At 67.0% G+C, this 461,373-nt stretch carries 410 protein-coding genes, 13 tRNA genes and 1 other RNA gene (1 of these 424 only partly in view); 185 read left to right on the top strand and 239 right to left on the bottom strand.

The annotated features are described in order from the left end of the window. On the top strand, positions 1-624 hold the 3' portion of the coding sequence (locus IHE46_RS05035) for a protein phosphatase 2C domain-containing protein (protein ID WP_192163517.1). 78 nt of this gene lie to the left of the window's left edge; only the last 624 of its 702 coding nucleotides appear in the window; its start codon lies off the left edge, out of view; its stop codon occupies positions 622-624. Here IHE46_RS05035 and dnaQ read toward each other — a convergent pair. Genes dnaQ through IHE46_RS05020 form a run of 3 tightly spaced genes read right to left on the bottom strand, consistent with a single transcriptional unit; the run spans position 616 to position 2,495 of the window. Beyond that, positions 616-1,359, bottom strand: coding sequence for a DNA polymerase III subunit epsilon (gene dnaQ / locus IHE46_RS05030; RefSeq protein WP_192163516.1), 744 nt, complete (start codon positions 1,357-1,359; stop codon positions 616-618). The two genes, IHE46_RS05035 and dnaQ, sit on opposite strands and share 9 nt — an antisense overlap. Beyond that, positions 1,356-1,805, bottom strand: coding sequence for a ribonuclease HI (gene rnhA, locus IHE46_RS05025; RefSeq protein WP_192163515.1), 450 nt, complete (start codon positions 1,803-1,805; stop codon positions 1,356-1,358). The genes dnaQ and rnhA overlap by 4 nt, the downstream gene beginning before the upstream one ends. 12 nt (positions 1,806-1,817) lie before the next feature. Further along, a complete protein-coding gene (locus tag IHE46_RS05020; RefSeq protein WP_192163514.1) occupies positions 1,818-2,495 on the bottom strand; it encodes a methyltransferase domain-containing protein in 678 nt (225 codons plus the stop codon). A gap of 225 nt (positions 2,496-2,720) precedes the next feature. On the opposite strand from IHE46_RS05020, the gene gloB reads away from it, so the two are divergent. Both gloB and IHE46_RS05010 read left to right on the top strand, forming a co-directional pair. Continuing rightward, positions 2,721-3,488, top strand: coding sequence for a hydroxyacylglutathione hydrolase (gloB, locus tag IHE46_RS05015; protein WP_192163513.1), 768 nt, complete (start codon positions 2,721-2,723; stop codon positions 3,486-3,488). Continuing rightward, positions 3,485-4,741 (top strand): LysM peptidoglycan-binding domain-containing protein, encoded by a 1,257-nt coding sequence (locus tag IHE46_RS05010; RefSeq protein WP_343229989.1) that lies wholly within the window; start codon positions 3,485-3,487, stop codon positions 4,739-4,741. The genes gloB and IHE46_RS05010 overlap by 4 nt, the downstream gene beginning before the upstream one ends. Before the next feature lie 87 nt (positions 4,742-4,828). On the opposite strand, the gene IHE46_RS05005 is transcribed toward IHE46_RS05010, so the two are convergent. The 16 genes from IHE46_RS05005 to rlmE form a co-directional block, all read right to left on the bottom strand. Further along, positions 4,829-6,733 (bottom strand): SurA N-terminal domain-containing protein, encoded by a 1,905-nt coding sequence (locus IHE46_RS05005; protein ID WP_192163512.1) that lies wholly within the window; start codon positions 6,731-6,733, stop codon positions 4,829-4,831. A gap of 135 nt (positions 6,734-6,868) precedes the next feature. Beyond that, positions 6,869-6,945 (bottom strand) — tRNA-Asp (locus IHE46_RS05000). A gap of 9 nt (positions 6,946-6,954) precedes the next feature. Then, positions 6,955-7,029: transfer RNA gene (locus IHE46_RS04995), tRNA-Val, on the bottom strand. A gap of 19 nt (positions 7,030-7,048) precedes the next feature. Then, a complete protein-coding gene (locus tag IHE46_RS04990) occupies positions 7,049-7,321 on the bottom strand; it encodes an HU family DNA-binding protein (protein ID WP_192106112.1) in 273 nt (90 codons plus the stop codon). A gap of 342 nt (positions 7,322-7,663) precedes the next feature. Then, complete coding sequence (gene lon, locus IHE46_RS04985; protein ID WP_192163511.1) at positions 7,664-10,162, bottom strand: endopeptidase La; 2,499 nt, start codon at positions 10,160-10,162, stop codon at positions 7,664-7,666. A 272-nt stretch (positions 10,163-10,434) separates the two neighbouring features. Then, positions 10,435-11,727: an ATP-dependent Clp protease ATP-binding subunit ClpX gene (gene clpX, locus IHE46_RS04980; RefSeq protein WP_192163510.1), complete on the bottom strand. Its 1,293-nt coding sequence runs from the start codon at positions 11,725-11,727 to the stop codon at positions 10,435-10,437. A 173-nt stretch (positions 11,728-11,900) separates the two neighbouring features. After that, entirely contained in the window at positions 11,901-12,524 is a 624-nt protein-coding gene (clpP, locus tag IHE46_RS04975; protein ID WP_343229988.1) for an ATP-dependent Clp endopeptidase proteolytic subunit ClpP, read from the bottom strand. A gap of 85 nt (positions 12,525-12,609) precedes the next feature. After that, positions 12,610-13,902: a trigger factor gene (gene tig / locus IHE46_RS04970; protein ID WP_192163509.1), complete on the bottom strand. Its 1,293-nt coding sequence runs from the start codon at positions 13,900-13,902 to the stop codon at positions 12,610-12,612. A gap of 80 nt (positions 13,903-13,982) precedes the next feature. Continuing rightward, a tRNA-Leu gene (locus IHE46_RS04965) sits at positions 13,983-14,068 on the bottom strand. Between the two features lie 197 nt (positions 14,069-14,265). Further along, positions 14,266-14,341, bottom strand: a tRNA-Lys gene (locus IHE46_RS04960). A gap of 14 nt (positions 14,342-14,355) precedes the next feature. Next, positions 14,356-14,431, bottom strand: a tRNA-His gene (locus IHE46_RS04955). Between the two features lie 16 nt (positions 14,432-14,447). Continuing rightward, positions 14,448-14,524 (bottom strand) — tRNA-Arg (locus IHE46_RS04950). Between the two features lie 24 nt (positions 14,525-14,548). Beyond that, a tRNA-Pro gene (locus IHE46_RS04945) sits at positions 14,549-14,625 on the bottom strand. Positions 14,626-14,798: 173 nt separating this feature from the next. Next, positions 14,799-14,875: transfer RNA gene (locus IHE46_RS04940), tRNA-Arg, on the bottom strand. A 270-nt stretch (positions 14,876-15,145) separates the two neighbouring features. Continuing rightward, on the bottom strand, positions 15,146-17,101 hold the full coding sequence (ftsH, locus tag IHE46_RS04935; RefSeq protein WP_192163508.1) for an ATP-dependent zinc metalloprotease FtsH: 1,956 nt from the start codon (positions 17,099-17,101) through the stop codon (positions 15,146-15,148). Next, positions 17,098-17,748: a 23S rRNA (uridine(2552)-2'-O)-methyltransferase RlmE gene (gene rlmE / locus IHE46_RS04930; RefSeq protein WP_192163507.1), complete on the bottom strand. Its 651-nt coding sequence runs from the start codon at positions 17,746-17,748 to the stop codon at positions 17,098-17,100. Before rlmE ends, ftsH begins: the two co-directional genes overlap by 4 nt. A gap of 76 nt (positions 17,749-17,824) precedes the next feature. Between rlmE and yhbY the strand changes: the two genes are divergently transcribed. Beyond that, entirely contained in the window at positions 17,825-18,121 is a 297-nt protein-coding gene (gene yhbY, locus IHE46_RS04925; protein ID WP_192163506.1) for a ribosome assembly RNA-binding protein YhbY, read from the top strand. Beyond that, the gene (locus IHE46_RS04920) at positions 18,121-18,507 is read left to right on the top strand and encodes an Mth938-like domain-containing protein (protein ID WP_192163505.1); all 387 of its coding nucleotides are present in this window, start codon (positions 18,121-18,123) and stop codon (positions 18,505-18,507) included. The genes yhbY and IHE46_RS04920 overlap by 1 nt, the downstream gene beginning before the upstream one ends. 54 nt (positions 18,508-18,561) lie before the next feature. On the opposite strand, the gene IHE46_RS04915 is transcribed toward IHE46_RS04920, so the two are convergent. Genes IHE46_RS04915 through surE form a run of 4 tightly spaced genes read right to left on the bottom strand, consistent with a single transcriptional unit; the run spans position 18,562 to position 21,744 of the window. Beyond that, positions 18,562-19,644, bottom strand: a complete 1,083-nt coding sequence (locus IHE46_RS04915; RefSeq protein ID WP_225562800.1) for a peptidoglycan DD-metalloendopeptidase family protein — start codon at positions 19,642-19,644, stop codon at positions 18,562-18,564. A 4-nt stretch (positions 19,645-19,648) separates the two neighbouring features. Continuing rightward, a complete protein-coding gene (locus tag IHE46_RS04910; RefSeq protein WP_192163504.1) occupies positions 19,649-20,257 on the bottom strand; it encodes a DedA family protein in 609 nt (202 codons plus the stop codon). Then, positions 20,257-20,952: a protein-L-isoaspartate(D-aspartate) O-methyltransferase gene (locus IHE46_RS04905; RefSeq protein WP_192163503.1), complete on the bottom strand. Its 696-nt coding sequence runs from the start codon at positions 20,950-20,952 to the stop codon at positions 20,257-20,259. The genes IHE46_RS04910 and IHE46_RS04905 overlap by 1 nt, the downstream gene beginning before the upstream one ends. 3 nt (positions 20,953-20,955) lie before the next feature. Then, positions 20,956-21,744 (bottom strand): 5'/3'-nucleotidase SurE, encoded by a 789-nt coding sequence (surE, locus tag IHE46_RS04900; RefSeq protein WP_192163502.1) that lies wholly within the window; start codon positions 21,742-21,744, stop codon positions 20,956-20,958. A gap of 140 nt (positions 21,745-21,884) precedes the next feature. On the opposite strand from surE, the gene IHE46_RS04895 reads away from it, so the two are divergent. Next, positions 21,885-22,430 (top strand): Smr/MutS family protein, encoded by a 546-nt coding sequence (locus tag IHE46_RS04895; protein WP_192163501.1) that lies wholly within the window; start codon positions 21,885-21,887, stop codon positions 22,428-22,430. Between the two features lie 143 nt (positions 22,431-22,573). Here IHE46_RS04895 and IHE46_RS04890 read toward each other — a convergent pair whose 3' ends face one another. Continuing rightward, on the bottom strand, positions 22,574-23,002 hold the full coding sequence (locus IHE46_RS04890) for a helix-turn-helix domain-containing protein (protein WP_192163500.1): 429 nt from the start codon (positions 23,000-23,002) through the stop codon (positions 22,574-22,576). Between the two features lie 69 nt (positions 23,003-23,071). Here IHE46_RS04890 and IHE46_RS04885 point away from each other — a divergent pair, with 69 nt between their 5' ends. Then, entirely contained in the window at positions 23,072-24,310 is a 1,239-nt protein-coding gene (locus tag IHE46_RS04885) for an MFS transporter (protein WP_192163499.1), read from the top strand. 10 nt (positions 24,311-24,320) lie between these two features. Here the strand turns inward: IHE46_RS04885 and truD are convergent, their stop codons facing one another. The 7 genes from truD to IHE46_RS04850 form a co-directional block, all read right to left on the bottom strand. Beyond that, a complete protein-coding gene (gene truD, locus IHE46_RS04880; protein ID WP_192163498.1) occupies positions 24,321-25,349 on the bottom strand; it encodes a tRNA pseudouridine(13) synthase TruD in 1,029 nt (342 codons plus the stop codon). A 343-nt stretch (positions 25,350-25,692) separates the two neighbouring features. Beyond that, positions 25,693-26,166: a 2-C-methyl-D-erythritol 2,4-cyclodiphosphate synthase gene (gene ispF / locus IHE46_RS04875; protein ID WP_192163762.1), complete on the bottom strand. Its 474-nt coding sequence runs from the start codon at positions 26,164-26,166 to the stop codon at positions 25,693-25,695. 2 nt (positions 26,167-26,168) lie between these two features. Continuing rightward, entirely contained in the window at positions 26,169-26,864 is a 696-nt protein-coding gene (gene ispD, locus IHE46_RS04870; protein ID WP_192163497.1) for a 2-C-methyl-D-erythritol 4-phosphate cytidylyltransferase, read from the bottom strand. After that, positions 26,861-27,199, bottom strand: a complete 339-nt coding sequence (ftsB, locus tag IHE46_RS04865; protein WP_192163496.1) for a cell division protein FtsB — start codon at positions 27,197-27,199, stop codon at positions 26,861-26,863. Before ftsB ends, ispD begins: the two co-directional genes overlap by 4 nt. A gap of 17 nt (positions 27,200-27,216) precedes the next feature. After that, positions 27,217-28,530: a phosphopyruvate hydratase gene (gene eno, locus IHE46_RS04860; protein WP_192163495.1), complete on the bottom strand. Its 1,314-nt coding sequence runs from the start codon at positions 28,528-28,530 to the stop codon at positions 27,217-27,219. A 46-nt stretch (positions 28,531-28,576) separates the two neighbouring features. Then, positions 28,577-29,410 (bottom strand): 3-deoxy-8-phosphooctulonate synthase, encoded by an 834-nt coding sequence (kdsA, locus tag IHE46_RS04855; protein ID WP_192163494.1) that lies wholly within the window; start codon positions 29,408-29,410, stop codon positions 28,577-28,579. Further along, the gene (locus IHE46_RS04850) at positions 29,407-31,077 is read right to left on the bottom strand and encodes a CTP synthase (protein ID WP_192163493.1); all 1,671 of its coding nucleotides are present in this window, start codon (positions 31,075-31,077) and stop codon (positions 29,407-29,409) included. The genes kdsA and IHE46_RS04850 overlap by 4 nt, the downstream gene beginning before the upstream one ends. Positions 31,078-31,232: 155 nt before the next feature. On the opposite strand from IHE46_RS04850, the gene IHE46_RS04845 reads away from it, so the two are divergent. Beyond that, complete coding sequence (locus IHE46_RS04845; protein ID WP_192163492.1) at positions 31,233-33,032, top strand: aminopeptidase P family protein; 1,800 nt, start codon at positions 31,233-31,235, stop codon at positions 33,030-33,032. 99 nt (positions 33,033-33,131) lie between these two features. Here IHE46_RS04845 and cysK read toward each other — a convergent pair whose 3' ends face one another. Beyond that, positions 33,132-34,073 carry a cysteine synthase A gene (gene cysK, locus IHE46_RS04840; RefSeq protein ID WP_192163491.1) on the bottom strand — a complete coding sequence of 314 codons (942 nt, stop codon included), beginning with the start codon at positions 34,071-34,073 and terminating at the stop codon, positions 33,132-33,134. A 57-nt stretch (positions 34,074-34,130) separates the two neighbouring features. After that, complete coding sequence (gene cysG, locus IHE46_RS04835) at positions 34,131-35,600, bottom strand: siroheme synthase CysG (protein ID WP_192163490.1); 1,470 nt, start codon at positions 35,598-35,600, stop codon at positions 34,131-34,133. Between the two features lie 381 nt (positions 35,601-35,981). On the opposite strand from cysG, the gene IHE46_RS04830 reads away from it, so the two are divergent. Then, positions 35,982-37,001 (top strand): LysR substrate-binding domain-containing protein, encoded by a 1,020-nt coding sequence (locus IHE46_RS04830; protein WP_192163489.1) that lies wholly within the window; start codon positions 35,982-35,984, stop codon positions 36,999-37,001. Here IHE46_RS04830 and IHE46_RS04825 read toward each other — a convergent pair. The 3 genes from IHE46_RS04825 to IHE46_RS04815 all read right to left on the bottom strand — a co-directional run bounded on the left by IHE46_RS04825 (position 36,967) and on the right by IHE46_RS04815 (position 41,272). Next, positions 36,967-37,689 (bottom strand): phosphoadenylyl-sulfate reductase, encoded by a 723-nt coding sequence (locus IHE46_RS04825; protein ID WP_192163488.1) that lies wholly within the window; start codon positions 37,687-37,689, stop codon positions 36,967-36,969. The genes IHE46_RS04830 and IHE46_RS04825 overlap by 35 nt on opposite strands. Beyond that, entirely contained in the window at positions 37,686-39,371 is a 1,686-nt protein-coding gene (gene cysI / locus IHE46_RS04820) for an assimilatory sulfite reductase (NADPH) hemoprotein subunit (RefSeq protein WP_192163487.1), read from the bottom strand. Before cysI ends, IHE46_RS04825 begins: the two co-directional genes overlap by 4 nt. Positions 39,372-39,445: 74 nt before the next feature. Continuing rightward, positions 39,446-41,272 carry an assimilatory sulfite reductase (NADPH) flavoprotein subunit gene (locus IHE46_RS04815; protein ID WP_343229987.1) on the bottom strand — a complete coding sequence of 609 codons (1,827 nt, stop codon included), beginning with the start codon at positions 41,270-41,272 and terminating at the stop codon, positions 39,446-39,448. Between the two features lie 159 nt (positions 41,273-41,431). Here IHE46_RS04815 and IHE46_RS04810 point away from each other — a divergent pair, with 159 nt between their 5' ends. From IHE46_RS04810 to pilH, 9 genes are all read left to right on the top strand, one after another. Beyond that, positions 41,432-42,181 (top strand): sulfite exporter TauE/SafE family protein, encoded by a 750-nt coding sequence (locus IHE46_RS04810; protein ID WP_192163485.1) that lies wholly within the window; start codon positions 41,432-41,434, stop codon positions 42,179-42,181. 105 nt (positions 42,182-42,286) lie between these two features. Beyond that, positions 42,287-43,495: a cupin domain-containing protein gene (locus IHE46_RS04805; protein WP_192163484.1), complete on the top strand. Its 1,209-nt coding sequence runs from the start codon at positions 42,287-42,289 to the stop codon at positions 43,493-43,495. Then, positions 43,492-43,986: a hypothetical protein gene (locus tag IHE46_RS04800; protein ID WP_192163483.1), complete on the top strand. Its 495-nt coding sequence runs from the start codon at positions 43,492-43,494 to the stop codon at positions 43,984-43,986. The genes IHE46_RS04805 and IHE46_RS04800 overlap by 4 nt, the downstream gene beginning before the upstream one ends. Before the next feature lie 171 nt (positions 43,987-44,157). After that, the gene (locus IHE46_RS04795) at positions 44,158-47,001 is read left to right on the top strand and encodes a 2-oxoglutarate dehydrogenase E1 component (RefSeq protein ID WP_192163482.1); all 2,844 of its coding nucleotides are present in this window, start codon (positions 44,158-44,160) and stop codon (positions 46,999-47,001) included. A gap of 59 nt (positions 47,002-47,060) precedes the next feature. After that, positions 47,061-48,266 carry a 2-oxoglutarate dehydrogenase complex dihydrolipoyllysine-residue succinyltransferase gene (gene odhB / locus IHE46_RS04790; protein ID WP_192163481.1) on the top strand — a complete coding sequence of 402 codons (1,206 nt, stop codon included), beginning with the start codon at positions 47,061-47,063 and terminating at the stop codon, positions 48,264-48,266. A 140-nt stretch (positions 48,267-48,406) separates the two neighbouring features. Further along, on the top strand, positions 48,407-49,846 hold the full coding sequence (gene lpdA / locus IHE46_RS04785) for a dihydrolipoyl dehydrogenase (RefSeq protein ID WP_192163480.1): 1,440 nt from the start codon (positions 48,407-48,409) through the stop codon (positions 49,844-49,846). Between the two features lie 218 nt (positions 49,847-50,064). Then, a complete protein-coding gene (locus tag IHE46_RS04780; RefSeq protein ID WP_192163479.1) occupies positions 50,065-50,661 on the top strand; it encodes a TIGR00730 family Rossman fold protein in 597 nt (198 codons plus the stop codon). Positions 50,662-50,712: 51 nt separating this feature from the next. Beyond that, positions 50,713-51,708 carry an acryloyl-CoA reductase gene (locus IHE46_RS04775; protein ID WP_192163478.1) on the top strand — a complete coding sequence of 332 codons (996 nt, stop codon included), beginning with the start codon at positions 50,713-50,715 and terminating at the stop codon, positions 51,706-51,708. A gap of 70 nt (positions 51,709-51,778) precedes the next feature. Further along, complete coding sequence (gene pilH / locus IHE46_RS04770) at positions 51,779-52,144, top strand: twitching motility response regulator PilH (RefSeq protein WP_192163477.1); 366 nt, start codon at positions 51,779-51,781, stop codon at positions 52,142-52,144. A gap of 73 nt (positions 52,145-52,217) precedes the next feature. Here pilH and IHE46_RS04765 read toward each other — a convergent pair whose 3' ends face one another. Both IHE46_RS04765 and IHE46_RS04760 read right to left on the bottom strand, forming a co-directional pair. Continuing rightward, the gene (locus IHE46_RS04765) at positions 52,218-53,117 is read right to left on the bottom strand and encodes a DnaJ C-terminal domain-containing protein (protein WP_192163476.1); all 900 of its coding nucleotides are present in this window, start codon (positions 53,115-53,117) and stop codon (positions 52,218-52,220) included. A gap of 95 nt (positions 53,118-53,212) precedes the next feature. Next, a complete protein-coding gene (locus tag IHE46_RS04760) occupies positions 53,213-53,656 on the bottom strand; it encodes an Hsp20/alpha crystallin family protein (RefSeq protein WP_225562799.1) in 444 nt (147 codons plus the stop codon). A 158-nt stretch (positions 53,657-53,814) separates the two neighbouring features. Between IHE46_RS04760 and IHE46_RS04755 the strand changes: the two genes are divergently transcribed. The 6 genes from IHE46_RS04755 (at position 53,815) to IHE46_RS04730 (ending at position 61,221) form a co-directional block, all read left to right on the top strand. Next, positions 53,815-55,602 carry a peptide-N4-asparagine amidase gene (locus tag IHE46_RS04755; protein WP_192163475.1) on the top strand — a complete coding sequence of 596 codons (1,788 nt, stop codon included), beginning with the start codon at positions 53,815-53,817 and terminating at the stop codon, positions 55,600-55,602. A gap of 10 nt (positions 55,603-55,612) precedes the next feature. Further along, positions 55,613-56,089, top strand: coding sequence for a peroxiredoxin (locus IHE46_RS04750; RefSeq protein WP_192163474.1), 477 nt, complete (start codon positions 55,613-55,615; stop codon positions 56,087-56,089). A gap of 56 nt (positions 56,090-56,145) precedes the next feature. Continuing rightward, positions 56,146-57,801: a multicopper oxidase domain-containing protein gene (locus IHE46_RS04745; RefSeq protein WP_192163473.1), complete on the top strand. Its 1,656-nt coding sequence runs from the start codon at positions 56,146-56,148 to the stop codon at positions 57,799-57,801. Positions 57,802-58,005: 204 nt separating this feature from the next. Continuing rightward, a complete protein-coding gene (locus IHE46_RS04740; protein WP_192163472.1) occupies positions 58,006-60,048 on the top strand; it encodes an alkaline phosphatase family protein in 2,043 nt (680 codons plus the stop codon). A 72-nt stretch (positions 60,049-60,120) separates the two neighbouring features. After that, positions 60,121-60,570, top strand: coding sequence for a hypothetical protein (locus tag IHE46_RS04735; RefSeq protein ID WP_192163471.1), 450 nt, complete (start codon positions 60,121-60,123; stop codon positions 60,568-60,570). Positions 60,571-60,807: 237 nt separating this feature from the next. Continuing rightward, positions 60,808-61,221, top strand: a complete 414-nt coding sequence (locus IHE46_RS04730) for a DoxX family protein (protein WP_192163470.1) — start codon at positions 60,808-60,810, stop codon at positions 61,219-61,221. Positions 61,222-61,249: 28 nt separating this feature from the next. On the opposite strand, the gene IHE46_RS04725 is transcribed toward IHE46_RS04730, so the two are convergent. The 4 genes from IHE46_RS04725 to IHE46_RS04710 form a co-directional block, all read right to left on the bottom strand. Further along, a complete protein-coding gene (locus IHE46_RS04725) occupies positions 61,250-63,622 on the bottom strand; it encodes a TonB-dependent receptor (RefSeq protein ID WP_192163469.1) in 2,373 nt (790 codons plus the stop codon). Positions 63,623-63,862: 240 nt separating this feature from the next. Beyond that, positions 63,863-64,870, bottom strand: a complete 1,008-nt coding sequence (locus IHE46_RS04720; protein ID WP_192163468.1) for a FecR domain-containing protein — start codon at positions 64,868-64,870, stop codon at positions 63,863-63,865. Beyond that, positions 64,870-65,430, bottom strand: a complete 561-nt coding sequence (locus IHE46_RS04715) for an RNA polymerase sigma factor (protein ID WP_225562798.1) — start codon at positions 65,428-65,430, stop codon at positions 64,870-64,872. Before IHE46_RS04715 ends, IHE46_RS04720 begins: the two co-directional genes overlap by 1 nt. Further along, on the bottom strand, positions 65,427-66,392 hold the full coding sequence (locus tag IHE46_RS04710; RefSeq protein WP_225562797.1) for a DUF535 family protein: 966 nt from the start codon (positions 66,390-66,392) through the stop codon (positions 65,427-65,429). Before IHE46_RS04710 ends, IHE46_RS04715 begins: the two co-directional genes overlap by 4 nt. A 100-nt stretch (positions 66,393-66,492) precedes the next feature. On the opposite strand from IHE46_RS04710, the gene IHE46_RS16945 reads away from it, so the two are divergent. Continuing rightward, entirely contained in the window at positions 66,493-66,972 is a 480-nt protein-coding gene (locus IHE46_RS16945) for a hypothetical protein (protein WP_225562796.1), read from the top strand. Here the strand turns inward: IHE46_RS16945 and gyrA are convergent. From gyrA to IHE46_RS04640, 14 genes are all read right to left on the bottom strand, one after another. Continuing rightward, positions 66,969-69,554, bottom strand: coding sequence for a DNA gyrase subunit A (gene gyrA, locus IHE46_RS04705; RefSeq protein ID WP_192163466.1), 2,586 nt, complete (start codon positions 69,552-69,554; stop codon positions 66,969-66,971). The two genes, IHE46_RS16945 and gyrA, sit on opposite strands and share 4 nt — an antisense overlap. Before the next feature lie 161 nt (positions 69,555-69,715). Then, on the bottom strand, positions 69,716-70,126 hold the full coding sequence (locus IHE46_RS04700; RefSeq protein ID WP_192163465.1) for a GtrA family protein: 411 nt from the start codon (positions 70,124-70,126) through the stop codon (positions 69,716-69,718). Beyond that, complete coding sequence (gene mtnA / locus IHE46_RS04695; RefSeq protein ID WP_192163464.1) at positions 70,123-71,136, bottom strand: S-methyl-5-thioribose-1-phosphate isomerase; 1,014 nt, start codon at positions 71,134-71,136, stop codon at positions 70,123-70,125. The genes IHE46_RS04700 and mtnA overlap by 4 nt, the downstream gene beginning before the upstream one ends. Before the next feature lie 29 nt (positions 71,137-71,165). Then, positions 71,166-71,351 carry a PspC domain-containing protein gene (locus tag IHE46_RS04690; protein ID WP_192163463.1) on the bottom strand — a complete coding sequence of 62 codons (186 nt, stop codon included), beginning with the start codon at positions 71,349-71,351 and terminating at the stop codon, positions 71,166-71,168. Between the two features lie 17 nt (positions 71,352-71,368). After that, positions 71,369-72,436, bottom strand: a complete 1,068-nt coding sequence (gene phaC / locus IHE46_RS04685) for a class III poly(R)-hydroxyalkanoic acid synthase subunit PhaC (RefSeq protein WP_192163462.1) — start codon at positions 72,434-72,436, stop codon at positions 71,369-71,371. Positions 72,437-72,450: 14 nt separating this feature from the next. Beyond that, complete coding sequence (locus IHE46_RS04680; RefSeq protein ID WP_192163461.1) at positions 72,451-73,524, bottom strand: poly(R)-hydroxyalkanoic acid synthase subunit PhaE; 1,074 nt, start codon at positions 73,522-73,524, stop codon at positions 72,451-72,453. A 193-nt stretch (positions 73,525-73,717) separates the two neighbouring features. Next, positions 73,718-75,814 (bottom strand): polyribonucleotide nucleotidyltransferase, encoded by a 2,097-nt coding sequence (pnp, locus tag IHE46_RS04675; protein ID WP_192163460.1) that lies wholly within the window; start codon positions 75,812-75,814, stop codon positions 73,718-73,720. A 143-nt stretch (positions 75,815-75,957) separates the two neighbouring features. After that, complete coding sequence (rpsO, locus tag IHE46_RS04670; RefSeq protein ID WP_192163459.1) at positions 75,958-76,227, bottom strand: 30S ribosomal protein S15; 270 nt, start codon at positions 76,225-76,227, stop codon at positions 75,958-75,960. A 164-nt stretch (positions 76,228-76,391) separates the two neighbouring features. Next, positions 76,392-77,321 carry a tRNA pseudouridine(55) synthase TruB gene (truB, locus tag IHE46_RS04665; protein WP_192163458.1) on the bottom strand — a complete coding sequence of 310 codons (930 nt, stop codon included), beginning with the start codon at positions 77,319-77,321 and terminating at the stop codon, positions 76,392-76,394. An 11-nt stretch (positions 77,322-77,332) separates the two neighbouring features. Continuing rightward, the gene (gene rbfA, locus IHE46_RS04660; protein WP_192163457.1) at positions 77,333-77,704 is read right to left on the bottom strand and encodes a 30S ribosome-binding factor RbfA; all 372 of its coding nucleotides are present in this window, start codon (positions 77,702-77,704) and stop codon (positions 77,333-77,335) included. Between the two features lie 200 nt (positions 77,705-77,904). Further along, positions 77,905-80,676 carry a translation initiation factor IF-2 gene (gene infB, locus IHE46_RS04655; protein ID WP_192163456.1) on the bottom strand — a complete coding sequence of 924 codons (2,772 nt, stop codon included), beginning with the start codon at positions 80,674-80,676 and terminating at the stop codon, positions 77,905-77,907. 126 nt (positions 80,677-80,802) lie between these two features. Continuing rightward, on the bottom strand, positions 80,803-82,308 hold the full coding sequence (gene nusA / locus IHE46_RS04650; RefSeq protein WP_192163455.1) for a transcription termination factor NusA: 1,506 nt from the start codon (positions 82,306-82,308) through the stop codon (positions 80,803-80,805). 183 nt (positions 82,309-82,491) lie between these two features. Continuing rightward, positions 82,492-83,034, bottom strand: coding sequence for a ribosome maturation factor RimP (rimP, locus tag IHE46_RS04645; RefSeq protein ID WP_192163454.1), 543 nt, complete (start codon positions 83,032-83,034; stop codon positions 82,492-82,494). A gap of 199 nt (positions 83,035-83,233) precedes the next feature. Then, positions 83,234-83,310 (bottom strand) — tRNA-Met (locus IHE46_RS04640). Between the two features lie 458 nt (positions 83,311-83,768). Between IHE46_RS04640 and IHE46_RS04635 the strand changes: the two genes are divergently transcribed. Beyond that, positions 83,769-85,760, top strand: coding sequence for a S9 family peptidase (locus tag IHE46_RS04635; protein ID WP_192163453.1), 1,992 nt, complete (start codon positions 83,769-83,771; stop codon positions 85,758-85,760). A gap of 135 nt (positions 85,761-85,895) precedes the next feature. Here IHE46_RS04635 and IHE46_RS04630 read toward each other — a convergent pair whose 3' ends face one another. The 29 genes from IHE46_RS04630 to IHE46_RS04490 form a co-directional block, all read right to left on the bottom strand. After that, positions 85,896-89,075: a TonB-dependent receptor gene (locus IHE46_RS04630; RefSeq protein WP_192163452.1), complete on the bottom strand. Its 3,180-nt coding sequence runs from the start codon at positions 89,073-89,075 to the stop codon at positions 85,896-85,898. Between the two features lie 618 nt (positions 89,076-89,693). Further along, positions 89,694-91,136: an NADH-quinone oxidoreductase subunit NuoN gene (nuoN, locus tag IHE46_RS04625; protein ID WP_192163451.1), complete on the bottom strand. Its 1,443-nt coding sequence runs from the start codon at positions 91,134-91,136 to the stop codon at positions 89,694-89,696. A 12-nt stretch (positions 91,137-91,148) separates the two neighbouring features. Continuing rightward, a complete protein-coding gene (locus IHE46_RS04620) occupies positions 91,149-92,657 on the bottom strand; it encodes an NADH-quinone oxidoreductase subunit M (RefSeq protein ID WP_192163450.1) in 1,509 nt (502 codons plus the stop codon). A gap of 16 nt (positions 92,658-92,673) precedes the next feature. After that, a complete protein-coding gene (gene nuoL, locus IHE46_RS04615; RefSeq protein WP_192163449.1) occupies positions 92,674-94,722 on the bottom strand; it encodes an NADH-quinone oxidoreductase subunit L in 2,049 nt (682 codons plus the stop codon). A 4-nt stretch (positions 94,723-94,726) separates the two neighbouring features. Beyond that, positions 94,727-95,032, bottom strand: coding sequence for an NADH-quinone oxidoreductase subunit NuoK (gene nuoK / locus IHE46_RS04610; RefSeq protein ID WP_077483669.1), 306 nt, complete (start codon positions 95,030-95,032; stop codon positions 94,727-94,729). Then, positions 95,029-95,667 carry an NADH-quinone oxidoreductase subunit J gene (locus IHE46_RS04605; RefSeq protein ID WP_192163448.1) on the bottom strand — a complete coding sequence of 213 codons (639 nt, stop codon included), beginning with the start codon at positions 95,665-95,667 and terminating at the stop codon, positions 95,029-95,031. Before IHE46_RS04605 ends, nuoK begins: the two co-directional genes overlap by 4 nt. Positions 95,668-95,679: 12 nt before the next feature. Continuing rightward, positions 95,680-96,171 (bottom strand): NADH-quinone oxidoreductase subunit NuoI, encoded by a 492-nt coding sequence (nuoI, locus tag IHE46_RS04600; protein WP_192163447.1) that lies wholly within the window; start codon positions 96,169-96,171, stop codon positions 95,680-95,682. Between the two features lie 8 nt (positions 96,172-96,179). Next, on the bottom strand, positions 96,180-97,196 hold the full coding sequence (gene nuoH, locus IHE46_RS04595; RefSeq protein ID WP_192163446.1) for an NADH-quinone oxidoreductase subunit NuoH: 1,017 nt from the start codon (positions 97,194-97,196) through the stop codon (positions 96,180-96,182). 5 nt (positions 97,197-97,201) lie between these two features. Continuing rightward, positions 97,202-99,526, bottom strand: a complete 2,325-nt coding sequence (gene nuoG / locus IHE46_RS04590; RefSeq protein WP_192163445.1) for an NADH-quinone oxidoreductase subunit NuoG — start codon at positions 99,524-99,526, stop codon at positions 97,202-97,204. Next, a complete protein-coding gene (gene nuoF, locus IHE46_RS04585) occupies positions 99,523-100,860 on the bottom strand; it encodes an NADH-quinone oxidoreductase subunit NuoF (RefSeq protein ID WP_192163444.1) in 1,338 nt (445 codons plus the stop codon). Before nuoF ends, nuoG begins: the two co-directional genes overlap by 4 nt. A 7-nt stretch (positions 100,861-100,867) precedes the next feature. Further along, positions 100,868-101,395, bottom strand: coding sequence for an NADH-quinone oxidoreductase subunit NuoE (gene nuoE / locus IHE46_RS04580; protein ID WP_192163443.1), 528 nt, complete (start codon positions 101,393-101,395; stop codon positions 100,868-100,870). Positions 101,396-101,416: 21 nt separating this feature from the next. Next, entirely contained in the window at positions 101,417-102,673 is a 1,257-nt protein-coding gene (locus IHE46_RS04575) for an NADH-quinone oxidoreductase subunit D (RefSeq protein ID WP_192163442.1), read from the bottom strand. A gap of 4 nt (positions 102,674-102,677) precedes the next feature. After that, positions 102,678-103,409 carry an NADH-quinone oxidoreductase subunit C gene (locus IHE46_RS04570; RefSeq protein WP_192163441.1) on the bottom strand — a complete coding sequence of 244 codons (732 nt, stop codon included), beginning with the start codon at positions 103,407-103,409 and terminating at the stop codon, positions 102,678-102,680. 10 nt (positions 103,410-103,419) lie between these two features. After that, a complete protein-coding gene (locus IHE46_RS04565; protein WP_192163440.1) occupies positions 103,420-103,977 on the bottom strand; it encodes an NADH-quinone oxidoreductase subunit B in 558 nt (185 codons plus the stop codon). Continuing rightward, complete coding sequence (locus tag IHE46_RS04560) at positions 103,968-104,324, bottom strand: NADH-quinone oxidoreductase subunit A (protein WP_192163439.1); 357 nt, start codon at positions 104,322-104,324, stop codon at positions 103,968-103,970. Before IHE46_RS04560 ends, IHE46_RS04565 begins: the two co-directional genes overlap by 10 nt. A 227-nt stretch (positions 104,325-104,551) precedes the next feature. Further along, positions 104,552-104,905, bottom strand: coding sequence for a PilZ domain-containing protein (locus IHE46_RS04555; RefSeq protein WP_192163438.1), 354 nt, complete (start codon positions 104,903-104,905; stop codon positions 104,552-104,554). A gap of 75 nt (positions 104,906-104,980) precedes the next feature. Then, a complete protein-coding gene (locus IHE46_RS04550) occupies positions 104,981-105,925 on the bottom strand; it encodes a PIG-L family deacetylase (RefSeq protein WP_192163437.1) in 945 nt (314 codons plus the stop codon). Further along, positions 105,916-106,851: a DNA polymerase III subunit delta' gene (holB, locus tag IHE46_RS04545; protein ID WP_192163436.1), complete on the bottom strand. Its 936-nt coding sequence runs from the start codon at positions 106,849-106,851 to the stop codon at positions 105,916-105,918. The genes IHE46_RS04550 and holB overlap by 10 nt, the downstream gene beginning before the upstream one ends. Further along, positions 106,848-107,483, bottom strand: a complete 636-nt coding sequence (gene tmk / locus IHE46_RS04540) for a dTMP kinase (RefSeq protein WP_192163435.1) — start codon at positions 107,481-107,483, stop codon at positions 106,848-106,850. Before tmk ends, holB begins: the two co-directional genes overlap by 4 nt. Continuing rightward, the gene (gene mltG / locus IHE46_RS04535) at positions 107,476-108,519 is read right to left on the bottom strand and encodes an endolytic transglycosylase MltG (protein ID WP_192163434.1); all 1,044 of its coding nucleotides are present in this window, start codon (positions 108,517-108,519) and stop codon (positions 107,476-107,478) included. Before mltG ends, tmk begins: the two co-directional genes overlap by 8 nt. Further along, positions 108,516-109,331, bottom strand: a complete 816-nt coding sequence (gene pabC / locus IHE46_RS04530; RefSeq protein WP_192163433.1) for an aminodeoxychorismate lyase — start codon at positions 109,329-109,331, stop codon at positions 108,516-108,518. The genes mltG and pabC overlap by 4 nt, the downstream gene beginning before the upstream one ends. Further along, positions 109,328-110,677, bottom strand: a complete 1,350-nt coding sequence (locus tag IHE46_RS04525) for an aminodeoxychorismate synthase component I (RefSeq protein ID WP_343229986.1) — start codon at positions 110,675-110,677, stop codon at positions 109,328-109,330. Before IHE46_RS04525 ends, pabC begins: the two co-directional genes overlap by 4 nt. A gap of 1 nt (position 110,678) precedes the next feature. Then, the gene (gene fabF / locus IHE46_RS04520) at positions 110,679-111,917 is read right to left on the bottom strand and encodes a beta-ketoacyl-ACP synthase II (protein WP_192163432.1); all 1,239 of its coding nucleotides are present in this window, start codon (positions 111,915-111,917) and stop codon (positions 110,679-110,681) included. Positions 111,918-112,106: 189 nt separating this feature from the next. Then, positions 112,107-112,346 (bottom strand): acyl carrier protein, encoded by a 240-nt coding sequence (gene acpP, locus IHE46_RS04515; RefSeq protein ID WP_007513179.1) that lies wholly within the window; start codon positions 112,344-112,346, stop codon positions 112,107-112,109. Positions 112,347-112,573: 227 nt separating this feature from the next. After that, on the bottom strand, positions 112,574-113,317 hold the full coding sequence (gene fabG, locus IHE46_RS04510) for a 3-oxoacyl-ACP reductase FabG (RefSeq protein ID WP_192163431.1): 744 nt from the start codon (positions 113,315-113,317) through the stop codon (positions 112,574-112,576). Positions 113,318-113,473: 156 nt separating this feature from the next. Next, the gene (gene fabD, locus IHE46_RS04505; RefSeq protein WP_192163430.1) at positions 113,474-114,415 is read right to left on the bottom strand and encodes an ACP S-malonyltransferase; all 942 of its coding nucleotides are present in this window, start codon (positions 114,413-114,415) and stop codon (positions 113,474-113,476) included. 126 nt (positions 114,416-114,541) lie between these two features. Next, positions 114,542-115,516, bottom strand: coding sequence for a beta-ketoacyl-ACP synthase III (locus IHE46_RS04500; protein ID WP_192163429.1), 975 nt, complete (start codon positions 115,514-115,516; stop codon positions 114,542-114,544). Positions 115,517-115,676: 160 nt separating this feature from the next. After that, positions 115,677-115,871, bottom strand: a complete 195-nt coding sequence (gene rpmF / locus IHE46_RS04495; protein ID WP_192163428.1) for a 50S ribosomal protein L32 — start codon at positions 115,869-115,871, stop codon at positions 115,677-115,679. A 63-nt stretch (positions 115,872-115,934) separates the two neighbouring features. Beyond that, entirely contained in the window at positions 115,935-116,453 is a 519-nt protein-coding gene (locus tag IHE46_RS04490) for a YceD family protein (protein WP_192163427.1), read from the bottom strand. A 140-nt stretch (positions 116,454-116,593) separates the two neighbouring features. Between IHE46_RS04490 and IHE46_RS04485 the strand changes: the two genes are divergently transcribed. The 7 genes from IHE46_RS04485 (at position 116,594) to IHE46_RS04455 (ending at position 123,378) form a co-directional block, all read left to right on the top strand. After that, positions 116,594-117,040 carry a hypothetical protein gene (locus IHE46_RS04485; protein WP_192163426.1) on the top strand — a complete coding sequence of 149 codons (447 nt, stop codon included), beginning with the start codon at positions 116,594-116,596 and terminating at the stop codon, positions 117,038-117,040. Beyond that, the gene (locus tag IHE46_RS04480; RefSeq protein ID WP_192163425.1) at positions 117,040-117,630 is read left to right on the top strand and encodes a Maf family nucleotide pyrophosphatase; all 591 of its coding nucleotides are present in this window, start codon (positions 117,040-117,042) and stop codon (positions 117,628-117,630) included. The genes IHE46_RS04485 and IHE46_RS04480 overlap by 1 nt, the downstream gene beginning before the upstream one ends. Positions 117,631-117,700: 70 nt before the next feature. Continuing rightward, entirely contained in the window at positions 117,701-118,897 is a 1,197-nt protein-coding gene (locus IHE46_RS04475; RefSeq protein ID WP_192163424.1) for an RDD family protein, read from the top strand. Further along, a complete protein-coding gene (locus tag IHE46_RS04470; protein ID WP_192163423.1) occupies positions 118,894-119,841 on the top strand; it encodes a MoxR family ATPase in 948 nt (315 codons plus the stop codon). The genes IHE46_RS04475 and IHE46_RS04470 overlap by 4 nt, the downstream gene beginning before the upstream one ends. Further along, positions 119,841-120,788 (top strand): DUF58 domain-containing protein, encoded by a 948-nt coding sequence (locus IHE46_RS04465; RefSeq protein ID WP_192163422.1) that lies wholly within the window; start codon positions 119,841-119,843, stop codon positions 120,786-120,788. Before IHE46_RS04470 ends, IHE46_RS04465 begins: the two co-directional genes overlap by 1 nt. Then, a complete protein-coding gene (locus IHE46_RS04460) occupies positions 120,785-122,743 on the top strand; it encodes a DUF3488 and transglutaminase-like domain-containing protein (RefSeq protein ID WP_192163421.1) in 1,959 nt (652 codons plus the stop codon). Before IHE46_RS04465 ends, IHE46_RS04460 begins: the two co-directional genes overlap by 4 nt. A 47-nt stretch (positions 122,744-122,790) precedes the next feature. Then, the gene (locus tag IHE46_RS04455) at positions 122,791-123,378 is read left to right on the top strand and encodes a Slp family lipoprotein (protein ID WP_192163420.1); all 588 of its coding nucleotides are present in this window, start codon (positions 122,791-122,793) and stop codon (positions 123,376-123,378) included. A gap of 74 nt (positions 123,379-123,452) precedes the next feature. Here IHE46_RS04455 and IHE46_RS04450 read toward each other — a convergent pair whose 3' ends face one another. The 9 genes from IHE46_RS04450 to IHE46_RS04410 form a co-directional block, all read right to left on the bottom strand. After that, entirely contained in the window at positions 123,453-123,797 is a 345-nt protein-coding gene (locus tag IHE46_RS04450) for a histidine triad nucleotide-binding protein (RefSeq protein ID WP_192163419.1), read from the bottom strand. Between the two features lie 78 nt (positions 123,798-123,875). Beyond that, positions 123,876-124,472, bottom strand: coding sequence for a recombination mediator RecR (gene recR, locus IHE46_RS04445; protein ID WP_192163418.1), 597 nt, complete (start codon positions 124,470-124,472; stop codon positions 123,876-123,878). Between the two features lie 7 nt (positions 124,473-124,479). Further along, positions 124,480-124,803, bottom strand: coding sequence for a YbaB/EbfC family nucleoid-associated protein (locus IHE46_RS04440; RefSeq protein ID WP_192163417.1), 324 nt, complete (start codon positions 124,801-124,803; stop codon positions 124,480-124,482). Between the two features lie 16 nt (positions 124,804-124,819). Beyond that, positions 124,820-126,478, bottom strand: a complete 1,659-nt coding sequence (gene dnaX / locus IHE46_RS04435) for a DNA polymerase III subunit gamma/tau (RefSeq protein WP_192163416.1) — start codon at positions 126,476-126,478, stop codon at positions 124,820-124,822. A 224-nt stretch (positions 126,479-126,702) separates the two neighbouring features. Then, positions 126,703-126,799, bottom strand: an RNA gene (ffs, locus tag IHE46_RS04430) — signal recognition particle sRNA small type. A 68-nt stretch (positions 126,800-126,867) separates the two neighbouring features. Then, positions 126,868-126,960: transfer RNA gene (locus IHE46_RS04425), tRNA-Ser, on the bottom strand. A 100-nt stretch (positions 126,961-127,060) separates the two neighbouring features. After that, positions 127,061-127,564 (bottom strand): DinB family protein, encoded by a 504-nt coding sequence (locus IHE46_RS04420; RefSeq protein WP_192163415.1) that lies wholly within the window; start codon positions 127,562-127,564, stop codon positions 127,061-127,063. A gap of 25 nt (positions 127,565-127,589) precedes the next feature. After that, the gene (locus IHE46_RS04415) at positions 127,590-128,348 is read right to left on the bottom strand and encodes an MBL fold metallo-hydrolase (RefSeq protein ID WP_192163414.1); all 759 of its coding nucleotides are present in this window, start codon (positions 128,346-128,348) and stop codon (positions 127,590-127,592) included. Next, positions 128,345-129,070 carry a 3-deoxy-D-manno-octulosonic acid kinase gene (locus IHE46_RS04410; protein ID WP_192163413.1) on the bottom strand — a complete coding sequence of 242 codons (726 nt, stop codon included), beginning with the start codon at positions 129,068-129,070 and terminating at the stop codon, positions 128,345-128,347. The genes IHE46_RS04415 and IHE46_RS04410 overlap by 4 nt, the downstream gene beginning before the upstream one ends. A 39-nt stretch (positions 129,071-129,109) precedes the next feature. On the opposite strand from IHE46_RS04410, the gene IHE46_RS04405 reads away from it, so the two are divergent. Beyond that, complete coding sequence (locus tag IHE46_RS04405) at positions 129,110-130,153, top strand: glycosyltransferase family 9 protein (protein WP_192163412.1); 1,044 nt, start codon at positions 129,110-129,112, stop codon at positions 130,151-130,153. 13 nt (positions 130,154-130,166) lie between these two features. Here IHE46_RS04405 and IHE46_RS04400 read toward each other — a convergent pair whose 3' ends face one another. The 5 genes from IHE46_RS04400 to hisS form a co-directional block, all read right to left on the bottom strand. Next, positions 130,167-130,910, bottom strand: coding sequence for a DUF1080 domain-containing protein (locus IHE46_RS04400; RefSeq protein WP_225562794.1), 744 nt, complete (start codon positions 130,908-130,910; stop codon positions 130,167-130,169). Between the two features lie 31 nt (positions 130,911-130,941). After that, a complete protein-coding gene (locus IHE46_RS04395; protein WP_192163410.1) occupies positions 130,942-133,371 on the bottom strand; it encodes a GH92 family glycosyl hydrolase in 2,430 nt (809 codons plus the stop codon). A gap of 273 nt (positions 133,372-133,644) precedes the next feature. After that, complete coding sequence (locus tag IHE46_RS04390; RefSeq protein ID WP_192163409.1) at positions 133,645-134,046, bottom strand: DUF6165 family protein; 402 nt, start codon at positions 134,044-134,046, stop codon at positions 133,645-133,647. A gap of 15 nt (positions 134,047-134,061) precedes the next feature. Continuing rightward, a complete protein-coding gene (locus tag IHE46_RS04385; RefSeq protein ID WP_343229985.1) occupies positions 134,062-135,963 on the bottom strand; it encodes an aromatic amino acid ammonia-lyase in 1,902 nt (633 codons plus the stop codon). A gap of 60 nt (positions 135,964-136,023) precedes the next feature. Continuing rightward, positions 136,024-137,397, bottom strand: coding sequence for a histidine--tRNA ligase (gene hisS / locus IHE46_RS04380; RefSeq protein ID WP_192163407.1), 1,374 nt, complete (start codon positions 137,395-137,397; stop codon positions 136,024-136,026). 167 nt (positions 137,398-137,564) lie between these two features. Between hisS and IHE46_RS04375 the strand changes: the two genes are divergently transcribed. Beyond that, positions 137,565-137,641, top strand: a tRNA-Pro gene (locus IHE46_RS04375). 121 nt (positions 137,642-137,762) lie between these two features. On the opposite strand, the gene IHE46_RS04370 is transcribed toward IHE46_RS04375, so the two are convergent. The 11 genes from IHE46_RS04370 to IHE46_RS04325 form a co-directional block, all read right to left on the bottom strand. Further along, positions 137,763-138,284: a DUF3887 domain-containing protein gene (locus tag IHE46_RS04370; protein WP_192163406.1), complete on the bottom strand. Its 522-nt coding sequence runs from the start codon at positions 138,282-138,284 to the stop codon at positions 137,763-137,765. Positions 138,285-138,710: 426 nt separating this feature from the next. Further along, entirely contained in the window at positions 138,711-139,106 is a 396-nt protein-coding gene (locus IHE46_RS04365) for a carboxypeptidase-like regulatory domain-containing protein (protein ID WP_192163405.1), read from the bottom strand. Positions 139,107-139,275: 169 nt separating this feature from the next. Further along, complete coding sequence (locus tag IHE46_RS04360) at positions 139,276-140,085, bottom strand: ferritin-like domain-containing protein (RefSeq protein WP_192163404.1); 810 nt, start codon at positions 140,083-140,085, stop codon at positions 139,276-139,278. 65 nt (positions 140,086-140,150) lie between these two features. Beyond that, the gene (purF, locus tag IHE46_RS04355; RefSeq protein ID WP_192163403.1) at positions 140,151-141,626 is read right to left on the bottom strand and encodes an amidophosphoribosyltransferase; all 1,476 of its coding nucleotides are present in this window, start codon (positions 141,624-141,626) and stop codon (positions 140,151-140,153) included. Between the two features lie 13 nt (positions 141,627-141,639). Further along, entirely contained in the window at positions 141,640-142,344 is a 705-nt protein-coding gene (locus tag IHE46_RS04350) for a CvpA family protein (protein WP_192163402.1), read from the bottom strand. 27 nt (positions 142,345-142,371) lie between these two features. Beyond that, on the bottom strand, positions 142,372-143,508 hold the full coding sequence (locus IHE46_RS04345) for an SPOR domain-containing protein (protein ID WP_192163401.1): 1,137 nt from the start codon (positions 143,506-143,508) through the stop codon (positions 142,372-142,374). A gap of 169 nt (positions 143,509-143,677) precedes the next feature. After that, the gene (gene folC / locus IHE46_RS04340) at positions 143,678-144,958 is read right to left on the bottom strand and encodes a bifunctional tetrahydrofolate synthase/dihydrofolate synthase (RefSeq protein ID WP_192163400.1); all 1,281 of its coding nucleotides are present in this window, start codon (positions 144,956-144,958) and stop codon (positions 143,678-143,680) included. A 147-nt stretch (positions 144,959-145,105) separates the two neighbouring features. Further along, positions 145,106-145,237, bottom strand: coding sequence for a hypothetical protein (locus IHE46_RS17135; RefSeq protein WP_255430871.1), 132 nt, complete (start codon positions 145,235-145,237; stop codon positions 145,106-145,108). Between the two features lie 100 nt (positions 145,238-145,337). Further along, positions 145,338-147,995 (bottom strand): heavy metal translocating P-type ATPase, encoded by a 2,658-nt coding sequence (locus tag IHE46_RS04335; RefSeq protein ID WP_192163399.1) that lies wholly within the window; start codon positions 147,993-147,995, stop codon positions 145,338-145,340. Continuing rightward, positions 147,992-148,417, bottom strand: coding sequence for a heavy metal-responsive transcriptional regulator (locus IHE46_RS04330; RefSeq protein ID WP_192163398.1), 426 nt, complete (start codon positions 148,415-148,417; stop codon positions 147,992-147,994). Before IHE46_RS04330 ends, IHE46_RS04335 begins: the two co-directional genes overlap by 4 nt. A 54-nt stretch (positions 148,418-148,471) precedes the next feature. Further along, positions 148,472-148,945, bottom strand: coding sequence for an Lrp/AsnC family transcriptional regulator (locus IHE46_RS04325; protein WP_192163397.1), 474 nt, complete (start codon positions 148,943-148,945; stop codon positions 148,472-148,474). A gap of 161 nt (positions 148,946-149,106) precedes the next feature. Here IHE46_RS04325 and ald point away from each other — a divergent pair, with 161 nt between their 5' ends. Next, positions 149,107-150,225 (top strand): alanine dehydrogenase, encoded by a 1,119-nt coding sequence (gene ald / locus IHE46_RS04320; protein WP_192163396.1) that lies wholly within the window; start codon positions 149,107-149,109, stop codon positions 150,223-150,225. 97 nt (positions 150,226-150,322) lie between these two features. On the opposite strand, the gene IHE46_RS04315 is transcribed toward ald, so the two are convergent. The 3 genes from IHE46_RS04315 to IHE46_RS04305 all read right to left on the bottom strand — a co-directional run bounded on the left by IHE46_RS04315 (position 150,323) and on the right by IHE46_RS04305 (position 164,094). Beyond that, positions 150,323-151,192 carry an OmpA family protein gene (locus IHE46_RS04315; protein ID WP_225562793.1) on the bottom strand — a complete coding sequence of 290 codons (870 nt, stop codon included), beginning with the start codon at positions 151,190-151,192 and terminating at the stop codon, positions 150,323-150,325. A gap of 104 nt (positions 151,193-151,296) precedes the next feature. Beyond that, positions 151,297-162,897 carry an ESPR-type extended signal peptide-containing protein gene (locus IHE46_RS04310; RefSeq protein WP_192163395.1) on the bottom strand — a complete coding sequence of 3,867 codons (11,601 nt, stop codon included), beginning with the start codon at positions 162,895-162,897 and terminating at the stop codon, positions 151,297-151,299. A gap of 549 nt (positions 162,898-163,446) precedes the next feature. Beyond that, positions 163,447-164,094: a response regulator transcription factor gene (locus IHE46_RS04305; protein ID WP_192163394.1), complete on the bottom strand. Its 648-nt coding sequence runs from the start codon at positions 164,092-164,094 to the stop codon at positions 163,447-163,449. A 231-nt stretch (positions 164,095-164,325) separates the two neighbouring features. Between IHE46_RS04305 and IHE46_RS04300 the strand changes: the two genes are divergently transcribed. The 22 genes from IHE46_RS04300 (at position 164,326) to IHE46_RS04195 (ending at position 185,655) form a co-directional block, all read left to right on the top strand. Beyond that, positions 164,326-166,773 (top strand): ATP-binding protein, encoded by a 2,448-nt coding sequence (locus IHE46_RS04300; RefSeq protein ID WP_225562792.1) that lies wholly within the window; start codon positions 164,326-164,328, stop codon positions 166,771-166,773. A gap of 223 nt (positions 166,774-166,996) precedes the next feature. Beyond that, complete coding sequence (locus IHE46_RS04295) at positions 166,997-168,652, top strand: FecR domain-containing protein (protein WP_192163393.1); 1,656 nt, start codon at positions 166,997-166,999, stop codon at positions 168,650-168,652. A gap of 42 nt (positions 168,653-168,694) precedes the next feature. After that, on the top strand, positions 168,695-169,882 hold the full coding sequence (locus tag IHE46_RS04290; protein WP_225562791.1) for a CHASE2 domain-containing protein: 1,188 nt from the start codon (positions 168,695-168,697) through the stop codon (positions 169,880-169,882). A gap of 203 nt (positions 169,883-170,085) precedes the next feature. After that, positions 170,086-171,189: a Glu/Leu/Phe/Val dehydrogenase gene (locus IHE46_RS04285; RefSeq protein ID WP_192163392.1), complete on the top strand. Its 1,104-nt coding sequence runs from the start codon at positions 170,086-170,088 to the stop codon at positions 171,187-171,189. 258 nt (positions 171,190-171,447) lie between these two features. Continuing rightward, positions 171,448-171,717, top strand: a complete 270-nt coding sequence (locus IHE46_RS04280; protein WP_225562790.1) for an acyl carrier protein — start codon at positions 171,448-171,450, stop codon at positions 171,715-171,717. A gap of 8 nt (positions 171,718-171,725) precedes the next feature. Then, positions 171,726-172,499, top strand: a complete 774-nt coding sequence (locus tag IHE46_RS04275) for a glycosyltransferase family 2 protein (RefSeq protein ID WP_192163391.1) — start codon at positions 171,726-171,728, stop codon at positions 172,497-172,499. Then, the gene (locus IHE46_RS04270; protein ID WP_192163390.1) at positions 172,487-173,098 is read left to right on the top strand and encodes an outer membrane lipoprotein carrier protein LolA; all 612 of its coding nucleotides are present in this window, start codon (positions 172,487-172,489) and stop codon (positions 173,096-173,098) included. Before IHE46_RS04275 ends, IHE46_RS04270 begins: the two co-directional genes overlap by 13 nt. Continuing rightward, positions 173,095-175,464, top strand: a complete 2,370-nt coding sequence (locus IHE46_RS04265) for an MMPL family transporter (protein WP_192163389.1) — start codon at positions 173,095-173,097, stop codon at positions 175,462-175,464. Before IHE46_RS04270 ends, IHE46_RS04265 begins: the two co-directional genes overlap by 4 nt. Further along, complete coding sequence (locus IHE46_RS04260; RefSeq protein WP_192163388.1) at positions 175,461-176,684, top strand: beta-ketoacyl-ACP synthase; 1,224 nt, start codon at positions 175,461-175,463, stop codon at positions 176,682-176,684. The genes IHE46_RS04265 and IHE46_RS04260 overlap by 4 nt, the downstream gene beginning before the upstream one ends. Continuing rightward, a complete protein-coding gene (locus tag IHE46_RS04255) occupies positions 176,684-177,931 on the top strand; it encodes a beta-ketoacyl-[acyl-carrier-protein] synthase family protein (RefSeq protein WP_192163387.1) in 1,248 nt (415 codons plus the stop codon). Before IHE46_RS04260 ends, IHE46_RS04255 begins: the two co-directional genes overlap by 1 nt. Continuing rightward, positions 177,928-178,674 (top strand): beta-ketoacyl synthase chain length factor, encoded by a 747-nt coding sequence (locus tag IHE46_RS04250; protein WP_192163386.1) that lies wholly within the window; start codon positions 177,928-177,930, stop codon positions 178,672-178,674. The genes IHE46_RS04255 and IHE46_RS04250 overlap by 4 nt, the downstream gene beginning before the upstream one ends. Next, complete coding sequence (locus IHE46_RS04245) at positions 178,650-179,441, top strand: lysophospholipid acyltransferase family protein (RefSeq protein ID WP_192163385.1); 792 nt, start codon at positions 178,650-178,652, stop codon at positions 179,439-179,441. Before IHE46_RS04250 ends, IHE46_RS04245 begins: the two co-directional genes overlap by 25 nt. Continuing rightward, positions 179,438-179,722 carry a phosphopantetheine-binding protein gene (locus tag IHE46_RS04240; RefSeq protein WP_192163384.1) on the top strand — a complete coding sequence of 95 codons (285 nt, stop codon included), beginning with the start codon at positions 179,438-179,440 and terminating at the stop codon, positions 179,720-179,722. Before IHE46_RS04245 ends, IHE46_RS04240 begins: the two co-directional genes overlap by 4 nt. Beyond that, a complete protein-coding gene (locus IHE46_RS04235) occupies positions 179,710-180,255 on the top strand; it encodes a hypothetical protein (protein WP_192163383.1) in 546 nt (181 codons plus the stop codon). Before IHE46_RS04240 ends, IHE46_RS04235 begins: the two co-directional genes overlap by 13 nt. Then, positions 180,252-180,611, top strand: a complete 360-nt coding sequence (locus tag IHE46_RS04230; RefSeq protein WP_192163382.1) for an acyl-CoA synthetase — start codon at positions 180,252-180,254, stop codon at positions 180,609-180,611. Before IHE46_RS04235 ends, IHE46_RS04230 begins: the two co-directional genes overlap by 4 nt. Next, positions 180,608-181,561 carry a glycosyl transferase gene (locus IHE46_RS04225; RefSeq protein ID WP_192163381.1) on the top strand — a complete coding sequence of 318 codons (954 nt, stop codon included), beginning with the start codon at positions 180,608-180,610 and terminating at the stop codon, positions 181,559-181,561. The genes IHE46_RS04230 and IHE46_RS04225 overlap by 4 nt, the downstream gene beginning before the upstream one ends. Then, positions 181,554-181,991, top strand: a complete 438-nt coding sequence (locus IHE46_RS04220; RefSeq protein WP_192163380.1) for an acyl-CoA thioesterase — start codon at positions 181,554-181,556, stop codon at positions 181,989-181,991. The genes IHE46_RS04225 and IHE46_RS04220 overlap by 8 nt, the downstream gene beginning before the upstream one ends. A 109-nt stretch (positions 181,992-182,100) precedes the next feature. Beyond that, the gene (locus IHE46_RS04215) at positions 182,101-182,820 is read left to right on the top strand and encodes a class I SAM-dependent methyltransferase (RefSeq protein WP_192163379.1); all 720 of its coding nucleotides are present in this window, start codon (positions 182,101-182,103) and stop codon (positions 182,818-182,820) included. After that, positions 182,817-183,998: a beta-ketoacyl-[acyl-carrier-protein] synthase family protein gene (locus IHE46_RS04210; protein ID WP_192163378.1), complete on the top strand. Its 1,182-nt coding sequence runs from the start codon at positions 182,817-182,819 to the stop codon at positions 183,996-183,998. Before IHE46_RS04215 ends, IHE46_RS04210 begins: the two co-directional genes overlap by 4 nt. Next, positions 183,995-184,462: a hotdog family protein gene (locus tag IHE46_RS04205; protein WP_192163377.1), complete on the top strand. Its 468-nt coding sequence runs from the start codon at positions 183,995-183,997 to the stop codon at positions 184,460-184,462. The genes IHE46_RS04210 and IHE46_RS04205 overlap by 4 nt, the downstream gene beginning before the upstream one ends. Next, positions 184,455-185,183 (top strand): 3-oxoacyl-ACP reductase FabG, encoded by a 729-nt coding sequence (fabG, locus tag IHE46_RS04200; protein ID WP_192163376.1) that lies wholly within the window; start codon positions 184,455-184,457, stop codon positions 185,181-185,183. Before IHE46_RS04205 ends, fabG (IHE46_RS04200) begins: the two co-directional genes overlap by 8 nt. Positions 185,184-185,214: 31 nt before the next feature. Further along, positions 185,215-185,655 carry an excinuclease gene (locus IHE46_RS04195; RefSeq protein ID WP_192163375.1) on the top strand — a complete coding sequence of 147 codons (441 nt, stop codon included), beginning with the start codon at positions 185,215-185,217 and terminating at the stop codon, positions 185,653-185,655. A 37-nt stretch (positions 185,656-185,692) separates the two neighbouring features. On the opposite strand, the gene IHE46_RS04190 is transcribed toward IHE46_RS04195, so the two are convergent. Beyond that, entirely contained in the window at positions 185,693-187,534 is a 1,842-nt protein-coding gene (locus IHE46_RS04190; protein WP_192163754.1) for an ABC transporter ATP-binding protein, read from the bottom strand. Between the two features lie 163 nt (positions 187,535-187,697). Here IHE46_RS04190 and IHE46_RS04185 point away from each other — a divergent pair, with 163 nt between their 5' ends. Both IHE46_RS04185 and IHE46_RS04180 read left to right on the top strand, forming a co-directional pair. Beyond that, the gene (locus IHE46_RS04185; protein ID WP_192163374.1) at positions 187,698-189,071 is read left to right on the top strand and encodes an MFS transporter; all 1,374 of its coding nucleotides are present in this window, start codon (positions 187,698-187,700) and stop codon (positions 189,069-189,071) included. A 174-nt stretch (positions 189,072-189,245) separates the two neighbouring features. Next, entirely contained in the window at positions 189,246-191,693 is a 2,448-nt protein-coding gene (locus IHE46_RS04180; protein ID WP_192163373.1) for a DUF3772 domain-containing protein, read from the top strand. Between the two features lie 139 nt (positions 191,694-191,832). Here IHE46_RS04180 and IHE46_RS04175 read toward each other — a convergent pair whose 3' ends face one another. The 4 genes from IHE46_RS04175 to IHE46_RS04160 form a co-directional block, all read right to left on the bottom strand. Beyond that, the gene (locus IHE46_RS04175; RefSeq protein ID WP_192163372.1) at positions 191,833-192,333 is read right to left on the bottom strand and encodes a DUF3761 domain-containing protein; all 501 of its coding nucleotides are present in this window, start codon (positions 192,331-192,333) and stop codon (positions 191,833-191,835) included. 209 nt (positions 192,334-192,542) lie between these two features. Continuing rightward, entirely contained in the window at positions 192,543-194,159 is a 1,617-nt protein-coding gene (locus IHE46_RS04170) for an alpha/beta hydrolase-fold protein (protein WP_225562837.1), read from the bottom strand. Between the two features lie 132 nt (positions 194,160-194,291). Continuing rightward, complete coding sequence (locus IHE46_RS04165; RefSeq protein ID WP_192163370.1) at positions 194,292-194,777, bottom strand: peptidylprolyl isomerase; 486 nt, start codon at positions 194,775-194,777, stop codon at positions 194,292-194,294. 36 nt (positions 194,778-194,813) lie between these two features. Further along, the gene (locus IHE46_RS04160; RefSeq protein WP_192163369.1) at positions 194,814-196,046 is read right to left on the bottom strand and encodes an MFS transporter; all 1,233 of its coding nucleotides are present in this window, start codon (positions 196,044-196,046) and stop codon (positions 194,814-194,816) included. 181 nt (positions 196,047-196,227) lie between these two features. Here IHE46_RS04160 and IHE46_RS04155 point away from each other — a divergent pair, with 181 nt between their 5' ends. Continuing rightward, positions 196,228-197,574 carry a DEAD/DEAH box helicase gene (locus IHE46_RS04155; RefSeq protein ID WP_192163368.1) on the top strand — a complete coding sequence of 449 codons (1,347 nt, stop codon included), beginning with the start codon at positions 196,228-196,230 and terminating at the stop codon, positions 197,572-197,574. A 374-nt stretch (positions 197,575-197,948) separates the two neighbouring features. Here IHE46_RS04155 and IHE46_RS04150 read toward each other — a convergent pair whose 3' ends face one another. The 3 genes from IHE46_RS04150 to IHE46_RS04140 form a co-directional block, all read right to left on the bottom strand. Further along, a complete protein-coding gene (locus IHE46_RS04150) occupies positions 197,949-199,160 on the bottom strand; it encodes an MFS transporter (RefSeq protein WP_192163367.1) in 1,212 nt (403 codons plus the stop codon). Between the two features lie 226 nt (positions 199,161-199,386). Then, entirely contained in the window at positions 199,387-199,944 is a 558-nt protein-coding gene (locus tag IHE46_RS04145) for a GNAT family N-acetyltransferase (protein WP_192163366.1), read from the bottom strand. Between the two features lie 4 nt (positions 199,945-199,948). Beyond that, positions 199,949-200,698, bottom strand: a complete 750-nt coding sequence (locus tag IHE46_RS04140) for an SDR family NAD(P)-dependent oxidoreductase (protein ID WP_192163365.1) — start codon at positions 200,696-200,698, stop codon at positions 199,949-199,951. 89 nt (positions 200,699-200,787) lie between these two features. On the opposite strand from IHE46_RS04140, the gene IHE46_RS04135 reads away from it, so the two are divergent. Beyond that, on the top strand, positions 200,788-202,671 hold the full coding sequence (locus tag IHE46_RS04135) for a DEAD/DEAH box helicase (protein WP_192163364.1): 1,884 nt from the start codon (positions 200,788-200,790) through the stop codon (positions 202,669-202,671). Positions 202,672-202,820: 149 nt separating this feature from the next. On the opposite strand, the gene IHE46_RS04130 is transcribed toward IHE46_RS04135, so the two are convergent. Further along, a complete protein-coding gene (locus IHE46_RS04130) occupies positions 202,821-203,852 on the bottom strand; it encodes a hypothetical protein (RefSeq protein ID WP_192163363.1) in 1,032 nt (343 codons plus the stop codon). Positions 203,853-204,364: 512 nt separating this feature from the next. Between IHE46_RS04130 and IHE46_RS04125 the strand changes: the two genes are divergently transcribed. Next, positions 204,365-205,147 (top strand): class III extradiol ring-cleavage dioxygenase, encoded by a 783-nt coding sequence (locus IHE46_RS04125; protein ID WP_192163362.1) that lies wholly within the window; start codon positions 204,365-204,367, stop codon positions 205,145-205,147. Positions 205,148-205,201: 54 nt separating this feature from the next. Further along, positions 205,202-205,648: a hypothetical protein gene (locus IHE46_RS04120; protein ID WP_192163361.1), complete on the top strand. Its 447-nt coding sequence runs from the start codon at positions 205,202-205,204 to the stop codon at positions 205,646-205,648. 17 nt (positions 205,649-205,665) lie between these two features. Here the strand turns inward: IHE46_RS04120 and IHE46_RS04115 are convergent, their stop codons facing one another. Further along, positions 205,666-206,010: a cupredoxin family copper-binding protein gene (locus IHE46_RS04115; RefSeq protein ID WP_192163360.1), complete on the bottom strand. Its 345-nt coding sequence runs from the start codon at positions 206,008-206,010 to the stop codon at positions 205,666-205,668. Next, a complete protein-coding gene (locus IHE46_RS04110; protein WP_192163359.1) occupies positions 206,007-206,954 on the bottom strand; it encodes a metallophosphoesterase in 948 nt (315 codons plus the stop codon). The genes IHE46_RS04115 and IHE46_RS04110 overlap by 4 nt, the downstream gene beginning before the upstream one ends. Before the next feature lie 121 nt (positions 206,955-207,075). Here IHE46_RS04110 and IHE46_RS04105 point away from each other — a divergent pair, with 121 nt between their 5' ends. After that, the gene (locus tag IHE46_RS04105) at positions 207,076-207,633 is read left to right on the top strand and encodes a sigma-70 family RNA polymerase sigma factor (protein WP_192163358.1); all 558 of its coding nucleotides are present in this window, start codon (positions 207,076-207,078) and stop codon (positions 207,631-207,633) included. After that, entirely contained in the window at positions 207,630-208,415 is a 786-nt protein-coding gene (locus IHE46_RS04100) for an anti-sigma factor (RefSeq protein ID WP_192163357.1), read from the top strand. The genes IHE46_RS04105 and IHE46_RS04100 overlap by 4 nt, the downstream gene beginning before the upstream one ends. Here the strand turns inward: IHE46_RS04100 and IHE46_RS04095 are convergent. Next, positions 208,412-208,798: a YkgJ family cysteine cluster protein gene (locus tag IHE46_RS04095; RefSeq protein ID WP_192163356.1), complete on the bottom strand. Its 387-nt coding sequence runs from the start codon at positions 208,796-208,798 to the stop codon at positions 208,412-208,414. The two genes, IHE46_RS04100 and IHE46_RS04095, sit on opposite strands and share 4 nt — an antisense overlap. A 59-nt stretch (positions 208,799-208,857) precedes the next feature. Next, entirely contained in the window at positions 208,858-209,751 is an 894-nt protein-coding gene (locus IHE46_RS04090) for a neutral zinc metallopeptidase (protein ID WP_192163355.1), read from the bottom strand. Between the two features lie 98 nt (positions 209,752-209,849). Here IHE46_RS04090 and IHE46_RS04085 point away from each other — a divergent pair, with 98 nt between their 5' ends. Continuing rightward, complete coding sequence (locus tag IHE46_RS04085) at positions 209,850-210,245, top strand: MAPEG family protein (protein ID WP_192163354.1); 396 nt, start codon at positions 209,850-209,852, stop codon at positions 210,243-210,245. Positions 210,246-210,377: 132 nt separating this feature from the next. Here the strand turns inward: IHE46_RS04085 and IHE46_RS04080 are convergent, their stop codons facing one another. After that, the gene (locus IHE46_RS04080) at positions 210,378-211,919 is read right to left on the bottom strand and encodes a TerC family protein (protein WP_192163353.1); all 1,542 of its coding nucleotides are present in this window, start codon (positions 211,917-211,919) and stop codon (positions 210,378-210,380) included. A 168-nt stretch (positions 211,920-212,087) separates the two neighbouring features. Here IHE46_RS04080 and IHE46_RS04075 point away from each other — a divergent pair, with 168 nt between their 5' ends. Next, on the top strand, positions 212,088-212,906 hold the full coding sequence (locus IHE46_RS04075) for a CPBP family intramembrane glutamic endopeptidase (RefSeq protein WP_192163352.1): 819 nt from the start codon (positions 212,088-212,090) through the stop codon (positions 212,904-212,906). On the opposite strand, the gene IHE46_RS04070 is transcribed toward IHE46_RS04075, so the two are convergent. The 8 genes from IHE46_RS04070 to IHE46_RS04035 form a co-directional block, all read right to left on the bottom strand. Then, complete coding sequence (locus tag IHE46_RS04070; RefSeq protein WP_192163351.1) at positions 212,894-213,466, bottom strand: Maf family protein; 573 nt, start codon at positions 213,464-213,466, stop codon at positions 212,894-212,896. The two genes, IHE46_RS04075 and IHE46_RS04070, sit on opposite strands and share 13 nt — an antisense overlap. Positions 213,467-213,477: 11 nt before the next feature. After that, positions 213,478-213,927, bottom strand: coding sequence for a GNAT family N-acetyltransferase (locus IHE46_RS04065; RefSeq protein ID WP_192163350.1), 450 nt, complete (start codon positions 213,925-213,927; stop codon positions 213,478-213,480). 176 nt (positions 213,928-214,103) lie between these two features. Further along, positions 214,104-214,574 carry a 23S rRNA (pseudouridine(1915)-N(3))-methyltransferase RlmH gene (gene rlmH / locus IHE46_RS04060; protein WP_192163349.1) on the bottom strand — a complete coding sequence of 157 codons (471 nt, stop codon included), beginning with the start codon at positions 214,572-214,574 and terminating at the stop codon, positions 214,104-214,106. 232 nt (positions 214,575-214,806) lie between these two features. Next, positions 214,807-215,193, bottom strand: a complete 387-nt coding sequence (gene rsfS / locus IHE46_RS04055) for a ribosome silencing factor (protein WP_192163348.1) — start codon at positions 215,191-215,193, stop codon at positions 214,807-214,809. Between the two features lie 75 nt (positions 215,194-215,268). Further along, positions 215,269-216,354, bottom strand: a complete 1,086-nt coding sequence (locus IHE46_RS04050; protein ID WP_192163347.1) for a nitronate monooxygenase — start codon at positions 216,352-216,354, stop codon at positions 215,269-215,271. Positions 216,355-216,555: 201 nt separating this feature from the next. Next, positions 216,556-216,843, bottom strand: a complete 288-nt coding sequence (locus tag IHE46_RS04045; RefSeq protein WP_192163346.1) for a pentapeptide MXKDX repeat protein — start codon at positions 216,841-216,843, stop codon at positions 216,556-216,558. A gap of 80 nt (positions 216,844-216,923) precedes the next feature. After that, positions 216,924-217,571 carry an NrsF family protein gene (locus IHE46_RS04040; RefSeq protein WP_192163345.1) on the bottom strand — a complete coding sequence of 216 codons (648 nt, stop codon included), beginning with the start codon at positions 217,569-217,571 and terminating at the stop codon, positions 216,924-216,926. Positions 217,572-217,576: 5 nt separating this feature from the next. Next, positions 217,577-218,101: a sigma-70 family RNA polymerase sigma factor gene (locus tag IHE46_RS04035; RefSeq protein WP_192163753.1), complete on the bottom strand. Its 525-nt coding sequence runs from the start codon at positions 218,099-218,101 to the stop codon at positions 217,577-217,579. Positions 218,102-218,356: 255 nt separating this feature from the next. On the opposite strand from IHE46_RS04035, the gene IHE46_RS04030 reads away from it, so the two are divergent. From IHE46_RS04030 to IHE46_RS04020, 3 genes are all read left to right on the top strand, one after another. Continuing rightward, positions 218,357-220,081, top strand: coding sequence for a cytochrome c biogenesis protein CcdA (locus tag IHE46_RS04030; protein WP_192163344.1), 1,725 nt, complete (start codon positions 218,357-218,359; stop codon positions 220,079-220,081). Between the two features lie 123 nt (positions 220,082-220,204). Continuing rightward, entirely contained in the window at positions 220,205-220,822 is a 618-nt protein-coding gene (msrB, locus tag IHE46_RS04025) for a peptide-methionine (R)-S-oxide reductase MsrB (RefSeq protein WP_192163343.1), read from the top strand. 110 nt (positions 220,823-220,932) lie between these two features. Continuing rightward, a complete protein-coding gene (locus IHE46_RS04020) occupies positions 220,933-222,492 on the top strand; it encodes an FAD-dependent monooxygenase (RefSeq protein WP_192163342.1) in 1,560 nt (519 codons plus the stop codon). Between the two features lie 15 nt (positions 222,493-222,507). On the opposite strand, the gene nadD is transcribed toward IHE46_RS04020, so the two are convergent. The 8 genes from nadD to IHE46_RS03980 all read right to left on the bottom strand — a co-directional run bounded on the left by nadD (position 222,508) and on the right by IHE46_RS03980 (position 231,070). Continuing rightward, entirely contained in the window at positions 222,508-223,146 is a 639-nt protein-coding gene (gene nadD, locus IHE46_RS04015; protein WP_192163341.1) for a nicotinate-nucleotide adenylyltransferase, read from the bottom strand. Between the two features lie 112 nt (positions 223,147-223,258). Continuing rightward, a complete protein-coding gene (gene holA, locus IHE46_RS04010; protein ID WP_192163340.1) occupies positions 223,259-224,275 on the bottom strand; it encodes a DNA polymerase III subunit delta in 1,017 nt (338 codons plus the stop codon). Beyond that, positions 224,275-224,814: an LPS assembly lipoprotein LptE gene (gene lptE / locus IHE46_RS04005; RefSeq protein ID WP_192163339.1), complete on the bottom strand. Its 540-nt coding sequence runs from the start codon at positions 224,812-224,814 to the stop codon at positions 224,275-224,277. Before lptE ends, holA begins: the two co-directional genes overlap by 1 nt. 5 nt (positions 224,815-224,819) lie before the next feature. Beyond that, positions 224,820-227,450, bottom strand: a complete 2,631-nt coding sequence (leuS, locus tag IHE46_RS04000) for a leucine--tRNA ligase (protein WP_192163338.1) — start codon at positions 227,448-227,450, stop codon at positions 224,820-224,822. A 72-nt stretch (positions 227,451-227,522) separates the two neighbouring features. Further along, a complete protein-coding gene (locus IHE46_RS03995; protein WP_192163337.1) occupies positions 227,523-228,131 on the bottom strand; it encodes a PqiC family protein in 609 nt (202 codons plus the stop codon). After that, on the bottom strand, positions 228,128-229,792 hold the full coding sequence (locus IHE46_RS03990) for an MlaD family protein (protein ID WP_192163336.1): 1,665 nt from the start codon (positions 229,790-229,792) through the stop codon (positions 228,128-228,130). The genes IHE46_RS03995 and IHE46_RS03990 overlap by 4 nt, the downstream gene beginning before the upstream one ends. After that, the gene (locus IHE46_RS03985) at positions 229,785-230,417 is read right to left on the bottom strand and encodes a paraquat-inducible protein A (protein WP_192163335.1); all 633 of its coding nucleotides are present in this window, start codon (positions 230,415-230,417) and stop codon (positions 229,785-229,787) included. Before IHE46_RS03985 ends, IHE46_RS03990 begins: the two co-directional genes overlap by 8 nt. Then, entirely contained in the window at positions 230,414-231,070 is a 657-nt protein-coding gene (locus IHE46_RS03980) for a paraquat-inducible protein A (RefSeq protein ID WP_192163334.1), read from the bottom strand. The genes IHE46_RS03985 and IHE46_RS03980 overlap by 4 nt, the downstream gene beginning before the upstream one ends. Positions 231,071-231,179: 109 nt before the next feature. Between IHE46_RS03980 and trxA the strand changes: the two genes are divergently transcribed. Further along, positions 231,180-232,046: a thioredoxin gene (gene trxA / locus IHE46_RS03975; protein ID WP_192163333.1), complete on the top strand. Its 867-nt coding sequence runs from the start codon at positions 231,180-231,182 to the stop codon at positions 232,044-232,046. 73 nt (positions 232,047-232,119) lie between these two features. After that, a complete protein-coding gene (locus IHE46_RS03970) occupies positions 232,120-232,572 on the top strand; it encodes a DUF4442 domain-containing protein (RefSeq protein WP_192163332.1) in 453 nt (150 codons plus the stop codon). Positions 232,573-232,603: 31 nt separating this feature from the next. On the opposite strand, the gene IHE46_RS03965 is transcribed toward IHE46_RS03970, so the two are convergent. Both IHE46_RS03965 and IHE46_RS03960 read right to left on the bottom strand, forming a co-directional pair. Continuing rightward, on the bottom strand, positions 232,604-233,269 hold the full coding sequence (locus IHE46_RS03965) for a hypothetical protein (RefSeq protein WP_192163331.1): 666 nt from the start codon (positions 233,267-233,269) through the stop codon (positions 232,604-232,606). 2 nt (positions 233,270-233,271) lie between these two features. After that, the gene (locus tag IHE46_RS03960; protein ID WP_192163330.1) at positions 233,272-233,793 is read right to left on the bottom strand and encodes a sigma-70 family RNA polymerase sigma factor; all 522 of its coding nucleotides are present in this window, start codon (positions 233,791-233,793) and stop codon (positions 233,272-233,274) included. Positions 233,794-233,927: 134 nt separating this feature from the next. On the opposite strand from IHE46_RS03960, the gene IHE46_RS03955 reads away from it, so the two are divergent. The 13 genes from IHE46_RS03955 (at position 233,928) to rapA (ending at position 254,924) form a co-directional block, all read left to right on the top strand. Then, positions 233,928-234,983, top strand: a complete 1,056-nt coding sequence (locus IHE46_RS03955; RefSeq protein WP_192163329.1) for a tellurite resistance/C4-dicarboxylate transporter family protein — start codon at positions 233,928-233,930, stop codon at positions 234,981-234,983. 42 nt (positions 234,984-235,025) lie between these two features. Next, positions 235,026-235,688, top strand: a complete 663-nt coding sequence (locus tag IHE46_RS03950) for a DUF502 domain-containing protein (RefSeq protein ID WP_192163328.1) — start codon at positions 235,026-235,028, stop codon at positions 235,686-235,688. Positions 235,689-235,761: 73 nt separating this feature from the next. Continuing rightward, positions 235,762-237,555 (top strand): M14 family metallopeptidase, encoded by a 1,794-nt coding sequence (locus IHE46_RS03945; protein ID WP_192163327.1) that lies wholly within the window; start codon positions 235,762-235,764, stop codon positions 237,553-237,555. A 130-nt stretch (positions 237,556-237,685) separates the two neighbouring features. Then, on the top strand, positions 237,686-239,827 hold the full coding sequence (locus IHE46_RS03940; protein WP_192163326.1) for a M13-type metalloendopeptidase: 2,142 nt from the start codon (positions 237,686-237,688) through the stop codon (positions 239,825-239,827). 353 nt (positions 239,828-240,180) lie between these two features. Further along, positions 240,181-242,523, top strand: a complete 2,343-nt coding sequence (locus tag IHE46_RS03935) for a catecholate siderophore receptor Fiu (RefSeq protein ID WP_192163325.1) — start codon at positions 240,181-240,183, stop codon at positions 242,521-242,523. Between the two features lie 80 nt (positions 242,524-242,603). Next, complete coding sequence (locus tag IHE46_RS03930; protein WP_192163324.1) at positions 242,604-243,281, top strand: Fe2+-dependent dioxygenase; 678 nt, start codon at positions 242,604-242,606, stop codon at positions 243,279-243,281. A 345-nt stretch (positions 243,282-243,626) separates the two neighbouring features. Beyond that, positions 243,627-244,157, top strand: coding sequence for a type IV pilus modification protein PilV (gene pilV / locus IHE46_RS03925; protein ID WP_192163323.1), 531 nt, complete (start codon positions 243,627-243,629; stop codon positions 244,155-244,157). Further along, complete coding sequence (locus IHE46_RS03920; protein WP_192163752.1) at positions 244,157-245,530, top strand: PilW family protein; 1,374 nt, start codon at positions 244,157-244,159, stop codon at positions 245,528-245,530. Before pilV ends, IHE46_RS03920 begins: the two co-directional genes overlap by 1 nt. Positions 245,531-245,547: 17 nt before the next feature. Beyond that, complete coding sequence (locus IHE46_RS03915) at positions 245,548-246,210, top strand: PilX N-terminal domain-containing pilus assembly protein (protein WP_225562787.1); 663 nt, start codon at positions 245,548-245,550, stop codon at positions 246,208-246,210. Between the two features lie 16 nt (positions 246,211-246,226). After that, positions 246,227-250,963, top strand: coding sequence for a PilC/PilY family type IV pilus protein (locus IHE46_RS03910; RefSeq protein ID WP_192163321.1), 4,737 nt, complete (start codon positions 246,227-246,229; stop codon positions 250,961-250,963). 13 nt (positions 250,964-250,976) lie between these two features. Beyond that, positions 250,977-251,399 carry a type IV pilin protein gene (locus IHE46_RS03905; RefSeq protein WP_192163320.1) on the top strand — a complete coding sequence of 141 codons (423 nt, stop codon included), beginning with the start codon at positions 250,977-250,979 and terminating at the stop codon, positions 251,397-251,399. Positions 251,400-251,404: 5 nt separating this feature from the next. After that, positions 251,405-251,983: a GspH/FimT family pseudopilin gene (locus IHE46_RS03900; RefSeq protein WP_192163319.1), complete on the top strand. Its 579-nt coding sequence runs from the start codon at positions 251,405-251,407 to the stop codon at positions 251,981-251,983. Positions 251,984-252,071: 88 nt separating this feature from the next. Continuing rightward, positions 252,072-254,924, top strand: coding sequence for an RNA polymerase-associated protein RapA (gene rapA / locus IHE46_RS03895; RefSeq protein ID WP_192163318.1), 2,853 nt, complete (start codon positions 252,072-252,074; stop codon positions 254,922-254,924). Positions 254,925-255,011: 87 nt separating this feature from the next. On the opposite strand, the gene fghA is transcribed toward rapA, so the two are convergent. From fghA to IHE46_RS03860, 7 genes are all read right to left on the bottom strand, one after another. Then, positions 255,012-255,842 (bottom strand): S-formylglutathione hydrolase, encoded by an 831-nt coding sequence (gene fghA / locus IHE46_RS03890; protein ID WP_192163317.1) that lies wholly within the window; start codon positions 255,840-255,842, stop codon positions 255,012-255,014. Between the two features lie 8 nt (positions 255,843-255,850). Then, positions 255,851-256,960, bottom strand: a complete 1,110-nt coding sequence (locus IHE46_RS03885) for an S-(hydroxymethyl)glutathione dehydrogenase/class III alcohol dehydrogenase (protein ID WP_192163316.1) — start codon at positions 256,958-256,960, stop codon at positions 255,851-255,853. A 66-nt stretch (positions 256,961-257,026) separates the two neighbouring features. Continuing rightward, positions 257,027-258,385, bottom strand: coding sequence for an amino acid permease (locus IHE46_RS03880; protein WP_192163315.1), 1,359 nt, complete (start codon positions 258,383-258,385; stop codon positions 257,027-257,029). A gap of 16 nt (positions 258,386-258,401) precedes the next feature. Then, positions 258,402-259,064, bottom strand: a complete 663-nt coding sequence (locus tag IHE46_RS03875; RefSeq protein ID WP_192163314.1) for a rhomboid family intramembrane serine protease — start codon at positions 259,062-259,064, stop codon at positions 258,402-258,404. Between the two features lie 156 nt (positions 259,065-259,220). Beyond that, entirely contained in the window at positions 259,221-260,078 is an 858-nt protein-coding gene (locus tag IHE46_RS03870) for a C40 family peptidase (RefSeq protein ID WP_343229984.1), read from the bottom strand. 205 nt (positions 260,079-260,283) lie between these two features. Further along, on the bottom strand, positions 260,284-260,988 hold the full coding sequence (locus IHE46_RS03865) for a YggS family pyridoxal phosphate-dependent enzyme (protein ID WP_192163313.1): 705 nt from the start codon (positions 260,986-260,988) through the stop codon (positions 260,284-260,286). Between the two features lie 187 nt (positions 260,989-261,175). Then, entirely contained in the window at positions 261,176-262,606 is a 1,431-nt protein-coding gene (locus tag IHE46_RS03860) for a M20 family metallopeptidase (protein ID WP_192163312.1), read from the bottom strand. A gap of 92 nt (positions 262,607-262,698) precedes the next feature. On the opposite strand from IHE46_RS03860, the gene IHE46_RS03855 reads away from it, so the two are divergent. Then, on the top strand, positions 262,699-263,163 hold the full coding sequence (locus IHE46_RS03855; RefSeq protein WP_192163311.1) for an SET domain-containing protein: 465 nt from the start codon (positions 262,699-262,701) through the stop codon (positions 263,161-263,163). A gap of 74 nt (positions 263,164-263,237) precedes the next feature. Continuing rightward, positions 263,238-263,780: a GNAT family N-acetyltransferase gene (locus tag IHE46_RS03850; RefSeq protein WP_192163310.1), complete on the top strand. Its 543-nt coding sequence runs from the start codon at positions 263,238-263,240 to the stop codon at positions 263,778-263,780. A gap of 353 nt (positions 263,781-264,133) precedes the next feature. Here the strand turns inward: IHE46_RS03850 and IHE46_RS03845 are convergent, their stop codons facing one another. The 3 genes from IHE46_RS03845 to IHE46_RS03835 all read right to left on the bottom strand — a co-directional run bounded on the left by IHE46_RS03845 (position 264,134) and on the right by IHE46_RS03835 (position 268,555). Then, a complete protein-coding gene (locus IHE46_RS03845) occupies positions 264,134-265,177 on the bottom strand; it encodes an alpha/beta hydrolase (protein WP_192163309.1) in 1,044 nt (347 codons plus the stop codon). A 406-nt stretch (positions 265,178-265,583) separates the two neighbouring features. Beyond that, positions 265,584-266,459 carry a hypothetical protein gene (locus IHE46_RS03840; protein ID WP_343229983.1) on the bottom strand — a complete coding sequence of 292 codons (876 nt, stop codon included), beginning with the start codon at positions 266,457-266,459 and terminating at the stop codon, positions 265,584-265,586. A 2-nt stretch (positions 266,460-266,461) separates the two neighbouring features. Beyond that, positions 266,462-268,555 carry a M1 family metallopeptidase gene (locus IHE46_RS03835; RefSeq protein WP_225562786.1) on the bottom strand — a complete coding sequence of 698 codons (2,094 nt, stop codon included), beginning with the start codon at positions 268,553-268,555 and terminating at the stop codon, positions 266,462-266,464. A gap of 268 nt (positions 268,556-268,823) precedes the next feature. Here IHE46_RS03835 and IHE46_RS03830 point away from each other — a divergent pair, with 268 nt between their 5' ends. The 10 genes from IHE46_RS03830 (at position 268,824) to tilS (ending at position 279,850) form a co-directional block, all read left to right on the top strand. After that, positions 268,824-269,510 carry a response regulator transcription factor gene (locus tag IHE46_RS03830; protein ID WP_192163306.1) on the top strand — a complete coding sequence of 229 codons (687 nt, stop codon included), beginning with the start codon at positions 268,824-268,826 and terminating at the stop codon, positions 269,508-269,510. After that, positions 269,507-270,916 carry a sensor histidine kinase gene (locus IHE46_RS03825; RefSeq protein WP_192163305.1) on the top strand — a complete coding sequence of 470 codons (1,410 nt, stop codon included), beginning with the start codon at positions 269,507-269,509 and terminating at the stop codon, positions 270,914-270,916. The genes IHE46_RS03830 and IHE46_RS03825 overlap by 4 nt, the downstream gene beginning before the upstream one ends. Before the next feature lie 109 nt (positions 270,917-271,025). Then, positions 271,026-272,465, top strand: a complete 1,440-nt coding sequence (locus tag IHE46_RS03820) for an efflux transporter outer membrane subunit (protein ID WP_343229982.1) — start codon at positions 271,026-271,028, stop codon at positions 272,463-272,465. Continuing rightward, the gene (locus tag IHE46_RS03815) at positions 272,465-273,595 is read left to right on the top strand and encodes an ABC transporter permease (protein WP_192163304.1); all 1,131 of its coding nucleotides are present in this window, start codon (positions 272,465-272,467) and stop codon (positions 273,593-273,595) included. Before IHE46_RS03820 ends, IHE46_RS03815 begins: the two co-directional genes overlap by 1 nt. Positions 273,596-273,603: 8 nt before the next feature. Beyond that, complete coding sequence (locus IHE46_RS03810) at positions 273,604-274,344, top strand: ABC transporter ATP-binding protein (RefSeq protein WP_225562784.1); 741 nt, start codon at positions 273,604-273,606, stop codon at positions 274,342-274,344. After that, complete coding sequence (locus IHE46_RS03805) at positions 274,341-275,255, top strand: HlyD family efflux transporter periplasmic adaptor subunit (protein ID WP_192163302.1); 915 nt, start codon at positions 274,341-274,343, stop codon at positions 275,253-275,255. The genes IHE46_RS03810 and IHE46_RS03805 overlap by 4 nt, the downstream gene beginning before the upstream one ends. Before the next feature lie 244 nt (positions 275,256-275,499). Next, the gene (locus IHE46_RS03800; protein ID WP_192163301.1) at positions 275,500-276,456 is read left to right on the top strand and encodes an acetyl-CoA carboxylase carboxyltransferase subunit alpha; all 957 of its coding nucleotides are present in this window, start codon (positions 275,500-275,502) and stop codon (positions 276,454-276,456) included. A 30-nt stretch (positions 276,457-276,486) separates the two neighbouring features. After that, positions 276,487-277,767, top strand: coding sequence for a hypothetical protein (locus IHE46_RS03795; protein ID WP_192163300.1), 1,281 nt, complete (start codon positions 276,487-276,489; stop codon positions 277,765-277,767). A 50-nt stretch (positions 277,768-277,817) separates the two neighbouring features. Continuing rightward, positions 277,818-278,552 carry an NYN domain-containing protein gene (locus tag IHE46_RS03790; RefSeq protein WP_192163299.1) on the top strand — a complete coding sequence of 245 codons (735 nt, stop codon included), beginning with the start codon at positions 277,818-277,820 and terminating at the stop codon, positions 278,550-278,552. A 41-nt stretch (positions 278,553-278,593) separates the two neighbouring features. Beyond that, positions 278,594-279,850 (top strand): tRNA lysidine(34) synthetase TilS, encoded by a 1,257-nt coding sequence (tilS, locus tag IHE46_RS03785; RefSeq protein WP_192163749.1) that lies wholly within the window; start codon positions 278,594-278,596, stop codon positions 279,848-279,850. A gap of 27 nt (positions 279,851-279,877) precedes the next feature. Here tilS and IHE46_RS03780 read toward each other — a convergent pair whose 3' ends face one another. Further along, positions 279,878-281,170, bottom strand: coding sequence for an MFS transporter (locus IHE46_RS03780; RefSeq protein ID WP_343229981.1), 1,293 nt, complete (start codon positions 281,168-281,170; stop codon positions 279,878-279,880). Between the two features lie 197 nt (positions 281,171-281,367). Here IHE46_RS03780 and IHE46_RS03775 point away from each other — a divergent pair, with 197 nt between their 5' ends. After that, a complete protein-coding gene (locus IHE46_RS03775) occupies positions 281,368-281,625 on the top strand; it encodes an exodeoxyribonuclease VII small subunit (protein WP_192163298.1) in 258 nt (85 codons plus the stop codon). Then, on the top strand, positions 281,609-282,505 hold the full coding sequence (locus tag IHE46_RS03770; protein WP_192163297.1) for a farnesyl diphosphate synthase: 897 nt from the start codon (positions 281,609-281,611) through the stop codon (positions 282,503-282,505). Before IHE46_RS03775 ends, IHE46_RS03770 begins: the two co-directional genes overlap by 17 nt. A gap of 50 nt (positions 282,506-282,555) precedes the next feature. Here IHE46_RS03770 and IHE46_RS03765 read toward each other — a convergent pair whose 3' ends face one another. The 3 genes from IHE46_RS03765 to pmbA form a co-directional block, all read right to left on the bottom strand. Beyond that, positions 282,556-282,918 carry a DUF805 domain-containing protein gene (locus IHE46_RS03765; RefSeq protein WP_192163296.1) on the bottom strand — a complete coding sequence of 121 codons (363 nt, stop codon included), beginning with the start codon at positions 282,916-282,918 and terminating at the stop codon, positions 282,556-282,558. 91 nt (positions 282,919-283,009) lie between these two features. Continuing rightward, a complete protein-coding gene (locus IHE46_RS03760; RefSeq protein WP_192163295.1) occupies positions 283,010-283,387 on the bottom strand; it encodes a DUF4870 domain-containing protein in 378 nt (125 codons plus the stop codon). Positions 283,388-283,459: 72 nt separating this feature from the next. After that, positions 283,460-284,827, bottom strand: a complete 1,368-nt coding sequence (gene pmbA / locus IHE46_RS03755; protein ID WP_192163294.1) for a metalloprotease PmbA — start codon at positions 284,825-284,827, stop codon at positions 283,460-283,462. A gap of 118 nt (positions 284,828-284,945) precedes the next feature. On the opposite strand from pmbA, the gene IHE46_RS03750 reads away from it, so the two are divergent. Further along, positions 284,946-285,197, top strand: a complete 252-nt coding sequence (locus IHE46_RS03750; RefSeq protein ID WP_192163293.1) for a DUF1653 domain-containing protein — start codon at positions 284,946-284,948, stop codon at positions 285,195-285,197. Beyond that, positions 285,194-285,727 carry a ribosome biogenesis factor YjgA gene (gene yjgA, locus IHE46_RS03745; protein ID WP_192163292.1) on the top strand — a complete coding sequence of 178 codons (534 nt, stop codon included), beginning with the start codon at positions 285,194-285,196 and terminating at the stop codon, positions 285,725-285,727. The genes IHE46_RS03750 and yjgA overlap by 4 nt, the downstream gene beginning before the upstream one ends. Positions 285,728-285,820: 93 nt before the next feature. Here the strand turns inward: yjgA and IHE46_RS03740 are convergent, their stop codons facing one another. Continuing rightward, positions 285,821-286,774 carry a Nudix family hydrolase gene (locus IHE46_RS03740; RefSeq protein ID WP_225562783.1) on the bottom strand — a complete coding sequence of 318 codons (954 nt, stop codon included), beginning with the start codon at positions 286,772-286,774 and terminating at the stop codon, positions 285,821-285,823. An 8-nt stretch (positions 286,775-286,782) separates the two neighbouring features. Then, on the bottom strand, positions 286,783-287,271 hold the full coding sequence (locus IHE46_RS03735; protein ID WP_192163291.1) for a dihydrofolate reductase: 489 nt from the start codon (positions 287,269-287,271) through the stop codon (positions 286,783-286,785). Positions 287,272-287,373: 102 nt separating this feature from the next. Here IHE46_RS03735 and IHE46_RS03730 point away from each other — a divergent pair, with 102 nt between their 5' ends. Continuing rightward, positions 287,374-288,405 (top strand): hypothetical protein, encoded by a 1,032-nt coding sequence (locus tag IHE46_RS03730; RefSeq protein ID WP_192163290.1) that lies wholly within the window; start codon positions 287,374-287,376, stop codon positions 288,403-288,405. Here IHE46_RS03730 and IHE46_RS03725 read toward each other — a convergent pair. Continuing rightward, entirely contained in the window at positions 288,383-289,177 is a 795-nt protein-coding gene (locus IHE46_RS03725) for a thymidylate synthase (protein ID WP_192163289.1), read from the bottom strand. The genes IHE46_RS03730 and IHE46_RS03725 overlap by 23 nt on opposite strands. Then, positions 289,174-290,076 carry a prolipoprotein diacylglyceryl transferase gene (gene lgt, locus IHE46_RS03720; protein ID WP_192163288.1) on the bottom strand — a complete coding sequence of 301 codons (903 nt, stop codon included), beginning with the start codon at positions 290,074-290,076 and terminating at the stop codon, positions 289,174-289,176. Before lgt ends, IHE46_RS03725 begins: the two co-directional genes overlap by 4 nt. Positions 290,077-290,225: 149 nt before the next feature. Between lgt and IHE46_RS03715 the strand changes: the two genes are divergently transcribed. Next, on the top strand, positions 290,226-292,175 hold the full coding sequence (locus tag IHE46_RS03715) for a S9 family peptidase (protein ID WP_192163287.1): 1,950 nt from the start codon (positions 290,226-290,228) through the stop codon (positions 292,173-292,175). Between the two features lie 341 nt (positions 292,176-292,516). Further along, positions 292,517-295,438: a TonB-dependent receptor gene (locus IHE46_RS03710; RefSeq protein WP_225562782.1), complete on the top strand. Its 2,922-nt coding sequence runs from the start codon at positions 292,517-292,519 to the stop codon at positions 295,436-295,438. Positions 295,439-295,597: 159 nt separating this feature from the next. On the opposite strand, the gene IHE46_RS03705 is transcribed toward IHE46_RS03710, so the two are convergent. The 4 genes from IHE46_RS03705 to IHE46_RS03690 form a co-directional block, all read right to left on the bottom strand. Then, positions 295,598-296,101 (bottom strand): TPM domain-containing protein, encoded by a 504-nt coding sequence (locus IHE46_RS03705; protein WP_192163285.1) that lies wholly within the window; start codon positions 296,099-296,101, stop codon positions 295,598-295,600. Between the two features lies 1 nt (position 296,102). Further along, positions 296,103-297,002, bottom strand: coding sequence for a TPM domain-containing protein (locus tag IHE46_RS03700; RefSeq protein ID WP_192163284.1), 900 nt, complete (start codon positions 297,000-297,002; stop codon positions 296,103-296,105). A 1-nt stretch (position 297,003) separates the two neighbouring features. After that, positions 297,004-297,624, bottom strand: a complete 621-nt coding sequence (locus IHE46_RS03695; protein WP_192163283.1) for a LemA family protein — start codon at positions 297,622-297,624, stop codon at positions 297,004-297,006. A 64-nt stretch (positions 297,625-297,688) separates the two neighbouring features. Beyond that, positions 297,689-298,057 (bottom strand): diacylglycerol kinase, encoded by a 369-nt coding sequence (locus IHE46_RS03690; protein WP_192163282.1) that lies wholly within the window; start codon positions 298,055-298,057, stop codon positions 297,689-297,691. 210 nt (positions 298,058-298,267) lie between these two features. Between IHE46_RS03690 and IHE46_RS03685 the strand changes: the two genes are divergently transcribed. Genes IHE46_RS03685 through IHE46_RS03665 form a run of 5 tightly spaced genes read left to right on the top strand, consistent with a single transcriptional unit; the run spans position 298,268 to position 303,456 of the window. Next, on the top strand, positions 298,268-299,815 hold the full coding sequence (locus IHE46_RS03685) for an oligopeptide:H+ symporter (protein ID WP_192163281.1): 1,548 nt from the start codon (positions 298,268-298,270) through the stop codon (positions 299,813-299,815). 55 nt (positions 299,816-299,870) lie between these two features. Continuing rightward, positions 299,871-301,139, top strand: a complete 1,269-nt coding sequence (locus IHE46_RS03680) for an ATP-binding protein (RefSeq protein WP_192163280.1) — start codon at positions 299,871-299,873, stop codon at positions 301,137-301,139. Between the two features lie 60 nt (positions 301,140-301,199). Next, complete coding sequence (locus IHE46_RS03675; RefSeq protein WP_192163279.1) at positions 301,200-301,790, top strand: response regulator transcription factor; 591 nt, start codon at positions 301,200-301,202, stop codon at positions 301,788-301,790. Between the two features lie 32 nt (positions 301,791-301,822). Further along, positions 301,823-302,992 carry a sialidase family protein gene (locus tag IHE46_RS03670; RefSeq protein ID WP_192163278.1) on the top strand — a complete coding sequence of 390 codons (1,170 nt, stop codon included), beginning with the start codon at positions 301,823-301,825 and terminating at the stop codon, positions 302,990-302,992. A 23-nt stretch (positions 302,993-303,015) separates the two neighbouring features. Next, positions 303,016-303,456 (top strand): hypothetical protein, encoded by a 441-nt coding sequence (locus IHE46_RS03665; protein ID WP_343229980.1) that lies wholly within the window; start codon positions 303,016-303,018, stop codon positions 303,454-303,456. Between the two features lie 92 nt (positions 303,457-303,548). On the opposite strand, the gene IHE46_RS03660 is transcribed toward IHE46_RS03665, so the two are convergent. After that, complete coding sequence (locus tag IHE46_RS03660) at positions 303,549-304,838, bottom strand: M56 family metallopeptidase (protein ID WP_192163276.1); 1,290 nt, start codon at positions 304,836-304,838, stop codon at positions 303,549-303,551. Next, positions 304,831-305,196, bottom strand: a complete 366-nt coding sequence (locus IHE46_RS03655; protein ID WP_192163275.1) for a BlaI/MecI/CopY family transcriptional regulator — start codon at positions 305,194-305,196, stop codon at positions 304,831-304,833. Before IHE46_RS03655 ends, IHE46_RS03660 begins: the two co-directional genes overlap by 8 nt. A 146-nt stretch (positions 305,197-305,342) precedes the next feature. On the opposite strand from IHE46_RS03655, the gene IHE46_RS17180 reads away from it, so the two are divergent. Beyond that, positions 305,343-306,701 carry a 3-oxoacid CoA-transferase gene (locus IHE46_RS17180; RefSeq protein ID WP_192163274.1) on the top strand — a complete coding sequence of 453 codons (1,359 nt, stop codon included), beginning with the start codon at positions 305,343-305,345 and terminating at the stop codon, positions 306,699-306,701. A 42-nt stretch (positions 306,702-306,743) separates the two neighbouring features. Here the strand turns inward: IHE46_RS17180 and IHE46_RS03645 are convergent, their stop codons facing one another. Then, positions 306,744-307,472 (bottom strand): response regulator transcription factor, encoded by a 729-nt coding sequence (locus tag IHE46_RS03645; protein ID WP_192163273.1) that lies wholly within the window; start codon positions 307,470-307,472, stop codon positions 306,744-306,746. A 75-nt stretch (positions 307,473-307,547) separates the two neighbouring features. Continuing rightward, complete coding sequence (locus IHE46_RS03640) at positions 307,548-308,168, bottom strand: arylesterase (protein WP_192163272.1); 621 nt, start codon at positions 308,166-308,168, stop codon at positions 307,548-307,550. Here IHE46_RS03640 and IHE46_RS03635 point away from each other — a divergent pair. The 5 genes from IHE46_RS03635 (at position 308,167) to IHE46_RS03615 (ending at position 313,413) form a co-directional block, all read left to right on the top strand. Then, positions 308,167-308,859, top strand: coding sequence for an ATP-binding cassette domain-containing protein (locus IHE46_RS03635; protein ID WP_192163271.1), 693 nt, complete (start codon positions 308,167-308,169; stop codon positions 308,857-308,859). The two genes, IHE46_RS03640 and IHE46_RS03635, sit on opposite strands and share 2 nt — an antisense overlap. Then, on the top strand, positions 308,856-311,339 hold the full coding sequence (locus tag IHE46_RS03630; protein WP_192163270.1) for an FtsX-like permease family protein: 2,484 nt from the start codon (positions 308,856-308,858) through the stop codon (positions 311,337-311,339). The genes IHE46_RS03635 and IHE46_RS03630 overlap by 4 nt, the downstream gene beginning before the upstream one ends. Positions 311,340-311,385: 46 nt before the next feature. Then, a complete protein-coding gene (locus IHE46_RS03625; RefSeq protein ID WP_192163269.1) occupies positions 311,386-312,015 on the top strand; it encodes a glutathione S-transferase family protein in 630 nt (209 codons plus the stop codon). Positions 312,016-312,085: 70 nt separating this feature from the next. After that, on the top strand, positions 312,086-312,286 hold the full coding sequence (locus tag IHE46_RS03620; protein WP_192163268.1) for a hypothetical protein: 201 nt from the start codon (positions 312,086-312,088) through the stop codon (positions 312,284-312,286). A gap of 14 nt (positions 312,287-312,300) precedes the next feature. Then, positions 312,301-313,413, top strand: a complete 1,113-nt coding sequence (locus IHE46_RS03615; protein WP_192163746.1) for an SLC13 family permease — start codon at positions 312,301-312,303, stop codon at positions 313,411-313,413. Between the two features lie 182 nt (positions 313,414-313,595). Here the strand turns inward: IHE46_RS03615 and IHE46_RS03610 are convergent, their stop codons facing one another. The 7 genes from IHE46_RS03610 to IHE46_RS03580 all read right to left on the bottom strand — a co-directional run bounded on the left by IHE46_RS03610 (position 313,596) and on the right by IHE46_RS03580 (position 318,678). Continuing rightward, positions 313,596-314,369, bottom strand: coding sequence for a DUF4097 family beta strand repeat-containing protein (locus IHE46_RS03610; protein WP_192163267.1), 774 nt, complete (start codon positions 314,367-314,369; stop codon positions 313,596-313,598). A 171-nt stretch (positions 314,370-314,540) separates the two neighbouring features. Next, positions 314,541-315,347 carry a nucleoside triphosphate pyrophosphohydrolase gene (mazG, locus tag IHE46_RS03605; protein ID WP_192163266.1) on the bottom strand — a complete coding sequence of 269 codons (807 nt, stop codon included), beginning with the start codon at positions 315,345-315,347 and terminating at the stop codon, positions 314,541-314,543. Then, positions 315,344-316,165: a 3'(2'),5'-bisphosphate nucleotidase CysQ gene (gene cysQ / locus IHE46_RS03600; protein ID WP_192163265.1), complete on the bottom strand. Its 822-nt coding sequence runs from the start codon at positions 316,163-316,165 to the stop codon at positions 315,344-315,346. Before cysQ ends, mazG begins: the two co-directional genes overlap by 4 nt. Further along, positions 316,162-316,719 (bottom strand): ADP compounds hydrolase NudE, encoded by a 558-nt coding sequence (gene nudE, locus IHE46_RS03595; RefSeq protein ID WP_192163264.1) that lies wholly within the window; start codon positions 316,717-316,719, stop codon positions 316,162-316,164. The genes cysQ and nudE overlap by 4 nt, the downstream gene beginning before the upstream one ends. A gap of 19 nt (positions 316,720-316,738) precedes the next feature. After that, on the bottom strand, positions 316,739-317,083 hold the full coding sequence (locus IHE46_RS03590; protein WP_192163263.1) for a hypothetical protein: 345 nt from the start codon (positions 317,081-317,083) through the stop codon (positions 316,739-316,741). A 15-nt stretch (positions 317,084-317,098) separates the two neighbouring features. Continuing rightward, positions 317,099-317,893 carry an inositol monophosphatase family protein gene (locus tag IHE46_RS03585; protein WP_192163262.1) on the bottom strand — a complete coding sequence of 265 codons (795 nt, stop codon included), beginning with the start codon at positions 317,891-317,893 and terminating at the stop codon, positions 317,099-317,101. Beyond that, on the bottom strand, positions 317,890-318,678 hold the full coding sequence (locus tag IHE46_RS03580; RefSeq protein WP_192163261.1) for a type II secretion system protein N: 789 nt from the start codon (positions 318,676-318,678) through the stop codon (positions 317,890-317,892). The genes IHE46_RS03585 and IHE46_RS03580 overlap by 4 nt, the downstream gene beginning before the upstream one ends. Before the next feature lie 65 nt (positions 318,679-318,743). On the opposite strand from IHE46_RS03580, the gene IHE46_RS03575 reads away from it, so the two are divergent. Continuing rightward, positions 318,744-320,105 carry an adenosylmethionine--8-amino-7-oxononanoate transaminase gene (locus IHE46_RS03575; RefSeq protein ID WP_192163260.1) on the top strand — a complete coding sequence of 454 codons (1,362 nt, stop codon included), beginning with the start codon at positions 318,744-318,746 and terminating at the stop codon, positions 320,103-320,105. Between the two features lie 8 nt (positions 320,106-320,113). Then, positions 320,114-320,848: a 16S rRNA (uracil(1498)-N(3))-methyltransferase gene (locus tag IHE46_RS03570; protein WP_192163259.1), complete on the top strand. Its 735-nt coding sequence runs from the start codon at positions 320,114-320,116 to the stop codon at positions 320,846-320,848. A 15-nt stretch (positions 320,849-320,863) separates the two neighbouring features. Here the strand turns inward: IHE46_RS03570 and IHE46_RS03565 are convergent, their stop codons facing one another. The 8 genes from IHE46_RS03565 to IHE46_RS03530 form a co-directional block, all read right to left on the bottom strand. Continuing rightward, positions 320,864-321,025, bottom strand: a complete 162-nt coding sequence (locus IHE46_RS03565; RefSeq protein ID WP_192163258.1) for a hypothetical protein — start codon at positions 321,023-321,025, stop codon at positions 320,864-320,866. Next, entirely contained in the window at positions 321,022-321,537 is a 516-nt protein-coding gene (locus tag IHE46_RS03560; protein ID WP_192163257.1) for a chemotaxis protein CheW, read from the bottom strand. The genes IHE46_RS03565 and IHE46_RS03560 overlap by 4 nt, the downstream gene beginning before the upstream one ends. After that, positions 321,534-323,183 carry a chemotaxis protein CheB gene (locus IHE46_RS03555; protein ID WP_192163256.1) on the bottom strand — a complete coding sequence of 550 codons (1,650 nt, stop codon included), beginning with the start codon at positions 323,181-323,183 and terminating at the stop codon, positions 321,534-321,536. The genes IHE46_RS03560 and IHE46_RS03555 overlap by 4 nt, the downstream gene beginning before the upstream one ends. Further along, positions 323,176-329,178 carry an Hpt domain-containing protein gene (locus IHE46_RS03550; protein WP_192163255.1) on the bottom strand — a complete coding sequence of 2,001 codons (6,003 nt, stop codon included), beginning with the start codon at positions 329,176-329,178 and terminating at the stop codon, positions 323,176-323,178. Before IHE46_RS03550 ends, IHE46_RS03555 begins: the two co-directional genes overlap by 8 nt. 82 nt (positions 329,179-329,260) lie before the next feature. Next, positions 329,261-331,291: a methyl-accepting chemotaxis protein gene (locus tag IHE46_RS03545; protein WP_192163254.1), complete on the bottom strand. Its 2,031-nt coding sequence runs from the start codon at positions 331,289-331,291 to the stop codon at positions 329,261-329,263. Positions 331,292-331,419: 128 nt separating this feature from the next. After that, on the bottom strand, positions 331,420-331,965 hold the full coding sequence (locus IHE46_RS03540) for a chemotaxis protein CheW (protein WP_192163253.1): 546 nt from the start codon (positions 331,963-331,965) through the stop codon (positions 331,420-331,422). Beyond that, complete coding sequence (locus IHE46_RS03535; protein WP_192163252.1) at positions 331,962-332,336, bottom strand: response regulator; 375 nt, start codon at positions 332,334-332,336, stop codon at positions 331,962-331,964. Before IHE46_RS03535 ends, IHE46_RS03540 begins: the two co-directional genes overlap by 4 nt. Positions 332,337-332,360: 24 nt before the next feature. Continuing rightward, positions 332,361-332,765 carry a response regulator gene (locus IHE46_RS03530; protein WP_192163251.1) on the bottom strand — a complete coding sequence of 135 codons (405 nt, stop codon included), beginning with the start codon at positions 332,763-332,765 and terminating at the stop codon, positions 332,361-332,363. A gap of 347 nt (positions 332,766-333,112) precedes the next feature. Here IHE46_RS03530 and gshB point away from each other — a divergent pair, with 347 nt between their 5' ends. The 6 genes from gshB (at position 333,113) to IHE46_RS03500 (ending at position 338,800) form a co-directional block, all read left to right on the top strand. Beyond that, complete coding sequence (gene gshB / locus IHE46_RS03525; RefSeq protein ID WP_192163250.1) at positions 333,113-334,075, top strand: glutathione synthase; 963 nt, start codon at positions 333,113-333,115, stop codon at positions 334,073-334,075. Continuing rightward, positions 334,072-334,932, top strand: a complete 861-nt coding sequence (locus tag IHE46_RS03520) for a TonB family protein (protein WP_192163249.1) — start codon at positions 334,072-334,074, stop codon at positions 334,930-334,932. Before gshB ends, IHE46_RS03520 begins: the two co-directional genes overlap by 4 nt. Positions 334,933-334,956: 24 nt before the next feature. Next, complete coding sequence (locus IHE46_RS03515; protein ID WP_192163248.1) at positions 334,957-335,526, top strand: YqgE/AlgH family protein; 570 nt, start codon at positions 334,957-334,959, stop codon at positions 335,524-335,526. Beyond that, a complete protein-coding gene (ruvX, locus tag IHE46_RS03510) occupies positions 335,523-335,975 on the top strand; it encodes a Holliday junction resolvase RuvX (RefSeq protein WP_192163247.1) in 453 nt (150 codons plus the stop codon). Before IHE46_RS03515 ends, ruvX begins: the two co-directional genes overlap by 4 nt. Then, positions 335,972-336,898, top strand: coding sequence for an aspartate carbamoyltransferase catalytic subunit (locus IHE46_RS03505; RefSeq protein ID WP_192163246.1), 927 nt, complete (start codon positions 335,972-335,974; stop codon positions 336,896-336,898). Before ruvX ends, IHE46_RS03505 begins: the two co-directional genes overlap by 4 nt. Before the next feature lie 99 nt (positions 336,899-336,997). After that, on the top strand, positions 336,998-338,800 hold the full coding sequence (locus tag IHE46_RS03500) for a hypothetical protein (protein WP_192163245.1): 1,803 nt from the start codon (positions 336,998-337,000) through the stop codon (positions 338,798-338,800). 132 nt (positions 338,801-338,932) lie between these two features. Here IHE46_RS03500 and IHE46_RS03495 read toward each other — a convergent pair whose 3' ends face one another. Both IHE46_RS03495 and IHE46_RS03490 read right to left on the bottom strand, forming a co-directional pair. Beyond that, entirely contained in the window at positions 338,933-340,099 is a 1,167-nt protein-coding gene (locus tag IHE46_RS03495; RefSeq protein ID WP_192163244.1) for a PilT/PilU family type 4a pilus ATPase, read from the bottom strand. Positions 340,100-340,202: 103 nt separating this feature from the next. After that, on the bottom strand, positions 340,203-341,240 hold the full coding sequence (locus IHE46_RS03490) for a type IV pilus twitching motility protein PilT (protein ID WP_192163243.1): 1,038 nt from the start codon (positions 341,238-341,240) through the stop codon (positions 340,203-340,205). Positions 341,241-341,499: 259 nt separating this feature from the next. On the opposite strand from IHE46_RS03490, the gene proC reads away from it, so the two are divergent. From proC to fdxA, 3 genes are all read left to right on the top strand, one after another. Then, positions 341,500-342,327 carry a pyrroline-5-carboxylate reductase gene (gene proC / locus IHE46_RS03485; protein WP_192163242.1) on the top strand — a complete coding sequence of 276 codons (828 nt, stop codon included), beginning with the start codon at positions 341,500-341,502 and terminating at the stop codon, positions 342,325-342,327. Then, positions 342,324-342,899 (top strand): YggT family protein, encoded by a 576-nt coding sequence (locus tag IHE46_RS03480; RefSeq protein WP_192163241.1) that lies wholly within the window; start codon positions 342,324-342,326, stop codon positions 342,897-342,899. The genes proC and IHE46_RS03480 overlap by 4 nt, the downstream gene beginning before the upstream one ends. 79 nt (positions 342,900-342,978) lie before the next feature. Then, on the top strand, positions 342,979-343,302 hold the full coding sequence (gene fdxA / locus IHE46_RS03475; RefSeq protein ID WP_192163240.1) for a ferredoxin FdxA: 324 nt from the start codon (positions 342,979-342,981) through the stop codon (positions 343,300-343,302). A 128-nt stretch (positions 343,303-343,430) separates the two neighbouring features. Here fdxA and IHE46_RS03470 read toward each other — a convergent pair whose 3' ends face one another. Both IHE46_RS03470 and dapA read right to left on the bottom strand, forming a co-directional pair. Further along, positions 343,431-343,991 (bottom strand): hypothetical protein, encoded by a 561-nt coding sequence (locus IHE46_RS03470; protein ID WP_192163239.1) that lies wholly within the window; start codon positions 343,989-343,991, stop codon positions 343,431-343,433. 52 nt (positions 343,992-344,043) lie between these two features. Continuing rightward, positions 344,044-344,937, bottom strand: coding sequence for a 4-hydroxy-tetrahydrodipicolinate synthase (gene dapA, locus IHE46_RS03465; protein WP_225562781.1), 894 nt, complete (start codon positions 344,935-344,937; stop codon positions 344,044-344,046). 116 nt (positions 344,938-345,053) lie between these two features. On the opposite strand from dapA, the gene IHE46_RS03460 reads away from it, so the two are divergent. The 7 genes from IHE46_RS03460 to IHE46_RS03430 all read left to right on the top strand — a co-directional run bounded on the left by IHE46_RS03460 (position 345,054) and on the right by IHE46_RS03430 (position 350,918). After that, on the top strand, positions 345,054-345,614 hold the full coding sequence (locus tag IHE46_RS03460) for an ACT domain-containing protein (protein ID WP_225562780.1): 561 nt from the start codon (positions 345,054-345,056) through the stop codon (positions 345,612-345,614). Between the two features lie 103 nt (positions 345,615-345,717). Next, positions 345,718-346,179 (top strand): peroxiredoxin, encoded by a 462-nt coding sequence (locus tag IHE46_RS03455; protein WP_192163237.1) that lies wholly within the window; start codon positions 345,718-345,720, stop codon positions 346,177-346,179. Positions 346,180-346,261: 82 nt separating this feature from the next. After that, a complete protein-coding gene (locus IHE46_RS03450) occupies positions 346,262-347,641 on the top strand; it encodes a PhoH family protein (protein ID WP_192163236.1) in 1,380 nt (459 codons plus the stop codon). Beyond that, entirely contained in the window at positions 347,635-348,420 is a 786-nt protein-coding gene (gene thiD / locus IHE46_RS03445; protein WP_192163744.1) for a bifunctional hydroxymethylpyrimidine kinase/phosphomethylpyrimidine kinase, read from the top strand. The genes IHE46_RS03450 and thiD overlap by 7 nt, the downstream gene beginning before the upstream one ends. Before the next feature lie 76 nt (positions 348,421-348,496). Continuing rightward, positions 348,497-349,435 carry an aspartyl/asparaginyl beta-hydroxylase domain-containing protein gene (locus tag IHE46_RS03440; protein ID WP_192163235.1) on the top strand — a complete coding sequence of 313 codons (939 nt, stop codon included), beginning with the start codon at positions 348,497-348,499 and terminating at the stop codon, positions 349,433-349,435. 59 nt (positions 349,436-349,494) lie between these two features. Then, positions 349,495-350,412, top strand: coding sequence for an RNA polymerase sigma factor SigJ (gene sigJ / locus IHE46_RS03435; RefSeq protein WP_192163234.1), 918 nt, complete (start codon positions 349,495-349,497; stop codon positions 350,410-350,412). Between the two features lie 44 nt (positions 350,413-350,456). After that, the gene (locus IHE46_RS03430; protein WP_192163233.1) at positions 350,457-350,918 is read left to right on the top strand and encodes a carboxymuconolactone decarboxylase family protein; all 462 of its coding nucleotides are present in this window, start codon (positions 350,457-350,459) and stop codon (positions 350,916-350,918) included. A gap of 25 nt (positions 350,919-350,943) precedes the next feature. Here IHE46_RS03430 and IHE46_RS03425 read toward each other — a convergent pair whose 3' ends face one another. Continuing rightward, positions 350,944-352,026 (bottom strand): acyltransferase, encoded by a 1,083-nt coding sequence (locus IHE46_RS03425; protein ID WP_192163232.1) that lies wholly within the window; start codon positions 352,024-352,026, stop codon positions 350,944-350,946. Between the two features lie 358 nt (positions 352,027-352,384). Here IHE46_RS03425 and IHE46_RS03420 point away from each other — a divergent pair, with 358 nt between their 5' ends. Continuing rightward, on the top strand, positions 352,385-353,773 hold the full coding sequence (locus IHE46_RS03420) for a serine hydrolase (protein ID WP_192163231.1): 1,389 nt from the start codon (positions 352,385-352,387) through the stop codon (positions 353,771-353,773). Here the strand turns inward: IHE46_RS03420 and IHE46_RS03415 are convergent. From IHE46_RS03415 to grxC, 4 genes are all read right to left on the bottom strand, one after another. Then, complete coding sequence (locus IHE46_RS03415; protein ID WP_192163230.1) at positions 353,739-354,887, bottom strand: helix-turn-helix transcriptional regulator; 1,149 nt, start codon at positions 354,885-354,887, stop codon at positions 353,739-353,741. The two genes, IHE46_RS03420 and IHE46_RS03415, sit on opposite strands and share 35 nt — an antisense overlap. Before the next feature lie 123 nt (positions 354,888-355,010). Then, positions 355,011-356,024: an isocitrate dehydrogenase gene (locus tag IHE46_RS03410; RefSeq protein WP_192163229.1), complete on the bottom strand. Its 1,014-nt coding sequence runs from the start codon at positions 356,022-356,024 to the stop codon at positions 355,011-355,013. Positions 356,025-356,249: 225 nt separating this feature from the next. Continuing rightward, positions 356,250-356,651 carry a carboxymuconolactone decarboxylase family protein gene (locus IHE46_RS03405; protein ID WP_192163228.1) on the bottom strand — a complete coding sequence of 134 codons (402 nt, stop codon included), beginning with the start codon at positions 356,649-356,651 and terminating at the stop codon, positions 356,250-356,252. After that, complete coding sequence (gene grxC, locus IHE46_RS03400; protein WP_192163227.1) at positions 356,648-356,911, bottom strand: glutaredoxin 3; 264 nt, start codon at positions 356,909-356,911, stop codon at positions 356,648-356,650. The genes IHE46_RS03405 and grxC overlap by 4 nt, the downstream gene beginning before the upstream one ends. A gap of 210 nt (positions 356,912-357,121) precedes the next feature. On the opposite strand from grxC, the gene IHE46_RS03395 reads away from it, so the two are divergent. From IHE46_RS03395 to lpxH, 8 genes are all read left to right on the top strand, one after another. Continuing rightward, positions 357,122-358,735, top strand: a complete 1,614-nt coding sequence (locus IHE46_RS03395; protein WP_192163226.1) for a M48 family metalloprotease — start codon at positions 357,122-357,124, stop codon at positions 358,733-358,735. 84 nt (positions 358,736-358,819) lie between these two features. Beyond that, positions 358,820-359,509, top strand: coding sequence for a phosphate regulon transcriptional regulator PhoB (phoB, locus tag IHE46_RS03390; RefSeq protein ID WP_192163225.1), 690 nt, complete (start codon positions 358,820-358,822; stop codon positions 359,507-359,509). Positions 359,510-359,942: 433 nt separating this feature from the next. Next, positions 359,943-360,989: a phosphate regulon sensor histidine kinase PhoR gene (gene phoR, locus IHE46_RS03385; protein ID WP_225562825.1), complete on the top strand. Its 1,047-nt coding sequence runs from the start codon at positions 359,943-359,945 to the stop codon at positions 360,987-360,989. Between the two features lie 54 nt (positions 360,990-361,043). Then, the gene (ppk1, locus tag IHE46_RS03380; RefSeq protein ID WP_192163223.1) at positions 361,044-363,140 is read left to right on the top strand and encodes a polyphosphate kinase 1; all 2,097 of its coding nucleotides are present in this window, start codon (positions 361,044-361,046) and stop codon (positions 363,138-363,140) included. A 119-nt stretch (positions 363,141-363,259) separates the two neighbouring features. Beyond that, the gene (locus IHE46_RS03375) at positions 363,260-364,006 is read left to right on the top strand and encodes a hypothetical protein (RefSeq protein ID WP_192163222.1); all 747 of its coding nucleotides are present in this window, start codon (positions 363,260-363,262) and stop codon (positions 364,004-364,006) included. A 104-nt stretch (positions 364,007-364,110) separates the two neighbouring features. Continuing rightward, on the top strand, positions 364,111-365,628 hold the full coding sequence (locus IHE46_RS03370; protein WP_192163221.1) for a Ppx/GppA phosphatase family protein: 1,518 nt from the start codon (positions 364,111-364,113) through the stop codon (positions 365,626-365,628). A gap of 140 nt (positions 365,629-365,768) precedes the next feature. After that, positions 365,769-366,407, top strand: coding sequence for a peptidylprolyl isomerase (locus IHE46_RS03365; RefSeq protein WP_192163220.1), 639 nt, complete (start codon positions 365,769-365,771; stop codon positions 366,405-366,407). Between the two features lie 4 nt (positions 366,408-366,411). Then, positions 366,412-367,140: a UDP-2,3-diacylglucosamine diphosphatase gene (gene lpxH / locus IHE46_RS03360; protein WP_192163219.1), complete on the top strand. Its 729-nt coding sequence runs from the start codon at positions 366,412-366,414 to the stop codon at positions 367,138-367,140. 111 nt (positions 367,141-367,251) lie between these two features. Here the strand turns inward: lpxH and IHE46_RS03355 are convergent, their stop codons facing one another. From IHE46_RS03355 to IHE46_RS03315, 9 genes are all read right to left on the bottom strand, one after another. After that, positions 367,252-367,875 carry a sterol desaturase family protein gene (locus IHE46_RS03355; RefSeq protein WP_192163218.1) on the bottom strand — a complete coding sequence of 208 codons (624 nt, stop codon included), beginning with the start codon at positions 367,873-367,875 and terminating at the stop codon, positions 367,252-367,254. Between the two features lie 123 nt (positions 367,876-367,998). Then, positions 367,999-368,910 (bottom strand): acyltransferase, encoded by a 912-nt coding sequence (locus IHE46_RS03350; protein WP_192163217.1) that lies wholly within the window; start codon positions 368,908-368,910, stop codon positions 367,999-368,001. A 10-nt stretch (positions 368,911-368,920) separates the two neighbouring features. Next, positions 368,921-370,162 (bottom strand): cysteine desulfurase, encoded by a 1,242-nt coding sequence (locus IHE46_RS03345; protein ID WP_192163216.1) that lies wholly within the window; start codon positions 370,160-370,162, stop codon positions 368,921-368,923. A 68-nt stretch (positions 370,163-370,230) separates the two neighbouring features. Then, complete coding sequence (gene sufD / locus IHE46_RS03340; protein ID WP_192163215.1) at positions 370,231-371,529, bottom strand: Fe-S cluster assembly protein SufD; 1,299 nt, start codon at positions 371,527-371,529, stop codon at positions 370,231-370,233. Continuing rightward, positions 371,526-372,293 (bottom strand): Fe-S cluster assembly ATPase SufC, encoded by a 768-nt coding sequence (gene sufC, locus IHE46_RS03335; RefSeq protein WP_192163743.1) that lies wholly within the window; start codon positions 372,291-372,293, stop codon positions 371,526-371,528. Before sufC ends, sufD begins: the two co-directional genes overlap by 4 nt. A gap of 2 nt (positions 372,294-372,295) precedes the next feature. Next, positions 372,296-372,787: a carboxypeptidase-like regulatory domain-containing protein gene (locus IHE46_RS03330; protein WP_192163214.1), complete on the bottom strand. Its 492-nt coding sequence runs from the start codon at positions 372,785-372,787 to the stop codon at positions 372,296-372,298. A 51-nt stretch (positions 372,788-372,838) separates the two neighbouring features. Continuing rightward, the gene (locus tag IHE46_RS03325; RefSeq protein ID WP_192163213.1) at positions 372,839-373,477 is read right to left on the bottom strand and encodes a class I SAM-dependent methyltransferase; all 639 of its coding nucleotides are present in this window, start codon (positions 373,475-373,477) and stop codon (positions 372,839-372,841) included. Further along, positions 373,474-374,946, bottom strand: coding sequence for a Fe-S cluster assembly protein SufB (sufB, locus tag IHE46_RS03320; protein WP_192163212.1), 1,473 nt, complete (start codon positions 374,944-374,946; stop codon positions 373,474-373,476). The genes IHE46_RS03325 and sufB overlap by 4 nt, the downstream gene beginning before the upstream one ends. Continuing rightward, positions 374,943-375,407 (bottom strand): SUF system Fe-S cluster assembly regulator, encoded by a 465-nt coding sequence (locus tag IHE46_RS03315; RefSeq protein ID WP_192163211.1) that lies wholly within the window; start codon positions 375,405-375,407, stop codon positions 374,943-374,945. Before IHE46_RS03315 ends, sufB begins: the two co-directional genes overlap by 4 nt. A 219-nt stretch (positions 375,408-375,626) precedes the next feature. Between IHE46_RS03315 and IHE46_RS03310 the strand changes: the two genes are divergently transcribed. Further along, entirely contained in the window at positions 375,627-375,965 is a 339-nt protein-coding gene (locus tag IHE46_RS03310) for a P-II family nitrogen regulator (RefSeq protein WP_192163210.1), read from the top strand. Then, positions 375,955-377,322 carry an ammonium transporter gene (locus IHE46_RS03305; RefSeq protein ID WP_192163742.1) on the top strand — a complete coding sequence of 456 codons (1,368 nt, stop codon included), beginning with the start codon at positions 375,955-375,957 and terminating at the stop codon, positions 377,320-377,322. The genes IHE46_RS03310 and IHE46_RS03305 overlap by 11 nt, the downstream gene beginning before the upstream one ends. A gap of 161 nt (positions 377,323-377,483) precedes the next feature. Here IHE46_RS03305 and IHE46_RS03300 read toward each other — a convergent pair whose 3' ends face one another. Then, positions 377,484-378,260 carry a SapC family protein gene (locus IHE46_RS03300; protein ID WP_192163209.1) on the bottom strand — a complete coding sequence of 259 codons (777 nt, stop codon included), beginning with the start codon at positions 378,258-378,260 and terminating at the stop codon, positions 377,484-377,486. 251 nt (positions 378,261-378,511) lie between these two features. Here IHE46_RS03300 and IHE46_RS03295 point away from each other — a divergent pair, with 251 nt between their 5' ends. Together IHE46_RS03295 and dxs are read left to right on the top strand one after the other, a co-directional pair. Further along, on the top strand, positions 378,512-379,111 hold the full coding sequence (locus IHE46_RS03295; RefSeq protein ID WP_192163208.1) for an HNH endonuclease: 600 nt from the start codon (positions 378,512-378,514) through the stop codon (positions 379,109-379,111). A gap of 64 nt (positions 379,112-379,175) precedes the next feature. Further along, a complete protein-coding gene (gene dxs, locus IHE46_RS03290; RefSeq protein ID WP_192163207.1) occupies positions 379,176-381,068 on the top strand; it encodes a 1-deoxy-D-xylulose-5-phosphate synthase in 1,893 nt (630 codons plus the stop codon). A gap of 51 nt (positions 381,069-381,119) precedes the next feature. Here dxs and prmC read toward each other — a convergent pair whose 3' ends face one another. From prmC to IHE46_RS03275, 3 genes are all read right to left on the bottom strand, one after another. Continuing rightward, entirely contained in the window at positions 381,120-381,950 is an 831-nt protein-coding gene (gene prmC / locus IHE46_RS03285) for a peptide chain release factor N(5)-glutamine methyltransferase (RefSeq protein ID WP_192163206.1), read from the bottom strand. A gap of 35 nt (positions 381,951-381,985) precedes the next feature. After that, positions 381,986-382,951, bottom strand: a complete 966-nt coding sequence (locus IHE46_RS03280; protein ID WP_192163205.1) for a hypothetical protein — start codon at positions 382,949-382,951, stop codon at positions 381,986-381,988. Positions 382,952-383,069: 118 nt separating this feature from the next. Then, complete coding sequence (locus tag IHE46_RS03275; RefSeq protein ID WP_192163204.1) at positions 383,070-385,751, bottom strand: M1 family metallopeptidase; 2,682 nt, start codon at positions 385,749-385,751, stop codon at positions 383,070-383,072. Between the two features lie 154 nt (positions 385,752-385,905). On the opposite strand from IHE46_RS03275, the gene IHE46_RS03270 reads away from it, so the two are divergent. Together IHE46_RS03270 and IHE46_RS03265 are read left to right on the top strand one after the other, a co-directional pair. Further along, positions 385,906-386,859, top strand: a complete 954-nt coding sequence (locus tag IHE46_RS03270; RefSeq protein WP_192163203.1) for a LysR substrate-binding domain-containing protein — start codon at positions 385,906-385,908, stop codon at positions 386,857-386,859. A gap of 32 nt (positions 386,860-386,891) precedes the next feature. Continuing rightward, positions 386,892-387,524: a hypothetical protein gene (locus IHE46_RS03265; protein WP_192163202.1), complete on the top strand. Its 633-nt coding sequence runs from the start codon at positions 386,892-386,894 to the stop codon at positions 387,522-387,524. 175 nt (positions 387,525-387,699) lie between these two features. Here IHE46_RS03265 and IHE46_RS03260 read toward each other — a convergent pair whose 3' ends face one another. Continuing rightward, entirely contained in the window at positions 387,700-388,218 is a 519-nt protein-coding gene (locus IHE46_RS03260) for an adenine phosphoribosyltransferase (protein ID WP_192163201.1), read from the bottom strand. 14 nt (positions 388,219-388,232) lie between these two features. After that, a complete protein-coding gene (locus IHE46_RS03255) occupies positions 388,233-388,511 on the bottom strand; it encodes a DUF2007 domain-containing protein (protein WP_192163200.1) in 279 nt (92 codons plus the stop codon). A gap of 101 nt (positions 388,512-388,612) precedes the next feature. Here IHE46_RS03255 and IHE46_RS03250 point away from each other — a divergent pair, with 101 nt between their 5' ends. The 4 genes from IHE46_RS03250 (at position 388,613) to IHE46_RS03235 (ending at position 392,714) form a co-directional block, all read left to right on the top strand. Next, complete coding sequence (locus IHE46_RS03250; RefSeq protein WP_192163199.1) at positions 388,613-390,370, top strand: glutamine--tRNA ligase/YqeY domain fusion protein; 1,758 nt, start codon at positions 388,613-388,615, stop codon at positions 390,368-390,370. A 6-nt stretch (positions 390,371-390,376) separates the two neighbouring features. Continuing rightward, positions 390,377-390,937 carry a nucleoside deaminase gene (locus IHE46_RS03245; RefSeq protein ID WP_192163198.1) on the top strand — a complete coding sequence of 187 codons (561 nt, stop codon included), beginning with the start codon at positions 390,377-390,379 and terminating at the stop codon, positions 390,935-390,937. After that, positions 390,934-391,659, top strand: a complete 726-nt coding sequence (locus IHE46_RS03240; RefSeq protein ID WP_192163197.1) for a VTT domain-containing protein — start codon at positions 390,934-390,936, stop codon at positions 391,657-391,659. The genes IHE46_RS03245 and IHE46_RS03240 overlap by 4 nt, the downstream gene beginning before the upstream one ends. 65 nt (positions 391,660-391,724) lie before the next feature. After that, the gene (locus IHE46_RS03235) at positions 391,725-392,714 is read left to right on the top strand and encodes a YncE family protein (protein WP_225562779.1); all 990 of its coding nucleotides are present in this window, start codon (positions 391,725-391,727) and stop codon (positions 392,712-392,714) included. A 98-nt stretch (positions 392,715-392,812) separates the two neighbouring features. On the opposite strand, the gene IHE46_RS03230 is transcribed toward IHE46_RS03235, so the two are convergent. The 19 genes from IHE46_RS03230 to IHE46_RS03140 form a co-directional block, all read right to left on the bottom strand. Then, positions 392,813-392,888 (bottom strand) — tRNA-Lys (locus tag IHE46_RS03230). A 62-nt stretch (positions 392,889-392,950) separates the two neighbouring features. Then, positions 392,951-393,646: a 7-cyano-7-deazaguanine synthase QueC gene (queC, locus tag IHE46_RS03225; RefSeq protein ID WP_192163196.1), complete on the bottom strand. Its 696-nt coding sequence runs from the start codon at positions 393,644-393,646 to the stop codon at positions 392,951-392,953. A 106-nt stretch (positions 393,647-393,752) separates the two neighbouring features. Further along, positions 393,753-394,442: a 7-carboxy-7-deazaguanine synthase QueE gene (queE, locus tag IHE46_RS03220; protein ID WP_343229993.1), complete on the bottom strand. Its 690-nt coding sequence runs from the start codon at positions 394,440-394,442 to the stop codon at positions 393,753-393,755. Between the two features lie 10 nt (positions 394,443-394,452). After that, positions 394,453-395,280, bottom strand: a complete 828-nt coding sequence (ybgF, locus tag IHE46_RS03215) for a tol-pal system protein YbgF (RefSeq protein WP_192163195.1) — start codon at positions 395,278-395,280, stop codon at positions 394,453-394,455. Between the two features lie 42 nt (positions 395,281-395,322). Beyond that, positions 395,323-395,832, bottom strand: coding sequence for a peptidoglycan-associated lipoprotein Pal (pal, locus tag IHE46_RS03210; protein WP_192163194.1), 510 nt, complete (start codon positions 395,830-395,832; stop codon positions 395,323-395,325). A gap of 240 nt (positions 395,833-396,072) precedes the next feature. Beyond that, the gene (gene tolB, locus IHE46_RS03205) at positions 396,073-397,401 is read right to left on the bottom strand and encodes a Tol-Pal system beta propeller repeat protein TolB (RefSeq protein ID WP_192163193.1); all 1,329 of its coding nucleotides are present in this window, start codon (positions 397,399-397,401) and stop codon (positions 396,073-396,075) included. 8 nt (positions 397,402-397,409) lie between these two features. Further along, on the bottom strand, positions 397,410-398,348 hold the full coding sequence (locus IHE46_RS03200; RefSeq protein WP_192163192.1) for a cell envelope integrity protein TolA: 939 nt from the start codon (positions 398,346-398,348) through the stop codon (positions 397,410-397,412). Beyond that, a complete protein-coding gene (tolR, locus tag IHE46_RS03195; RefSeq protein ID WP_192163191.1) occupies positions 398,335-398,796 on the bottom strand; it encodes a protein TolR in 462 nt (153 codons plus the stop codon). The genes IHE46_RS03200 and tolR overlap by 14 nt, the downstream gene beginning before the upstream one ends. 13 nt (positions 398,797-398,809) lie before the next feature. Beyond that, entirely contained in the window at positions 398,810-399,493 is a 684-nt protein-coding gene (tolQ, locus tag IHE46_RS03190) for a protein TolQ (protein WP_192163190.1), read from the bottom strand. A gap of 31 nt (positions 399,494-399,524) precedes the next feature. Beyond that, the gene (ybgC, locus tag IHE46_RS03185) at positions 399,525-399,935 is read right to left on the bottom strand and encodes a tol-pal system-associated acyl-CoA thioesterase (protein ID WP_192163189.1); all 411 of its coding nucleotides are present in this window, start codon (positions 399,933-399,935) and stop codon (positions 399,525-399,527) included. After that, a complete protein-coding gene (gene ruvB / locus IHE46_RS03180; protein ID WP_192163188.1) occupies positions 399,928-400,977 on the bottom strand; it encodes a Holliday junction branch migration DNA helicase RuvB in 1,050 nt (349 codons plus the stop codon). Before ruvB ends, ybgC begins: the two co-directional genes overlap by 8 nt. Before the next feature lie 169 nt (positions 400,978-401,146). Next, entirely contained in the window at positions 401,147-403,024 is a 1,878-nt protein-coding gene (locus IHE46_RS03175) for a potassium transporter Kup (protein WP_192163739.1), read from the bottom strand. Between the two features lie 26 nt (positions 403,025-403,050). Continuing rightward, positions 403,051-403,644 carry a Holliday junction branch migration protein RuvA gene (gene ruvA, locus IHE46_RS03170; RefSeq protein ID WP_192163187.1) on the bottom strand — a complete coding sequence of 198 codons (594 nt, stop codon included), beginning with the start codon at positions 403,642-403,644 and terminating at the stop codon, positions 403,051-403,053. Then, positions 403,641-404,162 carry a crossover junction endodeoxyribonuclease RuvC gene (gene ruvC / locus IHE46_RS03165; RefSeq protein ID WP_192163186.1) on the bottom strand — a complete coding sequence of 174 codons (522 nt, stop codon included), beginning with the start codon at positions 404,160-404,162 and terminating at the stop codon, positions 403,641-403,643. The genes ruvA and ruvC overlap by 4 nt, the downstream gene beginning before the upstream one ends. 28 nt (positions 404,163-404,190) lie before the next feature. After that, positions 404,191-404,919: a YebC/PmpR family DNA-binding transcriptional regulator gene (locus tag IHE46_RS03160; RefSeq protein ID WP_192163185.1), complete on the bottom strand. Its 729-nt coding sequence runs from the start codon at positions 404,917-404,919 to the stop codon at positions 404,191-404,193. Between the two features lie 81 nt (positions 404,920-405,000). Beyond that, the gene (locus IHE46_RS03155; RefSeq protein ID WP_192163738.1) at positions 405,001-405,618 is read right to left on the bottom strand and encodes an alpha/beta hydrolase; all 618 of its coding nucleotides are present in this window, start codon (positions 405,616-405,618) and stop codon (positions 405,001-405,003) included. 41 nt (positions 405,619-405,659) lie between these two features. Further along, positions 405,660-407,423 carry an aspartate--tRNA ligase gene (aspS, locus tag IHE46_RS03150; protein WP_192163184.1) on the bottom strand — a complete coding sequence of 588 codons (1,764 nt, stop codon included), beginning with the start codon at positions 407,421-407,423 and terminating at the stop codon, positions 405,660-405,662. Between the two features lie 99 nt (positions 407,424-407,522). Next, positions 407,523-408,059 (bottom strand): DUF3011 domain-containing protein, encoded by a 537-nt coding sequence (locus tag IHE46_RS03145; protein ID WP_192163183.1) that lies wholly within the window; start codon positions 408,057-408,059, stop codon positions 407,523-407,525. 70 nt (positions 408,060-408,129) lie between these two features. Continuing rightward, positions 408,130-408,414, bottom strand: coding sequence for a zinc ribbon domain-containing protein (locus IHE46_RS03140; protein WP_192163182.1), 285 nt, complete (start codon positions 408,412-408,414; stop codon positions 408,130-408,132). A gap of 265 nt (positions 408,415-408,679) precedes the next feature. On the opposite strand from IHE46_RS03140, the gene IHE46_RS03135 reads away from it, so the two are divergent. Further along, a complete protein-coding gene (locus IHE46_RS03135; protein WP_192163181.1) occupies positions 408,680-411,169 on the top strand; it encodes a TonB-dependent receptor in 2,490 nt (829 codons plus the stop codon). Positions 411,170-411,292: 123 nt separating this feature from the next. Continuing rightward, positions 411,293-413,065, top strand: a complete 1,773-nt coding sequence (gene ggt, locus IHE46_RS03130) for a gamma-glutamyltransferase (RefSeq protein WP_192163180.1) — start codon at positions 411,293-411,295, stop codon at positions 413,063-413,065. 145 nt (positions 413,066-413,210) lie between these two features. Here the strand turns inward: ggt and clpB are convergent, their stop codons facing one another. The 3 genes from clpB to rluD form a co-directional block, all read right to left on the bottom strand. Continuing rightward, positions 413,211-415,793, bottom strand: a complete 2,583-nt coding sequence (gene clpB / locus IHE46_RS03125) for an ATP-dependent chaperone ClpB (protein WP_192163179.1) — start codon at positions 415,791-415,793, stop codon at positions 413,211-413,213. Positions 415,794-415,944: 151 nt separating this feature from the next. Continuing rightward, the gene (gene pgeF / locus IHE46_RS03120; RefSeq protein WP_192163178.1) at positions 415,945-416,694 is read right to left on the bottom strand and encodes a peptidoglycan editing factor PgeF; all 750 of its coding nucleotides are present in this window, start codon (positions 416,692-416,694) and stop codon (positions 415,945-415,947) included. Then, entirely contained in the window at positions 416,687-417,661 is a 975-nt protein-coding gene (gene rluD, locus IHE46_RS03115) for a 23S rRNA pseudouridine(1911/1915/1917) synthase RluD (protein WP_192163177.1), read from the bottom strand. Before rluD ends, pgeF begins: the two co-directional genes overlap by 8 nt. A 94-nt stretch (positions 417,662-417,755) precedes the next feature. Between rluD and IHE46_RS03110 the strand changes: the two genes are divergently transcribed. Both IHE46_RS03110 and IHE46_RS03105 read left to right on the top strand, forming a co-directional pair. Next, entirely contained in the window at positions 417,756-418,622 is an 867-nt protein-coding gene (locus IHE46_RS03110) for an outer membrane protein assembly factor BamD (RefSeq protein ID WP_192163176.1), read from the top strand. A 96-nt stretch (positions 418,623-418,718) separates the two neighbouring features. Beyond that, positions 418,719-419,024, top strand: a complete 306-nt coding sequence (locus IHE46_RS03105; RefSeq protein WP_192163175.1) for a hypothetical protein — start codon at positions 418,719-418,721, stop codon at positions 419,022-419,024. Between the two features lie 13 nt (positions 419,025-419,037). On the opposite strand, the gene IHE46_RS03100 is transcribed toward IHE46_RS03105, so the two are convergent. The 3 genes from IHE46_RS03100 to sucC all read right to left on the bottom strand — a co-directional run bounded on the left by IHE46_RS03100 (position 419,038) and on the right by sucC (position 422,784). After that, the gene (locus IHE46_RS03100; RefSeq protein ID WP_192163174.1) at positions 419,038-420,660 is read right to left on the bottom strand and encodes an NAD+ synthase; all 1,623 of its coding nucleotides are present in this window, start codon (positions 420,658-420,660) and stop codon (positions 419,038-419,040) included. Positions 420,661-420,734: 74 nt separating this feature from the next. Beyond that, positions 420,735-421,610: a succinate--CoA ligase subunit alpha gene (gene sucD, locus IHE46_RS03095; protein WP_192163173.1), complete on the bottom strand. Its 876-nt coding sequence runs from the start codon at positions 421,608-421,610 to the stop codon at positions 420,735-420,737. A gap of 13 nt (positions 421,611-421,623) precedes the next feature. Beyond that, positions 421,624-422,784 (bottom strand): ADP-forming succinate--CoA ligase subunit beta, encoded by a 1,161-nt coding sequence (gene sucC, locus IHE46_RS03090; RefSeq protein WP_192163172.1) that lies wholly within the window; start codon positions 422,782-422,784, stop codon positions 421,624-421,626. Positions 422,785-423,061: 277 nt separating this feature from the next. Here sucC and IHE46_RS03085 point away from each other — a divergent pair, with 277 nt between their 5' ends. Then, positions 423,062-424,708, top strand: a complete 1,647-nt coding sequence (locus IHE46_RS03085) for an ATP-binding protein (RefSeq protein WP_192163171.1) — start codon at positions 423,062-423,064, stop codon at positions 424,706-424,708. Between the two features lies 1 nt (position 424,709). Here the strand turns inward: IHE46_RS03085 and IHE46_RS03080 are convergent, their stop codons facing one another. Next, positions 424,710-425,669, bottom strand: a complete 960-nt coding sequence (locus IHE46_RS03080; RefSeq protein ID WP_192163737.1) for a LacI family DNA-binding transcriptional regulator — start codon at positions 425,667-425,669, stop codon at positions 424,710-424,712. Between the two features lie 291 nt (positions 425,670-425,960). Between IHE46_RS03080 and pgmB the strand changes: the two genes are divergently transcribed. From pgmB to IHE46_RS02970, 22 genes are all read left to right on the top strand, one after another. After that, the gene (gene pgmB, locus IHE46_RS03075) at positions 425,961-429,050 is read left to right on the top strand and encodes a beta-phosphoglucomutase (protein WP_343229979.1); all 3,090 of its coding nucleotides are present in this window, start codon (positions 425,961-425,963) and stop codon (positions 429,048-429,050) included. A gap of 38 nt (positions 429,051-429,088) precedes the next feature. Next, positions 429,089-431,644, top strand: a complete 2,556-nt coding sequence (locus tag IHE46_RS03070; protein WP_225562778.1) for a TonB-dependent receptor — start codon at positions 429,089-429,091, stop codon at positions 431,642-431,644. Positions 431,645-431,793: 149 nt separating this feature from the next. Next, positions 431,794-433,053, top strand: coding sequence for an MFS transporter (locus tag IHE46_RS03065; RefSeq protein WP_225562777.1), 1,260 nt, complete (start codon positions 431,794-431,796; stop codon positions 433,051-433,053). After that, a complete protein-coding gene (locus IHE46_RS03060) occupies positions 433,050-434,405 on the top strand; it encodes a sulfatase (protein ID WP_192163168.1) in 1,356 nt (451 codons plus the stop codon). The genes IHE46_RS03065 and IHE46_RS03060 overlap by 4 nt, the downstream gene beginning before the upstream one ends. A gap of 27 nt (positions 434,406-434,432) precedes the next feature. Continuing rightward, the gene (locus IHE46_RS03055) at positions 434,433-434,753 is read left to right on the top strand and encodes a hypothetical protein (RefSeq protein ID WP_192163167.1); all 321 of its coding nucleotides are present in this window, start codon (positions 434,433-434,435) and stop codon (positions 434,751-434,753) included. A gap of 99 nt (positions 434,754-434,852) precedes the next feature. After that, on the top strand, positions 434,853-436,670 hold the full coding sequence (locus IHE46_RS03050) for a 2OG-Fe(II) oxygenase family protein (RefSeq protein ID WP_192163166.1): 1,818 nt from the start codon (positions 434,853-434,855) through the stop codon (positions 436,668-436,670). Next, complete coding sequence (locus IHE46_RS03045; protein ID WP_192163165.1) at positions 436,667-438,934, top strand: glycoside hydrolase family 65 protein; 2,268 nt, start codon at positions 436,667-436,669, stop codon at positions 438,932-438,934. Before IHE46_RS03050 ends, IHE46_RS03045 begins: the two co-directional genes overlap by 4 nt. Continuing rightward, complete coding sequence (locus IHE46_RS03040; RefSeq protein ID WP_192163164.1) at positions 438,931-440,580, top strand: trehalase family glycosidase; 1,650 nt, start codon at positions 438,931-438,933, stop codon at positions 440,578-440,580. The genes IHE46_RS03045 and IHE46_RS03040 overlap by 4 nt, the downstream gene beginning before the upstream one ends. Before the next feature lie 64 nt (positions 440,581-440,644). Next, positions 440,645-441,721 carry an alpha/beta hydrolase gene (locus IHE46_RS03035; RefSeq protein ID WP_192163163.1) on the top strand — a complete coding sequence of 359 codons (1,077 nt, stop codon included), beginning with the start codon at positions 440,645-440,647 and terminating at the stop codon, positions 441,719-441,721. Between the two features lie 75 nt (positions 441,722-441,796). Further along, positions 441,797-443,200, top strand: coding sequence for a sigma-54 dependent transcriptional regulator (locus IHE46_RS03030; RefSeq protein WP_192163162.1), 1,404 nt, complete (start codon positions 441,797-441,799; stop codon positions 443,198-443,200). 601 nt (positions 443,201-443,801) lie between these two features. Beyond that, the gene (locus tag IHE46_RS03025; protein WP_192163161.1) at positions 443,802-445,211 is read left to right on the top strand and encodes an NAD(P)/FAD-dependent oxidoreductase; all 1,410 of its coding nucleotides are present in this window, start codon (positions 443,802-443,804) and stop codon (positions 445,209-445,211) included. After that, on the top strand, positions 445,204-445,611 hold the full coding sequence (locus IHE46_RS03020; RefSeq protein ID WP_192163160.1) for a DUF3293 domain-containing protein: 408 nt from the start codon (positions 445,204-445,206) through the stop codon (positions 445,609-445,611). Before IHE46_RS03025 ends, IHE46_RS03020 begins: the two co-directional genes overlap by 8 nt. Before the next feature lie 63 nt (positions 445,612-445,674). After that, a complete protein-coding gene (ccmA, locus tag IHE46_RS03015) occupies positions 445,675-446,310 on the top strand; it encodes a cytochrome c biogenesis heme-transporting ATPase CcmA (RefSeq protein WP_192163159.1) in 636 nt (211 codons plus the stop codon). A gap of 45 nt (positions 446,311-446,355) precedes the next feature. Then, complete coding sequence (gene ccmB, locus IHE46_RS03010) at positions 446,356-447,039, top strand: heme exporter protein CcmB (RefSeq protein ID WP_192163158.1); 684 nt, start codon at positions 446,356-446,358, stop codon at positions 447,037-447,039. A gap of 1 nt (position 447,040) precedes the next feature. After that, positions 447,041-447,799: a heme ABC transporter permease gene (locus IHE46_RS03005; RefSeq protein WP_192163157.1), complete on the top strand. Its 759-nt coding sequence runs from the start codon at positions 447,041-447,043 to the stop codon at positions 447,797-447,799. After that, positions 447,796-447,999: a heme exporter protein CcmD gene (ccmD, locus tag IHE46_RS03000; protein WP_192163156.1), complete on the top strand. Its 204-nt coding sequence runs from the start codon at positions 447,796-447,798 to the stop codon at positions 447,997-447,999. Before IHE46_RS03005 ends, ccmD begins: the two co-directional genes overlap by 4 nt. Before the next feature lie 22 nt (positions 448,000-448,021). Further along, a complete protein-coding gene (gene ccmE, locus IHE46_RS02995) occupies positions 448,022-448,489 on the top strand; it encodes a cytochrome c maturation protein CcmE (RefSeq protein ID WP_192163735.1) in 468 nt (155 codons plus the stop codon). Continuing rightward, entirely contained in the window at positions 448,486-450,465 is a 1,980-nt protein-coding gene (locus tag IHE46_RS02990; protein ID WP_192163155.1) for a heme lyase CcmF/NrfE family subunit, read from the top strand. The genes ccmE and IHE46_RS02990 overlap by 4 nt, the downstream gene beginning before the upstream one ends. Beyond that, positions 450,462-451,004 carry a DsbE family thiol:disulfide interchange protein gene (locus tag IHE46_RS02985; RefSeq protein WP_192163154.1) on the top strand — a complete coding sequence of 181 codons (543 nt, stop codon included), beginning with the start codon at positions 450,462-450,464 and terminating at the stop codon, positions 451,002-451,004. The genes IHE46_RS02990 and IHE46_RS02985 overlap by 4 nt, the downstream gene beginning before the upstream one ends. After that, positions 451,001-451,480, top strand: a complete 480-nt coding sequence (locus IHE46_RS02980; protein ID WP_192163153.1) for a cytochrome c-type biogenesis protein — start codon at positions 451,001-451,003, stop codon at positions 451,478-451,480. The genes IHE46_RS02985 and IHE46_RS02980 overlap by 4 nt, the downstream gene beginning before the upstream one ends. Then, positions 451,477-452,517, top strand: coding sequence for a hypothetical protein (locus IHE46_RS02975; RefSeq protein WP_192163152.1), 1,041 nt, complete (start codon positions 451,477-451,479; stop codon positions 452,515-452,517). Before IHE46_RS02980 ends, IHE46_RS02975 begins: the two co-directional genes overlap by 4 nt. Position 452,518: 1 nt before the next feature. Further along, the gene (locus tag IHE46_RS02970) at positions 452,519-453,631 is read left to right on the top strand and encodes a homoserine O-acetyltransferase (RefSeq protein WP_192163151.1); all 1,113 of its coding nucleotides are present in this window, start codon (positions 452,519-452,521) and stop codon (positions 453,629-453,631) included. Positions 453,632-453,641: 10 nt separating this feature from the next. On the opposite strand, the gene IHE46_RS02965 is transcribed toward IHE46_RS02970, so the two are convergent. Next, a complete protein-coding gene (locus IHE46_RS02965) occupies positions 453,642-455,132 on the bottom strand; it encodes an alkaline phosphatase family protein (protein ID WP_192163150.1) in 1,491 nt (496 codons plus the stop codon). A 199-nt stretch (positions 455,133-455,331) separates the two neighbouring features. Between IHE46_RS02965 and IHE46_RS02960 the strand changes: the two genes are divergently transcribed. Next, positions 455,332-455,913: a cysteine dioxygenase family protein gene (locus IHE46_RS02960; RefSeq protein WP_192163734.1), complete on the top strand. Its 582-nt coding sequence runs from the start codon at positions 455,332-455,334 to the stop codon at positions 455,911-455,913. A 25-nt stretch (positions 455,914-455,938) separates the two neighbouring features. Next, a tRNA-Leu gene (locus IHE46_RS02955) sits at positions 455,939-456,024 on the top strand. A 490-nt stretch (positions 456,025-456,514) separates the two neighbouring features. On the opposite strand, the gene IHE46_RS02950 is transcribed toward IHE46_RS02955, so the two are convergent. Further along, on the bottom strand, positions 456,515-456,814 hold the full coding sequence (locus IHE46_RS02950; protein WP_192163149.1) for a hypothetical protein: 300 nt from the start codon (positions 456,812-456,814) through the stop codon (positions 456,515-456,517). Between the two features lie 766 nt (positions 456,815-457,580). Beyond that, entirely contained in the window at positions 457,581-457,805 is a 225-nt protein-coding gene (locus IHE46_RS02945; RefSeq protein ID WP_192163148.1) for an MbtH family protein, read from the bottom strand. 103 nt (positions 457,806-457,908) lie between these two features. On the opposite strand from IHE46_RS02945, the gene IHE46_RS02940 reads away from it, so the two are divergent. From IHE46_RS02940 to IHE46_RS02930, 3 genes are all read left to right on the top strand, one after another. Then, positions 457,909-459,042 (top strand): alpha-hydroxy-acid oxidizing protein, encoded by a 1,134-nt coding sequence (locus IHE46_RS02940; protein ID WP_192163147.1) that lies wholly within the window; start codon positions 457,909-457,911, stop codon positions 459,040-459,042. Positions 459,043-459,347: 305 nt separating this feature from the next. Beyond that, on the top strand, positions 459,348-459,902 hold the full coding sequence (locus IHE46_RS02935; protein ID WP_192163146.1) for a VOC family protein: 555 nt from the start codon (positions 459,348-459,350) through the stop codon (positions 459,900-459,902). 60 nt (positions 459,903-459,962) lie between these two features. Next, complete coding sequence (locus IHE46_RS02930) at positions 459,963-461,267, top strand: PLP-dependent aminotransferase family protein (protein WP_225562776.1); 1,305 nt, start codon at positions 459,963-459,965, stop codon at positions 461,265-461,267. The last annotated feature ends 106 nt before the right edge of the window (positions 461,268-461,373 follow it).

Raw genomic sequence — 461,373 nt, 5'->3', positions numbered from 1 at the left:
CTCGGCCTGTTTCTGGTGGCCGATGGCATGGGCGGTCACCTGCATGGCGAGGTGGCATCCGCCGTGGTGCGCGACAGCGTGGTCGAGCTGGTGAGCCGCGGGCACAGCCTGGCCGAGGCCATCCGCGGCGCCGACGAGCACTTGATGGCGCAACTGCACGACCATGCCAGCCCACTGCCGATGGGCAGCACGATCGCGGCCTTGCGCCTGAGCGACGATGGCTACGAGGCGGCATGGGTGGGCGACAGCCGCATCTACGCGATCGGACGCGAATTGCGCCAGGTCAGCCACGATCATTCGCTGGTACAGGCACTCGTCCAGGCCGGACGGCTGGACCCCGCGCACGCCGCGCGGCACCCGAACCGCAGCGTGCTCACGCAGGCGCTGGGCGTGACGGCCGCGGCACAACTGCACATCGGCATGGCGCGCGGCCGCATCACGCCGGGCATGGGTTTCCTGTTGTGCAGCGACGGCCTGGTCGAGGACCTCGACACGGCGTCGATCGCCCGCACGGTGGCGCGTACCGACCTGGCCGCGCAGGAATGCGTGGATCAGCTGCTGCTGAATGCCCTGGATCGCGGCGGCACGGACAACATCACCGCGATCCTGGTGCGCTCAAGCTGAGCCGGTTTCCAGCTGCGCCTCGGGCGCATCCAGCTTGCGCCAGACGCTGACGCCGCCCACGCTTTTGTCGAGCGCATCGAGGCGCTGCTCGTGCATGGCGGTTTCTTCGGCGGAAGCGCGCAGCACACGCGGGCGGCCGCGCAACACCAGCGGCGCACCCACCGCCGAGGCCTTCGTCGACTCCTGCGGCTGCTCGAAGGCCAGGTCCATCGCCACCTGACCGGAGGTCATCGCGAGATAGACGTCGGCCAGCAGCTGCGCGTCGATCAGGCCGCCGTGCAGGTCGCGCCGCGAGTTGTCGACGCCGAGGCGCTTGCACAAGGCATCGAGGCTGTTGCGCTGGCCTGGGTAGCGTTCGCGCGCCATCGCCAGCGTGTCGAGCACGCTGCAGCGGTCGCCGATGCGGCCGAAGGCATCGCCCAGCCGCGCCAGTTCGGCATTGAGGAAGCCCACGTCGAAGCTGGCGTTATGGATGATGAGCTCGGCACCGTCGATGAAGGCGAGGAACTCGTCCACTTTCTCGGCGAACAGCGGCTTGTCGACGAGGTGCTCGTCGCGGATGCCGGTGACCTGGCTGGCGCCCTCGTCCATCGCGCGCTCGGGGTTGAGATAGGTCTGCCAGTAACGGCCGGTGAGGCGCCGCCCCACCATTTCCACGCAGGCGATTTCCACCAGCCGGTGACCTTGGCGCACCTCCAGGCCGGTGGTTTCCGTATCCAGCACCACCTGCCTCATGCCTGGCTCCTGTATTGCTCGGCCTGTTCGCGCGCGGCCTGATCGACGCGCTCGTTTTCGGCGTGGCCGTTGTGGCCCTTCACCCATTGCCAGCGCACGCGATGGTTGCCGGTGGCGGCCGAAAGCCGCTCCCACAGATCCTGGTTCTTCACCGGCTTCTTGTCGGAGGTGCGCCAGCCGTTCGCGCGCCACTTAGGAAGCCACTGCTCGATGCCCTGCATCACGTAGCGCGAGTCGGTGGTGAGCACCACGGCGCAGGGCCGGGTCAGTGCTTCCAGGGCACCGATCGCCGCCATCAGTTCCATCCGGTTGTTGGTGGTGTCGGCCTCGCCGCCCGCCAGCAGGCGCTCATGCCCCTTGGCGCGCAGCAGGGCCGCCCAACCGCCGGGGCCGGGATTACCAAGGCAGGCACCGTCGGTGAAAGCCAGTACTTCATCAGTCGTCACACATGCTTCCTGTCAGGACACGGAATGCCGCCGCGTGCCCGGTGACAGGCGCGCATTGACCGGCGCGCGTGCCGGCAGCGGCCGCAGTTTCATGGGTATGGCTGCACGCCGGCGCTTGCGCGCCAGCAGCAGATAGGCGCCTCCCCAGCGGCTGTCTCCCGCCAGCTTGGCCCCCGGCCGATGGGCGCCCAGTCGGCGGAGGTTCTCGAATTCCAGCCCTTCGCGCTGCAGGTGCAGACGCAGGCGCCACGGCCACTGCAGGGTTTGCCGCTGTCCACGGGCACGCCAGTAGAACCATGGCGCCCAGCCGCTCAACGGATGCACCGCGGTCACCGCCAGCACACCGCCGGGCGCCAGCACGCGGCAGGCTTCGGTCATCAGCGCGGCGGCTTGCGACGCCGGCTCCAGTACATGCTGCAGCCAGACGAGATCGAAAGCTTCGTCGACGAACGGCAGCGGCTCGTCGACGCGACCGCGCACGTCGCCGCGGTAACCATCCGGCGCAAGCCACAACCGCGTCCACGTCACGCCGGGCAGCGACGGTACCGCATCGTCATCGGCGACCCCGATGCGTAGGGCGCGCCGCCCCGTCTCGCGTTGCAGCAACGGGGCCATGCTGCGCCATTGCCCGCTGCGCAGTCGGCGCAAGGGAGCACTGGAATGAATGTCGCGGTCGCGTTGAAGCGGCATGCACTCGATCCGGCGCGGCGGTCGTTGAAATCCAACCGCGAGTGTAACGTTTGCGGATATCGAATGCGCCGCAGGTCTTTGCGGATGGGCGGGCATCGCTGAACCACCGCCGCCGCGTTAACGACATGCTAACGAGCCGCCGCGGAAGCCTGACTATAGTCGGTCGCTTAACGCACGCCTGGATGGCCGTGTCGCACGTTCTCGACCATCGCAGCGGAGTTAGCCGTGCATCTCCAATCGCTACCGGCACTGGCCGACAATTACATCTGGCTGCTGCACGACGATGACGGCAACGCCATCGTCGTCGATCCCGGCGAAGCCGTTCCGGTGGAGCAGGCCTTGGCCGCACGCAAGCTGCAATTGCGGGCCATCCTGCTGACGCATCACCACAACGACCACATCGGTGGCGCGGCGGTCCTGCGCCAGCGGTACGACGTGCCTGTGTACGCGCCTGAGGACGCGCGTATCGAGTCGGCCACGGTGCGCGTGCACGACGGCGACCGCATAACTCTGTCGCAGCCACCAGCCAGCTTCGAGGTGATCGCCGTACCGGGGCACACGCAGAGCCATGTGGCCTATTACGGCGAAGGCGTGCTGCTGGCCGGCGACACCCTTTTCAGCATGGGCTGCGGTCGCCTGTTCGAAGGCACGCCGGCGCAGATGCTGGCCTCGCTGGATCGTCTCGCGGCACTGCCTGCCGACACCCTGCTCTGCTGCGGGCACGAATACACCGCCGCCAACGGCCATTTCGCGCAGGAGATCGAGCCGGGCAACGCCGCCGTGTCGGCGCGCCGGCAGGAAGTGGCTACGCTGCGCCAGCAGCAACGGCCCAGCCTGCCGGTGACCATGGCCAGCGAGTTGGCGACCAATCCTTTTCTGCGCACCGACGCGCCTGCGGTGGTCGACTGGTGCGAGCGCGAGGCCGGGCACAACCTGGATCGCGTCGCGCGCTTCGCCGCCGTGCGGGCGGCCAAGGACGCGTTCCGCGCATGAACAGTCCCCTTCGTCCGAAGCTGCTGCTGCCGCTGGCGCTTTCCACTCTGCTCACGGCTTGCGCCACCACTCCGCCGCTACGCCCTGCGCCTGCACGACCGTCTGCGTCCCCCGCGACCGCGCCTGCCGCCGCTTCGACGACGACAACCGCACCGGCCGCCACGCCAGTCGCGCCCGCCCCTGCGGACAGCGGGAACGTCTGGGACCGGCTGCGCAGCAGTTTCCAGATGGCCGACTGCGACGACGATCCCGGGGTACTGGCCTGGGCCAAGCGCTACACCAGCAACAAGGAGCGTTTCGAGGAGCAGACGCGCGATGCCCTGCCCAAGCTGGTCTACGTGCAGGAGGTCGCCGCCGAACATGGTGTGGCCGGCGAGTTCGCCTTCCTGCCATGGGTCGAGAGCGGCTACCGGCCGATCCCCGGCCGCAGCGGCCGCCCCGCCGGCATGTGGCAGATCATGCCGACCACGGCAGCGGCGATGGGCCTGCGCGTGAACGGCCGCTACGACGGGCGCCTCGACATGCAGGACACCGCCGATGCGGTGATGAAACTGCTGAATCGCTATTACGAAGAATTCCACGACTGGCGCATTGCGGACTACGCGTACAACGCCGGCGAATACAAGGCCCGGCAACTGGTGCAGAGCCACGGCCTGCCGCCGCAGCTGCCGGTGATTCCGCGCTGGCCGGTGCACGACATCACCCGCGAACACCTCACCAAGCTGCTGGCCATGGCCTGCGTGGTTCGCCAGCCGGAACGTTTCGATGTCAGCTTGCCCGTGCTGGCGCCCAGCCAGCACCTGGTCAAGGTGCAGCTGCCCCACTCGATGCCGCTGGCGCGCGCCGCCGACCGTGCCGGCATGCCGCTGGATCAGCTGAAGGATCTGAATGCCGCCTTCCGCAACGACTTCGCCGATGCCAACGCGACCTCCTACCTGATGATGCCGGCCAGCCACGCACAGCAATTCCAGGATGCGCTGCTCAACCAATCGGAAGGTGTCGACAATTTCAGCCGCGCGGACTTTGCCGGCGACACCGCGTCCATCGCCAGCGATGCCGCCACCTCATCCGACAGCGGCACGAAGTCGAAGCATGCCTCGAAGGGACCGCGCACGCACCGCGTGGCACAGGGCGAAACCCTGTGGCAACTGGCCCGCCATTATTCGGTGAGCGTGCGCGACCTGCAGCGCTGGAACAACCTGCACGAACAGAGCATCCACCCGGGCCAGTTGCTCAAGATCAGCGCGCAATAGGCACCGCAGGCGGGGCAACGCAGCGGACACAAACGACAAAGGCGGCCTTGAGGCCGCCTTTGTCGTTTGCTGCAAACCGCTCGTGACTTACATGCGGTCCTTGGCGATCTTGACCTCGGTGCTGTTGCGCAGGGTCTTGATCAGCTCCTGCGTCATCACGGCGCCGTAAGCTTGCGTCATCTGCTGGCGCAGCATGTCCTGATCCTGGGGCGTGAACTTGGAAAGATCGGCGCCCTGCACCTTGTCCACGGCCAGCAGCGCATAGCTGCCGTCCTGCATGTCCACCGCAGCGTACTGCGGCTTACCGCCGGCCGGGTGCGGCAACAGGAAAGCCTGGTCACGCAGTGCCGCAGGCAGGTCCGGCTGGACGCGCACCACGTCCGTCACACTCTTCACGTCGGCATGGTCGGAAGCGGCCACCGCCGCCAGCGTCTCGCCCTTGTTCAGGCGTGCCAGCAACCCGTCGGCCTGTACCTTCGCGGCCGCGGCGATGCGCTGGTCGAGAATGATCTTCGCGATGGCGGCGTGCACTTCAGCCAGCGGCTTGGCCGCGGACGCCACATGCTGCGCCACACGGAGCACCACGGCGTCGTCGTTGCCGAGCTCGACCAGGTTGGAATTGTTGCCCTGCGCGAGCACGTCGCTGCCGAAGGCCGCCTTGATCACCTTGGGATTGGCGGCAATGCCCTGGCCGCCCTGGCGCGGGAACAGCGCCGTGGTCTGAATCGGCAGACCCAGCGCCTGCGCGGCAGGTTCCAACGACGAGGGGTTCTGATAGGTGTTGTCCGACAGCTTGCCGGCCACTTCGTTGTACTTGCGGTCCTTATCGCCGGCGGTGGCTTCGGCCAGCAGCTGGTCGCGCACCTCGGCGAAGGCCTTGGCGTCGCCGCTGCGGACATCGCGCAGCCAGAGGACGTCGTAGCCGTCCGGCGTCAGCACCGGCTTGGAAATCTCGCCCTTCTTCAGGGCGAACATCGCCGTGTCGAAGGCGGCATTGGTCACGCCCTTCTGCAGCCAGCCAAGGTCGCCGCCCTGGCGCTTCGAACCCAGGTCGTCCGAATCCTGCGCGGCCAGCTTGGCGAAGTTGTCCGGCGTGGCTTCGGCCGCGATCTTGTCGGCCTTGGCCAGCGCGGCCTTCTGCTGGTCGGGCGTGGCGTTGGCAGGCACGTTGACCAGGATGTGCGACACCTCGCGCTGCTCGGGCTGCACGAAGCGCTGCTTTTCGTTCTCGTAGCGCTTCATCAGGTCGGCGTCGCTGGGCGGCGCGTCCGGCTTGAGGTCGCTGCCCTTCACTTCGATGTACTGCAGCGACACCTGCTCGGGGTTCATGAAATCCGCGAGATGTCCCTTGTAGTAATCGGCGATCTGCGCATCGGTGACATTGGCGTCGGCGGGCTGCGGCTTGGGCAGCACGGCGTAGCTGATGTCACGGCGCTGCATGCGCAGGTCGAGGTAATGGTTCATTTCCTCGTCGGTGACGATGGTGCTGGCGTCGACCGCGTTCGGCAGCGCCTGCGTGGCCAGCGAAGCGCGGATGTCGTCCTGGAACATGTCCGGCGTCTTGCGCTGCTCGGCCAGCACGGTGCGATACATGTTGGGGTCGAACTGGCCGTTGACCTGGAATGCGGGGATGTTGGCGATGTAGTCGCGAATGGACTGGTCCGGCACGCGAATGCCCCAGTCCTCGTTCGCCTTCAGCAGAAGCTGCTGGTCGACCATGCCGTCCAGCACCTTCAGCTTCATGTCCGGCTTCTCGAACGCATCCGCGTCGAAGCTGTCGCCCTGCTCCGCGCTCATCTGCTGGCGCAGCTGGTTCATGCGCTCCTGGAAGTCCTGCTGGCTGATCTCGTGCTTGCCGACCTTCGCCACGTAGGTGTCGGCGCGCGACGCGATGTAGCCCTCGATGCCGAAGAACGACATCGCGAAAGTGGCGAGGCCGAGAAGGACGGCGGCGGGCCATCCGTGCATCTTGTTACGCATTGCCTGCAGCATTGCCTACCCCTACCTTCCTGCCACTTGTTGACCTGCGCACTCGGCGCCGTTGCACGAACCAGCCTGCGTCGGCCGGAAACACATCCGGCCGGATTCCAAACAACAAGGGCGCCGCTGGGGCGCCCTTGCAAACCGTGGCGGAGCGGACGGGACTCGAACCCGCGACCTCCGGCGTGACAGGCCAGCATTCTAACCGACTGAACTACCGCTCCACGAATTTCTGGTGGGTGCTGTAGGGATCGAACCTACGACCATCGCCTTGTAAGGGCGGTGCTCTACCGCTGAGCTAAGCACCCGAAACCGAGCGTAAGCTGCTCAGTTTAGGGCGTCCTTGAGCGTCTTGCCAGCCTTGAAGGCGGGAACCTTCGAAGCCTTGATCTTGATCGTCTCGTTGGTACGCGGATTGCGACCGGTACGGGCGGCACGCTTGCGCACGGTGAAGGTACCGAAACCCACCACCGACACATCCTCGCCCTTCTTCAGGGACTTCTGCACGACTTCGACGAACGCGTCGAACGCACGACCGGCATCGGCCTTGGTCAGTTCGGCCTTGTCGGCGATGGCATTGATCAGATCGGTTTTATTCATTGATAGCTCCCTTATACGTTTTGCGGCAGGCCCGCCCCGCGACAGGGGCGCACTCAGTCGCCATGGATGGTTGGTACCCGCTGGGCGCCGTAACGCAACCCCGCATCACGGACACATGCAGCAGGCGCCGGGATTGCGGTTTCACCTTTATACCAGCGCCTCGCCGAACACCGCAATACAAGCTGCAGCAAGGTTTTCAGGCCACGTGCAGCGGTTGCGGAAACTCTGCCGCCGACTCGTCGAAAAATGCCTCACGACACTTGCGGAGTTTTCGGAAGACATGAAAGCATGAGGCGCCGCGAACCGGTACACGATTCGACGGCGCCTGCACCGGCAACCGCTTCAATGCGGACGGATGTGCGAATCCGACTCGTCGCCGTCCGATGGCTGCTCTTCGTGCGTGGCGTGCGATTCCGGCTTCGCCTCGTTCGGCTGCAGCGGACGCTCCAGCGCGATGTCGAGCACTTCGTCGATCCAGCGCACCGGATGGATTTCCAGCGACGAGGTGATGTTCGCCGGCATGTCGGCCAGGTCCTTCTTGTTGTCCTCGGGAATGACCACCGTGGTGATGCCGCCGCGATGCGCGGCCAGCAGCTTTTCCTTGAGGCCGCCGATCGGCAGCACGCGGCCACGCAGGGTGATCTCGCCGGTCATCGCCACTTCCGAACGCACCGGCACCTTGGTCAGCGCGGACACCAGCGCGGTGCACATGCCGATGCCGGCGCTGGGGCCGTCCTTCGGCGTGGCGCCTTCGGGCACGTGCACGTGGATGTCGAATTTCTGGTGGAACTCGGGGTCGATGCCCAGCCGGTCCACGCGTGCGCGCACCACGGACAACGCGGCCTGGATCGATTCCTTCATCACGTCGCCGAGCTGACCGGTATGCACCAACCGCCCCTTGCCGGGCACCACGGACGCTTCGATGCTGAGCAGCTCGCCGCCCACCTGCGTCCAGGCGAGGCCGGTAACCAGGCCCACCTCGTTCTGCAACTCCTTGCGGCCGAAGTCGAAACGGCGCACGCCGAGGTAGTGGTCGAGGTTGGACGAGTCCACGCGTACCGCTGTCACGGCCTTTGCCTTGGCCTTGGCGGTCTTCTTGGCCGCCGCCGGTTTCGCCGCCTTGCCCTTGGCCTTTTGCACCTCGCCCAGGGTGAGTTCCTTCACCACCTTGCGGCAGATCTTGGACACCTCGCGCTCGAGGTTGCGCACGCCGGATTCGCGCGTGTAGTAGCGCACGATGTCGCGCACGGCCTCTTCCGCGATGCTCACTTCTTCCGGCTTCAGGCCGTTCGCCTTGATCTGCTTGGGCAGCAGGTACTTCTGCGCGATGTTGAGCTTCTCGTCCTCGGTGTAGCCCGGAATGCGGATCACCTCCATGCGGTCGAGCAAGGGACCGGGGATGTTCAACGAATTCGCGGTGGCGACCCACATCACCTCGGAAAGGTCGAGGTCAACCTCAAGGTAATGGTCGTTGAACGCGTGGTTCTGCTCGGGATCGAGCACTTCCAGCAGCGCCGAGGACGGGTCGCCGCGGAAGTCCATCGACATCTTGTCGATCTCGTCGAGCACGAACAGCGGGTTCTTGCTGCCGGTCTTGTTGAGGTTCTGCACGATGCGGCCCGGCATCGAGCCGATGTAGGTGCGGCGGTGGCCGCGGATCTCGGCCTCGTCGCGCACGCCGCCCAGCGACATGCGGACGAATTTCCGGTTGGTGGCCTTGGCGATGGACTGGCCGAGCGAGGTCTTGCCCACGCCGGGCGGCCCGACCAGGCACAGGATCGGCCCCTTCATCACCGACACGCGGTGCTGCACGGCGAGGTATTCGAGGATGCGCTCCTTGACCTTCTCCAGGCCGAAGTGGTCGGCATCCAGCACTTCCTGCGCCAATGCGAGATCCTTGCGCACTTTGCTGCGCTTCTTCCACGGCACGCCGACCAGCCAGTCCAGGTAGTTGCGCACCACCGTGGCCTCGGCCGACATCGGCGACATCTGGCGCAGCTTGCCGAATTCCGCGCGCGCTTTCGCCAGCACCGCCTTGGGCATGCCGGCGTTCTCGATCTTCTTCTGCAGCTCCTCGACCTCGTTCGGGCCGTCCTCGCCCTCGCCCAGTTCCTTCTGGATCGCCTTCATCTGTTCGTTGAGGTAGTACTCGCGCTGGCTCTTCTCCATCTGCGACTTCACGCGGCCGCGGATGCGCTTCTCCACCTGCTGCAGGTCCATCTCGCCGTCGACCAGGCCGATCAGCAGCTCCAGCCGCTCGCCCACGTCGGCGGTTTCCAGTACCTTCTGCTTGTCGGCCATGCGCACCGACAGGTGCGCGGCGATGGAATCGGCCACGCGCGAGGGATCCTCGATGCCGGACAGGCTGGCCAGCACTTCCGGCGGCAGCTTGCGGCTCTGCTTCACCAGTTGCTCGAACAGCGAGATCAGGGTGCGCGATACCACGTCCAGCTCGCGCTCCTTGGCGCCATAGACGGGCTCGATCACACGCGAACGCGCCACCAGCATGCCGCCGTCTTCATGGCAGCCCTCGACGGAAACGCGCGACTGGCCCTCGACCAGCACCTTCACGGTGCCGTCGGGCAGCTTCAGCAGCTGCAGCACGCTGGCCAGCGTGCCGATCTGGTGCAGGTCGCCCACCGCCGGATCGTCGATGTCCGGGCTCTGCTGGGCCACCAGCAGGATCTTCCGCTCGCCTTCCATGGCGCGCTCCAATGCGCGCATGGATTTGTCGCGGCCCACGAACAGCGGGATCACCATGTGCGGATAGACCACCACGTCGCGCAGCGGCAGCACGGGCAGCGCATCGAGCATGACGGGCGTAGGGGTGTTTTTGGCCATGGGGCTTTTCTCGCGGAATCCGATGGGACGAGCCCGACACTGCGCCGGGCATCATTTCACGTCAAGTGGAGGCGATGCGGGGATTACTCAAGCGATGCCGGTCCTGCGAACGTCCTTGTTCACGAGAATCGGGCAAGCCGTGGTCCACCCTGCACTTTCTGTTTTTTGCGATCGCGCATGGCCGCGAAAATCCGACGGATGCTCCGCACGCCGATAAAACAAAACGGCCCCGGCGCGGACGCCGGAGCCGTGTCTGTGGACACACGGTGCGATCAGGCTGCGTCGCCGCCCTCGCCCGCCGCGCGCTGCTGCAGGTTGCCGCGATAGATCAGGTAGGGCTCGGCCTGGCCTTCGATCACCGCGTCGTCCACCACCACCTTGCTGACGTGTTCCAGCGAAGGCAGCTCGTACATGGTGTCCAGCAGCACCTGCTCGAGGATGGTGCGCAAGCCGCGGGCACCGGTCTTGCGCTTGAGCGCCTTGCGGGCGATGGCCTGCAGCGCTTCCGGGCGGAACTCCAGCTCCACCTCTTCCATCTCGAACAGCTTCTTGAACTGCTTGGTGACGGCGTTCTTCGGCTCGGTGAGGATCTTCACCAGCGCCGGCTCGTCCAGCTCCTCCAGCGTGGCGATCACCGGCAGGCGGCCGACGAACTCGGGGATCAGGCCGAAACGCACCAGGTCCGCCGGCTCCACGTCGGCCAGCACCTTGCCGAGATTCTGCGTGCGCTCCTTGCTGCGCACTTCGGCGCCGAAACCGATGCCGGTGTTCTCGGAACGCTGCTGGATGACCTTCTCCAGCCCCGCGAACGCGCCGCCGCAGATGAACAGGATGTTCTTGGTGTCCACCTGCAGGAATTCCTGCTGCGGATGCTTGCGCCCGCCCTGCGGCGGCACCGAGGCCAGCGTGCCTTCGATCAGCTTGAGCAGCGCCTGTTGCACGCCTTCGCCCGACACGTCGCGAGTAATCGACGGGTTCTCGCTCTTGCGCGAGATCTTGTCGATCTCGTCGATGTACACGATGCCCGACTGCGCCTTCTCGACGTCGTAGTCGCACTTCTGCAGCAGCTTCTGGATGATGTTCTCGACGTCCTCGCCCACGTAGCCCGCTTCGGTCAGCGTGGTGGCGTCGGCGATGGTGAACGGCACGTTCAGCAGGCGCGCCAGCGTCTCGGCCAGCAGGGTCTTGCCCGAACCAGTGGGGCCGATCAGCAGGATATTGGACTTGCCCAGCTCGACGTCGTCGCCCTTCTGGCGGGACTCCATGCGCTTGTAGTGGTTGTACACCGCCACCGCCAGCGCCTTCTTGGCGCGGGCCTGGCCCACCACGTACTGGTCCAGCGACTCGCGGATTTCCTTGGGCTTGGGCAGCTGAGTGCGGCCGGAGGCGGCCTTCTCCTCCAGCTCCTCGCGGATGATGTCGTTGCAAAGCTCCACGCACTCGTCGCAGATGAACACGGACGGACCCGCGATCAGCTTGCGCACCTCATGCTGGCTCTTGCCGCAGAAAGAGCAGTACAGGATCTTGCCGCTGTCGCCGGAACGCCCCTGTCGGTCGTCGCTCATACTTTCGATTCCGCTGGTAAAACTGTGGGTGATTCAGGTTGCGGCCCGAGAATAGCACAGGGCTCCGCGCCTGCCCGCAGACGCGAAGCCCCTTGTCCCTAGCTCAAACCATGGCGAGTGCGGCCATGAATGGCCGCCCGTTTGATCTTCGCGATCAGGGATGATCGCAAAAGTTAAGCCGATTTGACCGTCTCGACGGTGCGGCGGTCGAGCACCTGATCGATCAGGCCGTATTCGCGGGCGGCCTCGGCGCTCATGAAGCGGTCGCGCTCCATGTCGCGCTCGATCTTGTCCAGCGGCTGGCCGGTATGCTGCACGTAGATGTCGTTGAGGCGACGGCGCAGGTAGAGGATTTCCTGGGCCTGGATCTCGATGTCGGTGGCCTGGCCGCGGGCACCGCCCGACGGCTGGTGGATCATCACGCGCGAATTCGGCAGCGAGAAGCGCTTGCCCTTGGCGCCGGCCATCAGCAGCAGCGACGCGGCACTGCAGGCCTGACCGATGCACATGGTGCTGACGTCAGGCTTGATGTACTGCATGGTGTCGTAGATCGCCAACCCCGCGGTGACCGCACCACCGGGGCTGTTGATGTACAGGTGGATGTCCTTGTCCGGATTCTCCGACTCCAGGAACAGCATCTGCGCGACCAGCAGGTTCGCCACCTGGTCGTTCACTTCGCCGACCAGGAAGATCACCCGCTCCTTGAGCAGGCGCGAATAGATGTCGTAGGAGCGCTCGCCGCGGGCGGTCTGCTCGACCACCATCGGCACCAGGTTGAGGTTCTGAATCGGTTCCACGGTCTGTGCGCTCCCGGAGTTGGTGTGCCTGAAGTTATGCCGTCGGGCCTGGCCTGCGCCAGCCCCGACGGCTCGGCGCCCGATATCAGGCGCCCGTGGGGCGCATCACCTCGTCGAAGCTCAGGTCCTGCACGGTGGTGTTGGCGTGTTCCGCCACCCACTCGGCCACCTGGTCTTCCATCACGCGGTTCTGCAGCCCAGACATCAACTGGGGGTCGCCGTTGTAAAGTTCAACGACCTTTTCCGGCTCCTCGTAGGTCGAGGCGATCGCGGCGAGCTGCTCGGCCACGCGCGTGCGGTCGATCTTCAGCTCCTGCTTGCGGGCGATCTCGCCCATCAGCAGGCCGGCGACCACGCGCTTGCGCGCCATCGGCAGCGCGGCTTCGATCAGCTGCGGCGGCGGCTGCTGACCACGCGGCACGCTGCCCGCGGCCATGGCCTGCGCCTCGGACTGCACCATCAGCTTCGGCACGTCCAGCGAGCCGTGCTTGTCGGCCAGCTGCTCGGCCACTTCGGACTTCAGGCGTGCCATCAGCGCGGCCTTCAGCTCGCGGTCGAGGTTCGCGCGCACTTCCTTGCGGAAATGTTCCAGGTCGCCGTCGGCAATGCCGAACAGCTTGGCGAACTCGGCGTCGATCTCCGGCAGCTTCGGCTCCTGCACCTTGACGATGCGGAAGTCCACCTTGGCGGTCTTGCCGGCCAGGTTCTCGTTGCGGAAATCCGCCGGGAAGGCGACGTCGGCCTCGTAGCTGTCGTCGGCCTTGCGACCGGTCAGCGCCTCGTCCAGCGCCTTGAACAGGTTGCCCGAGCCCAGCACGCTGCCCGCACGCTCCTGGCCTTCGGCCGGGAAGCGGTAGTCGCCGACCTGCGCGGCGTATTCGAACATCACGAAATCGCCCTCGGCCGAAGCGCGCTCGACCTGCTCGAAGCTGCGACGCTGCTGACGCAGCGTTTCCAGCATCTTCTCCACGTCGGCGTCGGTCACCGTCGCGTGCGGGCGCTTGATCTCCAGCGCGGCAACGTCGACCGCCGGGAACTCCGGCATCACCTCGAACGTGGCGGTGTAGGCGATCTCGCCGTTTTCCGGCTTGCCGGTGGTATCGATGGCGGGATTGGCAACGGGCTGCAACTTCTCCTGCGTCACCGCTTCACGAAGGGTGCTGCCGATCAGGTCGGACAACACTTCGCCACGGACTTGGTCGCCGAAACGCTGCTTGATGACAGCCACCGGCACCTTGCCCGGACGAAAACCCTTCAGGCGCACCGTGCGCCCCAGCTCAGCGATACGCGCGCTCACCTGCGTTTCGTAACGCTCGGCCGGGAACTTCACCGTGAGCTTGCGCTCGAGCGTGCCGATGCTTTCAACCGAAACCTGCATGTCGTCTCCTGGAACCTGATTGTTGTGACGCCCGGCAGGGCATCATGGCTGCAATCCCGCAGCGCATGGAAATCACGACGTGGTGCGAAAGGCGGGACTCGAACCCGCACGGGGGTTACCCGCCAGAACCTAAATCTGGTGCGTCTACCAGTTCCGCCACTTTCGCCTGTCGTGCCCAGCTTTCAGGACATTGGCGGCACCGGCCGCCGTGTCCTGGCCAGTCATCGTCTAAGTCGATGATTACCCAGCGCTAAAGCGGTTCATTGTACGGGTGCGCCAAGGCGCAGCACAAGCACGCAACGCACCACGATTTTCCGCTTCCACAAAGCGAAACGCCGACCACGGAGGTCGGCGTTTCGGTGTTGGTGGGCCGTGTAAGATTCGAACTTACGACCAATTGATTAAGAGTCAACTGCTCTACCAACTGAGCTAACGGCCCTGAAACCTAAATTTTGGGGTGAACGATGGGACTCGAACCCACGACGACCGGAATCACAATCCGGGACTCTACCAGCTGAGCTACGTCCACCATGGAAAGCGTTAAGTGGTGCGCCCGACAGGACTCGAACCTGCAACCGTCGGCTTAGAAGGCCGATGCTCTATCCGGTTGAGCTACAGGCGCGGACGCCGATTGCAGAACAGGCAGTGGTCGGGGCAGAGGGATTCGAACCCCCGACTTTTGCGTCCCAAACGCAACGCTCTACCAGACTGAGCTATACCCCGAACGAGCCCGCGACAGCCTTCATCAACGGAGCCTTGGAATGTTACGGTTGACCTTACCACCCGTCAAACCATGAGCATCGCCCAGGACACCTTGCCCACCATCCCCCGGATCGGTCATTGCCCGTTCCGGGGATGCAGAGCGAAGCGCGGATGCTTCGCCTTGCAGTACAAAATGGCGCGCCCGGAGAGATTCGAACTCCCGACCACCTAGTTCGTAGCCAGGTACTCTATCCAACTGAGCTACGGGCGCGCACTGAAACTTGCCTTCCGCGACCCGATTTCCCGAGCCGCCGAAGCGAGGAGCGGAATTATTCAGGGTCGCGCATCGAAGGTCAACACTTTTCGTGAAAAATTTTCACGCATCCCGCCGGTGCGTTGACCCATCCGCTGGTCCATCCCGCGAAGAACCCGGCTGACCGCATGCACGCCGCCGTCCGTTCGAAACGACGAAGGGAGCAATGCCATTGCTCCCTTCGCGTAATCAACCGCCCATTTCCGTTTGGACGCCCAGACGTCCGATTCAGGCATCCAGGCCCGAGCGGTTCTGCGTCGCCGGATCGCCCATCTTGCCTACCGTGGAGTCGCCGCTCTTGGGCGGCGGAGGCGGCGGCGTGGAACCACCACTGGCGTTGCGGTTCCAGTCGGCGGGCGGACCCGGCAGGCGGCCAGCCATGATGTCGTCGATCTGGCGCGCATCGATGGTCTCGTACTGCAGCAGCGCCTCGGCCATCGTGTGCAGCTTGTCGATGTTGTCGGTCAGCAACTGCGTGCTGCGCGCATAGGCGCGATCGAGGATGCTGCGCACCACGCCATCGATCTTGCCCGCCGTCTCGTTGGAGATGCTCTTGTGCTGCGTCACCGAACGACCGAGGAACACTTCGTCTTCGTCTTCGCCGTAGGTGATCGGACCCAGTTCGTCGGACAGGCCCCACTTGGTGGCCATGTTGCGTGCCATTTTGGTGGCGCGCTCGATGTCGTTGGAGGCGCCGGTGGTGACCTTGTCCGTGCCGAAGATCAGCTCTTCGGCCACACGGCCACCGTACAGCGAGCACAGCTGCGACTCGATCGCCACGCGGTTCATGCTGTAGCGGTCACCTTCCGGCAGATACATGGTGACGCCCAACGCGCGACCGCGCGGGATGATCGTGACCTTGTAGACCGGGTCGTGCTCGGGCACAAGGCGACCGACGATGGCGTGGCCCGCCTCGTGGTAGGCGGTGAGCTTCTTCTCGTCCTCGCTCATCGCCATCGAGCGGCGCTCGGCGCCCATGAGGATCTTGTCGCGCGCCTTGTCCAGATGGACCATGCGCACCTCGCGCGCGTTCTCGCGCGCGGCGAACAACGCCGCCTCGTTGACCAGGTTGGCGAGGTCGGCGCCGGAGAAGCCCGGCGTACCGCGCGCAATGGTCATGGCATCGACGTCGGCAGCCACCGGCACCTTGCGCAGATGCACCTTGAGGATCTGCTCGCGGCCCTTCACGTCGGGCAGGCCCACCACCACCTGGCGGTCGAAGCGGCCCGGACGCAGCAGGGCCGGGTCCAGCACGTCGGGGCGGTTGGTGGCGGCGATCACGATGATGCCTTCGCTGCCCTCGAAGCCGTCCATTTCCACCAGGAGCTGGTTCAGCGTCTGCTCGCGCTCGTCGTGTCCGCCGCCGAGGCCGGCACCGCGATGGCGGCCGACCGCGTCGATTTCGTCGATGAAGATGATGCAGGGCGCGTGCTTCTTGGCCTGCTCGAACATGTCGCGCACGCGGCTGGCGCCGACGCCCACGAACATCTCCACGAAATCCGAACCGGAGATCGAGAAGAACGGCACCTTGGCCTCGCCTGCGATGGCCTTGGCCAGCAGGGTCTTGCCGGTACCCGGCGGGCCCACCATCAGCACGCCGCGCGGAATCTTGCCGCCCAGCTTCTGGAATTTGCCGGGGTCGCGCAGGAACTCGACCAGTTCGCCGACCTCTTCCTTGGCCTCGTCGCAACCGGCCACGTCGCTGAAATTGACCTTGATCTGGTCCTCGCCCTGCAGCTTGGCGCGCGAACGGCCGAAGCTCATTGCGCCGCGCCCGCCGCCGCCGGACTGCATCTGGCGCATGAACCAGATGATGACGCCCACGAAGAGGATCATCGGCAGCCAGGTCACCAGCAGGCCGACCAGCGAGAAGCTTTCGGCCGGGTCCTGACGCACTTCCACGCCCTTGTCCTGCATCTGCTTCACCACCGCATTGGTGGAGAAGCCCAGCATCGGGGCCACGGTGCGATAGCCGGAACCGTCCTTCAGCTTGCCGCTGATCTCGGCCGGTTGATCGGCGCTGATCACGGCGCTGGAAACGTTGCCGTTGTCCACGCTCTGCACGAAGGCGCTGTAGGCCATGTTGGAGGACCCGCCACCGTGCGGGTTGAAGCTCTGGAACACGGTGAACAGCACCACCGCGATGATCACCCAGAGCAATACTTGTTTCGCTGTTTCGTTCATGCGCGATTCCCGCCCGTTTGCGCCGCGACCGGCTTGCGGCCGATCGCCAGCGCGTACACCTCACGCGAACGCGCGCGCGAGGCCTTTGGTTTACGCATCGTCACGCGCGAGAAGTCCGCGCGCAAGCTGCGCAAGTAATCATCGAAGCCCGCTCCCTGGAACAACTTGATCAGGAACGCGCCCCCCGGTTTCAGCCATTGCCGGGAAAAATCCAGCGCCAACTCGGCCAGCGCCATCGCCCGGATCTGGTCGGCCATGGCCACACCACTCATATTGGGGGCCATGTCGGACAGTACAAGATCCACCTTTTGCCCTTCCAACCGCGCCTCCAGCGCCCGCAGCACGCTCTCTTCACGGAAGTCGCCTTCGAGGAAATCCACCCCGGCGATGCCCTGCATCGGCAGGATATCCAGCGCGAACACCTTGCCGGTGTCGCCCAGCCGCTGGCGCACCAGTTGCGACCAGCCGCCCGGCGCCGCGCCGAGATCCACCACGGACATGCCCGGCTTGAGCAGGCGGTCGCGGTCGATCAGCTCTTCCAGCTTGTAGACGGCACGCGAGCGCACGCCCTCGGCCTGCGCCTTCTTCACGTAGACGTCATTGAAATGTTCACGCAGCCAGCCGGCGCTGCTTTTGCTGCGGCTCATGGGACAGCATCGCTACAGGGGGATGGTTGCGCATGATACCCTTTGCCGCTCACTCCCCGCGAATCGAAGCCGCCGCATGGCCCTCTCCCCCTCGCAGATCCGTTACCTGCGCAGCCTTTCCCATGGCCTGAACCCGGTCATCCTGCTTGGCAACAAAGGCGCCAGCGAAGCCGTGGTCAAGGAACTGGGCCTGGCGCTGGAGATCCACGAGCTGGTCAAGGTGAAGCTCTCCGGCGGCGACAAGGAAGACCGCCAGGCGCAGCTCGACACCCTGCTGTCCGGCACCGGCGCCGAAGCGGTGCAGCAGATCGGCCATGTCGCCGTGCTGTTCCGCCGCAACGCGGACGAACCGAAGATCGCCCTGCCCCGCTGATGGACCTCTCGCTCGACCGGCCCGAGGGTTACCTGTTCGTGCGCCGTGTTGGCGAGAACGGCATCACCCTGATCGACCGCGAGCTCACCGACAGTTTTCTGCTGGCCCCGGACCGTGCCGTCGAGCACTGGCCCGTGCATGAAGCCGGCACGCTGGATGCCGGACACGTCGACGCCCTGCTGGCCCTGCAACCGGAACTGGTGCTGCTGGGCACCGGCGCGCGCCAGACGTTCCCGCCCGCCGCCTTCATGGCCGGTTTCCTGCGCAAGGGCATCGGCGTCGAGGTCATGGACAATGCCGCCGCCGCGCGTACCTACAACCTGCTGGCTGGCGAAGGGCGCCGCGTGGTCGCCGCATTCATGCTTGGCTCTTGCGCTCGTCCCTGAGCGCGAAAGTCACACGGGCGGCCATCCATGGCCGCCCTTTTCATAAAAGCCGCGTTACTTCGCCGGCAGGTAACTGAGCGGATCGACCGGGTTGCCGTCTTTGCGGATCTGGAAGCCCAGTTCCACGCGCGAGGCGCCACTGGATCCCATCTGGGCGATCACCTGGCCGGCGCTGACGTGCTGGCCTTCCGTCACCAGGCGCTTGCTGTTGTGCCCATAGGCCGAAAGCAAACTGTCGTTGTGCTTGATGATGACCAGCTCGCCGTAGCCGACCAGGCCATTGCCGCTGTACACCACCACGCCGTCGGCCGCCGCGCGCACCGGGTCGCCGGCATTGCCGGCGATCTCGACGCCAGGCACCGCATCGCCGGGGGTGAAGCGCTTGATGATCTGGCCGTCGGCCGGCCAGCGCCACGTCACGCCACCCGCCGAGTTCGAACGGCCGCTCGCGATCACCGGCGTGGGCGCCGGCGGCGGTGGCGCGACGGGCTTGGGCTCTCCCGCCACCGGCACCACGGTGCCCGCAGCCGCCGGTGCCACAGGAGTCGATGCCACGCTCGGCGCGACGGCCGCTGGGGCGGCCTTCGGCGGCGGTACCGCAGCCACGCTCGCCGCTCCAGCCGCGGCTGCCGCTATCGGCGCAGCATGATTGCCGGGTTGCGGCGGCGCAGGCTGAGGCTGGGCCGATGTCTGGGCCTGCACGTTCTCGAACACAGGCGCGGACGGTGCGGCTGGCGCGGTGGCAACGTGAGGCGGATTCGCCCTGGCCGTCGTCGCCACTTCCGGAGCCGGAGCACTGCCGTTCGGCGGCGACAGGCGCAGCTTCTGTCCCGGCCAGATCGTGTATGACGTGTCGATGCCGTTCCACTTCGCAAGGTCGCGGTAATCCACGCTGTTGCGGAAGGCGATCGAATACAGCGTGTCGCCCTTCGCCACCACGTAGCTGCCGCCGGGAATCGGGGTATGCGCCGGGACCGCTGCAGGCACGATCCGCGCATCGTGGTTTTGTTGTCCCGATGCCGGTTCCACCACCACGGTGCTGCATGCGGACAGCGCCAGCCATGCGGTGGCGGGCAGCAGAAGGGAAAGGTATCGGTTCATGCGCGCCAGCATAGCGAGGCCTCCCTGTATTTTCATGCGCTCAACGCCGCCAGATCCACCACGCCAGCAACGCGGCCAGCGCCACCAGCACGGCCCAGCCTATCCACTCGATGTACTTGTGCAGGACGTGCTCGGCGCGTTCGCCGAACAATCTGATCAACAGCGCCAGCAGCCACACGCGCTTGCCGCGGCCCAGCGCCACGCAGCCAAGGAAAGGCAGCACCGGCACGCCCACGATGCCCGAGGCCCAGGTCACGAATTTCATCGGCACCACCGGTTGCAGCGCCGCGAGGATCAGCACGCCAAACAGGCCCCAGCGATGTTGCGCCATCTGCGTGCGCAGGCTCTGCACGCCCTGCTCGATCGGCGCCAGGAGATGCAGGGTGCCGAGCAGCGGCTTCAACGCCTCGAACGCCCAATGCCCCAGCAGGTAGCCGACCAGTGCGCCAAGCAGCGAAAACGCCAGGCTGATGTTCGCGTAGAAGAACGCCTTGTGCCGCTTGCCGAGCATCATCGGCGCCAGCATCACCTCCGGCATGACCGGGAAGATGAAGGCCTCGACGAAGCTGAGCGCGCACAGGTAGCGAACGGCGTGGGGATGGCGCGCCCACGTCAACGCGCGGGCGTAGAGCTTGCCGAACAAACGCATCAGCCGATGCCTCCAAGCAAGGGCACGAAGCTGACCGCGCCGAGTTCTTCCTGGACGAAATCGCCCTGCCCGTCGCCGCGCAGGCGGATCAGCACCTGGCTGCTGGGCGACCCCACCGGGGCCACCAGCACGCCAGTCGGACTGAGCTGCTCGAGGATGCGGCTGGGGATGCTGTCGCCCGCAGCGGTGAGGATCACCGCATCGAACGGCGCCTCGTCGGCCCAGCCCAGCTTGCCGTCGTCGTGCCGCGAACGGATGTTGGTGAGGCCTAGCTGGCGGAAACGACGGCGCGCCTGGCGCAGCAGTTCCTCGATGCGCTCCACCGTGTAGACCTGCTCCACCAGCGCAGCCAACACCACCGCCTGGTAACCGGAGCCGGTGCCGATTTCCAGCACGCGGCCAGGCTTTTCCTTGCGCTCGTCGAAATGCTCGAGCAGCGCCTCGGTCATCCGCGCCACCACCCAGGGTTGGGAGATGGTCTGGCCGTGGCCGATGGGCAGCGCGGTGTTTTCGTAGGCGCGCGAATGCAGCGCCTGGTCGATGAAATGGTGACGCGGCACGTTGCGGATCACGTCGATTACCCGCGCATCGCGGACGCCGCTTTCCTTGAGCTGCACGGCGAGTCGGTCGCGCGCGCGCTGCGAGGTCATGCCTTCGCCTTTCAGTGCCGATGGGGGCAGCGTGTGCATGTTCATCGCTCAGGCCGCCTTGTGGCCGGGAGCGGTCTTGTCGTTGCCCAGCGACTGCACCCAGCTGCTCACCTTTTCCAGCGCCTGATAGCGGGTGAGATCGACATGGATGGGCGTGACGGAGACATAGCCGCGGCGCACCGCATCGAAGTCCGTGCCGGGGCCTGCATCGTCGGCTTCGCCTGCCGGACCGATCCACCAGATCGGACGGCCGCGCGGATCGGTCTGTGCGATGCACGGCGCGGCGCGATGACGGCGCCCCAGCCGCGCGACCTCGAACCCGTGGATTTCCGACCACGGCCGATCCGGCACGTTGACGTTGAGGATGGTGTCGGCCGGCAGCGGGTCGACCAGCAGGCGGCGCATCAGCAGCAATACCGCGGTGGCCGCCGAGTCGTAGTGCTCGCCGCGATGGTCGTCGCTGGCCAGCGACACCGCGATGGCCGGCAGGCCGAGGAAACGCCCTTCCATCGCCGCCGAGACCGTGCCGGAATAGATCACGTCGTCGCCGAGATTGGCCGAGTTGTTGATGCCCGACACCACGATGTCCGGCTCGTGCTCGAGCAGGCCGGACAATGCCAGATGCACGCAGTCCGTAGGCGTGCCCGCCACGCGATAGCGACCGTCCTCCATCCGCAGTACGCGCAGCGGCGCATCCAGGGTCAGCGAATTGCTGGCGCCGGAACGGTCGCGGTCGGGCGCCACCACCGTCACCTCGCCCACTTCGCGCAAACGCGCGGCAAGCACATGGATGCCCCGCGCATCCACGCCATCGTCGTTGCTGACAAGAACTCGCATGCTGATCCGTGTTGTATCGACCACAGCGCACGTCAATCGACGTACACACCCTGCAACCACCCGAGTTTACCGGAGCGAATCCGCGGTTTCACGGATCGACGGCGCATTGCGCGCGAACCGTCGCTTGCTAGCATCGGGTCATGAAACGCCGCCCGCCTGCCCCGATCAGCGAAGACGACGCCCGCTTGTTCCGCGAGGCCATCGGCGAGGTGCGCCATTTCGATGCGCAGGCCGCGCCGCCATCGGCGCCCAAACCCGCGCCGCAACCGCGCATGTTCGAAGCCGACGAAGCCGCCGTGCCTGGCGAATTGCTGGATATGGCTTTCGACCCGGCCATGCTGGAAGTGGGCGAGGAACTGAGTTACCTGCGCGACGGTTATCCGCCGAAGCTGCTGCGCCAGCTGAAACGCGGCCAATACAGCGTGCAGGACGAGATCGATCTGCACCAGATGAACGCCGCCGCCGCGCAAGCCAGCATCGCCGACTTCCTGGCCGAGGCAAAGCATCACGGCTTGCGCTGCGTACGCATCATCCACGGCAAAGGTCTGCGCTCGAAAGCCCATGGTCCGGTATTGAAGACGCTCGCCGACCGGCTGTTGCGGCGCCGCGACGATGTGGTGGCTTTCGCTTCCGCACGGCCTGCCCAAGGCGGTACGGGCGCGGTAGTCGTATTGCTCAAGGGTTGAGAGAGACGCTACGGATCCACCAAGCACCGCGCTCTTGTTTCTTTGCAGAACCGTTGCCCGTACCGATGGCTATCGATGCTTGATCCATTGTTTTGGGGCTCGCTTTCTGCCGGCGGCATCCGCAATGGGATGCACCCGTTGTCTCAGGGCAACCTTCGTTTCGAGTTCGCGTGCTTTCCGCTGCGCTTGCCTGCCACGTCCACCAGCCTCCGAAACGTCGGGCACTCCATATGCGAGGGCGCAGGGCAATCGGCAACATGCCGGAGCGTGTTGCGCAGTGCCGTCAGCTCGCGGATTTGCCGGTCGATCTCGTCGGCCTTCTGGTGGAGCGCGGCACGCGGCAGATCCGGCAAGCCGTTCCTGCCGAACATGCCGGCGATCTCATCGAGCGAAAATCCGGCCGACTTGCCCATGGAAACCAGCTTGAGCTGCAAAAGCACCTCGGGCAGGAATTGCCTGCGCAGTCCATGCCGCGAAACCGCTGCAATCAGCCCGACTGCTTCGTAATGGCGCAACGCCGAAGGCTTGATTCCGCTCTTTGCCGAGACCTCCCCTATATCCAGGTATTTCATGCTTGACCTCAAGTTGACTTGAAGTCGTAGCCTGCTCCCGAACCGCAATTACGGCAAGAGAGCAGCACGATGGAACAGGCAAAAGCACACACATCGGAGAAGAGACAGTCGGCCATCACGATCACGCTGGCGCTATCGATGCTGCTCGCATCGCTAGGAACCAGCATCGCCAATATCGCGCTGCCGACGCTGGCCGAAGCGTTTTCCGCACCGTTCGCGCAGGTGCAGGCGGTCGTCGTCGCCTATCTCGCGGCCCTGACGGTCTCGGTCATCGTCGCCGGCCAGCTTGGAGACAGGCATGGATTGAAACCCATGCTCATGACGGGCTTGGGATTATTCACGGCTGCTTCGCTGCTGTGCGGCGCAGCGGCGAACCTTTGGCTCCTGATCGGCTTCAGGGCGCTCCAGGGCATCGGCGCGGCCTTCCTGATGACACTCTCCATGGCCTTCATGCGCGAGACCGCCATCGAAGCGCGCGTGGGACGAGCCATGGGCTTGCTCGGGACCGTATCGGCACTGGGAACGGCGCTCGGCCCGTCGCTGGGAGGACTGCTGATCCCGGTGACGGGATGGCGCGGCATCTTCTGGATTCAGTTCCCGCTGGCAGCCGTCGCCTTGATTCTTGCCTACGTGACGTTGCCGGATGCCTTAAGTCGAATAAGGCCGTCTTCGACGAGCCTGTGGTCGGTGTTGAACTGGAGTCTCGCGCCCAATCTCTTCGTCAATCTTCTGGTCGCCGCGGTGATGATGACGACGCTGGTGGTCGGCCCCTTCTACCTCAGCCTCAGTCTCGGCCTGAAGGCAACGCAGGTCGGGTTCGTCATGGCGATCGGTCCCGTGATCTCCATCGTCAGCGGCGTTCCCTCAGGGCGGCTCGTCGATGCCCGTGGAAGCGCCGCCGTGCTCGCTCTCGGGCTTGCCTTCATGGTGGCGGGGACTTTCCTGTTGGCGATCGTCCCGAACATGATCGGCGTCATCGGCTACGTACTTGCCGTCATCGTCCTGACGCCGGGCTATCAGCTCTTCCAGGCAGCCAACAATACGGCCGCGCTGGCAAACGTCCCCGTCGATCGACGCGGCACCGTCTCCGGCTTGCTCGGACTGTCGCGCAACATCGGTTTGATCACCGGCGCATCCGCGATGGGCGCCGTCTTCGCCTTCGGCGTCGGAACCGAAGCGTTCGCCCATGCAAACGCTTCTGCCATCGCTGCGGGGATGCGGATGACCTTCCTGCTGGCGGCAGGCATGATGGTCGCCGCTCTCTGGGGGGCGCTCGGGCAGAGCGTCCGCACCGAACGCCCGCGGTGATCGCCGGTGCTTACACCGCAAGTGACGCAGCAGCCACCTCGCGCGCCACGACCGTAGCGTAGGCGCCGGCGGGCAGCTCGAACGACAGCTCCAGCGCATCATCGGCCAACCAGCGCCAACGCAGGTCCTTCGGCAGCAGGCGCAGCGGGCGGCGCTCCTGATCCATGCGCGCGGCAGCGATGCCTTGCGCCAGATCCTCGTGCGCAGCGGCAGCTTCGCGTTCGAGCGCACCGGCTTCGCCCGTGGCAGGTGGTTCGCCCAGCCCCCACAACGGACCCGAGGGATGGATATCGCCGCGTGCCAGGCGCTCGGCCAGCACGTCGCTGTACGGCTCCGGCCCGAACCACGATCGCGAGCCGGCCAGCGACCAGATTTCACCCTCCAGCGGCGCATCCCACGCACCGCGCTCTACACGCGTCGCGAGCACGCTGTTGAAGATCTGCGAGCGGGCGGCGGAAAGCAGGAAACCGCGCTTGTCGCGATCCACCCGACGCCCCGCGAACATCGCGCGCGCCTGATCCAGATTGCCGCCTTCGCGGCCGAAGCGCTGCTCGCCGAAATAATTGGGCACGCCGCGTGCGGCGATGGCGGCCAGTACCTCCTCGGCGCGCTCGCGCTCGCCCTGCACCTCGCGCAGCACCAGCACGAAACGGTTGCCGCGCAAGGCGCCGCGCTTCAGCTTTCGGCTGTGGCGCGTGGCGGCCAGCACTTTCACGTTCTCGTGCGGGAAGGCCGACCAGTCGGGATCGGGTTTGCCGGCGAGCTGCACGGTGAAGGCCTGGCGGGTGACCGCGTGGCGATCCTTCAGGCCGGCGTAGCCCACGGCCAGCGGCGGCACGCCCGCGAATTTCGCCAGCTCCTTCGCCAGCCAGTCGGTGTTGGCGCCACGCTTCTCCACCCACAGCAGGGCGTGTTCGCCGCTGCCGTCGGCGTCGTAGCCGAGGATTTCCTCGACCACGAAATCTTCCGGGGTGCTGCGCAGGCGGCCTGTCAGCGGAGGGGTTTGGCCGTGGGCGAAGGGGAGTTCTTGGGTTGTCATGGGGTGACAAGTATCCGGATGTTCGCGCCCTCTCTCCTTTTGGAGAAGGCTGGGGTGAGAGGCAGGTGCTCGCGGCAACCTTACGTTTGCGCACCTTGTTCGCCTGCGGGCTTTCTTGATGATGTTTGCCGCAAGGAACAAGGCGGTTTCGGTCGCCTGCCGGCGCCCGAGTTACTTCTCTTTGCTGGCCCAAAGAGAAGTAACCCAGAGAAATGGCCTTATTCAATCCGCCGGAACTACAAGCAAGTTATGTCGAGGAAGTTGGAACTACATTCGTCGACACGTCCTGCACCGCGGCCACACCTCGCCGTATCTGGGAACTGAGTTTTGAAATGCCTGCGCTTCAGCGCCTTTCGAGCAGCACGCAAGCTTGTGCAGCGATGCCTTCCTCGCGGCCGGTGAAGCCGAGTTTCTCGGTGGTGGTGGCCTTGACGCTGATCTGATCGAGCTGGCAGCCGAGGTCGGCGGCGAGATTCTCGCGCATGGCTTGCGCGTGCGGGCCGATCTTGGGCGACTCGCAGATCACGGTGATGTCGGCGTTGCCCAGCGCATAGTCGTGCAGCGCCATCAGCGATGCGGCATGGCGAAGGAACTGGCGGCTGTCGGCATTGCGCCAGCGCTCGTCGGAAGGCGGGAAATGCTTGCCGATGTCGCCCATCGCGAGTGCGCCGAAGATGGCGTCGCACAGCGCGTGGATCACCACGTCGCCGTCGGAGTGCGCGACGAGACCGCGCACATGGGCGATGTGCACGCCGCCCAGGGTGACGTGGTTGCCTTCGCCGAAGGCGTGCACGTCGAAACCGTTGCCGATGCGCATGTTCATGCCGTCCTCGTCAGCAGGAATTCGGCGAGCGCGAGATCCGCCGCCGTGGTGACCTTGATGTTGTCCTCGGCGCCTTCGACCAGCAGCGGCCGGAAGCCGGCCAGCTCCATCGCCATGGCCTCGTCGCTGACCGCGCGGCTGTCGCGCGATACGGCGCGCAACGCGGCGACGAGTTCGCCGCGACGGAACATCTGCGGCGTGAACGCACGCCAGCGCTGATCGCGCGGCTCGGTGGCAAGGCTGAGGTCGCCCTCGCTGGCGCGCTTGAGCGTGTCGCGCAATGGCGCGCCGAGCAGACCACCGTCGACTTGCGCAGCGCGCTCGATCAAGCGCGCAATGTCCGCGGCACGCACGCAGGGGCGTGCGGCGTCATGCACCAGCACGAAGTCGGCCTCGCCCACTTCGGGCGGCAGCGCTTCAAGACCGGCCCGTACCGAATCGCTGCGCTCGGCGCCGCCCAGTGCAGTACGCACCGGCTTGCCGTGCAAGGTATCGATGCCGGGCCAGAATGCGTCCTGTGCGCCGAGCACGACCATCAGGCCCGCGATGCAGGGATGCGCGGCCAGCCGTTCCAGCGTATGCGCGATCAGCGGCTTGCCGCCCAGCGACAGGTACTGCTTGGGACGATCCGCGCCCATCCGCGCGCCGCGCCCGGCGGCGGGCAGCACGCACCACAACGGCGCCGGGCTCATGGCTTGCCGCCGCCGGGCCGGGCCGGCGGCGGCAAGGGCAAGGTGCTGCTGGCGCCCGCGGGCTGGTTGTCCACCTGGTAGAACACTTCGCCGGCCTTGATCAGACCCAGTTCCGTGCGTGCGCGCGCCTCGACGGCCTGGTCGCCGTGCTTGAGGTCGTCCACGTCGGCGGCCAGGGCCTGGTTGCGCTGCTGCAGCCGGGTGTTCTCGTCGGTCTGCTTCTTGATGGACACGCGCAAGGCGTCCACCTCGTGCATGCCGCCATGCGCGGACCACAGTTTCAACTGCAGTCCGATCAGCAGCAGCAACAGGACGAGCGCGACCCAGCGCAGCATGGGCGGAGCCGCTCCCGTCAGCCCGGCAGGTGGGCGAGATTCGGGAAGGCGTGGCGGCCGGCGTAGCGTGCCGAAGCGCCCAGCGCCTCCTCGATGCGCAGCAGCTGGTTGTACTTGGCCACGCGATCGGTGCGGCACAGCGAACCAGTCTTGATCTGGGTGGCGGTGGTGGCCACCGAGATGTCGGCGATGGTGGTGTCTTCCGTCTCGCCCGAGCGGTGCGACACGATCGCCGCGTACTTCGCCGCGTCGGCCATGGCGATGGCTTCCAGCGTCTCGGACAGCGTGCCGATCTGGTTGACCTTGATCAGGATCGCGTTGGCGATCTGCTTGTCGATGCCTTCCTTGAAGATGGCCGGGTTGGTCACGAACAGGTCGTCGCCCACCAGCTGCACGCTCTTGCCGATCTTGTCGGTGAGCAGCTTCCAGCCGTCCCAGTCGCCTTCGGCCATGCCGTCCTCGATGGTGACGATGGGATACTGCTTGGCCCAGCTCGCCAGCACGTCCACCCACTCATGCTGGGTATAGACCTTGCCCTCGCCTTCCAGGTCGTACTTGCCGTCCTTGAAGAATTCGGAACTGGCGACATCCAGGCCCAGCAGGATCTCGCTGCCCACCTTGTAGCCGGTCTTGTTGACGGCCTCCAGGATGGTGTCCAGCGCTTCGATGTTGGAGCGCAGGTTCGGCGCGAAGCCGCCTTCGTCGCCCACGGCGGTGTTGAGGCCCTTGCCCTTCAGCACGCTCTTCAGCGCATGGAAGATCTCCGCGCCGGCGCGCAGCGCCTCGGCGAAGCTGGGCACGCCCACCGGCAGCACCATGAATTCCTGCACGTCGACATTGTTGTCGGCATGCGCGCCGCCGTTGATGATGTTCATCATCGGCACCGGCAACGCGCCGGGCTTGCCGGTGGTGCCGTTGATCTCCGCGAGGTACTGCCACAGCGCCTGCTTGCGTTGCGCCGCCACCGCGTGCGCGGCGGCCATCGACACGCCGAGCAGCGCGTTGGCGCCCAGCTTGCCCTTGTTCGGCGTACCGTCGAGGTTGATCAGCTTGGCATCCAGGCCGCCCTGGTTGGCCGCGTCGAAACCCTTCAGCTCGCTGGCGATGGAGTTGTTGACGTTGGCCACCGCGTTCTTCACGCCCTTGCCGAGGTAGCGCGACTTGTCGCCGTCGCGCAGCTCCACCGCTTCGCGCGTGCCGGTGCTGGCGCCACTGGGTACCGCGGCGCGACCGAACCCGCCGCCCGCCAGGGTGACCTCGGCCTCCAGCGTGGGATTGCCGCGCGAGTCGAGGATTTCACGGGCGTGGATGCGGGTGATGTCGGTACTCATGCGGCTGCAATCCTTCAAAAGTTTTGGAGAGGGGACGATCCGGGGCTTACAAAGTGTTTTCGAGGAAACCGTGGCGCTTGGTTACGGTGTCCAGTTCCAGCAGGGTTTCCAGCAAGGCTTCCATCTTGCCCAGCGGCCACGCGTTGGGGCCGTCGCTGAGCGCCTTGGAAGGATCGGGATGGGTCTCGGCGAACAGACCGGCCACGCCAGCCGCCACGGCGGCGCGCGCCAGCACCGGCACGAACTCGCGTTGGCCGCCGGAACTCGTGCCCTGCCCGCCCGGCAGCTGCACCGAATGCGTGGCGTCGAACACCACCGGGCAGCCCGTGTCGCGCATTGCGCTCAGGCTGCGCATGTCGGAAACGAGGTTGTTGTAGCCGAAGCTGGCGCCGCGCTCGCACACCATGATGGCGTCGTTGCCCACGTCCTTGGCCTTGGCGACCACGTTCTTCATGTCCCACGGCGCGAGGAACTGACCCTTCTTGATGTTCACCGGCTTGCCGGCGCGGGCCACGGCCTGGATGAAATCGGTCTGCCGGCACAGGAAGGCCGGCGTCTGCAGCACGTCCACCACCGAGGCCACTTCGGCGAACGGGGTGTACTCGTGCACGTCGGTGAGCACCGGCACGCCGATCTGGCGCTTCACCTCGCCGAGGATGCGCAGCCCTTCTTCCATGCCCAAGCCGCGAAAGCTGGTGCCGGAAGAACGGTTGGCCTTGTCGAAGCTGGACTTGAAGATGAAATGGATGCCGAGCTTGCCGGTGATCTCCTTGAGTCTGCCGGCGGTATCCAGCTGCAACTGCTCGGATTCGACCACACAGGGGCCGGCGATCAGGAACAGCGGCTGGTCGAGGCCGACTTCGAACCCGCACAGCTTCATGCCACGGCTCCCTGCGCCAGCTTCTGCCCGTCGCGCACAGCCTTGTACTCGCGCGCGGCGTGCACGAAGCCGATGAACAGCGGATGGCCGTCGCGCGGCGTGGAGGTGAATTCCGGGTGCGCCTGGCAGCCGAGGAACCACGGATGCTTCTGCCGCGGCAGCTCGACGATCTCCACCAGCAGGTCGTCCATCGACTTGCCGGAGATCACCAGGCCCTGGTCCTCGAAGCTCTGGCGGTAGCGGTTGTTGAATTCGTAACGGTGGCGATGGCGCTCGCGCACCACTTCCTGGCCGTACATCTCGCGCGCCAGCGTGCCGGCCTTGAGGCGGCATTCCTGCGCGCCTAGGCGCATGGTGCCGCCGAGGTCCGAGCGCTCGGTGCGCTGCTCGACTTCGCCGGCGGCCGTGGTCCACTCGGTGATCAGCGCGATCACCGGGTTCGGCGTGTTGCGGTCGTTCTCGCTGGAGTCGGCGTCGGCCAGGCCGGCCACGTGGCGGGCGAAATCCACCACCGCCGCGTGCATGCCGTAGCAAATGCCGAAGTACGGCACGCCATGCTCGCGCGCGTACTTCGCGGCCATGATCTTGCCCTCGAAGCCGCGCTTGCCGAAACCGCCCGGCACCAGGATCGCATCCATGCCGCCAAGCACCTTGGCGGCGCCTTCGGCTTCGACCTGCTCGGAGTCGATCCACTGCAGGTTCACGCGCGTCTGCTGCTTGATGCCGCCGTGGCGCAGTGCTTCGCCCAGCGACTTGTAGGCGTCCTTGTGCTCCACGTACTTGCCGACGATGGCCACGTTGACCTCGTCCTTCGGGTGCACCACGGCATCCACCGTGCGCTGCCAGCCGGAAAGATCGGCCGGCTTCGCGTCGAGGCCCAGCCGCTTCACCACGATCTCGTCCAGACCCTGCTGGTGCAGCCACAACGGCGTCTTGTAGATCACGTCCACGTCCACCGCGCTGATCACGGCGTTCTCGGGCACGTTGGTGAACAGGGCAATCTTGCGGCGCTCGCCCTCGGGCAGCGGCTGCTCGCTGCGGCACAGCAGGACGTCCGGCTGGATGCCGATGGAGCGCAGTTCCTTCACCGAATGCTGGGTGGGCTTGGTCTTGATCTCGCCGGCGGCCTTGATGAACGGCACCAGGGTGAGGTGCATGAACAGGCACTTCTCCGGGCCGTGCTCGATGCGCAGCTGGCGGATGGCTTCGAGGAAAGGCAGCGACTCGATGTCGCCCACCGTGCCGCCGATCTCCACCAGCGCCACGTCGAAGCCGCGGGTGGCCTCGTGGATGCAGTGCTTGATCTCGTCGGTGATGTGCGGGATCACCTGCACGGTGGCGCCCAGGTAGTCGCCGCGGCGCTCCTTGCGGATCACGCTCTCGTAGATCTTGCCGGTGGTGATGGAGTTCTTGCCGGTGAGGCGGGTGTGGACGAAGCGCTCGTAGTGGCCGAGGTCGAGGTCGGTCTCGGCGCCGTCGTCGGTGACGTAGACCTCGCCATGCTGGAACGGGCTCATGGTGCCCGGATCCACATTGATGTAGGGATCGAGCTTCATCATGGTGACCGAAAGGCCACGCGCTTCCAGGATGGAGGCCAGCGACGCCGCGGCGATGCCCTTGCCAAGCGAGGACACCACACCGCCGGTGACGAAAATCAGGGGGGTCATGGGATGCAGCCGTGCTGGAAATACGCATTCTAGCGGCAGACGGCCGCCGCCGCGAGATGTCCGGGCGATCGGATTCATCCGAAATTGCTATTGCCGCCGATCCCGGCCGCGCCAGGCCGGCGGCCTACGGCGAGGCGCCTGCTAAAGTGCGGCGCATGAACACCCACATCCCCGACCGGATCGCCGCACTGCGCGCGGCCATGCAGCAGCACGGCGTCGCCGCCGTGATCGTTCCCAGCGCCGACCCTCACCTGTCCGAATACCTGCCCGAGCGCTGGCAGGCGCGGGCGTGGCTGTCCGGCTTCACCGGTTCGGCCGGCACCCTGATCGTCACGCACGGGCACGCCGGCCTGTGGACCGACTCGCGCTATTTCTCGCAGGCCGAGCAGCAGCTCGCCGGCAGCGGCATCGCGCTGATGAAACTGCACGTGCCGCACACGCCCGAGCACATCGAGTGGCTGACCGCACACTTGAAGCACGACGACGTGCTGGCCGTGGCCGGCGACAGCCTCTCGCTGGCCGGCCTGCGCTCGATGGAAGGCAAGCTGGCCGGGCACGGCGTGCGCGTGCGCACCGACCTCGACCTGCCCGGCGCGGTCTGGAGCGATCGCCCTGGCCTGCCGCATGCCCGCATCGTCGAGCACCCCATCGCCTGGGCCTGCACCGCCCGCGCGGACAAGCTCACGCGTGTGCGCAACGCCATGCGCAAGCACGGCGCCACCCACCACCTGCTCTCCAGCCTCGACGACATCGCCTGGCTCACCAACCTGCGCGGCAGCGACGTGGAGTGCAACCCGGTGTTTCTCGCCCACCTGCTGGTGGCGGCCGAGGGCAAGGCCACGCTGTTCGCCGAGCGCGGCAAGTTCGACGACGCGCTGGTGGCGCAGCTCGCCGCCGACGGCATCGCCATCGCGACCTACGACGGCATCACCGGCGCGCTCGGCGAACTGGGCAAGGCCGATACCCTGCTGTTCGATGCCGGCCGCGTGGTCTGCGCCATCAGCAACGCGATCCCCGCCGCCGCGCGCCGAATCGAAGCCGCCAACCCCAGCACCGCGTTCAAGGCGCTGAAGACGGCCGCCGAACTGGATCACGTGCGCGAAGTGATGCGCCGCGACGGCGCGGCACTGGCCGGCGCCTTCCGCGAGATCGAACACCAGCTCGCGCAAGGCAAGCCGCTCACCGAGCTGGACGTGCACCGCCTGGTGCACGCCGCGCGCGCCGCGCAGCCGGAGTTCATCGGCGAAAGCTTCGCCACCATCGCCGGCTACCAGGCCAACGGCGCGCTGCCGCACTACCGCGCCACGCAGGAATCGCACAGCGCGCTGCAGGCGAAAGGCCTGCTGTTGGTCGACTCCGGCGGCCAGTACCTCGGCGGCACCACCGACATCACCCGCGTGCTGGCGCTGGGCGAAACCACCGCCGAACAGCGCCGCGACGCGACGCTGGTGATGAAGGGCATGATCGCGCTCTCCCGCGCGCGCTTCCCGAAAGGCGCCAGCGGCCCGCAGCTCGACGCGCTGGCGCGCGCACCGCTGTGGGCGGCCGGCTGCGACTACGGCCACGGCACCGGCCACGGCGTGGGCTACTTCCTCAACGTGCACGAAGGCCCGCAGTCGATCCGCCCGCCGGTTTCCGGCGGCGCGCTGGTGGCGCTGGAGCCCGGCATGATCTCGTCCATCGAACCGGGCCTGTACAAACCCGGCCGCCACGGCATCCGCCACGAAAACCTCGCGGTGGTGACCGAAGCCGAGCGCACCGAGTTCGGCGACTACTACGCCTTCGAGACGCTCACCCTGTGTCCGTTTGACCGCCGTGCGCTGGAGCCCGGTTTCCTCAGTCCCGACGAACGCGCCTGGCTGGACGATTACCACGCCACCGTGCGCGCCGCGCTCGCGCCGCTGCTGGAAGGCGCCGACCTCGCGTGGCTGGAATGGCACTGCGCGCCGCTGTGAGGCGCCATTATTGGTTCCGGCAACAGCCGCACGCTCCAAAAAACAATGCCGCCTCGGGGCGGCATTGTTGTCTTGATCGCTCACCCGGACCGACGACCCTTACTCCACCTCGTCCGACCCTTCGTTGACGCCCTCGAACAGGAAGGTGGAGAGGTAGCGCTCGCCGGTGTCCGGCAGCATGGCCAGCAGCACCGAGCCCGCAGGCGCGGCTTCGGCGACCTGCAGCGCGGCGGCCAGGGTGGCGCCGGAGGAGATGCCGGTGAAGATGCCTTCCTTCTGCGCCAGTGCGCGCGAGGTGTCGCGGGCCACGGTGTCCTCCACCGTCACCAGCTGGTCGACCACCTTGGGGTTTAGCACGGCGGGCACGAAGTCGGGAGTCCAGCCCTGGATCTTGTGCGGCTGCCACTCCTTGCCGCCGAGCAGCGAGGCGCCTGCCGGCTCGGTGCCGATCACCTTCACTTGCGGCCGCGCCACCTTGAGCACCTCGCCCACGCCGGTGAGCGTGCCGCCGGTGCCCCAGCCGCTGACGAAATAATCGAGGCGGCGGCCGGCGAAATCGCGCAGGATTTCCGGTGCGGTGGTCTGGCGGTGGTAGGCCGGGTTGGCCGGGTTCTCGAACTGGTTGGCCAGGAACCAGCCGTGCTTGTCGGCCAGCTCCTGCGCCTTCGCCGCCGCACCGCTGCCGCGCAGGGCGGCGGGCGTGAGCAGCACCTTGCCGCCGTAGGCACGGATCAGCTTGCGCCGTTCGATGGAGAAGGATTCCGGCATCACCGCCACGAAGGAGTAGCCGCGCGCCGCGCACACCGCCGCCAGCGCCACGCCCGTATTGCCCGAGGTGGACTCCACCACGGTCTGGCCGGGCTTGAGCACGCCGCGCCGCTCGGCGTCCAGGATGATCGCCAGCGCAAGGCGATCCTTCACCGAGCCTGCGGGATTGAACGCCTCCACCTTCACGTACAGCTCGACATGCTTCGGGGCGAGGCGATGCAGGCGGACGATGGGCGTGTTGCCGATGGTGTCGAGGATGCTGTCGTAGATCATGGATGGCTCCGGATGATGGCTGCACGCGATCATGCGCGCGGGTCTGCAAGGTTTTCGTCAAGCGCGGCGGCGCAAGGGCTCGCCGGCGATCTGCGCCGTTCGCGGCGGCCGCAGGCGTGGCGGCGAAACGACGGCATCGCCCAGTGGCGGGGCGCCGAACCAGGCCAGCCGCTCCGCCAACGCGGCCACTTCGCCCAGTATCAGCAGCGCGGGCGAACGTACCGCATGCGCCACGGCGCGTCCGGGCAGGTCGGCCAGCGAGCCGGTGACCACGCGCTGATGGGCGCGCGAACCGTTTTCGATCAGGGCGAACGGCGTGGAAGCTGCGCGTCCGTGCGCCAGAAGCTGCTCCTGCAGGCGGTCGAGGCCGGCCACGCCCATGTATACCGCCAGGGTCTGGCGCTCCTGCGCCAGCGCGGCCCAGTCCAGCGTGTCCAGCGATTCGCGGCAATGGGCGGTGACGAAGCGCACCGACTGCGCGTGGTCGCGGTGCGTGAGCGGCACGCCGGCATGCGCCGCGCAGGCCAAGGCGGCGGTGACGCCGGGCACCACTTCATAAGGAATGCCGTGGTCGCGCAGGAACTCCAGCTCTTCGCCGCCGCGGCCGAACACGAAGGGATCGCCTCCCTTCAGCCGCACCACGCGCCGTCCGGCCTGCGCATGCTCGAGCAGCAGCGTATGGATCTCGTCCTGCGTGGCGTGATGGTTTCCCGCCTGCTTGCCCACCTCGATGCGCTCGGCGTCGCGGCGGGCGAGCTCCAGCACCTCCGCGCTCACCAGGCGGTCGTGCAGGATCACGTCGGCCTCGTTCAATGCGCGCAGTCCGCGCAGGGTCAGCAGGCCGGCATCGCCGGGACCGGCTCCCACCAGCACGACCGAACCGGCCTGCCCGGCGGGCGCGGCGCGCAGCGCCTGCTCGGCGGCGGCGGCGGCCTGCTCCGGCTGCCCCTTGCGGAGTAGCGCAGCCACCGGCCCGGTGAAGAGTTCCGTATAAAAGCGGCGGCGTGCGGCGGGGTCGGGATGCCGGCGGCGGATGCGCAGGCGCAACCGCGACGCCAGCTGGGCCAGCGGCCCCAGCGAATGGTCGAGCAGGGTTTCCAGGCGCTCGCGCACCAGCCGCGCCAGCATCGGCGCCGCGCCGCCGCTGGAAATCGCCACCACCAGCGGGGAGCGGTCGATCACGGCCGGTACATGGAAGCTGGACAGCTCCGCGTCGTCCACCACGTTCACGAACACGCGCCGCAAGCCGGCCAGTTCCGCGACCTGCGCGTTCAACGTACGGTCGTCGGTGGCGGCCACCACCAGCCACGCGTAATCGAGCCAGCCCGGCGCGAATCCGCCGGACCGGTGCGCGATGCGCCCCTGCCGCGCCCAGCGTTGCAGTTGCGGCGTCAGCTCGGGCGAACCCACGGTCACCTGCGCTCCCGCCGCCAGCAGGGCGGCGGCCTTGCGCTCCGCCACGGCGCCGCCGCCCACCACCAGTACGGCGCGGCGTGAAAGGTCGGCGAACAGCGGATACAGCTTCATGGCGCAGGCTTCGATGATTCAGATATGGAATGGGCCACGCTAGGGACCACCCGCCACCGGCGGAAATGACTTTCGCGCCGGCACATATGCCGATGTGGCATGAATCGCCCCGAAGCCGCAGGAAACCGCACCCATGTGCGCCATCATCCACGCCAACGCCGACGCGTTCAGCGAGATCAGGAAATCGTGAATCCTATATTTGAACGTCTATACGTATAGACGTCCGAACAAAAAAGCATATAGACTCATGGACATGGCCTTAACACTTGCCACACCCGGACCATCCAGAACCTGCCTCCAGCAAGGCCGGACGATGCGATGTATGCGCGCGGAACACATCCGTTCGCCGCAGACACCATCGCCATAGATCACTGGATAGCCATGACCCTTACCCAACTCCGCTACCTCGTCGCCATCGCCGATTGCCGGCTCAACATCACCGCCGCCGCGGAACGCGTGCACGCCACCCAGCCCGGCGTCAGCAAGCAGCTCAAGCAGTTGGAGGACGAACTCGGCCTGCTGCTCTTCATCCGCAAGGGCAAGAGCCTGGATTCGATCACCGACGCCGGCGTGCGGGTGATCGAGCGCGCGCGCATCATCCTCGCCGAGTCGCTGAACATCCGCTCCATCGCCGCCAACCTGCGCAACGAAGCGCACGGCGAACTGCGCATCGCCACCACGCACACGCAGGCGCGCTTCGCCCTGCCCGCTTCTATTGCCGCGCTGAACCGCAGCTACCCGCAGGTGAGCGTGCACCTCCAGCCCAGCGGCGACGCCGAAGTGCTGGATCTGCTGGAAAGCGGACGTGTCGACCTGGCCGTGGTGAGCACGTCGGGCGCCGCTCCGGCCGGCGGCATCGCTTTCCCCGCCTATCGCTGGAGCCGCGTGGTGCTGGCACCGCAGGATCACCCGCTGGCGAAGCCGGGCCGCACGCCCACACTGGACGAACTGGCCGCCCTGCCGCTGGTGAGCTACGACTCCTCGAAACGGCCCGAGTCCTCGCTGCGCCGCGCTTTCGCCGCTTCCGGGCTGGCGCCCCAGATCGCGATGACCGCCGCCGACGCCGACCTCATCAAGACTTACGTGCGCGCCGGGATGGGCGTGGGCGTGCTGGCCGAGATGGCGCTGCAGCCGGGCGAAGACACCGACCTGCGCGTGATCGAGGCCGATGCGCTGCTGCCCCTGTGCACGACCTGGATCGTGCTGCGCAAGGACAGCGTGCTGCGCGACTACACGCTGGAATGGATCGCGCAGTTCGCGCCGCACCTCGACCGCAACGATGTGCGCCGCCAGCTCACGCTGGGCATCGCGCCGGAGAAGCCGCCGCGCGTGCCGCACTGGCGCGAGCGGCTGGCGGCCACGCCGATCACGACATCTCGTGCAGCCCGCATTCGCGCTTGAGCCCGAAGAACCGGGTGTCCTCGGCATCCATGCCAGGCTCCCAGCGCTGTGTGGTGTGCGTGTCGCCGATGGAGATGTAGCCCTGCTCCCATAGCGGGTGGTAGGGCAAGCTGTGCTTTTGCAGATAGCGGCCCACGTCGCGGTCCGTCCAATCGGCGATCGGGTGCAGCTTCCAGCGGTCCTGCCGCCATTCCACGAAATCGATGGTGCGGCGGCTGCGCGACTGGCCGCGGCGCAGGCCGGCGAACCAGCCCTGCACACCCAGCTCCGTCAGCGCGCGCTGCATCGGCTCGACCTTGCGGATGCGGTTGTAGCGGTCCAGCCCTTCGATACCCTGCTCCCACAATTTTCCGTAACGCGCCTCGGCCCAGGCACGACCGATCGCGGGCCGGTAGACCTTGAGGTTGAGCGACAGCCGCTCGCTGAGCGTATCGACGAACTGGTAGGTCTCGGGAAACAGGTAGCCGGTGTCGATCAGGATTACCGGGATGTCCGGCTCCTGGCTGCTCAACAGATGCAGCGACACCGCTGCCTGCGCACCGAAACTGGAAGAGAGCGCATGCCCGCCCGGCACGTGCTTCAGCATCCAGCGCACGCGCGCTTCGGCATCCTGGCCGCCCAGCCAGTCGTTGAGCGCGCGTAGCGCTTCGGCGTCATGGCCATCCGCGGGGAGTTGCGGCGCACTCATGCCACCACCTCTGCGGCGATCTTCCTGTTCTTCAGCACGCCGCTGCGCAGCAGGAAGTCGCCGAAGTGTTCGCCGGGCGCCCGTTCCGCGGCGTAGCGGGCGAACAGGGCGTCCAGCGCTTCGAGCAGGGTCGCCTCGTCTACGTTCTCGCGATAGACCTGGTTGAGCCGCTGGCCGCTGAAGTCCGCGCCCAGTCGCAGGTCGTAGCGGCCGATCGCCCGCCCCACCAGCGCGATCTCGCCGAGATACGGGCGCGAGCAGCCGTTCGGGCAACCGGACAGGCGCAGCAGGATGGGCGCATCGAGCAGGCCGTGACTGTCCAGCAGCGACTCCAGCCTGGGCAGCAGCTGCGGCAGGTAGCGCTCGCTCTCGGCCATCGCCAGCCCGCAGGTGGGCAACGCCACGCAGGCGATGGCATGCTGGCGGATGCCGCTGTAGCGGCGGTAACCGCCCATGCCATGTTCGGCCACGATGGCATCGATGCGTGCGCGATCCGCCTCGGCCACGTTGGCGATGATGAGGTTCTGGTTGCAGGTGAGCCGGATGTCGCCGGTATGCACGCGCGCGATCTCGCGCATGCCGCTGAGCCAGCGCGCCTCCCCATGGTCCACGAGGCGCCCGGATTCCACCTGCAGGGTGAGGTGCCAGCGGCCGTCATGGCCTTCGATCCAGCCGTAGCGATCGCCGTTGTGGTCGAAATGGAACGGCCGCTCGGCTGCCAGCGCGAAGCCGGCGCGCTTTTCGATTTCCGCCTTCACCGCAGCCAGTCCGCGGGTGTCGATGGTGTACTTGAAACGGGCGTGCTTGCGCTCCTCGCGATTGCCCCAATCCCGCTGCACGGCAATGATGGCTTCGGACAGTTCCAGCAGGCGGCCGGGCTCCACGAATCCGACCACGCTGGCGAGGCGCGGGTATGTCGTCGGGTCGCCATGCGAGGCGCCCATGCCGCCGCCGATGGCCACGTTGAAGCCCACCAGCTCGCCGCGCTCCAGTACCGCGATCAGGCCGAGGTCCTGCGCGAACACGTCGACATCGTTGAGCGGCGGGATCGCCACGCCGATCTTGAACTTGCGCGGCAGGTAGGTCGCGCCATACAGCGGCTCGTTCTCGGCTTCCGCCGCCTCGCCCACCAGCTTCTCGCCGTCCAGCCAGATCTCGTGATAGGCGCGCGTCTTCGGCTTGAGATGTTCGGACAGCCGCGCCGCCCACGCGTAGGCTTCGGCATGCGCCTGCGACTGCACCGGGTTGGTGTTGCACACCACGTTGCGGTTGACGTCGCCGCAGGCGGCGATGGTGCTGGCCAGCGCGGCATCAATGGCGGCGATGGTCGGCTTGAGGTTGGACTTGACAATGCCGTGCCACTGGAAGGTCTGCCGCGTGGTGATGCGCAGGCCGCTGGAGGCGTAGTCGCTGGCGATCCTGTCGAAAGCCAGCCATTGCGCCGGCGTCATCACGCCGCCCGGCAGGCGCGCACGCACCATGAAGGCATAGGCCGGCTCCAGCTTCTGTCTGCGGCGCTCCTCGCGCAGGTCGCGGTCATCCTGCTGGTAGCTGCCGTGGAATTTCAGGAGCTTGTCGTCGTCCTCGCTGATCGCACCCGTGACCGGGTCGGCCAGGCCTTCGACGATGCTGCCACGCAGGAAACGGCTGGCGGTCTTGATGTGTTCGAGATGGGAGGGCATGAGGGTGGCTTGCTTTTATTGAAAGTGCGCCATGAATGGCCGCTTCTTGATTCCCGCGTTCATGGAAGAACGCATTAATAGACGTCGCGGGCGTAACACCCTTTCTGCAGCAGCTCGGCCAGCCAGCCGCGCGCATCCTCGTCGGAGAGGCCACCGTGGGCGATGGCCACTTCGACCAGCGCTTCGTGCACGTCCTTGGCCATGTGCGTAGCGTCGCCGCACACGTAAAGGTGGGCGCCTTCGCGCAACCACGCGTACAGTTCGCGACCTTTCTCCTTCAGCCGGTGCTGCACGTAGGTCTTGGCCGCACCGTCGCGCGAGAAGGCGAGATCGAGGCGATGCAGCGCACCGTCCTTGAGCGCCTGCTGCCACTCGGTCTGGTAGAGGAAATCCTGCGAGAAGTGGCGGTTGCCGAAGAGCAGCCAGTTGCGGCCCGCGGCGCCCGTGGCCTGGCGCTCCTGCACGAAAGCGCGGAACGGTGCCACGCCGGTACCCGGACCGATCATGATGATGTCGCTGCTGCCGTCCTGTGGCAGGCGGAAGCGTTCGTTCGCTTCCACGAACACCGGCACGCGCGTGTCGTCACCCGCCGTGGCAAGGAAGGACGAGGCCGCGCCGAAGTGTTCGCTGCCGTGCGCGTGGTAGTTCACCACGGCCACGGTGACATGCACTTCGTCCTCGCCCACCAGCTTGGGACTGGAGGCGATGGAGTACAGCCGCGGCGTGAGCGGCCGCAGCGCAGCCACCAGCTGCTCCGCGTTCCAGCTCACCGGATGACGGCGCAGCAGGTCGATGGGCTGGTGCGTATCCAGCAGGCGCGCCAGTGCTTCGCGCTGCTCGGGCTCCAGCGCGCGCGCCAGTCCGGCGTCGCCGCTGGCGGCGGCATGCGCAGCCAACAGCGGGCGGCTGAGCTTGGTCAGCTCGCGCTCGTGCGTGAGCCAGCGCGACAGCGGCAGGCGGCGACCGTCGTGCGTCACTTCCTGTTCGCCGTCGAGGCGCAGGGCCCGCAGGTAATCCTCGACCAGCGCGGGCGCGTTGCTCGGCCACACGCCCAGCGCGTCGCCAGCCTCGTAACGCAGGCCCGAGCCCTGCAGCGAGAGTTCGATGTGGCGCACCTCGCGCGCACTGTCGCGCGAGACGATGCGCTGGTTCTCCAGCACCTCGGCGGCATACGGTTTTTCGCGGCCGTGCTGGGTGCTGTCCACCGCATGCAGCGCGACCGGACGCGGATTCGCCGTGGCCGCGGCCGGCGCGCGCAGTTCCTCGCGCGCCTTCGCCAGCACGCCTTCGCTCCAGCCTGCGCTGGGCACCTCGAAATCGACGTCGGCCTCGCCCAGTTCGGCGAAACGCTGCGCGCCCAGCTCGGCGAAGCGCGCATCCAGGCGGCGGCTCACCGCGCAGAACTGCGGGTAGCTGGAATCGCCCAGCCCCAGCACGGCGAACTTCAGTTGCGGCAGTTTCGGCGCGCGCTTGCCGTTGAGGAATTCGACGAATCCGATGGCGTCGTCCGGCGGGTCGCCGTCACCCTGGCTGCTGATGACCAGCGCCAGGTAGCGTTCCTGCGCCAGCTCGCGCACGGCGTAGGCGCCGGTGCGCAGCAGCCGCACGTTCAGCCCCGCCGCCGTGGCGCGCTCGGCCAGCCGTTCCGCCACGCGGCGCGAGTTGCCGGTCTGGCTGCCGTACAGCACGGTGAGCCGGTCGGCGCTACCCGCGTTCGCCGCCTCGGCGGGCGAGACGGCGGGCAGCGCGACGCGCGTGGCCTGCGCGGCCAGCGCGGCGGTCCACGCCGAAATCCAGTACAGCTCGGCCGGCGGCAGGCCCTCGGTCAGCCGGCTGAGCAGCGCAAGCCGCTCCACGGCCAGGGCCGGCGTCGGCAGTATCGGTCGCGTGGCAGCACTCACCTTCGTTTCCTTTTGGCCATCCATACGTCTATGCGTCCATGTTATTTACGTTAAACGGACACAAGAAAACACTTGTGGTCATGTGCTTATGCGGGGCGGTCATTTCCGGCATACAGGCACGCGTGATGACATGCACGAGCCCTTCTCCAGCGAGCACCGATGAGCAACCTGCCGGAATTCCTAGTGTTCGCCCTGGTCGGCGCCGGCGCGCAACTGGTCGACGGCGCGCTGGGCATGGCCTACGGCGTGACCTCGGCCGGCCTGCTGCTGGGGCTGGGCATGCCGCCGGTGATGGCCAGCGCCAGCGTGCATTACGCCGAGACCTTCACCTGCGGGGCTTCGGGGCTCAGCCACCTTGCGGCGGGCAACGTGCGACGCGGCCTGTTCCTCGCATTGGCGATCCCCGGCGCGATCGGCGCCTTGCTGGGCGTATGGCTCGCCGTGCACCTGCCCGCCTCGTGGCTGCGCATCGTGCTGACGCCCTACCTGCTGGGCATGGGCCTGTTCCTGCTCTTGCGCAGCGCGCGACGCCCCGGCGAGCGCACCGAACCGCCGCGCGGTACGTCGCTGCTCGGCATGGCCGTCGGCTTCGTGGACGCCATCGGCGGCGGCGGCTGGAGCGCGCTCACCGCCACCACCCTGCTCGCGCGCGGCATGCAGCCGCGCGTGGTGATCGGCAGCGTGCACCTGGCGAAATGCGTGGTGAGCCTCGCCGCCAGCGCCGCCTTCCTGTTCGGCATCGGCGCCGGCCACGTGATCGCGGTACTGGGCCTGATCGCCGGCGGCATTCTCGCCGCGCCGTTCGGCGCGCTCTTCATCCGGCGCGTTCCGGCCAGGGCCGCCACCGTGCTGGCGGGGCTGGCGGTGCTGGTGCTGGGTATCAACAATGTGGTGCGCATACTGCATTGAGAATCCGCCCGGGGGCGCCCGGCCCGGGCTTTCGCGGCAGCGCGCCTGCCGCCCGTGATCGGCCCCGCAGGGCGCCAATCGCGATCGCCCGCTTACAATGCGTGCATGAAACGCGCCCTCGCCCCCCATAAGCCCACCCCGCCCATCGAAGTCCGCGGCTCCGCCCGCCAACCCTTGGGCATGCCCCCCGCGCAATTCCTGCGCGATTACTGGCAGAAGCACCCCCTGCTGATACGCAACGCCTTCCCGGACTTCGTGCCGCCGATCGCGCCGGAAGATCTCGCCGGGCTGGCCTGCGAGGATGGCGCGCTGTCGCGCCTGATCCGCCACGACGAGGCGCGCGAGCGCTGGCAGGTGAAGACCGGCCCGCTGGCCGAGGCCGACTTCGCCAAAACCGGCGACGCCAACTGGACGCTGCTGGTGCAGGACGTGGACAAATGGGACGCCGACGTGGCCGCCCTGCTGGAGCCCTTCGCCTTCCTGCCCAGCTGGCGCGTGGACGACATCATGATTTCCTATGCCGAGCCGGGCGGCGGCGTGGGCGCGCACGTGGACCAGTACGACGTGTTCCTGCTGCAGGGACTGGGCCAGCGCCACTGGGCGATCAGTACCGATCCCGACGCACCCAGGGATTTCCGCCCCGATGTGGAGCTGAAGCAGCTGCGCGAATTCGAGCCCACCCACGAATGGCTGCTCGAACCGGGCGACATGCTCTACCTACCGCCCGGCGTGCCGCACGACGGCGTGGCCTTCGGCGGCCCGTGCATGACCTTCTCGGTAGGCATGCGCGCGCCCTCGCAGGCGGAGCTGACCGGCGACCTCGCCGACTACCTCGCCGAACGGCTGCACGAGGACCAGCGCTACGCCGACCCCGACCTCGCCCCGGCCAAGGCGATGGGCGAGATCGACGCGGAAGCGCTGGCGCGGCTGCGCCAGGCACTGCCGTTCGCCGCCGCGCTGGACGAGGAAACGCTGCGCGACTGGTTCGGCCGCTTCATCACCCGCTACCGCAACGCACAGACACCGGCCCTGCCCGACCGCGCACTGGACGAAGCCGCACTGCGCAAGCAGCTCGCCGCCGGCGCGCGCCTGCTGCGCCACCCGTGGTCGCGCATGGCGTGGAGCCGCGGCAAGTCCGGCTGCACCCTGTATGCGAACGGCCACGCATGGCCAGCACCGCTAACACTGGCGAAACAGCTGTGCGCGGAGCGCGAGATCGCGCTCGATGCCGCCCCTTCGGCTGCCACCGCCGATCTACTGCTGGCGCTGGTCAACGAAGGCTATCTGGTGCTGCGCAAGGCACGCCGCCGGTGAACAGCGACGACGGCGGCCGCCGCGCCATCGATGGCCGCGAAGCGCTGGCCGCCGCGCGCCTGCAATTGCTGGTCGCCACGCGCCACCGGCTGGTGCTGCACCTGCCCCTGCTGGGCAGCGAGGATTACGGCAACGACGCCGAGCTGGCCGAACTCAGGCGCATCGCCACCTCCGGCCGGCGTGCGGACATCCGGATACTGCTGCACGACCCGGCCGCCGCGCTGCGCGAAGGCCACCGGCTGGTCGGGCTGTTCCAGCGCCTCTCCAGCGCCATCGCCATCCGCACGCCGGTGGAGGACGTGGACCGCCAGCGCACCGGCGCCTGGCTGGCCAACGACACCGGCGGCTACCTCTACCTGCCCGACCCCAGCCAGCCGCAGGGCCGCATGGCGCTGGCCGATCGCCCTGCGCAGGTGCCGCTGCTGCTGCAGTTCGACGAGATCTGGGAGCGCTCCGCCCGTGCCAGCGAGCTGCAGGCGCTGGATTTGTAGCGCCCGCTGAACGCCGGGCCCCGGGCCATCCGCTTTTAGTCGCATGACCCCGAATCCGGCCCTTTCCGGGTTGCCGCGTCGCAGCAGCCCGAGGCTATAATTAACAGGATTTTTCGCCGACGATCCCGTCTCCCGGGATCGTGCTGCCTCCCTTCCCCAGCCGGTGGTGACGTGAGTACAAACCTGATCCGCGAGTTTTTCGAATCTTCCCAACTCGCTGGCGGCAACGCCGATTACGTCGAATCCCTGTATGACGCGTGGCTCGCCGATTCCGCATCGGTGCCCGCCGAGTGGAGCAAGTATTTCGAGACGTTCAAGGGCCGCGAGGCCGGCGACGTCCCTCACGGCGGCGCCATTTCGCGCATCGAGGCCGCGCAGAAGCAGCGCCACGTCGCAGTGGCCGCGCCGGTCAGCGACGAACACGCGCGCAAGCAGGCCGGCGTGCTGCGCCTGCTGACCGCCTACCGCTCGCGCGGCCATCTCGCCGCCAACCTCGACCCGCTGGGTCTCGCGCACAAGATGGAGGCGCCCGACCTCGGCCTGGCCTTCCACGGCCTTTCCGACGCCGACCTCGACACCGAATTCGACTGCGGCAACTTCGCCGGCGGCGGCCAGCGCATGAAGCTGCGCGAGCTGCTGGCGCGCCTGAAGAAGGTGTACGCGGGCACGGCCGGCACGGAGTTCATGCACATCTCCGACCACGCGCAGCGCAACTGGATCTACTCGCGGCTGGAACAGGCCAACGGCAATGCCGGGCTGGACAAGGCCGGCAAGCAGCGCGTGCTCGACGGCCTCACCGCCGCCGAAGGCCTGGAGCGCTACCTCCACACGAAATACGTGGGCCAGAAGCGCTTCTCGCTGGAAGGCGGCGACAGTCTGATCCCGATGGTGGACGACATCGTGCGCGCCGCCGGCGACAACGGCATCAAGGACGTGGTGATCGGCATGGCCCACCGCGGCCGCCTCAACGTGCTGGTGAACATCCTCGGCAAGCCGCCGAAGACCCTGTTCAACGAGTTCGAGGGCAAGTTCGAGCACCACCACGACGACGACGGCGCCCACTCCGGCGACGTGAAGTACCACATGGGCTTCTCCGCCGACGTGCGCACGCCGCAGGGCGGTACCCACGTGGCGCTGGCGTTCAACCCCTCGCACCTCGAGATCGTCAACCCGGTGGTGGCCGGCTCCGTGCATGCGCGCCAGGTGCGCCGCAAGGACAACGACCGCACCTCGGCGTTCGCCGTGCTGGTCCACGGCGACGCGGCGATGGCGGGCCAGGGCGTGAACATGGAACTGTTCAACATGTCGCAGGCCCGCGGCTTCAAGATCGGCGGCACCCTGCACATCGTGGTGAACAACCAGGTGGGCTTCACCACCTCGAACCCGCAGGACGCGCGCTCCACGCTGTACTGCACCGACCTGGCCAAGATGGTCAACGCGCCGGTGTTCCACGTGAACGGCGACGACCCGGAGGCGGTGATCCAGGTCACCCGCCTCGCCTACGAATTCCGCAAGCAGTTCCGCAAGGACGTGGTGATCGACCTGGTGTGCTACCGCCGCCACGGTCACAACGAGGCGGACGAACCCTCCGCCACGCAGCCGGTGATGTACCAGGTCATCAAGAAGCTGCCGACCACGCGCGAACTGTACTCGCGCGAGCTGGTGAAGCAGGGCGTGCTGGCCGACGGCGACGCGCAGAAGCAGTTCGACGCCTACCGCGACCGCCTCGAGGCCGGCTCGGCGATGACCGACCTGCACCCGTCGCTGACCAAGGACGTGGAAGTCGAGTGGACCCAGTTCCTCGGCAACAAGCTCGCCACCCCGGCCAAGACCGGCGTGGAGAAGAAGAAGCTGGTGGAACTGGCCAAGCGCATCCTGGACATCCCCAAGGACATCACCCTGCAGTCGCGTGTCGCCAAGATCTACGACGACCGCCGCAAGATGGCCGCCGGCGAGCAGCCGGGCGACTGGGGCTTCGCCGAGAACCTCGCCTACGCCACCCTGATCGACGAAGGCCACAACCTGCGCCTGGTCGGCCAGGACGCCGGCCGCGGCACGTTCTTCCACCGCCATGCGGTGCTGCACGACCAGAAGGACGGCCACACCTTCATGCCGCTGGCCACGCTGCGCGCCGACGCCGACGTGGAAGTGATCGACTCGCTGCTCAGCGAAGAGGCGGTGATGGCCTTCGAATACGGCCACGCCACCACCGACCCGCACACGCTCAACATCTGGGAAGCGCAGTTCGGCGACTTCGCCAACGGCGCGCAGGTGGTGATCGACCAGTTCATCAGCTCCGGCGAAGCCAAGTGGGACCGCCTCTGCGGCCTGGCGCTGTACCTGCCGCACGGCTACGAGGGCCAGGGCCCGGAGCACTCCTCCGCCCGCCTCGAGCGCTTCCTGCAGCTGTGCGCGATGGAGAACATGCAGGTCTGCGTGCCCACCACGCCGGCGCAGGATTTCCACATGATCCGCCGCCAGATGATGCGCCCGGTGCGCAAGCCGCTGATCGTGATGACACCGAAGTCGTTGCTGCGCCACAAGCTGGCCGTCTCCACACTGGACGAACTGGCCAACGGCAGCTTCCAGCTGGTGATCGGCGAGCACCGCGAACTCGCGGCGAAGAAGGTCAAGCGCGTGGTGCTGTGCTCGGGCAAGGTCTACTACGACCTGCTGGAAGACGCCGAGAAGCGTGGCGCCAACGACGTCGCCATCGTGCGCGTGGAGCAGCTCTACCCGTTCCCGCGCGCCGAGGTCGTGGCCGAACTGGAGAAGTACCCCTCCGTCAAGGAAGTGGTGTGGTGCCAGGAAGAGCCGATGAACCAGGGCGCCTGGTTCCAGATCCGCCACCACCTGCAGGCCTGCGTGGGCACCAAGCAGAGCCTTTCCTACGCCGGCCGCGCCCGTTCGGCCGCCCCGGCCGCGGGCCACCTCAACGACCACGTGGCCGAACAGGCCGCCCTGGTCGAACAGGCGCTGGTCGCACCGGTCGGCACCGACCATTCGGCAGAATAAAATCACCCAGTTCGACTTTCGCGCCCTGAGACGGACGCAAAAACCAACAGGATCAACCCATGTCCACTGAAGTCAAAGTCCCCGTTCTGCCCGAGTCGGTCTCCGACGCCACCATCGCCACCTGGCACAAGAAGGCCGGCGACGCGGTGAAGCGCGACGAGAACCTGGTCGACCTGGAAACCGACAAGGTGGTGCTGGAAGTGCCGGCGCCGGTCGACGGCGTGCTCAAGGAAATCAAGTTCGAGAGCGGCGCGACCGTGAACAGCCAGCAGGTGATCGCGGTGATCGAGGAAGGCGCGGCGGCTGCCGCCCCGGCTCCGGCTGCTTCGGCTCCTGCCCCTGCGGCACCCGCGCCTGCCGCCGCTGCGCCGGCCCCTGCCGCGCCGAAGGCCGCCGCGGCCGAGCTCTCCCCGGCCGCGCAGCGCGTCGCCACCGAGAACAAGGTCGATACGTCTAGCGTCACCGGCACTGGCCGCGACGGCCGCATCATCAAGGAAGACGTGGTCAACGCCGGCTCGCGTCCGGCGGCTGCGCCTGCCGCCCCGGCCGCCGCCACTCCGGGCGCCCGTCCGGAAGAGCGCGTGCCGATGACCCGCATGCGCGCCAAGATTGCCGAGCGCCTGATGCAGTCGAAGAACTCGATCGCCATGCTCACCTCGTTCAACGAAGTGAACCTGGCCGCGGTCAGCAAGATGCGCAAGGACCTCGGCGAGCAGTTCCAGAAGGAGCACGGCGTGAAGCTCGGCTTCATGAGCTTCTTCGTCAAGGCCACGGTCGAGGCGCTGAAGCGCCACCCGATCATCAACGCCTCGGTGGACGGCAACGACGTCATCTACCACGGCTACCAGGACGTCTCCATCGCCGTGTCCACCGACAAGGGCCTGGTCACCCCGGTGCTGCGCAACGCCGAGAATATGAGCTTCGCCGATATCGAAAAGGGCATCGCCGACTACGCCAAGAAGGCGCGCGACGGCAAGCTCACCCTGGAAGACCTGCAGGGGGGCACCTTCACCATCACCAACGGCGGCACCTTCGGCTCGCTGCTCTCCACCCCGATCGTGAACCCGCCGCAGAGCGCCATCCTCGGCATGCACACGATCAAGGAGCGCGCCATCGTCGAGAACGGCCAGGTGATCGCCGCGCCGATGATGTACCTCGCGATCAGCTACGACCACCGCATCATCGACGGCAAGGATGCGGTGCTGTTCCTGGTCGACATCAAGAACCAGCTCGAGAACCCGCACAAGATGCTGTTGGGCATCTGACGCATGTGAGCGCCCCCGCTCACATGCAAACAGGTGCGAAGCTCTGGCGGCGAACGTAAGCGAAAAGCACGCGTTCGCCGCATACCTCCCCCGCTTCACCTTGGCGCCCACACCCGGGCGTCATGCAGCAAGGAAATCTCATGAGCGACAAATTCGACGTCATCGTCATCGGCGCCGGCCCCGCCGGCTATGTGGCCGCGATCCGCGCCGCACAGCTGGGCCTGAAGACCGCGTGCGTGGATGCCTTCACCGGCAAGGACGGCAAGCAGGCCCTCGGCGGCACCTGCCTCAACGTGGGCTGCATCCCGTCCAAGGCGCTGCTGGATTCCTCGCGCCAGTACTGGAACATCGCGCACAACTTCCCGGTGCACGGCATCAGCGTGAAGGACGCCAAGGTCGACCTGGCCACCTTCATCGGCCGCAAGGACAAGATCGTCAAGCAGTTCACCGGCGGCATCGGCCAGCTGTTCAAGGCCAACAAGGTCACCGCGTTCTTCGGTACCGGCAAGCTGCTCGGCTCCAAAGCGGGCGACAGCAAGAGCGTGGAAATCACCGCAGCTGACGGCAGCAAGCAGACGATCAGCGCCACCAACGTAATCCTCGCCTCCGGCTCCATTCCGATCGAGTTGCCGTTCGCCAAGTTCGACGGCAAGAACATTGTCGACAACGCCGGCGCGCTGGACTTCACCGAAGTGCCGAAGCGCCTGGGCGTGATCGGCGCCGGCGTGATCGGCCTCGAGCTCGGCAGCGTGTGGCGCCGCATGGGCTCCGAGGTCACCATCATCGAGGCGCTGCCCGATTTCCTCTCGGTGGCCGACGCCGACATCGCCAAGCTTGCCGCGAAGGAATTCGCCAAGCAGGGCCTGGACATCAAGCTCGACGCCAAGCTCAACAAGGCCGAGGTGAAGAAGGACGGCGTGCACCTCACCTACACCGACAAGAGCGGCGAGCAGCAGTTGGTGGTCGACAAGCTGCTGGTGGCCGTGGGCCGCCGCGCCTACAGCACCGGCCTGCTGGCCGACGACACCGGCGTGAAGCTGGACGAGCGCGGCCGCATCGTGGTGGACGAGCACTGCCACACCGGCGTGGACGGCGTGTGGGCGATCGGCGACGCCGTACGCGGCCCGATGCTGGCGCACAAGGGTTCCGAGGAAGGCGTGGCGGTGGCCGAGTGGATCGCCGGCAAGGCCGGCCACGTCAACTACGACACCGTGCCCTTCGTGATCTACACCGAGCCGGAAGTGGCCTGGGCGGGCAAGACCGAGAAGGAACTGAAGGACGCCGGCGTGCCGTACAAGGTCGGCACCTTCCCGTTCGCCGCCATCGGCCGCGCCGTGGCGATGAACGAGGCCGTGGGCCAGGTGAAGATGATCGCCCACGCCGACACCGACCGCATCCTCGGCGTGCACATGGTCGGGCCGGGCGTGTCCGAGCTGATCGCCGAGTGCGTGGTGGCGATGGAATTCAAGGGCTCTTCCGAAGACCTCGCCCGCATCGTCCATGCCCATCCGACCCTGTCGGAAGCCGTGCACGAGGCGGCGCTGTCGGTGGACAAGCGCGCCATCCACAAGGGCAATTGAGCGCCCGCGCAACGACACATGGCCCGCTCGTGGCGACATGGGCGGGCCATGTCGTTTGAACTCCCCGTAATCTTCCCCGCCGTCATTCCGGCGAAGGCCGGAATCCAGTTTTAATGCGTTGTGCGAAGCACTCAAAAAAGCTTTGTGTCCTTCGGACGCATACGTGGACTGGATTGCGGCCTTCGCCGGAATGACGAGCTAAAAACGAGCCCTTCGCCATGCCCCAACCCACTTCCCTCTGCGTCTACTGCGGCTCCAGCCCCGGCAAGCATCCCGCATACGCCGAACAGGCGCGCGCCTTCGGCACCGAAATGGCGAAGCGCGGCATCGCCCTGGTATACGGCGGCGGCAACGTGGGCCTGATGGGCATCGTCGCCGACGCGGTGCTCGCCGGCGGCGGCAGGGTCGTGGGCGTGATCCCGCGCCAGCTGGTCGAGCGCGAAGTGGCGCACAAGGGCCTCAGCGAGCTGGTGGTGGTGGACACCATGCACCAGCGCAAGACGCGCATGTACGAGCTCTCCGATGCCTTCGTCGCCCTGCCCGGCGGCTTCGGCACCATGGACGAGATGTTCGAGATGCTGACCTGGGCGCAGCTCGGCCTGCACCGTTATCCCTGCGCCTTCCTCGACGTGCGCGGCTACTACGCGCAGCTGCGCAGCCTGATGGACCACATGGTCGTCGAGGGCTTCGTGCAGCCGGGGCAGCGCGACAGCGTGTGGTTCGGCGACTCGACGCCCGCGTTGTTCGACTGGATGGCCCAGTACGACGGCGGCACGGCGGCGCGCGTGATCGGCCCGTCCAGCATCAAGGCCTGAGAGGATGCCTGGAACACCTCCTAAAGAATCTGCCGTTCCCCGGAGACTGCCATGACCACCTTCAACGCCTTCCGCATCCACAACGACGACGCGGGCTACCGTACCGGCCTCGAGCGGATCGGCACCGACGCGCTGACGCCCGGCGAAGTGCTGGTCAAGGTCGCCTACTCCTCGGTGAACTACAAGGATGCGCTGGCCGGCACCGGCAAGGGCAGGATCTTGCGCCACTATCCGCTCAACGGCGGCATCGACGTGGCCGGCCATGTGGCCGCCTCCACCGATCCCCGGTTCAAGGAAGGCGACGCCGTGCTGTGCACCGGCAGCGGCCTTTCGGAAACCCGCGATGGCGGCTACGCCGAATACGCGCGGCTGGACGCGCGCTGGACGATCCCGCTGCCCGCGGGTCTCGGCCTGCGCGAAAGCATGATCCTCGGCACGGCCGGCTTCACCGCCGCGCTGGCGCTGCTGCACATGCTGGACAACGGCCAGACGCCCGCGCTCGGCCCGATCGCCGTCACCGGCGCCAGCGGCGGCGTGGGCCAGCTCGCCATCGACATCTTCAGCCGCGCCGGCTACACGGTGCATGCGATCAGCGGCAAGGCGGCACATTTCGATTTCCTGAAGTCGCTGGGCGCCGCGGAATGCATCGACCGCCACGCGCTCGCCTTCAGCGGCAAGCCGATGGATTCGGCCCGCTTCGGCGGCGCGCTGGACAACGTGGGCGGCGCGATGCTGGCCGGCCTGCTGCCGCTGGTCGCGCCCTACGGCAACGTGGCGATCTGCGGCAATGCCGGCGGCATCGCCTTCGACGGCACGGTGATGCCCTTCATCATCCGCGGCGTGAACCTGCTGGGCGTGGCCTCGGCCGGCACCGCGCGCCCGATGCGCGACCGCGTATGGCAGCACCTGGCCGGCGACTGGAAGCCGCGCCACCTGGAGCGCATCGCCACCCGCGAAGCCACGCTGGGCGAGCTCCCGGCCGTGTTCGAACGCATGGTGGCCGGCGACTCCTTCGGCCGTACCGTGGTGCGCGTCGCCGGCGGCTGACCGGGTGCGGCTTGGAAGCGCCGCGCCGCCGGAATAGAATCCACTGAAACAACAAGGGGGACACCCACATATGGCACGTATCCTGATCGTCGACGATTCGCCGTCGCAGCTGCTGGGCCTCAAGCGCGTCGTCGAGAAGCTCGGCCACGAAACCCTCACCGCGGAGGATGGTGCCGCCGGTGTCGAGGTGGCCAAGCGCGAGATCCCGGACCTGATCCTGATGGACGTGGTGATGCCCAATCTCAACGGCTTCCAGGCCACCCGCACGATCAGCAAGGATGCCGCCACGGCGCACATCCCCGTGGTGCTAGTGACCACCAAGGACCAGGAAACCGACCGCGTGTGGGGCATGCGCCAGGGCGCCAAGGCCTACGTCACCAAGCCGATCAAGGAAGAAGAGCTGGTGGCCACGCTGAAGGAACTGCTTCCGGGCTGAGCGGGTTTCCCGCTCGCGTCACGAAAAACGGCGCCTCGCGGCGCCGTTTTTCGTTGGGGCCTGGAGCGCACCCTCAGCGGCGCGGATCGTAACTCGCGAATTCCGTCCGCAGCGCCTCGTAGGCCGCCCGCTGCGCGTCGCTCTCCGCCGCAGGCGTGCGGATCGACAGTTCCACGAACTGGTCGCCCGGGTGCGTGCCGGGCATGCCGCGCCCCTTCAGGCGCAGCTTGCGGCCCGACTGCGAGCCGGGCGGAATGCGCAGCTCCACCGTACCGGCCAGGGTCGGCACCGGCAGGGTGGCGCCAAGCGCCGCTTCCCAGGGGCTGATCGGCAGCACGTGCAACACGTTGCGGCCGTCCAGCTTGAAGCGCGCATCGTCGCGTATGCCCACTTCAAGCAACAGGTCGCCGTTCGGGCCGCCGTTGCCGCCCGGATGGCCCTGCCCCGCCAGGCGGATCACCTGCCCCGGCTGGATGCCGGCGGGGATCTTCACCTCCAGCACGCGCTCCTCGCCGCGGCCATCGTGCATCGACAACCGGGTGCGGCCGCCGTCGAACGCGGTCTGCAGGTCGACGTCCACTCTCGCCTGCACGTCCTGCCCGCGCCGCGCACGCGGCTGCCCGCGCTGGGCGCCGGCACCGCGACCGCCGAACAGGCTCTCGAAGAAATCGCTGAAGTCGCCGTCGCCGAAATCGAAATGCTGGCCCTGCCCGCCGCTCCAGCCCGGTGGCGGCCGGAACTGCTCGCCGCCGCGATAGCCGCCGGCCCGCACCTGGTCGTAGGCGCGGCGCTTCTCGGGATCGAGCAGTACCTCCTGGGCCTCGTTCGCCTCCTTGAACTTCTCCTCGGCCCCGGCTTCCTTGTTCTTGTCGGGGTGGTACTTGCGCGCCAGCTTGCGGTAAGCGGCCTTGATTTCCGCTTCGCTGGCCTCGGGCTTGACGCCGAGAATCTCGTAATAGTCTTTGAATTCCACCGCCACTCCTTCGTACCGGCTGCATCAACGCCAAGCGGCCCGTGACGGATCATCGTCCGCCACGGGCCACACTCGCAAGTTGCACGCGTACGAATTCAGTGGGCGGTATCGACCACGATGCGGCGCGGTGCGCTCTCGGCCTTCTTCGGTATCACGATCTCCAGCACGCCGTGCCGGTTGCTGGCGGTGATGCGCTCGGCATCCACGCTGTCGGGCAGCGTGAAGCGGCGCAGGAACGCGCCGTGGGGGCGCTCCTTGTGCACGCCGTGGCTGGATGCATCGACGGCATCCGCCGCACGCTCGCCGCGGATCGAAAGCACGTTCTTGTCCATGCTCACGTCGATGGCCGCCGGGTCGATGCCGGGCACGTCGGCGCGGATTACGAAGCGCTCGGCTTCCTCATGCACATCCACGCGCGGCGACCATGCCACGGCGTCAGCGCCGGGGTTGTCGGCGGATTCCGCAAGGCGGTCGAACGCATGCCGAAACGCCCGCGCATCGCGCGGCAGGCCCCACATCACATGATGGTTCAAGCTCATCGGGAAACTCCTCGATTGGATTGCGGCACGTCGCCGCCTGACTGCAGAAATAGGTGCAGCGGCCCGCGATTCAAGGCGGCGCGCGCAACTCCTCGCCAGCGGGTGCGATCCGGTGCATGCTTGCGGTTCATGTTCAAAGCAACCGTGGAATGACCTGCATGCGTCACTTGATCGGATCGGGCCTCGCCCTTGTACTGGCCCTGCCCGCCGCCGCACAGACCGCAGCGCCGACGCCCACCGTGGGCGACCGCGGCGTGGCCGTCGCCGACGCGCCGGTGCCGCGCCCTGCCGGTACGCCCTGCATCGCGAAGCTTTATGCCGATGTCTCGTTCGACGATCACGGCGAGTCCACCTCGCGCGATGCGAAGCCGCGCGAATGGAACTATGCCCCGCCCGTGCAATGCGCCGGCCCGTGGGCCAAGGTGGTGCTCGAAGCGGATTTCTCGGTGGACGCCGGACGGCAGTACGACCGCACGGTCAGCCTGTGGCTCAAGGGCGTGAACCTGTACTACGGCACCACGCAGGAACCCGGCGCCAAGGTCGCGCCGCATTGGCATGTCGAGCGCGACGTCACCGACTACGCCAGCCTGTTTCGCGATGCCGGGCATGGCCAGGTCATCCTCAACAACTGGGTCGACGGCAAGCACGACAGCGCGATCCACGGCAGCGCGCGGCTGGTGTTCTATCCGGCGGCAGGCAACGCCGCTCCGTCGCCTGCCGACCTTGCCTTCGGCCTCGTCGGCGACAGCGGCGGCCATCCGGTGGATGTGCAGGACGAAAAGGCCGCGCTCTCGCGCACCTTCACCCTGCCGCGCAACGTCGAACGCGTGGCGCTGGACCTGATCGCGCAGAGCCAGGCCGTGGACGAGCAGTGGTACATGTGCATCGACGACGCCGACGTGGAGCCCACGCGCGAATTCTCGCTGGGGCCACCCAACGCCGGCGATCCGCTGGAACAGTGCGGCGGCGGCAACTACCGCGAGGTGGCCGTCAGCATCGACGGCCAACCCGCCGGCCGTGCGCCGGTCTACCCGTGGACCTATACCGGCGGCGTGGACCCCAACCTGTGGCGACCGACGCCGGACCTCCAGACGCTCAACTTCACGCCGTACCGCATGGACCTGACGCCCTTCGCCGCCCTGCTGGACGACGGCAAGCCGCACACCGTGGCGGTACGCGTGCTGGGCGCGCACGACTTCTTCAGCGTTGCCGCCAATCTGCTGGTGTGGCGCGACCCGAAGCTCGCCGTACTCGCGGGCAAGCTCATGCAAAACACGCTGGCCACGCAGCAGGACGCACTGCAGTCAAAAGTGCAGCGCCATTTCGCACGCGGGTCCCATGGCACGCTGCACGGCGAGGTCGATACCCTGCAGAGCGGCAGCTATGTCATCGCCGGCGAACTGCAGACCTCGGCCGGCAAGGTCGTCACGCGCGTCGCGCAGCACACGGACTTTGCCAATCGGCAGAGCTTCGACCACCCGTCGCAGGACCTCTACAACCAGCACATCGCCATGCGTACGCAGGTCGTCAACGAGGTGAGCACCACCACGGACGCCACCACGGTGCAGACCCGGCAGCGCCTCGACTATCCGCTGCTGATCGATATCCGCAAGCAGGTGCATGCCAAGGGCGACTTCACTGCCGACATCACGATGCGACAGGGTTATCAAGACAAGCGCCAGGACATGGGCGGAAACCATAAGGGCTTCTGGTCCACGTTGGACAACCAGCTCGTCAGCCACAGCAACACCGACTTCAACGCGGGCGGCACGGCCATTACCGGCTCGCGCGGACAACACGGTCGGCAGTCGTACCGCTTAAGCGATTCGCTGGGCAGCTGCTACGCACGGCGCGTGGAAACGCGCGATCAGGCCGTCGTCGCCGTCGAATCCGGCCAGGGCTGCCCGAACCAGACCAACCGTCTCGACGGCTCCTCCCAACTTTGAGGTTCGCACCATGAGCATCCAGATCGGACAAACCCTGCCTGACGTCGAAGTGCGCCTCGTCGGCGACGGCATCCGCGATGCCCGCACCGGCGAGCTGTTCGCCGGCCGCAAGGTGGTGCTGTTCGCGGTGCCGGGCGCCTTCACGCCCACCTGCTCGAACCGTCATCTGCCCGGCTATGTGACGCACCACCGCGATTTTCTCGAACGCGGCATCGAGGTGATGTGCCTGTCGGTCAACGACGCCTACGTGATGCAGGCCTGGGCTGCCGCACAGCACGTGCCGCACGACCTGCTGCTGATCGCCGACGGCAACGCCGCCTTCACCCGCGCGCTGGGCCTGGAGCTGGACGGCAGCGGCTACGGCATGGGCCTGCGTGCGCGCCGCTTCGCGCTGTACGCGGAAGACGGGGTGGTGCGCCAGCTGCATGTCGAAGCGCCGGGCGAGTTCCGCGTGTCCAGCGCGGAAGCCATGCTCGCGGTGGTCTGAGCAGGCATTCCGGAGAGGTCATCTCTCTGTCATCCACCCTGCCTAGGGTGGGTGACATGACGATTACACGACGCGCATTCCTCCGTGGCGCAGGCAGCCTGATCGGAGCTGGTGCACTGGCCGACCTCTGGCGCCCGGCGGCGGCGTCCGTCACCACCATGGCCATGCCGATGGCCGGCCGCACCTCGGCGGCGATGCTCGCCGCGCCGAAGGTACCGCTGATCAATCCCGTCTCGCTGGCGCGCTTCGTCGATCCCTTGCCGATTCCGCCGACGGCCCGTGCGACTGAGCAGCGCGCGCATCCGGCATTCCCCGGGCGGAAGCTGCCCTGCTACCGCATGCAGATGCGCGCATTCAAAATGCGCCTGCACCGTGATGTACCGCCCACCAGCCTGTGGGGCTACGACGGCTCGTTCCCGGGACCGACGATCGAAGCGAAGCGCGGCGAGCCGCTGCTGGTCGAATGGGCGAATGCCTTGCCGACGCAGCACTTCCTGCCGATCGACCACAACCTCCATGGCGCGGAGAAAAGCCACCCTGAGGTGCGCGCGGTGACGCACGTGCATGGCGCGCGCGTGCCGGCCCATGCGGACGGCTATCCGGAAGACTGGTACACGCCGGGCCAGTCGAAACTCTATCTCTACCCGAACGCACAGGATGCGGCCACGCTGTGGTACCACGACCACGCGATGGGTATCACGCGGCTGAACATCTACGCGGGCCTCATCGGCACCTATATCGTGCGCGACCCGGAAGAGCAGGCGCTCGGTCTGCCTACCGGTGACTGCGACGTCCCATTGATCCTTTGCGACCGCCTGTTGGCGCAGGACGGCCAGCTCTATTACCCGGTTTCAGACGATCCCGACGCGCCGTGGGTCATGCAGTGCAATGGCAACCTGCCGCTGTGCAACGGCAAGATCTTTCCGTATTTCGAAGTCGAACCGCGCAAATACCGCTTCCGCCTGGTCAACGCCGCCAACACTAGCTTTTTCGACCTGTCGCTTTCGCACGGCCAACCGTTCCAGCAGATAGCCAGCGACCAGGGCCTGTTGCCAAAGTCGCTGGAACGCGCGCGCATCGAGCTGTATCCCGCCGAACGTGCGGATGTGGTGGTCGACTTCGCCGAACTGGCCGGCAAGACCGTGCAGCTGCGCCATCAGTCGCAAGGCATCCTTGAATTCCGCGTGCGCGACGGCGCGAAGCGTGACGCTTCCGTACTGCCGGCGACACTGCGCGACGTGCCGCGCATCGATCCGGCCGGCGCGGCGCAGCATCGCGTGATGACGCTCAACGAAACCGACGATGCCAACGGCAATGCGCTGCAGATGTTGCTGGACGGCAAGCGTTGGTTCGACCCGGTCAGCGAAAACCCTCGCCAGCACAGCGTGGAAACCTGGAGCTTCGTCAATCTCACCGGCGATGCGCACCCCATCCATCTGCACCTGGTGCGCTTCCAAGTGCTGAATCGCCGGCCCTTCGACCTGTTCGCGTGGAACGCGCACCGGGAATTGAAATTCACCGGCCCCGCGCAGGCGCCCGAGCCGCACGAAATGGGCTGGAAAGATACCGTGCGCGCCGACCCCGGCATGGTGACGCGCATCGCCATGCGCTTCGAAGGCGAGCCGGGGCGGTATGTCTGGCATTGCCATTTCCTCGAGCACGAGGACAACGAAATGATGCGCCCGTACGACGTGCTTCCCGCGCATTCGTAAACACCTGCGCACAAACCGTGCGGCACGGCATGCGGCCTGTCGCAGCACTGTCATCGGGCGCGGTCGTCGTGTCGCGCCACTGCCAACACGGCGTCATGCACGCGGCGCATCCTGCCCCCGCTTGAGCAGGGCGGTTGCATGCGCAGGCGCAATCAGGGGGATCACTCGAGCAGGCTCGCAGAAAGCCGGCAGGAGAGACCAGTCATGTCCAAAAGATTAGGCAGTACCCGCTTGAAACCTTTCGTGCTGTGCATGCTGGCGACCGGCATCGTCGGCCTTGCCAATGCGCAGACAACCTCTTCGCAGAACGACGCCGGCTTCCGCACGAACGTGCCCAACACGTCCACCGCGCCGCGGCATGACCTGCCCGGCGGCATCGTGACGCTGCACATGCCAGGCGATGGCCAGGACGCCAGCAACCGTACGCGCACGCCGATCAAGCACGTGATCCTGCTGATCGGCGAGAACCGCACCTTCGACCACGTCTTTGCCACCTACACGCCGCCCGCCGGCCAGACCGTGAACAACCTGCTGTCCGAAGGCATCGTCAACGCCGACGGCACGCCCGGCCCGAACGTGGCCAAGGCGCAGCAGTGGCAGGCTCGCCAGACGGGCGACTACACGAATGCACCCGCACGCGTCGGCCCCTACGCCAACCTGCCGGCGATGAACACCGGCGGCGCGCCGACCCAGGCGTATCTCGCTTCCGCTGCGCAAGCCGCCGCGGTCGAGCCGGCGTTGCCGAGCGACGACTATGCCGAGCTCGCCGAAGGCGGCACCGGCCTGCCCAACGACGTCGTCGATACGCGTTTCCCCGGCACGCTGCCGAACGCGCCGGTCGATATGCACGCATCGATCAGCTACAACGATTACGCCAACAGCCCGGTGCATCGCTTCTTCCAGATGTGGCAGCAGTTGGATTGCAGCACGGCCAACGCCACCCAGAAGAACCCCAGCGGTTGCCGCGCGGATCTCTTCCCATGGGTGGAAACCACCATGGGCGCCGGCAACAACGGCAAGACGCAGCCCGCCGGCTTCACCGACCAGAGCACGGGTGAAGGCTCCACCTCGATGCAGTTCCTCAACATGGCGCACGGCGACGCGCCCTACTTCAAGCAACTGGCCGAGAAGTACGCGCTGAGCGACAACTTCCACCAGTCGGTGATGGGCGGCACGGGCGCCAACCACATCATGCTGGGCTTCGGCGATGCGATCTATTACGCCGACGCGGACGGCAATCCCGCCGTGCCGCCGACCAACCAGATCGAGAACCCGAACTCGCAGAGCGGCACCAACAACTGGTGGGTGCAGGACGGCTACAGCGGCGGCTCCTACGTCGACTGCGCCGACGATTCGCAACCTGGCGTGGGTGCGGTGCGCAGCTACCTGAAGAGCCTGCCCTACCACACCTTCCGCGGCACGGACTGCAAGCCGGGCGCGTACTACCTGGTCAACAACTACAACCCCGGCTACCTGGGCACCGGCGAAGCGGCCCCGCTGGGCACCGACCAGTACACCGTTCCGCCGACCAAGCAGGACAACCTGGCCTTGCTGCTGGCCCGCCATCACGTCAGCTGGAAGTATTACGGCGAAGGCTGGGCCAACGGCACGGAATCCGGCGAAGCCGGCACCTTCTGCAACATCTGCGACCCGTTCCTGTACTCCACGCAGGTCATGACCAACGCCAAGCTGCGCGCGAACAATCAGGACATCAACAACCTCTACAGCGACATCCAAAACGGCACGCTGCCGGCCGTGGCCATCGCCAAGCCGGACGGACTGCTGGACGGCCACCCGGCCTCGTCCAAGCTGGAGCTGTACGAAGGCTACGTGCAGAAGATCGTGCAGATGGTGCAGGCCAATCCGAAGTTGTGGAACGACACCGCGATCATGATCACCTTCGACGAAGGCGGCGGCTACTACGACTCCGGCTACGTGCAGCCGGTCGACTTCTTCGGCGACGGCACGCGCATCCCGCTGCTGGTGGTCTCGAAGTACTCCACCGGTGGCCACGTGGTGCACACCTACTTCGACCACGTGTCGTTCGACAAATTCGTCGAGGCCAACTGGGGAATCGACGAAACCATCTCCCGCCGCAGCCGCGACAACCTGCCGAACCCGATCCAGTTCCGCAACAACCCATACGTACCGGTCAACGCGCCGGCCATCGGCGACCTGATGGACATGTTCGACTTCCATCGTGGTTGGCGACCGGACGGCGGCAACGTCGCCTCGGCACCGAACTGAAAAACTCCGCCATGCACACCCCGTCCACTTCGGTGGACGGGGTTTTTGCCGTTGCCGCCCAGGAACCGCCTCATGAACCCGACCCTGCGTCGCGTCACGCGCCGCTCCCCCGCGATAGCCGCCCTGCTGCTGATCATCGCCGCCTGCACGCTAGGCCCCATCGCGCATGCCGATCCGGGCGATTTTCAGACCATGCCCGGCCTCTGGAAGATCACCCTGCGCACCATCGCGGATGGCCATGCCACCCAGGTCGGCGTGAAATGGAAATGCCTCTACGACGGCGGCGATCCGTGGACGACCTTCGTGGACGCGATGGCGCCCGATGCCGGTTGCCAGCGCAGCAACGAACACCGCGCCAGCACGGCACTGGCATGGCAAGTCCGCTGCGGCATGCGCTCGGGCCAGGGCCGCATCGCGCTCGACTCGCCCCAGCACTACACCGGCAACGTGACGTTGGGCGGACACGAGGTGCTGCGCGTCGAGGGCGTACGTGTCGCCGCCTGTACCAGCCCCAGCGACTGAAACCCCTGCCTGGCGCACAAGTGCGCTTGATCGGCCTCCTCCTCCTCGGAGTCCGCATCGACGGGTGGACTGCTAGACGTCCGCAGGCGGTTGCGACAGCCGCCTGAACCCGCTCACTCAAACGGGACAGACCACCCGCTGTATAGTCGGACCCGTCGCGCCGGTGACCGAGTCGGCCGCGACTGCCCTGACTCGCCGCGCCATGAGCCGTTCCATCCGTCGTTCGAGGGGAATCGCATGCGATACGCATTGTTCGAAAACCAGCGGGACGCGCTGCTTCTCGTCGCCCGTCTCCTGCTGATGCTGCTGTTCGTGCTGTTCGGCTTCAGCAAGCTCACCGACTACACCGGCACCAGCGCCTACATGGCGGCCGAGGGGCTGCCGCTGCCCATGCTGGCTGCGGCCGTGGTCATCGCGATGGAATTCTTCGTGGGCCTGGCGATCGTGCTGGGCTTCTGGACGCGGCCGCTGGCGCTGCTGCTGGCGCTGTATACGCTGGGCACGGCGCTGGTCGCGCACCACTATTGGACCATGGGCGGCGCCGACCGCATGGCCAACATGATCAATTTCTACAAGAATCTTTCGATCATCGGCGGCCTGTTGTTGCTCTGCCTCACCGGCCCGGGCAGATATTCAATCGACCGTCGGTAGGCACTCGCGCAGCGGGCGCCGTGGACGCTCAGAAATCCCGGCTCCCGCTCAACATGACGCTGCGCCCGCAATGCAAGGGTACGAAGGTTTCGTCGAACTCGACGTCGTGCAGATTGCGGTCGAGCAGGTTGCGCACGCCCAGCGTGACGGTCCAACGCTGTCCCTGCCATGACACATTGCCGTCCACCTCCGCCTGGCCCGGTATGGTGAAATAGGTCACCCCGTCCGACATCTGGCTGAGGCTGGCGCTGCGCACCAGCACGCCGCCGGCTACGCCCCAGCCGCGCAGCGGGCCGCCCTGCAGGCGGTAGCTGGTCCACAGGTTGAAGTGCTCGCGCGGCATGCCAACGGGCGGCGAACCATCGTGATTGCTCACCAGCGCGTTGCTGTAGGCCGCGCTCAGATCCCACCCGGGCGCCATGTTCCCGTTGAATTCCAGCTCGACGCCGCGGTTGGTCTGCCCCGGCCCGGGAATGCCGTAATACGGCGGCCGCGGCGAACTGACGTCGTTGCTGTGGTCAAGCATGATGCGATAGGTCGCCAGGGTGAGCATGGCGCGCTGGTCGAACAGCATCAGCTTCGCGCCGGCCTCCAGCTGGCGCGAATGCGACGGCTGCAATGGCTGGCCGTCCTTGCCCAGCACCTCGTTAGACTGGAAACCGCTGCTGGCGCTGGCGTACAGCGAGAGCAGCGGCGTGAGCTTGTACAGCACGCCGGCGTTGGGTACCCACTGCGACCGGTGCTGGGTCGTCGGATTGTCGTTGAAGTCCACGGTGGCGAGTTCATAGGTCGTGCGCCGCAGGGCCAGCAGCACGTTCCAGCGTTCACCAAGCGCGATCTGGTCCTGCAGGAATATCGCGTGATCGGTCGCCCATGGATCACCCGGCACATTCACCGGAAAACCCTTGTACGGGCCGGCCAGCGCCGACACCGGCGGCAGCGGCGGGCTCGTGTAGAGGTTGTAGCTGGATTGCTGCAGGAAGCCCAGCGTGTCGTCGACTCGGCCGGACTGCGATCGCGAATAGTCGAAACCGGCGACCAGCACCTGACGGATCGCGCCGCTGTCGAAGCGACCCACCATGTCGTTCTGCACGGTGTAGAACGCATCGCCGTAGTGATACCGCTGCGCCATCGGGGCCGCGTCGCCGTTCGGCGAGAAATCGTCCAGGTACCACTCCTGCACGCTGGAGCGCTGCCGCACGTACTGGCCGCGGCTGCGAAACGTCCAGGTCTCGTCGAAAGCATGTTCGAACTCATACGACAGGCGCGTGGTCTGGAACAGCGAGTGGTCGCCCGGGTTGCCGATCATCAGGCCAGGGGACGTCTCGCTGGACAGGGTGTCGCCCAGCATTACCGCGTAATCGGGGATAGGCTCGTGCCGAACCAGGCGTTCGACCGACACCACCAGCTTGTTCGCCCCGTTGCGCCAGCCGATGGAAGGCGCCAGGTAGCCGCCGCGCTGGCCGCGCCGGCCCTGCCGGGTCTGGTCCGCGTATTCGGTGGATGCCACCAGGCGGTACGTCCATTCGTTCCCGCTGCCCAACGGGCCGCCCAGGTCGATGCCGAGCTGGCCGTCGCCGTACTGGCCCATCGAAAAATAGAGTTTGTGCACGGGCGTTGCCGTCGGCTGCTTCATCACCAGGTTGATGAGGCCGCCGAAATTGTTGCTGACCGAGGCATCGCCGATGATGGCCTGCGGCCCCTTCAGCACCTCCACGTGATCGATGCCGATCAGCGGAGGAAAATCGCCATAGGACACGATGCTGTTGGGCAGCCCGTCGACCATGCCGTTGCCGACCTCGAAGCCGCGCACGAGGAATACCGGCAACGCATCCGAGCCATTCATGAACAACACGCCGGCCACGTTGCGCACCGCATCCGCCACATTGCTCGCCTGCTCGGAATCAAGCAGCGCATGCGGCACCTCGCTCACCGAGGCCGGCAATTCGAGCAGATCGGTGGCCGTGCGCGTGGCGCCGTCGCCGACACCCATCAGGTAGCTGCTCTGGTCGACCGCGCCGGTGGCCACAATCGGCGCCAGTTGCTGGACATCGAGCCGCGCGGAGGCCGTCGCGGCCGCTTTCGATGCGGCGAGCGCGGGTTTCACCACCACCGTCCCGGCATCGACGAAGCTGTAGGTCAGCCCCGTGCCTTGCAAAATTTGCCCCAGCGCAGTCGCAACCGTGCAATCGGCGCTGACGCCGTGCGAGTTCACGGCGTCGACCTTGCCGCCGGCCGTAAGCACCTGCACGTCCGCCTGCCGCCCGAACGCGATCAGCGCCGTGGAAAGCGTCTGGGGAGGAATCGCGAAATGCAGCGTGGCCGCCGCATCGGCAGCCCGGCATGGCACAGCCGCGGCTGCGAGGGCAGCCACCAATGGCAGCAGGCCAAACCGGCTCATGGCATCCACTTGTCCCCTGGCGAAAGCCGCGATTTTCGCATGCAGAAGAGACAAAGTGAGATGCCGCAGGTTCAACTCCCCAAAGACAATCCTGGTTTCGTGCCATCAGCCGTACGAAATCCCGGCCCGCACGAAGCGGCCGGCGCCGTACGAAGCGATCGGGACAAGCTCACGATGCAGCCGGCAGCGCGTCTCGTCCTCCAACGCGCCAATCATGGGGATTTCGCCGCATCCCGCTACTCAACGCCGCTGCACAGCCGCCTTTCTGGCCGAGAGCGTCACCGCATGCGCGCTCGTGTCCACCTGCAGCGGGAAAACCTGCGGCAAGGCACGCAGCCAGCCGTCGATGTCGTCGACATGGACGGTACCGGTGAAGCTGAGGGCGGCAAGCTCGGCACCCTCCAGCCGCACGGGTTTGTTGCTGTAGCGGTTGACGCTCGCGATTACCACCGGCAGCGGTTCGTCGACGAATTCGAGGTGATTGCTGCGCCAGCCTGCGGCCTGCTCCGGGGTGGTCGTGCCCAGGCTCAAGGCGTGCGTGGTCGCGTTCCACAGCACGCGTTGCTCGGCGCCTGCATCCAGCGTGCGCGCCGTATCGCCGGACACGGCCACCCGCACCTGGCCCTGCGTCACGGCCACCGCCACTTCGCCGTCGGTCCGGCGCACGTCGAAAGCGGTACCGATGTCGCGCACCGTGATGCCGCCGGCGCCGACCTCGAAGGGATGCTGCATGTCGTGCGCCACCTGGAAATACGCTTCGCCCGCTTCCAGCGCCACCTGGCGTTTGCCATCCGCGAAACGCACGCGCAGGCGGCTCGCACCGCCCAGGGTGACCTTGCTGCCATCCGCCAGCACGATGTCGCGGTTCTGTCCGGTAACGGTTGCGTAGGTCGCCTGCAGCATGCCGTCGTTGGTGGCATGGCCGCGCAGCAGGAAGTTGCCGCCGATGGCCAGCACCAAGGCGGCAGCCGCGGCGGCCGCACCCCACCAATGCCGGCTGGGTGTCGCATGGGGCGCGAATTCGTTCACCAGCTGACGGCGCGCCGTGGCGTCAAGCGTACCCAGCCGCTCACCGAAATCGTTGATGTATTCGAAAGCCGCCAGGTGGCCGTCGTCCTGCGCCACCCAGTCCAGCCACAGCCGCGTGATCACTTCGGAGCCGGTGCCCTGCGGATCGCGCAGGCGCGTCCACCAGTCGGCCGCTTCCAGGAGCAGGTGTTCGTCGAATGTTCGGGGAGTGTTGGTCATCACGGCATCTCTCTTTCTTCCACTCGTGCGCGGCAATGCGCCAGCGCGCGGGTGACGTGGTAGCGCACCATGCGTGCGCTGAGTTTCATGGTGTGCGCGATCGCTTCGAAATCGCGGCCTTCGATGGCGTAGAGCACGAAGGCACGGCTGGTCTTGGCCGGCAATTCGCGCAGCGCGGACTGCAATTCGCGCCATTGCGCGAATGCCGCCGCATGGCGCTCGGGCACCGGCGCAAGGTGCAATTCGTGCGCAGGCTCCGGCACTTCGTCGATGGACGGCGCCTCGCGCAGTTTGCGCATGCGCAGGCGGTCGACCGCAAGATTGCCCGCGATGCGGAACAGGAAGGCACGCGGCGAATCGATCTGCTCGGGGTGCTCCAGCGCCAGCATGCGCAGCCACGCTTCCTGCGCCAGCTCCTGCGCGTCCGCCAGCGACCCGAGCCGGCATTGCAGGAACGCGACCAGCGCGCGGTTGTGCTCGCGGAACAATTCCGCCACGCCGGCTTCATGCCGCGAGGGCATGACGGTAACGGTACTGTTGATGGTTTCAGGCTGGCTCATGACGCTTCCGCACAGACTCCATGGAACAGATGGCCAAAGTCCGATTTCGGGGCGTGTTGCTCATGCTGCCGGTGGCGTTCGGGCATCGCGCTCAAAGCATCCACCAGCAGCCGTTCGGCTTCCCTGCGGATGGCTTCGCGCTTCCGGAAGGCGGAACGATGCTGGCTGGGCACGTCCGCCTCGGTCTTGTGCCGCGGCTGCAGCGGCAGTTCGTACCAGCCGCCGTCGACCTCCGTGCCCTGCTGCTCCTGCCAGTACGCATCGTAATCCGCCGTGAAGCTGTGGTGCGGACGGCGCAGGGGATGGGCCGCATTGCCCACGGCCAACAGTCGCGACAGGCCCCAGTGTCGCGCCATCGCCCCGACCAGCGCCAGCATCAGGGAGCGCGGACGCAAGCCGTGCAGGTTTCGTGTCAGTTCGCGCACGATTTCCTTGGCATCGGCGCCGACCGGCCCCTGGATGCAGCCGATGGCCAGCGTCTTGTCGTCGATCACCGTTACCACGACGCGGTACAGCGGGTTACCGAGCTCGTCGGCCAACTGGACGCACAGCTCGCCCTCGCAACCAAAGAAGATCGGCGGACGCAGGCTGAGAACCAGTCGGCGGCTGTCCTTCAGCTTCAGCAGACCCAGCCGAGCAATGCCTTCCACATATACGGCACGGAACAGCGGCGCCGGCATCGCCGCCAGCACATGATGGTAGTGTCGGCGGATCGCCTGCAAACGCTGACTGCGATGCCAGCCGCGGTTGAGGTAACGATGCAGGTGGCGTTCCAGCATGCGCGGATCGCGGCGCCGGAACGCCCACAGCGCCGGCTCATTCTCGATAAAGGTGAGGAAATCGAGCTGTTCGCGCAACATCGCCAGGCAACGGGCAACGTACTTGGCGGCCATCCATGTGCGTTTGTCCGTGTTGCCGCACCAGTCGTGGCGACCGCGCAGCGAACGGAAAAAATATGTCATGGCATCAATCATCCCGGTCAGCCATGCCGCCGACCGACCGCCCAAGCCGACTGGCGACGGCCCTGGATAACATACCTGCAGGGACGCGCGTTCACCGAACATGACGGAAACCTCCATGCTGGATGGAGGGTTGTGCTTGTTGCTGGCCGCTGACTGCAGCACGACGCGCGAATGCCTGAGCCCAGGCTGTCGTCGCAACAATCTGCCCGGCAAGGAAAAGCTCATCCATAGGGTAATCATTCATTACGCGAGTCCCATCAAATGCATCACATATCCAACGAGGATCGATATGCAGATGCACACGAAAAGCCATCCGCCACGGTTGTTCTTGTGGGGGAAGAACCTCGTCTTGCGCCGCCCGGTAGATGAGCGGGAGCGCGACCGTCGCCCCCATGCAGTGCGAAGGGCCAACTGCATTTCGTTCAAGGTCACGCCCCTGTCTTGGTCGATCAACAACAAGACGTTTGCGCCCCTGGAAATTGAAATGCCTTCGCAAGAAATTCGCGCAAGCCATGCAAAAAGCCCCGGCCAGGCCGGGGCTTTTTGTCGGACAACCGCATCAGGCGGGCTTCACGCCTAGTCGGCGGCCACCTCGGGCGGCGTACCGCCGCCATCGGGCGCGAGGTCTTCGCCGCCCTCCTCCTCGGCATCCAGCCGCACCACGCTGACCAGCGATTCATCGGTCGGCAGGCGGATCAGGGTGACGCCCTGGGTGTTGCGGCCCAGCTGCGAAACCTCGGCCACGCGGGTGCGCACCAGGGTGCCCTGGTTGGAGATCAGCATCAGCTCGTGCGCCTCGGTCACCTGCACCGCGGCGACCAGCGCGCCATTGCGCTCGGAGCACTGGATGCCGATGACGCCCTGCGTGCCGCGGCCCTTCTTCGGGAACTCGTCGAGCACGGTACGCTTGCCGTAGCCGCGCGCGGTGGCGGTGAGGATGTCGCCTTCGGCCGCCACGATGAGCGAAACCACTTCCTCGCCCTCGGCCAGGCGCATGCCGCGCACGCCGGTGGCGGTGCGCCCCATCGAGCGCACGGTGTTCTCGTCGAAACGCACCGTCTTGCCGTTGGAGGCGAACAGCAGGATGTCGCTATTGCCGTCGGTGAGCTCGACGTTGACCAGCGCATCGTCCTCGTCGAGGTTGATCGCGATCTTGCCCTTCTGCAGCTGGAACGCAAATTCGCTGAGCGGCGTCTTCTTCACCGTGCCGTGCTTGGTGGCGAAGAACACGTAGCGATCCTCGCCGTATTCGCGCACCGGCAGCACCGCCTGCACCTTCTCGCCCGCAGTCAGCGGCAGCAGGTTGATGATGGGCTTGCCGCGGGCACCCGCTCCGGCTTCCGGCATCTGGTAGACCTTGAGCCAGTACACGCGGCCGGTGCTGGTGAAGGTGAGCAGGGTGTCGTGGGTGTTCACCACCCACAGCTGCTCGACGAAATCCTCGTCCTTCAGCGCGGAAGCGGAACGCCCCTTGCCGCCACGCCGCTGGGCACGATAGGTGCTGGCCGGCTGGCGCTTGATGTAGCCGGTATGCGACAGCGTGACCACCATGTCTTCCGGCGCGATCAGGTCGAGGACGTTGAGGTCTTCCTGCGAGTGCTGGATCTCGGTGCGGCGCGCATCGCCGAATTCGTTCTTGACCGTCTCCAGTTCCTCGCGGATCACCGCGAGCAGGCGCTCCGGATTCTCCAGGATCTCGATCAGCCCCTGGATGACCAGCAGGATCTCGCGGTATTCGTCGGAGAGCTTTTCCTGCTCCAGACCCGTCAGGCGATGCAGGCGCATGGCGAGGATTTCCTGCGCCTGCACTTCGGAAAGCTGGTAACCCTCGGCCTTCAGGCCGTCGCGCGGGTCCATGTCCTCCGGCCGCGAAGCCTCGGCGCCGGAGGCGGCGAGCAGCGCGCCCACCATGCCCGGCTGCCACTTGCGCGCCAGCATGCGTTCGCGCGCCTCGGTCGGCGAGGCCGAGGTCTTGATCAGCTCGATCATCTCGTCGATGTTGGCGAGCGCGACGGTGAGGCCTTCGAGGATGTGCGCGCGGGCGCGTGCCTTGCGCAGTTCGAAGATGGTGCGGCGGGTAACCACCTCGCGGCGGTGGCGGATGAAGGCCTCGAGGATGTCCTTGAGGTTCAGCAGGCGCGGCTGGCCGTCCAGCAGTGCCACCATGTTGATGCCGAAGGTGACCTGCAGCTGGGTCTGCTGGAACAGGTTGTTCAGCACCACGTCGGCCATCGCGTCCTTGCGGATCTCGATGACGACGCGCATGCCGTCCTTGTCGGACTCGTCGCGCAGTTCGCTGATGCCCTCGATCCGCTTTTCCTTGACCAGCTCGGCGATCTTCTCGATCAGCCGCGCCTTGTTCACCTGGTAAGGCAGCTCGTGGACGAGGATGGTCTCGCGGCCGTTGCTCTCGGTCTCGATCTCGGTCTTGGCGCGCACCAGGATGCGGCCGCGGCCGGTGCGGTAGGCCTCGACGATGCCGGAGGAACCGTTGATGATGCCGGCGGTGGGGAAATCCGGGCCGGGGACGTAGTGCATCAGGTCGTCGACCGACAGCGCCGGATCGTCGATCAGCGCGATGGTCGCGGCGATGACCTCGTTCAAATTGTGCGGCGGCACATTGGTGGCCATGCCCACCGCGATGCCCGCGGAACCGTTCACCAGCAGGTTCGGCACGCGGGTGGGCAGCACCAGCGGCTCGTGCTCGCTCTCGTCGTAGTTGGGTCCGAAGTCGACGGTTTCCTTGTCGATGTCCGCGAGCAGTTCGTGCGTGAGGCGCGACATGCGTACCTCGGTGTAACGCATCGCCGCCGCGTTGTCGCCGTCCACCGAACCGAAGTTGCCCTGGCCGTCGACCAGCATGTAGCGCAGCGAGAACGGCTGCGCCATGCGCACGATGGCGTCGTATACCGAGGCATCGCCGTGCGGATGGTATTTACCGATCACGTCGCCCACCACGCGGGCCGACTTCTTGTAAGGCTTGTTCCAGGCGTTGCTCAACTCGTTCATCGCGAACAACACGCGGCGATGGACCGGCTTCAGGCCGTCGCGCACGTCCGGCAGCGCACGCCCCACGATCACGCTCATCGCGTAGTCGAGATAGCTCTGGCGCATCTCGTCTTCGATGTTGACGCGGATGATTTCTTTGGCGAGTTCTGCCATTGAGTGGCTTCCCTGGAGGACTGAAAGGAGCGCGAAACGGGTGCGGCACGAAACACGCACGGGGTGCTGTCAGGTGCTGCGCCGAAGCCTCTCGCGCAATCTTGGGATCATAACACAGACGCGCATTTCGACAAAGCAAAACGCGCTTTCAATTCAATGACTTACGTGCGCTCTTTGGGCTTCTTGTAAAGCATCAGCCGAGCACTGGCGTAATTGACCACGGCGGCTACCGCCGAACCCACCGCGACGGCCAGCACGGGCCAGCGGTGCCAGGACGGAAACAGCAGCAGGCAGCCTGCGTAAGCGGCGTAATTGACCACGGCGCCGAAGCCCATCAGGGCCATCCAGTGCAGCCATTCGCCCAGCAAGGAACGGCCGCTGGAACGCGACGCGAAGGTGTGGCTGCGGTTCCACCACCACGTCACCGTGGCGGCGGCGAGAAAGGCAAAGACCTGCGCGATATACGGGTTGGCCCCGCACAACGACACCAGCGCCTGCAGAATCGCGGCATCGACCACGAAGCCGATGGCGCCGCCGATCGTGAACAACACCAGTTCGCGGCTGAGCTTCATGCGCCGAACATCGCGCGCATGGCGGCCTCGGTCGGTCGCTCGATCACGCCACGCTCGGTGACGATGGCATCGATCAGGTCGGACGGCGTCACGTCGAACACCGGGTTCCAGGCTTCGGCGCCTTCCACCACCACGCGCCTTCCGCCGACGGCGAGCAGCTCGGCCGGATCGCGCAATTCGATTTCGATGTGCTCGCCCGAGGCGGTGGCCATGTCCACCGTGGAAGACGGCGCGGCCACCATGAACTTCACGCCGTGGTGCTTCGCTGCGATGGCAAGCTGGTAGGTACCGATCTTGTTCGCGGTGTCGCCGTTCGCGGCGATGCGGTCGGCGCCCACGATCACCCATTGCACCGCACCCGACTTCATCAGGTGCGAAGCGGCCGAATCCGCGATCAGCTGCGCGGGAATGCCGTCGCGCACCAATTCGTACATGGTCAGCCGCGCGCCCTGCTGCCAGGGCCGCGTCTCGCCCGCGAACACCCGGGCGATGCGTCCTTGCGCCACGCCCGCACGGATCACGCCCAAGGCCGTGCCGAAGCCTGCGGTGGCCAGCGAACCGGTGTTGCAATGGGTGAGCACGCCCGAACCCGGCGCGATCAGCGCCGCGCCGAGGCTGCCCATGTGGCGGTTGGCGGCCAGGTCTTCGTCCTGGATGGCCTGAGCCTCGCGCTCGAGCGTCTGCGCATCGGCACCTGCGGCGATGCGCGCTTTCATGCGGTCCAGCGCCCACATCAGGTTCACCGCAGTGGGCCGTGCCGCGCGCAACTGCGCCAGCGCGGCGTCCAGCGAGCCGCACTGTTGCGCGGCCAGCGCCACACCCCACGCTGCCGCAATGCCGATGGCCGGCGCACCGCGCACGGCGAGATCCTTGATGGCCTGCGTCACCGCGGAGGCATCGCGGCATTCGATCCAGCGCTCCTCCTGCGGCAGCAGGCGCTGGTCGAGCAAACGGAGGTGGTCGCCGCGCCATTGCACGGCGCGGACGCGGTCGTAACGGTCGTAATCCATGGAGAACTTCGTGTATTGGAACGGGAGATTCAGGGTGCTTCCGGCATCACCAGCCAGAAGATCAGATAGATCAGGATGCCCGATCCGCCCAGCAGGGTGAGGATGATCCACGCCACCCGCACCATGGTGGGATCCCAGCCGAGGTATTCGGCGATGCCGCCGCAGACGCCGGCCAGCGTGCGGTTCTGGCGGGAACGATAGAGACGTTTTTCCATGGTGGCTCCTGTCAGGTTCAGTCGCGTGCGCGCAGCCACTGGTGGATCGCCGGCGGCACTTCGCGTTGCGCACGGCCGGAAACGTAGATGCCGATGTGGCCACCTTTGAACGCCAGCTCGGTGTAGTCGTTGGTGCCCACGCGGTGCTTCAACGCACGCGAGGCGTCGGGCGGCACCAGGTGATCCTGCTCGGCGTAGATGTTCAGCACCGGATGGCTGACCATGCCGAGGTCCACCTCGCGGTCGCCGATGACCAGGCCGCCCTTCACCAGCTTGTTGCCCTGGTAGAAATCCTTGATGAACTGGCGGAAGGCTTCGCCGGCCTGGTCGGGCGAGTCGAAGATCCAGCGCTCCATGCGCAGGAAGTTCTCCAGCTCCGCAGGCTTGTCGAGGATGTCCACCAGGCCCACGTATTTCTGCTGGTTCAGACGCACCGGCTTCAGCGTGAGGTAGACCCAGTTCATCAGCATCGCCGGCACGTTGCCCAGCGTGTCGACGAACAGGTCTGCGTCCATCGCGCGGCACCAGTGCGAGAGCATGTTGTCCGGCGTCTGGAAATCCACCGGCGTCACCATGGTGACGAGGTTCTTCACCTTCTCCGGGTGCATCGCGCTGTAGCACAGCGAGAACGCCCCGCCCTGGCAGATGCCGAGCAGGTTGACGGCGTCGAGGCCATGGCGCTTGCGCAATGCATCCACGCAGCGGTCGAGGTAGCCGTTGAGGTAATCGTCCAGCGTCAGCCAGCGGTCGGCGCCGTCGGGATAGCCCCAGTCGATCAGGTAGACGTCCTCGCCCTGCGCGAGCAGGTTGCGCACCAGCGAGCGGTCGGCCTGCAGGTCGGTCATCCATACCGTGTTGACCAGGGCATAGACGATCAGCGTGGGGGTGCGCGTGCTGGGAGCGCGGTCGCCTTTCATGTGCCACAGCTTGAGCTTGTCCTCGGCATACACCAGCTCGCGCGGCGTGTTGGCGTAGGCGGGTTCGCTCATGCCGCGCAGATGGCCCATGCCGGCGCTGAGCTTGCGCTGGAACGTGCCGATTTCCTGCATCAGCCGCGCGGGGTCGAGATGGAGCGGGGTATCCATGGAGGCTCTCTCTGTCAGCGTTTGCGCGAACGGCTGGTGGAAGCGGTGGCCTTGGCACGAGCAGGCGCCTTTTTCGTCGCGGCGACACTGGCGCGCTTGGCAGCGGTCTTGGCCGGGGCAGCCTTCGCACGCACGGGCTTGGGCGCTGCCTCTTCGCGACGCGCGGACTTGCCCGCAGCCGCTTGCGCGTGCGCCGGGCGGCCAGCCAGTTCGGCCAATTCGCGACGCAGTGCCGTCACTTCACGGCGCAGCGCAAGGATTTCGTCGGCCGCCTCGCCATCGCCCTGCTTGCGCAGGTCGCGGCGCAGCTGCTGCAGCCGCTCGCCCAGCGACGAGACCTCCTCGCGCGTGGGAACGCCCAGTTCGCGGCATAGCTGGCTGGTCTGTTTTTGCTGCATCTGGCGCACGCGCATCTGGGCATTGACCATCTCGCCATAGGCCGCGCGGAATTCATCGGACAAGGCGATCTCGGCATAGGCGTCCTCGGCCGCATCCACCCACAGGTCGTACAGCGCCTTGAGCGATTCGATCGGCGCGCTGGATGCATCGCGCTTGGCGAGCGTCGCCTGCAGTCGCTCCAGACCCTGCGTGTTCGCGCGCTGGATCAGCTCCTGATAGCGCGCGTTCGCTTCCAGCGCAGCCTGCATCGCCGCCGCCAGTTCCTGCTGCTGCAGCATCTGCTCGCGGTGCAGTCCGAAACCCGGCACCGGACCGCCAGCCGTGAGCGGCATGGGGAAGCCACCGCCCTGCATCGACTGCAGCCACGCCTGCCACTGCTGCACGAAGCCCTGCGCGGCGGCGTTGTCGATGCCGTTGAAGGCCTGGGTGAACGGCTGGTTGCCGGAACCCGCCCAGGCGCGCAGCAGGGTCTGCCAGTCCGCATTGGGCTGGCTGGCGCCGGCCGCAGCCACGCCCTGCATCCAGTCGAAGCAACCCTTGAGGCCGGCCATCGTGCGCTCGAAGGCCTCGTTGCCGGGCGGCGATGGCGCGACGACCGGGGACGGCTGCAACTGGCGCAACCAGGCATCCCAGGATTGCTGGGCCAGCACCTGCCAGTCCTTGATGAAATCGCCTGCCTGTCCGCTCATCACGCACCCTCGTCGGCCTGTGCTTGCATCCTAGCAAAAGCATGTGACGCAAAACGCTCGAGAGCCTTGCCGCCGTCACCGATTGCGAGGGTCGTACGGGCAACCGTCCATGGCCGCACTACCTCGCAAACGAACGAGGCCCGGCATGGCCGGGCCTCGTTCGTTTGGCTTTCGCGCAAAACGGTTCGGGCGATCAGCCCTCGCCTTCCTCTACGGCCTTCATGGACAGGCGGATGCGGCCCTGCTTGTCCACTTCCAGCACCTTGACCTTGACGATGTCGCCTTCCTTGAGCTTGTCGGAAACCTTCTCGACGCGCTCGTTGGAGATCTGCGACACGTGCACCAGGCCGTCCTTGCCCGGCATGATGGTGACGAACGCGCCGAAGTCCATCAGCTTGGCGACCTTGCCTTCGTAGATGCGGCCCGGCTCGACGTCGGAGACGATCTGCTCGATGCGCTTCTTCGCCGCTTCGCCCGCGTCGCGGTTGACCGAGGCGATGATCACGGTGCCGTCGTCGTTGATGTCGATGGTGGCGCCGGTCTCTTCGGTGATCGAGCGGATGGTGGCGCCGCCCTTGCCGATGACCTCGCGGATCTTGTCCGGGTGGATCTTGATGGTGATCAGGCGCGGCGCGTACTCGCTCATCTCGGTGCGCGCGGTGCTGAGGGCCTTGGCCATCTCGCCGAGGATGTGCAGGCGGCCGCGCTGGGCCTGGGCCAGCGCCACCTTCATGATTTCCTCGGTGATGCCGTCGATCTTGATGTCCATCTGCAGGGCGCTGATGCCCTCGGACGAACCGGCCACCTTGAAATCCATGTCGCCGAGGTGATCCTCGTCGCCCAGGATGTCGGACAGCACGACGAAGTCGTTGCCTTCCTTCACCAGGCCCATCGCGATGCCGGCCACCGGCGCCTTCAGCGGCACGCCGGCATCCATCATCGCCAGCGAGGAGCCGCACACCGAGGCCATCGACGAGGAGCCGTTGGATTCGGTGATTTCCGACACCACGCGCAGCACGTAGGGGAACTCTTCCATCGACGGCTTCACCGCCTGCACGCCGCGCTTGGCGAGACGGCCGTGGCCGATCTCGCGACGCTTAGGCGCGCCGAAACGGCCGGCCTCGCCCACCGAGAACGGCGGGAAGTTGTAGTGGAACAGGAACGGATCCTTCGACTCGCCGGCCGGCGCGTCGATGATCTGCGCGTCGCGCGTGGTGCCGAGGGTGACCACCACCAGCGCCTGGGTCTCGCCGCGGGTGAACAGCGCCGAGCCGTGGGTGCGCGGCAGCACGCCCACGCGGGCCGTGATCGGACGGACGTCGTCGAGCTGGCGGCCGTCGATGCGGACCTTGGTCTTCAGCACGCCGCTGCGCAGGGTGTTGTACTCGATCTCGACGAACGCGTTGCTGATCTCCAGATCGGACCAGCCGTGCGAGGCGGCGGTCACGGCGATGCCGGCCTTGATGTCGCTCTTCAGCGCGGCGATGGCGTCGCGGCGCTCCAGCTTGTCGCGGATCGCGAAGGCCTTTACCAGGCGATCGCCGAGGATGCTCTCGATCGCCGAGAACAGGGCGTCGTTGCGCGCCGGTGCTTCCCACTTGAACGGCTTGCGGCCGGCCTCGGCCACGAAGGCGTTGATCGCGTCGATGGCGACCTGCATCTGCTGGTGGCCGAACACCACTGCACCGAGCATCACATCTTCGGAGAGCAGCTCGGCCTCGGACTCCACCATCAGCACCGCACCGGCGGTACCGGCGACGACCAGATCCAGCTTCGAGCCGGCCAGTTCGGAGACATCGGGGTTGAGCAGGTACTGGCCGTTGGCGTAACCGACGCGGGCAGCGCCGATCGGGCCCTTGAACGGGATGCCGGCGAGGGACAGCGCGGCGGAGGCGCCGAGCAAGGCCGGGATGTCGCCGTCGACCTCGGGGTTCATCGAGACGACCTGCGCGATGACCTGCACTTCGTTCTTGAACTCTTCCGGGAACAGCGGGCGCACCGGACGGTCGATCAGGCGCGAGGTCAGCGTTTCCTTCTCGGTCGGACGGCCTTCGCGCTTGAAGAAGCCGCCCGGGATGCGGCCGGCCGAGTAGAACTTCTCGACGTAGTCGACGGTGAGCGGGAAGAAGTCCTGGCCGTCCTTCGCCTTGGCTGCGGCCACGGCGGTGACCAGCACCACGGTGCCACCCATGCTGACCATGACCGCGCCGGACGCCTGGCGGGCGATTTCGCCCGTCTCCAGCGTGACTTGATGCTTACCGTACTGGAATGACTTGGTTACTTTCGCCACGATGATTTCCTGATTTGGAGAGTGCGGCCAGGGCTGGCCACTTCTTGATCTTCGCGTCCGCGCACGGACGCTTCAACCAAACAGCGCGGCCAGGATTGGCCGCTTCTCGATCTTCGCGTTCGCGGACGAACGCAGAAACCAACTCAGCGACGGAGGCCGAGGCGCTCGATCAGGCTCTGGTAACGGCCCAGGTCGCGGTCCTTCAGGTAGGCGAGCAGGCTCTTGCGGCGGTTCACCAGCTTCAGCAGGCCGCGGCGGGAATGGTGATCCTGCTTGTGCGACTTGAAGTGGTCCGTGAGATGGTCGATGCGGGCGGACAGCAGCGCCACCTGCACTTCGGTGGAGCCGGTGTCGTTCGGCACGCGGCCGAAGTCAGCGATGATCTTGCCGGTCTGTTCTGCGTTGAGCGACATGGTGATACCTGTTTCCTTGAAAAGACGATGCGAAGCTTGCGTTTGCGTCATCGGCGATGACACAAACGCAAGCTTCGACTATGGATGAAAGTGTCGGAATAACCTGTTTATTCTAACGGCTGCGCGGGCTTGGCAACAAGGGCGACGGGGCAAAACGGACGAATTCACGGCGGCGGCAGGTTGAAGCCGCGCAGGATGCGGCTGCGCCCGTCCGCATCCAGTTCCAGCAGCGCCAACAGGGCGCCGTCGCTGGCCAAGGCCGCGTGCGGCCCCCTGCCGCCCTCCACCACGATGGGCTGGCCGCGGGCGATGGCCTGGCTCTGCGCCTCGTCCAGCTGGAGTTTCGGCCAGTCGTCCAGCCCCGCCGTTACCGGCAACAGCCACGCCAGCAGGGCCTCGTCGCCCTGCACCGCAGCCTGCTCCAGCTCGGCCAGCGTGACCATGCGCGGTGTCCTGAACGGCTCCACCCACAGCCTGCGCAAGGCGGTGAGGTGGGCGCCGCAACCCAGCGCCTCGCCCAGGTCCACCGCCAGCGAGCGTACATAGGTGCCCGAGCCGCATTCCACTTCGAACACCAGGGTGTCGGCGGTACGGGATAGCAATTCCAGCCGATGGACGTCGACCTCGCGCGGCGGCGCCTGCACGCTTTCGCCGCGGCGCGCCTTGAGGTACAGCCGCTCACCGCCCTGCTTCAGCGCCGAATACGCCGGCGGCACTTGCACGATGCGACCCCGCAGCGGCGCCAGCGCCGCCTCGATGGCGGCATCGTCCAGCGTGGGGACCGGCCGTTCGAGCAGCGTTTCGCCCTCGCGATCGGCGGTGGCCGTGGTGACGCCCAGCCGGCATTCGGCCCGGTAAGCCTTGCGTGCGCCCAGCAGGTTGCCGGCCAGTTTGGTGGCCTCGCCGAAGCACAGCGGCAGCAGGCCGGTGGCCATGGGATCGAGCGCGCCGGTGTGGCCGCCCTTCGCGGCGCGGAACAGGCGGCGTACCGATTGCAGGACCTGGCTCGAGCTGATGCCTTCCGGCTTGTCGAGCAGCACGATGCCGTGCAGGTCGCGCCAGGCGATGCGTGGGAGCTTGCGGTTGCGGTGCATGGAACCGGGGGTTACGCCTCGTCGTCGGACGGCGTAGCATCGCCCGCATCGCGCAACAGCGCGTCGATGCGCTCGCCCTTGTCCACCGAGTCGTCGTACTTGAAGCGCAGCTCCGGCACGCGCCGCAGGCGCATGCTGCGCGACAGCGAGCGGCGGAACTCGCCCGCCAGCGTGTTCAGCGCTTTCACCGCCGCGGCCGATTGCTCGGGCAGCAACGCGGTCACCCACACCGCGGCGAAATCGAGATCGCGGGTCACTTCCACGTCCGAGACGCTGCACGACGGCAGGCCATGGTCGCGCACTGCGGCATGCACCAGCATGCCCAGTTCGCGGCGCAGTTCGGCGCCTACGCGGTCGGTACGTTTGAAGTCGCGGGAGGGCATGAAGGAATCAGGACTCGAATAGAAAAAACGAAGAGCAAAATCGCATTACTTATGCCAACCAAAGTGCAATCCTGCAGTTTGATTGGCTCGGTGCGACGGACATACGCCCGTCACACCTCCGCCGAAGCTGCAGCTTACGCTGCAGCTTCGCGTGCGGCCATCCGTGGCCGCGTGGCTCGCGTGCTTTGACGCTGGCCGCGTCAAAGCGTGCGAGCCACCTCGATACGCTCGAAGCACTCGATCTGGTCGCCGACCTTGACGTCGTTGTACTGCTTCACGGCGATACCGCATTCCATGCCGTTGCGCACTTCGTCGACGAGGTCCTTGAAGCGACGCAGCGATTCCAGCTCGCCCTCGAACACCACGGTGTTGTCGCGCAGCACGCGGATCGGCTTGTTCCGCTTGACCACGCCTTCGACCACCATGCAGCCCGCGACCGCGCCGAACTTGGAGCTGCGGAACACGTCGCGCACCTGGGCGATGCCGATGATCTCTTCGCGCACTTCCACGCCCAGCAGGCCGGAAGCCGCCTGCTTCACCTGGTCGATCACGTCGTAGATGATCGAGAAATAACGCACGTCCAGGCCCGCAGTGTCGATCACCTTGCGCGCCGAAGCGTCGGCACGCACGTTGAAGCCGATCACCAGCGCCTTGGATGCCGCCGCCAGGGTCGCATCGGACTCGGTGATGCCGCCGACGCCGGCGGCGATCACGTTGACCTTGACGTTCTCGTTGCCGATGGCGCTGAGCGATTCGCGCAACGCTTCGACCGAGCCCTGCACGTCGGCCTTGACCAGGATGTTGAGCGTCTGCTGGCCGGCACCCTGGCCCATCAGCGCCATGATGTCCTCGAGGCGGTTGGCCTTGCTGACCATGCGCGTCTCGCGGCGCTTGAGCTGGCGCTCGGCAGCCACCTGCTTGGCCAGCTTCTCGTCGGCCACCACCACGAAGTCGTCGCCCGCTTCCGGCACGCCGGAGAGGCCCAGCACCTGCACGGGGATCGAGGGACCGGCTTCCTGCACGGTCTTGCCGGTCTCGTCGATCAGCGCGCGCATGCGGCCGTACTCGATGCCGCAGACCACGAAATCGCCGCGCTTCAGCGTGCCCTGCTGCACCAGTACCGTGGCCACCGGGCCGCGGCCCTTGTCCAGGCTGGATTCGATCACCACGCCCGAAGCGGCGCCGTCGACCACTGCAGTGAGCTCCATCACCTCGGCCTGCACCGAGATCGCGTCGAGCAGCTGGTCGATGCCCATGCCGGTCTTGGCCGACACCGGCACGAACGGCGTCTCGCCGCCCCACTCTTCCGGGATCACTTCCAGATTGCCGAGACCCTGCTTGACGTGGTCCGGGTTGGCGTCGGCCTTGTCCATCTTGTTGAGCGCCACGATCAGCGGCACCTTGGCCGCCTGCGCGTGCTTCACGGCCTCGGCCGTCTGCGGCATCACGCCGTCGTCGGCAGCCACCACCAGCACCACGATGTCGGTGGACTGGGCGCCGCGGGCACGCATCGCGGTAAACGCGGCGTGGCCGGGGGTGTCGAGGAAGGTGATCACGCCCTTCGGCGTTTCCACATGGTACGCACCGATGTGCTGGGTGATGCCGCCGGCCTCGCCCGAGGCGACCTTGGTGCGGCGGATGTAGTCCAGCAGCGAGGTCTTGCCGTGGTCGACGTGGCCCATGATGGTGACCACCGGCGGACGCGGCTGCTTCTCGCCATCCAGCTCCACGCTTTGCGTATGCGCGGCCAGTGCGGCTTCGGCATTGTTGGCGTTGGACTCGATCACCTTGTGGCCGAGTTCCTCCACCACCAGCGTCGCGGTATCGCGGTCGATGGTCTGGTTGATCGTGGCCATGACGCCCATCTTGAACAGGGCCTTGACCACCTCGGAACCCTTGACCGCCATCTTCTGCGCCAGCTCGGCGACCACGTTGGCGTCGCCCACCACCACCTCGCGCACGACGGCGGCGGTGGGACGGGTGAAGCCGTGCGCACCGGCTGCCGGCGCGCCACCGCGCACGGCCTCGCGCACGGCACCCTTGGTCGGCTTGCCGCGCTTGCCGCTGGAGCGGCGGGCGCGATCGGCGTCGCTCAGGTGCATCTCGCCCGCGGCGAAACGCTTGCCGCCGGGCACGTCGTCGCGCTCGCGGACGCCGTGGCGGGTCTTGTTGTTGCGTGCATCGCCCGACGCCGCGGGCGCCGCGGCGCGCGCAGGGGCGGGCGCGGGGGCCGGCGCCGGAGTCGGCTTGACCAGCTTTTCGCGCTTGCGCGGCTCATGCACCTGCGGAACGATCATGCCCAGGCCGCGCGTGTCGAGGCGCTGCACCGCCGGCTGCGCATCTTCGGTGGCCTCGCTGGCAGCCACGGGTTCGGCCGGTTCGGACGCCGGTTCGGCAGCGACTTCGGGCACGTCCTCGGCGACAGCCTCGGCTTCCGCCTCGGCCTGACGGCGGCGTTCCTCGGCCTCCTCCTGTTCGCGGCGCTGCTCTTCCAACGCACGCTCGTGCGCTTCCTGCTTGCGCTGCTCGGCCTCGCGACGGCCCTGTTCTTCCTGCGCGCGCTGTTCGCGGGACTCGGCCAGCTTGCGCACGGCCTCCTCGCGCTCGGGCTCGACGCTGGCTTCCTCGGCGATCACGCTGCGCTTGACGTAGGTGCGCTTGGCGCGCACTTCGACGGACACGGTCTTGGCCGTGGGCGCGGTACCGCGGCCGCCCGGCGTGGAGACCTTCAGCTCACCGACCGTGCGGCGCTTGAGCGTGACCTGGCGCGGTGCGGTGTCGACCGTCTCCGCATCCAGTTCGCTCTTGCCGTGGGCGCGGCGCAGGAAACCCAGCAGCTTCACCTTTTCGGTGCTGCTGACCACCTGCTCCGGATCGGAGAAGTTCATGCCTGCCTCGGCAAGCTGGCTGAGCAGCTTGTCGACCGGCTTGCCCACCAGCTGGGCGAGTTGTTTGATTGTGATGTCCGACATCGTGTTGTTTCTCCGCCTTTCCCGCGCTTGTCGTCCGTACGGTCTGCACCGCGCGAACACCGCCGTCCGTGGTGGAAAGCCCTCGGCTTTCCTCGGCGCGCCCGTCCGGGGCGCGTCCGTTCGCGGTTAGCCGCCCTTCTCCAGTTGCTCGATCATCGGCGCGCGCGCCGCCATGATCAACGTCGCGGCACGCTCTTCGGTCATGCCTTCGATGTCGATCAGGTCGTCCACCGCCTGGTCCGCGAGGTCGTCCACGGTAGCCACGCCGCGCGCGGCCAGCGCATAAGCCGTTTCTTCGTCCATGCCCTTGAGCGTCAGCAGCTCTTCGCTGGGCTGGTGCTCGTCGATGTTTTCCTCGACGGCCAGCGCCTCGGTGAGCAGCGCATCGCGGGCGCGGGCGCGGAGTTCCTCGACGATGTCCTCGTCGAAGCCTTCCACCGCCAGCAGCTCGGCGCTGGGCACGTAGGCGATTTCCTCGACGCTGGAGAAGCCCTCCTGAACGAGGATGTTGGCGATCTCCTGGTCCACCTCGAGCTTCTCCATGAACAGTGCGCGGGCGGCTTCCTGCTCGGCCTCGCTCTTGGCGGCGACCTGGTCCTGCGTCATCACGTTGAGCTGCCAGCCGGTGAGCTTGCTGGCAAGGCGCACGTTCTGGCCGCCGCGGCCGATGGCCTGCGAGAGCTTGTCCTCGGCCACCGCAATGTCCATCGAGTGCTTGTCTTCATCCATGATGATGGACTGCACTTCGGCGGGCGCCATCGCATTGATGACGTACTGCGCCTGGTTCTCGTGCCACAGAATGATGTCGACGCGCTCGCCGTTGAGGTCGTTGGACACCGCCTGCACGCGCGAACCGCGCATGCCGATGCACGCGCCGATGGGATCGGTGCGGGTGTCGTGCGCCAGCACGGCGATCTTGGCGCGGTCGCCCGGATCGCGCGCGCAGCCCTTGATCTCGACCAGGCCCTGGCCGACTTCCGGCACCTCGAGCTTGAACAGTTCGATCATGAATTCCGGCGCTGCGCGCGACACGAACAGCTGCGGCCCACGCACTTCGGACTTCACTTCGTAGAGATAGCCGCGCACGCGGTCGCCCACGCGCACCGATTCGCGCGGAATGGTCTTGTCGCGCGCGATGAATGCCTCGGCATTGCCGCCCAGGTCGAGGTAGATGTTGCCGCGCTCGACGCGCTTGACGATGCCCGTGAGCAGTTCGCCTACGCGATCCTTGTAGGCGTCCACCACCTGCTGGCGCTCGGCTTCGCGCACGCGCTGCACGATCACCTGCTTGGCGGCCTGTGCGGCGATGCGGCCGAATTCGGCGTTCTCGATCTGCGTCTCGATGTATTCGCCCACCTGGGCGTCGGCGCGCTCGTCCACCGCGTCCATCAGGCGCAGCTGGTAGAACGGCGACTCCATCTCGCCGTCGTCGGCGATGACTTCCCAGCGACGGAAGGTCTCGTAGTCGCCGGTGTCATGGTCGATGGATACGCGGATGTCCGGCTCTTCCTCGGGGTAGCGCTTCTTGGCGGCCGAAGCCAGCGCGGCTTCCATCGCCTCGAAGATCACTTCGCGCGGCACACCCTTCTCGTTGGCAACCGCGTCGACCACCAGCAAAAGTTCTTTGCTCATTGCTGCAACTCCATGGGCGCCCCGATGGCGACCGCTCGGTAATTTTTCAGTAACCATTGCTCTCATCCCTGAATGCGGAACCATGAGGCAGTCGTTCCGTGACCGCGCTCTTCAATGCTTTTGCATCCTTCCGTGAATGCGAAATCCCAAGGCGACCATCCACTGTCGCCCCCTTCGATAGCTTCAATCAACCTTTTTCTTGCTGGGGCCCTTGCCGGGCTTGGGCTTGGGCGCGTAGCCCAGCTCCACCCAGTCCGGCACCACGCGGGCGCTTTCCACCTGGGCGTGGTCGAAGGCGAACACCTTGCCTTCGGCCTCCAGCGAAATGCGTTCGCCCTCCACCGAAAGCAGCTTGCCGCGCAGGCGACGACGCCCTTCCAGCGGTGCGCGCAGCAGCAGCTTCACTTCCTGGCCGACCACGCGCGCGAACTGCGCAGCGGTGAACAGCGGACGGTCGAGGCCAGGCGAGGAGACCTCCAACAGATAATGTCCCGGGATGGGATCTTCAACGTCCAGCATCGCGGAAAGTTCGCGGCTGGCCGCTTCGCAATCCTCGATGCCCACCTCGCGGCGCTCGCCATCGGCGGCGGCAACGCCCTCGGGAATGTCCAGGTAGACGCGCAGAGTGCTCTGCCCCTGCGAGGGCAAAAATTCCACGCCGATGCACTCCAGGCCGAGATCGGCCAGGACGGTGCTGAAGCGTTGTGCCAGTGCGTTCGTATCCATCATGCGTTTCCAAATCGCGAAAACAAAAAATGGGCTCGACGGCCCATTCCCTGCTCCTTGCCGGAGCGTCCTCGCCGATGTACCGACTCCAGGCGGCTCCTCAGACGCTTGCACGCAATGAGACCGCAGCAAGCGCGACGCCATCCTGGCGCCCAACAAAAAAGCCTCACGAGGAGGCTTTCTTGTTCTAAGAAAGATCTGGTAGCGGGGGCAGGATTCGAACCTGCGACCTTCGGGTTATGAGCCCGACGAGCTGCCAGACTGCTCCACCCCGCATCAGAGTCCGGAGAGTGTAGCGATGCGTCGCCACATTCGCAAGCCGCATTCATCCACTTCGTTCCGAAATTCTCTCCGCCGAGCAACCGGGTTCCATTCACCGGCACTCCCGCGGCACGTAGATACCTATGCGGCGAATCCAGCCTGCTGCAGCGCTCGCGCGCTCGCGATACGAGAAATGCCAGGATGGATCGACTGCCCCGCTTGCGCGGCGCTGAGCATGCTCAAGACCGCGCACGAAGTCTGCTGGTGCGCGAGGCAGGCTGATCGGCGCGACGGGGCAAGTCCACGAGTCGCTCTCTGCGCCCCGGCGCCATGTTCTAAATGTAAAATAATCATACTTATATGCTAGGGTAAAACCGCTCTATAGCGGTTTTTCCGATTCCGGCGGAAGACGGTTCCTGACCATGGCAAGCGCCATGCGCGAACAGGAACTCGTGCTAGCAAGGGGATACAACATGAAGTGGATTGCCCGCATCACCCTGGCCCTGTGCGCGTCCTTGGTGTGGCCATCGCACCGTGCCGCGGCAAGCGACGACGCGCGGTTATTCCGGTTGGACGATCTGCGCAACCTGACCCGCCTGAGCGAGCCGCAGATCTCGCCGGACGGCCAGCGCATCGCCGTGGTGGCGTCCACTCCGGACTGGGCATCCGACCAGCGACGCCAGCAGATCGACCTGGTCGATGCAGCCAGCGGCGCGGTACGTGTGCTGACCTCGCAGCGCAAACAACTGTCCATGCCGCGCTGGTCGCCGGACGGAAGCCGACTCGCCTTCCTCGCCGAGGATGCCGAGACCAAGCAAGTACAGATTTTCGTGTTGCCGATGGATGGCGGCGATGCTGCGCGCATCACCACGGCTGCCGAAGGCGTGGACGCCTATGGCTGGAGCCCGGATGGCCGGCAGATCGCTTTCGTCGGCGAAGACTCGCCAGCCAAGCCGGCGAGCGGCAAGCCGCAGGACGACGCCTTCCGCGTCGGGGACAACGACTTCCTGGCGCGATCGGCACGCGCGCCCTGGCAGCTGTGGGTGGTGCCGAGCCAAGGCGGCGAGGCACGACGACTCACGCAGGGCGACGGCAGCCTGTTCACCGAGCAGCAGGACCACGCGCTCGAGCCGATCTGGACCCGCGACGGGCGCCGCATCGTCTTTACCCGCTTCCCCAACGCCTACTGGGGGAGTTCGTTCAAGTCGGTGATCGCGAGCGTCGCGGCCGATGGTAGCCAGGACAAGCTGCTGGCGCCGGATGAAGGCAGCACGGACCCGGCTTACGCACCCGAGGGCGACGCGCTTGCCTACGCGCGGCCGCGGCAAGGCGACCGGAACAATGGCAACGCTGTCTATGTCGCCGTCGACGGCAAGGTCAACGATGTGACGCAGGGCCTGGCGCGCCATATCGAAACCTATGCATGGCTGCCCGACGGCCACGCCTTGTTGCTGGAGGGCGACGACGGCACGCGTACGTCGCTGTGGGAGCAGCCGCTGGCGCATCCAGCGAGAAAGCTCGATCTCGGCGACACGCTGGTCCATCCGCAATTGTCGGTGTCGAAGCACGGTGCGATCGCTTTCGTGGGCAGCACGGCCACGCACCCCGACGAGCTCTACGTGATGGCCTCGACCACCGCCAAGCCGCGCCGGCTCACCGATATCAACGCCTTCGTCGACGACTTGACCCTGGGGCGCAGCGAATCCGTGACATGGACGGGCCCCGGCGGATTCGCCGAGGACGGCGTGCTTACCTATCCCGTGGGTTATGCAGCAGGGAAGAAATATCCACTGGCCCTGGTTATCCACGGTGGCCCGCAGAGCGCTTCCAATGTGGCGTTTTCACCGCTGCCGCAATTGCTGGCGGCACGCGGAATCGCGGTGTTCCAGCCGAATTATCGCGGCAGCAGCAATCTTGGCGACGCCTATCAGCACGCGATCTTCCGCGACACTGCGACGGGCCCAGGCGACGATGTCATGGCCGGGCTCGCGGCCGTGGAAAAACTGGGGCTGGTCGACGAGCAGCGCGTAGCCGTCAGCGGCTGGTCCTATGGCGGTTTCATGACCGCCTGGCTCACCAGCCACTATAAGGTCTGGAAGGCGGCGGTGACGGGCGCGCCGCTCACCGACTGGGTGATGGACTACACCGTGTCCTATTACCAGCAGGGCGATGACTACTACTTCGGCGGCTCGCCGTGGACGGCTCAAACCTGGGACATTTGGCGCGAACAATCGCCGATCGCCTATGTCAGGGACGTCACCGCGCCCACCTTGATACTGGGCGACGTGGGCGATCCGGACGTGCCCCTGGTCAACAGCTACGAGTGGTACCACGGCCTGCGCGACAACGGCGTGCCGGTGGAGTTCTATGCCTACTCGGCCGACACGCACTTCCCTCACGACATCGTGCGCACCACCGATGTGTATCGCCGTTGGGTGGATTGGCTGGTGCGCTATCTGAAGTGAAGAGTGCGGGGGATTTCATCCCAGGGGCCTTGCCGCACCGGGCAGGAGCCGTCAAACACGAATGCACCCAACATCACGATCACCCGCAAACCGGCCCCTTCCCCGGAATACCGAGGAAGGGGCCAGCAACGCCAATCAGAAATCGTACGACACGTAGAAACGGACCATGCGCGGCGGCGTCATGCCCTGGACCAGACCATAGCCGGGGTTGGGCGTGATCGTTGTGCCGTATTGGTTTACCAGCTGGATCGGCGTCTGCTTGTTGAACACGTTAAACACGGCAAGGTTGAAGTTCCACTTGTGCTGCAACCATCCCGGGCTGTAATTCGCGTTGAGATCGAGCGTGTGGATCCACGGCATCGAGCCCAGCGAACCCGGCGACGACGGCTGACCGCCGCACCAGTGGTAGGCGCTGCCGTAGTCGACGGGATCCGACTGGCCGGGGCCGTAGTAACCAAGGCAGACCTTGGGGGTGCCGGATGCAATGTACAGATTGCCGCCGACCCGCCAGTCCGGGTTGATCTGGTAGAAGCCGTAGGCCTTCAGCGTATTGGTGCGACTGTTGGGTTGCGGGCCATACGAATATTCCATCAGCTCCCAGTGATCCCACTGCGGCGTCAGGGCAACCGATTTGCCGCCACCGCCACCGCTCAGGCCGGCGTAGGAATCCACCGGCCCCTCCGTGTTGCCCCAGGAGCGCGACCAGGTGTAAGTGATGCTGCCGTACCATGTGCCGTCGAAGGGGTGCTCCAGCGCAAGGTTGACCGCGTAATAGCGGCGCACGACTTCGCGCGGGAAGCCCTGGTCCTGCGGCGTAATCACCACCTTGTGCAGGTTGCCGTTGCCGTCGGGGATCAGGAGATCGTTGGTCTGGGTCGGGTTGATCAATACGAAGCCCGGCGCGACAGTGCTGCAGCTGGCAAGCCGCTGATCCAGTGTCGTGCCCGCGTACTGCAGCCCCTGCGCGACCGCCGCCCGGCACATGGCGGGGGTGTCGTCCCAGTCATCGATGATGTCCGGGCCCATGTCCTGGTACACACCATTGGCGCTGAAGACATACTTCGAGCCCAGCATCTCGAATTCCTGCTTCATACCCAGTACGAAGTTGTCGGAATACTCGGCCTTGATGTTGGTCGCCGCGGCGCTGGCGGCATCCACCGGCTGGCCGTAGGCGTTGAAGGAGGACACGCCCGCGTTGTCGCCGCGGCCGCCGTTGTTGTACGGGAGCAATTTCAGGCCTGTCGGCTCGCCGGTGACCGGGTCGATGCCGGAATAGGTGTAGTAAACCGAAGCCTGGTTCGCCGTCGCCGTGGCGTTCCAGGAAACCGCCGCCGGAAGCGCGAGGTAGTAGCGGCCCGCATTGCCGTATATCTGCAGGCTCGCATCGCCATGCACGTCCCAGCTGAAGCCGAGGCGTGGCGCCCATTGCGGCTTGGTCAGCCGGGCGAAGGGCTGACCGTCAGCGGCGTGGTTGACGAACTGGTCGTTGCGCAGGCCCAGATCCAGCAGCAAGTTCGGTGTGACCTGCCAGTTGTCCTCGATGTACTGCGCCTGCTGGGTCAGCCGCGTCGACGCCACCAGTTGGTTGTAGCTCTTCGTCACGTAGTAGCCACCCGGGTTGCCGCCGTACGAATCCGGCGCGCCGACGTAGGGCGGCAGGTTGGGATCGCTGCCGACGATGGGCGTGTTTGCGTCACTCTGCCCGTATGACCAGCCATAACCCGGCCCGGTGTTGACCGAACCTTCGTCGTGATCCCAGGTCTGCAGGTTGTCGATGCCGGCGCGCAGGTCGTGGTCACCCAACTTGTATTCCAGGTCGATGCGGTAGTTCATCTCCGTCGAAGTGTGCGCCGAATCGGAGATCGTTCCTTCGGTCTGGGTATTGGAGATCGGCCCGTTGGGTATGAAAGCCGGGTTCTCCAGCGAGGCACTGCCGATATTGGGCAAGGTCGGGTCGTATCCCGGGTACGGCTCCTCGATCGTCTGGTACCTGGCGCGAGTTTTGCCGAACATCGCATGCAGCGTGAAGTCGTCGGTGATGTAGGAGGTGTAGTTGGCCACCCACATGTCGTAGCTGGTCTTGCTGGTGAACGGCTTGGAAAGGAGGCTGCCGCTCTGCAGCGTGTCGTAATTGAAGTTGTAATCGGTTGACCAGACCTTGTTGGAGTTCTGCAAGGCGGACACGGTCAGTACGTTGTTCTCGTTGATGTTCCAGTTGATCTTGGCGTACACCTTCGGCTGGTGTTCGGTGGTTTGCGCGGTATACGGGAGACCTTCACTCATCGCGGAGGTCGCCGAGCTGGTGGTGTCGTCCCGTTCCATGCCCAGGAAGAACGTCAGCTTGTCCTTGATCAGCGGGCCACTCACGTACGCGTCGTAGATGTTCTCTTCCGACCGGTTGCCTGCTCTATAGGTGTTCAGATTTCCCGCCGTTTCCGCCGGATTGGCGGTATAAAGCGGATTGTTCCAGTAGTAATTGCTGGGATCGGCCGTCAACTGACCCGGCGCCCATTCGGCCTTGAAACCGAAATGCCACTCGTTGGTGCCGGGCTTGCCGATTTCGTTGATCACGCCGCCGATCGTGCGGCCATATTGGGCGCCATAACCGCTGGTCATGGTCTGCTGCTGGTCGATGGCGCCATACGGCAGCGGCACGCCGCCCTGCCCGGTAAGCGCATCGGTCGTATTCATGCCGTCGATGAAATACGCGTTTTCCGCAACCGATGCGCCGCCGAACGACAGCAGCGGATTGCCGAGTTGCCCTGTGCCCAGTGACGGCGCACCCATCCCCACGCCAGGCGCCAGCATGGCGATGGCTTCGGCAGTGTTTCCCAGCGGAAGACGGGCGAGCTGGGCGGCGGTGATCGTGGTCACCTGGTTGGTGGTCGTCACGTCGATCGACGGGACGGCGCTGGCGGTGACGACGACACCGCTCAATGCTTTCGGGTTGTCCGTTGTGCCGCCGGCGCTGGCAAAGCTGACGGTGGCCGTGCCCGAGGCCGCCGGGCTGATGTTCGTGCGGGATTGCACCGGCTTGCCATCACGCATCAGGGTGACGGTGTAGTTGCCGGTCGGCAGGATCATCGAGTACTGGCCCGACGAATCCACCGCTACGGTGCGATCGAACCCGGCCGTGCTGGTGATGCGTACGCTCTCGTTGGGAGCCACCGGCACGGTGCCGCGGATGGTGCCCGTGACCGCCTGCGCCAATGCGCCTTCGGCGCAAACGAGACAGAAGCAACTCCCGATCGCCAACACCAGCGCCTTGCGCGGCATAGCTCGGCAGCGCGATCCCTTACCCGACTCATGCTTCATGACTTCACCCTCCCCGGCAGCAGCCTGACGCCTAGATATCGTGCGGTTTACATCAATCTACGTACTCGTTGCAGTGTATTGGATTATATTAACACAAATACGACGATCGGCCGGCGATGTCAAGCGCAGGCGCGCGCCCATGGCGAAGATCGCCACGATGAGACACATGGTTCTGATGATGCCCGAGGTGCATGTGCGGAGCATCAGGCGAGCCGCACCGCGGCTCGGAATTTATCCGCCCACGAGGGAATGCCCCCTATGAGGTCTCGATCAACAATTCGCTGGGATGCATGCTTTTTACCGCCCTGGACGGAACGGTAAGCGTGGTTGCCGAGCAGCTAGTCCACCTTGTCGGTGAACGCGAAGGATAAGCGGGCGCGCGCCCACTTGTCGCGAGGGGCACTTGCACTTCGCTGCAGCACTATGGATATCGAACAGCCGCGGTCTGATGATCAGCGGCTAACTTGCCAGTGCTCACGAACGTATCGGCAAACCGTCTAGCCGGTTCGGTGTCGTTGCACCCGCCCGTGCCCGCTTCTCTTCGAGAGCCAGTCTTGTGCGACTGGCTCTCGGCCGCTCATTCACGAGCGGTCCGAGAGCGCGGAAATTTACAAACGCTCAGCCCAGGCCGAACGAATGGCGGCACCAGCCCAGCAACGGGCCCCAGTACACGCCGAGCACCAGCAAGGCCAGCGCGTTGATCGACAGCACCACGCGCAGCGAGGCATCGGCCTGCGGCTGGTCGGCGCCGCCCTCTTCCGGCTTGTCGAAATACATCACCTTGACCACGTGCAGGTAGTAGTACAGGCCGATGATGGCGAACACCGCGCCGACAATGGCCAGCCACAGCATGTGCGCGTCAATCGCCGCCTGCAGCACGAGGTACTTCGCGTAGAAGCCGAACAGCGGCGGCACACCGGCCAGCGAGAACAGCGCCAGCGCCATCAGCGCGGCGAACCACGGCGAGCGCTGGTTCAGGCCCTTGAGGTCGGAGATCTCCTCGCATTCGAAGCCCGCGCGGGCCAGCGCCAGGATCACGCCGAACGACACCGTGCTCATCAGCGCGTAGCTGATCGCGTAGAACATCGCGGAGGAATAGCCTTCCGGCCCCGCGTTGACCAGGCCCATCAGCAGGTAGCCCATGTGCGAGATGGTCGAATAGGCCAGCATGCGCTTGAGGTTGCTCTGCACGATGGCGACCAGGTTGCCGATCGCCATCGACAGCACCGCCACCGCGGCCAGCATCGGCTGCCAGTGCTGCGACAGGCCGCCAAGCCCGGTCTCCAGCAGGCGCCACGCCATGCCGAACGCGGCCAGCTTCGAGGTGGAGGCGATGAAGGTGGTGACCGGCGTGGAAGCCCCCTGGTACACGTCCGGGATCCACATGTGGAACGGCGCTGCACCCAGCTTGAAGGCAATGCCCACCAGCATGAAGATCAGGCCGAACACCAGCAGGTTCGGCATCGCGCTCTGCGTCGCCACGGTGTGCAGCTGGGCCAGGTCCAGCGAACCGGTGGCACCGTACACCATCGACATGCCGTACAGCAGCATGCCCGAGGACAGCGCGCCCAGCACGAAGTACTTGATCGCGGCCTCGGACGACAGCGAAGAATCCCGGTTCAGCGCCACCAGCGCATAGGACGACAGCGTCAGCAGTTCCAGGCCCAGGTAGACCATCACCAGGTTGCCGGCCGACACCAGCAGCATCACGCCGATCACTGCGAAGATCATCAGCGTGTAGAACTCGCCGATGAACTGCTTGCGCTCGCGCAGGTAGGGACGCGCGTAGATCAGCACCAGCACGGTGCACAGCAGCGCGAACACCTTGAGGATTTCCGAGACCTGGTCGCGCACAAACATGCCGCCGAAGGCGGTCACGGTAACCTCGGGCTGGCCCGCGACCACCATATAGGCGGCCACTAGCAGCACGACGATGGAAATCCAGTGCAGCCAGTGACGCTGCTCCGGCTTCATGAAGGCATCCAGCAGCAGCAGCAAGCACGCCACCGCCACCAGATAGAACTCCGGCAACAGGACCAGGATGTCGTTGAGATTAGGCATGTTCTATCCCGATCAGATCTTGTGGACGACCAGCTGCTGCACCACCTGCGTCACCGAGCTGTCCATCAGGTGGATCAGCGGCTCCGGCCAGATGCCCAGCGCCACCGTCAACGCGGCGAAGGCAAGCAGCACAAAGGTTTCGCGGCCATTGATGTCCTTCATCTCGGCCACGTGCGGATTGTGGATCTCGCCCCACAGCACGCGCTTGACCAGCCACAGCGTGTAGGCCGCGCCGATGATGAGGGTGAACGCGGCGAAGAAGGCGATCCACGGGTTGGCCTTGAAGCTGGCCAGCACCACCATGAACTCGCCCACGAAGCCGCTGGTGCCCGGCAGGCCGCAGTTGGCCATCGCGAACAGCACATAGAAGAAGCCGAACCACGGCATCACGTTGATGACGCCGCCGTAGTCCTTGATCAGACGGGTGTGCAGGCGGTCGTACATCACGCCGATGCAGGTGAACATCGCGCCGGAGACGAAGCCGTGCGAGATCATCTGCACCATCGCGCCCTGCATGCCCAGCCGCGCCGTATCCATGTCGCCGAGGCCGCGCGCCAGCATGAAGGCGATGAAGATGCCCAGCGTGACGAAGCCCATGTGCGCCACGGACGAGTACGCCACCAGCTTCTTCATGTCCTCCTGCACCAGCGCCACGTAGCCGATGTAGACCACCGCCACCAGGCTGAGCCCGATGACCAGCCATGCGTAGTGCTCGCCCGCATCCGGCACGATCGGCAGGATGAAGCGCAGCATGCCGTAGGTGCCCACCTTCAGCATCACCGCCGCCAGCACCACCGAGCCGCCGGTCGGCGCTTCCACGTGGGCATCCGGCAGCCAGGTGTGCACCGGCACCATCGGCACCTTGATCGCGAAGGCGAGCAGGAAGGCGAAGAAGATCCACATCTGCTCGGTGAAAGTCAGCGGCAGCGCCGCCAGCGTGTGCAGATCGAACGTGCCGGCCCGGTGGTACAGGTACAGCAGCGCGATCAGCATGAAGACCGAGCCGAGGAAGGTGTAGATGAAGAACTTCAGCGTCGCGTACACGCGGCGCGGACCGCCCCAGACACCGATGAGGATGAACATCGGGATCAGCATCGCCTCGAAAAACACGTAGAACAACAACGCGTCGGTGGCGCAGAACACGCCGATCATCACGCCCTCGAGCGCGAGCATCGCGGCCATGTATTGGTGCGGCTTGTTCTGGATCACCTCCCACGCGCCGACCACCACGAGGATGCCGACGACGGTGGTGAGCAGGATCAGCGCCACCGAGATGCCGTCCACGGCCAGGCCGTAGTGCACGTTCAGCGAGGCGATCCAGAGGTGGCTCTCGACCAGCTGCATGCCGCCCTGTGCCGCGTCGTACTGCGGCAGCAGGAACAGACTCGCCACGAAGGTGAGCACCATGAACAGCAGCGCGAGCCAGCGCGCCAGGTTGGGCCGTGCGGAACCGGCCAGCAGCACCGGCACCGCGCCGGCGATGGGCAGCCAGATCAGAAGGCTGAGCAAGTGATTGAACATGTTTGCTTGCTTCCCTTTATTGCGCAGCCGGCATGGAACCGAACAGCCAGTACCCGCCGAGCAGCAGGATCAGGCCGAGAATCATCGCGAAGGCGTACTGGTAGAGATAACCCGACTGCAACCGGCGCATGCCGGCGGCCACGCGATGCGTCAAGGCGGTGGTGCCGTCGACCATCACACCGTCGATCACCGCGGCGTCGCCGGCCTTCCAGAACAGGCGGCCGAGCTTCTGGCCGCCCTTGGCGAACACGGCGAAGTAGATGTCGTCGATCCAGTACTTGCGGTCGAGCACGGTCCACAGCGGATGCAGCGCACCCTTGATGCGGCCGGCCAGCGCCGGGTTGAACAGGTAGATGTAGGTCTGGATCAGGAAGGCCAGCAGCACCAGGCCGAACGGCACGCTCCAGAAGCCGTGCAGCGCCATGCCCAGCGCGCCCTCGAAGTGCGCGCCCATCTCGCCCAGCACGTTGTTCGCCTCGTCCACGTGGATGGCCGAACCGAACCAGCCATGGAACAGCATCGGGCCGGCGGTGAAGAAGCCCACCAGCAGCGACGGGATCGCCAGCAGCACCAACGGCAGCGTCACTACCCACGGCGACTCGTGCGGCGCGTGCGCCAGCTCGCCCGGCTTGTGGTGGCCGTGATCGTCGTGGTGATCGTCATGATGCCCATGGCCGTGATGCGCCACCACGGTGAAGCGCTCCTTGCCGTGGAAGGTGAGGTACATCTGGCGGAAGGTGTACAGCGCCGTGACGAAGGCGCCGGCCATCACGCAGAAGTAGGCGTAGCCCGAACCCCAGCGGTGCGACTCGCCCACCGCCTCGATGATCGCGTCCTTCGAGTAGAAGCCCGAAGTGAACGGGATCGCCACCAGCGCCAGCGAACCGATCCACATGGTGATCCAGGTGATCGGCATGTACTTGCGCAGGCCGCCCATGTAGCGCATGTCCTGCTCGTGGTGCATGGCGATGATCACCGAGCCCGCGCCGAGGAACAGCAGCGCCTTGAAGAAGGCATGGGTCATCAGGTGGAACACCGCGCCGGCATAGGCCGACACGCCCAGCGCCACCGTCATGTAGCCCAGCTGCGACAGCGTGGAGTACGCCACCACTCGCTTGATGTCGTTCTGCACGATGCCGATCAGGCCGGTGAACAGCGCACCGGTGGCGCCGATCACCATCACGAAGCTGAGCGCGGTCTGCGACAGCTCGAAGATCGGCGACATGCGCGCGACCATGAAGATGCCAGCGGTCACCATCGTGGCGGCGTGGATCAGCGCGGAAATCGGGGTCGGGCCTTCCATCGAATCGGGCAGCCACACGTGCAGCGGCACCTGCGCCGACTTGCCCATCGCACCGATGAACAGGCAGATGCAGATCACCGTGGCCGCGTCCCACTGCGTGTTAGCGGTGATCTGCAGGGTCTTGCCGGCCAGACCGGGCGCCGCCGCGAACACGGTGGCGTAGTCCAGCGAGCCCAGGAAATACAGCACCGCCGAGATGCCCAGCAGGAAGCCGAAGTCGCCCACGCGGTTGACCAGGAAGGCCTTGAGGTTGGCGAAGATCGCGGTCGGCCGCTTGAACCAGAAACCGATCAGCAGGTACGACACCAGGCCCACCGCCTCCCAGCCGAAGAACAGCTGCAGGAAGTTGTTGCTCATCACGAGCATCAACATCGAGAAGGTGAACAGCGAGATGTAGCTGAAGAAGCGCTGGTAGCCCGGATCGTCGGCCATATAGCCGATGGTGTAGACGTGCACCAGCAGCGACACGAAGGTCACCACCACCATCATCATCGCGGTGAGGCGGTCGACCAGGAAGCCGACGCTGCCGCTGTACTTGCCGATCGCGAACCAGGTGTAGATGTCCTGGTTGTAGTTGACCGCGCCGCCCCACACCAGCGAGTACAGCACGTAGAACGCGAGGCCGCAGGAAACCAGCAGGCCGAGGATGGTGATGCTGTGCGCGCCCGCGCGGCCGATCTGCTTGCCGAGGAAGCCGGCCAGCAGGCAGCCCACCAGCGGCGCCAGCGCGATCGTCAGCAGGATTGAAGTGGACAAAGGCATCGGATCAACCCTTCATGCTGTCGATTTCGGCGACGTTGACCGTGCTGCGGTTGCGGAACAACAGCACCAGGATCGCCAGGCCGATGGCGGATTCCGCCGCAGCCACGGTGAGGATGAAGAACACGAACACCTGCCCCGCCACGTCGTGGCCGAAGCGGGAGAACGCCACGAAGTTGATGTTCACCGCCAGCAGCATCAGCTCGATCGCCATCAGCAGCACGATCACGTTCTTGCGGTTGATGAACAGGCCGGCGACGGCGATGCAGAACAGGATCGCGCCGAGCACGATGAAGTGCGAAAGGGTAATCATGGCTGGGACTCCTGGGCCGGCGCGGCATCGACGGGGCGCTCGGCCGCCATCTTCACCACACGCACGCGATCACGCGGGTTGACCAGCACCTGCTGGCTGGCGTGCTGGTGCTTCACGCCGGTGCGCTGGCGCAGGGTCAGCGCCACGGCGGCGACCACACCCACGGTGAGGATCAGCGCGGCGATCTCGAACGGCAGCAGGTACTGCGAGTACAGCGCCTTGCCCAGCCACGCGGTGTTGGAATCGCCCGCGGGATTGGCGCCCAGCGTCTGCGCATGCATCACGCGCACGCCGATCAGGCCCAGCATTTCCAGCAGCATCACCACGGCGACCACCAGGCCCACCGGCAGGAAGCGCACGAAGCCTTCGCGCAGGCGCTCCAGGTCGATATCCAGCATCATCACCACGAACAGGAACAGCACCATCACCGCGCCCACGTACACCACGATCAGCGCGATGGCGAGGAACTCCGCCTCGGCCAGCATCCAGATGCAGGCCGTGCTGAAGAAGGTCAGCACCAGCGCCAGCACAGCGTGCACCGAGTTGCGCAGGGTGATCACCGCCAGCGCGGAAATCACCGTGACCGCGCCGAAGGCGTAGAAACAGATGAGTTGGAACAGGTTCGGATCGATCATGATGTTCCGTCCTCAGCGGTAGGCCGCGTCTTGCGCACGGGCAGCGGCGATGTCCGCCTCGAAGCGGTCGCCGATGGCGAGCAGCTGGGGCTTGGTCACCACGTTCTCGCCGCGGTGCTCGAAGTGGTACTCGTGGATGCTGGTCTCGACGATCGAGTCCACTGGGCAGCTCTCTTCGCAGAAGCCGCAGAAGATGCACTTGAACAGGTCGATGTCGTAGCGCGTGGTGCGGCGCTGGCCGTCGCTCTCGCGCGGCGCGGAGTCGATGGTGATCGCCAGCGCGGGGCACACCGCTTCGCACAGCTTGCAGGCGATGCAGCGTTCCTCGCCGTTCGCGTAGCGGCGCAGCGCGTGCAGGCCGCGGAAGCGGTTCGACTTGGGGATGTGCTCCATCGGGTAGCGCATCGTGTACTTGGGGCTGAACAGGTAGCGCCAGGTCAGGCCCAGGCCCTTGAGCAGCTCGATCAGCAGCAGGCTGTTGAAATAACTGATTACGCGTTTCATCGGAATTCTCAAGCCCCCGCGATGCCGTAGTACTTCATGCAACCGGCCACCAGCACCCACACGATCGCGATCGGAATGAATACCTTCCAGCCCAGTCGCATGATCTGGTCGTAGCGGTAGCGCGGGAAGGTGGCGCGCAGCCACAGGAACAGGAAGGCGAAGATGAACACCTTGGCGAACAGCCACAGCGGATTGCCGTGGCCGACCAGGCCCCAGCTTTCCGGGAACGGGCTGAGCCAGCCGCCCATGAACAGGATCGAGGCGAGGAAGCTCACCAGGATCATGTTGGCGTACTCGGCCAGGAAGAACAGCGCGAACGCCGAGCCGGAATACTCCACGTGGAAACCGGCGACGATTTCCGACTCGCCTTCCGCCACGTCGAACGGCGCGCGGTTGGTCTCGGCCACACCGGAAATGAAGTAGATGATGAACACCGGCAGCAGCGGCCACATGTACCAGCTGAAGATGCCCTTGCCGCCGGCCTGCGCGTTGACGATGTCGGTGAGGTTCAGCGAACCGGCCAGCACCAGCACGCAGACCAGGCACAGGCCCATCGCCAGTTCGTAAGAGATCACCTGCGCCGCGGAACGCATCGCGCCAAGCAAGGCGTAGCGCGAATTCGACGCCCAGCCGGCGAGGATGATGCCGTACACGCCGATCGAGGTCATCGCCAGCAGGTAAAGCAGGCCCGCGTTCGCGTTCGACAGCACCAGCTTGGTGCCGAACGGGATCACCGCCCACGCTGCCAGTGCCGGCACCAGCGCAAGCAGCGGCGCGAGGTAGTACAGCGCGCGGTTCGCGCTGCTCGGCAGGATCACTTCCTTCAGCAGCAGCTTCACCACGTCGGCGAAGGCCTGCAGCAGGCCGAACGGGCCGACCTTGTTCGGCCCCATGCGCACGTGCATCCAGCCGAGCACCTTGCGCTCCCACCACACATACAGCGCCACCGTGATCACCAGCGGCAACACGATGCACAGGATGTGGATGACCGGCCAGATGACCTGGTTGAGTAGCTGTTCGCCCATGTGCCTTACGCCTTGCTCAAGGTGATGGCTGCGCCGTAGGGCGGCAGCGTGGCGGTGATGTCCTGCGCAGCCTCGATCCACACGGCGCCGTCCGGCACGGTGCGGTCGATGGCCACCGGCAGCGTGGCGTCGCCGACGCGCACCGCCGCACCCTCGGCCAGACCGAGGCGCGCGGCTTCGTCCGCGTTGATGCGGGCAGCCGGCGCGCGGTTCAGCGGATGCGCGTTGAGCGCGGTGGCACGGCGCAGCACCGCGTCGCCGCGGTAGATCGGCCACGTGGCGATACGTGCCAGGCCGGCGACCGGCTTGCGCGCGGCCAGCGCATCGCGCGCCGCGGCGCCACGCGCCGCGATGCCGTCGCGCAGGCCGGCGAGGTCGTCGAATTCGAAACCGGCGAACTTCATCAGGCCGCCCAGCGCGCGCAGCACCTTCCAGCCCGGGCGGGCGTCGCCCGGCGCCTTCGCGCCGGCCTGCACCGCCTGCGCCACGCCGTCGACGTTCACCAGCGTGCCGTCGGTTTCCGGCAGCAGCGCGATCGGCAGGATCACGTTGGCCACCTCGCGCAGCGCGTCGCTGGCGTAGGCGCTGAACGCCACCACCTGCTGCGCGCCACGCAGCGCATTGAGCACCAGCGTGCCGTCGGCGAAATCGTGCGGCGGTTCCACGCCGTACAGCACGTAGCCCTTGCGCGGCTGCGCCAGCATGGCCTGCGCGTCCAGCCCGCCGTTGCCCGGCACCGCGCCGAGCTGGGCCAGGCCGACGGCGTTCGCGCCCACGGGCAATTCGTTGTAGCCGGCACCGGTAGCCGTGGCGACAAAGCGCGCGATGGCGCGCAGCCACGAGGCTTCCGGATGGGTGGCCGCGGCTTCGCCGAAGATCACCACCGCCTTGCCCGCCTTCAGCGCGGCAAGTGCGGCATGGTCGCCCTCGTCGCTGGCGGCGCCGTTGATCGCATCGGCCAGTGCGGCCGGCGCGGCGGCGCCTTCCGCCACCGCAGCGCGGGCCAGCGCCAGCAGCGCGTCGACCATGCCCTGCGGCGGCACGATGGCGGCGCCGGCGAGCTTGTAGTTGAACTCGAACGCAGCCGGATTGACCGCGTACACCTTGGCACCCTTCTTGGCCGCCTGGTGCAGGCGATGGTTGAGCAGCGGCATTTCGCGGCGCAGGTCGGAACCGACCAGCAGCGCGGCCTGCACCTGCGACACCTCCGCCACCGGCAGGCCGAAGCGGGTGGCCACGGCGTTGTCGGCGAAGTCGAGCTGGCGCAGGCGATGGTCGACGTGGGCGCTGCCCAGGCCGCGCGCAAGACGCAGCACCAGGTCGGCTTCCTCGTTGGTGGTGGCCGGATGCACCAGCACGCCCAGCTCGCTGCCCGGCATGCCCTTCAATGCTTCGGCGGCGACGGAAAGCGCGTCTTCCCAGGTGGTCTGCTGCCACTGGCCGTTGCGCTTGACCTGCGGCGCGCTGACGCGGTCCGCGGCGTACAGGCCCTGGTGGCTGTAGCGATCACGGTCGGACAGCCAGCATTCGTTGACCGATTCGTTGTCGCGCGGCACGGTGCGGAGCACTTCGCCGCGGCGCGTGTGCAGCCACAGGTTGGAGCCCAGCGCGTCGTGGTAGGCCACCGATGGCTTGGCGATCAGTTCCCAGGCGCGCGCCTGGTACTGGAACGGCTTGTTGGTGAGCGCGCCCACCGGGCAGACGTCGATGATGTTGCCCGACAGCTCCGTTTCGACGGTTTTGCCGATATACGTGCCGATCTGCAGGTTCTCGCCGCGGCTCATGCCGCCCAGCTCGTAGCTGCCGGCGATCTCGCTGGTGAAGCGCACGCAGCGCGTGCACTGGATGCAGCGGGTCATCTCGGTGGCGACCAGCGGCCCGATGTTCTCGTCGGCGATGGTGCGCTTGCGCTCGGTATAGCGCGACACGCTGCGACCGTAGCCCAGCGCCACGTCCTGCAGCTCGCACTCGCCGCCCTGGTCGCAGATCGGGCAGTCCAGCGGATGGTTGATCAGAAGGAACTCCATCACGTCCTTCTGGAACTTCAGCGCCTTGTCCGTGCGCGTGGTGACCTTCATGCCCTCGCCCACCGGCGTGGCGCAGGCCGGCTGCGGCTTCGGCATCGGGCGGCCGCCCATCTCCACGTCAACCAGACACATGCGGCAGTTGGCGGCGATCGGGAGCTTGCGGTGGTAGCAGAAGCGCGGGATGGCGATACCGACGGCGTCGGCCGCCTCGATGATCATCGCGCCCTTGCGGATCTGCACGGGCTTGCCGTCAACCTCGATGTTGACGACGTCGGGGGCAGTGCTGGTGGGCTGCGCACTCATGCAGCGACTCCACGGTTGGCGGCAAGCCGGTCTTCGGTCATCGACCGACCGTGCTGCACGTAGTATTCGAATTCGTCCCAGAACTTGGCGAGGAAGCCCTGCACCGGCCACGCGGCAGCTTCGCCGAACGCGCAGATGGTGTGGCCCTCGATCTGGCCGGCGATGGCCTTGAGGCGATGCAGGTCGTCCTGCGAGCCCTTGCCTTCCACGATGCGGGTCAGCACGCGGAACATCCAGCCGGTGCCTTCGCGGCACGGCGTGCACTGACCGCAGGATTCGGCATGGTAGAACTGCGCGATGCGATGGCAGGCCTTCACCATGCAGGTGGTTTCGTCCATCACGATCACCGCGCCGGAACCCAGGCCCGAGCCCAGCTTCTGCAGGCAGTCGTAGTCCATCGTGGCGGACATCATCTCCTCGGCGTTGAGCACCTTCATCGAGGAGCCGCCGGGGATCACCGCCTTGAGCTGGTTGCCGTTGCGTATGCCGCCGGCCATCTCGAGCAGATCCTTGAACGAGGTGCCGAGGCGGATCTCGAAGTTGCCCGGCTTGGCGACATGGCCGGAGACCGAGAAGATCTTCGGACCGCCGTTGTTCGGCTTGCCGAGGTTGAGGAACCACTCCGCGCCGTTGCGCAGAATCGCCGGCACCGAGGCGTAGGTCTCGGTGTTGTTGATCGTGGTGGGCTTGCCGTACAGGCCGAAGTTGGCCGGGAACGGCGGCTTGAAGCGCGGCTGGCCCTTCTTGCCTTCCAGCGACTCCATCAATGCGGTTTCCTCGCCGCAGATGTAGGCGCCGGCGCCGAGCGCGCCGTAGATGTCCACGTCGATGCCCGAACCCTGGATGTTCTTGCCCAGCAGGCCTGCCGCGTAGGCTTCCTTCAGCGCCTCTTCGAAATGCTCGAAGGGCTCGTGGTGGAATTCGCCGCGCAGGTAGTTGTAGGCCACGGTGGAGCCGGTGCAGTAGCAGGCGATCGCCAGACCCTCGACCACCGCGTGCGGATTGTAGCGCAGGATGTCGCGGTCTTTCGCAGTGCCCGGCTCGGACTCGTCCGAGTTGCAGAGGATGTACTTCTGCATGTTGCCCTTGGGCATGAAGGACCACTTCAGGCCGGTCGGGAAGCCCGCGCCGCCGCGGCCGCGCAGGTTGCTGTTCTTGACGATATCGACCAGCGAGGCGGGATCGGGCTTCTCGGCGAGGATCTTGCGCCACGCCTTGTAGCCGTCCACTTTCTCGTAGTTGTCCATCGCCCACGGCTTGTCGAAATGCAGCGTGGTGTAGACGACCTGGTGTTCCTGGGGTGCGGGCCCGACCGGACCGGTAGTGCTTGCCATGTCGCGCTTACTCCAACCCGTCCAGAATCTGGTCGAGCTTCTCGATGGTGATCCGCTCGTGGTAATGGCCGTTCACGGTCATCGCCGGCGCGTACACGCAGGCGGCGATGCACTCTTCCTCGCGCTTGAGGTAGATGCGGCCGTCCGCGGTGCTCTCGCCCAGCTTGATGCCGAGCTTCTGCTCGCAATGCTTCACCAGGTCCATGCCGCCGTTGAGCCAGCACGAGATGTTGGTGCAGATCGCCACGTTGTGGCGGCCCACCGGCTTGGTCTCCAGCATCGAGTAGAAGCTGGCCACTTCGTAGGCCCACACCGCAGGCAGGTCGAGGTACTTCGCCACCGCGGCGATCAGCTCGTCGGTGAGGAAGCCCTGGTTCTGTTCCTGCGCGGCGAACAGCGCCTGGATCAGCGCCGAGCGCCGGCGATCCGGCGGGAACTTGGTCAGCCAGTGGTCGATGTGGTGGCGCGTGTGCTCGTTGAGCACGGCGAGCGGATCGACGTTCTTGACCTGGTCGTAATGTCCGGTGGCTTTCATGCGTATCTCCGTCGTGCCGGCTCAGCGATCCACTTCGCCGAACACGAGGTCGTAGGTGCCGATCATCGCCACCACGTCGGCCAGCAGGTGGCCGCGCACGATGGAGTCGATCGATGACAGATGGGCGAAGCCAGGCGCGCGCAGATGCACGCGGAACGGCTTGTTGGCGCCGTCGGAAACGAGGTAGCAGCCGAACTCGCCCTTGGGCGCTTCCACCGCCGCGTACGTCTCGCCGGCCGGCACGCCGTAGCCTTCGGTGAACAGCTTGAAGTGATGGATGAGCGCTTCCATGCTCTCCTTCATCTCCGCGCGCTTCGGCGGAGCGACCTTGTAGTTCTCCACCATCACCGGGCCCGGGTTGGCCTTCAGCCATTTCACGCACTGCTTGATGATGCGGTTGGACTGACGCATCTCCTCGACGCGCACCAGATAGCGGTCGTAGCAGTCGCCCTGGACGCCCACCGGGATGTCGAAGTCCATCTCGGCGTACTTCGCGTACGGCTGCTTCTTGCGCAGATCCCAGGCGATGCCCGAGCCGCGCAGCATCGCGCCGGTCATGCCCCAGGCCTGCGCCTGTTCCGGCGAGACCACGCCGATGCCGACCGTGCGCTGCTTCCAGATGCGGTTGCCGGTGAGCAGTTCCTCGTACTCGTCGACCTTCTTCGGGAAGTCGTCGGTGAAGGCGTCGAGGTAGTCCAGCATGGAGCCTTCGCGCCAGCTGTTGAGGCGCTTGAGGTCCTTGCCCTTGTGCCACGGCGATTCGCGGTACTGCGACATGTGGTCCGGCAGGTCGCGGTAGACGCCGCCCGGACGGTAGTACGTGGCGTGCATGCGCGCGCCCGACACCGCCTCGTAGACGTCCATCAGTTCCTCGCGCTCGCGGAACGCGTAGAGGAATACCGCCATCGCGCCGAGGTCGAGCGCGTTCGAGCCCACCCACATCAGGTGGTTCAGGATGCGGGTGATCTCGTCGAACATGGTGCGGATGTACTGCGCACGCTCCGGCGCCTCGATCCCCAGCAGGTTCTCGATGGCGCGCACGTAGGCGTGCTCGTTGCACATCATCGACACGTAGTCGAGACGGTCCATGTAGCCGATCGACTGGTTGAACGGCTTGGACTCGGCCAGCTTCTCTGTGCCGCGGTGGAGCAGACCCACGTGCGGGTCGGCGCGGACGATGGTTTCGCCGTCCATCTCCAGCACCAGGCGCAGCACGCCGTGCGCAGCGGGATGCTGCGGGCCGAAGTTCATCGTGTAGTTGCGGATTTCCTGGGCCATCGAATCAGTTCCTGCGCCAATCGTCGGCGGCTTCGGCCTTGGCCTGCATGAGGTCGGCGTCGTCGCGGATCACGCGCGGCACCAGCACGCGCGGCACCACCGACGTCACGGGTTCGTACACCACCCGCTTCTGCTCGGGGTCGTAGCGCACTTCGACGTTGCCGATCAGCGGGAAGTCCTTGCGGAACGGATGCCCCACGAAACCGTAGTCGGTGAGGATGCGGCGCAGGTCGGGGTGGCCGTCGTAGATGATGCCGTAGAGGTCGAACGACTCGCGCTCGAACCAGTTCACGCCAGGCCAGATACCGCAGACGGACGGCACCAGCGGCAGGCTGTCGTCTTCGCAGAACACGCGTAGGCGCAGGCGCTGGTTGTGCTCGATGGAGAGCAGGTGCATCACCGAGGCGAAACGGCGCGGGCGGTTCACGTCGCGCGGACGGTCGGCCCAGTCGAAACGGCCCATCGCATCGCCTTCCACGCCACGCGAGAAGCCGGTGCTGGTGACGTCGGTGGTGTCCCACTCGGTCTGGCCGTAGCCGAGGTAGTCGACGCCGCACAGGTCGACCAGCTCGCTGAAGCGGAAGCCCGGTTCGTCGCGCAGCGCGGTGGCCACGGCGAGCAGGTCGGCGGCCGCCAGTTCGGCGGTGGTCTCGTTGCGCACGACGCTGATCTTCAGCGTGTCGCCGAACCGTGCGGCAAGGCGCTCGGCCAGCGAGGTCTTTTGCGTATCGGTCATGGCTCTGCCTTCAGCCGCGGGCAATGGTGCTGGTACGGCGGATCTTCTTCTGCAACTGCAGGATGCCGTGGATCAGCGCTTCGGCCGTGGGCGGGCAGCCCGGCACGTAGATGTCCACCGGCACGATGCGGTCGCAGCCGCGCACCACGGAATAGGAATAGTGGTAGTAGCCGCCGCCGTTGGCGCAGCTGCCCATCGAGATCACCCACTTCGGCTCGGGCATCTGGTCGTAGACCTTGCGCAGCGCGGGGGCCATCTTGTTGACCAGGGTGCCGGCCACGATCATCACGTCGGACTGGCGCGGCGACGGGCGGAACACCACGCCGTAGCGGTCGAGATCGAGGCGCGCCGCACCGGCGTGCATCATCTCCACCGCGCAGCAGGCCAGGCCGAAGGTCATCGGCCACATGGAGCCGGTGCGCGCCCAGTTCATCAGCGCGTCGACGCTGGTGGTGGCGAAGCCGCGCTGCATCACGGGGTTGTCGCCGGCCGGGCGCAGGATGTCATCAACCACGTTCAACGGCTGCGGGTTGTGCATCACCTTGTCGATGGCGGAGATCACTCCCATTCCAGTGCTCCCTTCTTCCAGACGTAGGCGAAACCGATCACCAGCAGCAGCAGGAACAGCGCCATCTCGATCAGCGCCACGATGCCGATCTGCTTGAACACCACCGCCCAGGGAAACAGGAAAGCGATTTCCAGATCGAAGATGATGAAAAGGATGGCCAGCAGGTAATAGCGCACGTCGAAACGCGCGCGTGCATCCTCGAAGGCCTCGAAGCCGCACTCATAGGGCGAAAGTTTTTCCGCGCTGGGCCGGTGCTTGCCGGCCAGCATGCCGATCACGAGCAGGACGATGCCCAGGCCGGCGGCCACGGCGATGAAAAGCAGTACAGGCCAATATTCGGCAATCACGATGCAACCTACCTCCGCGCCATCGGGGCGCATCAGCGACCGCGGGGAGACGGTCCGGCAATGCGTTTCGGGCAACCACGCTCCCATTCGGTGACAACCGCGGGCGCCCGACTCTCCACGATCCAAGTCGTGAACCGACGCATTGTATCAGCGCATGCCGACACCACAACAGCTTGACGTTCGTCGGATGCACGAAAATTCCGCACCCCGCGACGCCTGCGGAGGCGTCACATGGTGTTCGTGGGACGCTCGGAATTGAGCACGCCGGCGAGCATGTTCTCGATGCGCTGGCGCGCCACCTCGGCATCCGGCGTGTCGTTGAAGTGAATGCCGACGCCCGCGGTGTGGTTGCCCTGCGCACCGGTCGGGCAGATCCACGCCACCTTGCCCACCACCGACAGGCGTTCGCTCTCTTCGGCCAGGCTCACCAGCAGCACCACCTCGTCGCCCAGCGAATACGACTGGGCGGTGGGCGCAAACAGGCCGCCGTTGCGCAGGAACGGCATATAGGCGTTGTACAACGAGGCGGCGTCCTTGATCTTCAGCGAGATGATGCCCTGGCGGGCGGCGACGGGATTCATGCGGACTCCTGGACGGCTCTCGGCTGCCGATGCGATGGTACCCATGCTAGCGAGGGCCGCGCCCCGCGCAAAGCTTCACAGTTCACACCAGCCCCAATGGTCGAAGATCCATGGCGACGGCAGCGCCAGCGAAAGGCGCACGAAGCAGGAGCCCTCCGTCCGCGCTGCCGGCCAGTCCAACTGCCAACCGCCCTGCCCGTCCTGCCGCAGGGGTGCGGCGAGCCAGGGCCATTGCCGCGCTTCGCCGCCCGTGCTGGCAGCGGTCAGCCGCAGGCGCGGCCACAGCAGGGACGAAGGCCGCCATGGCAAGGTCCGCGCCGCGCCGGGCGGCGGCGGTTCGATCCGCATATGGCGCTCGGGGCGCTCCGCCCATTGGCGCAGCCGGCCGCCGCTCAAGGCCAGTTGGGTACCGTACGCCGCCAGCGCCTTCTGCTTGGCGGCCTGCCACGCCGGGGTGCCGGTGGATTCGAATACGGGCAGACCGCCTTCCTGGCCATGGATCAGATAGCCGAGCAGGGTCGCCGGACAACCCGACCTCGCCGCGGCCATGCGCGCCAGTACGTGAGCCGCTCCATGATCGGGATGACGGTCCGCCAGCGCGGGCATGGCAACCAGGTTGGGCGCGAAATCGTCCAGCACGGTCGTCAGCGTGGCCAAAGGCCTACCCTCCGGCTGCAGCAGGCAACCGAGCAGGCCCATGTCGGGCCAACCCAGCGGCTGCAGCGCCGAGGGCGGCACGCCCAATTGCCGCAGCGCCTCTCCGCATTCGGCGCGGCGGCGATGCCCCCAGCGCGCACGCTCGGCGGCACCGATGGACCAGCGCCGCTCCAGCCAGCGTTGCGGCCACGGATTGTTGTCGCCGTCGGTGAGCAGCAGCACGCGCACCGTACCGCCGGCCGCATGCACGCGCTGTATCAGCAGGCCGTTGGCGAGCGTCTCGTCGTCGGGATGCGGTGCCACCACCAGCAGGCGGGTCTGTGCCGTGACAGCGAAGAACTCGCCCGGCGCATTCAACGCCATTGCGCCAGCAACTCCAGCAGCAGCAGGTCGCCGCGCAAGGGGCCGCGCAAGGCATCGCGGGTGCGGTTGGCGGCGTCGTACCAATGCGCCAGGGCTTCGCCGTCCATCGCACTGGCAAGCGGCGGCGTGCTCTGCGAAGCCTGCGCACGCCGTTCGTCGATCACGGCCTGCGCGGCGAACCACAGGCGCTGCGCGGCTTCGTCGTCCAGCCAGCGCCGCGCCATCTCGGTGACCTGGCCGCGGCCGGCGGCCAGTGCGGCAAGGTCGCGACGCACTTCGGTACGACGGTCCAGCGCGCCTTCCTGTGCCCAGGCCAAGGCCAGGCCCGGGTTGCCCAGCGCTGCTTCCAGCGCCTTCTGCGCCTGCGCCACACCCTGCCCCTGCAGCCACGCCTGCGCCTCTTCGGGCGCCGGCACGTTGAATTCGATGCGCTGGCAGCGGCTGCGTATCGTCTGCGGCAAGCGCCACGGCGCGTCGGCCAGAAGAATCAGCATGGTGCGCGCGGCCGGTTCTTCCAGCGTCTTCAGCAGCGCATTGGCCGCCGCCGCGTTCATCGCATCGGCCGGATCGATCAGCGCCACCTGCCAGCCGCCGAACTGGCTGCTCATCGCCAGCCGCGCGGACAGGTCGCGGACCTGCTCCACCACGATCTCGGTGCGCGGTGTGCCGTCCTTGCGCAGGCCGAAGCTCAACGTCACCACGTCGGGATGCGTACCCGCATCCAGCAGCAGACAGCTGCGGCATTGCCCGCAGGCTTCGCCGTCCCGTGCGTGTCCGCACAAGAGGCCGCGCACGAAGCGCTGCGCGAATACCCGCTTGCCCAATCCGGCAGGGCCGCACAGCAGCAGGGCATGCGGCAAGGCATCGCGTTCGCGGCGCGCCTGCAGGCGCGCCCAGTCCGCCGCATGCCATGGCATCGCGCTCATGCCTTCGCTCCGAACAGATGTGCGGTGGCGGCCACGGCATCGCGCAGCACCGCTTCGGGCGGCTGGCCGGCGTCGATCACGCGGAAGCGCTGCGGCTCGGCCGCGGCGCGCGCGCGATACGCGGCGCGCACGCGCTCGAAGAAGCCGTCGGCCTCGACCTCGATGCGATCCGCCTCGCCGCGGCCGGCGGCCCGGGCGCGACCGTCCGCCACCGGCAGATCGAGCAGCAGGGTGAGGTCGGATTTCAGCCCGGCGCAGGCCCACTGCTCCAGCGCGGCGATGCGCTCGACCGGCTGGCCACGGCCACCGCCCTGGTAGGCGTAGCTGGCGTCCACGTAGCGGTCGCACAGCACCCAGCGGCCTGCCGCCAGCGCAGGCGCCAGCGTTTCGCGCACCAACTGCGCGCGCGAGGCGAACATCAGCAGCAGCTCGCTCTCCGCGCACATCGCGCGCTGCGACGGATCGAGCAGGATGCTGCGCACCAACTCGCCCAACGCGGTTCCGCCGGGTTCGCGCGCCAGCAGCAGATCGACGCCGCGGCTTTCCAGGTGCGCGCGCAGGCCCGCCAGCAAGGTGCTCTTGCCCGCGCCTTCGCCGCCTTCCAGCGTGATGAATCGGCCGCGCTCAGTCATTGCTGCAATGCTTCAGCTGGTAGCAGGCCACGTTGTGGTTCTGCTGATCGAGAGTGTCGGCAAAGATGTGCGTCCCGTCGCCGCGCGCCACGAAATACAGCGCAGTGCCGGGTTCCGGATGCAGCGCCGCCATGATCGCCGGTTTGCCCGGCATGGCAATGGGCGTGGGCGGCAGGCCCGGCCTGGTATAGGTGTTGTAGGGCGTATCGGTCGTGAGATCGACCTTGTGGATCTTGCCCTGGTAGCTGTCGCCCATGCCGTAGATCACGGTGGGGTCGGTCTGCAGCAGCATGTGGTTCTGCAGGCGGCGCACGAACACGCCGGCGATCTTCGCGCGCTCGTCGGCGCGGCCGGTTTCCTTCTCCACGATGGAGGCGAGGATCAGCGCGTCGTACGGCGTGGCCAGCGGCAGATCCTTGTCGCGCCCCGGCCACAGCTCGCCCAGCGTCTTCGCCATCGCCGCGTGAGCACGCTTGAGGATGTCGAGATCGCTGTCGCCCTTCACGTAGGCGTAGCTTTCCGGCAGGAAGCGCCCTTCCGGCTGTTCGCCCGTCGCGCCGATCTTCTGCATGATCGCGGCATCGTCGAGGCCGACGGTGTCGTGCCTGAGCTTCTCCGCCTTGGCCAGGGCCGCCCGCACGTCGCGGAAAGTCCAGCCGTCGACGATGGTGAAATTGCGCTGCAGCACCTTGCCCGCGACCATGTTGCCGAGCAGTTGGCGCGGCGTGATGCCGACAGGCGTGGCGTACTCGCCCGCATGCAGCTTGCCCGCGGCGTGCATCTGCACCGCCAGCAGGCGCCAGTAGAGCGGCGAGGCGCTGCTGAGATGCTGCTCGCGCAACTGCTTGACGATTTCCTTGAAGCTGCTGCCGCGGCCGATGTCGATGCTTTCGCCCTGCGCCTGGACGCGCAACGGCGCATCGCCGAAGCGGCTGAAATCGAGCCAGCCCCACACTGCAGCGCCCATCAGCGCCAGCAGCAGCACCAGGATCGTATTGCGCCAGAAAACGCGTCCGCGTGAGGTCTTGCCAGTCATGCCTGTTCCCTAGTGAAGCCAAGCCCACGCCAATGCACCTGCATCGCGCGAGCCACCGGGCCGGGAGTAAACACCCTATCGCCCACGGCCTGAACGGGCAGGATGCCGCGAACGCTGGAGCTTAGGAAGAGTTCGCCGGCCGCCAGGCACTCGGTCAGCAGCAGATCGCGCACTTGCGCCTGCGGCATGACGGCCAGCAGTTCGGCGCGCAGCACGCCGGCCACGCCGCAGCGATTCACGCGCGGCGTCACGGGCACGCCATCGATCACTGCGAACAGATTGGCAGCGGTGGCCGAGATCGCGTGGCCGTGCAGGTCGCACACCACCCCCTCGGCGATCGCCGGATCGTTCCACTCGGCGCGCGCCAGCACCTGCTCCAGCCGGTTGAGGTGTTTGATGCCGGCAAGCAGGGGCTGCTCGGCGAGACGCGTTTCGCACAGGTGCAGGCGCACACCGTCGCGGTACGCTGCCGTCGCCACCTCCGGCATGGCAAACGCGGCCACGATGCGGGTGACATGCGGTGCCCCGGGCATCGCGTAGCCGCGCGCGCCGACACCGCGCGTGAGCGTGATGCGCAGCACGGCATCCGCCAGGCCCTGCACCGTCGACTGCGCCTCGCGCCACAACAATCCGGCGTCAGGCGCTGGAAGGCGCAGCCGTTCGCAACTCTCCGCCAGCCGCTGCATGTGGCGTGGCCACAGCGGCGCCATGCCGTCGACGAAGCGGATGGTCTCGAACAGTCCGTCGCCATAGAGCAGGCCGCGGTCCAGCGCGTCGACCCTGCCCTGCGGCTGGCCATCGACCAGCATCATGCGTCTGCGCCCAGCGCGCGCAACAGGCCGCGGGCCTTGGCGCGGGTTTCGTCGAGTTCCTTTTCCGCCACCGAGTCGGCCACGATGCCGGCGCCGGCGCGCAGGCTCACCGTATCGCCAGCCAGGGTCAGCGTGCGGATCAGGATGTTGAGGTCGAGATCGCCATTGCGGTCGAGATAGCCCAATGCGCCGGTGTAGGCGCCGCGCGGCGCATCCTCCAGCGCGGAGATGATCTCCATGCAGCGCACCTTGGGGCAGCCGGTGATGGTGCCGCCGGGGAACACCGCGGCGATCGCCTGACCCGGCGTCACGCCTGCGCGCAGGCGTCCGCGCACGTTGGAGACGATGTGGTGCACGTGGGCGTAGCTCTCCACCGTCATCAGTTCGTCCACCTCGACCGTGCCGGGCACGCAGACGCGGCCGAGATCGTTGCGCTCGAGGTCGATCAGCATCACGTGCTCGGCGCGCTCCTTGGGATGCGCGGCGAGTTCGCGGATGCGCGCCGCGTCGTCGTCGCCGGCCGTGCGCGGGCGGGTACCGGCGATGGGGCGCGTCTGCGCGATGCCGTTGCGCACTTCCACCAGCCGCTCGGGCGAGGAGCTGGCGATCGCCCAGCCCGGCTGCTGCAGCAGGCCCGCGAACGGCGCGGGGTTGGCGCGGCGCAAAGCCAGATGCAGCGCCGCCGGCGTCGGCGGCTCGGCGTAATGCGCCCGCCATGCACGCGACAGGTTCACCTGGAAGATGTCGCCAGCGGAAAGGTGCTCATGGATGCGCGCCACGCCGTCGAGGAAAAGCTCTGGCTTGTCCTCGGCCAGTCGCGCCGGCGAAGGCAACAGCGGCGCGGATGTCGCGGGCGCCGTTGCCAGATCGGCCTCCAGCGCATCGAGCAGGTGCTCGCTGCCGGCCTCGGCCACCAGCACGGTGCAACCACGCGCATGGTCGACGATGACGGCGGCTGGGCAGCGCAAGGCCAGCGCCACCGGCAGCACGGCGTCGGTGCGCAGGCGCAGTTTCGGCTCGATCTCGCCGGCCAGCTCGTAGCCGAGCAGCAGCGCCCAGCCGCCGTGGAACGGCAGGCCATCCTCTTCGCGCGGCAGGCGCCCGGCCTGCCAGGCGGCATCCAGTGCGTCGAGGAAGCGCGCGCCCACCGCACCGCCGGAAGCATCGCGCACGACGCCGTCGGCAGCCAGCGTAAAGCTGCCCTGCGGAAACGCGAACAGGATGTCGTAGCGCGCCTGCGGCGTGCCGTGCAGCACGCTTTCGAGCAGGCAGGGATAGCGCTGCGGAAATGCAGCGGCCGGCGCGAGCAGGTCGCGCCGGCCGTGCAAAGTGCGACGATGCGTCACGTCAGATGCGACGGAACGCCAGCGTGCCGTTGGTGCCGCCGAAGCCGAAGGAGTTGGAGATCGCCACGTCCAGCTTCGTTTCGCGCGCGGTGTGCGGCACGAAGTCGAGGTCGCAGCCTTCGCTCGGCTCGTCGAGGTTGATGGTGGGCGGCAGCACCTGGTCGCGCAGCGCGAGGATGGTGAAGATCGCCTCCACGCCGCCGGCGGCACCCAGCAGATGGCCGGTCGCCGATTTGGTCGAGCTCATGGCGAGCTTGTAGGCGTAGTCGCCGAACACGCGCTTGGCGGCCAGCACTTCGCCCAGGTCGCCCAGCGGCGTCGAGGTGCCGTGCGCGTTGACGTACTGCACGTCGGTCGTATTGAGGCCGGCGTCCTTCAGCGCGGATTCCATGCTGCGCGCCGCACCCTCGCCGCCCTCGCTGGGGGCGGTGATGTGGAACGCGTCGCCGCTCATGCCGAAGCCCACGAGCTCGGCGTAGATCTTCGCGCCGCGGGCCTTGGCGTGTTCGTATTCCTCCAGCACCAGCACGCCGGCGCCGTCGGACAACACGAAGCCGTCGCGGTCCTTGTCCCACGGACGGCTGGCCTTGGTCGGCTCGTCGTTGCGGGTGGACATGGCCTTGGCCGAGCAGAAGCCCGCCATCGCGGTGCCGGTGGTGGCGAACTCGGCGCCGCCGGCAATCATCACGTCGGCATCGCCGTACTGGATCATGCGCGCGGCCAGGCCGATGTTGTGCGTGCCGGTGGTGCAGGCGGTGACGCAGGCGATGTTCGGACCCTTCAGGCCGTACATGATCGACAGGTGCCCGGACACCATGTTGATGATCGACGAGGGCACGAAGAACGGCGACACGCGGCGCGGCCCCTTCTCGTGCAGCTCGATCGAGGTGTGCTCGATGGTGTGCAGGCCGCCGATGCCGGCCGCCACCGCCACGCCGATGCGCGGCGCGTTGGCTTCCGTCACTTCCAGCCCGGAATCCTTCAGCGCCTGCGTGCCCGCGGCGATGCCGTAGTGGATGAAGGGATCCATCTTCTTGATCTCTTTCGGCGCGATCCACTGCGCCGGATCGAAATCCTTCACCTGGCCGGCGATGCGCGTGGCATAGGTGGTCGCATCGAAATGGGTCACCGGACCGATGCCGCTGGCGCCCTTGAGGATGTTGTCCCATGCCGTGGACAGGTCGTTGCCGACCGGCGAGATGATGCCCATGCCGGTCACTACCACGCGTCGCTTGCTCATGCTCTTTTCCTTCGTGTTGCGGGGAGCCGGCCCGTGGCCGCCGCCCTTCGTTCGCGAATGCCCGTGGCGATGGCGCACCATACGGGATCGGACGTTACGGATTGCAGAAACGAAAACTGCGCCGTGTCGGCGCAGCTTCCGGTACCGCTTGCGAAGCAATGGCGCATTGCGCCCGCCTGCATCGCTCGATCAATCCTTGGAGTGGGCCTTGATGTAATCCACGGCCTGCTGCACGGTGGTGATCTTCTCGGCGTCTTCGTCCGGAATCTCGGTTTCGAACTCTTCTTCCAGCGCCATCACCAGCTCGACGGTGTCGAGCGAATCGGCGCCCAGATCGTCCACGAACGAAGCGTTCGCCGTGACTTCATCTTCCTTCACGCCCAGCTGCTCGACGACGATCTTCTTGACGCGCTCTTCGATGGTGCTCATTGCAATCTCCCACGGGGAATATGTTGTGCGCCGGCTTGCGGCCGGCAAAGACCGGCGGATTGTAGTGGCTAAGCCGCGAGGCCGCCATGCATCCCGCCGATGTTGCGATGCCGGCCTCGCGGCCGATGCGAAAACGCGATTGTCGCCGAAAACTTGGTCTGAAGCGACAGTTTTGGCATGCGTTGCCGTATGGAATCGGCACCGTTTGAAACTGCCGCGCGGGGTGCTCAGGGCATGTACATGCCACCGTTGACGTGCAGCGTTTCGCCGGTGATGTAGGCCGCGGCGGGCGACGCCAGGAAGCCCACCGCCTTGGCGATGTCGCTGGCCTCGCCCAGCCGGCCCAGCGCGATCTGGTTCAGCAGGCCTTCCTTCGCCGATTCCGGCAGCGCGCGCGTCATGTCGGTGTCGATGAAGCCCGGCGCCACCACGTTCACGGTGATGCCGCGCGAACCGATCTCGCGCGCCAGCGACTTGGAGAACGCGATGATGCCGGCCTTGGCCGCCGCGTAGTTGGACTGGCCGGGGTTGCCGGTGAGCCCGATCACCGAGGCGATCGAGATGATGCGGCCCTTGCGCGCCTTCATCATGCCGCGCATCACCGCCTTGCTGGTGCGGAACACCGAGCTGAGGTTGGTGTCGAGGATGGCCTGCCAGTCCGCCTCGGGCATGCGCATGAGCAGCTGGTCGCGGGTGATGCCCGCGTTGTTGACCAGGATGCTCACGGCGCCGAATTCCTTGCCGATGCCGTCGATCAGCGCTTCCACCGCGGCGGTGTCGGCCACGTCCAGCACACGGCCATGGCCGCCGCGCGCGGCCAGCCGCTCGCCGATGGCGGCCGCGCCGCCTTCGCTGGTGGCCGTGCCGATCACGGTGGCGCCCATGGCCGCCAGCTCGTCCGCGATCGCCGCGCCGATGCCGCGGCTGGCGCCGGTGACCAGCGCGATTTCGCCTTGCAGTGATGAGGTCATGTCGTGTTCTCGTGATGTCGGTTGGTGCGGTCTTGCAAGACCGCGGGAATCAGGAAGTAACCGTCCTGGCTGCATGTTTGCCGGTGCGCTCATCCATGAGCGCGAGAGTCAAAAAGCAGCCATCCATGGCTGCACTCTTCAATAAAACCCGCGCTGTCAGCACCACTCGGTGAGGGCAGCTTCGAGGTCGGTCGGCGCACCGATGGCACGTGCCTCGATACCCTTGTCGATGCGCTTGACCAGGCCGGCCAGCACCTTGCCCGGACCGCATTCGGCGATGCGCGTGGCGCCGCCGGCGGCCAGCGCCTGCACGCATCCGGTCCAGCGTACCGGCAGGTAAAGCTGGCGCTGCAGCGCGCCGCGGATGTCGTCGATGGTGTCGTAGCGCTTCGCTTCCGCGTTCTGCACTACCGGGATCGCCGGCAGCTGCCACGCAATTGCGGCCATGCGCTCGCCCAGCCGGTCGGCCGCGTCGCGCATCAGCATGCAGTGCGAGGGTACCGACACGGCCAGCTTCACCGCCTTCTTCACGCCCAGCTCGGCGAGCCGCGCCAATGCGCGATCCACCGCTTCGGCATTGCCCGCGATCACCAGCTGGCCCGGCGAGTTGTAGTTGGCTGGCGCCACCACCTGGCCTTGCGCCACCTCTTCGCACACCTGTGCGATCTGCACGTCGTCGCCGCCGAGAATGGCCGCCATCGCGCCCGTGCCGGCCGGCACCGCTGCCTGCATCAGGCGGCCGCGTTCGGCCACCAGCGCCGCCGCGTCGTGCAGCGACAAGGCGCCCGCGCAGACCAGCGCGCTGTATTCGCCGAGGCTATGGCCGGACAGCTGCGCCGGCTGCGCGCCGCCGAGCTTCCGCCACACGCGCCACACTGCCACGCTGGCGGCGAGCAGCGCGGGCTGTGTGTTCTCGGTGCGGTTGAGCTGGCCTTCCGGGCCCTGCTGGCTGAGCGCCCACAGGTCCGTGGCTGCGCCTTGCGAGGCCTCGTCGAAGGCCGCCTTCACTTCGTCATGCGCTGCGGCCAGTTCGGCCAGCATGCCGACCGATTGCGAGCCCTGGCCGGGGAAGACGAAAGCAAGCGTTGCAGCGTTCATGGACAAGGCATCCCTCGAATGAAACCGCCATGGTGCCAGCATCGGCCGGCATGCGCAGCGGTATCGACCGCAGAAAGGCCGATGCCGCCTCGCGGGCGGCATCGGTGAAATGGCAAAGCGCCGGTATCAGTAGCGCAGCAGCGCCGAAGCCCAGGTGAAGCCGCCGCCGAAGGCTTCCAGCAGCAGGTTCTGCCCGCGCTGCACCTTGCCCGAACGCACGGCGTAATCCAGCGCCAGCGGCACCGAACCGGACGAGGTGTTGGCGTGCTGGTCGACGGTGACGATCACGCGGTCCATCGGCATCTCCAGCCGCTTCGCGGTGGCTTCGATGATGCGCAGGTTGGCCTGGTGCGGGATCAGCCAGTCGATGTCGGCCTCGTGCATGCCGGCGGCTTCCAGCGTCTCGCCGACCAGCGAATCCAGCGTCTTCACCGCGACCTTGAACACTTCGCGACCAGCCATCTTGATGCGCACGCCGTGGTTCGGCTCGTCCTTGAAACCGACGGACACGCCGACCGGATTCCACAGCAGTTCCTTGTAGCCGCCATCGGCATGCATGCAGGTGGCGTAGATGCCGGGTTCGCTGGAGGCTTCGAGCACCACCGCGCCGGCGCCGTCGCCGAACAGCACGCAGGTCTCGCGCTCGTTCCAGTCGATCATGCGGGTCAGCGTCTCGGCGCCGATCACCAGCGCCTTCTTCGTCTGGCCGCTCTTGATGAACTTGTCCGCGATACCCAGCGCGTACATGAAGCCAGAGCAGGCGGCGTTGACGTCGAACGCCGCGCAGCCGTTCGCGCCGAGGCGCTGCTGCACTAGACAGGCGGTGGACGGAAAGATGATGTCGGGCGTAGTGGTGCCCACCACGATCAGGTCGATCTCGGCGGCCTTCACGCCGGCCGTTTCCAGCGCACGCTGCGCGGCGAGGAAAGCCAGATCGCCCGTGGTCTCGCCGTCGGCGGCGATGTGGCGCTGGCGGATGCCGGTGCGGCTGCGAATCCATTCGTCGCTGGTGTCGACGATCTTCTCCAGATCGGCGTTGCTGACGGCGCGCTCAGGCAGGGCGCTGCCGGTGGCGATGATGCGGGAGTAGATCGGGGCCATTCCGTTTTCCGTGGGACGCAAACCATGAATTGAACGCCCTGCGCGGCGCATGCGCAACCGTCAGGACATCCACTCGAAACCCTGCAACGCGAAACGGCGCGTCGCCGCGCCGTTTCGTTCGATGCTTCAGGCGGATTCCGCGAAGGAACCGCTGGCGCGATCAGTCTTCGACCGACACGGCACCCTTGGTCTCGACGACCTTCTTGCCGCGGTAGAAACCGTCGGCGGTGACGTGGTGGCGCAGGTGCACCTCGCCGCTGGTCGGGTCGGTGGACAGCTGCACGGTCTTCAGCTTGTCGTGCGCGCGACGCATGCCGCGGGTGGACGGGGTACGGCGGCTCTTGGCAACGGCCATGGTAGTTCTCCAACTGAACCTGTTTCGTTATTCGCATGATCGGGGCTGCATGCCCCGACCGGTTTACTTTTTCAGCTCGCGCAACACCGCGAACGGATTGTTCTCTTGCAACTGCACCTCGTCCTGTTCCGACTCGCCGCGATCCACCAGCGCGTCGGGCAGGCTGCTGTCCGGGTTCACCGGCACCAGCGGCAAGGCCAGCAACAACTCGTCCTCTACTACATCCGCCGGATTCAGGCGACCGTCTTCGGCCACCAGCAGCGGCTCACAACCCGGCGGCAGACCCGCCTCGTCGCGCTCCTGCCGGATCAGGCCGAGCCGGCTGTCCACCGTCACCGGCAGCACGAACGGCTCAAGCGTGCGCTGGCAGACCATCGTCAGCGGCGCCTGCGCATGGACATCCACATAGTCCGTGCCCAGCTCGTCGCGGCCGAAATCCAGCCGGTAACGCACCTCGCCTTCGTTGTCGGCCAGCGCGCCACACAGGCGCCCGAACGCGGCAACAGGCATCGATCCCTCGAACGAACGCCGCGCCGAGACCATGCGCCATGCGTCCACGGACTCTGGCAACGTCACGGACATAATCGGCGAATGGTAAGTTCACGGTCGGCTGAAGTCAACCGACAATCAAGCGCTTGCGTCATCCCTTTCGCGCATTTTGCCTGATATGGCCCGCTTGCGGCAGACTGCATGCCCATCCCACTCCCGCCGAGCGCTGCCGCGTGAACCTTCCCCTGACGCTCGGTGTGGTCGCCTTGCTGATCCTGGTCGTCGCATCGGTCTGGGCGCTGACCTCGCGCCGCTGGCAGAACCGGCGCACCGCCGGCCTGCAGCAGCTGCTCGACCTCGCCGACCGGCTGGAGAACGACCTGAAAAGCTGCCGCGCCGGCCTGCAGCAGGCGCACGCGGTCATGACGACCAACCCCGACCTGCCCGCCGCCGGCGAGCAGGACGCCCGCCACGCGGTCGACGCCGGCCTGCAGGCCCTGCTGCGCCAGCGCATCTGGATCCGCGACCACGCGGCCCGCGCCAGCCAGCATGAATTGGACGAAACCGCCGCCGCCATGCGCGCCAGCCGCGACCGCCTGCAGCCGCTGCTGCAGGCCCTGAACGCCGCTCAGCGCGACCTGGACAGCGCCATGCGCGAACACATCCACCGCGACACCTGATGGACACCGGCACGCCCCGCATCGTCCTCGCTTCCACCTCGCGTTATCGGGCCGAGCTGCTGCGCCGCCTGCTGCCGGAATTCGCGCAGCGCGCACCCGGCACGGACGAAACCGCCCTGCCCGGCGAAGCGCCCGACGCGCGTGCGGCGCGGCTCGCGATCGCCAAGGCAACGGCCGTGGCCGATGGCCTCGCCGGAGCGCTGGTGATCGGCTCCGACCAGGTCGCCGAGCTGGATGGCGAAACCCTGGACAAACCCGGCAACGCTGCCAACGCCCGCGCGCAGCTCGCCGCCAGTTCCGGCCGCGTGGTGCATTTCCGCACCGCGCTGTGCCTGCTCGACACGCGCGACGGCCGCCAGCAACTGCACGTCGATCGCACCGATGTGCACTTCCGCGCACTGAGTGCGGCGGAAATCGAGCGTTACGTGGCACGCGAACAACCGCTGGATTGCGCCGGCAGCTTCAAGTGCGAGGGGCTGGGCATCAGCCTGTTCGAGCGCATCGCCAGCGAAGATCCCAGCGCCCTGATCGGCCTGCCCTTGATCGCACTGGCCAGGATGCTGCGCTCGGCAGGCGTGGCCGTGCCGTAACCCCCGATGCCGGTGACAGCCCGCGCGGGCTGCCGCTAATCTGCCGGCATGGACTTCAAGGGGGAGCATCATGAGCACGGAAACGACCTGGTATTACGCGGACCGCAACGGACAGCAGCAGGGCCCGGTGTCGCGCGAAGAGTTCCTGCATATCATCGGGCGCGAGCGGCTGTCGCCCGATACGCTGGTCTGGCGCGAAGGACTGGCGCAATGGCAGCCGCTGTCCTCGCTGGCCGATGAACTGGGCCTAGGCCAGCCCACCGCGCCACCGCCGCCGCCACCCGCAGTTCCGCCGCCGCGCTTCAGCACGCCGGCTCCGTTCGCGGCGGCGTCCGCGGATGTGGTCTACGCCGGCTTTGTGCGCCGTGCAGCCGCCTACCTGCTGGACGGGCTGATCCTCGGCGTGATCAATTTCGTGCTGATCTTCGTGCTCGCGCTGATGGTTGGCCTGTCGTCGCTGGCGCATGCGGGCAATCCCGATCCGTCCCATGCCTTGTGGATCCTGCTGGTCTATCCGATCGGCTTCGGTGTGGCCCTGCTTTACTACTCGCTGCAGGAAAGCTCGGTGCACCAGGCCACGCTGGGCAAGCGCGCGCTGGGCATCAAGGTCACCGACCTGGAAGGCCGGAGGATCAGCTGGAAGCACGCCATCGGCCGCTGGTTCGCCGCGGCGCTGTCCCATCTCACGCTGGACATCGGCTTCCTGATGGCCGCTTTCACCGAACGCAAGCAAGCCCTGCACGACATGGTGGCGAGCACGCTGGTGACGGATCGCTGGGCCTTTACCGACCACCCGGAGCGGCAGAACCGGCAGTCGTCCGGCTGCCTCATCCTGCTGGTGGTCGGCGTGTTCCTGATCGTGCCGGTGATCGCGATACTCGCAGCCATCGCGATTCCTTCCTATCAGAACTATCTGCAACGCGCGGAGGTCGTCAACGCCATCGCACAGGCCGAACCGCTGAAAGCGCAAGTCGTCGAGGCATGGCAAACCAGCGGGAAGTGCCCGGTCAACGGCGAAGCCGGCATCCGCGACGCCGACAGCTATGCCAGCAAGCAGTTGCAATCCATCACGGTCGGCAGCATGAAGGACGGCGGCAGCTGTGCACTGGAGCTCACCTTGCACGCACCGAACCAGTCCATGCTCGACGGCAAGCGGATCTGGCTGACGATGGACAAGGACAGCGGCGTCGCTCCGACCTGGCGCTGCAGCTCGGAAGTGGCCGACCGCTCCCTGCCGATGAATTGCCGCGAGCCAAGCCAGCGATGAGCCAGCCCTTGCCGACCCAGCCTGCCGCCGACGAGCTGCGCCAACGACTCGCCGCCGCCGAAGCGCAACTCAACCGCGTCGTGCTGGGCAAGGCGCGGCAGGTGAAACTGGCGCTGGCCTGCCTGATTGCCGGCGGCCACCTGCTGCTGGAAGACGTCCCCGGCGTGGGCAAGACCACGCTGGCGCACGCGCTGGCCGCCAGCTTCGCGCTGGAATTCCAGCGCGTGCAGTTCACCAGCGACCTGCTCCCCTCGGACATCCTCGGCGTCAGCGTGTACGAGCGCGAAAGCGGCCAGTTCCGTTTCCATCCCGGCCCGATCTTCGGCGGGCTGCTGCTGGCCGACGAGATCAACCGCGCCACGCCGAAAACGCAAAGCGCGTTGCTTGAGGCGATGGCCGAAGGCCAGGTCACCGTGGACGGCCAGACGCACGCACTGCCGCAGCCGTTCTTCGTGGTCGCCACGCAGAACCCGCTGGATCTGGCCGGTACGTTCCCGTTGCCCGACTCGCAGCTCGACCGCTTCATGTTGCGTCTGTCGCTGGGTTATCCCGACTCCTCCGCCGAACGCGAACTGCTGACCGGCACCGACCGCCATGACCTGCTGGCCACGCTGATGCCTTCGCTGGATGGCACCGCCCTGCTCGCGCTGCGCCGGCAGGCGCAGGCGATCACCGCCAGCCCTGCCCTGCTCGATTACCTGCAGGCTTTGCTCGCCGCCAGCCGACGCCATTCCGACATCCGCACGGGCCTGTCGCCACGCGCCGGCCTTTCGCTGCTCGCCGTCGCGCGCACATGGGCGCTGCTGCACAAGCGCGCCTATGTCTTGCCGGAAGACGTGCAGGCGCTGTTCGTGCCGCTGGCCGCGCACCGACTGGTAGCGGCGCGCGGCGCCAGCGGCGACGCCCTGGCGCGCCAGTTGCTCGCCGAGGTGGCGGTGGACTGATGCGCGCCGCATTACGCAGGCTCGCGCAACGGGCCGAACGCCGCCTGCCCGCACTCACCCGCCTGCGCAAGCCCGAGCCGCTGCCGATCGAACTGGACCGGCGCCGCATCTACATCGTCCCCAGCGCGTTCGGGATGGCCTTCAGCGTGCTGCTGCTGGTCATGATGGTGGGCGCGCTGAACTACGCGAACAATGCCGCGCTGCTGCTGACCTGCCTGCTCGGCGCGGCTTGCGCATCCAGCATGCTGCTCGCCTTCCGCACACTGGACGGCCTGCGCCTGCGCGGCATCCGCGCCGGCCACGCGATCGCCGGCGACCCGCTGGAACTGGCGCTGGATTTCTCCGCGCCACGCATGCGCGAAGCCGTGCGGCTGGACTGCGACGGGGAAACGCATGCATTTGCCGTGGATGGCGTGGCCGAATTGAAGCTGCGCCTGCCCACGGCGCAGCGCGGCTGGCTGGAACTGCCCCGGCTGCGCGTCTGGAGCACTTGGCCGCTGGGATTGTTCCGCGCCTGGAGCTGGCTGCATCCGCAGCAATCCGTGCTGGTGTGGCCGCGGCCGGAACAGGCAGGACCGCCGCCGCTTCTTCCGGCCGACGCGCCCGGCCGCCTGCGTCCGCAAGCGGGCGAGGACCTGGCCGCGTTGCGCGACTACCGCCGCGGCGACGCGCCCCGCCACATCGCATGGAAAGCCAGCGCCCGCCATCACGATCTCCTGGTGAAGGATTTCGATCGCCCGCAGCCGCGCGAAACCTGGCTGCTGGATTGGCATGCCTTGCGCTCGCTCGACCGCGAAACGCGCATCGCCCGACTGGCCCGATGGCTGGGCGAGGCCGAAGCGCAGGGCCGCCGTTACAGCCTGCACCTGCCGGACGAACGCATCGACACCGGCAGCGGCCCGGCGCACTACGCGCGCTGCATGAGCGCGTTGGCGGTATTGCCATGAGCGCGGCTGCGACCACGCCGCTGGACCGGCGCAGCTTCGACCTCGCCGCGCTGTCCACCGCCGTGGTGATAGCGCTGCACATGCCCCATCTGCCGTGGTGGCTCGGCGCGCCGCTGATGCTGATTCTCGGCCTGCGCTGGTGGCAGCGTCGCAACCACCGCGCGCACGCGCCGGCATGGCTGAAACTTCCGCTCCTGGCACTGCTGGTGCTGGCCGTCGTCGAACAGTACGGCAACCTGTTCGGACAGGAGCCCGGCACCACGCTGGCCATCGGCCTGCTGGTGATGAAGCTGCTGGAAACCGAAACCGTGCGCGATGCGCGCGTGGGCATGGGCTTCGCCTGCTTCGCCCTGATGGCCGCGCTGCTGTTCGACCAGGGACTCGCCGCCACCGGCGCGGTGGCCTTGGGCCTGCTGCCGCCGCTGGCCACGCTGCGCTCGCTGGAACCGGGACGCCGCGTGCCCGCCACCCTGTGGCGCGAACTCCTGCCCGGCATCGCCCTGCTGGCCATTGCGCTGCCGCTGGCCATGCTGGCTTTCCTGCTGGTGCCGCGCTTGAGCTCGCCGCTGTGGGGATCGCCGAACCGCAGCGAACAGCGCAGCGGCCTGGCCGACAGCATGACGCCATCCGGCTTCAGCCAGGTGCTGCTCGACGACAGCCCTGCCTTGCGCGTGAGCTTCGACGGACCGCCGCCGCCATCCGGCCAGCGCTACTTCCGCGCTTATGTCTTGGGCTTCTACGACGGCACCAGCTGGACGGCAGATCGCGGTATCGGCGGCCAGCCGCCCGCATCACTGCAAGCCGCCGGCACCGTCCGCTATCGCGTCAGCCTGGAGCCGACCCACCAGCGTGTACTGCCCTCGCTGGACATGCCGCTGGCTGCACCGGCCGATGCCAGCCTGCTCCGCGACCGCGTGATCGTCGCCGACAAACCGGTGGACAGCCTGCGCGACTATTCGCTGACCTCCGCCACCCATTACCTGTTGGAGCCGCAACCCGGCCGCGGCCAGGCGCGCTGGCTGCAACTGCCGGACGGCTTCGATCCGCGCACACTGGCGCTGGGCCGGTCATGGCGGCGGCAACAGGGCGACGATAATGCCGCCATCGTACGGACCGCATTGGCGCTGTTCCACGACGGCGGCTTCCGCTACACGCTGGCGCCCGCGCCGCTGGGGCGCGACGCGATGGACGATTTCCTGTTCGGCACCCGCGAGGGCTTCTGCGAGCACTACGCGTCGGCCTTCACCCTGCTGATGCGCGCCGCCGGCATCCCTGCCCGCGTCGTCACCGGCTACCAGGGCGGCTACTGGAACGCGATGGGCAGCTACCTGCTGGTGCGCAATTCCGATGCGCACGCATGGAGCGAGGTGTGGCTGGCCGGCCGCGGCTGGGTGCGCGTCGATCCCACCGCTGCCGTGCGTCCGCAACGCATCAGCTTGGGTGCCGATGCGGCCACGCCCGGCCAACTACCGTGGTACGAAAACGGCTGGCTGCAATCGCTGCGCAATCGCTGGGACATCGTCAACCGCTGGTGGAACCTGGGCGTTAATGGCTTCGACGCGCTGCGCCAGCGCGGGCTGTTGAAGCCATTCGGCATCAGCGAGGTGGAGACGTCCACGCTGGCGTTGCTGCTCGCCGCATCCTGCGTGCTGGCCATGCTGATCGGGCTGGCGTGGGTGTGGCGGAAGCGCGAGCCGGAAGATGCCGCACTCGCCGCGCTGCATCGGCTCGAACGCAAGCTGGCGCGGATGGGCGTAACGCGACGGACAAGCGAAGGTCCGCGCGATTTCCTGCAGCGCGCCGCCCGTTCGCTGCCCGCACAACACGGCAGGTTGATGGAACTGATGCATCACTATCTCGAACTGCGCTATGCCCATAACGAACCCAAGACTGAATCCTTGCGGGCACTGCAACGCGGGGTGCGGGATTTTCCTGTCAGCCGCGTGGTCAAATAAGCGTTAACCGGGTTGTGCCCCCATATTCACGTGATGGAGAAACCGCCATGTCGCTGTACCGTCCACTCGCGCTAATCACGGCCGTCGCCCTGCTGGGCGGCTGCGCGACCATGCCGCAACCACTCCAAGGCAACTACGCCAACGTCACCAGCGTCTCGGTCCAGCCCGGCGGCGCCAGCGGCACCCGCGTGCGCTGGGGCGGCGAGATCATCAAGACCGAGCCGGGTCCGCAGGAAACCTGCTTCTACATCCTGGGCCGTCCGCTGGATGGCCAGGCCCGTCCCGAACTGGGCAACGCGAGCGACAGCCAGGGTCGTTTCGTGGCCTGCCACAGCGGCTTCTACGATCCCGAAGTGTTCACCCGCGGTCGCGAGCTGACCGTCACCGGCACCATCAACGGCACGGTGACCAAGAAGGTGGGCGACTACAGCTATCCCTACCCGCGCGTGGAAGCCGACGTGGTCTATCTGTGGCCGAAGCGCCCGGTGTACGTGGGTACGCCTTATCCGCCCGGCTTCTACGATCCGTACTGGGGTGGCCCCTGGGGTTATGGCCCATGGGGCGGCTGGGGTGGCGGCTACTGGGGCGGTCCGCGCGTGATCGTGGTGCGCCCTGCTCCGCCGCCCGGCAAGTAACAAGTAACCTGCATGCGCACGAAAAAGCCGGCCACCTGGGCCGGCTTTTTCGTGCGCGCCGTTATTGCCGGCGATCAGCCCGGCGGCCAGCCCATGCGGCGCCCGGCAAGCACATGCAGGTGCAGGTGGTACACGGTCTGCCCGCCGTATTCGCGGCAATTGTTCACCACGCGATAGCCCTGCTCGGCGAAGCCCTCGCGCCGGGCATAGTCGGCGACGGCCAGCAGGAGACGCCCCAGCAACGCGGCATCTTCCGGTGCGGCATCGTCCAGGGTGGGGATGGCCTTCTTCGGAATGAAAAGCACGTGCACCGGTGCCTGCGGATTCAGGTCGCGGAACGCCAGCAGTTCATCGTTCTCGTAGACGATGTCCGCGGGGATTTCGCGCCGGACGATCTTGTCGAAAATGGTGTCAGCCATGTCGTTGTCCTGATCTGAAGAATGCGGGCAGGGAGGACCGCCCGCTTGATTTTCGCGATCATGGATCGACCGCAAGGCTTAGAGTAGCTGGCGGCCACCGAACGCATGCGCCAGCGTGCCGCGGTCCACGTATTCCAACTCGCCGCCCAGGGGCACGCCATGCGCCAGCCGCGTGGGCCGCACGCCGCCGGCACGGGCCAGCTGCGCCAGATAGTGCGCCGTGGCCTCGCCTTCCACGGTGGGGTTGGTGGCGATGATGAGCTCTTCCACGTCGCCCTCGCCCAGGCGCTGCGTGAGCTGCGCCAGGCCCAGCTCCTCCGGCCCCAGGCCATCCAGCGGAGACAACCGGCCGTGCAATACGAAGTAATGCCCGCGATAGCCGGTGGCCTGCTCGATAGCCGCCAGATCCACCGGCGACTCCACCACGCAAAGCAATTGGCGGTCGCGGCTGCTGCTGGCGCAGATCGCGCACAACGGCTCCTCGCTGAAATTGCGGCAACGTGTGCAATGTCCGATGCGCTGCATCGCTTCGCGCAGCGCATCGGCCAGCTTCAGGCCGCGCTCACGGTCGCGCTCCAGCAAATGGAAAGCCATCCGCTGGGCGCTCTTGCCGCCTACCCCGGGCAGGCAGCGCAGCGCCTCGATGAGGCTGGACAGGAGGGGAGAGGAAGACATCGCCCTCTCAGAACGGCATCTTGAAACCCGGCGGCAGGTTCATGCCGGCGGTGACGTTGCCCATCTTCGAGCGGCTGGCTTCGGCCACCTTGTTCACGGCGTCGTTGATCGCGGCGGCGACCAAGTCCTCGGCCATCTCCGGATCGTCGGCGAAGGTCTGGCGATCGATCACCACCTTGCGCACCTCGTGCGCACCGCTCATGGTCACGCTCACCAGACCGCCGCCGGCGCTGCCGGTGACTTCCAGCTTGGCGATCTCTTCCTGCGCGCGCTTCATGTCTTCCTGCATGCGCTGGGCCTGCTGCATCAGCTGGCCGATCTGACCTCTCATACTGCTAACTCCGTCATCAACTGCCAAAGGGTTTCACCGACTGCGGCACCACGCGGGCGCCGAAGTCGCGTTTCATGGATTGCACGAAGGGATCGTCGGCAATGGATTGCTCCGCCGCCGCCTGCGCCGCGTCGCGCGCCTGCGTGGCGCGTGCGGCCGGCGTGGCGGCGGCCGCCGACTTGTCGATGTCGACGAAGCGCAGCTTGATGCGTTCGCCCAGCGCGCCGCTGATGCGTTCTTCCATCTGGCTGAGCATCGGTTCCACCGCCATGCCCATGTGCGCCGGCTGCAAGGCCAGCACCAAGGTGTTGCCGTCGCGTTCGCGCAGCACGGCGTTCTGCGCCAGCACGCCGAACGGACCGCGCAGGCCGGCCTGCTCGATCAGGCTCTCCCAGTTCGGCAGGCCGTTGGCATCGCGCCGCGGCGGCACGGCCGGGGCAGGCTCGCGCACGGCGGGTGCCGGTGCGGCGACAGGCGCGGCAGCCCGGTAGGCCGGGGCCGGCGCGGCGGCTGGGGCCGCACTGTGCGCGGGCGGCGGCGCAGGCCGGGGAGCAGGTGCCACGCGCTCGGCGGCCGGGCGCGATGTCCCGTCGCCGGGGCGGAACGCCAGCATGCGCAGCAGTGCCATCTCGAAGCCGGTGCGGGCATCGGGCGCCAGCGCGAGATCGCGGCGGCCGCCGATGGCGATCTGGTAGTAGAGCTGCACGTCCTCGGGTGCGATGCGTGCAGCCAGCGCATGCAGCGCTTCGCCGTCGGAGTCGTCGTCGAGCCGGTAGCCGGGAATCAGCTGGATGAGCTGCAGGCGATGCAGCACGCCGGCAAGGTCATCCAGCACGCCGCCGAAATCCGGCGAGTACGAGGCGATCTGCGCGCACTCGGCGAGCAGGCGCGTGCCGTCGCCGTCGGCCAGCGCATCGAGCACGCCCAGCACTTGGCCGCGGGCCACGCTGCCCAGCATGGTGCGCACGTCGTCGGCATGCAGCGCGCCGCCGCCGTAGGCGATGGCCTGGTCCAGCAGCGACAGGCCGTCGCGCAGCGAGCCGTCGGCGCCGCGCGCCAGCTCCTCGATCGCGGCATCCTCGTAGGCGATGTTCTCGGCGCCGAGGATGTGCCGCATCTGGCCGGCGATCTGTTCGGGCAGCAGGCGCTTGAGGTTGAACTTGAGGCAGCGCGACAGCACCGTCACCGGCAGCTTCTGCGGGTCGGTGGTCGCCAGCAGGAACTTCACGTGCGGCGGCGGCTCTTCCAGCGTCTTCAGCAGCGCGTTGAACGCCGGCTTGGAGAGCATGTGCACCTCGTCCACCAGGTACACCTTGAAGCGGCCGCGCGACGGTGCGTACTGCGCGTTCTCGATCACCTCGCGCACGTCGTCCACGCCGGTGTTGCTGGCCGCGTCGATCTCCAGCAGGTCCACGAAGCGGCCTTCGTCCACCGCGGTGCAGACTGCGCACTCGCCGCAGGGATCGGCCGATTCGCCGCGCTCGCAGTTCAGCGACTTGGCGAAGATGCGCGCGATGGTGGTCTTGCCCACGCCGCGCGTGCCGGTGAACAGGTAGGCGTGGTGCATGCGCCCGGTGTCCAGCGCATTGGTGAGCGCGCGCACCACGTGCTCCTGCCCCACCAGTTCGGCGAACTTGCGCGGGCGCCATTTGCGGGCGAGGACTTGATAGGACATGCCTGACTACCTTGGGGCGAAGGTTGATTGTGCCAAGGCAGGGGCGACAAGTCAGTAAAGCTGCCGGAGCAGCCGCAAGATTGGCCCCTCATCCCAACCGTTCTCCCGGAGGGGAGAATGGGCGAACGTGCCATGCGGGTTCGCTTTTGCCGGCCATCGGCAAGCGGATGGCACGGGGCTCTCGACGCGAGTCTTTTGGAAAGGCCGGCTCCAAATGGCGGCGGCCCCGCCAGCCACACCCCGGCACCCGAATCATCCACTACCGTTGCTTCCTTCCGGACCTGGCGGGGTTTGCGGACTATCGTCGCGGGGGGACCGACGGGGCCACCATGGACGTTGGGCTTTCAAGCCCTGCGCGCCGGCCGAGACCGTCGCACCTTTCGATCAATTGGCGGAGAGGGCGGGATTCGAACCCGCGATACGGGGATAAGCCGTATACACACTTTCCAGGCGTGCTCCTTCAACCACTCGGACACCTCTCCGCAAAGGTGAACCCCTTGCCGGACACGCTAGTCCCCGGCAAAGAAGCGGAAGGATAACGGGCATGGGCCACCCAGACAAGACGGCGGCGCGCGATCCGGCTCACTCCGGCGGCACGTCGCGCAGGAAAACCGGCAGGTCTGTCGTGGGCGGCTTGGCGGGTACCTGGTAGAACATGTCGGCCACGAAACCCCGGTGGTACGTGGCATGGTTGACCACGTGCAGGACGATCTCTTCCCTGCTCATCCGCCCCGCTCCCCCGCCGACGAATTCGAACGTCACCGCTTCGGCGGCCTGTTCCGGCGTCAGCCCGTGCGTGTATTCGGTGTACCACGCATTCATTGCCTGCTGCCGGCGCCACAGTTCGTCGAACGGCAACGGCTCGGGTGTGTTGCGGCTGGTGTAGCCGTGCGGCTGTCCTTGCAGGTGCGCCCGGAAGATATCGTCCACCACCCAGGTATGGCTGAGCGTGCGCAGCATGTTGCCGAAGATGGTGGCGCGCGACACAGTCGCCGCACCCTCCGGCAACCCCGCCACGGCTTCGTAGGTGAGGCGATCGGCCCAGGCTCGGTAGCGCAGCATTTTGTGCAGATGGTCCAGCGGCATGGCGCGCTTCCTCGGGTGGATCGGATCAACCGGCGTCCGGGTGCGTCGGCAGCGGCGCCGGCAGCGCGATGCGCTCGCCCGGCCGCGCGACGAGATAACCGCGCCCGGCCAGGGCGTCGCCATCGGCAACGCTGCCGTAGTGATACAGCCGCAGGCGCGCGCGCCATGCCGGCGGGTACTCGCGCTCGATATCGTCGATGCCGGTGTGCGACGGGTTGCCGTGCAGGCCGCAGTCGTGCGCGATCAGCTCTCCCCGGCCCGCATACCGTTCGAGGGCCTCGGGGATCGGCCGCGTGTCGCCGGTGTAGGCGAAGCTGCCCGCCAGCGCCAGACCGAACGAGGTGTCGGGGCGATGGTGGCGCGTGGCGAACACGTCGAACCACGAGCCGTCCAGCCAGAAGCCGCGCGTGCACGGCACAAGGCGGAACGCCTCCCAGTAGTTAGCGCCGCCCTCGGCAAGCACGCCGGGGTAGTCGGCCACGCGCGCCTGCAGCCATGGCACCAGGGCGGCATGGCAGAAGATGCGGATGCGTCCGCGCGTGGCCTCGTCGAACCACACGCGGGTGAACAGGCGCTCCATGCCGCCGATGTGGTCCATGTGCGTGTGCGTGAGGTAGATCGCGCGGGGCAGATCGCCATAGGCCGCGCGGTAGCGATCCAGCGTGTCCGGTCCGCAGTCGATCAGCAGCAGCGGTTCGCCGTCGCGCTCCAGCACGACGGCCGACGAACCGAGCTCCACCGCGTGCGCCGCGCCCGTGCCAAGGAAGTGCAGATGCCAGTTCATGCGCCGAAGGTCGCCTCGTAAGCTTCGATGAGGGGTGTCCACACAGTCGCGCGGAACGCTTGTTCGCCGTGCGCGGCCGCGCCGAGCTTGACCAGCGAGCGATGCAGCCGCGCGAGGTTGGCGAGCCGCCACGCTTCCGCCGGCTCGCGCACGCGGCCCCGGTCGAAGTCGATCAGGTACAGCTCCGCCGTCGCCACCAGCACGTTGTGGGCGTTGAGGTCGGCGTGCCAGATGCCCGCGCGGTGGAAGCGCGCCACCAGCGCACCCACTTCGCGCGCCAGCTCCGCATCCAGCCGACCGGCCGCGAGGCACTCGGCCAAGGTCCGTGCGTCCGCGATGCGCCGGGTGACGAGATCGGCTCGATAGAACAGACCATGCCGGCGATAGTGCGCCGCCACCGGCGCCGGCCCCGGCAAACCCAGCCGCGCGATCTCCGCCAGCAGGCGGAATTCGGCGAAGCAGCGCGTGGCATCGGCACCGCGCCACAGGTAGCGGTCGCCCATCAGCTTCGCCACCACGCCGCCACGGCGGTAGTGCCGCAGCACGCATTCGCCGGCCGGCGTCGCGATGATCTGCACGCCGCCGCGCCCCCCCGTCTGCGAGCGCAATGCACCGCGTCCGCGCCAGTATTCCGGCACGAACCAGTCGGCGTCGACTTGTGGCGATGCCTCGGCGTCGAACAGAATCGCGCCATCGGCCTCTTTGCGCAGTTGTTCTTGCATCGGTGCTGGTGCGTCTTCGTCAGCTCCCAGCGATTCTACATGCCCACTCTCGATTCCATCTGCCTGCTGCGCACTTCCGCCATCGGCGACGTCACCCACGTGGTGCCGCTGGTCCGCACGCTGCAGGCGGCGTGGCCGCAGACCCGGCTCACGTGGATCGTGGGCAAGCTGGAGCGCAGGCTGGTGGGCGATCTGCCCGGCGTGGATTTCGTCACCTTCGACAAGGCGGCAGGCTGGGCCGGCATGCGCGAGGTGTGGACGCCGCTGCGCGGCCGGCGCTTCGACGCGCTGCTGCAGATGCAGGTGGCCTTGCGTTCCAACTTGCTGAGCCTGGGCATCGGGGCGGATCGGCGCATCGGCTACGACCACGCGCGTTCGCACGACGGCCATGGGCTGGTGATCCGCGAACGCATCCCGGCCCGCACCGGCGAGCACGTGCTGGACGCCATCGGCAGCTTCGCCGAACCGTTGGGCCTGAAGCAGAGCGCGGTGCGCTGGGATATCCCGCTGCCCGACGAAGCGCAGGCCTGGGCCGAGCAACAATTGCCTGGCGACGCCCCTACCCTGCTGGTCAGCCCGAGCTCCAGCCACGCGTTGCGCAACTGGCTACCCGAACGCTACGCGGCGGTGATGGACCATGCCGCCGCGCGCGGCTGGCGCGTGGCGCTGGTGGGCGGCCCCTCGGCCGGTGAGCGCGCCATGGCGGATGCGGTGCTGGCTGCGTGCAGGCATGCGCCGCTCGACCTCACCGGCAAGGACACCCTGAAAAAACTTCTCGCCCTGCTTTCGCGCGCACAGCTGCTGCTGACGCCGGACTCCGGCCCCATGCACATGGCGAACGCGGTGGGCACCAAGGTGCTGGGGCTGCACGCGGCGAGCAACCCGAACCGCTCCGGCCCCTACTCCGACCGCCGCTGGTGCGTGGACAAGTACGACGAGGCCGCGCGCACCCTCCTCGGCAAGCCCGCCAGCGAACTGGCCTGGGGCACGAAGATCGAGAAGCCCGGCGTGATGGAGCTGATCGCCGTGGACGATGTGGTCGAACGCTTCGACGCGGTGAGTGCCCACCTCGGGATCGACTGAAGCCGCGCGCCGCCTACAACTCCCGCAGCTTGATGTCGCGGAACTGCAGCCGGATCGGCGTCTCGCCCTTGTCCTCCGTGCCCTGCAATGAAATATGTCCCTTCTGGAACGTGCCGAAGTCCGGCCATGCCTTGAACTTGGTGGACGCGACCAGCTTCTTCCAGTCGTCCGTCCACAGCCAGGTGTCGATCACCTTGTGGCCGTTCTGGAAGAACTGCAGGTGTCCGTGGTCGGCGATGATCTCGAAGCGATTCCACTGCGGCGCCTGATCGACCCATTCCACCGGCGAGGAGATCAGGTCGAACAGGTCGCCCGAGCGCTCGTTCAGCACGCGGCTGTCCGGCTTCGTGCAGGCCAGATCGGCGATCTGCATCTCCGGCCCGGTCTCGTAGGGCTGCGCGTACTTCGGCGACTCGTTCACGTAGAACATCACGCCGCTGTCGGCGCATGGTGTCATGCGCCATTCCAGCTTCAGGTCGAAATTGGCGTATTCGCCGGCGGTGACCAGGTCGGCGAAATCCTCCGGGCGACCGTTCCGTCCGCGCTGCAACTCGATGCTGCCGTCGTGGACCGACCAGTCCCTGCCCGGTGCCTTCTGCAGGTAGGAATGCCAGCCGTCGAGATTGCTGCCGTTGAACAGCAGGTGCCAGCCCTGAGCCTTCTCCTGGGGAGTGAGCGTATTGGGCGTCTGCGCGTGCGCGGCTCCGCAGGCCAGACAGGCCGAGGCCATGAACAGCATGTGTCGCTTCGTGGGCATGGAGTGGTTTCCCTGGTGGAGTTCGGCCGGCTCAGGAACCGGAGTGCCCGGCGCCGGGCGGAAAGGATGGCGGTGCGGCATGCAGGTCGCTGCCCCAGGCCTGGTCCGGCATTTCCTGCAGCGAGAAGTGCAGCTGGCCGCCGTGCGCGACGAATGTCGCCGGCAGCCACGGGCGCGCGTACGGCTTGCCGTCGACCTCCAGGGCGTGCACGTAAGGCATCGTGGCCGAAGCACCCGGCGCATCGATCACCACGTCGCCACCGCTGCCGCGGACGACGGCATGGTCGAACAGCGGACTGCCCACGACCAGGTCCGCGCTGCCGGGAATCTCGGGATACAACCCCAGCGCCGACCACACGTACCAGGACGACATCTCGCCCAGATCGTCGTTGCCAGGAATGCCGTCGGGCGTGTTCTTCCACAGTGCGTTGACCACCGCACGCACGGCCGCCTGGGTCTTGTACGGCTGGCCGGCGAAATCATAGAGCCAGGGCGTCTCCACCGACGGCTCGTTGTTCAATTCCGCATGCAGCGGCCCGGCGTTGGTGAAGGCCCACTGCCCTTTGTCATCGTGGAAGAAGCTGTCCAGGCGCGCCGTTGCCTTGTCGTAGCCGCCCATGGCATCGAACAGGCCGTGCAGGTCGAACGGCACCATCCATACGTAGACCGCCGCGCTGCCCTCGACGAAACCGTCGTCCGCGGATGGCGTGAAGCTGGCCCAGCTGCCGTCGGCGTTGCGGTTCTGGATATAGCCGCCGTCGGGCGCGGCCTTGGGATTGAACAGGTTGCGCCAGTAGCCGGCACGCATGCGGAAGCGCCGCTGCCCTTTCCGATCGCCCACGTCAGCGGCGAGTTCGGACAGCGCGAAGTCCGCCGTCGCGTCTTCCAGCGTTTCGGCTGCACCGCCCCAGGCATGCGACTGGGTAGCGATGTAGTGCAGCTTCAGCCACTGGTCGAGCGATGGCCGCTCGCCCACGCATTCCACGTTGCAGCCGTCGTCCGACGCGTCGTGCGCGGTAGGCACGGTGGCGGCACGTACCAGCGAGGCGTAAGCGCCGCGCAGGTCGAAGTCCTTTCCGCCGAAGGCATAGATGTCCGCGAGCGCGGGAACCGCGGGATCACCGCTCATCACATGGGTGCCGCCGCTGTTGTGTGTCCAGCGGTCCCATTCGCCCTGGTTCTGCTGCGCCTGGTTGTAGAGCGACTGGGCGATGTCGCTGCCCACCTTCGGCATCAGCCAGGTCACCAGCTGCAGCTGCGAGCGGTAGACGTCCCAGCCGGAGAAGTTGGCGTATTGCGCCTGCTGGCTGTCCTGCACGCGATGGATCGCTCCATCGAAGCCGCGGTATTCGCCGTCGACGTCACTGAACACGTTGGGGTGCAGCAGGCTGTGGTACAGCGCTGTGTAGAACACTGTGCGCTGGTCGGCGCTGCCGCCATGGATCTGGATCTGGCCCAGTGCCTTGTTCCACGCGTCGCGCGCACGCTCCCGCACTTGCGCCAGCGTGGCGGTTTGCGGGATCTCGGCATCGAGGTTGGCGCGCGCGTTCGCCAGACTCACGTAGGAGATGCCTACACGCATCCCGACCGGGCCGTTGGCCGGATCGAAGGACACCCACACGCCCGAACCGTTGCCCGCGGTCGGAAAGCCCTTCGCGTCGTAACCGGTGCCGCCCTGCGCAGTGCTGGCACCGTCGTGTACCGCCGCATCCTGCCAGGCGCCGGTCGCGGTGAACGGCTGGTCGAAACGGGCCACGAAATAGAGCGTGTAGTAGCTGCGCTGGTCGGCCTTGGCCAGATAGCCGCAGAAATTGCCGCTGGTGACCGAACCGCTGATCGTCTGCTGCGCCGAATCGACCTGCGCCTCGGCCGCACTGCTGCCCACTTCCGAATCCGAAGTGCGGACCAGCAGGTTCGCCGCCTTCCCCACGGGAAAGATGAAGTTCGCGATGCCGCTGTGCATGGCCGCAGCCAGTTCCAGTCGCACGCCATTGGCCAGCGCCAGCCGGTAGTCGCCCGGCGTCGCCTGCTCGTCATCGTGGCGGAAGTCGACGGCGTAACGCGTGTCGTCGGCATCCGCCGAAGGGGACGCCGTGACTGGCTCGGTGATCGGCATAACGGGGATGTCGCCGCTCGCCCCCGCGCAACCCGCCCCCGAGAGATGGGTGAGGCTGAAGCCGCGGATGCGCCGCGCATCGAACTGATAGCCGCTGGGCGAGGCCGTGCGCGTGTGATGTCCGCGCGTGTTCTCCGGACTCCACTGCAGCATGCCGAACGGCATGACGGCGCCGGGATAGGTATTGCCGCCGTTGCTGCTGCCGATCAGGGGATTGACCGCATCGGCAGGCGACGTATCCGTCGCCACGGCGCAAGCCGCCGTCATCGCAAGCAGGCCCGGTACGAGCAGGCATGCAAGAAGGAAAAGTTTCGGCTTGGTGCCGTTCCGCTTGCGCTTGGACATGGATTAGCGTCCCCTCGAGGCGATGACTGGACTTTAGATCGATCTAAAGAAAGACCGGAATCTATCCCAGGGCCTGCCGGGAATCCAGTTGCAGAGCAGCATCGCGGAGGACGCACCGGCAAGGGTGCATCGCGGTTTCCGGACACAGGCGCCGGCGAGCGGCATCCGAGACACGATCCGCCGCCTGCACGATCCGGTCTTCCGGATCGTGCAGAAACATGGGCGTGGGATGCTTATGGGTGCGACACGGCTCAGCCGCGCATTGGCACTGCTTCAGGCGCCGGCGCGGTAGTCCTGGTACGACTTCTCTTCGACCAGCTGCGAGCCGAGCTTCACGTTGATCTCGCGCTTCACCGCCGCGCGCTCGTCGTTCCTGAAATACACCGAGCGCGCCAGTTCGATGAACTCGGCATCGAAGGCCTGCGCCTTTTCCTTGAGGCGGATATCGTCTTCGATCACCCACAGCGCTTCGTTCACCGCGAGCAGGCGTGCGCGTTCGTCGCGGATGTCGGTCTTCGAGGCGGGGTGCGACATCCACGTCGCATTGAGCAGATCGAGCTCGGTGCGCACGTTGGCCAGCTTGGCGGGATCGCCGATGCGTTGCGACTTGATTTCGAGAATGGTGATCTTGTCGATCAGCTCGCCGTAGGACACCGGGGTCTGGATCAGGCTCATGGGTAACTCCTAGGGTCAGGCCGCATGCGCGGGGTGGAAGACACCCTGGCGCACGAGTTCGCAGATGGTGCGCACGTCGCCGTCCAGCGCGCGGTCGCGGTGCAGGAAGGCGATGCTCTTGCGCAGCGTGGCGTGGGCACGGCGCACGTCGGTGCCGGCGTGGAAATCGCTGCTGGCGGCCAGCGCCTCGGCCAGCTGGCGCGCCTCGGCGACGAACTGCTCGTGGTGCGGCTGGCCTTCGCGCGGCGCGTTGGACACCTTGGCCGCCAGCGCCTGCCAGCCGCCGCGCTGGGCGAGGCGGCGCGCGGCGTTGAGCATTTCCTGGCGATAGTCCAGTGCCTGCGCGGCGGTATACAGCTCCAGCGCGATCACGTGGCCGAGGTCTTCGATCATCTCCAGCACGTGGCGCGCCTCGTTGGCGCCCATCGAGACATGGTCCTCGGCGTTCGCGCTGGTCGGCACCGAATACACGCTGGCCGGATGCGCGCGGGTGGCGAGGTCGTTGACCAGCGCCGCGGCGGTGTACTGCACGATCATGAAGCCGGAGTCGGTGCCGTCCTCGTTGCCGCTGAGGAAGGCCGGCAGGCCGTCGTTGGTGGCCGGATCGACCAGCTTGTTGAGGCGGCGCTCGGAGATCGAGGCCAGCACCGGGATCGCCGCCTTCACGTAGCTCATCGCCAGCGCCAGCGGCATGCCGTGGAAGTGGCCGGCGGAAATCACCTGCTCCTCGATGAAACGGGCGCCTTCGGCATCGGGGAAGATCAGCGGGTTGTCGGTGACCGCGTTCAATTCGATGTCGAACACGCGGCAGGCCTGCGCCCACGCGTCGCGCACCGCACCGTGCACCTGCGGCATGCAGCGCAGGCAGTAGGCGTCCTGCGGCTGATGTTTCTTGCCGCCCTTGAACGGCAGGAAGCGCGCGTAGAACGCCTCGCGGCCATGGCGCTGGTTGGTCGGCACCCAGTCCCAGCCGATGTCGAAGCTGAGCGCCTGGTCGTCCGGCTCGCTCCATGCCTCGACCGTCCACGGCTTGAAGCGCGGCACGAGGTGGTAGGGGATGTCGACCAGGGTCGAGCCCTGCAGCACTTCGCGCACATGCGCGGCTACCGCGACCTGCCCCGGATGCGGACGCAGCTCGTGCACTTCGGGCCGCAGCGCGCCGCTGCGGCCGGCGAAGGCGTCCAGCGTCATCGCCGCGGCGAGATCGGCGGCATCGAGCAGGCGTTCCAGGTCGTGCAGCGCCAGCGTGCCGGTGGCCAGCATCTGCGCAGTACCGTTGTTGAGCGCCAAGCCTTCCTTGAACGACAGGCGCACGGGCTCCAGGCCCGCGCGCTTCAGCGCCTCGCCGCCCGGCAGACGCTCGCCTTCGTAGAACGCTTCGCCGCCGCCCAGCAGCACGATAGCCAGGTGCGAGAGCGGCGCGAGGTCGCCGCTGGCGCCCACCGAGCCCTTCCCCGGCACCACCGGCACCACGCCCGCATTGAGCATGGCGGCCAGCGCTTCCAGCGTGGACACGCGGATGCCGGAATGCCCGCGCATCAGGGTGTTGATGCGGATGGCGAGCATCGCGCGCACCACGTCCGCGCCGAACGGCTTGCCCACGCACACCGCGTGGGTGGTGATGAGGTTGTGCTGCAGCTCTTCCAGCAGCGTGCCTTCCGGTACCTCGGTGCGGCTGCCCGGCAGCTCGTCGCGCACGCGGTGCGCACCCAGCAGCTTGTCGGCATTGCTGCCGAAGCCGGTGGTGACGCCATAGGTCGGTTCGCCGCAATTGACCTTGTCGGCAAGGAAGTCCGCCGCGCGCTGCACGCGCGCCAGCTGTTTCGCGTCCAGCGCCACCTTGGCGCCGTCGCGTGCCACGGCCACCAGCTGCGCCCGTGAGAGGCTGCTGCCGTCGAGAAGAATGGTTTTGCTCACAAATGCTCCAACAGGTTCATGCAATGACTGCCGCATTCCGGGATGCGACGGCGACGGACATCAGCCCATCGCCGCGGCCTGCTCCAGCTCCACCCGCAACGTCTTGACCAGTTCGGCGCGCGCCACTTCGAACTGGTCGCCGCGGCGCAGGTCCTTCACCGTCACCACGCCCTTGGCCAGCTCATCCTCGCCCAGCACCACGGCGAAGCGGATGCCGGCGCGGTCGGCGTACTTGAACTGCTTGCCCAGCTTGCCGGCTTCCAGCACCGCCTCGGTGGCGATGCCGGCGGCGCGCAGTTCGCCGGCCAGCGCGAGATAGGCCGGCAACTGCGCCTCGTCCATCTGCGTGACCAACACGTCCACCGTGCTCTGCGCCGTGGCGACGAGGCCGGCTTCGCGCAACTGCCAGTACAGGCGGCTGAGGCCGATGGAGATGCCCACACCGGGCAGGTGCGACTTGGTGTACTGGCCGGCAAGGTTCTCGTAGCGGCCGCCAGAGCAGATCGAGCCGATCTGCGGATGCTCGTTGAGCGTGGTCTCGTAGACCGTGCCGGTGTAGTAGTCGAGGCCGCGCGCGATCGACAGGTTGAGCGCGTAATGCGTCTCCGGCACGCCGAGCGCATGGATCAGGCCCAGCACTTCCTTCAGTTCCGCACGGCCCTGCTCCAGCGCCTCGGGACCGGCGCCCAGCGCGTCGAGCCGGTCGAAAGCATCCTGCAGCGAGGTGGAGCGCACCTGCACGAAGGCGAGGATCTTCTCCACCGCCTCCGGCGCAAGGCCGAAACCCTCGCCGGTGAGCGTATCGCGCACGTAGTCGGCGCCGCGCTTGTCCAGCTTGTCCACTTCGCGCAGCACCAGCATCTGCTGCTCGGCATCGGCCACGCCCAGGCTCTCGAAATAGCCGCGCATCAGCTTGCGGTTGTTGAGCTGGATGGTGAACGGGCCGATGGCCAGTTCGCGGAACACGCTGTAGATCACCGCCGGTAGTTCGGCGTCGTAGCGGATCGACAGGCTGTCCTTGCCGATCACGTCGATGTCGCACTGGTAGAACTCGCGGAAGCGGCCGCGCTGCGCGCGCTCGCCGCGGTACACGCGCTGCATCTGGTAGCGGCGGAACGGGAAGCTCAGGTCGCGCTCGTGCTCGGCCACGTAGCGCGCCAGCGGCACGGTGAGGTCGAAGCGCAGCGCCAGCTCGGGCTTCTCTCCCTGCTCCAGCGAACCGGTCGACTGCACGAAATACACCTGCCGCTCGGTCTCGCCGCCGGTCTTGGTCAGCAGCACGTCGGCGTATTCGATCGCCGGCGTTTCCACCGGCAGGAAACCGAAGCGCTCGTAGTTGCGGCGGATGGTATCGAGCATGCGCTGGAACGCGACCTGGTCGAGCGGCAGCAGCTCGAGCACGCCAGGCATGGTGCGGGCCGGGGTAAGCGCCATGAAAACCTCTGTGGACGGGGAGAACAGGCCATCGGTCGAACCGACACGCGGCAGCCTTCAAGATTAACAGATGGCCATCCATCGGCCGCAGCCGCCGCCCCGGCTTTGCGCCGGATGCGGAAACTGTTGCCAAGCTTTCCCGCCGTCATTAAGATACGCGGCTCCCACGGGGTGTAGCTCAGCCTGGTAGAGCGCTACGTTCGGGACGTAGAAGTCGCAGGTTCAAATCCTGTCTCCCCGACCAGTACAAATTCCCGAGTCCATCGGCCTCCGGAACAGAAAAGCCGCCCTTTCGGGCGGCTTTTTGCTTTCCAGGACCTCGCACGTGCTAACACGCTCGAATCAGATCGCGGGGCAGCATCCCCTCAAGTCTTCGAAGCCGCGGCATTCGGCATGAGGCCGAAACGCAGCATCTCCAGCTGCCCGTTCGCGCTGCAGGCAGCCTCGGCCCCCACCTGCCCCTTGTCGAACTGCATCGGAACCAGCACGACGGTATAGCCCTGCATCATCTGGCCCTTGGCCGCGCCGCCGACCGACTTGGCGTTGCCGTACTGCTTCGTCAGCGAACCCCAGGCCTGCTGCAACTTGTCGCTGTCGGGCTTGTGCTCGGGGTCGAACGATTTCGTCGCCCCCTTGAAGTCGCCCTGATTCATGGCCGTGATCGCCTTGTTCGCCACGTTGCCGCAGCTCGTCGTCTGCTCGGCCGATGCCGGCCCCGACTGCGGCATCGTCTGCGGTTGTTGTTGCTGCGGCTCTGGCTGCGGTTGCTGCTGCGGCATCTGTTGCGGCTGCTGCGGCGGAGATTGCTGCGCAGGCACCATCTGGGCCTGCACGCCGCTGAAGGCCAACAGCATGGCCGGAAGAATGAAAGTAATGGCCTGTTTCATGTCGTCTCCTCCTCGTGGGGATGGAAGCGCGACGGCAAGCGATTCAGTCAAGGGGAAGACATCAGACCGAGGCGCGGTGCCTGCAATGAAATGGCCAGGGCCGTCGCGGAGGGAGCGCCGTCTGCGCGACGCCAACCCATCCTCGTGAGCCGGGATGCTGCTGTCAAACCGGGTGCCGGCGAATATTCAGCAACATGAGCATCCGGTGTTCAAAATAGGCTGCAGTTTCGTCTCTCAATAGACGCGGCGGCGTGACCATTCGCAGCTAGCTCGTCTGAACGCGCATTGCCCCTGCCATTCTGCATCGTAGATTTGGCCACCGCGTTTCTTGCCTCCCGCCCAAGGGTTCAACGAAAACGGCCGCCTCATGGGCGGCCGTTTTCGCTTCCTGAAAGCAGCGGTCATCGACCCTGCAGAACGAACGCATCAACTACCCGATGCCGCAGCGCAGTGATCGTTCGGGCAAGCGAAATCCACTTCCGCGCCACGCCCCGCCGTCAGCGGAATGTTGGTGCGCGTATCGACGGCCTTGCCATCCTTCAGCAAGGACACCGTGTAAACCGACAAAGACAGATTGAACAGGTTGTAATGCCCATCGGCATCGACGGTGGCGTGGCGATGGAAGCCGTTGTTGCTTTGCGCGACAACGGTTTCGCCGGCAGGCGCCTGGCCGAAGATGTGTGCCGTGGTGCTTTGCGCTCCCGCAGGCAGCGACAACATACCGCCTGCTATCGCCAAGCCCGCAATCGATGCCAGGCGGAACGCCATGCGTCCGCTGCGAATCGCACGCAAGCGGCGGCCTGCGCGTCCAATGATCGTCATGTTCCCCTCCTTAGATATCCCTCTGGAATGGGAATACTGCCCACCATGTCGATAAGGCAGCTCCCCCTGTCACCGCCCGCTGGACCATGCCAGCATCCCGTTCATCCCGGGCGGCATCCCAAGCTAGCGATAAAAGGCAACGCGCCGCAAGTGGAACGGGCCCACTGCCTCAACTTGCCACGGCCAGGGCCGTCAGCCTATCCAGCTCGGCCTCGACAAAGCCCGCCTCCAGCCGCGCGGGGCGATTGAACGGACCGCGCAGGCTGACGCCGAGATAGTCGCGCAGCAGGCCGAAGAAATGCTCGAAGGGATCGATGCCGTCGCGCTCGCAGCACCAGCGATACCAGCGCGTGCCCGCGGCAACGTGGGCCACTTCTTCGCGCAGGATCACTTCCAGCACGGCGATGGTGCGTTCGTCGCCGGCATGGCGCAGGCGTTCGATCATGCCCGGCGTCACGTCGAGCCCGCGCGCTTCCAGCACCCGCGGCACCAGGGCCATGCGCGCCGTGTCGGAATGCGCAGTCTTCTCGGCCATTTCCCACAAGCCGTTGTGGGCGTCGAAGTCGCCGTAGGCATGGCCGAGTTCGGCGAGCCGTGCGGAAAGCAGCGCGAAGTGGCGCGCTTCGTCATGCGCGCAACTCGCCCAATCGCGGTAGTAGTCGTCGGGCATGCCGCGAAAGCGGTAGACGGCGTCCCACGCGAGGTTGATCGCGTTGAACTCGATGTGCGCCACTGCGTGTACCAGGGCGGCGCGGCCTTCTGCACTGCCCAGGCCGCGCTGCGGCACCTGCCTGGCGCTGACCAGTTGCGGCCTGCCGGGGCGACCGGGGGCAGCGATGGGCTCAGGCAGCGGCGCGGCGCGGTCGGGACGCAACTCGCCCGACTGCATGGCCGACCATGCAGCATGGCTCAGGCGGAGCTTTTCCGCCGGATCGGTGGCGTCGATGCAGCGCCTGGCGGCGGCGTGGAGGTTGGTCATGACGTCTTTTGCGGGCACCGGCCCTCACGCTCCCTCTCACCGAAGGGAAAGGGAGCAACGCGGCATCACGCGCTGCGGCGCGCGGCCTTGGCGTCGTCCGAGCGCAGCATCTCGATCTGCTCCAGGTAATGCCGGTCAAGGCCCGTGACGTATTCGCCGTTGAAGCAGGAGGAATCGAAATGCTTCAGCGATTCGTTGCCGTCCTGCACCGCCCACACCAGATCCTGCAGCTCCTGATAGATCAGCCAGTCGGCGCCGAGCATCTGCTGCACTTCGTGTTCGGTCTTGCCGGCGGCCACCAGTTCGGTGGCCGAGGGCATGTCGATGCCGTACACGTTGGGATAGCGCACCGGCGGCGCGGCGGAGGCGAAGAACACGTTCTTCGCACCGGCATCGCGCGCCATCTGGATGATCTGTTTCGACGTGGTGCCGCGCACGATGGAATCGTCCACCAGCAGCACGTTCTTCTTGCGGAACTCCAGCTCCACCGGATTGAGCTTGCGGCGCACCGATTTCACGCGGTCGCCCTGCCCTGGCATGATGAAGGTGCGGCCCACGTAGCGGTTCTTCACGAAGCCCTCGCGGAACGGCACGCCCAGCGCTTCGGCCAGCGCGCTGGCCGCGGTGCGCGCGGTGTCGGGGATCGGAATCACCGCGTCGATGCCGTGGTCGGGCCGTTCGCGCAGGATCTTCTCGGCCAGTTTCTGGCCCATGCGCAGGCGCGCCTTGTACACCGAGACGTTCTCGATCATCGAATCGGGACGCGCGAGGTACACGTATTCGAAGATGCACGGCGCATGCACCACGCTTTCCGCGCAGTGACGCGCGAAGAGCTGGCCGTCGTCGGTGATGAACACCGCCTCGCCCGGCGCCACGTCGCGCAGGCGCTTGAAGCCCAGCACGTCCAGCGCCACCGATTCCGAAGCCACGGCGTACTCGCGGCCTTCGCCCGTGACGCGCTCGCCCAGCACCAGCGGACGGATGCCGTTGGGATCGCGGAACGCCAGCAGGCCGTAGCCCAGCACCAGCGCGATGCAGGCATAGCCGCCGCGCGCGCGCTCGTGCACGCCGGCCACGGCCTTGAAGATATGGTCGGGCGTCAGCGCCATGCGCTCCTGGATCTGCAGCTCGTGCGCCAGCACGTTCAGCAGCACCTCGGAGTCCGAATCGGTATTGATGTGGCGGCGGTCGTCCTCGAACATCTCCTTGCGCAGCGTCTCGGTGTTCACCAGATTGCCGTTGTGCGCGAAGGCAATGCCGTAAGGCGAGTTGACGTAGAACGGCTGGGCCTCCTCGGCGCCTTCCGAACCCGCAGTGGGATAACGGCAGTGGCCGATGCCGATGCGCCCGCGCAACCGGCTCATCGCCGCCTGGTTGAACACGTCGCGCACCAGGCCGTTGCCCTTGTGCAGGCGAAGCCGCGCGCCGTCCACCGTGGCGATGCCGGCTGCGTCCTGACCGCGGTGCTGCAGCACCGTGAGGCCGTCATAAAGCGCCGATGCCACTTCGGTGGTACCGACGATGCCGATGATTCCGCACATGATGGATGGCCTGCTAAGGGTGATTCGAAGGAGAAACGGTAGTGGCCGGCGCAGGCGTCGCGCCCGGCGTGGATATGGTGGCCGGCAGCCGGCTGCGCAATGCCTCGGGCAAGGACGCGGGATTCAGGCTTCCGTGCAGGGCATTCGACAGCGCCGGCGAATCCAGCTGCCCGCGCAAGGTGCTCGACACCGACGCCGGATTCAGGTGATCGCGCAGGGCTTCGGTCGCGCTCGAGGCATTGAGATGTTCACGCACGCTGGGGGGCACCTGCTGGCTCAGCCAGATGGTGGCGCTCTGGAACGACGGCAGCAGCACCGACTGCCGCCACATCGGCTCGCGGGTGAAGCTGGTGAACTGGCACAGGAACACCAGTACGCACACGATCAGCGCACCGCGCGCGAACCCGAACACCATGCCGAACAGGCGATCGGTGCCCGACAGGCCTGTGCTCGCCAGCAGCCGCTGCACGAAGAAGCGCAGGAGCGCTCCCAGCACCAGCACCAGCACGAAGCACAAGGCATAGCCTGCCGCCAGCCGCAGCATGGGCATGGTGATCACCACCAGATGCGCCGACACCGCCGGTCCGAACAGCGATGCCACCCAGAACGCGGCGACCCAGATCACCAGCGCCAGCACTTCGGATACCAGGCCACGGAACAGGCCGATCAGCACCGACAGGCCCAGCACGCCGAGTATGGTGAGGTCGATCCAGTTCATGCAGACAGGCTCAGGCTAATGCGCGGCTCAGGGAACGCGAACCACGTTGCCGCTGATGCCGAACTTTGCGTTGATCTGGTCGCGCACGCGCTCGGCGTCGGCACGCTGCGTCTGCGGGCCGGCGCGCACGCGCCACAGCTGTTTGCCGTTCGCGTTCACGGTGTCCACATAGCCGTCGAAGCCATCCGCGCGCAGCTTGTCGCGCAACGCATTGGCATCGCCCTGGTTGCCCATCGCCGCCAATTGCACGGACCAGCCACCGGCACCCTGGGCAGCGGCGGCAGCCGGCGCGGGGGCACCGGCCGCAGGCGCCGTCGCCACCGGCGTCGAGGCGATGTTGGAGTCGGCATGGCCCAACCCCTCCACCAGTTTCGCCGGCACGCCGGGGATGGACTGGGTGATCTTCAGGCGCGCCGCCTCGGCGCTGGTGCGCGAGTCGAACGGCCCGGCGGTCACCAGAGTGAGCTGCTTGCCGGCCTGGGTGATGACGCGCGTAAGCACCGGATAACCGAAACCGCGCACGCGCCGCACCAGCCGGTCCACGCTGTTCGCGTTCGCATAGGCGCTGAGGTTGAGTACGTACAGCGAGCGGCCTGTCGCACCGGCGGTTGCCGCTGGCGAGGCCGCCGGCATGGTCGCCGCCGGCGCCTGGGGCTGTGACGAACCATGGGTCGCCGCAGCGGCGACTGCACCCGCGGCCACCGCACCGGCGGCTACCGCCGTCGTGGATACGCCGGACGAACCGCCCTGCAACGGGATCACCGGTTGCGCGGGCGAAGCACCGGAACCCATCGTTGGGCCGTTCTGCTGCGCCTTGGGAGCTGCGGCATCGGTGCCCACGTCCTTGGGCCGGTTGGACGGAATGTTCACCGCGGCAAGCTGACCGCTCGACGCCGGCGCCTGGGTAGATGCCGTGGCGGCTGCGCTGGGAGCGCTGGCAGCCCGAGCCGGCGCAACCGCCGAGCCGGAGCCTGCCGGTGCGCCCGGAGTCAGGCTCATGGTGCGCGTCTGCAGGTTGTTGTCCTGGGCGGGCGGAATCGCCAGGCTCACCGACTGATCGCCGCCAGCCGCCGTTGCCGGCGACGGATTGCTGGAGAAGAACATCGGTACAAAGATGACGAGCAGGGCTATCAGTACCGCAGCACCCAGCAGACGTGTTTTCAAGAGTTCGCTCCGAGACGGCCGGCGCGGCCCGCAATCCGGCGATTATACCTGCCCAGCCACATGCACCGCCTGCACTACGCCGAGCGCGCCCTGAACGGGCGCTCGTGCAAGCAGCTGCGAGACCCCCTCGCCGATTCCACGCCCGATGCAGGCTGCGCTGAAATCGGCGCTAGGGACCGCGTTCCGCCATCGCCGCGGCGGCGACGAAGAACGAGCCGAACGCGAGGATGCGCTCGCCCGGCACAGCAGAGGCGCGCGCAGCCGCCAGCGCCGCAGCCACATCGGCGTGCCGATCGAAATCGGCGTCCGGCAGCGTCTGTTGCAGAACGCCCGCCAGTGCATCCACCGGCAGCCCGCGTGCAGTGGCGCCATCCAGCCCGGCGAGGTGCCAGCGAGTGATGCGCGTGCCCAGCGCGACGATCACCCCGGCCACATCCTTGTCGGCCAGCGCGCCATACACCGCATGGGTGCGCATGGGCGGTTGCGCATCCAGCCAGGCGGCCAGCGCGCGCGCGGCTTGCGGGTTGTGGCCCACGTCCACGATCAGCGGCGGATCGCCACCCAGCAGTTGCAGGCGTGCGGCCACCTTGGCATGGCGCAGGCCATGGCAGGCCGCCGCATAGATGGCCTGCGACGCCAGTCCAAGGCCGGCCGGGGCCAGCGCACGCAGCGCGGCAATCGCAGCGGAGGCGTTCGCGAGCTGCACCGGCGCAGCCAGCACGAGCAACGGCAATTCCATCGCCGTGCCGTCGCGATGCCGCCAACGCCAGCCATCGGCATGCCGCTCCGCGCTGAAATCCACATTGGCGCGTTCGATCTTTGCGCCGATGATGGCAAGCGCATCGAGCAGGCCCTGCGGCGGGTCGGCATCGCCCACGATCAGCGGCCGCCCGGCGCGGGCGATGCCGGCTTTTTCGCGGCCGATGCTGTCGCGGTCCGCGCCCAGCCAGTCCATGTGGTCGAGATCCACCGTGGTGACCACCGCCACGTCGGCATCGACGATGTTCACCGCATCCAGCCGGCCGCCGAGGCCGACTTCGAGTATCGCCAGGTCGAGCTGCGCGCGGGCGAAAATATCCAGCGCCGCCAGCGTGCCGTATTCGAAATAGGTAAGTGGGATATTGTCGCGCGCCGCTTCGATGCGTTCGAAGCTGGCGACCAGGGTGGCATCGTCCACGTCCACGCCGTCGATGCGCACGCGCTCGTTGTAGGCCAGCAGGTGCGGCGAGGTGAAGGCCCCCGTGCGCAGGCCAGCCCCCTGCGCCATCGCTTCCAGCAATGCCACGGTGGAACCCTTGCCGTTGGTGCCGCCCACGGTGACGACGCGACGCGCCGGCGCCGGTGCGCCCATCCGCTGCCACACGCTGCGCACGCGTTCCAGGCCCAGCTCGATGCTGCGCGGGTTGACGTGTTCCTGATAGGTCAGCCATTCGGCAAGGGAGCGGGACATGCTCGGCTTCGCACACTTAAGAGAGTGCGCGAAGCTTAGAGTCTGTTCGATATCTCCGCACCATGGAGCCGCGCTCTCGGCCCGCAGGGAGGAATATGGATGCGATGCGAAGCCATGCACATGCACGGCGAGGTCCAGAACACTACCTCAGACCAGCGGATGGATGAGTCCGCACAGCGACCAGACGAGAACGGACGCGATGAGCGCGCTGGAAAACAGCGCCAGCAACAGCGGCGCAACGCGATCCATGGTGTTGCGAATCAGGGGAATCGTGTACATGTGGCATCTCCTTCGACCCGTGATTGGGTGCGAGGGAAATGCTCCTCGGTTGGTCGGCGGCGTGGCAGGGGCGCCCGTCAAGCATCGCTGGTGACAACCGTCACAGCGCCGCGCGACGCAACCGCAAGGCGTTGCTGACCACCGACACCGAACTGAGGCTCATCGCCAGCGCCGCAATCATCGGCGACAGCGTGACGCCGAACACGGGATACAGCACACCCGCCGCCAACGGCACGCCGATGCCGTTGTAGACGAAGGCGAAGAACAAGTTCTGACGGATGTTGTACACGGTGGCAAGCGACAGCCTGCGGGCACGCAGGATCGCGGCCAGGTCGCCCTTCACCAGGGTCACCTGCGCGCTCTGCATCGCCACATCGCTGCCGTTGCCCATGGCGATGCCCACGTCGGCGGCGGCCAACGCGGGCGCGTCGTTCACGCCGTCGCCGGCCATCGCCACTTTGCGCCCTTGCGCGCGCAGGGCGTTCACCGCTGCGGCCTTGTCCATGGGCGTGACGTCCGCCTGCACCTCGGCGATGGCCAGTTCGTTCGCCACTGCCCGCGCGGTGGTGGCGTTGTCGCCCGTGAGCATGACGATGCGCATGCCCGCTGCCTTGAGCTCCGCCACGGCTTGTGCCGCACCGGGCTTGATGCGGTCGGCCACCGCGAACAGCGCGGCCAGCCTGCCATCGATGGCGAGATACATCACCGTGGCGCCCCGCTCGCGCATCGCGCCCAGGTGCCTGTCCGCCGCCGCATCATGAGCGATGCCGAGCTCATCCAGCAGCTTTGCATTGCCCAGCGCCGCGCGCATGTTTTCCACCGTGGCGACCACGCCACGCCCGGGCAGCGCGCGGAATCCGCTGGCCGTGAGCGACGGCACGCCTTCCTCGTCGGCCGCACTCACGATGGCATGCGCCAACGGGTGTTCGCTGGGGCGCTCCAGCGCAGCGGCCAGCGCCAGCAGGTGTTCCCGCGACCGGCCATCCAGCGCCAGCAGTTCGGTGAGCACCGGCCGGCCTTCGGTGAGCGTGCCGGTCTTGTCCAGCGCCAGCGTATCGATGCCTTGCAGCGCCTCGATCGCCGCGGCGTCCTTGAACAGCACGCCATGCTGCGCGCCGCGGCCACTGGCCACCATGATGGAGATCGGCGTGGCCAGGCCCAGCGCGCAGGGGCAGGCGATGATCAGCACCGACACGGCCGCGATCAGCGCATGCGCGAGTTGCGGCGACGGACCGAACGCCGCCCATGCCACGAACGCCAGCACAGCCACCGCCACCACCGCCGGCACGAACCACGCGGCCACCTTGTCGGCCACGCGCTGCAACGGAGCCTTGCTGCGCTGCGCCTGCGCGACGAGGCCGACGATCTGCGCCAGCAGGGTTTCGCCGCCCACTCTTTTCGCGCGCATCAGCAGCGCGCCGTCGCGGTTCAAGGTGCCGGCCGCCAGCGCATCGCCCTTTCCTTTCGCCACCGGCATGGGTTCGCCGGTGAGCATCGACTCGTCGACGTAGCTCTCGCCCTCCACCACTTCACCATCCACCGGGACTTTCTCGCCGGGACGCACGCGCAGCACGTCGTCCACGCGCACCTCGTCCAGCGGCACATCGGATTCGCCGCCGTCAGCCAGGCGACGCGCCGTCCTGGGCGCCAGTCCGAGCAAGGCCTTCAGTGCCGAGCCGGTGCGGCGGCGCGCACGCAGCTCGAGGAAATCGCCCAGCGTCACCAGGGTGACGATCACGGCTGCCGACTCGAAATACACGCCCACGCGGCCATGCATGTCGCGGAAGCCTGAGGGGAACAGGTCCGGCGCGAGAAACGCCACCGCGCTGTACGCCCATGCCACGCCGGTGCCCAGCGCGATCAGCGTGTACATGTTGGGCGACCATGGCCTGAGCGAACGCCAGCCGCGCGCGAAGAACGGCGCCCCGCCCCACAGCACCACTGCCGTGGCAAGCAGGGCCTCGATCCAACCCACGGCGCTGTCCCAGGGCGGCGGCACATGCCAGCCGGAGAGGTGCGGCCCCATCGCCAGCAGGAACACCGGCAGAGTGAGCGCAAGCAGCACCCAGAAGCGGCGCGTCATCGCACGCAACTCGCCGCCATCGTCCTCGTCCAGCGTAGGCATCATCGGTTCCAGCGCCATGCCGCACTTGGGGCAGTCGCCGGGGCCCTGTTGCTGGACTTCGGGGTGCATCGGGCAGGTGTAGATCGCGCCGACCGGCGCAACGGATGCGGGCTTGCGCTCGCCGAGATACGCCACGGGATCGGCTGCGAACTTCTCGCGGCAGCGCGCGGAACAGAAGTGGTAGTCGTGGCCTGCATAGGCAGCGTGGTGTGCCGTGGTTTGCGGATCCACCGTCATGCCGCAGACCGGGTCCTTGGCCGAAGACGCACGGTCATGCTCCCCATGGTCACCATGACTCTGACCGCCGGCCGTCGAACATTCTCCACTGGCATGGCTTTGCCGATGGTGGGACGCATGGTCGTGGCGCGCATGCGCCGGTGCCTGAACATGCAGCGCCAATGGCATCGCCTTCGGCGCACAACAGTCGCCAGCCGCCCGCCCACCATCCAGATACTTCGCCGGCTCCGCATCGAACTTCGCCTTGCAGCCTGCACAGCAGAAATGCACCTCGCCGCCCGCATGCGTGCTGCGATGCTTCGACGTGGCCGGGTCGACCATCATCCCGCACACCGGATCGTGCGCCGCAGTCTTCGCGCCGCTCTCCGATGCGCAGCAGCCACCCTGCCCGCTCATGCGTCCAGCTCCACATCGGCCAGGGCCCGCAGGATCGGGCACTGCTCCGGTTTGCCGTGGCCGGGGCACGAGGTCACCAGTTGCGCCAGTCCGTCGCGCACGCGCTGCAATTCGGCGATGCGTTGTTCGATCGCCTGCAGGCGCTGCTTGGCGCGTTGCTTTACCGCTTTCACGCCGTGCTGGCGATCCGCCGACAACGCCAGCAGCTCGCGGATTTCCTCCAGCGTGAAACCCAGATCCTTGGCGCGACGGATGAAGCGCAACTGCGCGATGGTCCCTTCGCCGTAGCTGCGATACCCGGAAGCTCGCCGCAGCGGCTCGGGGAGCAGGCCCTCGCGCTCGTAATAACGGATCGTGTCGATGGCCACGCCGGCGCGCTTGGCGACGGCACCGATGGTGAATTGGGCTGTTTGCGTGTTCATGGGCAAAGTCTAGACCTTTGATCTAGGTCCAGAGTCAAGCCCGCATCCGGCGAATTACACCGGCAACTCCGTGGTCCGCTTCACCGTGCGCAAGGCCAGCGTGGATTGCACGCGCACCACACCGGGGAGCTGGGTGAGGATGTCGGTGTGGATGCGCTCGAAGTCGGCGGAGTCGGCGTAGGCCACGCGCACCATGTAATCCGCCGCACCGGCGAGCAGGCAGCATTCGGTCACTTCCGGATGGCGCTGGATCGCCGCTTCGAAAGCATCGAGCGCGGTGCGGCCCTGCTGGTCCAGCGTCACCAGCACGAAGGCCGTGCCCGGCAAACCCACGGCCTTTTCGTCCAGCAGCATCACGTAGCGCGAAATCAGTCCGCGTTCCTCCAACAGCTTCACCCGGCGCAGGCAGGCCGAGGGCGAAAGATTGATCTGCTGAGCCAGCTCCAGGTTGGTCAACCGGCCGTCCTGCTGCAGCAGTTTGAGGATGGCGCGGTCGCGTTCGTCGAGGGCGGGATCAAGATGCTGCATGAAATTTCATTCCATCGGGATTTTTCACGTGACAAATTCTACATGAAGGCCGTGACACCACAGAAATTGGCGAGTAATTGCGTAACACAGTCGTCATACTGCCGCCCATCGGCAGGCAGCACGCCGATCCGCCTTTCACTCCAAATCAGAGAGTCATCGCCATGCGCATCGGTGTGCCGAAAGAAATCAAGAACCACGAATACCGCGTGGGCCTCATCCCCTCGTCCGTGCAGGAACTAGTGCATCACGGCCACCAGGTGGTGGTGGAAACCGGCGCCGGCCTGGGCGCCGGCATCAGCGACGCCGACTACGTCGCGGCAGGCGCGACCATCGCGAACGGCCCCGATCCGATCTTTGCCGAAGCCGACATGATCGTGAAGGTGAAGGAGCCGCTATCGGTGGAGCGCAAGAAGCTCCGCAAGGGCCAGATCCTGTTCACCTACCTGCACCTCGCTCCCGACCTGGAGCAGACCAAGGACCTGATCGAATCCGGCGCCATCTGCGTCGCCTATGAAACGGTGACCGCCGCGAACGGCACGCTGCCGCTGCTGACGCCGATGTCCGAAGTGGCCGGCCGTCTCGCACCGCAGGTGGGCGCGCACTCGCTGGAGAAGGCGCAGGGTGGCCGCGGCGTGCTGCTGGGCGGCGTGCCCGGCGTGCCGGCGGCGGAAGTGGTGATCCTGGGCGGCGGCGTGTCCGGCACCCACGCGGCGACCATCGCCGTGGGCATGGGCGCCAAGGTCACCGTGGTCGACCGTTCGGCCGACGCGCTGAAGCGCCTCGCCGCGCAGTTCGGCACCGCGATCTCCACCGTGTTCTCCACCCGCGCCGCGATCGAGGAACTGGTGCGCCGCGCCGACCTGCTGATCGGCACCGTGCTGATCCCCGGCGCCGCCGCGCCGAAGCTGGTCACCCGCGACATGCTGAAGACCATGAAGCCGGGTTCGGTGATCGTGGACGTCGCCATCGACCAGGGCGGTTGCGTCGAGACCTCGCACGCCACCACCCATGCCGAGCCGACCTACGTGGTCGACGGCGTGGTGCACTACTGCGTGGCCAACATGCCGGGCGCCGTGGCGCGCACCTCCACCTTCGCGCTCAACAACGTCACTCTGCCCTTCGCGCTCTCGCTGGCCAACAACGGCTGGAAGAAGGCGCTGGCGCAGGACGCGCACCTGCGCAACGGCCTCAACGTGTGCGAAGGCAAGCTGACTTGCGAGCCGGTGGCCGAAGCGCACGGCCTGCCGTACGTGAAGGCGGAAACCGCGATCGGCATGTAAGGCCGGCATCCCGCTGCATCGATGCAGCGACGTGCGGCATCAAAAAGCAAAAGGCCACGCGAGCGCGTGGCCTTTTGCTTTCCGAGGCGCCTGACGATCAGCTGTCGCTGTGTCGCCCGATGACGATGATCTCGACGCGCCGATCCGGCGCCAGACAGGCGATCAGGGCGGCGCGGTCGTCCTGGCTGCAGTCGGTGGTCACCGGAGCCACCGAACCGCGGCCTTCCGCCACGATCAGGCGCGACGGCACGCCGTGCTGCATCAGGTATTCCATCACCGTGTAGGCACGCTTCTGCGACAGCCGGTCGTTGTGGTCGTCGCTGCCCAGGCGGTCGGTGTAGCCGATCACGTGCACCATGCCCAGTTCCTGGCCTTCGCCCGTGATCTGCGCGGCCAGCTTGTCCAGCTGCGTGCGACCGTCCGGCTTGATGTCTTCCAGGCTCGACTTGTCGAACGCAAACAGCGCATCGGCGGACAGGGTGAAGTGCTGCTCAGCCGCCGCAGCCACGGGCGCTGCGGGCGTCGCCTTCAGCATCTCGGCACACGACGCAGGCTTCCAGTAAAAGCTCTGCGCCAGCTTGGCGTCGTCGAACAGCACCTTGTACTGACATACCGTGTCGGGGTGATCCGCGGTGCGGAAGTGGAACAGGTAGTTCCACTCGCGCACGGCCACCACGCCTTCGCTGAAGTGCGGGAAGCCGATCAGCGCGGCGATCTGGTTCTTGCTCTCGCCGGCATGCACCTGGCGCAGGCTGTCCAGCGTGGGCCAGGTGCCGTTGGCGTGGATCGGCGTGGTGTCGCCGGGCTCTGGCCACACCAGCTCACCGGCGCTCTTGCCGTCGTTGGCTACCCGATGACTCACATTGCCGCAGCCCGACAGCACCAACAGCACCATCAAGACCGCCAGAACCATGAAGACCATCAGCAGGCACGTCGCCGCGGTCGATTTGCTGAATGTCGCTTTCATGTTGCCACCCTTTCTGTTGCGTGCCCCGCGCGTTGCGCCGGGGCATAGCTGTTCCTGTTCCCCGCATCCGGGCGCGACCGCGTCCGGATGTCCTTACCTCGCCCTTACCAGACCACCGCCGCGCCCACGCCCACCCCGGCGCCGCCACGCGTATCGCTGGAGGCATTGGCCTTGAAGATCAGGCGGCCGCTCTCGGAGATCGTGGATACGCCCACCGAAATCGCCGATTCGCCGTGGAAGTTGCCCAGGCCCACGCCGGCCGAGCTCTGGTTCGGCTGGTAGGCCTGCGGCACGTTGGCTGTCGCAATCGCCGACGCCACGCCTGCAAAGGCTTGGTGTCCCAGGTTGTTGACGGCCTGGTCGGTGTAGCTCTTCGACCAGTTCTGCACCGCCTGCATGCCCTGTTCCACTTGCCCCACGTTCGCCGCATCTGTCGGGGCCGTTCCCGGCGCCACGTTGTGGATGGCGGTGGGCGAGCCGTTCGGGTTCAGCGTGATGCTGTCGTAGTTGATGCTGCCGTCGGCGTTGGTGTCGTACTTCACGTTGCCGGCCTGCGCCGCCTGCAGCTGACTGACGTTCACTGCGTCGTTCGCCGCCGTGCCGGCCGCCACGTTGGTGATCTGCTGACCACCGGCGTTGACGCCCGACGTGGTCACGCTCGGGCCGTTGGCGATGGTCATGCCGGTCGAGCCGTACGTGGTGCTGTTGGTGCCGTCGTTCACCGTCACGCCGTTGGTGTTCACCGTCGTGTTGCCGGTCGTCACGCTGGTCAGCCCCGTCAGCACCGGGTTTACCCCGATGGCCACGTCCGCACCGTTCTGCGTGGTGACGATGTTGTTGCCGGCGGTGATCGTGGCTGTCGCCCCCGGCGCCACCTTGGCCACGCTGCTGCCGTTGGCCACGCCCGTGCCGGTGGCCGCGGTGGTCATGTTCCAGCCCGCGCTGGCCGTGGTGCTGACCGCGTTCAACGCGTCGTTGACGCTGGTGTAGGTGTTGCCACCTACGCTCAGGTTGGTGGTGAGTTGGCCCGTGGTGCTGTTGTACGTGCTACCACCGCCTAGACCCGCCGCCGTGCTGTTGCCCAGGTTGGTCACCGTGGTTCCCACCGCCGTGATCGCCTGGTTGGTGGCGTAGAGCTGGCTGCCGTTCACCGCATCGGTGCTGGTGGCCGTGACCTGGCCCGCCGCCACGTTGGTGACCTGGCGTTCGTTGCCGGCGCTGCCCACGCTCACCACGCCGGCCGGGGTGCCGCCCGCGTACTGGTAGGTGGTGCCGTTGATCGTGCCGCTGCCCGTCGGCACGGCGGCGGACGCCACCGTCGAGCCCTGGCCCAGAGCCACGTTGCTGCCTGTGGTGCCGGCTGCGATGCTCGCACCCTGGCCCAGCACGGTGGAGTTGGCCACGCCGTTGTCGGTGGCGTTGTTGCCCACCACGGTCGAGGCCACGCCCGTCGCGCTGGCACCGAAGCCGCCGGCCGTGGCGTTGGTGCCGGAGGCCACCGGGGCGGTCGTGGTGACCGAGTTGTCGGACTGGAACGGACCGGCCTTGCCGTTGGTGATGTTGGTGATGCTCTGGTTGGTGGCGTAGAGCTGCGAACCGTTCACCGCGTCGGTGCTGGTGGCGCTGACGTCGCCCGCCGCGACCTGGGTGATCTTCTGGTTGCCGGCGGCGATGCCGGCCACGGTCACGCTCGGACCGTTGGTGATGCTCAGGCCGTTCGCGCCGTAGGTCGTGCTGTTCGTGCCGTTGTTGACCGTCACACCACTGCTGTTCATCACCGTGTTGCCGGTGGTGACGCTGGTCGCCGTCAGGTTCGGATTGGTGTCGACCGTCAGGTTGCCGTTCGTGGCGTTCTGGCTCACCGTGATGTTGCCGCTTGCACCCGGCGACACGTCCACCGTCGCCCCCGGTTTGATGTTCACGCCGGTGCCACCGTTCGCCGACAGGTTCCAGCCCGCGTTCGCGGTATTGCTCACCGCGGTCAGTGCATCGTTGACGGTGGTGTACGTGTTGCCGCCCACGTTCAGCGAGGTGACCACCGTGCCCGTCGTCGAGTCATAGGTGCTGCCGCCGCCCAGCCCGGCCGCCACACTGTTGCCCAAGTTGGTCACCGTAGTTCCCACGGCCGTGATGGCCGTGTTCGCGGCATACAGCTGGCTGCCATTCACTGCATCCGTGCTGGTGCTGCTCACCTCGCCCGCCGCCACGTTGATGATCTGGCGTTCCGCACCCTTCGCGCCCACGCTCACCACGCCATTGGCTGCCGAGCCCGGACCGGCATAGGTGTAGGCCGTGCCGTTGATCGTGCCGCCCGTCACCGCGGTCGCTGCGCGATCCGTCGAAGCATTGCCCAGCACCACGCTGTTGTCCTGTGTGGTGGTGACTCCGTTGCCGACCACGAAGGTGTTGTTGTTGGCGACCGTGTTGTTGTTGCCCACCGAGTACGAGCCCGTGCCCGAGACCGTGCTCGGATCGCCGAACGCACCCGAGTTCGCACCCGACACCACGTTGCCGTTGCCCACCGAGATCGACGAGGCACTCGTCGCCTGCGCGCCATTGCCGATAGCGGTGCTGCCACTGCCGGAAGCCACCGCACCCACGCCAGCGGCCAGCGCGTTGGTGCCCGTGGCCCCGTTGTTGTTGTAGTTGCCGCCCTGCGTGCCGCCGTCGTTGACGCTGTAGTAGTGCGTCGTCGCCGCCGCCTGCGCCGCCTGCAACTGGCTCAGGTTCACCGCATCCGTGCTGCTCGTGCCGGCTGCCACGTTGGTGATCGTGTTGCCGCCGTTGTTCAAGCCCGTGTCGGTCAGGCTCACCGGATTGGTGCCACCGCTGACCGTCACGCCGCTGCTGTTCACCACCGTGTTGCCGGTGGTGACGCTCGTCGCCGTCAGATTCGGGTTCGTGTCGATCGTCAGGTTGCCGTTCGTGGCGTTCTGGCTCACGGCGATGTTGCCGCTGCTGCCTGGCGACACATCCACCGTCGCACCCGGTGCGATGTTCACGCCCGCCCCGCCGTTCGCCGACAGGCTCCAACCCTTGCTGGCCGTCGTATTGATGGCTGTCAGTGCGCTGTTGACGCTGTTGTAGGTGTTGCCGCCCACATTCAGCACTGTGGTCACTTGACCCGTGCTGCTGTTGTACGTGCTGCCGCCACCCAGTGCCGATGCCGTGGTGTTGCCCAGCTCGGTCACCGTGGTGCCAAGCGCTGTGATCGCCGTGTTCGCCGCGTACAACTGGCTGCCGTTCACCGCATCAGTGCTGCTGCTAGTCACCTGACCCGCCGCCACGTTGGTGATCTGGCGCGTGTTGCCGGCACTGCCCACGCTCACCACGCCATTGGGCGTTCCACCGGCATAGCTGTAGGTCGTGCCGTTGATGACGCCAGTCGCCGTCGGCACGGCCGCTGCGGCCACCGTCGAGCCCTGGCCCAGCGCCACGTTGCTGCCGGCGGTACCGCTCGCGATGCTTGCACCCTGGCCCAGCACCGTCGCATTCGCGTTGCCGTTGTCCGTCGCCTGGTTGCCCATCACCGTCGACGCCGCGCCCGTCGCGCTCGCTCCGAAGCCACCCGCCGCCGCGTTCGCACCCGACGACACCGGCTGTACCGCCGTCACCGACTGGTCCGACACGAACGGGCCAACCTTGCCGTTCGTCAGGTTGCTGATGTTCGTGGTGTTCGTCGCGATGTTCGAGGTGTTGGTCGCGATGTTGGTGGTGTTGGTGCTCACCTGCTGGTTCGTCGCGTACAGCTGCGAACCGTTCACCGCTTCCGTGCTGGTGCTGCTCAGGTTGCCAGGCGCCACGTTCGTCAGCGTCACCGGCGTGGTGCTGCCCACGCCGCCCAGCGTCACGCTGGTATGCGTGCTGTCGTCGTACTGCACCGCGTTGTTCAGGGTGTTCTTCGTCGCCGACGACAGGTCCACCGCGTAGTCGGTCACGTTGTTCGCGTTCGGCGTACCCGCTGTCACGTTCACCGCCGAGGAACCGGCCGAGACGCTGGCGCCATTGGCATTGACCGTATAGATGGTGTGGCCGTCCGCCGCCGTCGTTGTGCCCACGCTGGCCACATTGGTGCCCGCGACCACGGTCGAAGCCGCCGCCGCTTGCGCCGTCTGCAGCTGGCTCAAGTTCACCGCATCCGTGCTGCTCGTACCCGACGCCACGTTGGTGATCTGCGTGTTGCCCGCATTGATTCCCGTCGTCGTTACGCTTGGGCCGTTGGTGATGCTCATTCCCGTCGAGCTGTACGTCGTGCTGTTCGTGCCGTCGTTCACCGTCACGCCGCCGGTGTTCATCACCGTATTGCCGGTGGTGACACTCGTCGCCGTCAGGTTCGGGTTCGTGTCGATCGTCAGGTTGCCGTTCGTGGCGTTCTGGCTCACGGCGATGTTGCCGCTGCTGCCCGGCGACACATCCACCGTCGCACCCGGCGCGATGTTCACACCCGTGCCACCGTTCGCCGACAGGTTCCAGCCCTTGTTGGCCGTCGTGTTTGCCGACTGGATGGCCTGGTTCGTCGCATACAGCTGGCTGCCGTTCACCGCGTCCAGCGATGTCGAAGTCACCTGACCGGCCGCTACGTTTGTGAGCTGACGCGGCGCACTCGCCGTACCGATGCTCACCACGCCGTTGGGGGTTCCGCCGGCATAGCTGTAGGTCGTGCCGTTGATGACACCAGTCGCCGTCGGCACGGCCGCTGCGGCCACCGTCGAGCCCTGGCCCAGCGCCACGTTGCTGCCGGCGGTACCGCTCGCGATGCTTGCACCCTGGCCCAGCACCGTCGCATTCGCGTTGCCGTTGTCCGTCGCCTGGTTGCCCACCACCGTCGACGCCGCACCTGTCGCGCTCGCACCGAAGCCACCCGCCGCCGCGTTCGCACCCGACGACACCGGCTGTACCCCCGTCACCGACTGGTCCGACACGAACGGGCCGACCTTACCGTTCGTCAGGTTGCTGATGTTCGTGGTGTTCGTCGCGATGTTCGAGGTGTTGGTCGCGATGTTGGTGGTGTTGGTGCTCACCTGTTGGTTCGTTGCGTACAGCTGCGAACCGTTCACCGCATCCGTGCTGGTGCTGCTCAGGTTGCCCGGCGCCACGTTCGTCAGCGTTACCGGCGTGGTGCTGCCCACGCCACCCAGCGTCACGCTGGTATGCGTGCTGTCGTCGTACTGCACCGCATTGTTCAAGGTGTTCTTCGTCGCCGACGACAGGTCCACCGCGTAGTCGGTCACGTTGTTCGCGTTCGGCGTACCCGCTGTCACGTTCACCGCCGAGGAACCGGCCGAGACGCTGGCGCCATTGGCATTGACCGTATAGATGGTGTGGCCATCCGCCGCCGTCGTCGTGCCCACGCTGGCCACATTGGTGCCCGCGACGACCGTCGAGGCCGCCGCCGCCTGCGCCGCCTGCAGCTGGCTCAGGTTTACCGCGTCCGTGCTGCTCGTACCCGACGCCACGTTGGTGATCTGCGTGTTGCCCGCATTGATTCCCGTCGTCGTTACGCTCGGGCCGTTGGTAATGCTCATCCCTGTCGAGCTATACGTCGTGCTGTTAGTGCCGTCGCTCACCGTCACACCGCCGGTGTTCATCACCGTGTTGCCGGTGGTGACGCTCGTCGCCGTCAGATTCGGGTTCGTGTCGATCGTCAGGTTGCCGTTCGTGGCGTTCTGGCTCACGGCGATGTTGCCGCTGCTGCCCGGCGACACATCCACCGTCGCACCCGGCGCGATGTTCACACCCGTGCCACCGTTCGCCGACAGGTTCCAGCCCTTCGAGGCCGTCGTGTTGATGGCTGTCAGCGCGCTGTTGACGTTGTTATACGTGTTACCGCCTACGTTCAGCACAGTGGTCAACTGACCCGTGCTGCTGTTGTACGTGCTGCCGCCACCCAGCGCCGACGCCGTGGTGTTGCCCAGCTCGGTCACCGTGGTGCCCAGCGCCGTGATCGCCGTGTCCGCCGCATACAGTTGCGAACCGTTCACCACATCCGTGCTGGTGCCGCTCACCTCGCCCGCCGCTACGTTGATGATCTGGCGCTCTGCGCCCTTTGCACCCACGCTCACCACGCCATTGGCTGCCGAACCCTGACCGGCATAGGTGTAGGCCGTGCCATTGATCGTGTCGCCAGTCACCGTGGTCGCAGTGCGATCCGTTGAGGCATTGCCCAGCACCACGCTGTTGTCCTGCGTGGTGGTGACTCCGTTGCCGACCACGAAGGTGTTGTTGTTGGCAACCGTGTTGTTGTTGCCCACCGAGTACGAGCTGGTGCCCGACACTGTCGTGGGGCCACCGACCGCGCCTGAGGCATTTCCGCTGACGTTATTGTCGTTACCAATGGCAATGCTTTGCTGACCGCCGGCCGTATTGCCATAGCCTGCGGCCAAGGCGAACTTATTGCTGGCGGTATTGGCCGTGCCTATGACGGAAGCCTGGTCCCCTGAAGCCGTATTGCCACTGCCCACTGCCGTACCTTGCACGCCGCCAACAGTGTTCGTAACGCCGATGGCCACACCGCTTTCGCCAGAGGCTGTATTTTGGTTGCCAAGTGCAACACTGTAGTCGCCCGAAGCGGCGTTCTGATATCCAGTCGCAGTTGCGAAGATGCCGCCGGCAGTGGAATTCACCCCTGCTGCCAAGGCATTCGTGCCCGTGGCGCCATCATTGCTGTAATTGCTGCCGGTACCCGTGACCGTGGAGTTCACACTGTAGTAGTGCGTCGTCGCCGCTGCCTGTGCTGCCTGTAATTGGCTGAGGTTCACCGCGTCCGTTGCGTTCACACCGGCCGCCACGTTGGTGATCGTGTTGCCACCGTTGTTCAGGCCCGTGTCGGTCAGGCTCACCGGGTTGCTGCCACCGTTCACCGTCACGCCGCTGCTGTTCACCACCGCGTTGCCGGTGGTGACGCTCGTCGCCGTCAGGTTCGGATTGGTGTCGATCGTCAGGTTGCCGTTCGTGGCGTTCTGGCTCACGGCGATGTTGCCGCTGCTGCCAGGCGACACGTCGACCGTCGCACCCGGCGCAATGTTCACACCCGTTCCGCCGTTCGCCGACAGGTTCCAGCCCTTGCCTGCCGTCGTGTTCGCCGACTGGATGGCCTGGTTCGTCGCGTACAGCTGACTGCCGTTCACCGCGTCCAGCGAGGTCGAGGTCACCTGACCGGCCGCCACGTTCGTGAGCTGACGCGGTGCACTCGCTGTGCCAATGCTCACTACGCCGTTGGGGGTTCCACCGGCATAACTGTAGGTCGTGCCGTTGATGACGCCCGTCGCCGTCGGCACGGCCGCTGCAGCCACCGTCGAGCCCTGACCCAGCGCCACGTTGCTGCCGGCGGTACCGCTCGCGATGCTCGCGCCCTGGCCCAGCACCGTCGCATTCGCGTTGCCGTTGTCCGTCGCCTGGTTGCCCACCACCGTCGACGCCGCGCCCGTCGCGCTCGCACCGAAGCCACCCGCCGCCGCATTCGCGCCTGACGACACCGGCTGCACCGCCGTCACTGACTGGTCCGATACGAACGGGCCAACCTTGCCGTTCGTCAGGTTGCTGATGTTCGTGGTGTTCGTCGCGATGTTCGAGGTGTTGGTCGCGATGTTGGTGGTGTTGGTGTTTACCTGCTGGTTCGTCGCGTACAACTGGCTGCCGTTCACCGCTTGCGTGGAAGTCGCGGAGAGCGTGCCCGGCGCCACACCGGTGATGGTGTTGTTGCCGTTGTTCAAGCCGGCATTGCCCAGGCTCACGGTGCCGTTGGCGCCGCCACTGACTGTCACGCCAGCGTTGTTCATCACCGTGTTGCCCGCGGTCACGCTGGTCAGACCCGTCAGCACCGGGTTCAACCCGAACGCCACCGTCGTTCCGTTCTGCGTCGCGATCAGGTTGTTGCCCGCCGTGAACGTCGCCGTTGCACCCGGTGCCACATTCGCCACGCTCGTGTTGCTGGCCGTACCCGAACCCGTCGCCGCCGTCGTCACGTTCCAGCCTTCCGAGGCCGTCGTGTTCACCGCATTCAGCGCGTTGTTGACGGTGGTGTACGTGTTGCCACCCACGCTCAGGCTGGTGGTCACCGCGCCCGTGGTGCTGTTGTACGTACTGCCGCCACCCAGGCCATTGGCCACGCTGGTGCCGAGGTTGTTCACCGAAGTGCCCACGGCATACAGCTGGCTGCCGTTGATCGCATCCAGCGACGTCGACGACACCGTGCCCGCCGCCACGTTCTGGATCTGCCGCGGTGCGCTCGACGTGCCCACCGACACCACGCCCGTGGTATCGGAAGTGCCGGCCGGCGTACCGCCGTTGATCGTGTAGGGTCCGGTCGAAGGCGCCGATGTCGTCGAGTTCTGGCCCAGAGCCACATCGCCGGCATTCGTCGCCACCGCGCTTGAGCCCAGAGCCACGCCACCTGCTGCTTTCACACTGGCCGCATCGCCTTGCGCAATGCCGTAAGCACCATTCACCGAGGCGCCGCGGCCAATCGCAATACCGGACGTGCCTGCGGCCACAACGCTGGACTGGCCACCAATGGCAATAGCGTTCGTTGCAGCTGCACTCGAACCTGCTGTGCTATTTCCACCGATGGCAGTCGCACCTGCTGCCGAAGCATTGGCGGATGCGCCAATAGCCGAGGCATTCGCTGCCGAAGCTTTGGAGTTGTAACCAATCGCCTGGGACTGGCCGCCCGTGGCCGAGGTTTGATTGCCGATCGCTGTATCGTTGGCCACCGTGGCGGAACCAGACACACCCGCCACAGCAGTGCCACCGAGGGCCAACGAACCGGTGTTATAAGCATTGACTCCGTTACCGATGGCCACCGCCGACTGGCCAGCAGAATTGGCCGATTGGCCGATCGCCGTGGATTGGTTGCCGGACGCACTCGAACCGGCCGATCCCGCATGACCGCCGATAGCGACCGCATCGGTACCCGTGGCAGTTGCGTAGTCGCCAATTGCGGTTTCTGAGCCGAGCCCGATTGCCCTTGCATTGTTGCCAATCGCGGTTGGCGATGCACCCGAGGTGCCAGTGACGATCGACTGCGCGCTGTTGCCAATCGCTACGCCTCCATTCATGTTGGCGTTGGTGGAAGTCACCTGCGCGTAAGAGCCCATCGCGACGTCGCCTGCTCCACCCGTCGCAGTCGTACCAACGCCAATGGCGACGCTTGGTAGCGTGGCACCGGTCGGGGTGTTCGCCACCGCTTTATTTCCCAACGCTATGTCGCCGGCCATGGTGGCTGAAGCGCTCGAGCCGATGGCTATGGCGTTGCCTCCGACAGCGTTGGCGGTGTCTCCAAACGCCAAACCGCCGGCTGCCGACACCGTGCTGCTGTTACCCAGCGCCACCGAGCCTTGCCCGATGGCAGTGTTCGAGTTGCCAATCGCCACCGCGCCATTGGCGGCCGTGGTACCTGCAGTGTTGCCCGCCGCAGTGTCGTTCGCGCCCAACACCACGGCGCCCGTGCCGTTGGCTGTGTTCGGGTCGCCGATCGCCACCGCGCCGTTGCCGGTGGCTGTCTGTTTCATGCCGATCGCTACCGCACCGCCCGTCGACGAACCTGCATTGGCGGTCGTGCCCGACGAACCGATGGCCACGTTCTGGCCGGTCGCCCCACTCGAAACGCCATCGCCCTCGGCGATGCCGTAAGCACCGCTCACTGTCGCCCCGCGCCCAACCGCAACGCCTGAAGTGCCTGCGGCAGCCACAGAGGATTGGCCTCCGATGGCAATGGCATTCGTTGCCGCCGCCGTCGCGCTGCCGCTGGCATTGCCACCAAAAGCCAAGGCACCTGCCGCAGAAGCCTTGGCACTGGGGCCGAGTGCCATGGAATAGCCGCCGGTCGCCGTCGCCTGATAACCCAGCGCCGTGTCGTAGGTCACGCTGCCGCCGGACACACCGGCTACGGCGTTGGAACCAAAGGCGGAGTCGTAATTGTTGTAGGCGTTGGCGCTGGGGCCGATCGCCATGGTGTTCGTGCCGGCTGCATTCGCACTGGATCCAATAGCGGTGGAATTGGCGCCAGTCGCCTGTGCACTTGGGGCGATAGCAGTCGAGTTGCCACCGGTCGCCTTAGCACTGACACCGAATGCCGTGTCGTTAGTCAATGAGGCACTGCCGGATACGCCAGCCACAGCGCCACTGCCGAAGGCCGCATCGTTCGTGTTGTAGGCGAAGGTTTTGGAGCCAACGGCCATTGAACTGCCGCCCACTGCATTCGCACTTGGGCCAATGGCTGTGGAACTGCCGCCAATCGCCATCGCACTGGCACCAAATGCCGTATCGTTGGTCAACGAGGTGCTACCGGACACGCCTGCTACAGCGCTATTGCCGAAAGCTGCGTCATTGGTGTTCCAGGCGTTGGCGCTGGGACCGACTGCCATCGAACTGCCTCCAGCCGCATTCGCGCTGGTACCGAAAGCCGTCGCATTGCCGCCCGTCGCCAGCGCGCTGGTCCCTACCGCCATGTCGTTGGTCAGCGTGGTGCTGCCGCTAACACCGGCGACGGAACTCTTGCCGAAAGCAAAATCATTGCTGTTGTTGGCCGTCGCACTGTCACCTTCAGCAATGCCGTAAGTACCGTTGACCGTGGCACCACGACCGATGGCCACACCCGAGGTGGCAGCCGATGCCACGTTGGTTTGTCCGCCGATGGCGACTGCATTGGTCCCCGCCGCGATGGCACCTGCCGTGCCATTGCCGCCGATCGCAATAGCGCCCGTGCCGCTGGCCTGCGTATAAGTGGCCGCGCTCGTGCCTCCATTGCCGATAGCCACGGCAAAGCTCTGGCTGGCTTTGGCAGACACGCCGAAAGCCGTTGACTCGACACCCGAGGCCTGAGCATTGGGGCCGATCGCGAAAGATGCGTCTGCCGTCGCATTCGCACCGGTACCTATAGCAATCGATGCAAAGCCGCCTGCACTGGCCTGCGTACCGATGGCGATATCGAACACACCTGTCTGGGTGAACGTCCCTTGATTGGGGAGGGGATTGTTATACGTACCTCCCGCCGTCGCCTGCATGCCCAGGGCTATGGAAGCATCGCCAGCCGTAGGGGCGTAGTAGACGCCCGGCGCAATCGCCGTGCTTCCTGTGAGAGCGGTGTAAAGGGTAGCGTTCGCCGTCGAACCCGCCGCATACGTTTTCCCATTGATGGTGGCGGCTTTCGCATAGGCTGTAGCCGATACGGCGTCCACGTCATCGCCACCTACCGCAATGCTGGAATTGCCATAGGCCATGGCGTCGTTGCCGAGCGCAGTGGATTGATCGCCCATGGCCCCGGCATACGCCCCCAAGGCAATGGACTGACCGTTGCCGCCGTAGCTCTTGCCGGCATAGACGCCTCCCCCGGTTGCCGTACGCGTGGCGGCGTAGGCGCCTTGCCCGATTGCCGTGTTTCCGTTGCCGCTAGAGCCGCTGTTGGCGTATGCAGTGCTGCCGATGGCGATATCGGTGACATTGCTAGCGGTGTTGCCAGTGCCGCAGACCATGCCATTACCAATGCCGGTGCCGGTGCAGTTGAACGTCGCAGCTACGGCCTTATCGGTCCAGATTGCATATCCGGAAAACAGCAGGGCCGTGACCACCAGTTTGAAAGTCGTCGAACTGATCGCTGTGTGTGCTTGGCCCGTGGTTTTGCCCCCGCTGCTGCTCGTGGCAAGCTCCGACGCCACTACCAGCTGCCCCAGGGACTTGTTCCACACCTTGCTATGAATTTTGTTCATGACCTGCTCCAGAAATTTCGCGACCGCAGATACAGCAAGGGCCCGCATAGAGATTTCCCATGCGAGCCCCAATCGAATCGGCCAAATCGTTTGTATGCTGCCGAGACCCTTGACGCCCCTTGTGGCACGCAGCCTCAGGCGTGATGCCCCCGTTCCAGATCGCTGTTCCAAGTCGCTGCGCAAGCCGAAATCGCCGCGCAGACTGAAATGAACCCGGCAAGGTTCTCCCAGGGGGTAGGAGACGTACCTTGCCGCCGACGCTGAGGTCGACACATGCGATCCTTCGCATGCGGGAGTCGGTGAACCGCCGAGATCAGGCCGTCAATGCGTGATCTGCATCACGGTTCATGGGATACAAAACTATTGACTTCAGTCGCAACCCGAAATAGGACGATTCCGAAAAGCGGCGTACGCACACGAATGGAAATTCCCCGGCCACGGGAATGCGGGGATGCCGATTGCAGGGGCGCACCTTGCATGCGCCGTCGGCATCACACTTCGATCAGGTCAAAACATTTCGCGCGCAGGAGGCCCCCTGCGCGGTTCCGCTCAATGCAGGCCGTTGGCCCGCGCGAACTCGAGAAGGTCGTGGTTGCTTTCCAGTCCGAGTTTGCGCATGGCATCGGACTTCTGCTTACTGATGGTCTTTACGCTGCGGTTGGTGGCATCGGCGATCTGCGTGATGCTCATGCCGCGTGCATAAAGGCGAACCACCTCCGCCTCGCGCACCGACAAGGCCGTGACCGGCAAGCCGGCAGTAGCGTCGGCACGCCGGAGCGTCCCGCCGATCTCAGCCTTGTGGCGGGCACTGACGTAACTGCGTCCGGCCGATACGGCCTGGGTCGCCAGCAGCAACTCGACCACCATCCCAGCCTTGTCCACGATGCCCTGCACGCCCAGCTTGAGCATGCTCTGCAGCAATGCCGGGTTGCGCACCATCGTCAGCACGATGATCAGCGTATCGGGCCATGTCGCCCGCAACCGGCGCAACATGCTCAGGCCGTCGTCCTGATGACTTTTGCCCGGCATGGAGAAATCCGTGATGACCAGGTCGCACGGTTGGTTCGCGAGCAGTTCCAGCAATTGCTGGCCGCTGTTCGCCTCACCGACTACCTGGAAACCGTCACCATGGCTCGTGAGAATGGTTTTTACGCCCATCACCACTATCGGGTGGTCATCGCAAATCACTACGCGCATTCGACAGCTCTTCTGTTGCCCCTGCGGCCCTCAACGCTCCATTTCGGGCCAAGGTCACCATACAACAGCGCGCGCAATAATGTCTCTCGATGTTTTCACATCGGCGCTTGAAATATTCCGACTCATGTAACGACGATGAAAATCCATTCTTCCACGAGCCATGACAGCGGAAAATTTTCACCTGACACCGGTGTATCTTGCCCGAGTCTCGCCAGGCGGTAGGCTATCGAAATGAAACTGGCCTCCTTCGTTTCACCTGGCACTTCCGACTGGTTGCATACCGCCAGCGGACCGATGTCGGCATCCACGCTGCTGCTGGCCGCCCTGCTTGTGGCGATGGCGTTGCTTGCGCTGGGCGTGCTGCGCTATCTCCACGGACAGCGTCAGGCGATACGCAGCGCCTGGCACAAACTCGGAGCCGAGCGGAGCCTGCGCCGCATCGCCGGGCACGTACCGGTAGCCATCTTCACGCTGCACGACACTGCGGAAGCACCCTCCCGCCTGGATGTCATAACGGGCGATCCGGCTGCCCTGATCGGGCTCGATGCGGTGCACCCGCTGGGCGAAGGCGATCCGTTGAGGGACCCCGCATTCCGCCAGCGCATCCCCCCCGAAGACCTGTCAGCACTGGACCGGTTGCTGGAATCCGCAAGCCACCCTGACGACAAGGATCGACCGCAGGCCCTGGACTTCCGCGTGCGCGCACCCGCCGGCCTGCGCTGGATGCACCTGACGCTGGCGCCGTCGGATGGCGATGCGCAACGGGTCGGCTACATGTACGACACCACGCGCACGAAGGCGCTCAACGAGGAGTTGCGCTCGGCACGCGACGCCGCCGAACGCGCGGCCAAGGCCAGGTCGGATTTCCTCGCCACCATGAGCCACGAGATCCGCACGCCCCTGAACGGCGTGATCGGCATGCTCGAACTGCTCGGCCACACGCGCCTCGACGCCGAGCAGAAGCAGATGCTGCATTCGGTGGAGGATTCGGCCGGCGCCTTGATGCAAATCCTCAACGACGTGCTGGATTTCAGCAAGCTGGCCGCCGGCGGCCTGCAGCTGGAAAACGAGGCCTTCGACCCGCGCGCGCTGGTGGACAACGTGATCGGCGCGGTGGCGGCGCCGATGCAGCGCAAGGGACTTCGCGTGGACGTGCTGGTCGAATCGACCGTGGCCAGCCGGTTGATGGGCGACGGCATTCGCATCCGGCAGGTCCTGTTCAATCTGCTCAACAACGCGACCAAGTTCACCGCACAGGGAAGCATCGCTCTGATGTGGCGGGTGATCGGCGACGGTGACGGCGCACAACGCAGCTTCATCAGCGTGCGTGACACCGGTATCGGCATACCGGCAGACAAGCAGGCCACGCTGTTCACCCCGTTCAACCAGGCCGAAAACTCGACTACGCGCCATTACGGCGGCACCGGCCTCGGGCTGGCGATCTGCAAGCAGCTGGTCGAGTTGATGGGGGGCCATGTCTCGCTGCAAAGCGCCCCCGGCGAGGGCACCACGGTGACGCTGGAATTGCATCTGCCCATCGTGCATCGCGCCGTCGACGCGTTGCCGGGCGCCGCGCAGAAGCACGCGATCCTTCGCCTGTCGGACGAGAGGATCGCCATCGAGCTGGCCGAGCAGCTCATTGCGCTGGGTTTTACCGTCGAACGCATTCCGCCGTCGCAGTCCATGCGCCCAGGCATGGTCGCCAACGTGCTGTTCGTCGATGCGGACGACCTGCAGAGCGCTACGGAAATCGCAGCACGTGTGGTGGCCGTGGGCAAGGCGCTGCGCTCAGAGCCATCCATCCCGAACGACGAGCGCATTCCGCTGGAAGTTGCGCCCTTACGGTGGCAGTCACTGGTTCAGGCCTGTCGGCTGGCCCTGGAACCGCCGGTGTCTTCACGCCGTAAGGCCGCGGTGGCGACCGACGCAAGCGCGGCCGCCATTGTCGCGAAATCGTTTTCCCCACATACGCAGCGCGTGCTTGTGGTGGAGGACCATCCCGTCAGCCAGCAACTGGTGCGGCGCCAGCTCGACCTGCTGGGCTGGCCTTGCGACATCGTGGGCAACGGCGTCGATGCGCTGGCTGCGCTGCATGACGGCGACTACGCCATGCTCGTCACGGACTGCAACATGCCGCGCATGAGCGGCTACGAACTGGCCACGGCGTGGCGAAAGCACGAGGCGGAGAGTGGCGCGGCCACTCGCCTGCCCATCATCGCCATGACGGCCAATGCATTCGATGGCGAGCTGGCGCGCTGCCGCGAAGCCGGCATGGACGACTACCTCAGCAAGCCGCTGCAGCTGCAGCCGCTCGAGCGCAAGATCGAACAATGGATGCCGCGACGCGGCCCCGATGCCGCCCAGGCCGCCCCCGAACCGTCGCCCGCGGCCGACATGGAAGCCTCGCAAGCCCTGCGCCAGTCGCTGCTGCCGATGCTGGTCGACGCCACGAATGCCGACCTGGATGCGCTGGGTGCCGCCGCCATCGCCGGCGACGCCAAGATTGCCGAGCAGCGCCTGCATCGCATGCTGGGAGCCCTGCAGCTGTTCACCGACGATCCCTTGCTGGCCGAAGGGGAGCGATACCTCGAAACCCTGCATGCCGGCGGAACCGATCCCCTGCGCAGCCTGCCGGGCTATGTCGGGGCGTTGCGCCAACTGCTTGCACGCCTTGGCTGATCCGGGCGCACGAAGCGCCTCACCGCGCCCCCGGCAGATTAGGTTGCCTTCTGGAAGCATGCATTCCGCAGCCTGCTGACGGGCGTCACGTGGCAATAGCGCGTGACATGCCGCAAAATACGCACCGTGTGTCTAGCCTGGGTTTCGCCATTGGAATGGCGTTTCAGGGCCGCTCCGTCGTACGGGGCGAAGGGGAGTCCTAGCATCGTTTACAGGCCGCACCATGCCCTCCGTACGTCGCATCTCTAGCCGTCCCCGCCGATTGGCCGCCTTCGCCCTGCTGTCGATCGGCATGCTGCCTTTCGCACACGCCGCGGACTGGACCTACCGGGTCCGCCCCACCGACAACATCTGGGATGTGTCGCGGCGCTACCTGAAGCACGACGTGTCCTGGCAGCAATTGCAGACTTACAACCAGGTCGCCGACCCCTATCACCTGCCGCCCGGAATGCGCTTGCGCATCCCCGTCGCCTGGCTGGCGGTACAGCCGGCCAATGCCACGGTGGTGGCGGAGATCGGCAGCGCGCATGCGCAACAGGGCGACCAGGGAACGCCCCAGGACGTCAAGGTGGGCATGTCGTTCGGCATGGGCACGCGGCTGACCACCGATGCCGACGCCAGCCTCACGCTGCAGTTCGCCGACGGTTCGCGCGTGTTGATGCAGCACGACAGCGTGCTCGAACTGAACCGCCTGAGCGCCTATGGCCATACGGGCATGGCGGATACGCGCCTGCGCCTGCAACGCGGGCGCACGGTCAACGACGTGACCCATGTCGATGGGGTCGCGCACTTCAGCGTGCAGACGCCGAGCTCGATCTCCAGCGTGCGCGGCACGCATTTCCGCGTAGGCACGGACGGATCGGATCACTCGCAGACGGAGGTGCTGGGCGGCCGCGTCGATGTCAACGGCGACGGGCGCCATGTGCTGATCGCCGGCGGCAAGGGCGTCGCGGTGGCTGCCGGCGAGCGTCCCGGCACGCCGCAGGTATTGCTGGACGCACCCGTCCTGCACTGCCCGGAACAACCCGTCGGCAGCACTTCCTACCCGCTGGCGTGGACGGCCCTGCCGAACGCGACGCACTACCGGGCGCAGGTCGCGCCGAACGCACGCTTCGAAGCGCTGCTGATGGATCGCGTGGTGACCGCGGCAGGCGTCAACCTGCCCGACCTGCCCGACGGCAGCTACGCGATCCGCGTGCACGGCATCGATGCGCAGCAGTTGGAAGGCCAGGACGCGACCTGCACCATCCAGCTCAGCGCGCATCCGCAACCGCCGCTGGTGGTCGAGCCGCAACCCGGCAGCAAGGTGCGCGACACCCGTCCGCATTTCGGCTGGACCGAGAGCACGGAAGCCGCTTCGTATGCATGGCAACTGGCCAGCGACGCGAATTTCCAGCAGCTGCTCGGGTCGCAGGATGCGCTCACCGGCACCAGCGCGCGTGCGCCGCATGCGCTGCCCCTCGGCCGTTACTGGTGGCGCATCGCCACCCGCGACCGCAACGGCAAGCTGGGGCCGTACAGCGCCCCGATGCCGTTCGACCTGGTGGCCGAACCCCCCGTGCCGGCGGCTAACAAACCGAAGCATGCCGGCAAGAACATGGACTTCAGCTGGCAGACCGGCCTGCCCGGACAGCATTACCAGGTGCAGATGTCGCGCGACCCGGATCTCGCGCACCCCACCCTGGACGAAACGCTGGCGCAGCCCCAGCTCGAGATTCCGAAACCGGCACATGGCACCTGGTACCTGCACGTCCGCACCATCGACACCGACGGCTACGCCGGCCCGTGGAGCCCGGTGCAGAAGGTGAAGCTGCCGTGCATCGCCTGCCGTATCGCCGTGGCAGGCGGCGGTGCCGCTGTGTTGTGGCTGCTTCTGTAAAAGCCCCATGCACAACGCTGCCGCACCGAGCCGCCACGACGCATGACCCGTCCCGACCCGTTCGTCTGGATGGTGCGTGGCGCGCTCTGGGCCCTGGCGGTCGGACTGCTCGCGCTGCTGCTGGCCAGCGGCCGCAGCACGCGATTGGACCGTGCGTTCTACGACCTGCACATGCGCCATTGGCAGTACGCGCCGGGCAATGACGTGGTGATCGTGGCGATCGATCCGGGCAGCCTCGATGCGTTGGGCCGTTGGCCATGGCCGCGGGCCATCCATGCGCGCCTGATCGACCGCCTCACCGCCGACGGCGCCCGCGGCATCGGCATGGACGTGACCGTGGCCGAACCCGACGTGGACCAGCCGCAGAACGACCAGGCACTGGCAGCCGCCATCGCCCGCAATGGGCGCGTGGCGATGCCGGTGTTCGCCGAGGCGCAGGATCTGGGCGGCATGTCGGCGGAAATCCTGCCCATACCCGCCGTGGCGAAGGCCGCCGCCGCGATCGGCCAGGTCGATGTCGGCATGGATGACGACGGCATCGCGCGCGGCGCCTATCTCATGGCCGGCCTGGGAAGCCCGTACTGGCCTTCGCTGGCGCTGGCGGTGAAACGGATCGGCCAGCCCGAGGGCAAAGCATCGGCATCGCCCCTGCCCGGGCTGCGCGACAGCTTGAACGACCCGCGTTCGCCCTACCTGTGGGAACGCGACAACCTGGTCCTGCTGCACTACGCCGGAATCCGGGGAAGCTTCGGCCGCCTCTCCTACGCCGACGTGTTGAACGACAAGGTGCCCCCCTCGCTGCTCAAGGGGAAACTGGTGCTGGTCGGCGCGACCGCCGCCGGCATGGGCGACATCACCGACACGCCCGACGGTCCGATGCCCGGCGTGGAGTACCAGGCGAACATGCTGGAAACGCTGCGCCGCGGCCTGGCCATCCTGCCGCTGGACATCACCGCACAATTCCTGCTCGGCAGCGCGGTCCTGCTGCTCCCGCTGCTGCTGTACGGCCTGCCTGGCCTGGCGCGCGCATGGCGGGCAGCGGCGGCCTCCATCCTGGCCACCCTGCTGTTCAGCATCCTGCTGTTGCGGCTTGCCGGCGTCTGGTGGCCGCCCAGCGCCTGCGTCCTGCTGATGCTTGGCGGCGCGGCGCTGGCATGGCCGCTCGCGCGGCTGGACGCGTTCATGCGCGCGCGGCGGCGCCTGCCCGAAACCGCCTCGCGGGCCCTGTGAGCCTGGCTGCACCCCGATCCGGCCGCCGTGCTGCGTCGCGCCACAGCCCATTCACGCCCGCGTATTAGAATGGTCGACTGGATTTGCCGCACCGACCCGTTCGGGACGATGAATCCAAGCCTATGCCGTTACCCGGCGGTCATCGCTGCGATGCCGCCATTCCTGGATGCCCGCGGGCACCTCTCCACGGAGTCGCCGTTCCAATGATTTTCGAAACCCTCGCCAAAACCGGTCACGAAGAAGTCGTCTTCTGCCACAACAAGGACGCCGGCCTGAAGGCCATCATCGCGATCCACAACACGGTACTCGGCCCCGCGCTGGGCGGCCTGCGCATGTGGCCGTACAAGACCGAGCAGGATGCGGTGAACGACGTGCTGCGCCTGTCGCGCGGCATGACCTACAAGAACGCCGTGGCCGGCCTGAACCTGGGCGGCGGCAAGGCGGTGATCATCGGCGATCCGAGCAAGGACAAGTCCGAGGCGCTGTTCCGCGCGTTCGGCCGCTTCGTCAACTCGCTGGGCGGCCGCTACATCACGGCCGAGGACGTGGGCATCGACGTCAACGACATGGAATACGTGTTCCGCGAGACGGAGTACGTCACCGGCGTGCACCAGGTGCACGGCGGCTCGGGCGACCCCTCGCCGTTCACCGCCTACGGCACGCTGCAGGGCCTGATGGCCGCGCTGCAGGTCAAGCACGGCAACGAAGACGTGGGCAAGTACAGCTACGCCGTGCAGGGCTGCGGCCACGTGGGCAGCGAGTTCATCAAGCTGCTGCGCGAACAGGGCGCCAAGGTGTTTGTCACCGACATCAACAAGGACGCCGTGCAGCGCTGCGTCGACGAGCTGGGCTGCGAGGCCGTGGGCCTGGACGAGATCTACGACGTCGACGCCGACGTGTACTCGCCCTGCGCACTGGGCGGCACGCTCAACGAGCAGACGATCGACCGCATCAAGGCGAAGATCATCTGCGGCGCGGCCAACAACCAGCTCGCCACCGACTCCATCGGCGACGAACTGACCCGCCGCGGCGTGCTGTACGCACCGGACTATGCGGTCAACGCCGGCGGCGTGATGAACGTGTCGCTGGAGATCGACGGCTACAACCGCGAGCGCGCCATGCGCATGATGCGCACCATCTACTACAACCTGGGCCGCATCTTCGAGATCAGCAAGACCGAGAACGTGCCGACCTACAAGGCCGCCGACCGTCTCGCCGAGGAGCGCATCAACGCCATCGGCAAGATCAAGCTGCCGCACATGGGCAACGGCAGCACCCGCTTCCAGGGCCGCATGCGCGGTCAGTAAGCCGGTTCGCCCGTGTTTCAGCGAGAGGCCGCCGCAAGGCGGCCTCTTGTTTCGGAGGCACGCCTCGGCCGCGGCGCCGCTCTGTTACACTCGCGGCGGCGGTGCGCCGGCACGATGGGCCTCCGCCATACAGGGGAATCACTTCGTCGGGAAACTGCCAGCCAGGCCAACGCCGCCACCGGCGCGTGGTCGTGCCGCAGCGAAAACAGCCCCGGAAGGCATCACGGTACGCACGGAACAACGAGAGCAGAACGCGATATGAGCACCATCCTGGCCGCAGGCATCAGCGATACGGACATCCTCGAACGCCTGCGCAAGGTGCTGCACGACACGTTCGAGATCGAGCCTGCGCGCGTCACGCCGTCCGCCCACCTGTTCACCGACCTCGGGCTGGACAGCATCGACGCGGTGGACCTGGCCATCCAGGTGCAGGAGATGACCGGCATGCGCATCAAACCGGAAGATTTCAAGAACGTGCGCACCGTAGGCGACGTGGTGAGCACCGTGCACGGCCTGCTCGAACGCTGAGCCCGGCCATGCCGGACGCCCTCGGCCGCTTCGCCCCCTGCGCGCTGATCCCGATCTACAACCACGGCAGCACCATCGCGCGCACCGTGCATGCATTGCGCGCGCACGGATTGCCCGTGCTGATCGTGGACGACGGCAGCGACGAACGTACCCGCCAGGTGCTCGACGTGCTCGCGCGCGACACCGGCGGCGTGCGCCTGCTGCGCCTGCCGTACAACCAGGGCAAGGGACGCGCCATCGGCGCCGGCCTGCTCGCCGCGCGCGAGGCCGGCTACAGCCACGCCTTGCAGATCGACGCCGACGGACAGCACGATACCGGCGATGTCCCGCGGTTCCTCGACACCGGCCGCGCGCACCCGCAGGCACTGGTCTGCGGCGCGCCCGTCTACGACGCCAGCGTGCCGCGCGCGCGCCTGTACGGGCGCTATATCACCCACGTCTGCGTATGGCTGGAAACGCTGTCGCTGGCCCTTCGCGACTCGATGTGCGGTTATCGTCTGTATCCGCTGGAAGCCGCCTGTGCGGAGATTGCGTGCAAACCGCCGCCCGCGCGCATGGACTTCGACACCGAGATCGCGGTACGACTGATGTGGCGCGGCGTACCGGTGGCCAACCTGCCCACCCGCGTGATCTATCCGGAAAATGGGTTGTCCCATTTCCGCATGTTCCGCGACAACCTGCGCATCTCGGCGATGCACACGCGGCTGTTGCTTGGCATGCTTCCCCGGGCGCCGCGATTGTTGTGGCGCCGATTCCGTGGAGAAACCGCATGCGTCGCCTGATGATCCTGCTGTTGCTGTGCTGCCTCGCGCCGTTCGCCCGCGCCCAGGCGGACAACATTCTGTTGCAGAACGTGCTGGCCGAACTGGGCAAGCACGCCGCGGTGCGCGCCGATTTCACCCAGACCCGCAGCAACCCCGCGCTGGACAAGCCGCAGGTGAGCGAGGGCCGGCTGCTGTTCGTGCTGGGGCACGGCATGCTGTGGCAGACCACCACGCCCTACCAGGAAACGCTGGCCCTCACCGGCGATCGCAGCGCGCGCATCGATGCGGAGGGTCATGCCACAGCCATGCATGGCGACCGTGGCGTCAGCCAGGTGTCGCAGATGCTGCAGGGCCTGTTGGGCGGCAAATTGGACGAGGCGCAGCGACAGTTCGACGTCGCGGCCAGCGGCACACCCGCACAGTGGACGCTGCGCTTCGTGCCCAAGCAGGCGCGCATGGCGCGCGTACTGGGCAGCATCACGCTGAACGGCGACGACTTCCTGCAGGGCATCGCCATCGCCATGCAGGACGGCAGCCGCACCGAGATCCACTTCGAGCACACCCGCGACGCCGGCCCGCTGACCGCGCCGGAGCAGCGCGCACTCGGCCTGCCATGACACCCCGCCTGCTGAAACTGCGCGCCGCCCTGTTCGCCATCGCCACGCTGGCGATGGTCGTCCTGGGCGCGTGGCTGCTGTTCGGGCGCGGCCCGCTGCCCATCCAGACCGACCTGCTGGCGATGCTGCCGACCACCGAGCAGAACCCGCTGGCCGAAGCCGCGGTGGAACGCCTCGCCCATGCCAACGGCGACCGCGTGGTGCTGCTGGTATCGAACCGCGACGACGCGCGCGCCAAGGACGCAGCCCGCACGCTGGGCAAGGCGCTGGCCACGCACGCCGTGTTTGGCGACGTCACGGCCGAACTGCCGCCGTTCGACCTCGCGCAGGTCACCGCGCCCTACCTTGCGCACCGCGACTGGCTGCTCACCGAGACCGACCGCGCCGTGCTTGCGTCCCCCGGCTTCGATCCCGCACAGGCGCTGGCGCAACGGCTCAACGAACCCTTCCTCACCGGTGTGGGCGTCCCGCTGGCCGACGATCCGTTCGGCTGGCTGCAGCACTGGCTGGCGCAGCAGCCGTGGAGCCGCTCGCCGTTGCTGCCGGAGGACGACCTGCTGGTGGCGCATCGCGGCGACAAGACCTACGTGCTGGTCACCGCTGCGCTCAAGGGATCGTCCTATGACGACGGCGTGCAGCGCCGCGCACTGGATGCGCTGCAAGACGCCGAGTCGCAGATCGAACGCCACTATCCCGGCACCACCGTCCTGCACACTGGCGCGGTGTTCTACGCGTCCGCTGCGCGCGCTAACGCGAAACGCGACATGGATCGCGTGGGCTGGATCTCCGCGCTGGGCATCGCACTGCTGCTGCTCGCCGTCTTCCGTTCGCCCGGGTCGCTGCTGCTGGCCTTCCTCTCCACCACCGTCGGCGTGGTGGCGGCTACCACCGTCTCGCTGCTGGTGTTCGGCCAGATCTACCTGCTCACCCTGGTGTTCGGTGCGGCGCTGCTGGGCGAGGCCGTGGACTATTCGATCCAGTACCTGAGCGCACGCGCGCACGCCGGCCCGCGCTGGCAGGCGGGTGCGGGGCTGCGGCAAGTACGCCCTGCCCTGCTGCTCGCGCTGGGCACTTCCCTGCTGGGTTATGCGCTGCTTGGCCTGGTGCCGTTCCCGGCATTGCGCCAGATGGCGGTGTTCGCGATCAGCGGCATGGTCGCCGCCTGCCTCAGCGTGTTCTGGCTGCTGCCCGCCCTGCTGCAGCGCCCCGCGAAAGCGGTCACGCCGGTGCTGGTGCGCGGCGCGCATGCCATGCAGCGGACGCTGGCCGCACCTGCACGTGGTTGGCGCGGCGCAGGGCTCACTGTGGTGTTGCTACTGGTCGCGCTCCCGGGATGGATGCGTCTGCATCACGACGACGACGTGCACCACCTGATCGCGCAACCCGCCGCGCTCACGGCGCAGGAGCAGCAGATCCGCGAGATCAGCGGACTGGGCAACGCCAGCCAGTTCTATCTCGTGCAAGGGAAGGACAAAGAACAGACCCTGCAGCACGAGGAAACACTGGAAGCGCGCCTGCAAGCGCTGGTGAACGAGGGCAAGCTCGAAGGCTGGACGGGCCTCGCCGGCATGGTGCCTTCGCAGGCACGGCAGGCGCACGATCACGCACTCCTGTCCGCGCTGTTCAACGATCCTGCGCACTTGCGCCAAATACTCGTCGATGCCGGCTTCCGCGCCAGTGCTATCGACGCCTACGTCGCCGCATGGCCCGGCGCGCCGCTGCCACTGGACGACTGGCTCAAGACGCCGCTCTCCACTCCGTTCCGCCAGCTCTGGATGGGCTGCGATGCACAAGGCTGCGCCTCGCTGGTGCTGCCGCAGGGCGGCGACGAAACCGCGCTCGCGCAGGCCGCCGCAGGATTGACCGGCGTGCAGCTGGTGGACAAGCCGGCCAGCGTGTCGCAACTGTTCGGGCGCTACCGCGGCTACGCCAGCGTGTGGCTGCTCGCGGCGGTGCTGCTGATCGTGCCGGTGTTCGGCTGGCGCTACGGCTGGCGCCGCGCGCCGCGCGTGCTGGCGCCGCCAGTGCTGGGCATTGCGCTGACCCTCGCTGCGCTGGGTTACCTTGATCAGCCGCTCACCCTGTTCCACGGCATGGCGCTGATGCTGGTGCTGGGCGTGGGCGCGAACTACGCCGTGTTCCTGCACGAAGGCGAACCGCACACCGCCGACAAGCCCGGTGCGATGTACGCCAGCGTGTTGCTCTCCGCGCTCACTGCACTGCTTTCCTTCGGTCTGTTGTCGCTCAGCTCGATGCCAGCGCTGCGCGACTTCGGCCTCACCCTGCTGCTGGGCATCGCCTTCACCGTGCTGCTGGTGCCGGCGAGCCGGGCCACCACGGACACCACTGCGAGACTGCCACGATGAAACGCGTCGTCGTCACCGGCATGGGCGGCATCACGCCGCTGGGCCACGACTGGGCCAGCATCTCCGCGCGCCTGCGCGAAGGCCGCAATGCCGTGCGGCGCATGCACGAATGGGATTACTTCGACGCATTGAACGGCCGCCTCGGATGCCCGGTGGACGACTTCGTGCTGCCGCCGTGGCCACGCCAGAAAACCCGCTCGATGGGCCGCGTCTCGCAGTTCGCGGTAGCCGCCAGCGAGCATGCCCTGCGCGACGCCGGCCTCGCCGATGACGCCTCCATCCGCGACGGTCGTATGGGCGTGGCCTACGGCTCTTCCGGCGGCAGTGTGGAACCGGTACGCGTGATGGGGCGCATGCTGGACACCGGCTCCATGCACGGCGTCACCGCCACCAGCTACATCCAGATGATGGCGCACACCACGGCCGTGAACGTGGGCGTGTTCTTCGGCCTCAAGGGACGCGTCATCCCCACCTCCAGCGCATGCACCTCGGGCAGCCAGGCGATCGGCTACGGCTACGAGGCGATCCGCTACGGCAAGCAAAAGCTGATGCTGTGCGGCGGCGCGGAGGAACTCTCCGGCCCCGGCGCCGCGGTGTTCGACACGCTGTTCGCCACCAGCACGCGCAACGACGAACCGCAGCTCACGCCGCGTCCATTCGACGCCAAGCGTGACGGCCTCGTCGTCGGCGAAGGCGCCACCACGCTGGTCCTCGAAGAATACGAACACGCCAAGGCGCGCGGCGCCACGATCCACGCCGAGGTGATCGGCTTCGGCTGCAACTCCGATGGCGCGCACATCACCCAGCCCACCGCCGAAACGATGGCGATGGCGATGCGCCTGGCGCTGGAAGACGCGCAGCTGCCGGCCAGCGCCATCGGCTACGCCAGCGCCCACGGCACCGCCACCGACCGCGGCGACGTGGCCGAAAGCCACGCCACCGCCGACGTGCTCGGCACGCGCGTGCCCGTCAGTGCGATGAAGAGCTACGTGGGCCACACGCTGGGCGCCTGTGGCGCGCTGGAATCGTGGTGGGCCATCGCGATGATGCGCTCGGGCTGGTTCGCGCCCACGCTCAACCTCGACGAACGCGCAGGCGACTGCGCCGAACTCGACTATCTCACTGGCGCCGGCCGCGCCATCGCCACCGACGTGGTGATGAACAACAACTTCGCATTCGGCGGCATCAACACCTCGCTGATCTTCAAGGCACTCGCCTGATGCGGCTGCGCGACGCCAACGGCCTGCCGCGCGTGGTGGTCACCGGCATGGGTGCGGTGAGCTGCGTGGGCGCGGGCACCTCGGCGCTGCTTGGCGCATTGCGCGAGCGCCGCCACGGCCTGCACCGCATCGATGCCTTCGCCGCGCTCGGCATGCGCGGCCAGGTCGGTGGCCCGGTGGATGCCGACATCCTGCAACCGGAACCGCCGCGCAAACTGCGCCGCTTCCTGGCTGCACCCGCGCGCTATGCGTGGCATGCCACGAACGAAGCGCTGGCACAGGCCGGGCTGCCATCCGAGCGGCTTGCGGCAGCCGACTGCTGCCTCGTGCTGGGCGGCGGCGCGGCACTCAGCGAGCACGAGGAAGCGCTGGACCACCATCGCCGGCGAGGCATCGCCAAGGTGTCGCCCTTCACGGTGCCGCGCGGCATGAGCGGTGCACTGTCCGCCAGCCTTGCCCATGCCTACGGCATCGGCGGCACCAGTTACACGCTCAGTTCGGCCTGCACCAGCAGCGCGCATGCGATCGGCCAAGCGATGGAGCTGATCCAGTGCGGCCGGCAGACCGTGGCCATCGCGGGAGGCGCCGAGGAACTGCACCCGAGCACGGCGATGTGGTTCGATGCCATGGGCGCGCTGTCGCCGCAACCCGATCCGATGCGGGCCTCGCGTCCGTTCCATCGCGAACGCGATGGCTTCGTGCTGGCCGCCGGTGCCGGCGTGTTGGTGCTGGAATCGCTGGAACACGCGCGCGAACGGGGCGCCCCTATCCTGGCGGAGCTCGCCGGCTACGGCAGCGCCACCGACGCCGCCAGCATGGTCGGCTCCGGCGCCGAGGGCATCGCCCGTGCGCTGGGCCAGGCAGTGGATCGCGCGGGCACGCTGCCCGGCTACGTCAACGCGCATGCCTGCGGCACGCAGGGCGACCTCGCCGAGTGGCAGGCCATCCGCGCCGTCTTCGCCGCGCGCAACGCGCCGGTGCCGCCGCTGTCCTCGGTCAAGGGGCTGATCGGCCACGCTCCCGGCGCGGCCGGGGCGCTGGACGCCATCGCCTGCCTGCTGATGCTGCAACGCGGTTTCCTCGCCGCAGGCGCGCCGCTGGACGACGTCGATCCCGATTTCGCCGATGCCCCACTGCTGGCAGCGAATCGCGAGCAACGCGTCGACGCGGCGCTAAGCGCCAGCCACGGCTTCGGCGGCAGTTGCGCTGCGCTGTTGTTCCGGCGCGTCGAGGAGGCCGCAGCGTGATCGCGTTCCGCCTCGAAGGCTGGCGCGCATGGGCGCCGGGACTGGAAAGCGCCGACGACTGGCAGACCTGGGCGCAGTCGCCGCGCGTCATGCCCGATGACGCGCAGACGCAACCGTCCTGCGCCTTCCTTCCCCCCTTGCCGCGCCGCCGCCTGAGCCGGCTGGCGCGGATGACGCTGGAAACCGCGTGGCCGCTGTGCGGCGAGGACGAGCAGCTGCCCTTCGTGTTCGGCTCGCGCCATGGCGAAACATCGCAGACGCTCACCCTGCTTTCCGACATCGTCGAGCGGCAGCCGCTGTCGCCTACCCGCTTCGGGCTTTCGGTGCACAACGCCATCGCGGGCCAATGGTCGATCCTGCGCGGCCAGCGCGGCGAGTCCTCGGCCATCGCCGGCGAAGCGGACACTTTCGAGCACGCCGTGCTGGAAGCCGCGCTGCAATTGGATGCCGGCGCATCGTCCGCCCTGATGGTGGTGGCCGAGGAACTGCCGCCGCCCACCTACGCGCCATGGATCGCGGACGTGCCCTTCTCCTATGCTGTGGCCCTGCGATTGGGGAAGCTCGACGCAACCATGGAAACGCCCACGGGGGATCACTGGCAACTGCGGCTCGACCGTGCACGGGGCGACTCGCCCTGTGCGCTGCCGCATGCGCTGAATTTCCTGCGCGCCCTGCTCACGCACGAAACCGCTTTCGAACACACATGGAAGACACGCCGATGGAACTGGCAACGCACCCGGTGAACTTTCGCCGCGATTTCTGGGCCTGGCGGCTGCTGGCCACCGGCGCCAGCTTCGTGCTGTTCGGGCTGGGCGGCCTGCTGCTGCGCGTGCTGATCCTGCCCCTGCTCGGCTGCCTGCCCGGCACCGCGCTGGAGCAGCGCCGACGCGCACGCGCCGCCATCAGCAGGGCGTTCTGGCTGCACGTGCAGTTCATGTACCGCACGCGCGTGCTGGACTTCGTGATCGACGGCGCCGACCGCCTGGGCCGCCCCGGCCAGCTGGTCGTGGCCAACCATCCCTCGCTGATCGACGTGGTGTTCCTGATTTCGCAGATCCGCGACGCGAACTGCGTGGTGAAGCAGGGGCTGTTCGACAACCCCTGCACGCGCGGTCCGGTGCGCACCGCGCAGTACATCGGCAACGACGGCAGCATGGAGATGCTGGAACGCGCCGCCGACGTGCTGCGCGAAGGCCAATGCCTGATCGTGTTCCCCGAAGGCACGCGCACCGTGCCCGGCCGGCCGCCGCAATTCCACCGCGGCGCGGCGGCCATCGCACTGCGCGGCGCACGCACGGTGACGCCGGTATTCATCGACATCGACCCGCCCACCCTGACCAAGGGCACGCCGTGGTACCGCATTCCGCACTGCCGCTTCCGTGCCCGGCTGCGCGTGGGTACCGACATCGACCCCGCACTCTTCAACGCCGACGCGCCCATGCCGATCGCCTCGCGCCGCCTCAACGACCACCTGCACCAACTCTTCCTCAGGGAGCTCGCCACCCCGTGAACGCCTCGACCCACGCCGCGCTGGAGCAGGAGATCGCCCAGCTCATCATCGACACGCTGAACCTGGAAGACCTGCAGGCCGCCGACATCCCTCCGCAACAGCCGCTGTTCGGCGAAGGGCTGGGTCTGGATTCCGTGGACGCGCTGGAACTGGCGCTGGCGCTGCAGAAGCGCTACGACATCCGCATCGCCTCGGACGATCGGGACGCGCGCCGCCATTTCGCCACCGTGGCCAGCCTCGCCGCCTTCGTCGCCAGCCAGCAGGCCGCATGCGCGCACTGATCAAAATCCTGCTGCCGTTGATCGGCATCCTGTATCCGTTCCTGGTCTACTTCGGCATGGAAACGGTGCCGCCGCCCGTGTTCGCGCTGGTCTTGGCGGCGGCATGGCTGCTGCGCGCGCCGTTCCTGCTGCGCGAACCGGGCGGGCGCTGGATGCTGGTCGTGGCGCTGGCCTATTGCGCGCTGCTGGGCGTCAGCGGCGAATCCGCGCTGCTGCGCTGGTACCCCACCCTCATCAGCCTGTTCCTGCTGCTCACGTTCGGGCTCAGCCTGGTCTATGGGCCGCCCTTGGTGGAGCGCATCGCCCGCGTGCGCGAGCCGGATCTGCCGGACGCGGCGATTCCCTACACGCGCAAGGTCACCTGGGTCTGGGTGGGCTTCTTCGTATTCAACGCCGGCATGTCCGCCGCGCTCACGCTGTGGGCGCCGCTGAAATGGTGGACGCTGTACAACGGCCTGCTCGTGTACTTCATCATGGGCCCGCTGTTCGTGGGCGAATGGCTGCTGCGCAAGCGGCTGCGGGCCAAGGCATGAATACGCGCCGCCTCGATCCCGCGGTCATCGACGAGCAGCGCGACGGCGACGAATGCACGCTGCGTCTCGCCGTGCCGGCGGATCTGGATTATTTCCCTGGCCATTTCCCGCAGGCCCCGGTGCTGCCCGGCGTGGTGCAGGTCGCCTGGGCACTTCGACTGGCCGCCTCGCGCCTCGGCACGCCGCCGCACTGCCGCGAGATGGAGGCGCTGAAGTTCCAGCGCCTGCTGCAGCCGGGCAGCCGCGTGACCTTGGCACTGCGTTTCGACCGCGCGCGCAGCAAGCTGCACTTCGCCTATCGGGATGGCGACGACACCTTCTCGTCGGGACGCCTCGTGCTGGAGACTGGCGAATGAGCGAAGCGCAACTCGCCACGCCACGGCACTGGTCCGCGCAGCGCGAGCGCGGCAACCTGCTGCTGATGCGCTTCACCGCCTTCGCGGCGCGCCATTGCGGACGCCGCCTGCTGTCGCCGCTGCTGCACCTGATCGTGCTGTACTTCTTCCTCACCGGGCGTCGCGCCCGGCGCAGCATCAGCGACTACCTGCAGCATCTCGCTGCATGGAGCGGGCGTACCGAGTTGCGCCCCACGCCACGGCGCGTGTTCGCGCAGTTCATGGCCTTCGCCGAGTGCCTGCTGGACCGTCTCGACGTGTGGCGGGGCGCATTGCGATTCGAGCAGGTGCGCGTACTCGATCCCGACGGTCTGCGCGCGCAGCTGCTGGCCAGCCGCCACGGCGGCCGCGGACAGCTGCTGGTGGGCACCCATCTCGGCAACCTCGACGTGTGCCGCGCGCTGGCCGAACTCGGCGAGCAGGTGCCGCTGAACGTGCTGGTGCACACACACCATGTCGCCCACCTCAACCGCCTGCTCGGCGAGGCCGGCGAGCAGCGCATGCGGCTGATCCAGGTCAGCGAACTGGATGCCGCGCTGATGCTCGACCTTTCGCAGCGGCTGGAGCGCGGCGAATGGCTGGCGATGGCCGGCGACCGCGTGCCCCTGCACGAAGGCCGCCGCGCCACCGTGGATTTCCTCGGCCGCCCCGCCCCGTTCGCGCAGGGGCCCTGGCTGCTGGCCGGCCTGCTCGGCTGCCCGGTGAACCTGATGTGCTGCCTGAAGATCGCCGGCCAATACGAAATCCGACTGGAACGTTTCCTCGATGCCCCCGCCTGGGCGCGCGGCCAGCGCGATGCGACCATCGCCCAATGGGCGCAGCGTTACGCCGACCGCCTCGCCGAGTGGTGCCTGCTGGCGCCGCAGCAGTGGTTCAATTTCTATCCGTACTGGGATGCCGCCGATGCGTAGCGCTGGCGTACTGCACGCGGACGTCGAGGTCGTGGTGCCGTTCTTCGACGTCGATTCGATGGACGTGGTGTGGCACGGCCACTACGTGAAATACCTGGAGGTCGCCCGCTGCGCCCTGCTCGACCGCATCGGCCACAACTATGCCGACATGAAGGCGGCCGGTTACGCGTGGCCGGTGATCGACCTGCAATTGCGCTATGCGCGCGCCGCGCGCTTCGGCCAGCTCCTCGTCGTGCGCGCCGGCCTCGTCGAATGGCAGAACCGCCTGAAGATCCACTACGTCATCACCGATGCCGCCACCGGCGAACGCCTCACCCGCGCCAGCACCGTGCAGGTGGCGGTGAACCTGGCCGACGGCGTCATGCAGCTGGTCTCGCCGACGGTGTTCACCGACGCCGTGGAGCGCTGTATTTCAGGAGCCCATCCGTGATCGCGAAAATCGAACGGACGGCCATCCGCGCATCCGCATTCCCAGCGCCCGCCCACCGGCGTGAGCATCCTGTGGCGGCCCTCGACGGCCGCATTTCCGACGAAGCGCCATGAACTACGCCAGCCCCACCTACGTCGAAGAAACCCGCATCGGTTTCCGCTTCCTCGCCACCCATACGTGGCAGCACCACGTGCTGCGCGTGGCGATCAACGACCTGAAGCGCCTGATCGGCGAACCGCTGCCGCGCGGCGGCGTGCTGCTCGATGCCGGCTGCGGCCAGGGCAAGTCGTTCCGCATGCTGCAGGCGGCCTTCGCTCCCGACCGGCTGATCGGACTGGACGCCGATCCGCACAGCCTGGCGCTGTCGCGCAACGAGGCGGAACGCGAAGGCATCGACGCGGAGCTGATCGCCTCCGACTGCGCGCACATCGATCTTCCCGACGCCAGCGTGGACGTGCTGTTCTGCCATCAGACTTTCCACCACCTCGTCGAGCAGGAGCGTGCGCTGGCCGAGTTCTGGCGGGTATTGAAACCCGGCGGCTGGCTGCTGTTCGCCGAATCCACCAAGGCCTATATCGACACCTGGGTGATCCGCTGGTTCTTCCGCCACCCCATGCACGTGCAGAAAAGCGCCGAGGGTTACCTGGACATGCTGCGCATGCAGGGCTTCCAGTTCGGCGACGCGAACGTTTCGCTGCCCTACCTGTGGTGGAGCCGCTCGAAGGATTTCGGATTGCTGGAACGCTGGGGCCTGCGCGCGCCGCCGCCACCCGGCCAACGCGAGGAAACCCTGGTGAACGTGGCCGCGCGCAGGCCGCTGCACGCATGAGCGGGATTTTCCTCAATGCGCTGGGGCTGGTCTGCACGCTGGGCGCCGGCAAGGCGGCGGTGGCCGAAGCGCTGTTCGCCGGCGACAGCCGCGGACTGCGCGACGAGGCCGGCTGGATTCCCGGCCATGCTCCGCCACTGGGCGCCGTGCGCATCCCGCTGCCGCCCATTCCCGCGACACTGGCAGTTGCCCGCGACAACCGCTGCAACCGCCTGCTGCTGGCCGCGGCCCAGGAAATCGAGGCGGACATCCGGGCGGCCATGTCGAGATACGGCAACGGGCGCATCGGCGTGGTGCTAGGCACCAGCACCGGCGGCATCGAGGAGGCCACTCATGGCCTCGCCGCGCAGCGCAGCGAAGGGGCATGGCCCGCGGATTACCGTTACGAGCACCAGGAATTGGCCGGCCCTGCCGAGTTCCTTGCCGAATGGCTGGAGCTGGACGGCCCCTGCTACGTCATCTCCACCGCCTGCACCGCCGGCGCGCGCGCCATCATCAGCGCGCAACGACTGTTGCAGGCCGGCCTCTGCGACGCCGTGATCTGCGGCGGCGTGGACACGCTCGCGCGGCTGCCGCTCAACGGCTTCCACGCGCTCGGCGCGATGGATCCCGCGCCGTGCAACCCGTTCTCGCACGAGCGGCGCGGCATCAACATCGGCGAGGCTGCCGCCCTGTTCCTGATGACGCGCGAACGCGGCGCCGTGCAATTGCTCGGCACCGGTTCGAGTTCGGATGCGCACCACATGTCCTCGCCCGATCCCGCAGGCCACGGCGCCATGGCGGCGATGCGCCATGCGCTGGCCGAGGCGCGGCTCGACGCTCCGCAGATCGACTACCTCAACCTGCACGGCACGGCCACCACGCACAACGACGCGATGGAAGCGCCGGCGGTAGCCACGGTGTTCCCGCACGGCGTGCCCTGCTCGTCCACCAAGTCGCTGACCGGCCACACACTGGCCGCCGCGGGCGCGTTGGAAGCGGCCTTCTGCTGGCTCAGCCTCCACGACGGGCGGCTGCCGCCGCAGCGCTGGGATGGCCACGCCGATCCGAGCCTTCCTTCATTGTCCTTAGTCGACGTGGGCGCGTGCTTGCCGGCCGCAAAACCGCGCCGGCTGATGAGCAACTCCTTCGCCTTCGGCGGCAACAACGCCTGCCTGATCCTGGGAGACGCCGCATGACCGCGTGGCCCATCGCGGAGCTGCTGCCGCACGCCGGCGAGATGATCCTGCTGGACGCCGTGCTGGAACACGGACCCGAACACGCGCTCTGCACTCGCCGCGTGCCGAACGACGGCCTGCTCCACGACGCCGACGGCACGCTGCCCGCCTGGGTGGGCGTGGAGCTGATGGCACAGGCCATCGCCGCCTGGGCCGGCTGCCAAGCCAGGGAAACCGGTGCGCCGGTGCGTTTGGGTTTCCTGCTCGGCACGCGGCATTACACCTGCAATGTGGCTGCATTCGTCCCCGGCACCGAGCTGCGCATCGAGGCGCGGCGCGATTTCCACGACGAGAGCGGCATGGGCGTGTTCGCCTGCCGCATCGAGGCTCCCGGCGTGCTGGCAGAAGCGCGCCTCACGGTCTTCAGCCCACCCGACGCCAGTGCCCTGTTCCCCTCATCCGACACGGAATCCCGCCATGGCTGACAGCATCCTCGTCACCGGCTCCAGCCGCGGCATCGGCCGCGCGATCGCGCTGCGGCTGGCCCAGGCCGGCTACGACCTCGTCCTGCACTGCCGTTCGAAGCGCGACGAGGCGGAAGCCGTGCGCGCGGAGATCGAGCGCATGGGGCGCGCCGCACGCGTGCTGCAATTCGACATCGCCGACCGCGCCGCCTGCCGCGCCGCGCTGGAAGCCGACGTGGCGCAGCACGGCGCGCCCTACGGCGTGGTGTGCAATGCCGGCCTCGCCCGCGACGGCGCGTTTCCCGCGCTCGCGGACGAAGACTGGGACCAGGTGCTGCGCACCAACCTCGACGGCTTCTACAACGTGCTGCATCCGCTGGCGATGCCGATGATCCGCCGCCGCGCACCGGGACGCATCGTGTGCATCACGTCGGTCTCCGGCCTGATCGGCAACCGCGGCCAGGTCAATTACAGCGCCTCGAAGGCCGGCGTGATCGGCGCGGCCAAGGCGCTGGCGGTGGAGCTTGCCAAGCGCAAGATCACCGTGAACTGCGTCGCGCCCGGCCTGATCGACACCGACATGCTCGACGCCGACGTGCCGGTGGAGGAAATCCTCAAGGCCATCCCGGCGCAACGCGCGGGCACGCCGGAGGAAGTGGCCGCCGCGGTGGCTTTCCTGATGAGTCCCGAAGCCGCCTACATCACCCGCCAGGTGCTCGCCGTCAACGGCGGCCTGTGCTGAGCAGTTTTCCCAGTCCGCAAGGAGCAACGCCATGCGCATCCAGACTCTCGCCTTCGCCGCCCTGCTCGCCGCCGCGCCCGTGGCCAGCCACGCCACCGACAAGATCGTGCACCTGACTTTCGACAACGCCGTGAAGGCCGCCACCGCTAGCGGCAAGCTGGACGGCAGCGTGAAGTTCTATCTTGCGGGCAACGCACCCAGCGGCGACGTCAGCGTGGTGGACGACAACGTGGACGTCTCCCGCAAGACCAACGGCTTCGGCAAGCGAAGCCAGGTCAGCTGCGACTGGGTGCTGCAATCGGTGCTGATCGCGTTGCAGGACGACGCGAAGAAGGCCGGCGCGAATGCCGTCATCGACATCGTGAGCAACTACGACGGCAATGAATACCGCGACGCCCAGAACTACGAATGCCACGTGGGCTTCCTGATGTCCGGCGTGGAGCTGAAGGCCAAGCTGGCCAAGGTCCACTGACCGGACCAGCGCGTTCCCCGAGGAGCGCGCGCCGTACTCAGGCCACGCCATCCTCCACCGCCACGAAGCCGCCGGTCTGCCGTTTCCACAGCCTGGCGTACAGACCATCGCGCGCCACCAGTTCGGCGTGCGTGCCGGTCTCGACGATGTGTCCCTTGTCCAGCACCACCAGGCGATCCATGCGCGCGATGGTGGATAGGCGATGCGCGATGGCGATCACCGTCTTGCCCTGCATCAGCAGGTCCAGGCTTTCTTGGATCGCCGCCTCGGCCTCGGAATCCAGCGCGCTGGTGGCTTCGTCCAGCACCAGGATAGGCGCGTCCTTCAGCAGCACGCGGGCGATGGCGATGCGCTGGCGCTGGCCACCGCTTAGCTTGACGCCGCGCTCGCCGACCAGGGCCTCGTAGCCCACGCGTCCTTCGCCGTCGACCAGGGTGAGGATGAACTCGTCGGCGCGCGCCTTGCACACGGCGTCCTCGATCTGCGCTTCGCCGGCGTCGGGACGGCCGTAGAGGATGTTGTCGCGGATCGAACGGTGCAGCAGCGAGGTGTCCTGCGTCACCACGCCGATCTGCGAGCGCAGGCTTTCCTGGGTCACCTGCGCCACGTCCTGCCCGTCGATGGTGATCTGGCCGCCTTCGAGGTCGTACAGGCGCAGCAGCACGTTCACCAGGGTGGACTTGCCGGCGCCGCTGGGGCCGACCAGGCCGATCTTCTCGCCCGCGCGCACGGCGAGGTCGAGGCCGGCGATCACGCCGCCCTTCTTGCCGTAGTGGAAGTGGATGTCGTGGAAATGCACCGCGCCGTTGGCCACCGCCAGCGGCATCGCGCCCTCGCGGTCCTGCACCGCGCGCGGCTGCGCGATGGTGGTGATGCCGTCCTGCACGGTACCCACGTTCTCGAAGATGCCGTTGACCACCCACATGATCCAGCCGGACATGTTGTTGATGCGGATGACCAGCCCGGTGGAAAGTGCGATCGCGCCCACCGTGACGTGGCCTTCGTTCCACAGCCACAGCGCCAGCCCCGTGGTGCCGGTGATGAGAAAGCCGTTGAGCGTGGTAATGCCGATGTCCATCGCCGTAGTGACGCGGGTCATCCGGCGCAGCTTGTCGGTCTGCTCGCCCATCGCCTCGGCCACGTAGGCTTCCTCGCGGCGCGTGTGCGCGAACAGCTTCAGCGTGAGCACGTTGCTGTAGCCGTCCACGATGCGCCCCATCATCTTGGAGCGCGCCTCCGACGCCTTCCACGAGCGCTGCTTGATGCGCGGTATGAAGAACCAAAGCAGCCCGACATAGGCGAACACCCAGACCACCAGCGGCGCGGCCAGCCATACGTCGGCACGGGCGAACAGCGCGATGGCGCTGCCGGTATAGATCACCACGTACCAGAGCGCATCCACGATCTGCACCGCCGACTCGCGCAGCGCGCTGCCGGTCTGCATGATGCGGTTGGCGATGCGCCCGGCGTAGTCGTTCTGGAAGAAGCCCAGGCTCTGGCGGATCACGTAGCGATGGTTCTGCCAGCGGATGCGGTTGGTGAGGCTGGGCACGATGGCCTGGTTCACCAGCAGGTCGTGCAGTCCGTTGAACACCGGGCGCGCCACCAGCGCCACCAGCGCCATGCCCAGCAGCTCGCGCCCGTGCTGGTGGAAAAAGTCGGCGGCTGGGAGTCCCTTCGCCAGATCCACGATGCGGCCGATGAAGCCGAACAGCGCCACTTCGATGATCGCCACCAGGAAACCGACCACGATGACCGCCGCGAACACCGGCCATGCCTGGCGCAGGTAGAACGCGTAGAAGCGCCACACCGATTTCGGCGGCATGGCGTCGACCGGTTCCTTGAACGCGTCGATCAGGGATTCGAACCAGCGGAAGATCATGGGGAATGCACGAAGCGGGTAGGACACTAGCGTGGGTGCCCGACAGCATGTTCGCAAGGGCACGGCAAGCACAAGCCGTTTCGCCGCACGGCGAAACTTCTGCTGCCACCATGCTGACAGCATGGTCACCGCAAGATGCACCAGACATCCGGGATCACGCATGCCTGCCACCACCATCCACCGCGCACGTCCACTCGGCCTAGTCATCCTCGCCACCAGCCTCGGTTTCCTGGTGGTGCAACTAGACGTGTCCATCGTCAACGTGGCGCTGGTGCGCATCGGCCATGCGCTGCATGGCGGCATGGCCAGCCTGCAATGGGTGGTGGACGCGTACACGCTGGCCTTCGCCGCCTTTTTGCTTTCGGCCGGCGCGCTCGGCGACAGGCTCGGTGCGCGACGCGTGTTCGTGCTGGGGCTGGGCGTATTCGGCGCCGCTTCGCTGGCCTGCGCCCTGGCGCCCAATTTGCCGCTGCTGATAGCTGCACGTGCCGTGCAGGGACTTGGCGCGGCGCTGTTGATGCCATGCTCGCTGGCCGTACTCAACCACGCTTGCGGCGACGACGCGCCGGCGCGCGCACGCGCTATGGGCCTGTGGACCGCAGCCGGCGGCGTGGCGCTCTCGGCGGGGCCGCTGGTGGGCGGCGTACTGATCGAGCGTTTCGGCTGGTCCAGCATCTTCTACATCAATCTGCCGGTGTGTCTGCTCGGCGTGGCGCTGGCATGGCGCTATCTCGACGAGACGCCACGCCACCATCACGAAGGCAGTCTCGATCTAGCCGGACAATGTTGCGCGGCGGCGATGCTGCTCGGCGTGACCGGCGCGGTGATCGAAGCCGGCGCCCTGAGCTGGCATGCGCCGCGTACGTGGTTGCTGCTGGGCCTGGGCATGCTGGCCGGACTTGCCTTCCTGTGCATCGAGTCGCGCAGCCGTGCGCCGATGCTGCCCTTGGGGCTGTTCCGCCGCCCCGCCTTCTCTGCCGCCACCGTCGTGGGACTGGTAGTGAACTTCGCGCTGTACGGGACGATCTTCGTGCTGAGCCTGTACTTCCAGCACGTGGGCGGCTACTCGCCTTCCGCCACTGGCGTGGCCTTCCTGCCGTTCATGATCGCCGTCACCGCAGCCAATGTGCTGGGCGGCCGGCTTGCCTCGCGCATCGGTCCGCGCATGCCGATGACCGTGGGCCTGTTGCTCGGCGCAGCGGGTTTCGTCCTGCTGCTTGGCGTGGATGCCACGACCCGCTACGCCGTGCTGATGGCGCGGCTGCTGCCGATCCCGGTCGGCGTGGGCATGGCGGTGCCGTCGATGACCGCCACCGTGCTGTCCAGCGTGCCGCGCACCCGCTCCGCACTCGCTGCCGGCGTGCTCAACACCGCGCGCCAGGCAGCCGGTGCGGTGGGCGTGGCGGCCTTCGGCACGCTGGCCGGCGGCGACATCGTTCGCGGCCTGCACATGGCTTCCCTGCTGTCCGCCGCATTGCTCGTGCTGGCCGCACTGACGACGATGCTGGGCCTGCGCCCGTCGACGACTCCTTGAAACAGCAGCTGAGTACTCGGCGCGCGACCTGCAGCTAGGTCGTGGCTCCGCCTGCCGCCAGCCACGAGGGATGTCCTGTAGCACTCGCGCCGGTCACATTTCGGCCTGAACGCCAACCATGTCCCCGCCCACCCTTCAGTTGACCCCTCGCGGCGCGGCCCGGATCATGCCGGAATGCTTACCTTGCTGCGCCGCCTGCCCTCGCTTCCCGCCCTCCTGCTGGCCCTGGCCTTCGTCGCCGCGCCCATGGGGGCACGTGCCGACGTGGACGCCACGGCTCCCGCCCCCACGCCGGCGCAAACCCTGCAGCAGTTGAGCACGCAGCTGAATACCGTGAAGTCCGCGCTGAACACACAGCCGGGCAAGCTCGACAGCGCCGCGCTGAACGACCTCCGCGCACGCGCCATGCAGGTGCAGGCCGGGGCAAAAGCGGTGGCCGACAGCCTCGCCCCGCAGATGAGCACGCTGCAGGCGCAGCTCACCGTGCTCGGCCCGGCACCAGCCAAGGGTGCGCCGCCGGAAGCGCCGGAGGTGGCCGCGCAGCGCCGGCAACTGGACAAGGCGCAGACCAACCTCAACGCACAGATCGTGCAGGCGAAGTCGCTGGGCCTCGACGCCTTGCAGTCGGTGGAACAGATCAGCGGCCTGCTCAGCGACCAGTTCCAGGCGCGGCTGGCGGAACGTGCCGACACGCCACTGGGCCACGCGTTCTGGGCGGACCAGGCGCGCTCGTTGCCGGGCGACATGCCGCGCATCCAGCGCTTCGCCACGAACTGGGCCCAAGGCTTGAGTGACGCCTGGCAGCCCCCGAACCGTACGCCTCTGCTGCTGTGCGTGGCCGCCGCCGTGCTGCTCCTTGCTGGAGGACGGCGGGGACTGCAGCATTTGTGGCAATTCGTCGCGACGCGCTGGCTGCCGGACGGCCATCTGCGCCGTAGCGCGATGGCGGCGGTGATGGCACTGTCCACCACGCTGGTGATCGGAGTGGCCGCGAAGCTGGTGCACCTGGGCATCAACTGGAACGACACGCTGGATACCGACCTCGACCAGCTGGCCACGTCGACGATGCGCGCCGTGATCATCTCCTCGCTGATGGCCGGCCTGGGCAGCGCCTTGCTCTCTGCGAAGCGCGCGTCGTGGCGCCTGCTGCCGCTGTCGGACATCGCGGCGCAACGGCTGCGCTGGCATCCATGGCTACTGGGTGGAGTGGCGTTGCTGACCGGCCTCACCGAACACATCGTTCGAAGCATCGGCTCCAGCCTCCCGGCCACGGTGCTGTTGCATGCGCTGTTGGCGTTGCTGATCAGCGGATTGGTCGGCTCGATGCTGTTGCGCCTGCGTCGGGCCCGGTACGAAGCCGATGCGGCAGCCGGCAACAAGACGCGCCGGCCGCTATGGGTAGGCATGCTGAGCTTCGCCGCCGCCTTGAGTGTGGTGCTGTGCTGGCTGTCGGTCTGCACGGGCTTTATCGCACTGGGCTTCTTCGTAGCGGTGCAGATGCTGTGGACGGGCCTGGTGGTTGCCAGCTTCTATCTGCTGATCCAATTGGTGCGCGATCTGTTCGAGACTCTGTTGTCGCCCCAGGGCCGCAGCGGTCAGCATTTGCAGGCCGGCTTCGACATCTCCTCCGAAACGCTTGAGCAGGCTTCCACCGTACTCACCGGGGTCACCCGCGTGCTGCTGGCTCTGGTGGCGCTGTCGATGGTGCTTGCGCGATTCGATGCCGGCCCCGCGGAACTGGCGCAGCGCACGTCGCAACTATTCAGTGGACTCAAGCTGGGCCAGTTGCCCATCAGCCCCGGCACCATACTTGGCGCGATCGCGGTGTTTGTGCTGGGTCTGGTGGCTTTGCGCGCCCTGAAGAACTGGCTGCGCGACCAATTGTTGCCCACCACGTCGATGGACGCGGGCATGCGCGATTCGGTGGTCACCCTGCTCGGCTACCTGGGCGGCGTGTTCGTGTTCGCGCTGGCGCTGGCCGCGATGAACGTGAGCCTGCAGAGCATCGCCTGGATCGCCAGCGCGCTGTCGGTGGGCATCGGTTTCGGCCTGCAGCAGATCGTGTCCAACTTCTTCTGCGGCCTGATCCTGCTGGTGGAACGGCCGGTGAAGGTGGGCGACTGGGTGAGCCTTTCCAGCGACGTGGAAGGCGACATCCGCCGCATCAACGTGCGCGCCACCGAAATCCAGCTGTGGGACCGCTCGACCCTGATCGTGCCTAATTCGCAACTGATCGCCCAGACCGTGCGCAACGTGACCCACGGCAGCGCGCAGGGCCGCGTGCGCATCATGCTGCCGATGCCGCTGGATACCGATGCCGACCGCGCGCGCCAGATCATGATGGAGGCGCTGAAGGGGCACCCCTCCACGCTGGGCACGCCCGCGCCGGTGGTGCGGCTGGACAAGATCGACGCGAGCTCGATGACCTTCAGCATCACCTCCTACGTGCGCAGTCCGCGCGACGTGACGGCGGTGAAGAGCGACATGCTGTTCGACATCCTGGCCCGCCTGCGCACGGCGAACCTGCCGCTGTCCACGCCGACGAGCATGGTGGTGCGCAACCTGGGGCCCCTGCCGCCGCTGGGCGAGGACAGTCCGGCAGCGCCGTCCCAGCCGGGTTAGCGCGCCGCCGCGTTTCCGGCCCTCATCGCTCCAGGGCCGATCAAGGGACGTCCGCACAGGCAACGCGTCCTTGCCACCCAGACAAACGAAGGCCGGCTTGCGCCGGCCTTCGCACATCACACAGACGCAGCGTCACGAATTACGAACAGGCCTTGCCATGATCGGCATGGTTGCCCTTGGCCTTGGCATCGGCTTCGCTCATGTACTCGCCGTGCTTGGTCTTGCCGTACCACTTGTCGCCCTGGCAGTGGTAGACCTTGCTGCTGTCGTTGACCCACACCATGCCGGGGCCACCGCCCGGCGCAGCGGTTGCGGAAGCAGCCGCGGAAGCCTTCTTAGCCGGAGCGGCAGCAGCTGCCGGGGCAGCGGCGGCGGCCGGAGCGGCGGCAGCGGCAGGGGCGGCAGCGGCCGCCTTGGACGATGCACTGCTGGCGGCGTACCAGTCCTTCACACCCTTGTGGCCCTTGCAGGCGCCGCGCTTGGTGGCCGTGCTGGTATAGCTGCCGTCCTTGCACTGGCCGGTGGAGCCGGCAGGCGCGGCGGACGCACCGGTTGCAGCGGCCGCGGATGACTGCGCATACACGGCAGGCACGGCCAGCAGGCATCCAAACGCCATGGCGAACACGATAGACGCTTTCATCTTCAAACTCCTTCTTGCGCGATGGTGGTCTCGGTGGCGGCCGGCCCTGCCCTCGCCTCAGGACACCGCGCCGCTCGCCCGTTGCACGCATCGCCCCGCAAGGCGAAAACGGCTGCATGCATCGTGGCGCCCAAACGCGGGAAACTCCGCGTTGGTGGCGCCACTATGCAGCAAAACCATGACGATGCAATGAGAAGCCCGTAGCTCGTTCAGCGTTGCGTCGGCGGCTTCAGCGTGGAGTGCGGCCGCGCCACTTCGTACATCTGCCAGCTGATGTCTTTCAGCAGGCCCTGGCGGTCGTTGCCGATGCCGTACAGGTCGAAATGGGTGCGGTCCGGGATGAAGCGGATGTCGGATTTCGCATGCAGGCCATCCAGCACCGTCTTGAGCTTGTGCGCGGCCCCGTCGAGGTAGAACGTGTCGGCGGTGCCGACGTAGAGATGGATCTTGCCGTCGAGGTCGGGGGCAAGCTCGGACCAGTGGTGCGCGAGGCGGTAGGCGATGTCGTAATGGTCGCGCCAGTAGTCCACCACCACCGGGTCGACGTCGCCGGTGTCGCGATCGAACATCGGTTCCGGCCGGCCGTCCTTGCCCTTGGGCGAGAACACCCACTCGAACGAGGCCATCTGGCCGCCGTACGGCCCCATCACGCGCTCGAGCTGGGCGAACTGCTGGAAGGTGGCCAGCACCTTGCCATGGTCGCGCACCAGCGGATACGGCGAACCATCGGCCTTGCGGTAGACGTTGGCCTGCGGCGCATAGAGATCCACGCCGGTGAAGTCGTGGAAATCGCTGGGGTCGGGCGAAGTGGACCAGGTGCCGCCGAAGATCTTCGGATAGCGCGTCTCCAGCCACAGCGTGGCCCAGCCGCCGGAGGAATGGCCCTGCAGGAAGCGGCCGCTGGACTTCGCGTCCATCCGGTAGGTCTTTTCCAGCTGCGGGATCAGCTCGGTGGTGAGCGCCACGCCCCACGGTCCGTTGTTCACCGAGTCGGCGAACTCCGTGGTGCCGGTGGGGCTGGATTCGTCGAGGAACACCCAGATCATCGGCGGCATCTCGCCCTTGGCCATCGCCGCGTAGACGCTGGCCAGCGCGCCGATCACGCGGTCGTTGCTGCCGCCATAACCCTGCGTGTAATACACGGTGGGATAGGTGGTCTTCGCGTTGGCGTCGTAGCCCGGCGGCAACAGCACGCGGCCGCGCATGTGCATCGGGCGTCCCCAGAACGCGGTGAGCGCGGGGCTGGTGAAGTCGATGTCGCGCGCATGCTCGCGGGCCGCGGGCAACGCTGCCTGCATTTCCGGCGAGGCGCGCTTGCCGAGCTGCCACGGATCGTGCGCAGGCAGGGACTGGTCGAGACTGAGCGCGGGCATGTCCGCGGCAGGCAGATGCACCTTCACCACCGAGCTCACCAGGTCGCCCGCGTCGCGCCCCGAGTAGTTGTAGTCGTGGTGCACGTCCAGCACCGCCTGCACGTAGTAGTCGCCCGCCGGCAGCTGCGACCAGCCCTGCGGGAACGCGGTGTGGTCGGTGTCGATGTCGATCGACTGCCCCGGTGCAAGCCGGCTTACCTCACGCGCGGCCACGGCCGTCTGGGTGGGGAAGAACGGGCTGGTGTCCACCTCGTCCACCTTGCCGTCGCCGCCGTGTTCCTTCGCCGCGGCTTCGGCATCCTTCGCGTCGATGGCGAACAGCAGCAGCCGGCCGGACACCGCCTGCGTCTCCGCACTGCCCAGCTGCACGTGGAAGAAACGATGCGCCGGCACGGCGGGCGCGGCGTCGCGCGCAAGCGTGGCGACGGAGAACAACAGACCGCAGCCCAGCATGGCGGCGGCAAGACAACGATGACGCATGATGATTCCCCTCTGCTCGGAAAGCCGGCTTCAAACCCTGCCTACTCCCTGCAGAGCAGGCTCATCAACACGAAACGGCGCCGCAAGGCGCCGTTCCAGTTCAACTCAGTGTGCCGCACTGCCCGGCGGATGCGCGTGGCCGTGCTGGATTTCTTCCTCGGTGGCGTCGCGCACTTCCTGGATGCTCACGTCGAAGTCCAGCGTCTTGCCGGCCATCGGGTGGTTGAGGTCGACGTCGATGGTGCTCATGCCGACCTTCTGCACCGTCACGGCGCGATGGCCGCCCTCCTTCAGCGCCAGCACGGCGGTCATGCCGGGTTTGAGGTGCTTGGCGTTCTGGAAATACTTCTTCGGCACGCGCTGGGTCTGGCCTTCCTGGTGCTCGCCGTAGCCGTCGGCCGGGGCGATCGTCGCCTTGACCTCGTCGCCGGCGCCGTGGTCTTCCAGCGCTTTTTCCAGACCGGGGATCAACTGGCCGTGGCCGAACAGGATCCACAACGGTTCGCCGTTGTCGTGCGAGCTTTCCACCTTTTCGCCGTCCACGTGCAGCGTGTAATGCAGCGCGACGACTTTGTCCTTGCCAGCCTTCATTGCCTGTCTCTCGAATGGTGCAAAGTGGCGATTCTATCAGGTGGACTGCTTGCCGAAGCCCACCCCGCGGGCCTCCGGCCCCAGCCACACCAGCAGGGCCAGCACCACGGCCACCACCGCGATCCACAGCGACATCGCCCAGGCGAAATCGCCGCCGTGCCGGTGCGCCAGCCAGGTCTGCGCGGTGGCGGTGCCGGCCGCGAGCAGGTTGCCGAGCTGGTAGGCGAAGCCCGGCAGGGTGCCACGCACCGCGTCGGGCGAGAGTTCGTTGAGATGGGTGGGCACCACGCCCCACGCGCCCTGCACCATCACCTGGATCAGGAAGGCGCCGAGGCCGAGCAGCCACAGCGAGCCGCCGTACATCCACAGCGGGATCACCGGGATCGCCAGCAGCGCGGCGATGATCATCGCCTTGCGCCGCCCCACCCGCTCCGACCACGCGCCGAAGCACAGGCCGCCCGCCAGGGCACCGAGGTTGAGCAGCGCCACCAGCAGGAAGGCCGTGCCCGAGCCGGTGGGCAGGTGCAGGTTCACTTCCTCGAAGGTGTGGTACATGTCCTGTGAGCCGTGACTGAAGGCGTTGAACGCGCACATCAGCACGATCATGTACGCGAACAGTTTCCAGTGGCCGCGCATCGCCTGCCACACGTCCGTGCGGGCATGCTCGTGCTGCCCGGCCTGCCACACCGGCGACTCCGGCACCTTGCGCCGGATGTACAGCACCAGCACCGCCGGCAGCGCGCCCACCACGAACAGCCCGCGCCAGCCGATGGCATCGACCAACAGCCAGTTCGCCAGCGCGGCGAGGAAGAAACCGCAGGGGTAGCCGCTCTGCAGCAGGCCGGAGACCAGGCCGCGCGACTTCGGCGGTATCGACTCCATCGCCAGCGAGGCGCCGATGCCCCACTCGCCGCCCATCGCCACACCGAACAGGAAACGCAGCACCAGCAGCATGGTCAGCGAAGTGGAGAACGCGGTGGCCAGCTCGAACACCGAAAACAGGATCACGTCCACCATCAGCACCGGCCGCCGCCCGTAGCGGTCCGCCAGCCGGCCGAAGACCAGAGCACCCAGCGGGCGCGCGGCCAGCGTGAGGAACAGGCCGTAGGTCACCGCACTGTTGTCGGTATGGAATTCCTTCGCCACGCCCACGATCACCAGGGTGAGCAGGAAGTAGTCGAACGCATCCAGCGTCCAGCCCAGGAAGCTCGCCAGCACGGTGTGGCGCTGCTCGTGGTTCAGTTCGCGCAGGGACGACAGCAGCGACATGGTGGGCACTCCGCGAGGCGATGGCGCAGGCTAGCATGCGGCGAAAATACGGCCGCCACGCTTATCGGTTACACTATGCGCACGGCCTCCCGGCCGTCGGTGGCATTGCCGCCCCCAATTCCCTTTCAAATACCGCAACACGGTCCTGCTTGAACGCTCCGGGTTGCACAGGAGTCGTTCCATGTCTTTCGAATCGCTGGGCCTTGCGCCCGCGTTGCTGCGTGCGCTTGCCGAACAGGGCTACGCCGAACCCACCCCGGTGCAGGCCGGTTCCATCCCGCTGGTGCTGGCCGGCCACGACCTGCTCGCCGCCGCGCAGACCGGCACCGGCAAGACCGCCGCGTTCGCGCTGCCGCTGCTGCACAAGCTGATCGACGCGCCCCCCACCGTCACGCGCCGCCCGCGCGCGCTGGTGCTCACGCCCACCCGCGAGCTGGCCGCGCAGATCCTCGACAACGCGCAGACCTACGGCAAGCACCTGCGCATCAGCGCCGCCACCATCTTCGGCGGCGTCGGCATGGGTCCGCAGATCAACGCGCTGCGCCGCGGCGTGGACATCGTGATCGCCACGCCGGGCCGCCTGATCGACCACATGCAGCAGCGCACGATCGACCTTTCCGGCATCCAGACGCTGGTGCTGGACGAAGCCGACCGCATGCTGGACATGGGCTTCCTGCCGGCGCTGAAGCGCATCCTCGGCGCCGTGCCCAGGCAGCGGCAGACCTTGCTGTTCTCCGCCACCTTCGCTCCCGAGATCAAGTCGCTGGCGATGCAGTTCATGCGCGAGCCGCGCGAAGTCACGGTAACGCCGCCTAACACCGTGGCCGCCACGGTGAGCCACCACGTGCATCCGGTGGACGCCGAGCGCAAGCGCGACCTGCTGCTGCACGTGCTGGCGCAGGACAGCCGCCGCCAGACCCTGGTCTTCAGCCGCACCAAGCACGGCGCCGACAAATTGGTGAAGTACCTGGAGCATGCCGGCCTGCGCGCGGCGGCAATCCACGGCAACAAGAGCCAGAACGCCCGCACCAAGGCGCTGGGCGATTTCAAGAGCGGCCGCATCACCGTGCTGGTGGCTACCGACATCGCCGCGCGCGGCATCGACATCGACCAGTTGCCGATGGTCATCAACTACGACCTGCCGATGGTGGCCGAGGATTACGTGCACCGCATCGGCCGTACCGGCCGCGCCGGCAGCGAAGGCATGGCGGTGTCGCTGGTGAGCCACGACGAATCCGGCCTGCTGCGCGACATCCGCAAGCTGCTCAAGGACGAGATCGCCATCGACCACGTGGCCGGCTTCGAACCCTCCTCGCCGCTGCGCCTCGACGCCGGCGCGCCGCGCCCCAAGCAGGGCGGCCAGCGCCAGTCGCGCGGACCGCAGCGCCCGCAGGGCTCCCAGCAGCAGCGTTCGCAAGGCTCGTCGCAGTCGCATCGTCCGCACGGACATGCGCAGAAGAGCAATGGCGAGCACGCCGCGGGCAACCGCAAGCGCCGCCACCGGCCGCGCCCGGCCGCCAAGGCCTGAACAAACCTCTAAAACCCTGTTCAAAATCTCCGCAGCCGTACAGATGGCGAGCTGGAAACTCCTCAGTTTCCAGATACGGCGAGGCGTGGCCGCTGTGCAGGACGTGTCGCCGTGAGTGGTTCCAACGTCCTCGACACCACCCGCTTGTAGTCCCGGCGGATTGAACCAGGCCATTTCTCTGGGTTACTTCTCTTGACTCCGGGCATCCTGCCCTCCACCCTTCGGGCCAGCTTCGCTGTTCGCCACCGCTCCCAGCGGTGGCGTGGGCCAGCAAAGAGAAGTAACTCGGGCGCCGGCAGGCGACCGAAACCGCCTTGTCCCCAGCCCGGCGTCACCACGTTCGTTCGGCTTCCTTCACCGGATGGGCGACACCGTCACGCGACCGCCACTTCCGTTCGCTCCTTGGGAAACGGACGGAACATCGTCGCGATCAGGAACGCGCCGAGGCCGATCGCGGACGACCCGATATACAGGCCGCCGTAACTGCCGAACGTGTCAACGATCAGGCCGCCGGCGACCGGCCCCGTAGCCATGCCCAGACTGCCGGCCATAGCGCAACCGCCGATCACGGTACCTATCATCCGCAACGGAAAGTTTTCGCGCGCGAGCACCGAGTACAGCGGCATCACGCCCGCGTAGATGAAGCCGAACAGCGTCGCGACCGCATAGAAACCGTCGAGCGTATTCACGAAGTAGTAACCGAGCGCGCCGAACGCCTGCGTGAGCAGCCCCGCCACCAGCATGCGCTTCGCGCCCACGCGGTCGCCGAGGAACCCGAACACGATGCGCCCGCCCATGCCGGCGAGCCCTTCGACGCTGTAGATCGACACCGCGGCGATCAACGGGATGCCGCAGGTCACCGCATAGCTGACCGTGTGGAAGATCGGCCCGGAATGCGTCGCGCAGCAGAAGAAGTTGGTCAGCAGCAGGATGATGAACTGCGGCGAGCGCAACGCGTCCCCGATCGACATCGCTGCGGGCCTACCGGCAGGCGCCGGCATCGCCTGGGCGCCTTCGAGCGCGGGCGCACGCCGCACGAGCAGCGACGCAGGGACCATCACGACGGCCGCCAGCGCGGCGATGACCAGCATCGAGCTGCGCCAGCCGTGCGCCGACACCAGCCACGCGGCCAGCGGCGACATGGTCATCGGCGCCATGCCCATGCCGGCCGACACCAGCGACACCGCGAGGCTGCGGTGCGTATCGAACCAGCCGGTGACGCACGCCATCATCGGCGCGAACACCGCGGCCGTCGAACCGCCCACGGCGAGGCCGAAGACCAGTTGGAACACGGGCAGCGACGGCGCGCGGCTGGCCAGCGCGACGCTCGCCGGCAGCAGGACCGCCCCCGTCATGACGACCGCGCGCGTGCCGATGCGGTCCGACAGGCTGCCCCATGCCATGCTCCCGAACGCCATCGCGATGAAGGCGAGCGTCATCGCGGCGGAAATGCCGGTCATCGACCAGCCCGTATCGCGCGCAATGGACCTCAGGAAGACCGGCAGCGAAAACATCGCGCCGATCGCGACGCAGCCCATCAGGCCGCCCGCGGCGACGATCACCCAGCGGTATCGGGAATCCTGCATGTGGCACCTTCCATCTTCGTATTGGCAACCCTCGGAAACCGGCTCCGGTGGCGACGCACGGCGGCTTGCCGGCCGCCGCGTCAACGCCGTTCCGGACCCGGCAGACAGGAATACGACGGACGACACACCGCGAAATCGACATGCACGGCGCACGCCTCATCCACGCGGAAGCAACACCCGCCCCGTGACGGCCCGGCGACGACCGAAGCCCGATACCCTTGCGGCGCTACGGCTCCTCGGGCCGGACCCGCGCGGTGAGCACGTGGTCCTCCCACGCACCGGCGATCTGCAGGTAGCGCTTCGCGTAGCCCTCGCGCTCGAAGCCCAGCCGCACCAGCAGGCGCGCGCTGCGCTCGTTGCACGGCATGTAGTTGGCCATCACGCGGTGCAGGTCCAGCACGCCGAAGGTCCAGGCCAGGCCGGCCTGCAGGGCTTCGTGCATGATCCCCTGCCCTTGCGCGCGCTCCGCCATGCCATAACCCAGATGACAGGCCTGGAATGCGCCCCGCACCACGTTGGCGAGATGGAACGTGGCGAGGAGTTCCCGGTCGCCGCGGTCGAACACGAACAGCGGATAGCCGCGATCCAGCCGCGCGCGTTCGCGGCCTTCGGCGATGGCCTGCACGCAGTGCTCCAGCGTGAAATAGGACTCGTCGCGCAGGGGTTCCCATGGTGCGAAGTGCGCCCGGTTCGCCACGCGGTAGCGCAGCAGCTCCGGCGCATCCGCTTCACCGGCGAAGCGGATGCAGGTGCGTGCGGTGTGCAGTCGCGGCGCCAGCTCCACGGCGTCAGCGTTCCTGGTCGGTCGGGCGTATCAGCATCTCGTTGACGTTGACGTGCGACGGACGGCTGACGCAGAAGGCGATCGCCTCCGCGATGTCCTGGCTCTGCAGCTGGCGCATGCTGTCGGCCCAGGCGTTGAGCGCATCCTTGGTCGCGGCGTGGCCGATGTGGTCGCGCAGCTCGGTTTCGACCACGCCGGGCTCGATCACGCTGACGCGGATGTTGTCCTTGTACACCTCGCGGCGCAGCGATTCGGAGAACGCCACCACGCCGAACTTGGTGGCCGAGTAGCCGCCCGCGTTCGGATTGGCGACGCGGCCGGCGGTGGAGGAGATGTTGACGATGTGGCCGTCGCGCCGCGTGCGCATGCCGGCCAGCGCCGCCTGCGTGGCGGCGATCAGGCCCAGCACGTTGAGTTCCAGCATGTGCCGCCAGCGGCCGAGGTCGGCCTCGGCGACCGGTTCCAGGTACATCACCCCGGCGTTGTTGATCAGGATGTCCAGACGGCCGAAATGCCGTTCGGTCTCGTGCACGATGCGCTGCGCATCGGCCTCGTCGGCCAGGTCGGCCACCAGCACCAGCGGCTCGGCGCCGAGGGCCGCCAGTTCCTTGGCCAGCGCATCCAGTCGTTCGCGGCGGCGTGCCGCAATCGCCACCCTGGCGCCCTGCCGGGCCAGTTCCAGCGCGGTGGCTTCGCCGATGCCGGAAGAAGCGCCGGTCACCAGCGCGATACGGTCTTTCAAACGGTTCTGCATGGCTCTCTCCCGATGGGATGGCGTGGGGACTGGTACAATGCCGCCCATTCTCCCGCATGCCGCCGCGCATGCCACCCCTGAGGTTCCCCATGTCCGCCCCGTCTCCCGATTCCGCCCCGGCTGCCGCCGGCTTCGGCGCGCTCGCGCTTTCGCCCGAGGTGCAGAAAGCGCTGGCCGACGTCGGCTACGAGTCGCCCTCGCCGATCCAGGCCGCCACCATCCCGCCGCTGCTGGAAGGCCGCGACGTGTTGGGCCAGGCGCAGACGGGCACCGGCAAGACCGCGGCGTTCGCGCTGCCGATCCTGTCGCGCATCGACCTCAAGCCCGGCAAGCCGCAGGCGCTGGTGCTGGCACCCACGCGCGAACTGGCAATCCAGGTGGCCGAGGCATTCCAGCGCTACGCGGCACATTTGCCCGGCCTGCAGGTGCTGCCGATCTACGGCGGCCAGAGCTACGGTCCGCAGCTGCATGCGCTGCGCCGCGGCGTGCACGTCGTCGTCGGCACGCCGGGCCGCGTGATCGACCACCTGGACAAGGGCACGCTCGATCTTTCCGAACTGAAGTACCTGGTGCTCGACGAAGCCGACGAGATGCTGCGCATGGGCTTCGTCGACGACGTGGAGAAGGTGCTGGAAGCCACGCCGCCCACCCGCCAGGTGGCGCTGTTCTCCGCCACCATGCCGGTGCCGATCCGCAAGATCGCGCAGCGGCACCTGAAGGAACCGGTGGAGATCGCCATCAAGGCGGCCACCACCACCGCGTCCAACATCCGCCAGCGCTACTGGTTCGTCAGCGGCATGCACAAGCTGGACGCGATGACGCGCATCCTCGAGGCCGAACCGTTCGACGCGATGATCGTGTTCGCGCGCACCAAATCCGCCACCGAGGAGCTGGCCGAGAAGCTGCAGGCGCGCGGCCTCGCCGCCGCCGCGATCAACGGCGACATCGCCCAGCCGCAGCGCGAGCGCGTGATCCAGCAGTTGAAGGACGGCAAGCTCGACATCCTGGTCGCCACCGACGTGGCCGCGCGCGGCCTCGACGTCGAACGCATCAGCCACGTGATGAACTACGACATCCCGTACGACACCGAAAGCTACGTGCACCGCATCGGCCGCACCGGCCGCGCGGGGCGCAGCGGCGAAGCGATCCTGTTCGTCACGCCGCGCGAGAAGGGCATGCTGCACGCGATCGAACGCGCCACCCGGCAGAAGATCGAGGAGATGAAGCTGCCTACCGTGGAAGCGGTGAACGACCATCGCATCGCCAAGTTCAAGCAGGGCATCAGCGACAGCCTCGCCATGGGCGAACTCGATCTGTTCCGCCAGCTCATCGAGCAGTACGAAACCGAGCACAACGTGCCCGCCATCGAGATCGCCGCCGCCTTGGCGCGCATCGCCCAGGGCGACCGCCCGCTGCTGCTCACGCCGCCGCCGAAGCGCGAATACGCGCCACGCGAACCTGCGCCACGCGAGCACGCGAGCCGCGAGCGCCACGGGAAGCCCGAACGCGCGCCGCGCGAGCAGGCTGGCCGTGAGCGCAGTGAACGTGCTCCCGCACGCGACTTCGCCAACCACACGCCGCGCCCGCACCCCACCGAAGCCGGCAAGATCACCTACCGCATCGCGGTCGGCCACGACCACGGCGTGAAGCCCGGCAACATCATCGGCGCCATCGCCAACGAAGCCGGGCTGGACAGCCAGTACATCGGCCGCCTCAGCATCCGCGGCGACCACAGCCTGGTCGACCTGCCCGAAGGCATGCCGAAGGAAATCTTCACGCACCTCAAGAAGGTGTGGGTGGCGCGCCAGCAGCTGGACATCAAGGAATGGGACGGCCAGGACGACACCAGCGGCGAGCCCGGCACGCACCCTGCCCGCCGCCCCGGCGGCACCTTCCGCAAGAAGGACACCGGCTTCAAGCCCGGTCCGCGCAAGCCGCGCTCGCACGATGGCAAGCCGCCGCGGGGCAAGTGACCCGCTTCCGCCCTTGCCTCAATCCGCATGATGGCGCCGAGCCTCGGCAGCGCGCCGTATCCGCACCGGGCGCAGTAATGAAAACGCCGGAGGGGTTTGATCCCCTCCGGCGTTTTTTCATCCGGTAAAGCTATCGCTGTTTGCAGCGATCAGTTCGATTCGGTGAACTGGATGTAGGGCGAGGAGCCGCCCACAGCGCTGCACGAACCGAGGTTCAGGTTGTTGGTCTCGCCGGTCGTGCCGTCGTTGGCCGCGCAGCCCGGGGCGCTGGTGCTGTTGTCGTTCACCTGCAAGTTCACCGTCACCGACGAACCGCTGTTGAACGTGGCCGCCGAGCCGCCGCCGTTGCCGACGATGTTGAACTCGGACTGGTTCCAGACGTGGGCGGCGCCCAGCGTGCTGTCGGGCTGGCTGACCGCATAGGCCTCGGTACCGTTGGTGAAGGTCACCGTATCGTTGCCGTTGGCCACCACCGAACCGGCCAGCTTCAGGTTGCCGAGCTGGGAAGCGGGAACGGTGACGCTATTCACGGCCGTGCTGTTCTTGTAGCAGCCGTTGTACGAGCTGGTCTTGTAGGACGTCCAGCCGCCGCTGCGCGGGCAGCGGGAACGCGACGGAATGAACATCCAGTCCTGCATGAACACCTGCGCTACGCCACCGACATAGCTCGAGGAATAGATGAACTGCTGCCAGACCTGGCAGCTCGAATAGCCATAGCTGGCGCAGGCCGGCGAGGAGCTGGACAGGTTGGTGTTGAGCTGCAGCGTATAGCTGTTGGCGGTGCCGCCGTCGGTTTCGCTGGTCACGCCCGTCACGACCGGGAAGCTGCCGGTGGCCGAGCTGGTCAGGTTGGTCGTGGTGGCAGCGTAGTCATCGCCGTTGCCGACGGTTTCCGCCATGCCGTTCTTCAGCTTCACATGCGGATTGGAGCGATAGCTGGTGGCTTCGCAGGTGGCTTTTTCCCAGATGACGCTGGGGAACGAAGCGTGGAAACATCCTTCCATGGGCGGCGCCATTTGCCGCATTGTCTGGTGCCAGGTCTTGAGCGCCTGAGCCTGCGCGTCGGCGGCGATGTCGGCCGTCGATGCCGCAACAGGCAGGAATGAAGCGGCGCCGAGAAGCCCAGCCACCGATACGATCTTGGCAATGCGACGAATGCCGAATGCGTTCTTGGACTGCATTACACCCTCCTAGAAATTGGTTTAATTGAAGGTTGTTGAACAGGAAAGACAGGCACGGCTGCGCTTTCAGCATGCAGATATCAGCAGGCGCCGTTACGCGCAGGCAGATACCTCGCAACCGCGATAGCCCTTGAGCGTCCTCTGAATCTCTCCCTATCCGCGGCCAAGGATCCGACTAGCCTCCCCAGGAAGTCTCGTGTCCGCGGATGCACCGAGCCTATCGGTAACGACCGGTGAAAAAAAGGTGCTCGGCAACATGCATTTTCTTGCGACAAGCAACCGGAGAACCCGCTCACTAAAGAGGCCGCATGGGTGGCTGGGCTGCCTTCGGAACCGGGCTGCCCATCGACATGTCCGGCGGCGATTACAGCCGCGCCGCCGGGCAAATGCGAGGAACGATATCGCGCGTGCTCACGGGCGTTTCCTGCGGGCAACGCTGCGTTCCCTGTTTCGCCGCTGCAAACCGCGCGAACGCCACTATCTTGGACACGTTCCCACCGAGGCGACCTGCAATGTCCACCCTGCCCAGCTTGTACGTTTCCCACGGCTCGCCGATGACTGCACTGCAGCCCGGCGCCACCGGCACGCGCCTGGCGGAACTGGCACAGGCGATGCCGCGTCCCAAGGCCATCGTGATCGCCAGCGCGCACTGGCTGGCGCATTCGCCGCTGGTAGGCGGCGCGGCGAAACCGGAAACCATCCACGACTTCTCCGGCTTCCCGCGCGAACTGTACGCGCTCGACTATCCCGCGCCGGGCGCGCCTGCGCTCGCGGCGCAGGTGGTCGAACTGCTCGACCAGGCCGGCCTCGCGCCGCAACTCGATCCGCAGCGCGGACTGGATCACGGTGCGTGGGTGCCGCTGCGCCTGCTCTATCCCGCCGCCGACATCCCGGTGGTGCCGGTTTCCATCCAGCCCGGGCTCGGCCCCTCGCACCAGTACGCGTTGGGACGCGCCCTGGCGCCACTGCGCGAGCAAGGCGTGCTGCTGATCGGCTCAGGCAGCATCACCCACAATCTGCACGACCTGCGCAGCGGCTACAGCGCGGAGCGCGAGGCGCCTTACGTGCGCCCCTTCATCGGCTGGATCGAACAGAAGCTCGCCGCCGGCGATGTCGACGCCCTGCTCGACTACCGGCGCCAGGCGCCGTTCGCCCAGCACGCGCATCCCACCGACGAGCATCTCCTGCCCCTGTTCTTCGCGCTCGGCGCGGCGGGCGATGGTGCCCGCGCGCAGCGCATCGATGCGGGCATCGACCTGGGCTTTCTGGCGATGGACATCTACCGCTTCGATTGACCGTCCTCAGCGCGCATGCCAACGTGCGCGCCACGCAAACAGGGAGAGGCGGCGATGGCGGCAACGAAGCTGGGCGGCATGCTCGGTTGCATGGTCGTGGCGGGCGGCTTCCTGCTCTGGCACTACGGCCGCAACGCCACCATGCCCACGCTGGCCGAAGAGACTGGCCGCGCGCCATCCCCGCAAGCGACACGCGTGGACTTCAGACCTGGGGCATGGGGCTGCACCGCAGAAGAATTCAGGCTGCAGGTGCTCGACGGCAAGCGCTATTACGCCAGTCCGGTGGCGGTGAAGATCGTCGGCGGCCCGCCGGAGTTCTGCCGCGAGATCGACAGCAGCCACGACTACGCGCTGCAGGCGCCGGCCGCAGCCGACACGGACAGCAGCGGCCCATGTCCGGACCGCAGCTGCGTGGCCTTCGTCGCACGCGTCGCCATCGACGACCGTGCGGGCGACTGGACGCTCTACGCGCCGAACAGCTTCATCGCATCCGCGCACTGAGCGCCGCATGCCGGCCGTCATTTCACGATGACGGTTCCGGTCATGAACGGATGCACCGTGCAGTAATACACATAGGTGCCCGGCTTGCCGAACGTGGCCGCGTAGCTGTCGTTGCTGTCCAGCGCTTTCGACGGCGCGAACTGCCCGTTCGCGCTGACCACGGTGTGCGGCTCCTCGTCGCGGTTGATCCATTCCACCCTGGCGCCCACCGGCACGACGAGCGTCTTCGGCGTGAACATGAAGTTGCGGATCTCGATCCGGTTCGGCTTCTCCGCGGGCGAGCGGCTGCTGGCGGCAACTGCCGGCATCGCCAAGACGGCCAAGGCCGGCAGCAGACAGGCCACGTACGCAAGACGATTCATGCCATCACCTCTTCGGTGACGGCCAACGCATCCTTGCCCTGCACGTGGTGCACGCCGCGGATGCCAAGGTAGCTGTGCAACCGATCCGGCGTCACGCTCTTCAGCGGCCCCGGTGCCGGTCCCGCGCCGGGTGCCGGCTGCGGATAGGCCGTCGAACGCGCCGTGTAGAACGTGATGTTGCCTTCCACCTTCTGCTGGATCTGGTGGATGTGGCCGTTGAGCACGCTGACCGAACCGAAGCGGCGCAGGTAACCCATGGCCTCCAGGCTGTCGTCCGTGCCCCAGCCCCAGGCCGGATACAGCGACCACATCGGCATGTGCGCGAACACCAGCACCGGCGTCTCGGCGGAGAGCGGCGCCAGGTCCTTCTTCAGCCACGCGAGCTGCTCGGCACCCAGAAAACCCAGCCCACCCGCCTTGAGGCCGAGCACGTTGATCAGGCCCACGAAGTGCACGCCGCGATGATCGAAGCTGTACCAGCCGCCCGGCTGCTGCCGCTCGCCGAAGTGCCGGAAGAACTCGGCACCGTTGTCGCCGATCACGTCGTGCTCGCCCGGCACATAGAACACCTTGCCCTTGCCGGCGCGCGATTCCTGCATCAGCCCGGCCAGGGTGTCGAACTGGTCCGGGCGCGAGAGATGGGTCAGGTCGCCGGTATGCAGCAGGAAATCCGGGCGCACCGGCAATGCGTCGACCTGGGCGAGCGCGGCGCGCAGCGTCGATGCCGGGTCGGTGTTCGGCGCGGCATGGAAGCCGATGTGCGAATCGCTGATCTGGGCAAAACTGAAAGTGGTGTCCTTCGCCTCCGCGCCCGCGTCGGCGCCCAGGGTGCGCGCGTGCAACACGCCGCCCTTCATCATCAGCAGGGTGCCGGCCCCGGCCCAGGCCATGCACTTGAGGAAGCTGCGGCGGTCCAGATTCCCGTCGTCATGCTGGTTTGTCATGTCGCTCACTCCATGGCGGGTGCGGAAGGCACCCTTCGCCATGCATTACCGTGCGCTGCGGCGCCCTATTCCGGTTTTTCCGGGCCGGGAATAAAGTCGCCGCCAGCGCGGTAATTCCCTTATGCCCATCGAAGCGTCCACCGCATCGCCACCCTTGCAGCCCGCCATCAGCGCGCGCTTCGAAGCCGTGGTGCTGCCGTGGCTGGACGCCGCGTGGAATCTCGCGCGCTGGCTGGCCCACAACGATGCCGACGCGCAGGACGTGGTGCAGGAAGCGATGCTGCGCGCGCTGCGCTACTTCGACAGCTTCCGCGGCGGCGATGCGCGGGTATGGCTGCTCGCCATCGTGCGCAACACCTACTTCACGCTGAGCGCGAAGACGCCTCCCGGGCATCTGCTCGAACCGCTGGACGAGGACCTCCATCCGCTGGTCGACGAGCAGGCCTCGCCGGAAGCGCTGACCCTGCTGGCGGTCGACGTCGGTTCGCTGCGGCAGGCGCTGGAGCGGCTGCCGCCGCCATGGCGCGAGGCCATCGTGCTGCGCGAACTGGAGGAATGTTCCTACAAGGAAATCGCCACCATCACCGGCCAGAAGATCGGCACCGTGATGTCCCGGCTCGCCCGCGCCCGCGAGCGGCTGAAACTCGAATTGTCCGGTCAATCCGGGGAGGCGCCATGATCTGCGCTGACGCCCGACTGCTGCTGCACGCCTATATCGACGACGAGCTCGATGCCGCGCAGAGCGCCGCCATAGCCGACCACCTGCAGGGCTGCGCCGCCTGCAGCGAACGCGTGCGCGAACACGAACGGTTGCGCCGGGCGCTGGCGCAGCCGGAACTGTACCGGCACGCGCCGGCGGCACTGCGCGAACGCTGGACGCCGCAGCACACCGCCGCCGATGCCCGCCCACCCACCGCACGCCCGCGGCGGGCGCCGCTCGCATGGGCGATGGCGGCGGGTTTCGCCGGTGCGCTGCTGCTGGCCACGCCGCTGTTCTACGCCCTGCAGCAGCACGGCGTGGCCGGCGATGCGCTGGTCGACGAAGTGGTCTCCAGCCACCTGCGCGCGCTGCAGCCGCAACACCTCATGGACGTGGTGTCGACCGACCAGCACACGGTGAAGCCGTGGTTCGACGGCAAGCTGGACTTCGCGCCGCGCGTGGTGGATCTGGCCAATGCAGGATTTCCACTGGTGGGTGGCCGCCTCGATGCGCTGGACGGGCGCAGCGTCGCCGCGCTGGTGTATCGCCGGCATCTGCACCTGATCAGCGTATACGAGTGGCCGGCCACCACGCCTGCCGCCAGTGCCGACCCGCATGAATCGCAACAGCACGGCTACACCGTGTTGCGCTGGACCGAGGACGGCATGCACTACGCCGCGGTCTCCGACGTCGATCCCGTCGCCCTGCGGGAGTTCGCGCAGGATCTGCGTCAGGCTCCAGGCAGCGGCGAGCTGCGCTAGGCGTCTTTCGGCGACGAGGGCTGGCCCGAGTCCGCGGCTTCGATCCAGTCCGCCGGCGTCAGTGGCACCAGGCCATGCGCGATGCGGCCCTTGTCGCACTGCAGGCTGTGCCGGCCGAATTCCCACGACGGCTCTACTTCGCGGCACACCGAAGGCTTGATCGGATGGATGCCGCAGTGCGCGGCCACGCCGATCTCGCCCACCAGCGCCACGCAGCGCGGCGTCTTCGACTGTGTGCCGCGCATCACCACGCGATGCGGATCGAGCTGCTCGGTGAGCTCGGCGGGCACGGTGCCGCCCAGCGCCGGATCGGTCTCGGCCCAGTGAAAGGCGATGCGGAAATAGGCGCAGCAGGCGCCGCAGGTAAGGCAGGGGTGGGTCATGCCGCGGATTATGACGGGTGCGGGTCCGCGGGGCGCGGCTGCGCCCCGCGGGAGCGCCATCAGGGGTCGCCGGCGAACGTGTTGCAGCTGTTGATGTCGCCGCTGTCCATGCCGGCCTTGAACCATTTCACGCGCTGCGCCGACGTGCCGTGGGTGAAGGTGTCGGGCATCACCCGGCCTTGGGTTTCCTTCTGCAGCGTGTCGTCGCCTACCGCGCTGGCCGCATTGAGCGCGGACTCCACGTCGCCTGGCTTCAGCCAGTCGAGCCGTTGCTGCGTGCGGTTGGCCCACACGCCGGCGAAACAATCGGCCTGCAGCTCCTGCCGCACCGAGAGGCCATTGGCGCCGTCCATCGGATAACCCTGCTGCTGCAGCTGCTGCACCTTGTCGAAGACGCCGAGCAGGTCCTGCACGTGGTGGCCGACTTCATGCGCGATCACGTAGGCGCGCGCGAAATCGCCGGAGGCATGGAAGCGGTCCTGCAGTTCCTGGAAGAAGCCGAGGTCGAGGTAGACCTTCTTGTCGCCCGGGCAGTAGAACGGCCCCACCGCGGTGGAAGCTGCGCCGCAGGCCGTCGCCACCTCGCCGGTGAACAGATGCAGCTTGGGGTCGACGTAGGTCTTGCCCATCGCGGCGAAATAGTCGCTCCAGGTTTTCTCGGTGGAACCCATGATGTGGCACGCGAACGACACCTGTTCGTCGGTGGCGTTCTGGCAGTTGACGGCCTGCGTGGGCTGCGTGGGCTGCGCCTGCCCGCTGGTCTGCTGCACTCCGGCATCGGTGCCGCCCAGGAACGGCGTCACCAGGTCGCGCTTGAAGATCAGGCTGAGCACGACGAGGATCAGGATGCCGCCGATGCCGAGGTGGACCCCGCCCGGCTGGAAACCGCCGCCGCCACCGCCACCGCTGCCTTCCTCGACGTTGTCGCTGTTCTCGCCCTTCTGCCAATCCATGTCCTCTCTCCCTTTGCCGATGACGGAGCGACGATAGCGCCTCGCCAGCCGTTGCGCCAAACCGCTACATTGGCGCACCTTTCCCGACGAGACGCGCCATGCTCCAGCAACTGCCCGCCCTGGTTGTCCTGCTTGCCGTGCTGCTGCAGTTCGGCACGATGTTCGCGGTGGGCAGCGCCCGCGGCAAATACGGCATCAAGGCGCCGGCCGTCACCGGCCACCCTGACTTCGAACGCGCCTACCGGGTGCAGATGAACACGCTGGAAGCCGTGCTGCTGTTCCTGCCCACGCTGTGGGTGGCCGTGCATTACGGCTACGGCGGCTGGGCCGGCGTGGCGGGACTGGTGTGGTTCGTCGGCCGCGCCTGGTACGCGGTGGCCTACCTGCAGGATGCCGCGCGCCGCGGCGGGGGCTTCGTGCTGGGCATGCTGGGCTGGGGAGCCGTGCTGCTGATGGCGCTGGTGGGCCTGGTCCGCGCCCTGCTGCTGAGCTGATGCCGTGCGCTTCGACGGCAGCAGGCCACCGAAGAACGCCAAAAGCGCCTGGTTGCCGGCAGGCGATCGGAGCCGTTCTGCCGCTTGCGATACCTCACCATTCGCAGGGGATCGCAAACTCCGAACAGGCCACTAGGCGGCCCCGACCCGCAACTTCTCGATGCGGGCCCCATCCATCGCCACCACCTCGAACCACAGGCCCTCGCTGGTGAAGCGCTCGCCGGCCGCCGGCAAACGGCCCAGCTGCTGCAGCGCATAGCCGGCAAGGCTGGCGAAACCGTCGTCGCTGCCCAGACGATGGCCGAGCAGCTGTTCCACCCGGCGCAGGTCGAGGCTGGCGTCGAGCAGCCAGGCACCGTCGCTTTCGCGGATGGCTGCGGGATCGCCGCCCTCGGCATCGGGAAAATCGCCGGCGATGCTCGCCAGCACGTCGGCCGGCGTGACCAGCCCGAGCACGCTGCCGTATTCGTCCACCACCAGCGCCACCTGCAACGGCGAGCGGCGGAATGCGTCGATCAGGCGCAGCACGCTCAACGATTCCAGCACCGTCATCGGCTTGCGCACCACGCGGTCGGTGTCGATGCGGCCATGTTCGAGCAGGCTGGCCAGCAGGTCGTGCGAGGTCGCTATGCCGATCAATTGGTCGAGATCGTCGCCGGCCAGCGGCACCCAGTGATGGCCGCAGGCGGCGACTTCGGCGCGCAGCTTGGCGGCGTCCTCGCGCGGGTCGATCCAGCTGATCTCCGGGCGCGGGGTCATGATGGAGCGCACCGGGCGATGGGCGAGATCGAGTACGCCCTGCACCATCGCCAGTTCGTCCTGGCCGAACACCGCGCCGCCGTTCTCCGCCGTCGTCGCAGGGGCCGCCTCCTCTTCCGCGCCGCCGGTGCCGAGCAGCCGTAGCACCGCCTGCGATGTGCGTTCGCGCAGCGTGTGTGCGCTGGCGAGCAGACTGCGCTGGCGGTTGCGGCGCATGGTCTGGTTGAACGCCTCGATCAGGATCGAGAAGCCGATCGCGGCGTACAGATAGCCCTTCGGGATGTGGAAGCCCAGGCCTTCGGCGACCAGGCTGAAGCCGATCATCAGCAGGAACGACAGGCACAGGATCACCACCGTGGGCCGCGCGTTGATGAACGCGGTCAGCGGCTTGCTGGCGCCTATCATCAGCAGCACGGCGATCACCACGGCGATCATCATCACCGAGAGGTGGTTCGCCATGCCCACCGCGGTGATCACCGAGTCCAGCGAAAACACCAGGTCCAGCACCACGATCTGCGCCACCACCAGCCAGAAGCGCGCCTGCGCGCGGTTCCCCGGGCCGTGTTCGTCGCCGCCCTCCAGCCGCTCGTGCAGCTCCAGCGTGGCCTTGAACAACAGGAAGGCGCCGCCCGCGAGCAGGATGATGTCGCGCCACGACAACGATATGCCGTGCCACACGACGATGGGCGTAGTGAGCTGCACCAGCCACGACATCGCGGCCAGCAGCAGCAGCCGCATCACCAGCGCGACGCCCAGGCCCAGCAGCCGGGCGCGGTCGCGCCGCGGCGGCGGCAGCTTGTCGGAAAGGATCGCGACAAACACCAGGTTGTCGATGCCCAGCACGATCTCCAGCACCACCAGGGTGAGGAGGCCGGCCCAGGCGGCGGGATCGGTCAGCCAGTCGAATGCGAACATGGGGGCGCGGCAGCAATATCGTGCGGTCGGTGCCTGCGACTATATCAAGCTGAGCCATGCCGTACGGCGCATTGCCAACACCCGCATGCAGCCGCGAAGATGCGGCTTCGGAGCGCGGCGCCGCGCGCACCGGCGTTTTGCCAGCCAGGCGCTAGGGTTCTTCGCTCAATGGATGCACCACGCCACAGCCTGCCGCCCGGATTACCGCCGACCTACGCTGCTTCACCCTCACCCCATGCGCCGGGCATTGCCCAGGCGCTCGGCATGATCGTGCTGTATTTCGCGCTGCAGGTGGCTTTCGGCATCCTCGTGAGCCTGCTGCTGGGCTTCGTCTACGGCATCGCGCATCCCGGCGCCGCGACGAACGACGTCCAGCTGGCCATGGTGGACGCAAACGCCAAATGCGTGCTGGTGGTGCTCGTGCTGGTCGGCGCGGCCGCCGTCACGCTGTGGCTGGCGCACCGGCTCTGGCCGCGGCTGTGGCCGCAGGCGCAGCCGCCGGGCTTCGGTTTCGCCGTTCCCTCGTCCGCAGCCTGGTGCGCCATCGCCGTGGCGGTGGGGCTGATGATGCCGCTGGTCGGCGGCAAGCTCACCGAACTGCTTGCGCACGGCCACGCCGTGCCGCAGGACGTGAAGGAGCTGGGCGGCGACGCCGGGTTCCTCTTCCGCGGCGCGCTCACGCTGGCCGTGATCAGCATCGGTCCGGCGGTGGAAGAACTGCTGTTCCGCGGAGCGCTGCTCTCCGCCCTGCTGCGTCGGCTGCGCGTTGGCTGGGCCATATGGGCCAGTGCCGCGCTGTTCGCGCTGGTGCACCTGCCCGACCTGCACTGGCTGTGGTACGCCCTGCCCAACCTCGCCCTGCTGGGCGCGGCGCTGGCGTGGCTGCGGCTGCGCTCAGGCTCGCTGTGGCCCGCGGTCATCGCGCACGGCTGCAACAACCTGCTGGCGATGGCGGCGCTGTTCGCGTCGCTGCATCACCCGGTGTAGAGCGCCGCCTCGCGCAGCAGTTGCGCCGTCTCGAACAGCGGCAGGCCCATCACGCCCGAATAGCTGCCTTCCAGGTGCTCCACCAGCGTCGCGCCGCGCCCCTGGATGGCATACGCACCCGCCTTGCCGAAGGACTCGCCCGTGGCGACATAGGCTTCGATCGCGGCCTCGTCGAGCTCCGCGAAACGCACGCGCGACACGCTGCAGGCGCTGCGCTCGCCCCGCGCGTCGACCAGCCATACCGCCGAGATCACCGCATGCGTGCAGCCCGAGAGGCGGCGCAGCATCGCCGCGGCATCGTGCGCATCGCGCGGCTTGCCGAACACTTCGTCGTCCAGCACCACCTCGGTATCCGCGCCCAGCACCGTGGCACCGGCGCTACCGGCGAGCGCGGCAAGCCCGGCGCGCGCCTTGTCGCGGGCCACTCGGTTCACGTATTCGCGCGGCGACTCCTGCGCCGCGCGCAGTTCGGGCACGTCCACGTCGACCACGTGGAAATCGACGCCGAGCTGCGCCAGCAATTCGCGTCGGCGCGGCGACTGCGAGGCGAGATGGAGCATGCGGCGATCCTTCAAAGCGTGAGGCTGTATTCGCGGAACTGCAGGTCGCGCTGCCAGCCCAGCGACTCGTACAGCGCCTGCGCCGGCAGGTTGTCGTGCGCGGTGGAGAGCGTCAGGCTGGCTGCGCCCAGCTTCTTCGCATGCGCCACCGCCGCTTCGAGCAGCGCCTTCGCCACGCCTTGCCGGCGCGCATGCGCCGCCACAAACAGGTCATTGAGCAGCCACGTGCGCACCATGCGCACCGAGGAAAAGAGCGGGTAGAGCTGGGTGAAGCCTAGCGCCGCGCCGTGTTCATCGCGCGCCAGCAGGATCAGCGATTCGTTGAGGCGCAGGCGCGCGATCAGAAATTCGCGCGCGCCGTCTTCATCGGCGCTCTTGCCGTAGAACTGCCGGTAGCCGTCGAACAGCGGCACCAGTGCATCGAGGTCGTGAAGGGTGGCCGGGCGGACAAGGAGGGTCATGGCAGCTTCGCAGCGATAACGACGATCCAGCCTAACCGATGCCGTCCCGGATGGGGCGCCTGCGCCATGCGGCCGGGCACCGGTTGCCCGACCAAAGCAGCCACGCTTCTTTCGCGTTGTGCAGCACCGCCCCGAACGCGAACAGCCAGCCAAGCAGCGGCAACGACATGGGTGGGCTAGGCCCGGTGATAGGGGTGACCGGCCACGATGGTCGTGGCGCGATACAGCTGCTCGGCCAGTACAAGCCGCACCAGCATGTGCGGCAAAGTAAGCGGCCCCAGCGACCAGCGCTGATCGGCGCGTTCCAGCACCGCGGGCGCGTGGCCGTCGGGGCCGCCGATCAGGAAGGCCAGGTCGCGTCCGGCCATGCGCCAGGTCGCGAGCTGCCCGGCCAGCTCCTCGCTGGACCATGGCTTGCCGCGGCCATCCAGCGCCACGACGTGAGTGTCGCGCGTCAGCGCGGCGAGGATCGCGGCGCCTTCGTCCAGCATCGCCTTCGCATCGTCGCGGCCCTTGCCGCGCGTGCCGGGTTTCAGTTCGATCAGTTCAAGCGGCAATTCGTGCGAGAGGCGCTTGCGGTATTCGGCGAAGCCTTCCGCCACCCAGGCGGGCATGCGCTCGCCGACGGCGATGATGCGCACGCGCATCACTGCCGTCCAAGAATAAAAGCCGGCGCACCGCGCCTGCGTTCACCTCCTCTCCCCGCCGGGGAGAGGATTGAGGTGAGGAGTCTAGGCTTGCGGAGGCGCGCAACGACGCGTCTTTCCGCTTCATTGCCGGGCGGCCGCGGGCTTGCCCTCTCACTCCGGCTCTCTCCCTGGCGGGCAGAGAGCGAAAACAGGTGCCTTCCCCGCAAAGGAGCGGAAGAAAGCGGCTTGCTCACCCGACGCTCGCGGCGTCGTTTTCCGGCTCGCGGTCGCCCACCGTCCACAGCCGCTCCAGACCGTAGAACTCGCGGATGCGCGGCAGCATCACGTGGACGATCACGTCGCCCAGGTCCACCAGCACCCATTCGGCTTCCTGCTCGCCTTCCACGCCAAGCGGCATCACGCCCGCTTTCTTGGCGAACTTCACCACTTCGTCGGCGATGGATTTGACGTGGCGCGCGGAGGTGCCGGAGGCGATCACCAGCAGGTCGGCGATGGAGGTCTTGCCGCGTACGTCGATTTCGCGGACATCCTTGGCCTTCAGTTCTTCCAGTGCGGCGATGACGGTCTTGCGCAGTTCGGCCGTGGAATCGGCCTTGGTCTTGCGGCTAGTGCTCAAGAGGGGGTGCCTCGGTGCGGAATCGCGCGCCGGTGCGGCGCAGCAGCAGTATAACGCCCGCTGCCTGCACCGACGTCAATGCGGCGCCAACGCCCGCCGCGCCAGTCGGTATTCGTGCATCAGCCGCGCCATCAGTTCGGTGGCAGGCTGCGGGCGCACCCGCGCGGCGGCCTGGCCGCACCACTCGGAAACCAGGTCGGCGCGACCGGCTGCCGCCGCCGCGCGGCGCAGAGGCGCGGTGAGCGCGTTGAGCACGGGATAGGCCGGCAGCTCGCCTGCCATGCCCTCCATCGCCTCCACGTAGCGGTTGCGCAGCCCGCGCGCGTCGCGGCCGGAGAAGCTGCGGATGGTGGCGACGCGGTGGTCTTCCGCGGTTGCCAGGTCGCGCTTCCACGCTTCCGCCGCGGCGGATTCCGGACAGGCGAGAAAGGCCGTGCCGAGCTGGCTGGCCGCCGCGCCGAGCGCTTCGGCGGCAAGCATGCCGGCGCCATCCATGATGCCGCCGGCGGCAATCACCGGCACGTCCCTGCCGCAGTCCGCGACGGCATGCACCGCCAGCGGTATCAGCGCGAACAGGCCGATCAGCGGTGTCTCGCCCGCATGTAAAAACCCGCCGCGATGACCGCCCGCCTCGGCACCCTGCACGCATACCGCGTCGGCGCCGCGCTCGGCCCAGGCGCGCGCCTCCGCTGCCGTGGTGGCGGTGCCGATCACGTAGATCTCGCGGCGCTTCAGTTCCTGCATCTGTGCCTGCGTCGGCAGGTCGAAGGCGAAGCTGGCCACCGCCGGCCGGGCTTCGCACAGTGCGGCGAACTGGTCGGAGAAGCGCGGCGCCCAGCGCACCGGCAAGGTGGTGCGCACGTCCAGCCCCTCGCGCTCCATCAGCGCATCGAGCCGTTGGCGGGCGCGCTCCACGGCCGCCATGTCCGGTTCGACATCGTCGGGCAACACGAACAGGTTGAGCGCGAACGGGCGATCCGTCAGCGCCCGGACGCGCGCAGCCTGATCGAGGATGGCCTGCGGTTCGGCATAGCCCACGCCCAGCGATCCCAGGCCGCCGGCGATCGACACCGCAGCGGCCAGCTCCGGCGTGCTGGCGCCGGCCATCGGCGCCTGGATCAGGGGATGCTCGATGCCGATCTGCTGTACGAAGGAGGCCATGCGCGTCGCCGGTGACGGATGATCCGTCCATTATCCGCCGTCGCGCAGCAACGCGGTGTGACAGCACGCGACCGCTGGACGCCGCGCATGCGGGGCGCCGCATGCAGGCACGCAACCGATGTGCTCTTTGCAGGACGGGCCGCGCAAGTACGCGGCGAGCGCGACATGGCAGGCAATGCAGCCCGCCATGCCGCCTTCAGATCAGCCGCCACTCATCGCGCCGCCCGCATCGCTCTTCATCGCATCGTCTTTCTTCATCTTCATCGCATCGTCTTTCTTCATCTTCATCGCGTCGCCTTTCTTCATTTTCATCGCGCCCGGCTTCATCGCCGCGCCGTCCTTGTGCATGGAATCCATGGGCTGCATGGCCTTGTGCGGCATGGCGCTGCTGGACGAAGCGGCCATCGCATCCTGCGCGTGGACGGGAGCGAAGGCGAAAGCGCCGATGGAAGCGGAAAGCGCGAGAACGGCAAGCGTGCGTGCGTTCATGGGTGTGTCCTTGGGTGGGCAAAGGGAAGGAAGCGGCCGTACCGCCTCCACCCTTTCCTTCGCCGCACAGATGCGGGCGGTTACCTCGACAGCAGCCGCCCGCCCATCGCCGCATTCGCCACCACCACGATGAGCACTGCCAGCGCATGCGTGAGCAGGTCGGTGGCGGCTGCGTCGTAGGAGTGGCAGATCTCCAGCAGGCAGGCCGAGGCGGCGGCGCTGGCCAGGCCGACCAGCAATGCGGTGAGCACCGGGCGCAGCGGGCAGGCGCGGCGCAGCAGCCAAACCAGCAACACCGACAGCGGGATCGAGAAACTGATGATGAAGACCAGGCAATCGGCCGACTGGTGCAGCGTGGCGATGCTGGTATCCGGCGCCAGCCAAGTGCGCAGGCAACCGAGTCCGCTGGCGCCAATCCACAGCAGCGCGGGCGGCAACGGCAGCCACGCCCACAGGCTGGCGCGCCCAGGCACGGCCAGCGCGAACGCGGCCCATGCGGCCGTGATCGCGGTGAGCACCGCGCCCAGCGCAGCCCAGGCCAGATCCGGCGCACCGGCCCAGCGGCGCAGCATGGGCCGGTCGCCGTAATGCACGAACAGCAGCGCGGCGAAGACCGCCACCAGCGCCAGCCAGCCCAGCGTGCGCAACCACGGCGGCAGCAGGCGCCGCACCGGCACCAGTTCGGCACCGAGTACGTCGATCAGAGCGTGGTGGCGTGGCTTGGGCATGATGCTCAGGAATCTCCATGCATGCGGCCGCGCAGGGCCTTCAAGGCGCGGTGCAGGTTCACTTTCAGCGCGCCGGCGTTGCGGCCGGTGCGCGCGGCGGCCTCGGCCAGCGACTGCTCGCGCAGGCCGAGCTGCTCCACCGCTTCGCGCTGGCCGGGCGGCAGTTGCGCGATGGCTTCGCGCAAGCGCCGCGCCTGCTGGCGGCGTTCGGCATCCATGCTCGCGTCGTCGCGGTCGGGGTGCTGGTCCAGCGCGATGTCGTCGTGCAGCTCGCGCCGGTCGCGCCGGCCGTGGCTGCGCAGCGCGTCGATGGCGCGGCGTCCGGCAATGGCGCTGAGCCAGGCATCGTAGGAGCGCGCCGGATCGTAGGTGTGGCGCACGCGATGCACGGTGAGCAGGGTCTCCTGCACCACGTCGTCCAGCGCGTCCGTACCCACGCCCTGCCGGCGCGCCACTGCGCGGATCAGCGCCACCGAATCGGCCAGCACGCGCTCGTAGGCCCGGCGATCGCCCGCCTGCGCGGCCGCCATCCATGCGGCGCGCTTGCGCTCGGCCGGCTCGCTGGCGTTGGCGGGTTCGGCAGACACGGGGGCGCGGTCATCCGGTAGCAGGACAAGGCCGCCATCCCATACCAAGCTGCCGTCTGCGGTCAAGTGCGGATCTCCGTGCCTCGCGGTTGCATGGAGCGATTCGCCGCCGCCGGCATCACGGTTACCTTGCGCGGGTGATGTAACCATCCGCGGCGTGGCAGCGAATCACCAGCACACACCCACCGGACGATCGCCATGCTCCTGCTGATCCTTGCCTACCTCGGCGGTGCGCTGACCATCCTCAGCCCCTGCATCCTGCCGGTGCTGCCGTTCGTGTTCGCGCGCGCCGACCGACCGTTCCTGAAAAGCGGCCTGCCGATGCTGGTCGGCATGGCGCTCACCTTCGCGCTGGTCGCCACGCTGGCCGCGGTGGGCGGCGGCTGGGCGGTGCACGCGAACCAGTACGGCCGCGCCGTGGCGCTGGTGGTGCTGGCCCTGCTCGGGCTCACCCTGCTTTCCGCGCACGTTGCGGAGTGGCTGACACGGCCGTTCGTGGCACTGGGCAACCGGCTCTCGCAACGTTCCGACGGCGACGGGTCGATCTGGGGCGCCGTGGGCCTGGGCATCGCCACCGGCTTGCTGTGGGCACCGTGCGCGGGGCCCATCCTCGGCCTGCTGCTGACCGGCGCGGCGCTCAAGGGCGCCAGCGTCACCACCACCCTGCTGCTGCTCACCTACGCGCTGGGCGCCGCCACCTCGCTGGCGCTGGCCTTGGCCGTGGGCGGCCGGGTGTTCGCGCTGATGAAGCGTTCGCTGGGCGCGGGCCAGTGGCTGCGCTGCGCGCTGGGCGCGCTGGTGCTGGCCGGCGTGGCCGCCATCGCGATGGGCGTGGACACGGGCCTGCTCACGCGTGTCTCGCTGGCCAGCACCAACGGCCTCGAACAGAAATTGATCAATGCCGTGCAGCCGATGCCCACCGCCGAGGCTTCGCCCGCGCCGAAACCGGGCGAGGCGTTGCCGGTGGAAGGCACCCTGCCCTCGCTCTCCGGCGCCACCGGCTGGATCAACAGCAAGCCGCTCACGTCTGCCGCGCTGCACGGCAAGGTGGTGTTGGTGGATTTCTGGACCTACTCCTGCATCAACTGCCTGCGCTCGCTGCCCTACGTGGAAGCCTGGTACGACAAGTACAAGGACCACGGCCTGGTGGTGATCGGCGTGCATTCGCCCGAGTTCGCCTTCGAGAAGGACCAGGCCAATGTGCAGGCCGCCGTGCAGCGGCTGGGCGTGCGCTACCCGGTGGCGCTCGATTCCGATTACGCGATCTGGCAGGGTTTCAACAACCAGTACTGGCCGGCGGAATACTTCATCGACACGCAGGGACGCATCCGCCACCACAGCTTCGGCGAAGGCGGCTACGCCGAAGACGAGGACGTGATCCGCCAGCTGCTGGCCGAGGCCGGCAACGCCAACCTGCCCGGCGGCTACGTGCAGCCCGGCGCGAAAGGCGCGGAGGCGGCGATCTCGAACGACGACGACCGCTCGTCGGAAACCTACGTGGGTTATGCGCGCGCCGAAGGTTTCGCCAGCGGCCAGGTCGCCCACGACGAAGCCTTCGACTACCACGCACCTGCACAACTCGCCAGCAACCAGTGGGCGCTCGCCGGCCGCTGGATCGTGCAGCCGCAGGACGCTGCGCTGGACACGGCGGGCGGTTCCATCACCTACCGCTTCCGCGGCCGCGACCTGCACCTCGTGCTCGGCCCGGGCAAGGACGGCAGGCCGGTGCGTTTCCGCATCACGCTGGACGGCCAGTCGCCCGGCGCCGACCACGGCATGGACACCGATGCGCAGGGCAACGGCACCGTCACCGCGCAGCGCCTGTATCAGCTGGTGCGGCAGGCCCACGGCAACGGCGAGCGCACGTTCACCATCACCTTCCTCGATCCCGGCGTGCGCGCTTACGCGTTCACCTTCGGCTGAGCCACCCCCGATAGGAGCGCACCCCGCGCGCGATGGCTTCGCTCGTCGTGGCTGAGAGCATTCGCACACGAAGTGCACTCCTATCGGGATCTTCCATCCGCATTCGCGTCATCGGAGGCCGTCATGTCCCGCACCGACGAAACCACCGCGATGGATCGCCGCCGTTTCCTGCGTGCCGCGCTGGGCGGCGGCACCCTGCTCGCCGTCGGCGGCAGCTTCGCCCTGCCTAGCCTGTTCGCCGCCGGTGTCGCCGGAGATCGGTCGGCGCCGGCCCATACCGAGGCGGGCGACGTACTGCTGGAGTGCTTCGCCGACAACGGCCGCGACCTCGGCACCTGCCACGTGCAGCGGCTGGTGCTCACCGATGCGCAGTGGCAATCGCGCCTGTCGCCGCTGGCCTTCGAGGTCATGCGTCGCGACGGCACCGAGCGCGCCTTCAGCGGCCAACACGAACGCCCCGCACCGCACGGCCTCTTCCGCTGCGTCGCCTGCGCCACCGCGCTCTACGACGCCGCCACCGAATTCGACTCCGGCACCGGTTGGCCCAGCTTCTGGCGCCCCATCGCGAAGCGCAACGTGATCGAAATCCGCGACGACAGCCTGGGCATGGAGCGCACTGCCGTCAGCTGCGCCGGCTGCAACAGCCACCTGGGCCACGTATTCGATGACGGCCCACCGCCGACCGGTTTGCGCTATTGCATGAATTCGGTGGCGCTGCGGTTTATCCCGAGGGCGGCATGAGCTGACGCACGCCGTCGGCTGGGCGGATAGACGCGTGCCCGGTGCCGGTCGCTCGCTGCGGTTCGCTATGGCATGCTCGATATCTCGCGATCATCGACCAGGCCTGCGCCATGCAAGCTGCACGATCCGATGCCCATGACACCCCGGTGCTGATCGCCGGCGCCGGCCCCACCGGCCTCGTGCTGGCGCTGTGGCTGACCCGGCTCGGCATTGCCGTACGGATCATCGACAGGACCGCCGAAGCAGGAAGCACCTCGCGCGCCTTGGCGGTGCAATCGCGCACGCTGGAGTTTTACCGGCAGATCGACCTGGCCGATGCGGTTGTCAGCCGCGGCGTCCAGATTGCCGGCGTCAATCTGTGGGTCAGAAGCAGCAAGGCCGCACGGGTGCCTTTCGGACAGATCGGCAACGGCCTGAGCCCGTTTCCGTTCGGACTGGTCTTTCCGCAGGACGCCCACGAACGACTGCTGATCGAACGGCTGGAGGCGCTGGGAGTGACGGTGGAGCGTCAGACCGAGCTGCTCGCATTCGATCAGTCGCATGACGGCGTACGCGCCACGCTCAGGCTGCCCGATGGCGCGGAGGCAACCTGCCATGCGGCCTATCTTGCCGGCTGCGACGGCGCGCGCTCGGCGGTCAGGAATGGGTTGGGGCTCAGCTTTCCCGGGGGAACTTACACACAGCGGTTTTACGTCGCTGACATACAAGCCCATGGCCCGACCACCGACCATGAGCTGCATATCGATCTCGACGACGCCGACTTTCTCGCGGTCTTCCCGCTCAAGGAACAGGGCTGCGTACGCCTGGTCGGCACCGTGCGCGAACCCGCCGATGAAAACGGCGAACTGACGTTCGACGACATCAGTCCACGAGCAATCGCACATCTCGGACTCGAGGTCGTGAAGGTGAACTGGTTCTCGACCTACCGCGTGCATCACCGGGTGGCACCGTCCTTCCGGCAGGGGCGCGTGTTTCTGCTGGGCGACGCCGCGCATATCCACAGTCCGGCCGGCGGCCAGGGCATGAATACCGGCATCGGCGATGCGGTGAACCTGGCATGGAAACTTGCCGCCGTGTTGAACCATCACGCCACCGAGAGCCTACTCGGCACCTACGAGGTTGAACGAATCAGGTTTGCCCGTCGACTGGTTGCCACGACGGATCGTGGCTTTACCCTGGCCACCAGCGAAGGCCGGCTCGCACGGCTTGTCCGCACGCAACTGATTCCAGTGATTGCACCCCTGTTGTTCCGATGGTCGTCAATGCGGCGATTTCTGTTCCGCACGATGTCGCAAATCGGCATCGAGTATCGGCACAGCATGCTGAGTTCAGGCAAAGCCGGTGCCGTGCACGGCGGCGATCGCTTGCCATGGGTCCGCATCCCAGCGGCACGGGACAATGTGCAGCACGACAATTTCGGCCCGCTCGAATCGTTGGCGTGGCAGGTGCATGTCTACGGTGCATTGCACGCGGACCTGGGTGCGACATGTGCCGAGCACCAGCTTTCGATCCATGTATTCGCGTGGAACGCCGACATGAAACGTGCTGGCTTCAAACGCGATGGGTTCTACCTGATTCGCCCCGATGGCTACGTCGCGCTTGCCGCTCCAGACCAAGATCCACGGCGATTGCACGACTATTTGCATGCACACGGCATGCAAAAACAATGAGCGAGCCACGGACGATTAGTCGCGATAAGGCGCCAGCAATGCGGGGGTGTCGAACAGACCTGTCGGCAGCAGGTAACGGGGATCGCGCCCAGCGGCAAGCAACTCACGGATGCGCGTCGCGGAGATTTCCAGCGGCGTGGCCGTCAGCTCGATCACCATGCCGGCCGGCTGACGGCGTAGAGCATCGACATCATCGCTACGGCGCGGCAGCACCTCATGCAGCAACTCGTCGGAAAGCACCGCCGGAACACCCGGCCGGCTCAGCACGCCGATGTGTGCGACGTCGAACAATTCGCGCCAACAGTGCCACGTCGGCAATCCCGCAAACGCATCGGCGCCAAGCAACAGCACCAGTGGGCGGTCATCTTGCTCCGCGCGTAGCTCGATCAACGTATCGATGGTGTACGAAGGTCCGTCGCGCTCCAGCTCGCGCGCATCCAGCACCAGCCGCGACTGCCCGGCCAGCGCCGCGCGCAGCATCGCCACCCGCTCCGCGGCGGAAGCCAACGGTGCCGACCGGTGCGGCGGCACGTTGGCCGGCATCAACCTTACCTCCGCATCCAGCAGCTCGGCGGCCTCCCACGCGACGGTGAGATGGCCGATGTGCACGGGGTCGAAGGTGCCGCCGAAGATCGCAAGCGGGCGGATGCTCATCGCACAACCTCCGCTGCAACTGGTGCGAGCCGAAGTGCGATCATGAAGGATTGTCGCGAGCACGCACCGCTCACCCCAGCGTGGAGAGGGAGCAAGGCAGACGGCGCGGCCATCATGCGAGCGCCCGCGCCACCCGCGGCTCGGCCATCGCCGCGATCAGGCGCTCGGCCTCGCGCCAAGCTTCGCCCTGCTCTCGCCCCTTGGCGATGCGATCGATGCGCGAAGCCCGCGCCAGGCAGGCCAGCCAATGTTCGCGCGGCGCGCGGCGCAGCGCCTTGCGGAACAGCTGCTCCCGCGCCGGCCACAGGCGTTCGGCGCGCGCCTGCGCGGCGAGGTCCGGCGCGTTGGCCAGGCGCAGCGCAAGCTGCAACTGGTTCACCAGCCAGCCCATCATGGCGATCAATTCGTCGCCCTCCGCGCGCAGGCCGGCGAGAATGCGCAGCGCACGCGCGCCCTCGCCCGCCAGCGCGGCGTCGACGAGCTTGAACACGTCGTAGCGTGCGCTGTCGGCCACCAGGCTTTCCATCGCGTCCGCATCGATGCGGCTGCTGTCGCCGGCACGGAGCACGGCAAGCTTGTCCACTTCCTGCGCGGCGGCGAGCAGGTTGCCCTCCATGCGCTCGGCCAGCAACGCCGCGGCATCCGGCGTGGCGCCGAGGCCGCGCGAGGCGAGCCGCGCACCGATCCATGCCGGCCATTCGTTGGGCCTGGGGGCGTTGAACACCACCATGGTGCCGCTGGCGTCCAGCTTCTTGCTCCATGCGCCGTCGTGCTTGCTGCTCCACTCCATCGCGGTGATCAGCAAGGTGACGTCGGGCGGCGGATTGGCGCAGAACTCGTTGATCGCCTTGGCGCCATCCACGCCCGGGCGACCGGTGGGCAGACGCAGGTCGAGCAGGCGGCGCGTGGCGAACAGCGACATCCCTGCAGCGGCACGCGCGAGATCATCCCAGTCGAAATGCTGGGTGACCTCGAGTACTTCGCGCTCGGTGTAGCCGAGCCTTTTCGCCTGCGCGCGCAGCGCGTCGGCGGCTTCCAGCACCAGCAATTCCTCACCCGCCAGCAGATACACCGGCGCCAGCTGATCGGCGGCCAGCGCCTTCTGCCATTGCGCGGGGGCGAGCGGCATCAGGGTTTGCCGGGAGCGGACGCTGCTGCCGGCGCGGCTTGCGCATGACGGCCGATGGCCTCGAGCCGGAACATGACCGCCTGCACCGTGTCGTCGACCAGGCTGTCCTGGATCTGCGTCACCTGCGAGGCATTGCCGATGGTGTCGGTGGAGTCGTAGCTGTATTCGTGCTGCAGATCGATGCTCTGGTGCGGCAGCACGACCTTGCCCTCGCCATCGGCGAGATCGAGTTCGGTGTGCATGCGCACCGCGTATTCGGTGATCTGCACGTAGCCGCCCTGGGACAGCGACTGGGTCTGGAACGTGGCCACGGGCACGCGCAGCTCGGCGATGCCGGCGCCGCCGTTGTCCTCGACGGTGACGTCGGCGTTCTGCAGCGCGCGCGTCAGCTTGCGCTGCAGCTCGTCGTTGCCGGACACGACCACGTGCATCCGGCTGATCGATGCAGGCAGCGGGGCATTGCGGCGCAGGTGGAAGCCGCAGGCGCTCAGCACGAATGCGATGGCGAGCAGCGGCACGACACGGAGCATGCGGTTCATGGATTTCATCCTGCGACGATGTTGACGATCTTGCCGGGCACCACGATCACCTTGCGCACGGTGAGCTCCTTGAGGAAGGCGGCCACGTGCGGTTGCGCCAGCGCCAGCGCTTCCGCCTCTTCCTTGCCGGCATTGGCGGGCACCTCGATGGTGCCGCGCAGCTTGCCGTTGACCTGTACCGCCAGGGTAAGACTGTCGCGCACCAGCGCGGCTTCGTCCACGCCCGGCCAGGACTGGTCTTCCAGCACGGTCTCGGCGTGGCCTAGCACCTGCCACAGGTGATGGCTGACGTGCGGCACCACCGGGTTCAGCAGCAGCACCATGGTTTCCAGCGCCTCGTGGCGCACGGCGCGGCCCTGTTCGCTCATGTCGGTGAACTTGTTCACCGCGTTGAGCAGTTCCATCAGCGCGGCGATGGCGGTGTTGAAGGAGTGGCGGCGGCCGAAGTCGTCGCTCACTTTCTGGATGGTCTCGTGCAGCTGGCGGCGCAGGTTTTTCTGCTCGCCGTTGAGCTGCGCCGGGTCGACCACTGGGTGGTCCGGCTGCGCCGCATGCGTGGTGACCTCGCGCCAGAAACGGCGCAGAAAGCGCGCCATGCCTTCCACGCCGGCCTCGTTCCATTCCAGGGACTGTTCCGGCGGCGCGGCAAACATGGAGAACAGGCGTACCGTGTCTGCACCGTACTTGCCCACCATGGCCTGCGGGTCGACGCCGTTGTTCTTGGACTTGGACATCTTCTCGGTGCCGCCGATCTTCACCGGCTGGCCGTCGGCCTTGAGCAGCGCGCCGACCACGCGCGCCTTGTCGTCGCGCTGGATCTCCACGTCGGCGGGATTGATCCAGTCCTTCGAACCGTCGGCGTTGTCGCGGTAGAAAGTCTCGGCGATCACCATGCCCTGGCACAGCAGGTTGCTGGCGGGCTCGTCCGACTTCACCAAGCCCGCGTCGCGCATGAGCTTGTGATAGAAGCGAAAGTAGAGCAGGTGCAGGATGGCGTGCTCGATGCCGCCGATGTACTGGTCCACCGGCAACCAGTAGTTGGCGCGGTCGTCCACCTGCGCATTCGCGCCCGGCGAGGTGTAGCGCGCGTAGTACCAGCTCGACTCCATGAAGGTGTCGAAGGTATCGGTCTCGCGCTCGGCCGGGCCACCGCATTGCGGGCACGTGGTCTTGCGCCACTCGGGATCGGCCTTGATCGGCGACTGCACGCCGCTGAAGGCCACGTCCTCGGGCAGCACCACCGGCAGCTTGTCTTCCGGCACCGGCACCGCCTCGCACTTCGGGCAGTAGATGACGGGGATCGGACAACCCCAGTAGCGCTGGCGGCTGACGCCCCAGTCGCGCAGACGCCAGTTCACGCGGCGCTGGCCCTTGCCCTCCATCTCGAGTGTGGCGGCGAGATGGTCGAAGGCGTCGCGGTAGTTCTTGCCGTCCAGCGCGCCGGAGTGGATCACGCGCATGTCGGCGCGCGTCTTGTCGCCGTACCACTCCTGCCAGTGGGCAGGGTCGTAGGCCTCGTCGCCGGCGGCGATCACCTGTTTGATCGGCAGGTCGTACTTGTGAGCGAACTCGAAATCGCGCGCGTCGTGGCCGGGCACCGCCATCACCGCACCGGTGCCGTAGCCCATCAGCACGAAGTTGGCGACCCATACCGGCAGCTTGTCGCCGGTGACGGGGTGGATGGCGAACAGGCCGGTGGCCATGCCGCGCTTTTCCTGCGTTTCCAGCTCGGCTTCGGAGACGCCGCCCTGCTTCAGTTCGTCGAGGAAAGCAGCCAGCTGCGGGTTGCGCTGCGCCGCCTTCAGCGCGAGCGGATGTTCGCCCGCAATGGAGACGAAGGTGACGCCCATCAGCGTGTCGGGACGCGTGGTGAAGACGGTGAGCGGCGTGTCATCGCCTTCCACCGCAAAATGGATCTCCAAACCCTCGCTGCGGCCGATCCAGTTGCGCTGCATGGTCTTCACCGCGTCGGGCCAGCCGGGCAGCGTGTCCAGGCCGCTTAGCAGCTCCTGCGCGTAGTCGGTGATGCGCAGGAACCACTGCGGGATCTCGCGCTTTTCTACCACGGCGCCGGAACGCCAGCCGCGGCCGTCCAGCACCTGCTCGTTGGCCAGCACGGTCTGGTCGACGGGGTCCCAGTTCACCACGCTGTTCTTGCGGTAGGCCAGGCCCTTCTTCATCAGCCGGGTGAACATCAGCTGTTCCCAGCGGTAGTACTCCGGGCGGCAGGTGGCGAACTCGCGGCTCCAGTCGATCGCGTAGCCCAGCGACTGGAGCTGGCCGCGCATGTGCTCGATGTTGGCGTAGGTCCACTTGGCCGGCGCGGTCTTGTTCTTGATCGCGGCGTTTTCGGCGGGTAGGCCGAACGCGTCCCAGCCCATCGGCTGCAGCACGTTCTTGCCCTGCATGCGCTGGTAGCGGCTGATGACGTCGCCGATGGTGTAGTTGCGCACGTGGCCCATGTGCAGCGCGCCGCTGGGGTACGGCAGCATCGAGAGGCAGTAGAACTTCGGCTTGGCCGGGTCTTCCTTCACCTCGAACGCGCGCTGCGCGCCCCAGTACTGCTGGGCGGCGGATTCCACCGCCTGCGGCTGGTAGTCGATTTCGTTCTTGCTGGCTTCTTGGGTGTCTTGCATGGGTCTGTGGCGGGCTGCCGGGAGAACGGGGCAGATTAGCAGAATGGCCGCCGTTCCCCGCCCTCAGCAGCCTCAATCGGCCGGGCAAGCCGGCCGGTTGCCGGCTTCGTAGGCACGCGCGGCGCCGGCGATGCGGTTGGCCAGCGAAGCCACTGCCTGCTGATGGCCCGCCACCAGCGCGTCGTAGCCCGCGCCCACCGTTTCGCGGGCCACGCTGACGCAGGAGAGCGCGTCCTGCCCGCCGGACGTGCCGGTCATGTGCAGGCTCCACGCCGCCTCGATCAACGCATGGTCGCCGGGCACCGATTCAAAACGGCGCACATCGAGCGTGATGCGCAGGCGCGGCTGGCCGTTCCCGGGCAGCCCGCTCATGTCCGCCACACCCAGCGCCTTGGCCAGGTCGGCGGAGAGCGCGCCGCGGATCTCGTCGCCCAAGGGCGCGATCCAGCGCTCGCCGTCCAGCGGCTGCATGCCCTGGCCGCCCGTGCGCACCACCAGCTGCGGCACGTCCACCTGGGCCGGCACGTTCACCGGCGACAGTTCGAAGGGATACGGCACGGGCGCGATGCGTTCGGCAGGAGCACCCTGCGCCGTCAGCGTGTAGTAATGCATCGGCGCGGAAGCGCAGCCCGCAAGGCCCAGCGCAAGGGCTCCCGATATCCATGCACGCAGGCGACTCATGGCTGGCTCCTGTTCGGTTGGGCGGCAGGCGGCTGTTTCGGTGCGGCCGGCGCGGGATCGGCCTGTCGCCCGCGCAGCAACGCCTCGGGATGCACGCCGAGGTAATCGGTGAGCACGCGCAAGGAACGCATCGTGCGCTGCAGTTCCTGCATCGAGTTGCCCAGATTCTTCTGCAGCGGCGAGTCGGCGGAGAACGTGTCGTTGGCCGCGCCCAGCGTCTTGCGTGCGTCGTGCAGGGTGTCGTTGAGCGACGGCAGGGTCTGGCCGTTCACCTGCTTGAGCGTGGCGTCGAGGTTGGCCAGCGAATCGTTGAGGTGGTTGCCGATCTGGTCGAACGGAATCTTGTCCAGCTTGCCCACGATGTCGGCCATCTGCTCCTGCAGCTTGTCGAAGCTGCCTGGGGCGGTGGGGATTTCCAGCGGGCGCGCATCGGGGTTGTAGTTCGTCTTGGGCGCGTTCGGCAGGAAGTCCATCGCGATATACAGCTGGCCGGTGAGCAGGTTGCCGGTGCGTGCCTGCGCGCGCAGGCCGTGGTCGACCAGCGTACCGACCATGTGCGACAGGTCGGCGTTGTCGCCGCGCTGCTTCGCCAGCGCTACGAGCTTGTCGTGCGCCTGGCCCAGCCGCTCGGGATAGACCACGGCGCCGACGATGAACGGGAAGCGGTGGGCCTTCTCGTCGTAGTCCATGCGGATCGACACCACCTTGCCGAAGTTCATGCCGAGGAACTCCACCGGCGCGCCCACCGCCAGTCCGCGCAGGGACTGGTCGAAGCGCATCCGGATGTAGCTCGGCGGGCCATCCGGCGGCGCCATCGCGGTGGTCTGGTCGGCGAACAGCTGGAAGCTGGTGCCGTCGGCCACGGGCGTGGTGTCGTGCGGCCCCGTGGGGTCCTGGAAGGCCACGCCGCCGGCCAGCACGGTAGCCAGCGATTGCGTGTTGAGCTTGAGGCCGTCCGCACCTAGCGAGACGTCCACGCCGCTGGCGTTCCAGAAGCGGGTGGAACTGTTCACATAGCGGTCGTTGGGGCTGTCGATGAATACCGCGAAGGTCACGCCCTTGCCGTCCTTGTCCAACTGATAGGACACCACGCGCCCCACCTGGATGCGGCGGAAATAGACGGACGAACCGATATCCAGCGAGCCGAGGTCGTCGGCATGCAGGGTGAAGCTCTTGCCGGGCTCGCCATGGGTCACGGCCGGCGGCGTTTCCAGACCCTTGAAGTCGTATTGTTCGGTCTGCGAATCGCCGGTGTCCGCGCCGATATAGGCGCCGGAGAACAACGTGTCCACGCCGGACACGCCACCCAGGCCGATGCGCGGGCGAACCACCCAGTAGCGCGTGTCGCTGGTGGCGAACGAACTGGCGCTCTTCTCCAAATTCACCTTCACCAGCACGTGGCTGCGATCGGCGCTGAGGCGGATCTTGCTCACCATGCCGATCACCACGTCCTTGTACTTCACCGGCGTCTTGCCTTCGGCCAGCCCCTGCGCGGTCTGGAAGCTGATGGTGATGCCTGGCCCGGCCTGCAGCCACGCGTTCACCACCAGCGAGATGCCCACGATCGCCGCCAGCACCGGCACCAGCCAGATCAGCCAGGCGCTGTTGCGCCGCTTGCGCAGCACCGGGCGCGGCAGGTTGTCGGCTTGCTTGTCAGTCATCGGAATCTTCCTTGCCGTCCCAGATCAGCCGGGGGTCGAAACACATCGAGGCGAACATGGTCAGCACCACGGTGAGGCCGAAAAACACCACGCCCGGCAATGGCTCCACCAGGCTGAAATAGCCGAAGCGTACCAGCGCGGTGAGCAGGGCCACCACGAACACGTCGAGCATGGACCAGTAGCCGATCAGCTCCACCAGCCGGTACAGCTGCGCACGCTGCCGCCGCGCCCAGTTGCTGCCGCGCTGGCAGCTGATGAGCAAGGTGCCGAGTGCGAGGAATTTCAGCATCGGCACCATGATGCTGGCGCAGAACACGATCACCGCCAGCCCCGGCGAACCCTTCACCCACAGCTCCACCACGCCGCTGAGGATGGTGTTGTCGTCGATGTCGCCCAGGCTGGCCGTGCGCATGATCGGCAACACGTTGGCGGGGATATACATCAGGAATGCGGCTATCAGCAGCGCCCAGCAGCGCGCATAGACCGCCGGCTTGCGCCGGTGCATCGCCGAACCGCAGCGCGGACAGGCCAGCGCCTCCGCATCCTCGCTTCCCAGGCTGCAGACCTGGCCGCAGACGTGGCAACCGATCAGGCCCAGTTCGTCGGCGCGCGGCAACGCACTCATGGCGCCGCTCCCGCGTCCTCGTCGCTCGTCTCGTCCCACAGCCGATCGAGGTCGATGCTCGCGAACAGGGTGATCAGCAGCATCAGTACGCCGTAGGCATAGATGCCCGGATCGGGGATCACGTCGAAATACAGGTGCGCCTTGACGATGGACACCAGCGCGCCCAGCACGAACACCTCGCTCATCGTCCACGGCCCGAGATGGTGCAGCCCTACCATCAGCGGCCTGAAACCTGGCGCGCGGCGCCCGTTGCGCGCATACAGCAGCAGCCAGCCGAGGGTCAGGATCTTGATCAGCGGAAACACGAACAGCGTGGCAGCCACCAGCACCGCCACCACCTGCGAGTGGTCGTTCCACATGATCTGGACGACGTTCCACAGCGTGGCGTGCACGTGCTGGCCATTGAGGCCCAGCGTCACGATGGGCCACAGCGTGGCCTGCACGAACACCACCAATGCGGTCAGGAGCATCGCCAGCATGGTGCCCGCGCGCATGCCGCGGCAACGCTCCAGCACCGCACCGCAACGCGCGCACCTGGCCACCTCGCCCATGGCGAGCGGACAACGGTGGTGCACGGTGTCGCAGTGCTCGCAGATCAGCAGCGGATGCACTGTCGAGACGGCGTCAAAGGTATCTGGCGGGGACAGAGCCATCCGGTGATTCTCGCAAATCCGATCGTGTCACGGGCGATGCGGCATGGGCTTGATATGCTGGGGCGCGCACTCCATTTCAACTAGCTTCACCCTTCCTCCGGAACCCGCCGTGACCGACGCCAACCTCGCCCACGTCTTCGACGTCACCGAACAGAACTTCGAGGCCGATGTGCTCAACGCCTCGCTGGACACTCCGGTGCTGGTGGATTTCTGGGCCACCTGGTGCGGTCCGTGCAAGACGCTGGGCCCGTTGCTGGAACAGCTCGCCGCCGAATACAAGGGCGCGTTCCGCCTGGGCAAGGTGGACGTGGACAAGAACCAGCAGCTCGCCGCGATGTTCGGCATCCGCAGCGTGCCGACGGTGGTGCTGGTGAAGGACGGCCAGATCGCCGACGGCTTCGCCGGCGCACTGCCGCTGGGCGAGTTGCGCGAATTCCTGGGCCGCCACGTGCAACCGCACGAAGGCGACGCGGACGAGGTCGAGGAAGTCGCCGCCCCCGCCGAAACGCCGGAAGCGGCGATCAACCGCCTGCAGCAGGCCATCGCCGCCGAGCCCGAACGCGCCGAGCTCAAGCTCGAACTTGCCGCCGCGCTCGCCCAGGCCGGCCATAGCGACGCTGCCGCCACCGAACTGGACGCGCTGCCCGCCAACCTCGCCACCGACGCGCGCGCCGTGCGCCTGCGTCACCAGCTCGAACTCGCCCGCGCGCTGAAAGACGCTCCCGCACAAGCCGAACTGGAACAGCGCGTACAGGCCGATCCCGCGGACTGGACCTCGCGCGACCTGCTGGGCGTGCGCCTGCTGCTGGGCAACGACCCGGCCGCCGGTCTCGAACAATTCCTCGCCGTCCTCGAGAAGGCCCGCGACTGGAACGACGGCGCGGCGAAGAAGCGCCTGATCGCGGCCTTCGCCACACTGGACGACGCCGAACTGGTGGGCCGCTACCGCCGCCGCATGGCCTCGCTGCTGTTCTGAAATCCGCGGCCCCGCTGGCCGCCTTTCATTCCATACGCTAAAGTACGGAACACCTCCGACGCTCCGTGCCTCCATGCGTGCATCCACCTTCCGCCGGCTGCTGAACCTCTGGCCGCCGTTCCTGTTCAACAGCATCCGCGTGCAGACGCTCAGCGAAGACTACGCGCGGGCGAAGATCGTGCTGCGGCTGCGGCCGTGGAACCGCAATTACGTCAAGAGCCAATTCGGCGGCAACCTGTTCGCGATGGTGGATCCGTTCTGGATGCTGCTGGCGATGCACCGGCTCGGTCCCGACTATTACGTGTGGGACAAGGCCGGCAGCATCGATTTCGTGGCGCCGGGGCGCGAGGATGTCTACGCGCATTTCCACATGGACGACGCCACGCTCGCCGAGTTGCGCGAAGCCGCGGCCAGTGGCGAGAAAGTGCTGCGCTGGTTCGAGAACGACATCACCACCGCCTCCGGCGAAGTAGTCGCACGCGTGCGCAAGCAGCTCTATGTGCGGTTGAAGCCACGCGCGCGTTGAAGCACCCGCCTTCCGTCTTTTCGATGTGCCGCTATTCGTGCTCGAAGCGGGCGATCTCCGCCAGCGCCGCCTCTACCTTCATGATCGAGCTGCCCGCAAAATTGTTCTCCAACCAGCGGCGACGGCCGAACCTGCGCAGCACCACGTAGGCCAGCGCGACCAGTCCCAGCGAAACGGCGCCGCTGAGCAGCATCCACAGCGTCAGCCCCGGCGCCTTGTCCCACCACCGGGGCACACCCGCACGGTCGCAGCTGTACTGGATCAGCATCAGCATCGCGGGAATCCAGATCACGCTGCCCAGCACGGCGAACACCGGCGCTTCCACCTTCACGCGCCATGCGCGCATCTGCGCCAGCCGGCGCTGGATGGCCAGCACCGGTGCGGCGTAGTCGAGGCCTTGCTGCATCGACAGCAGGCGCGCCGGAAAGATCAGCGCCAGCGTGCCGAAAGCCTGCATGGCGATGCCGCAGGCCATCGCCTGCCACAGGCCCACGTGCGTGGACCAGAAGCTGATGCCCCACAGCATCAGCACGATGCCCAAGGCGATCTGCAGCGATTGTCCCCACACCAGCGGGCGCAGATGGCGGCGCAGGCGATCGGCCTGCCCCTGGCGGAACAGCTGCTCGCTCAACGCATTCTGTCGCTCCAACTGCCGCCCCAGCGTCTGCCACGCCAGCTTCATTTCGTCGAGTTCCATGGTCATGCTCCCGTCGTGGTCGCAGCGGTCATCTGGCCGCGCAGCTTCTGCTTGATGCGGTTGATCTTGGTAGCCACGTTGGTGGCGCTGATGCCGAGCACTTCTGCTATCTCGGTGTAGTTCCGGTCTTCCAGGTAAAGCAGGATCAGCGCGCGATTGAGCGCGTCGAGTTCGCCGATGAAGGTGTAGAGCGCCTCGACGCGCTCGTCCGGCTCCGCGGCGGGTTCGCCGGCGATGGTGTCCAGGTGGCTTTCCTCCAGCGGCTCGAAGCGGCGGGATTCGCCGCCCGCACGGCGCAGATGCGAAATCGCCACGTTCAACGCGATGCGGTAAAGCCATGTGCTGAACTTCGCGCGCCGCTCGTCGTAGCCGGCAAAGGCGCGCCACAGCTGCGCCCCGATTTCCTGCACCAGGTCGAGCCGCTCTTCGGCACCGCGCGCATAAACGCCGGCCACCTTGAGCACGATGCCGCGGTGCTCGCGCCATAGCGCCTCGAAGCGTTGCTGGTCTGCCGTGCCGCCCATGTCCGTCCACGTATCCCCGTTGTTGCCAGCATGATTCGCACGGACGCGAAAAAAATCACAGGGCGTCACCGTGCGGCGACATCGGCGGCTCGCATAATCGCCACAGGGAGCCACGGAATCCGCCGGAGGCAAGCATGGCACTGGCCGACAACCTGTTGATCCGCGTGCGCCGCCTCGATCCGGGCTGCTTCGCGCTGGTGATGGCCACCGGCATCGTATCGGTGGATGCTGGCCAGCACGGCCTGCCAAGGCTTGCCCTGGCATTGTTCGCGCTCAATCTGCTGGCCTACGCGTGGCTGCTGGCATTGAGCCTGCTGCGGCTGGCGCGCTTCCGCCACGAGATGGTGGCTGACTTCACCGATCCCTCGCGCGGCGCCGGTTTCCTCACCCTGGCGGCAGCTACCTGCGTGCTGGGCAGCCAGTGCGTCCTGGTGCTGCCGCTACCCGCGCTGGCGGCAACGTTGGCGGTGACAGGTGCGGTGTTGTGGCTCGCACTGATCTACCTGTTTTTCGCCGCCACCATCACCGCACGCTTCAAGCCCGGCTTTACGCGCAGCATCAACGGCGGCTGGCTGGTGGCGGTGGTATCCACCCAGGCGTTGTCGACCCTGCTGACCCTGGTCGCGGCAAGCCGCGCCGATCCCGACCGCCTGCAGTTCGTCGCGCTCAGCCTGTACATGCTGGGCGCGGCACTCTATCTGCTGATCATCACCCTGGTGGTGTACCGCATGGTGTTCTTCCCGTTGCGCGCGAGAGAGTTCACTCCGCCATACTGGATCGACATGGGGGCGCTGGCGGTGACCACGCTCGCCGGCAGCCTGATCGTGATCCACGCGCCCACCGGCGGCGCGCTGGCCGAACTGCTGCCGTTCGTGAAAGGTTTCACCCTGTTCTTCTGGGCCACTGCCACCTGGTGGATTCCGCTGCTGGTCATCCTGGAGATTTGGCGGCACGTCTGGCGCCACGTGCCGTTGCGCTACGAGACGGACGACTGGGACATCGTGTTCCCGATCGGCATGTACACCGTGGGCACGTTCGAACTGGCGCAGGCGCTGCATGCCGATTTCCTGTTGGCGATCCCCGCCGTCGGCGTGTACGTGAGCCTACTGGTATGGCTGCTGGTGGCGCTGATCGGCCTGCGCCGGCTGTACCGCAAGGGGCTTCGGCATGGCGCGCACGCGCAACGCTGAGACGTTCCCTACAATGGGGCGTCCCCTTCCCTGCGTATCGCCATGCCTCCCTTGCGAATCAAACGCTATCTGATCACCGGCCTGCTCACCTTCCTGCCGCTGTGGGTCACGGTGCTGGTGTTCAAGTTCGTGCTGGGCCTGCTGGCCGGCATCGGTGCGCCGGTGGTGGCGGCGCTGACGGAAGCGCTGGGGCTGGTGGCGCCGCACGTCGCGGACACGCTCAACAAGAGCGGACTGGTGTTCGTGCTGGCCCTGCTGCTGACGCTGGGCGGGTTGTATGCCGTGGGCTGGCTGGCGAACCGCGTGATCGGCAAGCGCCTGCTCGATGCCTTCGACGCCCTGCTGCAGCGGATACCGCTGGTGCAGACGATCTACGGCGGCACCAAGAAGCTGACCGCGGTATTGCAGAACAAGCCCGGCGGCACGCAGCGCGTGGTGCTGGTGGATTTCCCGCGGCCGGGCATGAAGGTGGTGGGCTTCGTCACCCGCACGCTGATCGAGGAAGGCACCGGCCGCGAGATGGCGGCGGTGTACATCCCCACCACGCCCAACCCCACCGGCGGCTATCTGGAACTGGTGCCGATGAGCGAGCTCACGCCCACCGACTGGACGATGGACCAGGCGATGGCCTTCATCATCTCCGGCGGCGCGGTGGCGCCGGACAGCCTGCCCGCCGCGCAACGCCTGCCCACCGACACGCCATAAGTGCGTGCAAGCAGCTCCGGGCGCACGGCGCCCGGAGATCACGAACAGGTTCTGACATACCGGGGGAATTCCCATGCCGAAATGGCCGCTACTCGCCCTGCTCGCGTTCGCCGCCACGGGCGCGCACGCCACCGACTGGACCACGCCCGCCGAGGCCGCGCATTTCCGCACCACGCCGAGCTATGCCGACACGCTGGCCTATCTCGAGCGCCTGCAACACGCGGCACCCGGCAAGATCAGGCTGGAAACCTTCGGCACGACGCCGGAAGGCCGGCCGATGACGGTGGTGATCGCCAGCGGAGACGGCACGTTCACCCCCGAAGCCGCGCGTGCCACGCACAAGCCCGTCGTGCTGGTACAGGCCGGCATCCACCCCGGCGAGATCGAGGGCAAGGACGCAGGCCTGATGCTGCTGCGCGACTTCGCCATCGCCGGCAAATACCCGCATCTGCTCGACCATGCCGTACTGGTCTACATCCCGGTGTTCAGCGTGGACGGCCACGAGCACAGCTCGCCGTATAACCGCATCAACCAGAACGGCCCGGAGAGCATGGGCTTCCGCGGCCAGTCGCAATACCTCAACCTCAACCGCGACTACGTGAAGGCCGATGCGCCGGAAATGCGCGCATGGCTGAAACTGTGGCAGGCGTGGCTGCCGGACTTCCTCGTGGACGTGCATACCACCGACGGCGCTGACTACCAGTACGACCTCACCTGGTACACCGAGGATCCGCACAAGCTCGATCCCGTGCTTGCCGACTGGCAGAAACGGCTCACCGACACAGTGATGCCCGCGTACGACAAGCGCGGCCACCTCGCCTCGATCTACCTGGAGTTCAAGAACGGCGCCGATCCCACCAAGGGCATAGAGAATTTCGGCTCCGGCCCGCGCTTTTCCACCGGCTACGCAGCGCTGCAGAACCGTCCCGCCTTGCTGATCGAAACGCACATGCTCAAGCCGTATGCGGTGCGCGTACAGGCGGCATACGACCTGATCGAACTGATGCTGGCCGACATCGACGCGCATCCGGCCGCGCTGCTCGCCGCCACCGCCAAGGCCGACGCCGACACTATCGCCCGCGCACACGATGCGCAGGCCAGCGTGCCGCTCACCTTCAAGCCCGATCCTGTTTCGACGCCCTACGCGCTGAAGGGCTACGCATACACGCTGACCCACAGCGACATCTCCGGCGCCAACTGGATCCAGTACGACCCGCATACGCCGAAGACCTACGACATCCCGAACTGGAACGGCCTGCTGCCCGACCTCTCGATCATGCCGCCCGCCGCCTACGTGGTGCCCGCGCAGTGGACGACGATCATCGACCGGCTGGATGCGCACGGCATCCGCTACCGGCGCCTGGACCATGCCGTGACGATCACCGCGCAGGGCTACCAGCTGGACGACCCGAAGTGGGCGACGAAGCCGTTCGAGGGCCACCTGATGCTGCGCGACTTCAAGCTCGCCAGCGTGCAGCGCACCGCCACCCTGCCGCCCGGCTCGGTGATCGTGCCCATGGACCAGCGGGCCGCCAACGTGGCCATCGAGCTGCTGGAACCGCAGGCGCCCGACTCCCTGCTGCAGTGGGGCTACCTCGACGCGATCTTCGAAGCCAAGGAATACGGCGAACCGCGCGTGCTGGAAAAGCTGGCGCGCGACATGCTGGCGAAAGACCCGTCGCTGCAGGCCGAATTCGACAAAAAGCTGCACGACGACCCCGCCTTCGCCGCCAACGGCTATGCGCGCCTGGCGTTCTTCTTCCAGCGCTCGCCCTGGTACGCCGTGCAGGGCGTGGGCGCCTACCCTGTGCTGCGGCTGGACGCGGCCGGGCTGCGGCAGCTTGCCGGCGGCACCCCTGACCTTTGACACTGGGCCGGCCATGACGAACGACCTAGCGTGGGCGGTCATGGTCGGAGGGGGCTAACACCGAGGCCCGGCCAGCTCACGCAGAACGCCGCCACGGCGGCACCACACACCGCTAAAGAGAGGGAAATCCATGACCCAGCAATTCCTGAAGCCCATGGCGCTGGCCGCCGCTGTCGCGCTGGCGCTGACCGGTTGCGGCAACAGCAGCGACCAGTCCGCCGCTCCTGCGCCGGCCAAGTCGGCCACCGCCGCCGCGCCGGCCCCGGCCGCCACCACGGCCGCCGCTGCCGCGCCGACGAGCGTGTTCGACATCAGCGAGCTGGGTCCGGGCACCGAGGCCTGCACGGACTTCAACAGCTTCGTCAACGCGAAGTGGGTCGCCGCCAACCCGATCCCGTCGGATCGCACCAGCTGGGGCGCCTTCAACCAGCTGGCCGAGAAGAGCCTGGAAACCCAGCACGAGATCGTCGAAGACGCCGCCAAGAACGCCGACAGCGCCAAGGCCGGCTCGGTCGAGCAGAAGATCGGCTGGCTGTACAAGTCCGGCATGGACGACGCCGCCATCGAGAAGGCCGGCTTCGATCCGATCAAGCCGAAGCTCGCCGCCATCGACGGCCTGAAGAACACCACCGATATCGTGAACTACCTTGACCAGAGCGCCGCCGACGGCGATGGCCAGGTGTTCGGCTTCGGCTCCGGCGCCGACTTCAAGGACGCCACCAAGCAGATCGGCTTCGCCATGCAGGGCGGCCTGGGCCTGCCCACCAAGGACTACTACTCCAAGCCGGAGTACAAGGACCTGCGCACCGCCTACCTGGCCTATATCGCCAAGACGCTTGAGCTGACCGGCGTATCCGAAGCCGACGCCAAGAAGCAGGCCGACGCAGTGATGAAGTTCGAGACCTCGCTGGCCGGCGCCTCGCTCGCCCCCACCGAGATGCGCGACCTCGACAACCAGTACCACTTCGTCAGCGTCAAGGACGCCGACAAGGTCACCCCGCATTTCAGCTGGGAACAGTTCTTCAAGACCCAGGGCGTGACCATCGACAACGGCTTCTCGCTGTCGCAGCCCAAGTTCTTCGCCGAGTTCGACAAGCTGCTGGCGACCGCGCCGGCCTCCGAGTGGCAGGCCTACCTGCGCTTCCACGCCATCGACGATGCCTCCAGCTCGCTGTCCAAGGCGTTCCGCGACAACAAGTTCGACTTCTACGGCAAGACCCTGGCCGGCCAGCCCGAGCAGAAGGCACGCTGGAAGCAGGTGCTGGGCGGCGTCAACGGTGCGATGGGCATGGGCCTTGGCCAGCTGTACGTGGCCAAGGTGTTCACGCCGGAAACCAAGCAGCGCGCCGAGGAGCTGGTCACCAACGTGCGCGACGCGCTGAAGAACCGCATCGAGCACCTGGACTGGATGAGCGACGCCACCAAGGCCAAGGCCATCGACAAGTGGAACAAGTTCCTGCCCAAGATCGGCTACCCCGACGAGGGTGAGTGGCGCGACTGGTCGGGCCTGACCATCAGCCAGGACAACTGGTACGCCAACCTGCAGGCCGCGCAGAAGTACAACTACCAGTACGACCTGTCGCACATCGGCAAGGCCACCGACCGCAAGGAATGGGGCATGACCCCGCAGACGGTCAACGCCTACTACGACCCCAGCACCAACACCATCAACTTCCCGGCCGCGATCCTGCAGCCGCCGTTCTTCTATGCGAAGGGCGACGACGCGATCAACTACGGCGGCATCGGCGCGGTGATCGGCCACGAATCCAGCCACGGCTTCGACGACCAGGGCAGCCAGTTCGACGGCGACGGCAACCGCGCCAACTGGTGGTCGCCGCAGGACAAGACACAGTTCGATGCACGCACCAAGGCGCTGGTCGATCAGTACAACGGCTACGCCCCGATCGCCGGCAAGCCCGACCTGCACGTCAACGGCAAGCTGACCCTGGGCGAGAACATCGCCGACCTGGGCGGCCTCAACATCGCCTACGACGCGCTGCAGACCGCGATGAAGAAGGATCCGTCCGAAGCCGACAAGAAGATCGACGGCTACACCGAAGATCAGCGCTTCTTCCTCAACTGGGCGCGCGTGTGGCGCGGCAGCGTGCGCGACAAGCAGGCCGAGCTGTACCTCAACGTCGACCCGCACTCGCCGATCGCGGTTCGTGCCATCGCCTCGCCGTCGGACATGAGTGCCTTCGCCACCGCCTTCCAGTGCAAGCCGGGCGACGCGATGGTGCGCTCCGGCGACAAGCAGGTGAAGATCTGGTAACCCCCTGCGAGCCGCGGCGCCCCGTCGCCGCGGCTCGTGCTTCTTCTCGTCGCCGCGCATCTGCGCGGCGTTTTTTTGCGTCGCCGATCGCCACCCTTCGGGTATCCATGGTGCGGCACAGCCGCCGATGCGCCGTGGACCATCACCACGAGTCTTGGCCCCCGCGGCACAACCGATGCTGTGGCGGAAATCGACCGTGCGATGCCACCTCTTCGGCACCTTGTCCGTATCATTTCCTGAAATCAGTTATTGCGAATCATTCTCATACAATTTATCCTCGCCGCCGATCCGCAGAGAGTTGCCGCATCCGGCACGCCTGCCGCCGTCATCAGCATCAGCGAGGAGTTTTACCGATGGGCTTCGTCAAGAGCCGCAAGCATCCCGTAGCGCGCCGCAGCGCCACACCCGCGCTCACCGCCGCCACCCTGGCTACCGGCCTCGCACTGGCCCTGCCCGCCATGGCGACCGATGCCGCATCACCCACCACGGATGCACAGACCTCCCAGGCCAAGCACCTGCAAGGCGTCACCGTGGAAGGCGCCGCCGCCACGGCGCAGCTCTCCTCGCCCAAGTTCACCCAGCCGCTGGTGGATACGCCGCAGACCATCCAGGTCATCAGCAAGGACCTGATCCAGCAGCAAGGCGCCACCACGCTCACCGAAGCGCTGCGCAACACGCCCGGCGTGGGCACGTTCTTCCTGGGCGAGAACGGCTCCACCAACACCGGCGACGCCGTCTACATGCGCGGCTTCAACACCACCAGCAGCATCTTCGTGGACGGCGTGCGCGACCTGAACACCATCTCTCGCGACGTGTTCAACATCGAGCAGATCGAGGTGACCAAGGGTCCGGACAGCACGGAATACGGCCGCACCGCGCCCTCCGGCGCCATCAACATGGTGACCAAACAGCCTACGCTGAAAGATGCGGTATCCGGTTCGGTGTCCTACGGCAGCTACGATCAGAAGCGCGCCACCGCCGACTGGAACCAGCGGATCGGCAACGGCGCCGCCTTCCGCCTCAACGTGCTCGACCAGAACAGCGGCGTGCCCGGCCGCCATGACGTGAAGAACGATCGCTGGGGCGTGGCGCCCTCGCTGGCGCTGGGTCTGAACTCGTCGACGCGCGTCTACCTCGACTTCCTGCACGTGAAGCAGGACAACGTGCCCGATGGCGGTGTGCCCACCGTCGGCCTGCCCGGCTACTCCTCGCCCGATCCTACGCGCCCGTTCATCGGCAATGCGCCTGCGGTCAATCCGGCCAACTTCTACGGCACCGACCAGGATCACGACCATGTCGTCGAGAACATGTTCACCGCGATCCTGCAGCACGACTTCTCGGACAACGTGACGCTGCACGACACGCTGCGCTGGGGCCGCACGCAGGAGAACTACCTGCTGACCTCGTTCACGGCCACCGCCGCCAACCTGAAGACGCCCGATCCGACCGATCCATCCACCTGGACCCTGGCGCGCAGCAATCCGAATTTCGAGGACCAGATCAACCGCATCGTCGCCAACCAGCTCAACCTCACTGCCGATTTCGAAACGGGCGCCGTCACCCACAGCCTCAGTACCGGCATCGAGCTCAGCCAGGAAAAGCTCAACACCACCACGCTCGCCGCGCTCAACGGCAGCACCTGGCCCGTGGCCAACCTCTACGACCCGAATCCCGACGTCGGCAACGCGTTGCTCTATGGCCCCAACGGCGGCTGGACCAACGGCAGAACCAACACGGCAGCCGCCTATCTGTTCGACACGATGAAGTTCGGCGAGCAGTGGCAGGTCAACGCCGGCGCGCGCCTCGACCATTACGACACCGACTTCGACAGCGCCGTCGCCTGCGGCGCCAAGAGCGGCCCCGCCTGCGGCAGCCTGGCCACCGGCACCATCGTGCCCGGCCTGGATGCCGACACCTCCGGCAACCTCACCAGCTGGCAGCTGGCCCTGATCTACAAACCGGCGGCGAACGGCAGTGTCTACGCGGCCCTTTCCACTTCCGCGCAGCCGCCCGGCGGCAACAGTCTGTCGCTGAGCAGCTCCACCAATAGCGCGGACAATCCGCTGCTGGAACCGGAGCGCGCGCGCACGGCGGAAGTGGGCACCAAATGGAACCTGTTCGACGAGCGCTTGCTGCTGAGTGCCGCGCTCTACCGCACCACGGTCAGCAACGACCTGGAGCAGGATCCCACCACCCTGCTGTACTACCAGATCGGCCAGAAGCGCGTGCAGGGCGTGGAAATCACCGCCGTCGGCCAGATCACCCCGAACTGGGCAGTCAATGCCGGCTTCACCAGCATGCACACCAGCCTCAGTAGCGGCGGTGTGAGTAGCGCCACCTCCTCCTCAGCCCCCGCCGCCGACGGCAGCAACGTGCTGGCCTATACGCCCAAGAGCGCCTTCACCAGCTGGACCACCTACCGCCTGCCGTTCGGCCTCACCATCGGCGGTGGCGCGCGCTACTCCGGCGAAATGCAGCGCGGCGTCGACGGCGCCATCGGCACGCCGCAGTACGCCAAGTCCTACTGGGTGTTCGACGCGATGGCTACCTACACCATCAACCAACACTTCGATCTGCAGCTCAACCTCTACAACCTGTTCGACAAGACCTATGTCGCGGCGATCAACAAGAGTGGCTACCGCTATATCCCGGGCACGCCGCGCTCCGGCATGCTGACGGCGAACTTCCACTTCTGAGGCGTACCAGGGCCGTCGCGGTTTGAGGCACACTCGAAGGCCTTCCCGCGGGAAGGCCTTCCGCGTTGAGGAATCACACCATGCTGTTGCACATCCCCGACATCCTGGACCGCGAACAGATTCGGCAGCTGCGCTCCGCCCTCGATGCCGCCGACTGGACCGATGGCCGCGAAACCGTAGGCGCTCAAGGCGCGCAGGTGAAACGCAACGTACAGCTGCCCGATGCCTCGCCGCTGCGCAAGCAGCTTGGCGAAACGGTGCTCGCCGCGCTGGCGAAGAATCCGCTCTACCATGCCGCCACCTTGCCTCTGCGCACACTGCCGCCACGCTTCAATCGTTACGAAGGCGGCGGCGAATACGGCATGCACGTCGACGGCTCGGTGATGGCGATGCCCAACGGCGAACAGCTACGCAGCGACATCTCCTGCACGCTGTTTCTGAGCGAGCCGGACGATTACGACGGCGGCGAGCTGATCGTCAGCGACACCTACGGCGAGCACGAAGTGAAGCTGCCCGCCGGCGACGCCATCATCTACCCCTCGAGCAGCCTGCACCGCGTGCAGCCGGTGACACGTGGCGCGCGCATGGCTGCATTCTTCTGGGTGCAAAGCCTGGTGCGCGACGACGGCCGCCGCCGCCTGCTGTACGAACTGGATGCCTCGATTCAGCGCCTGGTCGCCACCGGCGCAGACCGCGACGCCGTGCTGCAGTTGACCGGTACGTACCACAACCTGCTGCGGCAGTGGGCCGAGAGTTGACCGCAAGGCCGCCTTCGCCTACGCCACAATACCCGTCTCTGCAGGATGGAAGACGGCAACGGCCAACCCGGCCTTGAACCTGGGCAGCATGGTTCTGCCAACAGCTGGGACTTCGCCGGGGGAGCATGGCCACATCTGCAATCGGCACCCGCACCCAACTCATCGCCAACGCTGATGGTGTGACACATCGCACATCCGGCCGATCGGCACCATGGCGCCCTCCTTTAGGCCCCGACCAGCGGCTGCAAATCGCTGACGAGCGGCACACAAACACGAACGCCGGCCGCGGATAATCTCCATTGCCTATGCCGCGTCGGCGCATTGCCGCGTACCCAGGGGGAAAACATGCGAAGCCCAATACGCCAGCGCGGCGTCTCGCTGATCGAGGTGCTGGTCGCCGTAATGATCTTCAGCATCGGCCTGATCGGGCTGGCGGGCCTGCTCATCATGTCCACGCGCTCCAACCAGGCGGCCTATCTGCGCACCCAGGTCGCCTTCCTCGCGCAGAACATGGCCGATCGCATGAGCGCGAACCCGATGGCGGTATGGGATGGCACCTACAACAGCAGCAGCTACCCGATAGCCAGCACGGGGGCCTCATGCGTTGCGACCTCGCCCTGCACGCCGGATGACTTGGCCACGTATGACATGCAGACGTGGAGCACTCAGCTCACCACGTTCCTGCCCAGTGCCAAGGCGACGATCAACTGCGACGCGAGCAGTGCCGGTTATACGCCGACCTCCGCCCAGTACGGCATGCGCCCACCTTACGGCGGCAACTGCACGATGACCATCACCTGGACGGAACGCGGCGTCGGCGATTCGACCCACAGCGCGGCGCTGTCGCAAGTCTTTACCTGGGAGTTCCAGCCGTGATGCGCCAATCCCTCCATCGCTTCACTCAATCCGGCCTCTCCCTGATCGAGTTGATGATCGCCATGGTGCTGGGCCTGCTGGTGGCAGCCGGCATCATCAGCGTGTTCATCTCCACATCCAGCAGCAACCGCGTGCAGACCCAGCTCGCTGCACTGCAGGAAACCGGGCGCTTCGCGATCAACCGCATGAGCAGCGACCTGCTCATGGCCAACGGCCAGTACTGCACCAACAGCGGCGGCATCGCCACGCCGATTGCCACCAGCGGAGGCACCTATCTGGATGGCCTGCGCGCCCCCACGGTCTACGCCAAGAACCTCACTGCGGGCATGTACGACGTGACCACGCCGATGGGCGGCAACAGCGGCGGCAACACCTACCCCAGCGCCCCCTCGTCCAGTTCCTATACCTTCCCCTCGTTTCTCTCGATGCGAGGCTACGATTGCACCACTTCGTCCTGCACGCCTGTCAACCCGAGCAGTTCACTCACCGCCATCCCTGCCATGGCCCCCACGCTGAACGACCGCGTACCGGGCACCGCAGTACTTACCGTGCGCTACATCAACCCCTCGCGCGGCTGGGCCATCGGTCGCCCAGGCTACACATACATCACCCCTGCCACCGCTGGCAGCACCTCCTCGGTAAGCAGCATCACGATCGCGCCGGACAGCAGTGTCGGTGAGCCGCCGGCCAGCGATTTCAGGTCAGGGGACCTGGCCATGCTGGCCGACTGCTCCAACGCACAGATCTTCACCGCCGACGACACGGGTGGCGTCATCAGCGTCAACACCTCGAAAAACAACGGCACGCCCGTACTGCAGCAGCCCTCATCGGCTCCAAAGCTGTTCGACTTCACCCGCGACTACCAGACCGTCACGTATTACGTGAAGCTCGTTAGCCTCAACAACAATGGCGCCGCTCCCTATACCGGCGCGCTGATGCGTCGGGTCAATGGTGGCGCCAGCAACCCCGGCGGCTCCGAGGACGAGATCGCGCAAGGCGTCGAACGGCTGGATTTCAAATACGGCGTCGAAGACGGCAATGGCATGACCAGCTTCCTCACCGCAAAGCAAGTGGACTCGGGCGCAGTTGCCTGCCCGCCATCCGCCCCTAACCCGCTGGGCAGCGACCCGGGCTGTTTGTGGCGCGCGGTAAAAAGCATCGAGATCAACATCCTGGTGGATGGCCAGCAGCCGCTCTATACCCTGACCAGCAACGACATGAGCTACGTCTACACCGTGGACCCCAGCAGCACTAAGCCTGCCGCGCCAACCGACGCTTCCCATGCCATCCATCCCACCGACCAGGGTTTCGTCAATCAGTTGCTGCGCCGCCAATTCACCACGCTGATTTCATTGCGCAACTTCAACCCCTGAGGCGCGAAGAAAACATCATGACTGCTCCGTTCCGTCACCTCGCGTCCGTCCAGCACCCGCCACAAAACCAACGTGGCGCTGTGCTTCTTGTGGCTCTGATCTTCCTGCTGCTGCTCACCATGCTTGCCATCAGTGCCTCCGGGCGCTCGCTGCTTCAGGAGCGCATGGCCGGTGGCCTGCGCAACGCACAGCAAGCGCAAATGAGTGCAGAAAACGCGGTGCGTGGTGCCGAGTGGACGCTGTGGATGAACACCACCAACCTCACCGGCACGCCGTTGCTGTGCGGCACCGGGATATTCGCGGGCAGCTGCTACAAGTACGACCCGACCAATACGACCCTCTACGGCAATACCGGCACCGTGACCCAGTTCCGCCACGGCCAGGGCTGGATCACCAGCGGTGCCGCCACCTATACCGGTCCCTCCGGCAGCGTGAACTACGCCACGTCGAGCGGCACCGCCCAGCTGGCGAACAACCCGGTGTACATCATCGAGGATCTCGGCGTGGAGCTGCCCGCAGGCGTAAGCAGCGGCCTGCACGAAGCCGGCGCCACCGGCCCCACCGGCAGCGGCTACAGCAGCACGACCCGGCACATCTACCGCATCACCGCCCGCGCTACGGGCGGCAACCCCAACACCGTGCGCGTGCTGCAAAGCACGTTCGCCGCCAAAGGCAACTGAGTCGGAGCCACAGGCCATGACCCACCATCGCTTCCTGCGCGAACGTGCCCGCGCCTTCACCCCTACGCTGCTGCTGACACTGGCCGGTGGCCTTGGCGCGGCGATTCCCGTACAGGCCGTACCTACCTCCACGCTGCCGAACGTTGCCGCACTGGCGGCAGCTCCTGCCGCCAGCAGTACAGCCCCGGCGACGGCCAGTACCGCTGCACTCGCTGGCGAGGTGCAGCTCAGCTATACGCCGCCGAACCAGACGCAATCGGTGCCGCCGAACATCGTGATGACATTCGATGATTCGGGCTCAATGCAATCCAGCCGAGTGAACGACCAGCCTCCGTGGACCACCAACACCAGCGGCAGTCTGCTGTCAGGTCTTCCAGACTGGGGCAACGGCACAAACGATACGAGCACGACCGACGGCGGCGGCGGCCCATGGCGCTGCGCCGGCGTCATCAGTCCGGCAGCCACTTCCGGCATCGGCATGCACGTGATGAACGGCGTGTACTACAACCCCAACATCATCTACAACCCGCCGGCCAAGGCCGACGGCACGATTTTCTCGAAGGCGGACTCCACCCTGACCAAGGTCTGGGTGGATGGCATTGCGGTAAACCGCCCGTTGAGCCCAGTCACCCCAAGCACCACTGCCAATTACAACAACAACCCGGATCTGGATAAACCCTCTGCAGGTGCACTGACCGACCTGACCGGAACGGCGCAATACACCTATCCGACAATCACCACCTATTACGCCACTTTCGGATCCACCTGCGCTGCTAACGCTGATGCGGGAACGTGCGTTACGACAGCTTCCGGTACCAGCGGCTCAGGCAGCTCGAAAATCTACGTTTATTACGTCAACGTCATTACCTCGACTGGAAGCGGTACGTCCACGGTCTACTTCGGCACTGGCCTGAAAGCCCGCAACAGTTCCAAATCCGGCTACACGATGGTCTCCGGGGATAAAACCAGCGTCACAAACAGCCCTACCAAGAACTTCTCCACTTGGTCCGTAACCGTAACGAACACTTCGGCCACCCCCATCTTGGGTGCGGACAACCGCTGGCAATGCGGTAGCGGCCCTGCCACCAGTGGCGGCGGCGGCGACCTGTGGAATGCCGCCAGCCCCATGGACGGTCAATCGCACACTCTGAGCGATGGCACCACCATCACCTACCCGAACGGCGGCCCGTACTACTACCGGCTGAAACAGGGGGTGACCATCGCCCAGGACTCGGCAGGCAACCCAACCTACACCGGCAACGGCAACGACGGCGCGACAACGCTTTATACGGCCAGCAATTGGGAAGCCGTGCCCGTCACCAACACCACCGTCACCATCAATAACGTACAGGTCAACCAGTGGCAGAACTTCGCCAACTGGTACGCTTATTACCGCACTCGCAACCAGATGGCTCGCACGTCCATTTCGCGGGTATTCGGTACCGGCGCGCTGGCTACCAAAATCACCGACCCTGGCAACTGGGACGATGGCGGCTTCGGCAGCTCGATCCGCTTGGCCTGGCAAAACCTCGATGTATCGACGTACAACCTGCCCAGCACATCCATCATCAGCAGCCTGATCGATACCAGCAGTTGCACAGCAACTTCCACGACTGCCAGTCCATCTGGCATCCAGCAGTCAGGCGCAATAACCACGCCTCCCAATTGCTATCGCAGCGCCTTCTTCAACTGGATCTTCCAGGTACCTGCCAGCGGCGGAACGCCAACTCGCAGCGTGGTCGCCCGCGCCGGCAAATTCTTCACGCGCGGCAACGGCAATACGACAGCCAATGCTCAAGGGAATCTTGAAGACCCTTATTGGCAGCCGCCTGCGTCTGGCAGCGGCAACGGCAACGAACTCACTTGCCGTCAGAACTATCACATGCTGGTTACGGACGGCCTATGGAACGGTGACACGGTAAGCTCCAGCACCTACGACGGCCCTAAATATTCCACTTTGACGCTGGCGACTTCCGGCCTGACGTTGCCGGATGGCGTTACGCTGCCCAACCCCGCTTCGGCAGGTGTAACTTCCATCTATGCACCCGTGCATGATGCGAGCACCAGCTACGCCTCGCTATCGGACATTGCCTTCAACTACTGGGCAACCAACCTTCGCCCCGATCTTTACACCACGGCAAAGTCGACCGGCGGCTACGTAGTGCCCTATATGCCGGATCAGAAGGTTGGTGTCGTCAGCACCACTACGCTGACCGGTACGACCGGGGTGCTGGCTACGACTGGCATCAACCAGGAAATCTACTTCAACCCGAGCAACGACCCGGCCACGTGGCCGCACATGTCCCAATACCTGGTGGGCCTGGGTGTCAGTGGCCAATTGAACTTTTCGGCCGATACCGATTGCACCGGAACCAGCCCGGATACGTCCGATGCCTGCATGCTGCGCAAAGGACAAACCAATTCCAGCGGGAGCATCGGCTGGCCAACGCCGAACGGAAACGGCCAAGGCATCGCCGCCAACGTCGACGATACCTGGCACGCGGCGTTGAACGGCCGTGGCCAGTTCTTCAGCGCAGGCAACCCGCAGGACCTGATCAATCAGTTGAGCAACATCCTTACCAGCATCACTGCCCGCAGCGTACCTCCGGCCACCAATACGCTGAACACCAGCGTGCTGGTACCTGGTGCACTGGCTTTCGTCACCGGCTACAGCTCGGCCGACTGGAGCGGCACGATGCAGGCGGTGCAGGCCAATACCGACGGCACGGTGGGCACCACCCCGCTCTGGGATGCAGGCGCCCTGTTGACCGATGCCTCCGTCACTCCCCCTGCTTCGCGCAACATCCTTACCGCCAAGGAAAACACCGATGGCAGTTTCGGTGGAGGCATCTCGTTCGAATCGACCACCACGTTCGACTCGAGCGCGCAAGCACTGCTGATGTTGCCGGCTCCCACCGACACCACCAACGATACGCTGGCCAACCGCATCAACTATCTGCGAGGTGTACGCACAGAAGAAACCGGCAGCGTCATGCGCACGCGAAGCACATTGCTGGGAGCAATCATCGATTCGCAAGCGATTTACGTAGGTTATCCAGCCAGCGGCTATTCAGACAATTGGCCGGCAGGCTCACCGGAAGCCACCGCGATCACCACCGCCGCCGCCGCCAGCGATACCGGCGACGACGGCAGCTACGAGCAATTCGTGCAAAACCACCTCACGCGCAAACCGGTGGTGTATGTGGGCGCCAACGACGGCATGCTGCATGCCTTCGACGCTTCAGAAGCGCAGAACACCGATACCCCCCCGAAAATCGTGCCCACGTCCACGGCAGGCGAAGAAGTATTCGCGTACGTGCCGCGCTCGGCCTATACCAACCTCGGCAATCTCACCAGCGCCAGCTTCACGTTCAAACCCACGGTGGATGGCACCCCGGTAACCAGCGACGTGTTCTTCGACGCTGCAACCACCACTCCCGCCACCACCAGCGCCGGTTGGCACACCATTCTGGTGGGCAACCTGCGTAATGGCGGGCGCGGCATTTACGCACTGGACATCACCGACCCCACCAAGGTGACCGAGGCGAATGCGGGCAGCAAGGTGTTGTGGGAATTCAACTCGGATACGCCAGCGCCCAGTACCGGCTGCTACTCGAACTACGGCAGTTGCAATCCTGCCGACCTCGGCTTCACGTACGGCCAGCCGAACATAGGCCGCCTTGCCGATGGCAAATGGGTGGTGCTCGTGCCGGGCGGCTATTTCCCCAACTGCAGCAAGGCACCCTATAACGCCACCAATTGCCCCACGCCATCCGGCGCTCCCACCGCGGGCAGCCCGGCGGTGGCCTTCAGCTCGCTGTTCGTGCTGAATGCGCAAACCGGGGCGATGATCGCCGAGCTGAAGACGCCCACCAACATCAGTGGCGTCACCAGCTACGGCCTGAGCTCACCCGTATTGGGCGATTACAACAACGACCAGATCGACGACATCGCCTTCGCCGGCGACCTTGCCGGCAACCTGTGGCGCTACGACCTGACTTCCGCCAGCCCCTCGGGCTGGAAGATAACGTTGGCTTACAAACCCACCACCCAGGGAGCGCAACCGATCACGGTGATGCCACGGCTGTTCCCCGATCCCGCCACCGGCCGTTTCATCGTGGTGTACGGCACCGGCAAATATCTAGGCCCCAACGACAACACCAGTACCGGTGTGCCTACGCAGGCGCTGTACGGCATCCGCGACCTACTGGACAGCAACGGCAATCCGGTGACCGTGAGCGGCACCAGCAATCTGGAACAGCAGGTGATGTCCCAGGCCACCACCTCGGCCTACAACACCGTACGCGGCATGACGAACAATGCGGTGAGCGCCAGCCAGGATGGCTGGTATGTCAACCTCAACATCAGTAGCGACCCAGGCGAACGCGTGGTGGTGACGCCCGGTGCATTATTCGACACCAACCGTGTGATCTTCACTACGCTGATTCCTGCCACCAACGATCCTTGCACAGCCACTATCACGGGTGCGGTGATGGTGCTGAACGCGGCCACTGGCGGCTCCGGGGGCGGCATCGGCTCGCCCGCTTACACAGGGTGGAGCATCGGAACCAGCACGGTAGGTGCCTTGGTCAACAACCCACCCACCGGGGGCACGGTACCTGTGGCTACCGTGGTCGGCGGCGGCAGCCTGCTGCTACCGGGCCTCAGCCTCTCTGGAGGAGGTGGCACATTGACGATCCCGGATGCAGTATGGCGTCGTCGCTCTTGGGGGGCGTTGGACAATGAGCAATAAGCAGGAACCACTCATGACACGCGCACGTGGCTTCTCATTGATCGAACTGCTGATCGTGGTGGTTATCATCGCCATACTCGCGGCCATCGCGATTCCGGCCTATAGCCGCTATACCTTGCGTTCGCGACGTGCGGATGGTCAGCAACTGCTGCTGACCATCGCCAATGCCGAAGAGCGCTACTACGCCACCTACAACAAATACGGTGCACTTACCGACATTGGTTACAGCACCAGTCCTGCTCCGTCGGCGAACCAGTTCTACAATGCCACGGTAACCATCCCTGCCAGCGGCAGTTCGCAGTCCTTCACTGCCACGGCGTCTCCAGTAGGCGTGCAGAGCACGGATCTCTGCGGCAACCTGGCTGTAAACAGTGCCGGGCTGAAGACACCCACACCAGCCAGCGCATCCTCCAACGCCAACGGCAACTGCTGGTGATGGTCATGACCCACGTCTGGAAAAAAAACCAAGGCTTCACCCTGATCGAACTGATGGTGACATTGGTGATACTGGCCGTCCTGACGATGATCGCCCTGCCCAGCTTTCGCGACACCATCCGCCGCAGCCAGGTCAGTGCAAGCAGCAACGCACTGCTGGCCGACATTTCCTACGCCCGCTCCGAAGCCATCGACCGCGGGCAGGTGGTGACGATGTGTCCCAGCACGACCGGCAGCGCCTGCACCACCAGTGGCACGACTTGGGGGACGGGTTGGATGGTGTATAGCTATCCTGCCGGGGCGGCTTCGACCAATGCGGCATACACGACGGGTAATCTCCAGTTGCGCGTCACCACCCAGCAGAACAACATGTCGATCTGGGCTGCACAGACCACCTACCCCAGCTTCGGCCAGCAAGGTCAACTCCTACCGAGCAGTTCCACCCTGCGCTTCGTAACCTGCTACACCGATAGCAGCGGCAACACGGTCAACACTGCGACTGTCCCGGGCGTCGAGCTGGATGTGAATGGTTCGGGCACCGTCACCAGCAAGCCGCTAGCTACCGGCGCATCCTGCTCAAGCTAAACCTTCCAGGACCGTTTCGCCTCCTTCGCTGTCCATCCACGCCCGCAACGCGGATAATTGCCAGCCCTAGAGTCAAACAAGCTGCGCAATGTTCGTACCTGGTCAACGCTGGATCTCCACCGCCGAGCCGGAACTCGGCCTCGGTACCGTGCTGCGCGTGGAAGGGCGCGGCGTACAGGTGCTTTTTGCCAAGGCCGGAGTCCTGCGGCCCTATGCGGTGGATTCCGCTCCCTTGGTGCGTGCGGAATTCCGCGCCGGCCAGCGTGTGGCCGGCAAGGGCATCGCGTTCCTGGTGGAACAGGTGGAGATCCGCGAGGACCTGCTGATTTACCGCGGCGAAGGTCGCGAACTGCACGAAGGCCAGCTCGACGACGAACAGAGCGTGAGCCAGGCGGACGACCGCCTGATCGGCGGCCGCACCGATACCGTGGCCCAGTTCGAACTGCGCGTGGAAGGCCTGCGCCGCCGCGCCGAGGCACGCCGCTCGCCGGCCTGGGGCCTGGGCGCCGCACGCATCGGCCTGGTGCCGCACCAGCTGCGCGTGGCCGGCATCGCCGCCGCGCGTCGCCCGCCGCGCGTGCTGCTGGCCGACGAAGTGGGCCTGGGCAAGACCATCGAGGCCGGCATGATCGTGGCGCGCCAGCTCGCCACCGGTCGTGCCGCACGTGCACTGCTGCTGCTCCCTGACACCCTGGTCTACCAGTGGTTCGTCGAGTTGCTGCGCCGCTTCAACCTCAGCTTCGCGATCTACGACGAGGAACGTTGCGAGGCCCTGACGCTGAGCGACGAAGGCAAGCCGACCGGCGGCAATCCGTTCGAAGACGAACAGCTGGTCATCGCCGATTTCGCCTTCCTCGAAGCGAACCCGAAGCGCGCGCAGCAATTGCTGGACGCGCCATGGGACTTGCTGGTGGTCGACGAAGCCCACCACCTCGCATGGACACCCGAAGCCGCCAGCCCGCGCTACACGCTCGTGGAACAGCTCGCGGCGAAAACGCCCGGCGTGATCCTGCTCACCGCCACGCCCGAGCAGTTGGGCCGCAGCGGCCACTTCGCGCGCCTGCGCCTGCTCGATCCGCAGCGCTACCACGACCTCGATACCTATCTCGCCGAAGCCGAACGCTTCCAGCCGTTGTCGCAGGTAGCTGACAAGCTGCTCGACGGCGAAGCGCTGGACGAAGTCGAACTCTCCATGCTGCGCACTGCCTTCGCCGGCGACACCGCGCTGGAGGCACGCCTCGCCGATACCACCCGGTCCGAGCACGCGCGCGAAATCCTCGCCGCGCTGATCGACCGCCACGGCACCGGCCGCGCGATGTTCCGCAACCGTCGCGCCGGCATCGGCGGCTTCCCCCAGCGCATGCCGCAATGGCACGTACTCGACGCCGGCAATCTCGACGAAGCCACCCGCCAGTCGCTGCTCGCCGAATTCCACGCCGACATCCAACAGCCGTCGCCGGTGCTGGAGCACGATTACGCCAACGACCCGCGCCTGGACGCGCTGGTCGAATTGCTCGATGCCCACCCGCAGGACAAGTTCCTGCTGATCTGCCGCAGCCAGGCCAAAGTGCTGGCGCTGGAAGAAGCCCTGCGCACGCGCACCGGCGCGGGCATCGCGCGCTTCCACGAGGGCCTCGGCATCGTGCAGCGCGATCGCAACGCGGCCTACTTCGCCCAGCCCGACGGCGCGCGCCTGCTGCTGTGCTCGGAGATCGGCTCGGAAGGCCGCAACTTCCAGTTCGCGCACCGCCTGGTGCTGTGGGATTTGCCGCTGGATCCCGATCTGCTGGAACAGCGCATCGGCCGCCTCGACCGCATCGGCCAGAGCCACGACATCAGCATCCACATCCTCGCCGTGGCGGACAGCGCGCAACACGTGCTGACGCGCTGGTACGACGAAGGCGTGGACGCCTTCCGCCACAGCCCCGCCGACGGCCGCGAACTGCTGCGCCGCTACGGCGACACGCTGGCGCAACTCGCCGACCAGCACGCGCGCGGCGACGATGGCCGCGACCAGGAACTGGACGTGCTGCTCGCCGAGACCCTCGCCGCACACGAGCAGATGGCCGAACTGATCCGCGCCGGCCGCGACCACCTGCTGGAACTGGCGGCCAGCCGCGATCCGCACGCGGACGAGCTGGAGCGCGCCTTCCGCCGCGAGGACGACGATCCCGCACGCGATGCCTTCGTACAGCGCCTGCTGGAAGGCTACGGCATCCACGCCGAGGAGCTGGGCGGCAAGGTGCTGCTGCTCGATCCGCAATACCTCTCCACCGATGCCCTGCCCGGCTTCGCCGAAGGCCCGCAGTCGGCCACCTTCAGCCGCGCCGTGGCGCTGGCGCGCGAGGAACTGCCGCTGCTGCGGCTCGACCACCCGATGGTCGCCGGCGCGCTCGACCTCGCACTCTCCGGCGAACAGGGCAATGCCGCCTTCATGGTCGACGACGCGCTGCCGCCGCGCAGCGCCTTGTTGCAGACGGTGTTCGTGCTGGAATGCGTGGCCGACCGGCGCCTCGACGCGGAGCGCTTCATCCCTGCGTTGCCGATCACGGTGACCATCGACACGCGACTCGCCGAACGCGCGGATTTCCAGCCCAGCGACATCGCGCTGCGCAAGGCCGCCGACCGCAACATCGAGGTGCCGCGCTACCGCAAGTTCCTCGCCAAGCTGGTGCCGCCGATGCTGGAGAAGGCCGAAGCTGCGGCACGTGCCCGCGCGCAGGCCACGATAGACGAGGCCACGGCCGAAGCCACCGGAGCGCTGGACGCGGAGCTGGCGCGCCTGCACGCGTTGCGCTCGGTGAATCCCTCGATCAGCGCCGGCGAAATCGCCACGGTCGCGGCGGAGCGTGAAGCCCTGCTCGCCGCGTTGCCGCAATCGCGGCTGCGGCTGGATGCGGTGCGCTTCGTGGTCAGTGCGGATTTCCTCGCGCTGCGCTGACCACGGAACACCATCGACTCCTTGAGCCGTCATCCCGGCGCATGCCGGGATGACGGGCCGGACAAGGGTTTGCTCAACCCTTCAACTTCAGCCCTTCATCGCCCGCGCGTGCCAGGCGATGTGTTCGCCGATGAAGCTAACCACGAAGTAATAGCTGTGGTCGTAACCAGCGTGCAAGCGCAGGGTCAGCGGATGGCCCACTGCGGCACAGGCGGCGCGCAGCAGATCCGGACGCAACTGGCTGGACAGGAATTCATCGCCCTCGCCCTGGTCCACCAGCAGCGGTAGCCGCTCGCTGGCCGTCTTCAGCAATTCGGTGGTGTCGTGGCGCATCCATTGCGCGCGATCCGGCCCGAGATAGGCCGTGAAGGCCTTCTCGCCCCAGGGCACCTGGGCGGGCGCGACGATGGGCGAAAAGGCCGACACGCTGCGGTAGCGTCCCGGGTTGCCAAGCGCGATCGTCAACGCGCCGTGCCCGCCCATGGAATGCCCGCTGATGCCACGCGCATCGTTGGCGGGGAAATGCGCCTCGACCAGCGCGGGCAACTCGTCCACCACGTAGTCGCGCATGCGGTAATGCGCCGCCCACGGCTGTTCGGTGGCATTGAGGTAGAAGCTCGCACCCTGTCCCAGGTCATAGGCCGGATCGTCCGCCACGCTTTCGCCGCGCGGGCTGGTGTCCGGCGCCACCACGATCACGCCGTGCTCGGCCGCATAGCGTTGCGCCCCGGCCTTGGTGATGAAGTTCTGCTCGGTGCAGGTGAGGCCCGACAGCCAGTACAGCACCGGCAGCCGTTCCTGCTCCGCCTGCGGCGGCAGGTAGACGGCGAAATTCATCGCACAGCCGAGCGCGGACGATTCGTGCCGGTAGACGTCCTGCCAGCCGCCGAAACAGGCGCGGTGTTCGAGGCGCTCCATCGCGCGCCTCAGTAATGGACGACCGAGCGGATCGACTTGCCTTCGTGCATCAGGTCGAAGGCCTCGTTGATTCGTTCCAGTCCCATGGTGTGGGTAACGAACGGCGCCAGCTCGATCTCGCCCTTCATCGCTTCCTCCACCATGCCGGGCAGCTGGCTGCGGCCCTTCACGCCGCCGAACGCGGTGCCCATCCACTTGCGGCCGGTGACCAGCTGGAACGGGCGCGTGGAGATTTCCTGGCCCGCGCCGGCCACGCCGATGATGATGCTCTGGCCCCAGCCGCGGTGCGCGCATTCCAGCGCCGCGCGCATCACGTTGACGTTGCCGATGCATTCGAAGCTGTGATCCACGCCCCAGCCGGTCATCTCTACGATCACCTGCTGGACGGGCTTGTCGTGATCCTTCGGGTTGACGCAATCGGTGGCGCCCATCGAGCGCGCCAGCTCGAACTTGGCCGGGTTGGTATCGACCGCGATGATGCGACCCGCCTTCGCCTGGCGCGCGCCCTGCACCACCGCCAGGCCGATGCCGCCGAGGCCGAACACCGCCACGCTATCGCCTTGCTGCACCTTCGCGGTGTTGTGCACCGCGCCGATGCCGGTAGTGACGCCGCAGCCCAGCAGGCAGACCTGCTCGTGGTCCGCCTGCGGGTTGATCTTCGCCAGCGACACTTCCGCGACGACGGTGTACTCGCTGAAGGTGGAGCAGCCCATGTAGTGGTAGATCGGCTGGCCGTTGTACGAGAAGCGCGTGGTGCCGTCCGGCATCACGCCCTTGCCCTGGGTGGCGCGCACGGCCACGCACAGGTTGGTCTTGCCGCTCTTGCAGAACAGGCACTCGCCGCATTCGGCGGTATACAGCGGAATCACGTGGTCGCCCGGCTTCACCGAGGTGACGCCCTCGCCCACTTCCACCACCACGCCCGCACCTTCGTGGCCGAGCACGCAGGGGAACAGGCCTTCCGGATCGTCGCCGGACAGCGTGAACGCATCGGTGTGGCAGACGCCGGTGTGGCTGATCCTGACCAGCACCTCGCCCTTCTTCGGCGGGGCGACGTCGATCTCGACGATCTCCAGCGGCTTGCCCGGGGCAAAGGCGACGGCGGCATGGGATTTCATGATGTTGCTCCTTGAATGTATCGATGGTTCGGCCAACGCCAAGGCGCCTTCAGGCCAGGAACTGCCCTAGCCCGCGGCAACCTCGCGCATGCGGCGCTCGATGCCGAAACCGTAATAAGCCACGGTGAGCAGCGCCAGCCATGCCACGCCGACGTAGATCGCCACGCGGGTGTCGGGGTTCCATCCCAGCATCACCCACACGAAACCGAGGAAGGCGAGGCACAGCACACTGGACAGCGGCCACACGCGCAGGCGGAACGCCAGCGGCTGCGCCTGCCGGCGGCGGAAACTCCAGTGCGCCACCAGTACCATGCCCCACGTCCACACCGTGTTGAAGGCGAGGATGGACATCATCATGCCGAAGATGCGTCCCGGCACCAGGTAGTTCATCACCACGCCGAACAGCAGGAAGCCCATCGTCACCAGCACGCCGCGCACCGGCACGCCGTGCTCGCTGGTGCGGCCCATCGACGACGGCGCCTGACCCTTGCTGGCGAGGCTGTGCAGCATGCGGCTGCCGCTGAAGGTCGTGGAGTTGAAGCTGGACAGCGCCGCGGTGATCACCACGAAGTTGATCAGCCCGGCCGCACCTGGGATGCCCAGCCGCGCGAAGGTGGTGACGAATGGGCTGCTGTTCGCATCCAGCTCGTTCCACGGGTAGATCGCCATGATCACGAACAGCGAGCCGATGTAGAAGATCAGGATGCGCCAGATCACCGAGTTCACGGCGCGCGGAATGGTGCGCTCAGGCTGCGCGGCTTCCGCCGCCGCCATGCCGATGGTCTCGATGCCGCCGAAGGAGAACACCAGCACGGGCAACGCCAGCACCATGCCGGTGACGCCGTGCGGGAACCAGCCGCCGTGGGCCCACAGATTGGACAGTCCCACCGGCGTGCCATGGTTGCCCCAGCCCAGCCAGATCATCGCGCAGCCGCCGAGGATCATCAGCACCACGGTGAGCACCTTGATCAGCGAGAACCAGAACTCCAGCTCGCCGTACACCTTCACCGCCAGCAGGTTGAGACCGCCGATCATCGCCACGCTGGCGAAGGCCCAGATCCATTGCGGCGTACCGGGGAACCACGTCTTCATGTAGATGCCCACCGCCGTGCTCTCGGCGATGCCCACACCCATCATCAGGATCCAGTAGTTCCAGCCGGTGAGGTAACCGGCGAACGGTCCCAGATATTTGTGCGCATAGGCGCCGAAGGAACCGGCGATGGGTTCGTGCGCGGCCATCTCGCCCAGCGCGCGCATGATGATGAAGATCATCGCGCCACCGAACATGTAGGCGAACAGCACCGAGGGGCCGGCCAGCCGTATCGTGCTGGCGGAGCCGAGGAACAGTCCGGCACCGATGCACATGCCCAGCGCCATGAAAGTGATGTGGCGCGGCGTGAGGCGGCGCTGCAGGTCGTGGCTCATGGATTTCCCTGTGGTTTCAGCGCAACAGCACGCGTTTCGGTTTGAACGGCAACTTGCCGCGCCAGTACTGGATCATCACATAGCCGCCGACCATGCCGCCAAGATGCGCGAAGTGCGCCACGCCTTCCTGCGTGCCGGTGACGCCCAGCACCAGTTCCACCAGCGCGTAACCGATCACGAACAGCCACGCCGGCATCGGTATCGGCAGGAAGAGCAGGAACACCTTCTCCTTCGGATACAGCATGCCGAAGGCCAGCAGCAGGCCGAACAGCGCACCCGAGGCACCGATGGTGGGATAGAAGCCGTGGGTGAAGTACTTCACCACGAGCAGCTGCGCCACCGCCGCCACGATGGCGCAGACGAAGTAGTAGACCGTGTAGTTGCGCGCGCCGAAGGTGCGCTCGATCACCCCGCCGAACATGTACAGGCCGAACATGTTGAACAGGATGTGTTCGAAACCGCCATGCAGGAACGCATAGGTGACCAGCTGCCACAGCCGGAAACCCGTGGTAATGACCTGGCCGCCAGCCACCGTTCCCGTCACATCCGGCCCCAGCGGCCACAGCGCGAAATACCGGCTCAGCGCGAAGGTATCCACGTCGTGCAGGAGCCATTGCAGCGCGAACACCAGCACATTGGCGATCAGCAGATAGCGGGTGACCGGCGGGAGATTGGGCATGAAGGATTCCGTCGATGCCTTCGCGGCAAGGGCAATGCGGTAGCGTAGCGATTGCCGCAGGCACTGGCCATGTGCCGGGCGTCGTGCACGCAGATGCTCATCCATGAAAAAGCCGCCTCGCGAGGCGGCTTTTCTCGAATACGGGGAAGGCCAGGATCAGCCGTTGCCGCCGCCGGACAGGGCCAGCATGCCCTCGGGACGCTTGGCGCCGACGAAATGCTTGGCCCAGTAGGCTTCGTCGAGGCTGGAGATCTGCACCCGCTTGCCATAGGTCGGCGCGTGGATGAACTGGCCGTTGGCGATGTAGATGCCCACGTGGCTGATGCCGCCGTGGCGGCGACCGCCGGTGTGGAAGAACACCAGATCGCCCGGCTTCATGTCCGCACGGTTCACCTTGAGGCCGGCGAGGAACTGCGAGGCCGAATTGGACGGCAGCTGCACGCCGATCGCATGGGCGAACACGTAATGCACGAAGCCGCTGCAGTCGAAACCGGTGGTCGGGCTGTGGCCGCCGCGCACGTAGCGCACGTTGCGCAGGTTCATCGCCAGCGCGACCAGGGCCTTGCGCAGGTCGGTGACCGTATCGACATCGCTGTCGACCTGGCTGGCATCGGGCTTGGCAGTCTCGGCCTCGGCCACGACCGGGGCGGCGACGACCGGTGCAAGCAGGCTGTGCTTGACGCCGAAGGCCGGGGCGGTTTCGCCGCCGAAACCCACCACGCCGGACGAAGCCAGCGTCGGCATCGGGCTGAGGGCAGGCAAGGGATTCAGCGACAGCGGAGAAGCGAGGATGCCACCGGTGACCAGCGAATAATTGCTGTCAGAAGAAGGACTTGTGACGGCAGCGGATGACGAGTGGGTGGACTTGGTGCGACGCGACTGAGCATGGTGGGTCGGCGCGTGGCGGTGCTGAACGTGCTTTTTCTGGACCTGACGGGTCACGGCATGCGAGGGAGTGGCCAGCAGCAGCATCGAAACGAGCGCGGCAACACCGGTCAATCGCTGGATTGGCATGAGGCGGTAACCCCCTACGGTACTCAAAGCCGTCACCTGTACGTGCAGGTGACGTGACGGAGGGGTGAACTTACCAAGACCACCCTGTCATGTTGTTGGATCGGGGTTAACTGAACCCTGTCGTTCGCAAACTCCGGTACGCCGCCCCCGGCAGGGAAGCTATAGGAAACGTCTGAAATTCCCTGGACGCGGGCCGGAACCGGCTCTACACGGCGCCCGCAGCGGCGCGGCGCCCGAAAATCGCACTGCCGATGCGCACCTCGGTGGCGCCCTCGGCGATGGCCAGGGGGAAATCCCCGCTCATGCCCATCGACAGCCGCGGCAGCACGTGGCCCCGTGCCTGCGCCGCGTCGCGCAGGTCACGCAACTGGCGGAAGCAGGCGCGCACCTCCGCCGGATCCTCACTCTGGGTGGCGAGGGTCATCAGGCCGCGCACGTGCAGGGTGTCGTAACGGGCAAGTTCGTCGAGGAAACTGGGCAGCTCGACAGGCGCCAGGCCGTGCTTGCTTTCTTCCGACGCGGTCTTCACCTGTACCAGCACGTCCAGGCCACGGCCCTCGAGCTGCAGCCGGCGGTGCAGCGCCTCGGCCAGGTCCATGCGGTCCAGCGACTGCACCTCGCTGGCCAGCCGCGCGACGTCCTTGGCTTTGTTGGTCTGCAGGTGGCCGATCACCACCCAGCTGATGCCGCAGTCGGCCAACGGGCCGGACTTGTCGCGGATCTCCTGCACCTTGTTCTCGCCGAAACGGTGCAAGCCCAACGCCACCGCAGCACGCACCACGGCGGCGTCGAAGGTTTTGCTGACCGGCAGGATGGAGACTTCGGAAGGGTCGCGTCCGGCGGCGCGGCAGGCTTCGTCCACGCGATGGCGGACATCGGCCCAGTTGGCGGCGAGGTGGGAATGATCCATGAGTACGGCTCTTTGCGTTCGCCTCCTCTCCCCCGGCTCTGATTTCATTTGGGGGAGAGGATTGAGGTGAGGGGTGGGCGCTCGCGGAAACATACTGTCGAAGCGCCTTTGGCTCCGCACAAATGCACTCGCGAACCTGGCCCCTCACCCCGGCCCTCTTCCCGACAGGGAGAGGGAGAAAACCGCATCAGCCCTTGGCGCCCTGCACGAAATGCTTGGCCACCACCTCGGCCACCACCGCCGACACCTTCTTGCCGGTGGGGATGTGCAGGAACTCGTTGGGGCCGTGGGCATTGGAGTGCGGCCCCAGCACGCCGGTGATCAGGAACTGCGCCTTGGGAAACTTCTCGCCCAGCATGCCCATGAACGGGATCGAGCCGCCCTCGCCCATGTAGGTGGCCGGTGCGCCGAACTGGTTGCGCGACGCCTCGTCCACCGCCTCGGCCAGCCACGGCGACAGCGCGGGCGCGTTCCAGCCGCTGCCGTCCTTCTCCAGGGCGAAGCTGACCGTGGCGCCGTAGGGCGGATCCTTCTCCAGCAACTGCTTGAGGAACTGGCCCGCCTGCTTCGCGTCCAGCGTGGGCGGCACGCGCAGGCTCAGCTTCACTGCGGTGAACGGGCGCAGCACGTTGCCGGCGCTGTCCAGCGGCGGAATGCCGCCGATGCCGGTGACCGCCAGCTGCGGGCGCCAGGTGCGGTTGAGCACCAGCTCGGGCAGTTCCTTGGTGACCGGCTGCATGCCTTCCGCCCACGGGAACTTGCCGTAGATGTCGCTGCCCAGCACGGTGGCCGCATGCTTCGCCTGCTCCACGCGCTGGGCGGGGATGTCGACGTACAGCTCCTTGGGCTTGATCGCGCCGGTCTGCGGGTCCTCCAGCCGCGAGAGGATCTCGCGCAGGATGCGGAAGCTGGACGGCACCACGCCGGAGGCGTCGCCCGAATGCACGCCCTCTTCCAGCACCTGCACGGTGAGGTTGCCGCCGGTCATGCCGCGCAGCGAGGTGGTGAGCCAGAGCTGGTCGTAGTTGCCGCAGCCCGAGTCCAAGCACACCACCAGCGAGGGGTTGCCGATGCGCGCGGCAAGATGGTCGACGTAATACGGCAGGTCGTAGCTGCCCGATTCCTCGCAGGCCTCGATCAGGATCACGCAGCGCGCGTGCGGCACGCCCTGCTCGTGCAGCGCCAGCAGCGCGGCCAGCGAACCGAAGATGGCGTAGCCGTCGTCGGCGCCGCCGCGGCCGTAGAGCTTGTCGCCCTTCAGCACCGGCGTCCACGGGCCCAGGCCCTCGGCCCAGCCGGTCATCTCCGGCTGCTTGTCCAGATGGCCGTAGAGCGCCACGGTGTCGTCGCTTGTACCGCTGGCCGGCACTTCGATGTAGATCAGCGGCGTGCGGCCTTCCAGCTGCACCACTTCCAGCGTGCTGCCCGGCAGCGCGGCGAGCTTGGACTTCGCCCAGTCGCTCATCAGCTTCACCGCCGCATCCATGTGGCCGTGCGCCTTCCAGTCCTTGTCGAACATCGGCGACTTGTTGGGAATGCGGATGTATTCCACCAGCCTGGGCACGATCTCCTCATCCCACAGGCCGCTGACGAAGCGGGAAAGGCGGGCGGTATCCATGGGCACTCCGGAAGCGTGGGAAAGACCGACATTCTAGCAAGCCGGCACCACGGCCCCGGCTACACTGGCGTCCCGCTCCAACCGGCCACGCCATGATCCTGCCGCGCTACCACATCGACGCCTCGCGCATCCCCGGCGCGGGCAAGGGCCTGTTCCTCGACGAGGCCGTGCGCGCCGGCAGCATCGTCACCGCGCCCGACGCCATCAACCAGACCTACCGCCATGCCGAATTCGACTCGCCGGAGCTGGCCAAGCTGAAATACGCCAGTGCCCGCTGGTTCGAGGACCGCTACACCGTGTCGCCGGACTGGCCGGACGAGTGCTACATCAACCACAGTTTCCAGCCCAACGGCCTGTGGCACCTCGGCTTCGTGTTCGCCCTGGCCGACCTGCCCGCCGGCAGCGAAATCACCGTGGACTACCGCCACCTGCTCCCCCCCGGCGAAACCGAGGATTTTGCGGATGCAGCAACTGGTGAGACAATCGTCGGCTTGTCCTGGACGGAAAGCCTCGCTTCGAGCACCCGCACCCTTGCGGCGCTGCTCAAGAATGCATGACGCGAGGCTTGGGCGCGGAGCGCTTGGGGGAGCACAGACAGGCTCCTAGGCACGTGACTTGCTTCTGATTCGGCATGATTGACATACCTACCATCGAAACGGCGCGCCTGCGCCTGACTGCGCTCACCGAACGCCACTTCGACGACTACGCCGCGATGCTGGCCGACCCCGCCAGCACCCGCTACATCGGCGACGGCCAGCCGCTGGACCGCACCAACGCCTGGCGTTCGCTGGCGATGTTGCTGGGCCACTGGCAGTTGCGCGGCTACGGCATGTGGGCGCTGGAACTGAAGGCCACCGGCGAGTTCATCGGCCGCGCCGGCCTATTCCAGCCCGAGGGTTGGCCCGACCTGGAACTGGGCTGGATGCTCAAGCCCGAGCACCGCCACCACGGCTACGCCACCGAGGCGGGCGACGCGGTGCTGGACTTCGCCTGGAACCGCCTGCATGCGCCGCGCGTGATCAGTCTGGTCCGCGTGGGCAACGAAGCCTCCGACCGCGTGGCCGAGCGCCTGGGCGGCGAGCACATCGAGGACAGGGATTTCTACGGGTGCGATACGCATGTGTTCGCGTATTACCCGCCGCATCGCGAGCTTCGGCGCGTCGCCTGCGGTTGAGGTTGCTCTCTTCTGCTAGCGAACGTTCGCGACAACCGCTTATTCCATAACTTTGGTTTGCATGCGGCTGGCTTTCTTGATGGCCGACGCGAGTAACAAACCAGTTCCGTGCGCCTACTGGCGCCCAAGTCCCTTCTCTTTACTGGCCTAAAGAGCAGGAACCAAGAGAAGTGGCCCCGTTTGATACGCCGGGGCTACAAGCAGCCTGTGTCGCGGGTTTGGGAGTCACTCCCGCCTATGCGATAGACGGTGCCGCATTCCGCACTACATCTGGAAAATGAAGGCATCCACGCTCGTCATTTCGGCGTGGCGGAACGCAAGCGCTTCGCAGCAGCGATTGCGTCGCGCAGAGCTCATTGAGCGCTCTTCGAGGAAACCTCATCCAAAACAGTTTCAATCGCCGAGATCACGGCATTCGGCTGATCGAGTTGGATGTAGTGACCGGTATTGGCGACCATTTGGCTCTGCCCTCTTGTCGAGCGAGAGGCGAGTTCGTCATGCATCTGTATCCAATTGCCCTGCAGGATTTTCCTCGACTCCTTCGTCTCGCCGGGACCAAGCGGCATTTTTCTGTCGCGATCGAGATCGCGCGTCAGCACGATCAGCGGCATGTCGCCGAAATCGCGATGCGCGGCGCGGACCTCGTCTTCGCTCACGCCGCCACGGACGCTTTTCAGCTCGGACGCCAACGCCTTTTGATAAGCCGGCTTGACGTACAAGGCTTCATGGGCCGAATTAATGGCATCGGACATGGTGTCGTCAGGTTTGGTTATGCATTGCTTATACAGCGGCGTGCCTTTCTCGAAGCCTGTTTCGGATTGCTTGATGCACGCATCGTGCTGCCGCAGCCAGGAGGCCAGCAGCTTGCTGTCGTAATCGGGAAACGCCTGGCGCATTGCCTCGACCTGTTTTTCGTTGGCCGGGTCCACCGCCACCATGCCGACGACCTCCGACCGGTACAGGCTGGCGAACAGCAACATGTTCAGCCCGCCGTATGAGTGCCCGACCAGGACATACGGCCCACGGATTCCCGCGTTGACCAGCAGCTTGTGCAAATCGTCCACGATGTTGGCGCTGGTCCCCGGACGTGTCGCAGGATCGCTGAACCCTATCCCCGCGCGGTCATAGGAACAGGTGCGCGTCCGTTTCGCGATCACCGGCTGCACAAAGCCCCAGACGCTGCTCTCGTCGCCTAGCCCGGAGTCGAAAACGACCGTCGGCGAGCCCGACCCCACGCAGAACAGATTGAGGCGCCGGCCATGCGCGACCTCGACCATTCGTTGCGCCTTCGCATAATGGCCGTCGTCGATCACCGGCTGCTTTGCAGCTTGCGCATGCAATGTCGAAAAGGCCAAGGCCATCAAGGAAAACGACAACGAGGTTTTGCGGCAGCGCATACTTGGGAAGCCTCCTCATGATTGGCCGATTTTGTGGCGTATTGAAACACTGCAGAAAGAGCGCTCGCATCCACAACTGTCACTCAATCTAGTGGCGCTTTTCGCTGCGGCCATGTGCTTAATGTCATGACACGGCACTGGGGAATATTTCGATGCGCCACTCCAGTATCGGAGTACGAAAAAACGTCCGCTTTGGATCAAAAACGGACACTACGTGCAAACCTAAACCGCTATCGACAGGAAGTGCCAGCAATGGGCTTGCGCGTGTGTCGCGCGGTTAGCTCACACAGGAGAGAAACACTTCGGGCCGCTGAGCGGCCCGAAGAAATTGCCCTGCCAATGGTCGACGACGCAAAAACCGAAGCTCTCTCTCACTCACGAGTGAAAAACGAGAAAACAGGTTGCGTCAACGTATCGGCGCCAGCCGTGCCAACGCGAACAACCGCGCAACACGCATCCACCCCAACACCGCCACGATCAACTGGCTGAACAAAAGCGCCAGCCAGAAGCCGCCATCCACCGCTGTGGTGTGGATGCGCGCGATGCCCAGCGCGCCGGCGATCGCCAGCCCGATCAGGCTCACCACCAGATAGAACAGCAGGGTCTTCAGCGGTCGACGCAGAAGCTGCTTGATGCCACGGCCGAAGGCACGCGTGGCCGAACGCAGGCCGGTATCGGCAATGAAGGCGGCACGGGAAGATTCCACGATTGCCTGCATCAGCACGAACACCGCCAGCAGCACCCAGCGTGCACCGTGCGCAGCGGCATCCGCCTGCGATTCCAACACGGCCTGGTCGGCGTGCTTGTCGGCCATGTGCGAAGCGGCACCTGCAACCAAGGCCACCACCGCATACGGCAACAGCGACCACAGCATCACACGGAACATGCGGCCGTATTCGATCCAGCCGTTCTGCAGCAGCGGGCCGAAGCCCAGGCTGCGGCCGGCGCGCCCGCTGCCCACCGCCATGCCGTCGAGGAAGGGCGACAGTAGCAAGGTGAGTATCAGCCCCAGCAGCGCCGCCCCGCTCAGCCAGGCAGCATGGCTGCCCATCGCGAACGCCGTATCGCCGAACATCAGCGGGTCGAACTGATGCGCCCAGGCGTCGGCGTGCACGGAGTGGTCGAGCAGGTCGGCCAGCGAACGCCACAGCGGCAATGCCACCACCGTGGCCGGCAGCAGCATCAGCAGCAGCCAAAGCAGCAGCAAACGCCATTGCATGGCCGCGGCCATCGCGGAGAACAGGGCGCCGAAGCCGGCGCGCGGGGCAGTCGTCCTGGCCATCATCACAGCGTCACCAGCATCGAGTAGAAGGTCTGCAGCAGCGCGGCCGCGTCCGCCGTCCAGCGCTTGGAAGCGGCGCCGTTCGGCTTGGTCGCCAGGCTGTCGTTGAGTTTGTTGGCGTCGAGGTACACCTGCTGCGCAGGATCGAGCTCGGCGGATACCACCTTGCTGGCCTGCTCGAACTCGAAGCGCGCCCAGCGGCGGTCGTCGTCCCAGCGCACGTCTTCGTGGTGGCCGTCGGCAAAAGTGACGCGCAGCGTCTCAGGTACGCGCGCACCGTCACGCAGCACGGTCACCGTGCTGTGCCAAGGGAACGGACCGGCGCTGTCCGGCTTGCCGTCGGGATGGGCCTTCTTCCAGTCCGCGCGCTGCTTGTCGATCTGTTTGTCCAGTGCGGACTCGTCGGCCACCGGCTTGCCGTCCTGCCACGTCACGCCGGCCTGCGGCAGCACTTCGTGCGTGTCGATATCGGTCACGCGGTCATCGATGTGCGCCGTGCCGTAGACGACTTCGTCGAAGATGGCGTTCACGTCCTTCGCATCGCCGGTACCGTCGACCAGGGCCTGCTGAAGGTCAGCCACCGACGGGTGACGGAAGCTCCAACGCTGGTAGTACAGGCGAATGGCCTTGTCCATCACCGGCTCGCCGACACGCTGCTCCAGGTCATGCATGGCGGTAGAGGTGCGCGTGTACACCGAGCCATAGCTGGAACTGGAAAGCCTGTCCCAGCTGTTCTGCGCCAGCGGGTCTTCCGGGCGATCCAACTGGGCACCCAGGCGCTCCGTCTGGAAGCCGCTCATGGCAGGCGCAATGCCCAGCCATTTCATGAAAGGCGTGGCGAGCACGACGTCTTCCTTGCGGTCGCGCATCATGCGGTCGTCCCAGAACTCGTTCATGCCTTCGTCGAGCATGGGTTCCTCGAATTCGTTGGAAGCGAGGATGCCGTAGAAATAGCCATGGCCGAATTCGTGGATGTTCACAAAATCGCTGCCGTACTGGCTGAGGGTGCCCGGCGTGACCTCCTTGTAACCTTCGGAGGTGAAGAAGGTGGGGTACTCCATGCCACCCGCTTCCTGCGCGTTGTACGGCGGAATCACCGCGGTGACCGTGTGGTACGGATACGGCGCGATGGTCTGCGAGAAGTAAGCCAGCGAATCGATGGTGGATTTCAGCGTGGGCGCGGCACTGGCCACGTATTCGGCCGGATAGATCACGCGCACGGCCACCGTGGGACTCCCCTCGCCGGTGTAGGTGCCATCCATCGTCTTGTAGCCCTTGGCGGCCACCCACGCGAAGTCGTGCACGTCGCCCTGCATGTAGTGGTAGCTGGTGCGCCCGTTCGCCGACTGCGGCTCGCCCTGCAACTGGCCCACCGCGCCCACGGTGTAGTCGCTGGGCACGTTCAGATGGACGTCGTAGCTGCCGAAATCGGCGTAGAACTCGCTGTTGAAGTGGAATTCGTGCACGTTCCAGCGCGGCGCGGTAGCGCCGCGCTCGCCGGCCAGTTCCAGCACGCCGATCTTGGGAAACCACTGGCCGACCAGGTTGAAGTCGCCCCACCAGCCCGTGCGTTCCACCACGCGCGGCAACTGGCTGAGGAAGCCTATGTCCAGCGCCAGCGTGCCGCCCGCCGGCACCGGCTGGGCGAGATCGATGCGCACCACGGTGTGGTCGGTCGAGGGGCCGCCATCCGGGTGCACGAAGCTCCACTTCAGCGCCGTGCCGTCCTGCGCCACGTCCTGCAGACGAATCCAGCCCCACTGCCCGTCTTTCAGCACCGCGTTGCCGCGCGAGCGGCCGTGGGCGGTGAGCACCTGGCGCTCGGTGAACCAGGTGCTGCCGTCGCCCTCGAAGGCGTTGAGGTAAAGATGGAAATAGACATGACTGACCGGGCGGTCGCTGCGGTTGCGCCAGGTCATGTGTTCCTTGCCGGCGACCTGATGCTTGCCGGCATCGAGGCTGGCGTCGATGGCGTAGCTCACCACGCGGTCCGATAGCGTGGCTTCCTGGCCCGTGCGCTGGCCGCCCCAGGCGTTCGCCGCACTGGGCGTGGTGATGATGGTCTGGTGCGCCGGCGCAAACGGGATCGGGGCCATGATGTTGTCCGCCGCCAGGGGCGTCACCGTCACCTGCGCAGAAGTCGCGCTCGATGCACACCAACCGACGACCGCTGCGGCGAGCCACAGCCCGCCCCTCCTCTTGATCGACCCCATTCGCATGCTCCCCACTGGCAATCGCGCCAGACTGCGCCTTGGCGGCCCCGTCGTCATAGGCCAAAGGTCATGCCTGGCCGCCCCACCTGCTAAGCTGCGGGACGGGCAGTGCATGGCAAGCTGTGCACCCCGTAGCAGACACCCGAACCGCATGCGCATCCTGCTGGCCGAAGACGACCCCTCCATCGCCGAAGGCATCTGCGTGTCGTTGCGCCACAGCAACCACGCCGTGGACCACGTGGCCAGCGGCCAACTGGCCGATGCCGCGCTGCGCGAGCACGATTACGACCTGCTGGTGCTGGACCTGGGCCTGCCGCAGCTGGACGGCAGCGAAGTGCTGCGCCGGCTGCGCGGCCGCGGCGGCAGCGCGCCGGTGCTGGTGGTGACCGCGCGCGACGGCCTGGACGAGCGCATCCGCGTGCTCGACCTCGGCGCCGACGACTACCTCGTCAAACCCTTCGCGCTCACCGAGTTCGAGGCCCGCGTGCGCGCCCTGCTCCGCCGCAGCAGCAGCCAGGGCGTGCCCGAACTGAAGATCGGCCGGCTGCGACTGGACCTGCCGGGCCATCGCGCCTGGCTGGACGACGACCCGCTGGAACTCACTGCGCGCGAGTTCGGCCTGCTGGAGGCGCTGGCCACGCGCGCCGATCGCGTCACCAGCCGCGCGCAGCTGATCGAGGCGCTGTGCAGTTGGGACGAGGAGCTCACCGACAACGGCCTGGACATCGCCATCCACCGCCTGCGCCGCAAGCTCGAAGGCAGCGGCACCGGCGTGCGCACCATCCGCGGCCTCGGCTACCTGCTCGAAGAAACCACCGACGACGGCGGCCACGCATGAACCCGTCCCCGGCCCGCCGTCCCAGCTTGCGACGCCGCCTGCTGGGCTTCCTGCTGATTCCGGTGGCGATCCTGCTGGTGCTGGACATCCTGCTCACCTACGGCGTGGCGCTGAGCTATTCCAACCACGTGCACGACCGCGACCTCGGCAACGACGCGCTGACGCTCGCCAAAATGATGAGCAACGAACAAACGGGCGGCGAGCTGACTTCGCAGGCGCGGTTCCTGTTGCAGTACGACCCCAACGGCAACGGCTACTTCAGCATCGTCAGCCGCCAGCGCGGCTTCCTCGCCGGCAACGACCGGCTGCTGCCGGCGACGCGGATTCCCGCCGTGGGCGCGCCATCCGAATTGTTCGACATCCGCCTGGACGGCCATCAGCTTCGCGCGGTCACGCTGAGCACCACGGCCAGCGGCCATCCGGGCGACACCCTGGTCATCACCGTGGCCGAAACCCTGAGCGACCGCCACGCACAGGCGCGCAGCATTCTTTACCTGGCCATCCTCACCCAGTCGCTGCTGATCGTGTGCGTGCTGTCGCTGGTGTGGTTCGGCGTGAACCACGGCCTGCGCGTGCTCGATCCGCTCACGCGGCGGCTGGCGCGGCGCAACCATGAGCTCACCCCTATCGGCGGCCCGGACGTGCCCCAGGAAATCCTGCCGCTCACCCGCACCATCGACGCGCTGTTCGCACGGCAGCGCGGCATGCTGGCGCTGCACGACCGCTTCATCGCCGACGCCGCGCACCAGCTGCGCACGCCGCTGACGGGCCTCGGCCTGCATGTGGAGCACGCGCTGGCCAACCCCGACCCGGCTACCGTGCACGAGGCACTCACCCACATCCGTCGCCTCAACGAGCGCGCCGCACGCACCACCGCGCAACTGCTGGCGCTCACCCGCGCGCAGGCGCCGTCCACCGACGCCATCGAGCACATGCCGATGGACCTCGCACGCTGGGTGCCCGAGGCGGTGATGCAGCGCGTGCACGATGCGCTGGTCGCCGGCGTGGACCTCGGCTATCAGGGGCCTGAGCAACCGCTAAGCATCCACGGTCATGCTGCGAGCCTGCATGACCTTCTGGACAACCTCATCGACAACTGCATCCGCTACGCCGGCCGCGGCAGCACCGTCACGGTAAGCCTGCAGGCTCGCCCCGACGGCGGCGCCAACCTGGCGGTCGAGGACAACGGCCCGGGCGTGCCGCCCGAGTTCCTGCCGCGCCTCAGCGAACGCTTCTTCCGGGCACCGGGCAGCAGCGAGGAAGGCAGCGGCCTGGGGCTGGCCATCGTGCAGCGCATCGCCGAGCGCCACCATGCCGAGGTGATCTACCAGCTGGGCGAGGAACGCGGCCTGTGCGTGGAGGTGCAGTTCCCGGCGCCGCGGGCGCACGGCAATACCGCGACGTGATCCGAGTTGCCGACGACGCACTGACAGTCCCGGTACCCGGCCTGTATCCTTGTGCGGATTCGCACGGTCGTTATCCGTTGCTCCATCCACCACTGTTATGTGACTGACCGTGGACTTGATTTCGATTGACATCGCAGCGCGCCGTCATTGGCGCATCACCCTGCTGGCGGCGGCCATCGCGCTCGCCGGCTGCTCGGTGTCGATGCCCAAACTGAAGCCGCCGATCCCGGCGCAGTGGCAGCATGCGATGGCTTCGCAGGCAGCCGCACCCACCGACCTGCACAGCTGGTGGCGCGCCTTCGACGATCCGGCGTTGAACGCACTGGTCGACCGCGCGCTCGCGAACAACCTCGACGTGGCACAGGCGGCGGAACGGCTGCGCGCAGCACGCACCCTGCGGCAACACGCCAGCGATCCCTACCTGCCCTTCCTCAAGGCCAGCACCGACCAGGTGATCGATCCCGACGCCAGCGCGTCCTATCTGGTGGCCGGTTTCGATGCCAGCTGGGAATTCGGCCTGTTCGGCCGCGCCCAAGGCGCTCGTCGCGAGGCACAGGGCGACCTGGATGCCAGCGCGGCCGACCTGCAGTCGGCACGCGTGACGCTGGTCGCCGAAGTCGTGCGCAATTGGATCGAGATGCGCGCCGCCCAGCAGCAGGAAGTGCTGCTGCAGCAGATCGGCGATGTACGCAACCATCAGCTCGACCTGCTGAAGATCCGCCAGCAGCTCCAGTTGGCTCCGGCCGGCACGGTGGATCAGGCCGTCGCCGCTGCCGCGGAGGCGCAGGCCGCGCTTGCCGCGCCACGGCAAGCCATCAACGAAGCGGCGCAGCAGCTGGCCGTGCTAGTCGGCCAGAACCACCCCGACGCCGACTGGCTGCAGGCCGGTCCGCAGCCTCAGCTGGGAACCTGGCAATTGCCCGGCACGCCGGCCGACCTGCTGCGCACCCGCCCCGAGATCGCCCGCGCCGAAGCCGATGTGCTGCGCGCTGCCGGCGAGATGGGCCTGGCCCACGCCGACCGCTTCCCCAGCCTTGGCCTCGACGCTTCGATGGTCTGGGCCAACGACCTCAACAACAACCGCAAGCACACCGTGGACAACGGCCTGGTGTCGATAGGCCCGATGTTCAACATGCCGCTGTTCGACTGGGGCATGCGCGCCGCCGTCGAACATGCCAAGTCGCACGAACTGAAGGCCGCCGTGTTGGCCTACCGGCAGGCCGTGCTGCAAGGCGTGGCCGAAGTGGAAACCGCGCTCGGCACGCTGCAGCAGCAGGAGCAGCGCGAGCAGCACAGCCTGGAGGCATGGCAGGCACTGCAGCGCGTTGACGATTCGATGCAGACTCGCGTGAAGCTGCGACTGGACAGCCCGCTGGCGCTGGCCGACGGCCAACTGGCCACCACCCAGGCCGCGATCGCGCTCGCCGATGCACGTGCCAGCCACAGCCTCGCCTACGTGGCCTTGTTCAAGGCCCTCGGCGGCGCGCCGCTGCCGGCAGACGAAGCCCCCGGCGCAAAGTCCGGCAAGTCCGCTGAGGCGACGCACTGATGGTGGCCCTGGCGCGCAAGACCCTGGTGTACGAATGGCGGCGCTTCCTGCCCGCCATCCTCGCCGTGGGCTTCGCCGGACTGCTGCAGTTGCTGCAGCTGGCGCTGGTGCTGGGCATCTTCGGCGCCACCAGCGTCTACATCACCGGCTCCTCCGCCGATGTGTGGATCGGCTACCCCGGCACGCAGAGCGTGGGGTCGGGCCGCTCCATCGACGCCAACGTGCAGTCGCGCATCCTGATGGATCCCGCGGTGACGCGCGTGGAACCCTACGAATGGATCGACGGCGACTGGCGCGGCACGGGCGACACCGGCGGCGTGTCGGTGTTCGTCTCCGGCATCGACACTTCCGCCGACGGCCTGATGTTCTCTAAGGTATTGCCGGCCGCCTTGCGTACGCGGTTGGCCGAGCCCGACGCGGTGATCGTGGATCGCGCCGATCTCGGCAAGCTGGGCGTGACGCTGGACGGCACCGCCACCATCAACGGCCGGCGCGTGCGCGTGGTCGGCGTGAGCAGCGGCCTGCGCGGGCTGGGCGGCATCAACGTGCTCGCCTCGCTGGACACCGCGCGCAGGCTCGACACCGACGACGACGACGCGGGCCCCACCTATCTCGTCGCCAAACTGAGCGATCCGACGCAAGCCAATGCGGTAGCGCGACGCCTGCGCGGCAGTGCGGCCTTCGGCCCCTACACCACGTGGAGCGCCGCCGATTTCGCCCGCATCTCGGTGCGCTATTGGCTGTTCGATACCGGCGCCGGTGCCGGCGTGCTGTTCCTGGCCGGCATCGTGTTCCTGGTCGGCGCGGTCATCACCAGCCAGACCCTGGTGGGCGCGGTGCAGGGCTCCGTGCGCGAATACGCCACGCTCAACGCGCTGGGCGTGGGCGTGGGCGCGCTGCGCAAAGTGGTACTGGAACAAGCGTTCTGGGTGGGTGCGCTGGGCCTTGTCGGCGCCACTGTGTTGGGCGTGCTGCTGCTGCTCGCGGCTCGCGCCGAAGACGTGCCGGTCACGCTCGGCCCGATCGCCGCGCTGGCGTGCATCGCGCTGGTGATGGGCCAGGCTGCAGTGTCCGGCATGGCCGCGATGCGCAGCATGCGCCGCATCGATCCGGCGACCCTGCTGCGATGAACGCCACGATGCCCACCGCTGCCGCGACGCCGCGCGCCCCCATCCTGCGGGCCGACCATGTGTGCAAGGCCTTCGCCTCCGGCAAGCTGCACACGCAGGTGCTGAACGGCCTGTCGCTGAGCATCGACCCGGGCGAACTCACCCTGATCTCCGGCCCTTCCGGCTGCGGCAAGAGCACCCTGCTGGCCGTGCTCAGCGGCCTGCAGAAGGTGGACAGCGGCCACGTGCACGCCCTCGGCAGCGAACTGGGCCAGCTCGACCTGCGCGCGCTGGAGCACTTCCGGCTGCAGCACACCGGCTTCGTGTTCCAGGGCTTCAACCTGTTCCCCGCGCTCACCGCGCTGGAACAAGTGGAGCTGCCGCTCAACCACATGGGCCTGTCGAAGCAGGAAGCCCGCGCCCGCGCCCGCCGCTCGCTGGAAGAAGTGGGCCTGGCCCACCGCATCAAGCTGCGGCCCTCCGAACTCTCCGGCGGCGAGAAGCAGCGCGTGGCGATCGCGCGCGCCTTGGCCAAGGAACCGGAGCTGTTGTTCGCCGACGAACCCACCAGCGCGCTGGACGCCGCCAACGGCCAAACCATCATCGACATCCTGCACACCATCGCCCGCACGCACGGCACCACCGTGCTGTGCGTGAGCCACGACCCGCGCCTGGTCGCCCACGCCGACCGCGTGCTGGCGATGGAGGATGGCCGCATTCTCAGCGACAGGCGTCCCGACGCCAGCGCTTCCAAGGAAACCCCGCCATGACGCCGACCGCCCTTCGCTTGCCGTGTTTCGCCGCGTGCGCGCTGGCCGCCACGCTATCGCTCGCCGCCTGCTCGAAGAGCGCGGAGCCGGCTGCAACCGCCGCCGCCAGTCCGTATGCCGCAGTGGCGCGTGGCCGCGTCGACATCGAAGGCGGCCTGCTCACGCTCAACATGCCGCGCGAAGGCGTGCTCGCCAACGTGGCGGTGCACGAAGGCGATACCGTCAAGCAAGGGCAGTTGCTGGCCGCACTGGATACCCGCCCTGCCCAGCTCGCCGTGGATTCCGCGCAAGCGCAACTCGAACAGGCACAGGCACAACTCAAGCTGCTGGCCGTCAAGCAGGCCGCCGCCAAGCTGCGCGCGCAACGCCTCGCCGCCGCCGCCGCCGCCGGTGCCGGCGACGGCCAGAGCGCCGATGACGCCCACGAAGCCAGTGCGCAACTCGACGCCGAACAGGCCGCCGACCAAGCCGCCAGCGACATGGCTGCGCAGAAGCTGGCCGAAGCGAAATACGAACTGGCGCAACGCAGCCTGCATGCCCCCTTCGATGCCACCGTGGTGCACGTGACCGCCCAGCCCGGTGCCAGCGTGTCCTCCGCCGATGCGCTGTTCACCCTGCTGCCGGACAAGCCGCGCATCGTGCGCGCCGAGCTCAACGAGAGCTTCGTGGGCACCGTGCATCCCGGCATGCGTGCCGAGGTGGTCGCCAACGACGACGCCGAGAACGGCAAATGGAACGCCCACGTGCTGCGCATCGGCCAGGTCTACGGCCCGGCCACGCTGGAAAACGATCCGCAGACCCGCGCCAACGCGCGCACGGTGGAATGTGTGCTGGCTTTCGACCAGGCGGAGCAGCAACTGCGGATCGGGCAGCGGGTGATCGTGCGGTTCATGCCGGACGGCAAGCCCTGATCGGGCTTTTCCTCGGCGCTTAGTGACGCCCGCTTTCACGGGCACGATGTTTTGATCGTCGCCCCTTCTGTTCGCAAGGTACGAAGCGGTTCCGGGCGCTGGCGGATGGGCGAAACCGCCCTGCCGCTTGCGAAAGGCAGCAAAGGAGCTTCCCCCGGCAGGCATGGCTCGCCATACGCCCCCGTTCTCCCACTTTCCGCGTGCCCGCTATACTCCCGCCCTTTCATGCGATGAACCTCGGCGAATGAATCCCAACTTCCTCGATTTCGAACAACCCATTGCCGAGCTGGAGGCGAAGATCGAGGAGCTGCGCCGCACCAGCGACGGCCAGGCACTCGATATCGACGAGGAAGTCGGACGGCTGCGCGAAAAGCTCAAGCTCAAGACCAACGACATCTTCAAGAACCTCAGCTCGTGGCAGATCGCCCAGATGTCGCGCCACCCGGCGCGGCCCTACACGCTGGATTACATCGGCGTGATGTGCGAGGAGTTCCATGAGCTGGCCGGCGACCGCATGTATGCCGACGACGGCGCCATCGTGGGCGGCCTCGGCCGCATCAACGGCCGTTCGGTGATGATCATCGGCCACCAGAAGGCGCGCGACACCAAGGGCAAGCTCAAGCGCAACTTCGGCATGCCGCGTCCCGAGGGCTACCGCAAGGCGCTGCGCCTGTTGAAGATGGCCGAGCGTTTCGGCCTGCCCGTGCTCACCCTGATCGACACCATGGGCGCCTATCCCGGCATCGGCGCCGAAGAGCGCGGCCAGAGCGAAGCCATCGCCCGCAATCTGCTGGAAATGGCCGATCTCAAGACGCCGATCATCTGCACCGTGATCGGCGAGGGCGGCTCCGGCGGCGCGCTGGCGATCGGCGTGGGCGACCGCGTCAACATGCTGCAGTACTCCACCTATTCCGTGATCACCCCGGAAGGCTGCGCCACCATTCTCTGGCGCAGCGCCGAACGCGCCAAGGACGCCGCCGAGGCGCTGGGCCTCACCGCGCCGCGCCTGCTGGAGCTGGGCTTGGTCGACAAGGTGATCCGCGAACCGCTGGGGGGCGCCCATCGCAACCCGCACTCTATGGCGATCCGCTTGAAGGCCGTGCTGATGAACCAGCTCGACGAACTCACGCCATTGCCGGTCGACACCCTGCTGGAGCAGCGCTACCGGCGGCTGCGCAGCTATGGCGCATATCAGGAATAGAACTGCGCCGGCCAGCGCATGGAGGTTTCGGTGAAGACTCTCTTGCGCCACGCGCCGAAGATGCTTCTTTTCGTTTCCTTGATGTTCATCATGGTCGTACCGGCAGTTGTTGCTGCTGACCAGGCGACCGCGCACTCACTGCTCCCGATAAAGTCCAAGACGGATCTGACGCATTACCTGCGCGATACACCGGCCGGAACTTCGCCGCTGGACAAACTACCGCCGTGGTCGCGCAGACGGTTCCTTGCTCAGGTGGAATTTGGCTCGCGCGGAGCCACGAATATCAATTTCGGCGAGCCCATGGCCGAATTGACCCATCCGCAAATCGTCCAGGTCTTCGCCCTGTTCGGAAACGAGCAGGAAAAGCTTGCCCAAGGCATGGATATCGGTCTGACGCCGGCCGAACAATCCCGCATCGCACAGGAACGCGCTGAGGACGCCAAGGCGCGCAACTGCGCCCCGGAAAGCTGTCCCGAAAGTGAGATCGAACGACGTTATGACGATCTGATTCTGCAGGCATCCCCCTTTTCCGTTCCGACTGCAAAACGCGTTGTTCTCGATCGCCAACGCTACGACCGGCTGTTCTCTGAATACCAAACGCCGGAGCGATTGCGCGCGACCAGCAGTCCAGATCTGCGGCTTCTCATGCGCGCAACCGAGTACGCACTGCCGATGTTTGGCCCGCCGAGTGCGATTCATATCGCCCAGTTGCAGATCGACCTGGCCGAAATGCAGCGACGCGGCATGATTGAGGATCACGACTACGCCCACTTGTACAGACTGCTACTGTCAGACCGTCAATTCACCAAGGCTGCTGCACTGCTACACGAGCATCCCGGCTTGGGAGAAAGCGCCATGCCGACCGTCCGTGACCGTACCAACGACTCCAATCACCTAGCGACCACCGCACTGATCATCGACAAGCACGGCGGCATGACTCGCGAATCGTTTGATATTTCACATGCGATGCACATCGTGGCTCTCAGCGGCGACGGATGCCATTTCTGCGATGAAGCCGCACATGCCGTTGAAACGGACGCGCAACTGCGCCCGCTATTCGCGCATCACGCGATGTGGCTGGCCAGCCAGGGAGACGGTTTCGAATATGCCAAGACGTGGGACCACCTGTTTCCCGAACAGCCCATGCACATCGCCTGGCAGAACTCAGAATGGCCGATGCTTGGCAGTGATGCGTGGGGAGCGTTGCCGGCGTTCTACGTCTTTCAGGACGGAGTGTTGATCAAGAAATTCCTGGGCTGGGGTGACGTCAAGAAATTCAAGCAATCCCTGCACGAGGCCGGCGCGCTGTAGCTGCGCTGGCGCTACCATCGGTAGCACCATCAGGCTGCCGGAAATCCGCCATGGCCCACGACAAGCTCGCCGTACTGATCGACGCCGACAACGCCCGCCCGGCCATCGTCGAGGGGCTGCTCGCCGAAATCGCCAAATACGGTACCGCGCACGTCAAGCGCATCTACGGCGACTGGACCAAGCCGGACCTCAACGGCTGGAAGGATGCGCTGCTGCGCCACTCGATCCAGCCCATCCAGCAGTTCCGCTACACCGTGGGCAAGAACGCCACCGACTCGGCGATGATCATCGACGCGATGGATCTGCTCTACGCCGGCCGCTTCGACGGCTTCTGCATCGTCTCCAGCGACAGCGACTTCACCCGCCTCGCCTCGCGCATCCGCGAATCCGGGCTCACCGTGTACGGCTTCGGCGAGCGCAAGACGCCCGAGCCGTTCCGTACCGCCTGCGACAAGTTCATCTACACCGATGTGCTGGTGCGCGTCGACGAAGGCGAAACGGAGGCTGCGCCCAAACCGCGTTCGGCCAAGGAGCTGCGCGGCGATACGCGTCTGATGAACCTGCTGCGCAACGCCATCGAAGCCGGTTCCGACGAGTCCGGCTGGGCCGGCCTCGGCCCTGTCGGCAGCATCCTCAACAAGCAGTCGCCCGATTTCGATTCGCGCAACTACGGCTACGCCAAGCTCAGCGGGCTCATCAAGGGCATTGGCCTGTTCGAGACCGAGGAACGGCACATCGGCAACGGCAAGCACATCTACGTGCGGCCCAAAAGCGGCAAGAAGTGAAGCCATCGCTGTCCAGCCAACTCGACGACGCACTGGCGGAGATGCCCGAAGCCGCGCTCTGCGTGGCCTTCAGCGGCGGCCCCGACTCGACCGCCCTGCTGCATGCCCTGGCGCAGCTGCCCGCGGCACGCGCGCGCGGCCTGCGCGCGCTGCACATCGATCATGGTCTGCATCCCGACAGCGCGGCATGGACCGGACACTGCCGGCACTTCTGTGCCGCTCTCGGCCTGGACTGCGAGGTAGTGCGCGTGCAGGTCGAAACGCAGCGCGGCGAGGGCACGGAAGCGGCCGCGCGCCATGCGCGCTACGCCGCCTTCGTGGCGCATCTCCGTACCGGCGAGATCCTCGCGTTGGCGCATCACCGCGACGACCAGGCCGAGACCGTGCTGCTGAAACTGTTGCGCGGCGCAGGCCCGGAAGGCCTGGGAGGCATGCGCGAGCGCCGCCCGCTGGGGCGCGGCCAATTGTGGCGGCCGCTGCTGCAAACCGTCACGCGTGCGCAACTGCGCGACTACATCGCTCTGCATGACCTCGCGTGCATCGACGATCCCTCGAACGCGGACACCCGGCTGGCGCGCAACCACCTGCGCCACGACATCCTGCCTCGCCTCGCAGCACACTGGCCGCAGGCGGTGGATTCCATTCTGCACAGCGCCAAGCTCAGCCGCGCCGCCGCCGACGCATTGCGCGCGGAATGGTTCGCTGCCTTCACGGCATTGCATGACGTAGCCGATGGCAGCCTCGATGCGGACGGCTGGCTGGCACTCGCGCCCGCTTTGCGCGAACCGCTGCTGGCCCACTGGCTGCACGCACGCAGCCTGACCGCTCCCACCACGGCGCAACGCGCGCAGATCGAGCGGCAATGCGGCGCACGCGCCGGCCAGCTGCCCTGCATCCGTTGGCCCGGTGCGGAACTGCATGTCTGGAAAGCACGGCTCTGGGCACATTCGCCGCGTCCAGCCATCGCTGCGGGCTGGCAGGCCACCTGGCACGGCGAACCGCTCGCGCTGCCCGACGGCGGACGGTTGAGCCTCGAACCGGCTGCCCGGCTTCCTTTCGCTCTGAACGTGCGCATGCGCAGCGGTGGCGAACGCATCAAGCCTGCTGGTGATCGCCATACCCGCGAGCTGCGTGCGCTGTTTCAGTCCGGCATGATCCCGCCATGGCAGCGCGATGCCTGCCCCCTGCTCTACGAAGGCGAAAAGCTGATTGCCGTAGCCGATCGCTGGTTTGACGACCGCGCCGATACCCTCTTCGCCCAGATCGGCGCACGCCCGCACTGGCAGCCGGCCGAATAGATCCGGCAATCCAGGCCAACGTGGCCATTACGACTCCTGGCCAGCCTTACCGTTCAAATCCGACGCAGACGACACCATCGCACCACCTACCCGGCGGTTGACGAAATACATCAGCACCAGCGACAGCAGCGTGGTGCATACCAGCACGTCACCCAGCACATCGAAGTGCAGCAGGCGGCCGTCACTGGCTTGCATCACCACCATGCCGCCGAGCATGGCCGCGAGGCCGCCCGACATCTGCTGCAACGACGAGCTGATCGACATGTAGGCGCCGCGATCGGCCGGCTTCGGCAAAGCGGACATCAGCGCCGACGAGGAAATCATGCGCGAGAAGATGCCGATCTGCAGCAGCGCGCTCACCACGATCAGCATCCACAGACCGACGTTGGAGAGGCGCGTATAGATCAGCACCATCACGATGGTCGCCGCGCAGCCGAAGACGAACACGCGGAACTTGCCGAATGCGTCGCTGGCCCGCCCGATCAGCGGCCCCATGATCGCCGACACCAGACCCGTGATCAGGTACACCACCGACAACTGTTCTACCGGAATGCCGATGTTGTGCACGATGAACAGCGTGGAATACGGCATCAGCAGGAAACCGCCGATCGTCAGCATGGCCGTGGTGACGAAGCCGATCAGGTACGAGCGCTCGCGCAGCGTGTGCGACAAGTGATGCAGCGGGTGGCGGTCCGGCTGCAACGCCAGATGCGCATTGACGGGACGCAAGCGGCTGAAGATCGCTACGCCGACCACCGAGCACACCGCCACGACCATGAAGAAAGGCGAGTTCCAACCCCAGTGGCTGGAGAGTACCAGCGCTAGCGGCAGGCCAAGCACAGTGCTGGCTGCAAAGGCCGACTGTATGAAGCCCATCACGCGGCCGCGCATCGACAAGGGGAACAGGTCGGTGACGATCGCCATCGAAGCGGCACCGACCACGCCGGCGAACAGTCCGGTCACCATGCGCGCCAGCAGCAGCGCGACGTAGCTGTGCGACAAAGCGCAGCACAGCGTACCGATCATGAATCCCGTATAGAAAACCAGCAGCAGCTTTTTCCGGTCGAAACGGTCGGCGAATCCCGCAGCGGCGATACCCGAAACGCCCGCGGCAAAGGCATAAGCCGACACGACATCGCCGAATTGGCCCGGGGTGATCTTGAGCGCCGGGGTGACGATGGCACCCAGCGGCGCCAGCAGCATGAAGTCCAGCACGATGGTGAATTGCAGGAAGGCCAGCACGGCCACCACGAATTTCTGGTAGCCGGAAAAGCCCATGCCGGCCGTGTCGGCGGCAGGCGAAGCGGATGGATTGGGCACAAAAACTCCGTTGCCGGACCACGTCCGTGGTCCGGGCCGTTTGCAGGATGGACATAAGATAGTATTTAGATATATCGAAATCAAGCCTACCCAGAGTCACGATGCTGAATCGCAGGCTTCTGCCACCTGGACGCTGCATCACGAAGCACGGTGCCGGCGATTGATTCAGGGCCTGCGCTGCGTTAGTTTTGCGGCCCATGGCCAAGACCGTTTCCACCGCCGCCAAGACGCCGCCAGCTGCCGATTTCGAGCACTCGCTGGACGAGCTGGAACAGCTGGTAGCGAAGATGGAAGGCGGCCAGCAGAGCCTGGACGAATCGCTGGCCTCCTTCGAGCGCGGCATCGGCCTGTACCGCCACTGCCAGCAGGCTCTGGAGCAAGCCGAATTGCGCGTGCGCCTGCTGCTCGACCCCGAAGCCCCCGACAGCGCCGAACCGTTTGAACCCGAACATTGAACTGGGACCGGCACTGCAAGCGCTGATCCGCCGCGCCGAACAGGCGCTGGACGCCCACCTGCCCGACGCCGAACAGCCGCCCGTCGAACTGCACCGCGCCATGCGCTACGCCGTGCTCGGCGGCGGCAAGCGCCTGCGTCCCCTGCTGGTCTATGCCGCTGCCCACGCACTGGCTTGCGACAACGGCGCGCTCGATGCCTCGGCCTGTGCGGTGGAGCTGATTCACGCCTATTCGCTGGTGCACGACGACCTGCCCGCGATGGACGACGATGACCTGCGCCGCGGCCGCCCCACCTGCCACATCGAGTTCGGCGAGGCGATGGCGATACTCGCCGGCGACGCGCTGCAGGCACTGGCCTTCGAGCTGCTCGCCGCACCCGGTGCGGCGCCCGACACCCAGACCGGCATGCGCATGCTGCACGCTCTGGGCCGCGCCTGCGGCGCCGAAGGCATGGCCGGCGGCCAGGCACTGGATCTCGCCGCGGTGGGCAGAAAGCTCACGCTGGCCGAGCTAGAACACATGCACGCCTGCAAGACCGGTGCGCTGATCCGCGCCTCGGTGCAGCTCGGCGCGCTCGCGGCCGGCGCCGACGAAGCCGCCCTCGCCGCGCTCGACCGCTACGCCTCTGCCGTGGGCCTGGCCTTCCAGGTGCGCGACGACATCCTCGACGTCGAAGGCGAATCCGCAGTGATCGGCAAGACCGCCGGCAAGGACGCTTCCGCCGACAAGCCCACCTTCCCTTCGATCATCGGCCTCGACGCCTCGCGTGCGCGGCTGGCCGAACTCACGACGATCGCGCTCGATGCAATCGAGCCTTTCGGCACGCACGCCGGGTTGCTGGCAGAACTGGCGCTATACGCCGCTCATCGCAACCACTGAAATCAAAAGAGCGGCCGATGCCGCTCTTTTGTTCGACACGGTTGCGCCGCTCAGATCACTCCGGCCTTCGGATCCGGACCATACCGATTGCCGCCGGAATCGCCGGCAGTCGCGAACAATACGATGAGCCAGATTCCGCCAATCAACGGGATCAACTGGATCAGCATCCACCAGCCACTGCGTCCCGTATCGTGCAACCGACGCACACCCACCGCGATGCACGGCAGCAACGTGACCAGACAGTAGACGCCGCTCAACATGGGCACGTGGACCGCCTGGCCAATCGCCTCCGCCACCACGGTGACGATCAGATCGACCAGGGAAAACATCCAGAATTCCTCGCGTCGCGCGCGCCCCTCGAAATCCGCGTAATGCCCTTTGATGCAGTTCAGGTACCAATCAAAGAAATTCATGGCGCGCCTTTCGGTGAATTGACGCTAGGCATTTCTGCAACCCGATTCCTCCGTGCGTGGCGTACCTATGCACGGAGGAATCCTTGCTGGCTCAGCTCACCAAGCGCAACGCGAACGGATAGCGGTAGCTGCCCTCCGAGCTGACCCTGACGGCGGCGATGATGCAAAGCACGAGGTTGGCGATCCACAGCAGCCAGCCCAGCAGCGCGCCGATCAGGATGACCGCCAGCACGCCGCAGACGACGTAGCCGATCAGCACGGTGATCTGGAAATTCAACGCTTCCTTGGCTTCCCTGACGAGGTAGGCCTTGTCGGCGCGATCCTTGTGCACCAGCCACACGATCAACGGCACGATCACGCTGAGCAGGAAACCCGACAAGTGGGTGATCATGGCAAGGTTGCGGTCGTCGCTGCTGCCTTCGGTGGTGGCAGGTGGCGGCGGTGGCATCTGATCCGACGGCGTACTCATGAGCAATCCTCCCGGTGAGTGAAATGCGCGCATCGCGCATGGGTCAAACGCCCGTGCAGCATGCCGCAGGAATCAGCCGCCCGCCACTGTCATCCGTCCCACGAGCATGGAGCCGCAGAGGATGTGCGAGCGCGGATCGACGTCCGCACCGACGGCGCGGATGCCGGCGTACATGTCGCGCAGATTCGCGGCAATGGTGATCTCCTCGACCGGATAGGCGATCACGCCGTTCTCCACCCAGAAACCTGCCGCCCCCCGCGAGTAATCGCCGGTGATCGTGTTGACGCCCTGCCCCATCACCTCGGTGACCAGCAGGCCCGTGCCCAGCCGACGCAGCATGCCGGCGAAATCGCTGGCTTCGCCGTCCTCCGCGCCGGGCGCTACCTGAAGATTGTGGATGCCGCCGGCGTTGCCGGTGGATTGCAGGCCGAGCTTGCGCGCCGAATAGCTGCCCAGCACATAGCGCGCCAGCACACCGCCATCCACCAGGGTGCTGTCGCGCGTGGCCACGCCTTCCCCGTCGAAGTTGCCCGAGGCATGGCCGCGCTTCAAGTGCGGCTTCTCGTCGATACGCAGCCACGCCGGCATGATCGTCTTGCCGGCGTGGTCGAGCAGGAAGCTGGCACGGCGGTACAGCGCGCCGCCGCTCACCGCGCCGACCAGGTGGCCGATGAGGCCGCGCGCGATCTCCGGCGCGAACAGCACCGGGGTTTCGCGCGTCGTGAGCCCGCGCGCGTCCAGCCGTGCCAGCGTGCGTTCGGCAGCCTTGTCGCCCAACGCCTTCGCGCTCATGAAGTCGCCGGCGTCGCGCACGCTGTCGTACCAGTAGTCGCGCTGCATGCGATCGCCCTCGCCGGCGATCAGCGACAGCGACAGCGAATGCCGCGTGCCGCGCTCGCGGCCGAGGAACCCGTGCGAGTTCGCATAGACGGCCAGGCTTTCGCCCGCCTGCACGCCGGCGCCATCGGAATTGGCGATGCCCGCGTGCGCGCGGCCGGCATCCTCGATGCGCTGGCCCAGCTCGATGGCGCCCGCGGTATCGAGGGCCCAGGGATGCCACAGGTCGAGATCGGGAAAATCCTTGGCCATGCGCGCGGCGTCGGCCAGGCCCGCAGCGGAATCTTCCTCGGTGAATTTCGCGATGGCGCAAGCCTGGTCCAGCGTGGCCTGGATCGAGTCGGTGTTGAGGTCGGCCGTACTGGCCGAGCCCTTGCGCTGGCCGAAGTACACGGTGAGGCCGAAGCCGCGATCGCGGGTGTGCTCCACCGTTTCGACCTCGCCGAGGCGCACGTTCAAGTTGAGCCCGGTATCGATGCTGGCGGCCACCTCGGCAGCGCTGGCGCCGGCCGCGCGGGCACGGCGGATCACGTCCTCGGCAAGGTTGGCGAGGCGGTCCAGTTCCTCAAGGCTGCGGTCGTTACGGGTGGCGATCTCGCTCACGGGAAGCTCTCAGGCAGGTCAACGGGCTGGATTCAAACAGGTAGAATGCACGATCCGCGCCGTGCCGTCTCCACATGGGGGCGCTGCGGCCCAACCGCAACGCATCGCGAAGCCACCCATGGTCGTCCCGGGCCTCTACCGCCACTACAAGGGCCAGCACTACCGCGTGCTCGGCACTGCCCGCCACAGCGAGACGCAAGAATCGCTGGTGGTGTACCAGGCGCTGTACGGCGAACACGGCCTGTGGGTGCGCCCTGCGGGGATGTTCGCCGAAACCGTGATCGTGGACGGCGCGAGCGTGCCCCGCTTCGCGCTGGAACGGGCCGAACCGGGCCTACCCGAAAAACCGGGCCTGCTGGAAAACCGATGAACCGCAACTACACCGACGACCCCGACCACGACTACGGCCCTACCCGCACCCAGCAGCGGCGCGACGCCCTGGCCGTGCTGGAACTGGCCAACCAACTGGTCGAGCTGCCGCCGACGCGGTTGGCCAAGCTGGAACTGCCCGACGACGTGCGCGACGAGATCGCCCACGTGCGCCGCATCACCTCGCACATCGCACGCAAGCGCCAGCTGGCCTTCCTCGCCAAGGTGATGCGTCGCCACGACAACGAGGCCTTCGACTCGGTACGCGCCGCACTGGGCGAAAACCGCGACCGCCAGCGGCAGGAAACCGCCGCGATGCACCGCATGGAAGCGCTGCGCGATCGCCTGCTGGGCGACGACGGCGACACGGCGGCTTCCGAACTGATCGAGCAGCATCCCGACGTGGACCGCCAGCACCTGCGCGCGCTGATCCGCCAGGCGCGCGTCGAGAAGGCCACGCCGAACAAGCCGCCGCGCGCGTTCCGCGAATTGTTCCAGTTGCTCAAATCCCTGCAGGACAGCGAGGCTTAAACAGCGCACTCAGCGTGCGCGGGTCCGGGCCTCTGGGCCTCTGGGCCTTCAGCCCTCGCACACGTTGGGGATCATCCCGCACGCGGTGCGTGCCTATGGTCCAGGCCAAAAACCGCGTATCCCCGCCACGCCCTGCGCGCCTGAAGCACGAGCCTGCGGCAACAGCGCCGGCGACATACCGCCAAGCGCATAGACCGGCATCGCAGCAACTTCGGCCAACGCTTCGAAACAGCCCCAGCCCAGCGGTGTCGCATCCGGGTGGCTAGCAGTGGCCATTACCGGCGACAGCGTGGCGAAATCCGCGCCCAGCTCCAGTGCCATCGCCAACTGCGCGGCATCGTGGCAACTCGCGCCGACGGCTTGCCGCAGCGGCAGCGGGCGCGCGTCGAGCTCGGCCAGTTGTGCACCTGTCAAATGCACGCCTACGTCCAGCAACCGGGCACCTTCGATGTCCGAATTGAGCAACAGTTGGGTTCCGCATCTGCGCGCCAGAGGCAACAACGCTCCGGCGAGTTCGCGGACGGCATCCTTCGACCAGAGCGGCAGGCGCAATTGCACCAGGCGTTCGCCGGATTCGATGGCATGGGCGATGCGTTCGAACCAGGCATCGCGCTCTTGTTGCGGTACATCGGCCGGCGTGAGGAGGTAATGCGGCGGCAGGCGCAGCGCCTGCAGGATCGCGCGGTCGGCGGGCGCCAATGTCGCCAGGTCGACCTGCGATGGCAGGCACCACTGCAGGCCCTGCCCTTCCAGCGAACGCGGCTCGCCGCGCCATCGCGTCACGCGCCACGCATCCAGCAACAGCCCACGTTCGTGATAGCGCCATGGCACGCGGATCAGCGGCGCGGCTTCGACCAGCGCGATGCCGAGTTCCTCGTCCAGTTCGCGCGCAAGCGCCGCCAGCGGCGTTTCGCCGGGTTCACGCTTGCCTCCGGGAAATTCCCACAACCCCGCCAGATGCTTGCCGGCGGGGCGTTCGGCCAGCAGCACGCGACCCTCGCGGTCGCACAGCGCGCCGGCCAGCACATGCAGCGGCGCGGCGCTCATGAACGCGCTCAACTGCCGCGGACGTACTCGACCATGTCGAAATCGTGGGCGTGCTCGGCATCTTTCTTGTGATGCACGCGCGAGACCTCGGTCCAGTCGCTGAAATGCACGCCGGGGAAGAAAGTATCGGCGCCATCCACGGCCGCGCCGACCCAGGTCAGGTACAGCCGACGCGCGAGCGGCAGGGCCTCGCGATACACCTGTCCGCCACCGATCACCATCAGGCCGGTGCCATTGCAGCGGGCCAGCGCCTCGTCGATCGAGCGCACGGTGATCTGGCCGGGGAACGGCGCCTCGTGGCGACGCGACAACACGTAGTTGGTGCGCTCCGGCAATGCACGCCCCACCGACAGCGCGGTGTTGTAGCCCATCAGGATGTTCTTGCCCACGGTGAGCTGCTTGAACCAGCGCAGGTCGTCGGGCAGATGCCACGGCAGTTGCCCCTTGCGTCCAATGGCGAAGTTCTCGTCCAGCGCGGCGATCAGCGAAATGGCCATCGGTGCTCCAGGGGCAAATGTGGCAGATTGGGTGACACATGGGCGGCGCGGCGCGCTGCCCATGCTGACCGCACATTGTAGCCATTTGGGGGGACGAGGAGCATGGCGATCATCATGGGAATTCTGGCCACCGCACTGGCCACGACACCGGCGGCTGCACCGTCCGCCACTGCACGGGTGCTGCCTACGGTGTACGAAGCGGGGCACTTTTACGCGGTGCCGGAGACGGTGGATGGGCAGAAACTGAGGCTGATAGTGGATACCGGCGGTGGCGGCGGCGCGATCCGCCTGTACTGGGTCACCGCCGAGACTGCAGATCGGCTGCATCTGAAAACCCATACGTGCAAGCTCGACGACGGCTCCGCCACGGTAGCCGAGTTGCCCGAATACAAACCGAACCTGGGTCTGCCACCGCCAACATCGGGCCCTTGCGGCAAGGGGCTAATGGTCCAGGACGTTTCCAGAAATCCTTCTTGGAATGCCCACGACAGCGGCCAATTCAGCGGCAGCTACATGTATTCACAAGGCATCTGGACCTTCGACTATCCTCAGCGGCGCCTTGTGCTGCAAGGCCAACCATGGCGCCCCGATTCTGAAGCCCATGCGACACACCTTGGATTCCAACGCGACGATCAGGGGCGTGCGACCCTCGGCTATCCCCGCATCGTCATCCATGTCGATGGCCAGCCGCTGGACATGCTGCTCGATACTGGCGCCACTGCCCATCCAACCGCCGAAGGCGAGCAAGCCACCGACACACCCACGGTCAACGGCATCGGCGTGACCAGCTACATCACCACCAGCGTATTCAACCGTTGGCACCAGGCACACGCCAACTGGCGCGTCGTGACGAATGGCGACGATTACTTCGGGCCCAAACATCCCATGCGCTTGATCGAAGTGCCCAAGGTGGAAATCGCCGGGTGGTCGGTGGGGCCGGTTTGGTTCACCGAACGCCCCGACGCTCCCTTTCATGGAATGATGTCAAGCTTGATGGACAAGCAAGTCGAGGGCTCTGTCGGCGCCAATGTCTTCCAGCACTTCGTGATGACGCTGGACTATCCGGGCGAGAAAGCTTGGTTCCGCTGCGCGACCGGCTGCAAACCCGCCGCTACACCGCCACCGGCGCCTTGATCGCCGGGTACGGGTCGTACTCCTCGATGGCGATGTCCTCGTAGCGGAAATCCTCCAGCGCACGCACCCCAGGGGTCAGCACCAGGCGCGGCAAAGGGCGCGGTTTGCGGGTCAGCTGCAGCCGCGCCTGCTCGACGTGGTTGCTGTACAGATGCGCGTCGCCCAGCGTATGCACGAAGTCACCCACGCCCAGCCCGCAGACCTGCGCCACCATGTGGGTGAGCAGCGCATAGCTGGCGATGTTGAACGGCACGCCGAGGAAGATGTCGCCGGAGCGCTGGTAGAGCTGGCAGCTCAGCTTGCCGTCCGCCACGTAGAACTGGAACAGCGAATGGCAGGGCATCAGCGCCATCTTCGGCAGCTCGCCCACGTTCCATGCGCTGACGATCAGCCGGCGCGAATCCGGGTTGCGCCTGATCTCGTCCACCACCCAGCGGATCTGGTCCACCGCTTCGCCGTCGGCGGCAGGCCATGCGCGCCACTGCTTGCCGTAGACCGGGCCGAGGTCGCCGTCGGCATCGGCCCATTCGTCCCAGATGCTGACGCCGTGTTCCTTGAGGTAGGCGATGTTGGTGTCGCCTTTCAGGAACCAGATCAATTCGTGGATGATGGATTTGAGGTGCAGCTTCTTGGTGGTGACCAGCGGAAAACCTTCCGCGAGATCGAAGCGCATCTGCCAGCCGAACACGCTGCGCGTACCGGTGCCGGTGCGGTCGGCCTTCTCGGTGCCGTGCTCGAGAACGTGGCGCAGCAGATCGAGGTAGGCCTTCATTTGGCGTCCTTCGCAGGCATCGCCACGTCGTACAGCCGCAGTGTGGGCGCCTTGCGCGACAGCCACAGCAGCCACAGGCCCACGGCGATCAGCGGCAGCGAGAGGATCTGCCCCATCGTGAGCCAGCCGAAGGCAAGATAGCCGAGCTGGATGTCGGGCAGGCGCACGAACTCCACCGCGAAACGGAAGCAGCCGTACATCAGCGCGAACAAGCCGGAAACGAGGTAACGCGGCCGCGGCTTCATCGACACCAGCCACAGCACGGCGAACATCACCACGCCTTCCAGCGCCAGTTCGTACAGCTGCGACGGCTGACGCACGAGTCCGCCAAACTGCTGCAACTGCGCCTGCCACGCCGGGTGCGTGGCGACATAGGTCACGTCGTCGGCATGGGCGTTGGGAAAGATCATGCCCCACGGCAACTGCGTGGGCTTGCCCCACAGTTCGCCGTTGATGAAGTTGCCCAGCCGCCCCAAACCCAGGCCGATCGGCACCAGCGGCGCCACGAAATCCACCGTGTCGAAGAAGTGCAGCTGCTGCCTGCGCGACCACCACAGCCCCGCCACCAGCACGCCGAGCAGGCCGCCGTGGAAGCTCATGCCGCCGTCCCATACGCGGAACAGCGCCAGCGGATCGGTCCAGATCCAGCGCGGACCGCCCGCGTAATAGAACAGCATGTAGCCCACGCGCCCGCCCACGATCACGCCCATCATGGCGTAGAAGAACAGGTCGCTCAGCGCCTCCCGCGTCACCGGCAGGCGTCCCCGCCGCCGCCGGTACTCGCCCAGCAGTGCGCCGCTGAAGAAACCGACCAGGTACATCAGTCCGTACCAGTGCACCTGCACCGGTCCGAGGTGGAAGGCGACGGGGTTGATCTCGACGACGAAAGGAAGCGTCATGCGGTGCGATTTTTCAGGCAAACGATGCCCGCCAGTGTAGCGGGACACGCCCCGCTCCGCCGGCTACACTGCCAGCCACCCGGTCAGCGATGGTGCAGGGGCGCCACCGCAGCGGGACACACAATCAGGGGAGAGCAAGGATGATGTCGATGCGCAAGTTGCATGTCGCGCTGGTCGCGGCGTGCCTGTGTCTGCCGGCCGCCGCGGCCACGGCGGATCTGATTCCGGTGGAAACCTTCGCCCGCCACGCCAATATGTCGATGCCACGGCTGTCGCCCGACGGCAAGCACATTGCGTTGCGCGTGGACGACGGCAGCGACCATGCGCTGGTGGTCTACGCGGTGGACGACATGAGCCATCCGCTCAGCATGCTGCGCATGCCCGTCAATGAAGTGCCGGCCGACATGTATTGGGTCAGCTCGACCCGCCTGGTCGTGGAAAAGGGCAAACAGTTCGGCTCCATCGACGAACCCCAGCGCACTGGCGAAATCCTCGCCACTGACGTCGATGGAAGACACCAGGACTACCTGTTCGGTTACCAGTCCGGCTACGGCACCCGCAGCGACACCCGCCAGGGGGACGATGGCTGGGGCGAAGTGGACGGCTTGCCCGACAAGGCCAACAACCACTTCTACCTGGGCGCCCATCCGTGGAATGACGACAACCGCGACCGCAGCCAGATTTACGACATCGATGCAGTGAAAAACGTGCGTCACCTGATTGGCGATATCGGCGTGGGCCAAATGAGCTTCCTGGTAGACCCTGATGGCAAGGTGGGTTTCGCCTACGGCACCGACAACAACTTCGATTACGTGGCTTACCGGTTCATTGCCGGGCGCTGGGCTCAATTGCAGGCCGGCAAATACTTCGCTCCGTTCGCCACCGCATCTGATCGCCAGCACGTCTACGCCTTTTACAGCGCCCACGGCGGCCCCGACCAGTTGATCGAGCAAAGCCTCGATGGCGCCGACCGCAAGGTGCTGGCCCAGGACGATTTCGGCAGCGTCCACAATGTGCAGTGGACCGCCCCGCCACTGCAGCCGTTCGCGGTGATCACGGCCACTGGCACGCCACGCGCGATCTATGTGGACCCCAACCTCCCGGCGGCCAAGCTTTACATGGCGATCAGCCAGAAATTTCCCGGCGAGTTCGTTGACTTCATCAATTTCAGCGAAGACGGCCACGAACTGCTGTTCAGCGTGCGCAGCGACCGCGACCCGGGAACCTATTACCTGATCGACACCGAACACTACAAAGTGGTCAGGCTCTTCCAAAGCGCGCCATGGATCGATCCGGCCAAGATGGCCGAGCGCGTACCGATGCGCTTCAAGGCCAGTGACGGCACGGAGCTGGAGGCCATCCTCACCGTGCCGAACGGCGGGTCGATGAACAACCTGCCGATGGTGCTGCTGCCGCACGGCGGTCCGCACGGCGTCAGCGACGGCTGGTTCTTCGACGGCGACGCGCAGTTCCTCGCCAGCCGCGGCTATCTCGTGTTGCAGGTGAACTACCGCGGCTCAGGCAGTCGGGGCTCCGATTTCGTGCAGGCGGGTTACCTCAAGTGGGGCACCCGCATCCAACAGGATCTGATCGACGGCGTGAAGTGGGCCGAGCAACAGCAATACGCCGATCCCAACCGCGTCTGCGTGTACGGCGGGAGCTTCGGCGGCTACTCCGCGCTGATGTCGGTGATCCGCGCGCCCAAGCTGTTCAAGTGCGCGATCGGCTACGCCGGCGTCTACGACCTGGCGATGATGTACAAGAAAGGCAGCATCGGCGCGGACACCTTGGGCAAGAACTACCTCACCGCCGTAATCGGCAAGGACGACGCCGCACTCGCGGCCAACTCGCCCGACAAGCTGGCCGACCAGATCGACGTGCCCGTACTGCTGATCCACGGCGAGGCCGACGAGCGCGTGCCGTTCGCCCAGGCCAAGGCCATGCGCGCCGCGCTGGACGCCGCCCACAAGCCCTACGAATGGATGAGCAAGTCTGGCGAAGGCCACGGCTTCTATACGGAGGCCAACAACGTGGATCGCCTGAACCTCATGCAGACGTTTCTGGACAAATACATCGGCAAAGGAACGGCAACACCCTGACCTACAAGCCTCATTTGGAACTGAAGCGGACCCCTCAAGGGTCCGCTTTTTTTTGCGAAATAAGGCGTTATGAAATTGTTGACTGTCATAATTTCTTGCTATAGCTTCACAATTTCTTGCGAGACGGATTGGGTTCTGCAAGAGCCTTGCCCTCCGGCACCCGCCACTAGCAAGAGAACTTGAACGTCTTCCGTTTTCTTCATAGATCACTGTTTTCAAAGAACAAATGATCGAATCAACAACTTTCGCGCAACCATCATTTGGGGAGCTTGATGATGATCAACAATCACACTCGGCACGGGACCACCTACCGCCGAACCACCCTTGCTCTGGCACTAGGCATGGGCTTCAGCGGTCTGGCTTTCGGCCAGGCCACCACGGGTAACATTTTCGGCCAGGCGCCTGCGGGCGATACCGTGGTAGCGACAAGTGCAACTGGCGTACAACGTTCCGTCACGGTGGGTGCAGACGGTCGCTACACCATCAACAGCCTGCCGGTCGGCAGCTACTCGGTATCGCTGCAAAAGGATGGCCACGAGGTCAGCTCGCGCACGGATGTCACGATCCAGGTAAGCGCAGGCACCGATGTCTCCTTCTCTTCCGCTAAAAGCCTCGAGAGCGTCACCGTTACCGCCAATGCGCTGCCGGCGATCGACGTCACCAGCGTCGACTCGCGCACGGTGATTACCGCTCAACAGCTCAAGACCCTGCCAGTGGCCCGTTCGGCGGAAGCCATTGCCCTGCTGGCGCCGGGTGCGACCCAGGGCAGCAGCTTCTTTACCGGACCGACCGGCAATGCACTGGTGTCTTTCGGTGGCGCATCGGTTACGGAGAACGCCTACTACATCAACGGCATGAACGTTACCGACCCGCTGAACGGTGAGGGTGGCATTGATCTGCCATACGGCTCGATCGAGCAGCAGGAAACCCTGACGGGCGGTTACAGCGCGGCCTATGGTCGTTCCGATGGTGGCGTCATCAGCCAGGTCGGCAAACGCGGCACCAACGAATGGCATTTCGGTGCCCAAGCCTTGTGGACGCCCACCAGCCTACGCTCCGATCCCAAGAGCATCTACAACCCGGCCACCGGCAAGATCTACCAGTACCGCAACGACAACAAGGGTTGGAACACCACCTACGACGCTTACATCGGCGGCCCGCTGATCCAGGACAAGCTGTTCCTGTTCGCCTCGCTGGAAGCTTCGAAGTCGAAGGACACGCTCGTTTCCACGGCCTCGTCCAACACTGCATACAAGCGCAGCTTCCACGATCCGAAGTGGTACACGAAGCTTGACTGGAACATCAACGAGAGCAACATCGTCGAATTGACGGCTGCCTCCACCAAGCATCAGTACAACGGCGACGTCTACGCCTACAACACCCGCACCACCACCATGGGTGACCTTGAAGGCACCGACACGGGCACCAAGACGTCGGCCCAGATGTGGATTGCGAAGTACACCAGTTATATCACCGATAACCTGACGCTTTCTGCCCAGTACGGCAAACAGAAGACTCAGCTGTTCACTTCGGCTGGCGCCAGCATCGATCCTTCGATCATTCCGATCGCGGGTGCGGATAGTGAAAATCCGGCATACACGGGCGGCACACCCATCACCAATTCGCAGATCTCGGGCACCATCGGCGATCCCGCACACCAGACCAAGGGCGCGAATTACCGCGTCGACCTGACCTATGTGCTGGGCGATCACACGATCACGGCGGGTATCGACAACCAGCGTACCCAGGATCTGCATGACGGTGACTACATCCCTGCCGGCTACAACTGGGAATACGGCAAAGTCGCCCCGGGCTCGAATATCAGCCAGACCCCGTCGGGCGAGATGCAGGTGGACACGCCGTCCAACTATCCCGGCGGCGCCCAGGGCTATTACGTGGATCGTTACGAGTACAAGACCGCGGCCTCGGTCCGTGTGGAGCAGCGCGCCCAGTACATCGAGGACTCCTGGCAGGTCAATGATCGCTGGCTGCTGAAGCTGGGCCTGCGCAACGACCAGTTCACCAACTTCAACAGCAACGGCCAGCCCTATATCCGGCAGACCAAGCCGCAATGGGCCCCTCGCCTCGGTTTCAGCTGGGACGTGAATGGCGACTCCACCTTCCGTGTCTACGGCAATGCCGGCCGCTACTACCTTGCGCTGCCGACCAGCGTGGCCCTGCGTGGCGCATCGGGTTCGCTGTTCACCCGTACCTACTACACCTACACCGGCATCAATGCGAGCGGCTATCCGACGGGTCTGACCCCGATCAATACGGTCAACGGACCGGGGCAGCCGTATTCCGAGAATCTCGAATACGGCCAATCGCCGGACCCGAAGACGGTCACCGCCAAGTCGCTCACCGCGCAGTATCAGGACGAATACATCCTGGGCTTCGACAAACAGCTCACCAGCGAGTGGACCTACGGCGCCAAGGCGGTCTATCGCAGCCTGAAGAACGAGATCGACGACACCTGCCAGATCGAGCTGTTCACGGAGAAAGCTCTGGCTGCCGGGCTTGATCCCTCGAACTTGCGTGGCTGCTATTTCTTCAATCCAGGCCGCGCGGCCACCTTCACCATTCCTGATGGCAAGGGCGGCTACGGTGAAATCCACCTGAGCAACGACGAACTGGGCTTCCAGCACGCAAAGCGCAACTACTACGCCCTCAATCTCTACCTCAACCACCCGTTTGACGGGAAATGGTGGGGCCGCGTCGACTACACGTTCTCGCGCAGCTACGGCAACACCGAAGGCCAGGTGAAGTCGGACACCGGTCAGGCCGATATCTCGGCAACGCAGGACTGGGATTATCCGTCGCTGATGGAATATGCGAATGGCCTCCTGCACAACGACCACAAGCACCAGCTTAAGGTGCTCGGCGGCTACCAAATCACGCCGGAGTGGAATGTGTCGGGCGTCATCTCGATGGTCTCGGGTGCGCCGTATGATTGCCTGGGCGCCTATGGCCCGAACGGTACCTATCCGGCCTATGCAGGTCCGTACTACCACTGGTGCAGTGGCAAGCCGGTGCCAGCCGGCTCGGCGGGCCGACTGCCTTGGCAGAAGGTCGTATCGTTCAACGTGGAATATCGCCCAGCGTTTGCCGGCAACAAGCTGGCCTTCAACGCCGATGTGTTCAACGTGTTCAACTCGCAGCAGCCGACCTACATCTACGAGTACCAGAATGCGGGTCAGTTCGGCCGTGTCCGCGGTTACACCACGCCGCGTTACGTGCGGCTTGGCGTCACGTACGACTTCTAACTACAGTTCTAGCTAGTGAAAGCAATGGCGCTGGGAGCGATCCCGGCGCCATTTTTTTGGTGCTTGTCCTCAAGAAGCCGACCGTCCGGCGGCGATGCGCCAAAGCCCTGACATGATCAGGCAGCGAGCGTCGGATACATTCGGATACGAGATGTCGGATCAGAGCAGTACTGGCCGATCCGGCAGCTCGTCCTGCCGCGGCGTGCCATCGGCGGGAAAGTGGCGTTCGAGCAAGTCATGCACAGCCTCGATGCCGCGCAGGCTGCCTTCGCGCCACTGGCCGCGCGCATAGGCTTCGCGCATGTGGCCGCAGACGGCAGCCCACTCGCCGGGCGACACGTGACGGGCGATGCCCCGGTCGGCAACGATCTCGATGCGGCGCTCGGCCAGCAGCACGTAGATCAGCACGCCGTTGTTGTGTTCGGTATCCCACACGTGCAGGTGATCGAACACCTGCCTGGCGCGCGCGGGGGCATCGAGTCCGGCAAGCACGGCCAGCGGCGACAGGCGCGCTTCCACGGCAACGCGAACCTCGCCCAAGTGACGGCGTTCGCCCGCCGCAACCACAGTGGCGATTTCGTCGAGCAAACCGGCGGGGAAACGCCGGTGCATCTGGAACCAGCCTTCGCCGAGATTCATCAACAGGCGCTGCAGTCCGGCCATGTCACCAGCTCCCCGAAGCGCCGCCGCCGTTGAAGCTGCCGCCGCCACCGCTGAAGCCGCCGCCTCCACCGAAACCGCCGCCGCCGAAGCCGCCGCCTCCAAAACCGCCGCCGCCCCAGCCTCCGAAACCGCCCCAGCCGCCGCCACCGATGGAACGCCCGGCGCCGGCTGGCAGCAACATCAGCAGGCCGCCCACGATGCCGCCGAAGATCCCCATGCCGACGGAGGCCATCAGCCAGAACAGGCCGCCGATGACGAGTGCGCCAAGCGGTGCGCGCACGATGGCATGCGCGCGCCCCAGCATGCCGCGCAGGAAGAGCCACGCGAAGAATCCCACGGTAAGCAGGCCCTGCAGGTCCAACCCGCGCTGCTCGTGTGGCGCGCCTTGCACGGGCGGCGGCAGCGACTCGCCATCGATGAGCAGCGTCAGCGCGCCCACCGCATCGGTGATGCCGCCGTAGTAGTCGCCACTGCGGAACTTCGGCGCGATGTACTCGCGGATGATGCGCGCGCTGGCCGCGTCGGGAATCGCCCCTTCCAGCCCCGCTCCCACCTCGATGCGCACCTGGCGGTCGTCCTTGGCGACCAGCAGCAGCACGCCGTCGTCGATGCCCTTGCGGCCCACCTTGTTCGTCATCGACACGTCCAGAGAATAGGCATCGATGTCCTGCGGCTGGGTGCTTCCCACCATCAGCACCACGAGCTGCGCGCCCTTGGATTTCTCCAGCGCCGCCAGTTGCTCGTCGAGCTGATCCACCTGCTGCGCGCTCAGCGTGCCGGTAAGGTCGGTGACGTGCCGCGCCAATTTCGGCACGGCCACATCGGCATGCAGCAAGGCCGGCAGCAGCAGTACCGCTGCCAGCAGCCACGCCCTCCAGGCCCACGGACGGCGCGAGGTCATCTCAATGCGCCGAGGCGGCAGGTGCCGGCGCGGCACCGCCGAAGTCGACCTTGGGCGCGCTGGAAATCGCCTGCTCGTTCTGCACACTGAAGTTCGGCTTCACGGTGTAGCCGAACATCTTGGCGGTGAGGTTGTTCGGGAAGGTGCGGATCATCGAGTTGTAATCCTGCACCGACTGGACGTAACGCTGGCGCGCCACGGTGATGCGGTTCTCGGTGCCTTCCAGCTGCGCCTGCAGGTTCTGGAACAGGCCGTCGGCCTTGAGCGTCGGATAGTTCTCGCTCACCGCCATCAGGCGCGACAGCGCATTGCCGAGCTCGCCTTGGGCGGCCTGGAATTTCGCCAGCGCAGCAGGGTCGTTAGCCAGCTCGGGGGTTACCTGGATGCTGCCCACCTTGGCACGTGCGTTGGCCACCTGGGTGAATACCTGCTCTTCGTGCTGGGCATAGCCCTTCACCGTGGCGACCAGGTTGGGCACCAGGTCGGCGCGGCGCTGGTACTGGTTGAGCACTTCCGACCATGCGGCCTTGACCGCCTCGTCCTGGCGCTGCATGGCGTTGTAGCCGCAACCGCTGATTCCTATGGCGAGCAGCAACAGCACGAGATTGCGCAGCAGTTTCATGGCGGGTCTCCGTTCCGGTGATGAGGAAGCATTGCAGCACCCCGGACATGGCGGCGCAATCGACCTAGCGCAAGCCCAGCACCAGCCCCCAGCTGAGCACCGTCAGCACCATCAGCAGGAACACGGCGGCCGAGCCCATGTCTTTGGCGCGGCCGGCAAGCTCGTGGAATTCGGGGCTGACCTTGTCCACCACGGCCTCGATGGCGGAGTTGAGCAGTTCGGCGGACAGCACCAGGAAAGCCGGCGCCACCAGGGCGAGCTTCTCCAGCGCCCCCTGCCCCAGCCACAGGCCCAGCGGGATCAGCACCACCGCCAGCATGGCCTCCAGCCGGAACGAGGCCTCGTGCCGCCAGCACGCGCGCAGGCCCAGCATCGACCAGCGGAAGGCGTTCCAGAGTTGGCGCGGATTGCCGCGGAAGCCGGTGCTGGGCATGGGAAGCGAATCTCCGGAACATGTCGCCCGCATGGCGGGATCAGCCGGTGATGATGCCACAGGCCACCGCCAGGCTCCCATCGCATATTGCGCTGCAGCGGGGCCGCCGTGGCGGATGGGGTACGCTTCGTCGGTTTGGCGCCATCCAGCGCCACGACTCGCCGGCCGCGTTCGCGCGGCCGTTGTACTCATCAAGCACGGAACCGTTGTATGGCAACCCAGAATCCCCCCGTTTCGCGAACATGGTCGTTCAGCACCGTTTTCCTGATCGAGATGTGGGAGCGCTTCGGCTTCTACGGCATGCAGGTGCTGATGGTCACCTACATGATGAAAAAGCTGGGTTTCGTCGACACCCGCGCGAACCTGGTATGGGGTGCGGCGGCGGCGCTGATCTATGCCACCCCGGCCATCGGCGGCTGGGTGGGCGACAAGCTGCTCGGCACGCGCCGCACCATGCTGATGGGTGCCGTGATCCTCGCGCTGGGCTACGGCCTGCTGTGGATGCCGTCCGACAGCGCCGGCGCCACCTATTTTGCCCTCGGCGTGATCGTCGTGGGCAACGGCTTCTTCAAGCCCAATGCCGGCAACCTCGTCCGCAAGATCTATGAAGGCGACGAAACGCGCATCGACAGCGCATTCACCATCTACTACATGGCGGTGAACATCGGCTCGATGATCTCCATGACGGCGACGCCGTGGATCCGCGATCATGTCGCCAACGCGTTCGGCGACTCGATGGGCTGGCATACCGCGTTCGGCGCGTGTTCCGTGGGCCTGGTCGCGGGCCTGATCAACTACACCTTCATGCGCCGCATGCTGTCGCATATCGGCTCGCCGGCCGACCAGCGCCCGGTGGACTTCAAGCGCCTCGCCCTGGTGCTGCTGGGCGGCCTGGCCACGGTGTTCATCTCCGCCTTCATCCTGCAGAGCGAAACCGTGGCCAAGTGGTGCGTGTATGGCGCGGGCGTGGTCATCCTGGGCATCTTCGTACACCTGATCCGCAGCAGCCATTCCAGCGAACGCTCCGGCCTCATCGCCGCGCTGGTGCTGACGGTGCAGACCATCTTCTTCTTCATCTTCTACGCGCAGATGGCGACGTCGCTGAACCTGTTCGCGCAGAGGAACGTGAACCTGGATTTCAACCTGCTCGGCTGGCACATCACGTGGATTCCCGAGCAGTACCAGAACCTCAATGCGATCTGGATCGTGATACTCAGTCCGGTGCTGGTGTTCATCTACAACTCGCTCGGCCGCATCGGCAAGGATCCCTCGGTGGCCGCCAAGTTCGCGTGGGGCTTCGCTGCCGTGGCGCTGGGCTTCTTCATGTACGGCTTCGGCGCCAACTGGGCGGTGGACGGCAAGGTTTCGTCCTGGATCATGGTGTGGGGCTACGGCCTCTACTCGCTGGGCGAACTGCTGGTGAGCGGCCTGGGCCTGGCGATGATCGCCCGCTACGTGCCCGAGCGCATGGGCGGCTTCATGATGGGCGCGTACTACGTCGCGGTGGGCATCTCGCAGTACCTGGGCAGCGTGTTGGCCAACATCGCGCACATCCCGGACAACATCACCTCGCCGCTGCAGTCGCTCGCGATCTACACGCACCTGTTCAACATCCTCGGCTTCGTCGGCATCGGCTGCACCGCCGTCGCGCTGGCCATGCTGCCGCTGATGAAGAAGCTGTCGTCCAGCCATGCCGACATGGCGAAGCACGACGAGCCGCTGCCCGCCGTGCGCAGCGAGGAATTCGACACGCCCTGACCGCAGTCCACGGAGCCGCTGCGTGCGGCGGCTCCGTAGCGAGGAACGGCAGCGCATGCCGCATCGTCCCCTCAAGAACCGCATCGGCCCCTTCGCGCTGGCGCGCACGCTGGCCTGGCTGCGCCTGTGCGCCATCGGCGGACAGAGCATCGCCGTGCTGGTCTGCGCGCTGTGGCTGCACCTGCCGATACCGCTGCTGCCGCTGCTGGCCTGCATCGGCCTGCTCTCGGTGTTTGCGGTGTTGGCCGCGTGGCGGCTGAAGCAACCGTGGCCGATACGCGAGCTGGAGACGATTGCCCACATCTGCGTGGACACGCTGGTACTGGGCGTGCTGCTGTACTTCACCGGCGGCGGCAGCAACCCCTTCGTCACCCTGCTGGTGGTGCCTGTCGCCCTGTCGGCCGCGGCGCTGTCCATCAGCACCACTCTCGCGGTGGCCGTCATTGCCGGCACCACCTATCTGCTGCTGATACGTTGGCACGTGCCGCTGCCGATGCTGGGTGGCATGCACGACGACGGCTTCGGGCTGCACGTGGTCGGCATGGGCGTGAACTTCGTCGTCACCGCGCTGCTGCTGGGCTTCTTCATCAACCGGCTGGCGCACGCGTTGCGCATGCAGCAGCTCGCCATGCAGCGCGTGCACGAGCGCGCCTTGCGCGCCGAAGGCATCCTCGCGATCGCCACGCAGGCCGCGGGTGCCGCGCACGAACTCAACACGCCGCTTTCCACCATGCGTACGCTGCTGCCGGAGCTGCGCCGCGAACACGCCGCCGACCATGCGTTGGCCGAGGATCTCGCCCTGCTCGAAAGCCAGGTGGCCCGCTGCCGCGACATCCTGCGCGACATGGTGGCCTTCGGCCAGACCCAGCTTTCGCAGGAACCCGAGCGGCTGGACATGGCGAAATTCCTGCACGGCTGCATCGAACACTTCCAATTGCTGCGCCCCGAAGCGGAACTGGAACTGCGCCTGGATGAAGGCCTCGCGCACATGCCGCTGCGCGTGCCGCCCGGCCTTCGCCATGCCTTGCTGAATCTGCTGCACAACGCCAGCGACGCCTCGGCGCAATGCGATTCGCGCGAAGTGCGGCTGCAGGTCCAGCGCGAAAGCAGCTGGCTGCACTTCGTGGTGATCGACCGCGGCCCCGGCTTCGCCAGCACCGAGGACTACGCCCAGCTTGGCCATACGCAGAAGCTGACCGGCTTGGGCCTGGGCCTGGCTCTCGCCGAAGCCACGGCAGAACGCCTCAACGGCGAACTGCTGGTCCGCAATACCGGCGATGGCGCGGTGGTCTGCCTGCGACTGCCGCTGGCGGCGATTGCCTAGCGGCATTGAGCCGCACCCCCGGCGCGTGCAACCCGCGCCGCCTGCGGCGAAAATACGCGGATGAACGAACCCGCTCCATCCGCCACCGCGCGCCCCTTGCTGCTGGTGGACGACGACGCCACCTTCGTGCGCGTGCTGGGCCGTGCATTGGCCTCGCGCGGTTTCGAGGTGATCTCGGCCACCAACCCCGGCGACGCACTCGCACTCGCGCGCCGCCACCAGCCGCGCCATTGCGTGCTCGATTTGAAACTGGGCGACGAGAACGGCCTGCGGCTGATTCCCGAGCTGCACGGGCTGGTCCCGGACATGTGCATCCTGCTGCTCACCGGCTACGCCTCCATTGCCACCGCGGTGGAGGCAATCAAACGCGGCGCTCACGACTATCTTGCCAAGCCGGTGGATGCCGATGCCGTGGTGCGCGCCCTGCTCGACGGCGAGGGCACCGCGGAAGGCGAGGACGAAGAGCTGCCCGACGCACCCGAGGCTCCGCTGGCGCTGCGTCGGCTGGAGTGGGAACACATCCAGCGCGTGCTCACCGAGTGCGACGGCAACATCTCCGAAACCGCGCGCCGCCTCGGCATGCACCGCCGCACCTTGCAACGCAAGCTGGGCAAGCGCCCGGTGCGCGAACGTCCCCACAGCGACGGCTGACCGCCGCGACCGTGACAACTTCAAGAACCCTCATGCGCAAACTCGCCCTCGCCCTGCTCTGCCTGCTCTCTTTCGCCGTCGCCGCCCATGACATGCCCGGCATGCACATGGCCAGCGGTCCCGGGCTCGGAGCCAGCGCCGCGTTCGATGCCCATGGCCGCCTATGGGTGGTCGACGCCGCGGACGGCCACGTACGCATCCGTCATTCCGACGATCTGGGCAAGACGCTGAGCGCGCCGGTGGACGTCAACGCCGTCGCCGAACCGATCTACGACTCCGGCGAGAACCGGCCGAAGATCGCGTTCGGCCCCAAGGGCGAGTTGTACGTGAGCTGGTCGCAACCGCTGGCGAAACCGTGGTCGGGCTATGTGCGCTTCGCCCGCTCGCTGGACGGTGGCGCGCATTTCTCCGCACCGATCACCGTGCACCATGACCTCGCGGTGATCACCCACCGCTTCGACACGCTGGCGGTGGACGGCCAGGGCCGCGTGGTGCTCGCGTGGATCGACAAGCGCGACCTGGAGGCGGCGAAGGCCAAGGGCCAGCCCTACCTCGGTGCCGCGGTGTTCTACAGCTGGTCGAACGACGAGGGCAAGAGCTTCGTGCCCGAACGCAAGGTCATGGACAACTCCTGCGAGTGCTGCCGCATCACGCTGGCGCGCACGCCGGATGGCGGAATCGCCGCATTCTTCCGCGGCGTGTTCGGCGACAACATCCGCGACCACGCCTATGCCCTGCTGCCTACCGACGGCAGCGCACCTCACGCCGAACGCGCCACCTTCAGCAACTGGCATATCGCCGCCTGTCCGGAACAAGGCCCCGGCCTCGCCATCGGCGACGACGGCACTCGCCATGCGGTGTGGTACGAGGCCAGCCAGGGACCCGCGATCTGGTACGGCCAGCTCGATCCCGGCCATCCGCCGCAACATGCGCTGAAACTCGCCGGCCCCGGCGCCAGCCATGCCGATGTGGCCGCGCACGGCAGCACCGTATGGCTGGCATGGAACCAGGTGGACGCCAAGGGTTATTCGCTGATGTTGCGCGTTTCCCGTGACGGTGGCCTGCACTTCGGCGCGCCGAGCGCCATCGCATCGTCCAGCGCGGCCGTCGGCTCGCCCCAGCTGCTCGTGCTGCAAGACCACGCTTACGTGGCGTGGAACGCCGCCGATGGCTTCCGCCTGATTCCCGCCGAGGCACGCTGATGCGGTGCTCTGCGCTCGCTGCCGTGCTCGCGCTGGCGCTGCCGTCCTTCGCGCATGCCGGCGCGCCCACGTCCTTGTCCGCCGCCGAAGTGCCGGCACTGCTCAAGCCGCCCGCGCATGGCGTGCGCATCATCGCCATCTGGTCGCTGGACTGCGCGTACTGCGAAGCGAACATGCAGGCCCTGGCGAAGCTTCAGCACGCGCATCCGCGCGAGATCGAGCTGGTTACCGTAGCGACCGACGACATCGGACAAAGCGCGGCGATCGAAGCACGCCTCGGGGCCGCGCATATGGGTGGCTACCCGGCCCGGGCCTATGCCGAAGCCTCGCCTGGCCGCCTCGATTTCATGATCGACCCGGGCTGGGGCGGCGAGACGCCGCGTACCGAGATCATTCGCGCCGACGGGAGCCGTCAGGGCATCACCGGCGAAATCACCGAGACGCAGCTAGACAAGCTTCCATGAAGAAGGCTTCACGCTCTCTTTGAGGATGTCATCGGATCGAGGATGTCATCGAACGGCCAGGGCCTGTGCATGCGAGGCCCTGGCCACGAAGTTCAGCACCCGATGCCGGGCGTCATTTCCAGCTTGATGCCCTTGAAGCTGCCGTCCGCGCCAGCGGTATCACGCCCTATTTCGATCGTGGCGTTCTGCCTCGGCATGGTGCGCACCATGGGTTCCACCGGCTTGTCCAGCGTTCCGCCGTGGATCTCGGAGCGTATTTCTATCTCACCTTTTTCTGCAGGGAACATGGCAACCCGCCCCTGCCATGGCGGCACGTCCGTAGCGACGCCATTGATGCTCGCGTATTCGCCCGGCTTCAGACACATCTTCTTGAGCTGCTGGGCGGGCTTGCCGTCGAATGACAAACTCAGCTCCAGCGAATAGCGATCCGCCGTGACCACGGCCGGCACGGTGGCCGCATAGGCCACGCCCGCGGCCATGCCGGCGAACACCGACAGAGCAACACCGCCTACGCGACGGCGCAGGGTGGAAACCGGCTTCTGCTTCAACATGGCAATACGCTCCGTGAGTGGATGACGAGGGGACCACGCGCACCCCACCGGCAACGCAAGCGCCGGCGATTGGGTTTTCAACATCGCGTTCGCATAGCTGCGGCGTTGCGCGCCGCATTCGCGCAGCACGGCGGCATCGCAGGCGAGTTCCTGGTCGCGGCGCAGCGCGGCCAGCGCCCACCAGGCCAGCGGGTGGAACCACAGCAGCGCGACCAGCGCATGCGCGAACAGGCTCCACCAGCCGTCGCCGCGGCGCGCATGCGCGCTTTCGTGGGCCAGGATCAGCGCCTGCTCGGTGGCGTCGTAGCGCTCCGCAAAATCCGCCGGCAGCACGATGCGGCTGCGCCACGCGCCGACCAGTGCCGGGCCGACGCTTGCGTCGGCAGCGCGCAGTACCGGCCAGCGCAGCGATGTCGGCAGTGGAGTGGCGCCACGCAGCCGCCGGCGATAGCGGCGCTGCACCGCGACGGCGGACGCAAACACGATGACCGTTCCGGCCAGCCACAACAGCAAGGTGCCGATGCGCCAGTCGAAGCTGCCGGTGTTTTCTGCATGCGGCAGCGGCGCGGCCACTGCCGAAGTGATCGCATAGACCAACGGCGGCAAGCGTGCAGGTGTTGCCGTTGTATGCGGCAACTGGCTGACCAACATGGCCAGCGGCGGCAGAAGCCACAACTGGAACGCACGCTCCGGTCCGAACCAGCGGCGCGCCGGCCTGCGCAAGGCGGCGACGACCAGCACCGCCGCAGTGAATGCCAGCCCTGCCAGCCAGCCGCGCTCGGCCCATGCGGAGGCCAGCGATTCCAGACCCGGCATCTGAAGCTCACTCATCGTCCAGCTCCTTCAGCAGCTTGCGCAGCTCGGCGATGTCTTTCTTGCTGAGCTTGCGCTGTTCGGAGAAGTGCGCCACCAGGGGCGCCACGCGGCCGTCGAACAGGCGATCGAGCAGGCCCTTGCTCTCCTGCGAGACGTATTTCTCGCGGCTCAGCAGCGGTGTGTAGAGGTAACGGCGGCCGTCCTTCTCGGCCTTCACCGCCTTCTTCTTCAGCAAGCGGTTGAGTAGGGACTTCACCGTGCCTTCCTGCCAGCCCTGCGCCGGGCCGACCTCGGCGAGGATCTCTTCGGCGCTGCGCGGCGACGCGCGCCACAACACTTCCATCACTGCCGCTTCGGCTTCGCTGACTGCCATGACGCCACCGTTTACACGTGTAAGTGAATTAATGTTTACACGTGTAAATTGTCGATGTCAAGCACCCGTAAACCTCGTACAAAACGGCCGGCCGGCAATCCGTCGTATCCTTGGCGGCTGGTATCCCCCTGCATGAAGGCAAGGCAATGAACAAGGTCCACGCAACGGCGGCCCAGGCGCTCGACGGCCTGCTGTTCGACAACATGACGATTGCGGCCGGCGGCTTCGGCCTGTGCGGCATCCCGGAGAACCTGATCGCCGCCCTGCTCGCGGCCGGCACCAAGGGCCTCACCATCGTGGGCAACAATGCCGGCGTGGACGACTTCGGCATGGGTCCGCTGCTCAAGACGCGGCAGGTGAAGCGGGTGTACGCCTCCTATGTGGGCGAGAACAAGGAGTTCGAGCGCCAGGTGCTGGCCGGCGAACTGGAACTGCACCTGGTGCCACAGGGCACGCTGGCCGAGAAGCTGCGCGCCGGCGGCGCGGGCATCCCGGGCTTCTACACGCGCACCGCGTTCGGCACCCAGCTGGCCGATGGCAAGGAAACCAAGCTGTTCGACGGCAAGGAATACGTGCTGGAGGAGGCCATCCGCGCCGACGTGTCCATCGTCAAGGCCTGGAAGGGCGACCGCCTCGGCAACCTGGTGTTCCGCGAGACCGCGCGCAACTTCAACCCGATGATCGCCACCTGCGGCAAGATCTGCGTGGCCGAGGTCGAGGAACTGGTCGACGTGGGCACGCTGGACCCGAACAACATCCACGTGCCGGGCATCTACGTCGATCGCATCATCCAGGGGCCGTCGTACGAAAAGCGCATCGAGTTCCGCACCATCGCCGGCGCCAACACCGGCAAGGAAAGCCCGATGCGCACCGCGCTGGCGCAACGCGCCGCGAAGGAGCTGCGCGACGGCTTCTACGTGAACCTCGGCATCGGCATCCCGACCCTGGTGGCCAATTACATCCCGGAAGGCATGGACGTGGTGCTGCAGTCGGAGAACGGCCTGCTCGGCATCGGCCCCTTCCCCACCGAGGCGCAGATCGATCCCGACCTCATCAACGCGGGCAAGCAGACCGTCACCACCCTGCCCGGCTCCAGCTTCTTCTCCAGCGCGGAGTCGTTCGCGATGATCCGCGGCGGCCACATCGACCTGGCCATCCTCGGCGGCATGGAGGTCTCGGTCACCGGCGACCTCGCCAACTGGATGGTACCGGGCAAGATGGTGAAGGGCCCCGGCGGCGCGATGGACCTGGTCAGCGGCGTGCGCCGCGTGGTGGTGCTGATGGAGCACTGCGCGAAGGACGGCTCGCCCAAGATCAAGGACCAGTGCGACCTGCCCGTCACCGGCAAGGAATGCGTGGACCTCGTCATCACCGACCTGGCCGTGTTCGAGGTGGAGAAAGGCAAGGGCCTCACCCTGATCGAACTGCAGGATGGCGTGACGCTGGACGAGGTGAAGGCGAAGACGGGCTGCGCGTTCGCAGTGAGCCCGTCGCTGCAGAAGTAACCTTTACAACGCGCGCCGCGGGTTAGCCCGCGGCGCGCAACTTCACGCCGTGCGCGCCGACGCCACTTCCGCGTCGAGATCCGCGAGCCGGTAGCCTGCGGAATGGATGGTGTGCAGCAGCGGCCGTGGGAACGGCTTGTCGATGACGCGGCGCAGGTTGTAGAGATGCGAGCGCAACGTGTCGGAGTCGGGCAGCATGTCGCCCCAGATTTCGCGCTCGATGTCGCGCCTGCTCACTACGCGCGGCGATTCGCGCATCAGGATGGCGAGCAGTTTCAGGCCGATCGGCGACACGGTGAGCTCCTGCCCGGCGCGGGTCAGCCGCAACGTGGCGGTGTCCAGCGTCATGTCGCCCACGGTCAGCACCTCGGCGGAAACCTGGCGGCGATCGCGGCGGATCAGGGCGTGCAACCGCGCCTCCAGCTCGCGCACCTCGAACGGCTTCACGAGGTAGTCGTCGGCGCCGGCTTCCAGCCCGGCGAGCTTGTCTTCCAGCGTGCCGCGCGCAGTGAGCATCAGCACCGGCGTGGCCTTCTTGGCCTCGTGGCGCAGTTTGCGGCATATCTCCAGGCCGTCCAGGCCGGGCAGGTTCAGGTCCAGCACGAGCACGTCGTAGCTGCCGGTGACGGCAAGATGCAGGCCGCTGGAGCCGTCCGCCGCGTAGTCCACCGAGTAGCCGTTGCGCTCCAGGGCTGCGCCTACCGTTTCGGCGATCTGGCGGTTGTCTTCCACCAGAAGGATCAGGCCGGCCTGCTCTTCGAGTCCGCTCATATCGCTACTCCTGTGTGGCTTCACAAATGTGAAGAGCTAACCGGGCGCACGGTGACGATCATGTGAAAGCGCCGATCAACCGTTCAGCAACGGCTGCAGCACGCCCCATACGTTCTCCAGTACCCGGGGCTCGCCGGCGGCGGTGGGATGCAGGCCGTCGTCCTGCATCAGCGCGGGGTTCAGGGCCACGCCATCGAGCAGGAACGGCAGCAGCGCCGCGTGCTTTTGCTTCGCGAGATCGGCATAGACCGCGCGCAGGCCATCGCGGTATTGCGGGCCGTAGTTCACCGGCAGCTCGATGCCCAGCAGCAACACCCTGGCGTGCGCCGCCTGCGCGGCATCGACCATCGCGGCGAGGTTGTCGCGCAACGGGTCCAGCGGCAGCCCCTGCAGGCCGTCGTTCGCGCCCAGCTCGATCACCACCACGCCGGGGCGATACTTGGCCAGCAACGCCGGCAGGCGATTGCGCCCCGAGAGCGACGTCTCGCCGCTGATGCTGGCATTGACCACCGCCCATGGCGGCACCATCTTGCCAAGACGGACTTCCAGCAGATGCACCCAGCCCTGCTCCGTCGCAATGTTGTGCGCGGCGGAGAGCGAATCGCCCAGCACCAGCACGGTACGCGCGGGTGCGGCCTGCGCGGTGGCAACCACTCCGAATAGCAGCAGCAACAGCAAAGACAGGAAACGACGCATGAGCGACACGCCCCGATTGGTTCTCGATGTGCGCGATGTTAGCAAGTCGGTGCACGGCCCCGAAGGACGGCTGGACATACTCGACGGCGTCGGCCTGCAGGTGGAGGAAGGCGAAAGCTTCGCCATCGTCGGCGCCTCCGGTTCGGGCAAGACCACCCTGCTCGGCCTGCTCGCCGGGCTGGACACGCCCAGCGCCGGCAGCATCCGCCTGGCCGGCCATGCGCTGGAGAGCATGGACGAGGAAGCGCGCGCCGACCTGCGCCGCCGCCTGGTGGGCTTCGTGTTCCAGTCCTTCCATCTGTTGCCCGCGCTCAGCGCCGAGGAAAACGTGATGCTGCCGCTGGAACTGGAAGGCGATGCGCAGGCGCGCGACAAGGCACGCGCGGCGCTGGAAGCCGTGGGCCTCGCCGCCCGGCGCCGGCACTATCCGGCGCAACTCTCCGGCGGCGAGCAGCAGCGCGTGGCCATCGCCCGCGCCTTCGTCCATGCCCCGCGCCTGCTGTTCGCCGACGAACCCACCGGCAACCTCGACCAGCGCACCGGCCACCACGTCACCGACCTGCTGTTCGCGCTCAACCGCAATCACCGCACCACCCTCGTACTGGTCACCCACGACGCGCAACTCGCCGCGCGCTGCGGGCGACACATCGAGCTGCAGGAAGGCCGCGTGGTCGCGGAAGCGCGGGCATGAACCTGCTGCGTCTCGCCCTGCGCAACCTGCGCCGCGAATGGCGCCTGCCGGAGCTACGCACCCTGGCCGGCTCCCTGCTGCTGGCGGTGCTGGCGACGGGCATGGTGGCCACGCTGGCCGCGCGGGTGGAGCGCGGCATCCTTGCCAGCGCAGCGGAACTCATCGGCGGCGACATCGGCATCTCCGCACCGCAGACCGTGCCGGCGGCCTTTGCCGATGAAGCGCGCCGCGACGGCCTCGCCATCGCGCATGCCGCCGGTTTCCCCAGCGTGGCTTTCGCCAACGGCCACAGCCAGCTGCTCGACGTGGAGGCCACCGACGACGCCTATCCGCTGCGCGGCAAGCTGGTGCTGGCCGATGCGGGCGGCCGTCAGCGCAACGCCCACGGCCCCGCGACGGGCACCGTGTATCTCGACCATCGCGCCCTGGTGGCTTTGTCGCTCAGGCCGGGCGATACGCTGCAACTCGGCGGCAAGGAACTGCGCATCGCCGCGGAGCTGGTGCAGCAGCCCGATGGCGGCTCGCTCGTCGCCCTGGCGCCGCGCGCGCTGATGAGCCTGGCCGATGCCGGGCAGGCCGGGCTGCTCGGTACCGGCAGCCGCGCACAGCATCGCCTGCTGCTGGCCGGCGCGCCGGATGCCGTACAGCGCTGGCGTGCATGGGCCGAGCGGCAAACCCTGCCGCAGGGCGCGGAACTGATCACGCCGGAGCAGACCCAGGAACGCATGCGCACGGCATTCGACCGCGCGGGCGCCTTCCTGCATCTCACTGCCTTGCTGGCGGCCTTGCTGGCTGGCGTGGCAATTGCGCTCTCCGCGCAGCGCTATGCGCGGCGCAAGACGCCTGAAGTGGCCCTGCTGCGCGCACTGGGCACGCCGCGCCGGCGCGTGCTCGGCCTGCTGCTGCTCACGCTCGCCGCCCTGGCGCTGCCGACCGCGCTGGTCGGCGGCCTGCTCACCCTGGGCGCGGCACAGCTGGCATGGCACTTCGCCAGCACCCTGTTCGGCGGCATCCCCACCGAGCTGCCGCTGCTGCCCGCGCTGGGCGCGGCAGCGATGGGGCTGGCCGTGCTCGCCGGTTTCGCCTTGCCGCCGCTGCTGCGGCTGGCTGAGGTGGCGCCCGTCGCCGTGTTCCGCCAAAGCCTCGCGCGCCGCATGCGGCGCTTCGACGCCTTGTACCTGTTGCCCGTCCTGGTGGCATTGGCCCTGATCTGGAGCCAGAGCGGTTCGCTGCAACTCGCGGGCATCCTCGCCGCCAGCCTCGCCGGCGTGGCGCTGGTGGCCGCGTTGCTGGCGGCCCTGCTGCTGTGGATTGCGCGGTACGTGGCGCCGGGCGCACATCCCGCCTTGCGGCTGGGCCTGGCCGCGCTGGCGCGCCGGCGCGGACTCAGCGTGGTGCAGGCCACCGCGCTCGCGCTGGGCCTCACCGCGCTGCTGCTGTTGTCGGTGGTGGCGCCTGCCCTGCTCGACGGCTGGCGCCGCGAGCTGCCCATCGACACGCCGAACTGGTTCGCGCTGAACCTGCAGGACGAACAGCGCGACAGCTTCGCGCAGACGCTCGCGCGCATCGGCGCCGACCAGCTCAACATGATGCCGCTGGCGGTGGGCAAACTCACCGCGATCAACGGCAGGCCGATGGACAGCCTGCATTTCGCCGATCCGCGTGCGAAGGAATGGGCCGACCGCCAGTTGCGCCTGTCGTGGGCCGACACGCTGCCACCTGCCAACCGCGTGATCGCCGGCCAGTGGTTCGCGGCCTCGCCAGCGCAGGCCCAGGTATCGGTGGACCGCATGTGGCGCGACATGTTCGGGCTGAAGCTGGGCGACACGATGAGCTTCGACGTCGGCGAAGGCCATGTCGACGCGAGGATCGCCAGCTTCCGCCAGGTGGACTGGAGTTCGTTCCGCGTCAACTTCTTCCTGCTGCTCGACCCTGCGCATGCGGGAGCGCTGCCGCATACCTGGCTGGCCAGCTTTCACCTGACACCGGGCCACGCGCAGGCCATGGCGCAACTGTCGCGCAACTACGCCAACCTCAGCTTGGTGGACGTTGACGACCTGCTGGCGCGCATCCGCCAGATCGTCGACCGGGTAGGCGATGCGGTGCGCTGGATCCTGGCCTTCAGCCTGTTGGCCGGCGCCCTGGTGCTGGCCGCCTCGCTGGCCGCCAGCGCCGCCGAGCGCCGCCACGAAGCCGCGCTGCTGCGTACGCTGGGCGCGCGCCGCGCGCAGCTGCGCGTGGCCGCCGCCTGCGAATTCGCCCTGCTCGGCCTGATCGCCGGGCTCACCGCCGTGCTGGGCAGCGCAGGCGCCGGCCTGTGGCTGGGCCACGCCGTGTTCCACATCGACAACTTCGTGCCGCCGCTGGCGCCGCTGATGCTGGGGGCGCTGGGCTGCGCCTTCGTGGTGATGCTGCTGGGGCTGGCGGGCACGCGTAAGGTGGCGCGCACTTCGCCGATGCGGCTGTTGCGGGAAGGGTGAGGCAACCGTCACCATCGGCGGGTTCGCACCACGACGCGGGGAACCCATGTATACGCTCTACTACTCTCCCGGCACCGCCAGCATGGTGGTGCACCTGGCTCTGCTCGAAATCGGCGCGCCCTATGAATTGCGGCTGGTTGATTTCGAACGCGATGCGCAGCACAGCGACGAGTACCTCCGACTCAATCCGCGCGGCGTGGTGCCCACGCTGGTGATCGATGGCCGGCCGCGCAACGAATCGGCCGCGCTGCTGGCGATGCTCGCCGAACGCCATCCCGAGGCGAAGCTGATCCCGCCGCCGGGCACGCCGGAGCGGGAGGCATGGATGCAGTGGGTGGTCTATCTCAGCAACACGCTGATGTCCGCCTACCGCTTCTGGTTCTATCCCGCCGACCTGGGCATGGCGGAGCACACGCCGGACGCGCGCGCGGCCCTGCAGAAGAAGATCGAGGCGGTGTGGGACCTGCTCGACGCGCAGCTCGCGAAAGACGGCCCCTACCTGCTCGGCGCGACGTTCTCCGGCGCCGACCTGCTGCTCACCATGCTGATGCGCTGGTCGCGCAACATGCCCCGCCCCGCCACCGGATGGCCTGCGCTGAAGCGGCTGGCCGACCTGGTACGCGCGCGGCCGAGCTGGCAGAAACTGTACGAGCTGGAAGGCCTGAGCGAATGGTGACGCACGTTTCCTTCAGGCCTTAACGGCGGAAGATCCATCTGTACCGTACCCATCTTCACGAGGACTCTCCATGGCTAACCAAGATCCGTCCGGCAAACCCGATCCTGAGCGTCAACGCAAGCTCGCTGCAGGCATCGCCATCGGCATTGCCATCGGCAGCGGTGTCGGCGTAGCCATACACAACCTTGCAGTGGGCATCGGCCTGGGCCTGGCCATTGGTGTCGCGATGGGCGCCGGCGGACGCAAGAACAACAAACCGGATCGCGAGTGACGCTTGCAGGCGCCATGGACGACTGGTGGGCCCAGCTGAAATCCGAATGGCTGTTGTTGCTGTTCGCCGCTCTGGCACTCGCGCTGGCGCTGCTCGATCCGCATCCGTTGGCGAACTATCGACGCTGGTTGCAGGTTCCCACATTGGCCGGATTGCTCGGCCTGATGCTGGCGATCCAGGGCATCCGCGACAGTGGCTTGGTGCAGCATGCCGCAGGCGCGCTGGTGGCGCGCGTACACAGCCTGCGCGCACTCGGCCTGCTGCTGGTGACCAGCACGGCGCTGCTCGCCACGGTGCTGACCAACGACGTGAGCCTGTTTCTGATCGTGCCGCTGACGCTGGCGATAGGCGCCATCTCCAACCTGCCGGTGGCACGCATGGCGGTACTGGAAGCGCTGGCGGTGAACGCGGGCAGCACGCTCAGCCCCATCGGCAACCCGCAGAACCTGCTGCTGTGGCAGCACTCGCAGTCGCCGTTCCTGCATTTCGTGCTGGCGATGCTGCCCGCGGCCGCCGTACTGTTCGCGCTGGTGGCGGCACTCGCGCTCGCGTGGCTGCCGAAAGGCCGCGCGGAGTTGCATCCCGCGCAGGTGGATGGCCACCCGGTCGCCATGCCCTTGGCGATCGCTTCGCTGCTTGCCCTGGTGCTGATGGTGCTGGCGATGGAACACGGCCATGCGCTGGCGGGGGCACTGGCACTGGCTGCTGCCTATGCGCTGGCCGCGCGGCATGTGCTTGGCCGCATCGACTGGCTGCTGCTGGCCACGTTCGCCGCGATTTTCCTGGGGCTTGGCCATTTCGCCGAACTGCCGCTGGTGCAGCACGGACTCGACCAGCTTGCGCTCGATCGTCCGTTGACCCTGTTCGCAAGCGGCATCGCAATCTCGCAGATCATCAGCAACGTGCCGGCGACCGTGCTGCTGCTGGATCGCGCGCACGACGCCACCGCGCTGGCGGTGGCGGTGAACGTGGGCGGCTCGGGGCTGGCCATCGGTTCGCTGGCGAATCTCATCGCCTTGCGGCTGGCGGATCAACCGCATGGGTTGCGATTGTTCCACCGCGTGTCGGTGCCGTTCCTGCTGGTGAGCGCACCGGCGGTGTATCTGGTGTGGCGCTGGATGGGCTGAGCGACACCCTTTCGCTATTCCGACCCAGGCGCCAGGGAATCACCGCAAGCTGCGAGACTGTTTTGGCACCCATCGCCAACGATGAAACGATTTCGGCCACCGGGAGGTGGCCGAAATCGCATGGTTCCTTGCGAAGCGGAAGAACGAATGCGCCATGGCGAAGCATGGCAAACGGAGCGCGATCAATCGTCGTCGTGCGGTACGTTGACCTTGCCCTTCACACCGCTCTGGTTGACGTCGCCGCTGCCCTTGGCGCCGAGGCTGAGATCGCCGCCGACGTCGTGCACGCCGAGATCGCCCGAACCCAGCGTGTCGGCGTGCACGCTGCCGCCCACGTTGCGCAGGGTCACGTCGCCCGAGCCGATGCTGCCGACCTTCGCGTCGCCACGGATGCCGCTGACCTTCAGGTCGCCCGAACCCACCGAACCGGCCTGCAGGCTGCCGACGTCGTCGGCGTCCACGTCGCCCGAGCCCACGCTGGTGTCGAACGCACCGGAAATGCTGGACACGTGCAGGTCGCCCGAGCCCACCGAGCTGTGCAACTGCTGCACGCCCCTCACGCTGGCGTCGCCCGAGCCCACGCGCACCGTCACCGGCAGTTCCGGCGGCAGCTGCACGTTGGCTTCGAGATTCGCGGAGAAGCTGCCGAACAGATGGAACGAGAACCCGTTCTGCCCACCCAGTTCGACGATCAGCTGGTCGCCCTCGCGGCGCTGGGTGATCTGCAGCTTGTCCAGCGCCGACTGGTCGGACGCGCAGGCGCGGCCGTTGACCACGCCCTGCTTCGTGCCCGGCACGCCGTTCACGTGCAGGTCGTAGCTGTTGACCTCGAACTGCACGCCACGCACGCCGGCGAGGTCAAGCGACAGGTTGCGCGGCGCCTGGTATCGGCATTCGTCGGCGGCGCAGGCGGCAAGCGGAGCAAGCAGCAACAGGGCGAGTACGGTGCGGCGCATGGCGGAACTCCAGGTTGGGTATCGCATGATCTGATGCAGCCGAGCGGCAAAAGGTTGCAAACCTGCGCAAAGGGCGATTAACGAGCCGGGCGGCGAAGGCTGCAAGCCCGCGAAAGAGTAGCCGAGGATGGCCGCCCGTTTGATTCCACGATCAAGGACGATCGCAGGAATTCAGCCTTCGTCCTGCTTGACGCGGCGCCACAGCGCTTCCTGCGCGACGAGGTCGCGCTCGGCCAGCACGCCACCCTCGCCGGCAGCCAGCTGCTCCATGCGGCGGAAGCGGCGCTCGAACTTGGCATTGGCATGGCGCAGGGCGCGGGAGAAATCCACGCCGGCATGGCGGGCGAGGTTGGCCACCACGAACAGCACGTCGCCGATCTCGTCCTCCAGCCGCGCCGGATCGGCGCCGGCGTCGAACTCGGCACGCACCTCGCCGATTTCCTCGGCCAGCTTGTCGAGCACCGGGCGATGATCGGGCCAGTCGAAACCCACCGTGGCGGCGCGCTGCTGCAGCTTGGTCGCGCGCTTCCACTCGGGCAGGCCGCGCGAGACGCCGGCCAGCGCGCTGCTGTCGTGCGCCTCGCCCTTGGCGGCGCGTTCGGCCGCCTTGAGTTCTTCCCAGGCCTGCTTCTGTGCAGCCAGATCCGCGTAGCGCGTCTCGCCGAACACATGCGGATGGCGGCGGATCATCTTGGCGCTGATCGCCTGCGCCACGTCGTCGAAATCGAAACGCCCCTGCTCGGCCGCCATCTGCGCGTGGAACACCACCTGCAGCAGCAGGTCGCCCAGTTCCTCGCGCAGGTCGTCGAAGTCGCCGCGGTCGATGGCGTCGGCCACCTCGTAGGCTTCCTCGATGGTGTAGGGCGCGATGCTGGCGAAATCCTGCTGCACGTCCCACGGGCAACCCTGCGCGGGGTCGCGCAGACGCGCCATGATCGCCAGCAGTTCGTCGATGCCGCGCCGCGGGGCGTCGCTCATGGCAGGCCGGCGTCGCGCAGCTTTGCGGCCCAATCGAGGCCGGCTTCGCCCACCGCGATGAACTCGGGATTGAGCAGCGATTCGCCGCGATCGTAGCGCAGCGGCTTGCCGTGCAGGTCGAGCACGGCGCCGCCGGCTTCCTCCAGCACACATTGCGCGGCGGCGGTGTCCCACTCGCTGGTGGGGCCGCGGCGCAGATAGACGTCCGCGCCGCCGCGTGCCAGCAGGCAGAACTTCAGCGAGGAGCCCAGCGATTGCAGCGTGTAATCCTCGCCGAGCATGCGGCGCAGGCTGTCCTCCTGCGATCCGCCGTGCGAGCGGCTGCCGGCGGCGATGGCCGGCCGCGCCAGCGCGCGGGTGCTGATGCGCTCCCAGTCGCCGCCCTCTTCCGCCTGCCACCACGCGCCGATGCCGCGCGCGGCGGCGTACAGGTCGCCGGTGACCGGCGCCAGCACCACGCCCAGCACGGGTTCGTGGTTGTCGATCAGGGCGATGTTGACGGTGAACTCGCCGTTGCGCTTCACGAACTCGCGCGTTCCGTCCAGCGGATCGACCAGCCAGTGGCGCGCCCAGGTGCGCCGCCGCTCCCACGATGCCTGGCTGGCCTCTTCGGAAACCAGCGGCAGCACGGGCTCGATGCGCGCCAGGCCTTCCGCGATCACCTTCTGCGCGGCGAGGTCGGCGGCGGTGAGCGGCGAGCGGTCGTCCTTCAGCTCGACGTCGAAGTCCTGGCTATAGACCTCGAGAATGGCTTCGCCCGCGCGACGCGCCAGCACGGCGATGTCGAGCAGCAACGGATGGTCGAACGGCAGGCTCACTTCAGTTGCATCCTTCCAGCAAGGTATTCGCGCGCCATGAACAGCGCGGCGATGGAACGGCCTTCGGTGACGTCATCGCGCGCCACCAGGGTGTGCAGGTCGGCGAGCTTCCACGGCACCACTTCCAGCGGCTCGGGCTCGTCGCCATCGAGGCGTTCGGGGTAGAGATCCTGCGCCAGCACCGCATGCGCCATATGGGTCATGTAGGACGGCGACAGCGAGAGTGCGTGCAACGACGTCAGGCGACGCGCGCCGTAGCCCACTTCTTCCTTCAGCTCGCGGTTGGCGCCTTCTTCCACCGATTCTCCGGGATCGAGCCGCCCCTTAGGCAGGCTCAGTTCGTAACGTTCCAGACCCACCCCGTATTCGCGCACCAGCAGCACGGTTTCCGCGTCCAGCATCGGCACGATGATGACCGCACCGAGCCCGCCCGGCTTCATGCGCTCGAAGGTGCGGCGCTCGCCGTTGGAGAACTCCAGGTCCACCTGCTCGAGCCGCAGGAAGCGGCTGTCGGTGACATCGCGCGTGGCGTGGATGATGGGCAGCTTGGGCATCGGCCGATTGTAACTTGGCTCAAGTCAGGGGCGGCGGGGCGCTTCGTGCCTGCGGGCGGCGGGCGAATGCCGCCCACACCAGCAGGCCGATCACCACGGCGTGCAATACGCTGCCGCACATGCCCCAGATCCCCATGAGCTGCGCGAAATGGGCCATCGTCCCGCCTGCTTCCCTGGAGGCAGGCAGCCACCAGCCCTGCAGCCAGACACCGAACGACGTCACCGCGAATTGCACGGCGCATGCGATCAGCACCAACAGCGCCGACCGCGGTGCGCGGCGCCAGAACACCAGGGCCACCACGCCGCCGATCAGCGCCGCGAACAGCACGGGGCTCGCCCCCAGCAGGATCATCAGGAAAACCATCGCGGCCCCCATCCGTTACGCCCCTCCAACGCGATCGCGCGAGAACCGCCGCAATGCTTCCGCATGAATCGCGGGCGTGCCGGCCAGCACGCTGCGCGTTTCCAGCGTCAATGCACGGCCTTCCAGATCGGTGAACACACCGCCGGCTTCGCGCACGATCACCGCCAGCGCGGCGATGTCGAGAATGTTCACGTCGGACTCGACCACGAGGTCCAGCGCGCCGCGTGCGAGCAGGTGGTAGTGGCAGAAATCGCCGTAGCCGCGGATGCGGTTGCTGTCGCGGATCATCGCGCCCAGCGCGGCCCAGCGCGCATCGCCGGTGAGCGTCTTCACGTTGCCGGTGGAGATCGATGCCTGCGAAAAATCCGCGGTGCCGGCCACGCGTACGCGCTCGCCTTCGAACCACGCGCCATGGCCCGCGCTGGCCCACATCGTCTCGCCATAGATCGGTGCGCTCGATACGCCCAGTACCAGCTCGCCGCGGTCCATCAGCGCGATCTGGGTGGAGAAGAACGGCGTGCGGCGCACGAAACTCTTGGTGCCGTCCAGCGGATCGACCAGCCACAGCAGCCCGTCGCGCGCGCCGTCGAGGCCATACTCCTCGCCGTAGATGGCCGCCTCCGGCAGCGCCGCGCGCAGCACCTTGCGGATCGCCTGCTCGGCCTCGCGGTCGGCTACCGTCACCGGCGTGGCGTCGCCCTTGATCTCCACGTCCACGCCGCGCTTCCAGTAATGCTGGATCACCTCGGCGGCAGCGGCGGCGGCTTCGCGTGCTGCGGCCAGGGCCTGCGCTGCGGTTTCGGCGTTCATTGCGCGGTTTTTCCTTTGATGGCGGCGGCCATTCCGCCGCTGCGTGCGATGTGGAGGGCGCCGTCGGCACCCGGCTTGCCCAGTGCCGCGATCCAGCGTTGCAGCGCCGGGTCGGCCCGCCGCGGCTGCAACTCGGCTTCGAGTCGCCAGCCCAGCAGGCTGAACTCGAGATCGCCGGTGGTGCGCAGCGGACCTTGGCCGTCGTCCTGCCATTGTGCATGGATCACGCCGCCCTGCGCGGCAAGCGTGCCATGCAAATCGCCGAGGGCCACATCATCGTTCTTCATATGCACTGCGGCTTGCCGCCATTGCCAGTCGGCCTGCAATTCCAGCGGCCAACCGCTCTGCAGCAAGGCATGCCGTGCGTTCAGCACGATTTCGCCGCGCGGCTGGCCCAGAGGCAAGCGCATGCGCGGATCGATCAACGCCGACAACTCGGCGTGGGCCTGCAAATCAGCCACGTCCACCTGGCCCGCGGGCAACTTCCGGATATGCCCGTCCATGCCGAACTGCGGTCCGGCGAAATCGAGCTGCAGGTCGGTTTGCCCGAACAGGGCCGTACGCGACAATTGCCACTGCACGCGGCCCAGCACGCGACCCGCCGGCGAGACCACCTGGTCCGCATGTCCCTCCCACAGCGTGCCGCCCACCTGCTGCAGGCACAGGCCATGTAGCGACGGCTGCAGCAGCGGCATTGCCCAGCGCGCGGGCAGCCACCACAGCAGGGCCGCCACGGCCAGCAGCAGAACGGCCACGGCCAGGAGAATTTTCTTGAGGATTTTCAAACAGGGTTTCCGCAGGTTTCGCAGGCGCACTTGAGCGCATGCCGGCACGCGTCGATCATAACCGGATGACGAACTCCCCCGACCGCAACGCCGCGCTCGCCGCGCGCGACCTGAAGCACATCTGGCATCCCTGCACCCAGATGCACGACCACGAAACCATCCCGATGCTGCCCATCGTGCGCGGCGAAGGCGCGTGGCTGATCGACGCCGAGGGCAGGCGCTACCTCGACGGCATCAGCTCGTGGTGGACCAACCTGTTCGGCCACGCCAACCCGCGCATCGCCGCCGCACTGGCGGAACAGGCGCGGACGCTGGAACACGTGATCTTCGCCGGCTTCACCCACCCGCCCGCGATCGAACTGGCCGAGGAGCTGGTGCGCATCACGCCCTCCGGGCTGGACAAGGTGTTCTTCGCCGACAACGGCTCGGCGGCGATCGAAGTGGCGCTGAAGATGAGCTTCCACTACTGGCTCAACCAGGGTCACGGCGAGAAGACCCGCTTCATCGCGCTCACCGGCAGCTACCACGGCGAAACGCTGGGCGCGCTGTCGGTAAGCGACGTGGCGCTGTACCGCAAGACCTATGCCCCGCTGCTGCTCACGCCCATCCTCGCGCCCTCGCCGGATGCCTATGAAGGCGAGCCCGGCGAGGCGCCGGCGCAGGTCGCCGTGCGCCGTCTTGCCGAACTGCGCACACTGCTGGAGCGCCATGCGCACGAGACCTGTGCGGTGATCGTGGAGCCGCTGGTGCAATGCGCTGGCGGCATGCGCATGTACCACCCGGACTACCTCGCCGGGCTGCGCGCGCTCTGCGACGAATTCGCCGTGCACTTCATCGCCGACGAGATCGCGGTGGGCTTCGGCCGCACCGGCACGCTGTTCGCGTGCGAGCAAGCCGGCACGTCGCCCGACTTCATGTGCCTGTCGAAGGGGCTGACGGGCGGCACCTTGCCTCTGTCCGCCGTGCTCACCACGCAGCACGTGTACGAGGCGTTCTACGCCGAATACAGCGCCGGCAAGGCCTTCCTGCACTCGCACAGCTACACCGGCAACCCCCTGGCGTGCAGCGCGGCGCTGGCCACGCTGGCGATCTTCCGCGACGAGCCGGTGCTGGAGCGCAACCGCGCGCTGGCGGCGCATCTCGCGCGCAGGCTGGAGCCGCTGCGCGCGCATCCGCACGTCGCCGAGGTGCGCCAGACCGGCATGATCGCCGCAGTGGAGCTGGTGGCGGACAAGGCCATTCGCCGCCCCTTCCCCGCCGAAGACCGCCGCGGCCTGCGCGTATATCTGCATGGCCTGCAGCACGAGGCTCTGCTGCGCCCGCTGGGCAACGTGATCTATTTCATGCCGCCCTACGTGGTGAGCGAGGCGGAGATCGATCACCTGGTCGCAGTGGCCACGTCCGGCATCGAACGGGCCGTGGTGTAATCCGCCCCATGCGCACCATCCGTATCCATGTCGACCTGCCGCTGGCTGCCGGAGTCGAAACGGCCTTGCCGGCACAGGCCGGCGAGCACGTGGCACGCGTGCTGCGCCTCGCGGCAGGCGACCCGCTGACGCTGTTCAACGGCGACGGCAACGACTACGCCGCAACGATAGCCAGCGTCGGCAAGCGCGAAGTGCTGGTGCGGGTGCTGGATCGGCAAGCCGTGGATCGCGAATCGCCGCTGCGCCTCACCCTTGCGCAGGGCGTGGCGCGCGGCGAGAAAATGGACCTGATCGTGCAGAAGGCCACCGAACTGGGCGTGGCGCGCATCGTGCCGCTGCTCACCGAACGCTCCGAGGTGAAGCTGGACGCCGCCCGCGCGGAAAAACGCCTGATGCACTGGCGCGCCGTGGCGGCCAGCGCTTGCGAGCAGTGTGGCCGCGCCTGTCTGCCCGAGGTTCTTCCTGCGATGCCGCTGCAGGCCTGGCTGTCCTCGCTGGATGGCGACGCGGCCCTGCGGCTGGCGCTGCTGCCGGAGGCCGCGGTTTCCGCGCGCGAAATGCAGCCGGTCCGCGATGGCGCGCTGCTGGTGGTCGGCCCGGAGGGCGGCCTTGGCGAGCGCGATGTGGCACTGCTGAGCGAGGCCGGCTTCACCAATCTGCGGCTGGGACCGCGCGTCCTGCGCACGGAAACGGCCGGACTGGCGGCATTGGCCGCGCTACAGGCCCTGCACGGGGATTTCTGACCGGCGGGGGCGAAGCTACTTCCGCGCCCGCGCCCAGAACACGACCGCGACACCAACGAACGCCGCCGCCGTGCCATAGAAGGCTGGCTGCCTGCCGATCACCGCTGCCACAAGCATCATCACACCGGCCAGCACGAACAGCACGCTGCTGACGCGTGCCTGGCGGCGGTCCGTCACGCGGTGCCGTCCAACGCTTCCGGCTCGCCGTGTTCTTCCGGCTTGTCCAGCGCCAGCAGTTGCACCAGCTCCGCCTCGATGCCTTCGAGGTCGGGGATCACGGCCACGTCGTCGCGCACCAGCACCTGCGCGCGCACGCCCGGCGGCAGCTCGTTGCCATCGTGGGTGGGGATGATCAGCTCGGCGTTGAGCGTGGTCAGGCGCGGGAAACCCTGCGTGAGCACGGCGATGAACGGCATTTTCGGATGCCCGCCCAGCGCCTTCAGCACGGCGACACGCACGGTGAGTTCGGCATCGCCCTCGCCCGCACCCGCCAGGCGCGCGAACGACACCAGCGGCACGCGCCAGCCGCGCCAGGCGAAGCGGCCAAGCAGCCACTCGGGCGCATCCTCCACGGATTCGTGGGCGGGCTGGGTGATGACTTCGGCTACGGTCGTGTTGGGCAGCAGCAGGCGCAGGCTGCCGGCCGGCACCAGCACGCAGCGGATTTCGCGGGGCAACTCGTCACTCATGGATAGACCTCGATCAGATGCGCTGCCAGTTCGTGCAGCGTTCCGGAATAGCTCACCAGCCGTTCGGCGAAGATGCCGCTGACCATGTCGGCGTAGTGTTCGCCGTTGGCGGACTCCACCCACACCTGGCCGCCGCGATCATGGATCGCCTGCGAACCCGCCACGGCGTCGGTGGAGCGGCCGGCGAACACGATGCCCAGCGCGTCGCGCCCGAAGGCGTTCGCCGCCATGGTGAAGCTGGTGTCGATCGACGGCTCGCGGTCTTCGCCGTGTTCGCGCAATTCGACCCGACCGTCGCGGCGCAGCTGCACCTGGCCACTCGCCGGCACCAGCAGCACTTCGCCACGGCGCGCGCGGCTGCCGTGCTTCGCCAGCTGTATCGGCAAGCTGGAATGGTTCGACAGACGCTCCAGCACCGCCTCGGCCGGCTGCGTGCCGAAATGCTGGGTAAGCAGAATCGTGTGCCCCGCGGAAGCAGGCAGGCTCGCCAGGAATGCGCAAACCGAATCCAGGCCATCGACCGCCGCTCCCAGCAGCACCACGCGGCTGAGCGCGTTGCCGAGGTCGTCCAGCAGCATCTCGTTGGAGGATTGCTGCTCCCAGGCGCGCGGCGCCACGGCCTCCTCCATCGACACCAGCTCCAGGCTCATCGTCGGCTGGAATTCCGCCTCGGCGGGCTCGACGTCAGGCGCAAGGAAATCGGCGGCGCTCAGCTTCTGGACGCCGAAGTTGGCGGCTTCCTCAGGCTCGGCGTTTTCGTGGGCGGCCGCGTCATGGTCGACCAGCGCCCAGCTGTCGGGCACCGAAGGCGCCTTGGCTGTTTCGGCACGCACCGGCGGGGGTGCGGTTTGGGCAGCGGCATGTTCGTCGCCAGTGTGCAGCGCAAAACTGAAATCGCCATCGTGCAGCGGCAGTTCATCGCGTACGGCAACCGGGGCAGGCTCTTCTTCCGGCAACAGCGATTCATCTTTGGCGAGCAGCGCGGCGAGTTCCGCCTCGAGGCCGGCCGAGACTTCGAGGTGGTGCGCCACGGATTCGTCGCCCGGGCCGGAATGCGCGGCCAGCTCGGCGCCCGACGGGTCCGCCGGAGCCGGTTCGGCAAGCAAGGCAGCCAGCTCAGCTTCCAGGTCGTTCGATGCAGCGAGGGTTTGCGCTGCCGGCTCTTCAGCGGCGTGATCCGGATGATCGTCGGAGAGCGGCATGTCGGAGCCCGCTTCCGGCGAAAAAGCCGCGACGGGTTCGGCCACCTGAGCCGCCACCGTAGGCACCGTCTCGACCGCCAATGCATCCGCCGGACGCGGCGGATCCACGTCGCCGCTCGCCAGCACCTTCATCGCCAGATGGCGCGCCCAGCGCGCACGGTCCCAACCGGCCAGCGCATGGCTGGCACGGGCATCGTTGAGCACCAGCCGCGGACGCTCGCCCTCGATCATGCCGAACAGGCGCTCGAAGGATTCGTCGTCGTCCTCGTCGAGGTTCACCACCAGCACGTCCGGATCGAGCTGCCGCAGCAACGCGCTGTCGAAACCCGCAACATTGCCCTCGTGCACGATGCGCGCGCCGCGCTCCTGCAGCGCCTCGCGCAGATGGCTGCCCAGTGCGGCATCATCGAACAGGAGTGCCACCGCGGGCAGCGCTTCAGCCATGGTGCGACTCCTGCGCAGCCTGCTCGGCGGCGCGCTGCTCCAGCACCTCCGTGATCTGCGCCAGCAGCTCGGCTTCCTGGTACGGCTTGCCGAGGTAGCGGTCCACACCGATGTCGAATGCGCGCTGGCGGTGCTTCTCGCCGGTGCGCGAGGTGATCATGATGATCGGCACGTCGCGCAGGCGTGGGTCGGCCTTCATGTGGGTGGCCAGCTCGTAGCCGTCCATGCGCGGCATCTCGATGTCCAGCAGCATCAGGTCGGGCACGCGCTCGTGCAGCTTCTCCAGCGCGTCCACGCCGTCCTTCGCCGTGCCCACTTCGTATTCGTGGCGCTCCAGCACGCGGCCGGTGACCTTGCGCATGGTGATCGAATCGTCCACCACCATCACCAGCGGCCGTTCGCGCTGTTCCTCGACCTTCGGCAAGTCGATCGCGGTGATGCCGTCCGCCAGGCGCTGCTCGCGACGCGCGATGCCGTGGCGGACCAGCGGAGCCAGGTCGAGAATCACCAGCACCGAGCCGTCGCCCATGATGGTGGCGCCCAGCACGCCCGGCACCGAACTCACCTGCGGGCCGACGGACTTCACCACGATTTCGCGCGAACCCAGCACCGCGTCGATGCGGATCGCCGCACGCAGGTCGCCCGCGCGGGTGAGCAGCAGTGGCGGCTGTTCGCCTTCCGGCGCCGCACCCGGCGGCAGGCCGAGCAGATCGGACAATTCGTGGATGCCGTACTGGCCGCCGGCGTGATCGAACACGGGATCGTGTTCGGCCATGCGCGCGATCAGTTCATCGGCGTCGACGCGCGCCACGCCCTGCACCGAAGTCATCGGGATCGCGAAGGTGTTCTCGCCGATGCGCACCAGGATGGCCTGGGTCACCGCGAGGGTGAACGGCAGGCGCAGCACGAAGGTGGTGCCCTTGCCCTGTTGCGACTCGATGGCCAGCGAACCGCCCAGTTGCTTGATCTCGTTCGCCACCACGTCCATGCCCACGCCGCGGCCGGCGAGCTGGGTGACGGTGCTGGCGGTGGAGAAGCCGGGCTGGGTGATGAGGCCGAGCAGCTGGTCGTCGTTCAGGCGCGCGTCGGCAGCGATGAGGCTGCGTTCCAGCGCACGCTTGCGGATGGCATCGCGGTCGAGGCCGCGGCCGTCGTCGGTCACGCGCACCACCACCTCGGTGGCCTCGCGCGTCACGCGGATGCGCACCGCGCCTTCCGACGGCTTGCCCGCCTTGCGGCGTTCCTCCGGCGACTCGATGCCGTGCGCCACCGCATTGCGCAGCATGTGCTCGAACGGCGCCTTGAGGCGGTCGAGCAGGTTGCGGTCCATTTCGCCGTGCGCACCGTCCACGTAGAGCTGGGCGTTCTTGCCTTCCTCTTGCGCGGCCTGGCGCAGGGTGCGGCGCAGGTTCGGCACCATGGTGTCGAACGGCAGCATGCGCGTGCGCAGCAAACCTTCCTGCAGTTCGGTACTGACGCGCGACTGCTGCACCAGCAGGTTTTCGGCCTGGCGGGTCAATTCGTCGAGCACGCCCTGGATGGACACCAAGTCGGAGACCGACTCGGCCAGCGAGCGCGAGTACTGCTGCAGCTGCGAGAAGCGGTCGAGCTCGAGCGGATCGAACGCGGTGATGCTTCCGGCCTCGCGATGTTCGCGCTGGAAGCGCGCGATGATCTGCGCCTCGGTTTCGATTTCCAGCATGCGCAGCTGGCTGCGCAGACGCTGCACGGTCTGGTCCAGTTCGACCAGGTTGAAGCGGTAGCCGGACACCTGCTGTTCCAGGCGCGAGCGGTAGATCGCCACTTCGCCGGCGTGGTTCACCAGGTTGTCGAGCAGCTCGGCGCGGACGCGGATCTGTTCCTGCGCCGAGGACGCGCCTGCACCGTGCTCTTCGGGCAGCAGTTCAGGCAGCGGCACGGCCGTGGCAGGCTGCACCGGCGGCGTCACCACACGGGCAGCCAGCGTCGCGTCATCGGCGAATTGCTGCTCGCCGGCCAGCGCCAGCAGGTGATCGATGGCGGACTGCGGGTAAGCCGGCATCTGCCCCTGCGACACGTGCTGCACCATGGTGTGCAGCTGGTCGAAGTTGGTTTCCAGCACGGCGATCAGCGGGATCGCCTGCGCCGCACCGGTCACCGGCTTCTCCAGCAGCGTCTCGATGGCGTGGGACAGATCGCCCACCGGCATCAGGCCGGCAATGCGTGCACCGCCCTTGAGCGTGTGCAGGTCGCGCTGCAATTCGCCGAGGTGGCTGACCGCGGCAGGCTCGGCATGCCACTGCGCCAGCACGCCGTCGGCGTGATCGAGGATTTCGCGCGCTTCCTCGACGAAGACCTCGAGCAGGTCGGCGTCGATCGGCAAGTCCGAATGGGCGGCTGCGGCGTCGACGACCGGTGCGGCGCGCACGGCTTCGGCCGCGGCGCGACGGGCTTCGGCCGCGGCGTGTTCCGCTTCCTGTCGCGCCTGTTCGGCAGCGGCGGCTTCCGCGGCGCGCTGCTCGGCAGCCGCTTTCTCGGCCGCGGCGCGCATCTGCGCTTCCGCCGCTTCGCGAGCGGCGCGCTCCTGGGCCAGCCGCGCCTGCTCGGCACGTTCTTGCTCGGCGCGCTCCTGCTCAAGACGCTCTTGGTCGAGTCGTTCCTGTTCGAGTCGCTCTTGTTCCAGGCGTTCCTGTTCGGCGTGCTGCGCAGCCTGTTCGGCGGCGGCGCGTTCAGCCGCCTCCTGCTCTGCGGCTTCGCGAGCGCGCTGCTCGGCTTCGGCACGTTCGGCCTCGGCGCGATCCGCTTCCTCATCGGACGGAGCCGCCTCGTGCTCGTGCAACTCGTAGGCGCCAAGGGCAGCCGTCAGCGCCCCCGCGTACTCGTCGTGGCGCTCCGTTTCCTCCGGTTGTTCCGTCGGATCGGGACGATCTGCTGCAGCCTCGTGCTCGTCCGCGCCAGCTTCCTTCGTCGCCGCATCGTCGGCATGGGCCGCATGCTCGAGCGGCGGCAACGCGGGTTCGGCATGGTGCTCGGCGGCGACATGCGCCACCAACGGCTCCGGATAGCGGTCGCGCAGCTCGGTCAGCTGCGTCGTGAGCTGGTCGATGTTGGGCAACTGCGGCGTGGCCACGTCGAACTGGGCCATCGTCTGGTCGACCACGTCGGCCGAACGGTCGAGCAGGCGCACGCCTTCCACCGGCAATGCCTGCCCGGCATGGCGCACGCGCTTGAGCAGACTCTCCAGCGGCGACAGCAGCTGAGTGAGCAGCGGAATCTCGACCATCGCAATGGCGCCGTGCAGGGTGTGCACGGCACGCAGCAGGTCTTCGCTCACCGGCAATTCGCCGCTGCCGCGATGGATCGCGGTGCGGATGGTCTGCAGGTATTGCGCGACTTCGCTGCGCAGGATTTCCAAAAGCACCGGATCGACCGACGGCAGCGGCGACACGGCCAGCATTGCCAGCGGCTCGGCCGGCTCGGGCGTGGCGACGCTGTGGGCATCGACGACGGCGGCGGACGGAATGGCGGCGGCGTCGAACCGCGGCACGCGGCGGCGCACGATGCGGCGCACGGTTTCCGTTGCGGCCGGCGTGTGATCCTCGATGCGTGCGGTAGCGTCGCCCGCGGCCAGCTTGCCGGCGGTCTGCATGATCGCCTCGACCGGCGCATGCGGCGCGCCTTCGCCCTTCAGCGACCCCAGCAGTTGCGGCAGCGCGTCGATGGCATGGCGCACCAGTGCCTGCACGCCCTCGTGCGGCTCGATGGTGTGGTCGAGCACGCGGTTGAGCATGTCCTCCACCTTCCAGGCGAATTCGCCCAACGCAGCGATGCCGACCAGCCGGCCGGAACCCTTGAGCGTGTGGAAGGAACGTCGGATAGGTGTCAGCGCTCCGAGCTGCGCGGGATCGGCCAGCCAGGTGGCTTCGGCGCCGCGCAGGTTGTTGATCTCCTCCTGCATCTCCTCGAGGAAGATCTCGCGGATATCGTCGTCGATACCCTCGGCATGCTGGTTGAAATGGAAGCCTTCGGCGAGCACGCCGCTGGCCGGCACCTGCTCTTCGATTTCCTCTTCGATCTCGATCCAGTCCGCATCTTCGCTTGCCATGGCAGGCGGCGCAGTGAGTTCGGTCTGCGCATAGCGCAGCCCTTCGACGTCGTGCGCTGGTACTTCGCGCGGCGTCTCCGGTGCGACAAACAGATGGCTGGGGTCATTGCCGGCATACAGGCTCACCGACTCGGTCAGCGCTTCGCCTTCGCGGTCGTGCGCAGACGCATCGGCGGATGCCCCCGGCAGCGGCGAGCGCTCGGCCGGCAACGGCCAGTAGCCGAGCTGGCCAAGGCTGTGCTCGGCCACGTCGATGATGTGCGCCAGGCCGCCGCGGTGCTCCTGCGCCGCTTCCAGGTAGTACTCCAGCGCGGCCAGCGCGTCGGCCAGGTGGTCCATCTGCGCGCCGCTCGGCACGCGACGGTCGACCAGCAGCTCGTTGTGGATGAAGCGGCCGATGCCTTCGGCCAGCTCGGCCGGGCGCTCGGCGGACAGCATGCGCGAGGCGCCGGCGATCTCGCTCATCCGGGCCGGCGCCTCGATCAGGCCCGTGTGGTCCCAACCGGATTCGACGAAACCGACGATGGCTTCCTTCACCTTTTCGGCGTTGCGGATCGCCTCCTGCATCACGGTGCTCAGGATGCTTTGCGCTTCGCTGCGCGGCAGCCCCGGTGCGACGGCATCGCCTTCGTGCGGCAATTCCCCGCCCGCGCCGAGGGTCTCGATGTGGTCGTCGAGCGATGCTTCCACGTACAGCAGCGCACCGGCCACGTCGAGCAGGCTTTCCTCGTCGACGGGGCGCAGCTTTGCGACGATCTCCTCGAGCACGCGGCGCTGTTCCTCGATCACCCGGCGCGGCACGGAGAGCGCCAGCATGCCCAGGGTGTCGCCCACGCGACCCAACTGCTCGCACTGCGGCGCCAGCGAAGCCGGATCGGCGCCCGGCTGGCGCTGGAACAGGTCGAGCGCTTCCTTCACGCGCAGCAGGTCTTCCTTCAGGGCCTTGGCCACCGAATCGAGCAGTGCGCGGTTGTGCCCGGCCATCGAGCCGCGGGCGTGTTCCAGTTCGTCGGCGTCGGGCAGCAGGCTGTCCAGCGCGTAGGTACGGCGCAGCAGCTCCATGTGCGGGCTGTGCTGGCGCGACTGCGCCACGATGTACAGCAGGCGGTTGCACAAGTCGTCGGCATCGCCGCCGCGCAGGCTGCCCTCGCCCTGTTCGATCAGCTGGCGGATGTGGCGATCCACTTTGCCGAGCAGCTGGCGCAGCTCGGTGGCGTGCGCCCCCAGCATGCCGTGCTCAAGTCCTTCCACCACTCCGGCGGCGATCCACCACAGGCGCCGTCCATGCACGTGATAGCAGCGCGCGGCGATCGCCTGCAGCGCCTTGCGCATGCTGGGCAACGACTGCGACTGCCCACGGAACCAGGCCAGCATGTGCTGCTGGAATTGCAGGCGCAGTTCGGCGAGTTCGCCGCGGCGCTCCGCGGCCTGCGCCTCGCTCATGGCGGCCGGCGCCTGCGAGGGGAGGAACGCGTCGAGATTGGGGCGGAACAGCGCCGCCTCGGTCAGTGCTTCCTGGTCACGGCTGGCACGCAGGTCGTTCAGCAGCGGCAGCAGCACCACCGGCACGTCGCGATGGCCGCCGGCGAGGCGCTCGAGATAGTCGGGCAGTTGCATCATGCCGCGCATCAGCGCGGCATAGGCCTCTTCGCGCTGCGTGACGTGGCCTTCCAGCAGCGCGATGGCGAGCATCTCCATCTCGGTCGCCACCATGGCCGGCCCGGGCAACTCGACCATCCGCAGCGTGCCTTGCACCTGATGCAGGTGGTCGGCACAGGCGCGCATGGCGTCCTGGCGGGCCGGGTTGTCGACGTAGGACTCCAGCGACTCGCGGGCGTCCGACAAGGTCTGCTCCAGTTCGGGACGAACCCACTGGAGGGTGGTGAAATCGATGTGGTCTTGAAGTCTCATGCACTTCCCTCAGCGGTTGCGCGGCGAATCGCCACGCCACCATCGAGACTGCCCCCAGTCAGTAAATGTCGCTGCCAAGGCATCAGCCCGGCAGCTTGAAGTGGGCCACCGAACGACGCAGGTCGCTGGCCAACTGCGCCAGCGTACCAATCGAATCGGCGGTACGGCTGGCACCCTGCGAAGTCTGCGAGGTAATTTCCCGGATCGCGTTCATCGATTGCGAAATGTCCGTCGCCGCCGCCGATTGCTGCCGCGCCGCGCTGGAAATGTTCTGAATCAGTGCCGACAGATCGTGCGACACGCGCTCGATGTCGCCCAGTGCACTGCCGGCGTCCTCCGCCTTGCGTGCACCGGCCACCACTTCGGCGGTGGTCTGCTCCATCGAGTTCACCGCTTCGTTGGTATCGGACTGAATGGTCTGCACCAGGGTCTCGATTCGCTTCGTGGCGCTGGTCGAGCGTTCGGCCAGTCGCTGCACTTCGTCCGCCACCACCGCGAAACCGCGGCCCGCCTCGCCGGCCGAGGCCGCCTGGATCGCCGCGTTCAAGGCCAGGATGTTGGTCTGCTCGGCGATGTCGTTGATGAGTTCCACGATGGAGCCGATTTCCTGCGAGGACTCGCCCAGGCGCTTGATGCGCTTGGAGGTTTCCTGGATCTGGTCGCGGATCGAGTCCATGCCGGAGATCGTTTCGCGCACCACCTCGGCGCCGTGCGAAGCGATCTGCACCGAACGTTCGGCCACGTCGGCCGATTCGGCGGAGTTCTTCGACACGTGGTCCATCGAGCTGGCGATCTGGTTGATCGCGCTGGTCGCGGTGCTGATCTGCTGCGCCTGCTGCTCGGCCGCGTCGGCCAGATGGCGCGCGGTCGTCTGCGTCTCCTGTGCCGACGAAGAGACCTGCTCGGAGGTCTCGTTGATCGTGGTCACCAGGGTGCGCAACTCGTCGATGGCGTAGTTCACCGAGTCGGCGATCGCGCCGGTGATTTCCTCGGTCACCGTGGTCTTCACCGTCAGGTCGCCTTCTGCCAGCGCGCCCATCTCGTCCAGCAGGCGCATGATCGCCTCCTGGTTGCGCTGGTTGAGCGAGGTGGACTCGGCGAAACGGCGGCGCTGGTCGCGCACCAGGCTGACCACCAGCAACAGGGCGAAGGCCACCGCGCCGATCGCGGCCAGCAGGCCCCACCACACGTTCGGGAACAGGCGGCGCAGCGGCAGCTTGCCGATCTGGTCGGCGAGGTCGTTGGCGCGCAGCAGCACCGACTGCGAGTCCAGCGAAGCCTGGGTGCCGGCCTGCTTCACCGCGGCGAGGTTGCCGGAAGCGGACACCAGCTTGGCCAGCGGGTCGGCCAGTTTGCCCCAGTTGCCCTGCATGTCGGTGAGGATCTTGCGCGCGTTGGCGTCGCCGATCGGCTTCACGCCGCTGCTCTGGTCGGTCTGGATCAGGCCCTGCAGCACCGTGCCGTACTGCTGCGCATCGCGCTGCAGGCCGTCGGCGGCGGCCTGGGCGTTGTCGCCGCCCTGCAGCACTTCCTGCACGCGGCGGATGATGCGGTCGGCCGACAGCATCTGGCGCGAGGTGCCCAGCATCTGGTCGGCGCTGCCGTTGCGCTGCTGCAGGATGGTGACCACCTGCTCCATGCTGGAGTTGAGCAGCGGCATCTGCTGCGACACGGTGGCCGCGTTCTGGCCGGAGTCGAGCACCACGGACTTGTTCGAGAGGATCTTGCCGATGTCGCCGTCCAGCTGCTTCCAGGCGCCGTCCAGCGAGCCGTAGGCGCGGCCGACCAGCGACGTGTTGTTGTCGGCGTAGGCATGCATGCCGGTGGTCGCATCGCCCTTGTTCAGCTTGCGCACGGCCGAGTCGATCGCGTTGCGGGTGCTTTCCAGCTCCTTGAACGAATCGGCGTTGCCGTCGGACGACTCCAGCGCGAATTTCGCGGTCTGCTGCGACAGCACCTGGATCTGCGTGGTCAACGCGACGGCCTGGCGGTCTTCGCCGTTCTTCACGTTGAGCTGCCAGAAATCCAGGGCCGCAAAACCGATCGCGACCAGCAACATGACAATGAGTGCGGTATTCCCACGCTCCTTGCCGACGCCCCCTGTAGTGCTCATGTTCACCTCACCCGTCTGCTTCGCCGGACCGGCCCCGGCACTACGGCCGGAACGGATCCTTGATCTTTGGAGTTTCCGGCCCCTTGCGGCACCGGACCTGCTGCATGCGCCCGTCGTGACTCAGTGGATCAGGCCGCGGCCTGACGGAAATCGGGGGCACGCACCAGCTTGCCCATGCTGAATATCGCCATCTGCTGCTCGCCGTCGCCCACCCGCTGCTCGGCGAAGCGCGCCAGCCGCGGATCTTCTTCCTGCCCTGCCGTGCGGCGCTGCTGTTCGTCTACCGTGCGCTGGCCGAACACTTCGTCCACCAGCAGAGCCACGCTGCCGCCGCCCTGGCGCACCACCAGCAGGCGCGCGCGTTCGGTCAGCGGCGTGCGCTCGTCGAACAGGAAACGGCCGAAATCCACCACCGGCATCAGGTTGCCGCGCACGTTCGCCACGCCGAGCAGCCAGGGCCGCGTGCCGGGCACCGCGGTGAGCGTCGGCATCGCCAGCAGTTCGTTGATCTCGCCGATCTCGCTGACCAGGGTACGCGAGCCCACGCGGTAGCCGATGCCGCGCCACAGGCCGGGCGCGTCCATCCGCTCGCGGGTATCCGAGGCATGCGCCAGAGACAGCCGCTCGTAGCGGGCCAGTATTTCGAACGGGGTGAGTCCGGACGTTGCGTTCATGCCGCGCTCGACAGCAGTTGGTTGATGCAGGCGAGCAGCTCGCCCTCGTTCACCGGCTTGGTGATGAAGGCACGCGCGCCCTGGCGCAGCCCCCACACGCGGTCGGTTTCCATGGCTTTGGTGGTGATCATCACGATCGGCACCTCGGCGGTGGCCGGATCGCGGGTGAGCGTGCGGGTGGCCTGGAAGCCGTTCATGCCGGGCATGATGACGTCCATGATGACCAGCGCGGGCGGCGGCGTGCTGCGCACGCGCTCGATGCCTTCCTCGGCGTTGCCGACGGAAGCGACCTGATGACCCGCGCGCTCGAGCAGCGCGGTCAGCACGCGCACGTCGGTCGGCGAGTCGTCAATGATGAGAATGTCGGCCACAGGTTCCCCCTGAAGAATCTGCGGTCAGCCGCCCGATACCGTGCTGACGTGATGATGGATGGCGCCAAGCAGCTCGTCGCGCGTGAATGGCTTGGTGAGGTACTGCTCGGCACCGACGACCCGGCCGCGCGCCTTGTCGAAGAGGCCGTCCTTCGAGCTGAGCATGATCACCGGCGTGGCGCGGAACTGCGGGTTGTTCTTGATCAGCGCGCAGGTCTGGTAGCCGTCCAGACGCGGCATCATGATGTCGACGAAGATGATGGCGGGCCTCTGGTCCGCAATCTTGGCCAGCGCCTCGAAGCCGTCCACCGCGGTCAACACGTCGCACCCCTCTTTCTTGAGAAGGGTTTCCGCGGTGCGGCGGATGGTCTTGGAGTCGTCGATCACCATGACCCGCAGGCCGGCCAGACCATTCGCGTTCAAATTCATCACTCCCCCCCTGTTGCCCAACGGCGGGCCCAGGATTGCCGAGCTAAGGCACGCAACAAGCGTGCCGCTGGCTTACATGACAAGAAACACCATTGTTGTTGCGACTTCGCGACACCCACTCTCCGGCAGGATGCGCAAGGCTTGCTGTTTACTGCCTGCCTGCCATCTCGTCAAGCAACATCGCGCATTAAGCGCGCGGAATGACGCTCAATGTGACCTCCTTCGACCATGTTGGCCCTGCCACAGCACATCGACGCCGGATGCGCTTGTCGCGACCGCCCGCGTGGGAGAACATCGTTTCTCCCCGTCGATGCCCCACATCGCAAAATCTTCCCTGGAGAATCACGATGCCACTTTCGGTCGCGGTGCTGATGGATCCCATCGGCGCGATCAAACCCGCCAAGGACACCAGCCTGGCCATGCTGCTGGAGGCGCAACGGCGCGGCCACGCCCTCCGCTACATGGAACAGGGTGACCTGGCGCTGCGCGACGGCGCGCCGTGGGCGCGGCTGCGCCCGCTCGAGGTGCGCGACGACCCGCGCGACTGGTTCACCTTGGGCGAGGCCCAATGGCGCGACCTGCGCGAGCTGGACGTGGTGCTGATGCGCAAGGATCCGCCGGTGGACGCACAGTTCATCTACGACACCATGGTGCTGGAAGCGGCCCAGCGCGGCGGCGTGAACGTGGTGAACGATCCCCGCGCGCTGCGCGATTGCAACGAGAAGCTGTTCGCGCTGCAGTTTCCGCAGTGCTGCGCCCCCACCCTGGTCTCACGGGATCCCGCCGAGCTGCGCCGTTTCGTGGCCGAACACGGCGAGGCAGTGCTGAAACCGCTGGACGGCATGGGCGGCCGCGGCATCTTCAAGGTCAAGGCCGGCGACAGCAACCTCAACTCCATGCTGGAAACCCTGCTGGCCGGCGGCCCGCACGGCGAGGGGCGGCAGCTTGCCATCGCGCAGAAATTCATTCCGGCGATCAGCGCCGGGGACAAGCGCATCCTGCTGATCGACGGCGAACCGGTGCCCTACGCGCTGGCGCGCATCCCGCAGGGCGACGAGTTCCGCGGCAACCTCGCCGCCGGCGGCCGCGGCGAAGGCGTACCGCTGTCCGAGCGCGACCGCTGGATCGCCGCCCAGGTGGCGCCGGAACTGCGCCGGCGCGGCCTGCGCTTCGTGGGCCTCGACGTGATCGGCGACTACCTCACCGAGATCAACGTCACATCGCCGACCTGCGCCCGCGAACTGGACGCGCAGTTCGGCCTTAATATCGCCGGCCTGCTGTTCGACGCCATCGAGAACGCCGCTCCGTGAGTTCCACTGCCGCACGCCCTGCCGCCGACCCCATCGGCGCGACCCTGCTGTTCTCGCTGCTGCTGCACGGCGTGCTGCTGCTGGGCATCACCTTTCATTACGCCAAGATCGACCCCGGCCTGCCCACGCTGGACATTACCCTGGTCAACGTCGCCAACCGCGAGGCGCCTGACCAGGCCGACTTCCTGGCGCAGGCGAACAACCGCGGCGGCGGCCAGAGCGACCACGCCGCGCAGCCGTCGCAGCCCGTTTCCGGCGCCCTGCCCAAGCCGCTCCCCGGCACCGCCATGCAGGCCGTGGACGCCGCCACGCCGCAGCCGCGCGAGGCCACGCCGCAGCGCATGGTGACCACCAGCGGGCAAAGCAGCTTCAGCGTGACCAGCGACACCGCGCACACCGAAGTGCCGCCGCAGGACGCGCCCAGCGCCGCGGACCTGCGCCGCCAGCAGGAAATGGCCCAGCTCGCCGCCGAAGTGCGCGACCAGACCCAGGCCTACGCCAAGCGCCCGCGCAAGAAGTACATCTCGGCGAACACCAAGGAATACGTCTACGCCGCCTACATGCGCGGCTGGTCCGATCGGGTGCAGCGGGTGGGCAACCTCAACTACCCGGAAGAAGCCCGCCGGCGCGGACTGCACGGCGACCTGCTGCTCACCGTGGGCATCAATCGCGACGGCAGCATCAACAGCATCAACGTGATCCAGAGTTCCGGCCAGCCGCTGCTGGACGCCGCCGCCGAACGCATCGTGCGGCTGGCCGCGCCCTACCCTCCGCTGCCCCCCGAGGCGAAAGTCGACCAGCTCTACATCACCCGCACCTGGCAATTCCTGCCCGGCAACGTGCTGCGGAGCAAATAACACCGGGCGGATTACAATGCGCGCATGAGCCGCACCGAACCGCCCACCCTCACCGGCCACTTCCTGATCGCCATGCCTGGCCTGGCCGAGCCGCCGTTCTCGCGCGGCGTGGCCCTGCTCTGCCAGCACAACGAAGAAGGCGCGGTGGGCCTGCTGGTGAACCAGCTCTCGCACTACCGCTTCGGCGACGTGCTGGCGCAGATGAAGCTGGAATGCAGCGACCCCGAACTGGCCGACGCGCCGGTGCTGATCGGCGGTCCGGTGCAGCAGGAGCGCGGCTTCGTGCTGCACCGCGAACCCGGACACTGGGAATCGAGCTACCGCATCAACACGCACTGGTCGGTGACCACCTCGCGCGACATCCTGGTGGCGATGGCCGCGGGCGAAGGCCCGCGCCAGGCGATCATGGCGCTGGGCTACGCGGGATGGGACGCCGGCCAGCTGGAGCAGGAGCTGATGGCCAACGCGTGGCTCACCGTCGAAGCCAGCGAGCGCGTGATCTTCGACACCCCGCTGGAGGAGCGCTGGAGCGCCGCCGCCGGCCTGGTCGGCGTCGATCCGCTGCAGCTCGCCGGCTACGCGGGCCACGCATGAGCTGCGCCTTCGGCTTCGACGTCGGCAGCAAGGTGATCGGCGTCGCCGTGGGCAACCGCTTCACTGCCAGCGCCCGTGCACTGGGCATCGTGGGGATGCGCGACGGCGCGCCCGACTGGCCCGCACTCGACGCCCTGCGCGCGCAGTGGCTGCCCGAGACCCTGGTGGTGGGCCTGCCGCTCACCCTCGACGGCGAAGAGCAGCCTGCCACGCGCCGCGCCCGCCGCTTCGCCGAGCAGCTCGAGGCCCGCTACGGCACCGCCGTGGCGCTGGTGGACGAGCGCCACAGCTCGCAGGAAGCCGCGCACCGTTTCGCCGGCGCGCGCGCCGCGGGCCTGAAGCGCCGCCGCGACGCCGCCGCCATCGATGCCGAAGCCGCCGCCGTGATCCTCGAACGCTGGCTCGCCCAGGCCCCTTCCGACCTTTCCACCCAAGCCACTTCGCCATGAGCCCACGCCTGCGCCACCTCACCACGCTGGAACACCTGCCGCGCGCCAGCATCGAGCGCCTGCTCGACCGCGCCATCGCACTGCGCGACGCCTGCGCGCACGGCACCCGCAAGCTGGACACGCTGGCCGGACGCACCGTGCTCAACCTGTTCTTCGAGCCGTCCACGCGCACGCGCACCTCGTTCGAACTGGCCGCGCGCCGGCTCGGCGCCGACGTGGTGAACTTCGACATCGGCTTCTCTTCGGCCAACAAGGGCGAGGCGCTGTACGACACCCTGCACACGCTGGAGGCCATGCACCTCGACGCGATCATCGTGCGCCATAAGGTATCGGGCACGCCGGACGAGCTGGTGCGCCACGCGATGAGCGGCGTGTCGGTGATCAACGCCGGCGACGGCAACCGCGCCCATCCCACCCAGGGCCTGCTGGACGCGCTGACCATCCGCCAGCACCGGCCGGATTTCGAGAACCTGGTCGTGACCATCTGCGGCGACATCCGCCACTCGCGCGTGGCGCGCTCCGACGTGCACGCGCTGGCCGCGCTGGGCGTGGGCGAAATCCGCCTGTGCGGGCCGGCCGCGCTGCTGCCGGAAGCCGACGAGTTGCCGCACTGCCGCCTCACCGAGGATTTCGACAGCGCCATCGCGGGCGCCGACGTGGCGATCATGCTGCGGCTGCAGAAGGAGCGCATGGCCTCCACCGACCTGCCCGACGAGGCCGCCTATTTCCGCCACTACGGCCTCGACCAGCGCCGCCTGGCCCTGGCCGCCAAGGGTTGCCTGGTGATGCATCCCGGCCCGCTCAACCGTGGCATCGAGATCGCCGACGACGTGGCCGACGGCGCGCAGTCGCGCATCCTCGAACAGGTCGCCAACGGCGTGTTCGTGCGCATGGCCGTACTGGGCGAACTGCTGGCGCGGTGAATTCCTGCGGCCGGTAGCCGCACACACCTTTTTGCGCCGCAACAGACCTTCAAAAACGGGCATAATGCCCGTAGTGGCATTCACCACCCGGGGAAAATCATGCAATCGAGGACGCGCTTCATCGCGCTGGGTCTGGCCTGTGTCGCGCTAGCGGCCTGTGCCCACAAGGACAAGGACGCACCGCTGGCCTTCGCGCCCGCGGATACACCCTACGTGGCCGCCAACCTGGCCGTGCTGGACGACGACACGCGCAAGGCGCTGCTCGCCCAGGCCGACCTGCAACTGCCTGCGCAAGTGGCGCAGATGGAAGCCTATGCCACGCGCCTGCAGGTCAACGATCCCGACGCGGCGAACCTCGTGCGCGCCTTCGCCGCGGAATACAAGGGCAAGACCATCGAGGGCTTCGCCCAGTCCACCGGCTTCGACCTCAAGGGCCGCTTCGCGCTGTACGGCGAAGGCATGGCGCCGGTGCTGCGCGTCGAGCTGGCCGATCCCAAGGCCTTCGAGGCCTTCGTGGGCCGGCTGGAGACCGCCTACGGCAAGAAGCTCGACACGGCCAACCTCGGTACCCAGAACTACCGCCTGCACGTGTTCACCGCCTCGGGCGCCGAGCTGGTGCTCGCCGTGGTCGGCAAGCAGATGGTGGCCGCCATCCTCCCGGCCGACGCCGCCACGCCGTTGCTGCGCCAGACCCTGGGCCTGGACCGCCCGGCGAAGAGCCTGCAGGACGACGGCCGCCTCGACACGCTGGCCAAGGACAAGGGCTACGCGAAATGGCTGGTCGGCCAGTTCGACCTCACCCGCGCGCTGCCGCTGGTGATTTCCGGCAGCGATCCGCTGGTCGCCTCGCTGGAAAAGGCCCGCGCCGGCGCCGAATCGGCCAAGACCGGCGAGCCGGTATCGAACCTGCTGCAGACCTCACCCGCCTGCGCGCCCGAGGCTGCACGCATTGCCGCGCGCGTGCCGTCGATGAGCTTCGGCTACACCCGGCTGGACGCCACGCACCAGGACGGCCGCTTCGACCTCGCGCTGGCCGACGACATCGTCAAGGCCTTCGGCGGCCTCAAGGTGGAGCTGCCCGGCCTGGGCGGCAGCGGCCAGACGGCACCGTTCGACCTCAGCCTCGCGCTGCCGGTGGTTTCTCTACGCACGTTCTGGTCGGCACAGGCCGACGCCGTGGCGGCCAAGCCGTTCACCTGCCCGATGCTCACCGACCTCAATGCCAGCTTCGCCAAGCTTGGCGAGTCGTTGCCGAAGACGGCGATCCCGCCGTTCGGCAACCTGCTCGGCCTGCGCGTCGCGCTGGACTCGCTGGGCACCGACAAGACCAGCAGCCTGCCGGACTTCACCGGCCGCGTCGTGCTGGCCACCAGCGACCCCGCCGGCCTGCTCGCCACCGGCCAGATGATGGTGCCGGCGCTGGCCACGCTGAAGCCTGCCGCCAATGCCGCGCCGGTGGCTCTCCCGCATGACGTGACCGGCATGCTCGAGCAGCCGGGCTGGCTCGCCACCAGCGACAAGGCGCTTGCCGTGGGCATCGGTGCGGGCGAAGACGCCAAGCTCACCGCCATCCTGCGCGAGCCGTCGGGCGACCCGGGCCAGATGGCCCGCATGCACCTCTCCGGCGGCATGTACCTGGACTGGCTGAAGTTCATGGAAGCGAAGTCCGACGGCCTCGCCGCCGCCGCGGCCGAGATGAGCAAGAGCGACGCTCCATCGATGGACGGCAGCACCACGCCCACCGACGAAGCCGCCGCCCAGGCTGCCGCCGACGCCGCCCGCAGCAAGGCGCAGTTCGCCGTGATGGAGGCGCAGGCGCAACGCGTGGACAGCATCGATGCCGAAATGCACGTGGACAGCAACGGCATCGTCGTCACCAGCCGCACCACGCTCAAGCAGTAACTTGCTTGGCTTTTGCGATCGGCCATGATCGCGAAGATCAAACGGGCGGCCATTCTTGGCCGCACTTTTCATAACCGAAACGAAGAAGGCGCCCCGATGGGCGCCTTCTTCGTTTCGGTTTCCGGTCGCCGCTCAGCGCTGCAGCAAGCCGCCGCCGAAGTTGTCGCCGCCGCGCGTCTGCTCCACTTCCACGCCTTCCAGGCCCTGCGACAGCGTGTGCGCGTCGCCGCCCTGCGCCAGCTTGATGCGCAGGCGCACCTCGTTCGCGCTGTCGGCGTGGCGCAGCGCGTCCTCGTAGCTGATCTCGCCGGCGTGGTACAGCTCGACCAGGCTCTGGTCGAAGGTCTTCATGCCGAGCAGGTTGGATTCCTTCATCACGTCCTTGAGCTTGTGGACCTCGCCCTGGCGGATGTAGTCCTGCACCAGCGGCGTGCCCAGCAGGATCTCCACCGCCACGCGGCGCGCCTTGCCGTCCGGCGTGGGAATCAGCTGCTGCGCCACGACGCCCTTGAGGTTCAGCGACAGATCCATGAACAGCTGCTGGCGACGGTCTTCGGGGAAGAAGTGCAGGATGCGGTCCATCGCCTGGTTGGCGTTGTTCGCATGCAGGGTGCACAGGCACAGGTGGCCGGTTTCGGAGAAGTTGATCGCGTGCTCCATCGTCTCGCGCGTACGCACTTCGCCGATCATGATGACGTCGGGCGCCTGGCGCAGGGTGTTCTTCAGCGCGTTCTCCCAGCTGTCGGTATCGATGCCGATCTCGCGCTGGGTGATGATGCAGCCTTCGTGCTTGTGCACGTATTCGATCGGGTCCTCGATGGTGATGATGTGGCCGGTCGAATTGGCGTTGCGGTAGCCGATCATCGACGCCAGCGAGGTCGACTTACCGGTGCCGGTGCCGCCCACGAAGATGATAATGCCGCGCTTGGTCATCGCCAGCTGCTTGATCACCGGCGGCAGGGTCAGTTCCTCGATGGTGGGGATCTTCGACTCGATCCGGCGCAGCACCATGCCCACGCAGTTGCGCTGGTAGAAGCAGGACACGCGGAAACGACCCACGCCCTGCGCGGAGATCGCGAACTGGCACTCGTGGGTCTTCTCGAACTCCTCGCGCTGCGAGGGCGTCATCACGTTGAGCACCATGTCGCGCGACTGCTGGATGGACAGCGCGCTCTGCGTGATCGGCACGATGCGCCCCTGCACCTTCATCGACGGCGCCACGCCGGCGGTGATGAACAGGTCCGACGCCTGCTTGTGCACCATCAGCTTGAGGAAGGAGGTGAAGTCGAAGTCGCTCATGGCTTTGCGTCCGGAATTCGGAAATCGGAATGGGAGGAGCGGGCCACGGCCTGCCCGCCGCCCGGGGAGCCCGGGAGACGGGGAAGCTTTGCGGGCTCCCGCATCACTTGAACAGGTCCTTGTTCTTCGCGTAGGTGCCTGCTTCCTGGCGCGACACCAGGCCGCGCTTCACCAGGTCCTGCAGGCACTGGTCCAGGGTCTGCATGCCGAACTGCTGGCCGGTCTGGATCGCCGAATACATCTGCGCCACCTTGTCCTCGCGGATCAGGTTGCGGATGGCCGGCACGGCCACCATGATCTCGTGCGCCGCGATGCGGCCGCCGCCGGATTTCTTCAGCAGCGACTGCGAGATCACAGCGCGCAGCGATTCGGACAGCATCGAGCGCACCATTGGCTTCTCGCCGGCGGGGAACACGTCGATGATGCGGTCGACGGTCTTCGCCGCCGAGCTGGTGTGCACGGTGGCGAACACCAGATGGCCGGTTTCCGCCGCGGTCAGCGCGAGGCGGATGGTTTCCAGGTCGCGCAACTCGCCCACCAGGATGTAGTCCGGGTCCTCGCGCAGCGCCGAGCGCAGCGCCTCGTTGAAGCCGTGCGTGTCGCGGTGGACTTCGCGCTGGTTGACCAGGCACTTCTGCGAGGTGTGCACGAATTCGATCGGGTCCTCGATCGTGAGCATGTGCCCGTATTCGTTCTTGTTGATGTGGTCGACCATCGCCGCCAGCGTGGTGGACTTGCCCGAGCCGGTAGGGCCGGTCACCAGGATCAGGCCCTGCGGCTGCTCGATCAGCTCCTTGAACACGCGCGGGCAGCCGAGGTCCTCCAGCGTGAGCACCTCGGACGGAATGGTGCGGAACACCGCGCCGGAGCCGCGGTTCTGGGTGAACGCGTTGACGCGGAAGCGCGCCAGCCCCGGGATCTCGAACGAGAAGTCGGTTTCCAGGAACTCCTCGTAATCGCGCCGCTGCTTGTCCGACATGATGTCGTACACCAGCGAGTGCACCTGCTTGTGCTCCAGCGCGGGGATGTTGATGCGGCGCACGTCGCCGTCGACGCGAATCATCGGCGGCAGGCCGGCGGAGAGGTGCAAGTCCGAGGCCTTGTTCTTCACCGAGAAGGCAAGCAGTTCGGCGATGTCCATCAGTGGTTCCCCTCGACCGGTCGTCAGAATGCTGTGGTGGTGCTGCGCCGGGAGGGCGATATGCGGGCGCGACCCGCCATACATGCGCGCGCCCCGGTCATCCGACTCCCCCTTGCAGCGAAGCGATACTACTCGCGGCGCGGGGCATGCGACCAGCCTTCGCGACGGTTTGCGCACCGCGTCACCGAAACCGCCGGGCGCATGACGCCGACGGCTCCGGTAAGGTATGCAGCCATCCCTAGCATCCCCAAGGTTTCCCATGACACGTATCGCCTTCGTCGGCGGCGGCAACATGGCGCGCAGCCTGATCGGCGGCCTGCTCGCCACCGGCCTGGCGCCCGCCGACATCCGCGTGGCCGAACCGATGGCCGAAACGCGCGACAGGCTGGGCCGCGATTTCGGCATCACCACCTTCGCCGAGAACCGGCTGGCCGTGGCCGACGCCGACGTGATCGTGCTGGCGGTCAAGCCGCAGGCCATGCCCAAGGTGCAGGCCGAGCTGCGCATGGCCGTGCAGGGCCGCCGTCCGCTGTTCATCTCGATTGCCGCCGGCGTGCGGCTGGACCAGCTCGAACGCTGGCTGGGCAACCTGCCGATCGTGCGCTGCATGCCGAACACCCCCGCGCTGATCGGCGCCGGCGCCACCGGCCTGTGCGCCAACAGCCGGGTCAGCCCCGGGCAGAAGGCGCAGGCGCAGCACATCATGGACGCCGCCGGCCTTACCCGCTGGATCGACGACGAGTCGCTGATGGATACCGTCACCGCCCTCTCCGGCTCCGGACCGGCCTATTTCTTCGCCCTGGTCGAGGCGCTGGAAGATGCCGCCGTGGCGCAGGGCATGCCGCGCGACACCGCCCGTGCGCTGGCCGCGCAGACCTGTCTCGGCGCCGGCCGCATGCTGGTGGAAAGCGGCGAGGCTCCGGCCGAACTGCGCCGCCGCGTCACCTCGCCCAACGGCACCACCCAGGCCGCGCTGGAAAGCTTCGCGGCCGACGGCCTGCCGCGCATCGCGGCCCGCGCCGTCGCCGCCGCCACCCGCCGCGGTGCGGAGCTGGCCGATGCGCTGGACCAGGAGCCGCACCCGTGAGCTACCTGCTGAACGCCATCGCCCTGCTGGTCGAGCTGGCCTTCGACGCCGTTGCCACGCTGTTCCTGCTGCGCCTCGTCGCCGAAGCCTGCCGCGCCGACTTCCACAACCCGCTCAGCCAGTTCATCTACCGCACCACCAACCCGGTGCTCGCCCCCCTGCGCCGCGTGCTGCCCAACTGGCGGCGCATCAACTTCGCCGCGCTGCTGCTGGCATGGCTGGCGATGCTGCTGAAGCGCTTCGTGCTGTTCGCGCTGGCCGGGCTGATGCCGCATCCGCTCGGCCTGATCGTGCTGTCCGTGGCTGACCTGCTGGACTTCACCCTGATGTTCTACCTGGTGCTGGTGTTCGGCTGGTCGCTGATGAGCCTGTTCGCGCCCGATCCGTACCACCCCTTGCAACGCCTGCTCGGCGCGCTCGTCGACCCTCTGCTGCGGCCGCTGCGCGGCAAGCTGGTGGTGGGGGCGATCGATTTTTCGCCGACGGTGGTGATCGTGGCCCTGCTGCTGGCGAGGATCCTGGTGGCCCAGCCCTTGCTCGATCTCGGGACGCGGCTGGCGATCATCGGCTGACCTGGGCCGCTGCCGCGACTTCTCACTCCCCACGCATTGCAGTCATACTTGCCAACGCCCAACGCTAGAGCCACACCCCATGACCTTTGTCGTCACCGACAACTGCATCAAGTGCAAGTACACCGACTGCGTGGAAGTCTGCCCGGTCGATGCGTTCCACGAAGGCCCGAACTTCCTGGTGATCGACCCGGACGAGTGCATCGACTGCACGCTGTGCGAGCCGGAGTGCCCGATCAACGCGATCTACCCGGAAGATGACGTCCCCGCCGGCCAGGAGGGCTTCGTGGCGTTGAACGCCGACCTGGCGAAGGCATGGCCGGTGATCACCGAGCGCAAGGACGGCCTCGCCGACGCGAAGGACTGGGAAGGCAAGCCGGACAAGCTCAAGCTGCTGCAGCGCTGAGACCCGGCACGACCTCGCGATCCGCCGTGATCGCGAGGATCAAACGACAGTCATTCTTGGCTGCCACACACAAGAAAAATGCCGCCCGAGGGCGGCATTTTCGTGTGCTTGCCGGAACAGCAGGACGATCAGCTGCCCATGCCCTTCTTCAGCGCATCGATCAGCTTGGCCACCGCACCCTCGTCGCCGCGCACGCGCACTTCGCTGGCGCTGCCGCCGCTGGGGTTCACGGTGACCTGCACCGCATGCGTGGCGGTGTCGGAGGCGCTCTTGTCGTGATGGAACATGCGACCGAAGAAGCCGCGCTTCTTCGCCACCGCTTCGCCGCCCACCACGTTCACCATATAGCTGTGCGAGGCGTCGTCATGGCTGGTCACCTGGCCCGCGCTGCCCGTTGCGGCCAGCTGCTGGCCCACCTTCTGGTAGGTGCTGTCGACGTCGCCCGACACCACGAAGGCATCCGAGATCTCGCCCGGCACCGGGGCCGCCTGGGTCTGGCCCGCACCCGACGGCGGGATCACCAGCGCGGCCGTGGCCGGCGGCGTGTCCATGCCCGGCGGGATTTCCAGCGGGGATTCCTGCTTGGCCGTTTCCCACGCCTTCGTGGATCGGAACATGCTGCAACCGGAGAGCAGCAGGCCCGCAAGGGCCAGTGCCGGCAAGGTCACGAGGAGCGAGGATTTCTTCATGCTAGGGAATTTCCGTGGAAGGGTCGTTGATGGCCGCCGGAGCGGCTTTCGATCAGGCAGCGTGTGCCAAGGATGCCAGACTGGACAGCGCTTCGCGCAAACGGGCGCGATCCGGGCCTTCGGCCAGCTCCACCAGCGGCAGCCGCGGCAGCGCCGAACCCAGCCCCAGTTCCGGCAGGCCTGCCTTCACTGCGATGGGGTTCGGTGCGCAGTTCAGCGCCTGCACCAGGGGCGACAGCGCCTCGTCGCAGCGTGCCGTGGCAGCGCGGTCGCCGCCAGTGGCCGCGTCGCACAACGCACGGAACGCCTTGGGCGCCAGGTTGGCCACCACCGAGATGGTACCGGCCGCGCCGGCCAGCATGGCCTGCCCGGCCGTGCCGTCGTCGCCGGAGAGATAGACGAAATCCGGGCGCACAAGTTCCGCCAGCGCCGCGATGCGCTCGGCGTCGCCACGCGCCTCCTTGATGCCGACGATGGCCGGATGCCCGGCCAGCTGCGCCACCGTCTCCGGCAACAGGTCGCAGGCGGTGCGGGCGGGCACGTTGTAGAGCAGCACCGGCAGCCCGCCGTGCTCGGCGACTTCGAGGAAATGCCGCCGCATGCCTTCCTGCGTGGGACGCACGTAGTACGGCGTCACCACCAGCGCGGCGTCGGCGCCCAGGGACTTGGCGCGGCGCGTAACCGCCACGGTCTTCGCGGTGCCCGCCTCGCCGGTGCCGGCGATCACCGGCACGCGACCGGCGACGTGTTCCACCGCGAAGGCAAGCAGGCGGTCGAACTCGTCGTGTTCGAGCATGTGCGCCTCGCCGGTGGAACCGGCCACCACCAGCGCCTGCGTGCCGCCGGCAAGCTGGTGGTCGAGCAGGCGTGCGAACGCCGGCAGGTCGAGCGCGCCGTCGGGCGCGAACGGCGTCGCCAATGCGCAGATGCTGCCGCGAATGTCCAAGGTCGGGTACCGCTCAAGAAACCAGCCCTGCATGTTACTTGCGGGCTTGCAGGAGCGGCAAGTAAGCTGGCCGACGCGATTCCCGCGTCGCGCGGGTTCCGGCACAGGCCATTCCATTGAAATCGACGCCCCCCGCCCGTTCGGGCAGCGACAATCAGCTGCTGATCCACGCACTGACCTCGGCCACCGACTCACCGCTCACCGCGCTGACCCGCCGCATCGCCGACGCCGGCTGCGCCCTGGCCGAATCGCGCGTGGCCACGATAGGCAACGAGGTGTCGATCATGCTGCTGGCCTGCGGCGCCTGGGATGCCCTGGCCAAGCTGGAGACGGCGCTGAGCAAGCTGGCGCGCGACGAGAACGTACGGCTGGCGCATTACCGCACCACGCCGCGCGAACCGAATTCGCATCTGCTGCCCTACATGGTGGAGATCATTTCCGCCGAGCGCCCCGGCATCGTGGCGCGCATCGTGGAGTTCTTCAGCCAGCAGGGCATCAGCGTGGAACAGCTGCACTCCACCCGCTACCAGGCCATGCAGACCGGGGCGGAGATGTTCCAGGCGCAGTTCACGATCGGCATTCCGTCCGACATCCACATCGCCGCCTTGCGCGACGATTTCCTGGAACTGTGCGACGGGTTGAACCTGGATGCCATCATGGATCCGGTGAAGTTCTAGGATGCGCCTGCGCGGGCTGCCTGACAAGGCTGTCTCCGTCACATTCATCGCGCTAGTCTCTCCACGCACAGCAGCGAAACCCCACCGGGTTTCCGGAGAGACCATGCCAGACATCGGAAAGAAGGCCCCCGCCCTGAGCGGCACCATCGGCGACGGCAGCACGCTCAAGCTCGCCGACCTCAAGGGCCAATGGATCGTGGTGTATTTCTACCCCAAGGACGCCACCCCAGGCTGCACCAACGAGGCGAAGGACTTCCGCGACCTCTACCCGAAGTTCCGCAAACGCAGCGCCGAGGTCGTCGGCGTCTCGCGCGACTCGGCGAAATCCCACGCCAACTTCGCCGCCAAGCAGGAACTGCCGTTCCCGCTGGTGTCCGACGCCGACGAAACCTGGTGCAAGGCCTTCGACGTGATCCACGAGAAGGTGCTTTACGGCAAGCGCCACATGGGCGTGGTGCGCAGCACCTTCCTGATCGCCCCGGACGGCAAGCTCGCCGCCGAATGGCGCGGCGTGAAGGTACCGGGCCACGCGCAGGCCGTGCTCGACGCCATCCCCGCCAAGTGACCGCACCCCTTCAAGACTCCACCGCCGCGGCATCCGCCATGCCGCGTCCCCTTCGTACTGTCCCACGCGAGGTTCCTGCCGCATGACCGCAAGCAAGCGCATCTACGTCCTCGATACCAACGTGTTGCTGCACGACCCCACCTCGCTGTTCCGTTTCGAGGAACACGACGTGTTCATTCCGATGACGGTGCTGGAGGAGCTGGACGAGAAGAAGAAAGGCGGCTCGGAAGTCTCGCGCAACGGCCGCCAGGTCAGTCGCTTCCTTAACGAGCTGATCGTGCGCGGCAACGGCCACGGCATCAGCAACGGGCTCGAGCTCGCCAACCCGCAGGGCGTCAACCTCAAGCGCGGCGCCGCGGTGGGGCGGCTGTATTTCCAGCAGCGCACCAGCGCCAACCACGGCAAGGCGGACAACCTGATCCTCGCCGCGGTGATCGAACTGCGCGACCAGAATCCCGAACGCTCGGTGATCCTGGTCAGCAAGGACATCAACCTGCGCATCAAGGCGAAGATCTACGGCATCGACGCGGAGGACTACGAGAACGACCGCGCGCTGGACGATTTCGCCCTGCTCTACACCGGCTCCAACGCGCTGCCCGAGAACTTCTGGGATTCGCATCCGGAAGTGGAATCGTGGAACGAGCGCGGCCGCACCTACTACAAGCTCGACCGTCACGAAGACGAGGACTGGCACCCCAACCAGTGTCTGTACCTGCCCGGCGAAGGCGGCGTGGAGCTGCGCGTGCTCAAGCTGGGCGACGACAAGGCCACGCTGGCGCTGATGGACGACCACAGCCACGCCAACCACCACGTCTGGGGCGTCGCCGCGCGCAACCGCGAGCAGAACTTCGCGCTCAACGTGCTGATGGATCCGGAGGTGGATTTCGTCACCCTGCTCGGCACCGCCGGCACCGGCAAGACCCTGCTGGCGCTGGCCGCGGGCCTGGCGCAGGTGATGGACCAGCAGCGCTACCGCGAGATCATCATGACGCGCGCCACGGTGAGCGTGGGCGAGGACATCGGCTTCCTTCCCGGCACCGAGGAAGAAAAGATGACGCCGTGGATGGGCGCGCTCACCGACAACCTCGAAGTGCTCGCTAACCCCGAAGAAGGCGGCAGCTGGGGGCGCCAGGCCACCAACGACCTGCTCGCCTCGCGCATCAAGATCCGTTCGCTCAACTTCATGCGCGGCCGCACCTTCCTGTCGCGCTACCTGATCATCGACGAGGCGCAGAACCTCACGCCCAAGCAGATGAAGACCCTGATCACCCGCGCCGGCCCCGGCACCAAGATCGTGTGCCTGGGCAACGTGGAGCAGATCGACACGCCCTACCTCACCGAGACCACCTCCGGCCTCACCTACGCGGTGGACCGCTTCAAGCAGTGGGAACACTCGGCGCACGTCACCCTGCGGCGCGGCGAGCGTTCGCGGCTGGCGGATTTCGCGTCCGAGGCATTGTGAGAAATGCGCCTCCCGTCGCCCTCACCATCGCCGGCTCCGACTCCGGCGGCGGTGCGGGCATCCAGGCCGACCTGAAGACCTTCCATGCCCGTGGCGTGCACGGGCTGTCGGCCATCGCCGCGATCACCTCGCAGAACACGCGCGGCGTGACCGCGGTGCACCCGGTGCCGCTGGCGCACATCCGCAGCCAGATCGCCGCAGTGTTCGACGACTTCCCCATCGGTGCCGTGAAGACCGGCATGCTGGGCAGCGCGCCCATCGTGCGGCTGGTGGCGCGCGAAATGGCCGCGCGCAAACCGGCATGGCTGGTGGTCGATCCGGTGATGATCGCCACCAGCGGCGCGCGCCTGCTCGACGAAAACGCCATCGCGCTACTGGTGAACGAGCTGATCCCGCTGGCCGACGTGCTCACGCCCAACCTGCCCGAGGCCGAGGCGCTGCTGGGCTATCCGATCCGCAATGCGAAGGATGGCACCCGCGCCGGCAACGAACTGCGCGAACTGGGCGCCCAGGCCGTGCTGCTCAAGGGCGGCCATGGCGACGGTCGCGAAGTGGTGGACCGCTACTTCGACGCGCGCGGCGTGATGGAACTGCGACATCCGCGGTTGAAACTGGAAGCCCACGGCACCGGCTGCACGCTGGCCTCGGCAGTAGCCGCCGAACTGGCCAAGGGCCAGTCGCCCCGCAACGCCGTGCGCCGTGCCGTGGCCTATGTACAGCGCGCACTGGCGCGTGGCTACCAGCCCGGTGGCGCGCCGCTGCGCGTGCTGGCGCATTGACCGCAGGCCCTGCGGCGATTCACGGCGCGGGCAGTAGAATGTCGCTTCGTCCCGCCGCCCTGCGCCACCCGAACCGATGACTCCGCGCCTCGTCCTGCTGACTCTGATCCTGCTGTTCGCGCTGTGCGTGCTGCTGGTGCACCTGCGAGGGCGCGCACGGCTGCGCTTCGACCGCCAGCTGGTGGACCACTCGGCGATCTTCGCGCCGTACAACCTGCTGATGTACGCGTTCTCCGCGGTGCCGGCACGGCCCATCCTCGACCGCCGCGGCTTCCCGCAGCTCGACCTGCTGCAGGCGAACTGGCAGACCATCCGCGAGGAAGCGCTGTCGCTGTTCGACGAAGGCCATATCCGCGCTGCCCATGGCGGCAATGACGCCAGCTTCAACAGCTTCTTCAAGCAAGGCTGGAAGCGCTTCTACCTGAAGTGGTACGGCGAGCCGCTGGCCTCGGCCGAGACGCTGTGCCCGAAGACCGTGGCGCTGCTGAAATCCATCCCCAGCATCAAGGCGGCGATGTTCGCCACGCTGGCGCCCAACAGCCGGCTCAACCCGCACCGCGATCCGTTCGCCGGTTCGCTGCGCTACCACCTGGGCCTGATCACGCCGAATTCGCGCGACTGCCGCATCTTCGTGGACGGCGAGGAGCACGCCTGGGGCGACGGCAAGGACGTGGTGTTCGACGAGACCTACGTGCACTGGGTGGAGAACAAGACCGACCAGACCCGGGTGATCCTGTTCGCCGACGTGGAACGCCCGCTGCGCACGCGCTGGATGAGCGCGATCAACCACCGCGTGGGCGCTTTCATGGGCAAGATCACTGCCTCGCCGAACACCGAGTCGCCGGAAGAGAAGACCGGCTTCGTCAACCGCGTGTTCGCGCTCAACCAGCGCAACCGCGAACGCAACCGCGCGTTCAAGAAAAAATATCCCAAACTGTTCCGCGCGCTGAAATATCTGGGCATGGTGCTGCTGGCATGGCTGATCGTCTGCGCGCCGTGGCCGTTCGTCCGCTGAAGCCGTAACGCCGGGGCTCCCTCGCGCGTCCTTGCTGCGATCCCTTCGAGGAAACCGCCATGGATACGCAAACCGCACTGTTCCAGCAGCACCGCCAGCGCCTGTTCGGGCTGGCCTACCGCATGCTCGGCACGCCCGCCGACGCGGAGGATGTCCTGCACGATGCCTGGCTGCGCTGGCATGCGCAGGACACGGCTACGCTGGACGATCCGGAAGCCTGGCTGGTCACGGTGACCACGCGCCTCGCGCTGGACCGCCTGCGCCGCGCAAAGACGGAGCGCGCGCATTACCCCGGCCCGTGGCTGCCCGAGCCGCTGGTGGAAGAGGATGCGCAGCCAGCCGCCGAAACGCCCGAGGCAATGCTGGAACGCGACCAGACCCTCACCCTCTCCTTCCTCACCCTGCTGGAGCGGCTGGGACCGGACGAGCGTGCCGCCTTCCTGCTCAACGAGGTGTTCGACTACAGCCACGCCGAGGCAGCGGCCATCCTCGGCATCACCGAGAACGCCTGCCGCCAGCGCGTGCATCGCGCCAAGGCGCACCTCCGCGAGGATCGCCCCCGCTTCAGCGTGGACGCCCGCGCCCAGCAGCGCCTGCTGCAACGCTTCGTGGCCGCGATGCAGCAGCCCACGCTGGAATCGCTGCAGGCATTGTTCGCCGAAGACGCCGTGCACGTGAGCGACGGCGGCGGCGTGGTCTCCGCCACGCTGCATCCGCTGCACGGCGCCGAACGGCTGGCGCGGCTGTACCTGCAGATCGCCCACAACACCCGCCTGCAGCCGCTGCGCTACGACATGCTCACGCTCAACGGGGCGCCGGCCCTGCTGGCCTGGTCCGGCAGCACGCTGACCACCGCCATCTGGGTCGAGGGCGACGGCGAGCGCATCACCGCCATCCACGCGCTGCGCCATCCGGGCAAGCTGGCGCGCCTGGCGGCGACGGTAACGAATCCGCAGCCCGGCACGTCCTTGCATTGAACGGCCGAACCCGGCCGCTATCCCCACTACCGAGGAGTCGCCCCATGACCCGTTTCTCCATCCAGCGCCACTACGCCACCATGCAGCCGCTGATCCAGCTCGGCCAGGAAATCCGCGAACGCGGCCACCTGGACGGCAAGCTGGTCGAACTGGTGCTGATGCGCTGCTCGCAGATCAACGGCTGCGCGTTCTGCCTGGACATGCACAGCAAGGACGCCCGCGCCGCCGGCGAGACCGAGCAGCGGCTGTACCTGCTGCCCGCCTGGCGCGAAACCACGCTGTACAGCGAAAGCGAGCAGGCCGCGCTGGCGCTCGCCGAAGAGCTCACCGAACTGCCCTCGCACGAGTCGGTATCCGATGCGCTCTACGAACGGCTGCGCCAGCACTTCGAAGAGGCCGCCGTGGTCGACCTGGTGCTGCTGATCGGCATGATCAACACCTGGAACCGGCTCAACATCGCTGCGCGCACCGTGGGCGGCAGCTACAAACCCGCCGCGCGCCACTGAAAACCTTCGGGCGCCTGCGCAGGCTTCAGCCATCCGTGCGCAGGCGCCCGAGTGCCGACCGGGCCTTGGCCTGCACCACGCCCGATATGGACTTCAGCCGGAGAACCGGCCGCTCGACCAGATGCCACGACAGCATCGCCAGCAGCATGGCCAGCGGCCAAGCCAGCAGAACATTGCCCGCGTGCGACAGTTGCGGAGCGAGATGCGCTACCAGTTGCTGCATCGGATAGCCCCACAGGTACAAACCATACGAGTAATCGCCGAAGCGCAGACAACCGAGCCATGGCGATGCGTAGCCGAACGCGAACACGAAAGCGGCCAGCGCCAGCGAGAAAACGAAGGGATAAAGCGGTGTCGCGCGCAACAGCCATGCCAGCAGCCCCAGCGCCGCCACGCACCACCAGCCCACGGGAACGCGCTTGCCATTGACCCAGCAGAACACGCCCAGCGCGAAACAGCCTGCCAGGCGCAGGAACGAAGCCAGTGGCACCAGCGGCACATGCGCAGGTGCCAGCAGCCCGCATACCAGCAGAGCGGCCAGCAACAGGTTGCAGCACCAACGCCGTGACAGGATGCCGAGCACGCCTGCCAGCGCCACCCAGAGGTACATGCGTACCTCGGCGGGCAAGGTCCAGATCGAGCCGTTGACGACCGCCAGTTTCGGGTTGTCCCTGAACACGCCCGGCAGTTCCCAGGCCATGCCCTTGCCCAGCTCGATGTTCTTCGACACGTAGTGCAGCACGTCGTGGCTGCGGTAGTAGTCATGCAGCGGCATGGCAGTGCACGCGGCGCCCAGCACGAAAGCCGAACCCAGCAAGCAGGCGATGTAAGCGGGATAAATGCGCAGTAGCCGCGCCCACAGGAAATCCGCCAGGTGCCGCCGGCGCAGGTAGCTGCCGGCGATCATGAAGCCGCTCACCACGAAGAACACGTCCACCGCCAGGTCGCCGGAGTAACTGCCCCAGCCCATCCGCACAAAGATGTCCGGCCAGCCCTGGCCGCCGGTGATGGCGGGGGCATGGCCGTACATCACCAGGCTTGCCGCCAGCAGCCGGAGCAGCAGGAAGTTGTCGCGGCCACCGTTCACGCCATCGGCAATGGTGGCCATGCCACGTCCCGCCGGAGGATGCCCTCCACCCCGCACGTTCGACAGCCACTTTCTTGCGTTCATGCACTTCCCTGTCGATCGACGCCCGGGCCAGTGGCGTACCGGCAGGCAGATGCGCATCTTAGAGCCTGTCCGCCGCATCCGACCGGCGCCTGACACGTCCGAACCGGCCGGATCGCACCTGCAGAAACCGTGCTGCCGTACGGTTCCGCCGCCTCGGACGAGACCAGCGACGCAGCACCGCATGCTTGCGCCCACCAACGCACGAGGGCTGCCGCATGCACGAACGATCCGCCATCCGTCCCTACCCATCCGTCGCCGCGACGGCAGCACAATCGTGAAACGAAGGAAGAGCCTCATGACCGCACGTATCCTGAAAACCGCCCTGGCTGTCCTGCTGGCCGTCCTGCTCCTTGGCGCGGCCTGGCTGGGCACGGCCGGCCGGCCCCTGATGCTCCTCGCCACGAGCTCGGTCAGCCACGGGCTGTGCGATGCCGTCTTCGTCAGCCATGTCGATCCCGAACGCGTGTTCCAAGAACAGCATGCGCCGCAGATGGACGGCATCGCGTGGGCGATACGCTGGCACGTGGATGCCGCACAACACGAGGCGAATGCCAGCGTGCTGGGCGCCTTCGGCGCACGCGCCGTATTCCGTCCCGGCCTGGGCTGCCTGCTGATGCATGGCGACGGCCCGGTGCCCGAGGCCGCGGGTTTCGAGCCCGCGCCCATCGCCAGCCCCTATCCGGAGCATGCGGTGGCATCGGACGACCCCGCCATCCGCCGCGCGCTGGACCGTGCCTTCGCCGAGCCCGATCCCGCGCATCCGCGCAACACCAAGGCCGTCGTGGTGCTGCACGACGGCCAGCTGATCGCCGAGCGCTATGCCACGGGCTACGGGCCGGATACGCCGATCTGGGCGCATTCGCTGACCAAGTCGCTGACCAGCGCGCTGATCGGCATCCTGGTGCGCGAAGGCAGGCTGCACCTGGAACAGCCTGCACCGATCCCCGGATGGCGGTCCGCCGGCGACCCGCACCAGGCGATCACCGTCGACCAGCTGCTGCGCATGGACAGCGGCCTGCCGTTCGACGAAACCGTCGGCGCCCTGAGCCCCATGACGCGCATGACCTTCCTGGAAGACGACATGGCCGGTTATGCGTCGCGGATGCCGCTGGCCCATGCGCCCGGTACGGCGTGGGGATACAGCAACCTGGGTTACGCACTGCTAGGCCGCATGGTCACCGATGCGGCGGGCGGCAGTGCCGTGGACGCCGAACGCTTCGCACGGCGCGAGCTGTTCGCTCCGCTGGGCATGACCCATACCACGATCCAGACCGATGCCGCCGGCACCCTGATCGGGTCGAGCGACGGCTACGGCACGGCGCGCGATTTCGCCCGCTTCGGCCAGCTCTACCTCGACGACGGCGTGGTCGACGGCAAGCGCATCCTGCCCGAGGGCTGGGTGGCGTACAGCCACTCGCAGACGCTGGACACCGGCTACGGCGCAGGCTTCTGGCTGAACATCAAGAACGACACCCGGGTGCCGGTGTGGGACGCGCCCTGGGGCATGCCGCAGCTGCCGAAGGATATGTACTACGGGCGCGGCGCGTTCGGGCAATACGTGGTGATCGTGCCGTCCGAGCGGCTGGTGGTGGTGCGCATGGGCATCTCGCTGGATTACGGCGACGACACCGGCGACCTGGTGGCCGCGATCATCGATGCCCTGCATCGTCGGCCGCAGCCTTGAGCGGTGCGGCCGTCTTGCGATAACTGCTGGGCGTGTCGCCCACCTGGCGCTTGAATGCGGCATTGAAGGTGGACTTGGAGGTGAAGCCGCAGGCATAGGCAATGTCGAGAATGCTGCGCGTGTCGGCGGCATCGGCAAGGCAGGCGCGTGACGCCTCTACGCGCAGCCGGTTGATGTAGTCCCAGAAGGTGCCGCCGAAACGGCGGTTGATCACCGCCGACACCAGGTACTCGGGATAGCCGCTGCGCTTCGCCACCTGGCCGATGGTCAGCGCAGGCTCCAGGTACAGCGGCGCAGCGCTTTCCATCAGCGCTGCGAGGCGCGCCTGCACCGCGTCGTAACGCGCATCGTCAGGTTCGCTGATCGTGGCGGGGGCGATGGTTTCGTCATCCGCGGGTTCGGCCTCCGGCTCGACCGCCAACGGCGGCTGCCCCAGGCTGAACCAGCCCACCACGCAGATCCAGCCTGCGATGGCGCCGAACAGCAGCCCGTAGTTGAGGATCGGCAACTGCACCAGAGCCTGCACGATGGCGATACACCAGATCACGACCTGGCATGCCGCCATGGTGTCGATCCAGCGCAGGGACAGTCGATCCGCGTCGGAACGCCGCTCGCGCAGGTACCGGCGATAGCGGTGCACCTGGACCAGCGCCGCCGCCACGTAGGACAGGCTGTAGACGAACAGCGCGAAATCGAACCAGTGGCCGATCGAGCGCTCGCCCGCGATCCAGCTCGCCGACATCGCCTGCAGCCGCGCCGTACTCGCCAGCAGCACGTCGCCGGTGGCAAGCACCATCGCCGCAAAACCGAGCAGGTGCCGCACGTCGCGCCAGCGGAAGCCCTGCCCACGGGTCAACGCACGCACGTAAAGGAAGAACAGGCTGCCATAGAGAAAAGGGAACAGCGCCACGAAGCGGTAGGCGCGGAACCATTCCGGCGACAGCGTGTGCCAGTAGGCCGCCTTCATCGCCAGATCGATGCCCGCCAGCGCCACCCACACCGCGAGCAGGCGGTTCGCCTCGCGGTTGGCGGAACGGCGCCACAAAGCCAGCGACAGCAGCGCGGCCTGCACGGCGGCAGCGATGTAGACGAAAACCCAGAACGCGATGTCCATCGGATGGTCTATGTAGAAGCAGCGGAAAGCAGGAAGCACCCATGCTAGCAACCGTTCCGCATGATCCAGAAACGGCAAGGCCGCGGGCGATGCCGCGGCCTTGTGTGTCGATGGCGCCGGTGCTCAGCCCTTGACGCGCTTCGCGATGGCCTCGCCGAAGCTGGAGGTGCTGCCCTTGCCGCCGAGGTCCGGCGTCACGCTGTCGCGGTCGTGGGTCATGGTGTCGCGGATCGCGGCGCGCAGCTTGTCGCCCTTCTCCACCATGCCGAGGTGGTCGAGCATGTCGGCCGCGGCCAGCAGCAGCGCGCAGGGGTTTGCGATGCCCTTGCCGGCGATATCCGGGGCGGAGCCATGGACGGCCTCGAAGATCGCCGCGCCCTCGCCGATGTTGTCGCCGGGCGCCAGGCCCAGGCCGCCCACCAAGCCCGCGCACAGGTCGGAGAGGATGTCGCCGAACAGGTTGGTGGTGACGATCACGTCGAACTGCTCGGGCTTCATCACCAGCTGCATGCAGGTGTTGTCCACGATCATCTCGTTGAACTCGATCTGCGGGTATTCCTTGGCGACTTCGCGCGCCACGTTGAGGAACAGGCCCGAGGCGGTCTTGATGATGTTGGCCTTGTGCACGGCCGTGACCTTCTTGCGCCCCTTCTTCACCGCCAGCTCGAAGGCGTAGCGCACGATGCGCTCGCTGCCCTTGCGCGTGTTGCGGATCATCGAGATCGCGGTCTGGCCGTCGTCGGACAGCGACTGCCCTTCCGCCAGATACGCACCCTCGGTGTTCTCGCGCACCGTGATGATGTCGATGTTCTCGAAGCGCGCCTTGGTGCCGGGGAAGCTGATCGCCGGACGCACGTTGGCGTACAAATCGAAGTGGCGGCGCAGGGTGACGTTGATCGAGGTGAAGCCGCCGCCGATCGGCGTGGTCAGCGGGCCCTTCAGCGCCACCTTGTGCTCGGCGATCTTGTCCAGCGTGGCCTTGGGCAGCAGGTCGCCGTGCTTCTCCAGCGCCACCATGCCGGCGTCGGCGAAGTCGTAGGCGAGGCCGCAATCCAGCGCGTCGAGCACGCGCAGCGTGGCGGTCATGATCTCCGGGCCGATGCCGTCGCCCGGGATCACCGCGATGGTCTTGCTCATGGGGGAAACTCCGTGGGGAAGAATGCCGTCGATGGCCGCTGCAGCATCCGCATGCAGGGATCGATATCCGCGCAATTATCGCCGATCCCCACGGAGGCGAACAGGCAAGGGCCGGCGCGCGGCGTTGAAAATCCTCGCATGGAGCGTTGCGGGAAATGGCATGCGCCTCACCCCCAATCCGCCATCCCGACTGCAGAAAGGCAACCGGGAAAGGGAAAAAACGCGTCAGCCGCGGTCGGCGCAGGCCGCGTCGGTGGCGGCCTCGCCTTCTTCCAGCCGGTCGAGGAAATCCACCGCGCGACGCAGGTGCGGGATCACGATGGAACCGCCCACCACCAAGCCTACGCTGAAGGTCTCGAAGAATTCCTCGCGGGTGACGCCGGCCTCCTTGCACTGCGCCACGTGGTAGCTGATGCAGTCGTCGCAGCGCAGCACCATCGAGGCGACCAGGCCCAGCAGCTCCTTGGTCTTCACGTCCAGCGCGCCGGGCTTGTAGGTCTGCGTGTCCAGCGCGAAGAAGCGCCGCACCACCTGGTTGTCCTCGGCCAGGATGCGCTCGTTCATGCGCTGGCGGAACGCGGTGAACTCGGCCACGCGATCCTTCTCGCTATCCTGCGTGCCGCTCATGCGGCTTCGCCCAGCAGTTCGGCCAGCTTGCCGCTGCGGTCGGCGGCCACCAGGTCGTCGTAGCCGCCCACCAGCTGGTCGTTGACGAAGATCTGCGGGACGGTGCGACGGCCGCCGCTACGCGCCAGCATGGCGTCGCGCTGCGCGGGGTCGGTATCCACGCGGATGTCTTCCCACGCCAGGCCCTTGGCCTTGAGTAGGTTCTTGGCCGCCACGCAGTACGGGCATACCGCGGTGGAATAGACTTCGATCTTGGACATCGCGAAACTCCGGTTGCCTGCGCAGGAGATGGGGGCAAAAGCCCATGGAACAAGCTTCAACGCGGGCGGTCAACTGAATAACGAAAGTGCGGCATGGATGGCCGCCGGCTGCTCCGGCGATCACGGAAGATCGCAAAAACATCCGGCCATGGCCGGCCGCGTTTACCTTCGCGACCACGCAAATCCATTCTACCTGCCGACTTCCCCGCCATGGCACCACGACGCCTGCTCACCGCCCTGATCCTCGCCGGCCTGGCCTTCGCCGCCGGCGCCCAGGACGACTCGCGCCTGCCCGACCTCGGCAGCTCGGCCAACGCGCTGATCTCGCCGCAGGAGGCACAGGATTACGGTGCCGCGATGCTGCGCCAGATGCGTGCGCTGGACATGGTGGTGGACGATCCGCTGCTGAACGACTACATCAACGACCTCGGCTTCCGGCTGGTCGCCGCCTGCGCCAAGCCGCGCGACCACTTCGAGTTCTTCATCGTCAAGGACAACGAGATCAACGCCTTCGCCATGCCGGGCGGCTATATCGCGGTGAACTCGGGCCTCATCGCCATCACCCGCAACGAGAGCGAGCTGGCCGGCGTGATGGCGCACGAGATCGGCCACATCACGCAGAACCACCTGCAGCGCGCGTTCGAGGATTCCAAGAAGGACGCGCCACTGATGGCCCTGGTGCTGCTGGGCGCGATCGCCGCCAGCACCGCCGGCCGCAGCGCCGGCGACGCGCCGATCGCGGTGCTGGCCGGCGGCCAGGGCCTGCTGGCGCAGAAGGAAATCAATTTCACGCGCAAGGACGAAATCGAAGCCGACCGCGCCGGCATCAAGACCCTCGCCAACGCGGGCTTCGATCCGGACGCGATGGCGGCCTTCTTCCAGCACATGGAGGACGTGATGAGCACGGGTGCGGGCGGCCAGGTGCCCTCCTTCCTGCAGGACCACCCGGTCACCAGCGACCGCATCGCCGATGCCAAGTCGCGCGCCGGCGCGCTGATCGCCGCGCAGAAACTGCGCCCCAGCGGCGACACGATGCTCAGCGGCCAGTGGGAGCAGGTCACCGCGCCGATGGCTTTCGTGCACGGACCCATACGGCTCGACGCGAATGCCGCCAACCCGGCCGGCCTCAGCACCTACGATTTGATGCGCGAACGTGCACGCGTGCTGAGCGGCAACCCGCAGCGGCTGGCCGACTATTACGCCGGCAACCTCAAGAACAAGCCCGACTTCGACACCCCGGCCAACCGCTACGGCTACGCGCTGGCGCTTACCCGCAGCGACCGCGGCGCGCAGGCCGTGGCGCAGCTCGAGCCGCTGCTGAAAACGCACGCCGGCAGCCAGATCCTCACGCTGGCGCTGGCCGACGCCCAGCTGCAGGCCGGCCAGCGCGACACCGCGCTGGCCCTGTACCAACAGCTCAACCGGCAGTCGCCGCGCAATCGCGCGGTGGCGCTGGCCTATGCCACCGCGCTCACCGAGCACGGCGACAAACCGCAGGCCGCCACCGCCGCCGACCTGCTGCGCCCCCTGCTGGAAAACAGCGACGACCCCGCGCTGTACACCGCCTATGCCCGCGCCGGCGACAAGTCCGGCGACGACGAACGGGCCGGCGAGGCGTGGGCCGACGCCAGCTACTACGCCGGCCGCCCGTTCGACGCGATGGAGCAGCTCAAGCGCCTGCTCAAGCGCGACGACCTCAGCTACTACGCCCGCGCACGCATCCAGGCGCGGATCGCCGAACTCACGCCGTTGGTGCTGGAACTGCGCAAGCGCAAGATCGGCACCCCGGACAACCCCGCCACCCCGGACGGTTCGCAACAATAGCGACATGACACGCCGGCGATGTCATCGCGGCGTAACATTCCTGCATTGCAATATCACGGTCACAGGCCAACGGATCCTGCCCGCGTGCATAAACGCATCCTGATCGTCGAAGACGAAACCTCGATCCGCGAGATGATCGCCTTCGCCCTGCGCAAGGCCGACATGGAGGCGATGCAGGCCGCCGACGCCCGCGCCGCCCAGCTCGCCATTTCCGAACAGGTGCCCGACCTGATCCTGCTGGACTGGATGCTGCCGGGCATGAGCGGACTCGAGCTGGCCCGCCGTCTGCGCAAGGAAGAGCTGAGCCGCGAGATCCCCATCATCATGCTCACCGCGCGCGGCGAAGAGATGGATCGCGTCAACGGCCTGGAAGCCGGCGTGGACGACTACGTGGTCAAGCCCTTCTCCACCCGCGAGCTCATCGCGCGGATCAAGGCGGTGCTGCGCCGTACCCACGGCGACGACGGCGACGGCGTGGTCGAACTGGGTCGGCTGCGCATCGACGGCCCTGCCCACCGCGTGTTCGCCGGCGAGGAGCCGGTGACCATCGGCCCCACCGAATACCGCCTGCTGCATTTCTTCATGACCCACGCCGAGCGCGTGTACTCGCGCGCGCAACTGCTCGACCACGTATGGGGCGGCAGCGTGTACGTGGAGGAGCGCACCGTGGACGTGCACATCCGCCGCCTGCGCAAGACGCTGGAACCGTGGAAGCTGGAAGACATGGTGCAGACCGTGCGCGGCAGCGGCTACCGCTTCTCCGCAAGCGTCTGACAAGATTGTTCCCGGCGACGTCGCTCCGCGAAACGGAGCGATACGCCAGCCGCACTGAGCGTTGACAGGCCGACTCCTTGGAGCCCGTCGGAAATCGACCTGGGCTCCGCTTCGCATGCATGGCGGCTCCGGCAGGAAGCTCGAAATTCGGGACAAGAGGCGTGGAAAAGCGGACACGCCTGTAAGCTCTACACCCAGCCTGCCAACCATCCGCCCTTCGATGTCCATCATCTTTCGCTGGAAAGCACCTGTCGCCTGTTTCGCCGGCCTGCTTGCCGGCGCACTGCTCGGCTGGCTGGCCGGCAACCACATCGCCGCGGGTGTGGCCCTTGTCGCTGTGGCGGAAATCGTCTTGCTGCTGTCGCGGGATGGTCACATGACGCGTCACATCATGTCGCCGACCACCATCACCGCGAAACACGACCGTCTCGTCATGCGCACCCAACGCCTCGCCTCCAGTCTGCGCGACCTGCGCCGCACCGCCAGCCAGCTACCCGACGCCGTGGTGCTGCTGGACCCGGACCAGCGGGTGCGCTGGTTCAACCACGCGGCCGAGAACCTGCTCGGCCTGCGCGCCCCGAACGATCGCGGCGCGCCGCTGGAAGAGCGCCTGCAGGCCTCGGAACTCGCCGACTGGCTGCGGCAGAAAGAGCACGAGCCGCTGCACGACACCGTGGCGCCGGGACGGCCCGACAGCCAGATCAGCGTCAGCCTGCTGCCGTTCGGCCGTCGCCAGCAGGTGCTGCTGGCACGCGACACCAGCCATGTCACCCGGCTTGAACAGATGCGCCGCGACTTCGTCGCCAACGTCTCGCACGAACTGCGCACGCCGCTCACCGTGATCCACGGCTACCTGGAACTGCTCGACCCCGCGGATGCTCCCGCGCTTGCGCCGGTGCTGGGCGAGATGCGCGCGCAGTCCCGCCGCATGGGCCAGATCGTGGAAGACCTGCTCACCCTGTCCCGGCTGGAAACCCAGCATCACGTGGAAGACGAGCGCGTGCCGATGGCGCCGCTGCTGGGCACGCTGCGCAAGGAAGCCGAGGCGCTCAGCCAGGGCCGCCACCACGTTTCGGTGGAGGCCGATGCCGACCTCGATCTGCTCGGCTCGCCCAAGGACCTGCACAGCGCGCTCTCCAACCTGGTCAGCAACGCGGTGCGCTACACCCCTGCCGGCGGCAGCATCACGATCCGCTGGCGGCGCAGTTCGGAAGGCGCTACCTACTCGGTCACCGACACGGGCTACGGCATTCCCGCCAGCCACCTCACCCGCCTCACCGAGCGTTTCTACCGCGTGTCCTCCAGCCGCTCGCGCGGCACGGGCGGCACCGGGCTGGGGCTGTCCATTGTCAAGCACGTGCTGAACCTGCATCAGGCACGGCTGGGCATCGAAAGCGAGCCGGGCCGCGGTTCCACCTTCTCCTGCTACTTCGCGCCCGAGCGCCTGCTCTCGGCCACGCGCAGCCGCGACGAAAGCTGAAGCGCCGCACGCCGCATCGCACATGGACCGGTGTGCATGCGCCAGAATGCACGCATGCGACGCACCGACAGCCCTACGGCCACCCCCATCATCGACCTTGCCGCGCCCGAGCTTTATCTCAGCCGCGAACTGGCCGCACTGGAATTCAACTTCCGCGTGCTCGCAATGGCGCGCGACACCACGGTGCCGCTGCTGGAACGGCTGCGCTTCCTGAGCATCGTGGCGAACAACCTCGACGAGTTCTTCGAGGTGCGCGTGGCGATGCTCAAGCACCATCACGCCTACGGCTCGGCGGCGCCGGGGCCGGACGGCCTGTCGCCGCCGGAGCTGCTGGCGCGCATCCGCAGCCGCGTACTGGAGCTGGTCGCCGAGCAATATGCGATCTGGCAGCAGGAACTGCGCCCGCAGCTGGACGCCGAGCGCATCCACATCCTCACCCGCACACAGTGGAGCGCACGCCAGAAACGCTGGCTGCAGGGCTATTTCGAGCACGAGGTGCTGCCCGTGCTGTCGCCGCTGGGGCTGGACCCGGCGCACCCCTTCCCGCGCATCCTCAACAAGACGCTGAACATCGCGGTGGTGCTGAAGGGACGCGACGCCTTCGGCCATGAGGGCCACATGGCGCTGGTGCGCGCGCCGCGTTCGCTGCCGCGCATCATCCGCGTGCCTGCCGAGGTGTGCGGCGAGGGCGACCACTTCGTGTTCCTCGCCGAGCTGCTGCATGCCTTCGTGGACCTGATGTTCCCTGGCTTCAAGGTGGTCGGCTCCTACCAGTTCCGGGTCACCCGCAACAGCGAGCTGATGGTGGAAGACGCCGAGGTCGAGAACCTCGCCCTCGCCCTCAGCGAGGAACTGGTGGGACGCGGCTACGCACGGCCGGTACGGCTGGAGATAGCCAACGACTGTCCGCAGTCCATCACCTCGATGCTCACCCACAACTTCCAGCTGGAAGAGGCCGACGTCTACCGCTGCGACGGTCCGGTCAACATCATCCGCGCCGGACTGATCTACGACTGGCTGGACCGCCCCGAGCTGAAGTACCCGCGCTTCACCCCGCAGCTGCCGCCCGGGCTGGAAGCGACCCGCGACAAGTTCGAGCAGATCGCCCAGCGCGACGTGCTGCTGCACCATCCCTACCAGAGCTTCGCCGCCGTGGTGGACCTGTTGCGCCAGGCCAGCACCGACCCCAACGTGCTGGCGATCAAACAGACCCTGTACCGCGCCGGCGAGGACACCCCGCTGGTGGATCTGCTGGTGGAGGCGGCGCGGCACGGCAAGGACGTCACCGTGGTGATCGAACTGCGCGCGCGCTTCGACGAGGAGGCCAACATCCGCCTCGCCACGCGCCTGCAGGAGGCCGGCGTGCAGGTGGTGTACGGCGTGGTGGGCTTCAAGACCCACGCCAAGATGATGCTGATCGTGCGCCGCGAAGGCGACGTGCTGCGCCGCTACGCACATCTCTCCACCGGCAATTATCACCAGATCAACAGCCGCACTTACACCGACATCGGCCTGATGACTGCCGACCCCGAGATCGGCGAAGACCTGCACAAGGTGTTCCAGCAGCTCTCCGGTCTGGGTCCGCGCATCGCGCTCACGCGCCTGCTGCATTCGCCGTTCACGCTCTACACCGGCGTGATGGAGCGCATCGAGCGCGAAACGGAATTGGCCCGCGCCGGCCGCCCCGCGCGCATCGTGGCCAAACTCAACGCGCTGAACGAGGCGCACGTGATCGAGGCGCTCTACCGCGCCTCGCAGGCCGGCGTGGAGATCGACCTGATCGTGCGCGGTGCCTGCACGCTGCGTCCCGGCCTGCCCGGCATCTCCGAGCGCATCCGCGTGCGCTCCATCGTGGGCCGCTTCCTGGAGCACAGCCGCGTGTACTGGTTCGGCAACGACGGTCAGCCCGAGCTGTACTGCGCCAGCGCCGACTGGATGGAACGCAACCTGATGCGCCGTATCGAAATCGCCTTTCCCATCCGCGATCCCGGCCTGGCCGCGCGCGTGTACGAAGAAACCCTTGCCAGCAGCCTGGCCGACAACACCCAGGCATGGCTGCTCGACGGCGACGGTCGCTATACCCGTGCCACGCCTGGCAAGAAAGCCCCGTACAGTGCCCAGCAGATGCTGTTGCAGAAGCTGTGTCCGTAAGCCGGCAGATGGACATGCATCGCCCCGTTCCTCGACTGCGCTGCTTGTCGACAGATAGACCCAACCACTCCACCAGACAGAGCCCGGACATGTACGACTCATGCAGAAAGGTGATGCGCATGCTGGCGCTTTCGGCATGCGTGGCTGGCGCTTTCGGCGCACCTTCGATGACCATGGCTGCCGACGACGCTACCGGAGCCCCCGCTGCCGCCAGCTCGGCGCCGAGCGACACCGATCTGGCAAGCGCCGCGTGCGCCATCGGCGAAGAACAGTTCCTGCCAGGGGATTACTACTACTGCCTGGCCACGCAAAGCTACGGCCTGCACCACTACGCGCAGGCGCAGAAATTCTTCACCACGGCTGCGGGCTGGGCCAGCAAGCCCGCGCAGTACGTGCTCGGCATCATGGCCCTCGACGGCGACCACCAGCCGCGGAACCGGCCGCTGGCGGCGGCATGGCTGGCGCTCGCCTCGGAACGGCCGCAATCGAACTACGCCTCCGCATCCGCCACGCTTGCTGCCTCCCTCACCTCGGCCGAACGGCAGGCAGCCGACCAGTTGCTCGCGCGCATGCGCCCCACCTACGGCGATGCCACGGCCGCGGTGCGCGCCGAGAAGCGCTACGAGCAAGGCATGGCCCGGCTGGCCAGCCTGACCGGTCCCGGCGGCCATTACTGCATGGAGGGACTCACGACGCCGGCCGACGTGAGCATGGCGAACAATCCGGAGCAATGCCCGCCGGTCCAGGTGATGACCAGGGCCATCGACCAGGCCGCCGCCAAGGTGTTCGACGGCTGGACGGGCCACGTCAACGTGGGGCCGCTGCAACCGGTGAACGCATCGCCCGCGGCGCACGGCCCGCGCTGAATCGCCGGCACTACGATCCACGACGCACACGAACGAGGAAAGCCGCGCGCGAATACGGCATGATGCATGTCGCTGCCTCATCCGCGCCGACCAGGAGCCCACGCTTGAGCCAGGCCGAACACACACCGATCCGCGATGGCGAACTGCTGGCCGCGGTGGACATGGGCTCGAACAGCTTCCATCTGATCGTGGCGCGCATGGAACACGGCGAGCCGCGGGTGATCGACCGTTTGCGCGACAGCGTGCGCATGGCCGCCGGCCTGCGCAGCGACGGCTCGCTGGACGCCGACCGCCGCGCCCGCGCGATGGATTGCCTGGCCCGTTTCGGCCAGCGCATCGCCGGCCTGCCTTCGCAGCGCGTGCGCGCGGTGGCCACCAACACGGTGCGCCGGCTGGCCGCGCCGCAGGCTTTCCTCGCCGCGGCCGAAGCCGCGCTGGGCCACCCCATCGAAGTCGTCTCCGGCCGCGAGGAAGGCCGCCTGATCTTCCTCGGCGCCGCGCACGACCTGCCCGCCTCGCGCGAACCGCGCTTGGTGATGGACGTGGGCGGCGGCAGCACCGAATTCATCATCGGCCGCGGTCTCGCGCCGCTGCACACCGAGAGCGTGCAGGCCGGCTGCATCGCCTCCACGCTGCGCTTCTTCCCCGGCGGCAAGCTCAACCGCAAGCGCTGGCAGCGCGCGCGCGGCGAGATCGGCGTGCTGCTGCAGCAGTTCGCCGAGGACTATCGCGAATCCGGCTGGCAGGAGGCGTTCGGCTCGTCCGGCAGCGCCAAGGCCATCGGCGCGGTGGTCCAGGCGATGAAACTCAGCGACGACGGCATCACGCCCGCGTCGCTGGCCGGCCTACGCGACGCCATCCTCGCCCAGGGCTCGATCGCCACGTTGAAGCTGCCCGGCCTGGCCGAGGAACGCACACCGGTGCTCGCCGGCGCGGTGGTGATCTTCGAGGCCGCGTTCGAGGCACTGGAAATCGCGCGCATGCGCGTGTGCGAAAGCTCGATGCGCGAAGGCCTGATGTGGGACCTGCTCGGCCGCGCCGTGGGCAGCGACCCGCGCACCGGCAGCATCGACGCGCTGGCCACCCGCTACGGCGTGGACCGCGCGCAGGCGCGGCGCGTGGAATCCACCGCGCTGCAGCTGTTCGATCAGGCCGCCAAGGCATGGAAGCTCGACGGCGAGGCGCGCGAATGGCTGTCGTGGGCCGCGCGCGTGCACGAAATCGGCCTCGCCATCGCGCACAGCCAGCACCATCACCACGGCGCTTACATCCTGCGCCACGCCGATCTCGCGGGCTTCTCGCGGCAGGAGCAGCAACTGCTCGCCGCCGTGGTCGAGATGCACCGGCGCAAGCCGGACAAGACGGTGCTCGCCGCGATGCCGCAGCGCTACCGCCAGCTCGCACGCTACACCACCGCCTTGCTGCGTCTCGCCGTGCTTTTCCGCCGCGGCCGCCGCGCCGAGTCGCTGCCACCGATGAAACTGGACGCGACGCGCCAGCGGTTGCGCCTCACCCTGCCCACCGCATGGCTGGAACAGCACCCGCTCAGCGAGGCTGACCTGCAGCAGGAAGTGTCGCCCATGGCCGAGCTGGGCCTGGAGCTGGAACTGTCGACGACCTGATGCCCGCAGTTTTCCGGTCACGGGCATCGAACGGGCGGCCATCCCGTGCCACGCTCTTCAATAACGTCTACTGAATTCAAAAGGCACACCCGCCGGCGTGGCCGCGTATCATGCGCGGATACTTCGAACGGCCTGCCTCGATGCCCAAGCCCAAGCTCGCCCTGCTGCTCCTGTCCGCCGCCCTGTTCGCACCTGCATCGTGGGCACAGGACTCCGCGACCGATCCCCAGGTGGTGCTGCACACTTCGCAGGGCGACATCACGCTGGAACTGTTCCCGAACAAGGCGCCCAAGAGCGTGGCGAACTTCCTGCAGTACGTGCACGACGGCTTCTATGCCGGCACGGTGTTCCACCGCGCCATCCCCGGCTACCTGGTCCAAGGTGGCCTATACACGCGCGACCTGCAGCCCAAGCGCACGCGCCCGGCCATCACCAGCGAAGCGGACAACGGTCTCTCCAACCTGCGCGGCACCGTGGCGGTGGCGCGCGGCGCCGATCCGAATTCGGGCACCTCGCAGTTCTTCATCAACCTGGTGGACGACCGCCGGCTGGATTTCGCTGGCAACCAGAGCGGCCTCACCTGGGGTTACGCGGTGTTCGGCAAGGTCGTCAAAGGCATGGACGTGGTGGACAAGATCGCCGCCACCCCCACCCACGGCATCGGCCCGTTCACGGCCGACGTGCCCAACCCGCTGGTGGTGATCGAAGGCGCGCAGGTGGTGGGCGAAGCCGCGCCCGCCGCCGCGTCCAGCACGGCCAGGCAGGCCAAGGGGCACTGACCGCATGGCCAGCCTGTTCATCGCCGACCTGCACCTGGACGACAGCCGTCCGCACATCACCGAACTGTTCGAGCGCTATCTGGCCAGCGACGAAGTGCGCCGCGCCGATGCGCTCTACATCCTCGGCGACCTGGTCGAGGCCTGGGTCGGCGACGACGACGACGCGGAGCTGCCGCAGCGCATCGCAGCCGCCACCCGTGCGGTGCGCGAAGCCGGCGTGCCGGTGTACTTCATGGTCGGCAACCGCGATTTCCTGCTGGGCGAGGATTTCGCCCGCCGCGCCGGTTTCGAGCTGCTCGAAGACGGCACCGTGCACACCTTGTACGGGCGCCCCACCCTGCTGATGCACGGCGACATCCTGTGCACCGCCGACGTGGCCTACCAGACGGTGCGCAAGCAGGTGCGCACGCCGGAGTGGAAGGCGCAGATCCTTGCCATGCCGCTGGAGGCGCGTCGCGCCTTCGCCGCCAAGTCGCGCGCGGAAAGCCGCGCACATACCGGCGCTTCGATGGAAACCATCATGGATGTCGACGCGGGTGCCGTGGCGGAAGCCATGCGCAAGGCCGGCGTGACGCGGCTGATCCACGGCCACACCCATCGTCCGGCGATCCACCGTTTCGACCTCGACGGCCGCCCCGCCGAGCGCATCGTGCTGGGCGACTGGTACGAACAGGGATCGGTGCTGCGCGTGGACGCCGACGGCACGGACCTGCGCGGCCTGCCGCTGGGTTGAGCAATCGCCTCAAGCTGCGCCTGGAAAGCGTGCTTCTCTGAAAAGCGCGGCTATGAATGGCCGTCCGTTTGACCTTCGCGATCGGAGGCGATCGCAAAGATCACCCCAAGATCACCGCACCTTGCTCTTCGACACGTACCACGTGCCCAGCAGGAAATCCCACAGTGGCGAGGTGACGCCGTAGTTCTTGTCGGAATGGAAGTGGTGCACGTGGTGCACCGCCGCCCACTTGCGTGCCAGCGGATGATTGAAGCGGCCGCGGCGGTGGATGATCATGTGGCTGAAGCCATACAGCGCATAACCCAGCGCGATCGCGCCGGTGAGCAGCAAGGCCATCGCCGTAGGCAGCACCAGCGCCAGCGCCGCTGCGAGCAGCAGCACCACGGCCGGCGGGAAGAAGAACGGCAGCGAGTCGTAGCCCAGGGGCTGCTCGTGATGGATCGTGTGTCCGTGCTCGAACAACCGCACAGGGCCGTGGAACAGCCAGCGGTGGAAAGCGTATTCGATGAAACTGAAGATGAGGAGGCCGAGCAGGAAGACCAGCACGGACACCAGAGCCGAATGGCCGTGGCCCAGCCAGTACGCCGTACCGAGCAGCACGAAGCTGACCAGGAAGTCGGCGGCATGTCCCACCCAGTAGTTCGTCCGCGTGGACGACATGCGCGCAATGGCCTGCAGCACGCCCGTACCGCGCATACCGCCCGGTCCCGTCGATGCGAGCTTCGCCTCACTCATGGTCTGCACCGCTCCAGCGTCATCCACCACCCCCATCGCCGTCTGCCTGACCGCTCCGGCTCCTAGTTTACCGCGCCACCATGCGCAGGCGGACGGCGCGGATTCTGCCATCTCATACAGTATTCAGTCATCTGCAAGCCGGAAAGGCGCTTCAAGCAGCCCTGCCATCCGCACGTCCTGTTCGCGCCAGAGCGCATTGACCCAGGCCTGGAAGCGCTGGCGGAACGCGGCGTCGCCTTCGTAATCCCCGCGCAATTCGCGGGGAATAGCCTGCTCGCGCAAGCTCACCCGCACTTCGCGCAGACGCCCGGTGACCAGGTCCATCATGCTGCACGGGCCGCCCGGGTAGGCGATGGCGACGTCCAGGATGGCGTCCAGCCCCTCGCCCATCGCATCCAGCACGAAGGCCACGCCACCCGCACGCGGCTTCAGCAGGTGGCGGTACGGCGAACCCTGCGCATCGTGCTTGGCCGGCGTGAAGCGCGTGCCTTCCACGAAGTTCATCACCGACACCGGCAACTGGCGGAACTTGGCGCAGGCCCGGCGGGTGGCCTCCATGTCGCGGCCCGCCAACTCCGGATGCCTGGCCAGCGTTTCCTTGGAGTAACGCTTCATGAACGGGAAATCCAGCGCCCACCACGCCGGTCCCATCAGCGGCACCCAGATCAGCTGGCTCTTGAGGAAGAAGCGCAGGAACGGAATGCGTCGGTTCAGCAGTTTCTGCAGCACCGGGATATCCACCCAGCTCTGGTGATTGGCCAGCACCAGGTAGTTGGCGTCGCGGCGCAGGCCTTCCAGCCCGTCCACCTGCCAGTGGATGCGCGTGAACAGCGCGAACAGCAGGTTGTTCGCGCCGATCCAGCTCTCCGCGATCGCCACCAGTAGGCGCGAGCAGAGGCGCCGCCATGCCGCCACCGGCACCACCAGCTTCAGCAGGGTGAGCGCGAACAGCGGCAGCACGTGCACCAGCACGTTGAGCGCGAGCAGCAGCAGTACCAGCGGCACGCGGATCAGGGCGGGGAGGAAGGCGAGCATCGTGACCCTTTCAGCGGAGCAACCGGCGCACCTTGAGCAAGGCCGCCACGAAGGCGTCGACTTCCTCGTGCGTGTTGTAGAACGCCAGCGAGGCGCGCAGCGTGGCCGGCACGCCGTAGAACTGCATCAGCGGATGCGCGCAATGATGGCCGGAGCGCACCGCCACGCCTTCCAGGTCCAGCAGCGTGGCGAGGTCGGTGGCCTGCGCGCCTTCGACCAGGAAGGAGATCACCGGCTCCTTGTTCGGCGCCTCGCCGACGAGGCGCAGGCCCGGGATCTCGCGCAACTGCGCGGTGGCATGCTCGAGCAAGGCGCGCTCGTGCGCGCGGATGGCGTCGAAGCCCAGCGATTCGACATAGCCGATCGCCGCGCCCACGCCGGCGAAACCGGCGATGTTCGGCGTGCCCGCCTCGAAGCGGTGCGGCGGTGCGGCGAAGGTGGTGCCGGAGAACTTCACCTCGCGGATCATCTCGCCGCCGCCGAAGAACGGCGGCATGGACTCCAGGTGCTCCTTCTTCGCCCACAGCGCGCCGGTACCGGTGGGCGCCAGCATCTTGTGGCCGGTAAGCGCGTAGAAATCGCAGCCCAGCGCCTGCACGTCCACCGGGCGGTGCGGCATCGCCTGCGAGCCGTCCACGAACAGCGGGATGCCGCGCTCGCGGCAGGCCTTCGCCAGTTCGCGTACCGGGTTCACCGTGCCCAGCACGTTGGAGACGTGGGTCACGCAGGCCAGCTTCACCTCGGGCGTGAGCAGTTCGACGAACTTCTCCACGATCAGCTCGCCGCGCTCGTCGATCGGCGCCGCCTTCACCGTGGCGCCGGCGCGCGCCGCCACGATCTGCCACGGCACGATGTTGGCGTGGTGCTCCATCGTGGTGGTGAGGATGGCATCGCCGGCCTTGAGCCTGGGCAGCACGAAGCTGTAGGCCACCAGGTTGGCCGCCTGCGTGGTGCCCGAGGTGAGCACCATCTCGTCGCGCGAAGACGCGTGGATGAAACGGGCGAGCGCGTCGCGCGCGCCCTCGTAAGCCGAAGTGGCTTCCTCACCCAACAGGTGTACGGCACGCGACACGTTGGCGTTGTGTTCGCGGTAATGGCGATCCACCGCCTCGATCACCGCCAGCGGCTTCTGGCTGGTGTTGGCATTGTCGAAATACACCAGCGGCTTGCCGTGCACCGTGCGCGCGAGCAACGGGAAATCCGCGCGGATGCGCTGGATGTCGAAAGTGGACGTGGCGGTTCGTGCGTTCATCGTCGATAGTTTCCCAAGTGACTTCATCCCCCTGCCCGCAGGAGAGAACCGGGGTGGAGTGCTGTGGGTTATGCCGGCAATTCGACCGCCAGCAATGCAGCCAGATGCTCGCGCAACGGCGCGCTCGGCAAGTCGTCCAGCACCGCGCGGCAGAACGCGGCGGTAAGCAGCGCGCGCGCTTCGGTCTGGGGAATACCGCGCGAGCGCAGGTAGAACAGCGAGCGCTCGTCGAGCTGGCCTACGGTGGCGCCATGCGCGGCCTTCACCTCGTCGGCATGGATTTCCAGCTCCGGTTTGGTGTCGATCTCGGCGTTCGGCGACAGCAGCAGGTTCTTGTTGCTGAGGCTGGCGTCGCTGCCGTCGGCGCCCGGCGCCACCAGGATCGCGCCGCGGAACACGCCGCGCGCCCGCTGGTCGGCCACGCCGCGCCAGACGGAATCCGACGTCGTGTTCAAGGCCTGGTGACGTATCGCCAGCTGCGTATCGATGTGCTGGCGGCCGCGCGGCATGAACACGCCGCGCGTGACGAAGCGTGCGCCGTCGCCCGTCAATTCGGCACGCAGGTCGTGGCGCACCAAGGCGCCGCCCAGCTCCAGCACGTGCGATGTGGCCTGCGCGCGCTGGCCCAGATGCAGCCTGCTGCGCCGGATCAGGCTGCTGCCGATGGCCGCCTGCTGCAGCGATACATGCCGCAGCACCGATCCGTCGCGCAATGCGATGTCGTTCGACAGCGTGCCCAGATGCTGCTGCTCGCCGCTGGCGACGTGGTGCTCCACCAGCGACAGCTCGGCGCCCTCGCCCAGCTCGATGATGTTGCGCAAATGCCAGGACAGATCGCCTTCGGCCGGCGCGCCTAGAAATACGAGATGGACCGGCGCGGCCGGTTTCGCGCCGGGCGCCAGTTTCAACACCACGCCATCGTCAGACAGCGCCGCGTTGAGGTGCATGAAGGCGTCGCCTTGTTCCGCCTCATTCCTGGAAAGCACGAAGCGCAACGGCTCGGCATCCTGCCGCAAAGCCTGCGATAGCGGTTGCAGCGTCAGGCCGGCAGGCAGCGCATTCAGTGCGGATAGGTCGGCGCGGAAGGCGCCGTTGACGAAGACCAGCCGCGGCCCGTCCACGCCAGGCAAGGCAAACGCAGCCGGATCGACCGCGCGAGCCGAAGCCTGCGCATCGCCAGCAGCGAAGCGGCGCTGGCCCAGCGCACGCAGCGCGGTGTACTTCCAGGCTTCCATGCGCGTGTCGGGCAAGCCGGCGGCAACGAAGGCATCGAGCTGTTCGCGGCGCGAGGCATCCAGCCACGCAATGCCGCTGGCCGGCAGCGGGGCCGCGCTCGATGCATCGACGAAGGGCGACGCCTGGCTCATGCCGACGCGCCCGCCGGTTCGCCGTGCTCGCGCACCCAGGCGTAGCCGTGTTCTTCCAGCTTCAGCGCCAGCGTCTTGTCGCCGCTTTCCACGATGCGGCCGTCGGCCAGCACGTGCACGAAGTCCGGCTCGATGTAGTCGAGCAGGCGCTGGTAATGAGTGACGACGAGGAAGGAGCGCTCGGGCGAACGCTGCGCGTTGACGCCCTGCGCCACCTGCTTCAGCGCATCGATGTCCAGGCCCGAGTCGGTCTCGTCGAGGATCGCCAGCTTCGGTTCCAGCACCGCCATCTGGAAGATCTCGTTGCGTTTCTTCTCGCCGCCGCTGAAGCCCTCGTTCACCGCGCGGTGCAGCAGCTCGTCAGAGATCTGCATCACCTTGAGTTTCTCGCGCACCAGCTTGAGGAACTGCATGGAATCGAGTTCCGGCTCGCCGCGCGCCTTGCGCTGCGCATTGAGGGCCGCGCGCAGGAAGTAGGTGTTGTTGACGCCCGGAATCTCCACCGGGTACTGGAACGCGAGGAAGACGCCGGCGGCGGCACGCTCCTCGGGCTCCAACGCCAGCAGGTCGGCGCCGTTGAACACGACCGAACCCGCGGTGACTTCGTAGCCCTCGCGGCCGGAGAGCACGTTGCCCAGCGTGGACTTGCCCGCGCCGTTCGGGCCCATGATGGCGTGCACCTCGCCGGGATTCACAGTGAGCGTGAGGCCCTTGAGGATTTCCTTGCCCTCGACGCGGGCGTGCAGGTTTTCGATGCGGAGCATGCTCATCGCTTGGTCTTCTCGATCAGTTGCAGGATGCACGGGCCCTTGCCCATGGCCTGGAGGTCGCCGGCGATCGCGCTGGTCTTGCTGTCCACCGCGAGATCGCACATGGCGGATACCGGCGCCTTCGGCACCACGCCCAGCAGGGCCGAGTCCGACAACCAGCCGGCATGCCATGTCTTGTTGTCGGCCGAGATGCGCAGGCCCCACGGCACGGTGTGCAGATCTACCCGTTTCGCCTTGCGGTAGAGCGGGCCCACGGTGAAGTGGCCTTGGGCGTCCGTCAGCGCCTCGTCCTTCTCTGCGTCGGGCAGCGGCGTGCCGGCGTCGTCGAACGCTTCGACCAGCTGCACGTGCGCGCCCGCCACCGGCACGCCGGCGCGGGTGACCGTGCCGGTGATCTGCGGCGCGACCGGGTCGGTGTGCTTGATCTGGGAGCAGCCGGCAAGCGCGGCGACCGCGGCGACCAGCAGCAGGATGGAAAAGGGTTTCATGGAGTCATTACCTCGAATCGACCGTAAATACCGGGCCTTCGCCCGACAAAGTCATGCGACCTCGCCATCGCCGCAGCGCTGCAGCACGACGTAGGTGAAAGCCTGTTCGTTGCCGGACGGCGTGCGATGCACGTCGCGGCTGTGGGAAACCCGCCGGAAGCCCGGCGCGAAAATGGCGGCCAGCGCGGACGTGTCGTAGCGCGCCACGGCAAGACCGCTGCAACGCTCCGGACCATCGGCTGCGAACGTGCCGACGATCAGGTGGCCACCCGCCTTCACCGCATGCATCGCAGCCGCGACGTAACGCGCGCGTTCGTCGGCATCGGTGAGGAAATGGAATACCGCGCGGTCGTGCCACAACGCGACATGCGCTGCAGGCAAGGCCAGGTCAAGGACATCGCCAACCAGCCAATGCACCGAATGCGCCCGCGCGCCGAGCCGCTGCTTCGATTCGGCCATGGCGACGGCCGAGATATCGAGCACGCTGATGTCCGTGTAACCGCGCGCCAGCAGATCGTCGACCAGAGTGGAACGGCCGCCGCCCACGTCCAGCACCGGCTCGTCGCGCGGCGTTTCCAGCGCATCGATCAGGCGCAGCGACTCGTCGAGATGCGGGCGGAACCAGCTGGTCTGGCCCTCCGGCTTCTCGCGGTACACCGTGTCCCAGTGCGCGCTGCGGGCGACGCTCATCCCACCGCCCCTTCCAGCGAGACTTCGAGCAGCTTCTTCGCCTCTACCGCGAATTCCATCGGCAGTTCGCGGAACACCTGCTTGCAGAAGCCGTCCACGATCAGCGACACGGCGTCTTCCTCGCCGATGCCGCGGCTGCGACAGTAGAACAGCTGGTCGTCGGAGATCTTCGAGGTGGTGGCCTCGTGCTCGACGATGGCGCTGGGGTTCTTCACTTCCATGTACGGGAAGGTATGCGCGCCGCACTGCTTGCCGATCAAGAGCGAATCGCACTGCGTGTAGTTGCGCGCACCCTCGGCGCCCTTCTCCACCTTCACCAGGCCGCGATAGCTGTTGCTGCTGCGGCCGGCGCTGATGCCCTTGGAGACGATCTTCGACTTGGTGTCGCGGCCGATGTGGATCATCTTGGTGCCGGTGTCGGCCTGCTGGCGGTGATGGGTGAGCGCCACCGAATGGAATTCGCCCACCGAGCGGTCGCCGCGCAGCACCACGCTGGGGTACTTCCAGGTGATCGCCGAACCGGTTTCCACCTGCGTCCAGCTGATCTTGGAATCCGCGCCGCGGCAGTCGCCGCGCTTGGTCACGAAGTTGTAGATGCCGCCGACGCCGTTCTCGTCGCCGGGGTACCAGTTCTGCACGGTGGAGTACTTGATCTGCGCCTTCTCCAGCGCGACCAGCTCCACCACCGCGGCATGCAGTTGGTTCTCGTCGCGCTTGGGCGCGGTGCAGCCTTCGAGGTAGGAGACATGCGAGCCTTCCTCGGCGACGATCAGCGTGCGTTCGAACTGACCGGTGTTCTGCGCGTTGATGCGGAAGTAGGTGGACAGCTCCATCGGGCAGCGCACGCCCTTGGGGATGAACACGAAGCTGCCGTCGGAGAACACCGCCGAATTCAGCGCGGCGAAGAAATTGTCGCCCGTGGGCACCACGCTGCCGAGATACTGCTGCACCAGCTCCGGGTACTCGCGTATCGCCTCGCTCATCGAGCAGAAGATCACGCCGGCCTCGGCCAGCTTCTTGCGGAAGGTGGTGCCCACCGACACGGAATCGAACACGGCGTCCACCGCCACGCCGGCCAGCGCGGCGCGCTCGTGCAGCGGCACGCCCAGCTTCTCGTAGGTTTCCAGCAGCGCGGGATCGACCTCGTCCAGCGACTTCGGCTTGGCCTTGGGCGCGGCGTAGTAGCTCAGCGCCTGGTAGTCGATCGGGTCGATCTTGAGCTTCGCCCAGTCGGGCTGCGGCATGGTCAGCCAGTGGCGGTACGCGGCGAGACGCCACTCGGTCATCCACTCCGGCTCGCGCTTGATCGCGGAAAGCTGGCGGATCGTCTCCTCGTCCAGCCCCGGCGGCAGGCCGGTCATCTCGATCTCGGTGACGAAGCCGGCGCTGTAGTTGCGGCCCAGCGCCTCGGCGACCTCGGCGTTGTCGCGCAACGCGGTGGTGGCGGTGTCGGTGGATTCGCTGCTCATGCCGTGGTCCTGCCTTTCAGGGTGCTGATGTCGACCATCACTTCGTGGCGACGCGGCGCCGGGCGCAGCATGTCGGCCAGACTCACCGCGCGCAGCGCGTTGTCGAGCACGCTGCTGATGCGCTGCCAGCTGCCACGCACGCCACACTGCGCCTCGCGCCCACAGTGGCCTTCCGCAACGACGCCGCATTCGGTCATGCCGATGGGTCCTTCCATCGCCTCGACGATCTCGGCCAGCGTGATGGCGCCGGCCGGCCGCGCCAGCCGGTAGCCGCCGTTGACGCCGCGGAAGGATTCCACCAGCCCGGCATGGCCCAGCGACTTCAGCAGCTTGCTCACCGTGGGCAGTTCCAGGTGCGTCTCGTCGGCGATCTGCGCCGTGCTCAGCACGTCGTCCGAATGCGCGGCGATGCAGGTCATCACCACTGCGGCGTAATCCGTGAGTCGGCTGACACGAAGCATGACTGGGGCGCGGGGAAGTAAAGGTCCAAATCCAGACCAAAATGGTACTGATTATGCGCGATCCGGTCAAACGCGGCCGTTGCACCAACAGCGGGCACGGGCTGCACCAGCTTCGCCTGAAAACGCGACGTTTGGCCGTCCAAATGGCCATGCGATGCGGGGCACCGCGCTGGCACGCATCCTGCTGAGCACAAGGCGGACCCGCCGCGGAGCTGCTGCATGTACTGGATCACCGCCATCATCAAGCCGTTCAAACTGGACGAAGTGCGCGAAGCGCTGGCCGAAACCGGGGTGCACGGCATGACCGTCACCGAGGTCAAGGGCTTCGGCCGCCAGCACGGCCACACCGAGCTGTATCGGGGCGCCGAATACGTGGTGGATTTCCTGCCCAAGCTCAAGATCGAGGTGGCGGTGAGCGACACGCAGCTCGACCGCGTGATCGAGGCCATCGCCGGCGCCGCGCGCACCGGCAAGGTGGGCGACGGCAAGATCTTCGTGCGCCCGCTGGAACAGGCGATCCGCATCCGCACGCAGGAGGTGGACGATGATGCGCTTTGAGAAGCAGGCGTTCGGGATTGGGGCGACGGGATCCGGAAAGCGGCAAGTTCGCCTGCTCGTCGCGCTATGTGCGGCCGGCCTGTTCGCCGCCCCCGCCTTCGCCCAGGGCGCGCCGCACGCGGACAGCGGCGACACGGCCTGGATGCTCACTGCGTCCATGCTGGTGCTGATGATGACCATACCCGGTGCCGCGCTGTTCTACGGCGGCATGGTGCGCGCCAAGAACCTGCTCTCGGTGATGATGCAGTGTCTTGCCATCACCGCTCTGGTCACTGTGCTTTGGGTGCTCTACGGCTATTCGCTGGCCTTCAGCACGACGGGTATGCAGGCCGGCGCCACGAACTGGCATTCCGTCATCGGCGGACTGGACCGCGCGATGCTGGCCGGGCTCACGCCCGACACGCGCTACCAGACCGTGCCGGAAAGCGTGTTCGTGATGTTCCAGCTCACCTTCGCCGTGATCACCCCGGTGCTCATCATCGGCGCCTTCGCCGAGCGCATGAAGTTCAGCGCCATGCTGTGGTTCAGCGCCCTGTGGCTCACCCTCGTCTATCTGCCGATGGCGCACATGGTGTGGAGCGGCCCCGGCTCGCTGCTGGGCGACATGGGCGTGCTCGATTTCGCCGGCGGCACCGTGGTGCACATCAACGCCGGCATCGCCGGCCTGGTCGCCTGCCTGGTGATCGGCAAGCGCCGCGGCTGGCCGCATACGCACATGCCGCCGCACAACCTCGGCTACACCGTGATCGGCGCCAGCCTGCTGTGGCTGGGCTGGTTCGGCTTCAACGCCGGTTCCGCCGTGGCCGCCAACGGCAGCGCCGGCATGGCGATGCTGGTGACGCAGATCGCCGCCGCCGCCGCCGCCATCGGCTGGACAGCGGTGGAATGGGCCATCCACAAGCGCGCCAGCGTGCTGGGCATCGCCTCCGGCGCGGTGGCCGGACTGGTCGCCGTGACACCTGCCGCCGGCACCTGCGGTCCGGGCGGCGCGCTGCTGATCGGCCTCGCCGCCGGCGGCATCTGCTTCTTCACCGCCACCCGGCTCAAGCACCGGCTGGGCTACGACGACACGCTGGACGTGTTCGGCGTGCATGCCATCGCCGGCATCGTCGGCGCTCTGCTCACCGGCCCGTTCGCCGCCCGCGCGCTCGGCGGCTTCGGCACCGTGACGTCGCCGCTGCTGCAGTTGTGGGTACAGGCCAAGGGCGTGGGCTTCACCATCGTGTGGAGCGCGCTGCTGAGCTTCGCGATACTGAAGCTGCTCGACCGCACGCTGGGCCTGCGCGTGGACGCGGAACAGGAGCAGATGGGTCTGGATCTCGCCGAGCACGAGGAGCGGGCGTACAACCTGAGCTGAGCCGGAGACACGGCCGGCATTTCCTCGGGACGCCTTCCGGCGCCTCACCCGCGATGGGGCCGCCGGAACTCCGGCGGCGGCAGTCAAGCCGGGAATAAAAAAGCGCCGCGACAGTCACCCGTCGCGGCGCTTTCAATCCAGGCGTAAGCGCCCGGACGACTTCAGTTGCGGACCGCGCCCGTCTCGCCTTCCTCGCGCTCGCCCAGGCGCTGGCCGAGGCGGTCGAGGTTGTTCATCGAGATCAGGTGGGCATAGATCCAGCCGGCGACGCCTTCGCGCAGGAATTCCTGCGCGGTCTTTTCGTCGAGCTGGCGCAGCTTTTCCTCGTTGACCACGTACAGGCCGTTGAGGTTGATGACGTTGCCGCCCTGGCCGTCCGGCGTGCCCTTGCGCATGCTGATGTTGCGCGGCTCCAGCAGGTCGTGCTTGCGCAGCTGGTCCATGAACCAGCGGGTACGCGCCACGTGCTGCTGGAACTCGCCGAGGAAGCCCACGGCGCGGGACAGCATTTCGGTGTCGGTACCGTCTTCGTTGAACAGGCGGTCGCCTTCGTCGGTGTTGAAGCCCTCGTAACCTTCGTCGAGGAACACGGCGAAGTCATCGCCTTCCTGGCCGACCGGCTTTTCGGCCAGCACGAACGGGTAGCGGCGCACGAAGGCCGGGACGTAGGCGTCCTCTCGCCACTGGCCGTCAACGTTCACGAACAGGTTCTCGTTCTGGCGCAGGCCCAGCAAGGCCACCGGACCGGCCGAGGCCATGTCGTTGCCGGCGAACACGATGGGCATGTCGCGCGCGGCCAGACCGAATTCCACGCCGGTGAGCGGCACGGAATGGACGTCCAGCGCGAACTTCATGTTCGGGATCGGCTTCAGGCGCAGATCCTTGTGGGCGGTACGGTTGAGCGGCACAGGGCGCTCGTAGAAAAGAACTTCAGCCACGTCTTTACCTCTGCCCCGCCGTGCCGGGGCTGCCACTAGCGGCTTCCCCTCCCAAACCCGGCGTCGGGTCTACAGATGAACGACCACTATATCAGCGCTCGGGCCTGCCCGCGAACCCCCTGGAGCCTGGGCTATCTGCTTGAGCGCAAAGCCTTTCGCATGTGTTTTGTCATGAATCTGTTCTATGCTGCGGCGCATCCGAGCACCGTTGCATGGTTGCACGCTCTTTCTCGCGAGGAAGGACGAACCGCATGCTGAGGGAAGTCGCCAACCGGGCCGACCTGAATTCGACCCGTGTGCTGTCGCTGGACGCCGCCGGTCGCATCCTTGACTGGATCAGCTGGCAGGACGCCGCGTGCCTCTACGTGCGCGACGCGGTGGCGTGGACACTGGGCGACCCCTGCCTCACCGTGCACGGCGGCCACAACCGCGCGCTGGGCGTGCAGAGCCAGCTCGACCTGCACCCCATCATCGCCAGCACCGGCCATTGCCAGGAACACGCGGTCGATCCCGCGCCGGCGCTCACCAACACCGCACTGTTCGCCCGCGACCGCCACCTGTGCCTGTACTGCGGCCAGCATTTCAGCCGCGGCGAACTGACCCGCGACCACGTGCAGCCGGTATCCAAGGGCGGCCGCGACGAATGGGAGAACGTGGTCTGCGCCTGCGTGGCCTGCAACCTCAGGAAGAGCAACCGCACCCCGCAGCAGGCCCACATGCCGCTGCTGGCCGTGCCCTACCGGCCGAGCTGGGTGGAGCACCTGATCCTCTCCAACCGCAACATCCTGAGCGACCAGATGGACTTCCTGGTCAGCCACCTGCCGCGTGATCGGCGGCGGGCGATGAGCTGAACCGCCACCTCGGGGCCAGGCCTTCGCCCTTGCCCTGCCCCGCCGTCGGGCCAACAATAGGCGGATGAAAGATCCTGCACGCTACCCCCACCTGGCGGCCATCGAGTCGCCGGCCGATCTGCGCCGCGTTCCCGACGAGGAACTGCCGGCCGTCGCCGACGAGCTGCGCCAGTACCTGATCGAGGCGGTGGCCAGCTCCGGCGGCCACTTCGGCGCGGGCCTGGGCGTGGTGGAACTGACCGTGGCGCTGCACCACGTGTTCGACACGCCCACCGACCGCCTGGTATGGGACGTGGGCCACCAGTGCTACCCGCACAAGATCCTCACCGGCCGCCGCGGCCGCATCACCACGATCAAGAAGAAGGACGGCCTCGCGCCGTTCCCGCGCCGCGAGGAAAGCGAATACGACACCTTCGGCGTAGGCCATTCGTCCACTTCGATTTCCGCCGCGCTGGGCATGGCCATCGCCGCGCAGCGCAAGGGCGATCCGCGCAAGTTCGTGGCCGTGATCGGCGACGGCGCGATGACGGCCGGCATGGCGTTCGAGGCGCTCAACCACGGCGGCGACGTGGAACCCGACATGCTGGTGGTGTTCAACGACAACGGCATGTCGATCAGCGAGAACGTGGGCGCGATGACCAAGATGATGTCGCGCGCGCTGGCCAGCCGCCGGCTCAATGCCATGCGCGAACGCGCCAAGCGCGCGATCCCCAAGCAGTCGTTCGCCGGCCGCTTCTTCAAGCGCTGGGAGGAACACGCCAAGGGCATGTTCGTGCCCTCCACGCTGTTCGAGGAACTGGGCTTCCACTACACCGGCCCGATCGACGGCCACAACATCCCGCAACTGCTGGCTGCACTGCGCACGGTGAAGAACCTGTCCGGTCCGCAGCTGCTGCACGTGGTCACCACCAAGGGCAAGGGCTACGCCCCCGCGGAACAGGCGCAGATCGAATACCACGCGGTGGGCCCGTTCGATCCGCAGGCCGGCCTGGTGAAGAAGAATGCACCGGCCAAGCCCACCTACACCGACATCTTCAGCGACTGGCTGTGCGACCAGGCCGCCGCGGACGAACGCCTGCTGGGCATCACGCCCGCGATGCGCGAAGGCTCGGGCCTGGTGCGCTTCTCGAAGGAATACCCCGAGCGCTATTTCGACGTGGCGATCGCCGAGCAGCACGCCGTGACGCTGGCCGCGGGCATGGCCTGCGAAGGCGCCAAGCCGGTGGTGGCGATCTACTCCACTTTCCTGCAGCGCGCCTACGACCAGGCCATCCACGACGTGGCGCTGCAGAACCTCGACGTCACCTTCGCCATCGACCGCGCCGGCGTGGTCGGTCCCGACGGCGCCACGCATGCGGGCAGCTTCGATCTCTCCTATCTGCGCTGCCTGCCGAACATGGTGATCATGGCGCCGGCCGACGAGAACGAATGCCGCATGATGCTGAGCACCGGCTTCCAGTACACCGGTCCTGCCGCGATCCGCTACCCGCGCGGCACCGGCCCCGGCATCGCCGTGCAGCCACAGCTCGACACCCTGCCGATCGGCAAGGCGGAACTGCGCCGCCGCGGCCACGGCCTCGCCCTGCTGAGCTTCGGCGCGATGCTCTCGCCGGCCACGGAAATTGCCGCCGAACTGGGCGCCACCCTGGTCAACATGCGCTTCGTGAAGCCGTTGGACGAAGCATTGATCCTGGAGCTCGCCAGGACCCACGACGCCTTCGTCACGCTGGAAGACAATGCCGTCGCCGGCGGCGCGGGTTCCGCCGTGGCCGAATGCCTCGCCGCGCACGGCATCGTCAAACCCATCCTCCACCTCGGCCTGCCGGACGTCTATCTGGAACACGGCAGCCGCGAGGAAGTGCTCAGCATGGCCGGTCTCGACCTGCCCAGCATCCGCCGCGCGATCCTTGCGCGGTTTCCGCAGACCGGGGAAGCAAGCGTCGCCAGCGCACGCTGAATCAATCTCGCCTTGCATCGAAAGCGCCCCGCCTTCGCGGGGCGCTTTCGTTCATGCGGATTGCCAGCAGCCGCCGCTCACGCGGTCGCGCGCCTCCAGATCCCGTGCGGTGAATACCTGCGCGTAGCCTGCATTGCCCAGCAGGACGCGTGCGGCATCGCCCTGGTTCCAACCATGCTCGAACAACAGCCAGCCGCCAGGTTCGAGACAAGCGCGCGCATCGGCAACGATGCGGCGGATGTCGTCGAGCCCATCGGCCCCGGAGGCCAGGGCCGAAGCCGGCTCGAAACGCAGGTCGCCTTGTGCGAGATGCGGGTCGGCCGCTTCGATGTAAGGCGGGTTGGAAACGATCAGCGCGAAGCGTTCGCCTTTCAGAGGCGCCAACCAGTCGCCATGGAGGAAACGCACATTCGCAAGGTCGAGTCGCTGCGCATTGCGCTGCGCAACCGCCAGCGCCTCGGCACTCGCGTCGGTGGCGACGATGTGCGCCAGCGAGCGCTCGCTGGCGATCGCCAAGGCGAGCGCGCCGCTGCCGGTGCCGAGATCGGCTACGCGGTCCGCCGTGTCGCGCGGCAGCCGATCCAGTGCGAGCTCCACCAGCAACTCGGTTTCCGGACGCGGAATCAACGTGGCCGGCGTCACTTCCAGATCCAGCGTCCAGAAGCCGCGACGGCCCGTGAGGTAGGCCACCGGCTCGCCCGCCGCGCGGCGTTCGACCAGCGCCTCGAAAGCCGCCTGAGTGTCCCTGTCCACCGCATCGCTGCCGTGCGCGAACAGCCAGCTGCGTGGCTGGCCGAGCACATGCAGCAGCAGTATTCCGGCATCGACCCCGCCGCCGAGACGCAGCTCGGCTTCGCGAAGCAGGTGGTGGACGGTAGGCATGGGCGCAGTCTACGCGATGCCTTACCGGTACAAGTTCACTCCGACACGGCCAACACGCAATGGTCGGCCCCGAAGCTGCGGCAGCAGACGGGGAAAATCGACAGGCCGCGTGGCGCGATCGCAGGACTGAGCAAACCTTCGATGAATCCGCTGTAGAAACTGCAGCCGGAATGGCCCTCGTCCTGGCACAACGGGCTCTGGCGGATATGCAACTGGTCGACCTGCAGATCCACCTCGGCAAAGGCATGCAATGCGGGCGCACCGATGGAAGCCATGGCGGCATCCAGCGGCAAGCCGGTATCCATGGCGTATTCGCGCGCGTGCAGCCACGCCCCGACGCGTTGACCGGCGAGCCGCAGCGAGGATTCGCGCGCGCCTTCGTCGACCTTGCGAGCCAGCGCCAGCAGGCTGGGCACGATGCGCGGGTAGTCGTATTCCAGCGAGGCCAGCGTCTTGTCCACGGCCGCGGCATCCGCCTCCAGCGCGACTACTTCCACATAGGGTTCGGGCGGAGGCTCCGCTGGCGCGGGCGCCGGTGCGGGCGCATGGACCACGAGGAATGCCTCGAACGATTCCGCCGGTGCGGGCACGGGTGCCTGCACCGTGGGCACGGGTGCGGGCGCAGTTTCCTCGACGCTGGCGACAGCCACTTCCTCGACCGCTTCCCCGACGGCTTCCTCGACCGGCTCGGGCGGCGGCGCCGGCGGCGGCACGTAGTTGGAAACGGTCTTGTTCGTGGCGGCGAAATGCTCGCGCTGCTGGCCTTCGACGACCGGGTACAGCTCGAAGCTGACGAGGCGATCGCACGTCGCCAACACCGTCCGCAGCGCGCGCTTCTTGAACCACGAGCCGCGCACGACCATGGTGAGCAAAGTACCGTGCGGGTCCTGCACCTGGCGTTGCCGCACGAGGGTGTAGCCGCAGGTGCCGGCCAGACGGCCGACCTCGATGAGCAGGCCCTCGCGTTGCAACGCGAGCGCCTGGATTTCCAGCTCGATCATGCGTCCCCCTGTAGACGATGTCGGTGGGTTGATTGGATGGCCATGCTACGACAGCCATAAGCCTTAAAACGACAAGCCCCGCCGCGGCGGGGCTTGTCGCGGTCACGCCGCGGACCGGTCAGCGCGTGATCGAGGCCGGGCTCTGCTTGGCGGCCAGCGCCGCGCACAGCTCGATGGACTCGGAGGTCTGCGCCAGGCCGCGCGAGATGCCTGCGGCATCGTTCATGCGCGGCTTGAAGAACGACTGCAAGCGCTGCGCTTCACCAGTGGAGCAACCGCCTGCTCCCGCCAGCATCGGCAACGCGCCGCCGGCGAAGCTGCCGGTGCGCCCGAGGATCTGCGGGTAGTGGCCGGTGAACCACGTCCACATCGCGTCGCGCTGGGCCGGCGTGTCGCGGCCCGAACGCAGCAGCGAGGCCATCTCGCCCACCTTCACCGGCTTGCTGATCGCGAAGTCGCGCACCTGCTCCGCAAGCGCGGGATCGTCGACGCTGGCGAGACCGCCCAGGATGCCGTTGCGCAGCGCCGGATCGCTGGTCTGCGGCAGTTCGGCGATCAGCGCATCCACCGCGCTCTTGCCCTGCGTCTGCACGGCCACGCCCAGCGCCTCGCCGAGCAGGTCGGGGTTGGCCGCAGTGAGATTCAGGCGGCCATCCGCACCCTTCTGCAGCGCGGCTTCGCCCTGCTTGAGCAGTTCCGCACGCACTTCGGGCAGCTTGTAGTCGAGGCCAAGCTCGCTGGCCAGGGTGCTGCGCAGCAGGGAATCGTCGTCCGACTCGCCGGCCTTGCGCTGGTAACCCAGTGCTTCGAGCTTGGGCAGGTAGGCGGCCTTCACCCAGTCGGCGATGCGCGCGCGCTGGGCATCCGTCTTGGCCACGTGGTGGTAGATCCAGCTGACCTGGCCCAGCGGGGCGGTGGACACCTGGCTGGTCTTGGATGCCGTGAGCGGTTGGAGCGCGGCCAGCGCCTGGCCGGCATCGAGGTCGCCGTGCTCGAAGCTGGCGTGGATCGCGTCGGCATAGGCCAGCTGCTCGGTGTCGCTGAGCTTGGCGACTTCCTTGGTCAGCGCGGCCAATTCATTCTTGCCCAGGCTGAAGCGGTAATAGCCGGCGGCGTTCGCGTTCGGCATCACCCAGGTGGGGTTGCTGGCGCCGGGCAGCGCCACCGAGCCCGTGGCCTTGTCGAGCATCTCGCAGGCCACCTTGCTGCCGTCGGCGGTGCCGTAGCGCACGCACACCGGGATGCCCCAGATGCGCTGGCTGTCGCCATGGCTGCCCAGCGGCAGATAGCGGCTCTGCTTCAGCGTCAGCACGGTCTGACCGTTCTTCTGCTCCAGCGCGGTCTGCACGTAGGGCACGCCGGACTGGTCGAGGAAGCTCTTGAACGCATGCTTGAAGTCGTCGCCCTTGCCCGCGGCGGTGGCGATGGCGTTGACCAGGTCGTCCGCGGTCGCGTTGCCGAACTTGTGCGCCTCGATGTAAGCGTGCATGCCCTTCTGGAAGGTCTGCTCGCCCACGTAGTTCTCGAACATGCCGATCACCGAGGCACCCTTCTGGTAGGTGATGCCGTCGAAGGCGGTCATGATGTCGCCGTTGCCGGTGATCGGCTGGCGGATCTTGCGCGCGCTGACCAGGCTGTCGTTGGCCATCGCGCCCTGCGCGCCACGCACGCGGTCGAGGTCGGCGCGGTATTCGGGGTGCACTTCCTCGGTGACCTTCTCCTGCATCCAGGTGGCGAAGGCCTCGTTGAGCCAGATGTCGTTCCACCAGGCCAGCGTCACGGTGTCGCCGGTCCACTGATGGGCCAGCTCGTGCGCGGTGACGTTGAACGAGCCGCGCACGTTGCGCGCCGGCGAATCCTTGTCGAGCAGCAGCAGCCAGTCGCGGAAGGTGACCAGGCCGGCGTTCTCCATCGCGCCGGCGGCGAAGTCCGGTGCCGCGAGCACGTCCAGCTTGTCCCACGGATAGCCGAAGCCGTAGTAGTTCTCCAGCGCGTGGATGATGCTCGGCGTTTCGGAGATCACGTGGCTCATGCGGTGCGCCTCGCCCGCGGAAGCGATGCCGCGCAGCGGCAGCGGCTTGCTGCGGTAGGCATCGGGCGAGATTTCCGCGGTCGGCGTGATGTCCCACGGACCGACGGCAAAGGCCACCAGATAGGTGGGCAGCGGCAGCGTCTGCGCGAAGGTCACCGTCTTCCAGCCCTGGCCGGCGGCCTTTTCGCTGACCTGCTGCGTGTTCGCCACCGCCACGTCCTTCTCGGGCAGAGTGATGGAGATGTCGAACGGCGTCTTGAAGCCCGGCTCGTCGAAGCTCGGGAAGGCGAAGCGCGCGCTGATCGGCTCCATCTGCGTCATCGCGTAGGGCTGGCCCTTGGCGGTGACCTTGTAGAGGCCCTGCAGCTGCGCATTGAGCGGCGCGGTGTAGTCGAACTGCAGCGTGATCTCGCCGGCCGGCAGCGTGCCGCCGAAATCGACGCGCGCCACGCCGGCCTTGGGATCGGCTTCCACGTACTTGGCGTCGCGGCTCTTGCCCGCCGCGTCCGTCACCGTCACCTTCGACACCTTCAGCTCGGCGCCGTCCAGCCACACATGGTCGGAAGCCTGGGTGAGCTTCACCTTGATCGTGGTGGTGCCGGAGAAATCGGCCTGCGCCGGGTCCACCTTGAAGGCGATCTGGTAGGACTGCGGCACGGCCCACGACGGCAGGCGGCCCGTGGGCGCCTGGTCGGTGGATGCGGCGAAGGCCATGCTGCAGCTGGCAGCCAGCGCGGTGAACAGGAAAGGACGGATGTGACGGCGCATGGCGGGTTCTCCATGGGTTGAAGTAACCCTGCACGCTAGGTCCGGCATGACTTTCCACACAGTGCCATAAGGCATGCGCGGCGCCTTGCTTGCGCCAGACGGATCAATGGCTAACATCTAATTCCATAGCCAACGTCTATGACGAGAGCCTGCCATGAACCTGCGCGACCTTCACTACCTGGTGGCACTCGCCGAGCAGCGCCATTTCGGCCGCGCGGCGGAAGCCTGCTTCGTCAGCCAGCCCACGCTGTCCACGCAGATCAAGAAGCTGGAGGAAGAGCTCGGCGTGGCGCTGGTGGAACGCACGCCGCGCAAGGTGCTGCTCACCGACGTGGGCCGCGAAATCGCCGCGCGCGCGCGCGACGTACTCAACGAGGTGGAACAGATCCGGGGCATCGCGCGGCGCACGCTGGACCCCGAATCCGGTACGGTGCGACTGGGCATCTTCCCAACCCTCGGCCCTTACCTGTTGCCGCACGTGGTGCCGCGGGTGCGCGAACGCTTTCCGCGGCTGGAACTGCTGCTGGTGGAGGAAAAAACCGAAGAGGTGCTGCGCCGCCTGCGCGAAGGCCGCCTCGACGCCGGCATCCTCGCACTGCCGATGCATGACGAAAGCCTGCACGCGGAATTCCTGTTCGAAGAACCCTTCCTGCTCGCCGTGCCGCAATCGCATCCGCTGGCCAAACGGCCTTCGCTGAAGCTGACCGACCTCGGCGACCAGAGCCTGTTGCTGCTGGAAGACGGCCACTGCCTGCGCGACCAGGCACTGGAAGTCTGCCAGCTCGCCGGCGCCGGCGAGAAAAGCGGCTTCCGCGCCACCAGCCTGGAAACCCTGCGCCAGATGGTGGCCGCCGAAGTCGGCATCACCCTGCTGCCCACCCTCGCGGTGAAACCGCCGGTGGCGCAGGCGCCCAACGTGCGGCTGATCGAATTCCGCGGCAGCCACCCGCCCAGCCGGCGCATCGCGATGCTGTGGCGCAAGAGTTCGGCCATGGGCGGTTTCCTCAAGCAGCTCGCCGGCGTGCTCCGCGACCTGCCGAAGGGGCTGCTCGATCCGCGCGATGTCGTCGCGCCAGCCACTGGTGCAAAGCGTTCCGCATCCGCATGACGGCCACGATGCGCACCCGGCAGCCTCGCTGAATGCGCCGCCCTTGGCTCATCGCTGCCATCCTGCTTGCGCTCTGGGGCGGCTGGTCGTGGTGGCACGCGCGGCCGCTGCACCCGGGGCCGGGCGAGCTGGCGCCGGACGATCCCGTGCAGACGGCGCTGGACGAGCCGATGCAACCGATCCGCTTCGGCGACTTCACGCTCACGCCACGCGCGAAATTCGACCTCGTGGCGCGTGTGCTGTCCACCGAGCATTACCACTTCGACGTCGGCGCGGCGCTGGTGCCGGAGGACTTCGCGCTGGGCTGGGGCCGCATGTCCGACAGCAGCGTGCTGAAAGATGTCGACATCTCGCAATCCGGCCGCTTCTACTACTGGCACGTGCAGCAGTTCCCGATACCGCGCCGCGAAATCGAGACGCACAGCGCCAACATGCACCTGATCCCCGCCGACGTCGGCGTGCGTCGCGAACTGGCACGCGTGCGCGTGGGCCAGGTGGTGGCGCTCGATGGTTTCCTCGTGGATGCCGACCGGCCGGACGGCTGGCACTGGCGCACCTCGCTCACGCGTGACGACACGGGCGATGGCGCCTGCGAACTGTTCTATGTCACCTCGGTCGATTCATCTGCAGCGCACGCCGCTCCGGCATCGCCCAGCACGCAATAGCATGCGGTCGTTTCAACGCGTCTCGCCCATGCTCATCCGCGACACGAAGCAGCGGAGTGGCAAACGCGGCTGGTGGGGACACCGCCTTGGCCCAGGCGATTCCGCGCGCCCCGATAACTCCGCGTGGCAGCGATGCCGATCATGATTCGCTGCCACGCGTCATCGTGCCTGGCGGTCAGTATCGCAACAGGGCATGCAAGGGCTGGCCGCCGGTCCAGCGTGTCCGGCCTCGCAACGCCTCCAGCTCGATCAGCACCGATGCACCCACTATCTCCGCGCCGAAACGCGCTACCAGCGCCTGCGCCGCGGCGAGCGTGCCGCCGGTAGCCAGCACATCGTCCGCCAGCAACACACGCGTGCCGGGACGCAGCGCATCGCTGCGCGCCTCGAGACGGTCGCTGCCGTATTCCAACAGGTACTCCACCGACACTATCGGCGGCGGCAGCTTGCCCGGCTTGCGCAGCGGCACGAAGCCGGCACCCAGCGTCTGGGCCAGCCCGGAGCCAAAGATGAAGCCGCGCGCCTCGATCCCGCACACCGCCTGTACGCCGGTAGCGCGCCATGGCTCAGCCAATGCGGCGATGCAGTCCGCAAAACCCCGCGCATCGGCCAGCAGTGGCGTGACGTCGCGGAACAGCACGCCAGGCTTGGGGAAATCCGGTACGGCGCGTATCAGCGCTTCGATCGAGTGCATCGTGTCCTTCACGGTCAGCAGGGCTGGCCCAGCGGCATGCCGGGATCCTCGTCCCATTCGCGCAGCGCCTCGCGCGCCTCGGCCAGCTGTGCTTCGACTTCGCGCACGATGCCTTCGGCAGCTTCCACGCCGGAGTCGGGCACCATCACCGCCAGATAATCCAACGCCGGCAACTGGCCCACGCCGCCGGTGAGGTATTCGCCGGCGATGAAGGCGGGGATCTGCGCGTGCTCCAGCGCATCCTTCACCAGGTGCGCATCGAACAGGTTTTCGGCCCGGTAAACGGTATGCATGGCTGCACGCTAGCCCCGCCGCGCCCCCACGGCAAGCCTGCGACGGCCACCGGGGACAGGGTAAACTTTGCGGATTCCCTTGCCACCCCACGAGCCGTTGCATGTCGAGCACGCCCAGCCCCGCCGAGTCCACCGCCGCCACGACGGCCGACGGCCCGCGCGATTTCATCCGCCAGATCGTCCGCGAGGACCTGGGCTCGGGCAAGCACGCCGCCATCCACACCCGCTTTCCGCCGGAGCCGAACGGCTACCTGCACATCGGCCATGCCAAGGCGATCTGCCTGTCTTTCGGCATCGCCCGCGAATTCGGCGGCTGGTGCAACCTGCGCCTGGACGACACCAATCCCGGCAAGGAAGACCCGGAGTTCGTGCAGGGCATCAAGGACGACGTGCGCTGGCTGGGCTTCGAGTGGCACGACCTGCGCCACGCCTCGGACTACTTCGACGTGTTCTACCGCGCCGCGCTCAAGCTGATCGCGGACGGCGTGGCCTACGTGGACGACCTCAGCGCCGACGAGATGCGCGAGTACCGCGGCACGCTGACCGCGCCGGGTCGCAACTCGCCCTACCGCGACCGCAGCGTCGCGGAGAACCTCGACCTGTTCCAGCGCATGCGCGCGGGCGAGTTCGCCGACGGCAGCCGCACGCTGCGCGCCAAGATCGACATGGCGTCGGGCAACATCAACCTGCGCGACCCGGCGCTGTACCGCATCCGCAAGGTCGTCCACCAGAACACCGGCGACGCGTGGCCGATCTACCCGATGTACGACTTCGCGCACGCGCTGTCCGACGCGATGGAAGGCATCACGCATTCGCTGTGCACGCTGGAGTTCGAGGACCATCGCCCGCTCTACGACTGGTGCGTGGACAAGGTGGATCTGCCGAACCATCCGGAGCTGTGGCAGTCGGTGGTCGCCGCCGGCCTCGAGGCCAAGCCGGCCAAGCCGCGCCAGATCGAGTTCTCGCGCCTCAACCTCAGCTACTGCATCACCAGCAAGCGCAAGCTCGCGCAACTCGTCGCCGAGGGCTTCGTCGACGGCTGGGACGATCCGCGCATGAACACCCTGCGCGGCATGCGCCGCCGCGGCTTCACGCCCGCCGGCCTGCGCCTGCTGATCGAGCGCGTGGGCATCTCCAAGCAGAACAGCGTGATCGACTACGCCATCCTCGAGAACTGCATCCGCGAGGATCTGGACGCCGGCGCACCGCGCCGCATGGCCGTGCTCGATCCGCTCAAGCTCGTCATCACCAACCTGCCGGAAGGCCACGCGGAAACGCTGACTTTCGCGAACCATCCCAAGGACGAGAGCTTCGGCACGCGCCAGGTGCCGTTCGCGCGCGAGCTGTGGATCGAGCGCGAGGACTTCGCCGAAGTGCCGCCCAAGGGCTGGAAGCGCCTGGTGCCCGGCAGCGAAGTGCGCCTGCGCGGCGTCGGCATCGTGAAGTGCGACGAAGTGCTGAAGGACGCCGCCGGCAACATCGCGGAACTGCGCTGCACGCTCGATCCCGAATCGCGCGCGGGCCTGCCCGGCGCCGATCGCAAGGTGAAGGGCACCATCCACTGGGTCAGCGCGCCGCACGCGGCGGCCGCCGAGGTGCGCATCTACGACCGCCTGTTCAACGTGCCCGCGCCGGATGCCGAAGACGACGGCCAGCCGTGGACCGCGCACATCAATCCCGAGGCCAAGTACGTGGTACGGGGCTGGGTCGAGCCCGCCGCGGCACAGGCGGAGCCGGAACAGCGCTACCAGTTCGAGCGACTGGGCTATTTCGTGGCCGACCGCGTCGACCATCGCGCCGATGCGCCGGTGTTCAACCGCGTGGTGACCCTGCGTGACACCTGGTCGAAACAAGGCTGAGGCACCATGTTCCTGCCGATGCAAATCCACCTCACCCTGCCGCCCTGGGTCGCAGAGATGGTCGACGACAGCCGCCCCTATGTCAGCGACGAGGAGCGCGTGGGCCTTGCCATCGCGCTGGCCCGCCGCAACATCGAGCACGGCGAAGGCGGCCCGTTCGGCGCCGCGCTGTTCAACGCGGAAGGCCGCGTGGTGTCGGTGGGCGTGAACCGCGTGGTGCCGCAGACCTGCTCGGTGGCGCATGCCGAAATGATGGCCTACATGAGCGCGCAGCAGCGCCTCGCCAGCTTCCGCATCAATGCCGGCGGCGGCCGCTACGCGCTGGCCACCAGCGCGCAGCCGTGCTGCCAGTGCTTCGGCGCCACGGTGTGGGCCGGTGTCGACGAGTTGCTGATCGGCGCGCGCGCCGAGGACGTGGAGCAACTCACCGAGTTCGACGAAGGCCCGCTCCCTGCCGACTGGATCGGCGAGCTTTCCCGCCGCGGCATCGCCGTGCGCCGCGACATCCGGCGCGACGAAGCGCGCGACGTCCTCGCCGCCTACGGCGCACGCGGCGCATCGTATTGAAACGCCTGCGCGCCGCGCTGCCGCTGATCCTGCTGCTCATCGCAGGTATCGTGCTTTACCTCTCCGGCACGCTCGACCGCCTCGGCCCGCAGCACCTGATCGCCCACCAGCAGCAGGTACGCGCGCATATCGCCGAGTACCCATGGCTGAGCCGGCTGACCTACATCGGCCTGCTCACGCTGGCGATGGCTACCGGCATTCCCGGCACCGTGATCATCATCCTCGCCGGCGGCTTCGCCTTCGGTGTGCTCGACGGCACGCTGTGCTCGTCGGCCGGCCTCACCCTCGGTTCGCTGATCCTGTACCTGGCCAGCCGCTACGCCTTCGGCACGGGCACGCGCGAACCGCCGCCATTCGCCGCGAAGCTGCATCACGGCTTCGAACGCCATCCGGTGACCTACACGCTTTTCCTGCGTTTCGTGCCGGTGATGCCGTTCGGCGCGGTCACCGTGGGCCTGGCCTGGCTGCGTTGCCCGCTATGGCTATTCCTGGGGGCGAGCTGGCTGGGCGGCACCGTGTCGCTGGTATTCGAGAATTCCATTGGCGCAGGGCTGGGCAGTGCGCTGGACAGCGACGGCGCCCTCAATGCCGGGCTGCTGTTGCACCGATCGGTGCTGCTGCCGATGGCGGCGCTGGCCCTGCTGGCCCTGTTGCCGCTGCTGATCGGCCGCCTCACCCAGCGCTGGCGACGACAGGCGCCGCCGCCGGACAAGCAAGAGTAGGCGCCCACAGCGTTCGCTAATCACCCGGCGGCATGCTTGTGCGCACCACCCTGCCGGAGTCCTCCATGAAATCCCCTGCCTTGCTGCTGTTACTCGCCGTCGGCACCGTCGCGACGGCCCACGCCGCCGCATCGGATTACACCGTGCTGCAACGCTACCCGCTGGGCGGCAGCGGCGGCTGGGACTACCTGACCATCGACCCGGTCTCCCATCATCTGCTGATCGCCCGCAACGACCGCGTGATGGTGGTGGATACGCGCGACGGCAAGCTGGCCGGCGAGATTTCCGGCATGCAGCACATCCACGGCATCGCGCTGGTGCAGAAGTCGCGGCACGGCTACGTGAGCGACGGCACCACCAACAGCGTGCACGTGATCGACCTCGACACACTCAAGACGCTGCGCGACATCCCGGTGGACGGTAAGGGCCCGGACGGCATCCTGTTCGATCCGGCCAGCGGCCACATGCTGACCATGAACGGCCACAGCGGCAACGCCAGCGTGATCGACACGGCCAGCGACAAAGCCATCGCCGACATCGCCCTGCCCGGCAAGCCCGAGTTCGCGGTCAGCGACGGCCACGGCCACGTGTTCGTCAACATCGAAGACAAGAGCGAGCTGGCGCGCATCGATACCGGCACGAACAAGGTCGATGCCGTGTGGAAGCTCGCACCCTGCGATTCGCCCAGCGGCCTGGCCATCGATGTGAAGTCCCGACGCCTGTTCTCGGTCTGCGACAACAAGCTGATGGCAGTCACCGATGCCGACAACGGCCATCAGGTCGCCACCGTGGCCATCGGCGACGGCCCGGATGCCGCCCGCTTCGACCCTGCCACCCGGCTGGTCTACAGCTCCAATCACGACGGCACGCTGACCATCGTGCACGAGGACGACGCCGACCATTACAGCGTGGTGGCGAACGTGCCCACCCAGGCTGGTGCGCGCACCATGGCGCTGGACCAGGCCACCCATCGCGTGTGGCTGGTCACCGCAGCCCCTGCGCCGCGCCATGCCCCGGTGAAGGATTTCACTGCGCTGGTCGTCGGTTCGCATTGAGGCTTTGCGGCCGTCCCTGATCGCATGCATCGAAAGTACGGCTGTGGATGGCCGTACTTTCCAAATGAAAAGAGCGCCCATCGGGCGCTCTTTGAACTTGGTGGGTCGTCCGGGACTCGAACCCGGGACCAATGGATTAAAAGTCCAGTGCTCTACCAACTGAGCTAACGACCCGTCACGCAAGTGGATTGGCGATTTTAGGGATTGCGCTGCATGCGCACAAGCAAAAAAGCGCCTCAGACGTAGCGCGTGGGGTCGGGCAGCCCCGCCTCGCGGAACCCCTGCGCGCGCAGGCGGCAGGCATCGCAATGGCCGCAGGCGCGGCCTTCGGCGTCGGCCTGGTAGCAACTCACCGTGGTGGAGAAATCCACGCCAAGGCGCTGCCCTTCGCGTGCGATGTCGGCCTTGCTCATGCGCATCAACGGTGCGTGGATGCGGATGCCTGCGCCCTCGACGCCTGCCTTGGTGGCCACGTTCGCCAGCGTCTCGAACGCCTCGATGAAGGCCGGACGGCAATCCGGGTAACCCGAATAGTCCACCGCGTTGACGCCGCACCAGATGTCGGTGGAACCCAGCACTTCGGCCCAGCCCAGCGCGATCGACAGCATGATGGTGTTGCGCGCCGGCACGTAGGTGGCCGGGATGTGACCGTCGCCGTCGTGCTCGTCGTCGTCCAGCGGCACGTCGATATCGGCGGTGAGTGCCGAGCCGCCGATGCTGCGCAAATCGACCTGCACGGTCTTGTGCTCGACCGCGCCGAGCAAACGCGACACCCGCTCGGAAGCCTCCAGCTCGGAACTGTGGCGCTGGCCGTAGGCCACGCTGAGCGCATGCACCTGGTAGCCCTGCTCACGGGCGATGGCCACGGTGACAGCCGAATCCATGCCGCCGGAGACGAGCACGACGGCCTTGCGAATTGAAGTTTCAGACATGGGTTTCATCCATTGCAGAACAGCCGGTCACCGGCCGGAGAAACGCTTGCGGCAAGACAGGCCACAGCGCGGATTTTCCGGGCGTCCGCAGCGGCGCGGCCGCGCCCTATTTTCCCTTCGCGTCGTTCCACAGCAGCTTGTGCAACTGCAGCTGGAAGCGCACGGGCAAGCGGTCGTCGATGATCCATTCGGCCAGTTCGCGCGGCTCGACCGCGCCCCATACCGGCGAGAACAGCACCATGCAGCGCCGGTCGATGGCGTGTTCGGCCACCACGCCACGCGCCCATTCGTAGTCGGCACGGCTGGCGATCACGATCTTGATCTGGTCGTGCGGCAGCAGGTGATCGAGGTTGGACCACAGGTTGCGCGCGCTCTCGCCCGAATCCGGCGCCTTGAGATCCATCACTTTGCGCACGCGCGGGTCCACCGTCGAGACGTCCAGCGCGCCGGAGGTTTCCAGCGAGACTTCGTAACCTGCGTCGCAGAGACGCTGCAGCAGGATCAGGCAGCGCTTCTGCGCCAGCGGCTCGCCGCCGGTGACGCAGACATGCTGCGCGCCATGCCCGGCAACCTCGGCAAGGATGTCGTCGATGGCGTGCCATTCGCCGCCATGGAACGAATAGGTGGTATCGCACCAGGTGCAGCGCAGCGGGCAGCCGGTGAGGCGCACGAACACGGTGCGCCAGCCGATCGCATCGGCCTCGCCCTGGATCGAATGGAAGATTTCGGTGATGCGCAGCCGCTCGGAAGCAGCGGACGGCACGGCATCGGCCGCGCTGGTTGTGGCACCGCGCACGCTCACGATCTCAACCGGGCTGCTGCTGGATGCGGCCCAGCCGCTCCTTCGCCAGGCCTGCCGCCTTGGAAGCGGGATACTTGCTGACCACCGCGCCGAGCGTGGCTCTGGCGTCGGCTACCTGCTTCAGTTCGTACTGGCAGTAGCCCACCTTGAGCAGCGCGTCGGGCGCCTTGTCGCTCTGCGGGAAGCGGCTCAGCATCTGCTGGAATGCTTCCAGCGCCACCTTGTAGTTGGTGGTGACGTAGTACGTCTCACCCAGCCAGTAGTAGGCGTTCGAGGTGAGCGGCTGGTCCGGGTACTTCTCGATGAAACCGCGGAACTGGCGCGAGGCGCCGACGTAGTCGCCAGCCCGCAAGGTCTTGAACGCGGCATCGTAGGATGCCTGCATCGCGGCCTGGTCGGCCGCCGAAAGCGGCTTGGCGGCGCTGGCGGCCGGAGCCTGCGTCGAAGCGCTGCCTACGGCGGCGGCCCCCGCACTGGAAGCGCCAGCGGCGGCGGCACCCGCGGCGGCAGGTGCGCTGGCCGCCGAAGCCGGCGCTGCCCCTGCCTTGTTGCCGGCCTCGAGGCGCTCCATGCGCGAGTCGAGATCGGTGTATTGAGCCTTGTTCTTGTCCTGGAGCTGCTGCAGCTGGTGCTGCAGATCTTCGATCTGGCCCTGCATGTCGCGCAGCTGCGATTGCATCTGCTGCAGCTGGTTGACCAGCTCGGTGCTGCTCTGGTTCTTGTTCTGCGCCTGCTGCTCGAGCAGGGAGACGCGATCGGCGAGGCTCAGGCGCGAGTCCTGTGCGGACGCCGGCAGCACGAAAAGCATGGCGGACGCGATTGCGCCCGCCATGCTGATCCTGGCTGCAAGTTTGCTTGCCAGTCGTTGCATCGATTACTCGGCCGTGTAGACGATCTCGACGCGACGGTTCTTGCTCCAGCAATCCTCGTTGTGCTCGCGGCACACCGGCTTTTCCTTGCCGTACGAGATCACGCTGATCTGGCTGCCCGAAGCGCCATTGGCCTGCAGCGCGCTGGACACGGCGTTGCCGCGGCGCTCGCCGAGGCCCAGGTTGTATTCCTTCGAGCCGCGCTCGTCGGTGTTGCCTTCCAGGCGCATCTGCGCCATCGGGCGGTCCTGCAGGTACTTGGCGTGGCAAGCCATGATCTGCTGGAACTCCGGCTTGATTTCGTCCTTGTCGAAATCGAAGTACACGACGCGCTGACGCAGGCAGGCATCCTTCTCCAGGTCGCCCAGCTGGTACTTGCCGCTGGTGTCGGACGGCATGGTCTGGGCGGTGGGCTCGCTGGCCGGAGCCTGCGGCTTGACCTGCTGCTTCTTGGAACAGGCGGCCGCGCCAACGCAGAGCAGGGCGACCAGGGCGACGCGAACGGTCTTATTCATGGTGACGTTCCTTCAAACGTGTGTGAGATCCGACATGCAGTGACGGACGGGTTACGGGACGAATTCGCCGGTGGACCGGCTGTTGTTGATTTTTGGTATTGCAAGATCAACGGCGTGTGATGCTTACCATCAATGGCCGACCCCGGCACGCGAAGGTGCTGCAGTCGCAAAACACGCCGGGCGCGACCTTCGCAGGCCATCCCCGGCATCGACCGCTCCGCGCTAACGGGCGGTAGAAGTTTACTGCTGCTGTTGCCGGTATGGGCCCCAGGAAGGATCGCTCACGCTGCCATTGGCGAGTGCGAGTCGCTGGCGCACCATGCCGTCGGACGAAGTGGCATAAAGCACGCCGCGCGGGCCTTCAGTGGCTCCGTACAACAACATGCTGGCATTCGGTGCCCAACTCGGGCCGAAATCCAGCGGTCCCGGCGAAAGGTAATGCACCTGTCCGCCCAGGCCAAGATCCATGACCGCGATACGATACACGTTCCCGTTGCCCTGCACCATCGCCAGTTCCTTGCTGTCGTAGCTGATGCTGGAGTTCGAGTTGTAGGAACCCTGGAAACTGATGCGCTGGGGCGTGCCGCCGCCGGCCGGAATCTGATAGATCTGCGGGCGGCCGGAACGGTCGGAGGTGAAGTAGATCGACTGGCCGTCCGGCGCCCACACCGGCTCGGTGTTGATGGCCGTGTCGTGGGTCAGCTGGGTTTCGTGACGACTAGCCACGTCCATCACGTACAGCTGCAGGTGCCCCGTGTAGGACAGCGCCAGCGCCAGCTTGCTGCCATCCGGCGACCAGGCCGGCGCACCGTTGATGCCCTTCTTGTGCGATGCCACCAGCTGGCGGGCGCCCGTGGTGAGGTCCTGCACGTAGATCTGCGAGTTGCCGCTTTCGAAGGAAACGTAGGCGATCTTCCTGCCGTCCGGCGACCACGACGGCGACATCAGCGATTCGCGCGAGGTCGCCACCACCTGCGGGTTGTAGCCGTCCGAATCGGCCACCACCAGCGCGTAGTGGGTGTTGTCGCCCAGGCCCGTCTGGGTGATGTAGGCGATGCGAGTCCAGAACGCGCCGCGCACGCCGGTGACCTTCTGGTAGATCGCGTCGGCGATCTGGTGCGCCACGCCGCGCAGGTCGCCCGCTGGAGCCGTGAAATACCCCGCCAGCAGGTTCTGCTGCCGGTTCACGTCCCACAGTTCGTAGTCCACGCGCACCATGCCGTTGCCGGCATCGCTGATGTGGCCGACCGTGATGTAGTCCTGCTTGAGCAGGCGCCAGGTGCCGAAGTTGATGTCCGAGCCCTTGGCCGGGAGCTCCACGATGTCGGTCTTGGCCAGTGCGCGGAACTTGCCGCAGCGGTTCAGATCGGCGCGGATCACGTCCGCCACGTCGGTGGGCAGCGGCGCCATGCCGGGCTGCGCGTACGGCACCACGGCGATCGGGGTGGCGGTTTTCACGCCGCCGACGATCTGGATGTCGAGACCAGAGGACTGGGCTGCCGCCGGACCGGCGAAGAGCGCCGTTACGAACAGCAGAATGAGGGCGTACAGCGAGCTGTGTTTGCGCATGAGGCTCTTCACTGCGGCGTGAAAGTGAAAGTCAGGTTTCGCTGGAACACGCTCTCGAAACCCTTGTACGGCAAGGTCTTGGTTCGCAGGATCGCATTCTCCACCGAACGGCGGCCTGCTTCGTCGTAGGGACAGCTGGGATCGACCGTGGCGCTCATCACGTCGCCCCCGATCATTTGCACGATATGCACTTTGCAGGGAACGCTCGGCATGTTATCTGGCCGGCTCCAGTTGGGCGTGACCGCATTCTGAATGGCGGCCGCATATTCGCTGGTGAGGTCGCTGTTCTGCGCATTGTTGCCGGTCTGCCGCTGTGCGGCATTGGGCAGGTTGGGCAGGCCGTCGTCCTGGGCGTTCTTGAGGTCGTCGAACTGCTGCTTGGCCTGCTTCGCCTTGGTGTCCTGCTTCTTGGTCTGCGCCGAGGCCGCGTCCATCTGGGCCAGCATCTCGTCGACCTTCTTCAGCTCTTCCTTCTTCTTGGCGGCCTGCGCGTCCAGTTCGGCCTGGCGCTGGCGCTGCTTCTCTTCCTGCAGCTGCTTTTCCTCGGCCTGCTGCACGCCCTGCTCGACCACGCGCTCCTGGTCCTTGACGTCAGGATGCTCGGGCGGCGGCGGCAGCGGCGCGACCTTGGGCTGGGTCACCGGCGGCGGCGGGGGCGGCGGTACCGAGGGCGGCGGCGGCACGGTGTTGGGGACAGGCTTCACCTTGGCCGACTTCGGCGGCGGGCTGCCGGTGGGTCCGATCAGGGTGGCCTCGATCACCGGCCCCTTGAGCTGCAACGGGGGCGCACAGGTGATCGGATTCATCCACGCCGGCAGACCCAGCATGTTGATGAAATTCTCGTAGCTGGTGCAGGGCAGCACCGCGAGGAACAGGAACGCGACGATGCCCAGATGCAGCAGCGCGGACAGCGCTACTGCCCGCGGGATGCCCTTACGGTCGTCCATGGGACCCCTGACCCTGGCTGGTACCCTCGCCAGGCGTACTCATCAGGCCGACCTTGTCCACGCCGGCCTGCTGGAGATCGGCCAGCACCTTGTAGACGCCGCCGTAGTTGCCGGCGGTGTCGCCGGCCACCAGCACGCTGAGTTCCTGGTTGGCATCCCGGAACGCCTTGACCTTGGTCTGCAGGTCGGCCTCGTCCACCGGCTGCGGTTTGCCGTTGCCGATGATGAGGGCGAGCGTGCCGTCCTTCGCCACCTGCACGACCAGCGAGTCCTTTTTGCCCTGCAGCGCCTTGGCGTTGGCCTGCGGCAGGTTCACGTCCACGTTGGAGTTCAGCATGGGCGTGGTCACCATGAAAATGATGAGCAGCACCAGCATCACGTCGATGTAGGGAACGACGTTGATCTCGGATTTCAGCTTGTAGCGCTTGTGGCGCCGCGCGTTTCGCATGTCCGATCCTCGCTCAGGCTACGTCGTCGGCCTGGACCTGCCGCTGCAACACGGAGGAGAACTCTTCCTGGAACACGTCGTAGCGCGAGGCGATGTGCTCCACCTTGGTGGCGAAGCGGTTGTACATCCACTGCGCGGGGATCGCCGCGAACAGGCCCATCGCGGTGGCGATCAGGGCTTCGGAGATGTGCGGCGCGACCACGGCGATGGTGACGTCCTTCATGTCGCCCAGGCCCTGGAATGCGCCCATGATGCCCCACACCGTGCCGAACAGGCCCACGTAGGGGCTGATCGAACCGACGTTGGCGAGGAATTCCAGGTTGCGCTCCAGCGCGCCGATCTCGCGGGTGCTGCTCACCTGCATCGCGCGCTCGGCGCCCTCGATCACGCCGCGCGTGTCGTGGGTCTTGCGCTGGCGCTGGCGGGCGAATTCGCGGAACCCCGATTCGAAGATGGTCTCCAGGCCGCCTTCCGCGCCGCGGTTGCTCACTTCGCGGAACAGCTGAGCCAGGTCACCGCCGGACCAGAAGCGCTCCTCGAACTTCTCCGCGTTCTCCAGCGCCGCCTTGGTCTGGCTGAGCTTGCGGATGATGATGACCCACGACAGGAAGGAGAAAATCACCAGGATCAGCAGCACACCCATCACCGGCAGGCTGGAGTTCTTGATCAGGTCGATAACATTGAGTCCGCCGTTCATTGGCTTGGGGCACTCCGCGTCGGCAAGGGGGTCAGGAGGAAGATTCGGAAAACAGATCGGCAGGCATGGCGACGGCGCGCATGCGCCGCGTATCCACGCAGGCCACGCGCACGCCGGCGCGAACCAGGCAAGCGCCATCCGTGCGGTCTATCGTCTGGGCGAAAAGGATACTGGCAGCGCGCCTTTCCTTGACAGTCACCGTTACCGACAGTTCATCGTCCAGCAGGGCGGCACGCAGGAAGTCCAGCTGCATCTCGCGCACCAGGAAGGCCAGCCCGGTGCTTTCCTTGTAGGCCATCTGGTTGACGCCCAGCGCGCGCAGCCACTCGCTGCGGGCGCGCTCCAGGAAGCGCAGGTAGCTGGCGTGGTAGACCACGCCGCCGGCATCGGTGTCTTCCCAGTACACCCGCACCGGCCAGCGGAAGGGTTCGCGCTCAGCCATCGAGCGCATCCCCGGCGAACAGGTCGGCCGCCTGCGCCTGGCGCGGCGGCGGCGTGAGGCCGAGATGGCGCCAGGCGCGCGCGCTGGCCATGCGGCCGCGCGCGGTGCGCACCAGGTAGCCCTGCTGGATCAGGTAGGGCTCGACCACGTCTTCCAGCGTGCCGCGATCCTCGCTGAGCGCGGCGGCCAACGACTCCACGCCCACCGGACCACCATCGAAATTCTCGATGATGGTGCCGAGCATGCGGCGGTCCAGCTCGTCGAGGCCGTCGGGGTCGATCTTCAGCATGTCCAGCGCCGCTTGCGCTGCGGCCAGGGTGATCTGGCCGCCCGCACGCACCTCGGCGTAGTCGCGCACCCGGCGCAGCAGGCGGTTGGCGATGCGCGGCGTGCCGCGCGAGCGGCGGGCGATCTCCTGCGCGCCGTCGATCTCGCAGGCGATGCCGAGGATCTTCGCGGCGCGGCGCACGATCGCGGTGAGCTCGTCGACGGTATAGAACTCCAGCCGCTGCACGATGCCGAAACGGTCGCGCAACGGGGCCGTGAGCATCCCGGCTCGCGTGGTGGCGCCGATCAGGGTGAACGGCGGCAGGTCGAGCTTGATCGAGCGCGCAGCAGGGCCTTCGCCGATCATGATGTCGATCTGGAAGTCCTCCATCGCCGGGTAGAGCACCTCCTCCACCGCGGGCGACAGCCGGTGGATCTCGTCCACGAACAGCACGTCGTTGGGCTGCAGGTTGGTGAGCAGCGCGGCGAGGTCGCCCGCGCGCTCCAGCACCGGGCCCGAGGTGGAGCGCAGATTCACCCCAAGCTCGTTCGCGATCACGTGGCTGAGCGTGGTCTTGCCCAGGCCGGGCGGCCCGAAGATCAGCACGTGGTCCAGCGCACCGCCGCGCCTGCGCGCCGCTTCGATGTAGATCGCCAACTGCTCGCGCACTGCCTCCTGCCCGAGATACTCGGCGAACCGGCGCGGACGGATCGTCGCTTCCAGTGCCTCGTCGTCGAGCTGGGAGACGGGGGTGATGAGGCGCTGATCGGTCATAACGGCATTATGCGGGTTTGCGCTCTTGAAATGGAGCGCAGATCAGAGTGGCAGCCGCTGAGCTTGCGGACCTCGAAACGCATTTCCGCCTGCTCCGACTCGCCCTTGACTAGAGCCATGCCCAATCAGAGCCCTGCGGCTGACCGCAGGGCGATCGGCCGCAGACGGATCAGATCTCTACCTGGGCACCCAATTCGATCAGCCGGTTGCCTGGGATCTTGAAATAAGCGGTGGCAGGCAACGCATTGCGCGCCATGAAGGCGAACAGCTTGTCGCGCCAGGGCGCCATGCCGGGACGTCGCCTGTCGGCCACGATGTTTTCGCGCGACAGGAAGAAGGTGGTGTCCATCATGTCGAACGTAGAGCCGGCACGCGAGCATTGCGACAGCGATACCGGCACGTTGGGATCCTCGGCGAAACCGAAGCGCAAGGCGATGCCGTAGAACTCGTCGCCCAGCGCATCGATGTGGATGCGCTCCTCGGGATCGGCCACCGGCGACTCCAGCACTTCCACCGTCAGCAGCACGTTGCGCTCGTGCAGCACCTTGTTGTGCTTGAGGTTGTGCAGCAGCGCATGCGGCACTGCGTTCTGGTTGGCGGTGAGGAACACCGCCGTACCCGGCACGCGCAGCGGCGAATGCTTGCGCATGGCCTCGATGAACGGCGCCAGCGCCAGGCCGCCCTGCTTGATCTCGCGCACGACCAGCTCGCGGCCGCGACGCCAGGTGGTCATCACCGCAAACACGGCCACGCCCAGCACCAGCGGGAACCAGCCGCCGGCCTCGATCTTGATCGCGTTGGCGGAGAAGAACGCCAGGTCGATGGTCAGGAAGCAGGCGCCCACCACCACCACCAGCGGCAGGCTCCAGCCCCACTGATGGCGGGCCACGAACAATGCCAGGAGGGTCGTGATGCTCATCGTGCCGGTCACCGCGATGCCATAGGCCGCGCTGAGCGAGTCGGAGCTGCCGAAATGCAGCACCGCGAACAGCACCATCACCAGCAGGAAGCTGTTGACCCACGGCACGAAGATCTGGCCGGACATCTCGCGCGAGGTGTGCACCACCGGCATGCGCATCGAATACCCCAGCGACATCGCTTCGCGCGTCATCGAGAACGCGCCGGAGATCACCGCCTGCGAAGCGATCACCGCGGCCGCGGTGGCCAGGCCGATCACCGGGTACAGCATCACGGACGGCACCGTCTTGAAGAACGGGCTGTCGATGGCTTCCGGGTGGTCCAGCAGCAAGGCGCCCTGGCCGAAATAATTCAGGATCAGCGCCGGCAGCACGAAGCTGAACCAGGCCAACCGGATGGGGCGCTTGCCGAAATGCCCCATGTCGGCATACAGCGCCTCCGCTCCAGTCAGCGCCAGCACCACGCCGCCCAGCGAGATGAACGCCTTGCTCCCGTGCGTGTGGAAGAAGCGCACGCCGTACATCGGATCGAGCGCCCACAGCACGTGCGGATTGCGCATGATCATGTTCACGCCCAGCAGGGCGATCACCACGAACCACACCACCATCACCGGCCCGAACAGGCGTCCCACGTGATCGGTGCCGCGCCGCTGCAGCCAGAACAGCACCAGCAGCACGATCACCGTCAACGGCACCACCCAATGGCCCAGCCCGGGCGCCGCCACCTTCACGCCTTCCACCGCGCCCAGCACGGAAATCGCCGGTGTGATCACGCCGTCGCCGTAGAACAGCGATGCGCCGAAGATGCCCAGAATGGCCAGCCCCCAGCGCAGCCTCGGCTGCTCGCGTACGCTGCGCAGCGCCAGCGCCATCAAGGCCATGATGCCGCCCTCGCCCTTGTTGTCGGCGCGCATGATGAACACCACGTACTTGAGCGACACCACGATGATCTGCGCCCAGAAGATCAGCGACAGCACGCCGAAGATGCTTTCCTGGGTAGGCCTCAGGCCGTCCAGGCTGAGCGTGCTCTGCAGCGTGTACAGCGGGCTGGTACCGATGTCGCCGTAGACGACGCCGATCGCGCCCAGCGCGAGCGCCGCGAGGCGCTTCTTGGTTTCGGCGTCGCCCATGCCTTGATGTACGTCGTGACCCACGGTCAGCTCCCGAGCGCGGCGCGCAGCGCCTTGCGGATGATGGTTTCGGCACTGTCGCCGTCGGCGGCGACCTTCTGCACCAGTCGCGCCACTTCGGCGGGCTTGTAGCCCAGTTGCTGCAGCGCCACGGTGGCCTCGCCCGCCGCGTCGAGCGGCGCACCGGCCGGCGCGCTACCCGGCAGGTTCACGGCCATGCCGTCCACGCGGTCGCGCAGCTCCACCACGATGCGTTCGGCGGTCTTCTTGCCGATGCCGGGGATCTTGGTGAGCGCCACCACGTCGCCCGCATGCACCAGCCGCGCGAAATCGCTGGTCGAGACGCCGGAGAGCACCGCCAGCGCGATCTTCGCGCCGATGCCCGAGACCTTCTGCAGGTTGCGGAACAGCGCGCGCTCGGCCTCGGTGAGGAAGCCGTACAGCGACACGCTGTCTTCCTTCTGTGCGTAATGGATGAGCAGGATCACTTCCTTGCCCAGCCCCGGCAGGTCGTAGACGGTGGACATCGGTGCTTCCAGCTCGTAGCCGACGCCGCCCACCTCGACCAGCAGCCATGGCGGCTGCTTCGACACCAGGGTGCCGCGCAGACGGCCGATCATCGGCGACGCCTCCACGCCGTGCGCGGGATGCCCACGCGCTGCAGGCTGGAGCGGGTGTGCGCATGCGCCACCGCCACCGCCAGCGCATCCGCGGCATCGGCCTGGATCGGCCCTTTCAGTCCGAGCAGGACGCCGATCATGTGCTGTATCTGGGTCTTGTCGCCGCGGCCACTGCCGACCACGGCCTGCTTCACTTCCGTCGCTGCGTACTCGTGCACCACGATCCCCTGGCTCACCACCGCGCAGATCGCGGCACCTCTCGCCTGCCCCAGTTTCAGGGCCGAATCGGCATTGCGCGCCATGAACACGCGCTCGATGCCGCACTCGTCCGGGCGATGGGTGGCGATGATGTCATTCAACTCGTCAAAAATGCGTTTCAGGCGCAGCGGGAAACTCGCCTCCCCGGCCACCGCCAGCGCGCCATGGAATACATGAGTCAGCCTGCCCTGCGCATCGACGTCGACGATGCCCACGCCCGTGCGCTGGCTGCCGGGATCGATGCCGATGATGCGGGTCATCAGGAGAAACCGGGGCGCTCGCCGGCGCTTACTCGCCGGCCTCGGCAGGCAGCAGGGCGTTGTGATAGACCTCGCTCACGTCGTCCAGCGCGTCGAGCTTTTCCAGCAGCGTCTGCAGCGCTTCCAGCGTTTCGCCGCTCACCGCGGTGCGGTTGTTGGGGCGCATGCTCACGCCGCCATGCTCGGATTCCAGGCCGGCCGCGGCCAGCGCCTGCTGCACGGACTCGAAATTCTCCGGCGCGCATAGCACGGTGCTTTCGCCGTGCTCGTTCACCACGTCGTCGGCGCCGGCCTCCAGCGCTGCCTCCAGCACCTTCTCTTCCTTCGCCGCATCGCCGCCCGTGGCGAACACGAGTTCGCCGCAACGGGTGAACTGGAAGGCCACCGAACCGGAGGTGCCGAGGTTGCCGCCGTGCTTGGTCAGCGCGTGGCGCACCTCGGCCACGGTGCGCACCGGATTGTCGGTGAAGCAGTCGACGATCAGCGCGATGCCGCCCGGGCCGTAGCCTTCGTAGCGCATTTCCTCGCCGGCACCGTCGGCGCCGGAGCCGCGCTTGATCGCGCGTTCGATGGTGTCCTTGGGCATGTTGGCCGACAAGGCCTTGTCCACCGCGGCGCGCAGGCGCGGATTCAGCGCGGGATCGGCCACGCCGGCGCGGGTGGCGACGGTGATCTCGCGGATCAGCTTGGTGAACACCTTGGCGCGCTTGGCGTCCTCGGCGTTCTTGCGACCTTCGATGGACGGACCTCTACCCATGACGATTCCCGGACTCGGTTTCAAAAGGACAAGCGGGCGATTTTACCGCATGTCCTGCGGTCGTCCGCCAGTGGGTACGGGCTAGAACCGACCCTGGCGCAGGAACGTGGTGGTCAGTCGCGCCACTTCCTGCGAGAACAGCAGGCCGGTGTGGTTGGCCTCGACCACGCGATGGTCGGTCACGCCGGGCAGCAGGGTTTCCTCCACCGTCACGGTACCGTCATGCTCGCCGTCCAGCTGCCCCAGCATGGCGCCCAGCCCCAAGGGCAGCCGGCCGGCGATCACCCCGACCTTGCGCGGCCCGTCCCAGCACTCGAAGCCCTGCTCCAGCAGCTCGCGGTTGTGCCCCAGCAACGTCTCGCCGCCGCGCCACCGCGCGGCGAAGGCGCGCGCCGACGCACTGCCCTTGAGCGGCGAGCCCAGGCAAACCACGCGCCCCGGCGGGGGCGTCGCCGCATCGAGACAGGCGCGCAACGCCAGCAGGCCGCCCAGGCTGTGCCCCACCAGGTGCACCGTGTCGGGCGCGTACTCGCCCATGCGCGCCTGCAGCCGCGCGAGGATGCGCTCCTGCGAGGAGGCGACGCTTAGGTAGTCGAAGCGATGCACGCGATAGCCGTCGGCGATCAGCCGACGATGCAGCATGCCCAACGCGAAACCGCGCATCCACAGGCCGTGCAGCAGGATCACGTGTTGGGTCATGAGCATCCCGATCCGCTCCCTCACGAGAGGGAGCAAGGGGGTCAGGCCTTCTCGACCGCTACCGCCACGCTGAGTTCCTTCAGCTGCGCCTCGCTCACCGTCGACGGCGCGTCGGTCATCAGGTCCTGCGCGCTGGTGGTCTTGGGGAAGGCGATCACGTCGCGGATCGACTCGGTGCCGGCCATCAACGCCGCGATGCGGTCGATGCCGAAGGCCAGGCCGCCGTGCGGCGGCGCGCCGAACTTCAGCGCCTTCAGCAGGAAGCCGAACTTCATCTCGGCCTCTTCCGCGCCGATGCCGAGCAGCTCGAATACCGCGCTCTGCATCTCCGGGCGATGGATGCGGATGGAGCCGCCGCCAATCTCGTTGCCGTTGAGCACCATGTCGTAACCGCGGCTCACCGCCGTGGCGGCGTGGCTGCGCAGGTCGGCGATGTCGTCGATCTTCGGCGCGGTGAACGGGTGATGCAGGGCCACGTAGCGCTGCTCGTCCTCGTCGTATTCGAACATCGGGAAGTCGGTGACCCACAGCGGGCGCCAGCTTTCGTCGACCAGGCCGCGGTCCCTGCCCACCTTGAGGCGCAGCGCGCCCATGAAGTCGGTGACGGCCTTCCACTTGCCCGCGCCCACGAACACGATGTCGCCGGACTCGGCGCCCGTGGCCTTGAGCACGGCATCCAGCGCCGCGTCGTCGAGGAACTTCGCCACCGGCGAGTTCACGCCTTCGCGGCCCTTGGCCAGGTCGTCCACCTTGATCCACGCCAGGCCCTTGGCGCCGTACTTGGCGACGTATTCGGCGAGGCCGTCGATCTCCTTGCGCGACAGCGCCGCGCCGCCCGGCACGCGCAGCGCGGCCACGCGGCCGGCCGCGTCGTTGGCGGGTTCGGCGAACACCTTGAACTCGACGTGCTTCAGCGCCTCGGCCACGTCCACCAGTTCCAGCGCGATGCGCAGATCGGGCTTGTCGGAGCCGAAACGACGCATCGCCTCCGCCCACGTCATGCGCGGGAAGCTCGCGTCCAGTTCCACGCCCTGCACTTCCTTGAACACGTGGCGGATCAGCGCCTCCACGAAATCCTGCACGTCCTGCTCTTCGACGAAGGCGAACTCGAGGTCGAGCTGGGTGAACTCGGGCTGGCGGTCGGCGCGCAGGTCCTCGTCGCGGAAGCAGCGCGCGATCTGGTAGTAGCGGTCGAAGCCCGCCATCATCAGGATCTGCTTGAACAGCTGCGGCGACTGCGGCAGCGCGTAGAACTGGCCCGGATGCACGCGGCTGGGCACCAGGTAGTCGCGCGCGCCTTCCGGGGTGGCCTTGGTGAGGATGGGCGTCTCGATGTCCTGGAAGCCGCGCGCGTCGAGATAGCGGCGCAGCGCCTGCACCAGCTTGATGCGCTTGCGCATCATCGCCTGCATCTCGGGACGGCGCAGGTCGAGATAGCGGTAGGTCATCCGCATGTCTTCGTTGGGGTTCTCGTGCAGCGCGAACGGCAGGTCCTTCGCGGCGTTGAGGATCTCCACCTTGTCAGCCAGCACTTCCACGGTGCCGGTGCGCAGCTTGTCGTTCGCCGACAGGCGCTTGCGCAGGCTGCCGGTGACGCGTACGCAGTATTCGTTGCCCAGTTCGCCGGCGACGGCGAAGGCGGCGGCGTTCTCGCGCTCCACCACTACCTGCGCCAGGCCCTCATGGTCGCGCAGGTCGACGAAGGCCACGTGGGCCTGCAGGCGGATCTTGTTGACCCAGCCGCACAAGGTGACGGTCTGGCCGAGCAGCGACTCATCGATGAGGCCGCAGTAATGCGTGCGCATGCGCTTGGAACTCCGGGCCGCAGCCCTTGGGGAACAGGAAGAAAGACCCGGAATTCTAGCATCCCGCCGCTGCAGGCCAGCGACGGCTTGCCCGTGCGGTCACCAACCCGGCCGACCGCCGCGCGCGTCGCGGAACTGGCCGCGGCAGCCGCCCTTCACCCACACGCTGTGCGGGTCGCTGCCCCAGGTTTGGCCTTCGATGCAGGCCGCGTTGGACATCTGCCGCGACAGCGCCGAGCGCCGCCACGGCATCTGGCAACGCGTGCCGCGGTTGTCGTTGCTGGCGCAATAGACCTCCTGACTGGGCCCACCGCCATAGCCGGGGCCGTAGCCGGGGCGGCCATAGGCGCGCGCGTCGCCGAAATTGCCGCGGCAACCGCCCTTGATCCACACGCTGTAGGGGTCGCGCCCCCAGGTCTGCCCCTCGATGCAGGCTGCCTTGGACAGCTGCTGCACCAGCACCGAATCGCGCCACGGCATCTGGCAGCGCGTGCCGCGCGTGTCGTTGCTGGCGCAATAGACGGGCTGGGGGCCGCGGTCACCACCGTAACGCTGCGCTTTCGCGGGCTCCGCGACGAAGCATGTGGACATCAGCGCCACGACCGTAGCCAATGCGATTCTGAGTGCGGTGTGCATGAGTACCCTCCACTGGTCATCTTGCCTGTATGCGGAACAGCCGGATTGCGCTACCCCGTCGCCGCACAGACTAATCGCTCGACGATGAACTCGAGGTAGGCGCGGGAGCCGGGGCCGGAGCGGCGGCCGGTGCCGCAGCGCCGTCGCCGGCGAGGTTGCGCTTCTTGTCGCCGTCTTTCTTGAAGTCGGTCTCGTACCAGCCGCCGCCGGACAGCCGGAACGAGGGTGCGCTCACGCGGCGATGCACCTTGGGCGCACCGCACTGGGGACAGTCGGTGGGATCGGCGTCGGACAGTTTCTGCAGGCGGTCGAAACGGTGACCGCAGTGGCTGCATTCGAATTCGTAGATGGGCATGGCTACTCCGTGACTGCCCGATCGGGCAAGCGACCCGGCAGCATCCCATTATTCGGCCCCGGCCGCCGCTTTTCAATGCGACCGATGGCGCATGGACAGCAAACCCAGGCCCCAGCAGGCTGCCCGGAAGGGAAACACGGAGAGCAACACGGCCTTCCGGAAAGCAAGCTGTTTCATTTGGACGTCTATACGGCTGTTGACGCACGACAGCCGCAACGCTAGCCTGCAGTTGCTGCATTGCATCAATCACCCCCGGGGAGACACCATGAACAAGAAGAACTCGAATCGCAGCCTGCTTCCCAGCGCGCTGGCCGCCGCCGTGCTGCTCGCGCTCGTCGGTACGCCGGCCGCCGCCCAGGACACCACCGCCGGCAATACGGCCGCCAATGCCAAGAAACTGGAGACGGTGATCGTCACCGGCACACGCTCCGCGAACCGCACCGAGAGCAGCGCGCTGACGCCGATCGACGTCGTGTCCGCGCAGGTACTGCAGCAGACCGGCACCACCGACCTGCCCACCGCGCTGGCGCGCATCATCCCTTCGCTGAATTTCCCGCGCCCGTCCGCCGCCGACACCGCAGACACCCAGCGTCCGGCCCAGCTGCGCGGCCTGTCGCCCGACCAGGTATTGGTGCTGGTGAACGGCAAGCGCTGGCACCCCGGCGCGATGCTGCTCAACAACGGCGTGATCGGCCGCGGCTCGCAGCCGGTGGACCTCAACACCATTCCGGTCTCGGCCATCGACCACATCGAAGTGCTGCGCGACGGCGCTTCCGCGCAATACGGCTCCGACGCCATCGCCGGCGTGATCAACATCATCCTCAAGAAGGGCGCCCAGGGCGGCGACGTGGAAGTGAGCGGCGGCCAGTACTCCGCGGGCGACGGCCGGCAATGGCTGGGCTCGGCCAACTTCGGCATCCCGCTCGGCGGCGACAAGGGCTGGATGCGCTTCTCGCTGGAAAGCGGCAACGAGGACAACACCAACCGCGCCGGCCCGGACGACCGCTCGCCGGCCTGGGAAGCGCTGGGCGTGAACTACCGCCAGGGCGACCCGTGGGTGCACAGCAACAACGTGATGGTCAACATGCAGTACGACATCACGCCGGATGTCGAGTTCTACGCCTTCGGCCACTACGGCAACCGCGACAGCATCTCGCCCGCGTTCTTCCGCTACGGCCTGAACTCGCCGTCGCCGAAGAGCCCGCTGATGGCGGCCTACTACCCCAACGGCTTCCTGCCGCTGGAGAACTCCAATTCCTTCGACCAGTCGTTCGTGGCCGGTCTGCGCGGCACCGTAGACGGCTGGCGCTGGGACGTCTCGGCCAACGAGGGCGCCAACCGCGTCTCGTACGAGACGCAGGACAGCATGAATTTCGCCTTCTACCACGACTACGGCTACTCGCCCACGGTGTTCCACGACGGCATCCTCACCGCCGGGCAGCAGTCGTTCGACATCGACATCGCCAAGGACCTCAACGTGGGCTGGCTGCCGAATGCGCTGACCATGGCGTTCGGCACCGAGTACCGGCGCCAGACCTACCAGATCGCGCCGGGCGACCTGGCCTCGTACTACGTGGGCACCTCGGGCACCTCCGGCGGCGCGCAGGGCTTCGCCGGCTGGCAGCCCGCCAACGCGGTGGACGCCGCGCGCCACGACGTGGCCGAGTACCTCGACTTCGAGACCAACCTCACCGACAAGCTCGGCGCCTCGCTGGCGGTACGCCACGAGGACTACTCCGACTTCGGCAACACCACCTCGGGCTCGGTGTCGTTGCGCTACGACTTCACCGACAGCTTCGCCCTGCGCGGCACGGCGGGCACCGGCTTCCGCGCACCGTCGCTGGGCCAGGAGTACTTCTCGCAGATCTCCTCGCTGTACTACGGCGCGGGCAACGCGGCGAACCTGCCCCCGGGCATCTACAACAGCGGCCTGGTGCCGGCGACCAGCCAGATCGCCCAGTTGCTCGGCGCCCAGGCGCTGAAGCCGGAGAAGTCGCGCAACTACACCTTCGGCGCTGTGTGGAACCCCACCGACACGCTGAACCTCAGCATGGACGTGTACCAGATCTACATCGACAACCGCATCGCGCTGTCCGGTGCCATCTCCACCACGTCGCCCACCGTCGTCAATTACCTCGCGGCCAACGGCATCGCCAACCTCGACTACAGCAGCGTCGACTACTTCACCAATGCCGGCGATACGCGCACCCGCGGCGTGGATTTCGTGGGTACCTGGGTGAAGGATCTTGGCAGCATCGGCACGTTCACCACCACGCTGAGCGCGAACTACAACCAGAACGTGGTGACCAGCGTCAAACCCAACCCCGCGGTGCTCAACAACCTCGGCGTCAACTTCGTGCGCCTCAACCGCCAGGACATCGAAGGCTACCTCGCCAACTCCACGCCGCGCAGCAAGCTGATCCTCAGCGAGCAGTACGCCATCGGCAACTGGAGCTTCAACGGCACGCTGACCCGCTACGGCCGCTACACCAGCTACGTGAGCAACATCACCAGCTACAACCCGGCGACGGGTGTGGTCGACCAGACCTTCACCCCGAAATGGGTGCTGGACCTGTCCGGCAACTACCGCTGGCAGAACTGGACCTTCACCCTGGGCGTGGACGACGCCACCGACACCTATCCGGACAAGAACATCGCCGCCAACACCAACAATGGCACCCTGCCCTATTCCACGTTCTCGCCGTTCGGCTACAACGGCGCCTACGTGTACGGCAAGGTCCGCTACAGCTGGTAACGACCCGTCCCGAACGGCGCAGCTTCGGCGGCGCCCGTTCGGGCGACCGCCCTTCGGGGCGTCGCGTGCGATGTCAGAAATCGCCCCGGCGATTTTTCCTGCTCCATTCGAAAGGTTTCGAACATGACCAGATCAGCTCCCCTATGGGGCCTCGTCGCCGTGCTGGCAGCCGCGCCGATGGCGCATGCCATGGCCCAGCAGGCACCGATTCCCCAGCAGGCCCTCGATGCCACGGCGCATGGCACCACCATGGCGGAACTCGCCAGCGCCAAGCCGGTGACGGCAACGCACGGCATGGTGGTCTCCGACCAGCACCTCGCCTCGGACGTCGGCGTGGAAATCCTCAAGCAGGGCGGCAATGCCGTGGACGCCGCGGTGGCCGTCGGCTTCGCGCAGGCCGTGGTGAACCCCTGCTGCGGCAACATCGGCGGCGGCGGTTTCATGCTGGTGCATCTGGCCAACGGCCAGAACGTGTTCCTCGATTTTCGCGAAAAGGCGCCGCTGAAAGCCACGCCCACGCTGTTCCAGGATGCCCAGGGCAACGTGATCCCGGGCAAGAGCACGCACACCTACCTCGGCGTGGGCGTGCCCGGCACGGTGATGGGCCTCGATACCGCCTTGAGGAAATACGGCACCATGCCGCTCAGCAGGCTGATCGCGCCGGCGATCAAGCTGGCGAGCGACGGCTTCGTGCTGGACCAGGGCGACGTGAACGTCCTCGACCAGCGCGTGAAAGACTTCGCCAAGTACCCCAACGTCGCCGCGATCTTCCTCAACCAGGGCAAGCCTTACGTGGCGGGCGACCGCCTGCGCCAGCCGCAGCTGGCGAAGACACTGGAACTGATCTCGAAGGACGGCATCGGCACCTTCTACCAGGGCTCCATCGCCAAGGCCGTCGTCGCCGGCAGCGATGCCAACGGCGGCATCCTGTCGCTGAAGGACTTCGCCGACTACACGGTGCAGTGGGAGACGCCGATCACCTGCGCCTACCACGGCTACACCTACGTCGCCGCGCCGCCGCCCAGTTCCGGCGGCGCCTCGATCTGCCAGATCCTGCAGATCCTCGCGCCGTACCCACTGGCCAAGTGGGGCTACGGCTCGGTGAACAGCGCGCACACCATCATCGAAGCAGAACGGCGCGCCTACGCCGACCGCAACACCTACCTCGGCGATCCCGCCTTCGTCCACAACCCCATCGACAAGCTGCTCGCCCCGGACCACGTGGCCGCGCTGCGCGCCACCATCCTGCCCGACAAGGCCACGCCGTCGTCCGAAATCAAAGGCAGCCTAGGGCCGATGGAAGGCACCAACACCACCCATTACTCCGTGGTGGACAGCCACGGCAATGCGGTCGCGGTGACCTACACCATCAACTACCTGTTCGGTAACGGCCAGATCGCCGGCGACACCGGCTTCTTCCTCAACAACGAGATGGACGACTTCACTTCCAAGCCGGGCGTGCCGAACTCCTTCGGCCTGGTGCAGGACAAGGCCAACCAGATCGAACCCGGCAAGCGCCCGCTCAGCTCCATGTCGCCCAGCATCGTGCTGCGCGGCCCGGAGAAGAAGCTCTACATGGTGACCGGCAGCCCCGGCGGCTCCACCATCATCACCACCGTGCTGCAGAGCTTCCTCAACGTGGAAGAGTTCGGCATGAACATCCAGCAGGCGGTGGATGCGCCGCGCATGCACATGCAGTGGCTGCCGGACATGGTGATGGTCGAACCCGGCCTGTTCACGACCGAGACGCAGAAGCAGCTCGAGGCAATGGGCTACAAGTTCAGGCAGGTGCAGTCGTGGGGCGCCGACGAAGCGATCCTGGTCAATCCGAAAACCGGCGTGCTCGAAGGCGCCAACGATCGCCGCCGCCCGGCTGGCCTGGCCGCGGGTTACTGAAGGCGGCAATCCCCTCTCCCATCGGGAGTGGGGTTGGCGGCGGGGCCTGGCGAGACCCGTGACACCACACTTCGACAGCGTCGTGACCCGGCTGCCGCCGCCCTCGCCCTAAGGAGAGGGCTTCACCCCACAACGTCCGGTTGCGTCAATCCTTGCCGAACACCAGATGTCCGCCAGCCGCATCCACCGAGATGGTGCTGCCCGGCGCGTAACGACCCTCGAGTATCTCCCTGGCCAGCGGGTTCTCCAGCTGCTGCTGGATCGCCCGTTTCAGCGGCCGTGCGCCGTACACCGGATCGAAGCCCACATTGCCGAGCAGGTCCAGCGCCTTCTCGCTGATCTCCAGTTTCAGCTGGCGCTCGGCGAGGCGCTTCTCCAGCGCGGTGAGCTGGATCAGCGCGATGCGACGGATCTGCTTCTTCTCCAGCGGGCGGAACACCACCAGCTCGTCGAGGCGGTTGATGAACTCGGGACGGAAGTGCGCCTGCACCACGCCGAGTACAGAGGCCTTCATCTGCACGTAGTCCGCCTCCGAATCGCCCGCCTGCTCCTGGATAAGCTGCGAGCCGAGGTTGGAGGTCATCACGATCACGGTGTTGCGGAAATCCACCGTGCGGCCCTGGCCGTCGGTGAGGCGGCCGTCGTCCAGCACCTGCAGCAGGATGTTGAACACGTCCGGATGCGCCTTCTCCACCTCGTCCAGCAGGATCACGCTGTACGGCCGGCGGCGCACTGCCTCGGTGAGGTAGCCGCCCTCCTCGTAGCCGACGTAACCGGGGGGCGCGCCGATCAGGCGGCTCACGGCGTGCTTCTCCATGAACTCGCTCATGTCGATGCGCACCATCGCGTCCTGCGTGTCGAACAGGAACTCCGCGAGGGCCTTGCACAGCTCGGTCTTGCCCACGCCGGTGGGGCCGAGGAACAGGAAAGAGCCGCTGGGCCGGTTCGGATCGGACAACCCCGCACGCGCACGGCGCACCGCGTCGGACACGGCGCGCACGGCCTCGTCCTGGCCCACCACGCGCTTGTGCAGCTCGTCTTCCATGTGCAGCAGTTTCTCGCGCTCGCCCTCGAGCATCTTCGACACCGGAATGCCCGTCCAGCGCGCCACGACCTCGGCAATTTCCTCGGCGGTGACCTTGTCCTGCACCAGGGTGAATTCCTGCGTCTCGGCCGCCTGCGCGGCGGCGAGCTGCTTCTCCAGCTCCGGCAGCCTGCCGTACTGGATCTCGCTCATCTTGGCGTAGTCCTGCCGGCGCTGCGCCGCTTCCAGCTCCGTGCGCGCCTGCTCGATCTGTTCCTTGATCTTGGTCGCGCCCTGCAGCGCGGCCTTCTCCGATTTCCACACCTCGTCGAGGTCGGAGAATTCGCGCTCCAGCTTGGCGATGTCGGCTTCCAGATCGGCGAGGCGCTGCTTCGATTCGCTGTCCTTTTCCTTCTTCAGCATCTCGCGCTGGATCTTCAGCTGGATCAGCCGGCGCTCGAGGCGATCCAGCTCCTCCGGCTTGGAGTCGATCTCCATGCGGATGCGCGAGGCCGCCTCGTCCATCAGGTCGATGGCCTTGTCGGGCAGCTGGCGGTCGGGGATGTAGCGGTTCGAAAGCGTGGCCGCCGCGACGATGGCGGGGTCGGTGATCTCCACGCCGTGATGCACAGCGTAGCGCTCCTTGAGGCCGCGCAGGATGGCGATGGTGTCTTCCACCGAAGGCTCGCCCACGTACACTTTCTGGAAGCGGCGCTCCAGCGCGGCATCCTTCTCGATGTACTGGCGGTATTCGTCCAGCGTGGTGGCGCCGATGCAGTGCAGCTCGCCGCGGGCGAGCGCGGGCTTGAGCATGTTGCCGGCATCCATCGCCCCTTCGCCCTTGCCGGCGCCGACCATGGTGTGCAGCTCGTCGATGAACAGGATGATCTGGCCTTCGTTCTTGGCGAGGTCGTTGAGCACGGCCTTCAGCCGCTCCTCGAATTCGCCGCGGAACTTCGCGCCGGCAATCAGCGCGCCCATGTCCAGCGCGAGCACGCGGCGGTCGCGCAGGCCTTCCGGCACCTCGCCCTTCACGATGCGCTGGGCGAGGCCTTCCACGATGGCGGTCTTGCCCACGCCCGGCTCGCCGATCAGCACGGGGTTGTTCTTGGTGCGCCGCTGCAGCACCTGGATGGTGCGGCGGATCTCCTCGTCGCGGCCGATCACCGGATCGAGCTTGCCCAGCTCCGCACGCTCGGTGAGGTCGATGCAGTATTTCTGCAGCGCCTGGCGCTGGTCTTCCGCGTTCTCGCTCTGCACCTTCTCGCCGCCGCGCACCTGTTCGATGGCGGCCTCCAGCTTCGCCTTGGTGGCGCCGGCCGCCTTCAGCGCCGTACCCAGCTCGCCCTTGTCCTCCAGCGCCGCCAGCACAAACAGCTCGCTGGCGATGAACTGGTCGCCGCGCTGTTGCGCCAGCTTGTCGGTGAGGTTGAGCAGGCGCGACAGGTCGTTGCCCACGTTGATGTTGCCTTCCTGCCCGCTGATCTTGGGCAGGCGCTCCAGCAACTCGTTCACGCGCTGGCGCAGCGCCGGCACATTGACGCCCGCGTGCGTGAGTAGTGGCGCGGTCGAGCCGCCCTGCTGGGCCAGCAACGCCGCCATCACGTGCGCGGGTTCCAGCATGTTGTTGTCGCGGCCCACGGCCAGCGACTGCGCGTCGGCCAGCGCCTGCTGAAAACGCGAGGTGAGTTTGTCCATCCGCATCGATCGATCCCCACGAAAGGTTTGGCGGACTGGCCGCCACTGCCCGCTGAGATGCGGGTGACCGTGGGCGATTCAAGCAGGCACGATGCGGAGAAGGTGTCAAGGTTTCAGCTGGCGGACGGGATCCGCTCCCGCGTCCGCCGACGGGCAGTCAACCGCCCGCCAGCCAGATCAGGCTGGCGAAGCGTCCGCTGCGCGCACCTTCGCGGCGATACGAATAGAACCGCGCATCCGTGAACGTGTCGAAGCCGCCGCCATGCACGCGCGCGATGCCGGCCGCAGCCAGACGCTGCCGCGCCAATCCGGCGAGGTCGCAGTGCCAATGACCGGGGCGCGTCGGCGCGAAGCAGGCCGCCGCCGCGGATGAGCGGTCCACGAACGCGGTGCGCACTTCCTCGCCCACCTCGTAGGACGGTCCGGCGATGCACGGCCCCAGCCATGCCATCAGCCGCGCGGGCGGTACCTGCAGCTGTTCGATGGTGGCTTCGAGCACGCCCGCGGCGAGGCCGCGCCACCCCGCATGCGCGGCGCCGATGGCACTGCCGTCGTCGGCGCAGAACAGCACCGGCAGGCAGTCGGCGGTGAGGATGGCCAGCACGGTGCCCGGAATGCGCGAGACGGCGGCGTCGGCCTGCGGCTCGTGTCCGCCGGGCAGCGGGCCGAGTTCGGCCACGGCGCTGCCGTGCACCTGGTGCAGCCAGCGCGGCGCATGGGGCAACGCCAGCGCCTGCTGCAGCACGTCGCGGTTGCTGCCCACCACCTCGGCGGATTCGCCGCTGCGCATGCCGAGGTTGAAGCGGCCGAACGGCGGCGCCGATACGCCGGGTCCCTCGCGCGTACTCACCGCCGCATGCACGCGCGCGGAAGCCGGCCAATCGGGGAACACCCAAGCGTCAGTCATCGTCGTGGCCGTGGGTGGCGAGGTCGTCGCGCAAGGCGGCGATCAGGGCGGTCATGTCGTCGGGGCGCGGCACACCGAAGGACAACGCCTCACCGGTGGCCGGATGCTCGAACGCGAGCTTCTCGGCATGCAGCGCCTGCCGGCGGAAACCGCGCAGTGCAGCGACCAGCTCCGGCGCGGCGCGCCTGGGCAGTTTGAGGCCGCCGCCGTAGAGCGGGTCCCCCACCAGCGGATGGCCGATGTGGGTGAGGTGCACGCGGATCTGGTGGGTGCGGCCGGTTTCCAGGTTGCACTGGAGCAGGCTGTGCGCGCGGAAGCGTTCGCGCAGGCGGTAGTGGGTGACGGCGTGCTTGCCGGTTTCGTCGTCGCGCACGGCCTGCCGCAAGCGGTCGCCCATGCTGCGACCGATGGGGGCATCCACCGTACCGCCGGACACCATGCTTCCCAGCACCACGGCCTCGTACTGGCGCTGCACGTCGTGATTGGACAGCTTTTCCACCAGCGCCGTCATCGTAGGCAGGGTCTTGGCCACCACCATCAGGCCGCTGGTGTCCTTGTCCAGCCGGTGGACGATGCCGGCGCGCGGCAGTTCGGCCAGCTTGGGGTCGTGGTGCAGCAGGGCGTTGAGCAGGGTGCCCGAGGCGTTGCCGGCGCCGGGATGCACCACCAGGCCGGCCGGCTTGTCCAGCACCAGCAGGTGTTCGTCCTCGTGCACGATGGTCAGCGCGATGGCCTCCGGCGCGCTTTCCACCTCGGTTTCCAGCTCGGCCTCCAGTCGCACCAGTTCGCCGCCGCGGAGCAGCTGGCGGGGCGGCGCGATGCCCCCGTCCAGCGTGACCGCGCCGGACTTAATCCAGCCCGTGAGGCGGGAGCGCGAATAGTCGGGGAACAACTCGGCCAAAGCCTGGTCGAACCTGCGTCCGGCAGCGCTCAGCGGCACCTGGGCTTCGTGGCGTATCGCGGTCATGCGCAGTCCCCCGTCCGACGGGTGACGGCGGACCGCGGAGTGGCGCCGGTTTCGGCTATCATGCCCTTTCGATCAAACATCTGATTCTTTATCCATGCGTTCAATTATCGACTCGCCCAAGCTATCGACGACCACCCGGTTCTGCCTCAGGACGCTCGCCGTGCTTGGCCTGGCGCTGACGATGAGCGCCTGCTCAATCTTCCACCACAAGCGCGACAACATCGACACCATGCCGGTGGACGCCTTGTACAGGAATGCGCACACCTCGATGGAGAACAGCGACTACTCCGCTGCCATCAAGGCGTACCAGCGCCTGATCGCCCGCTTCCCGTCCGGCCCGTACAACGAGCAGGCCCAGCTCGAACTGACCTACTCGCAGTACAAGGACGCCCAGTGGGACGACGCGTATTCGACGGTCAACCGCTTCATCAAGGCCAATTCGTCGAACAAGCACATCGATTATGCCTACTACCTGCGCGGATTGATCAATTTCGACCGCACCACCGGCTTCATGGACAAGGTCTCGCGTGACAAGGAAGCCCAGTCGCGCCGCGACCAGGGCTACAACCTGCAGTCCTTCGACGACTTCGCCGAGCTCTCGCGCCGCTTCCCTGACAGCGCCTACGCGGCCGATGCGCGCCAGCGCATGATCTACCTGCGCAACGTGCTGGCGCAGTACGAGATCAACGTGGCCGAGTTCTACCTGTTCAACCGCGTCTACGTGGGTTCGGCCGATCGTGCGCAATACGTGATCGAGCACTACCAGGAATCGCCGCAGACCGGCGACGCGCTGGCCATCCTCACGCGCTGCTACCTCGCGCTCAACCAGGACCAGCTGGCCGAGCAGACCCGCAAGGTGTTGGCGCTGAACTACCCTAACCATCCCTACCTGAAGGACCCGAAGTGGCCGCACGAGGTAGCGACGTGGCGCAAGATGGTGCCGTTCATGCGGCACCACTGATGCCGACAGGTCAGCACAACAGAAACCGGCGAGCGATCGCCGGTTTTTTTATGCAAACTTCGCCATCTCGATGAGAGCCCCCATACCGGAATCGACATGAGCCAGGAAAGCAGACCCGAGAGTCGCAACGGTCACAGGATATGGGCCGGCATCCTGCTGCTCGCCGCCATGGCCGCCCTCTGGACCGACAAGCCGCCCGCATCCCTCTTCAGCAGTTGCGGCCTGCTGCTGGGTGCGTGGGTAGCGTTCTACTACCCGGGTCCGGGCTTTGGCCGAACGCCGCAGGAGATCTACCGGTCCGCCAGGCAGGGCCGCTGGATCACCCCGCGGTCGGTCATGCTCGTGTCGCTGCTGTCGATCATCCTGTTGATCATCGGCAGCATCTATCACTACCGGCAATGACCACACGCGGCCTTCACCGCCAGCCCGAAGTGATCGGATAGCGCCGCTCGCGGCCGAATGCCCGCGTGGTGACGCGCGGCCCCGGCGCGGACTGGCGGCGCTTGAACTCGTTCACCAGCACCAGCCGCACCACGCGGTGCACCGTATCGGCCGCGAAACCGGCGGCGATGATCTCGGCCTGCGACTGCTCGCCCTCGACGAAGCGCTCCAGGATCGCGTCCAGCACCTCGTAGGGCGGCAGCGAATCCTGGTCGGTCTGGTTGTCGCGCAGCTCGGCCGAAGGCGGGCGGTCGATCACCGCCGCGGGAATCGCCTCCTCGCCGCCGGCCTGCGCGTTGCGCCAGCGCGAAAGGCGGTACACCGCCGTCTTGTAGACATCCTTCAGCGGCGCGTACGCACCGCACATGTCGCCGTAGAGCGTGCAGTAGCCCACTGCCATCTCGCTCTTGTTGCCGGTGGCCAGCAGCAGCTTGCCGTGCTTGTTGGACAGCGCCATCAGGGTCACGCCGCGCGTGCGCGACTGTAGGTTTTCCTCGGTGGTGTCGGCGCCCTTGCCGGCAAAGGCCGGCACGAGCGCCGCGAGAAAGGCGTCGGTCATCGGTTCGATGTCGATGACGTAGTAGTCCACACCCAGCCGCTCGGCCTGCGCGCGTGCACCGTCCAGCGACAGTTGCGAGGTGTAGCGCGTGGGCATCATCACCGCGGTGACGCGGTCCGCGCCCAGCGCATCCACCGCCAGCGCCAGCGTCAGCGCCGAGTCGATGCCGCCGGACAGGCCCAGCAGCACGCCGGGGAAACCGTTCTTGTCGATGTAGTCGCGGATGCCGCGCACCAGCGCGGCGTACAGCGTGGCCTCGGGCGAGGCATCGGCGGCAACCGGCCAGTCCGCAGCCTGCAGCGTGCGCGTCTGCGCATCGAATTCGGCCCGCAGCAACGTGTCGACGAAGGCCGGGGCGCGCGCTGCGACGGAGCCGTCGCCGTTCACCAGCAGCGAGCCGCCGTCGTACACCACTTCGTCCTGGCCGCCGACCAGGTTGAGGTAGGCGACGGCGCAGCCGGTTTCCTTCGCGCGCTCGACCAGCACCGCCTCGCGCTCGGCCTGCTTGGCGTCGTCCCAGGGCGAGGCGTTGATCACCACGATCAGCTCGGCGCCTGCCCGCGCCACCGCCGCGGCGGGCTCGGGCCGCCACACGTCTTCGCAGATCAGCAGGCCGATGCGCACGCCGGCCAGCGTGGTCACCGCGCTGGCGTGGCCGGGGCGGAAATAGCGCTTGTCGTCGAATACGCCGTAGTTGGGCAGCGCCTGCTTGTGCGCGATCTGCGCGATGCGTCCGTCATGCAGCAGCGCGGCGGCGTTGTACACCTCGCCCTCGCTGTGCGGAAAACCCACCAGCGCGGCCAGGCCATCCGTTGCCTCAGCCAGTGCGTCCAGCTCCTGCTGGCAAGCAGCAAGGAAGCTGGGACGCAGCAACAGGTCTTCCGGGGGATAGCCGCTCAAGGTCAATTCCGGGCAGACCAGCAGGTCGGCGCCACCGTTACGCGCCTCGCCCATCAGTTCGCGCACCTTGGCCGCATTGCGTGCCACCGCGCCCACCGGGAAGTCGTGCTGGGCCAACGCAAGACGCAGCTTTGCCATGGATTTTCCGCTCCAAAAACGACGAAGGCCGCGACGAATCGCGGCCTTCGCATTTTAGAGCAGTCAGTGCTGACTTACTTCTTCATCAGCTTGGCGAGCGTCTTGCCGAGGTCGGCAGGCGACTTCACCGTGGTGACGCCGGCCTTTTCCAGCGCGGCGAACTTCGCCGCCGCCGTGCCCTTGCCGCCGGAGATGATCGCGCCGGCATGGCCCATGCGCTTGCCGGCCGGGGCCGAGGCACCGGCGATGAAGGACACCACCGGCTTCTTGACGTACTCGCCGATGAACTCGGCGGCGTCTTCCTCGGCCGAACCGCCGATCTCGCCGACCATGATGATGCCTTCGGTCTGCGGATCGTCCTGGAACAGCTTCAGGCAGTCGATGAAGCTCAGACCGTTGATCGGGTCGCCGCCGATGCCGATGCAGGTGGACTGGCCCAGGCCTTCGTTGGTGGTCTGGAACACGGCTTCATAGGTCAGCGTGCCCGAACGCGACACGATGCCGACCTTGCCCGGCTGGTGGATGTGGCCCGGCATGATGCCGATCTTGCATTCGCCCGGGGTGATCACGCCGGGGCAGTTCGGCCCGATCAGCACGGTTTCCGGATGCTGCGCCAGCACGTTCTTCACGCGCAGCATGTCCAGCACCGGGATGCCTTCGGTGATCGCCACGATCACGCGGATGCCCGCGTCGACGGCTTCGAGGATGGAGTCGGCCGCGAACGGCGGCGGCACGAAAATCACCGACGCGTCGGCGCCGGTTTCGTCGACGGCCTCGGACACCGAGTTGAAGACGGGCAGACCGATGTGCTCGCTGCCGCCCTTGCCGGGGGTGACGCCGCCCACGACCTTGGTGCCGTAGTCGATCGCCTGCTGCGCGTGGAAGGTGCCCTGCTGGCCGGTGAAGCCCTGCACCAGCACCTTGGTGTTCTTGTTGATCAATACGCTCATGACTGTGTGCTCCTCACTTCGCGGCGGCCACGGCTTTCTGCGCCGCGTCGTTGAGATCGTCGGCCGGCGTGATCGCCAGGCCGGAGTTGGCCAGCAGCGCACGGCCCTGTTCCACGTTGGTGCCCTGCAAGCGCACCACCACCGGAATCTTCAGGCCCACTTCCTTCACCGCGGCGATGATGCCCTCGGCGATCATGTCGCAGCGGACGATGCCGCCGAAGATGTTGACCAGGATGGCCTTGACCTTGTCGGACGAGGTGATCAGCTTGAACGCCTCGGTGACGCGCTCCTTGGTGGCGCCGCCGCCCACGTCGAGGAAGTTGGCCGGCTCGCCGCCCGCCAGCTTGATCACGTCCATGGTGGCCATGGCCAGACCCGCGCCGTTGACCATGCAGCCGATGGTGCCGTCCATCGTCACGTAGTTGAGGTTGTTCTGCACCGCGGCGGCCTCGGCGGCGTCTTCCTGCGAGAGGTCGCGCATCGCGGCGAGGTCGGCGTGGCGGAACTCGGCGTTGTCGTCGGAGTTCACCTTGCCGTCCAGCGCGGCGAGGTTGCCGTCGGCGAGGATGGCGAGCGGGTTCAGCTCGACCAGCGAGAGATCCTTCTCGTTGAACAGCTTGTACAGGCCCAGCATGATCTTGGTCAGCTGGCCGACCTGCTTGGCGTTGAGGTCCATCGCGAAGCCGAGCTGGCGGCACTGGTAGGGCTGCAGGCCTTCCACGAAGTCCACCACGACGGTGTGGATGTCCTCGGGGGTGTCCTTGGCCACCTGCTCGATGTCCACGCCGCCGTGCTTGGAGGCGATGAAGGAGACGGACTTGGAGTCGCGGTCCACCAGGATCGACAGGTACAGCTCCTTGGCGATGTCGGTGGCGTCGGTGACCAGCACCAGGTTCACCGGCAGCGCACGGCCGGCGGACTGGTAGGTCTCCATCTTGGTGCCCAGCATGCCCTTGGCGGCGGCGCGCACATCGTCAAGGCTGCGGCAGAACTTCACGCCGCCGGCCTTGCCGCGGCCACCTGCGTGGATCTGTGCCTTGACCATCCATTGGGTACCGCCCAGCGCCTTGGCGGCGTCTACGGCGGCATCGGGGGAGTTGGCGACCTTGCCCGGCGGTACGTTGATGCCGTACTGCGCGAACAGTTCTTTGGCCTGGTATTCGTGGAAATTCATTCGAAAGCCTCGAGCGAACGGGGAAACACGGCCTCGCGCGGTTAGGGACGCGGCGCGGGCTTGCGGGAGAGTCGGACGGCGCGGACGCTGCCGGCTTGCGATGCACGCGGTGATGCCCCGACGAGGCGGGAACCGCGTGAAACGGCCGCCCATTTTCGCGGAAGCGGCCACCGATGGAAAGGGGCGCGTGTCTGCCGGGCCTGCAAACCGGCCCCGGAAACCGGCCCGCCCGGAGTTTGCCTATACTTCGCCACGACCGCCCGGAGTGCCGTACACCGTGTCCAGCACCGCCTTGCCGCAGCTCAATGCCCAGCGCTCCATCCCGGCGGCAATCCGCCACGAGATGCTGTTCTTCAACGCTTTCCGGCTGATCCAGGCGCTGGTTTACATCGGCCTTGCCTTCGCACCGACGCGGATCGGCGGCGTGCCGACAGATTCACCCAAGCTCGCCCTGCTCGTCACCCTGCCCTACCTGCTGGTCGCCGCAGGAGCGCTGGCGCTGACCCGGCGCTGCGTGCCCTATGCGCGGGTGGCGGTGTCGATCTGGCTGGTGGTGGACATCGCCGCCGCCCTGCTGGCGATCAGCGTGATCGATTACGCCCGCATCGGCATCGCGGTGATGCTGGCGCTGAATCTCGGCGTGGGCGCATTGATCCTGCCGTTGCGGCTGTCCAGCTTCTTCGCGGCGCTGGCCACGCTGGGCCTGCTCGGCCACACCATGCTCGCGCAGCCCGGCGCCTCCGGCGGTGACCGCAACCTGATGGAATCGGCGCTGTTCGGCCTGGCCTATTTCGCGATCACCGGGTTGTGCCACGTGCTGGGCCGGCAACTGCGCGCCAGCGAGGCATTAGCCGAGCAGCGCAGCACCGACCTGGCCAATCTCTCCCAGGTCAACGAGCTGATCATCCGCCGCATGAAGACCGGCGTGCTGCTGGTGGACGACGCCAACCGCATCCACCAGATCAACGAATCGGCCTGGATGCTGCTGGGCAACCCCAGCGCCGAGCAGCGCGACCTGGGCCGGCTCGCGCCGGAGCTGTCGCGCCGGCTGTACCACTGGATGACCGCGGGCAAGCTGGACGAGACCGCGACCCAGCTCGCCGACGGTGTGCCGGAAGTGGTGCCGCGCTTCTCCCGTCTCGCGCCGAACGACGATTCGCTGGTGCTGATCTTCCTCGACGACACCTCGCTGGTGTCGCGCCGCGCCGAGGAGCTCACGCTCAGCTCGCTGGGCCGCCTTTCCGCCTCGATCGCGCACGAGATCCGCAACCCGCTGGCGGCGATCCGCTACTCCGCACAGCTGCTCGCCGAGTCCGAGAACATGGACGCGGCCGACCAGCGCATGGTGGAGATCATCAACAACCACTGCATACGGCTCAACGAGATCATCGAGAACATCCTGCAGTTGTCGCGGCGCGAGCGCTCGCGGCCGGAAACGCTGGACCTGGGCCGCTGGGCGCAGGGCTTCGTGGACGAATACAAACAGGGCAACGACATCGGCAACGACACCCTGCGCGTGGTCGTGGGCGGCGCCGTCGCGGTGGCCGCCGTGGCCGACCCGCAGCAGCTGCAGCAGGTGGCGTGGAACCTGGTGCAGAACGCGCTGCGCTACGGCCGCATGCCCGGCGAGCCGGCGCGCGTGATGGTCATCGTGCGCACCGGCGAGCACGGCGAGCCGATCCTGGAAGTGACCGATCGCGGCCCCGGCATCGCACCCAAGGTCGCCGCGCAGATCTTCGAGCCGTTCTACACCACCCACGAATACGGCACCGGCCTCGGCCTGTACCTGGCCCGGCAGATGGCCGAGGCGAACCAGGCCTCGCTGGAATACGTGCGCGTGGCCGGCGGCGGCAGCTGCTTCCGGCTGGTGCTGACGCCGGCGCAGATGAACCGCCTCGCCGGCGAAGCGGCCGTCGCGGACTGACTCAGGTCGCGCGCACGACCAGGTTGGTCGGCAGCATCTGCGAAGCCACCGGCTGGCCGTCGATCAGCGCCAGCACCTTGCGCGCCAGCAGCACGCCGCCCTCCTGCCAGTTCTGCCGCACCGTGGACAGCGGCGGCAGGAAGCTGGCGCCATGCGGGGTGTCGTCGTAACCCACGACCGAGACGTCGTTCGGCACCGACATGCCCAGCTCCACCAGCGCGCGGATGGCGCCCATGGCCAAGAGGTCGCTGCAGGCGAAGATCGAATCGAAGCGCACCTTGCGGTTGAACAGCGAACGCACCGCGTCGACGCCCGACTCCAGCGTCCAGTCCACCCGCTGCAGCAGCAGCGGCTTGATGCCGTGGCCGGCCAGTTCGTCGACGAAGCCGTGCAGGCGCTGCGCCATTTCCGGGTGGTCGGAATTGCCGATGAAGACCGGGTGGCGCCGCCCTATCGACAGGAACCGTTCGGCCACGCTGATCCCGCTCTGGCGGTTGTCGCTGCCCACCACGATATGGCTGTCCTGCCCCGACTCGGCGCCCCACACCACCATCGGCAGGCCCATGCGGTCGTACAGCCTCACCGCGTCCTGGTGCACGCCCTGGCCCAGCAGGATCAGGCCATCGGCGGCCTGCACCGCCGCGTTGGCCGCGTCGTGGCGGGTGGTCAGCAGCACGCTGTAGCCCGCCGAGGTCAGCTCCTGCGAAATGCCGCCGAGCAGCGACAACGGGTAGGGATCCCACATGGTGCGGCTGGACGAAGGCTTCATCTCCACGATCACCGCCACCGTGTGGCTGCGCCGCAGCCGCAGGTTGCGCGCGCTGACGTTGAGCTTGTAGCCGTGCTTGCGCGCCAGCGCCTGGATGCGCTCGCGGGTTTCCGTCGTCACCAGCGGGCTCTCGCCCAGCGCGCGCGACACGGTGATCTTGGATACCCCGGCCAGCTTCGCCAGGTCCGCCATGGTCAGGCCGGACTGCACCGTTGCGGGTGACTTCTTCTTGGCGTGGCTCACGCAACTGCCCCCAGGCATCGATGAGGAAGGCACCGGGCCAGCCTCGTTGCCGGCTAGTGTCGCCCGTGCAGGAGGCGTGTTCAATGCTTCTGCGGCTTGCTTGCAGACCGCTCGGCTACCGCTCCGGAAGCGAATGATATCGATATCTTGATATCGATATCATTCGCTCGTATGCTCACCACGGACACGCAACGAAGGCCATTCCGGCGCCGGTTGCAGCCATGCGAGGGGAATCACCTGGTGCAGACTCATGATGCGGCCCCGACTGCCCTGCCCGCCGATGCGGGTGCGGTGCCGCGCACGCCTGGCACCGCCGACCCCTGGCAGTTGGTACGCCACGGCACCGACCGTGCCGGCTTCGCCCAGGACGAAAGCCTGTTCGCCCTCGCCAACGGCTCGCTGGGCGTGCGCGGCGGTTTCGAGGAGGACGACAGCCCCAGCCAGGGCTGTTTCCTCGCCGGCGTATGGGAACGCTCGCCCATCACCTACCACGAACGCTTCACCGGCTTCGCCCGCCACACCGACACCCGCGTACCGGTGGCCGATGCCAGCCGCATCCGCCTGCGGCTCGGCGAGACGCCCGTGCGGCTGGACGAGGGCGAATGGCTGTCGCTGGAGCGCCGGCTCGACCTGCGCCAGGGTTGCTATCGCCGCACGCTGCGCTGGCGCGCGCCTTCCGGCGGCACGCTGGAAATCGTCGCCGAGCGGCTGGTGGCGCTGGACCGCCCCGACCTGCTGGCGATCCGCTACCGCGTGCGCTCGATCGACTATCGCGGCCCGATCACGCTGGAATCGGCCATCGACACCGTGCGCGCGGCCATCGGCCAGGGCGACGATCCGCGCATCGGCGCCCACCTGCACGGCGGCCTGCAGCTGCGCGACACCCACGCCGACGCCGGCATCGCCTGGGTGGCCCAGCACACCACGCGCAGCGACATCCGCCTGGTCTGCGCCCAGACGCATCGCTGCGCCGACTCCGCATTGACCTTCCAGAACGCCGCCTGCACTCCGGACGGCGTGATTCAGACCTATGCGGGCCAGCTCGTCCCCGGCGGCGAAGTGACGCTGGACAAGTTCGCCGCCTGGAGCTGGTCGCAACCCGGCGCCACCGACCCCACCGATCCCGCCCTGCTGTCTGGCGCCGAAGCGGCGCTGGCAGCGGCCGGCCAAGCAGGCTTCCCCTCCCTGCTGGCCGGCCAGGCGGCCCTGCTCGCGACGCTGTGGCAAACGGCCGACCTCGCCATCGACGGCGCGCCGGACGTGGAGCAGGCGCTGCGCTTCAACCTGTTCCAGCTGTTCCAGTCGGGCAGCCGCGACGACCACGGCAGCGTCGCCGCGAAGGGACTCACCGGCGAAGGCTACGAAGGCCACTGCTTCTGGGATGCCGAAGCCTTCATGCTGCCGGTGCTGGTCACCGCCGCACCGGAACTGGCGCGGCACATGCTGGCCTGGCGCCACGCCACGCTGGACCGTGCCCGCGCCCATGCCCGCGAACTGAACCATGCGCGCGGCGCGCTCTACCCGTGGCGCACCATTTCGGGCGACGAATGCTCGGCCTACTTCCCGGGCGGCTCGGCGCAGTACCACATCAACGCCGCGGTGGCCTGGGCGATCCGGCTGTACGTGGACGCCACGGGCGACGAGACCTTTCTGCGCGACATGGGTGCGGAGATGCTGTGCGAAACGGCGCGCATCTGGCTGCAGATCGGCCACTACAACCCGCGTCGCGACGGCGCCTTCTGCATCCATGAAGTGACCGGACCGGACGAATACTCCGCGCTGGCGGACAACAACCACTACACCAACCGCATGGCGCAGCGGCATCTGCGCGATGCCGCCGCGACCCTCGAATGGCTCGCCGCCACGCATCCTGCCGCGCACGTCGCGCTGGTGCGGCACCTCGACTTGGGCGCGGACGAAGCCTCGGCATGGCGCCGTGCCGCCGATGCGATGTACCTGGTGGAAGACCCCAGACTGGGCATCTTCCCGCAGGACGACGGCTTCCTCGACAAGCCGCGGCTGACGCCGGAACAGATGCACGACCCCGCGCTGCGCCCGCTGCTGCTGCACTGGCATCCGCTGACCATCTACCGCCACCAGGTGTGCAAGCAGGCCGACACCTTGCTCGCGCTGATGCTGGCCGGCGAGGACGTGGACGTGGCCGCGAAGCGGCGCAACTTCGACTACTACGAAGGCGTCACAGTGCACGACTCCACGCTGTCCGCCTCCACCTTCGCGGTGCTCGCCGCCGAGACGGGACGCGAGGCGCAGGCATACCGCTATTTCCTCGACACGCTGCGCGTGGACCTGGACGACTTGCACGGCAACGCCGCGCACGGCCTGCATACGGCGGCGATGGCCGGCAGCTGGCTGGCGCTGAGCTGGGGATTCGGCGGCCTGCGCGTGCATGGCGGCCAGCCCGCACTGGCACCGCAATTGCCGGGCGGCTGGCGCAGCTATCGCTTCGGCCTGCGCTGGCGCGGCACGCAACTGCGCGTGGAAGTGGATGCCGCCGGCGTGCGCTATGCGCTGCTAGAAGGCGACGCGCTGGACTTCCTGCACCGCGGCCAGCCGCAGCACCTGCGCAAGGGCGAAGTGCTGCAGTTCCGGCACACGCCCGCGGCGTCGCACGAACTGAAGGCGGTGATCTTCGACCTCGATGGCGTGCTGGCCGACACCGCCGTGCTGCATCGGGAAGCGTGGCAGCAACTGGCCGCCGAGATCGACGCGCCGTTCGACGAAGCCATCGCCGAGCGCATGAAGGGCGTGGACCGCATGGGCTCGCTGGAGATCCTGCTGGAACGCGCGCCGCGCCACTACGGCGACGCCGAAAAAGCCGAACTGGCCGCACGCAAGAACGCCCGCTACGTCGAACTCATCGAACGCCTCGATCCGCGCCACCTGCTGCCCGGCGCCCGCGCCGCGGTGGAATCGGTGCGCCGCGCGGGGCTGAAGACCGCGTTGGCCTCGGCCAGCCGCAATGCGCCGCAGCTGCTCGCGCGGCTGGGCATCGCCGGCCTGTTCGACTACGTGGTCGATGCGGGACGCATCGCACGCTCCAAGCCCGATCCGGAAATCTTTCTCGCCGCCGCCGCCGGTCTCGACCTGGCGCCGGCCGACTGCCTCGGCGTGGAAGACGCCGCGGCGGGCATCGCCAGTATTCACGCCGCTGGGATGGCGGCGATAGGCATCGGACGGGCGGATGCCCTGGCCGATGCCGACGTGCTGTTGCCGAACATCGCCGCGTTCGACATCCGCCGCATAAGAACGACAAGCGGCCCTTCGGCCCGGCCTTCTGCCGTTGCCACATCACCACGAAATCAGAACTGATGGGGAGTCAGAACATGAGCGCTCGGATACTTACAAGCTTGACGCTTTCCACGGCCATTGCGGCCGCACTGGCCTCCGGCACCGTGCTGGCCCAGGACAATGGGCAGACCGCCAACGCCACGCCCACCACCGCCAGCAACAGCACCACGCAGAAAGGCGATAGCAACGCGAAGAACGGCAAGTCGGTGAAATCCCTGGACCAGGTCGTCGTTACCGGCTCGGCCAGCAACGCCGGCGTGCGCAAGATCGACGCCAGCTACCAGATCACCACCGCCACCGCCGCCCAGATCCAGCAGACCAACCCGCGCAGCGCGGCCGACCTGCTGAAGCTCTCGCCCGGTGTGTGGCCCGAATCCACCGGCGGCGAAACCGGCGCCAACGTCGAGATCGCCGGCTTCCCGGGCGGCGGCGACGCGCCGTTCTACACCAACCAGATCATGGGCACGCCGCTGTACGGCATGCCGTCGCTGTCGTTCTTCGAGCAGAGCTCGATGTTCCGCCTCGACGACACCATCGACCACGTGGAGCTGCTGCAGGGCGGCCCGTCGGTGGTGTTCGGCGACGGCCAGATCGGCCTCACTTCCAACTACATCCTCAAGCAGGGCACCGACACGCCGTCCGGCGACATCGGCGTCACCTACGGCACGGAGGATCTGCGCCGCATCGACGGCTTCTACGGCTTCCCGATCGGCCAGAACACCGGCTGGTACGGCAGCGTGGGCGGCTTCTACCGCGACTCCAACGGCGTGCGCAATCCGCAGTACGCCGCCGACAAGGGCGGCCAGCTCACCGCCACGCTGACCAAGGACTGGGACAACGGCTCGCTGGTGTTCTGGGCGCGCGGCCTGGACGACAAGAACCAGTTCATCACGCCGATTCCGCTGATCCAGGATCGCTCGGGCATGTTCTCAGCGTACCCGGGCTTCAACCCGCTGACCGGCACCTACTACAGCAGCGCGATGCAGCACACCTACCTGGAAAGCTATCCGGGCGGCGGCACCAATGTGAACCTTGCCGACGGCCGCGGCGCGCAGCTCGGCTTCTTCGGCGTCAACTTCGACTGGGACTTCGGCAACGGCTGGACCGTCAGCGACAAGTTCCTGGTCGACGGCGGCAACATGGACACCAACGCGCTGTTCTCCGGCTCGAATCCCCAGACGCTGAGCAGCTGGGAGAACACTGGCGGCACCTACCCCAGCGGCACCGTCCCCACGGGTGCCGTGTTCAACGCCAGCTACATCAACGGCGGCGGCACCATCAACAACCCCAACCTGGACGTGATCAGCCAGGGCCTGTGGCACATCCACAAGAACCTGCACAGCATGATCAACGACTTCCGCATCAGTCGGGATCTGTTCGAGGGCAACACGCTGACCGCAGGCCTGTACCTGGCGCACTACACCGACGATGACCGCTGGTCGCTCGGCAACCCGATGTTGATGACCAACACGCCGAACGCCACCCCGATCCAGGTGAGCTACGTGCAGAACGGCCAGACCTACTACGTCACCAACAACAAGGGCCTGATCTTCAACGGCGGCTACAACATCACCGAGAACGGCGTGGCCGACAACAAGGCGTTCTACCTGTCTGACACCTGGAACGTCGGCCAGTGGATCTTCGACGCCTCGACCCGCGTGGAGAACGAGAACGCCCGCAACACCGTGTGCAACCTCTCCAACGTGAACATCGACGGCAACGCCAACACGCTGTACGACAACAGCGTGGCGATGTGCAACGGCACGTATTCGGTCACCGACTACAACAAGACCCACACCTCGTGGACCTTGGGCGCCACCTACAAGCTGCAGGACGACATGTCCCTCTACGTCCGCGCCAACAAGGGCGCGCACTTCAACAGCTTCGACGACATGCGCGGCAATACCACCGGCAACACGCCGCCGCTGCTGAAGATCCAGAACTTCCAGATCGGCTACAAGTACACCGCGGATTGGCTGAGCACCGACCTCTCGTTCTACCACCGCCAGTTCAACGGCCTGTCCTACCAGCCGTCGATCCTGGGTGTGCCGATCGACCCGGGCCAGTACTCCACCTACGGCTCGGACACCAAGGGCCTGAACTTCACGGTGCGCGCCACCACGCCGGACCAGATGTTCTCGATCGCCGCCTCCGGCGACTGGATGGACGGCCACTATTCGCACTTCGACGGCGATGCGGTGTTCTACGGCCTGCCGACCAGCGACAACCCCACCGGCGAATTCGTCAGCACCTACGAGGGCAAGCAGCTGCAGCGACAGCCCAAGTTCCAGGTGCGCATCATGCCGTCCCTGCACTTCACCATGCCCCACGGCGACCTGCTGCTGTGGACCACGATGGAGTACGTCGGCCAGCACACCCAGGACCAGCTCGCGCTGCAACAGCTGGGCAGCTATACCGACTTCAGCATCGGCGCGCAGTACACCTACAACAAGCACTGGGTGTTCACCCTGCTCGGCTCCAACGTCACCGACGAACTGGGCCTGACCGAGTCGAACTCGCGCATCGCGGGCAACGCGACCGGCGCGTCGGGTGTGCTGCTCGCGCGTACCTTGGAAGGCCACGAATACAACTTCCAGGTGAAGTACCAGTTCTAAGGCAAGCTTGAAGCCGCCCCTGCCGCCGTTCGCGCGCAAGCGAAAACGGCGGCAAGGGCGGAGAATCCGGATTTGACGCTTCCCCGCGCGGCGGCCCGAACGGCGCGATGGCGGTTCGGGCCGCCCTTTTTCTCCGGCACGAGGTGCGCATGAACCGTTTCCGCATGATCGCCGCGCTCGCGCTGACCTATGTGGTCTTCGCGATCCTGCTCAACAGCGTGGGCACGGTGATCCTGCAATCCATCGCCAGCTTCGGCATCGACAAGCCCGCGGCCAGCGCGCTGGAACGCTACAAGGACCTCACCATCGCCATCGCCTCGTTCGCGGTGGCCTCGTTTCTGCCTTTGATGGGCTATCGCCGTTCGATGATGCTGGCCTTGGCGATCGTCGGCGTCGCCTGCTTGCTGATGCCGCTGTACCCAGGCTTCCTCACTACGCGCCTGCTGTTCGCCAGCGTGGGGTTCTCTTTCGCCCTGGCCAAGATCGGCGTGTACTCCTCGATCGGCCTGCTCACCGCCAGCAAGGTGGCGCACACGCGGCTGACCAACACCATCGAGGGTCTTTTCATGATGGGCGTGCTGGGCGGCAACTGGCTGTTCAGCCTGTACGTCGATCCGGCCAACCCCGGCGATCTCGCCTGGCTCAACGTTTACTGGACGCTAGCGGCGCTGTGCGCCTTCACCCTGCTGCTGCTCGCCAGCGCGCGGCTCGACGAGAGCGCCGTGCACGAGCGGGGCCACAACCGCTCGGCCGCCGACGCGATAATGGAGATGATGCGGCTGCTGGCACGCCCGCTGGTCTACGTGTTCCTGATCTCGGTGTTTTTGTACCCGATGATCGAGCAGAGCTTCGGCACCTGGCTGCCCACCTTCAACAACGAAGTGCTGAAGCTGCCGAACGCGATGAGCATCCAGTTCGCCAGCATCCTCGCCGGCATGATCGGCGTGGGTCGCTTCGTGGCCGTGCTGCTGCTGCGCCGGATGAACTGGTACACGCTGCTGAACGCCTGCGTGATCGGCATGGCGCTGCTGGTGATCGTGGCCCTGCCGCTGGCGCGCGACGTGGCGGCGCGCCCGGGCATCGATTGGTTCCACGCCCCGCTGGCGGCCTACCTGATTCCCCTGCTCGGCCTGCTGATGGGCCCGATCTATCCGGTGATCAACTCGGTTTCGCTGAGCTCCCTGCCCAAGACCATGCATGCGGCGATGACCGGCCTGATCGTGGTGGTCTCGGCGCTGGGCGGCACCACCGGCTCCTACGTCACCGCACGGGTGTTCGCCGGCCTGGGCGGCATCCACGCCTTCTACTTCTCACTGCTGCCGATCTCGCTGATGCTGGTCAGCCTGTTCTTCTTCAAGCGCAAGCTCGACCGGCTGCCGCCTGCCGCGATCGCCGGAGAAGCCGCATGACCTCCGTCGTGCGCAACGTGCTGCTGATGGTGGCCGACGACCACGGCTTCGACCTGGGCTGCTGCGGCGGCGCGGTGCACACGCCCGCGCTCGACCGGCTGGCCGGCGAAGGCACGCTGTTCACCGAGGCCTACGCCGCGGTCTCCTCCTGCAGCTCCAGCCGCGCCACGTTGTACACCGGTCTCTATGCGCACACCAACGGCATGTACGGGCTGTCGCACGACGTGCACAACTTCTCGCTGCGCGACGACGTGAAGACGCTGCCGTGGATGCTCAAGCAGGCCGGCTACGCCACCGCCATCGCCGGCAAGCTGCACGTCAAGCCGGAGATCCTGCTGGACTACGACGCGTGGCTGCTGCCCGAACGCCCCGGCCAGCGCGACGTAGCCGCGATGGCGCGCGAAGCCGGTCAGTGGATCCGCGCGCAGGGTACCCGCCCGTTCTTCCTCACCGTGGGCTACAGCGACCCGCACCGCGCCGGCGACCCTTCGCAGTTCGCCAACACCCGCGACTGGCCGGACGTGCCGCGCCGCCGCTATGCGCCTGCCGACGTGCGCATCCCGCCGCACCTGCCCGACCTGCCCGCGGTGCGCGAAGACCTCGCCCAATACTGCGAGGCGGTGAGCCGGCTCGACAGCGGCGTGGGTCTGATGCTGGCCGAGCTGGCCGCCGCCGGCCACGCCGACGACACCCTGGTGATCTACCTGAGCGACCACGGCCGCGCCTTCCCCGCGGCCAAGGACAACCTCTACCGCGAAGGCATCCACCTGCCGCTGATCGTGCGCTCGCCGCAACGGCGTGCCGGCAACCTGCGCTGCCGCGCGATGGTGAGCTGGGTGGACATTGCGCCCACCATCCTCGACTGGGCCGGCGTGACGGCGCCCGGCAACTACCGCTACGCGCCGCTGCCCGGGCGTTCGCTGCTGCCCATCCTCGAAACGCCCGATCCTGCGGGCTGGGATCGCGTATTCGCCACGCGCAGCTTCCACGAGATCAACCAGTACTACCCGGTGCGCTCGGTGCGCACGCGCGGCCACAGTTACTTCCACAATCTGGAACCCTCGCTCACCGCGCCGGTGGCGGGCGACGTGGCGGGCTCGCCGAGCTGGCGGGCGATCCTCGCCACGCCGGGCGCGCGCCTGGGCAAGCGCAACGTGGAAGCCTTCCTGCATCGCCCCGCCGAGGAGCTGTACGACCTCGCAACCGATCCGGAAGAGGTGGTCAACCTCGCCGCCGATCCTGCGCACGCCGGCACGCTGGACGAGCTGCGCACGCAACTGGCCGAATGGCGCATCGCCACCCACGATCCCTGGATGACGGGCATCACCGATCCCTACGGCCCCGCGCACTGAAACCATCGCGCCACCGAGGAACACGCCATGCCGATCCGCCCATGCCGACTGCCGCTGCCCGTTATCGCATTGATGGTGCAGCCGCCTTTCGGCCAAGCCTGCGCTGGCACCGCTGCGAATCCCAGTATCCTTCTCACCGGCACCCACGAGAACTTCGGCAGCCATTTCCCCGGCTACATGGCGAATGGCTATTTCCCGGCGATGACCTCACCGCGCGCCATCGAGGCGAGTCGCGGCTGCATGGTCGCGTTCATGGATTACGGCAAAAGAGACATTGCCCGTCCTGCGATGATCCCCGCGTGGAACGATATCGACTGCAACCCTGGCGACTGGCTCAATGCATCGTGAGGCATCCCGGATGAAATCCATCCCGCCAGTCTGTCATCCCTGCGCACGCCTGGATGGCGGCCAGAAAAACACACAGGAATGACGGGCCGAAACATCCTCATGGCCATAACCCCGCCCACGTTGCTCGAATCCATGCGCCAGGTCGGCGCATTGCTGCAGTCCGGCGATCTGCGCGGCGCGCACGAGCGACTGCAGGCCATCGTCGCGACCCAGCCGGACTGCGTTGAAGCATTGCGCCTGCTTGGCGCCCTGCGCCTCGGCCTGGGCGATGCGGACGGCGCCGAGGCGCTGCTGCGCCGCGCACTCGCGCTGGACCCGAACTGGGCGCCCACGCTCGCGACGCTGGGCGAGCTGCTGCTCAACGGCGGCCGCGAGGAGGAAGCCGAACCATTGCTGCGCCGCGCGGCCGCGAAGCTGCCGCAAGCCGCCCTGCTGCTGGCACGCCACTGCAACGACCGCCAGCGTCCGGCCGAGGCGTTGGCCATCGTCGAGCCGCTGTGCGCCACCGGCCGCGCACCGATCGAACTGGTCGCGCAGCATGTGAACGCACTCGCCGCCCTGGGTCGCCGCGACGATGCTGTCGCGTTCTACCAGCGCCTTGCCGACAGCGCGCCAGAAGAGTCCGTCGCAACCCACGCACTCGCCATCGCCCTGGGCGCCGCCGCCCGGCACCGCGACGCCGAACGCATCGCCGGCCTCGCGCTGGCGCGTGGGCACCGCGCCGCCGGCGTGCACTTCACGCATGCGCGCAGCCTGGTAGCGCTCGGCGAATTCGCACGTGCCGAAGCCGCGCTGCGCGACGGCCTGCTGCAGGAACCGCGCAACGTCGAGGCTCACGACCACTTGGCACGGCTGGTGTGGATGCGCACCGGCGACCTCGCGCAGTCCACCGCCCTGCTCGACAGTGCGCTGCAACGCTTTGCCGGCGACGAAGCCCTGCTCGCCGCCAAGGCCGCGGTGCTGCAGGGCGCTGGCGATGCGCGCGGCGCGCTGGCCTGCCTCGCCGGCGCAGCCGAACGGCCGCAGGCCCCGCCGGCTCTGCTGGTGCGCACGGGGCTCGCCGCCCTCGACGTCGATCCGGCCGCGGCGCGCGCCCTGGCCGAGCGCGCGCTGGCCCGGTCGCCCACGGCGGCGGCGCGCAGCCTGCTCGCCGCCGCCCTGCTCGGTACCGGCGAACCGGAGCGGGCGCTGGCCCAGTGCGAAGCACTGCTCGACGCGACGCCCGACGACCAGTACCTGATCGCGCTGCAGACCACCGCATGGCGGCTGCTCGGCGACGCGCGTCACGACGCGTATTGCGACTACGCGCAACTGGTGAAGCCCTACCGCCTGCAGACGCCAGATGGCTGGCCGGACCTCGATGCCTACCTTGCCGACCTGAAGCGCAGCCTGGAGCGCCTGCACGATCCGCAGGGCCATCCGCTGCTGTTCCAGTCGCTGCGCCACGGCACCGAGACCACCGAAGATCTGGCCCGCCACAACGACCCGGTGATCCAAGCGCTGTTCAAGGCGTTCGACGCTCCCATCCGCGACTACCTCGCGCACATCGGCCATGGCACCGACCCGCTGCGCCGGCGCAACCGCGGCACGTACCGCTACAACGGCAGCTGGTCGGTGCGGCTGCGCCGTGCCGGCTTCCACACCAGCCACGTGCACCCGCGCGGCTGGATCTCCTCGGCCTGCTACATCGACCTGCCCGACGGCATGGCCGAGGCGGACACGCCGGATGGCTGCCTCGCCTTCGGCGAACCCGGCATCGTCACGATGCCGCCGCTGCACACGCAGCATGTGGTGCGCCCCGCGCCCGGCATGCTGGTGCTGTTTCCGTCCTATGTCTGGCATGGCACGGTGCCGTTCCACAGCGAACGCGCGCGCCTCACGGTCGCCTTCGACGCCGTGCCCGGGATCTCCGCATGAAGCGCGCAGCCGTCGCCCTGTCCTTGCTCATGCTGGCGACGGCGCCCGTTCTCGCCGCGACCGACGCCAGTTTCGTGCTGCAGGCCAGCGCCGCGGACTGGGCCAGTTATTTCCCCGGGCAACTGGGCAACGGCTACGCCTCCACGTTGACCGCGCCGCGCGGCACCGAGAACACGCCGACCTATCTCGCCGCCTTCATGGATCGCACGCCCGGCGACATGGCGCGTCCCGCCATGGTGCCCGCCTGGAGCGGCATCGATTACCGCGCCGACGGCGGCACGTGGCTCAACGCCGCGCCACTGGACGCCGCGCATTTCCGGGGATACGCACAGACGCTGGACATGCACGACGGCACGCTGGCCACGCGCTACACCTATCGCGACCGCGAACGCAGCACCGATGTCGAGGTCCTCTCGCTGGTGAGCCAGGCATCGCCGCACCTCGCCGGCAGCCAGCTCACCCTCACGCCACGCTTCGATGGCCGCATCGAGCTGTCGTTCGCGCTGGATGCCTGGGCGCCACACCGGCCGCGCCTCGCCCTGGCCCGCATCACCGATGCGGAAATGCACCAGGAACTGGACAAGTACCACCTGAAGCTGGAGCCGGTGCCGCCGGCCACGCCGGATCGCGCCGCGCTGTGGTATCCCGGCACCACCGAAGTGCTGACCCATGACGGCGATGCCAAGCGGCTCGTGCTGTGGCTCGACGGCCGTGCCGCGAATGGCGCGACGATGGCGGAAGCCGTGGCCGTGTCGCTGCCGCAGGACATGCATCCCGCGTCGGCCCGCGTAATGCGCGACGGCCTCCGGCTCGCGCTCGACGTGGTGGTGGATGTGCGCAAGGGCCATCGCTACCGCTTCGCCAAGTTCGCCGCCATCTCGCGTGCGGACTGGGGTGGCGACGCGCAAGCCGATCTCGCGTTGGCCACACAGGCGCGCGAACAAGGCTTCGACGCGCTGCTGGGCGCGCAGCAGGAAGCCTGGCATGCGCTGTGGAAGTCCGACGTGGTGATCGACGGCGATCCCGCCGCGCAGCGCATCGTGCACGCGGACCTCTACTACCTGCTGTCCAACGTGACGCCCGACACCGCCTGGGGCACCGGCGCCTGCGGCATGACGCCGGGCTACGCCGGGCATGTGTTCTGGGACAGCGACACCTGGGTGTTTCCCGCCCTGCTCCTGCTGCATCCGGCGCGCGCGAAATCGCTGGTGGCGTTCCGCGCCCGCACGCTGCCGGCCGCCGAGGCGCGCGCCCGTGCCCGCGGCCTGCGGGGCGCGATGTATCCGTGGGAGGCCGATCCCGAGGACGGCAGTTCGCAGACACCGCACTCGGCCCAGGTGCTCGACGAGCGCGAGATCCACGTCAACGCGGACGTTGCGATCGCGCAGTGGCAGTACTGGCTCGCCAGTGGGGACAAGGCCTGGCTGGAACAGCAAGGCTGGCCGGTGATCCGCGCCGTCGCCGACTACTGGAGCAGCCGCGCCAGCTGGAACACGGCGAAACAACGCTGGGAAATCGAACACGTCACTTCGGTGGACGAGGACTACAGCGACGTGCCCAACGACACCTACACCAACGCCGCGGCACGCAAGGCGCTGCGTATCGCCACCGCGGCTGCCGCCGTGCTCGGCGAAACGCCCGACCCGCGCTGGGCCAAGATCGCGGACGGGCTCTACCTGCCGTTCTCCGATCGGGACGGGCACCACCTCGACTTCGATCCGTCGGTGCCGCACGACCGCGACACCTGGGGCGGCAGCTCGCTGCCCATGCTCGCGCTGCCCGCGCTGGATCTGCCCATGAGCGAGTCCGTGCGCCGCCTCGACTACGCCTACGCGCTGGGTCCCATCGAGCACTCGCGCCACGACCCGAACAGCATAGGGCTTGCTCCGCTGTCGATTGCCGCCGCCACTGCCGGCGACGACGCGGGTGCCGACATGTGGTTCGAACGCAACATCCAGGCACGCGTGGTGAAGCCGCCATTCGACGTGCGCACCGAGACCGCCCACAACAACACCGGCTATTTCCTCACCGCCAGCGCCGGCATGCTGCAGAACATCCTCTACGGCTTCACCGGCCTGCGCATCGAGCCGCAGGGCCTGGTGCCGGCCTATGCGCCGATGCTGCCGGCACGCTGGACTGCGCTGGTGCTGAAGAACATCCGTTTCCGCGACAAGCGCTACGACGTGACCGTGCAACGCCGGCCCGACGGCAAGACCGCCTTGTCGATGACCGCCATCCCGTCCACAAGGGACACCCCGCCATGAAACTCCGCACGCGCCTCGCCACCCTGCTGCTCGCGATGTCGTCCACGCCCCTGGCTTTCGCGGCCGCGCCCGACGCCGCGAAAACGCTGGACTACATCCACCATGCGTGGCCCACGCTCACGCGCCGGATGGACGACTGCTCCGCCTTCGGCAAGGGGCCGGGCGATACACAGCTCGCGATCTACCTGCCGCACCAGCTTCCGATGCCGGACGATCTTCCGCGCATCGCGAAGACCTGCCATGTGGAAGTACGCCGGCTGCCGCAGTCGATACACCAGCTCGGTGCATTCGATCCCGCCACGCTGCCCGTGCAGGGCCTGCTCTACCTGCCGCACCCCTACGTGGTGCCGGGCGGCTTCTTCAACGAGATGTACGGTTGGGACAGCTACTTCATCGAACTGGGCCTGCTGGCCGATCGCCATGAGGCGCTGGCGCGCGACATGGTCGACAACGCGCTGTTCGAGGTGCAGCACTACGGCGGCGTGCTCAACGCCAACCGCAGCTATTACCTCAGCCGTTCGCAGCCGCCCTTCCTCGGCGCGATGATGGCCGCCCTGCTGGCCGATCCCGCGGGTTTCCACGACGAGGCCGACAAGCGTGCCTGGCTGGCGCAGGCCTACCCGCTGGCGGTGCGCAACCACGACTTGTGGACGGGCGGGGAACATCGCGCCGGCGACACCGGCCTGTCGCGCTATTTCGACTACGGCCACGGTCCGGTGCTGGAAGCGCACGATGCCAGCTACTACCAGGGCGTGATCCGCTGGCTGCTGGCGCATCGTGCGCAAGATCCCGGCTACCTCCTCAAGGCATCGCAGCATCCCGACGCCGCAGAAGCCGAGCGGCTGAAGACCGCGAGCTGCGACATCGCGGCCTCCAAGGCCTGCGCGGATGCATGGGTGGACGGCTACCGGCTCACCGCCGACTACTACCTCGGCGATCGCGCGATGCGCGAGTCGGGTTTCGATACCGACTTCCACTTCGGCCCGTTCGCCGGCTCCACCCACCACTACGCATCGGTGGACCTCAACAGCCTGCTCTACCGCTACGAACGCGACCTGCACGACTTCGCCGCCGCGCTCGGCAAGACGGCCGCCGCCGCGCACTGGCAGCAGGCGGCGGCGGCACGCAAGGCGGCGATGGACAAGTATCTGTGGCAACCCGCGCAGGGCATGTACATGGACTACGACTTCGTCGCCGGCAAGCCTTCCACCGATCCCTACCTCACCATGTTCTACCCGTTGTGGGCCGGTGCCGCTTCCGCCGCACAGGCGCAGGCGCTGCACGGCAAGTTGCCGCTGTTCGAGCAGCGCGGCGGCCTCGCCATGAGCACGCGCGCCACCGGCGCGCAGTGGGACGCGCCATTCGGATGGGCACCGACGAACTGGCTCGCCACCAAAGGCCTGGAAGACTACGGCTTCGATACCGACGCGCGCCGCATCGCCGCGAAGTTCATGGCCACCGTGGATCGCGGCTTCGCCGACGACGGCACCATCCGCGAGAAATACAACATGGCGAGCGGCAATGCCGACGTGAAGGTCACCGCCGGCTACACGCAGAACGTGGTGGGTTTCGGCTGGACCAACGGCGTGTATCTCGAGCTGCACCGGCTGTCCGAAAGCGCACCCGCGAAAACCGCCACGCCATGACTTTCGATTGCCGCCTCCCCAGCCCATGACACGCGAAAACGCCATCGAAACGCGAGGAACCGCCATGCATCGCACACTGCTCTCCTGCCTGGTCCCGACGCTGCTGTTCTGCGGCGCACTGCTGGCTGCCACCGCCACGGCGCAGGACACCGCACCCGGGGTGCAAGCCGACGGAACCGTCACCGCATCGGCCGCCAGCGTGCCCTACTCGGCGTTCGCCTCGCCGCAGGCACGCGCCTTCTTTCCGGGCATGCTCGCCCACGGCGCCAAGGCGCCGCCGCTCGACGGTCCCATCGCCGCGAGCCGCGAGTTCTACGACAGCCAGAACAGCGAGCGAGCGAAGCTGATGGAAAAGCTCTACCCCGTGAAGCTCGCCCGCGACAGCATCGCCGGCGTCGGCGTCGACGTAGCGCTTCCGGCACAAGGCGTGTCACCGGAGAACCGCCATCGCGTCCTGCTCAACCTGCACGGCGGCGCGTTCCTGTGGGGCGCGCACAGCGGGGCGCTGGTCGAGGCCATTCCGGTCGCCAGCCTGGGCCGCATCGAAGTGATCGGCGTGGACTACCGGCAAGGTCCGGAATACACCTACCCCGCCGCCAGCGTGGACGTGGAGAAGGTCTACCGCGAACTGCTGAAGACCCACCAGCCCGGCGAGATCGGCATCTACGGCTGCTCGGCCGGCGGCATCCTCACCGGCGAAGCCGTGGCGCGCTTTATCAACGACAAACTGCCGGTACCGGGCGCGATCGGCATGTTCTGCGGCGCGCTGACCGACCTCGGCGGCGATTCGTCTTTCGTCGCGCCGCTGCTCAATGGGCAGGGCGTGCCCGCGCACCCACTCGGCATCGACGCGCTGCCCTACTTCCATGGCGCCAACCCGAAGGACCCGCTGGTGCAGCCCGGCCTGTCGCCCGCGCTGCTGGCGAAGTTCCCGCCTACGCTGCTGATCACCGGCACGCGCGACATGGCGATGAGCTCGGTCGTGCACAGCAACGAGCTGCTCCGCGAGGCCGGCGTACCCACCGAGCTGCGCGTGTGGGAAGGCATGTGGCACTCGTTCTTCTCCGATCCGCAGCTGCCCGAATCGAAGCAGGCCTATGCCGCCATCGTCGACTTCTTCGGGCACCGGCTGGCCCCCTGAGCGCGGGCCGAGCTTGCCCTCGGCGTCACCACGAGTATCCTCACCGGCAACGCCGCCATTGCCGAACTCTCTCCCATGAGCCAACAGACCGTTCTGGTCATCGACGACGAACGCGACATCCGCGAGCTGCTCACCATCACGCTGGGGCGGATGGATCTGCGGGTCGACGCCGTAGGCACGGTGGCCGAAGCGCGGCGCGCGCTGGGCGAACACACCTACGACCTGTGCTTCACCGACATGCGCCTGCCCGATGGCAGCGGCCACGAAATCCTCGAGCACATCGCCGCCAACCATCCCGAGATGCCGGTGGCGATGATCACCGCCTACGGCAACGTGGACGCCGCGGTGAACGCGCTGAAGGCCGGCGCCTTCGACTTCGTCTCCAAGCCGGTGGACATCCGCATGCTCCGGCAACTGGTGCGCACCGCGCTGCGGCTGGCCGAGGAAAAACGTAGCGGCAAGGCGGCGGCGAAAGCCGGCAACGCCGGCGACCGGCTGGTCGGCGACTCGACCGCCATGCAGCAGGTGCGCGCTACCATCGCCAAGCTCGCGCGCAACCAGGCGCCGGTGTACATCGCCGGCGAATCCGGCGTGGGCAAGGAACTGGTGGCCCGCCTCATCCACGAGCAGGGCCCGCGTGCGGCCGGCCCGTTCATCCCGGTGAACTGCGGCGCGATCCCTTCCGAACTGATGGAAAGCGAATTCTTCGGCCACAAGAAAGGCAGCTTCACCGGCGCGCACACCGACAAGGAAGGCCTGTTCCAGGCCGCACACGGCGGCACGCTGTTCCTCGACGAAGTGGCCGAACTGCCGCTGCACATGCAGGTGAAGCTGCTGCGCGCGATCCAGGAGAAGGCCGTGCGTCCGATCGGCGCGCGCGAGGAAGTGCCGGTGGACGTGCGCATCCTCTCCGCCACGCACAAGAACCTCGCCGCACTGGTCGAGCAGGGCCAGTTCCGCCAGGACCTGTTCTACCGCATCAACGTGATCGAGCTGCGCGTGCCGCCGCTGCGCGAACGCCGGGGCGACGTGGCGCTGCTGGCCGGCTTCATCCTGCAGGGTCTTGCACGCAAGGACGGCAGTAATCCACGCCAACTCCTGCCCGAGGCGAAGCAGGCCCTGGAGGGCTACGATTTCCCCGGCAACGTGCGCGAGCTGGAAAACATCCTCGAGCGCGCCACCGCCATGTGCGACGGCGACCTCATCGACGCCACCGACCTGATGCTGCCGCAACGCCTGCCGCGCACGGAACCCGCCCCCAACGGCGCCTCCGGCCAACCACCGGCGGCAGCCGCACCGCCTCCGCCGGCCAGCGCCACCAGCGACGGCGGCCTGGACGACTACATCAGCAACCTCGAGCGCGGCGCCATCATGAAGGCGCTGGAGGAATCGCGTTACAACAAGACCGCCGCAGCACGAAAGCTCGGCATCACCTTCCGCGCGCTGCGCTACAAGCTGAAGAAGCTCGGTATCGATTGAGGCGGTAGCTTTTCTCCAAGCGCCAGCGCCGTCGCAAGAAGCAACATGTCTCGAGCGCCAACCGACGCTCGGTTTCCATGTATGCAACCCCTCAGTTCCCAGATACGGCGCGGAGTGGCCGCGCGGTCCATCGCGTAGGCGGGAAGCATCCCAACCTCCTCGACACAGCCTGCTTGTAGTCCCGGCGGATCCCACCAGGCCATTTCTCTTGGTTACTTCTCTTGACTCCGGGCATCCTGCCCTCCGCCCTTCGGGCCAGCTTCGCTGTTCGCCACCGCTCCGGGCGGTGGCGTGGGCCAGCTAAAGAGAAGTGACTCGGGCGCCGGCAGGCGTCCGAAAGCCCGCTGCAGGCGAGCCAAGAGGCGAAAACGGAAGGTCGTCGCGAGCGCCCGCCCCTCACCCTAACCCTCTTCCCAGAGGGGAGAGGGGACTTACTCACGACAGGCGACCGCAACACCCCTGTGACGTGCAATAACGAAAGCAACTCCTCCCTTACGCAGCAGCACTGGAATGGGAGACATCCAACAAACTGCAATGCCCCGGGATTGCAGTCCCCCTCCACTTGCGGAACAGTGTCGCGATCCCTCCCGCGGAACGCCCCATGACGCAGCGTCCATCCATCACCCTGATCGGCGGCGGCCTGGTGGGCGCCCTGTTGGCGCGGCAGCTGGCGCGGCGCGGCTTTGCGGTGGAAGTGTTCGAGAAGCGGCCCAACCCGCGTCACGCGGGTTTCCTGGGCGGCCGCTCGATCAACCTCGCGCTGGCCGAGCGCGGCCTGCAGGCGCTGCGCACGGCGGAACTGGCCGATGAGGTTCTGCAGCATGCGGTGATGATGCGCGGCCGCATGGTGCATGCGCCGGACGGCACGCGCGGCCTGCAGCGCTACGGCGTGGACGACAGCGAGGTGATCTGGTCGGCGTCGCGCAGCGCGCTGAACATGCTGCTGCTGGATGCCGCCGAAGCTTCCGGCGTGCGCTTCCATTTCGGCCAGTCGCTGGTGGATGCGGATTTCACGCAAGGCCGCATTCGGCTGGCCGACGAAACGGGCACGACGCGCTGGCACGACGCCGGCCTGCTGATCGGCGCCGACGGTGCCGGCTCGGCGCTGCGCACGGCGATGAACGCGCATGCGCCGCTGGGCGAACGCATCGAGCCGCTGGGGCACGGCTACAAGGAGCTGGAGATCCCTTCCGCGGAAGCGCTGTCACCCGGTCTGCTGCACGCGTCCGGCGGCCAAGGCCAGTTCGCGATCGAACCGCACGCGCTGCACATCTGGCCGCGCGGCGGCTACATGTGTATCGCGCTGCCGAATGCCGAAGGCAGTTTCACGGTGACGCTGTTCCTTCCGGCGCATGGCGCCTATCCCAGTTTCGCCACGCTGCCCGATGTCGCGGCGGCGCGCGCTTTCTTCGCCGCCGATTTCCCCGACCTGCTGCCGCTGGTCCCACGCTTCGACGCGGACTTCGACGGACATCCGACGGGCACCCTGTCCACGCTCTATCTCGACCGCTGGCACCTCGAAGGCCGTGCCCTGCTGGTCGGCGACGCCGCGCATGCCATCGTGCCGTTCCACGGCCAGGGCATGAACTGCGGCTTCGAAGACACGGTGACGCTGACCGAGCTGCTTGCCGCCACGCCCGGCGACAGTGCCGGCGTGTTCGCCGAGTTCCAGCGCATCCGCCAGCCCAACGCCAACGCGATCGCCGCGATGGCGCTGGAGAACTACGTGGAGATGCGCGATTCGGTGGCCGACCCGCACTACCTCGCCAAGCGCGCCCTGGGCGCGAAACTGGCCGAGCGCGCACCGCAGCACTTCATGGCGCGCTATCGCATGGTCACCTTCACGCATCTGCCCTACAGCTATGCGCTGGAGCGCGGCCGCATGCAGGACGCGCTGCTGGAGGACATCCTGCGCGACACGCCGGACGCGGACGCCGTCGACCTCGACGCGGCGGCGCGCATGCTGCAAGCTCGGCTTTCGCCCTTGCCCGCGCAACTACGCCATGAATGAGTTCCTGCTCGAAGATTTCCGCAACACCACCTACCACGTGGTGCTCGACACGGTGCGCTGGGCAGCGATCCGCATCGACCTGCCGCTGCCGGCCGAACTGGCGGCCGTAGTCGGCGCACAGCCGTGGGGTTTCATCACCGCGTGGAATCCGCAGGCGCGCCGCCGCCCACAGGTGGAAAATCTCGCTGCGCAGCAGGCGCTGGTCGACGCCCTGGGCAAGCTACCCGGGGTCGCCGTCTATCCCGCCATCGGCGTGGGCCAGACCGGTTGGAGCGAGCCCAGCCTGTTCGTGATCGGCGCGGACCTGCCCACGCTGGACGCGCTGATGCGCGAACACGCGCAACTGTCCTACGTGCACGGCGAGGCCGATGGCCCCGCCGAATTGCGCATGCTGGGCTGATCGCAGCGCAGCGGCAGCCCGCCGCATGGACAAGCTCGCCGGGCATTGCGGAGAATGCGGCAGATGACCGCACCCGCCGCCGCCGCTCCCCTGCTCGAAGCACGACGCCTGGGCTTCCATCGCCAGGACGAGCCGGTGTTCGCACCGCTGGATTTCCGCCTGCACGCGGGCGAGCTGGCGCTGATCGAAGGCGACAACGGCAGCGGCAAGACCACCCTGCTGCGCCTGCTGGCCGGCCTGCTGCACGCGAGCGAAGGCGAGCTGCGCTGGCGCGGCGCGCCGTGGCAACGCGACACCTGTGCGCACGAGATCCTGTTCCTGGGCCATCAGCTGGGCCAGAAGCACGAGCTGAGCCCGCGCGAGAACCTCGGCTTCGCCATCGGCCTGCACGGATGCCGCGACGGCATCACTCCGCAGGCGGCGCTGGACGAGGTGGGGCTGGGCGGCTACGAGGACGAACCGGTGCGACGACTTTCCGCGGGCCAGAAGAAGCGCGCGGCGCTGGCTCGCCTGCTGCTGCAGCCGGCGGTGCTGTGGCTGCTGGACGAGCCCTACGCGAACCTCGACCGGCACGGCATCGCGCTGATCAACCGGCTGCTGGAGCGGCATGTTGCCGGCGGCGGCGCGGCCTTGGTCAGCAGCCACGGGGTCGTGGGGTTTCATGGCGGGGAGCCGCAGCGGATACGCATGCATGGGTAAGTCTTGCGAGGCGATGAGCGCCGTGGCATTGCGGAGGGTTACGCCATGAGCGCCCCGCTTGAGCACGCCTGCGCCGCGATGCTGCGGCGGGATCTCACGCTGGCCTGGCGCCGGCGCGGCGACATGGCGCTGCCGGTGTTGTACGCGGTAATCGTGGTGGTGCTGTTTCCGTTTGCGCTGGGGCCGGACCTCGCGTTGTTGCAGCGGATCGCCGGCGGGCTGGTGCTGGTGACGGTGCTGCTGGCGATGCTGCTGGCGCTGGACGGCATGTTCGCCAGCGACATCGAAGACGGCTCGCTGGAGCAGCTGGTGCTGGCGCCGCAGCCGCTGGCGCTGATGCTGGGGATGAAGATCCTCGCGCACTGGATCACCACCGCCCTGCCGCTGATCGTGATCGCGCCGCTGCTGGCCGGCATGCTGCACCTGCCCGCGGCGGCGATGCCGGCACTGCTGCTCGCCCTGCTGCTGGCGACCCCGCTGCTCAGCCTGCTCGGCGCGGTGCTGGTGGCGCTGACGGCCGGCACGCGGCGCTCTGGTATGCTGCTGGCACTGATGTTGCTGCCGCTGTGCGTGCCGGTGGTGATCTTCGCGGCAGGCGCGGTGGCAGCCGCCCAAGAGGGGCTCCCGTGGTTCGCTCCGGTCGCGTGGCTGGCCGCCGCACTCATCCTCGCCGTGGTGCTGGCGCCGCTGGCATGCGCGGCGGCCTTACGCATTGCGCTGGATTCGTGACATGGCGAAGTGGATTCCGCTCTGGTTGCACAAGCTCGGCTCGCCGCCGACGTTCTACCGTTTCGCCGGCGCGGTGCGGCCGTGGGCGATGGGGCTGGCGCTGCTGTTCGGCGTGATCGGCCTGTACGGCGGCCTGGTGCTGGCGCCGCCGGATTACCAGCAAGGCGACGCCTACCGGATCATCTTCATCCACGTGCCCAGCGCGTGGATGAGCATGTTCGTCTACGCGGTGATGGGCGTGTCCGGCTTCATCGCGCTGGTGTGGCGCATGAAGCTGGCCGAGGTGGTGGCGATGGAATCGGCGCCGATCGGCGCGGCCTTCGCCTTCATCACCCTGGCCACCGGCTCGCTGTGGGGCAAGCCGATGTGGGGCACGTGGTGGACGTGGGACGCGCGGCTCACCTCGGAACTGGTGCTGCTGTTCCTCTACCTCGGCGTGATCGGGCTGTACCACGCCTTCGAGGATCGCCGCCAGGGCGCGCGCGCCGCGAGCTTCCTCGCCATCATCGGCGTGATCAACGTGCCCATCGTGCATTACTCGGTGGTGTGGTGGAACACGCTGCACCAGGGCAGCACGGTGAACATCTTCGGCCACTCCAAGATGCCGTGGGACATGCTGTGGCCGCTGCTGGCGATGACGCTGGCCACCAAGTGCTACTACGCCGCCAGCCTGTGCCGGCGTGCGCGCACCGACATCCTTGCGTTGGAGTCCGGCAAGGACTGGGTGCGCGAGATCGCGCAGGCGGAGGCGGCCCGATGAGCGCGCTGTCGCACTTCTTCGCCATGGGTGGCTACGCCGGCTACGTATGGCCCGCTTATGCGGTGTTCTTCGCGGTGCTGATCGCCGACAGCGTGGCGCCGCGGCTGCGCCGCCGGCGCATCCTGCGCGATCTGCGCGGCCGGTTGGCGCGCCAGACTGCACGAGAACGCCGCTCGACTTCTTCCACGCCTGCGCCCTGACCCGCCGGAACACTGCATGCCGATGAACCCCACCCGCAAGCGCAGGCTCATCCTCGTGATCGCGATCGCGGTTGCCGCCGCGCTGGCGGTCAGCCTGGTGGTCTATGCGTTGCAGCAGAACATGAACTACCTGTTCACCCCGAGCCAGGTGCAGTCGGGACAGGCCACGCAGTACAGCACCTTCCGCCTCGGCGGCATGGTCAAGGCCGGCTCGATCCAGCGCAGCAAGGACTCGCTGCAGGTCACCTTCACCGTGGTCGATGCCGGCGGCGCGATGCCGGTGGAATATACCGGCATCCTGCCCGACCTGTTCCGCGACAACCAGTCGGTGATCGCCACCGGACACATGGACGGCGCGCGCTTCGTCGCCACCGAGGTGCTGGCCAAGCACGACGAGACTTACATGCCGAAGGAACTGAAGGATGCGATGGCCAAGGCGCATGCGGACGCGAAGGTGAAAGAAGCCGCCGCGCAGGACAAGAGCCCATGACGCCCGAACTCGGCCAGCTCGCGCTGGTGCTCGCCTTCCTGCTCGCCATCGCGCAGGGCGTGCTGCCGCTGGTCGGCGCATGGCGCGGCAACCGCGCGCTGATGGCGGTGGCGCGTCCGGCCGCCGCCGGCCAGGCGGTGTTCGTGGCGATGGCGTTCGGCATCCTGGTGTACGCCTTCCTGCATTTCGATTTCTCGGTGCAGTACGTGGCCGACAACTCCAACCTCGCGCTGCCCTGGTACTACCGCATCGCCGCGGTGTGGGGCGCGCACGAAGGCTCGCTGCTGCTGTGGATCCTGATCCTCAACCTGTGGACGGTGGCGCTGGCCGCGCTCAGCCATCGCCTGCCGGAGGCATTCGCCGCGCGCGTGATCGGCGTGATGGGCCTGATCGCCATCGGCTTCCTCGCCTTCATCCTGTTCACCTCCGATCCGTTCGTGCGCCTGCTGCCGATGCCCGCCGACGGCGGCGACCTCAATCCGGTGCTGCAGGATCCGGGCATGACCTTCCATCCGCCCGTGCTCTACATGGGCTACGTGGGTTTCTCGGTGGCCTTCGCGTTCTCCATCGCCGCCTTGCTGGGTGGCGAAGTCGAGCAGGCGTGGGTGCGCTGGGCGCGGCCGTGGACGAACGCGGCGTGGGGCTTCCTCACCTTAGGGATAGTGGCCGGCAGCTGGTGGGCCTATGCCGAGCTGGGCTGGGGCGGCTGGTGGTTCTGGGATCCGGTGGAGAACGCCAGCTTCATGCCGTGGCTGGTGGGCGCGGCGCTGATCCATGCGCAGGCGATCACCGAGAAGCGCGGCGGCCTGCGCGCGTGGACCCTGCTGCTGTCGATCTTCGCGTTCTCGCTGTCGTTGCTGGGCACCTTCCTGGTGCGCTCGGGCGTGCTCACTTCGGTGCACGCGTTCGCCTCCGACCCGCGCCGCGGCGTGTTCATCCTGATCTTCCTCACCATCGTGGTGGGCGGCTCGCTGCTGCTCTATGCGCTGCGCGCGCCCAAGGTGGCGGGCGGCAAGCCATTCAACGTCGTCTCGCGCGAAACGGCGCTGCTGATCGGCAACCTGCTGCTGGCCACGGCTTCCGCGATGGTGCTGCTGGGCACGCTGTTCCCGTTGATCGGCGACGCGCTGCACCTCGGCCGCATCTCGGTGGGGCCGCCCTATTTCGGCCTGCTGTTCCCGCTGCTGATGGCGCCGGTGGTGGCGCTGCTGCCGTTCGGTCCCTTCCTGCACTGGGGCAAGGCCGAAGGCGGCGTGCTGAAGCAGGTGGCGCTGCGCGCGGGCGTCGCCGCCGCGGCTTGCGCCATCGTGGCGGCGTTCTTCGTACAGGGACAGCTGCGGGCCATCGTCGGCGTGGCGTCGGCGGTGTGGATCGCGACGGGCGTGCTGCTTTATGCGCTGAAGCGCTGGCGCGAAGTGCCGAGCGGCCGGCGCTATCCCGCCGAGATGGCCGGCATGCTGCTGGCGCATCTGGGCGTGGGCGTGTTCGTGATCGGCGTGCTGCTGTCCGAATCGCTCAGCGTCACCCACGACGTGCGCCTCGCCCCGGGCCAGACCGAAAGCGTGGCCGGCTACGACTTCCGCTTCGACGGCGTGCACCGCACCGTGGGCCCGAACTGGCACGCCGACCAGGGCGTGGTCACCATGCTGCGCGACGGCGCGACGGTGACGACGATGCGCCCGCAGAAGCGCACCTACTCGCACGAGCAGATCCAGACCGAATCCGCCGTGGACGCCGGCGTGTTCCGCGACCTGTACGTGGCGCTGGGCGAGCCGATGGATGCGAATAACATCGAAGGTGCGTGGGCACTGCGGCTGTACTACAAGCCCTTCATACGCTGGATCTGGGGCGGCGGCCTGCTGATGATGCTGGGCGGCTTTGTCTGCGCCGGCGACCGCCGCTTCCGCATCAAGCGCATCGCCGCCGAGGCGGCCATGCCTGTCGCGACGGTTTCGGCGCGGGAGTCGGCGGCATGAAGCGCTTCGTGCCGCTGATCGTGTTCATGACGCTGGTAGGCCTGTTCGGCTTCGGCATCTGGTGGAACACCTGGCACGACGCGCGCTACGTGCCCTCGCCGCTAATCGACAAGCCCGCACCCGATTTCGCGCTGCCCAAGCTGGATGCGCCCGACCAGACCGTCACCAAGGCCAGCCTGCTCGGCAAGCCCTACCTGCTCAACGTGTTCGGCAGCTGGTGCGTGGCCTGCGCCGAGGAACATCCGGTGCTGATGACCGACGGCCGTCAGCTCGGCGTCGCGGTGGTCGGCTACGACTACAAGGATGCGCCCGACGACGCCAAGGCCTGGCTGCACGACCGCGGCAACCCCTACGACCTGGTGATCGCCGACCAACCCGGGCGCACCGCCATCGACTTCGGCGTATACGGCGCGCCCGAGAGTTTCCTGATCGATGCGAAGGGCGTGATCCGCTACAAGCACATCGGCCCGCTCACGCCCGAGGTGATCGCGCAGGAATTGCAGCCGGCGATAGCCGCCGTGAAGCGGGAGGCGCCATGAAGTCGCGCGCGCTCCTGCTCGCCGCGCTGCTCGCCTTCGCCGGCCATGCGCTTGCCGCCACCGGCGCGATCGAGCCGCTACCGTTCAAGGACCACGCGCAGGAGGTCCGCTTCCAGAACCTCACCCGGCAGCTGCGCTGCATGGTCTGCCAGAACGAGGATCTCGCCGACTCCAACGCCGACCTCGCGCGCGACCTGCGGCTGGAAGTGTTCCAGCTGATGCAGCAGGGCAAGACCGACGCGCAGATCAAGCAATACCTGGTGGATCGCTATTCCGACTTCGTGCTGTACGACCCGCCGCTGCAGCCCGGCACGTGGCTGCTGTGGTTCGGTCCGCTGGCGATCCTGCTGGCCGGCGGCCTGGTGGTGGTGGTGACGGTACGCCGGCGCCGCGTTGTCGCCGGCACGAACGAACGCAACATGGCCAACACGGAACGGGCCGGCACGGACCCGGCCGATGCGGGGGACGACTGGTGAAGCTCGCGTTCTATCTGGTCGCCGCCGCGATGCTCGCGGCGGCGCTGGCCCTGCTGCTGGTACCCCTGCTGCGTGCAGGCCGCCGCAACGGTCGTCCGCGCGGCGTGTTCGCGCTGGCGCTGGGCATCGCCCTGTTGCTGCCTCTAGGCACGCTCGCGCTGTACCTGCATGTCGGCACACCCGCGGCCCTCAACGGCGTAGCGGCCGCGCCGAAGCCGATGGACTTCCAGCAGGCGCTGACCGAACTGCACGACCATCTCCGGCAGCAGCCGAACGACGCACAAGGCTGGGCGTTGCTGGCCGAAGCCACCACTGCACTCAAGCAGCCCGCGGACGCACGCGACGCCTGGGACCACGTGCTGAAGATCACGCCGAACGACGTGGCCGCCATGGTGGGCTGGGCCGAAACCGATTCGATGGCGCGCGAGGATCACCAGATCGACGGTCGCGCCCTCGACCTGCTGCATCGCGCGCTGGAACTGCAGCCGGACAGCCAGCGCGCACTGTGGCTGCTCGGCATCAGCCAGTTCCAGCACGCGCAGTACGCGGATGCCTCCGCCACGTGGCGCAAGCTGCAGCCCTTGCTGGAACCCGGCTCGACGGTGGCCAAGGCCGTGGCGGAACAGATCGCGAACGCCGACGCCCGCGCCGGCGTCCAACCCTCCGCCGAGCCCACGGCCGCCGCCAGCACCGGTGCCGTGCTGACGGTGCAGGTGAACCTCGCCCCTGCGCTCAAGGACAAGCTGCGGGCCGGCGACCAGCTCTACGTGTTCGCCCGCGCCGTAAGCGGTCCGCCGATGCCGCTGGCCGTAGCCAAGCTCGCCGCCGATGCGCTGCCGGCCACGGTCACGCTCAGCGACGCGATGGCGATGACGCCCGAGCTGAAGCTTTCCTCGGTGGCGCGCGTGATCGTGGCGGCGCGCATCAGCCACGACGGCCAGCCCATCGCCCGGCCGGGCGACCTCGAAGGCAGTGCCGGCGTCGTGGACACCGACCGCAAGACACCCATCGCCATCACCATCGACAAGGTCCATTGAGATGGCCGACGCACGCCGCTACTGCAAGCTGCCCTCGCCGTTCGCCATGAAGCGCGGCGGCGCGCTGCACGGCGCACGCGTGGCCTACGAGACCTGGGGCACGCTCAACGCCGCGCGCGACAACGCCGTCCTCGTGCTCACCGGCCTCTCGCCCAGCGCACACATGATGTCCAGCGCGGAAGATCCCGCGCCGGGCTGGTGGGAAGAGATGGCCGGCCCCGGCAAGGCCATCGACTCCGACCGCTGGTTCGTGATCTGCGTGAACTCGCTGGGCAGCGACAAGGGCTCCACCTGCCCCGCTTCGACCAACCCCGCCACCGGCGAAGCCTACCGGCTGGACTTCCCCGAACTCTCGCTGGAAGACGTGGCCAATGCGGCGCGCGAAGTGGTGCGCGAGCTTGGTATCGAACGCCTCGCCTGCCTGATCGGCTGCTCGATGGGTGGCATGGCTGCGCTCGGCTACATGCTGCTGCACCCCGACACGGTGCGCGCCCACGTCAGCGTGGACACCGCGCCGCAGGCGCAGCCCTTCGCCATCGCCATCCGCTCGCTGCAGCGCGAGGCGATCCGGCTCGATCCCAACTGGGCCAACGGCGGATACGACATTCACGGCGACGGCGAACGCTATCCCGACATGGGCATGAGCATCGCGCGCAAGCTGGGCGTCATCACCTACCGCTCGGCGATGGAGTGGAACGGCCGCTTCGCGCGCATCCGCCTCGACTCCGAGCAGCGCGAAGAGCAGCCCTTCGGCTTCGAATTCCAGGTGGAGTCCTACCTGGAAGGCCACGCCCGCCGCTTCGTGCGCAGCTTCGACCCCAACAGCTACCTCTACCTGTCGCGCGCCAGCGACTGGTTCGACACCGCCGAATACGGCGGCGGCAACGTGATGGAAGGTCTCAGGCGCATCCGCGTCGAACGCGCCCTGGTGATCGGCGTCAGCACCGACATCCTGTTCCCGCTGGAACAGCAAGAGCAGATCGCCGACGGCCTGAGTGCCGCCGGAGCCGCCGTGGATTTCGTGGCGCTGGATTCGCCGCAGGGCCACGACGCCTTCCTGGTCGACATCGAGAACTACAGCCGCGCCATCGGCGGCTTCCTGGCGAAGCTCTGAATCCGGGCGCTCAGCGCCCTCGCTGCGCCTTCCACGCGGTCACGCGCTGGCGGATGTACGTCTTGTAGTCGTCCTCGGTATGCAGCGACGTGCGATGCGGCTTGGCCGCAGCGACCGGCAACGCCGCCGCGAGATCGGCATACACCTCCTGCAGATGCGAAGGCTTGCCGGCGGCAGGGTTCGCTCCCGTGGACACAGGCACCACGACTCCGGCGAGCGGATCGTCCGTGCGTGCTGCGGTCAGCGTGAGCACGCCACCGACATCCGACGCCGCCGCGTCGCGCGCGGTCAGCGCAGCCAGACCCCAGCGCTGCTCGACCGTCTTGAGAATCGACGTGTGGTCGAACGGCATCGCACCCGCCGGCGTGCGGAACACCGTGCCCGGTGCGATCCACGGCGAGATCAGCAGTGTGGGCACACGCGGCCCGAAGCGCTTGAAGTCGAAACCGAACTCGCCGGCCGTGACATCCGGCGGCACGGCATTGGTCGGCGGCGGTACGTGGTCGTAGCAGCCGCCGTGCTCGTCGTAGGTGACGATCAGCAGCGTCTCGTTCCAGTTCGGCCCGTTGCGCAGCGCGTAGTAGACGTCGTGGATCAGCTGCTCGCCCAGCGCCACGTCGTAGTTCGGATGCTGGCTGTTGCCGCTCGATCCCCAGCTGGGTTCGAGGAAGGTGTACGCGGCGAGCTGGCCCTGCTTCGCGGCGGCCTGGAAATCGGCGAACTGCCCGAAGTGCGTATCCGGCGCGCTCGCCGTGTCGCTGAAAGTCAGCCGGGTCAGCGGGTCGGCATCGTAGCCGTAGATCATCCAGTCGACGTCGTGCTGCGTGAGCAGGCTGTAGATCGTCGGTGCGGTGAACGACTTGGTCTTGTCGTCCATATGGCCCTGCGAAGTCGCCGTATGGACGAAGGCGCGGTTGGGTAGCGTCTCGGTGGGCACCGAGCCGAACCACTGGTCGCACACCGCAAAGCCGCGGGCCAGCGCCGACAGCACCGGCAGGCTCGTGGGCGTGTGCATCGCCATGATGTCGGTGGCGACGGTGCCGGCGAGGACAGCCTGCTTTTCCTTGGCCTCCCAGGTCAGCGTGGCGGCAAAGTTGTCGATGAAGCCCGCGTTGGTCGCTACCGGCGGCACGGGCGCCGTATTGCTGCCGAACAACTGCGCGTTCGTCGCCGCGTAGCCCTCGCCGGGATCGGCGCCGGGCAGGAAATAGGTGTTCGCGGCCCCCACCTGGATCCGCGATACGGCCACGCTGGCACCGTTCGCGCCATCGGGATTCGATTCCTTGCCGGTCAGGCCCTCGAAGGGCTGGCCGGCAGGCGATACGTTGCCCGCATCTGCGTACAGAAAACCCAGCATGTGGTCGAAGGAGCGGTTCTCCAGCATCAGCACGACGATATGGCCGATCGCGGCGAGCCCGCCCGCGGCCGACTTTGGTGTGCCCGATGGCCGATGGCCGGCCGTTTTTTTGCCGCCGTTCCCGCCTTTCGCATGCGTGCTCATGACCGTCGCCTCGAAGCCGTGTTTTCGTCACGCATGGCTGCGCCCCGATTGACCACGATACAAGCGCGTCGCGACATTCCCGTGTCCGTTCCTGAACGGCACGGCACGGCACGGCCGGGGGCATCCTCATGACCATTCGTCATTACCGACCATCGAATCTATAATGACCAAACCGTTTCACGCCAAGCGTGGAGTCACCATGCTCACCACCGAATTTCCAGGCTGTCGCCAACTGATCGACGCCATCGACACTGCCGTCGGCCAGGGCAGCACGCCCGCGATCACCGACAGCCTGCGCAACAGCCTCTGCAGGCTGATCCGCGGCAACCAGATCCAGCTGCCCGAATGCGTGCTGGAAACCGCCGAAGGCCGCTACGCGCGCCGCGAGCTGTACCGCAGCGACGACCTCGGCTACTGCGTGGTGGCGATGACCTGGGGCCCCGGCCAGGGCACGCCGATCCACGACCACGCCGGCATGTGGTGCGTGGAAGGCGTATGGCGCGGCGCGCTGGACGTGGTGCAGTACGAGCGCATGGACGACGCCGACGGCCACTGCCGCTTCCAGCCGGTGGGCTCGGTGCAGGCCGGCCCCGGCTCCGCCGGCAGCCTGATTCCGCCGCACGAGTACCACACCATCCGCAATCCCAGCGACCACGACATCGCGGTCAGCCTGCACATCTATTCCGGCAACATGACGCACTGCGCCGTGTTCCAGCCGCTGGCCGGCAATGGCGGCTACGAGCGCTGCGAGCGGCAGCTGGGCCTCGACCCGGTGCACTGATCCCGGCATAATGCGCAGCTCACATGCCGGTGTGGCGGAATGGTAGACGCGGCGGACTCAAAATCCGCTTCTGGCGACAGAGTGGAGGTTCGAGTCCTCTCACCGGTACCACTTGGTAATCAAAGAGTTACGAATGCATAAGCCACCACTTGGCGGCTTTCATTGTCGTTCCACAATTCCGATACAGGCACGTGCATCCGCGCTCACGATTCATGACGAACATGCAAGACAGCCGTGATCGCCTCCGAGTCATATAGCTCTTCTTCCACCGCCGAATCAGAGATGGATGCGCAGCATCCACTCCAGGTCGACCATGCGGCGATCGCCGGCACCGAGCTCTGAGTCTTTCGGGGAGTACTGCGCAATCACCGCATACAACTCCACCCACGGCACTACCTAATCCCTCTTTGCCAGAAATACGTCGCGTCGAGTCGATTTGCGGTACCTCTTGAAACCAGCGTCGCGTTGCATCAACAGACTCATCTGCTTAAGGGTCATCACGCCCCCTTCCTCTTCAAGTTCATACTTCGACTGCAGGGCAAAATCAGAGTTTCCCTAGGTGTCCAGCCCCTTCTGATTGTTTAGTTTTCTGACAAAGAGATCATGGTGTTCCCATCGCCATTGCGCCATAACTTGCCGAGGCATTTGGTATCCAAACGCACATGCGGCAAATGGTCGTTGTAGAGCTTTGCGTAGCGTTCCAGGGGGCTAGGGCATCGCTGATGCGACCGTTGAAGCACTCGACTATGCCGTTGGCCTGCAGATGGTGCGACTTGATGAGTCGGTGTTCGATGGCTAGCAAGGCGCACTCGCTGTCGAAGGTATGGTGCCCGGTCGGCTGCTTACCCTTGGCGGTAAAGCGGCCGGTGAAATTGCTGTCGTTGTCGGTGAGGACTTTCATGATCCTCATAGGCACAGCGGCACACAGGCAGCACAGGCAGCACAGGAAGTCGGCACTACCGGCTTGCGCTGATTGCCATAATAGATTCGTAGGTAGACCTAGCGCGTGGCGTGGCCGGTTGCGACGAAAAGGTAGCGAAGCCGGGCGCGCAACCCTTCAAGGCCTGGGTGCATCGGCCCCATCCTTGTCCTCTGCCGGATAGCGATTCAGACCGTGGCGCGCCAAGCAACGCATCAGGCCGGGGCGGGAGGCTCTGGGATTCAGGAATTCACGCACCGCCACCCACAAGTCGTCCATCGGCAACACTTAGGATGCAACGTATTCCATCGCCCCCTCCTGGGGCGGCGTGAACGTACAGTGCGGCGTCTTTGGGCGATGCGAATGGTCCAAGGCGGGATCGCGTTGCTCCACTTACGCACCTGGGCAGCATCAGACCATACTGGCTGGCGAACCAGTTCGGCGCCAGTCAGCCGGATTAGCGGTATGTAGCGCGGCGTAATGCGTGCAAGCGGTTAGAGCGAGCAGCACGGACAGCTTACGAATGATTGGTACAGTTGCTTCATCGCATCATGAGCCACGCCCAAGCGCCAAACTCGTCGCGAGATAGAATCATACGGAACCAAACAACTGTTGAGAAACGCCCGTTCGCATGCTCCGCGATAGCACGAGTTAATCTCAAACCGACGGTGGTGATGCCTCATGCCGTCTGTCAGTCACACATCTCTTCACGTCGACGAGTGGTTCTACCATTCGCCGATGCCGCTCATCAGCAGACCGCTTCGTGGCATTCCAGCGCCTTAACTACACTGAGTGGACGTATGTCAATCCACTCCCGCTCTATGTACTCTAGGCATGCTTTGCGACTATCAGGACCGTTACGAATCTTCCATCCTGCGGGCACTTCGGCGAAGGACGGCCACAGGGAATACTGACCCTCGCCATTTACGAGCGCAAGGAACTGCGACTGAACCTCTTCGATTGATTGGACCATGCGCCATGCTCCGAGTATCTAGGGAATGCTCTGACAGCTTCGATGAGCAAAATCTCATTAGTTAATCATGATGCGTCGACTGGCCAAAGGGAAGTTGGATGTGATGAAGCCGTTGATCAATGTGGATGATTACCGGGAGGCAGCGCGCAGGCGTATTCCTCAGTTCGTTTTCGACTATCTTGAGGGAGGCGCCGAAGAGGAACGCGGCCTGCGCCACAACCGTGAGGCGCTTGCACGGATCCGCTTCAAGCCGAGGCGGCTGCGTGACGTGGCTCGGCGCGACAGTTCGCGCGGGCTATTCGGCAAGCGCCTCCCCGTACCTTTCGTCGTTGCCCCGACGGGCCTTAATGGTTTGTTGTGGCCTCGCGGCGATCTGGTGCTCGCCAAGGCAGCGGCGAGGAACGGCATTCCTTTTATTCTTTCTACCGCATCCAGCTCGAGCATCGAAGAGGTCGCGCGCGCTAGTGACGGGGATCACTGGTTCCAGCTGTACATCATCCATCGCCACCTAGCTGAACAGCTGGTTCGGCGCGCGCGCGCCGCAGATTACACAACCCTCGTGCTCACCGTCGACGTAGTCAAGAACGGCATACGTGAGCGGGACTTGCGCAACCGTTTCGGCCTTCCCCTACGAATAACACCCGCCATGCTATGGGACGGACTCACGCATCCCCGCTGGGGCACTGCACTGCTTCGCCATGGAGCCCCCAAACTGGCGAACTTCTTGCATATCGAGCCGGAGAATGCGGAAGTCCAAGCAGCCCTGCTTAACCGCAGCATGGACGCCACCTTCGACTGGAGTGGACTAACATGGCTGCGCGATCTCTGGCCGCACCGCCTGATAGTGAAAGGTATCCTAACCGCCGAGGACGCCATGGCCTGCATCCGATTGGGGGCGGACGGCGTCGTGCTCTCCAACCACGGTGGTCGCCAACTCGACGATTGCATCGCCCCCATCGAGGCTCTATCAGACGTGCGGAATTCCGTGCCCACACCGATCTTGATCGACAGTGGCTTCCGGCGCGGCTCGGACATTGTCAAGGCGCTTGCCTTAGGCGCCGACGCTGTAATGCTAGGCCGAGCGCTTCTGTACGGACTGGCAGCCAGGGGCGAGGCTGGCATCGATGGCGTCATTGCCCTGCTGCGCTGGCAGCTCGACACTACACTTGCACAAATCGGGTGCGCCTCGCTTGACGAGGTCTGCATGGACCACATAATGGTAGGTGTGCCCGCATGATGCCCACCCTTCGCCTAACTACCGCGCTATTCTGCAGCCAAGTGACGGCGTGGCACCAATGTCGGAAACTTCGAATGAAGCTTGGTGCCTGATCTTGAAGAATCGGCCTAGGCCGTTCCCACTACCGCCCCGATGGAACATATTTTTGTAAGCATCTCACGATCCAGAACCAATCGCTTATGGAGATGATGAAGCCCAGTGTTAATTGCGGTCCTCATGGAATTTCCTGCGTCACCTAAGTTTTGCTAGAGCTGAAGATTCTGCATCTTTACTCGGTTAACCAACCGATCACATGGAGTAGAGCTATGGAACGTGATGACATCGTTACGAATAACACCGCACTATCCATCGCTCCTTCCGATTCGGCTACCACCTCCTTTGCTGAAGCTCCGTACAAACGCATCGACCATATTGCGCTGGCGGTGCACAATCTCGAAAGTGCTATCCACCTATTCGAGAAAATCCTAGGCTTCGAACTGAAAGGGCGAAGGCATATCCGTGGCGCTCACACCGGCATGATTTCGGCGGAAATGGAAATTAACGGTATACGCTTCGTACTCTGTCAGGGCACCGAGCCGCAATCGCAGGTTGCTCAACTCATTGAGAATTTCGGGGCCGGTGTCGCGCACATCGCACTCGAGGTCGACGATGTAGAGAAAACAGTCAGCGCGTTGCGCGGCCGAGGCATGCAGTTCGACACCAAGGTCATCCGCGGCCCCGGGCTCACTCAGTCCTTTACCACGCGTTGCGGTAACACCGGCCTCAGTTTCGAGTTGATCAAGCGCGAGGGGGAAGAGGGCTTTCTCGAAAGCAACGTGCAAGCGCTGTTCGACCAGCTCGAACAGGGCGACAAATACTGATGTCTTGTACTGATGCCTTGGAGTGAGGTGCAGTCACTTTGAAGAGGCAAGACGAAGTAATTGGAGATTGCCGTGGGATTCACAGGAGGAATGATGGCGGGCACTGGCAATGTTTCCGTAATGAATTTCCTTAATGAGGTTGCCGAAAATTATCCGGCGGCGATTTCGCTAGCTGCGGGACGCCCCGGAAAGCAGCTATTCGAAAGTATCGACGCGGAATCAGTCAGTCGCTGGATGACGACTTTCAGCCGTCAGGCACCCGTTAGCAATTTGTGGCAGTACGGGCGCACGGCGGGCATCATCCACGAACTCATTGCTCGGCAGATAAGCCGGGATGACGGTGTCCCCACAGCGGGGGATCGCACGGTCGTGACCACCGGGTGCCAAGAGGCACTCACATTATGCCTACCTCAGCTATGCCCCGAGATGGGCGATGTAGTGCTCGTACGTAATCCTACGTATATTGGCATTACGGGGGCAGCAGCGGCGACTGCGGTCGAGGTGCACGCGCTGGACAACACCATCGTCGGCATCGAGGCCCAGATCGAGAAGGCCATAGAGCAGCTGGCCACGGAGAAAAGGCGCGCGCGCGCGATCTACCTCGTCCCTGATTTCGACAATCCCACTGGGGAAGTTCTGTCGCTGGAAGAACGCAAGACCATTCTTACCGCATGCGCGCGCCATCACCTCGTCGTGCTGGAGGACAACCCCTATGGAATGTACCGCTACGAAGGCGACATCATTCCACCGATGGCCAAGCTCGACGAAGTCGGCTGCGTCATCTATCTTTCAACCTATTCGAAAACCATCGCACCTGCGGTGCGTATCGGGGCTGCAACGCTACCCGAGACGCTATTCGGCAATCGCACTATGCGCATTGCGCTGTTCGACGCAATTGTGGAGCGCAAGAGCTTTGTTACGGTCAACACCAGTCCGCTATGCCAGGCAATGGTCGGTGGCCTGTTGATGGAGCGCGACTGCAGCCTACGTGATTGGCTGCGTCCCGCAGTGGACGCATGTCGGCGCAATCGCGATGCAATGCTCGCGCAACTGGCCAAGTGCTTCCCCGCCAATGGGGTACCCGTCTGCTGGAACCATCCCAAAGGGGGCTTTTTCCTGTGCCTCGACGTGCCGCTACGTTTCGATGCTCAAGCCGTCACCGAGTGCGCTACCCAGGAAGGTGTCATCGTGATGCCCATGGCCTTCTTCTCGTTCGATGCCACACAGGATCACCGCATAAGACTTGCATTCAGCGCCACGGAACCGGAGCGCATCCATGCTGGCATCATGGCCCTCTCTCGTTTTATCGGGCGCCGCTGTGGTTTTACGGGGCAAGCCCATATGCGCCTGCAGTCTCCATCCTAGGGAAGCAACATAGCCACCGCGGGGAGCGGTGTAAGGAGTGCTGGAAAGATACGGCGCGTCGGACATTCGAGGAACAGCATGAAGCAGAGCCATATCGAACGTTACC

The sequence above is a fragment of the Rhodanobacter sp. DHG33 genome, from assembly GCF_014843005.1.
GTDB lineage: Bacteria > Pseudomonadota > Gammaproteobacteria > Xanthomonadales > Rhodanobacteraceae > Rhodanobacter_A.
This window is presented reverse-complemented; position numbering and strand designations above follow the sequence as displayed.

Bases quoted from the DNA above. Each gene is read 5' to 3' on its own strand.
- dnaQ (WP_192163516.1), bottom strand. From the start codon at position 1,359: ATGAGGCAGGTGGTGCTGGATACGGAAACCACCGGCCTGGAGGTGCGC.
- IHE46_RS05020 (WP_192163514.1), bottom strand. From the start codon at position 2,495: ATGCCGCTTCAACGCGACCGCGACATTCATTCCAGTGCTCCCTTGCGC.
- IHE46_RS05010 (WP_343229989.1), top strand. From the start codon at position 3,485: ATGAACAGTCCCCTTCGTCCGAAGCTGCTGCTGCCGCTGGCGCTTTCC.
- IHE46_RS05005 (WP_192163512.1), bottom strand. From the start codon at position 6,733: ATGCTGCAGGCAATGCGTAACAAGATGCACGGATGGCCCGCCGCCGTC.
- IHE46_RS04990 (WP_192106112.1), bottom strand. From the start codon at position 7,321: ATGAATAAAACCGATCTGATCAATGCCATCGCCGACAAGGCCGAACTG.
- lon (WP_192163511.1), bottom strand. From the start codon at position 10,162: ATGGCCAAAAACACCCCTACGCCCGTCATGCTCGATGCGCTGCCCGTG.
- clpX (WP_192163510.1), bottom strand. From the start codon at position 11,727: ATGAGCGACGACCGACAGGGGCGTTCCGGCGACAGCGGCAAGATCCTG.
- tig (WP_192163509.1), bottom strand. From the start codon at position 13,902: ATGCAGGTTTCGGTTGAAAGCATCGGCACGCTCGAGCGCAAGCTCACG.
- ftsH (WP_192163508.1), bottom strand. From the start codon at position 17,101: ATGAACGAAACAGCGAAACAAGTATTGCTCTGGGTGATCATCGCGGTG.
- rlmE (WP_192163507.1), bottom strand. From the start codon at position 17,748: ATGAGCCGCAGCAAAAGCAGCGCCGGCTGGCTGCGTGAACATTTCAAT.
- yhbY (WP_192163506.1), top strand. From the start codon at position 17,825: ATGGCCCTCTCCCCCTCGCAGATCCGTTACCTGCGCAGCCTTTCCCAT.
- IHE46_RS04920 (WP_192163505.1), top strand. From the start codon at position 18,121: ATGGACCTCTCGCTCGACCGGCCCGAGGGTTACCTGTTCGTGCGCCGT.
- IHE46_RS04915 (WP_225562800.1), bottom strand. From the start codon at position 19,644: ATGAAAATACAGGGAGGCCTCGCTATGCTGGCGCGCATGAACCGATAC.
- IHE46_RS04910 (WP_192163504.1), bottom strand. From the start codon at position 20,257: ATGCGTTTGTTCGGCAAGCTCTACGCCCGCGCGTTGACGTGGGCGCGC.
- IHE46_RS04905 (WP_192163503.1), bottom strand. From the start codon at position 20,952: ATGAACATGCACACGCTGCCCCCATCGGCACTGAAAGGCGAAGGCATG.
- surE (WP_192163502.1), bottom strand. From the start codon at position 21,744: ATGCGAGTTCTTGTCAGCAACGACGATGGCGTGGATGCGCGGGGCATC.
- IHE46_RS04895 (WP_192163501.1), top strand. From the start codon at position 21,885: ATGAAACGCCGCCCGCCTGCCCCGATCAGCGAAGACGACGCCCGCTTG.
- IHE46_RS04890 (WP_192163500.1), bottom strand. From the start codon at position 23,002: ATGAAATACCTGGATATAGGGGAGGTCTCGGCAAAGAGCGGAATCAAG.
- IHE46_RS04885 (WP_192163499.1), top strand. From the start codon at position 23,072: ATGGAACAGGCAAAAGCACACACATCGGAGAAGAGACAGTCGGCCATC.
- truD (WP_192163498.1), bottom strand. From the start codon at position 25,349: ATGACAACCCAAGAACTCCCCTTCGCCCACGGCCAAACCCCTCCGCTG.
- ispF (WP_192163762.1), bottom strand. From the start codon at position 26,166: ATGCGCATCGGCAACGGTTTCGACGTGCACGCCTTCGGCGAAGGCAAC.
- ispD (WP_192163497.1), bottom strand. From the start codon at position 26,864: ATGAGCCCGGCGCCGTTGTGGTGCGTGCTGCCCGCCGCCGGGCGCGGC.
- ftsB (WP_192163496.1), bottom strand. From the start codon at position 27,199: ATGCTGCGCTGGGTCGCGCTCGTCCTGTTGCTGCTGCTGATCGGACTG.
- eno (WP_192163495.1), bottom strand. From the start codon at position 28,530: ATGAGTACCGACATCACCCGCATCCACGCCCGTGAAATCCTCGACTCG.
- kdsA (WP_192163494.1), bottom strand. From the start codon at position 29,410: ATGAAGCTGTGCGGGTTCGAAGTCGGCCTCGACCAGCCGCTGTTCCTG.
- IHE46_RS04850 (WP_192163493.1), bottom strand. From the start codon at position 31,077: ATGACCCCCCTGATTTTCGTCACCGGCGGTGTGGTGTCCTCGCTTGGC.
- IHE46_RS04845 (WP_192163492.1), top strand. From the start codon at position 31,233: ATGAACACCCACATCCCCGACCGGATCGCCGCACTGCGCGCGGCCATG.
- cysK (WP_192163491.1), bottom strand. From the start codon at position 34,073: ATGATCTACGACAGCATCCTCGACACCATCGGCAACACGCCCATCGTC.
- cysG (WP_192163490.1), bottom strand. From the start codon at position 35,600: ATGAAGCTGTATCCGCTGTTCGCCGACCTTTCACGCCGCGCCGTACTG.
- IHE46_RS04830 (WP_192163489.1), top strand. From the start codon at position 35,982: ATGACCCTTACCCAACTCCGCTACCTCGTCGCCATCGCCGATTGCCGG.
- IHE46_RS04825 (WP_192163488.1), bottom strand. From the start codon at position 37,689: ATGAGTGCGCCGCAACTCCCCGCGGATGGCCATGACGCCGAAGCGCTA.
- cysI (WP_192163487.1), bottom strand. From the start codon at position 39,371: ATGCCCTCCCATCTCGAACACATCAAGACCGCCAGCCGTTTCCTGCGT.
- IHE46_RS04810 (WP_192163485.1), top strand. From the start codon at position 41,432: ATGAGCAACCTGCCGGAATTCCTAGTGTTCGCCCTGGTCGGCGCCGGC.
- IHE46_RS04805 (WP_192163484.1), top strand. From the start codon at position 42,287: ATGAAACGCGCCCTCGCCCCCCATAAGCCCACCCCGCCCATCGAAGTC.
- odhB (WP_192163481.1), top strand. From the start codon at position 47,061: ATGTCCACTGAAGTCAAAGTCCCCGTTCTGCCCGAGTCGGTCTCCGAC.
- lpdA (WP_192163480.1), top strand. From the start codon at position 48,407: ATGAGCGACAAATTCGACGTCATCGTCATCGGCGCCGGCCCCGCCGGC.
- IHE46_RS04780 (WP_192163479.1), top strand. From the start codon at position 50,065: ATGCCCCAACCCACTTCCCTCTGCGTCTACTGCGGCTCCAGCCCCGGC.
- IHE46_RS04775 (WP_192163478.1), top strand. From the start codon at position 50,713: ATGACCACCTTCAACGCCTTCCGCATCCACAACGACGACGCGGGCTAC.
- pilH (WP_192163477.1), top strand. From the start codon at position 51,779: ATGGCACGTATCCTGATCGTCGACGATTCGCCGTCGCAGCTGCTGGGC.
- IHE46_RS04760 (WP_225562799.1), bottom strand. From the start codon at position 53,656: ATGAGCTTGAACCATCATGTGATGTGGGGCCTGCCGCGCGATGCGCGG.
- IHE46_RS04755 (WP_192163475.1), top strand. From the start codon at position 53,815: ATGCGTCACTTGATCGGATCGGGCCTCGCCCTTGTACTGGCCCTGCCC.
- IHE46_RS04750 (WP_192163474.1), top strand. From the start codon at position 55,613: ATGAGCATCCAGATCGGACAAACCCTGCCTGACGTCGAAGTGCGCCTC.
- IHE46_RS04745 (WP_192163473.1), top strand. From the start codon at position 56,146: ATGACGATTACACGACGCGCATTCCTCCGTGGCGCAGGCAGCCTGATC.
- IHE46_RS04740 (WP_192163472.1), top strand. From the start codon at position 58,006: ATGTCCAAAAGATTAGGCAGTACCCGCTTGAAACCTTTCGTGCTGTGC.
- IHE46_RS04735 (WP_192163471.1), top strand. From the start codon at position 60,121: ATGAACCCGACCCTGCGTCGCGTCACGCGCCGCTCCCCCGCGATAGCC.
- IHE46_RS04730 (WP_192163470.1), top strand. From the start codon at position 60,808: ATGCGATACGCATTGTTCGAAAACCAGCGGGACGCGCTGCTTCTCGTC.
- IHE46_RS04725 (WP_192163469.1), bottom strand. From the start codon at position 63,622: ATGAGCCGGTTTGGCCTGCTGCCATTGGTGGCTGCCCTCGCAGCCGCG.
- IHE46_RS04720 (WP_192163468.1), bottom strand. From the start codon at position 64,870: ATGACCAACACTCCCCGAACATTCGACGAACACCTGCTCCTGGAAGCG.
- IHE46_RS04715 (WP_225562798.1), bottom strand. From the start codon at position 65,430: ATGAGCCAGCCTGAAACCATCAACAGTACCGTTACCGTCATGCCCTCG.
- IHE46_RS04710 (WP_225562797.1), bottom strand. From the start codon at position 66,392: ATGACATATTTTTTCCGTTCGCTGCGCGGTCGCCACGACTGGTGCGGC.
- IHE46_RS16945 (WP_225562796.1), top strand. From the start codon at position 66,493: ATGACGGAAACCTCCATGCTGGATGGAGGGTTGTGCTTGTTGCTGGCC.
- gyrA (WP_192163466.1), bottom strand. From the start codon at position 69,554: ATGGCAGAACTCGCCAAAGAAATCATCCGCGTCAACATCGAAGACGAG.
- IHE46_RS04700 (WP_192163465.1), bottom strand. From the start codon at position 70,126: ATGAAGCTCAGCCGCGAACTGGTGTTGTTCACGATCGGCGGCGCCATC.
- mtnA (WP_192163464.1), bottom strand. From the start codon at position 71,136: ATGGATTACGACCGTTACGACCGCGTCCGCGCCGTGCAATGGCGCGGC.
- IHE46_RS04690 (WP_192163463.1), bottom strand. From the start codon at position 71,351: ATGGAAAAACGTCTCTATCGTTCCCGCCAGAACCGCACGCTGGCCGGC.
- phaC (WP_192163462.1), bottom strand. From the start codon at position 72,436: ATGGATACCCCGCTCCATCTCGACCCCGCGCGGCTGATGCAGGAAATC.
- IHE46_RS04680 (WP_192163461.1), bottom strand. From the start codon at position 73,524: ATGAGCGGACAGGCAGGCGATTTCATCAAGGACTGGCAGGTGCTGGCC.
- rpsO (WP_192163459.1), bottom strand. From the start codon at position 76,227: ATGTCGCTCAACGCAGAACAGACCGGCAAGATCATCGCTGACTTCGGC.
- truB (WP_192163458.1), bottom strand. From the start codon at position 77,321: ATGCACCGCAACCGCAAGCTCCCACGCATCGCCTGGCGCGACCTGCAC.
- rbfA (WP_192163457.1), bottom strand. From the start codon at position 77,704: ATGCCCTCCCGCGACTTCAAACGTACCGACCGCGTAGGCGCCGAACTG.
- infB (WP_192163456.1), bottom strand. From the start codon at position 80,676: ATGTCGGACATCACAATCAAACAACTCGCCCAGCTGGTGGGCAAGCCG.
- nusA (WP_192163455.1), bottom strand. From the start codon at position 82,308: ATGAGCAAAGAACTTTTGCTGGTGGTCGACGCGGTTGCCAACGAGAAG.
- rimP (WP_192163454.1), bottom strand. From the start codon at position 83,034: ATGGATACGAACGCACTGGCACAACGCTTCAGCACCGTCCTGGCCGAT.
- IHE46_RS04635 (WP_192163453.1), top strand. From the start codon at position 83,769: ATGAAGTGGATTGCCCGCATCACCCTGGCCCTGTGCGCGTCCTTGGTG.
- IHE46_RS04630 (WP_192163452.1), bottom strand. From the start codon at position 89,075: ATGAAGCATGAGTCGGGTAAGGGATCGCGCTGCCGAGCTATGCCGCGC.
- nuoN (WP_192163451.1), bottom strand. From the start codon at position 91,136: ATGCCTAATCTCAACGACATCCTGGTCCTGTTGCCGGAGTTCTATCTG.
- IHE46_RS04620 (WP_192163450.1), bottom strand. From the start codon at position 92,657: ATGTTCAATCACTTGCTCAGCCTTCTGATCTGGCTGCCCATCGCCGGC.
- nuoL (WP_192163449.1), bottom strand. From the start codon at position 94,722: ATGCCTTTGTCCACTTCAATCCTGCTGACGATCGCGCTGGCGCCGCTG.
- nuoK (WP_077483669.1), bottom strand. From the start codon at position 95,032: ATGATTACCCTTTCGCACTTCATCGTGCTCGGCGCGATCCTGTTCTGC.
- IHE46_RS04605 (WP_192163448.1), bottom strand. From the start codon at position 95,667: ATGATCGATCCGAACCTGTTCCAACTCATCTGTTTCTACGCCTTCGGC.
- nuoI (WP_192163447.1), bottom strand. From the start codon at position 96,171: ATGAAACGCGTAATCAGTTATTTCAACAGCCTGCTGCTGATCGAGCTG.
- nuoH (WP_192163446.1), bottom strand. From the start codon at position 97,196: ATGGGCGAACAGCTACTCAACCAGGTCATCTGGCCGGTCATCCACATC.
- nuoG (WP_192163445.1), bottom strand. From the start codon at position 99,526: ATGAGTGCGCAGCCCACCAGCACTGCCCCCGACGTCGTCAACATCGAG.
- nuoF (WP_192163444.1), bottom strand. From the start codon at position 100,860: ATGGCAAGCACTACCGGTCCGGTCGGGCCCGCACCCCAGGAACACCAG.
- nuoE (WP_192163443.1), bottom strand. From the start codon at position 101,395: ATGAAAGCCACCGGACATTACGACCAGGTCAAGAACGTCGATCCGCTC.
- IHE46_RS04575 (WP_192163442.1), bottom strand. From the start codon at position 102,673: ATGGCCCAGGAAATCCGCAACTACACGATGAACTTCGGCCCGCAGCAT.
- IHE46_RS04570 (WP_192163441.1), bottom strand. From the start codon at position 103,409: ATGACCGATACGCAAAAGACCTCGCTGGCCGAGCGCCTTGCCGCACGG.
- IHE46_RS04565 (WP_192163440.1), bottom strand. From the start codon at position 103,977: ATGGGAGTGATCTCCGCCATCGACAAGGTGATGCACAACCCGCAGCCG.
- IHE46_RS04555 (WP_192163438.1), bottom strand. From the start codon at position 104,905: ATGAATCCCGTCGCCGCCCGCCAGGGCATCATCTCGCTGAAGATCAAG.
- IHE46_RS04550 (WP_192163437.1), bottom strand. From the start codon at position 105,925: ATGGCGTTGAATGCGCCGGGCGAGTTCTTCGCTGTCACGGCACAGACC.
- holB (WP_192163436.1), bottom strand. From the start codon at position 106,851: ATGAGCGCGATGCCATGGCATGCGGCGGACTGGGCGCGCCTGCAGGCG.
- tmk (WP_192163435.1), bottom strand. From the start codon at position 107,483: ATGACTGAGCGCGGCCGATTCATCACGCTGGAAGGCGGCGAAGGCGCG.
- mltG (WP_192163434.1), bottom strand. From the start codon at position 108,519: ATGACTGGCAAGACCTCACGCGGACGCGTTTTCTGGCGCAATACGATC.
- pabC (WP_192163433.1), bottom strand. From the start codon at position 109,331: ATGATGCTGGTCGATGGCCAGCCGCAGGGCAGGGTCGACGCGCTGGAC.
- fabF (WP_192163432.1), bottom strand. From the start codon at position 111,917: ATGAGCAAGCGACGCGTGGTAGTGACCGGCATGGGCATCATCTCGCCG.
- acpP (WP_007513179.1), bottom strand. From the start codon at position 112,346: ATGAGCACCATCGAAGAGCGCGTCAAGAAGATCGTCGTCGAGCAGCTG.
- fabG (WP_192163431.1), bottom strand. From the start codon at position 113,317: ATGACCTCATCACTGCAAGGCGAAATCGCGCTGGTCACCGGCGCCAGC.
- fabD (WP_192163430.1), bottom strand. From the start codon at position 114,415: ATGAACGCTGCAACGCTTGCTTTCGTCTTCCCCGGCCAGGGCTCGCAA.
- IHE46_RS04500 (WP_192163429.1), bottom strand. From the start codon at position 115,516: ATGGCCCCGATCTACTCCCGCATCATCGCCACCGGCAGCGCCCTGCCT.
- rpmF (WP_192163428.1), bottom strand. From the start codon at position 115,871: ATGGCCGTTGCCAAGAGCCGCCGTACCCCGTCCACCCGCGGCATGCGT.
- IHE46_RS04490 (WP_192163427.1), bottom strand. From the start codon at position 116,453: ATGTCCGTGACGTTGCCAGAGTCCGTGGACGCATGGCGCATGGTCTCG.
- IHE46_RS04480 (WP_192163425.1), top strand. From the start codon at position 117,040: ATGGACACCGGCACGCCCCGCATCGTCCTCGCTTCCACCTCGCGTTAT.
- IHE46_RS04475 (WP_192163424.1), top strand. From the start codon at position 117,701: ATGAGCACGGAAACGACCTGGTATTACGCGGACCGCAACGGACAGCAG.
- IHE46_RS04470 (WP_192163423.1), top strand. From the start codon at position 118,894: ATGAGCCAGCCCTTGCCGACCCAGCCTGCCGCCGACGAGCTGCGCCAA.
- IHE46_RS04465 (WP_192163422.1), top strand. From the start codon at position 119,841: ATGCGCGCCGCATTACGCAGGCTCGCGCAACGGGCCGAACGCCGCCTG.
- IHE46_RS04460 (WP_192163421.1), top strand. From the start codon at position 120,785: ATGAGCGCGGCTGCGACCACGCCGCTGGACCGGCGCAGCTTCGACCTC.
- IHE46_RS04455 (WP_192163420.1), top strand. From the start codon at position 122,791: ATGTCGCTGTACCGTCCACTCGCGCTAATCACGGCCGTCGCCCTGCTG.
- IHE46_RS04450 (WP_192163419.1), bottom strand. From the start codon at position 123,797: ATGGCTGACACCATTTTCGACAAGATCGTCCGGCGCGAAATCCCCGCG.
- recR (WP_192163418.1), bottom strand. From the start codon at position 124,472: ATGTCTTCCTCTCCCCTCCTGTCCAGCCTCATCGAGGCGCTGCGCTGC.
- IHE46_RS04440 (WP_192163417.1), bottom strand. From the start codon at position 124,803: ATGAGAGGTCAGATCGGCCAGCTGATGCAGCAGGCCCAGCGCATGCAG.
- dnaX (WP_192163416.1), bottom strand. From the start codon at position 126,478: ATGTCCTATCAAGTCCTCGCCCGCAAATGGCGCCCGCGCAAGTTCGCC.
- IHE46_RS04420 (WP_192163415.1), bottom strand. From the start codon at position 127,564: ATGCCGCTGGACCATCTGCACAAAATGCTGCGCTACCGAGCCTGGGCC.
- IHE46_RS04415 (WP_192163414.1), bottom strand. From the start codon at position 128,348: ATGAACTGGCATCTGCACTTCCTTGGCACGGGCGCGGCGCACGCGGTG.
- IHE46_RS04410 (WP_192163413.1), bottom strand. From the start codon at position 129,070: ATGCAAGAACAACTGCGCAAAGAGGCCGATGGCGCGATTCTGTTCGAC.
- IHE46_RS04405 (WP_192163412.1), top strand. From the start codon at position 129,110: ATGCCCACTCTCGATTCCATCTGCCTGCTGCGCACTTCCGCCATCGGC.
- IHE46_RS04400 (WP_225562794.1), bottom strand. From the start codon at position 130,910: ATGCCCACGAAGCGACACATGCTGTTCATGGCCTCGGCCTGTCTGGCC.
- IHE46_RS04395 (WP_192163410.1), bottom strand. From the start codon at position 133,371: ATGTCCAAGCGCAAGCGGAACGGCACCAAGCCGAAACTTTTCCTTCTT.
- IHE46_RS04390 (WP_192163409.1), bottom strand. From the start codon at position 134,046: ATGAGCCTGATCCAGACCCCGGTGTCCTACGGCGAGCTGATCGACAAG.
- hisS (WP_192163407.1), bottom strand. From the start codon at position 137,397: ATGGCGCTTACCCCGGCCCGCACCATGCCTGGCGTGCTCGAGCTGCTG.
- IHE46_RS04370 (WP_192163406.1), bottom strand. From the start codon at position 138,284: ATGAAACAGGCCATTACTTTCATTCTTCCGGCCATGCTGTTGGCCTTC.
- IHE46_RS04365 (WP_192163405.1), bottom strand. From the start codon at position 139,106: ATGACGATCATTGGACGCGCAGGCCGCCGCTTGCGTGCGATTCGCAGC.
- IHE46_RS04360 (WP_192163404.1), bottom strand. From the start codon at position 140,085: ATGACCAACCTCCACGCCGCCGCCAGGCGCTGCATCGACGCCACCGAT.
- purF (WP_192163403.1), bottom strand. From the start codon at position 141,626: ATGTGCGGAATCATCGGCATCGTCGGTACCACCGAAGTGGCATCGGCG.
- IHE46_RS04350 (WP_192163402.1), bottom strand. From the start codon at position 142,344: ATGAACTGGATCGACCTCACCATACTCGGCGTGCTGGGCCTGTCGGTG.
- folC (WP_192163400.1), bottom strand. From the start codon at position 144,958: ATGTCCCGCTCCCTTGCCGAATGGCTGACCTATCAGGAACACGTCAAC.
- IHE46_RS17135 (WP_255430871.1), bottom strand. From the start codon at position 145,237: ATGTACACGATTCCCCTGATTCGCAACACCATGGATCGCGTTGCGCCG.
- IHE46_RS04335 (WP_192163399.1), bottom strand. From the start codon at position 147,995: ATGAGCGGGCAGGGTGGCTGCTGCGCATCGGAGAGCGGCGCGAAGACT.
- IHE46_RS04330 (WP_192163398.1), bottom strand. From the start codon at position 148,417: ATGAACACGCAAACAGCCCAATTCACCATCGGTGCCGTCGCCAAGCGC.
- IHE46_RS04325 (WP_192163397.1), bottom strand. From the start codon at position 148,945: ATGCAGCATCTTGATCCCGCCCTCGACGAACGCGACCGCGCCATCCTC.
- ald (WP_192163396.1), top strand. From the start codon at position 149,107: ATGCGCATCGGTGTGCCGAAAGAAATCAAGAACCACGAATACCGCGTG.
- IHE46_RS04315 (WP_225562793.1), bottom strand. From the start codon at position 151,192: ATGAAAGCGACATTCAGCAAATCGACCGCGGCGACGTGCCTGCTGATG.
- IHE46_RS04310 (WP_192163395.1), bottom strand. From the start codon at position 162,897: ATGAACAAAATTCATAGCAAGGTGTGGAACAAGTCCCTGGGGCAGCTG.
- IHE46_RS04305 (WP_192163394.1), bottom strand. From the start codon at position 164,094: ATGCGCGTAGTGATTTGCGATGACCACCCGATAGTGGTGATGGGCGTA.
- IHE46_RS04300 (WP_225562792.1), top strand. From the start codon at position 164,326: ATGAAACTGGCCTCCTTCGTTTCACCTGGCACTTCCGACTGGTTGCAT.
- IHE46_RS04295 (WP_192163393.1), top strand. From the start codon at position 166,997: ATGCCCTCCGTACGTCGCATCTCTAGCCGTCCCCGCCGATTGGCCGCC.
- IHE46_RS04290 (WP_225562791.1), top strand. From the start codon at position 168,695: ATGACCCGTCCCGACCCGTTCGTCTGGATGGTGCGTGGCGCGCTCTGG.
- IHE46_RS04285 (WP_192163392.1), top strand. From the start codon at position 170,086: ATGATTTTCGAAACCCTCGCCAAAACCGGTCACGAAGAAGTCGTCTTC.
- IHE46_RS04280 (WP_225562790.1), top strand. From the start codon at position 171,448: ATGAGCACCATCCTGGCCGCAGGCATCAGCGATACGGACATCCTCGAA.
- IHE46_RS04275 (WP_192163391.1), top strand. From the start codon at position 171,726: ATGCCGGACGCCCTCGGCCGCTTCGCCCCCTGCGCGCTGATCCCGATC.
- IHE46_RS04270 (WP_192163390.1), top strand. From the start codon at position 172,487: ATGCGTCGCCTGATGATCCTGCTGTTGCTGTGCTGCCTCGCGCCGTTC.
- IHE46_RS04265 (WP_192163389.1), top strand. From the start codon at position 173,095: ATGACACCCCGCCTGCTGAAACTGCGCGCCGCCCTGTTCGCCATCGCC.
- IHE46_RS04260 (WP_192163388.1), top strand. From the start codon at position 175,461: ATGAAACGCGTCGTCGTCACCGGCATGGGCGGCATCACGCCGCTGGGC.
- IHE46_RS04255 (WP_192163387.1), top strand. From the start codon at position 176,684: ATGCGGCTGCGCGACGCCAACGGCCTGCCGCGCGTGGTGGTCACCGGC.
- IHE46_RS04245 (WP_192163385.1), top strand. From the start codon at position 178,650: ATGGAACTGGCAACGCACCCGGTGAACTTTCGCCGCGATTTCTGGGCC.
- IHE46_RS04235 (WP_192163383.1), top strand. From the start codon at position 179,710: ATGCGCGCACTGATCAAAATCCTGCTGCCGTTGATCGGCATCCTGTAT.
- IHE46_RS04230 (WP_192163382.1), top strand. From the start codon at position 180,252: ATGAATACGCGCCGCCTCGATCCCGCGGTCATCGACGAGCAGCGCGAC.
- IHE46_RS04225 (WP_192163381.1), top strand. From the start codon at position 180,608: ATGAGCGAAGCGCAACTCGCCACGCCACGGCACTGGTCCGCGCAGCGC.
- IHE46_RS04220 (WP_192163380.1), top strand. From the start codon at position 181,554: ATGCGTAGCGCTGGCGTACTGCACGCGGACGTCGAGGTCGTGGTGCCG.
- IHE46_RS04215 (WP_192163379.1), top strand. From the start codon at position 182,101: ATGAACTACGCCAGCCCCACCTACGTCGAAGAAACCCGCATCGGTTTC.
- IHE46_RS04210 (WP_192163378.1), top strand. From the start codon at position 182,817: ATGAGCGGGATTTTCCTCAATGCGCTGGGGCTGGTCTGCACGCTGGGC.
- IHE46_RS04205 (WP_192163377.1), top strand. From the start codon at position 183,995: ATGACCGCGTGGCCCATCGCGGAGCTGCTGCCGCACGCCGGCGAGATG.
- fabG (WP_192163376.1), top strand. From the start codon at position 184,455: ATGGCTGACAGCATCCTCGTCACCGGCTCCAGCCGCGGCATCGGCCGC.
- IHE46_RS04195 (WP_192163375.1), top strand. From the start codon at position 185,215: ATGCGCATCCAGACTCTCGCCTTCGCCGCCCTGCTCGCCGCCGCGCCC.
- IHE46_RS04185 (WP_192163374.1), top strand. From the start codon at position 187,698: ATGCCTGCCACCACCATCCACCGCGCACGTCCACTCGGCCTAGTCATC.
- IHE46_RS04180 (WP_192163373.1), top strand. From the start codon at position 189,246: ATGCTTACCTTGCTGCGCCGCCTGCCCTCGCTTCCCGCCCTCCTGCTG.
- IHE46_RS04175 (WP_192163372.1), bottom strand. From the start codon at position 192,333: ATGAAAGCGTCTATCGTGTTCGCCATGGCGTTTGGATGCCTGCTGGCC.
- IHE46_RS04170 (WP_225562837.1), bottom strand. From the start codon at position 194,159: ATGCTGGGCTGCGGTCTGTTGTTCTCCGTCGCCACGCTTGCGCGCGAC.
- IHE46_RS04165 (WP_192163370.1), bottom strand. From the start codon at position 194,777: ATGAAGGCTGGCAAGGACAAAGTCGTCGCGCTGCATTACACGCTGCAC.
- IHE46_RS04160 (WP_192163369.1), bottom strand. From the start codon at position 196,046: ATGTCGCTGCTGTCGTCCCTGCGCGAACTGAACCACGAGCAGCGCCAC.
- IHE46_RS04155 (WP_192163368.1), top strand. From the start codon at position 196,228: ATGTCTTTCGAATCGCTGGGCCTTGCGCCCGCGTTGCTGCGTGCGCTT.
- IHE46_RS04150 (WP_192163367.1), bottom strand. From the start codon at position 199,160: ATGCAGGATTCCCGATACCGCTGGGTGATCGTCGCCGCGGGCGGCCTG.
- IHE46_RS04140 (WP_192163365.1), bottom strand. From the start codon at position 200,698: ATGCAGAACCGTTTGAAAGACCGTATCGCGCTGGTGACCGGCGCTTCT.
- IHE46_RS04135 (WP_192163364.1), top strand. From the start codon at position 200,788: ATGTCCGCCCCGTCTCCCGATTCCGCCCCGGCTGCCGCCGGCTTCGGC.
- IHE46_RS04130 (WP_192163363.1), bottom strand. From the start codon at position 203,852: ATGCAGTCCAAGAACGCATTCGGCATTCGTCGCATTGCCAAGATCGTA.
- IHE46_RS04125 (WP_192163362.1), top strand. From the start codon at position 204,365: ATGTCCACCCTGCCCAGCTTGTACGTTTCCCACGGCTCGCCGATGACT.
- IHE46_RS04120 (WP_192163361.1), top strand. From the start codon at position 205,202: ATGGCGGCAACGAAGCTGGGCGGCATGCTCGGTTGCATGGTCGTGGCG.
- IHE46_RS04115 (WP_192163360.1), bottom strand. From the start codon at position 206,010: ATGAATCGTCTTGCGTACGTGGCCTGTCTGCTGCCGGCCTTGGCCGTC.
- IHE46_RS04110 (WP_192163359.1), bottom strand. From the start codon at position 206,954: ATGACAAACCAGCATGACGACGGGAATCTGGACCGCCGCAGCTTCCTC.
- IHE46_RS04105 (WP_192163358.1), top strand. From the start codon at position 207,076: ATGCCCATCGAAGCGTCCACCGCATCGCCACCCTTGCAGCCCGCCATC.
- IHE46_RS04100 (WP_192163357.1), top strand. From the start codon at position 207,630: ATGATCTGCGCTGACGCCCGACTGCTGCTGCACGCCTATATCGACGAC.
- IHE46_RS04095 (WP_192163356.1), bottom strand. From the start codon at position 208,798: ATGACCCACCCCTGCCTTACCTGCGGCGCCTGCTGCGCCTATTTCCGC.
- IHE46_RS04090 (WP_192163355.1), bottom strand. From the start codon at position 209,751: ATGGATTGGCAGAAGGGCGAGAACAGCGACAACGTCGAGGAAGGCAGC.
- IHE46_RS04085 (WP_192163354.1), top strand. From the start codon at position 209,850: ATGCTCCAGCAACTGCCCGCCCTGGTTGTCCTGCTTGCCGTGCTGCTG.
- IHE46_RS04080 (WP_192163353.1), bottom strand. From the start codon at position 211,919: ATGTTCGCATTCGACTGGCTGACCGATCCCGCCGCCTGGGCCGGCCTC.
- IHE46_RS04075 (WP_192163352.1), top strand. From the start codon at position 212,088: ATGGATGCACCACGCCACAGCCTGCCGCCCGGATTACCGCCGACCTAC.
- IHE46_RS04070 (WP_192163351.1), bottom strand. From the start codon at position 213,466: ATGCTCCATCTCGCCTCGCAGTCGCCGCGCCGACGCGAATTGCTGGCG.
- IHE46_RS04065 (WP_192163350.1), bottom strand. From the start codon at position 213,927: ATGACCCTCCTTGTCCGCCCGGCCACCCTTCACGACCTCGATGCACTG.
- rlmH (WP_192163349.1), bottom strand. From the start codon at position 214,574: ATGCGCGTGCGCATCATCGCCGTCGGCGAGCGCATGCCCGCCTGGGTG.
- IHE46_RS04050 (WP_192163347.1), bottom strand. From the start codon at position 216,354: ATGGCCTCCTTCGTACAGCAGATCGGCATCGAGCATCCCCTGATCCAG.
- IHE46_RS04045 (WP_192163346.1), bottom strand. From the start codon at position 216,843: ATGAACGCACGCACGCTTGCCGTTCTCGCGCTTTCCGCTTCCATCGGC.
- IHE46_RS04040 (WP_192163345.1), bottom strand. From the start codon at position 217,571: ATGCCCAAGCCACGCCACCACGCTCTGATCGACGTACTCGGTGCCGAA.
- IHE46_RS04035 (WP_192163753.1), bottom strand. From the start codon at position 218,101: ATGGCGGCCGCGCAGGCGGGCGATCGCCGGGCCTACGAGCGCGTGCTG.
- IHE46_RS04030 (WP_192163344.1), top strand. From the start codon at position 218,357: ATGCTCCTGCTGATCCTTGCCTACCTCGGCGGTGCGCTGACCATCCTC.
- msrB (WP_192163343.1), top strand. From the start codon at position 220,205: ATGTCCCGCACCGACGAAACCACCGCGATGGATCGCCGCCGTTTCCTG.
- IHE46_RS04020 (WP_192163342.1), top strand. From the start codon at position 220,933: ATGCAAGCTGCACGATCCGATGCCCATGACACCCCGGTGCTGATCGCC.
- nadD (WP_192163341.1), bottom strand. From the start codon at position 223,146: ATGAGCATCCGCCCGCTTGCGATCTTCGGCGGCACCTTCGACCCCGTG.
- holA (WP_192163340.1), bottom strand. From the start codon at position 224,275: ATGCCGCTCGCCCCCGCGCAATGGCAGAAGGCGCTGGCCGCCGATCAG.
- lptE (WP_192163339.1), bottom strand. From the start codon at position 224,814: ATGAACCGCATGCTCCGTGTCGTGCCGCTGCTCGCCATCGCATTCGTG.
- leuS (WP_192163338.1), bottom strand. From the start codon at position 227,450: ATGCAAGACACCCAAGAAGCCAGCAAGAACGAAATCGACTACCAGCCG.
- IHE46_RS03995 (WP_192163337.1), bottom strand. From the start codon at position 228,131: ATGAGTCGCCTGCGTGCATGGATATCGGGAGCCCTTGCGCTGGGCCTT.
- IHE46_RS03990 (WP_192163336.1), bottom strand. From the start codon at position 229,792: ATGACTGACAAGCAAGCCGACAACCTGCCGCGCCCGGTGCTGCGCAAG.
- IHE46_RS03985 (WP_192163335.1), bottom strand. From the start codon at position 230,417: ATGAGTGCGTTGCCGCGCGCCGACGAACTGGGCCTGATCGGTTGCCAC.
- IHE46_RS03980 (WP_192163334.1), bottom strand. From the start codon at position 231,070: ATGGCTCTGTCCCCGCCAGATACCTTTGACGCCGTCTCGACAGTGCAT.
- IHE46_RS03970 (WP_192163332.1), top strand. From the start codon at position 232,120: ATGCGTGCATCCACCTTCCGCCGGCTGCTGAACCTCTGGCCGCCGTTC.
- IHE46_RS03965 (WP_192163331.1), bottom strand. From the start codon at position 233,269: ATGGAACTCGACGAAATGAAGCTGGCGTGGCAGACGCTGGGGCGGCAG.
- IHE46_RS03960 (WP_192163330.1), bottom strand. From the start codon at position 233,793: ATGGGCGGCACGGCAGACCAGCAACGCTTCGAGGCGCTATGGCGCGAG.
- IHE46_RS03955 (WP_192163329.1), top strand. From the start codon at position 233,928: ATGGCACTGGCCGACAACCTGTTGATCCGCGTGCGCCGCCTCGATCCG.
- IHE46_RS03950 (WP_192163328.1), top strand. From the start codon at position 235,026: ATGCCTCCCTTGCGAATCAAACGCTATCTGATCACCGGCCTGCTCACC.
- IHE46_RS03945 (WP_192163327.1), top strand. From the start codon at position 235,762: ATGCCGAAATGGCCGCTACTCGCCCTGCTCGCGTTCGCCGCCACGGGC.
- IHE46_RS03940 (WP_192163326.1), top strand. From the start codon at position 237,686: ATGACCCAGCAATTCCTGAAGCCCATGGCGCTGGCCGCCGCTGTCGCG.
- IHE46_RS03935 (WP_192163325.1), top strand. From the start codon at position 240,181: ATGGGCTTCGTCAAGAGCCGCAAGCATCCCGTAGCGCGCCGCAGCGCC.
- IHE46_RS03930 (WP_192163324.1), top strand. From the start codon at position 242,604: ATGCTGTTGCACATCCCCGACATCCTGGACCGCGAACAGATTCGGCAG.
- pilV (WP_192163323.1), top strand. From the start codon at position 243,627: ATGCGAAGCCCAATACGCCAGCGCGGCGTCTCGCTGATCGAGGTGCTG.
- IHE46_RS03920 (WP_192163752.1), top strand. From the start codon at position 244,157: ATGCGCCAATCCCTCCATCGCTTCACTCAATCCGGCCTCTCCCTGATC.
- IHE46_RS03915 (WP_225562787.1), top strand. From the start codon at position 245,548: ATGACTGCTCCGTTCCGTCACCTCGCGTCCGTCCAGCACCCGCCACAA.
- IHE46_RS03910 (WP_192163321.1), top strand. From the start codon at position 246,227: ATGACCCACCATCGCTTCCTGCGCGAACGTGCCCGCGCCTTCACCCCT.
- IHE46_RS03905 (WP_192163320.1), top strand. From the start codon at position 250,977: ATGACACGCGCACGTGGCTTCTCATTGATCGAACTGCTGATCGTGGTG.
- IHE46_RS03900 (WP_192163319.1), top strand. From the start codon at position 251,405: ATGACCCACGTCTGGAAAAAAAACCAAGGCTTCACCCTGATCGAACTG.
- rapA (WP_192163318.1), top strand. From the start codon at position 252,072: ATGTTCGTACCTGGTCAACGCTGGATCTCCACCGCCGAGCCGGAACTC.
- fghA (WP_192163317.1), bottom strand. From the start codon at position 255,842: ATGGAGCGCCTCGAACACCGCGCCTGTTTCGGCGGCTGGCAGGACGTC.
- IHE46_RS03885 (WP_192163316.1), bottom strand. From the start codon at position 256,960: ATGAAATCCCATGCCGCCGTCGCCTTTGCCCCGGGCAAGCCGCTGGAG.
- IHE46_RS03880 (WP_192163315.1), bottom strand. From the start codon at position 258,385: ATGAGCCACGACCTGCAGCGCCGCCTCACGCCGCGCCACATCACTTTC.
- IHE46_RS03875 (WP_192163314.1), bottom strand. From the start codon at position 259,064: ATGCCCAATCTCCCGCCGGTCACCCGCTATCTGCTGATCGCCAATGTG.
- IHE46_RS03870 (WP_343229984.1), bottom strand. From the start codon at position 260,078: ATGCCAATCCAGCGATTGACCGGTGTTGCCGCGCTCGTTTCGATGCTG.
- IHE46_RS03865 (WP_192163313.1), bottom strand. From the start codon at position 260,988: ATGGATCATTCCCACCTCGCCGCCAACTGGGCCGATGTCCGCCATCGC.
- IHE46_RS03860 (WP_192163312.1), bottom strand. From the start codon at position 262,606: ATGGATACCGCCCGCCTTTCCCGCTTCGTCAGCGGCCTGTGGGATGAG.
- IHE46_RS03855 (WP_192163311.1), top strand. From the start codon at position 262,699: ATGATCCTGCCGCGCTACCACATCGACGCCTCGCGCATCCCCGGCGCG.
- IHE46_RS03850 (WP_192163310.1), top strand. From the start codon at position 263,238: ATGATTGACATACCTACCATCGAAACGGCGCGCCTGCGCCTGACTGCG.
- IHE46_RS03845 (WP_192163309.1), bottom strand. From the start codon at position 265,177: ATGCGCTGCCGCAAAACCTCGTTGTCGTTTTCCTTGATGGCCTTGGCC.
- IHE46_RS03840 (WP_343229983.1), bottom strand. From the start codon at position 266,459: ATGGCCAGGACGACTGCCCCGCGCGCCGGCTTCGGCGCCCTGTTCTCC.
- IHE46_RS03835 (WP_225562786.1), bottom strand. From the start codon at position 268,555: ATGGCCCCGATCCCGTTTGCGCCGGCGCACCAGACCATCATCACCACG.
- IHE46_RS03830 (WP_192163306.1), top strand. From the start codon at position 268,824: ATGCGCATCCTGCTGGCCGAAGACGACCCCTCCATCGCCGAAGGCATC.
- IHE46_RS03825 (WP_192163305.1), top strand. From the start codon at position 269,507: ATGAACCCGTCCCCGGCCCGCCGTCCCAGCTTGCGACGCCGCCTGCTG.
- IHE46_RS03815 (WP_192163304.1), top strand. From the start codon at position 272,465: ATGGTGGCCCTGGCGCGCAAGACCCTGGTGTACGAATGGCGGCGCTTC.
- IHE46_RS03810 (WP_225562784.1), top strand. From the start codon at position 273,604: ATGCCCACCGCTGCCGCGACGCCGCGCGCCCCCATCCTGCGGGCCGAC.
- IHE46_RS03805 (WP_192163302.1), top strand. From the start codon at position 274,341: ATGACGCCGACCGCCCTTCGCTTGCCGTGTTTCGCCGCGTGCGCGCTG.
- IHE46_RS03800 (WP_192163301.1), top strand. From the start codon at position 275,500: ATGAATCCCAACTTCCTCGATTTCGAACAACCCATTGCCGAGCTGGAG.
- IHE46_RS03790 (WP_192163299.1), top strand. From the start codon at position 277,818: ATGGCCCACGACAAGCTCGCCGTACTGATCGACGCCGACAACGCCCGC.
- tilS (WP_192163749.1), top strand. From the start codon at position 278,594: ATGCCCGAAGCCGCGCTCTGCGTGGCCTTCAGCGGCGGCCCCGACTCG.
- IHE46_RS03775 (WP_192163298.1), top strand. From the start codon at position 281,368: ATGGCCAAGACCGTTTCCACCGCCGCCAAGACGCCGCCAGCTGCCGAT.
- IHE46_RS03765 (WP_192163296.1), bottom strand. From the start codon at position 282,918: ATGAATTTCTTTGATTGGTACCTGAACTGCATCAAAGGGCATTACGCG.
- IHE46_RS03760 (WP_192163295.1), bottom strand. From the start codon at position 283,387: ATGAGTACGCCGTCGGATCAGATGCCACCGCCGCCACCTGCCACCACC.
- IHE46_RS03750 (WP_192163293.1), top strand. From the start codon at position 284,946: ATGGTCGTCCCGGGCCTCTACCGCCACTACAAGGGCCAGCACTACCGC.
- yjgA (WP_192163292.1), top strand. From the start codon at position 285,194: ATGAACCGCAACTACACCGACGACCCCGACCACGACTACGGCCCTACC.
- IHE46_RS03740 (WP_225562783.1), bottom strand. From the start codon at position 286,774: ATGAGCGCCGCGCCGCTGCATGTGCTGGCCGGCGCGCTGTGCGACCGC.
- IHE46_RS03735 (WP_192163291.1), bottom strand. From the start codon at position 287,271: ATGGCCATTTCGCTGATCGCCGCGCTGGACGAGAACTTCGCCATTGGA.
- IHE46_RS03730 (WP_192163290.1), top strand. From the start codon at position 287,374: ATGGCGATCATCATGGGAATTCTGGCCACCGCACTGGCCACGACACCG.
- IHE46_RS03725 (WP_192163289.1), bottom strand. From the start codon at position 289,177: ATGAAGGCCTACCTCGATCTGCTGCGCCACGTTCTCGAGCACGGCACC.
- lgt (WP_192163288.1), bottom strand. From the start codon at position 290,076: ATGACGCTTCCTTTCGTCGTCGAGATCAACCCCGTCGCCTTCCACCTC.
- IHE46_RS03715 (WP_192163287.1), top strand. From the start codon at position 290,226: ATGCGCAAGTTGCATGTCGCGCTGGTCGCGGCGTGCCTGTGTCTGCCG.
- IHE46_RS03710 (WP_225562782.1), top strand. From the start codon at position 292,517: ATGGGCTTCAGCGGTCTGGCTTTCGGCCAGGCCACCACGGGTAACATT.
- IHE46_RS03705 (WP_192163285.1), bottom strand. From the start codon at position 296,101: ATGGCCGGACTGCAGCGCCTGTTGATGAATCTCGGCGAAGGCTGGTTC.
- IHE46_RS03700 (WP_192163284.1), bottom strand. From the start codon at position 297,002: ATGACCTCGCGCCGTCCGTGGGCCTGGAGGGCGTGGCTGCTGGCAGCG.
- IHE46_RS03695 (WP_192163283.1), bottom strand. From the start codon at position 297,624: ATGAAACTGCTGCGCAATCTCGTGCTGTTGCTGCTCGCCATAGGAATC.
- IHE46_RS03690 (WP_192163282.1), bottom strand. From the start codon at position 298,057: ATGCCCAGCACCGGCTTCCGCGGCAATCCGCGCCAACTCTGGAACGCC.
- IHE46_RS03685 (WP_192163281.1), top strand. From the start codon at position 298,268: ATGGCAACCCAGAATCCCCCCGTTTCGCGAACATGGTCGTTCAGCACC.
- IHE46_RS03680 (WP_192163280.1), top strand. From the start codon at position 299,871: ATGCCGCATCGTCCCCTCAAGAACCGCATCGGCCCCTTCGCGCTGGCG.
- IHE46_RS03675 (WP_192163279.1), top strand. From the start codon at position 301,200: ATGAACGAACCCGCTCCATCCGCCACCGCGCGCCCCTTGCTGCTGGTG.
- IHE46_RS03670 (WP_192163278.1), top strand. From the start codon at position 301,823: ATGCGCAAACTCGCCCTCGCCCTGCTCTGCCTGCTCTCTTTCGCCGTC.
- IHE46_RS03660 (WP_192163276.1), bottom strand. From the start codon at position 304,838: ATGAGTGAGCTTCAGATGCCGGGTCTGGAATCGCTGGCCTCCGCATGG.
- IHE46_RS03655 (WP_192163275.1), bottom strand. From the start codon at position 305,196: ATGGCAGTCAGCGAAGCCGAAGCGGCAGTGATGGAAGTGTTGTGGCGC.
- IHE46_RS17180 (WP_192163274.1), top strand. From the start codon at position 305,343: ATGAACAAGGTCCACGCAACGGCGGCCCAGGCGCTCGACGGCCTGCTG.
- IHE46_RS03645 (WP_192163273.1), bottom strand. From the start codon at position 307,472: ATGAGCGGACTCGAAGAGCAGGCCGGCCTGATCCTTCTGGTGGAAGAC.
- IHE46_RS03635 (WP_192163271.1), top strand. From the start codon at position 308,167: ATGAGCGACACGCCCCGATTGGTTCTCGATGTGCGCGATGTTAGCAAG.
- IHE46_RS03640 (WP_192163272.1), bottom strand. From the start codon at position 308,168: ATGCGTCGTTTCCTGTCTTTGCTGTTGCTGCTGCTATTCGGAGTGGTT.
- IHE46_RS03630 (WP_192163270.1), top strand. From the start codon at position 308,856: ATGAACCTGCTGCGTCTCGCCCTGCGCAACCTGCGCCGCGAATGGCGC.
- IHE46_RS03625 (WP_192163269.1), top strand. From the start codon at position 311,386: ATGTATACGCTCTACTACTCTCCCGGCACCGCCAGCATGGTGGTGCAC.
- IHE46_RS03620 (WP_192163268.1), top strand. From the start codon at position 312,086: ATGGCTAACCAAGATCCGTCCGGCAAACCCGATCCTGAGCGTCAACGC.
- IHE46_RS03615 (WP_192163746.1), top strand. From the start codon at position 312,301: ATGGACGACTGGTGGGCCCAGCTGAAATCCGAATGGCTGTTGTTGCTG.
- IHE46_RS03610 (WP_192163267.1), bottom strand. From the start codon at position 314,369: ATGCGCCGCACCGTACTCGCCCTGTTGCTGCTTGCTCCGCTTGCCGCC.
- mazG (WP_192163266.1), bottom strand. From the start codon at position 315,347: ATGAGCGACGCCCCGCGGCGCGGCATCGACGAACTGCTGGCGATCATG.
- nudE (WP_192163264.1), bottom strand. From the start codon at position 316,719: ATGCCCAAGCTGCCCATCATCCACGCCACGCGCGATGTCACCGACAGC.
- IHE46_RS03590 (WP_192163263.1), bottom strand. From the start codon at position 317,083: ATGGTTTTCCTGATGATCCTGCTGGGGGCGAGCCCCGTGCTGTTCGCG.
- IHE46_RS03585 (WP_192163262.1), bottom strand. From the start codon at position 317,893: ATGAACGCCGAAACCGCAGCGCAGGCCCTGGCCGCAGCACGCGAAGCC.
- IHE46_RS03575 (WP_192163260.1), top strand. From the start codon at position 318,744: ATGACGAACTCCCCCGACCGCAACGCCGCGCTCGCCGCGCGCGACCTG.
- IHE46_RS03570 (WP_192163259.1), top strand. From the start codon at position 320,114: ATGCGCACCATCCGTATCCATGTCGACCTGCCGCTGGCTGCCGGAGTC.
- IHE46_RS03560 (WP_192163257.1), bottom strand. From the start codon at position 321,537: ATGAGTGACGAGTTGCCCCGCGAAATCCGCTGCGTGCTGGTGCCGGCC.
- IHE46_RS03555 (WP_192163256.1), bottom strand. From the start codon at position 323,183: ATGGCTGAAGCGCTGCCCGCGGTGGCACTCCTGTTCGATGATGCCGCA.
- IHE46_RS03550 (WP_192163255.1), bottom strand. From the start codon at position 329,178: ATGAGACTTCAAGACCACATCGATTTCACCACCCTCCAGTGGGTTCGT.
- IHE46_RS03545 (WP_192163254.1), bottom strand. From the start codon at position 331,291: ATGAGCACTACAGGGGGCGTCGGCAAGGAGCGTGGGAATACCGCACTC.
- IHE46_RS03540 (WP_192163253.1), bottom strand. From the start codon at position 331,965: ATGAACGCAACGTCCGGACTCACCCCGTTCGAAATACTGGCCCGCTAC.
- IHE46_RS03530 (WP_192163251.1), bottom strand. From the start codon at position 332,765: ATGAATTTGAACGCGAATGGTCTGGCCGGCCTGCGGGTCATGGTGATC.
- gshB (WP_192163250.1), top strand. From the start codon at position 333,113: ATGCCACTTTCGGTCGCGGTGCTGATGGATCCCATCGGCGCGATCAAA.
- IHE46_RS03515 (WP_192163248.1), top strand. From the start codon at position 334,957: ATGAGCCGCACCGAACCGCCCACCCTCACCGGCCACTTCCTGATCGCC.
- ruvX (WP_192163247.1), top strand. From the start codon at position 335,523: ATGAGCTGCGCCTTCGGCTTCGACGTCGGCAGCAAGGTGATCGGCGTC.
- IHE46_RS03505 (WP_192163246.1), top strand. From the start codon at position 335,972: ATGAGCCCACGCCTGCGCCACCTCACCACGCTGGAACACCTGCCGCGC.
- IHE46_RS03500 (WP_192163245.1), top strand. From the start codon at position 336,998: ATGCAATCGAGGACGCGCTTCATCGCGCTGGGTCTGGCCTGTGTCGCG.
- IHE46_RS03495 (WP_192163244.1), bottom strand. From the start codon at position 340,099: ATGAGCGACTTCGACTTCACCTCCTTCCTCAAGCTGATGGTGCACAAG.
- IHE46_RS03490 (WP_192163243.1), bottom strand. From the start codon at position 341,240: ATGGACATCGCCGAACTGCTTGCCTTCTCGGTGAAGAACAAGGCCTCG.
- proC (WP_192163242.1), top strand. From the start codon at position 341,500: ATGACACGTATCGCCTTCGTCGGCGGCGGCAACATGGCGCGCAGCCTG.
- fdxA (WP_192163240.1), top strand. From the start codon at position 342,979: ATGACCTTTGTCGTCACCGACAACTGCATCAAGTGCAAGTACACCGAC.
- IHE46_RS03470 (WP_192163239.1), bottom strand. From the start codon at position 343,991: ATGAAGAAATCCTCGCTCCTCGTGACCTTGCCGGCACTGGCCCTTGCG.
- IHE46_RS03455 (WP_192163237.1), top strand. From the start codon at position 345,718: ATGCCAGACATCGGAAAGAAGGCCCCCGCCCTGAGCGGCACCATCGGC.
- IHE46_RS03450 (WP_192163236.1), top strand. From the start codon at position 346,262: ATGACCGCAAGCAAGCGCATCTACGTCCTCGATACCAACGTGTTGCTG.
- IHE46_RS03440 (WP_192163235.1), top strand. From the start codon at position 348,497: ATGACTCCGCGCCTCGTCCTGCTGACTCTGATCCTGCTGTTCGCGCTG.
- sigJ (WP_192163234.1), top strand. From the start codon at position 349,495: ATGGATACGCAAACCGCACTGTTCCAGCAGCACCGCCAGCGCCTGTTC.
- IHE46_RS03430 (WP_192163233.1), top strand. From the start codon at position 350,457: ATGACCCGTTTCTCCATCCAGCGCCACTACGCCACCATGCAGCCGCTG.
- IHE46_RS03425 (WP_192163232.1), bottom strand. From the start codon at position 352,026: ATGGCCACCATTGCCGATGGCGTGAACGGTGGCCGCGACAACTTCCTG.
- IHE46_RS03420 (WP_192163231.1), top strand. From the start codon at position 352,385: ATGACCGCACGTATCCTGAAAACCGCCCTGGCTGTCCTGCTGGCCGTC.
- IHE46_RS03415 (WP_192163230.1), bottom strand. From the start codon at position 354,887: ATGGACATCGCGTTCTGGGTTTTCGTCTACATCGCTGCCGCCGTGCAG.
- IHE46_RS03410 (WP_192163229.1), bottom strand. From the start codon at position 356,024: ATGAGCAAGACCATCGCGGTGATCCCGGGCGACGGCATCGGCCCGGAG.
- IHE46_RS03405 (WP_192163228.1), bottom strand. From the start codon at position 356,651: ATGAGCGGCACGCAGGATAGCGAGAAGGATCGCGTGGCCGAGTTCACC.
- grxC (WP_192163227.1), bottom strand. From the start codon at position 356,911: ATGTCCAAGATCGAAGTCTATTCCACCGCGGTATGCCCGTACTGCGTG.
- IHE46_RS03395 (WP_192163226.1), top strand. From the start codon at position 357,122: ATGGCACCACGACGCCTGCTCACCGCCCTGATCCTCGCCGGCCTGGCC.
- phoR (WP_225562825.1), top strand. From the start codon at position 359,943: ATGCGCACCCAACGCCTCGCCTCCAGTCTGCGCGACCTGCGCCGCACC.
- ppk1 (WP_192163223.1), top strand. From the start codon at position 361,044: ATGCGACGCACCGACAGCCCTACGGCCACCCCCATCATCGACCTTGCC.
- IHE46_RS03375 (WP_192163222.1), top strand. From the start codon at position 363,260: ATGCTGGCGCTTTCGGCATGCGTGGCTGGCGCTTTCGGCGCACCTTCG.
- IHE46_RS03365 (WP_192163220.1), top strand. From the start codon at position 365,769: ATGCCCAAGCCCAAGCTCGCCCTGCTGCTCCTGTCCGCCGCCCTGTTC.
- lpxH (WP_192163219.1), top strand. From the start codon at position 366,412: ATGGCCAGCCTGTTCATCGCCGACCTGCACCTGGACGACAGCCGTCCG.
- IHE46_RS03355 (WP_192163218.1), bottom strand. From the start codon at position 367,875: ATGAGTGAGGCGAAGCTCGCATCGACGGGACCGGGCGGTATGCGCGGT.
- IHE46_RS03350 (WP_192163217.1), bottom strand. From the start codon at position 368,910: ATGCTCGCCTTCCTCCCCGCCCTGATCCGCGTGCCGCTGGTACTGCTG.
- IHE46_RS03345 (WP_192163216.1), bottom strand. From the start codon at position 370,162: ATGAACGCACGAACCGCCACGTCCACTTTCGACATCCAGCGCATCCGC.
- sufD (WP_192163215.1), bottom strand. From the start codon at position 371,529: ATGAGCCAGGCGTCGCCCTTCGTCGATGCATCGAGCGCGGCCCCGCTG.
- sufC (WP_192163743.1), bottom strand. From the start codon at position 372,293: ATGCTCCGCATCGAAAACCTGCACGCCCGCGTCGAGGGCAAGGAAATC.
- IHE46_RS03330 (WP_192163214.1), bottom strand. From the start codon at position 372,787: ATGAAACCCTTTTCCATCCTGCTGCTGGTCGCCGCGGTCGCCGCGCTT.
- IHE46_RS03325 (WP_192163213.1), bottom strand. From the start codon at position 373,477: ATGAGCGTCGCCCGCAGCGCGCACTGGGACACGGTGTACCGCGAGAAG.
- sufB (WP_192163212.1), bottom strand. From the start codon at position 374,946: ATGAGCAGCGAATCCACCGACACCGCCACCACCGCGTTGCGCGACAAC.
- IHE46_RS03315 (WP_192163211.1), bottom strand. From the start codon at position 375,407: ATGCTTCGTGTCAGCCGACTCACGGATTACGCCGCAGTGGTGATGACC.
- IHE46_RS03310 (WP_192163210.1), top strand. From the start codon at position 375,627: ATGTACTGGATCACCGCCATCATCAAGCCGTTCAAACTGGACGAAGTG.
- IHE46_RS03305 (WP_192163742.1), top strand. From the start codon at position 375,955: ATGCGCTTTGAGAAGCAGGCGTTCGGGATTGGGGCGACGGGATCCGGA.
- IHE46_RS03295 (WP_192163208.1), top strand. From the start codon at position 378,512: ATGCTGAGGGAAGTCGCCAACCGGGCCGACCTGAATTCGACCCGTGTG.
- dxs (WP_192163207.1), top strand. From the start codon at position 379,176: ATGAAAGATCCTGCACGCTACCCCCACCTGGCGGCCATCGAGTCGCCG.
- prmC (WP_192163206.1), bottom strand. From the start codon at position 381,950: ATGCCTACCGTCCACCACCTGCTTCGCGAAGCCGAGCTGCGTCTCGGC.
- IHE46_RS03280 (WP_192163205.1), bottom strand. From the start codon at position 382,951: ATGATCGAGCTGGAAATCCAGGCGCTCGCGTTGCAACGCGAGGGCCTG.
- IHE46_RS03275 (WP_192163204.1), bottom strand. From the start codon at position 385,751: ATGCGCCGTCACATCCGTCCTTTCCTGTTCACCGCGCTGGCTGCCAGC.
- IHE46_RS03270 (WP_192163203.1), top strand. From the start codon at position 385,906: ATGAACCTGCGCGACCTTCACTACCTGGTGGCACTCGCCGAGCAGCGC.
- IHE46_RS03265 (WP_192163202.1), top strand. From the start codon at position 386,892: ATGCGCCGCCCTTGGCTCATCGCTGCCATCCTGCTTGCGCTCTGGGGC.
- IHE46_RS03260 (WP_192163201.1), bottom strand. From the start codon at position 388,218: ATGCACTCGATCGAAGCGCTGATACGCGCCGTACCGGATTTCCCCAAG.
- IHE46_RS03255 (WP_192163200.1), bottom strand. From the start codon at position 388,511: ATGCATACCGTTTACCGGGCCGAAAACCTGTTCGATGCGCACCTGGTG.
- IHE46_RS03250 (WP_192163199.1), top strand. From the start codon at position 388,613: ATGTCGAGCACGCCCAGCCCCGCCGAGTCCACCGCCGCCACGACGGCC.
- IHE46_RS03245 (WP_192163198.1), top strand. From the start codon at position 390,377: ATGTTCCTGCCGATGCAAATCCACCTCACCCTGCCGCCCTGGGTCGCA.
- IHE46_RS03235 (WP_225562779.1), top strand. From the start codon at position 391,725: ATGAAATCCCCTGCCTTGCTGCTGTTACTCGCCGTCGGCACCGTCGCG.
- queC (WP_192163196.1), bottom strand. From the start codon at position 393,646: ATGTCTGAAACTTCAATTCGCAAGGCCGTCGTGCTCGTCTCCGGCGGC.
- ybgF (WP_192163195.1), bottom strand. From the start codon at position 395,280: ATGGCGGGCGCAATCGCGTCCGCCATGCTTTTCGTGCTGCCGGCGTCC.
- pal (WP_192163194.1), bottom strand. From the start codon at position 395,832: ATGAATAAGACCGTTCGCGTCGCCCTGGTCGCCCTGCTCTGCGTTGGC.
- tolB (WP_192163193.1), bottom strand. From the start codon at position 397,401: ATGCGCAAACACAGCTCGCTGTACGCCCTCATTCTGCTGTTCGTAACG.
- IHE46_RS03200 (WP_192163192.1), bottom strand. From the start codon at position 398,348: ATGGACGACCGTAAGGGCATCCCGCGGGCAGTAGCGCTGTCCGCGCTG.
- tolR (WP_192163191.1), bottom strand. From the start codon at position 398,796: ATGCGAAACGCGCGGCGCCACAAGCGCTACAAGCTGAAATCCGAGATC.
- tolQ (WP_192163190.1), bottom strand. From the start codon at position 399,493: ATGAACGGCGGACTCAATGTTATCGACCTGATCAAGAACTCCAGCCTG.
- ybgC (WP_192163189.1), bottom strand. From the start codon at position 399,935: ATGGCTGAGCGCGAACCCTTCCGCTGGCCGGTGCGGGTGTACTGGGAA.
- ruvB (WP_192163188.1), bottom strand. From the start codon at position 400,977: ATGACCGATCAGCGCCTCATCACCCCCGTCTCCCAGCTCGACGACGAG.
- IHE46_RS03175 (WP_192163739.1), bottom strand. From the start codon at position 403,024: ATGGGCGACGCCGAAACCAAGAAGCGCCTCGCGGCGCTCGCGCTGGGC.
- ruvA (WP_192163187.1), bottom strand. From the start codon at position 403,644: ATGATCGGCCGTCTGCGCGGCACCCTGGTGTCGAAGCAGCCGCCATGG.
- ruvC (WP_192163186.1), bottom strand. From the start codon at position 404,162: ATGACCCGCATCATCGGCATCGATCCCGGCAGCCAGCGCACGGGCGTG.
- IHE46_RS03160 (WP_192163185.1), bottom strand. From the start codon at position 404,919: ATGGGTAGAGGTCCGTCCATCGAAGGTCGCAAGAACGCCGAGGACGCC.
- IHE46_RS03155 (WP_192163738.1), bottom strand. From the start codon at position 405,618: ATGACCCAACACGTGATCCTGCTGCACGGCCTGTGGATGCGCGGTTTC.
- aspS (WP_192163184.1), bottom strand. From the start codon at position 407,423: ATGCGCACGCATTACTGCGGCCTCATCGATGAGTCGCTGCTCGGCCAG.
- IHE46_RS03145 (WP_192163183.1), bottom strand. From the start codon at position 408,059: ATGCACACCGCACTCAGAATCGCATTGGCTACGGTCGTGGCGCTGATG.
- IHE46_RS03140 (WP_192163182.1), bottom strand. From the start codon at position 408,414: ATGCCCATCTACGAATTCGAATGCAGCCACTGCGGTCACCGTTTCGAC.
- IHE46_RS03135 (WP_192163181.1), top strand. From the start codon at position 408,680: ATGAACAAGAAGAACTCGAATCGCAGCCTGCTTCCCAGCGCGCTGGCC.
- ggt (WP_192163180.1), top strand. From the start codon at position 411,293: ATGACCAGATCAGCTCCCCTATGGGGCCTCGTCGCCGTGCTGGCAGCC.
- clpB (WP_192163179.1), bottom strand. From the start codon at position 415,793: ATGCGGATGGACAAACTCACCTCGCGTTTTCAGCAGGCGCTGGCCGAC.
- pgeF (WP_192163178.1), bottom strand. From the start codon at position 416,694: ATGACTGACGCTTGGGTGTTCCCCGATTGGCCGGCTTCCGCGCGCGTG.
- rluD (WP_192163177.1), bottom strand. From the start codon at position 417,661: ATGACCGCGATACGCCACGAAGCCCAGGTGCCGCTGAGCGCTGCCGGA.
- IHE46_RS03110 (WP_192163176.1), top strand. From the start codon at position 417,756: ATGCGTTCAATTATCGACTCGCCCAAGCTATCGACGACCACCCGGTTC.
- IHE46_RS03105 (WP_192163175.1), top strand. From the start codon at position 418,719: ATGAGCCAGGAAAGCAGACCCGAGAGTCGCAACGGTCACAGGATATGG.
- IHE46_RS03100 (WP_192163174.1), bottom strand. From the start codon at position 420,660: ATGGCAAAGCTGCGTCTTGCGTTGGCCCAGCACGACTTCCCGGTGGGC.
- sucD (WP_192163173.1), bottom strand. From the start codon at position 421,610: ATGAGCGTATTGATCAACAAGAACACCAAGGTGCTGGTGCAGGGCTTC.
- sucC (WP_192163172.1), bottom strand. From the start codon at position 422,784: ATGAATTTCCACGAATACCAGGCCAAAGAACTGTTCGCGCAGTACGGC.
- IHE46_RS03080 (WP_192163737.1), bottom strand. From the start codon at position 425,669: ATGGCGGACCTGGCGAAGCTGGCCGGGGTATCCAAGATCACCGTGTCG.
- IHE46_RS03065 (WP_225562777.1), top strand. From the start codon at position 431,794: ATGAACCGTTTCCGCATGATCGCCGCGCTCGCGCTGACCTATGTGGTC.
- IHE46_RS03060 (WP_192163168.1), top strand. From the start codon at position 433,050: ATGACCTCCGTCGTGCGCAACGTGCTGCTGATGGTGGCCGACGACCAC.
- IHE46_RS03055 (WP_192163167.1), top strand. From the start codon at position 434,433: ATGCCGATCCGCCCATGCCGACTGCCGCTGCCCGTTATCGCATTGATG.
- IHE46_RS03050 (WP_192163166.1), top strand. From the start codon at position 434,853: ATGGCCATAACCCCGCCCACGTTGCTCGAATCCATGCGCCAGGTCGGC.
- IHE46_RS03045 (WP_192163165.1), top strand. From the start codon at position 436,667: ATGAAGCGCGCAGCCGTCGCCCTGTCCTTGCTCATGCTGGCGACGGCG.
- IHE46_RS03040 (WP_192163164.1), top strand. From the start codon at position 438,931: ATGAAACTCCGCACGCGCCTCGCCACCCTGCTGCTCGCGATGTCGTCC.
- IHE46_RS03035 (WP_192163163.1), top strand. From the start codon at position 440,645: ATGCATCGCACACTGCTCTCCTGCCTGGTCCCGACGCTGCTGTTCTGC.
- IHE46_RS03030 (WP_192163162.1), top strand. From the start codon at position 441,797: ATGAGCCAACAGACCGTTCTGGTCATCGACGACGAACGCGACATCCGC.
- IHE46_RS03025 (WP_192163161.1), top strand. From the start codon at position 443,802: ATGACGCAGCGTCCATCCATCACCCTGATCGGCGGCGGCCTGGTGGGC.
- IHE46_RS03020 (WP_192163160.1), top strand. From the start codon at position 445,204: ATGAATGAGTTCCTGCTCGAAGATTTCCGCAACACCACCTACCACGTG.
- ccmA (WP_192163159.1), top strand. From the start codon at position 445,675: ATGACCGCACCCGCCGCCGCCGCTCCCCTGCTCGAAGCACGACGCCTG.
- ccmB (WP_192163158.1), top strand. From the start codon at position 446,356: ATGAGCGCCCCGCTTGAGCACGCCTGCGCCGCGATGCTGCGGCGGGAT.
- IHE46_RS03005 (WP_192163157.1), top strand. From the start codon at position 447,041: ATGGCGAAGTGGATTCCGCTCTGGTTGCACAAGCTCGGCTCGCCGCCG.
- ccmD (WP_192163156.1), top strand. From the start codon at position 447,796: ATGAGCGCGCTGTCGCACTTCTTCGCCATGGGTGGCTACGCCGGCTAC.
- ccmE (WP_192163735.1), top strand. From the start codon at position 448,022: ATGAACCCCACCCGCAAGCGCAGGCTCATCCTCGTGATCGCGATCGCG.
- IHE46_RS02990 (WP_192163155.1), top strand. From the start codon at position 448,486: ATGACGCCCGAACTCGGCCAGCTCGCGCTGGTGCTCGCCTTCCTGCTC.
- IHE46_RS02985 (WP_192163154.1), top strand. From the start codon at position 450,462: ATGAAGCGCTTCGTGCCGCTGATCGTGTTCATGACGCTGGTAGGCCTG.
- IHE46_RS02980 (WP_192163153.1), top strand. From the start codon at position 451,001: ATGAAGTCGCGCGCGCTCCTGCTCGCCGCGCTGCTCGCCTTCGCCGGC.
- IHE46_RS02970 (WP_192163151.1), top strand. From the start codon at position 452,519: ATGGCCGACGCACGCCGCTACTGCAAGCTGCCCTCGCCGTTCGCCATG.
- IHE46_RS02965 (WP_192163150.1), bottom strand. From the start codon at position 455,132: ATGAGCACGCATGCGAAAGGCGGGAACGGCGGCAAAAAAACGGCCGGC.
- IHE46_RS02960 (WP_192163734.1), top strand. From the start codon at position 455,332: ATGCTCACCACCGAATTTCCAGGCTGTCGCCAACTGATCGACGCCATC.
- IHE46_RS02950 (WP_192163149.1), bottom strand. From the start codon at position 456,814: ATGAAAGTCCTCACCGACAACGACAGCAATTTCACCGGCCGCTTTACC.
- IHE46_RS02945 (WP_192163148.1), bottom strand. From the start codon at position 457,805: ATGGTCCAATCAATCGAAGAGGTTCAGTCGCAGTTCCTTGCGCTCGTA.
- IHE46_RS02940 (WP_192163147.1), top strand. From the start codon at position 457,909: ATGAAGCCGTTGATCAATGTGGATGATTACCGGGAGGCAGCGCGCAGG.
- IHE46_RS02935 (WP_192163146.1), top strand. From the start codon at position 459,348: ATGGAACGTGATGACATCGTTACGAATAACACCGCACTATCCATCGCT.